Source organism: Salmonella sp. SJTUF15591 (assembly GCF_043356435.1).
GTDB lineage: Bacteria > Pseudomonadota > Gammaproteobacteria > Enterobacterales > Enterobacteriaceae > Salmonella > Salmonella enterica.
Map to the genome: position 1 here is coordinate 2,133 of NZ_JBEUJO010000002.1, position 461,373 is coordinate 463,505.

The following is a 461,373-nucleotide window of genomic DNA, read 5'->3' on the forward strand; positions in this document are numbered from 1 at the left end:
GACGTTAAGAATCCGTATCTTCGAGTGCCCACACAGATTGTCTGATAAATTGTTAAAGAGCAGTACAACGCGGCTTTCGCTCACCGTTGCGAGGTGGCGTATATTACGCTTTCCTCTTTTTGAGTCAAGCCTTTATTTTCGCTTTCCTCACAGACTTCTTAACGAAGCCTTTCTAACCCGGCGGCCTGTATGCCGTTGTTCCGTGTCAGTGGTGGCGCATTATAGGGAGTTATTAGAGCCTGACAAGACCTAAATGCAAAAAAAAGCTCAACCGTTCACTTTTCAAACAACATTTAAACTAAAAGCCTATTTTCGCCTGGTTTTTAAACAAAAACGAGCCCGTCAGGGCCCGTTTTATTCAAATTTGTGACTTACTGCACTGCCACAATACGATCATCATTGGCTTCAAGGCGAATCACTTTGCCAGGAACCAGTTCACCAGACAGGATTTGCTGCGCCAGTGGGTTTTCGATCTGCTGTTGAATAGCACGTTTTAACGGACGCGCCCCGTAGACCGGATCGTAACCGTTGGCGCTCAACAGTTTCAGCGCCTCGTCGGAGATATGGATTTCATAACCACGTTCTTCCAGACGTTTGTACAGACGCTGCAGCTGGATCTGAGCAATAGAAGCGATGTGTTGCTCACCTAACGGATGGAATACCACAACTTCATCAATACGGTTGATAAATTCCGGACGGAAGTTTTGGCTAACCACACCCAGCACCATCTCTTTCATTCGACCGTAATCCAGTTCGCCAAAGCGCTCCTGAATGAGATCGGAACCGAGGTTAGAAGTCATAATGACCACCGTATTACGGAAGTCGACCGTTCTCCCCTGCCCGTCAGTCAGCCGACCGTCGTCCAGCACCTGCAACAGAATGTTGAATACATCCGGATGCGCTTTTTCTACTTCATCCAACAAGATGACGGAATAAGGACGACGGCGTACCGCTTCCGTCAAATAACCGCCTTCTTCATAGCCGACATATCCCGGAGGCGCCCCGACCAAACGAGACACGGAGTGTTTCTCCATAAACTCAGACATGTCGATACGCACCATCGCGTCGTCGCTGTCGAACATAAAGTTAGCCAGCGCTTTACACAGTTCGGTTTTACCGACCCCCGTCGGCCCAAGGAACAGGAAGGAACCAATCGGACGGTTCGGATCGGACAGCCCCGCGCGGCTACGACGTATGGCGTTCGATACTGCTTCAACGGCTTCATTCTGCCCGATCACACGGCTGTGTAACTCTTGTTCCATACGCAACAGTTTTTCACGTTCGCCTTCCAGCATTCTGGCAACCGGAATACCGGTCCAGCGCGCCAGCACTTCGGCAATTTCCGCATCCGTTACTTTGTTACGTAACAGACGCATGGTTTTACCTTCCGACTGGGTCGCGGCTTCCAACTGTTTTTCCAGCTCCGGAATTTTGCCGTACTGCAGTTCAGACATTCGCGCCAGGTCGCCAACGCGACGCGCCTGCTCGATGGCGATCTTCGCCTGCTCCAGCTCCGCTTTAATAGTTTGCGTACCAGAGAGCGACGCTTTTTCCGCTTTCCACTCTTCTTCTAACTCAGAGTACTGACGCTCTTTATCGTCCAGTTCTTCATTCAGCATATCGAGACGTTTTTTACTCGCCTCGTCAGACTCTTTCATCAACGCCTGCTGTTCCAGTTTGAGCTGAATAATGCGGCGGTCGAGCCTGTCCAGCTCCTCCGGCTTAGAGTCAATCTGCATACGAATGCTGGATGCCGCTTCATCGATGAGGTCGATAGCTTTATCCGGCAACTGACGGTCGGCGATATAGCGGTGAGATAATGTTGCCGCCGCCACAATCGCCGGGTCAGTGATCTGCACATGGTGGTGCAGCTCGTAACGTTCTTTCAGGCCACGCAGAATAGCAATGGTGTCTTCCACTGAAGGTTCTGCGACAAACACTTTTTGAAAACGACGTTCCAGCGCCGCGTCTTTTTCAATGTACTGACGGTATTCATCCAGCGTGGTGGCGCCCACACAGTGCAGTTCACCACGCGCCAGCGCCGGTTTCAGCATATTCCCGGCGTCCATTGCGCCATCAGCCTTACCTGCGCCAACCATCGTGTGCAGCTCATCGATAAACAGGATGACGTTGCCTTCCTGTTTCGCCAGATCGTTCAGCACGCCTTTCAGACGCTCTTCAAATTCGCCGCGATATTTCGCCCCGGCCACCAGCGCGCCCATATCCAGCGCCAGTACGCGGCGACCTTTTAAGCCTTCAGGGACTTCACCGTTAATAATGCGCTGCGCCAGCCCTTCAACAATTGCCGTTTTACCGACCCCTGGCTCACCGATTAACACCGGGTTGTTTTTAGTACGACGTTGCAGTACCTGAATGGTACGGCGAATTTCTTCATCACGACCAATTACCGGGTCAAGCTTGCCTTGTTCAGCCCGCTCGGTCAGATCGACGGTATATTTTTTCAAGGCCTGACGTTGGTCTTCAGCCCCTTGATCGTTCACGCTTTCACCTCCGCGCATCTGTTCAATTGCCTGAGTGATATTGGCCGTGGTCGCACCGGCTGATTTCAGCAGATCGGTTAACGTGCCGCGAGACTCAAGCGCCGCCAGAACAAACAGCTCTGACGAAATAAAATTGTCCCCCCGTTTTTGCGCCAGCTTGTCGCAAAGGTTCAGTACGCGTACCAGTTCCGAAGAAGGCTGTACGTCGCCGCCGGTGCCTTCCACCTGCGGTAAACGGCTCAGCGCCTGATCGATAGCGGTGCGCAACTGGCCAGCATTAATGCCGGCGGAGGTTAATAAAGGACGTATCGATCCCCCTTCCTGGTTCAGCAAGGCGCTCATTAAATGAAGAGGTTCGATGAATTGGTTGTCGTGCCCCAGCGCGAGCGACTGGGCATCGGCAAGAGCAAGCTGGAATTTGTTAGTAAGACGATCCAGACGCATAACTCCTCCCATAACAGGTCAAAATTGCTACTGGAGATTAAATGAGGTCATCCCTCAATTATTCAAGGTGAATGACCTGAATTATGTGAAAAGAAAGTTACCCGTACCGGATCGTCTTGATTCTTTAGGTTATATCAGCCAAATAAAACTTGCCATACGACCTGTCGTCTTGTCGCGACGATAAGAGAAGAAAGTCTCACTTTCGCTAAAGGTGCAGCGATCCCCGCCATAGACATGTTCAACGCCGGTATTCGCCAGACGTTGGCGTGCAAGCTGATAAATATCCGCCAGAAATTTTTCCCCGTGCGGCAAAAATGCGCTATCGGCTTGCGCATCTTTTGCTAAAAATGCGTCACGCACTTCCGGCCCCACTTCAAACGCGGTCGGGCCGATCGCCGGACCTAACCAGGCGATGATATTTTCTGGTTTGTCAGCAAAGCAGGTGACAGTTTCCTCCAGTACGCCTTCACATAATCCGCGCCAGCCCGCATGAGCCGCCGCCACTTCTGTTCCCTCACGGTTACAGAATAGCACAGGCAGGCAGTCTGCCGTCATTACCGCGCAGACGGTTCCTGGCGTATTGCTGTAAGACGCATCCGCACGTTTGGAGGCATAAGGTTCTCCGGTAAGCCTCAACACATTTTTACCGTGAACCTGTTCAAGCCAGACAGGTTTCGAAGGCAGATTGCCCGCCGCAAACAGACGCTTGCGGTTCTCTTCAACATGCTCCGGGTTATCGCCGCAATGCGCGCCCAGATTCAGCGAATCGTAAGGCGATAAACTCACCCCGCCAATACGGGTAGAACTACAGGCTGCGACGCCTTTCGGCAGCGGCCACTGCGGGACAATCAGTGCATTCATAACCAGTCCACATCATCTTTATGGTCTTCGAAATCGGCGCGCATCGCATCGATAAGGTCCACCATATCCTGTGGAATCGGCGCGTGCCACTCCATTTCGATACCCGATACAGGATGGTAGAGACGCAGCATCGTTGCATGAAGCGCCTGGCGGTCAAACTTACGCAACGTGGAAATAAACTCTTCCGATGCGCCTTTCGGTGGACGTGGACGACCACCGTAGACCTGATCGCCCACTAACGGGTGCGTAATATGCGCCATATGCACGCGGATCTGGTGCGTACGCCCGGTCTCCAGACGCAACCTAAGACGCGTGTGCACACGGAAATGTTCCATAATGCGGTAGTGGGTCACCGCCGGTTTGCCCATGGGATGCACCGACATATGGGTACGTTTGGTCGGGTGACGACTGATGGGTTCATTCACCGTTCCTCCCGCCGTCATATGTCCGATCGCGACCGCTTCATATTCGCGGGTGATCTCGCGCAGCTGCAAAGACTCCACCAGGCGCGTTTGCGCCGGAACGGTTTTGGCCACCACCATCAGCCCCGTCGTGTCCTTATCCAGACGATGCACAATGCCCGCGCGCGGGACATCCGCAATCGGCGGATAATAATGTAGCAACGCGTTCAGTACCGTACCGTCCGGGTTACCCGCGCCAGGATGTACCACCAGATCGCGTGGTTTGTTGATAACCAGAATATCGTCATCTTCATAAACAATATCTAACGGGATATCCTGCGCTTCAAAACGAATCTCTTCGTCGATCTCCGCATCAATAGCCACCCGCTCGCCGCCTAACACTTTTTCTTTTGGCTTATCGCAAAGTTGACCATTGACCAACACGCGCTGATTCAAAATCCATTCTTTTATACGCGAACGTGAATAATCCGGGAACATTTCGGCCAAAGCCTGATCTAAGCGTTGACCGAGTTGGTTTTCGGAGACCGTTGCGGTGAGTTGTACTCGTTGTGCCATATACAGCTTCTTCGTTTAACGTTGGGTTTTACGGCTTTGCCGTTTAATATAGTGTGCTATTGTAGCTGGTCTTAACCGGGAGCAGGAACAGAGAATCTCCCGTAAAACATTTTGAGGAAAGTCAAAACGTCATGACGCGCATGAAATATCTGGTGGCAGCAGCCACGTTGAGCCTGTTTCTGGCGGGTTGCTCGGGTTCAAAGGAAGAGGTGCCCGATAATCCGCCGAATGAAATCTACGCGACTGCTCAGCAAAAGCTGCAGGACGGTAACTGGAAACAGGCAATAACGCAATTGGAAGCGTTAGATAATCGTTATCCATTCGGACCGTATTCTCAGCAGGTGCAGTTGGATCTTATCTACGCCTATTACAAAAACGCCGATTTGCCGCTAGCGCAGGCCGCCATCGATCGTTTTATGCGTCTTAATCCAACGCACCCTAATATTGACTATGTCATGTACATGCGCGGCCTGACGAACATGGCGCTGGATGATAGCGCGCTGCAAGGTTTCTTTGGCGTCGATCGCAGCGATCGCGATCCGCAACATGCGCGGGCGGCGTTCAATGACTTTTCGAAACTGGTACGCAGCTATCCTAATAGCCAGTACACCACCGATGCCACTAAGCGTCTGGTATTCCTGAAAGACCGTCTGGCGAAATATGAATATTCCGTCGCAGAGTACTATACCGCGCGCGGCGCATGGGTTGCGGTCGTAAACCGGGTAGAAGGTATGCTACGCAATTATCCTGATACGCAGGCCACGCGCGATGCGTTGCCGCTGATGGAAAACGCCTATCGTCAGATGCAGCTGAATGCGCAGGCTGACAAAGTCGCGAAAATTATTGCCGCTAACAGCAAAAACACCTGAAGCAATACCAACAAGCAAAACGGCAGCCTTCCGGCTGCCGTTTTTTTATTCGATATCTGATGCAACAGAAATGATTTCACTGCAACGCATCCAGTCAAATATGGCCTGCTTTCAGCCATTCCTCAAGTAAAAGATCACTTCTTCCTGCGATGCCTCACAAAAAGTTCGCCTTGACAAAAAGTGACAAAATAATGTGATTTACATCACACATTTTGACATTAAGAACGGTATGCTGGAATCACCAAGACGGGAAAGACAAGAGGTAAAATTTATGACAATGAACATTACCAGTAAACAAATGGAAATTACTCCGGCAATCCGCCAACATGTCGCAGACCGTCTCGCCAAACTGGAAAAATGGCAAACTCACCTGATTAATCCTCATATCATTCTGTCTAAAGAGCCACAGGGCTTTATTGCTGACGCCACCATTAATACACCGAACGGACATCTGGTCGCCAGCGCAAAACACGAAGATATGTACACCGCTATTAATGAATTGATCAACAAGCTGGAACGGCAGCTCAATAAAGTGCAGCACAAAGGCGAAGCCCGTCGTGCCACCGCATCGGTGAAAGATGCCAGCTTCGTCGAAGCAGAAGAAGAGTAGTCCCTTACATTGAGTGTATCGCCAACGCGCCTTCGGGCGCGTTTTTTGTTGACAGGATTAAAACAGTACGGGTACTGTACTTACGTACACAAAGGAAACAGTTATGAAGCTCACCCGGTTTTTCTTCGCATTCTTTTTTATCTTCCCCTGACCGGGAGGCGTTTCGTCATGTGATAAAGAATGCGAAGACGAACAAGAAGGCCTCCCCCACCGGGAGGCCTTTTTTATTGATAACAAAAAAGGCAACACTATGACATCGGAAAACCCATTACTGGCGCTGCGAGATAAAATCAGCGCTTTAGACGAAGAGTTACTGGCCTTACTGGCAAAACGACGCGCGCTGGCGATTGAAGTGGGACAAGCAAAACTACTGTCGCATCGTCCGGTTCGGGATATCGATCGTGAACGCGCGCTGCTGGACAGGCTCATCCATCTCGGTAAAGCCCACCATCTCGACGCACACTACATTACCCGTCTGTTCCAGCTTATCATTGAAGACTCCGTGCTTACTCAGCAGGCGCTGTTGCAACAACATCTGAATAATACTCACCCTCATTCGGCACGTATTGCGTTTCTTGGGCCGAAAGGCTCCTATTCTCATCTCGCGGCGCGCCAGTATGCTGCACGCCATTTTGAGCAATTTATTGAGAGCGGCTGCGCAAAATTCGCCGATATTTTTCATCAGGTCGAAACCGGCCAGGCCGATTACGCCGTGGTTCCGATAGAGAACACCAGCTCCGGCGCTATCAACGATGTGTACGACTTATTGCAACACACCAGTCTGTCAATTGTCGGTGAGATGACCGTCACTATCGATCACTGCGTACTGGTTTCCGGCGCTACGGATCTGAATACCATCGAAACGGTGTACAGCCATCCGCAGCCGTTCCAGCAGTGCAGTAAGTTTTTGAGCCGCTATCCGCACTGGAAAATCGACTATACCGAGAGTACGTCGGCAGCGATGGAAAAAGTCGCGCAGGCGAACTCTCCGCGCGTCGCGGCGCTCGGCAGCGAGGCAGGCGGCATGTTGCACGGTTTACAGGTGCTGGAACGCATCGCCGCAAACCAGACGCAGAATATCACCCGCTTTCTGGTACTGGCGCGCAAAGCCATTAATGTTTCCGATCAGGTTCCGGCAAAAACCACTCTGTTAATCGCCACCGGGCAACAGGCTGGCGCGCTGGTCGAAGCGCTGCTGGTGCTGCGTAACCACAATCTCATCATGACGAAACTGGAGTCGCGCCCCATTCACGGCAATCCGTGGGAAGAGATGTTTTATCTCGATATTCAGGCGAACCTGGAGTCGCAGGTAATGCAAAGCGCGCTAAAAGAGCTGGGCGAGATCACGCGCTCAATGAAAGTGCTTGGCTGCTATCCCAGCGAAAACGTCGTGCCGGTAGAACCTGCCTGACGTTCAATAAAACGGCATTTCTTCATCCCTGCGACGGCTACCTGCAGGGTGAAGATGGCGCCGGAGAGCGGATAATCCGCCACTTCCTGAGCAGACATATTTTCTCTGGTAGTTGTAATAAACAGCGTTTTCATATCTGCGCCGCCAAAGCAAACCATCGTCGGACAACGTACCGGCAACCGGTACTCTTCCAGCTGCTCTCCTTGCGGTGAGAAACGCGCCACGCGCCAGCCGTCAAACATCGCGCTCCAGTAGCACCCTTCACTATCCATCGCCGCGCCGTCGGGAAGTCCTTCTCCTTCGCCAAAATGGCGAAAAAGTTCACGCTTGCCCGGTTCGCCATGCTTATCAAGTAACGTGCGGTATATCACGCCATTCGGCGTATCGGAGGTATACATCCACTGGTTATCCGGGCTGAACGCCAGGCCGTTGTGTCCCTGGATATCGCACTGGATCACTTTTGCCGTCAGGTCATGATCGATCCGCATCAGCAACGCGCCATTATAGTCACCTGGCGCCCAGAACGTTCCGGCATAAAAACGTCCATCGCCATCAGTGCCGCCATCGTTGAAACGCGCCAGTTTCGTATTAGAGGGATTGTCGCAAATCTTACGCTGCAATAATCCATTTTTATCGGCCAGCCAGATAGCATGACGCATGGCCACAATAAATCCGCCCTGCTCACGCAAGGCAAAACAGCCCACCTCTTCCGGAAACGCCAGCACGCTATGCGTCCCGCTCGCCGGATGGTAACGATGGATCTCCTGTTCCAGGATATCGGTCCAATACAGCGCGCTTTCATCCTCGCTCCATGTGGGGCATTCTGGTAGATGTCCGACATAATCAAATAAAACGTGCGGCGTAGTCATAACGGTTCCTTAAACGAAAAAAGCCAGCAAAGCTGGCTTTTAGTATAGATGTCATCATTATGGTCGGCTGTCATTCGCCTGACGCAATAACACACGGCTTTCATTCTGGAAGCGTCTGGCATAATCGCCAAACCAGTGTTCAACTTTGCGAAAACTGTCGATAAAAGCCTGCTTATCACCCTGTTCCAGTAACCCGATCGCATCGCCAAAACGTTTATAGTAACGCTTGATAAGCGCCAGATTGCGCTCCGACGACATAATAATGTCCGCATACAGCTGCGGGTCCTGGGCGAACAGACGCCCGACCATCGCCAGCTCCAGTCGATAAATCGGCGATGATAGCGCCAGAAGCTGCTCAAGCTGGACGTTCTCTTCCGCCAGATGCAGCCCATAAGCGAAGGTAGCAAAGTGGCGCAGCGCCTGGATAAAAGCCATGTTCTGATCGTGCTCGACAGCGCTAATTCGATGCAACCGCGCGCCCCACACCTGGATTTGCTCAAGGAACCACTGATACGCTTCCGGTTGACGCCCGTCACACCAGACCACCACCTGCTTCGCCAGGCTCCCGCTGTCCGGACCAAACATCGGATGCAAGCCCAACACGGGGCCATCATGGGCCGCCAACATTGCCTGCAACGGACCGCTTTTTACCGATGCCAGATCGACCAGAATACAGTCGGACGGCAGGGGCGGCAGTTGCGCTATCACCTGTTCAGTAACATGAATCGGCACGCTGACGATCACCATTCCGGCATCGGCGACAATGTCCCTGGCGCGCGGCCAGTCCTGCTGTTCCAGAATACGGACCTGATAGCCCGACAGCGTGAGCATTTTTTCAAACAGACGCCCCATCTGTCCGCCGCCGCCCACAATGACGACCGGACGCAGAGAAGGACAAAGCGTTTTGAACCCCTTATCATTTTCGCTGGAGTAAGATTCACGCATTACCCGGCGCAGGACATCTTCAATGAGATCGGGCGGGACACCGATCGCTTCTGCTTCCGCCCGTCGTGAAGCCAGCATAGAGGCCTCACGCTCCGGCACGTAAATAGGCAGGCCAAAACGGCTTTTCACCTCGCCGACTTTGGCAACCAGTTCCAGGCGCTTAGCCAGTAAATTCAACAACGCTTTATCGACATCATCTATTTGATCGCGTAACGCGGTCAATTCAGCAACCATAACAACCTCTTATGCGACACGCACCGCCAGCTGGCCGCTCAAATCTTTATGAATTTCACGTAACAGGGCATCGGTCATCTCCCAGCTAATACAAGCATCGGTGACGGAAACGCCATACTTCATTTCGCTGCGCGGCTGTTCGGAAGACTGATTACCCTCATGAATATTACTTTCAATCATTAAGCCAATGATTGAACGATTGCCATCTTTAATCTGCGCAACCACAGATTCGGCAACGGCTGGCTGGCGGCGATAATCTTTATTGGAGTTACCATGACTGCAATCTACCATCAGCGAAGGACGTAGTCCCGCCTGTTCCATCTCTTTTTCACACTGAGCGACATCTGCCGGGCTATAGTTTGGCGCTTTGCCGCCACGCAGAATCACATGGCCATGCGGATTTCCCTGGGTTTGCAATAACGCAACCTGACCGGCCTGGTTAATGCCAACAAAACGATGAGGTTGCGCAGCGGCGCGCATGGCGTTAATCGCTGTCGCCAGGCTGCCATCCGTGCCGTTTTTAAAGCCGACCGGCATAGAAAGACCAGACGCCATTTCGCGGTGGGTTTGCGATTCGGTTGTGCGCGCGCCTATCGCCGACCAGCTAAACAGATCGCCCAGGTATTGCGGGCTGTTCGGATCCAACGCTTCGGTCGCCAATGGCAACCCCATATTCACCAGTTCCACCAGTAGCTGACGCGCTATTTTCAACCCGGCTTCCACATCAAATGAGCCATCCATGTGAGGATCGTTAATCAGCCCTTTCCAGCCGACGGTAGTCCGCGGCTTTTCAAAATAGACGCGCATTACCAGATAGAGGCTATCGCTGACCTCTGCGGCAAGGGCTTTAAATCGACGGGCATATTCCAGAGCGGTTTCAGGATCGTGAATAGAACAAGGACCGCATACCACCAACAGACGCGGATCGCGCCCGGCAATAATGTCAGAAATGATTCCCCGGGACTGCGCTATCTGCGCTTCCTGCGCCAGGCTCAACGGAAAGGCCGCTTTAAGCTGCTCCGGCGTCATTAATACCTGTTCATCGGTGATACGTACGTTATTCAGCGCGTCTTTTTGCATGATGGCGATCCTGTCTTTTCTTGTTTGCGATAGTTGATCCTCCACGAGGATGTTTAAACCATACCACAAAAAGTAAAGATTTCAATCCATATTACGTAAAATAAACTTTACACAATGCGCAATAGTCGATTAAACCCCTCCATTTCGTATCAAAAACTTTACACAACAAGTGAATTATTTTATTCCCAGCCTCAGAAAAGCGGTAAAATGAGCGATGCTCGCTATTTTTTGATTATTTTTTCTCCGCACACATATTTTTACTTTCTGATACAGGGTGATTAATACCATTATCACAAGAATTTAATATCATGGATGCCACTTAAATTATTCATATTATCAATAAGACATAATGACGATATGGCAAAATAATGTTATTTTGCTACAAACAATCACGGATGTATTTTAATGCTTTACGACTGAAGATGGTGGGGACTTGTTAATGCGTTTTTCTCACCGATTTATCCTTCTGTTATCGCTATTATTAGCAAGCTTGCCTCTGTATGCTCAACGCGTCACGGAAGAAGAGAAATCCGTACGCGCCATCGTCTCCGGTATTGTCAGTTATACACACTGGCCGGCGTTATCCGGGCCACCAAGGCTATGCATATTTTCATCTGCGCGTTTTGTCAGGGTACTTAGCGAAGAGGCTGACTGGGCTTTCCCTTATCAACCGCTTGTCATCCGTACCACACAAGAAGCCCTGAGCGCCCGCTGTGATGGTTTTTACTTTGGCAATGAATCGCCAGCTTATCAGGTGGAGTTAACGCGTCATTATCCAGTTAATGCCTTGTTATTAATTGCCGAGCAAAATACCGAATGTATTATTGGCAGCGCATTTTGTCTGATCATTAACAATGATGAAGTCAAATTTTCCGTCAACCTGGACTCCCTCTCGCATAGCGGCGTGAGAGTAAATCCAGAAGTATTAATGCTTGCACGGAATCAAAAGCATGAATAAGGAATTTTCTCTGTCCAGGCCAACATTTAAACGCACACTACGGCGGATTAGTATAATCAGCGTGCTGCTTACGATGACATTGATCTGGCTATTAATTTGCGTTGCGTCTGTCCTTACGCTCAAACAGTATGCGCAAAAAAATCTCGATTTGACCGCCGCCACAATGGCCCATAGCCTTGAAGCGGCACTGGTATTTTCCGATAACGCGGCCGCAGCGGAAACGCTCGCCACACTGGGACGCCAGGGACAATTTTCAGCGGCGGAGGTCCGCGATAAAAATGGCCGTACTATCGCCTCATGGCGCTATGATGCGCGAGCCGCAGACGATAAGCTCATCGGCTTAATTAGCCACTGGCTTTTTCCATTGCCGGTATCACAACCCGTCTGGCACAACGGCAGGGCCATCGGCGAAGTACGGCTTGTCGCCCGCGACAGCCTTATTGGTCATTTTATCTGGCTATCGCTGGCAGTGCTGACAGGATGTATTCTGCTGGCATCCGGCATTGCCCTGCTGCTCACGCGTTATTTACACAATGGCGTTGTGGATGCGCTGCAAAATATTACTGAAGTTGTACACGACGTTCGCACTAACCGAAATTTTTCACGCCGGGTACCTGATGAGCGTATTGCGGAATTTCACCTGTTTGCGCAAGATTTCAATAGCCTTCTGGATGAGATGGAAGAATGGCAGCTACGGCTTCAGGCTAAAAATGCCCAGTTACTGCGTACCGCGCTGCACGATCCGCTGACGGGGCTTGCCAATCGCGCGGCATTTCGCAGCTGTATTAACGCGCTGATGAAGGACAATTCCGCTCGTAGCAGTTCGGCATTGTTATTTCTGGATGGCGATAACTTTAAATATATTAATGATACCTGGGGACATGCGGTAGGCGACCGCGTACTTATAGAGGTTGCCAAAAGATTAGCGGAATTCGGTGGTAGCCGTTATCAGACTTACCGACTCGGCGGCGATGAATTTGCGATGGTGCTTTACGATGTACATTCGGAATATGAAGTACAACGTATTTGCGCAGCGCTATCCCAGGCGTTTAATCGACCTTTTGAACTGCATAACGGCCAGCGGATAACGATGACCCTGAGTATTGGCTTTGCGCTGACATGGGAACATGCCACTGCCGAAAAACTACAAGAACTGGCCGATCGAAATATGTATCAGGCTAAACACCGGCGTGCGGAACGCTCGCTAAACTAAGGAACGGGCCTGGCCGTTTCTGACTCAGCGTTGAGACCACAGACCCAACCTAATCATGCAACCGTCTATGGCGTGGAGCAAACCCATAAAAAAGGGGCCAGCGTAATGCCAGCCCCTTCTTTTCTACAAGCTTTCGGATGTTGCGAAAGCGCGTTCTTAGTTAAGACGCTCTTTGATACGAGCCGCTTTACCAGTACGCTCACGCAGGTAGTACAGTTTAGCTTTACGAACAGCACCACGACGTTTAACAGCAATGCTGTCAACTACCGGAGAGTGAGTCTGGAAGACACGCTCAACGCCTTCGCCGTTGGAAATTTTACGAACAGTGAATGCAGAGTGCAGACCGCGGTTACGAATAGCGATAACCACGCCCTCGAATGCCTGCAGACGTTTCTTGGTACCTTCAACAACCCATACTTTCACTTCCACGGTATCGCCCGGACGGAAGGAAGGTACGTTCTGCTTCATCTGCTCTTGTTCAAGTTGCTTAATAATGTTGCTCATAATTTAATCTCTTATCCTGGGTAAACTGATATTCGGGGGCCTATGCCATCCCATCATGTTTATGCTGCTGTTGTGCGTGTTCTGTTTTGAACTCCGCCAGCAACCTTGCTTGCTCTTCAGTCAGAGCCAGGTTTTCCAGAAGTTCAGGTCTTCTAAGCCAGGTTCGGCCCAGCGACTGTTTCAAACGCCAGCGACGTATCTCAGCATGGTTTCCCGACAGCAATACTGGCGGTACTTCCATCCCCTCTAACACTTCAGGGCGCGTATAGTGCGGACAATCCAGCAACCCATCAGCAAACGAATCTTCGATTGCTGATGCCTCATGCCCCAGAACCCCCGGTATAAACCGGGCGACGGAGTCAATCAGCGTCATTGCCGGTAGTTCGCCACCGCTGAGAACGTAATCGCCAATTGACCATTCTTCGTCAATTTCGGTCTGAATTACGCGCTCATCTACGCCTTCGTAGCGACCACACACCAGAACAAGTTTCTGATTCGTGGCCAGCTCGCTAACGCCCGCTTGATCAAGCTTGCGTCCCTGAGGCGACAGATAAATCACTTTAGCGCCTTCACCTGCCGCGGCTTTTGCTGCGTGAATGGCGTCCCGCAAGGGTTGCACCATCATTAACATCCCCGGTCCGCCGCCGTAAGGACGATCGTCCACGGTACGGTGCCGGTCATGCGTGAAGTCGCGAGGACTCCAGCTTTGGATGTTCAGCAGGCCTTTTTTTACTGCCCGGCCAGTTACCCCGTAATCGGTAATTGCGCGGAACATTTCAGGAAACAGGCTAACTATGCCAATAAACACAAGCCAATCCCCATAACGCCATTTATTACCGTTTATCCGGTGGTTTAAAAACCAGGATCCCAGTCTACTTCGATAGTACGAGTAGCGAGATCGACTTTCTTGATAACCTGCCCATCGAGGAACGGTACTAGTCGTTCCTTGATACCAAATGCATCTTTCAGGTTCGCCTTAATGACGAGAACGTCATTCGACCCGGTTTCCATCATGTCGATAACTTTACCGAGATCGTAGCCTTCAGCGGTGACTACCTGGCAACCCATCAGGTCTTTCCAGTAGTAGTCTCCCTCCTCAAGCGCAGGAAGTTGCGAGGAATCCACGACAATTTCGCAATTCGTCAGAAGATTCGCGGCATCTCGATCGTCAACGCCTTTCAGCTTGATGATCAGATCCTGATTGTGGTGCTTCCAGCTTTCCAGCTGTACCTGCTGCCACTGACCCGCCTTCTGGATAAACCAGGGCTGATAGTCAAAAATGCTTTCGGCGTCTTCAGTGGAGGAAAACACTCTGAGCCAACCACGGATACCGTATGAAGAACCCATTTTCCCCAGTACAACCGGTTCAGCGGGTACTTGTGCGGCGAGTTGCTTGCTCATCATGACCACCGTGACAGATTAAGCTGCTTTTTTTACTTCTTTGATCAGCGCCGCAACGCGATCGGAAATGGTTGCGCCCTGGCCAACCCAGTGAGCGATGCGATCCAGATCCAGGCGGGTGCCTTCTTCTTTTTCGCTAGCGATTGGGTTGAAGAAACCAACGCGCTCAATGAAGCGACCGTTGCGTGCATTACGGCTGTCGGTGACAACAACCTGGTAGAACGGACGCTTTTTAGCGCCGTGACGAGCTAAACGAATAGTTACCATAACATCCTCTTGTGTGAATAAAACAACCGGGCCCCATCGAGGAACGGAGCCCGGCGTCATATTAAAAGCCCGAAAATTTTACTGATTTCTGGGAGAATTGCAATCAACAGTTAATAACTCTGCTGTAGAAGGCCGTCGGCGGCGCAGCGAGTTCGGTACCGGCGTGCGCGCAGCCACCGCAGCGTACACGCAGTACGTGAGGATGGCGAGCACACCCCGGTGCCGAAATAGCAAGTGAGCCAGGCCGGGAAATTAGCGACCCGGGAAGCCTGGCGGCATCATCCCCTTCATACTCCGCATCATCTTCGCCATCCCGCCCTTCTTCATTTTCTTCATCATGCGCTGCATGTCGTCGAACTGTTTCAGAAGGCGGTTAACGTCCTGCACCTGCATCCCACAGCCCTGCGCGATACGACGCTTGCGGGAACCTTTGATGATTTCCGGCTTCGCGCGTTCTTTCAGCGTCATCGAATTGATGATCGCTTCCATACGCACCAGCACCTTGTCATCCATCTGCGATTTAACGTTGTCCGGAATCTGCCCCATGCCCGGTAATTTGCCCATCAGACTGGCCATACCGCCCATGTTTTTCATCTGTTTGAGCTGTTCCAGGAAGTCGTTCAGGTCGAAACCGTCGCCTTTCTTCAGTTTGGTCGCCAGCTTCTCAGCCTGTGCGCGGTCAACTTTGCTTTCGATATCTTCGATAAGAGACAGTACGTCGCCCATGCCGAGAATACGCGAGGCGATACGATCCGGGTGGAACGGCTCCAGCGCGTCGGTTTTCTCGCCGACACCGAGGAATTTAATCGGCTTACCGGTGATATGACGAATAGAGAGCGCCGCACCGCCACGAGCATCACCATCAACTTTGGTCAGCACCACGCCGGTTAACGGCAGCGCTTCGTTAAAGGCTTTTGCGGTATTCGCCGCATCCTGACCGGTCATCGCATCGACGACAAACAGCGTTTCTACTGGCTTGATAGAAGCGTGGACCTGTTTGATTTCGTCCATCATCGCTTCGTCAACGTGCAGACGACCGGCGGTATCCACCAGCAGCACGTCGTAGAATTTGAGCTTCGCTTCTTTCAGCGCGGCGTTGACGATATCAACCGGTTTCTGCCCGACATCAGACGGGAAGAAATCCACGCCAACCTGCTCAGCCAGCGTTTCGAGCTGTTTGATCGCCGCCGGGCGATAGACGTCGGCAGAGACGACCAGCACTTTCTTCTTGTGCTTCTCGCGCAAGAATTTACCCAACTTACCGACGCTGGTGGTTTTACCCGCCCCCTGCAGACCCGCCATCAATACTACGGCTGGCGGTTGCGCAGCCAGATTCAGGGTCTGGTTTTCTTCGCCCATTGCCGCAACCAGTTCGCTACGGACAATCTTGACGAACTCCTGCCCTGGGGTCAGGCTCTTGTTAACTTCATGACCAACCGCTTTCTCTTTTACGCGATTGATGAACTCACGCACTACCGGCAGCGCAACGTCAGCCTCCAGCAGCGCCATGCGCACTTCGCGCAGCGTCTCTTTAACGTTGTCTTCAGTAAGGCGCCCACGGCCACTGATATTGCGCAGCGTGCGCGACAAACGATCGGTTAAATTATCAAACATTGTCTCTCGCCTGGGGTGGAAACGGTTGGTCGCCGCAGCGACACAGTTACAGAATTTCGCCACAGTATACCATGAAGCCGTCTTTGTTGTTATGCAACGGTTGGAGCTGCGGTCACGTAACGCTATACTGCTTCTCTTTCTCACTGGTCAACTGTCGACACAACTATGCCCGTTTTTGCTTTACTTGCCCTTGTCGCCTACTCCTTCAGCCTCGCGCTGATCGTTCCCGGACTGTTGCAAAAAAACAGCGGCTGGCGGCGTATGGCTATTCTTTCTGCGGTCATCGCGCTGGTGTGCCATGCTGTCGCGCTGGAATCGCGTATTCTGCCCGGCGGCGACAGTGGACAAAACCTGAGCCTGCTGAATGTCGGTTCGCTGGTCAGCCTGATGATCTGCACGGTAATGACCATTGTCGCGTCGCGTAATCGCGGTTGGTTACTTCTGCCCATTGTCTATGCTTTTGCGCTGATTAACCTGGCCTTCGCCACATTCATGCCTAATGAATATATTACGCATCTGGAAGCGACCCCAGGCATGATGGTGCACATCGGTCTGTCGCTTTTCTCTTACGCGACGCTGATAATCGCCGCGCTGTATGCGCTACAGCTGGCGTGGATCGACTATCAGTTGAAGAACAAAAAGCTGGCGTTTAGTAATGAAATGCCGCCATTGATGAGCATTGAGCGCAAAATGTTTCATATCACGCAGATTGGCGTCGTACTGCTGACCCTTACTCTGTGTACCGGCCTGTTTTACATGCATAACCTGTTCAGTACTGAAAATATTGATAAAGCCGTGCTCTCTATCGTGGCATGGTTTGTCTATATCGTTCTGCTGTGGGGGCATTACCATGAAGGCTGGCGGGGTCGGCGGGTCGTGTGGTTTAACGTCGCAGGCGCGGGTATTCTGACGCTGGCCTATTTTGGTAGCCGCATATTACAGCAATTTGTAAGCTAAGCTTTTAAAGGAGTTTCCCCTGGAACACATCTCCACCACCACGCTGATTATCATATTAATCATCATGGTGGTCATCTCGGCCTATTTTTCCGGTTCCGAAACTGGAATGATGACGCTAAACCGTTACCGTTTACGCCATATGGCGAAGCAAGGTAATCGCTCGGCAAAACGGGTAGAAAAATTATTGCGTAAACCCGATCGACTGATAAGCCTGGTGCTGATCGGCAATAACCTGGTCAACATTCTTGCCTCGGCGCTCGGCACGATTGTGGGTATGCGGCTTTACGGCGACGCCGGCGTGGCTATCGCCACCGGGGTACTGACGTTTGTCGTGTTAGTTTTTGCTGAAGTCCTGCCCAAAACTATCGCCGCGCTCTATCCGGAAAAAGTGGCCTATCCCAGCAGCTTCCTGCTGGCGCCGTTACAGATACTGATGATGCCGCTGGTGTGGTTACTTAACACCATCACCCGCCTGCTGATGCGTCTGATGGGAATTAAAACGGACATCGTGGTCAGCGGGTCGTTAAGCAAAGAGGAATTACGCACTATCGTGCATGAATCCCGTTCGCAAATCTCTCGCCGCAATCAGGATATGCTGCTGTCGGTTCTCGACCTGGAAAAGGTCAGCGTGGATGACATCATGGTGCCGCGTAATGAAATTATCGGGATCGATATCAATGACGACTGGAAGTCTATCGAGCGGCAGCTCACCCACTCGCCGCACGGACGCATTGTGCTCTATCGCGATTCGCTGGATGACGCCATCAGTATGCTGCGCGTGCGTGAAGCCTGGCGGTTAATGGCCGAGAAAAAAGAGTTCACCAAAGAGATGATGCTGCGCGCCGCCGATGAAATCTATTACGTCCCGGAAGGTACGCCGCTCAGTACGCAACTGATTAAATTTCAGCGCAATAAAAAGAAAGTCGGACTGGTCGTCAACGAATATGGCGATATCCAGGGGCTGGTCACCGTTGAAGATATTCTCGAAGAGATCGTCGGCGACTTCACCACATCGATGTCGCCGACACTGGCGGAAGAGGTCACGCCGCAAAACGACGGTTCGGTCATTATTGACGGTACCGCCAACGTCCGGGAAATCAATAAAGCACTTAACTGGCACCTGCCGGAAGACGACGCGCGCACCGTCAATGGGGTGATTGGGTGATTCTGGAGGCGCTGGAGGAAATTCCGGTTGCTGGCACGCGCGTGCGCATTGAGCAGTACGATATCGATATTCTCGATGTACAGGAAAATATGATTAAGCAGGTAAAGGTTGTACCGGTAAAACCGCTGCGCGAGAGTGTGGCGGAGTAACACAATGGCGAACTCCGGTTCGCCTTTTTTATCGCCGTCTTTTAAGATTCCATCAATTTCTGCCATTTACTTAACAATGCAATAATGTCTTTTCAGGCATTCAGAAAGGATATTGATGTTATGTCAGAAGATTATGTAATTGAATGGGATAAGAATTTTGCAGACGACCTCAACGTCGTCGCCAGCGTTTTTTTATCGCACAACCCAACCTTATGGCCCACTATTTTCTCTCAACTTTCGACGCAACCTGAAATCTTTGAAGACGAAGATGAAGACGAATATGGGTTGCAGGACGTCCTGGATTGTAGCGGTGGCGATCTCGGAAATAACGAGCTGGCACAGGCATTTTTACAAGTTCTACGCGGCGAAGGATTTATTCACCTCGTTGACTGGAAAGGTGAAGATGAAGAAGGCGAACTGGCTAATTTTGCCGCAGATCGCTTTTATGAACTCACAAAAAACCTGACGGATTCTGAGGAATTAAGAAATCTTCTTGTCGAAATAACCCAAGAGGATGAAATCTCCGATGTCTGTGAAGCCGGGGACCGTTACCTTGACGAGATCTTTGAACGCATCCAGACCGAACTCAATAAGAGGGACTTCCAGATTTTTGATCTGAATGAAGGATCTGACACCTATAATGTGGTCGTTCTGCCAATGAGCGAATATAAAAAAATAGAGGATTTCAACACGCCGTGGCTGGAAGTGCAGGATTTTTTAAGCTAAAAAAATGGCCGACTTTACATCGGCCTTCAGACTTTTACTTCGCCTTCGCTACAGTCACCATCGCCGCGCGAATGGTACGACCGTTCCTGGCGGAAGAGGTCACGCCGCAAAACGACGGTTCGGTCATTATTGACGGTACCGCCAACGTCCGGGAAATCAATAAAGCACTTAACTGGCACCTGCCGGAAGACGACGCGCGCACCGTCAATGGGGTGATTGGGTGATTCTGGAGGCGCTGGAGGAAATTCCGGTTGCTGGCACGCGCGTGCGCATTGAGCAGTACGATATCGATATTCTCGATGTACAGGAAAATATGATTAAGCAGGTAAAGGTTGTACCGGTAAAACCGCTGCGCGAGAGTATTCTTGAATACCCCTCCTCCTTTCTTAAAACGGCAGCCAATGGTTTGCCGTTTTCCTTATTAATTAAGATTTTATTCATTCATCTCCTCTCCAGCATAGTGACACAATAAAAACTTATTAATGGAAAGGAAAACCATACTATGTACAATGATTACGTTATTGAATGGGATCTGGCGTTTGCTGAATATTTAAAAAAGCTGGCCAGCATTTTCTTAAAGGAAACGCCAGATTTATGGCCCAATATCGTCTCCCGCCTCGCCAGCGATCCTGCCAGTTTTGAAGACGACGAGGACGATGACTACGGGATGGTGGAGGTGCTTGATTGCAGCGGCGGTGATTTAGACAATCGTGCGTTGTTACAGGCATTCATGCAGGTTCTACGTGCTGAAGGCGTTATTGAAGAAATCGATTACAAGGGTGAGGGTGAAGAAGGTCTGCTCGCCACTTTTGCGGCCAATCGTTATTATAACCTGACAAAAGATTTTGCCAGTACAGATGAACTAAAAACGCGACTACTGGCACTCACCAGATATGATGAAATAGGCAAAGTCTGCAAAAAAGGCGACCGTTACGTCGATGAGATATTTGAGCGCATTCAAAGCCAGCTCAACGAACGTGGCTTTCAGATAGCCAGTCTCAATGAAAGCACTGATGCCTATAATATATTTGTTTTACCTATGGATGAGTACGAACAAATAGCTGACTTCGACACTCCATGGCTCGAAGTACAAGATTTTTTAAGCTAAAAAAATGGCCGACTTTACATCGGCCATCAGATTTTTACTTCGCCTTCGCTACAGTCACCATCGCCGCGCGAATGGTACGACCGTTCAGCGTATAGCCTTTCTGCATAATACCTAGCACATTGCCTGCCGGAACCTCTTCCGACTCCACCATCGCAATCGCCTGATGCACGTTCGGGTCCAGCGGCACGTTGGTCTCAGCAATCACTTCCACGCCGAACTTACGCACCACATCCAGCATAGACTTCAGCGTCAGCTCAATCCCTTCGACCATTGCCGCCATATCCGGATTGGCTTTGTCTGCAACTTCCAGCGCGCGATCCAGGCTATCGATTACCGGCAGCAATTCGTTGACGAACTTCTCGAGAGCGAATTTATGCGCTTTTTCGATATCCTGTTCAGTACGACGGCGCAGGTTTTCCATTTCCGCTTTGATACGCAACACGGTGTCGCGTTCGCGAGTCTGGGCTTCTGCAAGCTGAACTTCCAGATTCGCAATTTTTTCATCGCGCGGATCCACCTGCTCAGCAGAATCGTTTGGTTCAACTGCCTCAACCTCTTCGTGCTGATCCATGATAATTTCTTCCGGGGCTTGCCCCTCAGGCGTTTTCTGTTCTTTACTACTCATGAATTTCTCCGCGTTTTTTTTCGCATTCATCTCGCTAACTTCGCTTATTATGGGGATCAGATTCAGGGTTTCAAGGGAAGTACTCACATTGTCATCAATCTTCGCTACAAGGACCTCAGAAAAATGAATAATCATTTCAAGTGTATCGGCATTGTGGGGCATCCGCGTCATCCCACCGCACTCACGACACATGAAATGCTCTACCGTTGGCTATGCGATCAGGGTTATGAGGTCATTGTGGAGCAACAAATCGCCCACGAATTACAGCTAAAAAATGTGCCAACCGGCACGTTGGCGGAAATTGGTCAACAGGCGGATCTGGCGGTAGTCGTGGGCGGCGACGGCAATATGCTTGGCGCAGCGCGTACGCTGGCGCGTTATGACATCAATGTGATTGGCATTAACCGCGGTAATCTTGGCTTCCTGACCGATCTCGATCCGGACAACGCCCTGCAACAATTATCTGATGTGCTGGAAGGTCGCTATATCTCCGAAAAACGTTTTCTGCTGGAAGCGCAGGTCTGCCAACAGGACCGCCAGAAGCGTATCAGCACAGCCATTAATGAAGTGGTGCTGCATCCGGGAAAAGTGGCGCATATGATCGAATTCGAGGTTTATATTGATGAAACCTTCGCTTTTTCACAGCGGTCTGATGGTCTGATCATTTCTACGCCGACAGGCTCCACCGCCTATTCGCTCTCCGCAGGCGGCCCTATTCTGACCCCTTCACTGGATGCAATCACCCTGGTGCCGATGTTCCCGCATACCTTGTCGGCGCGCCCGTTAGTCATTAACAGCAGTAGCACGATTCGTCTGCGTTTTTCGCATCGCCGTAGCGATCTGGAAATTAGCTGCGACAGCCAGATAGCGCTGCCTATTCAGGAAGGAGAAGATGTGCTGATTCGCCGCTGCGATTACCATCTCAACCTCATACATCCCAAAGACTATAGCTATTTCAATACATTAAGCACAAAACTCGGTTGGTCAAAAAAATTATTCTAATTTTACGTTAGCCTCTTTACTGTATAAAAAACCAGTTTATACTGTATTTAATTACAGTCATGGTTTTTCATACAGGAAAACAGCTATGTTGGCGCAACTGACCATCAGCAATTTTGCTATCGTTCGTGAGCTTGAGATCGATTTTCAGAGCGGAATGACCGTCATTACTGGTGAAACCGGCGCGGGTAAATCTATTGCGATTGATGCCCTGGGTCTGTGTCTGGGCGGTCGCGCTGAGGCCGATATGGTCCGTACCGGAGCGACCCGCGCCGATTTGTGTGCCCGCTTTGCGCTGAAAGACACGCCTGCGGCATTGCGCTGGCTGGAAGAAAACCAGCTTGAAGAAGGTCGCGAATGCTTACTTCGCCGCGTTATCAGCAGCGATGGCCGCTCACGGGGCTTTATTAACGGCACCGCTGTGCCCCTGTCTCAATTGCGCGAGCTCGGTCAGTTGCTGATTCAAATTCACGGTCAACATGCGCACCAGCAGCTTACCAAACCCGAACAGCAAAAATCGCTGCTGGATAGCTATGCCAACGAAGCCGCTTTAGCGCAGCAGATGGCTGCTCGCTACCAATTATGGCATCAAAGCTGCCGCGATCTCGCCCATCACCAGCAACAAAGCCAGGAACGCGCCGCGCGCGCGGAACTGCTGCAATATCAGTTAAAAGAGTTGAACGACTTTAATCCGCAGGCCGGCGAATTCGAGCAAATTGACGAAGAGTACAAACGGCTGGCCAACAGCGGGCAGTTGCTTACGACCAGCCAGAACGCTCTGGCGCTACTCGCGGACGGCGAAGACGTTAACCTGCAAAGCCAGTTATATAGCGCAAAACAACTGGTTAGCGAGCTGGTGGGTATGGACAGCAAGCTTTCCGGCATCCTGGATATGCTGGAAGAAGCCACTATCCAACTCACCGAAGCCAGCGATGAATTACGGCACTATTGCGAGCGTCTGGATTTAGACCCCAATCGCCTGTTTGAGCTTGAACAGCGCATCGCTAAACAAATTTCGCTGGCGCGAAAACATCACGTCAGCCCGGAAGCGCTGCCGCAGCTTTATCAGTCACTGCTCGAAGAACAGCAGCAGCTCGACGATCAGGCCGATTCGCTGGAAACGCTAACGCTGGCGGTTAATAAGCATCACCAACAAGCGCTGGAAACGGCGCAAGCGCTACATCAACAGCGTCAGTTTTACGCCCAGGAGCTGGGGCAGTTGATCACTGAAAGTATGCATTTACTTTCGATGCCGCACGGTCTGTTTACTATCGACGTGAAATTTGATGAGCATCATCTGAGCAACGACGGCGCCGATCGCGTGGAGTTTAAAGTGACGACAAACCCAGGTCAGCCGCTGCAGCCTATCGCTAAAGTCGCGTCTGGCGGTGAACTGTCGCGCATTGCGCTGGCTATTCAGGTGATTACCGCGCGCAAAATGGAAACGCCGGCGCTAATTTTTGACGAGGTCGATGTTGGCATCAGCGGCCCAACCGCCGCCGTGGTCGGTAAACTCCTGCGTCAGCTTGGCGAATCCACTCAGGTGATGTGCGTCACTCACCTGCCACAGGTAGCCGGGTGCGGTCACCAGCACTTCTTTGTCAGTAAAGAAACAGACGGGGCAATGACCGAAACCCATATGCAACCTTTGGATAAACGTGCGCGTTTACAGGAACTGGCCCGCCTGTTGGGAGGAAGTGAAGTTACGCGTAATACGCTGGCAAACGCAAAAGAACTGCTGGCGGCGTAAACTTTTTTATCTCCCGAAGGTCTGAGTTCACAACAAAAACGCCGTAAGACCCGACAGCAAAAGGTTTTAAAGTGATGAAAGGTCTATTATCATCGGCATATTAATATGAGCCACGTACTGCTCAGGCCCGAAAAGGAACCCAATCACTATGCGCTGTAAAACGCTGACTGCTGCCGCAGCAGTACTCCTGATGTTGACCGCAGGCTGTTCCACTCTGGAGCGAGTGGTTTACCGACCTGACATCAATCAGGGGAACTATCTTACACCTACGGATGTCGCCAAAGTGCGTGTTGGTATGACGCAACAACAGGTTGCGTATGCTTTAGGCACGCCGATGATGACCGATCCTTTTGGTACGAACACCTGGTTTTATGTCTTCCGCCAGCAGCCAGGACATGAGAACGTGACGCAGCAGACTCTGACGCTCACCTTTAACAGCAGCGGCGTGTTAACCAATATTGATAACAAACCGGCGTTGACGAAGTAATTTTGTGATACCGCCTGATGAGGTTACGTTCATCAGGCCTGCAAACCTCTCCCCCGCCATTTGGTACGAATTTGCCTGATGGCGCTACGTTTATCTGGCTTACAGGCACACCTGTGCTTCAGGTGTGGTACGGCTTCCACACCGTTATCCGGCAAAAGAGGCTAATTATCTGCCAGCCGATTTTTCGGCGCGCTGGCGGCGTAATGCTTTTGGATCGGCGATTAAGGGACGGTAAATTTCAACCCGATCGCCATCCTGCACCGTATCGGTGAGTTTTACCGGACGACTATAGATACCCACTTTATTTTTCGCCAGATCGATATCCGTGCGCAATTCCAGCAAGCCGGAAGCGCGAATCGCCTCTTCGACCGTCGCGCCCTCCTCCAGCGTTACGCGCTGCAAATACTGCTTTTCCGGCAGCGCATAAGCCACTTCAACCACAAGTTTATCCGGCACGGTAAACCTCTTTGGCGCGAACCGTAAACGCCTGCACCATGTTGGACGCTAACTCTTTGAATATACGACCAAACGCCAGCTCAATGAGTTTATTGGTAAACTCAAAATCAAGCTGAAACTCAATGCGGCACGCCTCGGGGCTGAGCGGGGTAAATTTCCAGCCGCCGATCAGCTTTTTAAAGGGGCCATCCACCAAATGCATCAGAATGCTCTGGTTACGCGTTAGCTGATTACGCGTCGTAAACGTCTTGCTGATACCCGCCTTCGACACGTCAACAGCCGCCGTCATCTGTGCTGGCGATGACTCCAGGACACGACTGCCAACACACCCAGGCAAAAACTGGGGATACGATTGCACGTCATTCACTAACTGATACATCTGTTCCGCACTGTAGGGAACTAAAGCAGTCCGACTAATCTGAGGCATAGCAATTCCCATCAACATAAATCGTGTAAATAATACCACTTATCAGCGAGTAAAAAAAATGCTGTCCCCAACCGTCATGCCTTAATTGTGCGTGCATAGCCCAACTCATGCTAAGATAGATTTTTGCACCTCATCAGGACGTAATGGGGTGTTTTCGATATCAGATTACCTATGAATTCACGACACTTATGACGAAGAAAAAAGCACATAAACCGGGCTCAGCCACCATCGCGCTGAATAAGCGCGCCCGGCACGAATACTTTATCGAAGAAGAGTTCGAGGCTGGTCTCGCCCTGCAAGGCTGGGAAGTAAAATCTCTGCGCGCAGGAAAAGCCAATATCGGCGACAGTTACGTTATCCTCAAAGATGGCGAGGCCTGGCTGTTTGGCGCAAACTTTACGCCGATGGCGGTCGCCTCGACACATGTTGTATGCGACCCAACCCGAACCCGCAAACTGTTGTTAAATCAGCGTGAGCTTGATTCGCTGTATGGCCGTATTAATCGTGAAGGTTATACTGTCGTCGCGCTTTCTCTGTACTGGAAAAATGCCTGGTGCAAAGTGAAGATCGGCGTGGCGAAAGGTAAAAAACAACATGATAAACGTTCCGATCTTAAAGAACGTGAGTGGCAACTGGATAAAGCACGCATTATGAAAAATGCAGGCCGATAATAGACATTTTTTGTGACCAGCTTCTCAGTATGAAGCTGGTCAATATTCATATTTCATTCATGCCTTGAAAATATATTCTCTGTGTCTGACGCTTATCAATAGCAATAAATACCACAACAAGAATATATTCTTCGTTTAAAAAATTTTTATAGCCTAATAACACAATACTTCAAATGATTTTTATAAAATTTAATATTGCTGAATACCTTCACAAAAGGTATTGTTTTTATGTTAAAAAAGAAAAAGAAGAAGAAATTAAAATTCATTATAAAACATAAAGATAAATAAAAAATCATCATGCATTGTTAGCCTACCCCACCTCTCCTTAACACAAACTCCGTTATATTTCAGACGCACTAACACCTTTATCAATAGATCTTAATTTGCAGAAAGATTTTTTTCTGACTATATCATCTAATACGAAAGCACTAGTCAGGCACAAAAAATAAAGGGTTATTCGGCGAGAAAACCAGACCTTCACCTACGCTCATAAAAAAGAATATGGCTACGGAAATTCATCTCTCATGATGAACGGGAAGGCTCGTCTACGCATTTTTCCCTGAACGTCGTGCCCGTTAATTAATACACAGAGCAAATCCATCAGGAGCTAATTTATGCGTCTACTCGCCGTGGTTTCGAAATTGACTGGCGTCTCCACCACTGTGGAATCCTCAGCGGTCACTCTTAACGCCCCGTCAATTGTTAAATTATCAGTGGCCCGGGAGGAAATTAGTCAACTTACGCGCATTAATCAGGATCTGGTGGTGACGCTCCATTCCGGCGAAACGATCACGATTAAAAACTTTTACGTTACCAACGATCTGGGCGCAAGCCAGCTGGTACTGGCGGAAAACGATGGCACGTTATGGTGGGTAGAAAATCCGCAAGCCGGGCTACATTTTGAACAAATCGCTGATATTAATGAGCTGCTGGTCACTTCTGGCGCTTCCCATGAAGCAGGCGGCGCCGTTTGGCCGTGGGTACTGGCTGGTGCGGTGGCGGCTGGCGGCATTGCCGCTATCGCGTCTTCCGGCGGCGGCGATTCCCACCATCATTCGGATGGCGATAATCCGCCCCCCGATAACACCAATCCTGACGGTAATCCCCCTGATAACAGCAATCCCGGCGGCAGTAACCCTAACGGCAATACTCCAGGTAGCAGTAATCCTGTAGATACCCCCCCACCTCTCGCTCCCGGCAACTTGTTGATTTCAGCGGACGGAAAAACGGTGAGCGGCGAGGCCGAAGCGGGCAGTACCATTACCATCAAAGATCCTTCAGGTAACGTCGTTGGCGAAGGCAAAGCGGATAGCGACGGTAAATTTAGTATTGATTTGACAGCGCCACAGCTTAGCGGCGAACAACTTACCGTGACCGCGACTGACGATGCCGGCAATACCGGCCCATCCGCAACCATTGATGCGCCCAACATTCCTCTCCCCGATACACCAGCTATCACCGCCGCTATCGATGATGCCGCTCCCCTCACCGGCACGCTGAGCAATAATCAGTTTACGAACGACAATACCCCCACGCTGGAGGGAACCGGCAGCGCAGGCACAGTCATCCATATTTACGCCAATGGTCAGGAAATAGGCTCCACAACGGTTGATAGCAGCGGAAGCTGGCGTTTTGCCATTACCAGCGCGCTAGCGGATGGGGAAAATCATTTCACCGCCATTGCGACTAACGTTAAAGGCGAAAGTAGCGAATCAGCCCGCTTTACGCTGACTATTGACACACTCATCCCCGATGCCCCACGTGTTGAACTGATTGCCGATAACACCGGTTTGCTCACCGGGCCGCTACAGAATAATGACCGAACTGACGAGGCAAAACCGCTCTTTTCCGGGCAGGGAGAGGCAGGCAATACCATCACGATTAAAGAGGGTTCAACCGTTATCGGCAGCGCTACCGTAGACGAAAATGGACGCTGGACCTTTACGCCGACTACGCCGTTAAGCGATGGCGAACATACCTTTACCGTCGAACAAAGCGACAAAGCCGGAAACGCGAGCCGCGTGACGACAACGCCTACTATCATTGTGGACACCACGCCACCGGACGCCGCTACCATTGATAATGTTGCGAAAGACGGCACAACCGTTAGCGGCACCGCTGAAGCTGGCAGTACCGTGTCGATCTATGACCCGGCGGGAAATTACCTGGGCTCCACGATTACCGGAGAAAATAACCACTTCAGCATCACGCTGAATCCGGCTCAGACCCACGGCGAGCGTCTGGAAGCGCGTATTCAGGACGCCGTCGGTAACATCGGCCCTGCCACGGAGTTTACCGCTTCTGACTCACAGTATCCTGCCCAGCCGACTATCCTTACCGTGACGGATGACGCTGGCGCCGTTACCGGGCTGCTGAAAAATGGCGATGCCACAGATGATAACCGCCCAACCCTCAGCGGTACTGCTGAACCAGGCAGTACGATATCGATTAACGATAATGGCTTTCCTGTACCGACCTTTCCGCCCATTGTCGCTGACGCTGACGGCAAATGGAGCTTTACCCCCTCGCTGGCACTTGCCGATGGCGACCATGTCTTTACCGCTACCGCGACCAACGATCGCGGCACCAGCGGGCAGTCCGTCTCCTTTACCATTGATATCGACACGCAGCCGCCGGTGCTGGAAGGCCTGGCGGTTAGCGACGTCGGCGACAGACTTACCGGCACTACGGAAGCTGGCAGTACTGTGGTTATCAAAGACAGCCAGGGAAATACGCTCGGTAGTGGAACAGCAGGCGACGACGGTACCTTCTCAATAGGTATTAGCCCGGCGAAAATTAACGGCGAAACATTAAGCATTAGCGTTACCGATAAAGCCGCGAATAGCGGTCCGGTAGAAACGCTGAACGCGCCGGATAAAACTGCGCCTGCGGCACCGGACGGTCTTACCGTGGCGACCGACGGTCTGTCCGTAAGCGGTCAGGCGGAAGCCGGGGCAACGGTCACTATCCGCGACAGTAGCAACACCGTACTTGGCAGCGCCGTCGCTAACGGCAACGGACAATTTATCGTTCCGCTGAATACGGCGCAGACTAACGGCCAGGCGCTTATCGCTACCGCCACCGATGTCGCGAAAAACGAAAGCGCCGCCGCGACGGTTATCGCGCCGGACAGTACCGCGCCGGAAATGCCGAAAAACGTGGTAATTAGTGAGGATGGCGCCAGTATCAGCGGCACCGCCGAACCGGGTAGCGCCATCACGATCGCCACGCCGGACGGCACGCCGCTTGGCAGCGGCAAAGCAGATGGCGAAGGTCATTTTACCCTTCCCCTCGTCCCCGCACAGACCAACGGCGAACAGGTTACCGTCACCGCCACCGACAGCGCCAACAACGTCAGCCCGCCAACTACAGCGCAAGCGCCCGATATCACCGCCCCGGATAAGCCCATTATCACTCAGGTGCTGGACGATGTTGAAAGCTTCACCGGGCCGCTGGTTAACGGACAAACCACCAATGACAACCGCCCCACCCTTAGCGGTACGACGGAGGCTGGCGCGCGTGTCGAAATTTTTGATAACGGCGTTTCGCTGGGACTCGCCACGCTACAGCCCAACGGCGGCTGGACGTTTACGCCGTCGCAAAATTTAGGTGAAGGCGCGCATCGACTGACCGTAATCGCAACCGACGCTAAAGGCAATGCCAGTCCGGCCGCGTCATTCGACCTGGTGGTCGATACGCAATCGCCGCAGCAACCGGTAATCACCTTCATTACAGATGATGCGCCGGGTATTCTCGGTAGCGTCGCGCATCTGGGGCTCACTAACGACAGCACGCCAACGATTAATGGTACAGGTGAACCGGGTTCCACAGTACACCTGTATCAGAATGGCGCCCGGATAGCAGATATTATCGTCGGTAATTCCGGCGTCTGGAGCTACGCCTACACCACGGCCTCGCCACTGGCGGACGACACCTACACCTTTACCGTGACGGCCAGCGACAGTAACGGCAACACCACGCCTTTTTCGACCGATTTTACGATTACCATTGATACCCAGGCCCCTGCCGCTCCCGGCGTTATCGGCGTAGCTGACGGCGACGGAAATACGATTGATACCAATCAGATTACCCAGGAATCCCAGCCCCGGTTGAGCGGTAGCGGCACCGCAGGCGACACAATCATCCTTTACGATAATGGCAATGCCATAGGTCAGGCGCTGGTCGGCACGGACGGGCGCTGGCAGTTTACGCCGCCTGCCGCGCTGGGCGACGGCGACCACCTTCTGACCGCTCGCGCCAACGATCCGGCGGGGAACGAAAGTCCCGAATCCATCAGCTTTACCCTACGCATCGATACCCAGGCACCGGATGCGCCGCAGATCGTGTCAGCCGCCATCACCGGCGGAGAAGGCGAGGTGCTACTGGCAAACGGCAGTATTACCAATCAGCGTATGCCGACCCTCAGCGGCACCGGCGAACCCGGCGCCATCATCACCCTGTACAATAACGGCGTAGAACTGGCTACCGTCCAGGTCAATCCACAGGGTAGCTGGACCTATCCGCTAACCCGTAATCTGAGCGAAGGGTTAAACATCCTGACGGCCACCGCCACGGATGCCGCAGGCAATAGTAGCCCCACCTCCGGCGTTTTCTCCGTTACCCTTGATACCCAGCCTCCAGCGCAGCCTGACGCGCCGCTGATCAGCGATAACGTCGCGCCGGTTATCGGCAACATCGGCAATAATGGCGCAACGAACGATACCACGCCGACCTTCAGCGGCACGGGAGAGATCGGCAGCACGATAATTCTCTACAATAATGGCAGTGAAATTGGTCGCACAACGGTAGGCGATAACGGTAGCTGGAACTTTACGCCTGCGGCACTGACGCCAGAAACCTATACCATTACCGTCACGGAAACCGATATAGCGGGCAACATCAGTCCACCTTCCGCCTCAGTCACTTTTACGCTAGACACCACTGCGCCCGCCAATCCGGTTATCACTTTTGCCGAAGATAACGTCGGCGAAGTCCAGGATACTATTGTCAGCGGCGCAACCACTGACGACAATACGCCGGTCATTCACGGCACTGGCGACATCGGCAGCATTATTACGCTCTATAACGGCAGCAGCGTTTTAGGCGTAGTCACCGTCGATGAGACCGGCACCTGGACGCTAGCGGTGACCAGCGCGTTGCCGGATGGCGTCTACACCCTGACCGCCATTGCCGCCGATGCCGCCGGAAACAGCAGCGGCGTATCGAACAGCTTTACCTTCACCGTCGATACCGTTCCGTTGCAACCGCCCGTCGTCAATGAGATCCTTGACGATGTTGCGCCAGTGACCGGGCCATTAACCGATGGCGCCTTTACTAACGATCGGACGCTGACTATCAACGGCAGCGGCGAAAACGGCAGCACCGTCACGATTTACGACAATGGCGTGGCAATCGGGACGGCGCTCGTCACCGACGGGACCTGGACATTCAATACGCCCGAATTGTCAGAAGCCAGCCATGCGCTAACCTTCAGCGCGACTGACGACGCTGGAAATACCACGGCGCAAACCCAACCGATCACCATTACCGTGGATATCACCGCCCCGCCCGCGCCAACGATCCAGACGGTGGACGACGATGGCACGCGCGTCGCCGGACTTGCCGACCCTTACGCTACCGTTGAAATTCATCATGCCGATGGCACCCTGGTCGGCAGCGCTGTCGCTAATGGCACCGGTGAATTCGTCGTTACGCTCAGTCCGGCGCAAACCGATGGCGGTACGCTGACGGCAATTGCTATCGATCGCGCGGGGAATAACGGCCCGGCTACGAATTTTCCCGCTTCCGACAGCGGTCTGCCCGCCGTCCCGGCCATCACGGCGATTGAAGATGATGTCGGGAGAGTACAGGGGAATATTGCGGCGGGCGGCGCCACGGACGACACCACGCCGACACTGCGCGGCACCACGGATATCGGCTCTACCGTTGAAGTTTTCATTGATGGCGATTCGGCAGGCTTTGCCACCGTTGACGCCAGCGGGAACTGGATCTTTGAGATCGCGACGCCATTAAGCGAAAGCACACATTACTTCACCGTCCAGGCAACCAATGCGAATGGCCCGGGCGGCCTGTCCGCACCGGTCGGGATCACTGTCGATCTTAGCGCGCCGGCGCAACCGGTTATTACCAGCGCAACGGATGATGTCCCCGGCATGACCGGTACGCTGGATAACGGCGCGCTCACCAATGATTCACGCCCGACGCTCAACGGAACGGGAGAAGCAGGCGCCACCATCCGCATTCTGGATAACGGCGTAGAAATCGGTTCCGCCACGGTAGATCAAAGCGGCAACTGGCGCTTCACCCCGAACGCGCCGCTGGAGAGCATCGCACACATCTTTACCGCCGTGGCGACCGATCCCGCCGGCAATAGCGGCCAGCCTTCGGACGGCTTTACGCTGAACATTGACGCGCAGGCGCCAGATGTGCCGGTTATCACGTCCGTGATTGACGATAACAATCAACCGACCGTTCCGGTGTTACCGGGGCAATCCACCGACGATCGGCAGCCAATACTGAACGGAACTGGCGAACCTGGCGCGACAATCACCATTTTTGATAACGGTACGCCGCTTGGCACGGCTCAGGTAGGCGAAAACGGTAGCTGGACCTTCCCGGTGCCCCGCAATTTGTCAGAGGGAAGCCATAATCTGACGGTTAGCGCTACCGATCCGGCGGGCAATACCAGCGCGGTCTCCGCGCCGTGGACGATCGTGGTCGATATTACGCCTCCGGCGATCCCGGTTCTCACCTCCGTTGTGGATGACCAGCCCGGTATTACCGGCAACCTGGTTAGCGGGCAGCTAACGAACGATGCGACGCCCACCCTGAACGGGCGCGGAGAGGCAGGCGCGACGATTAATGTCTATCTTGACGGTAATCCCGCGTCCATCGGTACCACGACGGTGAATAGCGACGGCACGTGGAGTTTCACGCCGCAGACGCCGCTTGCAAACGGTAGCCACACGTTCACCCTTAGCGCCACCGATCCGGCGGGTAATAGCAGCGCGGTGTCCAGCGGATTTGTGCTGACGATTGACGCCACACCGCCCGCCGCGCCGGTTATCGCCAGCGTGGCAGACAATACGGCGCCGGTGACGGGCATCGTCCCCAACGGCGGCTCGACGAACGAAACCCGACCAACACTTTCGGGTACCGGTGAGGCGGGTGCAACTATCTCGATTTATAATGGCAGCGCGCTGGTCGGCACGGCGCAAGTTCAGGCCAACGGTAGCTGGAGCTTTACACCGTCTACCTCGCTGGGCGCGGGCGTCTGGAACCTGACGGCGACAGCAACCGATGCGGCAGGCAATACCAGCGCCGCGTCCGAAATACGCTCGTTTACTATTGATACCACGGCTCCCGCCGCGCCTGTTATTGATACGGTCTACGACGGTACGGGCCCCATTACCGGCAATCTGAGTTCAGGGCAGATCACAGACGAGGCGCGCCCTGTCATTAGCGGCACCCGTGAAGCCAACACAGCTATTCGTCTCTACGATAACGGCACGCTGCTGGCTGAAATTCCCGCCGACAATAGCAGTAGCTGGCGCTACACGCCCGATGCCTCTCTGGCGACGGGCAACCATGTAATTACCGTCATTGCCGTTGATGCCGCAGGCAACGCCAGTCCCGTTTCAGACAGCGTTAATTTCGTCGTCGATACCACGCCGCCGCTGACGCCGGTAATCACATCAGTCAGTGACGATCAGGCGCCAGGCCTCGGCACGATCGCGAACGGCCAAAATACCAACGATCCTACGCCAACCTTCAGCGGCACCGCAGAAGCCGGCGCCACGATTACGCTCTATGAAAATGGTACGGTCATTGGCACGACAACGGCTCAACCTGACGGCGCGTGGAGCGTCGCCACCTCAACGCTGGCAAGCGGAACGCACGTCATCACCGCCGTGGCCACCGATGCCGCAGGAAACAGCAGCCCGAACAGTACGGCTTTCACCCTGACGGTCGATACCACCGCGCCGCAAACGCCAATCCTGACGTCCGTGGTGGATGACGTCGCGGGCGGGGTCACAGGAAATCTCGCTAATGGTCAGATAACCAATGATAACCGCCCCACGCTGAACGGCACTGCCGAAGCGGGCAGCGTGATCAGTATCTATGATGGCGACACTCTGCTTGGCGTCACCTCTGCTAACGCGAGCGGCGCGTGGAGCTTCACGCCGACGACAGGGTTAAACGACGGCACGCGCACATTAACAGTGACCGCCACCGACCCGGCAGGCAACGTTAGCCCGGCCACCAGCGGTTTTACTATCGTGGTCGATACCCTTGCGCCAACGGTTCCACTTATAACCAGCATCGTTGATGATGTCCCGAACAGTACCGGCGCCATTGGCAATGGACAATCGACCAACGACACACAGCCGACGCTCAACGGTACCGCGGAAGCCAACAGCGCGGTAAGCATCTTCGATAATGGCGCGCTGGTTGCGACCGTGAACGCCAATGCCAGCGGCAACTGGAGCTGGACGCCAACCGCCGCGCTCGGCCAGGGAAGTCACGCCTATAGCGTTAGCGCCGCCGATGCGGCTGGCAACGTTAGCGCCGCTTCGCCATCGATAACGATTATCGTGGATACCATTGCGCCCGGCGCGCCCGGCAACCTGGTCATCAATGCTACCGGTAATCGCGTGACGGGCACCGCGGAAGCAGGCAGTACAGTGACGATTACCTCTGAGACTGGTGTGGTACTGGGAACCGCCACCGCCGACGGTACAGGCAGCTTCACCGCCACACTCACGCCCGCGCAGACCAATGGTCAGCCGCTACTGGCATTTGCCCAGGATAAAGCAGGCAACACAGGCATTGCCGCCGGATTTACCGCGCCCGATACGCGTGTGCCGGAAGCACCGATCATCACCAACGTAGTGGATGATGTGGGTATTTATACCGGCGCTATCGCCAACGGTCAGGTCACTAATGACGCACAACCCACATTGAATGGTACCGCTCAGGCGGGCGCCACGGTGAGCATTTATAACAACGGGGCGCTGCTCGGCACCACCACGGCGAACGCCAACGGGAACTGGAGCTTTACCCCGACAGGCAATTTGACCGAAGGCAGCCACGCCTTCACCGCCACCGCGACTAACGCCAACGGTACAGGCAGCGTCTCCACCGCCGCGACGGTGATTGTCGATACGCTGGCGCCCGGTACGCCGTCAGGTACGCTCAGCGCCGATGGCGGTTCACTTTCCGGACAGGCAGAGGCAAACAGCACCGTAACCGTCACGCTGGCGGGCGGCGTGACGCTCACCACCACCGCTGACAGCAACGGCGCATGGTCTCTCACCTTGCCGACAAAACAAATTGAAGGTCAGCTCATTAACGTGACGGCCACTGACGCTGCGGGTAATGCCTCCGGCGCGTTAGGCATTACCGCGCCGGTTCTGCCGCTAGCGGCAAGGGATAACATCACCAGTCTTGATCTGACTTCGACCGCCGTCACCAGCACGCAAAACTATTCGGATTACGGCCTGCTGCTGGTTGGCGCGCTTGGCAATGTCGCCTCGGTTTTGGGTAACGATACCGCTCAGGTTGAGTTCACCATTGCTGAAGGTGGTACGGGCGACGTCACCATCGATGCCGCCGCAACGGGAATCGTGCTTTCGCTGCTCAGTACTCAGGAGATTGTGGTACAGCGCTACGACACCAGCCTCGGCGCCTGGACGACGATCGTCAACACCGCCGTTGGCGACTTCGCGAATTTGCTTACCCTGACCGGGAGCGGCGTTACCCTGAACCTGAGCGGCCTGGGCGAAGGCCAGTACCGGGTACTCACTTATAACACCAGTCTGCTCGCCACCGGGTCATATACCAGCCTGGATGTCGATGTACACCAGACCAGCGCAGGTATTATTAGCGGGCCAACCATCAGTACCGGCAACGTCATGGCTGATGATACCGCGCCGACGGGCACCACGGTCACCGCCATCACCAACGCCAACGGCGTCAGTACGCCGGTCGGCGCGGGCGGCGTGGATATCCAGGGACAATACGGCACGCTGCACATTAATCAGGATGGCAGTTACACCTACACGCTGACTAAGCCCACGGCAGGATACGGACATAAAGAGAGCTTCACCTACACCATTACCCAGAATGGCGTCGGTAGCAGCGCCGCGCAACTGGTTATCAATCTGGGTCCCGCGCCGGTACCGGGCAGCGTGATAGCGACAGACAATAACGCCTCGCTGGTCTTTGATACTCACGTTAGCTACGTCAACAACGGTCCCTCGACACAAAGCGGCGTCACGGTATTAAGCGTCGGACTTGGTAATGTACTGAACGCGAATCTGCTTGATGATATGACTAATCCGATCATCTTTAACGTTGAAGAAGGCGCTACGCGAACCATGACGTTACAGGGAACCGTCGGCGGCGTCTCACTGGTTTCCACGTTCGATCTGTACGTTTATCGCTTCAACGATGCCATTCAGCAATATGAGCAGTTCCGGGTGCAAAAGGGCTGGATTAACACCCTGCTGTTAGCCGGACAGTCTCAGCCGCTGACCCTGACGTTGCCTGGCGGCGAATACCTGTTCGTGCTGAATACCGCCAGCGGCATTAGCGTCCTCACTGGCTATACGCTGGCGATTTCCCAGGACCACACCTATGCCGTTGACAGTATCACCGCCAACACCACCGGCAACGTACTGACCAATGATGTCGCCCCTACGGACGCCCTCCTCACTGAAGTAAACGGCGTGGCGATTGCGACGACCGGCACGACGGAGGTAAACGGGCTGTATGGTTCGCTCATCATTGACGCAAGAGGCAACTATACCTACACGCTGAAGAACGGCGTCGGCGCCGACAGCATTAAAACGCCGGACAGCTTTATCTATACGGTCAAAGCGCCAAACGGCGATACCGATACGGCCTCGCTCAATATCACGCCAACCGCCAGGGCGCTGGATGCGATTAATGATGTCAGCGATACCCTTAGCGTCGCCACGCTTCAGGATACCGCTGCCTGGCTGGACTCCAGCGTCGGCAGCGCCAGTTGGGGGCTACTCGGCAAATCGGGCAGCGGGAGCGGCACCTTTGACGTTGCAACGGGCACCGTACTTAAAGGCGCGTCACTGGTTTTTGATGTCTCCACGCTCATTACGCTGGGCAATCTGAATATTAGCTGGGCCATTCAGGAGAACGGGACCGTCATACGCAACGGAACCGTTCCGGTGGCGAATATCACGCTGGGCAGCGCGACGGTGACCGTTAACCTGAGCGGCCTGGAGCTGGATGCCGGAACGTACACGCTTAACTTTACCGGCACCAATACCCTGGCCGGGGCGGCGACGATCACGCCACGCGTCATCGGCACCACTGTCGATCTGGATAATTTTGAAACGTCCGGAACGCATACCGTTCTCGGCAATATTTTTGATGGCAGCGATGCGGCGGGGGCGATGGATCAGCTTAATACGGTGAATACCCGCCTGAGCATTAGCGGGTATAACGGCAGCGCCGCCACGCTGGACGCCGCGGCGAATACCACCAGCGCCACGATTCAGGGACATTACGGCACATTGCAAATTAACCTTGATGGCGCCTACACCTACACCCTGAATAATGGCGTCGCGATGTCGTCCATCACCAGTAAAGAGGTCTTTACCTATCAACTGGATGACAAGATGGGTCATACGGATAGCGCCACATTGACCATTGATATGGCGCCGCAAATCGTCAGTACCAACCAAAACGATGTTCTCATCGGCTCCGCCTATGGCGATACGCTGATTTACCACCTGTTAAACGGCGCGGACGCGACCGGCGGCAACGGCGCCGATCGCTGGCAAAACTTCTCCACCGCGCAGGGCGACAAGATCGATATCCACGAACTGCTGACCGGCTGGGATCACCAGGCGGCGACGCTGGGTAACTTTGTGCAGGTTCATACCAGCGGTGCCAATACGGTGATATCCGTCGATCGCGACGGCGCCGGTAGCGCGTTTAAATCCACTGACCTTGTCACGCTGGAGAATGTGCAGCTCACGTTAAATGATCTGTTGCAGAACAACCACCTGATAACCGGCGGTTGATAAAAAAGCCCCGAACGCCACGACGTTCGGGGCAACAAGCGGTGATATTTAAAAGGGATAAACTATGGGAAGAGTCGCGCCTGTCGCCATCGTACTGGCATTTGCTTTGTTTCATCACCAGCCCCGGGGCGCAGAAGCGCTGCCAATTATCACATCCGAAGGATTAGCAACGGACCAGATGCTTCCTTCGCTGGATGGCTCCGCCGCTGAGTTGCCGCTCAGCGCCGCCGCGCCGGGCAACCTGACGCTCAATGACGCGGTCAATCGCGCCGTTAACTGGCATCCTTCTATTCGCGAAGCCATCGGCAAACTGCTCGCACAGAATGAACAAATAGAGGTCGCCAAATCGAAATATTATCCGCAAGTCAGCGCTGGCGTGAACAATGGGTACAGCAATACCTACACCGATCACGGGTATAGCCCCTCGCTAGTGCTGTCGGTATCGCAAATGCTTTATGACTTCGGCAAAGTGGCAAGCCAGGTTCGCGCCGAAACCGCAGGCGCAGCGCAGCAACAGGCCAATGTGTTGCTCAGTATTGATACCGTCGCGCACGAAACCGCCAACGCCATTGTACAAACGCAGAGCTGGCAGCAAATGGTAGAAGCGGCGGAAGAACAGCTCGTCGCGCTGGACAGCATCGGTAAACTTATCCGGCAGCGCAGCGATGAAGGCGCTACGTCGCTCTCTGACGTGGTGCAAACCGAAGCCAGAATCGAATCCGCCCGCTCGCAACTGGCGCAGTATCAGGCCAATCTCGATAGTGCGAAAGCCTCACTGATGAGCTGGCTGGGCTGGAATTCGCTTAACGGCATCAATAATGACTTCCCGGCGAAACTCGCTCGCAGCTGTGAGACGGCGACTCCCGACGATCGACTGGTGCCCGCGGTACTGGCCGCCTGGGCGCAGGCCAACGTTGCGCGGGCGAATCTGGACTATGCCAGCGCGCAAATGACGCCGACGATTTCGCTCGAACCTTCTGTACAACATTATCTTAATGATAAATATCCCAGTCATGAAGTGCTGGATAAAACCCAGTATTCCACCTGGGTGAAAGTTGAGATGCCGCTTTACCAGGGCGGAGGGCTGACTGCCCGACGCAACGCCGCCAGCCATGCGGTAGACGCGGCTCAGTCGACCATTCAACGCACCCGGCTTGATGTCCGCCAGAAACTGATGGAGGCGCGCAGCCAGGCAATGAGTCTTGCCAGCGCGTTACAAATCCTTCGTCGGCAACAACAGCTTAGCGAACGTACGCGCGAACTGTATCAGCAGCAATACCTTGACCTCGGTTCCCGACCGCTGCTCGACGTACTTAATGCGGAGCAGGAAGTTTACCAGGCGCGTTTTGCCGAACTGCAAACGGAAAGCCAGTTGCATCAGTTGCAACTGAACTGTCTGTATAACACCGGCGCGCTTCGTCAGGCGTTCGCGTTAAATCATCGCAGCATTCAATCCGTGGAGATCCAGCCATGACCCGCGCCGCCCCCGATGTAGAAAAGGTACTCAGTGAGCGCGCGCTAAGCCAATGGGCGCAGGCCATCAGCCATGTCGCCGGTCATTATCGCGTTGCCTGTTCTCCCGGTTCAATTCAGGCCAACGCCCCGTGGTTTAGGGGTAAAAGCAGAACGACCGCCTTAACGCAGCTCGCGCGGCAGGCGGGTTTATCCTTTCATGCGCCGGACATAGACAAAACGGCATTTAGTCAGTGGCGATTGCCGTTGGTTGTCGAGCTCCGGGACGGGCAGTTATTGGTCATCGAACATGTTAATGGCGAAGATGCGGTAGACGTTTTTGTGATTGAAGAAGAGGGTCAGCGTAACCGCCTGACGCTCAGCGAGTTATTGCCGGAGATCCTCTATGTTGCCGCGCTACGCCCGCTATCGGCGCTCAAGGATAGCCGCGTCGACCGCTATATCTCCCGCTTTAAACCTGACTGGATGCGCGAGCTGGTTCTGCAGGATATTCGCCCTTATTTACCGGTAATGGTCGCCGCCTTTCTGATTAACGTGCTGTCGCTGGCCGGGATTGTGTTCTCTATGCAGGTTTACGATCGGGTGATCCCCGCTCAGTCATATCCTACCCTGTACGTTCTCTCCTTCGGCGTGCTGGTAGCGGTGCTGTTCGGTTTTCTGCTGCGTGAAGCGCGTACGCACATTATGGACGTGCTCGGTAAACGCGCCGATATGCGCATTTCCGATCGGGTATTCGGTCATGCGTTAAGGCTGCGCAACAGCGCTATCCCCCGTTCCACCGGCAGTTTTATCTCGCAGTTACGCGAACTGGAGCAGATCCGCGAGATGATTACCTCTTCAACGCTGGCGACCATTGTCGATCTGCCTTTCTTTTTCCTGTTTATGATAGTCCTGGCGATTATTGCCCCACCGCTGGCATGGATAGCGCCCGTGGCGGCTCTGCTGATGATCCTGCCGGGCGTCGCACTGCAAAAAAAACTGGCTGTCCTCGCCAACCAGGCCGCCCACGAAGCGACGCTACGCAATGCAGTCTTGGTCGAAAGCGTTCAGGGGCTGGAAGATATTAAACTGATGCAGGCGGAGAACCGCTTTCTTCAGCAGTGGAATAGCTATATCCGTATTACCGGCGAGTCGGGTCTACGCACCCGCAAACTCACGCAAGGGCTTATCAGTTGGGGGATGTCAGTACAAAGTCTGGTGTATGCCGCAGTGATTATGTTCGGCGCGCCGATGGTTATTGAAGGCAGTATGACTACCGGCGCCGTGGTCGCCGCGTCGATGCTCGGCTCGCGGATGATCGCGCCAATGGCTAACCTGTGCGGCGTGCTGGCGCGCTGGCAGCAGGTGAAAGCGGCGAAGATGGGTCTCGACAACATTATGCAACTGCCCACCGAGACACAGCATGACGATAGCCTGATACACCGCGACATCCTCCACGGGCATTACCTCTTTGAAAACGCTCAGTTTCGTTACCATAACGACGATCAACGCATACCGCTGCGCCTCGTGCGTCTGGAGATCATGCCAGGCGAGCGGATTGCGATACTGGGGCGTAACGGTGCGGGTAAATCCACACTTTTACAGGCGATGGCGGGCGGCCTGGAGATGATTCAGGGAGATGCCCGGCTTGATAATCTCAGCTTGTCGCACATCGATATGGCGGATTTACGCCGCAACATCGGCTTTCTTAGCCAGAATGCGCGGCTTTTCTTCGGTACCCTACGAGAGAACCTGACGCTCGGCGCGCCGCACGCCAACGATGAACAGATTTTTGACGCGCTCGAAGTCAGCGGCGGCGCCGTCTTCGTCAGGCGGCTGGCAAAAGGGTTGGATCATCCCATTATGGAGGGTGGTAACGGCCTGTCCGGCGGGCAGCGTCAGTCCCTGTTGCTGGCGAGAATGCTGCTGCGCTCCCCCAATATTGTGCTACTTGACGAACCCAGCGCCTCGCTGGACGAGCATACGGAACGAGAGTTTATTCAGCGGTTACATCAGTGGCTTGGCAATCGTACCCTGGTCGTCGCGACGCACCGGGTACCAATACTGGAGCTGGTTGAGCGTGTCATTGTCCTGAAAGAAGGACAACTGGTGATGGATGCGCCAAAAGCGCAGGCGCTTAACGCGGATCGGATGCAAAGTCACCGTCGGGAGTGGAAAAATGAAAACCAATCAGCATGATGCCGCGATGGACGATTTCGATATTCAGCGTGAACGGGCGTTCTCCGGCGCGGGTCGTATTGTTCTGATCTGCTCACTGTTATTTCTCATTCTCGGCATCTGGGCGTGGTTTGGCCGGCTGGATGAGGTTTCCACCGGCAACGGGAAAGTGATCCCCAGTTCACGCGAACAGGTTCTGCAGTCGCTGGATGGCGGCATTCTGGCGCAGTTGACGGTGCGGGAAGGCGACAGAGTTCAGGCTAACCAGATTGTCGCCCGGCTTGATCCGACGCGTCTGGCGTCCAATGTGGGTGAAAGTGCGGCAAAATATCGCGCTTCACTCGCCTCCAGCGCACGGTTAACTGCGGAAGTCAGCGACTTACCTCTCGCCTTCCCCGCTGAGCTGAACGGCTGGCCGGATCTGATTGCCGCAGAGACGCGTCTCTATAAAAGCCGCCGCGCGCAGCTGGCCGATACCGAAGCCGAGCTACGGGATGCGCTGGCGTCGGTTAATAAAGAGCTGACCATTACCCAGCGGCTGGAGAAAAGCGGCGCGGCCAGTCATGTTGAAGTGCTACGCCTGCAACGACAAAAAAGCGATTTAGGCTTAAAAATTACCGATCTGCGCTCACAATATTATGTGCAGGCACGCGAAGCGTTATCGAAAGCGAACGCTGAGGTCGATATGCTCTCCGCCATTTTAAAAGGACGCGAGGATTCCGTCACCCGCCTCACCGTGCGTTCGCCGGTACGCGGCATTGTTAAAAATATCCAGGTCACGACGATTGGCGGCGTGATCCCGCCTAACGGCGAGATGATGGAGATAGTGCCGGTAGACGATCGTCTGCTGATTGAAACCCGCCTTTCGCCGCGTGATATCGCCTTTATTCATCCCGGCCAACGCGCATTGGTTAAAATTACTGCTTACGATTACGCCATTTACGGCGGGCTTGACGGCGTGGTGGAGACCATTTCACCGGATACCATTCAGGATAAAGTGAAACCGGAAATTTTCTACTATCGCGTGTTTATCCGCACCCACCAGGACTATCTACAAAATAAATCAGGACGCCGTTTTTCGATTGTTCCAGGCATGATCGCCACGGTGGATATCAAAACCGGTGAAAAAACCATTGTCGACTATTTAATCAAACCGTTTAATCGCGCGAAAGAAGCGCTGCGCGAGCGGTAAATCGTTGAAGATAAGAAGATACGGGGGCTGGTCACGCATGTCACAAGTCTGTTATACTTACCTTACACATTGGGGCTGATTCTGGATTCGACGGGATTTGCGAAACCCAAGGTGCATGCCGAGGGGCGGTTGGCCTCGTAAAAAGCCGCAAAAAAATAGTCGCAAACGACGAAAACTACGCTTTAGCAGCTTAATAACCTGCTTAGAGCCCTCTCTCCCTAGCCTCCGCTCTTAGGACGGGGATCAAGAGAGGTCAAACCCAAAAGAGATCGCGTGGATGCCCTGCCTGGGGTTGAAGCGTTAAAACTAATCAGGCTAGTCTGGTAGTGGCGTGTCCGTCCGCAGGTGCCAGGCGAATGTAAAGACTGACTAAGCATGTAGTACCGAGGATGTAGGAATTTCGGACGCGGGTTCAACTCCCGCCAGCTCCACCAAATGATGATCCGGATACGTCCGGTGAAGTACAGAAAGCCCGCACGGCACAAGCCCTGCGGGCTTTTTTGTGTCTGTCGTTGTCCGAGGGCATCCGGCTAAATCCGATGATTATTGGTATACGTTTAGGTATACGATAGGATGTATACCTAAACGCGTATACCAATTCATGAAGGAGCGGCCACAGTGGCACGGACAACGCGCTCCCTGACCAACACCGAAGTTCTGCGCGCTAAAGCGTTAGAGAAGGATCTAACGCTGCATGATGGCGATGGCCTTTTCCTGATAGTGAAAACCAGCGGGAAAAAGCTCTGGCGCTTCCGTTATCAACGTCCGGCGACAAAACAGCGGACAATGATGGGGCTAGGTGCTTTCCCCGCCCTTTCGCTTGCTGATGCTCGCGGACTAAGAGCGGATTACCTTGCCTTATTAGCCAACGGAATCGACCCGCAAATTCAAGCTGAAATTGCAGAGGAACAGCAGCAAATCGCACTGGACAGTATTTTTTCAACCGTCGCCGCTAACTGGTTCCAGCTTAAAAGCAAAAGCGTTACCCCTGATTACGCGAAAGACATTTGGCGTTCACTAGAAAAAGATGTATTCCCTGCCATCGGTGAGATCCCAGTTCAGCAAATCAAAGCCCGAATGCTTGTTGAAGCCCTAGAGCCTATCAAAGCACGTGGGGCGCTAGAGACGGTACGTCGTCTGGTGCAGCGTATTAATGAGATAATGATTTACGCCGTAAACACAGGTCTGATTGATGCCAATCCAGCATCAGGTATTGGGATGGCCTTTGAGAAACCTAAAAAGCAAAACATGCCGACGTTGCGACCAGAAGAATTGCCTAAGCTGATGCGTTCGCTAGTCATGTCAAATCTATTTGTTCCGACTCGCTGTCTCATTGAATGGCAGCTCCTGACCCTTGTGCGCCCTTCTGAGTCCTCCTGCGCTCGGTGGTCAGAGATCGATCTCGATGCCAAGCTCTGGACAATTCCAGCCGAACGGATGAAGGCTAAACGAGAGCACATCGTACCTTTGTCTCCTCAAGCATTAGAAATTTTAGAAGTGATGAAGCCAATCAGTGCCCATCGAGAACATGTTTTTCCTAGCAGAAATGACCCTAAGCTGCCAATGAATAGCCAAACAGCTAATGCCGCACTCAAACGCATTGGTTATGGTGGGAAACTGGTTGCTCATGGATTACGATCTATAGCAAGTACATCTCTCAATGGGGCGGGTTTTAATTCAGACGCAATTGAGGCGGCACTTGCTCACAGCGATAAAAATGAAGTTCGTAGAGCATACAATCGTTCAACTTATCTCGAACAACGTATAGACTTGATGAATTGGTGGGGTAAATTTGCGCACAATCGCCTCCACCTCATGCAAGTGATTTAAAATATTTCACAGCAAAGGAGTCTTAAATGCCAAATAACTACTACCAGTATATTGAAGACGTTAGTGATGATATAAAAACATGCCTTGAAGGGATGGGATGCCAACCCATACTTTTCGTTGGTTCAGGGTTAACCAAGAGATATCTTTCTGGTCCAAATTGGGAAGAACTTCTCCAGCAACTTGCAGATGAATGCCCTAATATTGATAAAAGATTCGCTTATTATAAACAGAGATATCCTGAACTAATTGATATTGGAAGTGTATTTTCTGATTCTTATAATGAGTGGGCATGGGGAGAGGGGGAAAAGAATTTTCCAGCCGAGTTATTTGAAGCGGGGAATGAACCAAGTATTTATTTTAAATATAAGATATCGAGTGTTTTCAATTCATTGCTCCAAGAAAAGGAAATTGTAAACAATAACGAGATCGATCTTTTAAGAAAGATCCACCCTCATTCAATCATAACAACAAACTATGACAAACTGCTCGAGTCGATTTATCCTGAATTCACCCCTATTATAGGTCAAAAAATCCTATATGCTAATCATGGTAGCATTGGTGAGATACTAAAAATACACGGCTGCTGCTCCAATCCTAAAAGCATAATAATAAATCGTGATGACTACGATGATTTCATAAAGAAAAAGAAATATTTAAGCGCAAAACTTCTTACATTCTTTGCTGAGCACCCTCTTCTATTTATAGGTTACAGCGCAGAAGATTCGAACATAAAGAACATACTATCTGATATTGATGAACTACTTTCAGAAAATGGAGACGTCATTCCAAATATATACATTTTAGAATGGACAGACAAACAAAATGAAAATGAATACCCACGCCGTGAACGGCTAATTCAAGTATCTGCAAATAAAAGCATTAGAATAAAAAGCATAGTAGCAAATGATTTCTCTTGGGTATTTTCGGCGTTTGGCGCGAATAGAGCACTTGATAACATAAACCCTAAATTATTACGGGCACTTTTAGCTCGCACTTACGACCTCGTCAGAACTGATATACCGCGCAATCCTGTTCAGGTTGATTATCGAGTTTTATCAAGCATTAGCGAATCTGAAGGTGAACTAGCTAAATTATATGGCATAGCCACATCGTCAGATGGTATGGCATTTAATGCCAGTTATCCTTTCACTCTAACCACGCTAGGGCAGTCGCTTGGCTTCAAAGGTTGGCATGATGCTAACAAGCTATTAGAAATAGTAAAAAACATTACTGGCGTCGACATTAAGACATTCGATAACAAATACCACTATGCAATAATGAACGGTGATGAGATACAATCTCATAGATATTCTAACTATCTTCGTGAACTCCTTGAGAAAGTTCGAAATGGAGAGGAGTTTGATTTAGGGGTAAAGGCTCCGTAATCATTTCTATCCTTGTCACTCTTTATAGCCGCTTAAATAGCGGCTTTTTTTTACGATAAGTTCGATTTTTCTTGCCCTTTAGTTTGTTGTTTAGTATCTATTCATTCTCTAGTTGCTCGGGGTTTTTATTATTTAAATAGCGAATAAAATCCTCGTCAAAAGAATTAATTATACGCATCGATTCATAACCTATCTTGCCATTTTCCGGGATACGATAATCATACTTAAATGGTTTAACCCTTCCATTTTTGGAAATTAGGTTGATAGAAACATACTTACCATCAATGTTAACCATAAAAGTGTGACCATTAAATTTCTTGTCGCTATTTATATGATTTTCTACCGATGCTTTGATATGTTCAGGGCCCGTTATTAATAACCGAGAATTTCCTTGTACACTGGAGTTCTTATCAAAAAATGGTTCATAGTTATAGCTTTGTTCATCATCGGGTGTGATTTTCTCCTCTCTATTAACTCTCGTTGATACTTGCTTCTCAGACATATTTGTAGAATCTACATCTTGATTGTCATTGATTTTTTTAATTATATTACGCAATGATAAGTTTTCTTCACGAAGTTTTTCTATCTCTTGTTCAAATTCAATACTCATTTTGACAGCGTCAGAACGAATCTTTCTTGCCTCATCGCGAGTCAAAGGGGTTTCATCATCTATTTTTTGTTGTATTTCTTTAAGCTCCACCTGCCTTTTCCGGAAAAATGCGTATGCAAATTTCGCAGGGTATGGATAAATGAAGATAAAGAATAAAGTCGTAACAAAAGGGAGTAATAGTCCGTATATAAGATGGGAGTAATCACCTGAATATATAGAACCGTCTATAAACTTGAATTTATCTTCTATCTTCATATCAGAGAACAGAGTAAATATAAACTTATAGTTCCATATTACCCATGACAGCAAAAAACATCCCAGTAGCGGACTGGTTAACCTATCGTACAGTTGTGCCTTTACCGTTTTTATTAAATCTTCAAACATATTAATCACCCAATAAAAGATGAGGTTCTAAATGTAAAATATAATAATCTTGATGCTTCAAAAAAATCAATCAGTTACATTATCTAAGCTAGTCTGATTTTGCTTCCAAAAAAATCATTTGTGAGCAGTCTCACTATGAATTGGGAAAAGTGACGAGCCTAAGCAGATTAGCCATAAATCTTAACCAGTTATCTCACCACAGCGCGCAATGCTCTCCCCGCCACGCCTGCCCGCTTAAGGGACCGCTTTTAATGCAGGTGCAAAGGTGGCCTCAGGCCGCACCGCGACTGGCGCTGGCAGTGAGTACAGAGGCGGGAAAACGTATGCAAAGCCATGCACCCTTTGGATGCATGGCTTAATTCGGGAAAAATGACGGGATTTACGGGGATTTTTTGACAGGCTACTGCGCGGCCAGTCCGGCGCGTCGACGGGTGTAAATCATGTTCTGTGCAGGGGTGAATTTTTCACGATTATCATCCTGCGAAGGCGCGTCAGGCCTGTATCCGATGGCCGTTAAAATGTCGTTATCCTGTGCAGAATGATTAATTTCATTTCCTGCGGCCAGCCAGACGGAAAGAGCTTCTCTCAGGTAAGAGACTGAACGGTCAATCGCGCGATTTTTTATCATCGCGGGCTGGTTTTTAATCCCCATCAGCTCCGGTGCCAGTGCGGCGGTCAGCTCTGCGCCGTTCTGCTGCATAAAATCATGCAGCCGGTTACGGATGCTGATGCGCTGCACTTCCTCATGCGAGAAGATGTAGCGACCGGCGGCCTGATTCACCTCCCATTTTTTTACGTCAATCAGGTCACGCAGCGACTGTAATCTGCGGGAGCCTGATGCGTTGTCATCCGGCAATAATTCCTGATATTCCTGCATTGCGGCGGCCAGTTCGGTTTTACGGTTCAGCCACGCGGTTTTGTTCGTCTGACAGGCTTCATAGGTCTGCTGTAAGGTCAGGGTGGTCACGGATTGTCTCTCCTGATTAATGGCGGAACGGCGAGCTGTAGCAGCCTTTTACCCGACGGGGTGCCACGGGGGCTGTCGGCACCGGCGCGGGTTTCTCATTGACGACCGGCGAACGTATTGTAAGTATCACTTCAAAGATGGACTCATGCGTTTTGAATGTCGCCGAGCAGGGCACATTCTGGCACTGCAGGTAACTCTCTTTGACGCTGTCAGACATATAGCGGCTGGTACGAACGTGGGCCGCCGTGCGGCAGAATGGGCAGCTCTTTCTTGAGGTGACCGGGCCGGGCGGGAGCGAAAAAAGTATTCTGGCCGAAATTGCGACCATGCTTGCCGGGGAAGATAATGCCGCATCGGCCCCCATCGAAACGCTGGAATCACCGCGCGAACGCGCCGCGCTGATTGGCTTCTCGCTGATTCGTCTGCCTGAGCAGGAAAAGTGGAGCGGTGACGGGGCAGGACTCAAGGCCATCACCGGCGGTGATGCTGTATCGGTCGACCCGAAATACAAGGATGCGTACTCCACCCATATTCCGGCGGTGATTCTGGCCGTGAACAATAACCCGATGCGCTTTTCCGACCGCAGCGGCGGTGTTTCCCGTCGCCGGGTGATCCTGCATTTCCCGGAACAGATTGCCCCGAAGGAACGCGACCCGCAGCTCAAGAACAAAATCGCCCGCGAGCTGGCCGTGATTGTGCGCCAGCTAATGCAGAAGTTCAGCGACCCGATGACCGCCCCCCCCTGCTCCAGTCACAGCAGAACTCCGACGAGGCGCTCAGCATCAAGCGCGACGCCGACCAGGCATTTGATTTTTGTGGCTATCTGGAGGCACTGCCGGAGCCTGACGGTATGTATATTGGCAATGCCAACATCATTCCGCGTCAGCCGCGTCTGTATTTGTATCATGCCTATCTGGCGTATATGGAAGCCCACGGCTACAGGAATACCCTGAGCCTGACTATGTTCGGTAAGGGGTTGCCAGCCATGCTGAAAGAATACGGGCTGAATTACGCCAGGCGGTGAACAAAACAGGGGATGCAGACGAATCTTGCGCTCAGGGAGGAAAGTAACGACGACTGGCTGCCCCGGTGCGACGAAACCGCCGCAACATAACCTACCCGGACCGGCATCAGCCGGTCTTTTTTTATCTGAAATCCCGGAAGGTGAACAGTAAAGCGTTCACTGCTCACGGACCGTTAACCATATATCAGATTGAAATTAAAGATAAATAATGGCGTGTGAACAGTTTTCCGTAAAAAAAGTTTTTTCATTACCTGGCCTCGATTTCATCACAGAACCAATGCCTAAACATACCCCCTGCAGTCTACCAATCGCGATCTATTGAATCAATTTCACTCGGAGAAAACTGTGTTTTCTACTATCGATTTCCAATTCTTCAGTTGTGAAATTGCCTCGCTCAAACTTTGAGTCTCATGGGCCGGTTCGGCATAAGAAAGACTTAAAATTGTCGTAAGACACATAGTGGAAACTGGTACACCATCATCAGACGGGTTTCTGATACTATTTAAATATTGAAAAACGGCCGTTGATATAGCTTCGCTATAGTTTTCTTTAAGTATTTTAAGCAGTGGGCGAATCACGTCAAGAACAGCTTGTCCATATTCTAAAGCCTGCTCCTCACTCGGAATCATTCCTTTATGAATGACCCCATTACGAAATTTTATTTTATTATTATTGAGCAAAGTGGGTTTACAATCTAATTTCAATAGATGTAGGAATATGAATGCACCTAGTTGTCTTTCTGATTGATTTGAAACTTCTTTCCATGCTTCAACTACTTTCGATTCACTGATACCTTTCGAAATGCATACTACTTTTATGAAGAACTCATAGAATCTTTCCAATGAAGAAGTAAATGATGAAACTGCCTCTCGATAGTAACCATCGATGATTGCATATGCGCCAATATCGAAAAGAATTTCGAATTTTTGTTGTTGTAAAAACGTGATAGAGGAATGCCCTTTGAGGCACGTCATTTCATATCTGCCATCCTCCCTGAATCCAACTGATGACAAGTTCGTAATCATAGGGAGAGTGCTTTCACTAGCACCAATCATCTGATTTGTAATGAATTCTTTCAAACACACTGGACATGAGGATTGTAGTTTCATGCCTAACTCACTGTAAGTAGTGGAAATTACTGGTATACATCCATTTTGGGTAAAAGACAATTCTTCCTGCGAGAATGCAAAAGTGAACAGTAAAGTGTTCACTGCTCACGGACTGTTCATCATGTATCAAATTGAAATTAAAGAGAAATAATGGCGAGTGACCAGTGTGAACAGTTTTCCGTAAAAAAGTTTTTTCTTATGTGATCTATTCAAAAACAATTTCGCTTAACCACAGAAAACATTGCAACAAATCGCCATTGGTATACGCTTAGGTATACAAATGAAAGCTGAATTGGCAAATCAACAATAAAAAAATTAGGTTGAAAATAGTATTCAGATTCCGCCAGCACTTGACGTTCAATGAAGTTCACTAAGCCCGCACAGCACAAGCTCTGCGGGCTTTTTTACATCTATTGCCGCCTGGTGAGGATTGCTGAGAGCCTCACGGGCATTGACGTCAAATGACGCAATGGGTGACAGGGCAAAACGCCAAAAGTCTCACCAATAACTCCCGAAAGAATTGGAATACGAGAGTCAAAGAAAATAGAACACTCACTGAGAGTCCTGCCTGGCTGGGGCAAAGCTCGCAGTCAGACTGTCGAGCATAAAGATAAGCAGTTGCCCGTGAGACACCAGGATGTTGGGCTACGGTATCCATAGATTTGCAAAAAATCAGCAGACCTTCTTTGCGAAGCTTTAATGATCAATTCTTTTCTGTCAGCTGCTTTAAGCGTCCTGGCCGTAGTGGCACGAGCAGCGGCGAAACTATCTATGCGCTGTCGAATGGTCTCTGTTCCTCCAGGAGCAATATTTTCTCACGCAATTTTTTATTACCGTAGGCGTTATTCAGCGTAGTCCGAAGACGTGATCCTGCTCACCCAGTCAAACATAACTTGCATATGATTGCCATTGGATGTCCTCACACCAACCTGACACGCATTTACACCTGTCGTTTTGCCAGTCAAAACCTGTCCATACTTCATATAGATTTTGATACCGACTCCCTGTTTATAGCACTTATTGCAAATCGAAAAATAATCTCTTCTTGATGGAGTATATTGCTGAAGATTAAATTCGTCAGCCGGCACCAGTGAAAGATTAAAAGCGTCATTACCTGATAATTCTTCAAGAATTGCCAGAGACTCTAATTTAACTTCAATGCGCTTATTTCCTTTAGGTTTATCCGAAGCCAGAATCAAATTTTCCCTCGGATTAAACTTCGCAATGTAGCCTATGATTATCCGGGCATTATTACTCACCAATCGAACATGGATATCATTAAAACGTAGAAATTGAACTCGACGAGCAAGCATAGAATAATCCCGCGGCCATATTTCAGCCTCTCGCCCATAGGAAATATCATTTACAGCTATACATTCCATAAAGATATATTCATCTATGCTGAATGAAAAAGCCCCGGATTCACGGGGCTGAATAAAGCGAAATAAATTAACGTAACAGAGACAGCACGTTCTGCGGGACCTGGTTAGCCTGCGCCAGAACGGAGGTACCGGCCTGCTGCAGAATCTGCGCGCGAGACATGTTGGAAACTTCGGTCGCATAGTCGGAATCTTCGATACGGCTACGGGCAGAAGACAGGTTATTTACGGTATTGCCCAGGTTGGTGATAGCGGAGTTGAAACGGTTTTGAACCGCACCCAGGTCAGAACGCAGCGCATCCACCTGCGCCAGCGCGGCATCAATTTTCTGCAGCGGGTTTTCGGTGGTTTTAGCGGCTGCTTCAGCCAGCTCTGGTTGTGCTTTGAAATCATGACCAGCGGCTTTGCTGGCATTGTAGGTTTTACCGTCGATAGTAACAACTTCGGTTTTACCGTCTGCGCCACCCAGTTGGTTCAGTGCAGTTTTAGTGTTGCCGCCTTTATCGGTATATTCAGTGGTGTTAATGCTGAACGATCCATCTTTATTTTTTGTTGCAGCATAAATATTAGCCCCAACTTTAACACCGAAACCGCCATCAATAGTCTTACCGTTTTTATCCGTATAAGACATCGTAACTAATTGACCTTTTGCAGCATCAGCAGCACTAATACCACTGTCGGTCAACTGATCTTTAACTGCTGTACTGAGAGCTACAGGTTTTGGCTGCGTTTCGGTTACTGCCGTCGCCGTGGCTGGCATGCCTCCTGCCACTTTCGTGGTTGCCGGCATTGTAACAGTGCCATCATCTGCAACACTAACTTCATAAACACCATTTTTAGTAGCGTCGCCAGCGGTTAAACCTTCTACTTCAATAAAATATTTATTATCAGTTGCATCGAAGAAGACTTTACCATCCTTAATTGCAGCAGTACCGTTTGTTGCACCACCAACACCCGCTTTAAGAGCTGTATCATTAAGACCAGCAGTATTGAGTGTTGCCCCACCGCCGCTTTTAACTGCTTCGCTCTTCACATCATATTTTTTCTGCACATTCAGCGTATCCAGACCCAGGGTCTGAGAGTTGATCTGCTTCAGATCGATATCGATAGTTTCACCGTCGTTGGCACCAACCTGGATGGTCAGGGTGTTGTCCTGCGCCAGGACTTTCACGCCGTTGAACTGAGTCTGGCCGGATACACGGTCGATTTCGTTCAGGCGCTGGGTGATTTCAGCCTGGATGGAGTCGAGGTCAGACTGGGAGTTGGTGCTGTTAGCAGACTGAACCGCCAGTTCACGCACACGCTGCAGGTTGTTGTTGATTTCGTTCAGCGCGCCTTCAGTGGTCTGCGCAATGGAGATACCGTCGTTAGCGTTACGGGAAGCCTGAGTCAGACCTTTGATGTTCGCGGTAAAACGGTTAGCAATCGCCTGACCTGCCGCATCGTCTTTCGCGCTGTTGATACGCAGACCAGAAGACAGACGCTCGATAGCGGTGCCCAGTGCGGACTGGGATTTGTTCAGGTTATTCTGGGTCAGCAGCGACAGACTGTTAGTGTTGATTACTTGTGCCATAAAATTTTCCTTTTGGAAGGTTTTTGATAAAGCAATCCTCCATGAGAAAAGCGACTAAAATTCTTCCTTATCTGATGTAAAGGAGAAAATCATGGCTACTATTGGGTATATTCGGGTGTCAACAATTGACCAAAATATCGATTTACAGCGTAATGCGCTTACTAGTGCAAATTGTGACCGCATTTTTGAAGACCGTATCAGTGGCAAGATTGCAAACCGCCCCGGCCTGAAACGAGCGTTAAAGTATGTAAATAAAGGCGATACTCTTGTCGTCTGGAAATTAGACAGACTGGGCCGCAGCGTGAAAAACCTGGTGGCGTTAATATCAGAATTACATGAACGTGGAGCTCACTTCCATTCTTTAACCGATAGTATTGATACCAGTAGCGCGATGGGGCGATTCTTTTTTCATGTAATGTCAGCACTGGCCGAGATGGAGCGAGAATTAATTGTCGAGCGAACCCTTGCCGGACTGGCTGCCGCCAGAGCGCAAGGACGACTGGGAGGGCGCCCTCGGGCGATCAATAGACATGAACAGGAACAGATTAGCCGGCTATTAGAGAAAGGCCATCCTCGGCAGCAACTAGCTATTATTTTTGGTATTGGCGTATCTACCTTATACAGATATTTTCCGGCAAGCCGCATAAAAAAACGAATGAATTAAAATAAAAATTACAACAGGATGGATATAACATTTTTGTAATACAGGTGTATGGCATAAATAAACCGGAAGGGTATACGAAAAAGACAGCATCTAATTAAAAAGAGAAAAAATTCAACGCATTAACTTATATAGTGTAGCGCGCTCACGATAAGGCCTATGTTACATCCAGCTATAGACGACATCGCTCAAAACACTACCAGACACAGTATTCACCTGGAAAGGCTTTTTAATCAAAATGTTAGATGTAAGCAATTACGGACAGAAAAAATAGTAAAGTTTATGCCTCAAGTGTCGATAACCTGGATGACACAGGTAAGCCTGGCATAACATTGGTTATCAAAAACCTTGGTTTTCAAGAACCAATAAATCGTGTGGCTGATGCGCTATAAAAATCGCAGAGCGGTGACGATATTCCGCATAAGGAGCTGTTCGTTCGCAACATTCGAACGGTGACGTTAAAGCCGGTTTCATTGGTTAATGAAGACGAAGGGGACAAAATTACTACAGAGTTGATACCACAGAGATAGTCCAGGCTCGCAGGTGATACGGGATTTAACGCCGGAAAGTCCACACAGAACACGATCTGCCGCCGGACACCATTAAATTGCCCCGCCACGCGTTATCAATACTACTACCTACGCTTCCCGTTACCTTGTTGTCGGTACGTTTACCTCATTGTCTGAAAGGTTATTTACGAAGTTATCATTAATAATCCACGGGCGTCTGGTATGCGAATCCAGTTCCCCAATCCTGGCACTTTGCCTGTGCGACCATACGCGCGTAAATAAGCCTGAAACCAAACTTCACCGCTTAACGCTCTCCTCTTTCCCGATTTTTACGCAAAAAATCATCACATGAACAAGTGTCGTATTTGTTATTGCATTTTACAAATGATATTGGTAATTATTATCATTCTCATTAACAACTTGTTCGATTTATGACGTGGAGAGAGAGGATTTCTCATGCGTATTCTGTTTGTCGGTCCACCACTGTATGGACTGCTATACCCTGTGCTGTCCCTGGCGCAAGCGTTTCGTGTTAATGGCCATGAAGTGCTGATTGCAAGCGGTGGAAAATTTGCACAGAAAGCAGCCGAAGCTGGGTTGGTGGTATTTGACGCTGCGCCTGGTTTCGATTCGGAAGCGGGTTATCGCCGTCAGGAGGCATTACGAAAAGAAAATAACATTGGAACAAAAATGGGGAACTTCTCATTCTTCAGCGAAGAGATGACTGACCCGCTGGTCGCGTTCGCCGGGCAGTGGCGGCCAGATCTCATCGTCTACCCTCCCCTTGGGGTCGTTGGACCACTGATTGCCGCTAAGTATGACATTCCGGTAGTGATGCAAACCGTCGGCTTCGGTCATACGCCCTGGCACATCAAAGGCGTGACGAAATCGCTTTCTAACGCCTACCGCCGCCATGGGGTCAGCGCGCCACCAAGAGATCTGGCGTGGATAGACGTCACACCGCCCAGCATGAGCATTCTGCAAAATGACGGAGAGCCGGTTATCTCCATGCAATACGTCCCGTATAACGGCGGCGCCGTCTGGGAAGAATGGTGGGAACGTACACCTGATCGCAAGCGTCTTCTGGTCAGCCTCGGCACCGTCAAACCGATGGTGGATGGCCTGGATCTGATTTCCTGGGTAATGGATTCTGCCGGCGAAGTAGATGCCGAAATCATCCTGCATCTTCCGGCAAACGCCCGCTCGGATTTACGTTCACTGCCGCCGAATGTCCGTCTGGTCGACTGGCTTCCGATGGGCGTTTTCCTTAACGGCGCCGACGGTTTTATCCACCATGGCGGCGCAGGCAACACCCTGACGGCGCTGCATGCCGGCATTCCGCAGATAGTCTTTGGCCAGGGTGCCGACAGACCCGTCAATGCCCGCGCCGTGGTCGAGCGCGGATGCGGCATTATTCCCGGTAAAAGCGGACTTACGAGCAGCATGATCAATACCTTCCTCGATAATCACGCGCTTCGCGAGGCGTCGCAGGAGGTCGCGGCGGAAATGGCGGCCCAGCCTTGCCCGACCGAGGTGGCAAAAAAACTGATCGCCATGCTGCAACACGGCTAACCGCGGCAGCGCAATGACAATATGGCGGCTGAACCCAGCGTGTGTCGCCATATCTCATCTTTCACCGATAAGGAGGCTTAATGCCCGCGACTCATTCCCCCATGCCCGCTCGTGCCTGGATAGTTCGCCTTGCCCGCGTGTGTTGGGAACGTAAAACACTGAGCATCATTGTCATCGTAGCATCAGTATCGACCATTTTACTGGCTGCGCTGACGCCGCTAATAACGCGTCAGGCCGTCAATGACGCGATAGCAGGCGATACGACCCGCCTACCGTTACTTGCCTGCGGCCTGATATTAATTGCCCTTTTTGATTTTATCGGGAATTACGTGCGCCGCGGCTATGCCGGGGAACTCTCGCTGTGGGTTCAGCATACGTTACGTAACCGTGCGTTCGATAGTATTCAAAAACTGGACGGCGCAGGCCAGGACGCCTTGCGTACCGGGCAGGTCATTTCGCGTACCAACAGCGATCTTCAACAGGTACACACCTTGCTACAGATGTGTCCGGTGCCGCTGGCGGTGCTCACTTACTATGTGGCCGGTATCGCGGTAATGCTATGGATGTCGCCATCCATGACGCTTATCGTGATTTGCGTACTGGTCGCCCTTGCCATTACCGCCCTGCGCGCCCGTCGCCGTGTTTTCGCGCAAACGGGGCTTGCCTCAGACCGGCTGGCGCACATGACGGAGCATATGCGCGAAGTATTGGAACAGATCTCAGTGGTGAAGTCCTGCGTGGCGGAGTTGCGCGAAACGCGTTGGCTCGATGGTCAGTCGCGGCAGATGGTGCGGGTACGCATCGGCGCCGCTATCTCGCAGGCGATGCCGGGCGCAACCATGCTGGCGCTACCGGTGATAGGGCAAATCGTCCTGCTGTGCTATGGCGGCTGGTCGGTAATGAACGGGCGCATCGATCTGGGAACCTTCGTTGCGTTCGCGAGTTTTCTCGCTATGCTGACCGGCCCTACCCGCGTACTGGCATCGTTTTTGGTTATCGCACAGCGCACACAGGCGTCGGTAGAGCGCGTCTTCGCGCTTATCGACACGCGTTCTCGCATGGAAGACGGTACTGAGTCGGTTGAGGGCCAGATTATCGGGCTGGACGTGGAGAAGATGAGTTTCCACTACGACAACGGTAACCGTATCCTCAATGAGATCTCGTTTTCCATTCACACCGGTGAAACCGTGGCAGTGGTTGGCGCATCCGGCTCCGGAAAATCAACATTGCTGATGTTGCTGGCGCGCTTTTACGATCCCACCTCCGGCGGGGTGTGGCTCAACACCACTGCGGGTCAACAGAATATTCGCGACCTGAAACTGACGGCGCTTCGTCGTCGCGTTGGCGTAGTGTTTGAAGACGCGTTTCTGTTTGCCGGTACGGTGGCGGAAAACATCGCCTATGGGCACCCGCAAGCGACTCAGGACGACATTCGACGCGCCGCCGATGCCGCAGGCGCCAGCGGGTTCATCAATGCGCTACCGCAGGGGTTCAACACCCGACTGGCCGAACGCGGAAGCAACCTCTCCGGCGGCCAACGCCAGCGTATTGCGCTAGCCCGGGCACTGATTACCGCGCCGGAACTGCTGATTCTCGATGACACCACCTCGGCGGTCGATGCCGGTACTGAAGCGGAAATTAACACGGCTCTTGGTCGTTATGCCGATAATGAGCATATGCTGCTGGTGATTGCACGCCGCCGTTCAACACTACAGTTAGCCGATCGGATCGTCGTGCTGGATAAAGGCCGCGTCGTGGATATCGGTACCCAGGCGGAGCTGGATGCAAGGTGTCCGACGTTTCGCTCGCTGATGAGCGGCGAGGGTGATTTTCTCGCCCTCGCCCCGGCGGAACAACGTGCGCTATGGCCAACAACGCAGGCGGTAAAATCCGACGACGCGCATGAGCGCCAGACACCCGCCGGAAAAGGTTTTGTCGACCGGATGACGCGCGTTCCGGAACGCGCCGTACAGATGGCGCTGGCAGGCCACGGGCGTCAAGTCTCATCGCTGCTGACGCCAGTAGCCTGGATGTTCGTCATCGCCGCCCTGCTTATCGCGCTTGATTCCGCCGCAGGCGTTGGCGTGCTGGTGCTTTTGCAGCGCGGTATTGACTCAGGCGTTGCCGTAGGGGATATGTCGACTATTGGCATATGCGCCCTGCTCGCGCTGTGTCTGGTAGCGATCGGTTGGTGCTGCTATGCGCTGCAAACGATCTTCGCCGCCCGCGCGGCAGAGTCGGTACAGCATACGGTACGCTTACGCAGCTTCAGCCACCTGCTACGCCTGAGTCTTCCCTGGCACGAGAAGCACATCGACTCGCGTCTTACTCGCATGACTGTCGACGTTGATTCACTCGCCCGATTTCTGCAAAACGGTCTTGCCAGCGCGGCCACCAGCATCGTGACGATGGTCGCTATCGCCGCGGCAATGTTCTGGCTTGACCCCATTCTTGCGTTAACGGCATTAAGCGCCGTACCTGTAGTGATACTGGCGACGTGGATTTACCGCCGTTTGAGCTCGCCTGCCTACGCCCAGGCACGGCTGGAAATTGGTAAGGTGAACAGTACGCTTCAGGAAAAGGTCTCCGGTATGCGGGTAGTGCAGTCACACGGTCAACAGAAGCAGGAAGCCGCCAGGCTACGGGCGTTATCAGACAACTTCCGCGCCACCCGCGTGCGGGCGCAAAAATACCTTGCTGTCTATTTTCCGTTCCTGACCTTCTGCACCGAGGCCGCCTATGCCGCCGTGCTTTTAATCGGGGCGACCCGGGTCGCCGGAGGCGAAATGACGCCCGGGATACTGGCGGCGTTCTTCCTGCTACTGGGACAATTTTATGGCCCGGTACAGCAGTTGTCAGGCATTGTTGATTCCTGGCAGCAGGCAACCGCCAGCGGCAAACATATCAATGCGCTATTGGCGACTGAGGAAACGGAGAATATTGAACCGTCCTCCATAACGCCTGGCACTGGCGGCGCGCTACGTCTGGAGGCATTGACATTCCGCTATCCCGAAAAAACGCAACCTGTGCTTGATAATCTCTCGCTCACCATTCCGCCAGGAACGGTAGTCGCGGTGGTCGGACGTAGCGGCGCCGGCAAATCGACGCTGATCAAGCTGCTGGCCGGGCTCTACTCTCCCGGCAGCGGGCAAATCCGTGTCGGTGAGCGCCTAATTGATGCCGCGTCGCTTAGTGATTATCGTCGCCAGACGGGGCTGGTCACTCAGGATGTCGCATTATTTAGCGGCGATATTGCCGAAAATATCCGCTATTCGCGGCCAGACAGCAGCGACACGGAGGTGGAGATCGCGGCGCGACAGGCGGGACTCTTTGAAACTGTGCAACATCTGCCGCTGGGGTTTCGTACTCCGGTCAATAACGGCGGCACGGATCTGTCCGCGGGCCAGCGTCAGTTGATTGCCCTCGCCCGCGCCCAACTGGCACAGGCGCACATTCTGCTGCTCGACGAGGCAACAGCGCGTATCGACCGCAGCGCCGAGGAGCGCTTAATAACCTCGCTTACCGGAGTGACGCATACCGAGAAACGCATCGCGCTTATCGTCGCGCACCGGCTGACCACCGCTCGCCGCTGCGATGTGATTGTCGTAATCGATAAAGGATGTATCGCTGAATATGGCAGCCATGAGCAGTTGATAGCGGCTCATGGCCTGTATGCTCGTCTGTGGCGGGACAGCATCGGCCAGACACGCGATACGCAAGGAGAGGTCATAGGATAGTTTTTATCGCCACGATTTACGCAAAAGAAAGCCCGCAAGCGGCTGTTCCTTTAACAGCCGCTTTAGCTATTGATACTGACCGAAATATAAATGAGATGGAATACAAAGAATGAGACTGAGCCCGCCTGTCGCTCCTGTCGCTATACAGACCGCTACGCGCCTTCGCCGCCAACTCGCCGCCGGAAGCCAGGTTGACGCTTCTCACTTCTGGCGAGAAGCAAACTCGCTCGCGCTGCCTCTGGTGACAGCCATTAACGGCGCAGACGATGAACGGGAAGTCACCTTCCTGTGGCGTGCCGCCTCTCCTCTGCGGGGGGTTTATGTTCGCCTGAACCGTGTCACCGATAAAGATAACGTGGCGAAAGGTATGATGACGCAACTGCCCACAACGGATATCTGGCATCTGACGCTTCGCTTACCAGCGTCCTACTGCGGTTCCTATACGATGGTCGAAATACCACCGGAAACCCCGGACGAGACGGTGTTGCAGCTTGGAAGCCGTTTCGCCTCCCTTGTCGGGAAGGCGGACCCGCTGAACAGCACGCCGGGAATAAATGTTCGGGGCAATGCGCAGGAATCCGTTCTGGCGCTGGATCACGCCCCGGCACAGGAGGAGTGGTCAGGCTGTCGCGCTTACGCCGGGCAGCTTTTCACCTCAGAGCATCGGCTCGCCGGACAACGTCGCCGTGTGCGGCTGTATCTTCCTGACGTTCCTGTCGTACAACCGCTGGGCTTGCTGGTACTCACGGATGGCGAGATCTGGTTCGACCATCTTGGGGTAAGCGCCGCCATTGACGCCGCCATCCGCAGCGGACGTATCGCGCCGGTGGCCGTACTCGGCATTGATAACATCAACGCGGGTGAACGCGTCGCAATCCTCGGCGGTCGCCGCGAGCTGGTGCTCGACATTGCCGAACGCCTGCTGCCAACCCTTCGCGCCAACTACCCGGAACGGCGGTGGGCGGACCGTACACAAACGGTGCTGGCAGGGCAAAGCCTCGGCGGCGTGACCGCGCTGATGGCGGCCCGCCACGCGCCAGAGAGCTTCGGCCTGGTGCTGAGCCACTCCCCCTCAATGTGGTGGACGCCGGACAACCGCAACCGCCCGAACCATTTCAGCGCAGAAGAGCGCTCATGGGTCAGCGAACATGTGTTATCCGCGCCCTCGCCAGCCGTACGTACGCATCTGTGCGTGGGATCGTTAGAAGGTTCGACGGTCCCGCAGGTCAAACAGTTGCATGAAAAATTGCGCGCCGCCGGCGTCGAAAGCCATTGCAGCGTGTACACCGGCGGTCACGATTATGCCTGGTGGCGCGGCGCGCTGATTGACGGATTACGTCTACTGCCCCGATAAAACTTCACCTGCCAAAAAGGAATCACATCCGATGTATGGTCGCCAGTACCACAACAAGTGCTATCGCATGGCGCTATTTTTAGTGAGTTTTTGTTTTAGCGCGCTGAGTTATGCGCAGCCGGATATGCAGCCATTAGGGCCGAATATTGCTGATAAAGGTTCGGGATATTACCATTTTAGGGTCAATGACTTTCAATCTGCCGATGGCGCAAGACATTACCGGGTATGGACCGCTATTCCCAATAAAGCCGCCCCGCCGTCGGGTTATCCTGTTTTATATATGCTGGACGGCAACGCAGTGATGGACAGGCTGCCGGAGGCGCTGCTCAAACAACTGGCAGACCACTCGCCGCCGGTGATTGTGGCGATTGGCTATCAGACTAACCTGCCGTTTGATCTTAACGGCAGAGCTTATGACTATACGCCGGCGCCGGGAATCAAGCGCGATGGCAGTGAAAATAACCCGCGTTTTCATCGTAAAACCGGCGGCGGGCCAGCGTTCCGCCAGCTACTGGAGAGACATATCGCGCCGCAGGTGGAACAAGGAATAACCATCAACCCCGAACGGCGCGGGGTATGGGGACATTCTTATGGCGGCCTGTTCGTTTTGGACTCCTGGCTATCGTCATCCTTCTTTCATATCTATTACAGCGCCAGCCCGTCACTCAGCAGGGATAACTTTGCCCTGTTGAATCGCCTTACGGCAGTGAAGCCGTCGCCGTTCTGCCATAAAAAACTCATTATAATGGAAGGTTCTGCGTCGAATGGGGATAGCAGGCAACGCCAGATGGCCGAGCTCCTGCAAAAAGTTCAGGAGACCGTGAGAACGCTTGAGAACAACGGCGTTAACGCGGCCCTGCAGCATTACCCGGGCCTGGGCCACGGGCCCATGTTTAACGCCTCTTTTCGCAGTGCATTGCTGGATATCAGTCGCGAACCGGCAAGCCAAAAACCACGCTGTCATTAACCCGTCGCCAGAATATGCCCGCCAGCGACGGGCATAATCCATCAAAACGAGGCCGTCACACCGGCATAATAAGCCCGACCCGGTTCGTTATAGGTATTTGCCCCTTCGGCGGAGCGATAGATCTGTTTATCGAAGATATTGCTGATACCGACATTAAGACGCAGGTTCTTGTTGATATCGTAGTTAACGTTGGCACCAACCAGTGAGTAAGCCCCCAGCGCTTTCCCGGACAATCCTTTGGTCTCTTCACTACGCGACTCCGCATGTGTTCGCGGTTTTTGCTTGCCGTATAACGTCCAGTTGACGTTAGCGGAGAGCGCGCTGGTGATAGTCCAGTCGAGGAAGGTATTCACCGTATATTTCGGGATTATCGATAAGGGATTGCCGGTATCTTTTTGCTCAGAAGCAATCATATAAGTCGCATTGGTATTCCAGTTCAGACGGTCCGGCATCAGCGGAACAGCCATGCTGGCTTCAATACCTTCAATCAGCGCCTTACCGCCGTTCTGCCACTGCAATACATAAGCGCCAGATGCGCTTCTGCCAATAATCTTATCACCTGCGACAATCTTATTCTGATAATCGTTACGGAAATACGTGACGCTTGCGTGGTAATCGTCTACGGTAAATTCCAGCCCAATCTCTTTATTGATGCTAATTTCAGGATCGAGGTTCTTATTACCGACCAGGTAACAGCCGCCCGACGTAATATCTTTTGGACAACCGTTGCCTTTCGAATAGAGTAAATACCCCTCACTGGTTTGATACAAGTTCGGTGCCTTAAAGGCCCGGGCAATACCGGCTTTCACCTTGACGTATTCACCTAACTCCTGGGAAAGGTTAAGACTGGGACTAAAATTACTCCCGGATTCACTCAAATAGTCAAAACGCAGACCCGGAATAATATTGGTACCGGCCATGGGTTCGATATTATCTTCAACGTACAGCGCACTGATTTCCGATTTATTTTTGCTGCTACGGTTAGCCGCCGAACCGGGAATCCCGGCGATATTGCTATCCTTAACCGTCAGACTGGTAGAGGAAGGATCGTTCAGCTCATCGCGGTTCCACTCCGCGCCGACGGTGAGCGTTTGCTCAAATAGCCATATCACCGGGACATTCACCTCGCCGCTGGTGCGATACGAGGTCAGGCGGTTAGTGGTGAACGTCTGGTCGTTGGTAATACGCCCCTCGCCGCCGCCGGAGAGCCCCTCATTCATGCGGGTGTTATCGGTTTTTTCATAGTAGAACCCCAGGCGGCTTTGCCCCCAGTCCCAGATGCCGTTATGAGTTAGACCGTAATTCTGCCGGTACAGGCGATTGGTCTCCCGCCCGGACTGCGCGAGACTTTTGGTAACCGCGTTTGAAGTACTGTTTTGCGTATCGCCGGCATAGATATTCCCCTGCCGACTGTATCCCGCTTCAAAATCAAGGATTTGCTGCGGGGTCATTTTCCATGAGAAGACGCTATTAATATCTTTATTGGTGACCCCCTCCCGTCCGGCGGCATTCTTGGTCCCGGCGGAGGAGTTAATATCCCAGCTGTCGGCATCGGTTCTGTTGAGATTACCGTACAGGCGCATCGTCAACGTATCTCCAGCCAACGGGCCGCTAAGGCTAAAGTTACCCCGCCGGGTGTCACCTTCTTTGCTGCTTTCCGGCTGGTTGGTATAAAGCGACAGCGAGCCATGCCAGTCGTTAGTGGGGCGTTTGGTGATGATGTTCACCACCCCGCCTGCGGCACCGGAGCCATAGCGCGCGGCGGCGGGCCCACGGATCACTTCAATACGTTCTACCATCTCCGGCGGTACCCAGTTTGTATCGCCACGGGTGTCGCGTTCTCCGCGCCAGCTATAGCGAACCGAATTTCGCGACGTCACCGGCACGCCGTCAATCAGCACTAAGGTATTTTCCGGCCCCATACCACGAATATCAATTTGTCGGTTATTTCCGCGCGTCCCCGAGGCGCTATTGCCGGTAAGATTAACCCCAGGCATCTTACGAATAATATCGGCAAGATCGTTAACGGGAGGATTCTTTTGAATATCGTCACGAGTAATAATCGAAACGCCCGGCTGTTGCTTTAATACTTGCTCGGCGGTGGATTCAACCACCATCGTTTCGCCGTTGTCGTCAGTAGATTCTGCTGCTGATAATGGACTATTAATCCCTGTAGAAACCACGGTTATTAACCAGATGTACTTCTTAACTCTCATACCCATTCCCTAAATAATGTCTAAAGTAGCGCTGTTGCCCTCAAGCTCACATCCTTGCCAGGTTACGGCTATATAGTAATTATTATCATATGCCAATGATAATAATTATCATTCAATTAAAAGAAAGGCAATCTTTCGACCGCAAAAATCTGGTAATAAGAAAACAGAAACGGGATTTTGCAATATGACTCTCTGTCCGGGCTCCACTTTGCCAGTAAATCCGGGAAGGGGGCAGAATGCGCCTACTGAACGAAGGTTTTACAAAACAGGAATAGAGGAAATTAATTATTTTTCAAAGCATTAATGATAATAAACAACCAGATCAGATGGTATAGCGCGGTTCAGGGTTCACCGCCGCTTCCCTGCCGACGGCGAACCGTTCTTACAGTTTGCCAGCGACTTTCCGTCTGGGTAATGGTGGGATCGGATACGATTGTAGTCATTCGATATATGACAATGAAAGTGATGTTGGCTCCAAAATACAAAGCGCCTGGTAATAATTATCAGGCGCTTTGCAGACAGAAAACCGTCAGACATCGGTTTCTCGTTCTCCAGGATCTACTGGAAAATATGGCAACCCACAGTTAGTGGATTTTACTGTCGGGTCTTGCCAGGGATGTTGTGTTACCCCCAGGTCTTTTAAAAGACCTCGTAAGAGCACTAACTCGCTGGGTGTCATTTTTTGCTTTGGTTCACCCGCTTTAGGTGGACGAATATCCTCCTGACTAGTACATGTAACACAATAACCTTTTAACTCTATCCACTTAGGCTTAGGGGGGGCCTTAGGATCGGGAGGCGTCGGGCTGGCAACGCACGAACAGGCACTTATACATCCAGGCATAACGTTTTCCTTTTCAAACAATTCGCTTTAGTTGGAAGTTCTACTTGAGAAAATAGAAATGGTTGTTCAGATATTTTTACCGTCGCATACTCCTGTAATAATAAAAGATACTGTAAATAATTAACTCTCAGCTACTATTCAGTAGCAGATAGTTATTCTTACATTGCTTTTATTTCAGATTTACGTCAAAAAGGCTAAATATTTTCACTATAAAATTCGTTAAAGAGTGTTTGTGTACTTGTAGACATTCTGGCGTCTTCGGTACGCAAATCGGTTAGTGTACAATCTTTAAAACAGGTATTATTTAAATTAGCCTCAGCCAAATCAGCCCTGTCCAGGTTCGTAGAAATGAAACTCGCCTTTTGCAGGTTTGCCCGGGTTAAGATAGCGCCTTCCATATCAGCAGCCATTATAGTAGCACCCTGTAATGTCGCACCGCTCATATCAGCACGTATAAGGGTTGCGCCTGAAATATTAGCGTGATCCATATTTGCACCGGAGCAAAGACATTCTACCATGCTACAGCCTAACAGACTTGTGTATTGTAAATTGGCGCCAGTAAGATTAGCGCGATCGAGGGTAGCGCCACACATAATACTATGTTCCAGACAGGCGTTCATTAAATTACTGTCGCCTAATGATGCTCCCGATAGATTTGCCCCCTTAAAATTTGCACCGTCACAATCCGCCATAAACAGTACTGCCCCATCTAAATCTGCGCCGCTTAAGTCTGCGCCACATAAATTTTCTGCCGTCAGATTTGCTCCGGTAAGGACAGCGCCTTTAAGATTCATGCCTCCCTGGGCAGTTAACATTACAGAATCCTGAGGGAGAGAAAATTCGTATCTGAATAGTAAAACTCGACATATTTTTTCAAAAGAGGCAAACGGGATTTCTCTTGTCTCAGAATTGTCGCCTTTACTGACCCGTACAATAACTTGTTCAGCTTCGTTATTCTCACCAGGAAGATTAAATTCGACACGATACCCATCCATATCCTCCAGTATGATGTTTTCTGGCAACGGAGCACCTCTGTCAGGCATTGAACTTTTCAATGTATCAGCCATAGTGTCTATCAATTCCTGATATTGTGCTTCATTTTTCCGACGTACCCCACCACAGGTAAAAAAGTTGATGATATATTCCAGAATAGTTTTGGGAGAGGTAGCTTGCCGCATAGCAGCATAAGTCCCCGCGCCAAAAGCAGATGTAGCCATACCGGCCAGACTACCAAGTGAACGCTGCATATATTTTCTCCCAGAGAGAGCAACACAGTACATGATAAAATTTATCATATAGATTTGCATTTAGAGATAAGGTGAATACCCCCTTTGTGTCTGGTTACATAATAACGTATCACGACGCTTTGCTGTCTGGCTTACACAATACCAGCTAAATAAATATATTGGCTTATACTCGTCATACTTCAAGTTGCATGTGCTGCGGCTGCGTTCCCTCCCCCCAGTCACTTACTTTAGTAAGCTCCTGGGGATTCGCTCGCTTGTCGCCTTCCTGCAACTCGAATTATTTAGAGTATAAACATTATTTAAAATAATAAACACGGCATTCGTTTTAATACTACGTTCAGGACTCATCCCACTCATTAGCAGAAAACCTATTAAAAAGCGTGTTCAGGCGTTTTATTGCTGCCATTGATAAACTGTTTAACAACGTCGTCTGTACAGGCCTTCTTCGTTGCCTTTACGTTTAACTCAATCAGGCTACCGTCTCGGTTATAAGTCTATCGAGTAGTAGGGACGTAGTATGACGATGCAGCAAAGTGATATGGAAAGATATAATCCATTATTAATGTTAAAAGAAGTCATGGCGCAGACGCCTTATCGCCATAAACGCTGGGGAGAGCGTAAGTTTCGCTATAAATTTGTATTACGTTGCCTTATTAACCCTGTAACGACAATTAAATACTTCAATGAATTATGCCATCTGTCTCAGCCCAGAACGCTGATCATTCATCGTCCACTGTTGCCGGCAAAAATCCAGCGGCCCTATTTGTATACCGGGCTTAGCATACGTTGCCGGGCAAAAGCTATTCTGGAACACTACCAGTTCGTTCAGTCCTTTCCGGAAAATAAAATTAAAAAGATCCTCCTGTCCGAGGAACAAATATTGCTCGCTCACCTGGAAGGAAAAAACGGCGCTCTGGTGGATATCTACTGCGGTCCCTGTGGCTATGACAGGGAAGGTGAACTGACATTAACGCTGTGCTTCAATGATACGCCGTTGGCACGTTTATCATTTTCCTTTATCCGCCATGAAGGGAAGCAAATAGCGCTGGTTGCCGGGTTACAAGGGCCCAGTAAACATGTCGGCCCACAAGTCATACGTAACGCCACCAAAGATTGTTACGGTCTCTTTCCTAAACGGATGCTGTATGAAGCATTTGCGACATTGATGCTGGCCTGTAATGTCGACGAGATTTATGCGGTAAGTGAAAACAACCATGTTTATCGTCAACTCAGGTACTTATTCCAGAAGAAAAAAACTTTTGTGGCCAGCTATAGTGAATTCTGGGAGTCGCTAAACGGCGTTAAGAAAGGTGCCTTATATCATCTGCCATCACAGGTGATGCGTAAAGCGCCTGAAAGTATCCCCAGCAAAAAACGCGCAGAGTATCGGAAGCGCTATCATATTCTGGATACAATAATACAAGAGGTTAACAGCCTCTCCCGGTAGAACTATTTCATACGCGGATGCGCAGATCCTGCTACCGTTCAGCGGATCTCTTTGAAATCTGTATCGCTACTGGATGGTTAAATACAGAATGGCTTGCGAGTGAAAAGCGCGGCATTAAACCGTCGCTTTCACTCATGCTATGATCAACATCTTAATCTTATTCCCTTCACCATAACGTCATCGATTAGCATGTTAACCATTAAATACAAGCTAAACATTTGTCACATTTTTATTTGGTTGAGCAAAAAAATAATACAAAATAGAATTTTCAGTAAGCTAAGTCAGGAGTTTTGGTGAAAATACAAGAAGTTAAGCGTATATTAACCCGCTGGCAGCCGTCTTCCTTTGCCCTATACCGGGAGGTGTTTACGCAATACGGCGGTAGTATCAATATGCACCCAGATATTGTGGATTATTTTATGAAGCGCCATAACTGGCATTTTAAATTCTTCCACTATAAAGAAGATGATAAGATTAAAGGCGCCTACTTTATCTGTAATGATCAGAATATTGGCATCCTGACGCGCAGAACCTTCCCGCTATCGTCAGATGAGATACTTATTCCGATGGCACCAGATTTACGCTGCTTCTTACCCGATCGTACTAACCGGCTTTCAGCGTTGCATCAGCCACAAATACGCAATGCCATATGGAAACTCACCAGAAAGAAACAAAATTGTCTGGTCAAAGAAACGTTCTCTTCTAAGTTTGAAAAAAGACGCCGTAATGAATATCAGCAATTTCTTAAAAAAGGCGGTAGTGTAAAAAGCGTTGCTGATTGTTCTTCTGATGAACTGACTCATATTTTTATCGAGTTATTTCAGTCTCGTTTCGGCAATACGTTATCTTGCTATCCCGCTGATAACCTTGCCACCTTTTTTAGTCAACTGCATCACCTTCTGTTTGGGCATATTCTTTATATTGAAGGGATACCCTGTGCATTTGATATCGTATTGAAATCTGAAAGCCAGATGAACGTCTACTTTGACGTATCTAATGGTGCAATTAAAAATGAGTTCAGGCCACTCAGTCCCGGCAGCATACTAATGTGGCTAAATATTAACCGTGCCAGACATTACTGCCAGGAAAGACAAAAAAAATTACTTTTTTCCATCGGCATACTAAGGCCTGAATGGGAATATAAGCGCATGTGGTCGACCCCCTATTTTACCGGAAAATCGATTTGCTAAAAAGAAAGCCTGGACGTAAATATGTTTTTTACGTCCAGATTTTTCATAAGTCCTGATGAACTGATAAAAAACGAAAGTTTAATCATAATTTAAAAAATAAGTTAACCACCATATAATCATAATGACAATTACTCGAAATTCACTTACACTATACTCGGTTTTATGGAATTGATTAACACGGTATGTTACAGATAACGTGCTAAAAAGCGTGCAGCGGTTATACATTTTCATATGTGTGTGTCATTAACCTGGCGTCAAGAACAGATGATGATGACAACTACCCTTTTATCTCTTCTGGCCTGGTATACCGTCAGTAGATTAAAGGTGTAGCCTTACTTTATGGCATTACAAAAATGTAGGTGAGGTCTATGCTCAATGTATACGTTATTTGTAACAACGCTCTTGTGCATAAACAATACGTTATTGCCAACAGCACTGAACGGGTACAGTGGTTCTTGCTGACAACAGGCTTAAAGATCGCCTTAACACGGGATACCTGATAACTGGATTATATTATGACACATGCAGACTGGCTGATTCTTGGGTATACAACTGTTATTATTATTTTTGGTATTGTATGTTATATCGGATTGCTTAAATTGATAACGAAAGGCAAGCATGAAAAATAACGCACTTACCGGGAAGAATATACTCTCAGGAGATAAAATGCTTCGGCAATGATATGACACCACTGCCGAAATGCTATTTTTACAGAAATCAATCAGGTATTGAGGGTGATTTTATCATAGCCGCGCCAGCGATAATTCAACAACGAGAGCAGCCAGAATAGCACAAAAGCGCCCACTACCCAGAAGCCCACATTCCCCATATGATCGTTAAGCGTGCTGACGGTCTGCCAAAATGTTCCGCTTAACTGTAACGCATCATCAATCAACCCCAGCGCCTCAAGCCCGCCAATCGCCAGCGCGACAATGACGGATGCGGCGGTAATGGTCATATTATAATAAAGCTTACGTAATGGATGCGAGAAAGCCCAACCGTAAGCGCCGACCATGACAAAGTTATCCAGGGAATCCACCAGCGCCATCCCGGCGGTAAACAGCACAGGAAAAATCATCATCGACCAGAGAGATAGCCCCTGGTTAGCTGCTGAAGCGGAAATGCCCAGCAACCCAACCTCGGTTGCGGTATCAAATCCCAGACCAAACAGAAAACCGACAAAATACATATGCCAACTGGAAGTGACTAAACGAAACGTACGCTGAAATATACGCGTCATCAGCCCGCCAGGTATCGCCTCGTCATGCGCCCTCACTGACTCGCCGCGGGTAACCGAGCGAAATTGCCGCCAGACGTTGAACAAAATAAACAGATTAAGCAGGGCCATCGCCAGCAGAAAAAAAGCGGAAACAGCCGTACCGATCAACGAACCATATTGATGCAAAACATCAATACGATCGCGAAATGCCATCGACGTCACAACAATCGCCAGACATGCCAGAACGACAATGGTCGAATGACCCAATGAAAAAAACGCCCCCACGCCTAAAGGCGTTTTACCCTGCTGCATCAGTTTACGGGTGACGGTATCGATGGCTGCAATATGATCGGCATCAACCGCATGACGCAGCCCAAAGCTATACGCCAGTATGGCTGCGCTTAGCATGACGGCATGGTGATGAAAAACACAGAACGCCCAAATCCAGGCCAGGATGTTAACCCCGACAAGAAAGACGGTTAATGCTATTCCCCGTCGTTTAGTATGATTATTCATGCCCCTGCACCCACTATATTTTTAATTAACGCTACGGTTTGTAGGGGGAATGTATGATCATTTGATTAAAACGTCACACCTCAAGATGCGACTTTTTGTAAACGTGCTTTACCGCTGACACATTTGTGCGCATTACTGCGGAACAAGGCTTAAAAAGCGTATCCGAACGTATAACCCTCCCAACGCTTCACTACGGGAAAAATGGGGATGAGTACGGTGCAGGCGTGCGATATCATTGACCAAAGCCAGACCAATACCCGCCCCGGCCACATTTCCTACGTTATCGAGCCGGTGGAACGGCTGTAGCGCCAGATGGATGTGTTCATCATCAATGCCGGGGCCGCTATCTTCGACAACCAGCGTCACGGCATCGCCATCCCGTTCAAGCCGCGCGGTGACGATGCCTTGCTCAGGCGTGTATTTCAGCGCATTATCCAGCAAGTTTCCGCACAGCTCGCTAAGCAGTACCTCATCCCCCTCGATCCACATCGCTTCCTGTTCGCCTTCGTAGCCCAGGTCGATATGTTTACTCCGTGCCTGCGCCAGGCGGGTAAAACAGCCGCTCTGTACGATATCGTACAGATTCACCGGGGAAAAACGCCGCTCGCCCTGCTCTTTATGCTTTACCGCAGAAAGTTGCAACAATCTTTCCGTGAGCTGAATGGTGCTATCCAGCGTTACGCTCATCGCCTGCAGACTTTCGTACCAGTGATGAGGGTGCTGGCTGGCTAACGCCACCGCCGCCTGCGTTTTTAACACCGCCAGCGGCGTTTTTAACTGGTGAGAAGCATCGGCGCTAAAGCGTTCCTGCCGGGAAAGGATGCCGCGGAGCCTGTCAATGTAGCGATTAAACGCCACGATTAACAAGCGTGTTTCCGACCACGGCAGCAGTTCCGGCAGCGGCGTTAACAGACCCGGTTCGCGGCGTACCATTAATGATGAAAGTTGACGCATAGGGCGCAGGATCCGGCGTAATAACCAGCCAACCAGCACCAGGGTCAGCAACACCAGCAGCCCCTGTGAGATCCAGGAAGAGAACAGCAGTTGGCCCGCCAGATAACGACGGGACTGCAGCGTCTCTGCGACATAAATCTCCGCCATGCCGATAATGCCGCCTTCGTTGATCGGCTGTAGCAAACGCGCCACGCGGATCGCCTCGCCGCGATACTCGGTATGATAGAACCACGCCAGCGCCGGATAAAGCCGGGTACGAGGCGTAGCAGGCGGCATGGCGGGCAGATCGTCATAACCGGAAATGACCTTTCCGGAAGGGTCGACGACTTTGTAATAGAGTCGATCATTCATATTAAGCTCGAAGCTATCCAGCACCACCCAGGGCACGTTAACTTCCAGATGGTTATTGCGCACCACCAGCCGTTCCGATACCGTTCGCGCCGAGGAGAGCAACGTACGGTCATAAGCCTGAGTGGCGGCCTGTAGCGCATTGATATAACTGTTAAACGCCGACAGCCCCCATAGCAGAATCAGCGGCAACCCCAGGAACAGTAAGAGTTGCAGGTACAACGATTGCGGCTTAACCCACTTCATCGCCGCGCTCCAGCACATAACCCAGGCCGCGCAGCGTCGTAATTCGTACATCGCTTCCCTGGAGTTTTTTACGCAGTCGATGAATATAAAGTTCGATGCTTTCAGGGCTTACCTCATCGTTCAGGCTGAACACCTGTTCAAAAAGCTGCTGACGCGAAACTGGTCGCGTTCGTCGGTACATCAATACGGTTAAGAGCGCCTGCTCACGCGGCGTCAGCGCTAACGGCTGCCCCTGTAACAGAAAATACCCTTCATCATGAAAGATCAATTCCCCCAGTTGCTGAACTTCATGAACCTGCCCAGCACTGCGTCGCAGCAAGGCCCGTAAACGGGCATCCAGCTCTTCCAGTTCAAAGGGTTTCGGCAGATAGTCATCCGCGCCGACGTTGAGACCTTTTACGCGATCCGCCACCGCGCTTCGCGCCGTGAGCAGCAAAACGGGCAAGGTCTGACCGCGTTTACGCAGCCGTTGCACCACCTCCAGTCCATCCATTCCCGGCATATTGATATCCAGCACCGCCAGCGCGTACATTTCACTGTGCAGAAGATGGTCAGCCGCCAGGCCGTCAAATACGCAGTCCACGGCAAAGCCGTTTTGCACCAGCGCTTTTTCCAGCCAGTGAGCCAGCTCACGGTTATCTTCCGCCAATAAGAGACGCATATCACATCCTGTAAAGTTTCTGCCGCATTGAAAGGGAATTGAAAGGTTATTGTTTTAACAATCACGCAACCGAACTGCTACATGTCGGCTCACATAATCACAAAAATCTTCTTCCGAACCTGAAAAATCCGGACGTCCGGCGTGAGGATAAAAAATGAAAAAACAATTACTTCGTACCCTTACTGCAAGCATTTTATTAATGAGTACCTCTGTTCTGGCGCAGGAGGCGCCGTCGCGAACGGAATGTATCGCGCCAGCCAAACCTGGCGGCGGTTTCGACCTCACCTGTAAGCTGATTCAGGTGAGTTTGCTGGAGACTGGCGCTATCGAGAAACCCATGCGGGTAACGTATATGCCCGGCGGCGTCGGCGCTGTGGCCTATAACGCGATAGTCGCCCAACGCCCTGGCGAACCCGGGACTGTGGTCGCCTTTTCCGGCGGTTCGCTGCTCAACCTGTCGCAGGGGAAATTTGGTCGCTACGGCGTGGATGATGTGCGCTGGCTGGCAAGCGTGGGCACTGATTACGGCATGATCGCCGTGCGTGCGGATTCCCCGTGGAAGACGCTGAAAGATCTGATGACGGCGATGGAAAAAGATCCCAACAGCGTGGTCATTGGCGCTGGCGCCTCTATTGGCAGCCAGGACTGGATGAAGTCGGCGTTGCTGGCGCAAAAGGCGAACGTCGACCCGCACAAGATGCGCTACGTTGCCTTTGAGGGCGGCGGCGAGCCGGTGACGGCATTAATGGGCAACCATGTTCAGGTTGTCTCCGGCGATCTCAGTGAAATGGTGCCTTATCTGGGCGGCGACAAAATCCGCGTGCTTGCCGTCTTTTCAGAAAATCGTCTGCCGGGCCAGCTTGCCAATATCCCTACCGCTAAAGAACAGGGCTACGACCTGGTGTGGCCGATTATTCGCGGCTTCTACGTCGGGCCCAAAGTCAGCGATGCCGATTACCAGTGGTGGGTGGATACCTTCAAGAAGCTCCAGCAAACCGACGAGTTTAAAAAGCAGCGCGATCTGCGCGGCCTGTTTGAGTTCGACATGACCGGCCAGCAGCTCGATGACTACGTGAAAAAACAGGTTACTGATTACCGTGAACAGGCGAAAGCCTTCGGACTCGCGAAATAATCGCGGAGGCAATGATGAGCGATCGTATCTTTGCGGGTATCTGGCTGTTGCTCTGTATCGCCGGGCTATTCATCGCCTGGCAGATCCAAAGCGAATACAGCTATGAACCCGTCGGCCCCCGCCCTTTTCCGCTGGGGATTATCGGCCTGATGGCGCTCTGCGCGCTGGCGCTGTTATTGCGCCATCCCGACACGGTGAGCTGGCCGCGCCGTCATGTTCTGCAAAAGCTAATTACCATGATCATCATCCTGCTGATGTATGCCTGGGGATTCGAATGGCTGGGTTTTCCCATCGCCACCGCGCTTCTCACCATGGTTATCGGGATGCTGTTCGGCGCCACGATTCCGGCGGCGGGTATCTCCGGCGCGGTATTAGGTATTCTGCTGTGGTATGCCTTTGACCGGCTGCTTGATGTCACCTTACCTCTCGGCGCCTGGCTGAGTTAACGGAGCAACGATGGATACCTGGATATATCTTTCTCAGGGTTTTGCGGTGGCGATGACGCCGGAAAACCTGGTTATCGCGTTGATTGGCTGCTTCGTGGGCACGATCGTCGGTCTGCTGCCGGGTCTGGGACCGATCAACGGCGTGGCAATCTTACTGCCGCTGGCCTTTGCGTTGCATCTGCCTGCGGAGTCGGCGCTAATTCTGCTGGCGACGGTGTACATTGGCTGTGAGTATGGCGGCAGGATCTCCTCCATATTGCTCAACGTCCCCGGCGATGCGGCGGCGATCATGACGGCGCTGGACGGTTACCCGATGGCACAGCAAGGGAAAGGCGGCGTAGCGCTGTCGATTTCCGCAGTCAGCTCATTTTTCGGTTCATTAATCGCTATCGGCGGCATCATTCTGTTCGCCCCTTTACTGGCGCAATGGTCGCTGGCCTTCGGTCCGGCGGAATATTTCGCCTTAATGGTTTTTGCCATCGCCTGTCTTGGCAGCATGATGGCGCAAAACCCGCTTAAATCATTTCTGGCAGCGCTGATCGGTCTTGGCCTTGCGACCGTCGGCGTGGACGCCAACACCGGGGTTTATCGCTTTACCTTTGACAGCGTTCATCTTTCCGACGGCGTACAGTTTATCGTCGTGGTGATCGGCCTGTTCTCGGTATCAGAAATACTTTTAATGCTGGAACATACCAGCAGCGGGCAAACAATGGTCCGCAAAACGGGTCGAATGTTGTTCAACCTGAAAGAAGGCGCGCAGTGTATCGGCACCACCCTGCGTTCTTCGGTAATCGGCTTTTTTGTCGGCGTATTGCCCGGCGCCGGGGCGACCATCGCCAGCGCCATTACCTATATGACCGAGAAAAAACTCAGCGGCAACAGCGATAGCTTCGGCAAAGGGGATATTCGCGGCGTCGCGGCGCCGGAGGCGGCAAACAACGCCTCTGCCTGCGGCTCCTTCATCCCGATGCTGACGCTGGGCGTTCCCGGTTCCGGCACTACGGCAGTGATGATGGGGGCGCTGACGCTGTACAACATCACGCCAGGCCCGGCGATGTTCACCGAACAGCCGGATATCGTCTGGGGACTCATCGCTGCGCTGCTGATTGCGAACGTGATGCTGCTGATCATGAATATCCCGTTGATCGGTCTGTTCACCCGTATGCTCACCATTCCGCTGTGGTTCCTGGTACCCGCCATCGCTGCCGTATCGGCGGTAGGGGTATATGCGGTACACAGCACCACCTTCGATCTGGTGCTGATGGTCGCACTCGGCGTGTTAGGGTACATTTTACGTAAAATGCACTTCCCCATGTCGCCGCTGATCCTGGGATTCGTACTGGGGGAAATGCTGGAACAGAACCTGCGTCGCGCACTCTCCATCAGTAACGGCAATATGGCGATTTTGTGGCAAAGCGGCGTTGCCAAAGCCCTGCTGATCATGGCGATCATGGTCATTGTCGTACCGCCAGTGTTACGTCTGATCCGTAAACACAGCCGTAAACCGCAGGTTGACGCCGGTTAATTGACTGCTGAAATACGTTGTACTTGTCCGGCCTACGCGCTCATGTGCCAGGCCGGGCAACCCCGCCAGCATCACTCTTTCCATAACTCGCTCATTTTACACCCCTTCTTGCCGTTGTCAGGTTCGTGGCGCCGTTAACCTCACCTTTCGCGTTGTTAAATATTTGTTGTTTTTGATCACAATAATTAAACAAAAGCGGTTATTTCATACGCGTTCCTGGAAAATGTCGATATTTTTAATTTATGGCTACGAAATGAGCATCGCCATGTCTCCCTGACCATCTACCGAGAGGAATGATTCTGATGAATGCACTGACTGCCGTAAAAGCGAACACAGATGATTTAGCCCAACGCCATACTGGTTTCATCCTTGCCCCTTCGGCGCAGTCGCCGCGCCTGCTGGCGTTAACGTTTACGGCGGATACCACAAGACAATTTCTCCATCAGGTTGCGCAGTGGCCGGTGCAGGCGCTGGAATACAAATCTTTCTTACGTTTTAAAATCGGCAAGATCCTCGACGATCTGTGCGGCAATCAGCTACAACCGCTGTTGATCAAAACGCTCCTCAACCGTGCACAAGGAGCGCTATTGATCAGCGCCGAAGGGATCGATGATGTCGCACAGGCAGAAGAGATGGTCAAACTGGCGACGGCAGTGGCGCATCTTATTGGTCGCTCCAACTACGATGCGATGAGCGGCCAGTATTACGCGCGTTTCGTGGTCAAAAACGTCGACAACTCCGACAGTTATCTGCGCCAGCCCCACCGCGTAATGGAACTGCACAATGACGGCACCTATGTTGAGGAGGTGACCGACTACGTACTGATGATGAAAATCGACGAACAAAATATGGAAGGCGGTAACTCGCTGCTGCTGCACCTTGATGACTGGGAACATCTGGAGTCGTTTTTTACCCATCCGCTGGCGCGTCGCGTCATGCGTTGGGCGGCGCCGCCAAGCAAGAATGTTAGCCATGACGTCTGGCACCCGGTGTTTGATGTCGATCAACAAGGCCGCCCGGTCATGCGTTATATCGACCAGTTCGTCCAGCCAAAAGACTTTGAAGAAGGCGTCTGGCTCAGCGAGCTTTCAGACGCGCTGGAAACCAGTCAAAACATCCTCTCCGTACCGGTACCGGTCGGCAAATTCCTGCTGATTAACAATCTGTTCTGGCTACATGGACGCGATCGTTTTACGCCGCATCCTGACTTGCGTCGCGAGCTGATGCGCCAGCGCGGTTACTTCGCCTACGCCGCCAGCCATTATCAAACTCACCAATAAGCGCCACGGCGAAGGAATTACGCGGATGTATGATTTTGTGATTATCGGCGGCGGCATTATCGGCATGTCGACCGCCATGCAACTTATTGATCTCTACCCGGATGCGCGCATCGCATTGCTGGAAAAAGAGTCCGCGCCAGCCTGCCATCAGACCGGGCATAACAGCGGCGTGATCCATGCCGGGGTGTACTACACGCCCGGCAGCCTCAAAGCGCGGTTTTGTCTGGCAGGCAATCAGGCGACCAAAACCTTTTGCGATCAAAACAACATCCGCTACGACACCTGCGGCAAAATGTTGGTCGCCACCTCGGAGCTGGAAATGGCGCGGATGCGCGCGCTATGGGAGCGGACGGCGGCCAACGGCTTAGAGCGCGAGTGGTTAAGCGCGGCGGAGCTGCGTGAACGCGAACCCAATATCGTTGGCCTGGGCGGGATTTTTGTCCCTTCCAGCGGGATTGTCAGCTATCGCGATGTCGCGACGGCCATGGCGAACCGCTTTCAGGCCAAAGGCGGCGAGATCATCTACCATGCCGAGGTCAGCGCGCTAACAGAACATGCCGCTGGCGTTGTCATTCGCACCTCGCAAGGTCGGGAAATCGAAACCGCTACGCTTATCGGCTGTGCAGGGCTGATGGCGGATCGGCTGGTCAAAATGCTGGGCGTGGAGCCCGGTTTTATTATCTGCCCTTTCCGCGGCGAGTACTTTCGTCTGGCCCCGCGACACAACCGGATCGTTAACCATTTGATCTACCCGATCCCCGATCCGGCAATGCCGTTCCTCGGCGTCCATCTTACCCGCATGATCGACGGCAGTGTCACGGTCGGGCCGAATGCGGTGCTGGCGCTTAAACGCGAAGGCTACCGTAAGCGCGACGTTTCCTTCACCGACACCCTGGAGATTTTCCGCTCCGCCGGCATTCGCCGCGTACTGCAAAACCATCTGCTTTCCGGGCTGGGCGAGATGAAAAACTCGCTGTGCAAAAGCGGCTATTTGCGGCGAGTACAAAAGTATTGCCCCAGCCTGACCGTCAACGATCTCCAGCCCTGGCCGGCAGGCGTGCGGGCGCAGGCGGTTTCACCGGACGGCAAACTGATTGATGATTTTCTGTTTGTCACGACGCCGCGTTCCATTCACACCTGTAACGCCCCCTCCCCGGCGGCGACATCAGCGATACCTATCGGCGCGCATATCGTCAGCAAAGTTCAGGCGCTACGCGAAAGCCAGAGCAACCCCGGACGTACGCTGCGTGCGGCACGCAGCGTGGACGCACTACACGCCGCATTTACCCGTTAACCCTTCAGACAGGAAGCAATTATGCAACTTAACGACTCTACCCTGTTCCGCCAGCAGGCCTTTATCGATGGCGACTGGCGCGACGCGCGCGGCGGCGATGTCATCCCCGTGAGCAACCCCGCCAACGGGAAACCGCTTGGCAATGTGCCCAAAATGGGGGCGGAAGAGACGCGCGACGCCATCAACGCCGCCAATCGCGCCCTGCCCGCCTGGCGCTCGCTCACCGCCAAAGAGCGAGCCAATATCCTGCGTCGCTGGTTCAATCTGATGATGGAACATCAGGACGATTTGGCGCGTCTGATGACACTGGAACAGGGTAAACCGCTGGCGGAAGCGAAAGGCGAAATTAGCTACGCCGCCTCGTTTATTGAATGGTTCGCCGAAGAGGGGAAGCGTATCTATGGAGACACGATTCCAGGTCATCAGGCCGATAAACGGCTGCTGGTGATTAAACAGCCCATCGGCGTCACCGCCGCGATTACCCCGTGGAACTTTCCCTCGGCAATGATCACCCGTAAAGCCGGCCCCGCGCTGGCCGCAGGCTGCACGATGGTACTCAAACCCGCCAGCCAGACGCCGTTTTCCGCGCTGGCGCTGGCGGAACTGGCCCAGCGCGCCGGAATTCCCGCAGGCGTATTTAACGTCGTTACCGGTTCGGCTGGCGATATCGGCGGCGAGCTGACCAGCAACCCGCTGGTACGCAAACTGTCGTTTACCGGCTCGACGGAGATTGGCCGCCAGCTAATGGAACAATGCGCCAAAGACATTAAAAAAGTATCGCTGGAGTTGGGCGGCAATGCGCCGTTTATCGTCTTTGACGATGCCGATCTGGATAAAGCCGTCGAAGGCGCGCTGGCTTCGAAGTTTCGCAACGCCGGGCAGACCTGTGTCTGCGCCAATAGATTGTATGTTCAGGACGGCGTTTACGATCGTTTTGCGGAAAAACTCAACCAGGCGGTAAATAAGCTCGCGGTCGGCGACGGCCTGCAAGCCGACGTTGCTATCGGGCCGCTGATTGATGAAAAAGCCGTGGCGAAAGTCCAGGAGCATATCGCCGATGCGCTGGAAAAAGGCGCCCGCGTCATTACGGGCGGTGAAGCGCACAAATTGGGCGGCAACTTCTTTCAACCGACCATTCTGGCGGATGTTCCTGATAACGCGAAAGTCGCCAAAGAAGAGACATTCGGGCCGCTCGCGCCTCTGTTCCGCTTCAGCGACGAGGCGGATGTCATCAGGCAGGCTAACGATACCGAGTTCGGCCTGGCAGCCTATTTTTATGCACGCGATTTAAGCCGCGTTTTCCGCGTCGGCGAAGCGCTGGAATACGGCATCGTCGGTATTAATACCGGCATTATCTCCAACGAAGTCGCGCCTTTCGGCGGTATTAAGGCCTCCGGATTAGGCCGTGAAGGTTCCAAATACGGCATCGAAGATTATTTAGAAATCAAATATATGTGCATCGGCCTTTAACAGGAGAGTCGCTAATGAATACCAATAACGCTTTAATGCAGCGCCGTCATAACGCCGTTCCTCTCGGCGTGGGCCAGATTCACCCGATTTTCGCCGAGCGGGCGGAAAATTGTCGGGTCTGGGATGTCGAAGGCCGTGAGTATCTCGATTTCGCGGGCGGCATTGCCGTCCTGAACACTGGTCATTTACATCCGGGCATTGTTTCAGCGGTCGAAGCGCAGTTGAAGAAATTGTCGCATACCTGTTTTCAGGTACTGGCCTATGAACCGTACCTGGCGTTGTGCGAACGCATGAACCAGAAGGTACCAGGCGATTTCGCCAAAAAAACGTTGCTGGTCACGACCGGTTCAGAAGCGGTTGAAAACGCCGTGAAAATCGCCCGCGCGGCGACAAAACGCAGCGGCGCTATCGCGTTTAGCGGCGCTTACCACGGTCGTACCCACTACACGCTCTCTCTGACCGGGAAAGTACACCCATACTCTGCTGGTATGGGATTGATGCCAGGCCATGTCTACCGCGCGCTTTATCCTTGCCCGCTACACAACATCAGCGACGACGACGCGATCGCCAGCATTGAACGCATCTTTAAAAATGATGCCGCGCCGGAAGATATCGCCGCCATTATTATTGAGCCGGTACAGGGCGAAGGCGGATTTTACGCCGCCTCTCCCGCGTTTATGCAGCGACTGCGCGCGCTATGCGACCAACACGGCATTATGTTGATTGCCGACGAAGTGCAAAGCGGCGCGGGCCGGACCGGTACACTGTTCGCCATGGAACAGATGGGCGTTGCGGCAGATATTACCACGTTTGCGAAATCGATCGCCGGCGGCTTTCCGCTGGCAGGCGTTACCGGCCGGGCAGACGTGATGGACGCTATCGCGCCGGGCGGTCTGGGCGGCACCTATGCCGGAAACCCGATTGCCTGCGCCGCCGCGCTGGCGGTACTGGACATTTTCGAGCAGGAAAATCTACTGCAAAAGGCAAATACGCTTGGCAAAACGCTGCGCGATGGCCTGATGGAGATAGCGGAAACGCACCGTGAGATTGGCGACGTGCGCGGACTGGGCGCCATGATCGCCATTGAGTTGTTCGAAAATGGCGACCCCGGCAAACCGAACGCGGCTCTGACCGCCGACATTGTGGCCCGCGCCCGCGAGAAAGGGTTAATTCTGCTCTCCTGCGGTCCTTACTACAACATCTTGCGCATCCTCGTTCCACTCACTATTGAGGCCTCGCAGATTCGGCAAGGCCTGGAGATTATCGCCCAGTGCTTTGATGAGGCGAAACAAGCGTAATGTCCAATAAGCAGCGTCGGGTGGCGACGTAACTGTCTTATCCGGCCTACAAAAACCGTTTCGATTGTAGGCCGAATAAGCCAGGCGCCATCCGGTAAACGAGCGCAATAACAATAAAGAGGTTTTAGGATGGGGCAATTGTCAGAATCACATGCATTAGGGGGCGGGCTGAAATCACGCCACGTCACCATGTTATCGATCGCCGGCGTCATCGGCGCCAGCCTGTTTGTCGGCTCCAGCGTGGCGATTGCGGAGGCCGGCCCTGCGGTACTGCTGGCCTATCTGTTCGCAGGACTTTTAGTCGTCATGATTATGCGAATGCTGGCTGAAATGGCCGTCGCCACGCCGGATACCGGTTCTTTTTCCACCTATGCGGATAAAGCGATCGGCCCCTGGGCCGGGTATACCATCGGCTGGTTATACTGGTGGTTTTGGGTGCTGGTTATTCCGCTGGAGGCCAATATTGCCGCCATTATTCTGAATTCATGGATACCGGGTATTCCGGTGTGGCTATTTTCATTAGTGATTACGCTTGCCTTAACCGGAAGCAATTTATTGAGCGTCAAAAATTACGGCGAATTCGAATTCTGGCTGGCGCTATGTAAAGTAATTGCCATTCTGGCGTTTATCGCGCTGGGCGCGGCGGCGATTAGCGGTTTTTATCCGTATGCTGAGGTAAGCGGTATCTCCCGGCTCTGGGATCACGGCGGTTTTATGCCTAACGGCTTCGGAGCGGTGTTAAGCGCCATGTTGATCACCATGTTCTCTTTTATGGGCGCGGAAATCGTCACTATTGCTGCCGCGGAATCCGATACGCCGGATAAACATATCGTACGCGCCACCAATTCTGTTATCTGGCGAATTTCCATCTTTTACCTGTGTTCCATTTTCGTGGTGGTGGCGCTGATCCCGTGGAATATGCCGGGTCTGAAAAGCGTAGGTTCGTACCGCTCGGTACTGGAGCTGCTTCATATTCCGCACGCAAAATTCATTATGGACTGCGTGATTTTGTTGTCGGTGACCAGTTGTCTGAACTCCGCATTATATACCGCCTCCCGGATGCTCTATTCCCTTAGCCGCCGCGGCGATGCGCCTGCGATAATGGGAAAAACTAACCGTAGCAAAACGCCCTGGGTGGCGGTTCTCCTCTCTACCGGCGCGGCGTTTTTAACCGTTATCGTCAATTATTACGCCCCGGCAAAAGTGTTTAAATTTCTTATCGACAGTTCTGGCGCCATCGCGCTGCTGGTCTATCTGGTGATTGCGATTTCGCAATTGCGGATGCGTAAAATTCTGCTGGCGCAGGGCGGAGAAATTAAGCTGAAAATGTGGCTTTATCCGTGGCTCACCTGGCTGGTTATCGGCTTTATCTGCTTTGTCCTGGTGGTGATGCTATTTCGACCGGCACAGCAACTGGAAGTCATTTCAACGGGGCTGTTAGGGCTGGGCATAATAGGTACTGTCCCCATTATGTCTCGCTGGAAAAAACTGATAAGGTGGCAAAAAGCCCCCCTGCAAAACCTACGTTAGTTATTCCCGGCGTCAGCCGGGAAGCTTCTCAGGAGTAAAAGATGACCGCCCTTTCCCAACCGACGGCCATAGATGGCTATCGCTGGCTTAAAAATGACATTATTCGCGGCACTTATCAGCCGGATGAGAAACTGCGGATGAGTTTATTAACCGCCCGCTATGCGCTTGGCGTAGGGCCGCTGCGTGAGGCGCTGTCGCAACTGGTGGCGGAACGGCTGGTCACCGTGGTGAATCAAAAAGGCTATCGCGTGGCATCCATGTCAGAGGCGGAACTCCTCGATATTTTTGACGCGCGCGCCAATATGGAAGCGATGCTGGTACGCCTGGCGATTGAACGCGGCGATGATGCGTGGGAGGCGGAGATCCTGGCGCGAGCGCATATGCTCAGTAAACTGGAAGCCAGCGATGCCAGTGAACATATGCTCGATGAATGGGATCAGCGCCACCAGGCGTTCCATTCCGCCATTGTCGCCGGGTGCGGCTCCCACTATCTGCTACAGATGCGCGAACGCTTATTTGACCTGGCGGCCCGCTACCGCTTTATTTGGTTACGTGAAACCGTTCTGTCCGTCGAGATGCTGGAAGATAAACATATCCAGCATCACACGCTAACCGAAGCGATACTGGCGCGCGAGGCGGCACGCGCCAGCGAATTAATGCGTCAGCATTTGCTGACGCCGATTCCCATTATTCGCCAGGCGATGGCAGGAAAAATGTAGCCTGGCGCGACCTGATAGCCATTATTCTTCAGGAATACGCAACACTTGTCCCGGATATATTTTTTCCGGGCTTTTCAGCATCGGTTTATTTGCCTCGAAGATTTTATTATACAGATTGGCGTTACCATACACTTGCTTTGAAATAGCGCTCAGGGTGTCGCCTGATTTTACGGTATAAAACTGACTTTCAGCCGCCGGCGTCGTGGTTTTAACCTGATCGTCAACGCTGCTAATCCCGGCGATATTCCCCACGGCAACCAGAATTTTTTCTTTTGCCTCCTGACTCAGCCCATCACCCGTCACTGTCGCTTTTCCATCAGCAATTTGCACATTCACTTTGTCAGCGTCGGGTATTCCCGTTTTATTTAAATGTTCCTGGACTTTTTTCGCCTGATCGTCCTTATCATGATTAGCGGTTACCGCGTCCCAGAGTTTTTCACCTGCATCTTTTACAAAATTGAAAAGTCCCATATTCACCTCGCTTGTCAAAAATACACACAAAGAAAAGTGTAGCAGAGGGAATGAGGTTATCCTGATAAGCGGCGCTTATGCGCCGCCGGTGGCCGGTAATTAATGACGCATCTGAACCCAAAATGCGTGGATAAGCCCCGGAATATATCCGAGTAATGTCAGCAGGATATTAAGGATAAATGCCCAACCGAACCCTTTTCCTAAAAGTACGCCGAGCGGAGGCAAAATAATCGTAAATACAATTCTCCAGAAACCCATATACACTCCATACAAGCAAAATTAGTCATTGTTTAAAAAGAGATTTTATCTCTAAGCATAGTCAGTTTACCTGAGCCTGCCAGTCGCGCGCCGCGCTTTTACCCTCCTTTACGCTTTTTACGCTGGCATCAGGTTGACGTTTATTTTAGAATTAACTAAATTTAGAAAATGCTTAAATAACTATGACAGAGCTTGAACAACTTCAGGCCAGCGCAGAACAGGCGGCGGCCCTGCTCAAAGCGATGAGCCACCCAAAAAGATTACTGATTTTATGTATGCTTTGCGGTTCGCCAAAAACCAGCGCAGGCGAACTGGCGCGCATTACCGGGCTAAGCCCCTCCGCGACGTCGCAGCATCTGGCGCGGATGCGGGAAGAAGGGCTGATTGATAGTCAACGCAATGCCCAGCGCATTCACTATTTCATTAAAAATGAGGCGGTTAATACGATTATCGCCACGTTAAAGAATCTCTATTGTCCATAAGGAGGCACGATGTCCATTGGGATAGTTTCCCCCCGTGAGGCGCAAGCGCTGATAGCGCAAGGCGCGAAACTGATTGATGTGCGCGACGCCGACGAATATCTGCGCGAGCATATTCCACATGCGCAACTGGCGCCGCTTTCCCGGCTTGAACAGGGCGATTTGCCCGCCAACCTGCGAGCGGAACAGATTATTTTTCACTGTCAGTCAGGTAAACGAACCAGCAGCAATGCAGCAAAACTACAGGCCATTGCCGCCCCAGCTCAGGTCAGTCTACTGGAAGGCGGTATCGACGGATGGAAAGCGGCAGGATTGCCCGTCACAGAAGACAAATCGCAACCGTTGCCGCTGATGCGTCAGGTGCAAATCGCCGCCGGCGGGTTGACGTTGCTTGGGGTGATTCTGGGCTATACGGTCCACGGCGGCTTTTTCCTCATTAGCGGTTTTGTCGGGGCCGGGTTAATGCTGGCAGGCATGACCGGCTTCTGCGGAATGGCGCGACTACTGGAAAAAATGCCCTGGAATACCCGTACTCATTAAGCGGTACCTTCACCGCGCGTCGGTAGGTGTGTAGTAGACTGAAGGCGGGTTTATACCATTGTTCAACAGGAGAGCGTGATGTTCACACCAGGCGATATCGTACAGCCCCGAATGGGTGGGCCGAAACTGAAAGTGATTGAAGTCAACGAGGATCATATTGTCGCGGTACAGGTCGGTAATGAGCAGGGCGAAAAATTGATCCTCAAAGCGGCAGATGTCACCCCCTATTGCGAAGAGGGCGATTTTGGCGTGTGCTGATTTATCAGAATGAGCATGGCGCAACGTTCCCTGAGTCCCGGTTAATAGAGACAGGAAACGAAGCGCCATCTGTTAAAGGTTATCCGTGATTAGATTAAGAAATCATCCAGAGATTTCCCCGCCGCCAGCGCCTGGGCAATCGGTTTAGGCGTACGACCTTGTCCGGTCCAGGTTTTTTCTTCGCCATTGAAATCAGTAAAACGATATTTTGCCGGACGCGGCTGGCGCTTTTTAGCAGAACGCGGCATTGCTGAATCCATGGCAAATAACTCTTCCGGGTTAATACCGTCTGCTTTCATCAGCTCCAGAAAGGCATTAATTTTCTCCTGCTTCTCGGCAAGCTGGCGTTGCTGCAATTCTTCTTCTTCGCGTCTTTCTTTAGTGACAACCCTGAATTTTTCGAGCATTTCTTCAAGAACGTCAATGGAGAATTCGCGAGCCATAGCGCGCAGCGTGCGGATATTATTTAAGTTCTGTAACATCAAATTCATATCAATAAAAACCTTTTAACGCAGAAAACAAAAACTATTACAGGCGGTATTGTATGCGATTATTGATTATATTTCCAGATCCTAAAGTTCATACAGATATACTCAGTATAACTCGATTAATTATATTAATCTGTTAACCAGAAGGTTATATTCATTACCCCCTGTGTGTTTCAGGTTATTCTGCCTACGGTATATCTGTAGGTTTCCCGTTCGGCTGTTTATACCCTTCATTCTTCAAGTTGCTTATGTGTTGGCTACGGATTACCCGGCTCATCCATGGGCCTCGCCCTGACGGGTCGTCGCACGCGACGTTCAAATCTGCTCCCGGCAGATTTGTCGCTCCCCACAGTCACATCGTTATCTATACTCCTGGGGACTCACTCCCTTGCCGCCTTTAAGCAACTCGAAATCCATAGCGTATATAGCGTATTGCGTATCTCAGTAACCACGGTGACCCTCACGGTGGCTGACCTTATACAGAAGTGAATATTTCAGCACAATAATAGATTAACAATTCAAAAATCATCATCAGAGCTTTATGCTAAAAATCAGCCTGCAATAGCTATAATTATGCTGAGAAAAGTAGAGCGCGTGCCGTTAGCCGAGAATACATCGCATCTGACAACATTTGGAATGTGGCTGAAAATCGCCAGAAAAACAATGCATTATAATGCATTGATTTAAAAGTAATTAATAACTAACAACAACGAAAATCTCGCCGCGAGCAAAAAACACACAACCACAGAGTATTTTATCGACAAAAAGTCTATAAATAAAAATATTGCACTAGTTGATAGTTATTATATAGGGATATACTCTATGCAAAGACAAAAGTGCTTTATGATTTCACTACCAACCATCACCTCATTCTGATTGATACGCTACAAGGAGCATTAACATGTTCTCTCCACAGTCACGCTTGCGTCATGCCGTAGCAGACACGTTTGCGATGGTTGTTTACTGTTCTGTTGTGAACATGTTGATCGAGATATTCCTCTCCGGAATGAGCTTTGAGCAGTCGCTTTCTTCCAGGCTGGTGGCGATACCTGTCAACATTTTGATTGCATGGCCATACGGCGTTTACCGCGATCTGATTATGCGCGTCGCGCGTAAGGCAAGCCCGGCGGGATGGGCCAAAAACCTGGCGGATGTATTGGCTTATGTCACCTTTCAGTCACCCGTTTATATTATCATCTTGCTGACCGTCGGCGCCGGCTGGCATCAGATAGTGGCCGCCGTGAGTTCAAACATTGTTGTTTCAATGTTAATGGGCGCGGTTTATGGCTATTTTCTGGATTATTGTCGTCGCCTGTTTAAAGTGAGCAGCTATCATCAGGCTAAGGCGTAAGTTAACGTCGCGACTGGCATTGCCAGTCGCGCTTTTAGTCGGTTTTTTCGTCGCCAAAAAGCCCATTCAGATAACGTTCTAACGCTATTCGGGAGCTAAAACCATGGGGAATACCGTAATGTTCGTGGGTCTCGCCGCCTAAATAGAGCGGAAAATTTTGGTAGTGATCGCAGGTTTTAATATCCGAAGCCGGGTCAGCCAGTGATGAGCTACGGTCTTTTAATCTGGGGTGAATGATCAGCGCGGTACGCCCCATACGCGCCTCGCGGTTAACATAAACATAATTCTCGCCGCGTCGATAACCATACGTCTTATTCGTCACCACATCGACGGTAAACCCTGCCTTTTCCAGTACCCGCGCCACCTCGTCAGGTCGTAAATACATATTTTATCCTCATTCTCTTTTACTGCGGGCTTACCTTACCCGATAGCGCGTTATCAACGCTTTCAGAAAAGTCCAGAAACGCATGATATCGCCGTAACAAGCCTCAGCAGGTAAAAATATGAACTACACTGAAAGCTACATCGAAATCAATGGAGGATCATATGCTTAACAAACCGAACCGAAACGACGTCGATGATGGTGTTCAGGATATTCAGAATGATGTCAATCGATTAGCCGACAGTCTGGAAGATGTCCTTAAATCCTGGGGAAGCGATGCGAAAGACGAAGCCGAGGCTGCGCGACGTAAAGCACAGGCGTTGCTGAAAGAGACCCGGGCGCGGATGCATGGACGTACTCGCGTAAAACAAGCCGCCTGTGATGCGATGGGGTGCGCGGATACGTTTGTGCGTGAAAAACCCTGGTGTAGCGTAGGAACCGCCGCAGCGGTAGGAATTTTTATCGGGGCGCTGCTTAGCCTGCGTCGCTAACGACGTGCGCAGCCAGATGGCGACATACTTTATTGGGCCTGCATCATTGCCGCAGGCCCAGGTCGCGCCATTCGGCGAAACGGTTACTGTATCGCCTGTCGAAGCTGCCATGCGACCTGTTTCGCCATGCCAGCGGAAGTAATATTGGTAAACGACAGTAAAATGCCCCCCTTTCCTGACGAAACCACTCGCCAACGGCTTAGCGCCTGTACCGCCAGTCCGGCCTGATTCGCTTTTGCTACCTGCGCTTTATCATCGTCTTCAACCTCAATAACCAATTGAATACCGCCTTTCTGTAATGTCACGACAAATCCCTGTTCTGCCAGCGCCTCTTCAATCCATAACCGTCGCTGAGCATAATGTTGACGCATCTTTTTCAGATGCCGCCAGAAATGGCCATCACGGATAAAATCAGCCAGCGTGTGCTGCCATAACAACGGTACGCTACAGGGCATCAGCGACGCCTGCTGGCGGAAATGCTCAATCTGCTTTATCGGCACCACCAGCCAGGCGGTTCGTAATGCCGGAAAGAGCGACTTACTGAACGTTCCGGCGTAAATCACTCGCTGCGGGGCATCCAGACTCTTGAGCGGCGGAAGCGGTTTACCGTGATAACGAAATTCGCTGTCGTAGTCATCTTCAATAATCCAGGCCTGCACATTCGCCGCCCATGCCAGAAGTTGCCGTCGGCGAGTTAACGACAGCGCCACCCCCAACGGACTTTGGTGGGCGGGCGTCACCAATGCAAAGCGTCCCTGCGGGCAATCCCGCATCCCCGCCGCGACATTCAGCCCATCGGCATCGACCGGAATCGGCGCCAGCGTAATCCCCTCCTGCGTTATCACCGGGCGAATTAACGGAAAGCCGGGATCTTCCACCCACATGCTGTCTCCCGGCACAGACAATGTACGCAGGATTAGCCGCATAGAATCCGCATATCCGGAGGTAATAAATACCTGTTCCGGCAGACATTCAATGCTACGCGAAACCCGCAGGTAATCGACTATCGCCTGGCGCAAAATCGCCTCGCCGCAGACGTCGCCTAATGCCAGATCGAAGCGCGTCTGCGTGCGCAACCGACGTCCCATCACTCGCGCCCACTTCTCGCGTGGAAAGAGATCCAGCGCCGGTAACCCCATCTGAAAGGGTTTCGGTTCCGGACTTTCTCCGGCAAAAACAGCGGGTATCGGCGGCGCCGTCTCAAACCGTAGAGCGTTGCTCACAAACGTGCCTGCCTGGCCACGTCGCTCCAGCCAGCCCTGCGCCACCAGCTCGCCATAGGCATTTTCCACCGTGGCGCGAGAAACGCCCAGTTCCTGCGCCCACGTTCGGCTGGAAGGCAAACGCGTTCCTGGCGCGAGTTCTCCTTGCTCAATGGCCGTTTTTAACTGACGAGCGATGTGTTGATAGCGCGGCATATGGTCTGCTTTTTCTGTAAAAATATGGCTCTCTTTTACAGACCATTATAGTGCTACAGTGCTCGTCATCAACACGAGGAGAAACATGATGACGACGTTACGCCAACCCTATTATGAACTGAGCCCGGAGGTTTATAGCGCTCTGGTGCAGGCGAAAAACGCGCTGGAAAAGAGCACGCTTGACCCCACGCTGATGGAGCTGATTTACCTGCGTGTTTCGCAAATAAATGGCTGTGCATTTTGCCTGGAGATGCACAGCAAAGCGCTGCGTAAGGCTGGCGTGAATCAAGCTAAATTAGATGCGCTGGCAGGATGGCGGGTAAGTCACCATTTCAGCGAGCAAGAGTGCGCGGCGTTAGCCTAGGCGGAATCGGTGACGCATATTGCTGAAACCCACGCCGAAGATAATGTTTACCTGCCGCTGCTCGATCATTTCAGCGCGCGTGAAATCAGCGATCTGACCTTCGCTATTGGTTTAATGAACTGCTTTAACCGTCTGGCGATCGGTATGCGAATGTGACGCATTGTTGCCGGATGGCGCTGATGTCAGCCAACTCTGTTATGCGTGAACCTGCAGGCCGGATCGGGCGTTCACGCCGCCATCCGGCAAAAATTAGCCATGCCGCCCCTACCCCGCTGCGTTCATCAGCGACGTTAAAATCAATCGAAAATTCCCATATCTTGTATGGTTGAATATTAATTCAACTACATCTAGTATTTCCTGTATCAACACACGACAATCCGACGCGTTTCATCGCGCCGTTTTCTCATTTTAAATGGAAATACGAATCATGAGCATTACTATTTACACTCGCAATAACTGTGTTCAGTGCCACGCCACAAAGCGGGCGATGGAAAGCCGTGGATTTGAATTTGAGATGGTGAACGTCGATCTGGTGCCGGATGCAGCGGATACGCTCCGGGCGCAAGGATTTCGTCAATTACCGGTGGTGATGGCGGGCGATTTGAGCTGGTCTGGCTTCCGCCCGGACATGATTAACCGTCTGCACCCGACACCCCACGCGGCAAACGCATGAGCGCGCTCGTCTACTTCTCCAGCAGCTCTGAAAATACGCACCGTTTTATGCAGCGTCTGGGGCTGCCTGCCACGCGTATTCCGCTCAATGAACGGGAGCGAATTCAGGTAGACGAACCGTACATTCTGGTTGTGCCGTCATACGGCGGCGGCGGGATGGCCGGTGCGGTGCCGCGACAGGTGATCCGCTTTTTAAATGATGAACACAACCGGGCGCGCATTCGCGGCGTTATCGCCTCCGGTAATCGCAATTTCGGCGATGCCTGGGGATGCGCTGGCGATGTGATAGCACAAAAATGCGGCGTTCCCTGGCTGTACCGCTTTGAGCTCATGGGCACACAACGCGACATCGATAACGTCCGAAAAGGAGTAAATGAATTTTGGCAACAACTATCCCGGAGCGCGTAATGCAGGAAACCATGGATTACCACGCCCTGAACGCGATGCTGAATCTTTATGATAAAGCAGGCCATATTCAGTTCGACAAGGACCAGCAGGCGATCGACGCCTTCTTTGCCGCCCACGTCCGCCCGCATTCCGTGACGTTTGCCAGCCAGCATGAACGTCTGGAGACGCTGGTTCGGGAAGGGTATTACGATGACGCTGTCCTCGCGCGTTACGACCGCGCCTTCGTCCTCCGCCTGTTCGAGCACGCCCACGCCAGCGGCTTTCGCTTCCAGACGTTTCTTGGCGCCTGGAAGTTCTATACCAGTTACACGCTGAAAACCTTCGACGGCAAACGTTATCTGGAACACTTTGAAGATCGGGTGACAATGGTGGCGTTGACGCTGGCGCAGGGTGACGAAACGCTGGCCACCCAACTGACCGATGAAATGCTTTCTGGTCGCTTTCAGCCCGCTACCCCGACTTTTTTAAATTGCGGTAAACAGCAGCGTGGGGAACTGGTCTCCTGCTTCCTGCTCCGTATCGAAGACAATATGGAGTCGATCGGGCGAGCGGTGAATTCGGCGCTGCAACTCTCCAAACGCGGCGGCGGCGTCGCGTTTTTACTCTCCAATCTGCGCGAGGCGGGCGCGCCGATCAAACGCATTGAGAATCAGTCTTCCGGCGTGATCCCGGTGATGAAAATGCTGGAAGACGCGTTTTCGTATGCCAACCAGCTTGGCGCGCGCCAGGGGGCCGGCGCGGCTTATCTCCATGCGCACCACCCGGATATTCTGCGTTTTCTGGATACCAAACGGGAAAATGCCGACGAAAAAATCCGGATCAAAACGCTCTCTCTCGGCGTGGTGATCCCGGATATTACCTTCCGGCTGGCGAAAGAAAACGCGCAAATGGCGCTCTTTTCGCCCTATGACGTACAACGACGCTACGGCAAACCGTTTGGCGATATCGCCATTAGCGAACGGTACGATGAATTAATTGCCGATCCACACGTGCGTAAAACCTATATTAACGCCCGTGACTTTTTTCAAACACTGGCGGAGATTCAGTTCGAATCCGGGTATCCCTACATCATGTTTGAAGATACGGTAAACCGCGCGAATCCCATTGCTGGGCGCATTAATATGAGTAATCTGTGCTCGGAAATTTTACAGGTCAATAGCGCTTCCCGTTACGACGATAACCTTGACTATACCCACATCGGGCATGACATCTCCTGCAATCTCGGCTCGCTGAATATCGCTCACGTCATGGATTCACCGGACATTGGCCGTACCGTAGAAACCGCTATTCGCGGCCTGACGGCGGTGTCGGACATGAGCCATATACGCAGCGTACCCTCAATATCCGCCGGTAATGCCGCCTCTCATGCCATTGGTTTGGGCCAGATGAATCTGCATGGCTATCTGGCGAGAGAAGGCATTGCCTACGGTTCGCCGGAGGCGTTGGATTTCACCAATTTCTATTTTTACACCATTACCTGGCATGCCGTGCATACTTCAATGCGGCTGGCCCGCGAACGCGGCAAAACCTTCGCCGGATTTGCGCAGTCGCGTTATGCCAGCGGCGACTATTTTACGCAGTATTTACAGGACGACTGGCAACCGAAAACGGCGAAAGTCAGGGCGCTATTTGCCCGCAGCGGCATTACGCTGCCCACACGAGAAATGTGGCTAAAGCTGCGCGACGATGTGATGCGCTATGGCATCTATAACCAAAATTTGCAGGCGGTGCCGCCGACCGGTTCGATTTCTTACATTAATCATGCGACCTCCAGCATTCATCCGATTGTAGCCAAAATTGAGATTCGCAAAGAGGGCAAAACCGGGCGTGTGTATTACCCCGCGCCGTTTATGACCAATGAAAATCTGGACATGTATCAGGATGCTTACGATATCGGTCCGGAAAAAATTATTGATACCTATGCCGAGGCCACGCGCCACGTCGATCAAGGACTGTCGCTCACCCTGTTTTTCCCCGATACCGCCACGACCCGCGATATCAACAAGGCGCAGATCTATGCCTGGCGAAAAGGTATTAAGTCACTGTATTACATCCGGCTTCGCCAGTTGGCGCTGGAAGGTACTGAAATTGAAGGCTGCGTATCCTGCGCGCTATAAGGAAAGCCATATGAAATTATCTCGTATTAGCGCCATCAACTGGAACAAGATCCAGGACGACAAAGATCTGGAGGTGTGGAACCGGCTGACCAGTAACTTCTGGCTGCCGGAAAAAGTGCCGTTATCGAATGATATTCCGGCCTGGCAGACGCTGAGCGCCGCCGAACAGCAGCTCACCATTCGCGTGTTTACGGGACTTACGCTGCTCGACACTATCCAGAACATCGCAGGCGCGCCGTCGTTAATGGCAGATGCCATCACGCCGCATGAAGAGGCCGTGCTGTCGAACATCAGCTTTATGGAAGCGGTACACGCCCGCTCTTACAGTTCTATTTTTTCCACGCTGTGCCAGACGAAAGAGGTTGATGCCGCCTACGCCTGGAGCGAAGAAAACCCGCCGCTTCAGCGTAAGGCGCAGATTATTTTGGCTCATTACGTCAGCGATGAACCGCTAAAGAAAAAGATTGCCAGCGTCTTTTTAGAGTCTTTTCTGTTCTATTCCGGCTTCTGGCTGCCGATGTATTTCTCCAGCCGCGGTAAGCTCACGAACACTGCCGACCTGATTCGTTTAATCATTCGCGATGAAGCGGTTCACGGTTATTATATTGGCTATAAATATCAGATAGCGCTACAAAAACTATCGGCAATCGAGCGTGAAGAGTTAAAGCTTTTCGCGCTCGATTTGTTGATGGAACTGTACGACAACGAAATCTGCTACACAGAAGCGTTATATGCGGAAACCGGCTGGGTTAACGACGTCAAAGCCTTCTTGTGCTACAACGCCAATAAAGCCTTAATGAACCTGGGTTATGAGGCGTTATTTCCGCCGGAGATGGCAGACGTGAATCCCGCAATCCTTGCTGCGCTCTCGCCGAATGCCGACGAAAATCATGATTTCTTTTCCGGATCAGGTTCATCTTATGTGATGGGGAAAACAGTCGAAACCGAAGACGAAGACTGGAATTTTTAACCTTGCGGGCATGGGAAATAACGTTACATTTTCCATGCCTTTATTTCAAGCAATACCGGGTTAAATCGCGCAAATATTACAACATGTCCTACACTCAATACGAGTGACATTATTCACCTGGATTCCTCCAATTCAGGTGGATTTTTGCTGGTTGTCTCAAAAAATATCTCTCCCTCCCCATTCGCGTTCAGCCCTTATATCATGGGAAACCACAGCCGATAGCACCTCGCAATATTCATGCCAGAAGCAAATTCAGGGTTGTCTCAGATTCTGAGTATGTTAGGGTAGAAAAAGGTAACTATTTCTATCAGGTAACATATCGACATAAGTAAATAACAGGAATCATTCTATTGCATGGCAATTAAATTAGAAGTGAAGAATCTGTATAAAATATTTGGAGAGCATCCGCAGCGTGCCTTCAAATATATTGAAAAGGGACTATCGAAAGAGCAAATACTGGAAAAAACGGGGCTATCGCTTGGCGTTAAAGACGCCAGTCTGGCCATTGAAGAAGGCGAGATATTTGTCATCATGGGATTATCCGGCTCGGGTAAATCCACAATGGTACGCCTTCTCAATCGCCTGATTGAACCCACCCGCGGACAGGTACTGATTGACGGCGTTGATATTGCCAAAATATCAGACGCTGAGCTTCGCGAGGTGCGCAGGAAAAAGATTGCGATGGTCTTCCAGTCATTTGCGCTCATGCCGCATATGACCGTGCTGGATAATACGGCATTCGGTATGGAATTAGCGGGCATCGCGGCGCAAGAGCGTCGCGAAAAAGCGCTGGACGCCTTGCGTCAGGTGGGGCTTGAGAATTACGCTCACGCCTATCCGGATGAACTTTCCGGTGGGATGCGTCAGCGTGTTGGGCTTGCCCGCGCGCTGGCAATCAACCCTGATATCTTATTAATGGATGAAGCGTTTTCCGCCCTCGATCCATTAATTCGTACCGAGATGCAGGATGAACTGGTGAAATTACAGGCGAAACATCAGCGCACCATTGTCTTTATTTCCCACGATCTTGATGAGGCTATGCGTATTGGCGACAGGATTGCCATTATGCAAAATGGCGAGGTTGTACAGGTTGGTACGCCGGATGAGATCCTGAATAATCCGGCAAATGATTATGTCCGCACGTTCTTCCGTGGCGTGGATATTAGTCAGGTCTTTAGCGCCAAAGATATTGCCCGTCGCAGTCCGGTCGGATTAATTCGTAAAACGCCAGGTTTTGGTCCCCGTTCGGCACTGAAATTATTACAGGACGAAGACCGTGAATATGGTTACGTCATTGAGCGTGGCAATAAATTCGTGGGCGTCGTGTCCATCGACTCATTAAAAGCGGCATTAAGCCAGGCGCAAGGGATTGAAGCGGCGCTTATCGACGACCCTTTAGTCGTTGATGCGCAAACCCCACTCAGCGAGTTGCTCTCTCACGTCGGCCAGGCGCCCTGCGCGGTGCCGGTTGTCGATGAAGAACACCAGTATGTTGGCATTATTTCAAAACGTATGTTGCTACAGGCTTTAGATCGCGAGGGGGGTAACAATGGCTGATCAAACGAATCCGTGGGATACCGCACAGGTGGCCGATACGACGACGCAAACGGCTGATGCCTGGGGAACACCGGCAGGCGTAGCCACGGACGGCGGCAGTACCGACTGGTTGAACAGCGCGCCCGCGCCAGCCCCTGAACACTTTTCTCTTCTGGACCCGTTCCATAAGACGCTGATCCCGCTGGATAGCTGGGTCACAGAGGGAATCGACTGGGTCGTCACCCATTTCCGTCCCCTTTTTCAGGGGATTCGTGTGCCGGTGGATTACATCCTTAACGGCTTTCAGCAACTGCTGCTGGGCATGCCCGCCCCTGTGGCGATTATTCTCTTTGCGCTGATTGCCTGGCAGGTTTCCGGCGTGGGCATGGGGATCGCAACGCTGATATCGCTGATCGCCATCGGCGCGATCGGCGCCTGGTCGCAGGCGATGATTACCCTGGCGCTGGTATTGACCGCCCTGTTGTTCTGCGTCGTGATCGGATTACCGATGGGAATCTGGCTGGCGCGCAGCCCGCGCGCGGCCAAAATAGTTCGTCCGCTGCTGGATGCGATGCAGACCACGCCCGCGTTTGTCTATCTGGTGCCGATTGTCATGTTATTCGGCATCGGTAACGTGCCGGGCGTGGTGGTGACGATTATTTTTGCTCTACCGCCGATTGTACGCCTGACGATCCTGGGCATTAACCAGGTGCCTGCCGACTTAATTGAAGCGTCGCGCTCGTTCGGCGCCAGCCCGCGCCAAATGTTGTTCAAAGTGCAGCTACCGCTGGCGATGCCCACCATTATGGCAGGCGTTAATCAGACGCTGATGCTGGCTCTCTCGATGGTCGTCATCGCCTCGATGATTGCGGTCGGCGGACTTGGCCAGATGGTACTACGCGGCATTGGTCGTCTTGATATGGGGCTGGCAACCGTCGGCGGCGTCGGCATTGTGATTCTCGCCATCATTCTGGACCGTCTGACGCAGGCCGTCGGGCGCGACTCGCGTAGCCGCGGTAACCGTCGCTGGTATACCACCGGTCCTGTTGGGCTAATCACCCGCCCTTTCGTTAAGTAACTCTCCTGACGCCCGGTGACATTGCGCTTACCGGGCTTACAACTCCCTACCATAATTAAAGGAACAACGATGCGACATACTGTGATATTTGCCTCAGCGTTTGCCACCCTTGTCACCGCCAGCGCTTTCGCTGCCGACCTGCCTGGCAAAGGCATTACCGTCCAACCAATCCAAAGCACGATTTCTGAAGAGTCCTTCCAGACGTTACTGGTCAGCCGGGCGCTGGAAAAGTTGGGTTATACCGTAAATAAGCCGAGTGAAGTCGATTACAACGTAGGCTACACCTCTATCGCCTCTGGCGATGCGACGTTTACCGCCGTGAACTGGCAGCCGCTGCATGATGATATGTATGCCGCAGCAGGCGGAGACAACAAGTTTTATCGCGAGGGCGTCTTTGTTTCCGGCGCTGCGCAGGGCTATCTGATCGATAAAAAAACCGCCGAGCAGTACAACATCACCAATATCGCTCAGCTAAAAGATCCGAAAATCGCCAAAATCTTCGATACCAATGGCGACGGAAAAGCGGACATGATGGGCTGCTCGCCGGGCTGGGGCTGCGAAGCCGTGATCAATCACCAGAATAAAGCGTTTGATCTGCAAAAAACCGTTGAGGTCAGCCACGGTAACTATGCGGCGATGATGGCTGATACCATTACCCGTTTTAAAGAAGGCAAGCCGGTGCTGTATTACACCTGGACCCCGTACTGGGTGAGCGACGTAATGAAGCCGGGTAAAGATGTCGTCTGGCTACAGGTGCCGTTCTCCTCTCTGCCGGGCGAACAGAAAAATATTGATACTAAACTGCCGAACGGCGCGAACTATGGGTTCCCGGTTAATACCATGCATATTGTCGCCAATAAGGCATGGGCGGAGAAAAACCCGGCGGCGGCGAAACTGTTCGCCATCATGAAGCTGCCGCTGGCGGATATCAACGCGCAGAACGCCATGATGCATGCCGGTAAATCGTCTGAAGCCGATGTTCAGGGCCACGTGGACGGCTGGATCAACGCCCACCAGCAGCAGTTTGACGGCTGGGTGAAAGAAGCGCTGGCCGCGCAGAAATAAGATCGTTTTTTATGCCGGATAAGGCGCAGTTCATGCGCCGCTATCCGGCCAACGCAATCTCTCCTCAAAGCGCACGATTCATCACGTCACCGTTCCCCTTTATTCATCAACATCCGCTATGATTGTTTTCCCAGGAAATAATTATCTGAATCACGATTACCATAATGACGAAACCCACTCATGAGCTTAGCCCGGCGCTGATCGTTTTAATGTCTGTGGCCACGGGGCTGGCGGTCGCCAGCAACTACTACGCCCAGCCGCTGCTTGATACCATCGCACATCACTTTTCGCTTTCCGCCAGCTCCGCAGGGTTTATCGTTACCGCCGCGCAGTTGGGCTATGCCGCTGGCCTGTTGTTTCTGGTGCCGCTCGGCGACATGTTTGAACGCCGAACGCTGATTGTCTCCATGACGTTGCTGGCGGCTGGCGGAATGCTGATCACCGCCAGCAGTCAGTCGCTTAGCATGATGATACTCGGAACGGCCTTAACCGGACTGTTCTCCGTGGTGGCGCAGATTCTGGTTCCGCTGGCCGCCACGCTTGCGACGCCCGCCACCCGCGGTAAAGTGGTCGGCACCATTATGAGCGGCCTGTTGCTGGGGATCCTGCTGGCGCGAACGGTCGCCGGACTGCTGGCAAACCTCGGCGGTTGGCGCACCGTATTTTGGGTAGCGTCGGCGCTGATGGCGCTGATGGCCGTCGCGTTATGGCGCGGACTGCCAAAGCTCAAATCCGACACCCATCTTAACTACCCGCAACTGTTGGGTTCTGTATTCAGCCTGTTTATTCACGATAAGCTGCTGCGTACCCGCGCGCTGCTGGGCTGTCTGACCTTTGCTAATTTCAGCATCCTCTGGACATCAATGGCCTTTTTGCTCGCCGCGCCGCCGTTTAGCTATTCCGAGGGGATGATTGGCCTGTTTGGCCTGGCGGGGGCCGCCGGCGCTTTAGGCGCGCGTCCGGCGGGCGGATTTGCCGATAAAGGTAAATCTCACCTCACCACCACGTTCGGCTTACTGCTGCTGTTACTCTCCTGGCTGGCGATCTGGCTTGGGCACACCTCGGTACTGGCGCTGATTATTGGCATTCTGGTACTGGACCTCACCGTTCAGGGGGTACATATCACCAATCAGACGGTCATCTATCGTTTGCATCCGGATGCGCGTAACCGGCTCACCGCCGGCTATATGACCAGCTACTTTATCGGTGGCGCCGCAGGGTCGCTGATTTCCGCCTCCGCCTGGCAACATGCCGGCTGGGCCGGCGTTTGTCTGGCGGGTGTCACGGTAGCCTTACTTAATTTACTGGTCTGGTGGCGAGGTTTTCACCGACAGGAAGCCGTAAATTAAGCGGATAGTGAGCGTTTACCTTTGTTTAAGCTCCTTAGGGTGTTAAGGAGCTCCCCAGTCTGTTAAGGTTATGCTATTCATTTATCATGGTTATTTTTATACCGGTGAAGAATAATATAATTCTATGGAAAGCCCTGCATCCCCATCTGCTCCCAGGCCAATAGCGCCCGTTCAAGGATTCGAAGGTCGTTCACCGATAGCTATCCGTGATATTCCGGTGGCTTTTGCATCGGGTTGTAAGGCCGTTTACCCGGCTTTCGCCCCTCCCGCTTATCGTTCTCTCCTGATTTTTTCATGCAGGCACTCACGCTTTTCTCGTCATTCCTGGATTTGCCGCAGGCGGCGCTTTACCGGGCCCAATGTTCCCGCTGGCGTCTCAGTCTGCGTATCATTGGTTGCTTTATAGCCTGAAAGAATGATTTTGTATTAATAATACATTTACTTTATTTGTCACTGTCGTTACTATATCGGCTGAAATTAATGAGGTCATGCCCAAATGGATAGTTCGTTTACGCCCATTGAACAAATGCTAAAATTTCGCGCCAGCCGTCACGAAGACTTTCCTTATCAGGAAATTCTTTTGACTCGTCTTTGTATGCACATGCAAGGCAAGCTCCTGGAAAACCGCAATAAGATGCTGAAGGCTCAAGGGATTAACGAGACGTTGTTTATGGCGTTGATTACGCTGGAGTCTCAGGAAAACCACAGTATTCAGCCGTCTGAATTAAGCTGCGCGCTGGGTTCATCTCGCACCAATGCGACACGCATTGCAGATGAGCTGGAAAAACGCGGCTGGATTGAGCGTCGTGAGAGCGATAACGACCGCCGTTGCCTGCATCTGCAATTAACGGAGAAAGGCCAGGCATTTTTGCAAGAAGTGCTTCCACCTCAGCATCATTGTCTGCATCAACTCTGGTCATCACTTAGCACTGCCGAAAAAGATCAACTTGAGCACATCACTCGTAAACTCCTGACGCGTCTTGATCAAATGGAGCAGGAAGGCACTGTTCTTGAGGCGCTGCGCTAAAGCGCCGACCCGCTCAAAAATCCAGATTAATAACAGGAAAGCGGACAGGCCGGCACGCGTTACTGCTGGCCTTTCTGACAACAGGTCGGCTCAGCCGATGTGAATAATAAGATCGTGGAGAACAACATGAGCGCAAATGCGGAGATCCAAACCCCGCAGCAACCGGCTAAGAAGAAAGGCAAACGCAAAACAGCGCTGCTACTTCTTACCTTGCTCTTTGTTATTATTGCCGTGGCATATGGAATTTATTGGTTTTTAGTATTGCGTCATATTGAAGAGACAGATGATGCTTACGTGGCAGGGAACCAGGTTCAAATCATGGCGCAGGTGTCAGGCAGCGTGACGAAAGTCTGGGCTGATAACACCGACTTTGTAAAAGAGGGCGATGTTCTGGTCACGCTCGATCAGACTGACGCCAAACAAGCGTTTGAAAAAGCCAAAACGGCGCTGGCCTCCAGTGTGCGCCAGACGCACCAGTTGATGATTAACAGCAAGCAGTTGCAGGCGAATATCGACGTGCAAAAAACCGCCCTGGCGCAAGCGCAAAGCGACCTTAACCGTCGTGTGCCGCTGGGTAATGCCAATCTTATTGGCCGTGAAGAGCTGCAACACGCCCGCGATGCCGTCGCCAGCGCGCAGGCACAGCTGGATGTCGCCATTCAACAGTACAATGCCAACCAGGCAATGATACTCAACAGTAAACTGGAAGATCAGCCCGCGGTTCAACAAGCGGCGACCGAAGTGCGTAACGCCTGGCTGGCGCTGGAGCGTACTCGCATCGTCAGCCCAATGACTGGTTATGTCTCCCGCCGTGCCGTCCAGCCTGGCGCGCAAATCAGCCCCACCACGCCGCTGATGGCCGTGGTGCCTGCAACCGATCTGTGGGTGGACGCTAACTTTAAAGAAACCCAATTAGCGAATATGCGCATTGGGCAGCCAGTGACGGTGATTACTGATATTTATGGCGACGACGTAAAATACACCGGTAAAGTCGTCGGTCTGGATATGGGAACAGGCAGCGCCTTCTCCCTGCTGCCCGCGCAAAATGCGACGGGTAACTGGATTAAAGTGGTTCAACGTCTGCCGGTACGCGTCGAACTGGACGCCCGCCAGTTAGAACAACATCCGCTGCGTATTGGTTTATCGACGCTGGTCACCGTGGATACCGCGAATCGCGACGGTCAGGTACTGGCCAGCCAGGTACGAACGACGCCGGTTGCCGAAAGTAACGCACGCGAAATTAATCTCGCGCCGGTCAATAAACTGATCGACGACATCGTACAGGCTAACGCGGGTTAATCCTGAGGTGCGTGTGATGCAACAGCAAAAACCGCTGGAGGGCGCGCAGCTCGTCATCATGACGATCGCGCTGTCGCTGGCGACATTCATGCAGGTGCTGGACTCCACCATTGCCAACGTGGCGATTCCGACCATCGCCGGGAACCTGGGTTCTTCCCTAAGCCAGGGGACATGGGTTATCACCTCTTTCGGGGTGGCGAACGCTATCTCGATTCCCTTAACCGGCTGGCTGGCGAAACGTTTTGGCGAAGTCAAACTGTTCATGTGGTCGACGGTCGCCTTTGCCGCGGCCTCCTGGGCCTGTGGCGTATCCAGCAGCCTGAATATGCTGATCTTCTTCCGCGTGGTGCAGGGCGTGGTCGCCGGGCCGCTGATTCCGCTCTCGCAAAGCCTGTTGTTGAATAACTATCCGCCTGCAAAGCGCTCCATTGCGCTGGCGCTCTGGTCAATGACCGTCATTGTCGCGCCGATTTGCGGCCCGATTCTGGGGGGCTATATCAGTGATAATTACCACTGGGGATGGATTTTCTTCATCAACGTGCCGATTGGCATCGCCGTCGTCCTGATGACGTTACACACGCTGCGCGGACGTGAAACGCATACCGAACGGCGACGTATTGACGCCGTCGGGCTGGCGTTACTGGTGATTGGCATCGGCAGCCTGCAAATTATGCTCGATCGCGGTAAAGAGCTGGACTGGTTCTCCTCACAGGAAATTATCATCCTGACCGTGGTCGCCGTCATCGCCATCAGTTTCCTGATCGTCTGGGAACTGACCGACGATCACCCTATCGTCGATCTTTCTCTTTTTAAATCGCGTAACTTCACTATTGGCTGCTTGTGCATCAGCCTTGCCTATATGCTCTATTTCGGCGCCATTGTTCTACTGCCGCAGCTTTTGCAAGAGGTGTACGGCTATACCGCAACGTGGGCAGGTCTGGCGTCGGCGCCAGTCGGCATTATTCCGGTAATTTTATCGCCGATTATCGGACGCTTCGCGCATAAACTGGATATGCGCAGGCTGGTCACATTCAGCTTCATTATGTACGCCGTCTGTTTTTACTGGCGCGCCTGGACGTTCGAACCGGGTATGGATTTCGGCGCTTCCGCATGGCCGCAGTTTATTCAGGGATTTGCCGTCGCCTGTTTCTTTATGCCGCTGACCACCATTACGCTCTCCGGGTTACCGCCAGAACGGCTGGCAGCGGCATCAAGCCTGTCGAACTTCACGCGAACGCTGGCGGGCTCCATTGGCACCTCGATTACCACCACTATGTGGACCGATCGTGAGTCGCTACACCATGCTCAGCTCACGGAGTCGGTTACGGCGTATAATCCAAACGCTCAGGCTATGTACGATAAACTGGAAGGCTTAGGGATGACGCACCAACAGGCGTCAGGCTGGATAGCCCAGCAAATCACGAATCAGGGGCTGATTATTTCCGCCAACGAAATCTTCTGGATGTCGGCGGGGATCTTCCTGGTGCTGCTCGGCCTGGTGTGGTTCGCCAAACCGCCCTTCGGTGCGGGCGGCGGCGGTGGCGGCGCGCACTAACTATCTGATAAAAGGGATCTACGGATCCCTTTTTTAGTAGACCAACAATCAGAAGAAATATTTGAATCTCAGACGCCCGCCGTAACGCGCATCTTCACTGTTATCGCCATTATTCGGATTGGCCTCTACCCATGAAGCATAGGCGCCGAGGTAGATGTTAAAGTTTTTCATATCCATCACGTTGGGGAATAAATATGAGGCATGAATAGTGTGAATGTCATAATTGCCGGGATCGGTGATCCAGCAATCGTCCTCACAAACGGCATCGATATTGGTAGCATTAAAGGCTTCGATTTTGTTATGCGCATAGATATAACCCAGTTCAAATCGATGCCACAACGCATTCACCCCAGCAGTAAAATCTGTCTCATCGGTCGCATCCATATAGGCGGTATTCAGGTTAATCACTGCGCCATCTTCCGGGTCAGTTTTTTGACCATTCCAGGTCATGGTAAAACCATAGCCCGTACGATCTGACTGATCGATCCACTTCCCATTCTCATAATAGCCATAGGCGTTGTTAACGACGTTACTTTCCATCGCTATCGCCGTTGAAAAACGCCCGTTTTGCCAGGCGATAACCGGACGGACGTAAGCCACGTTTTTATCGTTGCTTAAATCCATTCCGTGGTACTGCTTCTCGGTATATAACGTACTGCCATTTTCCAGCAATGTGTTAACTTCGAAATACCAGTTGTCGATGGTTTTACTCAGCAGGAAGTTACCCCCGCTGTCGCTACGTCCCCGTCCTTCTTTCATCATATAGATATAGCCGTAACCGTCACTGTAAAGATCGTTCGCTGTATTCCCCGAATATTCAATAAACGTATCCTGATTCAGCGGGAACATATCGTAGGCTTCAAAACGACCAACCTTAATTTTCCAGTCATTCTCACGACCAAAGAAGAAAACGGCATCATCAAGGTTCATTTTTCCGGTCAGGTCCGCCAGAGGCTGTACAGAGAATCCGGCAAAATTACCGTTGTCCAGCCGCTGGTAGCCATCAAAGCCCAACAACAGGCGTCCGTTAATATCCCAGCGTTCATTGGTTCCTGATGCCCAATCTTTATTCGCTGACGTTCTCATCGAGGTCAGGCTACCGGAACGGCTTGCCGCATCCATATTAAATTCGACATCGCCATAGAACTTAATATCGCTGAATCCGGATAAGGTCAGCTTCGGCGGCGTTTTACCTGCTGCAATGGGCTCGGCGGACTGGACATTCACCGTCGGCGTAGCGGCGACCTGCTGCTGTTTCAGCGAGCGAATTTGCGCCTCGGCATCGGATGCCCGTTTTTCAGCATTAACAACACGTTGCTCCAGTTCAGCCAGACGCTGCTCAATAGTGATATTATTCGCTGCCCAAAGGTTATGAGAAAAGCAAGCACCGATCATCAGCGCCAAATATTTAGCCTTCATTTTTTATCCCTTAAGTTTGATGTATACCAGATAAGATTTGCTAAAAACCCCATCGACCGGCTATTAGTAGAGTCTTGTTATTACCTGGATATCTGGCGCATTCCATTATGTTTTTCTATTAATTATTTATGATTTTTAGTTTATGTGATCAATACACTCTGGCATCGTGAGTTATCCGCCTTTTCTGTTTGCCAGATCACATTTTATTATTTAACAGGCCAGGCATTACTTAATTTAAAATGTATTCTCGCCGCAAATATAATAAACGCAAATTATATTAAGCAATAAAAAACCCCGGCCATAAACCGGGGTTAATTTAAATACTGGAAACGCTTACCAATAAGACTAAATATGCAGTTCCTGCAGTTTTTCTTTCGGCAGCGCCAGCTCTTTATTGCTGTTCACGCGCACATCACGCTCCAGAATATGACGGGCAATGTCCTGCGCTTCACTGAGCGAGTGCATCTGATACGTACCGCACTGGTAAACGTTCAGCTCCGGGATCTGGTTTTGATCCTGCACTTTCAGCACATCCGCCATCGCCGCTTTCCACGCGTCGGCAACACGCTGCTCGTCCGGCGTGCCAATCAGGCTCATGTAGAAACCGGTACGGCAGCCCATCGGCGAGATATCGATAATCTCAACGCCGTTACCGTTGAGGTGGTCGCGCATAAAGCCAGCAAACAGATGCTCAAGCGTATGAATCCCTTTTTCCGGCATCACTTCTTTGTTCGGAATGCAAAAACGCAGATCAAACACGGTGATTGCGTCGCCATGCGGGGTGTTCATCGTTTTTGCAACCCGGACCGCCGGCGCTTGCATCCGGGTATGATCGACTGCGAAGCTATCTAATAATGGCATTTAGTCACCTCCGATAATTTTTTAAAAATAAACTGAACTCTTTGTTCCGGGGCGAGTCTGAGTATATGAAAGACGCGCATTTGTTATCATCATCCCTGTTTTCAGCGATGAAATTTTGGCCACTCAGTGAGTGGCCTTTTTCTTTTGGGTCAGGCGTGTTTCGCAAGCCACGCGGCAAACGGCTCGGTATCCGCCGCCTCAATCTCCTGCTGACGACGTACTGAAGCGTCACGTTCAGCAATAAACTCTTCTTCCTGTAAAATCTCCAGCGGCTCTTCGCGTAACAGATTACGGTAAGCCTCACCGAACGCTTTCCCGGTGCCGCCAATGCCTTCATCAATCATAGACCGTAGGATCCGGGCGGAGAATGTCAGTTCAGGATTATCAAAGCAGGCGACCAACTCGTCACACACCTTTTGATACTCCTCTCCCCCGTGGATACTGTCCAGCGTTTGCGCCACGCGTTTCAGATCGCGGAAAAGATCTTTCCCTACTTTGGGCAGCGGGAACTGCGCAGTTTCACAGCCAATGCCTAACGTCAGGCCCGGCTTACGCCCTTCCAGAATAACGCGATTCCAGTTAGTACGCGTACATAACAGCTCATCGCTACTCATTTCCGGCGCATCGGCCAATACGCACCAGACCATAAACAGATCGAGGAAGCGCACCTGTTGCTCGTCTACGCCGATCGGTGAGAACGGATTAATATCGAGAGAACGAACTTCAATATACTCAATACCACCACGCAGAAGCGCGTCAGAAGGCGATTCGCCGCTGCGCGTCACGCGCTTGGGACGAATGGGCGCGTACAGCTCATTTTCAATTTGCAGAACGTTGCTGTTAATCTGTAGCCGCTTACCGTCTTTTTCCACACCAATCCGCGCGTACTCCTCGGAAGGGGTTTTAATCGCGCGCTTCAGACCTGCAACGTATTCATGTAGATCGTTAAACGTAATTCCGAGATTGCTTTGCGACTTATTGGTATAGCCCAAATCACTCAAACGCAGCGACGTCGCATACGGCAGGTAGTACATGCCGCAGTCCGTTTTTTCAAACGGTAATGTGGTTGGCTTTCCTTGCAGGAAAGAGGAGCAAATGGCCGGAGACGCGCCAAACAGATAGGGGATGACCCAGCCAAAACGGTAATAGTTACGAATCAGACGAAAATAGCCGGCAGAAATTTTTTCTTTTGCCGCTTCGCCTTCCGTAACGCCGCATTTCGCCTGCCAGAACGCCATCGGTAATGAAAAATTGTAATGTACGCCGGAGATGGTTTGCATCAAAGCGCCATAACGATTTTTCAGCCCTTCGCGATAGAGCGTCTTAAAGCGCCCGGTATTGGATGTGCCGTACTGCGCCAGCTCTATGTCCTGCCCTTCCGCAATATAGCAGGGCATACTTAATGGCCACATCCGCTCATCGCCCAGTTTCCTGGCCGTATACCGATGGAGATCGCGCATAAAAGTGAGCATATGCTGGATATCGCCATCGACTGGCGTAATAAACTCCAGTAGGGCTTCCGCAAAATCCGTGGTAATCCATTTATGGGTCAGCGCTGAACCTAACGCTTCAGGATGACCTGTTGTCGCCAGCGTGCCATCAGCATTGACACGCAGCGTTTCGCGCTCTAACCCGCGCTGTATCCCCTTTAACGCCTGAGGATGTTTTTCCAGCCAGGCCAGAGCCTGTGATACGTCCGGGATCAAATTGACCTCCCGCCTGTCCAAATCGTTTTAATAAGCATAACTGTAATGGCGGCCATACATGCCAAACCTACAATTATTACCACCACATCATGCCCTGAACCGTCGCCGCTGCGAGCGCAACATAGCGCAGCGCCTTACCAAGACACAAAAAAAAGATCGTCCGCCCCCACGGGATGCGCATCCATCCCGCTAACAGGCACAACAAATCACCGATGACCGGCATCCAGCTTAATAATAGTGTGGCTGCGCCATAACGCTTTAGCCAGCCAGTCGCTTTTTCCTGCCAGCGCGACGTTTTGCGCAGCGGAAAGAAACGCCCAAGAATAACGTTAGTTACCCCTCCAAGGCTATTACCCATTGTTGCTGTGAAGACTAAGACCCAGGGATGACTGACGCCGGAGACCAGCATAGCAACCAAAACCACCTCAGAATTACCGGGTAACAGCGTCGCGCTGAGAAAACTACTGGCAAACAGAGACAGGAGCGACAGTCCGTCACTCACAATAGTCGGACATCCACGGCATCCATTCCCGCCGCCCGCGCCGCCTGTAAACCAAAATCGGCATCTTCAAATACCACGCACTGCGTCGGCATGACGCCCATCCGCTGGGCGCACAATAGGAAGGTGTCAGGCGCGGGTTTGTGATGCTGTACGTGATCTGCCGCCACAACCGCATCAAAATAACGACGCAGCCCCAGATGCGCTAACAAGGCTTCCGCGATAGCACTTTCGCTACCGGTACCGACCGACATGGGACGCCGCCCATGCCACGCTTTAACCACCTCAACCAGCGGCAGCGGTTCTACGCAGTCCAGCAGGATGCTTTTTACCGCGTCGGTTTTCTCACGCGCCAGTGACAGGGGATCAAGATCGGCATGGTTAAGCTCAATGATTGACTGGGCGATAAGCCAGGTTGGCGAACCGTTAAGCGCGACCATTGCCTGTTCATCAAAACGAAGACCATAGCGCCCCAAAACCTCACGCCACGCTTTGCGATGCGTGGGTTCGGTATCCAGGAGAGTACCGTCCATATCAAAAATCAAACCAGCATAACGTGCGTACATCGTGTTCTCGCAAACCGAATAACCAGACAGTACTTTATCGCAATTGGTTGATTTTGTCGCTAATAGAGATGAAGAGGTGTGTTCAGGATAAGGGGAAAAGCGATTGCGGGGCAGTGACGTATCCGGGAGGATTATTCGCCTTATGGGCCGTTGCTGACGCAACGTTATCCTTCCTGGTGCCAGCGGTGATTATAGCTATCTTATCTGCATCTTTATCGCTGAAAGTACGGAGAATATGGTGCATCCGGGAGGATTACTCGCCTTACGGCTCGCCCTTCGGGCCGTTGCTGACGCAACGTTATCCTTCCTGGTGCCAGCGGTGATTACCGCTATCTTATCTGCATCTTCATCGCTGAAAGTACGGAGAATATGGTGCATCCGGGAGGATTCGAACCTCCGACCGCTCGGTTCGTAGCCGAGTACTCTATCCAGCTGAGCTACGGATGCATTGGAAATGATGTTTACTACAAGATTTGATGTCGCATTTACTGCCACACTAAATAAGATGGTGCATCCGGGAGGATTACTCGCCCTTCGGGCCGTTGCTGACGCAACGTTATCCTTCCTGGTGCCAGCGGTGATTACCGCTATCTTATCCGTATCTTCATCACTGAAAGTACGGAGAATATGGTGCATCCGGGAGGATTCGAACCTCCGACCGCTCGGTTCGTAGCCGAGTACTCTATCCAGCTGAGCTACGGATGCATCGGAAAACTTGCTTTACTGCCGATATTGATACCGCGGTGAAAGCCGTATCAAGTAAGAGATGGTGCATCCGGGAGGATTCGAACCTCCGACCGCTCGGTTCGTAGCCGAGTACTCTATCCAGCTGAGCTACGGATGCATCGGGAAACTTACTTTACTGCAGATTTTGATACCGCGGTGAAAGCCGTATCAGGTAAGAGATGGTGCATCCGGGAGGATTCGAACCTCCGACCGCTCGGTTCGTAGCCGAGTACTCTATCCAGCTGAGCTACGGATGCAAATGGCGGTGAGGCGGGGATTCGAACCCCGGATGCAGCTTTTGACCGCATACTCCCTTAGCAGGGGAGCGCCTTCAGCCTCTCGGCCACCTCACCACACGCCTCTTACGAGTGCTTCGAAGAACTTGTTCTGCTCATCGTCGCTGCGTGGCGCACATATTACTTTCTGGGACTTATAAGTCAAACAATTTTTCCAGAGCTTTTATCGTTTGCACACTTCACGCTCAATTAGTCTGTAAAAAAGCCAAAAAGAGTGTTTTATCAACAGATAATTTGATGACACGCTGGCCGCCAAAAGCGCACCATATCAACAGTGAGGTTGAAAAAAGTCATGAAGGGACAACGAGGGCGAGCGAGAAGAGAGGCTGCGTCTCACCCGAAAAGTGAGACGCGAAAACCTTAGTAACTGGACTGCTGGGATTTTTCAGCCTGGATACGCTGGTAGATCTCTTCACGATGGACAGAAACTTCTTTCGGGGCGTTCACGCCAATACGCACCTGGTTGCCCTTCACCCCTAAAACTGTCACGGTGACCTCATCGCCAATCATGAGGGTCTCACCAACTCGACGAGTCAGAATCAGCATTCTTTGCTCCTTGAAAGATTAAAAGAGTCGGGTCTCTCTGTATCCCGGCATTATCCATCATATAACGCCAAAAAGTAAGCGATGACAAACACCTTAGGTGTAAGCAGTCATGGCATTACATTCTGTTAAACCTAAGTTTAGCCGATATACAAAACTTCAACCTGACTTTATCGTTGTCGATAGCGTTGACGTAAACGCCGCAGCACGAGCTGCGGCGCCAACGAACGCTTATAATTATTGCAATTTTGCGCTGACCCAGCCTTGTACACTGGCTAACGCTGCAGGCAGAGCTGCCGCATCCGTACCACCGGCTTGCGCCATGTCCGGACGACCGCCACCCTTACCGCCCACCTGCTGAGCGACCATACCAATCAATTCCCCTGCTTTAACCCGGTCGGTCACATCCTTCGACACGCCCGCAATCAGAGAAACCTTACCTTCAACAACCGTTGCCAGTACGATAACGGTAGACCCCAGTTGATTTTTCAGATCATCAACCATGGTTCGCAGCATTTTCGGCTCAATACCAGCAAGCTCGCTAACCAGGAGCTTCACGCCGTTGAGATCGACCGCTTTACTGGAAAGATTTGCACTCTCCTGCGCTGCGGCCTGGTCCTTCAACTGCTGCAACTCTTTTTCGAGTTGACGCGTACGTTCCAGTACGGCACGCACTTTGTCGCCCAGATTCTGGCTGTCGCCCTTCAGCAGATGCGCAATATCGTTTAAGCGATCGCTTTGCGCATGAACGGTGGCCATAGCGCCTTCACCGGTTACCGCCTCAATACGACGAATGCCCGCTGCAGTGCCGGACTCAGAGATAATACGGAATAGACCGATATCACCGGTACGACTGGCGTGAGTACCGCCGCACAGTTCGGTAGAGAAATCGCCCATGCTCAGAACGCGTACACGTTCGTCGTATTTCTCGCCAAACAGCGCCATAGCCCCTTTCGCCTTCGCCGCGTCGAGATCCATGATGTTCGTTTCAATCGGCAGGTTGCGGCGAATTTGCGCATTCACCAAATCTTCAACCTGACGAATCTCCGACGGCTTCATCGCTTCATTGTGCGAGAAGTCGAAGCGCAGCACTTTATCGCTAACCAGCGAACCTTTCTGCGCAACGTGTGTCCCAAGCACCTGGCGCAACGCCGCGTGCATCAGGTGCGTGGCGGAGTGGTTCAGACGGATACGTGCGCGGCGCGCTTCATCTACGTCAGCCTGTACCGCATCGCCCACTTTCAGAGCGCCCGCAGACAATTTGCCGAGGTGACCAATCGCCTGACCATATTTTTGCGTGTCGTCCACAGCGAAAGTAAATCCAGCGCCTTTCAGCTCGCCTTTATCGCCAACCTGACCGCCTGATTCCGCATAGAATGGGGTCTGATCCAGCACGACAACCGCTTCCTGTCCCGCGTTAATCGCTTCAACCGCTTTACCATCGACAAACAGCGCAGTCACTTTGCCGTTAAGTTCCAGATGGTCATAACCTTTAAATTCAGAAGCGCTATCAACGCGGATCATCGCGTTGTAGTCCGCGCCAAAACCGCTAGCTTCGCGCGCGCGACGGCGTTGCTCTTCCATGGCGGCTTCAAAACCGGCTTCGTCGACTTTGATATTGCGCTCACGGCAGACGTCCGCCGTTAGATCGACCGGGAAACCATAAGTATCATACAGACGGAAAGCGGTTTCGCCGTCCAGGGTATCACCCTGCAATTTCGCCAGTTCTTCATCCAGCAGCGCCAGACCGCGCTCCAGCGTACGGGCGAACTGCTCTTCTTCCGTTTTCAGAACCTGCTCGACCTGCGCCTGCTGACGTTTCAACTCTTCGCCTGCGGAGCCCATTACCTCAATCAGCGGCCCAACCAGCTTGTAGAAGAAGGTCTCTTTCGCGCCCAGCATGTTGCCGTGACGAACCGCGCGACGAATAATGCGACGCAGCACATAGCCACGGTTTTCATTCGACGGCAGCACGCCATCGGCAACCAGGAATGCGCAGGAACGGATGTGGTCGGCGATAACACGCAGCGATTTATTACCCAGATCGGTGGCGCCGGTGACTTTCGCTACCGCTTCAATCAACGTGCGGAACAGGTCGATGTCATAGTTAGAGTTAACGTGTTGCAGTACCGCGGCAATACGCTCCAGCCCCATACCGGTATCTACAGACGGTTTCGGCAATGGTTCCATCGTCCCGTCAGCCTGACGGTTGAACTGCATAAAGACGATGTTCCAGATCTCAATGTAGCGATCGCCATCTTCTTCCGGGCTTCCCGGAGGGCCGCCCCAGATGTGGTCGCCATGATCGTAGAAGATTTCGGTGCACGGACCGCAGGGACCGGTGTCGCCCATCTGCCAGAAGTTATCCGATGCGTATGGCGCACCTTTATTGTCGCCGATACGGATAATACGCTCGCGCGGGATGCCGACTTCTTTTTCCCAGATCTCATAGGCTTCGTCGTCGGTTTCATAGACGGTGACCCATAAACGCTCTTTTGGCAGAGCAAACCAGTTTTCACCGGTCAGTAATTCCCATGCGAACTGAATGGCGTCGTGTTTGAAGTAATCGCCGAAGCTGAAGTTGCCCAGCATTTCGAAGAAAGTATGGTGACGTGCAGTGTATCCGACGTTTTCCAGATCGTTGTGTTTACCCCCCGCGCGTACGCAACGCTGGGAAGTGGTCGCACGGGAATAATTACGTTTATCGAGCCCAAGGAAAACATCCTTGAACTGGTTCATCCCGGCATTGGTAAACAACAGAGTGGGGTCATTGTTAGGCACCAGGGAACTGCTGGCAACTACCTGATGCCCTTTACTATGGAAAAAGTCGAGAAACGCCTGACGGATCTCAGCGGTGCTCTTGCTCATAATTATCCTGAAATCAAGCTACACTTCATCCTTCAGGCCGCCTCTGCGTTGGCTGCGAGTTTCCCGGTCACGCGTTCCCGAGGCTCACTTGCCGCTTTGATGCGGCTTGAATGATTTTGTGTATTTAAGGAATATTCGTCGCAGACGCTGTTCGCCGTTAAGCAACCCGCGTCCAGACGGAAAAAGTGGGAATAAGATAAGTTTTCTTTACCGGGAAGTAAAATCCCGTATGCGCTCAATCTGCAAAATTTCGCCATATTTGCTGGATATCGTCCATCAGATACCCGCGATAGAGCAAAAAGCGCTGTACCTTAACCTTTTCTGAAAAGTTTGAAGGGAGCGGCTCGCCATATTTGCGAACGGCCTGTTCACGTGCCATTTCACTCCAGTCAATTTCACATTCTCGCATCGCTTTTTCAGTCGATTCACGGGAAATGCCTTTCTGATTCAACTCCTGGCGAATACGCGCCGGGCCATAGCCTTTGCGGCTACGACTGGCGATAAAGCGCATCACGAAGCGCTCGTCATCAAGATAGTGATGTTCGTGGCACCAGGCGATCACGCGTTCATAATCGTCTGCCGTCGCATCAATCTCTTCCGGCCCATTTTTGCCCATCACCGGCGCGGAGAGTTTACGCCGTAATTCCTGCTCGCTGTGATCGCGGACAGCAAGAATACGTACCGCACGATCAAGGAGACGAGCATAAGCGGGACGGCGCGATGTGGGTTCACTCATAAAAAACCTTAACAGGGAGAAATGCCAAAAGGGCCGCATAAATGCAGCCCTTGATGGTAATTTAACGTTTTGCTGAATGGCGGCTTCGTTTTGTCCGACCCACCATCACCTGATGATTAAAAATCTTCGTTGGTTTCTGCAACGCCTTCGCTATCGTCAACGGCGAAATCGGGCGTGGCATTCTGATTACTCAACAGTAATTCACGAACCCTTTTCTCGATCTCTTTCGCTGTCGCCGGGTTCTCTTTCAGCCAGGTAGTCGCGTTCGCTTTGCCCTGGCCAATCTTCTCGCCGTTGTAGCTGTACCATGCGCCCGCTTTCTCGATCAGCTTCTCTTTCACGCCCAGGTCAACCAGTTCGCCATAGAAGTTGATGCCTTCGCCGTAGAGGATCTGGAACTCGGCCTGCTTAAACGGCGCGGCGATTTTGTTTTTCACCACTTTCACACGCGTTTCGCTACCCACGACATTATCGCCCTCTTTCACCGCGCCAATACGACGGATATCAAGACGAACGGAGGCATAGAATTTCAGCGCGTTACCGCCGGTGGTGGTTTCCGGGTTACCGAACATCACGCCAATCTTCATACGGATCTGGTTGATGAAAATCAACAGCGTGTTGGACTGTTTCAGGTTCCCCGCCAGCTTACGCATCGCCTGGCTCATCATACGCGCCGCGAGGCCCATGTGAGAGTCGCCGATTTCGCCTTCGATTTCCGCTTTCGGCGTTAGCGCCGCTACGGAGTCGACCACAATGACGTCCACCGCGCCTGAACGCGCCAGCGCGTCACAGATTTCCAGCGCCTGCTCGCCGGTATCCGGCTGAGAGCAGAGCAGGTTATCGATATCGACGCCCAGCTTGCGTGCGTAAACAGGGTCAAGCGCGTGTTCCGCATCGATAAACGCACAGGTTTTACCTTCACGCTGCGCAGCGGCAATCACCTGCAGCGTCAGGGTCGTTTTACCGGAAGATTCCGGCCCGTAAATTTCGACGATACGCCCCATCGGCAGACCGCCCGCACCGAGTGCGATATCCAGTGAAAGCGAACCGGTGGAGATAGTTTCCACATCCATAGAACGGTCTTCACCCAGACGCATGATGGAGCCTTTACCAAATTGCTTTTCAATTTGGCCCAGTGCTGCCGCCAACGCTTTCTGTTTGTTTTCGTCGATAGCCATTATTACTCCTGTCATGCAACTTGGTATTGAACCGGATAGTGAATTCGTACTGTTGAAGCAATTATACTGTATGCTCATACAGTATCAAGTGTTTTGTAGAAATTGTTGCCACAGGGTTTGTAGCGCGTACGTCGTCGCCTGTCGACGCACCGATTCGCGGTCGCCGCTGAAGCATTCCCGACGCGTAATCCCTTCTCCACTGACGCTGGCGAAAGCAAACCACACCGTACCAACAGGCTTTTCTTCACTGCCGCCATCCGGCCCGGCAATCCCGCTAATAGCGACAGCAAAATCGGCGCGAGCGGCCTTCAGCGCCCCGATCGCCATTTCGACCACTACGGGTTCGCTGACCGCGCCATGCTGCGCCAGAGTCTCTTCACGCACGCCAATCATCTGCGCTTTGGCTTCATTACTATAGGTGACAAAGCCGCGTTCAAACCAGGCGGAGCTTCCGGCGATGTCGGTAATGGCTTTCGCCAGCCAGCCGCCGGTACAGGACTCTGCTGTAGTTACGGTCGCCCCGCGCGCTTTTAACGCCAGCCCGACCTGCTCGCTAAGCCGCATCAGTTCACTGTCAGTCATCATGACCTCTGTCAGTTAGAAATCCTGCCGCACAAGATAGCACTTTCTCACCAGAGATGGGGACGAGCAGTCGATTTTACGAGTCGGATTCCGAAAAAATGCCAGCAGGTTATTTATGCAGAATGAAATGAGGTAGCACATGACTAAATAGCAGTACCATGTCGCTAAATTTACACGCACGGAGAGAAAGCAAGGATGTCACTCAAAAAAACGGAAAGCACACAGCAAACACTAAAACAAACCACCCAACTACGGCTGTGGGCCACAATTGGCGGCGTCTGTTCACTTGTCATGGGAGTACTGAATATATTGTCGTCAGGCTATTTTGAACCGTATGATGGCGGTCAAATTATCTTAGGCCTGGGATGTCTGGGATATAGTCTGGCACTATCAAAGAAGATATCCCACTTGCAGGCAGAGAATCAGCCCAAAAAGCCATAATAATAGCGGAGGGGGTGCTCCCCTCCCTAAGCGTAAATTAGCGCACCCGCGCCAGCGCTACCGCCTGGCCCAGTTGCCAAACCGCCATCGCATAATGCGTGCTGTGGTTATATCGGGTAATGGTGTAGAAGTTCGGCAGGCCGTACCAGTACTGGTAGCCCGTACCGATATCCAGACGCAGCAGGCTGGCTTCCTGATGATTGCCCAACGATTGCTGCGGCGTTAAGCCTGCGGCGGCAAGCTGAGAGAGGCTGTATTTTGTTTTGAAACCATTCGCCAGTCCCGGCGCCTGACCATTCGCCGGCACCGCAACCGTATCGCCTTTCACCCAACCATGCGCCTTGAAGTAGTTCGCCACACTGCCGATGGCATCTACCGGATCCCACAAGTTAATGTGCCCATCGCCATTGAAATCGACCGCATATTCTTTATAGGAAGATGGCATAAACTGGCCGTAGCCCATCGCGCCCGCAAAGGAACCTTTCAGATTGAGCGGATCGTCTTGCTCATCGCGCGCCATGAGCAGGAAGGTTTCCAGCTCGCCGGAGAAATATTCCGCCCGGCGCGGATAGTTAAATGACAGCGTCGCCAGCGCGTCCAGAATCCGTGTTTTCCCCATGATACGTCCCCAGCGGGTTTCCACGCCGATGATGCCCACGATGATCTCCGGCGGTACGCCGTATACCTGCCAGGCGCGGTTCAGCGCGTCTTCATACTGATTCCAGAACGCGACGCCGTTTTGCACGTTATCCGGCGTAATAAATTGTTTGCGGTAGCGCAACCAGGCGCCATTTGGTCCGGCGGGCGGCTGAGTGGTCGGCGCTTGTCTGTCCATCAGACGCAGGACGTAATCCAGTCTTTTAGACTGCGAGAGGATCTCCTGCAGTTGCTGACGGTCGAAACCGTGTTTACTGACCATTTTATCAATGAACTGCTGCGCATTAGGGTTGTTGGCGAAGTCGCCGCCCATTTGCATGACGTTATGCTGCGGCTCAAGCAGGAAGCCGCCGGAAGACGTGCCCGTCGTCGCTTGAGTCTCGGAAGATTTTGGCGTGCTGCTACAGGCAGCAAGCAATACGCAAAGTGGAAGTAACGCTACATAACGACGCTTGAACATGAGACATCCATTAAACAAATTCAGCCAGGGAGAAGTATGGTAAAGCATCCCCCGCCGCACAAGGAAGCGGCACAAGAGAATAAATCACCTTTCTCCTCTTTTCAGTTTGTATCCGCTCCCCCACTCCCGCAATCTTTCAACTTAAAATATTTTTCTTTTATTTTGCGATCACAATAACACTTTTGAATCTTTCAACATGATTACAATGAACAGGAAATTAGCAAGAAAACTAAAAACCCTACAGGAGAGAACAATGATCGAAACCATTACACATGGTGCGGAGTGGTTCATCGGGTTATTCCAGAAAGGCGGAGAGGTGTTTACCGGTATGGTGACAGGTATTCTTCCGCTACTGATAAGCCTGCTGGTTATCATGAATGCGCTCATCAATTTTATCGGCCAGCAGCGTATTGAGCGTTTTGCCCAACGTTGTTCCGGAAATCCGCTATCTCGTTACCTGCTTTTACCGTGTATCGGGACATTTGTTTTTTGTAATCCGATGACCCTGAGCCTGGGACGCTTTATGCCGGAGAAGTACAAGCCGAGCTATTACGCGGCGGCCTCCTATAGCTGTCACTCCATGAACGGTCTGTTTCCGCATATCAATCCCGGCGAACTGTTTGTTTATCTGGGTATCGCCAGCGGACTCACCACGTTAGGGCTTCCTCTCGGCCCGCTCGCGGTGAGCTATCTGCTGGTAGGTCTGGTGACGAACTTCTTCCGCGGTTGGGTCACCGATCTCACCACCGCTATTTTTGAGAAAAAAATGGGGATTCAACTTGAGCAGAAAGTTCATCTGACAGGAGCGGTATCATGACACGGGTTCGTATTGAGAAAGGCGCCGGCGGCTGGGGCGGCCCGCTTGAACTGGACGTTACGCCAGGCAAAAAGATCGTCTATATCACAGCCGGTACGCGCCCGGCGATCGTCGACAAACTGGCGCAACTAACAGGCTGGCAAGCGGTGGACGGCTTTAAAGAAGGCGAACCGCCGGAAGCGGAGATCGGCGCGGCCATTATCGACTGCGGCGGTACGCTGCGCTGCGGTATCTATCCGAAACGCCGGATTCCAACCATTAATATTCACTCGACGGGTAAGTCCGGCCCACTGGCGCAGTATATTGTTGAGGATATTTATGTCTCCGGCGTAAAAGAAGAAAACATTACTCTTGTCGGCGAAACGCCTGCCAGTCCCCAGCCTGCCAAAACGACATTAGGACGTGACTACGACACCAGCAAAAAAATCACCGAGCAGAGCGACGGGCTGCTGGCAAAAGTCGGTATGGGAATGGGCTCCGCCGTGGCGGTACTGTTCCAGTCCGGTCGCGACACCATTGATACGGTCCTGAAAACAATCCTGCCGTTTATGGCGTTCGTTTCGGCGCTGATCGGCATCATTATGGCCTCAGGTCTTGGCGACTGGATCGCCCACGGCCTGGCGCCATTAGCCAGCCATCCACTGGGGCTGGTGACGCTGGCATTGATCTGCTCGTTCCCGCTGCTGTCGCCCTTTCTCGGCCCTGGCGCGGTTATCGCTCAGGTCATTGGCGTCCTGATCGGCGTTCAGATAGGCCTGGGCAATATCCCCCCGCATCTGGCGCTTCCCGCCCTGTTCGCGATTAACGCGCAGGCGGCCTGCGACTTTATCCCGGTCGGCCTGTCACTGGCGGAAGCGAAACAAGACACCGTTCGCGTCGGCGTACCTTCCGTGCTGGTCGGACGCTTCCTGACTGGCGCGCCCACGGTACTTATCGCCTGGTTTGTTTCCGGCTTTATCTATCAATAAGAGGTTCAGACATGAGCGTGATTTATCAAACCACCATCACCCGTATCGGCCAGAGCGCGATGGAGGCGCTCGGCGAACAGATGCTGATTACGTTTCGGGAAGGCGCGCCGGCGGATATCGAAGAATTTTGCTTCATCCATTGTCATGGCGAACTGACCGGCGCGCTGCAGCCTGGCGCGCGGTGTGAATTGGGCCAACATTGCTATCCGGTCACGGCGGTCGGCAGCGTAGCCGAGCAAAACCTGCGTGAACTGGGGCATATCACTTTGCGCTTCGATGGTCTGCGCGAAGCAGAATTTCCCGGCACCGTACACGTTGCGGGGCCTGTACCGGACGATATCGCGCCGGGCTGTATTTTGACGTTTGTCGCTTAAGGAGAAAAAACATGAATCAAGTTGCCGTTGTCATTGGCGGAGGCCAGACCCTGGGGGCATTCCTTTGCCGTGGGCTTGCAGAAGAAGGATACCGCGTGGCGGTCGTTGATATTCAAAGCGATAAAGCCGCGAATGTCGCCCAGGAAATTAACGCCGATTTTGGCGAAGGTATGGCGTACGGTTTTGGCGCCGACGCTACCAGCGAGCAGAGCGTGCTGGCGCTGTCCCGCGGCGTAGACGAGATTTTCGGGCGCGTCGATCTGCTGGTTTACAGCGCGGGTATCGCCAAAGCGGCGTTTATCAGCGATTTCCAGTTGGGCGATTTTGACCGCTCGCTACAGGTGAATCTGGTGGGCTATTTCCTCTGCGCCCGTGAGTTTTCCCGCCTGATGATCCGCGACGGCATTCAGGGGCGCATTATTCAGATTAACTCTAAATCCGGCAAAGTGGGCAGTAAACACAACTCCGGCTACAGCGCGGCGAAATTCGGCGGCGTGGGGTTAACCCAGTCTCTGGCGCTGGATCTGGCGGAATACGGCATTACCGTACACTCGTTGATGCTCGGCAACCTGTTGAAATCGCCAATGTTCCAGTCACTGCTGCCGCAATACGCCACTAAACTGGGCATTAAGCCCGACGAGGTGGAACAGTATTACATTGATAAAGTACCGCTCAAACGCGGGTGTGATTATCAGGATGTGCTGAACATGCTGCTATTTTATGCCAGCCCGAAAGCGTCTTATTGCACCGGGCAGTCGATCAACGTAACCGGCGGTCAAGTGATGTTCTGACCGTGAATTGCCGGATGGCGCCGTAGGCCGGATAAGACGGTTACGCCGCCATCAGGCAAACCAACAGGAGCACATTATGGTTTCCACTCTGATTACCGTCGCCGTTATCGCCTGGTGTGCGCAGCTGGCGCTGGGCGGTTGGCAGATTTCCCGCTTTAATCGGGCTTTCGATAAACTTAGCCAACAGGGGCGGGTCGGCGTCGGGCGCTCCGGCGGGCGTTTTAAGCCCCGGGTGGTGGTTGCCGTGGCGCTGGACGAACAGCAGCGGGTGACGGACACTTTATTGATGAAAGGCCTTACGGTATTCGCCAGACCGGTTAAAATTGCCGCAATGCAAGGAAAACATTTGCATGAATTACAGCCTGATGTGATCTTTCCCCATGATTCGCTCGCGCAGAATGCACTATCATTGGCGCTTAAACTGAAACATGGGTAATTTCGTTGTGAATGCGTATAGCTTGCGAAATTATCATTTTGCAACCAATACCCTAAATAATTCGAGTTGCAGGAAGGCGGCGACGCAGTGAATCCCAGGAGCGTACATCAGTACGTGACCGGGGTAAGCGAGGAAAGCCAACGCACATGCAGCGTGAAGTATGACGGGTAAATACATAAGTCAGGGTAATCACGCCTATGAAACCTCGTCAGCGTCAGGCCGCGATTCTGGAGCACCTGCAAAAACAGGGAAAATGCTCGGTTGAAGAACTGGCCCAGTACTTTGACACGACAGGCACCACTATCCGTAAAGATCTGGTCATTCTGGAAAATGCCGGAACCGTCATCCGCACCTATGGCGGCGTGGTGTTGAATAAAGAAGAGTCCGATCCGCCTATTGATCACAAAACGCTTATCAACACCCACAAAAAAGCGCTGATAGCCGCAGCCGCTGTGAAATATATCCATGATGGCGATTCCATTATTCTGGACGCCGGAAGTACCGTGTTACAGATGGTGCCGTTGCTTTCGCGTTTTAGCAACATCACGGTGATGACCAACAGCCTCCATATTGTTAACGCGCTATCGGAACTGGACAACGAACAAACTATCCTGATGCCCGGCGGCACCTTCCGTAAAAAATCGGCGTCGTTTCACGGTCAACTGGCGGAAAACGCCTTTGAGCAATTCAGCTTTGATAAACTTTTCATGGGAACTGACGGTATTGACCTGAATGTCGGTGTGACCACGTTCAATGAGGTTTACACCGTCAGTAACGCAATGTGCAATGCAGCACGCGAGGTGATTCTGATGGCGGACTCCTCAAAATTTGGTCGTAAAAGCCCCAATGTGGTGTGCAGTCTGGAAACCGTCGACAAACTGATCACGGACGCGGGGATCGATCCGGCATTTCGTCAGGCGCTGGAAGCAAAAGGGATTGAAGTAATCATAACCGGAGAAAGCAATGAGTGATGCACTACTAAACGCGGGCCGTCAGACTTTAATGCTGGAGCTACAGGAAGCCAGCCGTCTGCCGGAGCGTCTGGGCGATGATTTTGTCCGCGCCGCCAATATCATTATTCACTGTGAAGGCAAAGTGATCGTTTCCGGTATTGGTAAATCAGGTCATATTGGTAAAAAAATCGCCGCGACGCTTGCCAGTACCGGTACTCCCGCTTTTTTTGTTCATCCGGCGGAAGCACTGCATGGCGATCTGGGGATGATTGAAAGCCGCGATGTGATGTTATTTATCTCCTATTCCGGCGGCGCAAAAGAACTCGACCTCATCATCCCGCGTCTGGAAGATAAATCCGTCGCGCTGCTGGCGATGACCGGTAAACCTCACTCTCCGCTGGGGCGAGCGGCAAAAGCCGTTCTGGATATTTCCGTCGAGCGTGAAGCCTGTCCGATGCATCTGGCGCCGACATCCAGTACCGTCAATACGCTGATGATGGGCGATGCGCTGGCGATGGCGGTCATGCAGGCGCGCGGTTTTAACGAAGAAGATTTCGCCCGTTCGCATCCGGCTGGCGCACTGGGCGCGCGTTTGCTCAATAATGTGCATCACCTGATGCGCCAGGGCGATGCAATACCGCAGGTGATGCTCGCCACCAGCGTGATGGATGCCATGCTGGAACTTAGCCGTACCGGGCTGGGGCTGGTGGCGGTTTGCGATGAGCAACATGTTGTGAAAGGCGTCTTTACCGACGGCGACCTGCGCCGCTGGCTGGTGGGCGGCGGCGCGCTCACCACGCCGGTAAGCGAAGCCATGACGCCCAACGGTATTACGCTCCAGGCGCAAAGCCGCGCCATTGACGCCAAAGAGCTCCTGATGAAGCGCAAAATTACCGCCGCGCCAGTGGTCGATGAAAACGGCAAACTCACCGGCGCCATTAACCTACAGGATTTCTACCAGGCGGGGATTATCTAATCCTTCAGTCCCAGACGCTTCGCCAGCCGGTGCAGGTTGGCGACGTCGGTTTCCAGCGCCCGCGCGCTGGCCGCCCAGTTATGATTATTTTGCGCCAGCGCCTGGCGAATCATCTCTCGCTGGAAGTTCTCCGTCGATTCGCGCAAATTGCGGCAAGTCGGCAGCGCCAGAAAGCTTTCCGCAGGCGGCGCGGGTAAAACATCCTCTGACAAGGCAAAATGCTGCGCCTCCAGTATCACCTCATCCCCTGCCCGGGTCGCTCTCGCCAGTACAACCGCACGGTGAATGGCATGTTCCAGCTCCCGGACGTTGCCCGGCCAGCCATAGCTGAGCAAATGGCGGCGCGCGCCGGGACTCAGCACCACGCGGGACAGCCCCAGCCGCAGCCGGCACTGCTCGCAAAAATAGCCCGCCAGCAGCACCACATCATCGCCGCGCTCGCGCAGCGGCGGCACAAAGAGCGGGAAAACGCTCAGGCGATGGAACAGATCGGCGCGAAAACGCCCCGCCAGCACCTCTTCACGCAGGTCACGGTTGGTCGCCGCCAACACCCGCACATCCACGCGCAGGCTACGATCGTCGCCGACGCGCTGAATATCGCCATACTGCAACACGCGAAGTAGCTTGGCCTGTAGCGCCAGCGACAGTTCGCCAATCTCATCCAGAAACAGCGTACCGTTGTCGGCCATTTCAAACTTACCGCTACGATTACTGATAGCCCCGGTAAAAGCCCCTTTTACATGACCAAACAACTCGCTCTCCGCCACGCTTTCCGGCAGCGCGGCGCAGTTGAGATAGACCAGCGGATTGACCGCTCTGGGGGAGCCCTGGTGAATAGCTTTCGCCACCAGCTCTTTACCGGTCCCCGTTTCACCGCCGATCAGCACGTTAAGATCGGAGCCCGCCACAATCTCGATCTCTTTTTTCAACTGCGTCATCGCCGGCGACAGGCCGATCATGTGCGGCTCTTTTATCGGTTCGAACACGCCTGACGACCCCGGCAGCATGTTCTGGCTTTCCAGTTGTTCAATTAACAGCGCATTACTCAATGCCCCGGCGGCCAGCGCGGCGACAAGCCGTAGCTCTTCATCGCTAAATACCTCGAACTGCTCCGGCGTCATAGCATCAAGGGTCAGCGCACCGATGAGGTTCTGTCCGGCAAACAGCGGCAGACCAACACAGGCGTGGACTTTCAGGCTTTCCTGTCCGGGAATTAACCCGTCATACGGATCGGGTAAATCGCTATCAGCCGGAAAACGCACCACGTCCCCCGCGCGGGCGATGGCTTCCAGGCGCGGATGCCCTTCCAGGGTAAAACGTCTGCCGAGAACGTCCTGCGCCAGGCCATCAATCGCCAGTGGAATAAATTGTCGTGATTCATAGCGCAGCAGCGCCGAGGCGTCGCACGCCAGCACCTGACGCAGCGTAGTAATCAGCCGCTGAAAACGATCCTGATGCCCAATGCCGCGTTGTAACTCAATGGCGATGCCCGCCAATACCTCCACGGAAAAACTCATGGTTACCTCATTGTCATTTTGACAACCTATAGTGTCATATTGACAGCATCATTTATAGTCTTTTTGACTATATCAAAAATGCAAATCATCATAAATATATATAAATCAATAATATAAAAAGTTGGCACACTACCTGCAATAAGCAAAACAACTTTTTGTAAACGTTGAATGAATTGAGGTGGTTATGTCTATTCTGGTTAAAAATAATATTCATTGGGTTGGCCAACGCGACTGGGAAGTACGTGATTTTCACGGCACTGAATACAAAACGCTGCGTGGCAGCAGCTATAACAGCTATCTCATTCGTGAAGAAAAGAATGTGCTGATCGATACCGTCGATCATAAGTTTAGCCGTGAGTTTGTGCAAAACCTGCGCAGTGAAATCGACCTCGCGGATATCGACTACATCATCATTAACCATGCCGAAGAAGACCATGCAGGCGCGCTGACCGAACTGATGGCGCAGATCCCGGACACGCCTATCTACTGTACCGCCAACGCCATTGACTCTATCAACGGCCATCACCATCACCCGGAATGGAATTTTAAGGTGGTGAAAACCGGCGATACGCTGGATATCGGCAACGGCAAGCAGTTGATCTTCGTGGAAACGCCGATGCTGCACTGGCCGGACAGCATGATGACCTATATGACCGGCGACGCGGTGTTATTCAGCAACGACGCCTTTGGTCAGCACTATTGCGACGAGCGCCTGTTCAATGATGAAGTGGACCAAACCGAACTGTTTGAACAATGCCAGCGCTACTACGCCAATATCCTGACGCCGTTCAGCCGTCTGGTAACGCCAAAAATTACCGAAATCCTCGGCTTCAACCTGCCGGTGGATATGATTGCCACCTCACACGGCGTGGTATGGCGCGACAACCCAACGCAAATCGTGGAACTGTATCTGAAATGGGCGGCAGATTATCAGGAAGATCGTATCACTATTTTCTACGATACCATGTCGAACAATACTCGCATGATGGCGGATGCCATCGCGCAGGGTATCAATGAAGTGGACCCGAACGTGGCGGTCAAAATCTTTAACGTCGCCCGCAGCGATAAAAATGAAATATTGACCAACGTCTTCCGTTCGAAAGGCGTTCTGGTCGGCACTTCTACCATGAACAACGTGATGATGCCGAAAATCGCTGGTCTGGTGGAAGAGATGACCGGCCTGCGCTTTCGCAACAAACGCGCCAGCGCCTTCGGTTCTCATGGCTGGAGCGGCGGCGCGGTGGATCGACTGTCCACGCGCTTACAGGATGCCGGTTTTGAAATGTCCCTGAGTCTGAAAGCGAAATGGCGTCCGGATCTGGATGCGCTGGAGTTGTGCCGTCAGCACGGTCGCGACATCGCGCGTCAGTGGGCGCTTGCTCCGCTGCCGGAAACCACACAGAAAACCGCGCCAGTCGAAGAAACCACAACCTGCGCCGCCGCAGACCTCGGCCCTAAAATGCAATGCAGCGTATGCCAGTGGATTTACGACCCTGCGCAGGGCGAGCCGTTGCAGGATGTCGCGCCGGGTACGCCGTGGAGCGACGTGCCGGATAACTTCCTGTGCCCGGAATGTTCATTAGGTAAAGACGTGTTCGACGTACTGGCGACGGAGGCAAAATGAGTCGGGGGATCATCATTATTGGGTCGGGCTTCGCCGCCCGCCAGCTCGTCAAAAATATCCGTAAACAAGATGCGCATGTGCCGTTAACTCTGATTGCGGCGGACAGCATGGATGAGTACAACAAGCCCGATCTCAGCCACGTTATCAGCCAGTCGCAGCGCGCCGATGATCTCACCCGCCAGTTAGCGGGGGAATTTGCTGAACAGTTTAATCTGCGACTGTTCCCGCATACCAGGGTTGCTGACATTGATGCCGATGCCCATGTGGTGAAAAGTCAGGATAAGCAGTGGCAGTACGACAAGCTGGTACTGGCGACCGGGGCGACAGCCTTTGTGCCGCCGATTGCAGGACGTGAGTTAATGCTTACTTTGAATAGCCAGCAGGAGTACCGAGCCTGTGAGACACAACTGCGCGACGCGCAGCGAGTGCTGATTGTCGGCGGCGGTCTCATTGGCAGTGAATTAGCAATGGATTTCTGCCGCGCCGGGAAAACGGTAACGCTGATGGATAACGCCGCCAGCCTTCTCGCCTCACTGATGCCACCGGAAGTGAGCAGTCGCTTACAGCATCACCTGACCGATATGGGGGTGCATCTGCTGCTGAAATCGCAGTTGCAAAAACTGGAGAAAACCGAAGCCGGTATCCGCGCTACGCTGGTAAGCCAGCATAGTATTGAGGTCGATGCGGTGATTGCCGCCAGCGGCTTACGCCCGGAAACCGCTCTGGCGCGCCGCGCCGGGGTAGTCGTCAACCGCGGCGTCTGCGTGGATAGCTATCTACAGACCAGTCACCCGGATATTTATGCGATCGGCGATTGCGCGGAAATCAATGGTCAGGTGCTGCCCTTCCTGCAACCGATCCAGTTAAGCGCGATGTACCTGGCGAAAAATCTGCTCGGCGGCAACGCGCCGCTGAAGCTACCGGCGATGCTGGTCAAAGTCAAAACGCCGGAACTGCCGCTGCATCTGGCGGGAGAAACTCAGCGCCGCGATTTAAGCTGGCAGATTACCGCAGAATCTGACGGTATGATTGCCAAAGGCATGAGTGGAGAAGGCCAGCTACGCGCCTTTGTGGTGAGTGAAGACCGCATGAAAGAGGCCTTTGCACTGCTGAAAACGTTGTCCGTATAAGCCTGTGATGCCGGATGGCGCCGCTTCGCGTCTTATCCGGCCTACGAGTGAGCATCTGTTTACAGGCCGAATAAGGCGCAGCCGCCATCCGGTGCCCTACACTTCCCTTAATGCTCGCGCTGCGGCAATCACGCCCTGTCCAAACGACAGCCCGCCGTCGCCCGCCGGTAACCGCTGCGGAAATAACAATTTAAAATCAGAAAGATAAAAGGCAAGACGCGCGCGCAGTAAGCGGTTGTGTATCACCCCGCCGCTGAAGACCAGAGTGGTTATCCCCCGCGCCGTAGCCTGCTGGCGCATTAGCGTGGCAAACCCGCACGCCAGCGCATCATGAAAAGCCCAGGCGCGTTGCGCGGGCGTGGCCTGCCAGTTCAACCATTGCCGCCAGAAAACAGCGACGTCCAGTTGAGCGCCGTTAAGCGGCATCGTTACCGGATGCTCAACGTTAGCGCATTGAGAGGCCAGCGCCTCCAGCGCGCAGGCGGCCTCGCCCTCATAGCTAAGCGATGCTGGCGCGCAGCAAAGCGCGGCGGCCACCGCGTCAAACAACCGCCCGCAGGAAGAGGCCAACGGGGCATTGACGCCGCGCTCAATGGCGCGCGCCAGGACACTCCAGTTTTGCTGTTGCAGCCCCGCTGTCTCCGGGTAATCCTGCCAGTCCGGCACAAAGCGCAGGCACTGCGCCAACAGATTACGCCACGGCTGTTTGGCAGCCAGATCGCCTCCCGGCAGCGCCACGGCGGGTAAACCGCCTAAATGTTCGCACTCGCGATAATTGACCCGCAAACATTCTCCGCCCCATAGCGCGCCATTCTCACCCATGCCGATACCGTCTACCGTCAGGGCAATCACCTCTCCGCCGTCCAGCGGCCAACCATGCTCGGCCAGGCAAGCCGCCGCATGGGCATGATGGTGTAACACCGTCTCTGTCGGCAGACGCATCTCACTGGCCCACTGACTGGAAACATAGCCCGGATGCGCATCACAGACGATACGCTCTGGCGTAAAATCGTAGATTGACTGGATCAGACGCAATGCCTCGCGCCACTGCGCCTGGATACCGTCATCGCTGAGATCGCCCAAATGTTGGCTGACAACCGCCTGTTCGCCGCGTACCAGACAGAACGTGTTTTTCAGATCCGCGCCCAGACAAAGTATCGGCGGCACATCGCGAAATCCGGGCGGCAACGCAATCGCGTCCGGCACGTATCCCCGCGAACGACGCAGCATTTCGCCGCTGTCGCGCACGACAGAGTCGTCCATGCGCTGTACAATGTCGCGATTGTGCAACAGAAAACCATCGGCAATATCGTGTAAATCGTCCAGCGCCTGTTCGTTGGTGATGGCGGGCGGTTTGCCGCTCAGGTTGCCGGATGTCATCACCAGCGGGTAATTGAGCGCCTGCAACAAGAGATGTTGCAATGGATTGGCTGGCAGCATCACGCCCACTTCCGTAAGTCCTGGCGCGATGCCCTCACTCAGCGAAGGTACATACTGCTTATCCACCAGTACAATCGGGGCCGCTGGCGTGGTCAGCAGCGAACGCGCCGCGCTCGGCAGCGTTTGCGCCGTGGGCAACATCACCGCCAATGGTTTCGCCGGGCGATGTTTACGCGCCCGCAGCATCGCCACTGCGTTATCGTTGCGCGCGTCGCAGGCCAGATGAAAACCACCCAGCCCTTTAACGGCAATAATGCCTCCGGCGTTCAGTTGGGCGACCGCCGCCTGCAAAGCCGCCTCTTTTTCCGCTCGTTCATGTTGGCTCCGCCACTCAAGATGCGGCCCGCATGACGGACAGGCAACGGGCTGGGCATGAAAACGGCGATCGTACGGATCGCGGTATTCGCTGTCGCATTCCGGACACAAGGGAAACGCCGCCATCACCGTAAATGGCCGGTCATAGGGCATAGCGCGAATAATGGTGAAGCGTGGTCCGCAGTGGGTGCAATTGATGAAAGGATAACGGTAGCGCCGCTCGCCTGGGGTATTCATCTCGGCAAGACATGCCGGGCAGGTCGCCGCATCCGGCACGATTTGCGTGTTCATCGAACCGCCTGCGCTCTGACGAATGGTGAAATCCGTCGGTGCGCGCTCCCATACCAACGACGCGTGTTCAACGCTGTCAATGCGCGCCAGCGGCGGGCAATCCTGATAGAGCGCGGCAATAAATTGCGACGGATCTTCCAGCAGCCGAACGACGACGCCGTCGCCGTCATTACACACGTCGCCGTGTAATCGCAACTGCTGCGCCAGCTGCCAGACAAAAGGACGAAAACCGACGCCCTGTACTTTGCCCCGAATGCGTAGCTGTACGCCGGAAGGTGTGTCTATCGCCATCTTATTTTCCCGCCATCATCGACCCCGGATGCCTGATGGCGCGACGCTTATCAGGCCTACAACCGCACGGACCGTAGACCGGATAAGGCATTGATGCCGCCATCCGGCAATGCTTTGTGGCGTATTCTACGCGCAATCGCAGAAATCAGAAAAGCAGCGATGCCGTTGAATCCAGCGCCGCACGACGGCGTTTTTCCGCGCTCAGCTGTTCGAGCTTATTGCGGTCCACGCAGATGAGGGCGTGCGTTGGGCAAGCGGCCATACAGGCCGGACCGGCTTCACGGTGGTGACACAGATCGCACTTGTTGGCTTCGGCTTTTTCGGCACGCACGTTCAGCCCCGCGCCGCTATTGCGAACCACCGGACGTACCACCACTTCCATGGCGCCGTAAGGACATGCCACTACGCAAGTTTTACAGCCAATGCAGCGTTCCTGCATCACATGAACAAAACCTTTGTCACGGCTGATGGCGCCATTCGGGCAAACGTTGGCGCACGGCGCGTCTTCACACTGGCGACACAGCGTTGCCGTGGAAACATTCACGCCTTTGATGACATGGATACGAGGTAAAAAGGTTTCAGGGGTCAGCGATGCGCAATCCTGATTTTCCTGATGGGATACGACGCAAGCCACTTCACAGGTACGGCAACCAATGCACTTACTCGCGTCTGCAATGATGAAACGGTTCATCAAATTCTCCAGCAATAACAGATGATGTGCCGATATATACACGAATCGTGCCAATTTTTATTTCATTGTTATTTAAGAATATTATTTCTATTTTCGTGAGCATTTACGTGTCATCGTCACAAGTGTCGATGACACGTAATGTCGCCAGTGGTGGTCAAAATTTGCAGTGATAGCCAGCCAACGCTGCACCGCAACTGGCATCAATCCTGATTAACGCCTGGCAATACGTTACCGCGTATTAAACAGCGCTGCGTAAGGGAAAGATCGTCCGTTTGCGGATTCCTTCCGGCAATAGGTTTGATAATTAATTTACGGCCAGGATAGTGATTAAAACGGGTCAGCGCCGGATAACTCAACCGGCCAAACCAGCCGTGTACGCGCTGCCAGCGGGCGTCCTTCACCTGATATAAATTGGTTATCCAGTAGCCTGAGTCAAACTGCATATCCAACAGTTGCGTGCGCCCATTGCCCTGTAAATCAAGCAAATCATCGACGCCAGTATCGCTGGCGGTATAAAACCCCCACGGTTCAAAGACGCAGGGGCGGCCATTCTTGAGAAAGGTGAAAATGATGTATTGCGCGCTCGGCGCCAGGCCCAACCCAGGATTGCCCAACCAGATAACCAGATCCTGAATGCCGTTACGATCGAGGTCAGCGCGATAAAATTGCGCATTACCCGCCAAATTAATCAGCATTCCCACCGGGACAACCCACGAATTACCGGCTCTGTCTTTTCCGCTAATCCGCCATTCGTTATCTTTTTTCGGCTCCGGCAGTAGCGTCACGCCACTGACTCCGACCTGGCGAAAATGCCAGGTCTGGTCGGGCGATACAGAATAAGGCAGGGTCAACAGCGGCTTCAGCGCACGCTTTTGCGCATATTCACCGTCGCTCATCGGCAGGTAACCGACAAAACCGGTGGCCAGTGCGCGCGCGGCGATGCAGAAAAATAGCAGTCCGCTCCATACGATAATCTTCACGTCCTTCTTACCGCCTTTGCCGTGTAACACAAATTCTCCCTAAATATGTGCGCATTTTACGCCTCCGGCGCTTCCAGCGCGGCAAATCCGCCGTTTCCCTGCCAGCCTTCCAGGCGCTGATAGACGATGTTTACCGCGTCCTTAATCGGTTGAGTCATCGGATAATAAAACCCGACGATATCCGGCTGAATACCAACAAAAATCACCTCGCCGACATCCTCTTTCAGCTGATCGACCAAGTAGTTGAGCGGCATATTGTGGGTGGTCATCATAAACATTTCGGCGATATCATCCGGATCGATAATGCGGATCTCGCCCGGATTAAGCCCCATGTCGGTGGCGTCGACAATCAACAGACGCTGCGGGCGCAGTTCGCGAATCGCCACAATGTCGTTTTCCGGCGCGCTGCCGCCATCAATCACCACCCAATTACCCTTCGGCTGCGCCGCGCACATTTCCGCCAGTAACGGGCCTGCGCCGTCGTCGCCCATCATGCTGTTGCCGACACAGAGTAAAACGTCAGTCACGAAGCCTCCTCACCATCAGGTAGATGGCGCTTTCCTGATGAATGTCATGCAGCATACTGAGCATCAGTTTGCTCCATTCTTGCTGCTGCGGGGTCTGCGCGGCGCGCGCCTCATCAAACGCGCGCGCCAGCATTTGCACATGGTTGAAATCGATGACGATCTCGCCATACTTCGGCACGCCTTCCATTTTACGCCGGGCATCGCTACCGGCTTCCAGGGTGGCGATCCACGCCAGATACTCATCCCATGGGCAGGTGAGCGCGGCCTCCAGACAATCGATAACCCCCAGGTGGTGACCAATCGCCAGGCTGTAATAGACAACCTGCTGCGCCTCGGCAGGCGTCGCATCGTTCTCATCAATAAACTTACGGCTCAGTTGACTGAACACCACCTGTTCGCTCATCGGATACGCGCCTCTTCAACAACATGATTGAGATGGGTGACAATTTCGGTTAAACGCGGATCGTTTTCCGCTTCCAGCCAACGCGCCACTTGCTGCTCGCCCTGCCCCAACTGTGTCAGGTAATCATCGGCGATCTGACGACCATAGCGATAACCCGCCAGCCGGCGCGCCGCGCGATCCACCTTCACGCGCAGCGGCTGCACCATATCCGGATGCAGGATCTCTGCGGGCTGATCGTCCAGCTCACCCGGCGCGCGGGCGTGGATTTTCTGCTCCAGCAGGCCAAGCGCCATCGCAAAGCCATACAGCGTGGCGGCAGGCGTTGGCGGGCAGCCTGGAATATACACATCCACCGGGACGATTTTGTCGGTACCGCCCCACACGCAGTACAGATCGTGGAAAATACCGCCGCTGTTGCCGCAGGCGCCGTAAGAGATACAGATTTTTGGGTCCGGCGCCGACTGCCAGGCGCGCAGTGCCGGAGAGCGCATGGCGCGGGTCACCGCGCCGGTAAACAGCAGAATATCGGCATGACGCGGCGACGGTACCACTTTGATGCCGAAACGCTCGGCATCAAACAGCGGCGACAGCGTCGCAAAGATTTCGATTTCACAGCCGTTACAGCCGCCGCAGTCCACGCGGTAAACGTATGCCGAACGCTTAATATTTTTCAGTAGAGACGCCTTCATGCTGGCGATGGATTCATCCACCGTCATCGGTACCGGAATGCCGTTGGCGTCACGCGGGCCTAATAAATTGCTCATTAGCTGACCTCTTTCATATGGCGAGTCAGTTCAATACGGTCGGACGGCACCAGGCATTTCTGACGCTTACAGTCCGGGCAGGTCTCAAAGCTTTCGCGGTGGTTTTCCGCGCGGCTGTCGCCGTTGTGCGCAAGCAGCGCAATGGCGTAGTCGATCTCTTTCTGTACGGCGAAAGGACGATTACACACGCGGCAGTTGCACAGCGCAAAGCGGGACTGTTGCAGGAAGTCTTCTTTCTTCCACACTGCCAGTTCGTACTCTTGCGACAGTTTGATCGCCGCCGTCGGGCAAACTTCTTCGCAGCGACCGCAGAAGATGCAGCGGCCAAGATTGAACTGCCACGCCAGCTCATTGGTCGCAAGTAAGGTTTCCACCGTCAGCGCGTTCGACGGGCAGGCATTAACGCAGGCGGCGCAGCCGATGCACTGCTGCGGATTATGTTCCGGCTTGCCGCGGAAGTTTTTATCAACCGCAATCGGCTCCAGCGGATAAGACGAGGTCGCCGTGCCGGTTTTGATAACTTTTTTGATAAAGGTAAACATGGCGATTCCTTATTTCAGCGGCGAGTTTTTACGCTCAATGCTGTAGCGCTCAAGTTCTTTGTACGGCACGACTTTGCTCTTCTTCTTACGCACATCGACCACGGTCATCCGGTCGGTACAGGAGTAGCACGGGTCGAGGCTGCCGATAATCAGCGGCGCGTCGGAGACGGTGTTGCCGCGCAGCATATAGCGCAGCGTCGGCCAGTTGGCGTAGGTCGCCGCACGACAGCGCCAGCGGTAAAGCTTTTGGTTGTCGCCGGTCATGCTCCAGTGGATATCATCGCCACGCGGCGCTTCGGCAAAGCCGAGCGCAAAACGGTGCGGAATATAGGTAAAGCCTTCCACCATCAGCGGGCCGCCCGGCAGATTATCCAGACCGAAATCGATCATATTCAGCGAGGTGTAAACTTCGTTGATACGGACTTTCAGACGAGAAATCACATCGCAGCCCTGCTCGCTGTGCACTTCCATCGGCAGCAGGCCATAGCCCACAAACGGGTGGTCGGCTCGGGTGTCGCGGGCGTGACCGCTGGCGCGCACCATCGGGCCGACATTACTGAAGTCGCGGGCAATTTCCGGGTCCAGACGGCCGATACCCACGGTACGCTGTTCCATATTCGGCGTGCTCAGCAGCATGTCCGCCAGCTCCTGCACGTCACGACGCATCTGCTGCGCCAGTTGACGGGTCTGGATCATGTCCTCTTTGAGCAGATCGCGGCGAATCCCGCCGATCAGGTTCAGACCGTAAGTTTTGCGCGCCCCGGTAAGGATCTCCGCCATCTTCATGGAGGTTTCACGCACGCGGAAGAACTGCATAAAGCCGGAGTCAAAGCCGGTAAAGTGGCAGGCGAGGCCTAGGTTCAGCAGGTGCGAGTGCAGGCGTTCCACTTCCAGCAGAATGGCGCGGATCATCTGCGCACGCTCCGGCACCTGAATGCCCATCGCGTTTTCCACGGAAGTGGTGTAGGCAGTGCTGTGCGCGAAACCGCAGATACCACACACGCGATCCGACAGGAAGGTGACTTCGTTATAACCCATGCGGGTTTCCGCCAGTTTTTCCATACCACGGTGGACGTAGAACAGGCGGTAGTCGGCGTCGATAATGTTTTCGCCATCGACGAACAGACGGAAGTGTCCCGGCTCATCGGAAGTAACATGCAGCGGGCCAATCGGCACCACGTTATTTTTCTTGTCACCCAGCTCGTTAATGAACTCGTAGGTTTCCGCATCGGTGGTCGGCGCCGGGCGCTGACGATAATCCATACTGTCTTTACGCAGCGGATAGAGTTCATCCGGCCAGTCGTCTGGCAGCACCAGACGGCGTTCATCCGGCAAACCGACCGGGATTAAACCGTACATGTCGCGTACTTCGCGCTCACCCCACACGGCAGCCGGCACGCGCGGCGTAACGGATGGGAATTCCAGCTTATGGGCATCCACTTCAACGCGGACGGTAATCCAGCACTTCGTGCCCTGCTCCATCGACAGCACGTAATAAACGGCATAGTGGCCGCACAACTGGCGTTCGTCATTACCGAACAGCACCGACAGCCACCCACCCTGCTGGTAGTAAAGAAACTCCACCACTTCCGGCAGATAGTTCACTTTTACCGTAATAGTCAGCTGATCTTTGGTCTGCCAGGCTTCGTCCAGCACGACGCCCGGAAACGCCTGGTGCAGCGCCGCAAGGTATTGTTGACCTAATTTTTCTTCAGACATGCTCAAACTCTCTTAAATCACGCCGCCAGCAAGGAGACGAAGGCTAAAAACGCAAACCCAAAACCGGCCCAGGTCACGCGTGAAGTGGCGCAAAAACGCAGTCGCGCCATGCTGTTTTCAAACAGGGCGATCACCAGTACGCCGACAATCAGCTTGACGACGGCAATCACCAGCGCCAGCAACAGTCCGCCTGCGCTGAAGGTTTCCATCTGTCCCCACGGCAGAAACACGCCGACGAACATTTGCAGCACCACCAGTTGCTTAAGGCTGATGCCCCATTTCAGCACCGCAAAGCCGCTACCGCTGTATTCGGTCAACGGCCCTTCCTGCAACTCCTGCTCCGCTTCCGCCAGGTCGAACGGCAGCTTGCCCATTTCGATAAAGGTGGCGAAGGCGCAGGCGCACAGCGCCAGAATCAGCGGAATACTGCGCGCGACAGGCCAGTGATAAATGGTATCGGCGATATTGCTGATATGAGTTGAACCCGCCACCTGCGCGGCGACCCACAGACCCAGCAGCAGAATCGGCTCCACCAGCACGCCGAGCATCGCTTCACGGCTGGCGCCGATCGCGGTGAACGGACTGCCGGTATCCAGGCCTGCAATAGAGAAGAAGAAGCGCGCAATCGCGAACAGGTAAATCAGAGTGATTAAATCACCCAGTTGCGGCAACGGAGATCCAACGGTGACAACCGGCAGCGCGGTGGCGATAGTCAGCATCACGCCGACCATCACAAACGGCGTCAGGCGAAAAACCCAGCCGGAATCAGCGGGCGCAATACTCTGACGACCGAGCAGTTTGATAATGTCGCGGTACTCCTGCAACACGCCCGGCCCTCGGCGATTGTGTAGACGGGCGCGCGCCACGCGAGTAATACCGGACAGCAATGGCGCAACGGCAAATAGCACCAGCGCCTGAATTAACGGATAAAACACACTCATTTTCAGGCTCCTCGTGAAACCACAATCACCACCAGCACCGCCAGCTCAATCAGCGCCAGACGACGGAACAGCCCCGCGGCCGCCGCGTTCTGCCAGCCCGGAATCAACGATACCGGGTTGAGCCACTTACGCAGTTTGAGTACCGGGGCAAAGGCCTCTTTCACCGGCATGGCGAAACCGTGCGCGGTAATCACCATCGACTGCTCATGGTCGTAGCCGCACACCCAGGCCGCGCCGCGAGAACGCGACGGCAGACGGTTGCCTTTGAACATCGCCATAATGATGAACGGCAGTAGCGGACAGGCGACCAACAGCAGCGTGATCATCGGCTGCGATACGGTGGTGTGCGCGGTTTCCAGCGGCAACGGTACCGCAGTGGAAATCATCGGCAGCAGCCACGGCGCGGCAACCCCGCCCAGTACGCAGCAAATCGCCAATGCCACCACGCTGACGCCCATCAGGATCGGCGCGCAGCTGGCATTTTCAGCTTCCTTCGTGCGCGGCGCGCCAAGGAACGTCACGCCGTAAACTTTCGCCATACACATCACCGCCAGCGCGCCGGTAATCGCCAGGCCAACCGCCAGCAGCGGTCCTAACAGACGACCAACAAACGCACCGCTGTTGCCCAGTTTGAAGAAGGACTGGTAAATCACCCACTCGCCGGCAAAGCCGTTCAGCGGCGGCAGCGCCGCCATCGCCATCAGACCGACCAGCATGGCGATAGAAATAACCGGCATCCGTTTACCAATACCGCCCAGTTTTTCGATATCGCGATGACCGGTACGGAACCAGATGCTGCCCGCGCCCAGAAACAGCACGCTTTTGAACAGGCTATGGTTCAGCAGGTGATAGAGCCCGCCGGTCAGACCCAGCGCGATCAGTACCGGCTGATTGAGAGCAATCCCGGTAACGCCTGCGCCCAGACCGAGCAAAATGATGCCGATATTTTCCAGCGTGTGATAGGCCAGCAGACGCTGGATGTTATGCTCCATCAGCGCGTACAGACCACCGACAAAGGCGGTGATCATCCCAAACACCAACAGCGCCACGCCCCACCACAGCGGCGCATTGCCGCCAAGCAGAGATAGCGTGAGAATGCCCAGCAGCCCGATTTTCATCACCACGGTCGAGAACAGCGCGGCGGCGGGAGCGCTGGCGTTGGCGTGCGCCTGCGGCACCCAACCGTGTAGCGGGATAATCCCGGCCAGCAGACCAAAACCGATAACGCCGAGCAGCCAGATATCGGAGCCCAGCGGCAGTTGCTGAGCACGTTGATCCAGCAGCCCCAGATCCAGCGTGCCGTAGCGCTGCCACACCAACCAGCAGGCGATTGCCAGCAGCAGCGTACCGAGACGGCCCAGCGCAAACCACAGTTTGCCCTCTTTGCTACCGCCGGTGAGGAACACGGCGCAGAGCGCCATGATTTCAGCCATCACCACCATCGTCCCCAGATTACTGGCGACCACGGCGCAGACGGCTGCCGCCATCAGCAGGTTGATCAACAGTCCGTTGGCTTTTACCTGTGGATGGCGATGCCAGTCGATATTGAACAGGCTGACGAACAGACCGCACAGCCCCAGCGTAATCAGCCAGATAGCATTCAGCGGCGTAATTTGCAGCATGTGACCGGTAAACGGCATCACGCCGCTCACCGTAACGGCGCTGGTCAGCGCGGTGACCCCCGCGCCAGCCGTACACAGGCTGCCGACCGCGCCGCCGATACCGGCAATCCAGCCGCTCAGCGCTTTATGAAACGAAAACAGAAACGCCAGAACGGCGGCGGCGGCAAACCACGCGACGCCGCTAGTAATCAGTGAAAGTGAACTCATTATGCATCCCCACTCTGAGCCTGCTGAAACAAGGTGAGATCGCCAAAATCGGTATTAAACGTCAGCTCACGTTTACGTTTGCTGGCGCGGGCGATATCCGTGTTCTCCACCAGGTGTAGCGCTTTAGTCGGGCACATCCGCACACAGGCCGGGCCTTGCTCGTCAAAGCTGCACAGGTCACATTTCACCGCGATAGCGCGTACGCCCGGCACCCAGTCGAGCAACGTACTGACGCGCGCAGGCGCTGGCGGCGCGGGCGGCGCTTTCGGCGTATTGGCGTTCGCCGGAATATGCAGCGGACGGCTGCCGGAAAACTCAATAGCGCCAAACGGACAGGCAATACCGCACAGTTTGCAGCTCACGCACAGGCTTTCATTAAGCTGGACAGCGCCGTCAACGCGATTAATCGCGTTAACCGGGCATACCGTGGCGCATGGCGCATCTTCACAGTGGTGACAAAGCTGCGGCGCAGATTCTTTTTCATTCAGCATCACTTTCAGGCGCGGCATTGACTGCAGGCCATGCTGGCGATGCGTCTCTGAACAGGCGGCCTCACAGGTGTGGCAGCCGATACAGAGAGTGGAGTCAGCAATTACAAAACGATTCACCAGGCATTCCTCAGGTGATTGTCATTTTTGACGAAAACATGCCGTTGAAATGTCATTTTCGACACTTATCGACACGCCCATCCCCAAAACATTCATGACATGGCGCAACGCCACATCGCGAATCAAAGCGGGCAACACCTCAGGCTTATACCGCCGGGCTGTTTCCCTTTACCAATTGACGCAAATTAACCGGCGAGTTGGTTTCTACAGCGGTATAGAGGCTGTCGTAAACGCTGGCGATTTTTTCCAGATAGTGCTCCAGCACCTGCTCGCGATCGCGGTTGTTAACCCGTTCGTCAACCTTGCCGTCGATATCGAGCTGCGCCTGTGCAATCAATTGTTTATCTTCGCCATCTTTGGTTTCAACGTAGTACTCAATGGTGTGGCTGTTAAAACCATCCGCCAACGCGACGTAAATACGAAAGTGCTCAAACAGGACAAAGCAAAGATCCCTTTCCGGCGCGCAGCTCATTGCGTGATGCAGGCGCGCTTTCGAGAGGGTGATCCCCTGAACCAGCGAGTTGCAGTAAATATGCCACTGGTCCTGTAGGCGACGATGCCGTTGCGCGATGTAATCGGCCTTTTCGCTTATTTCCCAAATAGTCATGTCAGGTTACCCGTTTAACAGAGATGCCTGCGTTAAGCATTTTCCATGCCAATTTTTAACTTATTGTTTTTAATGGAAGACGAGCACAGTTACAGCCGTTTCGACGCGGTGACGACATGTCATTTCGTCATCGTCGACATTAACCTGCCAGGGGATACAAATATTGGCATAAATATTGCTTTACAGGGGCAACCACTACGGGAGGCGATATGCACGAAATCACCCTCTGCCAACGGGCACTGGAATTGATTGAACAACAGGCTTCAGCATACGGTGCAAAACGTGTGACAGCCGTCTGGATCAAAATTGGCGCATTTTCTTGCGTGGAAACCAGCGCTCTTTCCTTTTGTTTTGATCTGGTATGCCGCGGCACGATAGCAGAAGGTTGTAAACTGCACCTCGAAGAACAGGAAGCCGAATGCTGGTGTGAGCATTGTCAACAATATGTCACGTTGTTAACCCACCGTGTACGTCGTTGTCCGCAATGTCATAGCGATACGCTGCGAATTGTGGCCGATGACGGCTTACAAATTCGGCGCATAGAGATTGATGAAACTGAAGATTAATGCCGGATAGACGCTCGCGTCGCCATCCGGCAGAAAGCCTGTAACAAGAAAAAGATCAGGAGTAAGCGATGTGTACGACTTGCGGTTGCGCTGAAGGCAACCTTTATATAGAAGGCGATGAACATAATCCGCACTCAGCGTTTCGTAGCGCGCCCTTTGCCCCAGCGGCTCGCCCGGCGCTGAATATTACCGGCATTAAAACGCCTGACTTTGCCCCAAGTCAGACCGCAGAAGGCGATCTGCATTACGGCCACGGCGAAGCCGGAACCCACGCGCCTGGTATGAGTCAGCGGCGGATGCTGGAGGTTGAAATCGACGTGCTGGACAAAAATAATCGTCTGGCTGAGCGCAACCGCGCCCGTTTCGCCGCCCGCCAGCAACTGGTGCTCAACCTGGTGTCCAGCCCCGGGTCCGGTAAAACCACCCTGCTAACCGAAACGCTGATGAAATTGAAAGACCGTGTACCGTGCGCGGTGATTGAAGGCGACCAGCAGACAGTGAACGACGCCGCCCGCATCCGTGCTACCGGCACGCCCGCCATTCAGGTCAACACCGGTAAAGGCTGCCATCTTGACGCGCAAATGATCGCCGACGCCGCGCCGCGCCTGCCGCTGGATGACCGCGGTATTCTGTTTATCGAAAACGTCGGTAATCTTGTCTGCCCGGCCAGCTTCGATCTGGGCGAAAAGCATAAAGTCGCAGTGCTTTCCGTGACCGAAGGTGAAGATAAGCCGCTGAAGTATCCCCATATGTTTGCCGCTGCGTCGCTCATGCTGCTCAATAAAGTCGATCTGCTGCCCTACCTCAATTTTGACGTTGAGAAGTGCATCGCCAGCGCGCGTGAAGTGAACCCGGAGATTGAAATTATCCTGATTTCCGCCACCAGCGGCGAAGGCATGGATCAGTGGCTGGCCTGGCTGGAGGCGCAGCGATGTGCATAGGCGTGCCGGGTCAAATCCGCGCCATTGACGGCAATCAGGCAAAAGTTGACGTCTGCGGCATTCAGCGCGACGTCGATCTCACATTAGTCGGCAGTTGTGATGAAAACGGTCAGCCGCGTCTGGGTCAGTGGGTGCTGGTTCATGTCGGATTCGCCATGAGCGTCATTAACGAAGCGGAAGCGCGCGACACGCTCGACGCGCTACAAAATATGTTTGATGTTGAGCCGGACGTCGGCGCACTGCTGTATGGTGAGGAGAGATAATGCGTTTTGTTGACGAGTACCGTGCGCCGGAACAGGTGATGCAGCTCATTGAACACCTGCGTGAACGCGCCGCCCTTCTTCCTTACACTGCCGAACGTCCGTTGCGCATTATGGAAGTCTGCGGGGGTCATACCCACGCAATTTTTAAATTTGGTCTCGATCAGTTACTGCCCGAAAACGTGGAGTTTATTCACGGCCCCGGTTGTCCGGTCTGCGTGCTGCCAATGGGACGCATCGACAGTTGCGTGGAAATCGCCAGCCATCCGGAGGTGATTTTCTGCACCTTTGGCGATGCCATGCGCGTGCCGGGGAAACAGGGTTCTCTGTTGCAGGCTAAAGCGCGCGGCGCGGATGTGCGTATTGTTTACTCTCCGATGGACGCGCTGAAGCTGGCGCAGGATAACCCGACCCGCAAAGTGGTATTTTTCGGGCTGGGCTTTGAAACCACCATGCCGACCACCGCCATCACGCTACAGCAGGCAAAACAGCGTGACGTGCGAAACTTCTACTTTTTCTGCCAGCACATTACGCTGATCCCGACGCTGCGTAGCCTACTGGAGCAGCCGGACAACGGCATTGACGCCTTTCTTGCGCCAGGCCACGTCAGCATGGTCATCGGCACCGAGGCGTACCAGTTTATCGCCGCCGATTTTAATCGCCCGCTGGTGGTGGCTGGATTCGAACCGCTTGATCTACTGCAAGGCGTGGTCATGCTGGTTGAGCAGAAAATAGCGGCCCTAAGCCAGGTTGAAAACCAATACCGTCGCGTGGTGCCGGATGCCGGAAACATGCTGGCGCAGCAGGCCATCGCCGATGTGTTCTGCGTTAATGGCGATAGCGAGTGGCGCGGTCTGGGCGTGATTGAATCCTCCGGCGTCCACCTGACGCCAGAGTATCAGCGCTTTGACGCCGAAGCGCATTTCCGCCCAGCGCCGCAACAGGTCTATGACGATCCGCGCGCCCGCTGCGGCGAAGTGCTGACCGGCAGATGCAAGCCGCATCAGTGCCCGCTATTTGGTAAAACATGTAATCCAGAGACCGCGTTTGGCGCGCTGATGGTCTCTTCCGAAGGCGCATGCGCCGCCTGGTATCAGTATCGTCAGCAGGAGTGTGAAGTTTGAACAATATACAACTCGCCCACGGCAGCGGCGGCCAGGCTATGCAACAGTTGATTAATAGCCTGTTTATGGAGGCCTTTGCCAACCCGTGGCTGGCGGAACAAGAAGATCAGGCGCGTCTGGAGCTGGCGCAACTGACGGCGGAGGGCGACCGTCTGGCGTTTTCTACCGATAGCTATGTGATCGATCCGCTCTTTTTCCCCGGCGGCAATATCGGCAAACTGGCGATTTGCGGTACGGCGAACGACGTAGCGGTGAGCGGCGCGATCCCCCGCTATCTCTCCTGCGGCTTTATCCTTGAAGAAGGGCTGCCGATGGAGACGTTAAAAAGCGTGGTCAATAGCATGGCGGCGACCGCGCGGGAAGCGGGTATCGCCATTGTAACCGGCGACACCAAAGTTGTGCAGCGCGGCGCGGCGGATAAATTGTTTATCAACACTGCCGGCATGGGGGCGATTCCCGCCGATATTCACTGGGGCGCGCAAACGCTGAGCGTTGGCGATGTGCTGTTAGTCAGCGGTACGCTTGGCGATCACGGCGCCACTATCCTCAACCTGCGTGAGCAACTGGGACTGGATGGCGAGCTGGCGAGCGACTGCGCAGTATTAACGCCGCTAATTCAGACGCTGCGTCATATTGACGGAGTTAAGGCATTGCGTGACGCCACGCGCGGCGGCGTGAATGCGGTCGCCCATGAGTTTGCGGCGTCCTGCGGTTACGGTATTGAATTGTCCGAATCCGCACTGCCGCTCAAACCTGCCGTGCGCGGCGTCTGCGAGCTGTTGGGGCTGGATGCCCTGAACTTTGCCAACGAAGGAAAACTGGTGATTGCCGTTGAACGGCAGGCCGCAGATCGGGCGTTGGCGGCATTACGCGCGCATCCGCTGGGACGTGATGCGGCGCTGATTGGCGAAGTCGTGGAACGCAAAGGCGTTCGCTTAGCCGGACTCTATGGCGTGAAGCGAACCCTTGATTTGCCACACGCCGAACCATTACCTCGTATATGCTAGCAGCCTGTTGGCAGCATACTGTAGGCCGGATAAGACGCATTTGCGTCGACATCCGGCATTAACGCTGCATTAACGCCTGATGGCGCTTTGCTTATCAGGCCTACGGAGTGTGTGACCAGCGAGTTTGCGGTCAGCCATCCGGCAATAACTTACGACTTATACCTATAATTCATTTACCGTTTTCGCACCGTTTTGCGGTATTTTCCTGGAAAAGCAACATGTCGTATACACCCATGAGCGATCTTGGACAGCAAGGCTTGTTCGATATCACTCGTACCTTATTGCAGCAGCCCGATTTGGCGTCGCTCAGTGAAGCGCTTTCGCAACTGGTAAAGCGTTCAGCGCTCGCCGACAGCGCCGGCATTGTGCTATGGCAGGCGCAGTCGCAACGCGCACAATATTATGCGACGCGAGAAAATGGCCGTCCTGTTGAATATGAAGATGAAACCGTACTGGCGCACGGCCCGGTACGTCGCATCCTTTCTCGCCCCGATGCATTGCACTGTAATTTCCATGAGTTTATCGAAACCTGGCCGCAGCTTGCCGCGAGCGGCCTCTACCCTGAATTTGGTCATTACTGTCTGCTTCCTTTAGCCGCGGAGGGCCGTATTTTCGGCGGCTGCGAATTCATCCGTCAGGAAGATCGTCCCTGGAGTGAAAAGGAATATGACCGTCTGCATACGTTTACCCAAATTGTCGGCGTGGTCGCCGAGCAAATTCAAAACCGGGTAAACAATAATGTCGATTATGATCTGTTGTGCCGCGAACGCGATAACTTCCGTATTCTGGTTGCAATCACCAACGCCGTCCTGTCGCGTCTGGATATTGATGAGCTGGTAAGCGAAGTCGCAAAAGAGATCCACCACTATTTCAATATCGACGCGATCAGCATCGTGTTGCGCAGCCATCGCAAAAATAAGCTGAATATCTACTCCACCCACTACCTTGATGAGCATCATCCGGCGCACGAACAGAGCGAAGTCGACGAAGCCGGCACGCTCACGGAGCGCGTCTTTAAAAGTAAAGAGATGCTGCTTATCAACCTCAACGAACGCGATCCGCTTGCTCCCTACGAACGCATGCTGTTCGATACCTGGGGCAATCAGATCCAGACGCTTTGCCTGCTGCCGTTGATGTCCGGCAAGACGATGCTTGGCGTGCTCAAACTGGCGCAGTGCGAAGAAAAAGTGTTTACCACCGCCAACCTCAAGCTGCTGCGTCAGATTGCCGAACGGGTAGCCATTGCCGTGGATAATGCGCTGGCCTATCAGGAAATCCACCGACTGAAGGAACGCCTGGTCGACGAAAACCTGGCGCTCACGGAGCAGCTTAATAACGTCGACAGCGAGTTTGGCGAGATCATCGGGCGCAGCGAAGCGATGTACAACGTGCTAAAGCAGGTTGAGATGGTGGCGCAGAGCGACAGTACCGTACTGATTCTGGGCGAAACGGGAACCGGTAAAGAGTTGATTGCCCGCGCCATTCACAACCTGAGCGGACGTAGCGGGCGCAGGATGGTAAAAATGAACTGCGCCGCGATGCCGGCGGGGCTGCTGGAAAGCGATTTGTTTGGTCATGAGCGCGGCGCGTTTACCGGCGCCAGCGCGCAGCGGATTGGCCGTTTCGAGCTGGCGGATAAAAGCTCGCTGTTTCTGGATGAAGTGGGCGACATGCCGCTGGAGCTACAGCCTAAGCTGCTGCGCGTCCTTCAGGAGCAAGAGTTTGAACGTCTCGGCAGCAATAAACTGATCCAGACCGACGTGCGGCTGATCGCCGCGACTAACCGCGATCTGAAAAAAATGGTCGCCGATCGCGAATTCCGTAACGATCTCTACTATCGGCTGAATGTTTTTCCGATCCAGCTTCCTCCGTTGCGCGAACGTCCGGAAGATATTCCACTACTGGTCAAAGCGTTCACTTTCAAAATCGCCCGCCGAATGGGGCGTAATATCGACAGCATTCCCGCCGAAACGCTGCGCACGCTCAGCAGCATGGAATGGCCGGGGAACGTTCGCGAGCTGGAGAATGTCGTCGAGCGCGCCGTGCTGCTGACGCGCGGCAATGTGCTACAACTGTCGCTGCCGGATATTACCGCCGTAACGCCCGATACCTCGCCTGTTGCGACTGAAAGCGCCAAAGAAGGCGAAGATGAATATCAGCTTATTATACGCGTGCTGAAAGAGACCAATGGCGTAGTGGCTGGACCAAAAGGCGCGGCGCAGCGTCTGGGGCTTAAACGAACCACCCTGCTATCGCGTATGAAGCGATTGGGTATTGATAAAGACGCGTTAGCGTAACGGGTTGCCGGATCTGATCCGGCCAGGAGATGATGCGCGCCGTAGGCCTGGCGCTTCCCCTTCACTTCTTGCGCTGATATTTTTCCGGCAATTCCGGAACGGGGCGCTTATCGTCGATAAGGTGCCGCACGGTCAGGACAGGGTGTCGCCAAAGCATTCGCGGACCTGCCCAACGCATAATCTGCTTCATCTCCTCGCGTTTAGCCGGCTGATAGCAGTGCACCGGGCACTGCTTACAGGCGGGTTTTTCCTCGCCAAATACGCATTTATCAAGACGTTTTTGCGCGTAGGCGAATAGCGCCTCGTAATGCCCCTGCACCGCTGACGCCTGTGGGCACTGGCTTTCATACAGCGCGATCATTTTTTTGATCGTCAGTTTTTCACGAGCGATACGTTTACCAGGCATCGTGCTCTCTCCGAACATTAAGGTGTATTTATTTTACACCTTATCCCTCTTTAGCACTATCACTGCATATCGTCGCCATTTCGCAAATAAGAATTATTTTCATTTATTCATGCCTTGTGCTATATAACATAGCAAAGGCTATATTCGATGATTAATTAACCACATTGTTGCGAGGGATACTATGACGAATCTACATCGTCTGAAAACACTCCTGATTGCCGGTATTGTCGCGATACTCGCGCTATCGCCAGCCTATGCAAAAGAGAAATTTAAAGTCATCACCACGTTTACCGTTATTGCCGACATGGCGAAAAACGTGGCGGGCGACGCAGCGGAAGTCAGCTCAATTACCAAGCCCGGCGCTGAAATCCATGAGTATCAGCCAACGCCCGGCGATATTAAACGAGCGCAGGGGGCGCAGCTTATCCTCGCGAATGGTCTGAACCTGGAGCGATGGTTCGCCCGCTTTTATCAGCACCTTTCCGGCGTACCGGAAGTCATCGTCTCCACCGGTGTCAAACCGATGGGCATTACCGAAGGCCCGTATAACGGTAAACCGAACCCGCACGCCTGGATGTCGGCAGAAAACGCGCTGATTTATGTCGATAACATTCGCGACGCCCTGGTGAAGTACGATCCGGATAATGCGCAGATCTATAAGCAAAACGCCGAACGCTATAAAGCGAAAATTCGCCAGATGGCCGATCCGTTGCGTGCCGAACTGGAAAAAATTCCCGCCGATCAGCGCTGGCTGGTCACCAGTGAAGGCGCGTTCTCTTACCTGGCGCGCGATAATGACATGAAAGAGCTGTATCTCTGGCCAATTAACGCCGATCAACAGGGGACGCCAAAACAGGTGCGTAAAGTGATTGATACCATTAAAAAGCACCATATTCCCGCCATCTTTAGCGAGAGTACGGTTTCCGATAAACCGGCCCGTCAGGTCGCGCGTGAATCCGGCGCGCATTATGGCGGCGTGCTGTATGTCGATTCTCTGAGCGCCGCTGACGGCCCTGTGCCAACCTATCTGGATCTGCTGCGCGTCACGACCGAAACCATCGTCAACGGCATTAACGACGGACTGAGGAGTCAACAATGAGTCAATCTGCGATTACCGTTGATCAAGTCACGGTGACGTATCGCAACGGTCATACCGCCCTACGGGACGCCACTTTTCAGGTGCCAGGCGGTTCAATCGCCGCGCTGGTAGGCGTAAATGGCTCCGGTAAGTCTACGTTATTTAAAGCGTTAATGGGCTTTGTGCATCTTGCGCAGGGCGATATCACTATCCTGCAACAGTCAGTCAACAAGGCGCTGAAAAAAAACCTCATTGCTTATGTTCCGCAATCAGAAGAAGTGGACTGGTCATTTCCGGTGCTGGTAGAAGATGTGGTGATGATGGGACGCTACGGCCATATGGGCTGGCTACGCCGTCCCACTGCGCATGATCACGCCTGTGTTGACGCCGCGCTGGCGCGGGTGGATATGCTGGAATATCGTCACAGGCAGATTGGCGAGCTGTCCGGCGGGCAGAAAAAACGTGTGTTTCTTGCCAGGGCCATCGCTCAGGATGGACAGGTAATCCTGCTGGATGAACCTTTTACCGGCGTGGATGTAAAAACCGAAGCGCGAATCATCGATCTACTGCGGGAACTGCGCGATGAAGGCCGCACGATGCTGGTCTCAACGCATAATCTCGGCTCCGTCACCGAGTTTTGCGACTATACGGTAATGATTAAAGGAACCGTACTGGCCAGCGGCCCTACCGAAACCACGTTTACCGCCGCGAATCTGGAACAGGCGTTTAGCGGCGTTCTACGTCATATCGCGCTAAGCGGAGGCGAAGAGCACATCATCACCGATGACGAGCGCCCCTTTATTTCCCGGCGCGTGGCCAGCGGAGGAAAATCGTCATGAACTGGCTTGTTGAGCCGTTTGGCTACCAGTATATGCTCAACGCGATGTGGGTCTCCGCGATGGTGGGCGGTCTGTGCGCGTTTCTCTCCTGCTATTTGATGCTCAAAGGCTGGTCGCTCATTGGCGATGCGCTATCTCACTCTATTGTGCCTGGCGTCGCTGGCGCCTGGATGTTAGGGCTGCCCTTCTCGCTCGGCGCGTTTCTTTCCGGCGGACTGGCGGCAGGCAGTATGCTCTTTCTTAACCAACGCTCACGCCTGAAAGAAGACGCGATTATCGGGCTTATCTTCTCCTCTTTTTTTGGCGTCGGCCTTTTTATGGTGTCGCTCAATCCGATGTCGGTGAATATCCAGACGATTATTCTCGGCAACGTGCTGGCGATCGCGCCAGCGGATATTGCGCAACTGGCGATTATCGGCGCAGTCTCGCTGACGATTCTGCTGTTAAAGTGGAAAGATCTGATGGTCGTCTTTTTCGATGAGACCCATGCGCGTTCTATCGGGCTTAATCCGGGTCGACTAAAGCTGTTGTTTTTCACTCTATTGTCCGTCTCCACCGTGGCGGCCCTGCAAACCGTTGGGGCGTTCCTGGTGATCTGTCTCGTCGTCACGCCGGGCGCGACGGCCTGGTTACTCACCGACCGTTTTCCACGTCTGCTCATGATTGCCGTCGTGATTGGTAGCCTGACCAGTTTTCTGGGCGCATGGCTTAGCTACTGGCTGGATGGCGCCACTGGCGGAATTATTGTCGTCATGCAAACCTTACTGTTCATCACAGCCTTTATTTTCGCCCCGAAACACGGTCTGTTAGCCAACCGTCGACGCGCCCGCCTGCAGAAGGAGCCGACATGTTCTTAACAACGTTACTGGAACCCTTTCAGTTTGATTTTATGGTGAACGCCCTTATGGTTTCGGTCATTGTGGCGATTCCCTGCGCCTTACTGTCCGTGTTTTTAGTGTTAAAAGGCTGGGCGTTAATGGGCGACGCAATGAGTCATGCGGTATTCCCCGGGGTCGTGCTGGCATATATTGTGGGGATCCCCCTGGCAATTGGCGCTTTCATTGCCGGATTATTTTGCGCTATCGCGACCGGCTATCTGGACGATAACAGCCGCATCAAACGTGATACGGTGATGGGCATCGTCTTTTCCGGGATGTTTGGCGCAGGTCTGGTGCTCTATGTTTCTATTCAATCGGAAGTGCATCTGGATCACATCCTGTTTGGGGATATGCTGGGCGTATCGCTGGGGGATATCGTACAAACGTCGGTTATTGCACTGGGTATTGCGTTAATCATAGGGCTGAAATGGAAAGATCTCCTGCTACACGCTTTTGACCCGCACCAGGCGAAAGCCAGCGGGCTGAATACCACGCTACTGCATTATGGCCTGCTATGTATGATTGCGCTGACTATCGTCGCCACGCTGAAATCGGTGGGCATTATTCTGTCAATCTCACTACTTATCGCCCCCGGCGCAATTGCCATTTTGCTGACGCGACGCTTTGCGCGCGCGCTGGGATTAGCGGTGAGTCTGTCAGTTATTACCGCTTTTGCGGGCGTCTATCTGTCTTTTTATCTTGATAGCGCGCCAGCGCCGACCATCGTGGTATTATTTGCCATCGTGTTTATTGCGGCATTTATTTACGCAACATGGCGCGACAGGCGTAATGAAATCGTACCAGAGGCGCAAGGTTAACACTTTTTTGCCTGCTATTCAGGAAACATACGGTCATAATATAGAGTAGTCTTATGGCGCTGGAAGGATTTCCTCTGGCAGGCAACCTTATAATTTCATTACGGTTTAAGTAAAGACTTATATTCAGCTATCCTTTTTTTATGAGCGGATATAGAGAGTTTTTTATCGTTTAGCATAACGGCATTGTTATCGAATCGCTCATAAAGCGTTTCATTCTTTTTGTTTACTATACTGCTTCCCGCCGCCGGATTGGCCTGCACATATTCATTTAATCGTTGTACGCCTTGAGTATGTTTGTAAAAACTCACCGGCAGATAACGGTCTGCTTTATCAGACGGGAGAAAAGGTTCCTCACCACACAGACGTTCACAAATATTATCTTCATGAATTTTTACTAAGTTCATAAATTCAAGATGAAGTTTTTTGGCAAGCGCCAGGCTAAAAATACCGCATTCAGAAGAGCTTCGTTGAATGTCCAGCTCGACCATAGCAAAATAACAATCAGGCAGTTGTTCACGTTCAAGAGCTGCTTTGGTCCTCAACGCCAGTAAAGCAGGTCCAAAAGCGCTACACGCTGCTGGTTCGAACAAAATCACCGATGTCTTTCCGTCCATAACTCTAAAATCGACGACTGAAATATGGATACCTGAACTTCCCATATTTACGAGAAATCGGGCAGATTCAACGCCTTCCATTCTGGTCTCCTTTATAGAGGAAACAAGCTCATGGACTGACATAACAAATTTAAGATTTAACTCTGGATACTTCTTATTGGCCTGTGCAACAAGAAAAGGCATCATTTCGAGATCGGTTTCCTCGTAACTGATATGAATCCAGCTGCCATCTATAATTTCACTTTCCAGACGCTCAACAATACAGGTCAATGCTTCGGTGTTTAGCTCCCCGCTGACGTCAGGCTGAGGCGATAAACTCGCCCCCATATTACGAGTCGTAGGACTTAGCATACTTTTCCCTCCACATGATAGCTCCTGCACCGAAAATATCATCTTTAACTTTTCAGATTCAATATATTGCCTGCAAAAATATGCCTCAATGATTGAGCCAGGCTACCAACCACCTCCGGATGATTATATATAAGAATTACTACTCAAAAAATCTTTTTTATAATAAAAGCTCAACACATGGTCATAAATGATAAAAAATAGTTTAATTCATTCCTACTGCAATCGGTAAGGCGCAATTATCGTCAGGTACACCAGGGTTATGTGCAAAAGCAGTGCGCTGTAAATGCGCGTCTAGTTTCAGTCCCCGGAACAGCGATAGCGGTGAAGAGTCCATCCCCAAACGATACATAACCTTCTTACGATAAATACTAACGGTTTTTGTTCCCAGACCAAATTTTTTCGCCAGTTCAATTGCCGGATGTCCGGAGGATAATAATATCAGCAGCGCATATTTCGCCTGAGTGACGCCGGGAGGTAGATTCCACCAGGCGTATTGATTGATATTAAACAATACCTCTTCCGGCGTCTCGCCGGCATTAAAAGCATACGTAGCAGCCACGGTTTTCTTTTGTGGCCTGTGGCAGAAACGCAGCCAGGCTTCCGGAAGACGTAGCTTCTCTCGATCCGAGCGGATAGCGCAGGATAGTTCGTCTTTTAAAACATAATCCATAACGCCAAAATATTGCAGCACACAGCGATCGATATAATACAAGCGATCTGCCACTACCAAAACTTTACGGTTCTGCAACCGCGTCTGCAACGCATGAAAAAGATAAACATGCTCATGCGGGTTCAAAGCTAAAATCAGCCCGGCGTCCGGCATATCGGATAGAGAATGCAAAAGTGCAGTTAATGAGTTACACGTTTTAACGCACTTTTCCGGATATTTTTGCTTAAAAATAGACTGAAGGGCATAACAATTAGTCCAGTTAATACCATATATAATTACATTTCTCATTTATTTATCCTTTTTTGAAAACTGACCACAGCTTCGGTAATGATTTTTCTTCCTGGGCGACTACTGCGCAAGTAGATAACGCCTTCTTACTACAAAGGTAATAAGACCAGATACGTTATTACATGCGCAATGTCGTTACCGAAATGAATTCCTTTTACAAATCTGATAATGATTAAATTTGCTGTTTTACTTTACTGTAATCTCTTAGAGTACAACCATTGCCCGACGCCTGGTGGCCATGTATGTCTGACAATGAACGCTTTCGATTCCCTTTCATTAACTATATATCACTGGTGTAGCGATACTGAAATATACACTACGATTAAAAAAATATTTGGTATCTGTAACGCAAACAGATAGTAACGTTTAAAATAATTTCACAAATCAATGGTTCATTGTACGCATAAAGCTAAGCGGTGTAATCTTAAAATGCCGTTTAAAAATAGCGATAAAATAAGAAGGCGTATCATAGCCACACATCGTCGCGACTTGTGAAATATTTCCAGCCCCCATACGTAATAATTTTATAGCCTGATTCATACGAGCATCCAGGTATATTTTGCTAAAACTCACCTCTTCAGCGGCCAGTTTTCGCTTCAGACTTGATACGCTCATAAACAGCTTTCCTGCCACCTCAGCCTGTGACCATTTGCGGGTGAGATCGCTGATAATAATGTTATAAACTTTCTCTTTTGTCGTAATTTTTATTGCTCGCTCAAGGAAGTCAAACCCACCGGGCTTACGTACAAATGCCGATATAAGATACATCAATGAGAAATATGAATAATCATGATCATCAATACTAACGTTACTACAAACCCGTGGACATGCCACACCATGCAAAATAGAGTCAAAAGTATCACTCATCCCTGGCAACAAGTCCGCATGAAAAAAATACTTTGGTTTCGTTTTTAATGATAGCTCTCGATCATTATAGTTTCTTGTACTGTAAAAAACTTTGTAGAATTTTTGCATTAAGTCATAGGAAACTTCCAGTGAAGAAAAATCAATATGCCCTTCTATTTCGCTCATACTAAGCGTGATTGTTTGATCTTTTTCCAATAAAAATAAACACGGCGCAGATTGTTCGATGAACTCCCCAAATTCGTTTTCAATTCGCAAACTGCCTTTATTAAGTTTAAATAATAAGCAGTTTGCGACATAATAGTCTCTTACGTCAGCTAATCCATTTATTAATGGAAATTTGTTCGGCTGTTGAAGGTGATTATTGCTAATGGCCTCAACTGATTTATTCATTGAAGGCAATACCATATTTTATCCTGTGTGCTATAAGGAACTCAAAATCGTTATATTCTTATAAACAAATAATTAAAACTCACAGAGATGATTTAAATCCGATTTTTTTATTATTATAGCCAATAATTACATTCCAACGCGCGTTCATTTCGTCACAAAAAGATACTCTTACAAACTTTATGCACAATTTTGTAATGGAAGCTTACAATATTAATATAATCATTTCAGAATACAACGCCTGGTAGATACCTTAATAATCCATATACATCAATAAGATAGATACACTGGCATGGTGCATTTTCTGCATTATTTGCTAATATATACACCATACCTTATCACAAATCGCCAGCAATGGGGGGGGTTCACCAGTCAATTGTCTCTTTGTTTTCCCCGCCCGATAAAATAATCTCCTGCATCCAGGAGGTCATTTGTGACTGCGCATTCATTGTACCAACTAATACCCCGTTTAAAGCCTCATATAAATGAGTGCCCGGTTCAACTTTTGCTAACATGTTTTGTAGCATAGCCGTTTGCTGCTCAAAAGAAACAAAAGCCGAATCACCACTTTTCGGATCTTTGAAGGCATTCATCTCTTGATAAATGCTATCTTTAAGCGTTTCAGAAGAGGCTGACTCAGGAAGCGCTAAAAGTCGTTGGTAGAATGCATCATAAAGATCAACGTCGCCGCCATTGCTTAAAGGCGCGCTATCCACATTATTCAGCATAGCGGCCCTGGCACTCAACGAAACCACACCCGTCGCTTCAGTATCCGCTGTCGGGACCAAATAAGAAGTCGGAATCGTACCCGGTATCACCTTATAACCTCCATTTTACAATGCTTGCGTTTTTGTCTTCCATTCATCAATAAGTGCGTTAATAGCGTTATCAGAAATCGTCCGGCAGTCTTGTGGAAGTTCATCAAGATGATGCTTAATGACGCCTACTGCCGTTTCAACAAATTGTTCAGGTGAAAATTCTGCGATCTGATCGCCGCAACTCATGATAAAGCGCTGTTCCTGATGATATTTAAGATTAAAAGTGCCTGGCCAGTTCTCCATAAGCAACACCATCAGTTTTTGGTGATCTTTTTTCGCGTTAACTGGTAGTGTTAAAAAAAGTTGCCCCTCAGGCTTATCGAAATCCCTTAGCCACTCATCCAGGACGGTTAAAAGCGTTTCGGGATGGTCGACCGCAGCTGAAAATAACTCGCGGGCATAAATCTGTATTTTTTCCATCCACTTCCAGGCCATTGTCTGATTATCAGTAAGATAAGCGGCGACCTGCTGTAACGCGTCTATCATTCCCTGCTCGTAACCTTCCTGATAGGCGTACATCCGCAAGGTCTTTGCCTCTTCTTCCGCCTCTCGCAAAATACGCTTAGCCCGTTGATGCGCCTGCTGTTCTAATCTTTCAATAGAGAAATAACGTTCCAGCGTTTTACGCTTTATCAGTATCCCCTCAACAGGCGAAAGCGGGGACGGAATTGGGATATTTTTGAGCATATTGTAAGGCCAGTAGCAAAATTGACATTTCTACAGCATCCTGCTTCGATGCCTCCTCAATAAATGGAGGAAAAAGCAAAGGAAAACGCTGTGCTAAAGATTCAGGTAAAAATTCATTCAGGGCATTTAACTGTGCATACCCGACGCTAAGTAAAAACCGGTGATTCGGCGCCTTATTGCAGACAGATAAACTTGTTCCCTGATGCATTGCCAAAAATGCTTGCGCCCAATCCGGCAGGCCAAGCAAGGCTCCCTGCCTTGCCAGATCGGCTCTCAGTTTATGGCAACCGAGTAAATACGCTACTTGCGGCAGTCGGCGCCACTGACGCAGCCACAGCTGCGTCAGTGAGTTTTGAATACACTCCTTTTCTCCGTTCTTAAGCCGCCATGCCGCCAGTATTAACTCATTTGCCGCCGCCCTGGCGGCGGGTCTGACAATCATTTCCGGTGCTATCTGCAACCGCTGAGGATGGATATACGATAACGGATCAAAAATGATTCTTTGCCAGATAATGGGTAATGGCTGCCTATTCATTTGACGATTTCGCCTTATCATCAGCCGTTATGCCTTTCTTATTGCGGGCATAATGGTTTTTGTAATACCAGACGCCAAAGCCTGCTGACATCACGGATAACAAAATAATCAACACAATCCAACTGGTTGCAAAAGAATTACGTTTTACTGGTGTGCCGGGAGCCTGTAATTGGGCATCAGAACGTTCTGACAACACAACAGAAATGTTGTCATAATCCACATCGGCAAAACTATTCTTTAAGAAACGCTTGATATCGCTGATCTGATGCGCAAGCGGCGAACCTCGTTCATATACGGCTAATGCCGACAGATGAACAGGTTTTGGCGGACGGCCATTTTCACCAGCATCAATATCATAACTAATATGGACCCTGGCGGAGAGCACGCCCTCCATCGTCTGTAATGACTGTTCCAGTCGCTGTTCAATAGCCGAATATAACCTGGCCTTTTCAGCTCGCGGAGAAGATACCAGCGAATCCGCCGGGAACATCTGCGCTATTTCCACCCGTGGCCGGGGAGGAAGCTGATAAGTTTTAATCCAGTACACCGCAGCGGTAAAATCAGGCTCAGCAACGGTAATGCTATAGCCCAATTTTCCGCTATCAATTTTATTCGCCTCTATATTGTGCATTTGCAGAACGGCAATGACCTCATTAGCCTGTTCCTGGTCCAGTCCTTTTAAAAGATCCTTATCCTTACAGCCGGCAAGGGTCATTACCAGCAGAAAGGTATATAGATATCGACGAATCATGAGCGTAATAGCGTTTCAACAGCCCCGACTCCTTTACGAGTAAGGGTACTTACCATAGAAACATACAGGTTATAATCTGAAATCATCTCTTGCGAAATAGCCAGCTCTTTAGGATCCGTCACCAGATTAGGGTCCTCAATCCTGTTGGTAATCGTCTGTTTATCCACAGCCGTGGCAATCGCCGAACCAGAAAAAGCCTGGAGTAGCCGGTCATCCAGCGAGACAATGTCCGTTTCCATAGACCTGATATTGACCGCCTGCCCTATAACGGCATTCTCAGGGACAATAGTTGCAATCGACATAATCCACCTTATAACTGATTAACGGAAGTTCTGAATAATGGCAGCATCAATATCCTTAAAGACTTTTACCGTGTTCGATTGCGCGTTACGGTACAAGTTATATTCCGAGAGCTTACTCTGATACGCCGCCAGTAGCGCCGGATCGGAGGGTTTTGCAGCTAATTTATCCAGCGCATCTGTTACCTGCGTTTGTAGATCCTGAACGCCCGTATCAAATTTTGCTGAGACGTCATCCAGATAGCCTGACCAAGGTGTTGCCATAATGACTTCCTTATTTGCGTTAAATTAAAGTGGGCTTGGGAAATACCAATGGCCTGGGCTCATTTTGATATAACCTTCCGCCCCGTACTGAAATGAGCGCCCCTTGAGCCAGTCATCTTTTAATTCGATCGCAAACTGCACATAGCGTCCTCCCCATGTGCGGTAATAGCTATCGACAAATTGACGGGCTCTGAGTATTTCTACATCATCGAGCGCCCCCTGAATAACAAACGTTACGCCCCCCTTATGATTCCTGCGGGAATAAGGTAACGCCTGCTGTTTTAGCCCCGCTTCCGCCTGGCCTGCGGCGGTAACATCGTCCATCAACGTGATGTTAACCGAATCCGCGTAAGGCATTAGCGCTCTCAGCTTTTGACTTAACACCTCGAGCTCTTTCTTGCTCATCGTGTTTCGCTGGCGGCTTAGCCAGAAAACGGGTTTACGCGGCTCATCGAAATGAAGCCGATAATAAGCCAGCTGAGGATAATAGGTATCCAGCCAGGTAGAGATACGCTTATTTTCTTCGTTTTCGTTAATCACTCGCGCATTTTTATCATAATCGCCCCTCGCTAAAACCTGACGAGCCCACAGCGTATCTCTTTCATTTTGCGCAGCGACATAGAGCATTTTGTCCCGTCCTGGCAACACCTGAAAGCGCTCCTTCTCCTGCCCCAATAACGAATCGAGCTCTGCGGCCTGCCGCTGCGGCGAGTTAAGTATCCATAACGTCCCCACCGTCCCAATTCCCAATATAAAAAACCCGGCCAGTGCGGCTACAATTCCGTTTTTAAAACGCGGCTCGTTCTTTTTTGCAGACGTTTCTAACTTCTCAGGCTGCTCGGGCACCCACGGCTCGCTTTCCGGGCGAATCAGGATAAGCAATTCACCGACCTGTATTGGCGTATTTAATTGCACCGAACGAGATTCAGAATTTCCTTCTTTCAGCTCATGGAGTATAATTTCGGTCGCATCCGTATCCACCTGGATTTCAAAATTTACTCCGCCATGGTCCAGCGGGATAAAAAAGCTATCGGCAGGTATATCAGGGAGTTGGCCTGAAGCAGTGAGCGCATCACTCTGACCTACCACAAAGAGTGTTCGGCCTGTCAGCAATGGAAACTCACAGCCGTTCAGTGAGCTGTTAAGTAATCGAACTATGTATGGCCCAGGGCTTGTTATCGTCTTCTCTTTTGATGTTTCCATATATACTGTTAGCGATGTCTGTCGTTCTCGATAGCAGCAGATTACCGCACAGGACACAGGGATTCCTGATGAAAATAGAATGAAAAGTGAGAAATAAAATCAATTTATTCTGTATAATGCGTCTCAACACATATTAAAAGAACCATCATCCCCATTGGGGCTTAAACTACTGTAGATAAATTACCCAAATTTGGGTTCTTTTGGTGTAACAATCAGACCATTGCCAACACACGCTAATAAAGAGCATTTACAACTCAGATTTTTTCAGTAGGATACCAGTAAGGAACATTAAAATAACATCAACAAAGGGATAATATGGAAAATGTAACCTTTGTAAGTAATAGTCATCAGCGTCCTGCCGCAGATAACTTACAGAAATTAAAATCACTTTTGACAAATACCCGGCAGCAAATTAAAAGTCAGACTCAGCAGGTTACCATCAAAAATCTTTATGTAAGCAGTTTCACTTTAGTTTGCTTTCGGAGCGGTAAACTGACGATTAGCAATAATCACGATACGATTTACTGTGACGAACCTGGGATGTTGGTGCTCAAAAAAGAGCAGGTAGTTAACGTGACGCTTGAAGAGGTCAATGACCACATGGATTTCGATATACTCGAGATACCGACGCAACGACTTGGCGCTCTCTATGCACTTATCCCAAACGAGCAGCAAACCAAAATGGCGGTACCCACAGAGAAAGCGCAGAAAATCTTCTATACGCCTGACTTTCCTGCCAGAAGAGAGGTATTTGAACATCTGAAAACGGCGTTCTCCTGTACGAAGGATACAAGCAAAGGTTGCAGTAACTGTAACAACAAGAGTTGTATTGAAAATGAAGAGTTAATTCCTTATTTTCTGCTGTTCCTGCTTACTGCTTTTCTCCGACTCCCGGAGAGTTGTGAGATCATCCTTAGCTCGGCTCAGATAACGTTAAAGGAGCGCGTTTACAACATTATATCTTCGTCACCCAGTAGACAGTGGAAGCTTACGGATGTTGCCGATCATATATTTATGAGTACGTCAACGCTCAAACGGAAACTTGCAGAAGAAGGTACCAGCTTTAGCGACATCTACTTATCGGCAAGAATGAATCAGGCAGCAAAACTTTTACGCATAGGCAACCATAATGTTAATGCTGTAGCATTAAAATGTGGTTATGACAGCACGTCCTACTTCATTCAATGTTTCAAAAAATATTTTAAAACTACGCCATCGACATTCATAAAAATGGCGAACCATTAACATTTTTTGTATCTGTCACTCAAGTAAAGATTTTTATTAAAATTGTAATAATTTAAAATTCAGACTGCGCATTAACACGCTATATCAGGATGGGAGGCTATTTAATATCATTGTTCTGTCCGGAAGACAGCTTATACTGATATCTCTGGTAATTTAAAGTAAGGCTGATTATATAACACGATTTTTGTGAACTTGTCATCGCTATGATGACTGGTAAACCGATATTGCCTTATTCACAGCGTAAGAATTCGTCCAGATGACACTATCTCCTTCCGGCTTTAACCCTGTGGATTAAGGCCGGCATTTCATTCATATTTATACATCATCCGTTCCCTCTGAGAACTATTTGCCTGAACGGTCTACACCGAAACAGTCACACTTGTTAGCTTCTGCCTGGCATACCTCTTCTCTTCCTCCTGATATCGATATAATGCCAGGGGGCCAGCCTGAGGATGATACTGCTCATAAACCCCCTGCCTTTTTGACGCGATAGCTGAAGGGAGTAAAGAAAAGACGATATCATTATTTTGCAAAAAAATATAAAAATAAGCGCACCATTAAAAACAGTTTTTCATTTATATTTTGGAACCTAAGACAAATTACACTCTTAAACTTTCAACGAATGGTCATTTAGTGGAAATCTTCGAGAAAAATGGTTCTGATGGTGTAATTATCAGACCATTAACCATGAAGATATAATAAGCAGCATTTACACCCCCAAAAAATGCAGTAAGATAGCTACAAAACTAATCTCTATTGCAATGAGGCCAAGTTAAATATGTAAATATTTAGATGCCCGGCGCTGACTCTCTGCTCCAGGATATACGACAGCGTCCATTCAATAATCACGGTTAGTTATAACAATATTATTACCAACATGTCAGTTATTTAAAGCACAGGCATAAGCTAAATAATCAAATGTTAAAAACATATAAACCCGAGCCCGTACAATATGACATTAAGCTCATAATAAAAGCTCAACCTGACCGTTAGTACTAACAGCAGAATTACTGAAACAGTAGATTCTATCCTAACGACTTGTATTAGTTATTATAACTTTTCACCCTGTAAGAGAATACACTATTATCATGCCACATTTTAATCCTGTTCCTGTATCGAATAAAAAATTCGTCTTTGATGATTTCATACTCAACATGGACGGCTCCCTGCTACGCTCAGAAAAGAAAGTCAATATTCCGCCAAAAGAATATGCCGTTCTGGTCATCCTGCTCGAAGCCGCCGGCGAGATTGTCAGTAAAAACACCTTACTGGACCAGGTATGGGGCGACGCGGAAGTTAACGAAGAATCTCTTACCCGCTGTATTTATGCCTTACGACGTATTCTGTCGGAAGATAAAGAGCATCGTTACATTGAAACACTGTACGGACAGGGCTATCGGTTTAATCGTCCGGTCGTAGTGGTGTCTCCGCCAGCGCCGCAACCTACAACTCATACATTGGCGATACTTCCTTTTCAGATGCAGGATCAGGTTCAATCCGAGAGTCTGCATTACTCTATCGTGAAGGGATTATCGCAGTATGCGCCCTTTGGCCTGAGCGTGCTGCCGGTGACCATTACGAAGAACTGCCGCAGTGTTAAGGATATACTTGAGCTCATGGATCAATTACGCCCCGATTATTATATCTCCGGGCAGATGATACCCGATGGCAATGATAATATTGTACAGATCGAGATAGTTCGGGTTAAAGGTTATCACCTGCTGCACCAGGAAAGCATTAAGTTGATAGAACACCAACCCGCTTCTCTCTTGCAAAACAAAATTGCGAATCTTTTGCTCAGATGTATTCCCGGGCTTCGCTGGGACACAAAGCAGATTAGCGAGCTAAATTCGATTGACAGCACTATGGTTTACTTACGCGGTAAGCATGAGTTAAATCAATACACCCCCTATAGCTTACAGCAAGCGCTTAAATTGCTGACTCAATGCGTCAACATGTCGCCAAACAGCATTGCGCCTTACTGTGCGCTGGCTGAATGCTACCTCAGCATGGCGCAAATGGGGATTTTTGATAAACAAAATGCCATGATCAAAGCTAAAGAACATGCGATTAAGGCGACAGAGCTGGACCACAATAATCCACAAGCTTTAGGATTACTGGGGCTAATTAATACGATTCATTCAGAATACATCGTCGGGAGTTTGCTATTCAAACAAGCTAACTTACTTTCGCCCATCTCTGCAGATATTAAATATTATTATGGCTGGAATCTTTTCATGGCTGGTCAGTTGGAGGAGGCCTTACAAACGATTAACGAGTGTTTAAAATTGGATCCAACGCGCGCAGCCGCAGGGATCACTAAGCTGTGGATTACCTATTATCATACCGGTATTGATGATGCTATACGTTTAGGCGATGAATTACGCTCACAACACCTGCAGGATAATCCAATATTATTAAGTATGCAGGTTATGTTTCTTTCGCTTAAAGGTAAACATGAACTGGCACGAAAATTAACTAAAGAAATATCCACGCAGGAAATAACAGGACTTATTGCTGTTAATCTTCTTTATGCTGAATACTGTCAGAATAGCGAGCGTGCCTTACCAACGATAAGAGAGTTTCTGGAAAGCGAACAGCGTATTGATAATAATCCGGGATTATTACCGTTAGTGCTGGTTGCCCACGGCGAAGCTATTGCCGAGAAAATGTGGAATAAATTTAAAAACGAAGACAATATTTGGTTCAAAAGATGGAAACAGGATCCCCGCTTGATTAAATTACGGTAAAATCTGAGAGAGGAGATATGCATTATTTTTTTATCATCGTAATCTGGTTGCTTAGCATAAATACAGCATGGGCTGATTGCTGGCTTCAGGCTGAAAAAATGTTCAATATTGAATCCGAACTACTTTACGCTATCGCCCAGCAGGAATCGGCGATGAAACCTGGCGCCATTGGTCATAACCGAGATGGTTCAACCGATCTTGGCCTGATGCAAATTAACAGCTTCCATATGAAAAGGCTGAAAAAAATGGGGATTAGTGAAAAACAGTTGTTACAGGATCCCTGCATTTCTGTCATTGTGGGCGCATCCATTTTATCAGATATGATGAAAATCTACGGTTATAGCTGGGAGGCCGTTGGCGCTTATAATGCCGGGACGTCACCGAAACGATCGGATATAAGGAAACGTTATGCTAAAAAAATTTGGGAGAATTACAGAAAATTAAAAGGGATGTCAGCAGAAGAGAAAAACAAAAGACTTTCTATCGCGGTAAACAAATAATGAGACAGGAATAGCTTACTTTCAGATAGTTCTAAAAGTAAGCTATTTTTTTATCAGCTTGCCGTCGTCATAAGCAACTGGGCTTGCATTGCTTTTAGTTGTACAAACTGTGAGGCGTCTTCCAGCATTCTATTGTTCCGTGAATCCCGGAAATCTGCACGTACCTGCTCCAGATTACTATGAGGATTATCCTTAAGTACAAGAGCCGCCGCCATCGTTCCGGTTCTCCCCACTCCGCCCAGACAATGAATCATCGGTAAATGCTTATCTGATGAACTACGCCCCGGCGCGCCATTTTGGTTACTATTTTTCACAATATCCGCCAGGTATTCTAACTGATTAGTAGACGGTAACGGCTGGTGATCTGGCCAATTTTTGACATGTAATACCGGGATTGTATACTGCTTTTCTCCGCAGGACAGTTGCATATTGTATTGGTCTACCGCACCTCCCTGACTGGCTGAGCTCACTTTTTGGCTGTTGGTATGCACCTCGCCAAAGGTGTAGCTCCCTCTGAAATAGGGTGGTAATTGTTTTGCCTGCATCTGATCTTCCGACGTTAACACCACCAGGCACGAACATTCTTTTTCAAGAAGCATTTTCATATGCGCTTCCAGCGCATCCGGCGTATTTTTTGGGTACGAACCGGCTAATGCCACAGGCTTACCGTCAAAAGTTAACGTATTCACTGGCACAGGCATTCCATCGCTCAGTTTCACCTGGGTTTGCTGATTAATTGGAATGCTGCTGACCGCAAACCGTGCCAGGCCCAGTGTCGGTCCGCTCATCGTCTGTGGCATTGGCGCGCCGGCTTTTATTTTCTCAAGTTCAGCTGTAACGTTTTTCAGTTCTTTAGCAATAACGTGAATTTTTTTTACAGCCTGGGTTAATTCATGGGTAGAGGCTTTATCAATCCACCTCTCAACCACTCCCCCACAGGTTCCCCATTGTGAGAACCTGTCTGCTCCTATCTGAATATTTGTTAACGTTGTAACATAATCATTAAGTTGTTTAGCCTCTGGAATTTTATTTAAATTCTGTAAATTCGTCATTAATGAACGCAGCGGGCCGTTACCTGAAGCCATCTCCTGGAAGTTTTCTCGCAGGCTATTTCCATCCATTTGTTCCAGTTGCGGTAATGTTCTTTTAAGTCCCTTTAGCGCGATATCGAGTAAAGGTTGCTTACTTTCTGCTCCAACATCGTTATTTTTTTCTGCCACTTTTGTATCGCCGCCTTTTATGACTAAAGCGGCATTCCTGACACCAACATTATCCTTGCTATTAATAAGGTTTGTAAACCCTTCGTCAGCAGCTTTTACACACTCCGTGATCTGCACTGCTAAACGTTGGGTAAGGGGTTTGTTCATATTTATACGGGACATTAACAGTGCGTCATTAACCGCTGTTTCCCCATATTTTTCCGTTAGTGCATGGAGAAATGTCTGTAAAATCTTTTGGTCCTGTACTCTGATATTTTCCGTATGTTTTTGCACCACTTCAGTGTTTTTAAATAACGGAATTTTTCCAAGCCAGGTTAATACTTTTGACGAAAATTTTTCAGGCGCAACATATGCCTTATCAGTATTTTCCTTAGCAATATAAAGTCGGGCATCATTCGACACACCAACTTTTGAAAACGAAGACAACGTTAAATTATTCAATTTTCTCTCCTCATACTTTAGCATATTCCTGCAGTATGTTTTTGAGCGCTTCCTGCTGATTCACAAATGACTCAAGCTGCGATATAATATGGTAAGTATTTGTCAGATCGGTAATTGCATGTATAAACAACAACGTCTCTGCAGCATCAATATACGCTAACGTACCTTCATTATTCGCAGCCAGTTCACCATTAATCACCATAATCTGCCGCCAGATAGAATCGCCACAAACAGGCGATAACGGTATAATCATACCGTTCAATAACCAGATATCATCTTTAGCTTCAATAGACGTAAAAATATCGCTATCGAGTAGTAATAAGCACTGATTGTTGTCGTCAAAAGTGAGCGGTAAACCCAATTTCTCACCAATATTAGCGATAATATCCTGGTGTGCTTGCAATTTACTTTCCTCTTGAATTATATCTTTTATAAGATTGCTTCTTCAAATTTAATCTGGTTACATGATGTTTTGATGCATTTTCGCGCCCATCGCCGGGCGCAATATTTCTCTCCTTTAATCCAGTAGAATAGCCATTCACTACGCATCGGAACACATATCAGCAGCTCCTTCGGATCATTTTCAACATGACGTAACTTGCCTTTAATAACAAAACGCGAACTGTCAGCAATATCATCATATATTGCAGCCATACCTGAACCGGGTACTACATGTGTGATGATTTTCATAACAATTAATCTTGTTCAATTGTTGTCGAGCGAGAGAAAAATACTACACCCTGGACTCAAGACTTTTTTTAACAACACGACATATATCCGCAAAGGTCGTCATATCAGGAAGATCGTTTTCATTACAACTAATGTCAAACTCCTCACTAAGACCAAATACAATATCAATTAAATCCAATGAGTCAGCGTAAAGATCCTCAACCAGATGGGTCTGACCATTGATACTATCAACATCAACGGCAATACAGGAGGTGATCACTTTTTTGACTCTTGCTTCAATATCCATATTCATCGCATCTTTCCCGGTTAATTAACGCTGCATGTGCAAGCCATCAACGGTAGTAATAACCCGATCCACGCCAGGTTTATTCAGGTATGACTCGTAAGCCGGGCCAGCTCGCCAGCTGCCGTCTCCGATAAGGCCGTCCAGCACATTACTTAACACATAGTCAGTTTCCCCTTTTAGCCTGGTCAGCCCCGCCTCTCTGGCAAACTGCTGTGCAATCTCAGCCAGTTTTTCTTTTTGTGGATGATGAGTAATGACCTCTTTAAGCGTCTCCATTTTCGCTTTCAATTCTGGGTGCTTGTCAATATCGCTACATTGCGCTTTCAACGCTGCACTCTTTATCGTGTCATTGGGTAATATTTCCGCACGCAAGCCGTCAAACGCTCTGCGTACAGGAAACGGTGTAGAGGCATCCGGCTCCAGGGCTTTACGTATCACCCCCAAAAACGTCTCACGGGCGTCGAAATGCATTGAATGCATATTCGTAACGCTCGGTACTGTTGAGAGGAAACTATTTTGCTTAAACTTCAAACCAGAAAATGGGCCAGTCTTATCTGTCTGGCTATTATCATTATCGGTCGTACCGGCTTTATTACCTGTAATTACCGTCGAGTCTGATTGTAAGGTATCGATTTTAACATTCTCGACGCCAGCCAGTTGACTGGCAAGCGGCTTCACATTCACAATCTCTGCCGTCTGGCTTTGCTGTTTATTATCATCAACGCCGTGCACCGTGGCCTGTACAGGCTTGCCGATAATGTTCTTGCTGGTTACGCCATCAACTTCATCAAAAGAGGGTGTTTCACCCGTAGTGCCCTTTTCTGACGTGACCACCTTTCCATCTTTACTTTCGGATGAAGAATTGGTCACAGCCTCTGCCGTCGCATGAGCCGTGACGTCAATTTTACCCGCGATGCCATGGTCAATTGCCCCTGTGCTGGCGCTGTGTGCCGTCTCCGTTTGATGCGTAGTCGAATCCACACGCGAATGACTATGACTTACGTTACTGCTGTTAGTCGAATGGTGTGACTCGCCATGGCGTTGGCTGTTATCAATAAATGTTCGGCTATTATCAATCGTCTTCCGGCTATTATCATGGTTGCTATTATCGATATGGCGCTGGCTATTATCGACATGGCTTCGGCTATTGTTAATATGCTTACTGTTATCCACGCTATGGCTACTGCTATCAATATTAATATTGATATTAATACCCGTAGGTTCTGCTTTTTTCCCACCATCAGGTACTGGTCCAGCCGCAGGTTCCGGAATTTTAGGGTCAGGCAGTTTATCTGCAGGAATTTGTGCAAAAACATTACGTAGCAGCAGGGGTATCAACGTTTGCGTTTCAAGGTGCCGGGCTTCCCGTCCTACGCTGGTACCCTGCTCTTGCGTTAATTTTTGGTGGCACATATCAAGCGCCTCAACCGCCTTCGCCGCCGCTTTGTCAACAAGCTGCGTAAGACTGCTGCGGGTTAACGGATCCAACGTACAGCCAAAGTTATGTTCAATGCAGCTGGCAATATAGGGCATCACCTCCTGCATAACAAGATTCGTCGATAATTTACTTAATTCACCGCCAGTGTTATTTTTGATGATATCTAACAGCTGCTTTTCCAGGTTTTCCAGCTTCGCTTCCGCTTTCTTTGTTTCTGGCAGCCATGGCCCAAAAGCTGACTTTTCTTTCAGGCCATCTTTTATGATTTGCGCGGTATACTCTGCCCCCACCTTCATCAGTAGCGTCTTCGCCGCAGGAGAATCACTGGTGGCGTTGAGCGCTGAACGAAAGAGCCCGGCAAACTCCATTATCGCTTTCTTACCGGCGACATTATTTGAATTGGTAAAAACTTCTTTTAACGCCTCAGCGTCTTTCCCGCATTTAAACAACGCATCCAGACTCGCCTGTTTGATCAGCGCGGGAAAATCTTCCAGTTGCGGGCCTCTAATTTCCCCTGACAGCGTCGTTGTGGCACTTTCTCTGACTGCGGAAAGATTCGCCGCAAGATTCGTGGCCTGCGTTTTGATCTCGGCCTGCATACCTGGCATTATGACGGGGGGCTGAGTCCTTACACTTGTAACCATTATTAATATCCTCTTCTGTTATCCTTGCAGGAAGCTTTTGGCGGTTTCCAGGCTGCTACTTATCGTACTGCTCAGCACTTTTACCAGGTTGTCGTATAATGAATTGGCATTGCTATATTTTTGCGTCAGCGTCTGTAATGTGGTTTTCAGATTTTCTTCCTGCGCTTTAAAACCCGACTGCCAGGCTTGATATTTGGCGTTATCCATTTCGAGTTTTGAATCTTTTCCCGGCGCGCCTAAACCATCAATATCCTGAACCATTTTTTGTAATGGCGTCAGATCAACGGTGACGACATAACCGGAGCCATAAGATTTCAGGCAGCTATTCGGTAAATTCAATTCACTGAGCCACTGTCTCGCTTCCGCTTCAGTGGCTACTTTAACGCCGCTGCCTGACTGCGCTGGAAATAAAACGGTATTACTGTTTATTTGATTATATTTACTGACTAAACTGTTTAAATCATTTTTGAGTGAGGTAACATCTAGCTTAACGGTATTACCGTCCTTACCTGGTAATAACCAGCCTCCCATTTTGGAAAGAATATCACTGAAGGCCTGATAAAAATCGGTATAGACTGCGACAACGTTTTCATAAACGCCCAGATAGCTGTCACCTATCGCCGATATATTTTGGGAAACCATATCCCAAATCTCAGCATCAGAAATGGTTGTTCTCGGCTGCGCCATAGGCGAAGCGCTAAATAAGGCCGACGTCGGCGCAGAAAACGCGCTCCGCAGGTTCTCATTTTGTTCTGCGGATAATGACACGCCAGACTTCGCCAGCGCATTCAGGCTGCTGGTCAACTGCTGGCGCGCCAGCGTGCGCTCGTCATTATTCTCTTCAGAGATCGGTGGCGTTGACTGCAGCGTCTGCTGTGCCTGCTGGATTTTAGTAGCCGCCTGCGATAATGAAATGATATCTGTACCGCGATGTTCTGTGGTAGACGGTACCACGGCAGTCTCGACGTGCTCGCTCGCCGAGGGCGTCTGCGGCCGTTCGGCAACGATCCCCGGATGAGGAGAAGCGGAATAATTTTGAATATTAAGCATAATATCCCCAGTTCGCCATCAGGAGCGCGATTAAATCACACCCATGATGGCGTATAGATGACCTTTCAAATTAAGCGCGAATATTGCCTGCGATAGCAGCAAGTGCGGATGCTTTCGACTGGTTAATGCTCTCCATTGTTTTCAGCATTTCCTGAATCAGGCTGGTCGATTTACGTGAACTTTCACGGGCTTCGTCCGATGCGGTGCTGGCAACACGGTTATTCACCTGGCTAATTTGCTGCTCGGAACGTTCCTGAGTAGCGGCGTACTGCCCGGACGCCCCTGCAATACCACCGACCGTGACCGAGTTCTTCATAATCAGATCGCCCGTCATCTGCATCTTGCGCGCATCAATTCGGGTCATATCCATGGTATTCTGCTCAAGACGAATATCGGATTCGACAGACTCAAGACGTTTCGACAGAATAGCCTGATGTTCAGGGGAGATTTGTTTATTACTGTCTTTAATACCCAGACTTTCCGTGGCGCTGGTTCCGGCATTAGATTTAAGCGTCGCATCATTAAGATTTTTCGTCGCATCGGTACCGGTTTTCTTCATATTTAACGATTTCAGAGAATCGACGCCTTCAGCACCGAGTTTGACGCTATTCTGCCCGTTCAGCACGTTTTTAATACTGTGGCTTTCAGTGGTCAGTTTATCGATCTTCGCGGCATTATGTTTAAGCGCGCCTCTTTCATTCTGCAGCCCCTTATATTCCAGTTTGGCGCCCACGCCAGTGATCCCCAACTGAAGCGCGCTCTGGGAAATACTACCGGACAACGCATTCATCCCTTCGCGCATCATGGAGCTTGCCGTCGTTTTAGCTGCATCAAAACTGACTAATGACAACTTACCAGACAGTTTGCTATCAGCCTGGTTCAACGTCAGCATTAACGTATTCGCGGCAGCCAACAGCGCAACGGCACTGGAAGACATTCCGCTAATATCAAAAAACTTTCCGACTTCTGCCTGCTGCTCGCGTAACTGGGTTTGCACAACCTCATTCGCTTTAGTCGTGACATTATTTGCCAGGGCATTCAAATCCTGATTCATGTCGGTATTTTGAATACTGGCTTTTAAAAAGGACGTGATCGTTCCGGGGGTTTGCGTTAATACCCCTGGCGCAGGCGCGCTCAGTGTAGGACTCAACCCCAGGTCACTGACTTTACTGCTGCTAATACCAATACTATTCAGAATATCTTTAGCGCTAACGGATTGCGAAGCTGTCTGTGAACTATTCTCAACAGAATGATTATTTAAATAAGCGGCGGAATTTACTCCCACATTACTAATTAACATATTTTTCTCCCTTTATTTTGGCAGTTTTTATGCGCGACTCTGGCGCAGAATAAAACGCGAAGCATCCGCATTTTGCTGTACCGCAGAAGACATGGCTTTTTGCAGTTCCGCCGTTACCTTCTGGTTTTCACCAAATATTTCTACGGATTGTTTAAGCCACTGCTGAATCTGATCCATGGCAAAACGGGCGAGCATAAAATCAGCAAGCGCCTCGCTGGCATTTTTAATAAATACCCCCTCGGCAACCCCACCGGCTGACTGGGCTGCGGTATTCGTGACTTCCATGCCCAACGCCACTTTATTTAGGGTATTACCTACCAGCTCTTTACTTAAGGCATTCGTTTGCAGGCCCATCTTGCTACCCACATTACCCAGGCCGCTAGTAATACGTTGCATCCCCTGGGTAAAGAGTTTGCTGCCGTTTTGTGCCAACTGTTTCAGCACGTTAGGCACCAACTTCTTAATCGTTTCGCCCATCATTTTGCTCAGCGCGTTACCCAGTTTCGCCGCCGCGCCTTTCCCGACAACTGCGACCACCACAATGACCGCCACCATCGCAATAGCGGCAACAATCGCACCAACAATGCTGCCGGCCATCTCTGCCGTTTTCTTATCGACGCCTAATCCTTCCAGCGCTTTGGTAATCGCCTTGCCAATCAGCTCCATTAACGGCTTCAGCACATGCTCCATAATCGGGTTTAGCGCCTGCTGAATAAACGACACCCCCGTCGCCGCCTTCACAATTTCATCGGCAACCATTACCGCAAGTCCCACCGCAGCCAGCGCCAGACTCGCCCCACCGGTAAAAACAGCGGCCACAACGCTGACAATGGTTAGCAGCGCGCCGAGGACTTTCCCGATACATCCCATAATGCGGTTCGTTTCCTCGGCTTTGCGCGTCTCTTCCTGAAATTCAGCCGATTTCTTTTCCATCTCCGCCTGACGCCCTTCCTGCAAGGCGTTGAAAAGCGCAAGATCGTTTTGCAGGCTTTCTTCCGTATTTTTGCCCACAATCTCAATAAACATGGCCATGAGCATAGTGAGGCGGGCGACATTTGACAGATTATCCTGCTCACCCTGGGAAACCTGATTCTGAGAGGCGGCATTAGCCGTTCCCTGGAATTTAGTCAGAATGTTATCCGCTTTCTCGGCTTTCGCTTTGGCGTCTGTGCCTGCTTTAACCGCCGCATCCGTGGCCTTATCTAATGCCTCTTTCGCCTCTGTCGCTTCTTTTCCTGCCTGTTCTACCGCGGCTTCAGCTTGTGCATAGCCGGGGTCAGCCGGGTCCAGCGATTGCAATTTATTTTGCGCCTGCGTCAGTTTTTTGGCCGCAGCGTCATAAACACTCTTGGCGGTATCCGTCTTTTTGATACTGGCTTCATAGAGATCCGTCGCCTCCTGAGCCTCTCCCAGAGCCGTCTGGAATTCTTTCGATACCTGAATCCCCATCTCTTTTTGTGACTCAATCATCGCCTGCCATACCGCCAGACGAGACTCCAGTTGAGACAGCGAAACATCACCCAGTAGGGTCATTAACTTGCCAAGCAGTAACGTCAATTGCCCTTCGCTGGAGAGTTTTTCCCGGGCGGCGTCCGTAGGCGGCTTCAGACCCACCGTATTAATAGCGCTCTCGCCGGACTTTGTTCCGGCTTTAAGGTCGCCCGCTTTCGTTGCCACCACATCTTTAAAAGCTTTATCCGCCGCTTTTAAAAAGTCCGTGTTCTTACGAACGCCTTCAAAAGCCGCCTCAGCGAGGCGCGGATTTTGGGTATATCCGCTACGGCTAATGCTACTTGCGTCATTTACCATAATTATTCCTTTTCTTGTTCACTGTGCTGCTCTGTCTCCGCCGTTTTTAGCGCCTCCAGATAGACCAACGCTTTTGCCCGCAGAGACTCATCTTCAGTACGTTCATTGACAAGTTCAAAACACTGTCTGGCTTTTGCCGCCTTACGCATTAATAATTGACACTGCCCGGTAAAAAAAACGGGGCGATAATCATTTTTAAGTAACGTAAACGCTACTGCATAAAGGTCACATGCTTTCTGAAATTGTTTTTTCAGTTGGCATACCGCCGCCAGTCCCATGGTGTAATCGGGATTGTAAAAATCATAAATGCATAAGAAACGAAAGAATGTCTCAGCTTCATCCAGTCGTCCCTGGTTATAAAACTCATAAGCATGAGCATATAAACCGTCCATCATATCTTGAGGGATCCCATGAACGTCTTTTAGCGTGGCGCCTTCACTAACGGCATCCCAAATCATTTCCGCAACACGTTCTTCGCTGACATTATTTTGATAATCCATTACTTACTCCTGTTATCTGTCACCGACTTTGTAGAACTTAACGACTGCGTTTATCTGATGCAGTTATTAAACCCCGACGGTGGTTAGTGAACATTCAAAAAACGCCCAATGAATACATCGCTACTGCTTTACGCGGCTCAATGCCGTACCTCGTTTTCTTGTGGCTGAATAACGTCTTTGCCCGCGTTTTCTACCTCTTCCAGCCAAACCAGAAGACGTAAAACTTCATCAATTTCTTCCAGACTCACCAGATCATAACGGCGATGGGTTTTGAAAAGACTGCGCGCCAGTTTGATATCGACGATCACAGGTACGCCAACCTTCTCCGCATAGGCGCGGACGGCCAGTGCGCGCTGATTCGTTTCATACACCGAGATCATCGGAATCGGCATCAGTTCGGGTTTAAAATAAATCCCGATCGTAATATGCGTGGGGTTGGCAACAATCAGGCGTGAGTTTTCAATATCAGATTTCACCTGTTCAGACAGAATTTCCATATGAACTTCACGTCTTTTAGATTTAACCTCTGGGTTCCCTTCCTGCTCCTTCATTTCACGCTTCACTTCTTCCTTATCCATTTTCATATCTTTCATGGTCAGGAAATATTCCGCAATAGCATCCAATAATAAGACAATCAATGCGCAAGCAAGGCAAGTTAATACCAATGCGAGGAGAAGTTCACGCCAAATGACGGCAATACCTACAATATTGCCATTTAGCTGAGAAAAGATTTCAACCTTATATTTCTTCCAGCAAATGATGGCGGCCACCACAAAGGATGAGAGATACAGTAGGGTTTTGACCGTATCTTTAACCGTGCGCATACTAAAAAGTTTTTTTGCCCCTTCTACCGGGTTTAACGCCGATAAATTAGGCTTTAATGCTTCTGTCGCCAGCACAAAACCGGCCTGTAATAACGCCGGTAATGCGGAACACACTAAGCAGAGCAGCATAAATGGAATCAGATATTTTAACCCTATCCCAAAAACGGCCAAACTGTAGTCAGCCATGCTCTGATCAAAATTATCCGCAATAATGATCTTAATTATCCCCATAAACTCATTAAATGAGCCATACGACACCAGATAGGCAATTCCTCCCAGCGTCAGGCAGGCGATAATGAGATCTTTACTTTTAAATGACTGGCCTTTTTTAGCGGAGTCTTCCAGCCGTTTTTTAGTCGGTTTTTCTGTTTTATTCGAGGACATGCGTCGCCCCTCGCTCGTAAAACCAACTGCTTAATCCTGTGGCCTGGAAAGAGAGTCGCAGTACATTGTCCGGTAGTACCGGAGAGAAATAAAGCAGCATAATTAAAACGGCAATACCGCTTTTTACCGTCAGTGAAATCGCAAAAGCGTTCATTTGCGGAGCAAAGCGCGACAATAAACCCAGGAATACTTCTGACAGCAACAGCACTAATACCACCGGACTGGCCAGAACCAAGGCGTTTTGAGCCACCTGATTAATAAACGTTAATAGCGGCGGTAATGAAGGCGTGCACTCGTTCATCGGATCGCATAGCTGATAGCTTTTATTTAACACGTCAACCATCGTGACCAGACCGCCGTTTTGTAAATAAACGACAGCGGCAAACATATTCAGGAAATTAGCCATTTCCGAGGTATCAATACCGTTTGCCGGATCGATACTGCTACTTAGCGTTGCCCCTCGCTGGTTATCGATAATACAACCCAGCGCATGCATAACCCAAAAAGGCCATGACAGCAGACAGCCCAGCATGACGCCTACCGCCGCTTCTTGCAGAACTAACGGGATCATCGCCACCGATAAAAACGGCGGCGCCTCGTTCAATGCATGCGGCCATACTCCCAATGCCACCAGGATGATAATGGCGTTTCTCGGCGCGCCGCTTAATACCCCGCTATTCAAAAACGGCAGGAAGAAAAAAATCGGCGCCACGCGAGCAAACCCTAGCGCCGCAGACGCAACCAGGTGATGAATTTCAAAGTACAACGCGTAAAACATTTTTTACCCCTTAGCCAACGCCAGGAATATCACCTGACGCCCGTAAGAGAGTAAAACTTCGCCATACCAGCCAGACAGTAAAAACAAGCACAAACACACGCCAAGTAATTTAATGCCAAAAGGCAGCGTCTGTTCCTGTAATTGCGTTACCGTCTGGAATAACCCTACCAGGAGGCCGATAATCGTTGCGACAATCGTCGGCCACCCTGACAGGATCAAAACAAGATAGAGCGCCTTATTACCTGCAAACACTAAATCATCCATTTAACTATCCCGTCTCGTAATGATGTCATGTTGCAATGTCCATATACTGTAATATCAATCCCTTAGACAGTAAGGTCCAGCCATCAAGCGCGACAAAAAGCACCAGCTTAATAGGTGTAGATATCGTCACCGGACTCATCATCATCATCCCCAGCGCCAGTAGCACGCTGGATACCACCAGGTCGACGACGACAAAAGGTAAATAAAGATAAAAACCAATTTTAAACGCGCTTTTTATTTCGCTCAGCGCATAAGCAGGTAACAACGCAAATATTGAAGGTTTTTCAATTTCATCTTTGTCACGCTTTACCGTCTCGGTCTCTTCTCCATACTGACGCTTCAGTTGCGCGTTTTCAAAAAACTGAACTAACTCGCGATCTGAATATTTGATCAGATAATCGCGATAACCATCCAGACCTTCATCAACGTGTTTACTTAATGACGAAATATCATTAAAGGTGACATCTTCGTCCTCAAAATAGACGTAGGCATCATGCATTATGGGCCACATAACAAACATAGAAAGCAGCAATGCGACGCCGTTAAGCGTCATATTTGAAGGTATCTGCTGCAATCCCAGGGCGTTACGCACCATGACAAATACAATAGAAAATTTAACGAAACAGGTTCCTGACGCAATAATAAATGGCAACAGGGTGGAAAATGCCAGTAAGGCAATTAATGAGATATCATTCCCCATTACCAGACTCGCTCAGCCATTCATGGATCTCAACGCCTAAGGTGTCATTCATCTGTACCAGTTCGCCATTACCCAGCAAAACACCATTCGCCATAATTTCAACGTTAAGTTCAGCATTGGTCGGCAGTGATAATAGCTGTTGCTGCCCCATGGCTTCGAGTTCGGCGAGGGTAACGTTCTTACGATACAAAACAAATTCCAGTTTGACGGGCAATTGGTTCAAGCCTGGCAGAGTTTCTGCAGTTTCAGTTGTATTATTTTCTTCTTCGATATGTTGAATATCTAACGTTTCCACAATAATTCCCCCTTCAACACGGTTGAAATGACCTAACTTTTTCGCGTAGCAATAAACTTCCGCACGGGAAGTACGAATCAGGAGTACATCTCCGATCCCGATTCGGCCCAGCAACGAACGCTGCGTATCACTGCTACCGATTACAAAGCGCAACGGCCAACGCAGCATTTTCGGCCTGCCGCCCCCGACTGCAGGCAGTTCAGGAAGATGCTCAAACCACAGGCCGCCCCGATCGCTCATAATGTGCAACAATTTCCCTTCCGGCAGCGCGCTTCCCGGCACGGGGTTCTCTACGCATAAACGCCGACAGGACAAATGCGGCACGGGCAACTCAAACGGTCGCTCTGTTGCAGCAAGCCAGGGAACGACCAGATGCTCAGCGCCAGCAGAAACCGCCGCCCCCGCCAGAGCGGGAGAGACATGCTCAAGCCAGTCCCCAGGTTTAATCCACGCCGACCACCGTTTTTCTGCATCGCTCAACCGAACCCACATTCCCTGTCGCGTCGGATATTCCAGCGTAGCTTCCTGGCCATGGCGCTGGCATTCTGTCGCGGTTTGCGCCAATAGCCATTCGCGACGATCAATCTGTCTCACACGCAATGACATCAGGCGTCATCCTCCTCGCCAGATTGCTGTCTGTGCTGTTGCTGCTGCGGATTTTGTTGATCGTCTCGCGTCAGGTGCCAGCGCTGGGGATTACCGTTTTGCCATTGATCATGCAAACGATGTTCAACCTGCGTATTTGACGGTATTAACGAAAACTCCCCTGCTTGCCGCGCCTGAATATTGACGGAATAGTCATTTCCCCAGCGCTGAAAACGGTAAGTCAGCGAGCTATCCTCTCCTTTCACGCCATCGGCAGTGGGAAAAATAGTCATCATCGGCTTTGATTGCGCCGCTAAAGGCATTTTTTCATCGCCGCCGGTTAATTGGCTAAGATCGGCGATAGTGGTTGGTTGCAGCGGAAGCTGAGAAATATCTTTAACCTTTTTATGATCTTTATCGTCAGGCTTACCGGTATTGGCTGCGGCCATTCGGGCAGGTGCGACATCCCGCGCCAGCGGCGCGCCCTCTTTACGAACGCCTTCGCCCGCGATGGCTTTATTATCCCCAGGCAATGCCTTGATATTATCGTCAGAGATTCCCGTGGCGTTATCGGTTACTTCACTAACGGATTCCACAGCTTTTAAATCAGCAGATAATTTTTTACCGCTTACGCTTTCTAACGGCCTATTTTTAGGCGATAGCAACGCTGCGGATTTATCTACTTTGGCCTCCGCAGAAATCAAACCGACAGATTTTTCAGCAGTGACTTTCAACAGTTTTTCAGCAATCCTGAGTTCGCCTTTTCCGTTATGATGCAGACCAGAAACGTTGCCATTGTGATGTTCTGATTTCGCTGGCGCGCCATGTCGCCATGCCGCCAGTAATACCGGTAAAGCCGTTTCTTTATGCATTACGAAAGCATCGCCATAGTCGCGATCTTTTTTATCACCGGAATATTCTGTCTTATGTTTTTCCACCGCTTTTTTTAATGCTTCTGATAAACCGCCAACCTCATCCTGCTGCGGCAGTAAAATGTTCCCGGATGAACTGACAGCTGACACATCGCCCATTAAATTATCTCCTCTGACTCGGCCTCTTCCTGCTGTATCTCTCGCTGGATATAGTGTCTTTTCTGACGGATTATCCAGCGTTGATAGTTCCCTTCTTTGCGCAACCAATATTTACTTTTTTTCTGAAACTCTTCCCTTTTCTTTTCCAGCTCGCTCCGTTTTTCCTGAATTTGTATAATCTGGAGTTCTAAATCTTTTATCTGCCGGCGAACAATAGACTGCTTACGTAATAACGTATAAATTTCCTCACGACTGAGCTGTCTGTTTTCTGCACGCAGCGTATCTAATAACAATTTCAGACCCGCTATTTGTTCAAGGATCGCCTCCTCCTCGGCCTGCAGCCCGCGGTCCTCATCCTGATAGCGAAGTAATATCGACTCACACTGTGAATGAAATACCGTACAGCGCCGCTGCAATACTTTAATTCTGGTCAGCGAATGCATTCATACCGCTCAACGTGTCATCAAAGGATGAATATTGCGCTACCGGCTGGCATAACCACGCTTTCAGGCTATCCCGCATCTGCATCGCCCGATCGTTATCGATATTTTCGCCAGGACGATATTCTCCCAAATCAATGAAAAGCTGGAGCTCTTCCAGACGCGTCATTAATTTACGCACGGCAGATGCCTGTTCAGCATGTGTCGGCGTCGTGACTTGTCCAAAAACGCGGCTTACACTTTTCAGTACATCGATTGCCGGGTAATGTCCCTGCCCGGCCAGCTTTCTGCTCAGATACAGGTGACCGTCAAGGATAGAGCGAATTTCATCCGCCATCGGGTCCGCCTCTTCCTCGCTTTCCAGCAGTACCGTATAAAAGGCAGTAATGCTTCCCTCGCTGGTCGCCCCGGGGCGTTCCAGCAAGCGGGGCAAATTATCGAATACGGAGGCGGGATAACCTCGACGGGCCGGACGCTCTCCCGACGCCAGTGCCACGTCTCGCAAAGCACGCGCATAACGGGTCATGGAATCGATAAAAAGCACGACCCGTTTTCCCTGGTCGCGAAAATATTCCGCTACGGTTGTCGCCAGTTGCGCCGCATTGCAGCGATCGACCGAGGGGAAATCGGAAGTGGCAAAAACCAGCACGCATTTTTCTTTCTTATGCGAAGCGCGCAACATATCCACGAATTCAGTGACCTCACGGCCTCGTTCACCGATAAGACCAATAACAAAGACATCCGCCTCCGTTTGCTCGATCAGCATATGCATCAGCATGGTCTTACCGCATCCTGCGGAGGCAAAAATGCCCATTCGCTGGCCTACGCCACAGGTCAATAACCCGTCAATCGCGCGCACACCGGTAATCAGCGGTTCACGGACGCCAACGCGCGAAGCGTAAGAAGGCGGTGCGACATCAATAACGCGTTCTTCGCTAATCGGCGCCACTTCAGGGGTAAAACGCTCAACGATTTTCCCTGTCGGATCCAACACCGCGCCTAATACTGAGTATCCCACCCACGCCGATAACGCACGTCCAGTGGGATAAAGCACGACATCGCGGCTCAGCCCCTGGGCATTGCCGATAAGGCTCAGCACGGTGCGTTCCCGCTGTAAGCCAACCACCTGCGCACGTGCAACAACCTGTTTTTGGTGCCAGCCACGGCGTATTTCACACAGTTCGCCAATGGCCACATCGCGCAATTCCGCCTCAATAATTGGGCCGGTTATTTTTTGTGGGTAGGCCAGATATTGCAGTAAACGAGGTGTTTTCATCTCATTAGCGACCGACTAAAAACTTCCAGATAGTTGTAAAACCCATTCAAGGCAGTAGAGAACTTTTCACCGTCAGATAAAAAATCCGGATGCACTAAGGCTTTAAGCGTTAGTTCCCCATTCTGTTCCCCCAGTAGTAATTGCCCGCCGCGGGCAAAATGGCATCCTTCCATTATGGTCATTAAGATTTCATAAGCCCGCTGTTGTAATACCACCATGCTGTCAGCACCCAATTGCGCCCAGATCCATACATCATCGTCCTTGACGCTGATACAGATACTTGGCAATGCAAATAAATCCAGAACAATTGTTGAATGGCTATCTATTCCTCCGATGAGTGAAGGATCGCAACCACTTACTTCCAGTGCGGAACGAACTAATTCAGCGATATCCAAATGTTGCATAGATCTTTTCCTTAATTAAGCCCTTATATTGTTTTTATAACATTCACTGACTTGCTATCTGCTATCTCACCGAAAGATAAAACCTCCAGATCCGGAAAACGACCTTCAATCATTTTCTTAATAAATCGACGGACATCGACAGACGTAAGGAGGACAAGATCTTTATGTGCAATCAATAAATCATCCAACTTAAGTGTAATGAGATCCATCAAATTAGCGGAGGCTTCCGGATCAAGGCTGAGGAAGGTACTGCCAGAGGTCTGACGGATCCCTTTGCGAATAACATCCTCAACTTCAGCAGATACCATTACTGCTCGTAATTCGCCGCCATTGGCGAATTTATGACAAATATAACGCGCCATTGCTCCACGAATATGCTCCACAAGGTTAATGACATCTTTTTCTCTTGGCGCCCACAATGCGAGCGCTTCCATAATTAATTTCATATTACGCACGGAAACACGTTCGCTTAACAAACGCTGCAAAACTTCAGATATACGTTGTACCGTGGCATGTCTGAGCACTTCTTTAAGTAAATCAGGAAATTTCGCTTCCAGTTGGTCCAGCATATGTTTTGTTTCCTGAATACCGAAATATTCATTGACGTTGCGTGCCAGCGTCACCGCCAGACAGTGGTAAAGCTCATCAAGCGCGTTCCGCAACACATAGCCAAGCTCCCGGAGTTTCTCCCCCTCTTCATGCGTTACCCAGAAATACTGACTGCTACCTTGCTGATGGATTGTTGGATTAATACCAAAGGACACGACTTCATCGGAATAATTTACCACTCGCATCAAATCAAAATAGACCGTAAATTGTTCAACACGGATCTCATTAATCAACAATACGATGCTGTTATCGTCCAGGCCCTCGCCATCGCGTAACAATACTTCCGGCAGGCGCACGCCATAATCAATAAAGAACTGACTACGTAGACGCTCCGCAAGTTGAGCTTTTTCCAGATCTTCACGCCGGCTCTTCGGCACAAGTAATATCAACGGTACGGTCTCTGTAGAGACTTTATCGAGATCGCCAATCAGTCCCAACGACGACCCTTCTTTTTCCTCAATACTGAGCGGCTGCTCGCCTTTACTGGTTTTAGGTTTGGCGGCGCTACGTTTTGCTTCACGGAATTTAAAATAGAAGAGTACGCTTAAAACCACCGATAAAATAACAAATACCGGCAGCGGGAATCCCGGCAGAGTTCCCATTGAAATGGTCAAAATAGCCGTAACAACCAATACAAATGGGTTGTTCAACAGCTGCGTCATGATATTCCGCCCCATATTATCGCTATCGCCATTTACGCGAGTCACGATAAAACCGGCACTAATCGCAATCAACAATGCGGGGATCTGGGCGACAAGACCATCACCAATGGTCAGCATGGTATAAGTAGACAGAGCGGAGGACAAATCCATACCATGGCGGGTCATCCCCACCGAAATACCGCCAATAAAGTTCACAAAGATAATAATGATGCCGGCAATAGCGTCACCTTTGATAAACTTCATCGCACCGTCAAAGGAACCGTAAAGCTGGCTTTCCCTTTCCAGTACGCTTCGCCGTTCGCGCGCGGCATCCGCATCAATAATACCGGCCTTCAAATCGGCATCAATACTCATCTGTTTACCGGGCATACCATCCAGAGAAAATCGGGCCGCGACTTCCGCGACGCGTTCTGAACCTTTGGTAATAACGATAAACTGGACCACGGTGACAATAGAGAAGACAACAAAACCCACCGCCAGGCTATCGCCAATAACGAATTGCCCGAACGTGGCGATAATTTCACCGGCATCGGCTTCAATCAAGATAAGACGGCTGGTACTGATCGATAATGCCAGACGAAAGAGCGTGGTAATTAACAGTACCGCAGGAAACGTTGAAAAACTGAGGATTCTGTCAATGTAGAACGACCCCATAAACACCAATATCGCCAGTACGATATTCAGTGCGATCAGGAAATCAACCAGATAGGTAGGTAATGGAATGACGAACATAGAAATGATCATCACCATTAGTACCAGAATCAGTAATTCAGGTCGTAAACGAGCACTGTTAAGTAGAGAAAGCAGCACTATAGGTATCCTGTTAATATTAAATTAAGACAGCTTTTCAATAGTACGACGCTGTTCTGCCATTTCATGCTTGTAGGCAATATCGGTCATACTACGTAACGCCATTAACAATTCTTCCTGCCAATATTCTTCATAAAAGAGTGAAGAGGGTATGGCTTTACATACTTGATAAAATATCTGCAAAAAGGATGCATGTTCTTTATGACTAAGCAATAACGCATTCAAACCTATAATATCGGCTAACAGCGAATCCACTTCATGTGGCTGTTGCAATAGCGAAAGCATCAGTAGTAGCCACGACGACTCCTCCGCATTAAACGCTTTGGTAAACGAATACGACAACAATGTACTCACAAACAGTAGGTCAGCGGAGCGCAACATTTTGAGTTGCGTCAGGCGTCGTAAAAGCTGGCCAAACTCCAGACGCGAACAGCTGGCGTCATTCGCGTCAATATCGGTTAATAGCGAACCCTCGATAAAATCCAGTACCACCAGTCGACGTTGATAGCCATAACTGGCTATCCAGTCAGAGTAAATCTCCACTTCATGTGATTCACTCTGGATAAATTGCCGATAGCTGGCGCGCAATAAGCCTGGTTTTAACGATAATGTTTTCCCAAAAAGCCGGGCCTTCAACGCACAATTAATCCCTGCCTTGAGGGTCTTCGGATCGGTTTGCTCTTCAACGTGCTTAAGTAACGACTCCAGCTTTTTCCGCACGATCTCTTCCAGGTCTTTACGACGAAGCAATTCGCGTAACACAAGGACTAAATCACTGGGGTCAGGAAATAAGCTACGCGCCTGACGTAAAAAATCTTCTAACGCGCCGCCATGTACGCTAATTAGCTTTAATATTTGCTTCGCCTTCGGTAAAGCCTCATCCTCCAGCACGCGTTCAAAACTGTTAGATAAATTACTGGATTTTTTTTCATAATCGCGACGGTTACGAAATTGCGCCAGCGCCGCTGACATTTCGTCCGTCGACTGGACAAATTTTTGTACTTCCGCTCCTGGAGACGAATCCTCTGCGGCCTGTTGTATTTCCGCCTGTTGCGCATCAGTATGCTGGGTTGCATCCTGATGAGATGTCTGCCGGGACAATATTCTGGAAAATGAAATACCGGAGGTTGAGCCAGGAATCATTTAATTGCCTCCTGACCTCTATCCAGATAAACACGAACCCATTTCTGTAACTTATCGTCCCCACTCCAGGCACCGCTTTGCTTCAGAATATTGTTTACCGATTCGCTGGCATCCGGCGTTAACGGGTCGACAATTTCTTTTGGTTCAATCATGAATACACGAACAACATTACTTTTATTCTTACTGGAATAACGGAACAGGCTACCAATAAGCGGTAATTTGCCTAAAAACGGAATACTTTGGACAGTATCGGTATTTGCATCCCGTGTATAACCACCGACCAGCAAACTTTTTCCGTGCGGAACTCTCGCAATAGTGCTAATTAACGTTCGCCCGACTTCGGGTAACGCATCTACGGAGGTGGTAGTATCGGATTGCGGCGTCTTATCGTTGCCATCTTCAATGTCCAGCGACATTTCTATCTGACCATCTGCGGAAAAACGGGGCAGCACTCGGATCATTGTTCCGTATGTTACATGCTCAAGCGCCACATTACGTTCCCCAATCAGCTTGGTGTAAAACGTTCTGTTGTTATCAAAAATAGCGGGAACATTTTCCTGAGTCAGTAATACCGGGCGTGAAACCACCGTCGCCTGTTTCTTCTCTTCTAACGCATTGACCGCGGCGATGAATCGACTGCCATCGAGGGTACTTATTGAAGACTGGTTTAATGACACGCCAAGTTTGTCCCCAATAGTAATGCTGCCGCTCCATGAAGTGCCCAAACGCTCCAGATCGCTTTTATTAAGATCGACAATCCACAGGGATAATTCTACGTGACGTTTGGCGACATCCAGCGCTTTAACCAGCATTTCGATAAAATGCACCTGCTCAGCCGTTCCCTTTACTAACAAACTGTTGGTATCCGGATAGGCCACGATTTTAATATTGCCCGCCGCGGCATTTTGCTTTAAAGCTTCCTGCAGACTCATGCCACCGGCATAATTTGCTGCTTTACCTTTTTCTCCATTCGCTGAAAACGCTGGCATCGCCGGGGGTTCGCTACTGACAATATTACCTAAAGGTTGCTCTTCTCCCTGCAACAACCTTTCAATGGCCGTGGCAATACCGGGGATAACCATTTTCTGATCGCGCAGATTGTAGGTACGATCGCCCACGAAGGTATTGTTCAGACGCATCACCCCTATTTTCTGGCGTCCCAGCTCAATACCATCGTTTTGCTTGTCCATCATGGTGGCGGCGTTGACCACCATATCAACATAGACGGGTGGCCCTGAAACATAGAATGTTCCTTTACGGTTATCGCCACGTAGCGGGTAATTTTTGTTATATAAACCTGAGCGTTTTAGAAAATTGTTGAACTCATTGAGTGAGACGTTGCGTAAAGAAACCACGGCATTGCGCATTTCACTGGCGTCATAAATATAGATAGCCTGCCCATCGAAATACCAAATCAGCCCCAGTTGTAGGGAAAGCTTCTCCAGTAATGCGTTAGGATCGTGAAACTCAAAGTTGCCCGTAATTTTTTTTCGTGCCGCCATTTTGCTAACAATGACAGGCTCCTTTAGCTGTAGCGCCATGGCATCGAAAAATGTCCGCAGGCTATCGTCTTTCGCAACAAACCCACTTCCCGTTACAGGTATTTTTTCACTAGAATAACCAGGTGCAACCAGAACAAGCGCGGCACATGCCAGCACTCTGGCCAAAAGAATATGTGTCTTCATTTGTCTGCCAATTGAATAATATTTGATAATTTCCGCGGCGAAACGCCGATCAGCTCTTTGATCTCACTAGAAAAATGTGAAGGCGATGAGTAACCATGATTAACGGCTAATTGGGTGATGTTCTCGTGGCCTTCTACACTATTCAGCAGCGATTGCGCCATACGCCAGTTTCGTAATTCACTCTTCGCTTTTCCGCCCAACGCTCTGCTGCACAAACGACGAAAATGGGTATAAGAAACGCCATAGTCTTCTCCCAGCATTCTCATCGTGTTGCCGCTGGTTGACTGAGCGAGTAAATAGCCAACCAACCAGTAACTCTCGCTTTTTCGTAACAGCGCCAGTACCTTATTGAAGGCCGGAGAAGGCGTAATAATTTGCTGCAAAAACCAGTACTCGCAGCGTTTACGATCTTGCCAAATAGCGCGAAACTCAGGGCTCAGCAAAACCCATTTATCGGATTCAGCATATGTCGTGTCCACTAATCCTGCACCATCGATAAATGCCAGTAATTTGCTGAGTACTTCAATTTTTAACGGTCGAAAAACCAGGTCTCCTGATACTGGTGCGACAACGGCCTGCTCGCAAAAAAGCAGCGCGCCTTCCTGAATCAGGCAATTTTCATTGTGTCGGCCTTCAGAAAATGACATATGCAGCTTTTGCGCGGAACACGTCTGTATAAACCATGCTTCCGGGCTGCGGATTTTCCGCTTCTCTCCTTCTTTAAGTACTTCCTGCGTATTTAGCATAGTTGTCAGCACCAGTTAAAAATCATTTTAATATGTAAACAATACCGGGAGCGGGTGGCAAAATCCTGATGCAATCATTATGAAACTGATGCCACCCGCCAATTAAATTGGCCCACTTGCACAGCGCTTGATAATTTAAAATAGAAAATCAGCTCATAGTGTATAAATTCTGGATTATTATTCTACAGCAGCAAAAATTCAGATATTGTCATCGGGATGGATGAATTAATTATTTATATCAGGAGTTTTTTTTGCTAGCATTCCTGAAACGCATCCGCCCCCTTATAACTATTGTCAGATAACGTTCTGACGGTTGTGTAAAAACATTGCGCCTCATTCTTCTGTAGTTGGAGTTAATATGAAAAAATTTTATAGCTGTCTTCCTGTCTTTTTACTGATCGGCTGTGCTCAGGTGCCCCTCCCTTCCTCCGTGAGCAAACCGGTACAGCAACCTGGCGCTCAGAAAGAGCAACTGGCCAACGCAAATAATATTGATGAGTGTCAGTCTCTTCCGTATGTGCCGTCAGACCTTGCGAAGAATAAATCATTATCAAACCAGAACGCTGATAATTCCGCATCAAAAAATAGCGCAATCAGCTCAAGCATTTTTTGCGAAAAATATAAACAAACCAAAGAGCAGGCGCTCACCTTCTTCCAGGAACATCCACAATACATGCGTTCGAAAGAAGATGAAGAGCAACTCATGACCGAATTTAAAAAAGTTTTGCTTGAACCCGGAAGTAAGAATTTAAGCATATATCAGACGTTACTTGCTGCCCATGAAAGACTGCAAGCCTTATAAGGCCATATCACCGCTGGCTGAACTCATCATGATATAATTAAGACCATATTTTGCATTGCCACTTAATATCAATATAATTATTATAGCTATGGTCACTTTTACGGTTGGCCATTTGTCTCTTACGTTGCATTTATCAATCTGCTTTTTGATACAGCAGCACCTCGCTGCTGCTTTTTTTATTGGCGATAAAGAACGGCCTCCCAGACTCGGGAAAATAGCCGAAACTTATACTGACAAACTATCGTCTCGTATATCGCGATAAACTGACATCCCCCTCTTGCCCCACATGTTGGCATTCTTACGATACCCCATCCACTTTTCGCGAATAACGTTCTTTTTACCTGTGACAGCGTATTGACGACCAGGCTAGTATAGCGGCAGAAACGTCCCGATGTCTGGAATGAATGGCAAACAGTCTATAAGGTGATTGAATGGATACGACAGAAGAACTAAACGGAACCTACTTCTACCACGGACAATCGAACCTGCCAGCAGGTGAACTATTTGATGTAATTTTCCTTGAGCAATTTTGTGATGAACCAGGGATTGGCATTGAGTCAGGTGCTGCTATCCTCGCCGGGCAACCGTGGTTAAAAACCAGAACGAAACCGGGAGAGGCAATCAAAGGGACAAGTGTTATCTCCAGGTATGGGAGAATGCTTTTACGAAATGCACGAACTCCTTTTGGTATTAGAGTTCCTACACCCGTTGCTATAAGAATGCGAAAAACAAATAATCTTGCCGCAGTCATAGCACGATATGTTCCATGGTTAGGTTGGGTTGGTCTTGTGAATTCAATTTACCAGGTATCAAGGAGAACTCAGGCAAAATACAACCTAATAGCACGCCCTAAAGATCGTATACAATGGACATCCTTTTGATGGACACAATTCAGCAAGAGGTGTTAGCACTCTTCCGTGAAGAGATTCCCGGATATTTAGACAGCAATTGGAAAGAAATCCCTTTAGAACTTGATTCTGATTTATTTGAAGCTCCAGGCGATGACCTGCATGAAGCTTTGGATAAATTTGAAAAAAAATTTAATGTAGATTTATCACAAGTTAAATGGTCGTGTTATTTTCCCTGGGAGAATACTCCACTGCTTACACGATGGTTTAAATTAAAACGGGAAGATGTAGAACGAACTCGTACACCTTTAACAATCAGAATGTTTTCTGAGTCAGCGAAAGCTGGGAAATGGCTTTATGATTAGTGAAAAATATGTCGAATTAATCAGGAGTTAATTACTATGAATTTTGTTAATCGGTTAAAATTAAAAGTAGTAAATTTCATATGCTTTTCAAATTAAAATAGTTTGTTGTATCTACCTTTCGACCACCAGTAACTTTGACGCCATCCGTTTCAAATTGACCATTTTGTTCTGGCGTATATCGCGAGTAGACATTTCTGAGTGTGTTTGACTATCCACTCTTTTTTAGCCTGCGTGTATGGCGGCGACAATGCTGTTACATAGGTACCGGTATATTACCAAATTGATTCTGCCAGATATCCCGCCTCACGTAGAGCATTCATAATTTTATTCGCTAATTCATACTGATATTCATACGAGGTATTCTCCATGGAAAATACCGTTAATTCATATTTATAATACAGCCACCCATCATTCACATTTATCAACTTAGGATTCCAGTCATAATTTCTTTCTATTGTAATCATTGTGTTTTCGTATCTTAAATATAATAAATTCACTTTTATTATGTCTGGAATCCCTTGGGATAAAAAATCAATTAACTCATATTTATCCAGATCAGACTCAACAACGATTGTGAATTCAGAGTTAACTTCTTCCATTATGGAACCTCAATATATGGGCCTCTATTAAACGGTGATGATTCTTTCATTACCGATACCTGTATTTTTGTTACATCATCCGGATGAAAATGTAGGATATACATCCTCCCGTATGCCACCTTCATCACCAGGGCCTAATGCACGCCGTTGAGCCTTTGTTGATTTTTAACCATCTGATCTTACCCAGCAATAGTGGACACGCAACTAAGTGAGTAAACGCTCAAGCAAGAGGTGACTCACATAACAAAACCAGCATCAACCACCAAAAAGCTACGCAAGTAGCACACGCCTGAATTTCGTCAGGAAGCCCTGAAACTGGCGGAACGCATTGGGGTGCCCGCTGCCGCCCGTGAGCTTAACCTGTATAAATCACAGCTCTACAGCTGGCGAAGCAAACAGCAAACTCAGCTCTCTTCTTCTGAACGTGAGCAGGAGATGTCCGCCGCTTAGGGTTGTGTCCATACTACGCGGGTAGGATCAATCAACCAGTTACGGTAAAAAAGAGAATCATGAATATATTTAGCAAACTCCCTGATGATACGTAATCAGTGAGATTAAAATAATGCAATCGCGATAAACCGAAGTTAATCCCCTGTTTAAAGACAGTGAACGACCTTCTTGCCATGTCTGGATTATACCAACCTCATCTGTACGCCTTGAAAGCGTACAGATATGTATTATAATTGTACATATTGTTCATAAACAGGAGGATGAAAACCATGCCTCAGATAGCTATAGAATCTAACGAAAGGCTGTCGTTACGTGTATCGACGGATGCCAAAAAGTTGATAGTCCGCGCTGCGGCAATCCAGCAAACCAACCTGACGGATTTTGTGGTCAGTAACGTACTACCTGTCGCACAGAAGATTGTTGATGCCGCCGAACGGGTATATCTGACGGAGCGTGATACTCAAATGATCATGGAAATTTTAGATAACCCGCCAGCGCCGAATGAAAAGCTTCTTGCTGCTGCTTTCGCCCTGCCGGACATGAAGAAATGATGTTTACAGACTGGCATGAGGCCGCGATAGGGAAAATCCACAATCGAATGAATTTTGATTGTGGGGATGCCGATCTGAACCAATTCCTGCAACGCCATGCACGACAAAATCATGAGAAAGGGACAACGAAAACCTATGTTGCGCTTGATAATTCGGATGTTACACGTATCCACGGCTTTTACTCAGTCAGTCCTGCATCACTGATATATGCACAGGTTCCCGGCGCAATCAGCAAAGGATTAGGGAGATACGATGTGCCAGTGTTTCGTCTGGGTCGTTTAGCCGTAGACAAATCTATGCAGGGGCAAGGGCTGGGAGCACAACTTTTGTTATCTGCCGGAAAGCGTTGCATACAGGCGGCTTTGCAGGTCGGTGGCGTAGCCCTGCTTATTGATGCCAAAAATAAACAGGTTTGCGACTGGTACAAAGGATTTGGCGCAGTACCATTAAACGATCAACCCCTTTCCTTATTGCTGTCGTTTAAAACGCTTTATGCTGCTTTATCTGCATCTGGTAGGTTATGACAACATGAGGCTTTGTTGAATAATTCAGAATCGGCCAACGATAAGGATACAGGACTCCCACCGGAGCACTCGTTATACGAGCCTGACGCTGGTCGACATTGCCAACAACGTCATCCGGTTCAGCGCTTTGACCATCGCCATCGCTTCACCCACCTGCGCGTCATAGTTCCGCAGGCTCAGATGGCCGCCCAGCAAGGTTTTGATACGGAACATGACCGTTTCCGCTACTGAACGACGGTGATAGCCCACTTTCTTTTCCAGACCTCATTGCTGCCGCTCCGATGTTGATTTTAAACTTTTGCTTTGCCATGGGAACCCGATGCTGAAACGACAGTAACGATCAGATCCGCCAATCTCTTTATTCAACAAAGCCCTTCGGGATAGAGCTTCCGCTGAGCGGGAAAGTATGCCTTTGCAATTAATCAGGAAAGTGTTGCGCGAGAAATAGTGCATCTTTCAAGCACATCGTCTACTTTAATTAACCGATTCATAAAATATATATTATCTGTTGATTTCTAGCTTGTAGGTTATTTTAATAACTGTGTATTTTAAAGAATAAAAATTAATATCACCCTACTTCTTTGTTATAATACCAGCCTCCAAAATTGTGCTATAGGAACATCATGGAATTAATTCGTTATGCTGACATCAACAGCGATCTCTATCGCCACATTTGGGTCGTTGGTGATATTCATGGATGTTACTCCTTATTGTTAACCAGACTGGCTCAATTACATTTCTCTCCTGATACCGATCTCTTGATCTCCACTGGAGATAACATTGATCGAGGAAAAGAAAACCTTGAAACACTGAGACTGTTAAATACCTCATGGTTTATTTCTGTAGTGGGTAATCATGAAGCTATGGCGCTTGACGCTTTTGAAACACAGGATGGCAATTTCTGGTATGTAAACGGTGGTTACTGGTACGACTCGGTCACCGAAAAAGACAGGCAAGAAGCCACTGAGCTATTACTAACTTTTAAGCAGCGTCCTCACATCATAGAGGTTGAAACGTCCTCAAAGAGGTACGTGATTGCCCATGCCGATTATCCAGATGACAGCTACGATTATGGGAAGCAAGTTGATATTGATAGCGTTCTATGGTCACGCGATCGTCTGCTTGGTTCGTTACAGGGGAATATCCATCCAATACGCGGTGCGGATACTTTCATCTTCGGCCATATGATTGTTGACTACACAACAACATTCGCCAATCAAATCTACATTGACACCGGTTCTTTCTGTTCAGGCAATCTGTCTTTTTTTAAAATAAAGTAATCTGGAATAGAATTATATAATATCAACCCTCCCTGCATTATGGGCAATGATATAGCCTTCAATAAGTACCATTGCCCATTCGTAATAGCGTCTAAATTTCGCGTTTTTCTGCCCATTTCAGCATTAAGATCGCAGGCCAAAAAAACGAAGCCGTAATCCGACGCAGGTAGTTACTCGAGCGCCTGAGACGAGTAAAGATCGCACATCTCAAGATACCTATCGGAAGAAAGCGCAATAACCGTGGTGGCGAAATGGATCGGCTTGCCTTCATGCAACACAATCTTAATACCGGCGGCGGCCGGGATGAAGTTAATGCTCTGTGAATGCCAGGTGTTTTCGGCGATATTTGTCCAGGCCGCGAATTTGCCATTACAGAAGCGAATACCTTCACGACTGATGGTGACTGCCGGCTTTGCCGCGCTTAAAAATGTGCGAGCCAGGCGCACAATAAATAACAGACTGCCGCAACAAATAAGTCCCATAAAGACGGCACCGCCAGTTTTGGGCTCCTCGGGATCGGTGGCCATATTCACCGCCAGTGCAATAAAAACTCCCATCATACAAATCCAGAACACAATACCAACCAACGTTTTAGATCTGGAATAATAGATATTGAACTCCACAGGCATGTTTTGCTGGCTGGTTTTTGATACGTACAGTTCCATTGATTCATCCTTGTATAAAAATGTCGTCAGGCGGGTAAACGCTGGGAAAGAAAGTTGAGCAGCAGCGGCTCATTGACGATAGTGGAGCGGTCGATTTTGCAGATCCGGCCCGTAGCGGTGCTAATCATCAGATAGCTCATTGAACTGCCAGCACCCTCCTCGCGCTGGGTGCGAATACTGGCGATCAGCGCATACGGCACCGCCCGGTTTTTGTGTTCAAGCCGATCCGCCAGCGCGGTCACTTTGCCGAATTTAAGACGTCCATCGGCGGCGAGGCGCGCCCCCAGCGCAGAACCGTGTCGCCGGACAAGTTCAGCAGCCAGTCGGTCGTAAATTCCGTTGCCATCGTTCCAGAAATCAAGGTAGATGACGTACTTCTTGCCGCCACTGTGGCGCAAGATGAGTTTGTCGGATTGGTGGAGCAGACGCATTGATTCAAGCGCATCGTAATGGATAACACGATGCCCGGCCTGCAACGCGGTTTCGGTTAACGTCATCCTGCGTGGCGTAAACAGAAACAGAACTGTGACGCTGAATTTCCAGATGATAAACAACAGGCCCACCAGTAGCGATATACCGGAAAGCCGATAATTCACGGTGGCTGTTGCTATGCTGAGAATAAAAAAACCGATCCCGATAGCAAACCATTTCAGCTCCGAAAGCGAAAGATGCCGGGTGTATTGACGACTTTCCATGATGGTATGGTATCCCTGATTTTACTGTCGGCGTATTACGTCAGGTTGAGTAAGGAAGCTATATCCGTTATGTTTTAGGTTATATACACTTCATCCTTCAGGCTGCCGGAGCAACTATTGTACGCTCCCGGAGATTAATGAGAGACATCCTGCCTCTCACCGAAGACCAACCACGAGCCTATACACCATTCGGTGTAAATGCCTTTCTCGGAAGTGAACGTCCAGGCGGCTACCGAACCCGAGCGTGATAATAAAGCGACTCGTTGTCATGAGCCAGTCCCTTAGCGACATTGTCCATTTTCGGATGTCGGCCTGAATTGCCAGTCACACGACCTTTTTCACTGACTCGTCCGTCGGAAACACCGTACGCTTTTGATAGCATGTTGGTTATCTATACCGGAAATGCGGGTCTGGTTTTTCTTCAGCAGACGATCGAACGGGCTGAGATCTTCAGGTATTTTGAGATTTTGGCCACTTCATTAGCCAGAGCCTGCAACTGTTTTTCGTCCATAAAGCAACCAGCTTTTGATGTTGAATCGAACATATCAAAATCAGGCAATTACACAATTTTAATTACAGTCTCATTTTGAGTTTGGAAGCATCCGCTCCCCTCTTAATTTTGTTGGGATTTCTCTTTGTTGCGAGCATGGTCTGAACTAATTGCCTGGCAGCTTGCCTTGTTTCGTCAATATTTGGAAAATCGAACACATTTCCAACTTTTACTTTCAAGACAGAACTTGGCTTCCTACCCTCACTGACATTACGATCTGACGAGGCTACTCTTCGCTGGATTACGTAGGTTTTTTTCGTCAAACTGGCTTTTACCCCGAAACCAGCAGGAGCTTGTCTGTGGTCATCGAAAACAATGTAGAGTTTTTGAGCTGGGTTAGCTTCGAAAACGATTTTTCCAGAGCGACTGAGTGCAGGCTTAACATTGATACTTAACTTGTTGATAATGAAAGGCTGGCTGAGAGTTGTTTTCAAAGCATCACCCCTGTTGTAGTCCAGGAATGATGAGAATGTAACCTGTCACATTTTAGGCTACAGGTGAGCTACAAATTTATGGGTTTATGTGAGTTTATAAGGGTTTTACCCGGGGCCACATGAGCACTTGAAAGAATAAAAAAACGAGTAAAATCAATATGAATGAGTCATTTGATAAGGACTTCTCCAACCACACACCCATGATGCAGCAGTATCTCAAGCTGAAAGCCCAGCATCCGGAGATCCTGCTCTTTTATCGTATGGGAGACTTTTACGAGCTGTTTTATGACGACGCAAAGCGTGCGTCGCAGTTGCTCGATATTTCGCTGACCAAACGCGGCGCATCGGCTGGCGAACCTATCCCTATGGCGGGTATCCCGCACCACGCCGTAGAAAACTACCTCGCGAAACTGGTCAATCAGGGCGAATCCGTCGCTATTTGCGAACAGATTGGCGATCCGGCCACCAGCAAAGGTCCCGTTGAACGTAAGGTCGTGCGTATCGTTACGCCTGGCACCATCAGCGATGAAGCCCTGTTACAGGAGCGTCAGGATAACCTGCTGGCGGCTATCTGGCAGGATGGTAAAGGCTACGGTTACGCCACGCTGGATATCAGCTCCGGGCGCTTTCGTCTGAGCGAACCCGCCGACCGTGAAACGATGGCCGCAGAGCTGCAGCGCACCAATCCCGCCGAACTGTTGTATGCCGAAGATTTTGCTGAAATGGCGTTAATAGAGGGACGCCGGGGTCTGCGCCGTCGCCCGTTGTGGGAGTTTGAGATTGATACCGCCCGCCAGCAGTTAAATCTGCAATTCGGTACGCGGGATCTGGTCGGTTTCGGCGTCGAAAATGCCTCGCGTGGATTATGTGCGGCAGGCTGCCTGTTACAGTACGTAAAAGATACCCAGCGCACCTCCCTGCCGCATATTCGTTCCATTACGATGGAACGCCAGCAGGACAGCATCATTATGGATGCCGCGACCCGCCGCAATCTGGAAATTACCCAGAACCTGGCCGGCGGTGTCGAAAATACCCTCGCCGCGGTGCTTGACTGTACCGTGACGCCAATGGGTAGCCGAATGCTTAAACGCTGGCTGCATATGCCGGTACGAAATACCGACATATTACGTGAACGCCAGCAGACCATCGGCGCCTTGCAGGACACCGTCAGCGAACTGCAACCGGTGCTGCGTCAGGTCGGCGATTTGGAGCGTATCCTTGCGCGTCTGGCGCTGCGCACCGCGCGTCCGCGCGATCTCGCCCGAATGCGTCACGCCTTCCAGCAACTGCCGGAATTGCACGCTCAGCTTGAAACCGTTGACAGCGCGCCGGTACAGGCGTTGCGTAAAAAAATGGGCGATTTCGCCGAGCTGCGCGACCTCCTGGAACGCGCCATTATTGACGCGCCGCCGGTACTGGTCCGCGACGGCGGCGTTATTGCGCCCGGCTACCATGAAGAGCTGGACGAATGGCGCGCGCTGGCGGATGGCGCCACCGATTATCTCGATCGTCTGGAAATTCGCGAACGTGAGCGTACCGGGCTGGATACGCTGAAAGTCGGCTATAACGCGGTACATGGTTATTACATTCAGATTAGCCGTGGTCAAAGCCATCTGGCGCCCATCAATTATGTGCGTCGCCAGACGCTGAAAAATGCCGAACGCTACATTATTCCTGAGCTAAAAGAGTACGAAGATAAAGTTCTGACCTCGAAAGGCAAAGCGCTGGCGCTGGAAAAACAGCTATATGACGAATTGTTTGATCTGCTGTTGCCGCATCTGGCCGATTTACAGCAGAGCGCCAACGCGCTGGCGGAGCTGGATGTGCTGATTAACCTGGCCGAACGCGCCTGGACGCTGAATTACACCTGCCCGACATTTACCGATAAACCCGGTATCCGTATTACCGAAGGTCGCCACCCGGTGGTTGAACAGGTACTGAATGAGCCGTTTATCGCTAACCCGCTCAATCTGTCGCCGCAGCGCCGGATGTTGATCATTACCGGCCCCAATATGGGCGGTAAAAGTACCTATATGCGACAAACGGCATTGATCGCCCTGCTGGCCTATATCGGCAGTTACGTTCCGGCGCAAAACGTGGAAATCGGCCCCATCGACCGTATTTTTACCCGCGTCGGCGCAGCGGACGACCTGGCTTCCGGGCGTTCGACCTTTATGGTGGAGATGACCGAAACCGCGAACATTCTGCATAATGCCACGGAAAACAGTCTGGTATTGATGGATGAAATCGGGCGCGGTACCTCCACGTATGACGGGCTGTCATTGGCCTGGGCCTGCGCGGAGAATCTCGCGAATAAGATTAAAGCGTTAACGCTGTTCGCTACCCACTACTTCGAGCTGACCCAATTACCGGAGAAAATGGAAGGCGTGGCAAACGTCCACCTGGATGCGCTGGAACACGGCGATACTATCGCGTTTATGCACAGCGTGCAGGACGGCGCGGCAAGTAAGAGCTATGGCCTGGCGGTCGCGGCGCTTGCGGGCGTCCCTAAAGAAGTCATCAAACGCGCGCGCCAGAAACTCCGCGAGCTGGAAAGCATCTCGCCCAATGCGGCGGCAACGCAGGTGGACGGCACACAAATGTCGTTGCTTGCGGCCCCGGAAGAGACATCGCCTGCCGTTGAAGCGCTGGAGAATCTCGATCCGGACTCCCTGACGCCACGCCAGGCGCTGGAGTGGATCTATCGGCTGAAAAGTCTGGTGTAAACGTGTCAGACCCGATAGCACCACGCTATCGGGTCCACGTCCCGGAACAGGCTTTTCAGGCTGTGACTGTCGTTTCATGTAAATGACGCCAGACTATCCGTCCTCTTTCCCTTTTTAAAATGACCGTCGACCAGCGTACCGTCTCAGCCTGACCCGGCAGTTGCTGACGCTCACGATAACGCAGCGCGGCGCCTTCCGGCCACTCCGCCATAAGGTCAATATGCTCAACCACGATAACCAGCCCCGGGCGACACCCGCGCTGCGCCTGGAAAAAAGCGCCGAGCGCCGGATAATCCAGACAAACACCGCCTGGCGTTATCATCGTAAGATCAGCAGCGAAACGCGCTATCAACGCCTCCAGGCTCCCCATCCCCTTGCTAAGCCAGTTCTCAATCGCCGCATGGGCGTGAATAATTTCATCTTTATATGGATTCATGGTCTTTCCTTTTTCAGGCACAGAAGCGCCTGTCTATTGTTTAGACAGACAGCGTAAATAAGGGGCAGCAGGGTGATACCGGCGGCGGCAATAAAGGTCCAGCGATAAGCAACCTCAAGCGACATAACGCGCTGGAGCGCGTTTAACAGCAGCGTCAACAGCGCCGCGCCAAGGAAAAAACTGAGCTGACGATTAAGATTCCATAGCGCGCTGGCGTCAGGCATGTCCCGGCGAGCAATAGTCAGGAAAGCGCCACTCTGCGCGGTACTGCTGCACAAACTGCCGCCAGCGCCCATTAAGGCGAATATCATCATCAGTACACGGTGCGATGTCGCAGGCGTAACGTTAGTTAAAAGCAGTATCCCTGCGGCCTGAAGAAGACAGCCGACGATAATCAGCGGACGCGGCCCAAGCCGATTGAAGTAACGTGCGGTAAGCATAATGGCGACAAATGAAGCGATCGACCAGGGGAGCATCAGCGACCCCGCCGCCGCAGGCGATAGCTGCGCGACGTTCTGTAGATAAAACATCCCGACCACGCTGATACCAATGAACATACCCGGCACACACAGATAGACGATCATGGCAAAACGCAGCAGCTTGTCCGTCAACAACGGCAGATGGAGCAATCTTGCTGACGCCATTGTCGTCGACGCGGCGTTCAGCCAACGATAAGCGAGCAATAAAGTGAGAACGGCCACCGGCAGCGTGGCAAAGAATATCCAGCGCCAGCCGCACGTTTCCACCAGCAGCCCGCCAATCGCAGGCGAACATGCCGGCGCCAGTAGCGCCACCATCATGACAACCGATGACACGCCAGCGCGTTCATGCGGTTTAAACTGTTGCCATGTTAACGCCTGACCAACCGGGATCAATAAGCCACCGCCCGCCCCCTGCACAATACGCCAGAAAACAAGGCTGTGTAATGAATCGGCAAAACCTGCGGCAGCGGCGGCAACGCTAAACAGAATGAGCGAAAATATGATCAGCCGTCGTGCGCCGAGATAACGTGAAAGAAACGCGCTAAACGGAACGATCAGCGTTAATCCTGCGATATAACCATTACTCACCCATGCCAGCGCCGATATGGACGTATGCAGATCCACGGACATCGCAGGAAAAGCCACGCTGGCAATAAACAGATTAATCAGATCAAGAAAGAAGCCGAGCAGGTAAACCACTGCCACTTTACTGCGATACGTCATTATGCATCCTCCGTCAGAGGCGCTAATGTAGCCGTCCGGAGAAAGCCAGATAAGTCCGCGCTTCAACGATATACTGTCAAAATAATTTTGACAGTAAAGGAGCTCGCCATGCTCAATTTGCAGCGTATGTCGCTGTTTATCGCCGTGGTAGATAGCGGCAGCTTCACGGCGGCGGCGGCCGCATTGGGCCAAACAAAAGCGGTAGTGAGTTTTAATATTCGGCAGCTTGAAAAAGAGCTTGGCGTAACGTTACTGCTACGTTCCACCCGACGATTGACGCTCACAGACGCCGGCGTCCTCTTTTACCAAAAAGGCGTGAATTTACTCAACGCCGCGAAAAATTTGCAGGATGAAGTGCGTGCCAGCCATAGTGGGCTGGGCGGCGAGTTACGTATTACCACTACGCCCGAGTTTGGCGAACAGGTGGTCATTCCGGTACTGGCGCAGTTTAGTCAGCGCCATCCCGATCTCCGTATTCGGCATATGTCCTCATCACATCATGCCGATTTAATTGCCGAGCGCTTTGATGTGGCGATTCGGCTTGGCTCGCTGGCGGACTCCCGCTATCGCGCCGCGCTGATATCCCGCTTTACCATTCTGCCGGTCGCCGCGCCGCAGTGGCTCGCCCGCCACCCCGTGTCGTCGCTGGAGTCGTTGGCCCAGGCGGAATGGATTATTCATGAGCGATTACCTACGCCGCTACGGTGGACAGTAACGAATAATCATGGCCAACACTCACGCCTGGAGATAAGCAAAGCCGGCAAAATTTCTGTCGACAGCGCGCGCTCGCTGATGGCCTTCGCTCTCGCGGGAAGCGGCGTCGCATTACTGCCGCAATGGTTAGTCAACACCGCACTGGAGGATGGAACGTTAATACACGTGTTACCCGACTATCATTTTCCCCGTCAGGGCATTTATGCCGTTTATCCGGACGCCCGTCATGTATCGACAAAAGTACGCGCATTTATTGATTTTTTACGTTCGCAATGGGATTGCGGGGAGCACGCCCCATCATTGTAGCCAGTCCGGGAGCATTGCGCTCCCGGACGGATAATACCGTCTTAATCCTTAACTACCAGCTTGTCTTTGATCCCCTGCGCCTGCCAACGCACCCACAGCATAATTGCCGCCAGAACGACAATCGGCAGTAACGGATCGAGCCAACTGCCGCCGGAACCGAACAGCAGGTTAATCAGCGCCACGCCGGTGCCACCAATCGCCCAGGCAATGGTCGTCGGTACAGACCAAACCACCATCTGCTGTTTGACATCAGAGACGCCCATCATGCGGTTAACCACCCAGAACAGGCTATCGTTGAAGTAGCCGAAAAACAGCGACCCCATCGTTGCGGCCTGAGCGGCAAGCAACATATTGATGCCGGGGATCTGCGCCAGGATCGGCGCGGAAATCGAGGCGGCAGTGATCATCGCCACCGTCCCCGATCCCTGAATCAGACGTACCAGCGTCGCCACGATAAACGGGATCAGGATCGGCGAGATCGGCAGGTTGGCAACCTGCTCCGCCAGCTGTTGCCCCGCGCCGCTGTCGCGCAGGATTGCGCCCAACGCGCCGCCAGCGCCCGTGACCAGTAAGATAATCCCGGCGCTTTGCAAGCCCTCTTCCAGACGCTCTGCGGTGGTATGTTTATCCATGCGCGGCACCAGCGTATACACCGCCAGCAGAACGCTGATGGCCAACGCGATCACTGGGCTTCCCACAAAGTTGATTGCCTGTACCACCGGATGCGTCGCCAGGCCGGACCATCCTTCTACAGTGGCGAGGGTGGAACAGATAGCCTTCAGGAAGATCAGCACGATCGGCACCACAATAGGCAGCAGAGAGAGCGTCAGGCTCGGCAGATCCTTTTGCTCTTTCTCTTTATTGTACTGCTCCAGCACGGCATTGACTTCATCGGCGTTCAGCGTGCGCGGCACGAAATCAGGGTAGCGTTTATCCAGCCACTGCGCATAGAACACAATGCCGATCACACAGGGCACCGCCAGCGCCATCCCGGTCAATAACATTGCGCCGATGTCGACGTTAAAAATCCCGGCTACCCCCAGCGGGCCTGGCGTGGGAGGTACCGTATGGTGAGTGACCACCAGCCCGCCCGCCAGCGCGACGCCCAGCGTCAGTAGCGAACGTTTACCGCTTTTCGCCAGCGCTTTCGCCACCGGATAAAGAATGACAAAAGCGGAATCGACGAAAATGGGGATGCTGACAATATAACCCGTGATCGCCAGCGCCCACTCTTCACGGCGTTTCCCCAGCCATTTGATAAAGCTCCAGGCGATACGCTCCGCCGCGCCGGAAACCTCCAGCAAGCGCCCCATCATTACGCCGAGACCAATCACCAGGCCAATGCTGCCCAGCGTCGTACCGAATCCGCTGGTGATGACAGAGAGCGTTTTATCAATGCCCATTCCCCCCAACAGACCGGCAATACAGGCCGCCGCCAGCATCGCGATCAGCGCATGAACACGGGTGCGTAACACCAGCCATACCAGCACGAAAACGGCAACGATCAGGCCGATAATTGGGGTCGGTAAACTTGTCATGACCGCCCCTCCATATCATCTTGTCGAAAGCGTTCAATAATGTCATCGAAGCGTTTATCGGCGACAAAACCTAACGCCAGCGCACGCTGGTTATCGATACGTCCCGGCCAGGAGGCGACAATTTTCTCGACGCCTTCGTCGCGCTGATGCGTAACCCGATCGCGCGCCGCCTGACCGCCCGCCTGACGCAACGTTTCCAGCATCTCGCCCACGGTTACGCTGATCCCCGGTAAGTTGATGCTGCTCGCCTCGCCAGGCGCGGGTAACGTTGCGGCCAGCGACAGGTTATGGATCACCGTCGCCGGGCTGGAAATCCACAGCCGCAAACTTTCCGACACCGGGCAGACGGTCGTCTCGCCCTGCAACGGTTCACGAATAATCGCGCTGACAAAAGAAGAGGCGGCGCGGTTTGGCCTACCCGGGCGAACACAGATCGTCGGCAAACGCAGCGCCAGCCCATCCACATAGCCTTTGCGGGTATAGTCGTTGACCAACAGTTCACAGGCGGCCTTCTGCGCGCCATAAGACGAGTGCGGCGTGAGCGCGGTGGTATCGGTGACGCATTCCGGCAGCGTACCGCCATAAACGGCAAGCGAGCTGGAGAAGACAAAACGAATTTTCTGCGATTGTCGACGACACGCCTCAAGTAACTGGCGGGTAAGATCCAGGTTAACTTTCCATCCCAGATCGAAATCGTCTTCCGCATGACTGCTGACAATCGCAGCGAGATGATAAACAACAGAGGTATTAGCGGTAATCACACTCTCCAGCACGCCCGGCTGGGTTAAGTCAGCTTCCAGGCAGCGTAAACGAGGGGAATCTGATAACCGTGCAGGCATTTTTAAATCAACAAGAAGCAGTTCGTTAAACGCCAGCGATGAGTTTAATAAGGCGCTTGCGAGTTTCTGGCCTAAAAAGCCGCCCCCGCCGGTAATGATAATCTGCATCCGGATGTCCTCTTTATTGTTGTGTAGGGTAGTTCAGGGTTAGCGCCAGGCGTTAAACCAGCCAAGCCCGTCCTGAGTGGTATTCCGTGGTTGGTATTCGCAGCCTATCCAGCCGCGATAACCTACGTCATCGAACAGCCGGAACAGCCACGGGTAGTTGATCTCGCCATCATCCGGTTCATGTCTGTCCGGTAGCGAGGCGATTTGTACATGGGCATAGCGGCCCGCGCACTCGCGAATCAGGTGACTCAAATTGCCATCCACTTTTTGCGCATGGAAAGTGTCGAGCTGGATGAACACATTCGGGCGGTCAACCTCTTCTGCGATGCCCAGCGCCTGATATTGGCTGGAAAAGAGGTAGCCGGGTTTAACGCCAGGACTCAGCGCTTCGATCAAAATACGTTTATCGTGGGCGGCAAACCGGTCGGCGGCATAACGCAAATTATCGATAAACGTGGCGCGATAACGTGCGCCATCAGCGCCATCCGGCACTACGCCCGCCATGATGTGAACCTGCTCACATTCCAGCGCCATAGCGTATTCCAGAGCCAGATCAATATCGGCGCGCGCGTCGTGTTCGCGCCCCGGTAGCGCGGCACGTCCCCACTCGCCCGCCGCGGTATCGCCCGCCGAAGTATTAAACAGCGCCAGCGTCAGATCATGACGCGATAGCTGGGCTTTAATCTCGCTCGCGGCAAAGCCGTAGGGGAACAGAAACTCAACGGCCTGAAAACCGGCTTCGGCAGCGGCGGCAAAACGCTCGATAAACGGCACTTCGGTAAACATCATCGACAAATTGGCGGCAAAACGCGGCATCGGGTTATCTCCTTAACTGCGCAATTTCTTCGGTGGTTAAATAACGAATCGGGCGTTCGCCAAGGATAAAAATCAGCTTTGCCGTCTCTTCCAGCTCCTCGGTATTATTAGCGGCTTCCTGCAAATTCTCCCCGCACACGACCGGCCCATGATTAGCCAGTAAAAAGGCCTGATGCCGGGCCGCCAGCGCTGCCAAATCGCGGGCAATTCGGTCATCCCCCGGGCGATAGTAGGGAACCAGCGGAATGTCCCCCATCCGCATCACCACATAGGGGGTAAACGGGCGAATCACATTTTGCGGGTCCAGTCCTTCGAGACAGGAAAGCGCCGTTGACCAGGTGCTGTGCAGATGTACCACGGCCTTGCAGCAAGGGTTATTGCGATACAACGCCAGATGAAAACGCACCTCTTTAGACGGTTTATCGCCGCTGAGCCATTCGCCTTGCGGGTCCACTTTGGATAGCCGCTGCGGGTCGAGATTACCCAGACACGAACCGGTGGGCGTCGCCAGAATATTGCCGTCCGGCAGTAACAGCGAGAGGTTGCCTGCCGAGCCGGTGGCATAGCCGCGCTGGAAAAACGAGGCGGCTATCCTGACCATCTCTTCTCGCAAAGCGTGCTCTTCTTTTGCCAGTATCGTCATACCTGAAACTCCCTTTGAGCGCGGATGAAAAAGGATTCATCGCCAAAATTACCTGACTTTAGCGCCAGCGAGACTGGCGCATGGAGCGCGTTGACCCACGGCACGCCGGGTGAAATGCACGGTCCGATGTGAAAACCGGTAATACCGAGGCTTTGCGTCACCACGCCCGAGGTTTCGCCGCCCGCCACAATAAACCGGGTGATACCGCCTTCCGCTAAGCGAGCAGCCAGCAGGGAAAAGAGTGCCTCTACCGCATGGCTGGCTTCGGTAGCGCCATATTGCTGCTGGATGGCGGCCAGCGCCTGCGTGGAGGCGGTGGCGCTAATCATTGGCGCCAGTTCGCTGTCCTGACTGAGCACCCACTGCGCCAGCGCTTCAGCGTAGGCCTCGCGCGTCTCGGATGACAGGCAGCGCGCCACGTCAACGTCGCGTGTGGGAGCATGTTGTCGATAGAAGGCCACCTGCTGATTCGTCATTTGCGAACAGGAACCGGAAAGCACCACCGCGCGACCGCTCAGCGGATAGCCTGCGGAACGGGCCTGAGAAACGCCGTGCTTCGCCCACTGACGCGCCAGCCCCATTGCCAGCCCGGAACCGCCGGTCACCAGCGGGGCATCACGCAAAACCTCGCCCTGGATTTCCAGGTGTCGCTCATTGAGCGCGTCAAGTACCGCGTAGCGATATCCTTCCTGCTGTAAACGCGACAGCGCCGCACGGGTCGCGGCAACGCCTTCATCAAGCGTCTGAGCCGGAATAACGCCGCAGCGCCCTTGCGCCTGCGCTTCCATCAGACGCGGCAGGTAGCTGTCGGTCATCGGATTGATAGGGTGGTGGCGCATACCGGACTCCGCCAGCAAGTGGTTCATGACAAACAGATAGCCCTGATAAACCGTGCGTCCGTTAACCGGCAGCGCGGGAGAAATCACGGTAAATGAGGTATCCAGCGCCACCATCAGCGCGTCGGTGACCGGGCCGATATTGCCTTCGGCGGTACTATCGAAAGTCGAGCAATATTTGAAATAGACTTGCTGGCAGCCCTGTTTTTTTAGCCATACCAGCGCCGCCAGCGATTGTTTTATCGCCTCTTGCGCCGGGCATGAGCGGGTTTTCAGGCTGATAACCACCGCGTCGCACCCTTCCGGTTGCGTCCCGGTTGGGACATCATTGATCTGCACTGTCGGCATCCCGTTTTCGACCAGAAAACTGGCGATGTCGGTCGCGCCGGTAAAATCGTCGGCAATGACGCCAATTTTTAACATGACGGCTCCTCAGGCGTGACGCCAGGCAGAGTAATCCCTGAGAAAATTTTGATCACAGCGCTGTCATCCTCTTTGCCATAACCGGCGTTACTGGCGCTGATGAACATATTTAACGCCGTAGAGGCCAGCGGTAAGGGGAAGCGCAGCGCTTTCGCCGTGTCGGCAACCAGCCCCAAATCTTTGACAAAAATGTCGACGGCCGAACGCGGGGTATAGTCGCCGTCAACGACATGCTGCATACGGTTTTCGAACATCCAGGAGTTGCCGGCGGCATGGGTCACGACGTCATACATCACGTCCAGAGGAATACCGGCCCGCGCGGCCAGCGCCATCGCTTCGGCCGCCGCCGCAATATGCACGCCAGCCAGCAGCTGATGAATGATTTTGACGGTTGAGCCTGCGCCCGGCGTATCGCTGATGCGATAAACGTTGCTGGCAACGGCGTCCAGCACAGGCTTCAGGCGGGTAAACGCCGCCTCGCTCCCGGAGGCCATCACCGTCATTTCGCCCTGCGCCGCTTTTACCGCGCCGCCGGAAACCGGCGCATCCAGCATGTTAAGATTCAATGCCGTCAACGCCGCGGCGATCTCTTGCGCGTCGGCGCTTGAGATCGTGGACGAAACCATCACCGCGCCTCCGGGTTTCATCAGATGGGCGACGCCATCCTCACCGAATAACACCTGTCTGACCTGGGCGGCATTGACGACCAGAATGACTAACGCATCCACGACGCCGGCGAACTCCCTGGCGCTGGCGGCAGCCCCACAAGCCCCTTCAGCAAGAAGATTCGCGCACGCTTGCGGGTTAAGATCGGCCCCCCATGTGGAAAGCCCGGCGCGCAGGCATGAACGCGCAGCGCCCATTCCCATTGAGCCAAGCCCCACAATGCCGACATGAAAATCAGTTCCTGTTGTCATTATCACTCCATGTTAATTTACGTGATATTATGTTTTGTTATGTGAATATAGGCGTTTTTGTAAACAATTGCGGTGAGTTGTTTCACAAAAAATAACAAAATATGTTATTTTTTGTGAAGGCAATCCTCATAGAACTTCACACGCTGTGACGAGAAATCGCGTAAAATCGCGACAGGACTAAAGAAAGGAGCAGACGTTGATACCTACTGAGCGTCGACAAATCATTCTTGATATGGTGGCGGAGAAAGGCATCGTCAGTATCGCTGAACTGACCGAGCGCATGCATGTATCCCACATGACTATCCGCCGTGATTTACAAAAACTGGAGCAGCAAGGCGCGGTAATCCAGGTCTCTGGCGGCGTGCAATCATCGACTCGCGTGGCGCACGAACCCTCGCATCAGATCAAAACCGAACTGGCGACGCCGCAGAAAGCGGCGATTGGCAAACTGGCCGCCAGCCTGGTACAGCCAGAAAGCTGTATCTACCTTGATGCAGGTACGACCACGCTGGCGATCGCCAGGCAGCTGGTTACGATGAATAAACTTACGGTGGTGACGAATGATTTCGTTATCGCCGATTACCTGATGGACAATAGCGATTGCACAATTATTCACACTGGCGGGGCGGTATGCCGGGAAAACCGGTCGTGCGTCGGTGAAGCCGCGGCGACGCTTTTGCGCGGGTTGATGATTGACCAGGCCTTTATTTCCGCCTCTTCCTGGAGCGTGCGCGGTATTTCAACGCCGGCAGAAGATAAAGTCACGGTGAAACGGGCCGTCGCCAGCGCCAGCCGCCAAAAAATTCTGGTGTGCGACGCGACCAAATACGGCCAGGTCGCTACATGGCTGGCGTTACCGCTGGCGGAATTCAACCAAATCGTCACCGATGACGGCCTGCCGGAAAGCGCAATTCGGGCGCTGGCCAAAGTGGATATCTCACTGCTGATGGCCAAACAATAGCGAGGCGGCGCAAGCCGCTTACGTCATCATCTTGCGTACCAGTTGCGTAAACTGTTCGCGTTCTTCAGCGCTCAGTCGCCCCAAAAACTCATCGTCAACGCGATCCCCCAGTGGTATCGCGGCGGCGAGCAACGTTTGGCCCTGAACGGTGAGATAGACAAAACGCCGACGTTTATCCAGCGGATCGTTTTCTCGCTTTACCAGCCCACGATTTTCCATCCGGCTTAACATCTCCGCCAGCGTCGCTTTAGTGCTGACCGCCGCTTCGGTCAGATCGACCTGTTCAATACCCGGATGTTCAGCAATAACGCGCATCACCGCATATTGAGGTTTGGTGAGTTCCGGTAGTTCATGCTGCCAGCGTGCGGTATGTTGCTGAAAAAGTTGGCGTAACAGATGAAACGCGGTGTTTCGTAACTCCATGAGCGCTCCGGATAAATTAACTTTTTCTATCATAACGACTTATGCACGGTTTTTTAATGACGAATGCTTTAGCTAAACGTGCGCAGGCGTCGGGAGCGATCTTGTCGCAAAGGCCGTGTGGGCGTATTTTGATCAAAATGTTCGTATACGAACGATATTTGAGGTAAGAAATGAGATTGATTGTGGGGATGACCGGTGCGACCGGCGCGCCGCTTTGCGTCGAGCTACTCCAGGCATTGCGGGCGATACCTGATGTTGAAACGCATCTGGTAATGTCAAAGTGGGCCAAAACCACTATTGAACTGGAGACGCCCTACACGCCCGCTGAGGTAGCCGCCCTGGCAGATTATTGTCATAGCCCGGCCGATCAGGCGGCGACCATTTCCTCCGGCTCATTTCGTACCGACGGCATGATTATTATCCCCTGCAGTATGAAAACACTGGCGGGGGTTCGCGCCGGCTATGCCGAGGGGCTGGTGGGACGCGCTGCCGATGTCGTGTTGAAAGAGGGTCGCAAGCTGGTGCTTGTGCCGCGGGAAATGCCGCTCAGCACGATTCATCTGGAAAACATGCTTGCGCTTTCTCGTATGGGGGTGGCGATAGTGCCGCCCATGCCCGCGTTCTACAACCTGCCGCAAACCGTTGACGATATTATCCAGCACATCGTAGCGCGCGTTCTCGACCAGTTTGGTCTGGAGCATACGCGCGCGCGTCGCTGGCAAGGACTGCGACAGGCAGCAAATTTTTCACAGGAGAATGGATAATGGCATTTGATGATTTGCGCAGTTTTTTACATGCGCTGGATCAGCAGGGACAACTGCTGAAAATCAGCGAGGAAGTGAATGCGGAGCCGGATCTCGCCGCCGCTGCCAACGCAACGGGACGCATCGGCGATGGCGCGCCCGCGCTGTGGTTTGACAATATTCGTGGTTTTACCGACGCCCGCGTGGCGATGAATACCATCGGTTCCTGGCAGAACCATGCCATCTCACTGGATTTGCCGCCTAACACGCCGGTTAAAAAACAGATCGATGAATTTATTCGCCGCTGGGACAATTTTCCGGTAGCGCCGGAACGACGGGCGAATCCGGGCTGGGCGGAAAATACCGTCGACGGCGACGCAATCAACCTGTTTGATATCCTGCCGCTGTTTCGTCTGAACGACGGCGACGGCGGATTCTATCTGGATAAAGCCTGTGTGGTATCACGCGATCCGCTCGATCCCGATAACTTCGGCAAACAGAATGTCGGCATCTACCGCATGGAAGTTAAAGGCAAGCGTAAGCTGGGTCTGCAACCAGTGCCGATGCATGATATCGCATTGCACCTGCACAAAGCCGAAGAGCGCGGAGAAGATCTGCCGATTGCGATCACGCTGGGTAACGATCCGATCATTACCCTGATGGGCGCAACGCCGCTGAAATACGATCAGTCAGAGTATGAAATGGCAGGCGCGCTGCGTGAAAGTCCCTATCCTATCGCCACCGCGCCGTTGACCGGTTTTGATGTGCCGTGGGGATCTGAAGTCATTCTTGAAGGGGTCATCGAAAGCCGTAAACGTGAAATTGAAGGACCGTTCGGCGAATTTACCGGCCACTATTCCGGCGGTCGCAACATGACCGTGGTGCGTATCGATAAGGTCTCTTACCGCAGCAAACCCATTTTTGAATCGCTCTATTTAGGTATGCCGTGGACAGAAATCGACTACCTGATGGGGCCGGCGACCTGCGTGCCACTGTATCAACAGCTGAAAGCCGAATTTCCGGAAGTGCAGGCGGTAAACGCCATGTACACCCACGGCCTGCTGGCCATCATCTCGACCAAAAAACGCTACGGCGGCTTTGCCCGCGCGGTGGGCCTGCGAGCGATGACGACGCCGCACGGTCTGGGATATGTGAAGATGGTGATCATGGTCGATGAAGATGTCGATCCATTCAATCTGCCACAGGTGATGTGGGCGTTGTCGTCGAAAGTGAATCCGGCAGGCGATCTGGTACAGCTACCGAATATGTCCGTCCTGGAACTGGATCCGGGCTCAAGCCCGGCGGGGATTACCGACAAGCTGATCATTGACGCCACCACGCCGGTTGCGCCAGATAACCGTGGTCACTATAGCCAGCCGGTTGTTGATTTACCGGAAACTAAAGCCTGGGCTGAAAAGCTGACCGCCATGCTGGCCAACCGTAAATAAGGAGTAACCGATGATTTGTCCACGCTGTGCCGATGCACATATTGAACTCATGGCGACTTCGCCGGTAAAAGGAGTCTGGACGGTATATCAGTGTCAGCATTGTCTGTATACCTGGCGCGATACCGAACCGTTACGCCGTACCAGCCGCGAACACTATCCACAAGCGTTTCGCATGACGCAAAAAGATATTGATGACGCGCCAATGGTGCCGAGTATCCCGCCGCTGCTGGCAGAAGACAAACGGTAAAAAAAAGGCCAGTCTGTCGACTGGCCTTTTTTTGACAAGGGTACTTACTCGCGGAACAGCGCTTCGATATTCAGCCCCTGCGTCTGCAGAATTTCGCGCAGACGGCGCAGGCCTTCAACCTGAATCTGACGAACACGTTCACGCGTAAGACCGATTTCACGGCCTACATCTTCCAGTGTCGCAGCTTCATATCCCAGCAGACCGAAACGGCGCGCCAGCACTTCACGCTGTTTGGCGTTCAGTTCGAACAACCATTTGACGATGCTCTGTTTCATATCGTCATCTTGCGTGGTGTCTTCCGGACCGTTCTCTTTTTCATCGGCCAGGATGTCCAGCAACGCTTTTTCGGAATCACCGCCCAGCGGGGTGTCTACCGAGGTAATGCGCTCGTTGAGACGAAGCATACGGCTGACGTCATCAACCGGTTTATCCAGTTGCTCTGCAATTTCTTCCGCACTCGGTTCGTGGTCCAGTTTATGCGACAACTCACGTGCGGTGCGCAGGTATACGTTCAGCTCTTTAACAATGTGAATCGGCAAGCGAATCGTACGGGTTTGGTTCATAATCGCCCGTTCGATTGTCTGGCGAATCCACCAGGTTGCGTATGTTGAGAAGCGGAACCCGCGTTCCGGGTCAAACTTCTCGACTGCACGGATAAGCCCCAGGTTGCCCTCTTCAATCAGGTCCAGCAACGCCAGTCCACGATTGCCATAACGGCGGGCAATTTTTACCACCAGACGCAGGTTACTCTCAATCATGCGACGGCGAGAAGCGACATCTCCACGCAGTGCGCGACGCGCAAAATAGACTTCTTCTTCGGCTGTTAACAGTGGTGAATACCCAATCTCACCAAGGTAAAGCTGAGTCGCGTCCAACACACGCTGTGTGGCCCCTTGCGATAACAGCTCTTCTTCAGCCAGGTCGTTATCACTGGGTTCCTCTTCACTCAAGGCTTTTTCGTCAAAAGCCTCTACTCCGTTCTCATCAAATTCCGCGTCTTCATTTAAATCATGAACTTTCAGCGTATTCTGACTCATAAGGTGGCTCCTACCCGTGATCCCTTGACGGAACTAGCAAGTCAAAGCCTGGTTCCGCCGCTTTATCGCTGCGGTAAATAACGCAGCGGGTTTACGGATTTCCCCTTGTAACGAATTTCAAAATGCAAGCGTGTAGAGCTGGTGCCGGTGCTACCCATAGTAGCGATTTTTTGCCCCGCCTTAACTTCCTGTTGTTCCCGGACCAGCATCGTATCATTATGGGCGTAGGCACTCAGGTAATCATCGTTATGTTTGATGATAATAAGATTACCGTAACCACGCAGTGCGTTACCGGCATATACGACGCGCCCATCAGCGGTTGCGACGATAGCCTGTCCCTTACTGCCTGCAATGTCGATCCCTTTATTGCCCCCTTCGGAAGCGCCAAAGTTTTCGATCACTTTGCCATCCGTCGGCCAGCGCCATGCGGAAATCGGCGCGCTGGTTGACGTACTGCTTGCATTTGGTTCGGTCGTGCTTACCGTTGGTGCCGTTACAGGCGCTGTGACAACCGTCCCAGCAGGCTTGTTGTTTGGCAACATTTTGTTAGCACTTTGTTCACCTGAGCCCTCAGAATACGTAATTGTTGGTTGAGACGCAACTGCAACGGTGGAATTTTGTGCAGACCTAGTCACAACTCCTTGCTGTGCTGCATCCGCCTGGGTGATCGCATTTCCGCCAGTAATTGGCGTACCGGATGCGTTACCAACTTGCAAAGTTTGCCCTACATTCAGGCTATACGGGGCAGAAATACTGTTTCTCTGGGCCAGATCGCGGAAATCGTTCCCGGTAATCCAGGCGATGTAAAAAAGCGTATCACCCTTTTTCACGGTGTAAGTACTGCCACCCGTATAGCTACCTTTCGGAATATTCCCATACTGGCGATTGTATACGATTCGCCCATTTTCCATCTGCACGGGTTGTTCCGTGACCGGTTGAGTTTGCATGGGCTGCGTTACAGGACGCTGAACGGGTTGAATTTGCGGCGCTTGTTGCGGCGTTTGTTGCGTCGTCGCGCCCATTTTTGGCGGCGGTGTGATCAACATCCCGGAATTGGTATTTGATGACGACCCACTGTCCACAGACGTGACCGGCGCCGGAGGGTTTGACGAACTGGTACAACCTGCCAGCCATAGTGAAACCAGTGATAGTGCCGCAATGCGACTAACGGTGAATTTTGGGCTTCCCGCGCTCATTTATCCCCCAGGAAAAATTTGGTTAACAACCAGTGACGTAAGAACCGTGCAACGCATTAAGTGAACACGGGAAAATGTGTTCACGATACGCTTAACCCACCGGGAATAACCAGGAAAACTCCAGGTATTCGTTTCGGCTTCATCAGGCGTAAGAGTGGGTGTTTGCAGGGCAAACTAGGCCAGCTCTCCCTTGACTAACGGGACGAAGCGAACGGCCTCCACGGTATCGATAATAAATTCGCCGCCCCGGCGACGCACGCGTTTCAAAAACTGCTGCTCATCGCCCACGGGCAGAACAAGAATGCCGCCTTCATCCAACTGTGCCATGAGCGCGGTAGGAATTTCCGGCGGCGCAGCCGTCACAATGATAGCGTCAAACGGCGCACGCGCCTGCCAGCCTTGCCAGCCATCGCCATGACGGGTAGAAACATTATGTAAATCGAGCTGCTTCAGGCGGCGGCGCGCCTGCCATTGCAGCCCCTTAATCCGCTCAACGGAGCAAACGTGATGCACCAGATGCGCCAGAATCGCCGTCTGATAGCCGGAACCGGTGCCAATTTCCAGCACCCTGGATTGCGGCGTCAGTTCGAGCAGTTCCGTCATTCGCGCCACCATATAGGGCTGCGAAATCGTCTGACCCTGGCCTATCGGCAAAGCGATATTTTCCCAGGCCTTATGTTCAAACGCTTCATCAATAAATTTCTCGCGCGGCACTGCAGCAAGCGCATTAAGCACCTGCTCATCTCTGATGCCCTGCGCGCGCAATTGTTCAAGAAGAGCCTGTACACGTCCACTTACCATTGCGTGCCAACTCCCACGCTGTCTAACCAGTCTGAAACCACATCATGCGCGCTGTGCGCGGTTAAATCCACATGCAACGGCGTGACGGAGACGTAGCCTTCATCCACCGCCGCGAAATCGGTATCCGGCCCGGCATCGTATTTATCGCCTGGCGGGCCAATCCAGTACAATGTATTACCACGCGGATCTTCCTGCGGGATTACTTTATCCGCTGGATGGCGGCTACCACAGCGAGTCACGCGGATGCCTTTAACCTGCGCTAACGGTAGATCCGGGACATTCACGTTGAGAATACGCCCGGTACGCAACGGCTCCCGGCTTAACCCTCGCAAAAGCGCGCAAGTCACGGCCGCAGCCGTATCATAATGCTGATAGCCGTTAAGGGAGACCGCTAATGCCGGAAAGCCGAGATGACGACCTTCCATCGCCGCGGCGACAGTACCGGAATAGATCACATCATCGCCCAGATTCGGACCCGCGTTAATACCGGAAACGACAATATCCGGACGCGGACGCATTAAGGCATTAACGCCCAGATAGACGCAATCGGTCGGCGTCCCCATCTGTACAGCGATATCGCCATTATCAAAGGTAAAAGTACGAAGCGAAGATTCCAGCGTGAGGGAATTAGACGCGCCGCTGCGGTTACGATCCGGGGCTACGACCTGTACATCAGCAAACTCACGCAGCGCTTTCGCCAGCGTTTGTATACCGGGCGCGTGAACCCCGTCATCGTTACTCAGCAATATGCGCATAATCACCCATTGTGTTGATCAGTTCCCTTACTACGCTGGTGGCAAAACTGCCTGCGGGCAGCCAGAAACGTAACTCGACGGTAACGTCATCCCACCAGTTCCAGCTTAATTGTTGCGGATAAAGCAGCATCGCTCTGCGCGACGCTTCTACTTTTTCGCGCAGCAACAGCGATTGCAACACCGTTTCCTGGGCAATGGCATCTTGCTCAAACGCCAGCGCCGCACGCTGTGTTCCCCACTCTCCGCTGCCCGGCAACGATGCTGTAATCATCAGCTCTTTTTCGTCTACCCGGCGCTGCAATTCAGGCAGTTCTTCAGATGTCGCGACGAACCAGCTTCCACGCCCCGCTAATTGTAGCGCATCGCCGTCAACAACTTGATTAAAGTCTGGTTTCTTCAGCCGCTGGTGAACAATTTGATTAAACAACGCGCTACGTGCCGCCGACAACCAAAAACTGCGTTTATTGCGATCGCGCACCGGCGCGTTACTTTGCGCCCAGCGCAGCGCGCCCTGCAAGTTGCTGCCGCCAATGCCGAATCGCTGTGCGCCGAAATAGTTCGGCACGCCGCCATCGCGAATCGCCTGCAATCGTGTTTCGACATCGCGGCGATCGCTTATTTCACGCAACACCAGAGTAAAGGCATTGCCTTTCAGCGCGCCTAAACGCAGCTTACGCTTGTGACGCGCGTATTCCAGCACTTTACAACCTTCCAGCTGAAAGGCGCTGAAATCGGGCATCTCTTTCCCCGGCACGCGCGCGCACAGCCACTGCTCGGTAACGGCGTGTTTATCTTTTTGCCCGGCAAAGCTCACTTCGCGAGCGTGAATTTTCAGGAATTTCGCCAGCGCGTCAGCGACAAAACGGGTATTGCAACCGTTTTTCAAAATACGCAGCAGAATGTGCTCGCCTTCACCATCCGGCGTAAAGCCTAAATCTTCAACCACTACAAAATCTTCCGGATTCGCTTTCAGCAATCCGCTACCTTGTGGTTTTCCGTGCAGCCAGGTGAGATTGTCAAACTCTGTCATTTCGCCGCCTTCATCAGCAGCGCGACCGCTTCGCAGGCAATGCCTTCTCCGCGTCCGGTAAATCCGAGCTTTTCCGTCGTCGTCGCCTTCACGTTAACCTCATCCATATGGCAGCCGAGATCTTCGGCGATAAAGACGCGCATTTGCGGAATATGCGGCAACATTTTCGGCGCCTGCGCAATAATGGTGACATCCACGTTGCCGAGGGTGTACCCCTTCGCCTGAATACGACGCCAGGCTTCACGCAGTAGTTCGCGGCTATCCGCTCCCTTAAATGCCGGATCGGTATCCGGGAAGAGCTTGCCGATATCGCCAAGCGCCGCCGCGCCCAGCAGCGCATCGGTCAGCGCATGTAACGCCACATCGCCATCGGAATGCGCCAATAGCCCTTTTTCATAAGGGATACGCACGCCGCCAATAATAATCGGCCCTTCTCCGCCAAACGCGTGTACGTCAAAACCGTGTCCAATTCGCATTATGCTTTCTCCTGGTGGATGGTTCGGGTCAGATAAAATTCCGCCAGCGCCAGATCTTCCGGACGGGTGACCTTGATGTTATCCGCGCGACCTTCTACCAGCGCCGGATGAAAACCACAATATTCCAGCGCTGACGCTTCGTCGGTGATGGTCGCGCCTTCATTCAGCGCACGCGTCAGACAATCGTGCAAGAGTTCGCGGGGGAAAAACTGCGGGGTGAGCGCGTGCCATAAATCGGCGCGCTCTACGGTATGGGCAATAGCGTTTTTCCCCGGTTCGCCGCGTTTCATGGTGTCGCGCACCGGACTGGCGAGGATACCGCCGACCCGGCTGTTTTCGCTGATAGCCAGCAACCGCGCAAGGTCATCCTGATGCAAACAGGGTCTTGCCGCGTCGTGCACCAGCACCCACTGCGCCTTTGCAACGGCCTGCAACCCGGCCAAAACGGAATCAGCGCGTTCGTTGCCGCCATCCACAACGGTGATTTGCGGATGATTCGCCAGCGGAAGTTGGGCAAAGCGATGATCGCCAGGGCTGATAGCAATAACAACGCGTGTCACCCGAGGATGCGCCAGCAGCGCATGAACTGAGTGCTCCAGAATGGTTTTATTACCGATTGAGAGATACTGCTTAGGACATTCTGTTTGCATTCGGCGGCCAAATCCGGCCGCCGGCACCACGGCGCAAACGTCCAATAAAGTGGCTGCCATGTTAAATCCCTGGATGGTTTATCGATGAGTTTGCCCCGCCGTTGCCGCGCGTTTTGAGGCGTCAGGCACCAGACGATAGAAGGTTTCGCCCGGTTTGGTCATGCTAAGTTCGTTGCGCGCGCGCTCCTCAATCGCTTCCTGGCCGCCATTGAGATCGTCAATTTCGGCAAAAAGCTGATCGTTACGCGCTTTAAGTTTGGCGTTTGTCGCCTGCTGCGCGACCACATCATCGTTGACGCGGCTATAGTCATGTATGCCGTTCTTACCGAACCACAGCGAGTACTGTAGCCAGACCAGTAAAGCCAGCAACAGCAGCGTTAGTTTACCCATCCTGCCCCCTGAAAAACGGCATCATCATCCCATAACGTCCTCTGTGACTCCACATTCAGGACGGGATTGCCGCGACAACGCCGGCAAATGTACCACATTTGCCGGATGTTACGTATACCCGAGTAAGGAGAACATAATCTCATTGTTGGTTACGGTTTGAATTATGACCGGAGGCGCACTGATAACCCGTCTACCCTAATAGCCATATAAATAACGCGCCGAACAGCGCGCCTACGGCCAGTAGAGTAAACATGATGCTAAAAAGTATTTTGCCCTTTACCAGCAGATGCAACGCAATGCCGATAATCACCGATACCGGCATTAACGCGAGGAAAAAGGGCCAGGTATAGAGGAAAAAAAACAGCGTGTTAGGGCCATAAAGCAGAAAAGGGATCCCCAACGCCAGCAGCCATGACACAAAGCCGACCACCGCCCCCGGAAATGCACTGGTGGCGTCATCGTCGACCATGAAGGCGTCTGACCTTGTGAAAGTAATGTTATGGCTATTACGCATATTAAATCCTGTAACCTTGACCATACCGGGCATACAAGCCCGGTGGTGTCTCAGGATCTGATAATATCGCGCCGTCTCAGCAGGTCTAATAATTGGGAAACCAAATTTGTTACTAATTGTTCACCATTAAGATGAACCTGGGGCGAGTCAGGCGCTTCGTAAATGGCGTCGATACCGGTAAAGTTACGCAACTCGCCCGCGCGCGCTTTTTTATACAACCCCTTAGGATCGCGCTGTTCACAGATAGCCAGCGGCGTATTGACATAAATCTCGATAAAACGATCGTGGCCGACGCGCTCTTTTACCAGTTGCCGCTCGGCGCGGTGCGGAGAAATAAATGCCGTCAAAACAATCAGGCCGGCGTCCGCCATCAGACTGGCCACTTCGCCTACCCGCCGAATATTTTCCTGGCGATCGGCATCGCTAAAGCCTAAATCACGGCACAAACCGTGGCGCACATTATCGCCATCCAACAGGTAGGTACTGACGCCACGCTGATGTAACGCCTCTTCCAGCGCGCCGGCCACCGTTGATTTTCCCGAACCGGAGAGTCCGGTAAACCACAGCACCACGCCACGGTGGCCGTGGAGCTGTTCACGAGCGGCGACAGTAACGGGATGAGAGTGCCAGACCACGTTCTCATCATGCAGCGCCATGTTTATCTCCCAGCAAATCGCGGGCGTCCCAGTGCGGAAAATGACGGCGTACCAGCGCATTCAGCTCCAGCTCAAACGCACTGTATTCCACGGGCGGCGTCGCTCCGCGTTCGTCCAGTTCCCGCACCATGCCAGCGCCCACGGTAACGTTAGAAAGTCGGTCGATAAAAATCAGCCCGCCCGTCACCGGATTTTGCTGATAAATATCCAGCGCGAGCGGCTCATCGAATGTCATCTCCACCAGACCAATACCGTTTAACGGCAGGCTCTCGACGTCTCGTTGGGTCAGATTGTTGATATCAATCTGATAGCGAATAGCCTCGATACGCGCGCGGGTTTTCTTACCCGCAAGTTTAACGTCGTAGCTTTGGCCCGGCGCCAGCGGCTGTTCCGCCATCCATACCACGTCGATCGCGGCGTGCCGCGCAGGTGCCAGCGTCTCGTTTGCCGCCAGCAGCAGATCGCCGCGGCTAATATCAATGTCGTCGTTGAGTACCAGGGTAATGGCTTCGCCCGCACAGGCTTCTTCTTTATCGCCATCAAAAGTGACGATACGCGCCACGCTGGATTCCACGCCAGACGGCAGCACTTTAATGCGCTCTCCGACTTTGACGCTACCAGACGCCAGAGTGCCGGCATACCCCCGAAAATCAAGGTTCGGGCGATTGACGTATTGTACCGGAAAGCGCATCGGCTGACGGTCTACCGCACGCTGTATGTCTACCGTTTCCAGGACTTCCAGCAGCGTCGGACCGCTGTACCAGCGCATATTCGCGCTCTGCGCGGCGACATTATCCCCTTCCAGCGCCGAAAGCGGGACAAAGCGAATATCCAGATCGCCCGGCAACTGTTCAGCAAAGGTCAGGTAATCTTCACGAATACGGGCGAAGGTCTCTTCGCGGTAGTCAACGAGATCCATTTTGTTGATTGCCACCACCAGGTGTTTGATCCCCAACAGAGTGGAGATAAAGCTATGGCGACGCGTCTGATCCAGCACGCCTTTACGCGCGTCGATCAGTAGGATCGCCAGATCGCAGGTGGACGCCCCGGTCGCCATATTACGGGTATATTGTTCATGGCCCGGCGTGTCGGCGATAATAAATTTTCGTTTTTCCGTGGAGAAATAGCGGTACGCGACGTCAATAGTAATGCCCTGCTCACGCTCGGCCTGTAGCCCATCCACCAGCAGCGCCAGATCGAGTTTTTCTCCCTGCGTGCCATGACGTTTACTGTCATTATGCAGAGAAGAGAGCTGATCTTCGTAAATTTGCAGGGTATCGTGCAGCAAACGACCTATCAGCGTACTTTTACCGTCATCAACGCTGCCACAGGTTAAAAAACGCAGCAGGCTTTTGTGTTGTTGGGCAATCATCCAGGCTTCGACGCCGCCTTCATTGGCGATTTGTTGTGCAAGTATGGTGTTCATGGCGACTCCTTAGAAATACCCCTGACGTTTTTTAAGCTCCATCGACCCCGCCTGATCGCGGTCAATCACCCTCCCCTGGCGCTCGCTGGTGGTAGAAACCAGCATCTCTTCGATAATTTCCGGCAGCGTTTGCGCGTGGGATTCCACCGCCCCGGTGAGCGGCCAACAGCCAAGTGTACGGAAGCGCACCATCCTTTTTTTGATGACTTCGCCAGGCTGGAGATCGATACGATCGTCATCCACCATCATCAACATGCCGTCACGTTCCAGAACCGGGCGTTCAGCAGCCAAATACAGCGGCACGATGTCGATGTTTTCCAGCCAGATGTATTGCCAGATATCCTGCTCTGTCCAGTTGGAGAGCGGGAAGACGCGTATGCTTTCGCCTTTATTAATCTGACCGTTATAGTTACGCCACAACTCTGGCCGCTGATTTTTCGGGTCCCAGCGATGGAAACGGTCACGAAAGGAGTAAATACGTTCTTTCGCGCGGGATTTTTCCTCATCGCGCCGTGCGCCGCCGAACGCGGCATCAAAACCGTACTTATTCAGCGCCTGCTTTAACCCTTCGGTTTTCATAATGTCGGTGTGTTTAGCGCTACCGTGAACGAACGGATTGATGCCCATCGCCACGCCTTCCGGATTTTTATGTACCAGCAATTCGCAGCCATATGCGTTGGCGGTACGATCGCGAAAGGCGTACATCTCACGGAATTTCCAACCGGTATCAACGTGCAATAGCGGGAACGGTAACGTACCCGGATAAAACGCCTTACGCGCCAGATGCAGCATGACGCTGGAATCTTTACCAATGGAGTACAGCATGACCGGATTAGCGAATTCCGCTGCCACTTCACGGATAATGTGGATACTTTCCGCCTCCAGTTGCCGCAGGTGGGTGAGTCGTTTTTGATCCATAACCGTTCCTTTGCAATACCGTTTTTTGCTAAACATTTCGATTACACGACTATAGGGAGCGCAGGAGAGTGAATGAAATGACGAATTGGAATGAGTAGTTCCTCAAAGGAATAACGCGGCCCAAAAACCAATATCAAAAAATGCTTAACGTACCGGATTGCCAGCATTTAGGAGCAAATGAAATTGTATTAACACGATCGCGGTTTCATACTAGCCACGTAAAATTTTGTTCTGTATTTAAGGACTCATTATGTTTTCCGCAACGCGCCGCTTTGCCGTCATTCTGGCGCTCGGCGTAGGCTTTATCCTTCCTGCACAAGCAGCATCACCAGGGCCTGGTGAAATAGCGAATACTCAGGCACGACATATCGCCACCTTTTTTCCCGGGAGAATGACGGGCTCCCCCGCCGAGATGTTGTCTGCCGATTATTTACGCCAACAATTTACCCAGATGGGATACCAAAGCGATATTAGAACGTTTAATAGCCGATTTATTTATACCACGAAGGATAATCGCAAAAACTGGCATAACGTGACGGGCAGTACGGTCATCGCCGCCCATGAAGGGCGCGTGCCGCAACAGATCATCATTATGGCGCATCTGGATACGTACGCTCCGCAGAGCGACGCTGATGTCGATGCCAATCTGGGCGGTTTAACGTTACAGGGAATGGATGATAATGCCGCGGGATTAGGCGTTATGCTGGAACTGGCGGCGCGTCTGAAAGATATACCGACCCATTACGGGATTCGTTTTATCGCCACCAGCGGGGAAGAAGAGGGAAAGCTAGGCGCGGAAAATTTACTCAAACGAATGAGTGACGCTGAGAAGAAAAATACGCTGCTGGTGATTAATCTCGATAACCTGATTGTTGGCGACAAGCTCTATTTTAATAGCGGGAAAAATACGCCTGAAGCGGTGCGTACACTGACCCGCGATCGGGCATTAGCGATTGCGCGCCGTTATGGTATCGCCGCCAACACCAATCCGGGACGCAATCCATCCTACCCCAAAGGAACGGGTTGCTGTAATGATGCGGAGGTTTTCGATAAAGCGGGAATATCGGTGCTTTCTGTTGAGGCGACGAACTGGAATCTGGGTAAAAAAGACGGATACCAGCAACGCGTGAAAAATGCCTCCTTCCCGAACGGCAATAGCTGGCACGACGTACGGCTTGATAATCAACAGCATATTGACAAGGCGCTGCCAGGGCGGATTGAGCGCCGTAGCCGCGATGTAGTGCGGATAATGCTGCCGTTGGTAAAAGAGCTGGCGAAGGCGGAAAAAACGTCCTGATATGCTGGTGAAACGTGTTTATCCCCGCTGGCGCGGGGAACATTTTTCAGCCCTTGTCGACTGCGGAACGCCCCTCGGTTTATCCCCGCTGGCGCGGGGAACACGTCTGGGGACATTCACCTGCATGACCTTGAGGCCGGTTTATCCCCGCTGGCGCGGGGAACACTCGACTAACGTCAGCAATCCTGCCCATGTCGGCGGTTTATCCCCGCTGGCGCGGGGAACACGCTTTCCGTTTTTATCCGGGAATATCGTTTTACGGTTTATCCCCGCTGGCGCGGGGAACACTTGCGCGCCCTCATATGCCATTTTCCCTATTGCGGTTTATCCCCGCTGGCGCGGGGAACACTAGATTTTGATTTTGAACGTATACGGGTCATCCGGTTTATCCCCGCTGGCGCGGGGAACACCTCATATTGAATTTTTGAACCTTGGGGGAACACGGTTTATCCCCGCTGGCGCGGGGAACACGTTGAGACTTTCACGTTTCCGTTGGCGTCAGGCGGTTTATCCCCGCTGGCGCGGGGAACACGTTATCGTGCGGATATGATCCTGAATATGGAACGGTTTATCCCCGCTGGCGCGGGGAACACTCGGTTGTTTTCAGGTCTGAGCGTGATAAAAACGGTTTATCCCCGCTGGCGCGGGGAACACTAAACAGCGCTGCAGCGGCGTTTAACTCTGTGCGGTTTATCCCCGCTGGCGCGGGGAACACCAAAAACATACTTGGCGACAAGCGTTTTTTCCCGGTTTATCCCCGCTGGCGCGGGGAACACACTTCATTACACGCAGGAAACCCCGCAGACTGCGGTTTATCCCCGCTGGCGCGGGGAACACTTTTACAGGATGATGTGCGGGGATTATTCAACCGGTTTATCCCCGCTGGCGCGGGGAACACGCTAATACGAATCCAGCACATATCCCGCCCGATCGGTTTATCCCCGCTGGCGCGGGGAACACAAAACAACTGGCAAATATGAAGCCCTATATTCCGGTTTATCCCCGCTGGCGCGGGGAACACGCGTCAATACGCACATTCACGTTTACCGTAGCCGGTTTATCCCCGCTGGCGCGGGGAACACGCAATTGGGCGGAAGCGGTTTTTACTTTTGCTGCGGTTTATCCCCGCTGGCGCGGGGAACACTCTCACTGCTCAATCTGGGGTTTGACTACTGGCGGTTTATCCCCGCTGGCGCGGGGAACACCCCCCTGCTCCGGTGTCAATATCACCTGCGGTCGGTTTATCCCCGCTGGCGCGGGGAACACTCCGGCAGTTTTAGCCGCCCATTACTCCACGCCGGTTTATCCCCGCTGGCGCGGGGAACACGGTTTACTGACTACATCTACAGCGTTGAGTGTCGGTTTATCCCCGCTGGCGCGGGGAACACGCCAGTTCGCCTTTGTTGCATTGCACACAAGGCGGTTTATCCCCGCTGGCGCGGGGAACACGGTCTTTAACTCAGGCAGGTTGATATCCAGTACGGTTTATCCCCGCTGGCGCGGGGAACACCCAAAAATGAGGACAGCAAAATGACCTGTAAACGGTTTATCCCCGCTGGCGCGGGGAACACTTGTCCATGCTATCGGCAATTTTCATCAGGCCCGGTTTATCCCCGCTGGCGCGGGGAACACAATACGGACACAACTGTTGATCTAACGTGTGACGGTTTATCCCCGCTGGCGCGGGGAACACCCAGTAACTAACGCCAGATCGAGGGCGAGGGGCGGTTTATCCCCGCTGGCGCGGGGAACACGTTCGCCATACGTTCAAACATCGCGTTGGCTGTCGCCATTGTCGGCAGTCCAAAATAGAGTCCCTGCGCTTTACCTGCCGCCATCAGTCGATGAGCTAATATGAGCGCCGCCTTTGTTTTTCCGGCTCCAGTGACATCTTCAAGAATAAAGAGTTGGGCGCCATCCACGTTGATATCCAGCTCAAGCGCCTTTTGTTGTAACGGTGTGGGATGCTGAATAAAAGGGAAAAGCGTTTCTATGCCCGTAAAGGCAGACACATTCGCCGCTGAGGGAAATAGCGTAATGGCAGTTTGTGCTTTAGCGAGAGCTTGCTGCCAGTAGATATCAACAGGCATTTTTTCCGCAGTACGCGGAAAATAACGGCTGGCAGAACCAGTCCAGTCAGCCAGTACAACCGCAGCGGAAATAAACCAGGAAAGTTGCTGAAATTGGTCGATACCCTCATCTTCATCCCAGGCTTCAGGCAAAGTAATTAAAGGAAAGAGCGCTTTTATTCTCAGAAGAAAATCTCTTGCCGCATCTTTATCCTGCTGGCGAAAATGGTCCAGCTCCTGGATTGCCTCTGGAGGGCGTCCATGATGACCTGTAGTGACTGGCATCCAAAGCGCCATAACGCGCTTACTTTTACGAACTGAAAGCGAAGAAGGAGGAAACAATTCAGGGCATTCACTTAGCCAGGAGTTCCACAACACGTATCCCAGCGTGGTATGCGCGATTTTTTCATAATGCCGTGTAGGCTCATTAAAGATATTTAAAGCCTCATGACGGTATAGTTGCTGGAAGGAATGTGCAAATTTTCCAATATCATGCCAACATAAAATCCAGGCAAAAAATTGCGCCGCTTGCTCCTTATCCTGGATGCCTAATTTTTTTAGATAGTGGTCAATAAAATAAATATTATTTATCACCATCCAGTAACCCACAGCCGCAACATCTAAAGAATGCCAGCAAAGCAAATGGTAATCATCACCGCCGTCAGTTTCTCCTCGTCGAGACTTTCCCCAATAGTGATATATCGACACGTAAACTCCAGCATGTGGATAATAAAAGCACTCTACGCCTTTTTAATGGTCTTTTTTGTTGATATATCTCACAAAAATTGCACTTCCTGAGATTATATTTAAATATGCTCACTCAACTTTATATATTCTTCAGAAATATTTACCCCATGAATAATTATTATAAATTTTTCCGCTCTTTTCTTTTGGAAGAAGCGATCAAAGAGGCTTCTTCCAATGCCCCCCTGCATAAACCAAAATTTAAAAAAACGACCATTTGCGGCGAATCATCTACCTTTTGTCTGAATTATCGTCACCACAAAGGATTACCAACCATAAATGTGCTGTATTAATAATGTCGTTCAAATTCTCTCCTGGAGTAAACTTTATCTGTTTAATAAAAAAGAGAGAATTGAAAGATATATTTTACTCCGAATATTGAATAATATAAATTTGAAGGAAAATATTATGCCAGTCACTTTAAGCTTCGGTAATCATCAAAATTATACGCTTAATGAAAGTCGGCTTGCTCATCTGTTAAGCGCAGATAAAGAAAAAGCAATCCATATGGGGGGCTGGGATAAAGTCCAGGATCATTTTAGAGCGGAAAAAAAGGACCATGCGCTGGAAGTGTTACACTCCATCATTCACGGACAGGGCCGTGGTGAACCTGGAGAGATGGAAGTTAACGTAGAGGATATAAATAAAATTTACGCCTTCAAACGGCTACAACATCTGGCCTGCCCGGCTCATCAGGATCTGTTTACTATCAAGATGGACGCCTCTCAGACACAATTTTTACTTATGGTCGGCGACACGGTGATCAGCCAAAGCAATATTAAGGACATCCTTAATATATCAGATGATACAGTGATAGAATCTATGAGTAGAGAGGAGAGACAATTATTTTTACAAATATGCGAGGTGATTGGTTCGAAGATGACCTGGCACCCGGAATTACTTCAGGAGTCGATTTCAACTCTACGAAAAGAAGTGACGGGCAATGCACAAATCAAAACGGCGGTTTATGAGATGATGCGTCCCGCAGAGGCTCCAGACCACCCGCTTGTCGAATGGCAGGACTTACTTACTGCAGATGAAAAATCGATGCTGGCCTGTATTAATGCCGGTAACTTTGAGCCTACAACTCAGTTTTGCAAAATAGGTTATCAGGAGGTACAAGGTGAAGTCGCTTTTAGTATGATGCATCCGTGCATCTCCTATTTACTACATAGCTATTCACCGTTTGCAGAGTTTAAACCAACAAATTCCGGTTTTTTAAAAAAACTTAATCAGGATTATAACGACTATCATGCAAAAAAAATGTTTATTGATGTAATTCTTGAAAAAATATATCTAACCCATGAACGTTCTTTGCACATTGGTAAAGATGGGTGCAGTCGTAATATATTACTGGTATAAAGATAGTCAGTAATATACCCTTCATACTTCAAGTTGCTTATGTGTTGGCTACGCTCGTTCACCCCAGTCACATAGTTATCTATGCTCCTGGGGACTCACTCCCTTGCCGCCTTTAAGCAACTCGAATTATTTTGGGTATATAACCAATTTAAAATCCGGCTGCCTGCCGGATTTTTCATAGCAGCAAGTATAATCATACCGCGTAAGGACAATTACCCTTCATGCAGCCCGCACTCACGTTTCAGTCCGAAGAAGCGTGTCTCTTCTTCCGCCATACCCGGCTCCCATTTGCGGGTGGTGTGCGTATCGCCCACCGACAGATAGCCCTGATCCCACAGCGGATGGTATTTCAGGCCGTGCTTTTGCAGGTACTGGTAAACGGTACGGTTATCCCAGTCGATAATCGGTAGCACTTTAAACACGCCGCGCTGGATAGCGAGAACGGGTAAATGCGCGCGGCTGCCGGACTGCTCGCGACGCAGACCCGCAAACCACGTCTGCGCTTTCAGCTCTTTTAGCGCCCGGTTCATCGGCTCGACTTTGTTGATGTCATTGTATTTCTCAATGCCCTCAACGCCCTGCTCCCACAGTTTGCCGTAGCGCGCTTCCTGCCAGGCCGGACTTTCGCCCGCGCGGTAAACTTTCAGGTTGAGTTTGAGTTTGTCCGTTAGCTCATCAATAAACTGGTAGGTTTCCGGGAACAAATAGCCGGTATCGGTGAGGATCACCGGGATATCCGGGCGAATCTGGTTCACCAGGTGCAGGCTCACCGCCGCCTGGATGCCAAAGCTTGAGGAGAGCACGTATTCGCCGGGCAGATTTTCCAGCGCCCAGGCCACGCGTTCTTCGGCGCTCAGTTTTTCCAGTTGGGCGTTGGTTTCCGCCAGAGCCATTACGCGATCGACTTTTGGCAGTTCATTCAATGCGTTGAGATCGAGTTGGGACATGAGTTCCTCACTGTTTGCCTTGCCTGATGGCGCTGTGCTTATCAGGCCTACACAGACGCCATCCGGCAATTCAGGTTATTCCCAGAAATCACGCGCGGGATCGAGCACCGGGCGAATGATGCCCGCACGCACCGTAAAGTCGCCGAAGCCTTCACCCGCTTCACGCTCTTTCGCCCAGCGCCCAATCAGTTCATCCAGCGAGGCCAGAATATCCGGCTCGGCGATATTTTCTTTATACATCCGTGGGATACGACTCCCGATGCGGTTGCCGCCAAGATGCAGGTTATAACGACCAGGCGCTTTCCCTACTAAGCCAATTTCCGCCAGCATCGCGCGGCCACAGCCGTTCGGGCAGCCGGTCACGCGCATCACGATATGCTCATCAGGAATGCCGTGTTTTTCCAGAATCGCTTCCACTTTGTCCGTGAACGACGGCAGGAAACGCTCGGCTTCCGCCATTGCCAGCGGGCAGGTCGGGAACGACACGCAGGCCATTGAGTTTTCACGCTGCGCGCTCACCGCATTCATCAGCCCATGATCGCGCGCCAGCGTCTCGATTTTCACTTTCTGGCTTTCCGGCACGCTGGCAATAATCAGGTTCTGGTTAGCGGTAATACGGAACTCGCCCTGATGAATCTTCGCGATCTCCAGCAGGCCGGTTTTCAGCGGGCGCCCCGGATAATCCAGGATACGACCGTTTTCGATAAACAGCGTCAGGTGCCAGTTGTTGTCGATCCCTTTCACCCAACCGATACGATCGCCGCGACCGGTAAACTCATACGGGCGGATCGGCTCAAATTTGATCCCCGCGCGACGCTCGACTTCCGCTTTAAACGTCTCCAGTCCCACGCGCTCAAGGGTGTATTTGGTTTTGGCATTTTTCCTGTCGGTACGGTTACCCCAGTCGCGCTGCGTCGTCACTACCGCTTCGGCCACCGCCAGGGTGTGCTCCAGCGGCAGGAAGCCAAACTCGCTGGCCGTACGAGCGTAGGTTTTCTTATTACCATGCTCAATAGACAGACCGCCGCCCACCAGCAGGTTAAAGCCGACCAGCTTGCCGTTCTCGGCAATCGCCACAAAGTTCATGTCGTTGGCGTGCAGATCGATATCGTTTTGCGGCGGGATCACCACCGTGGTTTTAAATTTACGCGGCAGATAGGTCTGACCGAGGATCGGCTCTTCATCGGTGGTCGCCACCTTCTCCTGATCGAGCCAGATCTCCGCATAGGCACGGGTGCGCGGCAGCAGATGTTCGGAGATCTTCTTCGCCCACTCGTAGGCTTCCGCGTGCAACTGCGATTCGTACGGGTTGGAGGTGCACAGCACGTTACGGTTCATGTCGTTAGCGGTTGCCAGCGCATCCAGCCCCACCGAGTGCAGCATCTGGTGCACCGGCTTGACGTTCTTCTTCAGAATGCCGTGGAACTGGAAGGTCTGACGGTTGGTCAGACGGATACTGCCATAAATCGTGTTATCCGCCGCGAATTTATCGATCGCCTGCCATTGCGTCGTAGTAATCACCCCGCCCGGCAGGCGGCAGCGCAGCAGCATCGCATGACGCGGCTCCAGCTTCTGCTCGGCGCGCTCGGCGCGAATATCGCGGTCATCCTGCTGATACATGCCGTGAAAGCGTATTAGCAGGAAGTTGTCGCCTTTAAAACCGCCGGTGAGACCGTCGTTCAGATCTTCCGCAATGGTACCGCGCAGGTAGTTGCTTTCCAGCTTCATGCGCTCGGCATCGGACAGTTTACCTTCGACCACCAGTGGGCCTGGATGTTTTTCGCTCATTAGTAGACATCTCGCTGATAACGGCGCTCGACGCGCAGCTCACTTAAAAATTCATCCGCCGCTTCGATGTCCATTGCACCGAATTCAGCAATCACTTCCAGCAATGCTTTTTCGACATCTGCGGCCATACGCCTGGCGTCGCCACAGACATAAATGTGGGCACCGTCATTGATCCAGCGCCACAGTTCGGCGCCCTGTTCACGCAGCTTGTCTTGTACGTAAATTTTTTCTTTTTGATCGCGGGACCAGGCGAGATCGATACGGCTTAACAACCCCTCTTTCACGTAGCGCTGCCACTCCACCTGATAGAGGAAATCTTCGGTAAAGTGCGGGTTGCCGAAGAACAGCCAGTTCTTGCCTTCCGCACCGTCGGCGGCGCGTTGCTGCATAAAGGCGCGGAACGGCGCGATACCCGTACCTGGGCCAATCATAATCACCGGAGTCTGCGGATTCGCTGGCAGGCGGAAATTATCGTTGTGTTCAATAAACACGCGAACTTCGCCCTCTTCTTCCACGCGGTCGGCAAGGAAGCTGGAGGCGCCACCGGCTCGGGCGCGGCCTTCAATGTCATAACGAACCACGCCAACGGTGACGTGGACTTCGTTTTCAGTTTCCGCCTGCGAAGAGGCGATAGAGTAGAGGCGCGGCGTCAGCGGGCGCAGCAGGTCGATTAGCGCCTGAGCATCCAGTTGCGCCGGAGAGAAACGCACCATATCAACAATGGGCGTGGTCGCGGCGTAGTGCTGGAGCTGCGCTTTATCACCCACTAATGGCAACAGCGACTCACTGCGCGTCAGGGTCGCGTAGTTCTCAACAATGTTGGCGGTATTCACCGTCAGCTCGAAGTGCCACTCCAGCGCTTCGGCGAGCGGCAGGGTTTTACCGTCAACCGTCACCGGCTCATCGCCTTTCAGCCACAGCAACTCAACCAGCTCCTTCACCAGAGCCGGATCGTTCTGATACCAGACGCCCAGCGCATCGCCCGGCTGATAGCGCAGGCCGGAGTCGCCTAAATCAATCTCAATATGACGCACATCTTTTTCCGAGTTGCGACCGGTGATTTTCTGATTCACGGAGAGGGTCGCGATCAGCGGCGCGTCTTTAGTATAGGGGCTGGTGTGGATGTCGTTTACCGCGCCAGTAGCGACGGATTGCGAAGGTGCCGCGACAGGTGCGCGAGACTTCAGAACATCAACCACGCGGGCGCGCCATTCGCTGGCAGCTGCCTGATATTCAACGTCAGCATCGACACGGTCGAGCAGACGTTCACCGCCCAGTTCCGCCAGTTTGCTGTCGAAATCTTTTCCGGACTGGCAGAAAAATTCATAAGAGGTGTCGCCGAGGCTAAACACGGCAAAAGCGGTGTTTTCCAGTTTCGGCGCTTTTTTCGAGAACAGGAATTTATGCAGCGCGACGGCCTCTTCCGGCGGCTCGCCTTCTCCCTGGGTGGACGTCACTATCACCAGTAGTTTTTCACTGGCAATCTGTTTGAATTTGTAGTCGCCGGCGTTCACCAGTGTCACATTAAGGTTGGCCGCCAGCAGATCATCACGCAGCGCTTCCGCCACACGACGCGCATTGCCGGTTTGCGAAGCGGAGATAAGCGTAACCCCCGGCATCTTCCCCTCAGGAGCAGGCGTGACGGCAACAGCACCTGAGCGCGGGTTCAGTACGCCCCAAAAATAGCCGGAGACCCAGGCAAGCTGTTCGGGAGTAAGGTCGGTTGTCGCGGCCTGAAGGCGCGCCAGTTGCTCCGGATTAAGCGGAAGCAACCCAGTCAGTGGAGCCGGTGTCGTCATGCGTCGTTATGTTCCAGTAAGCAAAGCGGATCTATACACAAAATCATTCAAGTTCGCTGTAGCCCAGACTGTAAGCTGATCGCGTCCCAGGAGCGTAATAAATACGTGACTGAGGCGAGTAAACGCAGTCAACACAGATGCGGCTTGAAGGATGAAGTGTATAAGCGATAAATCCCAAACTAAGGATAAGGGTAACGGTGAGAGGAATAACAATTAAAGAAGGGTTGGAAATAACAAATAACCAAATGAACTAACCTGTTTTAGTTATCGTGATTAACGCCAAAATCGATTTTATAATTGATTGATAATTATTAAATTTTCTGGAAATTCTTAAATTAATTGCCCGTCACAAGGCGGAGAATGGTTTTAGTTAATGATAAAAAATGCGCTTTCCGGTACCCTACGGCGGTTTTTTATTGCCTGAGAGTTCATCATGTCCACCACGTTGTATAAAGATTTCACCTTTGAAGCCGCTCACCGCCTGCCACACGTGCCTGAAGGGCATAAGTGCGGCCGCCTGCACGGACACTCGTTTATGGTGCGTCTCGAAATTACCGGTGAAGTCGATCCGCATACCGGTTGGATTATGGATTTCGCGGATCTCAAAGCGGCGTTTAAACCTACTTACGATCGTCTTGATCACTACTATCTGAATGATATTCCAGGACTGTCCAATCCCACCAGCGAAGTGCTGGCAAAATGGATTTGGGATCAGGTTAAGCCCGTCGTGCCGCTACTGAGCGCCGTGATGGTGAAAGAAACCTGTACAGCCGGCTGCGTCTATCGCGGCGAATAAGGTTTATTAACGCGTGGGCTGGATGGCAGATTGATTCCAGCCTATCCACACGACGTTTTATCAGTGAAAACATTGTCCAGCGCGGTGTTAAAAGCGCAGCACATCACCGGTTGCAGGTGCGGTTATTTCCGGTAGCCACAACCGCCCCCAGGCCCCTGTACAGTGACAACCGCATAGTTTTTCAGGTTTGTGTTCTTGCAGAAAGCGCCTGACTCGCCACAGCGTGAACGGTGATGCGCAGCGGAGATGAAATCCGCCGACAAGCGCGTAAATCTGCTTTATACCGGTAATGTTCTGACAGTGCCGGACAATATTTGCGATTCCCCGATGCCCGCATCCCGTAATGATGACTAATCCTTTTGTCGATTGGTAAATCAGTACGCCCTCATCCAAAATAGAGTCCGGCTCCGCATCGTGGCCGCCAAAAATACCGTAGGCTTCAGGCGCGACCACCGGTATTTCCCCTGACCAGATAAAGTTTTCGCCAATCGGCAGGGGGTCACGCGTGTACATCATTCGGTAGCGTGAATAGTCCACCTCACACGACAATTTTTTTATTTTTCGGGTAATACCGAGAAAAGTCATTGCCGCATAACGTTCGCGCGCAATATCGGGATGGCAGATGATTCGACTGTTATCAGGAAGCCACGGCACGCCGCCGCAATGATCGTAATGACCATGCGAAAGCACCACAGCAGACACATCGGACAGGTCGATCCCCATCGCCAACGCGTTTTGCATAAAACTGCCATCAGGGCCGGTATCGAACAAGATAGACGTAGACTCATCCTCGACCAACAGGCTTAACCCTGGCCGGGCCTTCAACGATTTATCCGCTCCAGCTCCCTTATGATTTTCGAGCAATACCCTGATCCTTAACGCCATGGCCTTCTCCTGTATAAAAGCCTCCCCGGGAAAACGCGGCCTTTTTACTTTACAGGTTTGTAGCAGCCATTACTGGTACACAGATTATGATTATGCAACGGCTATCCTTGTTGGCGCGGGGAACACCTGCTCAGCGATAACCGGCAGGTTTAGCCGCTCGGTTTATCCCCGCTGACGCGGGGAACACTTGCCGACCAGATCAATGACAACGCTAACCTTCGGTTTATCCCCGCTGGCGCGGGGAACACGCATTTAAGGTTTCTGATGGCTCGCAAAACGTCGGTTTATCCCCGCTGACGGGGGGAACACAGCATCGATCCCTTCATAGTGCCCCCAAACTCCGGTTTATCCCCGCTGGCGCGGGGAACACGCCAATACTCCCCAGTAAACCGCCAGCACCAGACGGTTTATCCCCGCTGGCTCGGGGAACACGAGCGCTGTTGAGTTAATCCACGCTGACGCGCCGGTTTATCCCCGCTGGCGCGGGGAACACTTAGTTTGTTACTGTTCATTTAATCAATCTCTCGGTTTATCCCCGCTGGCGCGGGGAACACGCAATATCGTCGGCGGTAAGAGTTCGATATCCCGGTTTATCCCCGCTGGCGCGGGGAACACCGCAGTAGCCCAAGTCATGCGCGAATCATCCGCGGTTTATCCCCGCTGGCGCGGGGAACACTGCGAGGTGGCTACGCACATATGCCAGACGACCGGTTTATCCCCGCTGGCGCGGGGAACACTATTCCCGCGCATCATTCAAGTGACTGAACTCCGGTTTATCCCCGCTGGCGCGGGGAACACGCGTGCCCCCGGGCAGCAGAATATCGGTCCCGTCGGTTTATCCCCGCTGGCGCGGGGAACACGTTGCTCATTGGGCTGACTCCTCGCATTTGTGACGGTTTATCCCCGCTGGCGCGGGGAACACTCATACTGAACCTCGACCTGATTGTCCAAATACGGTTTATCCCCGCTGGCGCGGGGAACACCCCTTCTGCCCCGGTAGTGAGCAAGCTGCTCTCGGTTTATCCCCGCTGGCGCGGGGAACACGCGGCATTTGAACGAAATGGAAGTGGCGGCATTGGTTTATCCCCGCTGGCGCGGGGAACACACTAAACGTATGTCATTGTTTATAAACTACTTTTTATCAGCACCACATTCTACCAACATAATCGCAACAATTTAAATTATTAAAGAACAGCTAATTTGCTGATTTTGATGCAAAAAAGTTCATAGAATGATTTTTTCTTTAAATTTACCAAAATAGCGTGATCCGTGCATCGCTATGGAAAAATTTATCAGCGCTTTTATACACTCATCGAAATTCACATAGAGAAAATAAACAATGCAAGGTAATGGATGAGTCACAGACGGCATCGGCAGGCCGTCTGTAAGATTAGTAATGCATCAGGCGATATTTAAATATTTATGCGTTTGCATAGACAGCCGCCAGTTACGTGCAATACACGTTTCAATACACAGACGCGTCGCGTCTTCTTTCTGGCTAATGGGCTGCAAAGCAATCACGCGCGGTTTATCATCGCTCAACGTGGCTAACAGTTCATCCAGCGCCTCAATATCACGAACTCGCCCAACGGGATGCTTGATTTCATTGGCGCGCTCCAGCGCCTGGGAAAGCACGTCATATCCTCCGCGCATATTCACTTTTGGTGAAACCGTGACCCAGGTGTTAGGCGTACAGCGCACTTCGTGCGTCCCGCTGGTTTCAATCTGACAACTAAAACCACTCTTTTCAAGCAGATCGGTGAGCGGCATGAGGTCGTGAATACAGGGTTCGCCACCGGTGATGACAACGTGACGCGCGGTATAGCCCTGACGATTAATCACCGCCAGCAAGTCTTCACTGCTCGCAGCACCCCATTTGTCGCTCTCTTTGGTTTTTGCCAGAATGCTGAACAGAGACACTTCCCGATCGCTCAGTTTATCCCAGGTATGCTTAGTATCACACCAGGCACAGCCGACCGGACATCCCTGTAAACGAATAAAAATAGCGGGGACGCCGGTAAAATAACCCTCGCCTTGTAGGGTCTGGAACATCTCGTTAATCGGGTACTGCATAGCGTTCTCTGTTAAGGGGATAATCGTTAATTATTGCAGATTTCGTCTGCCCGGTCATGCACAGCGGCTGCGCTATTGAACCGATACAAAAAAACCCGCCGAAGCGGGTTTATACGTTAAGAGGTAAAAGCAGGATTACGCCTGGCCTTTGATCTCTTTACGACCGTTGTACGGTGCTTTTTCGCCCAGAGCTTCTTCGATACGAATCAGCTGGTTGTATTTAGCAACACGGTCAGAACGGCTCATAGAACCGGTTTTGATCTGGCCTGCAGCGGTACCAACAGCCAGGTCAGCGATGGTAGCGTCTTCAGTTTCGCCAGAACGGTGAGAGATGACAGCAGTGTAGCCAGCGTCTTTCGCCATCTTGATTGCAGCCAGAGTTTCGGTCAGAGAACCGATCTGGTTGAATTTGATCAGGATGGAGTTAGCGATGCCTTTCTCGATGCCTTCTTTCAGGATTTTGGTGTTGGTTACGAACAGGTCGTCACCAACCAGCTGGATTTTGTCGCCCAGTACTTTGGTCTGGTATGCAAAACCGTCCCAGTCAGACTCGTCCAGACCATCTTCGATGGAAACGATCGGGTACTGTTTGGTCAGTTCTTCCAGGAAGTGGGTGAATTCTTCGGAGGTGAACGCTTTGTTGCCTTCGCCAGCCAGAACGTATTTACCATCTTTGTAGAATTCAGATGCTGCGCAGTCCATCGCCAGGGTGATGTCTTTACCCAGCTCGTAACCAGCCGCTTTAACCGCTTCAGCGATAACAGCCAGTGCTTCCGCGTTGGAGCCCAGGTTCGGCGCATAGCCGCCTTCGTCACCCACAGCGGTGTTCATGCCTTTGCCTTTCAGCACTTTTGCCAGGTGATGGAAAACTTCAGAACCCATACGGATGGCTTCTTTAACCGTTTTCGCGCCAACCGGCTGGATCATGAATTCCTGGATGTCGACGTTGTTGTCAGCGTGCTCGCCACCGTTGATGATGTTCATCATCGGAACCGGCATGGAGTATTTGCCCGGAGTGCCGTTCAGTTCAGCAATGTGCTCGTACAGCGGCATACCTTTAGCGGCAGCAGCAGCTTTGGCGTTAGCCAGAGAGACAGCCAGAATGGCGTTTGCACCGAAGTTAGATTTGTTTTCAGTACCGTCCAGGTCGATCATGATTTTGTCGATACCAGCCTGGTCTTTAGCGTCTTTGCCAAGAATAGCCTGAGCGATCGGGCCGTTAACCGCGCCAACAGCTTTGGTTACGCCTTTACCCAGGAAACGGGATTTGTCGCCATCGCGCAGTTCCAGCGCTTCGCGGGAACCAGTAGAAGCACCTGACGGAGCCGCCGCCATACCTACGAAACCACCTTCCAGGTGTACTTCAGCTTCAACAGTCGGGTTACCACGGGAGTCGATGATTTCACGACCGATGACTTTAACGATTTTGGACATTAGGTTTTCCTCAAGTCACTAGTTAAACTAAAACTTCAGACAAACGGTGCACCGCTGAGGGTGCACCGCCGTTCTAACTTTTTTACTTCGCCTGACGTTTCTGATGCTCGTTGGCGGCTTTAACAAAGCCGGCGAACAACGGATGTCCATCACGCGGCGTGGAAGTAAATTCCGGATGGAACTGACAGGCCACGAACCACGGATGATTCGGTACCTCAATGATCTCGACTAACTGATCATCACCGGAACGGCCTGCGACACGCAGACCCGCTGCTTCAATTTGTTTCAACAACATATTGTTGACTTCGTAACGATGGCGATGACGTTCAACAATCGTCGGCGCGCCGTACAACTGACGTACCAGACTGTCATCGCTAAGCTGGCACTGTTGCGCGCCCAGGCGCATGGTGCCGCCCAGATCGCTTTTCTCGCTACGGACCTCAACGTTACCGTCTTCATCGCGCCACTCGGTAATTAACGCCACAACCGGGTACTTACAGTCTGGCACAAATTCCGTTGAGTTGGCGTTGTCCATGCCGGCCACGTTACGAGCGAACTCAATCAACGCAACCTGCATCCCCAGGCAAATGCCCAGATAAGGAATATTGTTTTCACGCGCATAACGCGCAGTGGCGATTTTACCTTCAACGCCACGATAGCCGAAGCCGCCGGGGATCAGGATAGCGTCCAAATCTTTCAGAATTTCGACGCCGCGCGTTTCAACATCTTGCGAATCGATCAATTTGATGTTGACGGTAACGCGGTTTTTCAGACCACCGTGTTTCAGCGCTTCGATCACCGACTTATAGGCATCCGGCAGTTCAATATATTTGCCGACCATGCCGATAGTCACTTCGCCTGCCGGGTTCGCTTCTTCGTAAATGACCTGTTCCCATTCAGACAGGTTAGCTTCCGGACAGTTCAAGCTGAATCGTTTACAAATATAATCATCAAGCCCCTGAGATTTCAACAGGCCCGGAATTTTATAAATGGAATCGACATCTTTCATTGAAATAACGGCTTTTTCCGGCACATTACAGAACAATGCAATTTTTGCACGCTCGTTGGCAGGAACCGCGCGATCGGAACGACAAATCAGAATATCGGGCTGAATACCGATAGACAGCAGCTCTTTCACGGAGTGCTGAGTCGGTTTAGTTTTCACTTCGCCCGCAGCCGCCAGGTAAGGTACCAGCGTCAGGTGCATAAACAGCGCGTGTTCACGACCGATATCTACCGCCAATTGACGAATCGCCTCAAGAAACGGCAGCGATTCGATATCACCGACGGTACCGCCGATTTCCACCAGTACCACATCGTGGCCTTCGCCACCTTCCAGCACGCGCTCTTTAATCGCGTTAGTGATGTGAGGGATTACCTGTACGGTTGCGCCCAGATAGTCGCCACGGCGTTCTTTACGCAGAACGTCGGAGTAGATACGGCCAGTCGTGAAGTTGTTGCGGCGAGACATCTTGGTGCGGATGAAACGCTCGTAGTGCCCCAGGTCCAGGTCGGTTTCAGCGCCGTCTTCAGTAACGAACACTTCCCCGTGTTGGATTGGGCTCATAGTACCCGGATCGACGTTGATGTACGGATCCAGTTTCATGATGGTCACGTTGAGACCACGGGCTTCCAGAATGGCTGCGAGGGAGGCTGCGGCAATGCCTTTACCCAGAGAGGATACGACCCCGCCGGTCACAAAAATATAGTTCGTTGTCATGCGGAACCTGAGAAGTTAGGTTTAAAAGACGATGGAATAACCAGGACGGGAAAGCAGTATACCCGAACATGACCTACGCCACAAACTTTCATTATTCCTCCTCTTCGTCAGGCTGACATTCACACAGGGAGGGAGAAAATAGCCCCTTTGAGGTAAATGTTTTTGACGTAAATCAAGCGCTTGTTATTTAAAAAATCACACAAATCGCTCTTGACCGCCTAAAACCTTTAGAGATCAATTTCCTGGCGTTTTACTTCCTGCCAAACTTCTTCCATTGTTTCCAGGTCCACCCCGGTCATTTCCAGGCCTCTGGCTGCGACAATACGTTCAACTTCGCGAAAACGACGTTCAAATTTATCGTTCGCTTTTTGCAAAGCGAGCTCCGCTTTCGTACCTAAATGACGCGCCATGTTGACCGTGGCAAAGAGCAAATCGCCCATTTCCTCTTCCAGTTTAGCCTGATCAACAACCGCCTGCCGCGCCTCGAACATCACCTCATCGATCTCTTCATAGACCTTATCGACGACCGGTCCCAGCGTCGTCCAGTCAAAGCCCACGTTTGAACACCGTTTCTGGATTTTTTGCGCGCGCATTAAGGCCGGTAAACTGCGCGGAATATCGTCCAGCGCGGAATGCTGCGCTTTTTGCGCGCGCTCTTCCGTTTTGATTTGCTCCCAGCGAGCTAAGACTTCTTCGCTATTATCAGCGGAAAGCTCGCCAAAAACATGCGGATGGCGGCGCTCCAGCTTGTCGCTGATGGCAGCGCAGATATCATTAAAATCGAAGCGGCCTTCTTCCTGCGCCATCTGCGCGTAAAACACCACCTGGAACAACAGGTCGCCCAGTTCGCCGCGCAAATCGTCAAAATCCTCACGCGCAATCGCATCCAGTACTTCATAGGTTTCTTCCAGCGTATAAGGCGCGATGCTGGCGAAGGTCTGCTCTTTATCCCACGGGCAGCCGTTTTCCGGGTCACGCAGGCGCTGCATGAGGGTGAGAAGACGGTCAATTTGATGGTTAGTTGTCATGGTTTTTAATCGGTTGTAAATACCAGCGACAATTGTAACGTATTATTCTTAACCATTCACGCACAGAGACACTACGGTAACGCCTATATAATAAAATATATTGTTAACAGGTGTTGAATGCCACCTTCCCCGTATAACTTTAAAATTATTAATCGATACACAACAATATAATAATCATATAACTAATTTATTAAAAAAACAGATATTTGCACCAGGCATTATAAATAACATCAATTAAGTAAAAAAAATTATGCAAACACTATAAGCACCCCACCCAAAGAGCCTTCCCTTTCAAAAAAATAAATTATTTCACTTTTACGGAAAAACGAGTAGCATGCACGCCAGTTTAATATTCAAAAAAGACCGCTTTTTTTGTTTTTTTCTGGAACATACATGAAATAAATATATTGAAAGTATTACATATAATATTCTATGAGCAGGTGCGATCATTCAGCTCATAAGAATATACTCATAAAAATGTAGAAATATAATATTTTTATTATGACCTATTTTTTACCCAAAGCCCGCAGCATGGCTCTATGCCGCATATCCCTTGGTATACGCGTACAAAATGTTGCCATAAAACACGTTAATTAAGGATAACACGATGAAGTCATCTCATTTTTGTAAACTGGCAGTAACTGCATCTTTAGTTATGGGAATTGTCTCCGGCGCTCAAGCCGCGGGTAGCAACACAGCGAAGGTCACTTTCCTTGGTAATATTGTTGATTCCCCCTGCTCTGTCACATTGGATACGGAAGATCAAACAGTCAATATGGGTTCAAGTATCGGTAATGGCACGCTGAGTAATGGTAAAACGACCATCAACAATGCCCGTACCTTTCATATCGATCTTGAGGGTTGTACCTGGGCTACCGAGAAAAATATGAATGTAGTATTCACTACAGGTAGTGGAACCACAGCGGCTACAGGCGCCACGGATAATCTCGCGCTGATGAAGACTGACGGCACTGGCGCTATTAGCAACGTAAGCCTGGCAATCGGCGATGCTGGCAAAAACAATATCAAACTGGGCGATACCTATACACAGGCCATTGCGGACCTGGACGGAGACAGCATCCTTGATGAGAAGCAAAGCCTGAATTTCACCGCCTGGCTGGTTGGCGCAGCAACCGGCACCGTAGGCACAGGTGAATTCAGCAGCGCCGCCAACGTCACTATCTCTTACCTGTAATTCAGTTAACAGAGTCACGACGATAATACCCTGCCGCTTTAGGTAGGGTATTCCTGTTGAGTTTTATTGCGGAATATATTTGATGAATAACACATGGAAAAGTGTTCTTTGCCCAATAGCGTGCGGAGTGGGAATGCTTCTAAGCGTCTCCCCTTATAGCGCGTCAGGCAAAGACATCGAATTTAATACCGATTTCCTCGATGTAAAAAATCGCGATAACGTTAACATTGCACAGTTTTCTCGTAAGGGTTTTATTCTGCCAGGCGTCTACCTCCTACAAATTAAAATTAACGGACAGACTCTGCCGCAGGAATTTCCTGTTAACTGGATTATTCCAGAACATGATCCACAAGGAAGTGAGGTTTGCGCAGAACCAGAATTAGTTACGCAATTGGGTATAAAGCCGGAACTCGCGGAAAAACTCGTCTGGATAACGCACGGTGAACGACAATGTCTGGCACCAGATTCACTGAAAGGCATGGATTTTCAGGCTGACCTGGGACACTCCACGCTGCTGGTGAATTTACCCCAGGCGTATATGGAATACAGCGATGTCGACTGGGACCCGCCCGCCCGCTGGGATAATGGTATTCCCGGCATCATTCTGGATTACAACATTAATAATCAGCTCCGCCACGATCAAGAAAGCGGCAGCGAAGAGCAAAGCATCAGCGGCAACGGGACATTAGGCGCGAACCTGGGTGCATGGCGACTACGGGCCGACTGGCAGGCCAGCTACGACCATCGTGACGATGACGAGAACACTTCCACCCTCCACGATCAGAGCTGGAGCCGCTACTACGCCTATCGCGCACTACCGACGCTCGGGGCCAAACTTACGCTGGGCGAAAGCTATCTCCAGTCCGATGTTTTCGACAGCTTTAACTATATCGGTGCCAGCGTCATTTCTGACGATCAGATGCTGCCGCCGAAACTGCGCGGCTATGCGCCGGAGATCGTGGGCATTGCGCGCTCTAATGCAAAAGTCAAAGTCTCCTGGCAGGGGCGCGTACTGTATGAAACGCAGGTGCCCGCAGGACCGTTCCGTATTCAGGATCTCAACCAGTCCGTTTCCGGTACGTTGCACGTCACCGTGGAAGAGCAGAACGGTCAGACCCAGGAGTTTGACGTTAACACCGCATCGGTTCCCTTCCTGACGCGCCCCGGCATGGTGCGCTACAAGATGGCGCTGGGCCGCCCGCAGGACTGGGATCATCACCCCATTACCGGCACATTCGCCTCGGCGGAAGCTTCGTGGGGGGTCACCAACGGCTGGTCGCTATATGGCGGCGCAATTGGAGAAAGCAACTATCAGGCCGTGGCGCTGGGAAGCGGTAAGGATCTTGGCGTGGTGGGCGCGGTGGCGGTGGACATTACGCACTCCATCGCCCACATGCCGCAAGACGACGGGTTTGACGGCGAAACGCTGCAGGGTAACTCATATCGCATCAGCTACTCCCGTGACTTTGATGAAATCGACAGCCGACTAACCTTTGCCGGATACCGCTTCTCAGAAAAGAACTTCATGAGCATGAGCGACTACCTGGATGCGAAAACCTATCATCATCTCAATGCTGGTCACGAAAAAGAACGCTATACGGTCACCTATAACCAGAACTTCCGTGAACAGGGCATGAGCGCCTATTTCAGCTACTCACGCAGTACCTTCTGGGACAGCCCGGATCAGAGTAACTATAACCTGTCTCTTTCCTGGTACTTCGACTTAGGGTCGATAAAAAATCTCAGTGCGTCGCTGAACGGCTATCGCAGCGAATATAACGGTGATAAAGATGATGGCGTCTATATCTCGCTGTCTGTTCCCTGGGGCAATGATTCCATCAGCTACAACGGTACGTTTAACGGTAGTCAACACCGTAATCAGCTCGGCTATTCCGGCCACAGCCAGAACGGCGATAACTGGCAGCTTCACGTCGGGCAGGATGAACAAGGCGCGCAGGCAGACGGTTATTACAGCCATCAGGGCGCGCTGACGGACATCGATCTGAGCGCGGATTATGAAGAAGGATCGTACCGTTCACTGGGCATGTCGCTGCGCGGCGGCATGACGCTAACCCCCCAGGGCGGCGCGCTACACCGGGGAAGTTTAGCGGGCAGCACACGTTTGCTGGTTGATACCGACGGCATTGCGGACGTCCCCGTTAGCGGTAACGGCTCGCCAACCTCAACCAACATTTTCGGCAAGGCCGTGATTGCGGATGTCGGAAGCTATTCGCGCAGCCTGGCGCGTATCGATCTGAACAAATTGCCGGAGAAGGCGGAAGCTACTAAGTCGGTTGTGCAGATCACGCTCACCGAAGGCGCCATCGGCTACCGTCACTTTGACGTGGTCAGCGGCGAGAAAATGATGGCGGTTTTCCGGCTGGCAGACGGCGACTTCCCACCTTTCGGCGCCGAAGTGAAAAACGAGCGCCAGCAGCAGTTGGGCCTGGTGGCCGATGACGGCAACGCCTGGCTGGCGGGCGTAAAAGCCGGGGAAACATTGAAAGTCTTCTGGGATGGCGCGGCGCAGTGTGAAGCATCACTCCCGCCCACGTTTACACCAGAGCTATTGGCCAACGCGCTATTGCTGCCGTGCAAAATGCTGGAAGGTCAGCCCACCACCGCACCGCAGAAAAGTTCTCCGCTGCCTGCGCAACCGCTAATCCAGGAACATACGCAAACCGATGGCCAACCAGCCGCGCCGGTGGCGACAACAACTCAAACCCCGCCCATACCGCTGGCTGACAACCATGCGGTGAATCGCAAGGATATGGAATAAAGGGAACCCGTAATGAACAAGACCAACCATTTTAAGCGCCAGGCGCTTATCGCTTCGGTATTACTGGCTGCGCCGCTGGTATCGCACAGCGCGATTGTGCCGGATCGTACCCGCGTTATTTTTAACGGCAATGAAAATTCAATCACCGTCACGCTGAAAAACGGCAACGCCACTCTGCCCTATCTCGCACAGGCGTGGCTGGAAGACGATAAGTTCGCCAAAGATACCCGCTATTTTACCGCCCTGCCGCCGCTGCAGCGTATTGAGCCAAAATCCGACGGGCAGGTTAAAGTCCAGCCGTTACCGGCCGCGGCTAGCCTACCGCAGGACCGGGAAAGTCTGTTTTATTTCAACGTGCGGGAAATTCCGCCGAAAAGCGATAAGCCTAATACGCTCCAGCTGGCGCTGCAAACGCGTATTAAGTTTTTCTACCGCCCGGTAGCCGTAGCCCGGCAGGTGGATAAGACGCACCCGTGGCAAACGAAGCTCACGCTGACCTACCAGGGCGATGGTGTGATCTTCGACAACCCCACACCGTTTTACCTCGTCATCAGCAATGCCGGTAGCAAAGAGAACGAGACCGCCTCCGGCTTTAAAAACCTGCTGATTGCCCCGCGTGAAAAAGTGACCTCTCCCATCAAAGGTGCCTCGCTCGGCAGCTCACCGGTGGTGGGCTACGTCGATGATTACGGCGGCCATCGCCTGCTGGTTTTTACCTGCTCAGGGAATACCTGCAAGGTCAATGAGGAAAAAACCCGTGACGCTGAGAAGAAAGCGAATAAGTAATCCTGTGCGAAAGAGATCCATGACGATGTTGACTCGCTGGAAAATGCTGGTGCTGCTGTGCGGTGGATTCGTTGCCGGCACCGAGGCTGCCGGCACAAAAACCGTGCAACTGGAGCTGCATCTGGTCGTCACTCAACCACCGCCCTGTACGGTAGGCGGCGCTTCCGTAGAGTTTGGCGATGTCCTGACCACCAAAGTTGGCGATGCTTCTCAAACGAAACCTGTGGGCTACAGCCTGAACTGCGATGGCAGAGCGAGCGACTATCTGAAGCTACAAATTCAGGGGACCACTACCACCATCAGCGGGGAGCAGGTTCTGCAAACTTCGGTGCAGGGGTTAGGCATCCGTATTCAGCAGGCGGGCAATAAGCAACTGGTTCCGGTTGGCATAACGGATTGGCTGAACTTCACCCTGAGCGGCAGCAATGGGCCAGAGCTGGAAGCCGTACCGGTTAAAGAGCCCACCACGCAGTTAGCGGGTGGCGATTTTAACGCCAGTGCGACGTTAGTCGTGGATTACCAGTGATGGAGAGATTCATAGTGAAAAGGGTGCTTATCCTGACGCTTTTAATCACCCAGTTTGCCTGCGCCGACAATTTGACCTTTCACGGCAAACTGATAAACCCGCCCGCCTGTACTATCAATAATGGTGAAACGCTGGAGGTCAGTTTTGGTAGCGTGATTATTGATAATATTGACGGCGTCAATTACCTGACCGAGATCCCGTGGACCCTTACCTGCGACAGCAGCTTTCGCGATGACGCATTAACTTTTACGTTGAGCTATCTGGGCACGGCGACGCCTTACTCCGCAAATGCCTTAACCACCAATGTCCCTGAGCTGGGCATTGAACTTCAGCAGAACGGCACGGTGTTTCCTCCCGGCACGTCGCTAACCATCGATGAGTCTTCGCTTCCCACACTAAAAGCCGTGCCGGTAAAACAGCCAGGTAAAGAGCCTGCCGAAGGCGATTTTGAGGCTTTTGCCACGTTACAGGTGGATTACCAATGAACCGTATTTTTCAAACTGCCGGGCATTTGATCGGAGGCGTAATGTTATGGGCGGTTTTCAATACGCTACCTGCCGCCACGCCTAATGTGCACTACAGCGGTAAGCTGGTTGCCGGCGCCTGTAACCTGGTAGTGGATAATGACACGATGGCAACGGTGGATTTTCATACTATTGGCAGTGACAATTTCGACGCCAGCGGGCAAACGACTCCTGTTCCATTCACACTTAGCCTCCAGGATTGCAAAACAGCGCTAGCCAACGGCGTGCTGGTGACCTTTCAGGGCGTTGAAGACAGTACCCTGCCCGGACTGCTGGCGCTGGAGCCCTCGTCGGAAGCCAGTGGTTTTGCGATTGGCGTGGAAACGGCTGCACAGCAACCAGTGAGTATCAATGCAACAGTGGGTGCAGCTTTTGTGCTGAAAGAAGGGATTACCACCATCAACTTGCAGGCCAGGCTGCAAAAATACGCTGGTGAAGATGTTATGCCGGGGGAATTTAAGGGTAGCGCAACAGTGAGTTTTGAATATCAGTAAGCTATAGGTAAAATTATAAGGATATGAAATGCAGCGAATTTTATTACAGCTAATACTGGTAATAATATCTGGTTTTTGGTGTATTGCGCTACAATGCGCTGAAGTAAGAACGGATATAGAATATAATTCTCAAATTATTTCACAGTTTGATAGCCTTGGTGCACTGACTGGCGATCCTACACTCGATACCATCCATACCCCATTACCAACAAACATTCATATCCTTTCATCGTGCACTAAGTCAGGTGGAGGCGATGGGGGTGGTTGTATTCCTCAAGGTACAATTCCCTATGGACTTGAATCCACCCTTGAGTTTGATCCATCAACTTCTTTCATCAATACAACCGCTGTCGATAACGGTATCACTTATAGTTTTACTGGTGAAGCGGTAAAAGCGACGGCACATGCCGACTGTACGGGTAATCAGGCAACTAACAGCGCAATTTGTGTATGGGATAAATCATTTTCACTTCCCCTCACCTTACTTACCAAACAGAATGGAATAACAATTAACCAGCAAAATCTTACAGTTTCGGTAATACCCGGAGGAGGAAATAATGACACTAATCAATATTCATCCCTTTCCGGCCATATTATTATTGATGAATCGGTAAGCAGTTACGCTAGTTATGAACCGGAAACATCGGGCATTGAGAATCTGAAATTCAAATGGACTGTAACAGTGACAGAAGATACCGAGGGTGATTTCGGTATATGGAACGGTTCACTTGTACTTAATGGCTCTCCAGCGTCCACCCTACATCGTTATTTTCCTCCAGAAATAGTAGATGCTTCATTTTCTGAAAATACGATAGTGCACAGTACAGAAGTCGCCATGACTGGCGCAAAAAATAATGTCGAGCTAGCCTCTGTATATCTCTACCATGGCAATACGCCATGCGACGATACATCCTTGTGTAACTACAGTCTTAATAAGACGTCAGTTGCTCTTGTATGTCACGATCTGAATGCGCAGCTTGCCTTTTAATGCTTCAGACACAACACATTGCCTGAACGGCAAAGTAGGTACGATAAATGGTACCTGGGGGAAAGTCAGCATTGATACAACTTGTGCAATTACCGTTTTGATACCCTACGAATAAACACAGGAAAAATGATGACCATAAGCAAAAAAATCATAATTTCATTCATTCTATTTATGTTCTTCGCCAACAATACATTTGGATCTGGATACGTTAAGATCAAGGCCGAATTGAATGATATGACAGGCACTGGGGCAGGTACAACTAATTTAAATAGTGACCTACGGGTTAGAACATCATTATTACCAGAGAATATTGAGATGTTATGTACCGGTGGAAAGCTACGTGGAAGTCAGGTAACGTGCGGTCCTGGACTATGGGTCGATATTGAATCAACGATAACAATGGATTCCAGTATAAGAATGATCATTGGCAGCACTTTTTTCACACTTCCCAATATGACTGAAACCCGCCGGGCCCGCTGTACATCACATGATAACTCCACACTTGATTGTGTCTGGACCAGCAATATCGATGCACAATTAAATATATCACCACTATACGATGCACAAATAATCAAACAAGATTTAAAATTACATATCGAACCATCTTCATATGATTACGCACAATCGCAATATATTGATGGGGAAATAACTTACAACACCAAAAAACATCAAGTATCCTATGACGCTTATAGTATAACTACTTACGGCTTTACAGACCATAATATAAAAACGGAAATTTCGATTATTGACGCCAATTTTGGGACCAGCATTACCACCATTAATGATAAAATGTCATTTGATAGTGACAGCGTACAAATTATCGCGTCAATCGATCCTGAAAATTTAGCTGCTTCTTTTGATAAATACTCAGAAGTAACCTCAATAAATAAAGAATTTAGTGGACCAAAAACCAATGAGCTCATTGCAAATATTTTTTTAAGACATGGAAATATGCCCTGTGATGTCTATGAATCAGATTCAATTTGTGCACAAATAATAGATAATGCAACAGTATCAATAGCATGTGATGATAAAAACATGCAGATTGAGGCTATTCCCTGTGATCAAAACAATACTGAATGTGCCCGTTCACAGATGGTAGAACTTCGTGGTACCTGGGGACGAGTCAACATTGACACCGATTGTGCGGTAACCGTATTACTGCCATACGAATAGAAATTTGAACAAAACCGATTTTCATGGAACCATACCAGATATCTGGTAAGCAGATAGCTACCAGATATCTTTATAAAACATCAAGCCGTAGCCCTCGAGTATCTCCCTACATCCCGAATAATATCTGATAGATGATTAATATATCGATCGGCCTGTATTTCGCCAAAATGCTGCCAGCAGTAATGCCAGATATTTTCCAGATCTTCACTGGCCTTTAGCGTTAATTTTACCGTTCTCATCGGGTTTGATCATCCCTGTTTTGACCTTCCGTAAAAAGGCATCCTTTTCCCAGGCCTGCGGCTCTCCGCTGTTCAGACCTTCAGCCAGAAGTTCACGTAACGCCTGAAGTAGTGACTCGGCCTGTTTTTCCCTCAGCAGACGAAGAGACTCTCTGATCACTTCACTTTGTGTTCTGTAATCACCTGATTCTATGAGCGATTCAATAAACTCGCGCAGTTCATCGCCAGGATCAACGGTCATTGTTCTGACCATAACAGCCTCCACTGTAAGTATAAATCTTACATAAGAGTACACCGGAAATGAAATGTACGTCGAAAACATACCCCATATCTCATGCTTATGGGGTTGGCTAATGCGGCTTTGCTGAACGAGTAGCAAAGCCGCTACATTATTACTGTCTGGGGTTTACCCCCCGTGCAGTCGCCGTGCATCAATCACATCCGGCACCTGGTTCAGCTTACCGAGCACGCGGCCCAGCACCTGCAGGTTGTAGATCTCGATGGTCATATCAATGGTGGCGATCTGCTGTTTAATGTCGCTGCGGCTGGCGACGCCCAGCACGTTGACTTTTTCGTTAGCCAGAATGGTGGTGATATCGCGCAGCAAGCCGCTGCGATCGTTGGCCTGGACGCGCACCACCAGCGAATATCCCGCCGAGTAGCTTTCGCCCCATACCGCCTCTACGATCCGCTCCGGCGCATGTGAGCGCAGCTCCGCCAGCTGTTCGCAGTCGGCCCGGTGCACGGAAATCCCCCGCCCCTGAGTAATGAAGCCGACAATTTCATCCCCCGGAATCGGCTGGCAGCAGCGGGCAATGTGGTGCATCAAATTACCCACGCCTTCTACCACCACGCGCCCGTCGTCTTTACGACGATTTTGCGGCGCGTATGTTTTTTGCTGAAGCTGTTTCAGCGCCGCTGCATCCTGCTCCTCTGCACTCGGCTTATTGAACTGCGATTGCAGGAAATTCACCATCTGATTAAGACGGATATCACCGCCGCCTATCGCCGCCAGCAACTCTTCCAGCTCATTAAAGTTGTAGCGCGGCAGCAGATGTTTCTCGGCCTCTTTCAGGCTAATCCCCAAATGCGCCAGCTCATCGTCAAGGATCTGCCGTCCAGCCAGGATATTTTTGTCACGGTCCTGTTTACGGAACCAGGCGTGAATTTTCGAGCGTCCGCGGCTGGTCGTCACATAGCCCAGGTTTGGATTCAGCCAGTCACGGCTGGGATTCGGCTGCTTCTGAGTGATAATTTCAACCTGATCGCCCATCTGCAACTGATAGGTGAATGGCACAATACGCCCGCCGATTTTCGCGCCAATGCAGCGATGCCCGACATCGCTGTGGATGTGGTAAGCAAAATCGAGCGGCGTAGATCCGGCAGGCAAGTCAACCACGTCGCCTTTTGGCGTAAAAACGTAGACCCGATCGTCAAACACCTGACTGCGCACTTCATCCAGCATTTCGCCGGAATCGGCCATCTCTTCCTGCCAGGCGATCAGCTTACGCAGCCACGCAATTCTGTCTTCATGGCCGGAACGCACGCCGCCGGACGCGGCGCCTTCTTTATACTTCCAGTGCGCCGCCACGCCCAGTTCGGCGTCTTCATGCATCTGTTTGGTACGAATCTGGATCTCAACGGTTTTACCGCCCGGCCCCAGGACCACGGTGTGGATAGACTGGTAACCGTTCGGTTTCGGGTTAGCGACATAATCATCAAATTCATCCGGCAGGTGGCGATAGTGCGTATGCACTATCCCCAACGCGGCGTAGCAGTCCTGCAGACGTTCAGCGACAATACGCACGGCGCGCACGTCAAAGAGTTCATCAAACGCCAGATGCTTTTTCTGCATTTTGCGCCAGATGCTATAAATATGTTTTGGTCGTCCGTAGACTTCCGCCTGCACGCCTTCGTTTTTCATTTCGGCGCGCAGATGTCCAACAAACTCTTCGATGTAATGTTCGCGATCGAGACGGCGCTCATGCAGCAGTTTGGCGATGCGTTTGTATTCCGCCGGATGCAGGTAGCGGAAACAGTAGTCTTCCAGTTCCCACTTCAGTTGCCCGATGCCCAGACGATTAGCGAGCGGCGCATAGATGTTGGTACATTCTTTCGCCGCCAGCACGCGCTCATCTTCCGGTGCCTCTTTCACTTCGCGCAAATGAGCGATTCGCTCGGCCAGTTTGATCACCACGCAGCGGAAATCATCCACCATCGCCAATAACATTCGACGGACGTTATCAACCTGCTCCGAAGAAACAGAGTCGTTATGAGTGGCGTTTAGCTGACGGATCGCCGCCATATCGCGCACGCCATGAATCAGGGTAACGATAGATTTGCCAACGCTTTCGCGCAGTACATCTTCGCTGACTACGTTGGCGTCGGCCAGAGGGAACAGTAGCGCCGCCCGCAGCGTGTCGATATCCATACTCAGCGTGGAAAGAATTTCTACCATCTCCACGCCACGCCACAGCAACAGATCCGCATCCGGATGTCCTTGTGTCTGTTGCAGGCAATACGCCCAGGTTTCGGCTAAGCGCTCACACGACTGCTGGCTGGAAATTCCCAGGCTTGCGATCCACTTCTTCGGATCAAATTCACCAGCTTTATTAATATGTGCACTTCTTACCGCGACCATCGTCCTCTCCTTAAGGGACCAGGCCTACCGAAGTCGGTAAGCCGGTAATCATTACATGCGCTCGAACAGAACCATTGATTCCAGATGTCCTGTGTGCGGGAACATGTCGAGCATCGCTAAACGCGTAACCTCATATCCCGCATTGACCAGCGCTTCACTATCGCGCGCCAGCGTCGCCGGGTTACAGGATACATAAACAATGCGAATAGGTTTTAATTTTATAATATGTCGCATCACTCCTGTAGCCCCCGCACGCGCAGGATCGAGTAAGACTTTGTCAAAGCCGTTTTTCGCCCACGGCTGCTTCGTGACATCTTCCTCCAGGTTCTCATGGAAGAATGTCACATTATGTAAACCATTGCGGATGGCGTTTTCACGGCCTTTTTCTACCAGCGCCGGAACGCCCTCAACCCCAATCACGCTTGCCGCGCGCGTTGCCAGCGGCAGCGTAAAATTCCCCATTCCGCAGAACAGATCCAGGACACGATCCTCGGCGCGCACATCAAGCCACTCCAGCGCGCGGGCGACCATTTGCTGGTTTACCGCCTCATTAACCTGAATAAAGTCTCGCGGACTGAAGGCTAAACGTAAGCCGTGCGAATCATACCAGGGCGCTTCGCCAGATACCGTTTCCAGTATCTCGCTAAACGGCGCCAGAAACAGAGACAATCCCTCAGAATGCGAAAAGCGTTCCAGTTTTTCTTTATCCGCCGCACTTAATGGCGCGGTATGGCGCAGAATCATCAGCGTACCGCTTCCCGCCTGTACCAGCTCAACATGCCCAAGATGTCGGGTGCCGTGTAAACTCGCCAGACACGCCCTGATTCGGGGCAGCAATGCTGCAAGCTGGGGCACCAAAACAGGGCACTGTTCGACATTGACGATATCGCTGGAACCCGCTTTGCGAAATCCCATTTGCAGCGGTTTATCCGGCAGGCAATTCAGACTTAACCGCGCACGACGCCGATAACCCCAGGGCTCGCCGGCGATGATGTCATTCACCTCGTGTTTCATCAAACGCGCCAGCGCCGCGCTTTTGCTGCGTTGTTGCAGGGTGATGCTGACATGCTGTTGCTGACAACCGCCGCAGACGCCAAAATGCGGGCAGCGCGGCGTTTCTCGTTCCGGGCTATCATTCAAACGGCGCGAAACGCGTGCGCGGGCAAATTGCTTTTTATCTTCTGTAAGAATGACTTCTGCGCTTTCCTCAGGCAATAAACCGGGGATAAACAGCGCCTTTCCGTTATGACGGGCTACGCCCTGACCAAATGAATCGAGGTCATTGACTTTAACGGTTATGATCTGACGCGTCGTCACGCGCCGTTTTGCAGAGTAGAATTGCGCCATCGACCAGGTTTTTCTCAATTTAACAGTGTGACCCTAATTGTCCCATAACGGAACTCCATGACCAACTACAGCCTGCGCGCACGCATGATGATTCTGATCCTGGCCCCGACCGTCCTGATAGGTTTGCTGCTCAGTATCTTTTTTGTAGTGCACCGCTATAACGACCTGCAGCGTCAACTGGAAGATGCCGGCGCCAGTATTATTGAACCGCTCGCCGTCTCCAGCGAATATGGTATGAACTTACAAAACCGGGAGTCTATCGGCCAACTTATCAGCGTCCTGCACCGCAGACACTCTGATATTGTGCGGGCGATTTCCGTTTATGACGATCATAACCGCCTGTTTGTAACGTCTAATTTCCATCTGGACCCCTCACAGATGCAGCTTCCCGCCGGAGCGCCGTTTCCACGTCGTCTGAGCGTCGATCGCCACGGCGATATTATGATTCTGCGCACCCCGATTATCTCGGAGAGCTATTCGCCGGACGAGTCAGCGATTGCCGACGCAAAAAATACCAAAAATATGCTGGGGTATGTGGCGCTTGAACTGGATCTCAAGTCGGTCAGGCTACAGCAATACAAAGAGATTTTTATCTCCAGCGTAATGATGCTTTTTTGTATTGGCATTGCGCTGATCTTTGGCTGGCGGCTTATGCGCGATGTCACCGGGCCTATCCGTAATATGGTGAATACCGTTGACCGCATTCGCCGCGGACAACTGGATAGCCGTGTGGAAGGATTTATGCTGGGCGAACTGGATATGCTGAAAAACGGCATTAATTCTATGGCGATGTCGCTTGCCGCCTATCACGAAGAGATGCAGCATAATATCGATCAGGCCACCTCGGACCTGCGTGAAACCCTTGAGCAGATGGAAATCCAAAACGTTGAGCTGGATCTGGCGAAAAAGCGTGCCCAGGAAGCGGCGCGTATTAAGTCGGAGTTCCTGGCGAACATGTCTCACGAACTGCGAACGCCGCTGAACGGCGTCATTGGCTTTACCCGCCTGACATTAAAAACGGAGCTGAATCCCACCCAGCGCGACCATCTGAACACCATTGAGCGTTCTGCGAATAATCTGCTGGCGATCATTAATGACGTGCTCGACTTCTCCAAGCTGGAAGCCGGTAAGCTCATTCTGGAAAGTATCCCTTTTCCACTGCGTAATACGCTGGATGAAGTGGTTACGCTGCTGGCCCACTCGTCGCATGATAAAGGGCTGGAGTTGACGTTAAATATTAAAAACGACGTCCCGGATAATGTGATTGGCGACCCGCTGCGCCTGCAACAGGTCATTACTAATCTGGTGGGTAATGCCATTAAGTTCACCGAGAGTGGCAATATCGATATTCTGGTAGAAAAGCGGGCGCTCAGTAACACCAAAGTACAGATTGAAGTGCAGATCCGCGATACGGGGATCGGCATTCCGGAACGCGACCAGTCGCGACTGTTTCAGGCGTTTCGCCAGGCCGATGCCAGTATTTCTCGCCGTCACGGCGGCACCGGCCTTGGGCTGGTGATTACGCAAAAGCTGGTCAACGAAATGGGCGGGGATATCTCTTTCCACAGCCAGCCTAATCGCGGCTCGACCTTCTGGTTTCATATTAATCTTGATCTTAACCCAAATGTTATTATTGACGGGCCGTCGACCGCATGTCTGGCCGGAAAACGGCTGGCTTATGTCGAACCGAATGCTACTGCCGCGCAATGTACCCTGGATCTACTGAGCGACACGCCGGTGGAAGTGGTTTACAGCCCGACCTTCTCCGCGCTGCCGTTAGCGCACTACGATATTATGATTTTGAGCGTTCCGGTGACCTTCCGCGAGCCGCTCACCATGCAGCATGAACGTCTGGCGAAAGCGGCGTCAATGACGGACTTTCTACTGCTGGCGCTACCTTGCCATGCGCAAATTAACGCCGAAAAGCTGAAACAAGGAGGCGCGGCGGCCTGTCTGTTAAAACCATTGACGTCAACGCGCCTGTTGCCAGCGCTGACGGAATATTGCCAGTTGAATCACCATCCTGAACCGCTGCTAATGGATACCAGTAAAATCACCATGACGGTTATGGCGGTTGATGATAATCCCGCTAATCTGAAGCTTATCGGCGCGTTACTGGAAGATAAAGTCCAGCACGTAGAACTTTGTGATAGCGGACATCAGGCGGTGGATCGGGCGAAACAAATGCAGTTTGATCTGATTTTGATGGATATTCAGATGCCGGATATGGACGGCATACGCGCCTGCGAATTGATTCACCAGCTTCCTCATCAGCAGCAAACACCGGTTATTGCCGTTACGGCACATGCGATGGCCGGGCAAAAAGAGAAGTTGCTCAGCGCGGGCATGAACGACTATCTGGCTAAACCGATAGAAGAAGAGAAGTTGCATAATCTGTTGCTGCGCTATAAACCTGGCGCCAACGTAGCAGCGCGCCTGATGGCGCCGGAACCGGCTGAGTTTATCTTCAATCCGAATGCGACGCTCGACTGGCAGCTTGCGCTCCGCCAGGCTGCCGGTAAGCCCGATCTGGCGCGGGATATGCTGCAAATGCTGATTGATTTTCTGCCGGAAGTGCGCAACAAAATTGAAGAACAACTGGTGGGAGAAAATCCCAACGGTCTGGTCGATCTGGTCCATAAGCTACACGGGAGCTGCGGCTATAGCGGCGTACCGCGGATGAAGAACCTTTGCCAGCTTATTGAGCAACAGCTTCGCAGCGGCGTCCACGAAGAGGAGCTGGAGCCTGAGTTTCTGGAGCTGCTGGATGAGATGGATAATGTCGCGCGTGAAGCGAAGAAGATATTAGGCTGATATTCGCCGGATGGCGGCGTGACCGCCTTATCCGGCCTACAACTCAGCGTAACTGTTGCCCCGCTTTCAGCGTTGCAGCCACGTTGCGCGCGGTCATTCGTACGTTTTCACTCGCATTCTTCAGCGCGTCCTCCAACGTGCAGATGGTATAAATCACGCTGAAAACGGCATCAAGCCCATGTTCATGAACCACGCCAACGTCCGCCGTCAGGCTACCCGCAATACCAATTACCGGCTTGTTATACCGTTTGGCGATGTTTGCCACGCCAATAGGGACTTTACCGTGAATGGTCTGGCTGTCGATGCGTCCCTCGCCGGTGATGACTAAATCAGCATCCGCAAGACACGCTTCCAGATGAAGCGCATCGGTGACAATCTCAATACCACGCCGTAGCTGCGCGCCGCAAAACGCGTATAACGCCGCCCCCATGCCGCCTGCCGCACCGCCGCCTGCCAGATCCAACACATCAACATGCAGATCGCGGGCAATCAAATGCGCATAGCGAGTCAATGCCGTATCCAGGCGTTCAATCATTTCCGGCGTCGCCCCTTTTTGCGGACCAAAAACCGCAGACGCGCCCTCTTTGCCGGTAAGGGGATTCGTGACATCGCAGGCGACCTCTATATGGCACGCCGACAAACGCTTATCCAGGCCGCTGATATCAATGCTGGCGAGTGTTTCCAGCCCAATGCCGCCTTGCGCAATATCATTGCCCTGCGCATCCCGTAGCCTGGCCCCCAGCGCCTGCACCATCCCCGCGCCGCCATCGTTGGTGGCGCTACCGCCGATACCAATAATGATATGCTCAACGCCCGCATCCAGCGCATGACGGATCAGCTCGCCGGTTCCCCATGACGTGGTCTTCAGCGGATCGCGTTGCGCGGGCGGCACCTGCTCCAGCCCGCTGGCGGCCGCCATTTCAATGAACGCGGAACGCGCATCGCCGGAAAGCCCATAAAACGCATTGACGCGATGCCCCAACGGCCCGGTGACCTCAACATGCACGATTCGACCCGCCGTCGCTTCAACCATCGCTTCGACAGTACCTTCTCCGCCATCAGCCAGCGGCAATTTCAGGTAATCGGCGTCAGGCCAGATCTCGCGAAATCCTTGTTCAATGGCGGTCGCTACCTCAAGAGCACTCAAACTTTCCTTATACGAGTCTGGTGCGATCACTATTTTCATAAGTCGTCCTTACGCATGTTGATCCTGTTAAGCATACACCCAGAGAAGAACCGGTTCCTTACGGAACCGGCTCTGACTTAACGCACCATGCAAGGACGCTTATTATCAAACGTCCAGCCAGGAATTAAGTACTGCATTCCCATCGCGTCGTCACGCGCGCCTAAGCCATGTTTTTGATAGAGCTCATGCGCTTTCATCACCTGATCCATATCGAGCTCAACGCCCAGACCCGGTTTGGTCGGTACTTGCACCATGCCGCCTTTAATTTCAAACGGTTCTTTAGTCAGACGTTGGTTGCCTTCCTGCCAGATCCAGTGGGTGTCGATCGCGGTGATCTTGCCCGGCGCCGCCGCGGCAACATGGGTAAACATCGCCAACGAAATATCAAAGTGGTTGTTAGAGTGCGATCCCCAGGTCAGACCGAACTCATGACACATTTGCGCCACGCGTACAGAGCCTTGCATAGTCCAGAAGTGCGGGTCCGCCAGTGGGATATCTACAGATTGCAGCGACAGCGTATGCCCCATTTGACGCCAGTCGGTCGCTATCATATTGGTGGCCGTCGGTAATCCGGTCGCGCGACGGAATTCCGCCATCACTTCACGACCAGAAAAACCCTGCTCCGCGCCGCACGGATCTTCTGCATAGGCCAGAGAACCTTTCAGGTATTTACCAATGCTGATCGCTTCGTTCAGCGACCAGGCACCGTTTGGATCGAGCGTGACGCGCGCTTGTGGGAAACGTTTCGCCAGCGCCACGATTGACTCGGCCTCTTCTTCGCCCGCCAGCACGCCGCCTTTCAGTTTGAAGTCGTTGAAGCCGTATTTTTCATAGGCGGCTTCCGCCAGACGCACTACCGTTTCCGGCGTCATCGCCTCTTCATGGCGCAAACGATACCAGTCGCATTGCTCATCCGGCTGGCTCTGATACGGCAGCGGCGTAGCCTTGCGATTGCCGACAAAGAACAGATAACCCAGCATTTCGACTTCGCTGCGCTGCTGACCGTCGCCTAACAGCGAAGCGACGTTGACGCCCAGGTGTTGGCCCAAAAGGTCAAGCATTGCCGCTTCAATGCCAGTCACCACATGGATAGTGGTACGGAGATCGAACGTTTGTAAACCGCGTCCGCCCGCATCGCGATCGGCAAACTGGTTGCGAACGGCGGTCAGGACATTTTTATATTCACCCAGCGTTTTTCCCACCACCAGTGGGATCGCATCTTCCAGCGTTTTGCGAATTTTTTCGCCGCCCGGAATCTCGCCGACCCCGGTATGGCCGGAGTTATCTTTAATAATGACGATGTTGCGCGTGAAGAACGGGGCGTGCGCGCCGCTCAGGTTCATCAGCATACTGTCATGACCCGCAACCGGGATAACCTGCATTTCAGTGACTACAGGCGTCGTAAATTGAGTACTCATAACTGTGTCCTTATTCAGAATTAGTGACGACCAAAAACAGGGCGTTTGCGGTCAAAAGTCCAGCCGGGGAGCAGGTATTGCATCGGGCCTGCATCATTACGCGCGCCGCCTGGCAGTGTTTTATACGCGTCATGCGCTTTTCGCACCTGTTCCCAGTCAAGCTCCACGCCCAGTCCTGGCGCATCCGGAACGGCAATTTTGCCGTTTTTAATTTCCAGCGGATTTTTAGTCAGGCGGCAATCGCCCTCCTGCCAGATCCAGTGCGTATCAATAGCGGTGGGTTTGCCTGGCGCCGCCGCGCCGACATGGGTAAACATCGCCAGTGAAATATCAAAATGGTTATTCGAATGGCAGCCCCAGGTTAGCCCCCAGTCATCGCACAGTTGCGCCACGCGAACGGCGCCGGTGAGAGTCCAGAAATGCGGGTCGGCAAGAGGAATGTCTACCGCATTGAGCATCGCCGCGTGTCCCATTTCACGCCAGTTGGTGGCAATCATATTGGTCGCTACCGGCAGTCCTGTAGCACGGCGGAACTCCGCCATGACTTCACGACCAGAGAATCCTTGCTCCGCGCCGCACGGATCTTCCGCGTAGGTCAGTACATCATTCAGCCCTTTGCACAACGCAATGGCTTCATCCAGTAGCCAGGCGCCGTTCGGATCCACGGTAATACGCGCGTCCGGGAAGCGTTTTTTTAGCGCGCGAACGGTATCAATCTCTTGTTCGCCCGGCAGCACGCCGCCCTTGAGTTTAAAATCTTTAAAACCGTAGCGATCCTGAGACGCTTCCGCCAGCCGCACGACCGCGTCGCTGTTCAGCGCTTCCTGATGGCGCAGACGGTACCATTCATGACTGCCCGGCGTGCTTTCCAGATACGGCAGATCGGTTTTAGTACGATCGCCAATATAGAAGAGATAGCCTAACACGGTGACGGCATCGCGCTGTTTACCGGGTCCTAACAGTTCACAGACCGGCACATTAAGCGCCTGTCCCAGTAGATCAAGCAGCGCCGCTTCCAAAGCCGCCACCGCGTTAACCCGCAGTTCAAACGTCCATGCGCCTTTACCAAAGGTGTCAAAATCAGCGGCCTGGTTGCCTTTATGCACCTGCTGCACCACTTTGTTCAGGCGGGCGACTTCCTGGCCTAATACCATCGGAATAGCATCGACCAGCGTCTGATAAATCACTTCTCCGCCCGGCGCCTCACCGACGCCAGTATGCCCGGCGTTATCGGTGAGGACGACGATGTTACGGGTGAAGTACGCGTTATGCGCGCCGCCGATGTTGAGTAGCATACTGTCATGTCCGGCAACCGGAATGACCTTCATGTCCGTAATAACGGGACTGGATTGCGTTGTCATGATAATTGTCCTGCGACAGGTTTCAGTTCAATACGCTTAATATCGCCTACCAGCACCAGATAGCTGATGATGGCCACCAGGGCATGTACGCCGACATAGATCAACGCGCCGTTGAAGGAACCGGTGGTGCCAACGATGTAACCAATCGCGATTGGCGTCACAATACCGGAGATATTGCCGAACATATTAAACAAGCCGCCGGAAAGACCGCTGATCTCTTTCGGCGCGGTATCCGCCATTACTGCCCAGCCCAACGCGCCGATACCTTTACCGAAGAAAGCCAACGCCATAAAGCCGATGATCATCCATTCCACGTTCACATAGTTACAGAACACCATAACCATTGACAGCAACATCCCCAGCACAATCGGCGTCTTGCGCGCGATATTCAGGGAGCCAGTACGACGCATCAGCCAGTCGGAAATGATGCCGCCCAACACGCCGCCGATAAAGCCGCAGACCGCAGGAACCGAGGCGACAAAGCCCGCTTTGAGAATCGACATGCCGCGCGCCTGGACCAAATAGACCGGGAACCAGGTAATAAAGAAATAGGTCAATGCGTTAATACAGTACTGACCGATGTAAACGCCAATCATCATACGAGAGCCCAGCAGCTGTTTGATCTGGCCCCATTTGACGCTAAACGGTACTTTCGCTTTGGTGTCTTTCTGATCCATATTGATCAGCGCGCCGCCTTCTGCGATGTACTCCAACTCTTTCTTATTTACGCCCGGATGGTTATTTGGTTCATGGATAACTTTTAACCAGATAAAGCTGATGATGATCCCTAACCCGCCCATAAAGAAGAAGACATGCGACCAGCCCACTTCGTGCGTCAGCCAGCCCATAATTGGCGCGAAAATAACCGTGGCAAAGTATTGCGCGGAGTTAAAGATGGCCACCGCCGTTCCCCTCTCCTGCGCCGGGAACCAGGCTGCAACAATGCGACTGTTGCCCGGGAAAGAAGGCGATTCCGCCAGACCAACCAGGAAACGAAGCGTAAAGAGGGCGACAATAATGCCGAAACCACTAAAGATATCGACAAAACCCTGCAACAGGGTGAAGACTGACCAAATGAAAATAGACCAGAAATAGACGCGTTTGGAACCAAAGCGGTCCAGCAGCCAGCCGCCCGGGATCTGCCCGATAACATAGGCCCATGAAAAAGCAGAAAAAACATAGCCCATACCTACCGGATCAAGGCCGATATCTTTGGCCATTTCTGAGCCGGCAATGGACAATGTGGCGCGGTCGCCGTAGTTGAAGGATGTGACGATAAACAGCATCACCACTATCCAGTAGCGGGCGTTCGTGCGTTTCTCCGCACTGCTCGCCGCGTGACTTAATGAACTCATTGTTGCACTCCTGAAATTTCGCGTTAGCTACGCTCACTCTGAACTGCACAACCGGTAGGGAATCAGAGATAACGTTTCCTTGTTGCAGCTTTTATTAGGTCGTTTGCTTTGCACGCTGCATGCTTTTATTCACTGGCAGGAGAAGTATAAAAAGCGCGCCACACACACTCACCGTGCAACAACACAGTATTTTGGCGATGAATTACGCCTGTTTATGGCAAAAGCCCAGGACAGTGGAAGCCACTTCACGGAAATGAAATCAGAAGGCGCCAGGCGTCGACGCAGGAGGAATAAAAAGAGAAGAATGTGAAACAGGTCGCTTGATTACATGAAAACGCCCGTAAAAAACTGCCGCTTTTGCGGGCATATGCCCAAAGCTAACACGATTCAGTTACTTTACACTGTATACAGGTCGTGATTTTGCTTACTGGCAACGCAAGCAAACGAAAAGGTACCCTCCCGTAGGGGGGAGGGATTTACCTCAGGAAAGTAAAGTTCCCCAGTTTTCAACCCAGGGATTGGACTGGCTCTCCGGCTCCGGATGTTCGCTGGCGTCAATGAATAATATCTCCCCCACCCGCTGCGCGCTTTGCTCTTGCAACAGGGCATCAAACTGTTTGCCGCCATTACAGAAATTGGGGTAGCTGCTATCACCTAGCGCAATCACCCCGTAACGCAGGTTTGGTTGAAAACCGACTGTATCTTTAATGCCGTGAAAGAGCGGCGCAATGCTATCCGGTAGATCGCCCTGCCCGGTCGTCGAGGTAACGACCAGCGCAACCTTATCCTGATATTGCTGCCAGTCGGACAGTTCAGGATCTTCAAACACGGTCGCGCTGTGGCCCTGTCTGGCGAGGATCGCTTCCGCTTCTTCCGCCACCAGCAGTGAGTTGCCATACATGGTCCCGACAAAAATACCAATTTCTGCCATTATGCGTATCTCCCTGAATTATGCCTGATGAGTCTCATCCTGCCGGGACGCCGCCGTAAACTCAACCCTTTCATTGTCAGGGAGAAGTCCCCGCCAGCCAAACTGTGTCAGCGCCTGCATCCAGGTTTCATCCAACCCGGCCTGAATTATCAACGGCTGTCCGGTGAAGGGGTGCGTCAGCTCAAGCCGACTGGCATGAAGCATCAAGCGACGACAGGCAAAATGCTCTGCGGCGCTGCGGTTTTGTCGCAAATCGCCATGCTTGCTGTCGCCGATGATAGGATGACGCAGATGCGCCAGATGACGACGAAGCTGGTGCTTGCGTCCCGTTTTTGGTTCCAGCTCAACCAGACCATAACGCGTGGTGGGATAACGCCCGGTCGGCACCGCCATTTCGACCGTCGCCAGCCCGCGATACTGCGTTACAGCCGGCTGGGGCGCTTTATCTTCGCGGGCGAATTTATCGGCAATTTTATCGCGCTCTTCCACCAGCGGATAATCCAGTACCGCGTCATCCATCAGCCAGCCGCGCACAATGGCATGGTAGCGTTTACGGATGTGGTGCTGCTCGAACTGCTGCGCCAGACGGCGTCCCGCTTCGCTGGACAGCCCCATTAACAGTACGCCCGACGTGGGTCTGTCGAGACGGTGGGCGGTAAAAACATACTGGCCGATTTGGTCGCGCACCGTTTGCATGACCACGACTTTTTCGTCGCGATCCAGCCAGCTCCGGTGAACAAGCCAGCCTGCGGGTTTATTCACGGCAACCAGCCACGGATCTTGATAGAGGATCTCCAGCATCAGGATTTATCGCGGACGAATAGCGCATCCAGATCCTGCAAAACCGCCAGGATCGCCTCCCGCTGCGGATGATCCGCCGCCAGCGCCATTTCATAATAAGGGGCGACGGCAAACGCCTCGGGCAGCGGCTGCGCATTATCAAGTAGGGTATGCATACGTGGGATCAGTACCCATTGCAGCCATTCCAGCGGTTCCATGGTATCCATATAAAATGGTTGAGTGCTGGTAAACAGGTGCGCCTGCGGCGCATCCAGCCGCCAGTGGCGATGCTCGCGCAGCAGCGTTTCAAGCGCATGTAACTGCTGACGCACACGGTCATGAGTCGTCATATTAAAAACCTCAATGATGAAAATCTGGCGCGAAGAATAACAAAAAAAAGGGAGCACTGTATAAACAGTGCTCCCGGTTCGTTTCGCAGCATTCCAGCTACTTTTCGTGCTCCCTGCTCATCCGTGACAACTTTTCCTGTGACCTTACGGCCTGTTCATCCTGAACGTTTGCATCCTGCGCACATCGCCCGATGTGATAACTTCTTCCTGAAGCGTCCCTGGTCATCCAGACCCGCCGAACATCCTGATCGGCTCTCGTTCTCCGTCCTGGAGGTGTCCTTTAACGCATCCTGCGCTTTCCACTTTGCTTCATCCTGAAGCCTTTCCTTGTAACACCATCCTGGCGTGTCCTGCTGAAGCGTCATCATCCTGACGTTCGCTTCGTTGTACGACTCCCTGTCGACGAAGATAGAATCGCCTGTTTCACCTTGTCTTACAAGACGCTTACAGACAATACCTTAAGTAAATTTTCATATGAAAGTGCGCAAAAACATTTTAATTAGTTGTTTTATATAGACTTACATAAGAAAACGGGGCTCAGTATCCGCTGATATCCTGGCGATCTCCTACAGACTTTGTAAGAGATCTCTCACACCCGTTAGGGCAAACGATTACAGAAGAGGATTAAGTTGCGTAAGGAATTCCGCAAGCGTTGCGGCAAGAACGGTACGATTGCGGGTGCCCAGCGTTTCTTTAATCACCTCGCCGGACAGATTACAGACCGAAATGACCTCAAGCTCATTTTCCTGCGTCGCAATAAAAAGCGTGGGAGGAAGCTTGAGCCGCTTTTGCGTGACCAGGTGGCCTATCAGATTTTCCTGCACGCGCCGAAAGTCATCCTGACTCCAGGTTTGCAGTAGCGTAAGCTTTTCATCCGCAAACTGCGCGGGCATGTCGCCAGCAAACTGCGTGGTGTAAAACGCGTGGAGCGCAGGTTGTACCATAATATCAAAGGCGCGTTCAACCGCGTTTACATTTTCTTCGCCTTCAAAAGGTTGCGGCTGCCAGTAAACGGCATCGCGGGTTGAAGAAATAATGCACGGAGAAGGTACGCCATACAGTTCTTCGCTCAACGGCCAGCTACCGTGTTTTTCTTGCCACGCGTCGCAGTAACGCGTCGTAAAGGCTTTCAATGCCTGCGCTGTCAGTTCGTCCACCAGTTTCTCTCTTCATAAAAGCCAGGATACACTTGGCGCATAGTGTATCTGGTTTATGACGGTGAAACATGTCTTCTTATGAAAACCATCAGGCTCTTGATGGCCTGACTCTCGGAAAATCAACGGATTACCGGGACAATTATGACGCCAGCCTGCTGCAGGGCGTACCGCGCAGTTTGAATCGCGACCCGCTCGGATTAACAGCCGATAATTTGCCGTTCCACGGCGCGGATATCTGGACGTTGTATGAACTTTCCTGGCTTAACAGCCAGGGTCTTCCGCAGGTCGCCGTCGGGCATGTCGAACTGGATTACACCAGCGTTAATTTAATCGAATCCAAAAGCTTTAAACTGTATCTGAACAGCTTTAACCAGACGCGCTTTGACACCTGGGAGACGGTGCGCCAGACGCTGGAGCGCGATCTGCGCGCCTGCGCGCAGGGCAACGTTAGCGTGAAGCTTCATCGTCTTGATGAGCTGGAAGGACAGCCTGTCGCCCATTTCCACGGCGCCTGTATTGACGATCAGGATATCAGTATCGACAACTACCAGTTTACTACCGACTATCTGCAACATGCGGTCAGCGGCGAGAAGCAAGTAGAAGAGACGCTGGTCAGTCATCTGTTGAAATCCAACTGCCTGATCACCCACCAACCGGACTGGGGCTCGATACAAATTCAGTATCGCGGGCGCAAAATCGACAGGGAAAAACTGCTGCGTTATCTGGTCTCCTTCCGTCACCATAATGAATTTCACGAGCAGTGCGTAGAGCGTATTTTTAATGACATTCTGCGCTTCTGCCAGCCGGAAACGTTAAGCGTTTATGCGCGCTATACTCGCCGCGGCGGGCTGGACATTAATCCCTGGCGCAGCAATACCGATTTCGTGCCCGCCACGGGCAGGCTGGCGCGACAGTAATTTTTTTGTCAATTTTGCGTGCCGGATTGCGCATGTAAGGTTGTGAAAGGTCATCAGCCAAGGCTATTGTAATCAACAGGGAATGGCGTGTTGCGTCCCATAAGGAGTTTACTTGATTACACATATTAGCCCGCTTGGCTCAATGGATATGTTGTCGCAACTGGAAGTGGACATGCTGAAACGCACGGCCAGTAGCGACCTGTATCAACTGTTTCGTAACTGTTCACTTGCCGTTCTTAACTCCGGCAGCCTGACCGACAACAGCAAAGAGCTGCTGTCCCGCTTTGAAAATTTCGATATTAACGTACTGCGCCGCGAGCGCGGCGTGAAGCTGGAATTGATTAATCCGCCTGAAGACGCCTTTGTTGACGGGCGGATTATTCGTGCGCTACAGGCTAACCTGTTCGCGGTGCTGCGCGACATTCTCTTTGTGAATGGGCAGATCCATAATGCCGGTCGTTTCCAGCATCTGGATCTTGAAAGCTCAACACATATCACCAATCTGGTGTTCTCCATTTTGCGCAACGCCCGGGCGCTGCACGTCGGCGAAGCGCCAAACATGGTGGTATGCTGGGGCGGCCACTCAATTAACGAAAACGAGTACCTGTATGCCCGTCGCGTCGGCACGCAGTTGGGATTACGCGAGCTGAACATCTGCACCGGCTGCGGCCCTGGGGCGATGGAAGCTCCCATGAAGGGCGCGGCGGTCGGTCACGCGCAGCAGCGCTATAAAGACAGCCGCTTTATCGGCATGACTGAACCTTCCATTATTGCGGCTGAACCGCCTAATCCGCTGGTGAACGAACTGATCATCATGCCGGATATTGAAAAACGCCTGGAAGCGTTCGTCCGTATCGCACACGGTATCATCATCTTCCCGGGCGGCGTGGGTACGGCGGAAGAGCTGCTTTATTTGCTGGGGATTCTGATGAATCCAGCCAATAAAAATCAGGTGCTGCCGCTGATCCTGACCGGACCCAAAGAAAGCGCCGATTACTTCCGCGTGCTGGATGAGTTTATTACCCATACGCTGGGCGAAGCGGCCCGCCGTCATTACCGCATCATCATTGACGATGCGGCGGAGGTAGCGCGGCTGATGAAGAAAGCGATGCCGCAAGTGAAAGAGAATCGCCGCGATACCGGCGACGCCTATAGTTTTAACTGGTCGATGCGTATTGCACCGGATCTGCAGGTACCGTTTGAGCCGTCGCATGAGAATATGGCCAACCTGAAACTGTACCCGGATCAGCCGGTTGAGATTCTGGCGGCAGATCTGCGACGCGCCTTCTCCGGTATTGTCGCGGGGAACGTGAAGGAGGTCGGGATACGCGCCATTGAAGCTAATGGTCCGTATAAAATCCACGGCGATCGAGAGATGATGCGTCGCATGGACGATCTGCTGCAGGGATTCGTCGCGCAGCATCGTATGAAATTGCCAGGTTCCGCCTACATCCCCTGTTACGAGATCTGCGCTTAGCGCTTATGCCCGGTTGCCGCCAGCAGCCGGGCGCTTCTCCCATTCCTTTCATTGCGGTATGGCGATTAACGTATGCCTTCATTTTTTATGATAATCATCAGAGGCATAGCCCGCATTGTTTTATAAACACCATTTATAATTCATCATAAATAGATTGCCAGGCAAACGTTTACCTGACTCCTCTTACCGTGATTTATCGGTTCAAACTCTCATTCTTCGCCAGAATCCACTAAAAACCTTGATTTTTATAGTCAAACCTCCGTATCTTGCGCCCCAATCTTTCCGGCCTTATATCGTTAATGGTAGCCTTCGCGCCCGGAAATTCGTTATGACGTTTTTTTAATAGATTAATGGTCCAAATTTATCCATGTAAGAAGCGGATTATTGCATTTGAGATCGGGATCACTGATAGATTCATCACTTAAATGTATCTTTCCGCCCGAAAATTATTACGGCGAAAAATTATATAAAAAGCGTCCCTAAGCAGATTTCATTTTACGATCAGGTCTTTTTTCATTGGATTAGACCAGCAACCTGATTTTTAGCATCCTCCAGGAGAAATAGATGGAAACCACTCAGACCAGCACTATTGCTTCGATTGACTCTCGAAGCGCATGGCGCAAAACGGATACCATGTGGATGCTGGGCCTTTACGGCACGGCTATCGGCGCGGGCGTTCTGTTCCTGCCGATCAACGCAGGCGTCGGCGGCATGATTCCGCTCATCATCATGGCGATTCTCGCTTTCCCGATGACCTTTTTCGCACACCGTGGTTTAACCCGCTTCGTGCTGTCCGGTAAAAACCCGGGTGAAGACATCACTGAAGTCGTTGAGGAACACTTCGGTATCGGCGCAGGTAAACTGATTACCCTGCTCTACTTCTTCGCGATTTACCCCATCCTGCTGGTTTACAGCGTGGCGATTACTAATACCGTGGAAAGCTTCCTGACCCACCAGTTAGCGATTAATCCGCCGCCGCGGGCGATTCTTTCCCTGATCCTGATTGTTGGCATGATGACCATCGTGCGCTTCGGCGAGCAAATGATCGTTAAGGCGATGAGTATCCTGGTATTCCCGTTCGTCGCTGCGCTGATGCTGCTGGCCTTGTACCTGATCCCGCAGTGGAACGGCGCGGCGCTGGAAACGCTGTCCTTTGATTCCGCCGCGTCTACCGGTAACGGTCTGTGGATGACGCTGTGGCTGGCGATTCCGGTGATGGTTTTCTCTTTCAACCACTCCCCGATCATCTCCTCCTTCGCGGTTGCGAAGCGTGAAGAGTACGGTGAAGGCGCTGAGAAGAAATGTTCTAAAATTCTGGCCTTCGCCCACATCATGATGGTGCTGACCGTAATGTTCTTCGTCTTCAGCTGCGTGCTGAGCCTGACGCCGGCAGATCTGGCAGCGGCAAAAGAGCAGAACATCTCTATCCTGTCTTACCTGGCGAACCACTTTAACGCGCCGATCATCGCCTGGATGGCGCCGATCATTGCGATGATTGCTATCACCAAATCCTTCCTCGGCCACTACCTGGGCGCGCGTGAAGGCTTTAACGGGATGGTGATTAAATCGCTGCGTGGTAAAGGTAAATCCATCGAAATCAACAAACTGAATAAAATTACCGCGCTGTTCATGCTGGTCACCACCTGGATTGTGGCGACGCTGAACCCCAGCATCCTGGGCATGATTGAAACCCTGGGCGGCCCGATCATCGCGATGATTCTGTTCCTGATGCCGATGTATGCCATCCAGAAAGTACCGGCAATGCGTAAGTACAGCGGTCATATCAGCAACGTATTCGTTGTGATTATGGGCCTGATTGCCATCTCCGCTATTTTCTACTCACTGTTCAGCTAAGTCCTTTAGCGCCGCTTACCGCGGCGCTTCTCTATGATACAACCGCAATGGATGCCCTATGATTAGCGTATTCGATATTTTTAAAATCGGCATTGGCCCTTCCAGTTCTCACACCGTCGGACCAATGAAAGCAGGCAAGCAGTTCACGGACGATCTGATTGCCCGCCATATCCTTACAGATGTCACCCGCGTCGTGGTGGATGTCTACGGCTCTCTGTCATTGACGGGCAAAGGCCACCACACTGATATCGCCATTATTATGGGCCTGGCGGGGAATCTGCCGGACACCGTCGATATCGACGCCATTCCGTCCTTTATCCAGGATGTGAACACCCATGGGCGTTTACTACTGGCCAATGGGCAGCATGAAGTCGAATTTCCGGTCGATAAGTGCATGAATTTCCACGCCGACAACCTGTCTCTGCATGAAAACGGGATGCGTATTACCGCGCTGGCGGGCGATAAGGTGCTCTACAGCCAAACCTACTACTCCATTGGCGGCGGCTTTATCGTCGATGAAGAGCACTTTGGTTTGACGAATAGCGAACCCGTTAACGTACCGTACCCTTACAAAACCGCCGCGGATTTACAGCGCCACTGCCAGGAGACGGGTCTGTCGCTCTCCGGTCTGATGATGCAAAACGAACTGGCTCTGCACAGTAAAGAAGCGCTGGAGCAGCACTTCGCCAGGGTCTGGGAGGTGATGCGCAGCGGTATTGAGCGCGGTATCACCACCGAGGGCGTATTGCCGGGCAAACTGCGCGTTCCGCGTCGCGCGGCGGCGCTGCGTCGGGTGCTGGTCAGTCAGGATAAGACCACCACCGATCCGATGGCGGTCGTCGACTGGATCAATATGTTCGCGCTGGCGGTGAACGAAGAGAATGCCGCAGGCGGACGAGTAGTCACTGCGCCGACTAACGGCGCATGTGGTATTGTTCCGGCGGTGCTGGCGTACTATGACAAGTTTATCCGCGAAGTAAATGCTAACTCACTTGCTCGCTATATGCTGGTCGCCAGCGCGATTGGCTCGCTGTATAAGATGAACGCCTCTATTTCCGGCGCCGAAGTGGGTTGTCAGGGAGAGGTCGGCGTGGCCTGTTCCATGGCGGCAGCGGGTCTGGCCGAGCTGCTGGGCGGTAGTCCGGCGCAGGTGTGTATCGCCGCAGAAATCGCCATGGAGCATAATCTGGGGTTAACTTGCGATCCGGTTGCCGGTCAGGTACAGGTTCCCTGCATTGAGCGTAACGCGATTGCTTCAGTCAAAGCAGTCAACGCCGCGCGTATGGCGCTGCGCCGTACCAGCGAACCGCGTGTATGCCTCGATAAAGTGATTGAGACCATGTACGAAACCGGTAAAGACATGAACGCTAAGTACCGCGAAACTTCGCGCGGCGGCCTGGCGATGAAGATCGTTACCTGCGATTAATTCTCAGCACATTTTAGGATCTGTAGGCCGGATAAGGCGCTCGCCGCCATCCGGCTTTTGTTGCCTGATGGCGCCTCGCTTATCAGGCCTACGGATAGCGCTATTTCGCAATGCTCGCCTCCCCCCGCCGTGAATGTTACCCTACGCGCAGGTTTGTAAGGGAGAACACCGTGGCTGCTCATCTGCTTATCGTCGACGCGCTCAATTTGATTCGCCGTATTCACGCCGTTCAGGGATCGCCCTGTGTGGAAACCTGCCAACACGCGCTCGATCAATTGATTATCCACAGCCAGCCAACCCATGCCGTAGCGGTATTTGATGACGACGCGCGCAGCAGCGGCTGGCGTCACCAGCGTTTGCCGGACTACAAAGCAGGACGTCCGCCGATGCCTGACGATTTACATAATGAAATGCCCGCCCTACGCGCCGCGTTTGAACAGCGCGGCGTACGCTGTTGGGCATCAGACGGTAACGAAGCGGACGATCTGGCGGCGACGCTGGCGCTAAAAGTTACCGAAGCCGGACACCAGGCAACCATTGTGTCAACCGATAAAGGCTATTGCCAGTTGCTCTCTCCGGGATTGCGCATTCGCGACTACTTCCAGAAACGCTGGCTGGACGCGCCGTTTATTGAAAAAGAGTTTGGCGTACTCCCCCGGCAGTTGCCGGATTACTGGGGTCTGGCAGGAATCAGTAGTTCGAAAGTCCCCGGCGTTGCCGGTATCGGCCCTAAAAGCGCGACCCAGCTGTTGGTTCAGTTTCAAAATCTGGAGGGAATTTACGCCCATCTGGACGAGGTGCCGGAAAAGTGGCGCAAAAAGCTTGAGACGCATAGAGAAATGGCATTTCTCTGCCGCGATATTGCACGTCTGCAAACCGATTTACATATCGACGGAAACTTACAGCAGCTACGGCTGGCGCGGTAGTTTTGTTGCCGGATGGCGGCGTGAACGCCTTATCCGGCCTACAGAACTGCACGAAATGTAGAGCGGATAAGCGCAGCGCCATCCGGCAAAATTACCAGGCGGTATGATACAGTTCGACAATGTCCGCCAGACTCGCTTCACGCGGATTGCCGCCCGTACAGACATCATCGAACGCCGCCTGCGCCAGCGCCGGGATATCCTCTTTTCGAACGCCGACATCACGCAAATGCAGCGGAATTCCCACATCGCGATTTAGCGTAAATACGGCTTCCACTGCGGCATTACGCGCCTCTTCAAGACTCAATCCTTCTACCTTCACCCCCATCGCCCGGGCGATATCACGGAATTTCTCGTTGGTAGACCCGGCATTGAAACGCATCACATGCGGAAGCAAAATAGCATTCGCGACGCCGTGTGGCGTGTTGTAAAACGCGCCCAACGGATGCGCCATCCCATGCACCAGCCCCAGCCCCACATTGGAAAACCCCATCCCGGCAACGTATTGCCCCAGCGCCATCGCCTCACCGGCCTCTTTTTCTCCGGCTACGGCGCCGCGCAGCGCGCCAGCAATAATCTCAATGGCTTTGATATGTAATGCATCCGTCAGCGCCCATGCGGCCCGGGTAATATAGCCTTCAATAGCATGGGTTAGCGCATCCACGCCCGTTGCCGCTTTCAGCGCGGGCGGCATACCGTCCATCATATCGGCATCGATAAATGCCGCCTGCGGAATATCATGCGGATCGACACAAACGAATTTGCGCCGTTTCTCTTCATCGGTAATCACATAATTGATAGTGACTTCCGCCGCGGTTCCCGCCGTTGTCGGGATCGCCATAATCGGCACGCTGGGTTTACGGGTCGGCGATAGCCCTTCCAGACTGCGCACATCGGCAAATTCCGGATTGTTACTGATAATACCGATCGCTTTGCAGGTATCCTGCGGAGAACCGCCGCCAATGGCGATGAGATAGTCCGCGCCACTTTGGGTAAAGACCTTAAGCCCTTCCTGGACAACGGAAATCGTAGGATTAGGGATCACGCCCGCATAGATCTCCCACGCCAGCCCTGCGGCATCCATTCTGCTTGTCACTTTATCGACCACACCGCATTGCACCAGCGTTTTATCGGTAACAATCAGCGCTTTATGATAACCGCGGCGCGTCACCTCATCGGTTAATGCGTCCACCGCTCCCCGGCCAAACCATGCCGTTTCATTCAGAATCATTCTGTTCGCCATCGCCTGTCTCCTGACATCACTCTTCAATACGTAACCCGTAAGTTTTAAATTTCTCCAGTACGATAGCGATCGCCTCGTCATCCAGTACCGGTACCGGATCGACAATGGCCAGCGTACTTAAATAGAGCTGCGCCAGCACTTCCACTTCATGCGCCAGCCACAACGCTTTGTCTAAATTTTCTTCACAAGCGATAAGCCCGTGATGCTGTAACAGCGTCGCTTTACGATTTTTAAGCGCCACGGCAACATGGCCAGAAAGTTCGCGGGTGCCAAAAGTGGCGTAGGGCGCGCAGGGAATAGAGTTTCCTCCTGCGGCGGCAATCATGTAGTGAATCGCCGGAATCGGGCGATTCAGGATCGAGACTGCCGTACAATGGACAGCGTGGTTATGTACCACGGCATTGGCGTCAGGGCGCGTCTGGTATGCCGCCATATGAAAACGCCACTCGCTGGAAGGCAGCTTGCCCTGCTCATGCTGACCGTCTGCATCAATAAAGACAATGTGCGACTCTGTCAGCTTCTCGTAGGGGATCCCCGTCGGCGTAATCAGCAATCCGCCCTGATAACGTACGCTCACGTTACCTGCCGTCCCCTGATTTAACCCTAACCGCGTCATTTCCAGACAGGTATCAATAATCTGACGCGCCAGTCTATTTCGTTCCATTATTTACCTCTCTCTGTGATTCAAAATGAGACAACAAAACCGCCTTTCGCATCGCGCTGCTGTCCTGTTGAAATAATCAAATAGTTAGCAACTATCATCATACTGAATAAAGAGAAGGGAATTTAAATAACGATATTTTGTGATTCACATCAATTAATTCGCCACGATAAACCAGACGACTACCGTTTCTCTCGCCGATAAATGCCCGCTCTTAATAATATTTTTTAAAACGGGCAAAAATGAAGAATAAGTTACTACTGCCCGTTTTCGTGGCAATAATTTAATTCGGGCATTCAGTCTGTGGTTTTTTAAATTAAACATCTCAAACGGTCATTTTTTTATGGAAATTAAAGTGATGATAATCACAGAACGCTCTGCTCTCAGGTATAAATGTGACCGCCATCATATTAAAAGGCCTTTTTTATTTGAAAATGAATCCATGAGTTCATTCCGGACGCCAATTTATTACCGGAAAGAAAAGCGAACTCACCTAATTTTACGGTCTGGTGACCAGAACCGACCGCACGCAAAAGCTTCTGAACCGATGAGGATGCTATGGGAAACACAACAATACAAACGCAGAGTTTTCGTGCTGTGGATGCAGAGCAAAGCAAGAGCAAGCGCTACATTATTCCATTCGCCTTACTTTGCTCGCTATTTTTTCTGTGGGCCGTCGCCAATAATCTGAATGACATTTTATTACCGCAGTTTCAACAAGCTTTTACGCTAACTAACTTTCAGGCTGGGCTTATTCAGTCAGCCTTTTATTTCGGTTATTTCGTCATTCCAATCCCCGCTGGGATTTTGATGAAAAAACTCAGTTATAAAGCAGGGATTATCACCGGGCTTTTTTTGTATGCTGTTGGCGCCGCATTATTCTGGCCTGCCGCCGAGATAATGAATTACACATTATTTTTAATTGGCCTGTTTATCATCGCCGCCGGTTTAGGCTGCCTTGAAACTGCAGCCAACCCTTTTGTTACGGTATTAGGTCCAGAAAGCGGCGGACATTTCCGGCTTAATCTGGCGCAAACTTTTAACTCCTTTGGCGCTATTATCGCCGTTGTGTTTGGGCAAAGCCTTATTTTGTCTAACGTGCCGCATCAATCGCAAGAAGCGCTTGATAAAATGACGCCGGATCAGCTTAGCGCCTATAAACACAGCCTGGTGTTATCGGTACAAACGCCATACATGATTATCGTCGCCATCGTATTAGTAGTTGCGCTGCTGATTATGCTGACCAAATTTCCGGCCCTGCAAAGTGACGATCATAGCGATGCTAAACAAAGCTCTTTCTTATCTTCTCTCTCCCGACTCATCCGTATTCGCCACTGGCGCTGGGCGGTGCTGGCGCAGTTCTGCTACGTGGGGGCGCAAACCGCCTGCTGGAGCTATCTGATCCGCTACGCCATTGAGGAGATCCCTGGAATGACGCCCGGTTTCGCCGCCAATTACCTGACCGGCACGATGGTGTGCTTCTTTATCGGCCGTTTCACCGGGACCTGGCTTATCAGCCGCTTCGCGCCGCATAAAGTGCTGGCCGCCTACGCCCTGTTTGCCATGCTCCTGTGTCTGATTTCCGCCTTTAGCGGCGGACATATCGGCCTGCTGGCGCTGACGTTGTGTAGCGCATTTATGTCAATCCAGTACCCAACCATCTTCTCGCTGGGTATCAAAAATCTGGGACAGGACACTAAGTACGGCTCGTCTTTTATCGTCATGACCATTATTGGCGGCGGTATTGTCACGCCAGTAATGGGCTTCGTTAGCGACGCCGCAGGCAAAATCCCGACCGCCGAACTGGTTCCGGCATTGTGCTTTGCCGTCATCTTCATTTTTGCCCGTTTCCGTTCACAAGCGGCGACAAACTGAACATTTATCCGAATAACGTGAGGAATCTGTCATGAAAAAAATCAGCTTACCGAAAATCGGTATCCGCCCGGTGATTGATGGACGTCGTATGGGCGTACGCGAGTCGCTCGAAGAGCAAACCATGAACATGGCGAAAGCGACGGCGGCGCTCATCACCGAGAAAATCCGCCACGCCTGTGGGACACAGGTGGAGTGCGTCATTGCGGATACCTGTATTGCCGGAATGGCGGAATCCGCCGCCTGTGAAGAAAAATTCAGTAGCCAGAACGTGGGCGTGACCATTACCGTTACGCCGTGCTGGTGCTATGGCAGCGAAACCATTGATATGGACCCGATGCGTCCGAAAGCCATCTGGGGCTTTAACGGCACAGAGCGTCCCGGGGCGGTTTACCTTGCCGCAGCGCTGGCGGCGCACAGCCAGAAAGGCATTCCGGCGTTCTCCATTTATGGCCATGATGTGCAGGATGCCGACGATACCTCCATTCCCGCCGACGTCGAAGAAAAACTGCTGCGTTTTGCGCGGGCAGGGTTAGCGGTAGCCAGCATGAAAGGCAAAAGCTACCTCTCCGTCGGCAGCGTGTCGATGGGGATCGCGGGTTCCATTGTCGATCATAACTTCTTTGAATCCTGGCTGGGCATGAAGGTGCAAGCGGTAGATATGACCGAACTGCGCCGCCGTATCGATCAAAAAATTTATGATGAGGCCGAACTGGAGATGGCGCTGGCGTGGGCGGATAAAAACTTCCGCTACGGCGAAGATCAAAACGCCTCGCAGTATAAGCGCAATGAAGCCCAGAACCGCGCGGTGCTAAAAGAGAGCCTGCTGATGGCGATGTGTATTCGCGACATGATGCAGGGCAACAAGACGCTGGCAGACAAAGGGTTAGTTGAAGAATCGCTGGGCTACAACGCCATTGCCGCCGGCTTCCAGGGCCAGCGCCACTGGACCGATCAATACCCGAACGGCGATACCGCCGAAGCGCTGCTCAATAGCTCTTTTGACTGGAACGGCGTACGCGAACCTTTTGTCGTCGCCACCGAAAATGACAGTCTGAACGGCGTAGCGATGCTGTTCGGCCATCAACTCACCGGTACCGCGCAGATATTCGCCGACGTACGAACCTACTGGTCGCCGGAAGCCGTAGAACGCGTCACCGGCCAGGCGCTCAGCGGCCTGGCGGAACACGGCATTATTCACCTGATTAATTCCGGTTCTGCCGCTCTGGACGGTGCCTGTAAACAGCGCGACAGCGAAGGCAAGCCGACTATGAAACCGCACTGGGAAATCAGCCAACAAGAGGCGGATGCGTGTCTGGCGGCCACCGAATGGTGCCCGGCGATTCACGAATACTTCCGCGGCGGCGGCTACTCATCCCGTTTCCTGACCGAAGGCGGCGTGCCATTCACCATGACCCGCGTGAATATCATCAAAGGCCTGGGACCAGTGCTGCAAATCGCCGAGGGCTGGAGCGTCGAACTGCCGAAAGCGATGCACGATCAGCTTGATGCCCGCACCAACTCTACCTGGCCTACCACCTGGTTTGCGCCGCGTCTTACCGGCAAAGGTCCGTTTACCGATGTCTATTCGGTGATGGCGAACTGGGGCGCTAACCACGGCGTACTCACCATCGGCCATGTAGGGGCGGACTTTATTACTCTCGCCGCGATGCTGCGTATCCCGGTATGTATGCACAACGTGGAGGAGGCGAAGATCTACCGTCCTTCCGCCTGGGCGGCTCACGGTATGGATATCGAAGGCCAGGATTATCGCGCCTGCCAGAATTATGGCCCGCTGTATAAACGTTAATGCGGCTTAGCCCGGTGGCGCAGGCTTACCGGGCCTACGGGCGCGTGAACCGTAGGCCGGATAAGCGTAGCGCCATCGGGCGGCGTTTATGGAGTTATCTATGAAACAAGACGTTATCCTGGTTCTCGACTGCGGTGCGACAAACGTTCGGGCGATCGCCGTTGATCGCCAGGGGAAAATTGTCGCCCGCGCCTCAACCGCTAACGCCAGCGACATTGCCGCAGAAAATAGCGCCTGGCATCAGTGGTCGCTGGACGCCATCCTGCAACGTTTCGCCGACTGCTGCAGGTCACTCTCCAGCGCCCTGTCGGAGTGTGTTGTTCGCGGTATTACGGTGACTACGTTCGGCGTCGATGGCGCGCTGGTCGATGCGCAGGGCAAGCTGCTCTACCCGGTCATCAGTTGGAAATGCCCGCGAACCGCTGCCGTGATGGAAACGATTGAGCGCTTTATCTCGCCCCGGCAATTGCAGACGCTCTCCGGCGTCGGCGCGTTCAGCTTTAACACGCTGTATAAACTGGTCTGGCTTAAAGAGAATCATCCGCGCCTGCTGGAACAAGCTCACTGCTGGCTGTTTATCTCGTCGCTGATTAACCACCGTCTGACCGGCGAGTTTACGACCGATATCACTATGGCAGGCACCAGCCAGCTACTGGATATCCATCAGCGCGACTTTAGTCCGGAAATCCTGCAGGCGACGGGCCTGGCGCGCCGCCTGTTCCCGCGTATCGTGGAAGCGGGCGCCCCGATAGGCACGCTACAGACAGACGCGGCCAGGCTACTCGGACTCCCGGCGGGTGTGCCGGTGATCTCTGCCGGACATGATACTCAGTTCGCGTTATTCGGCGCTGGCGCGCAGCAAGGTGAACCGGTGCTCTCCTCCGGAACCTGGGAGATTCTGATGGTGCGCAGCGGTCAGGTGGATACCTCGCTGCTCAGTCAGTATCCGGGCTCGACCTGTGAACTGGACAGTCAGTCGGGGCTTTATAACCCCGGAATGCAGTGGCTGGCCTCCGGCGTACTCGAATGGGTACGAAAACTGCTGTGGACGCCGGAAACGCCATGGCAAACGCTGATCGACGAAGCGCGCGCTATTCCCGCCGGCGCGGAAGGCGTGCGGATGCAGTGCGATCTGCTCGCCTGCCAAAATGCAGGCTGGCAGGGCGTGACGCTCAATACCACCCGCGGCCATTTCTATCGCGCCGCGCTGGAAGGCCTGACGGCGCAACTTCAGCGTAATCTGCGCACGCTGGAGAAAATCGGCCATTTTAACGCCACAGAACTGTTACTGGTTGGCGGCGGCAGTCGCAACGCTTTGTGGAATCAAATTAAAGCGAATCAGCTTGATATCCCTATCAAAGTGCTGGACGACGCGGAAACCACCGTGGCCGGCGCTGCCATGTTTGGCTGGTACGGCGTAGGCGAATTTAGTAGCCCGGAACAGGCGCGCGCGCAGGTCAATTATCAGTATCGCTATTTCTGGCCGCAAACCGAACCTGAAATTATTGAGGGAGTATGAAATGCTAAAAACCATTTCACCGTTAATTTCCCCGACACTGCTCAAAGTGCTGGCCGAGATGGGCCACGGGGACGAAATCATTTTTTCTGACGCTCACTTTCCCGCGCATAGCCTGGGCCCGCAGGTGATTCGCGCCGATGGTCTTAGCGTCAGCGATCTACTGCGGGCAATCATTCCGCTCTTTGAGCTGGATAGCTACGCCCCGCCGCTGGTGATGATGGCCGCCGTGGAAGGCGACACGCTCGATCCCAGCGTTGAAGCGCGCTATCGCGATGCCTTGTCATTAGAAGCGCCGTGCCCGGATATCGTTCGTATCGACCGCTATGCGTTTTATGAGCGGGCGCAAAAAGCGTTTGCGATCGTTATCACAGGTGAGTGCGCGAAGTACGGAAATATTCTTTTAAAAAAAGGGGTAACGCCGTAATCTCTTGCCGGTGCGCCCGCATGACGCGGGCGTTCATCGAATGATGGGGTGAGAAAAATGAAAGCGGCACGCCAACAAGCGATAGTCGATCTGCTGATCAATCATAAAAGTCTGACCACCGAAGCGCTGGCCACCCGGCTTAACGTCAGTAAAGAGACCATCCGCCGCGATCTCAGTGAACTACAGACGCAGGGAAAAGTGCTGCGTAATCACGGACGAGCTAAATATATTCATCGTGAAAATCAGGACAGCGGCGATCCATTCCATATCCGCCTGAAAAGCCATTATGCGCACAAAGCCGATATTGCCCGTGAAGCGTTAGCGTGGATAGAAGAAGGAATGACGATTGCGCTGGATGCCAGTTCAACCTGCTGGTATCTGGCCCGCCAGTTGCCGGATATTCCCATTCAGGTTTTTACCAATAGCCATCCTATCTGTCAGGAGCTGGGAAAACGCGAACGCATTGCGCTGATAAGTTCCGGCGGCCAGCTTGAACGTAAATATGGCTGTTACGTTAACCCGTCGCTTATCTCACAGCTAAAATCGCTTGATATCGATCTGTTCATCTTTTCCTGCGAGGGAATCGACGGCGGCGGCGATCTGTGGGACTCCAATGCGATCAACGCCGATTTTAAATCTATCCTGCTCAGGCGCGCCTCGCAGTCTTTATTATTGATTGATAAAAGTAAATTTAATCGTTCAGGAGAGGCGCGCATCGGCCATCTGGATGATGTGACGCATATTGTTTCAGATGCGCCGCAGTCATAGGCCAGATAAGCGTGCGTCATCCGGCGCTGATGACGCGCCGGATGACGGCAGCGCGTTTTTATCGCTCGTCGCGACGTCCGCCAACAGCCGCCCACAACCGACGCACGTGTACCGTCACTTCTTCGCGATCGTGATAAAGCTGACGCGCCTGGATCTGCGCATTAACGCCATGCTCATCCAACTGCGCCTGAAGATACGCCAGGTTATGCGACACCTCTTCATAGCGTTTTTTCATCGGCAGTTTAAGGTTAAAAATCGTCTCCCGGCACCAGCCGTTCACCAGCCACTGCGCCATTAATGCGGTGACTTTGGCCGGCTTCTCCACCATATCGCAGACCATCCATGAAATATTATTCCGGTTCGGACGGTACCTGAAGCCATCCTCACGCAACCAGGTCACCTGTCCGGTGTCCATCAGGCTTTGCGCCATCGGGCCGTTATCTACGGAGTAGACCCACATATTGCGCTTCACTAACTGGTACGTCCATCCGCCGGGACAGGCGCCCAAATCCACCGCATACATGCCGTTCGCCAGACGTTCATCCCACTCATCTTCCGGGATGAAAACGTGGAGCGCCTCTTCCAGTTTCAGCGTTGAGCGGCTCGGCGCATCAGACGGAAACTTCAAACGCGGGATGCCCATATAAAACGGTGAATTGTTATGCGCGAACGAATAACCGGTATAGCAACATCCTGGCGCGATAAAAAAGACATGAACGACCGGACGCTTCGGCGTTTCATAATTCGCCAATACGCCCGCATCACGCAAAGCCGCGCGCAGCGGCACCGTAAATTTGCGGCAGAACTTCATCAGTTCTTTACTTTCATTGGTGTCGGCGACTTCAACCCGCAGCTCGCCGCCCTTTTCCACTACGCCCTGCAACATGCCGACAATCGGCGTAATTCTGTCTTCCGGCGGTAAATGTTGCAGCAGTTCACCCACCACAAACCACTGGCGGGCGAAAATCAGCGAACTGAACGGCAGTTCTGAAATCAGCTTTTCGCCATCTTCTGGCTGGTAGCATTCATAAATGACATAGCCTGCGTTCTCTTTTACGCGTGCAAAACCAAATAGTTCCCGTTTTCCCGCTTTATCGGTAATTTCTGCAGCGCACTCTTTTTCAAACCCCGGACGGCAGAGCAATACAACTTTATTCATGGCTCGCGCCCTTACGTTTCATACGAATGGCGCCAATCAGCAATAGCGCCCAGCCCACCAGGAAACTGACGCCGCCGACAGGCGTGATATACGCCCACAGGCGCAGATGCGAAAGCGCAAGGCAGTACAGACTGCCGCTAAACAGCACCGTGCCCAGCGCCAGAAAAACGCTGCTCCAGTAAAACCAGATGCTGATACGGCGCTGCATCGCCACCGCCAGGCCAAAGATCGCCAGCGTATGGAACGCCTGATATTGCAGGCCGGTCTGAATCCAGCCCATTTCAACCACGCCCAGGGTTTTACTCAAAACATGCGCCCCGAACGCGCCCAGAGCAACGTAAATAAAACCGCTGATAGCGGCGACAATCAGCATAAAACGGCTGGTCATGGTCATACCCTAAGTTAATTATTGTTCGTAACGAAAACGGAATTTTTCTTGCTCCGTCGCCGCCTTCGCCAAAATCCACTGACGGAAGGCGGCTATTTTACCCAGTTCTGCCTGGCTGTCATGACAAACCAGATAAAAAGCATTCTTACTCACCAGAACATCGTTAAATGGACACACCAGTCGCCCGGCTTCAATTTCCGACTGCGCCATAACATTATTCGCCAGCGCGATCCCCTGTCCGTGAATAGCGGCCTGTAGCACCATCGCGCTGTGGCTAAATATCGGCCCTTGCTGAACGTTAATATGGTTGAGCCCTAACTGACGAGTATAGGCCTGCCAGTCACGCCGGGAGGCGTCGTGCAATAGCGTGTGTTTCGCCAGATCTTCCGGCGTTTTTAACGGTTTTTCGCCTGTGAGCAATAAAGGAGAACAGACGGGCAGTAAATATTCTGCGTATAATTTTTCGACGCGCAAGCCCGGCCAGTTTCCCCGGCCATAAAAAATCGCGACATCGACATCGTCTGCCAGTTTATCTTCCTGACGGTCAACGGCTTGTATCCGAACGTCAATTCCCGGATAAGCTGAGTTAAAGCTGGAGAGTCTGGGCACCAGCCACTGGATGGCAAAACTGGGCGGTAAACTCACCGTCAGCGCCCCTTTGGCACTGCGTGCCTGGAGCTTACGCGTTGCTTCCGTGAGCTGGGAAAATATCTCTTTAATGTCGAGAAAATAGCTTTGGCCTTCTTCCGTCAGCAACAGCGAACGATTGCGGCGGCGGAACAGTTTTAGCCCCAAAAAATCCTCAAGTGACTTAATTTGGTGGCTTACTGCGGCCTGCGTCACAAAAAGTTCTTCCGCTGCTCGCGTAAAGCTCAAATGGCGCGCGGCAGCATCAAAAACGCGTAACGCATTTAAAGGAGGTAATCGTTTTGACATGGCCTCTGGACTTAATGTCGAATGAATTTAACAAATAGGTAACAATATGTAACCTATTAGTTTTTTTAATCTGAGACATTATAAATTGTCCGTTGAGGTTCTACCAGCAAATACCTATAGTGGCGGCACTTCCTGAGCCGGAACGAAAAGTTTTATCGGAATGCGTGTTCTGATGGGCTTTTGGCTTACGGTTGTGATGTTGTGTTGTTGTGTTTGCAATTGGTCTGCGATTCAGACCACGGTAGCGAGACTACCCTTTTTCACTTCCTGTACATTTACCCTGTCTGTCCATAGTGATTAATGTAGCACCGCCATATTGCGGTGCTTTTTTTTGTATAACAAACGGTTAGTTTTCCAGAGCCACCATCTCTTTCACGTCAGTACGATTGATCTGCTGTTTGTTGCCATTAGCGTCTTTATACGAAATCATACCGGTATCGTTATCGGTCTGGGGTTTACCGTCGGTCACAATGCTGCGTCCATCATTGGTGTGCATAACGTAATTAGGACCGGAACAGGCGCTCAGGGCAAAAGTCAGCATACATGCAGAGATAATTGCGGCAGTCTTTTTCATCTTCTTCTCCTTAAAGCTGTTTGTGCTATTTAAAGCGGACTCCGTAACAGGCTTAAACATTCGCCTAACATTATTCAGCATAACCTCCTTTACATAATTCGCCAGGATATACAGACGATTCCGATGGTTAGGACAAACCTTGTATCAGCCGCGCTTTTACGCCACGATCGGTAAACTGAACCGAGGAATATCATGAACGCTTTTAATCCCACGCAGTTTCGCGCGCAGTTTCCCGCGCTAGCCGATGCGGGTGTTTATCTCGATAGCGCCGCCACGGCATTAAAGCCACAGGCAGTCATTGACGCCACGCACCAGTTTTATTGTTTGAGCGCCGGTAACGTTCATCGTAGCCAGTTTGCGCAGGCGCAGCGCCTGACGGCGCAATATGAAGCGGCCAGAGCAAAAGCAGCGCGGCTGTTAAACGCGCCCGATGAAAAAAGTATCGTCTGGACACGCGGCACCACCGAAGCGATCAACATGGTGGCGCAGTGTTACGCCCGTCCTCGTCTGCGCCCCGGCGATGAAATTATCGTTAGCGTCGCCGAGCATCACGCCAACCTTGTGCCCTGGCTGATGGTGGCGCAACAAACCGGCGCGCAGGTCATAAAACTGCCGCTTAATGACCGGCGTCTTCCTGATGTTGAGCGTCTGCCGGAACTGATCACGTCGCGCAGCCGAATTCTGGCGCTGGGGCAAATGTCGAACGTAACGGGCGGCTGTCCGGATCTCGCAAGCGCTATCAGCGCCGCTCACGCGGCGGGAATGGTAGTGATGGTGGATGGCGCGCAAGGCGCGGTACACTTCCCGGCGGATCTCCAGCAACTTGATATCGATTTTTATGCTTTTTCCGCTCACAAACTGTATGGCCCGACCGGTATCGGCGTGCTGTACGGTAAGCCGGAGCTTCTTGAGGCGATGTCGCCCTGGCTCGGCGGCGGCAAGATGATCCGTGACGTTAGCTTTGAAGGCTTCACCACTCAAAGCGCTCCCTGGAAGCTGGAAGCGGGGACGCCGAACGTCGCCGGGGTCATCGGCCTGAGCGCTGCGCTGGAATGGCTGTCCGATATCGATATTGAACAGGCCGAAAACTGGAGCCGGGGGCTGGCGACGCTGGCGGAAGACGCACTGGCGAAACGTCCGGGCTTTCGTTCGTTCCGCTGCCAGGACTCCAGCCTGCTGGCCTTTGATTTTGTCGGCGTGCACCACGGCGATATGGTGACGCTGCTGGCGGAATACGGTATTGCGCTCCGGGCCGGGCAACATTGCGCCCAGCCATTGCTGGCGGAACTTGGCGTCACAGGGACTCTGCGCGCCTCTTTTGCGCCGTATAATACCCAACATGATGTGGATGCGTTGGTTAACGCCGTTGACCGCGCGCTGGAACTGCTGGTGGATTAATGACAAACCCTCTTTATACCGGACACCCGTTCGGCACAACGGTAACGGAAGAGACGTTACGCGCTATCTTTCTCCCGCTGACCCAGTGGGAGGATAAATATCGTCAGTTGATTCTGTTAGGAAAACAGCTCCCCGCGCTGCCGGATGAATGCAAAGCGCAGGCGAAGGAGATAGCCGGCTGCGAGAACCGCGTCTGGCTGGGCTTTACCCGATCAGATAACGGAACGATGCACTTTTTCGGCGACAGTGAGGGGCGGATTGTCCGCGGCCTGCTGGCGGTATTGCTCACCGCGGTGGAAGGAAAAAACGCCGCCGAGTTGCAGGCTCGTTCACCGCTGGCGCTATTTGATGAGCTGGGTTTACGCGCCCAGCTTAGCGCCTCACGCAGTCAGGGGCTGAACGCGCTGAGCGAAGCGATTGTTGCCGCAACGCATAAGGGTTGAAATAGCGTAAATATTCTGTCGCCTGACAGCGCCGCCCGCAGCGGTCAGGCGATGCAGATAAAATAATCCAGTCACTTTATTAGTTTCGGCGTCAGATTTCCCTGATAAACATTCTTTTGATTTTTATCAGCTATCACAATGAAATTACAATGTTAGAATCCATGTTAAAACGGCGTGAAGATTTTAGAGTAAATAAAGCCACTCGATGTAGCGTAGCAGGAGAACTGGAAAATTCATACGTATCGGGTGAAGTTATAACAGGATATGGATAAGTGGAAAAATATCTGCGTAGCGGTACCATGTTTGTGGTACTGGCATTTATATTATGGGGGTTAACACCTTTATATTATCAATATTTATCAGGGGGGAACCTCGCACAAATATTGATATACCGGGTGTTCTGGTCAATTCCATTATTACTGGCAGTAAGATTGTTATTTCGGCAGCGAACGCGATTTCATGATGCCTGGAAAGATAAAAAATCTTTTTTCTTCTGCATGATTGCCGGACTTTTGATGATTGTCTCATGGTCATCTTTTATTTATGCGCTAACCCATCATCTGGTGCTTGATGCCAGCCTCGGCTATTTTATCAACCCGCTATTTGTTATTGCGCTGGGATGCATTTTTCTTAAAGAAAAACTGTCGTTGTTTCAGGCCATCGCCGTTTTTTCTGGTGTCTGTGGCCTGACTTTTCAAATTATCATGTTACGGCATTTCCCGGCGCTGGCGCTAACCATGGGATTATCATTTGCGCTATATGGCCTGGCGCGAAAGTTTATACATTATGATGTGATGACATCGATAACGATTGAAACATTATGGGCATTGCCTGTCTCACTATTAATTTTTCTCTTTAGCGATAGCGGACCAATTATATCCGCTAATACTCCTTTCTTTTTGTATGTCATGACGGCGCCAGTGACGATCATTCCACTGGTATTATTTGCCATCGCGTTAAATCACACCTCGTTGATTGTCACCGGACTGGCGCAATATATAGAGCCGTCGTTACAGTTCTTACTTGCCATTATGATATTTGGCGAGCACATTAATTACGCGGAACTGCTCTGCTTTTGTGCAGTATGGTTCGGGTTGTTTCTATGCATATCTGAAAATTTATATTCCCATTATCTCCGCGCCCGTCTGAAACCGGTGTTCGGCAGGGTACAGCGCTTCTTTCGCTAACAAAGGGCGCAGGGCCGGATACGCGTCTGCGTGACACTCCGCCCCGTCCTTTTATTCTTGTCGCGCCGCTTTAGCCATGATCTTCTTCAGCGCATGGGAAACGGCGACAAAACCGAACGTTGCCGTCACCATCGTCGCCGCGCCGAAGCCAGAGGCGCAATCCATCCGTTTTGGCCCTTCTGCGGTAGCTTTCATCGCGCATACGGAACCGTCCGCCTGTGGGTAAACCAGCGCTTCAGTGGAAAAAACACAGTCCACGCCCAGCTTACCTTTACTGTTCTTCACTACGCCAAAATTATGTTTCAATCTCTCGCGCAGTTTTGCCGCCAGCGGATCCTGTATGGTTTTCGCCAAATCAGCGACCTGGATTTGCGTCGGATCGATCTGCCCGCCCGCGCCGCCAGTGGTCACTAAAGGAACCTTATATCGGCGACAGTACGCAATCAGAGCGGCTTTTGGACGAACGCTGTCAATGGCGTCAATGACATAGGTAAAACCCGCGTCCATATAACCCGCCACATTATCCGGCGTGATGAAATCATCGATAACCGTTACCCGGCACTCCGGGTTAATTTGCCGAATCCGTTCGGCCATCACTTCCGCTTTCGCCAACCCGACGTTATCACGCAACGCATGGATCTGACGGTTCGTATTGGTCACGCAGACATCGTCCATATCAATCAGCGTAATCGCACCGATGCCCGTACGCGCCAGCGCCTCTGCCGCCCATGATCCCACCCCGCCGATTCCCACGACGCAGATATGCGCCTCAGCAAACCGCTGCAGCGCTTTTTCACCGTACAGACGCGCGGTGCCGCCAAAGCGTTGGCGCCAGGCATCACTTATCACCACTGACATATGACCTCAGAATAAAAAAAGGCGAGGTTATTCCTCACCCCTGCTCACTATTTTCAGGCCCGATAGCGATCGCGTTATCGGGCAATCCGGTTGTCGCAGAATACCACAATCAGCCGCTAAACACGTTACCGGCGCCCGGCGCGCTTTTTAACACCCAGACGCGACCATAGTGATTATACCATCCGGCACGATGCCCGGCATCCGGGCCGATCCCCTGGTAAATATCAAAGTGCTGGCCTTTAATCGCTCCGCCGACATCCAGCGCGACCATCAAACGTAGCTCATACTGACCGCTAAATTTACCGTTGTTATCCAGCAACGGTACTTCCGCCAACAAGGTCGTGCCAGGCGGAATGATGCTGCGGTCGGAGGCGACGGATGCTCGCCCAATCAGCGGTACAGCGCTGGCGCCTTTGACCGGCGCAAAAGATTGCGGCTTAAAGAAGACGAACGACGGGTTCTGCTCCAGTAATTCACGCACTTCCGCTTCGCTGTGCTTCTCTCCCCATTCGCGTATAGCCTGCATCGACATATCTTCTTTTTTCACTTCACCGCGATCGATAAGCACTTTACCAATACTGCGATAAGGCCAGCCGTTTTTACCGGCATAACTAAAGAAGTTCAGCGGACTACCATCACCGAAATCAATATAACCGCTGCCCTGGACATCCATAATAAAGTTATCCATCAGCGAATTACTCCAGGCCAGGATGTACTTATCGCTCAGCGCGCCTGCGTAGATCTGAGCGCGGGACGGTAAGCGTCCGCGTTTTGGCGGCATACTATAGATAGGATACTGGAACGCGCCCTGGCGCGTATGGCGAGCCTGAACGACGGGCGTATAGTAGCCCGTGAACTGGACGTTACCGTAGTTGTCGGTGCCTTCCATCTGCCAGGCATCAATACCAAACTGGCGCATAGTGCGCGTATCGCCTCCGGAACGTAACCAGTTCTGGACAGCGTTATAGACGTTGCTTTGATTGGTGTATAAACGCGGCGACGCGGAACGGATCTGGTTGACCTGCTCGGCAAAGTCACCAGCATTAATCGGCGCGCCCACCGCGTCCGGCTGGTTTACCAGGGAGAAGGGCTGGGTAAATTTCCCGTCCTTATATTGCTGACCGCGATCGGTCGGTTTTGATGAACAGGCAGCCAGCATTGCCAGCATTACGCCTGTCGCCACATATTTTGCCCAACGTCCTTTCATGGTGTCTCGTCTTCTGCGTAATCGAAAGTGCCCGGTGAAGATAACAAACCGTCCGAAGTAATGAAATGCGATCGCGATCTCATTATGTAAATTCGTTTAAAAATCGCGCTATCTGCGGTGTATTTGCGCAATTCATGAGAAATTAGCGATTTATATGAAAAAAGGGTTGCAACAAAAGCTCAGCGGAGTATAGTGCGCATCCACGGACGCGGGGTGGAGCAGCCTGGTAGCTCGTCGGGCTCATAACCCGAAGGTCGTCGGTTCAAATCCGGCCCCCGCAACCAATTACAATGAGAATGCAAGTTTAGACGGACGCGGGGTGGAGCAGCCTGGTAGCTCGTCGGGCTCATAACCCGAAGGTCGTCGGTTCAAATCCGGCCCCCGCAACCAACTTAATGAACACCCTTACGGGTGTTTTTTTGTATCTGTCGTCTGGTCCGCAACGACAGTGCGGGCAGCATCCTACTTACCCGCGCAATAAACTCGCCGTCATCTCAGGTTAACTTCTTCTCGCCAGCGTCGCCCCATCGGCAAAATACGCTTTAATGCCCGCCAGAATCGACTCTGCGACCTGTTGCTGGAACGTCGCGGTCTTGAGCTTGCGTTCTTCTTCAATGTTACTGATAAACGCCGTCTCGACCAGAATAGACGGAATATCGGGCGCCTTTAACACCGCAAACCCCGCCTGCTCGACCTTGTTTTTATGCAGGTCATTAATTTTACCAAGCTGCTTCAACACCGCTTTACCGAATTTCAAACTATCGGCAATGGTCAGCGATTGCACCATATCGAACATCGTATGGTCGACATAACGGTCACCGCTTTTGCTCACGCCGCCAATTAAGTCCGAGGCGTTCTGCGTTTGCGCCAGATATTTCGCCGCGGTACTGGTGGCGCCTTTGGTCGATAGCGCGAATACGGATGAACCGCTAGGCTGCCGGCTGGTGAAGGCATCCGCATGAATAGAGACAAACAGGTCGGCGCGCTGTTTCTGCGCTTTCGCCACCCGGACTTTTAACGGAATGAAGATGTCTTCATTGCGCGTCATATAGACCTTCATGTTGCCTTCTTTTTCGATCAACGCGCGCAGGCGGCGGGCTATCTGGAGCACCACGTCTTTTTCACGCGTTTTGTATTTGCCTATCGCGCCGGGGTCTTCGCCGCCGTGTCCCGGATCAAGCATAATGACAATGGGACGGTCGCGCCCCGCTTTACCGGGCTGCGGCCCGCTTTGCGAAGGCGGCACCTGTTTATCCAGATCGCCTTTATTGTAGTCTTCCAGCAGCGCCAGCAGCGGATCCTGCATATCCTGCGCATTGGCAGGATAAAGATCCATCACCAGACGTTCTTTAAAGCCTGCCACAGGCGCCAGCGCAAATAGCTGCGGCTTCACGTTTTGTTTTAGCTCAAAGACCATACGCACAGTCTTAGGATCAAACTGCCCTACCCTTGCGGATTTGATATACGGATCGTCGCTGCGAATCTGCGCGCCAATGCCTTTAAGCACCGAGTTCAGATTCACATCCTCAATATCTACCACCACGCGGTCCGGGTTACTTAAGGCAAATTGTTTATATTTCAGCAGACGATTCGACTCTACCGTGACGCGGGTATAGCTGGACGCAGGCCAGATACGCACCGCAACGACCTGGCTTACGGCAGCCAGCCCGACCTGGCTCACGCTTAATAGCCACATGGCGCCCGCGCCTTGTAGTAAACGGCGACGGCTGATTGCTGAATTGGCTCCCGACATGCTTCTCCCGAGCAAAAACTAAATAGAGATCATACAAAGTTCATCCAAATTGACCGGAAACTTTAGCGAATGACGCATAATCTGTCATCTATAAAAGGGTAAACATTCTTTTTATATTCACGGCATTACTAAGAAAAACGATCGGACCGCATAAAATTTACGCTTGCACAGAGGGCAAAAACAGAATAAAAATACACTAATTTCGAATAATAATTCACTAGTGGGGCGCGCAATGATAAAGGAACGTAAAACCGAACTGGTAGAAGGGTTTCGCCATTCAGTTCCCTATATCAACACCCATCGCGGAAAAACCTTTGTCATTATGCTCGGCGGCGAAGCCATTGAGCATGACAATTTTTCCAGCATCGTTAGCGATATCGGGCTACTGCATAGCCTCGGTATTCGCCTTGTCGTGGTGTATGGCGCGCGACCGCAAATCGACGCCAATCTGGCCGCGCATCATCATGAACCGATTTACCACAAAAACACGCGGGTGACGGACGCCAAAGCACTGGAGCTGGTGAAACAGGCCGCCGGTTTACTCCAGCTTGATATTACCGCCCGTCTGTCGATGAGTCTGAACAATACGCCGTTGCAGGGCGCGCACATTAATGTCGTCAGCGGCAATTTCACCATTGCGCAGCCGCTGGGCGTTGATGATGGCGTGGATTACTGTCATAGCGGCCGTATCCGGCGCATTGATGAAGATGCGATCAACCGCCAGTTGGATAACGGCGCGATCGTTCTGATGGGGCCGGTCGCCGTCTCAGTGACCGGCGAAAGTTTTAATCTGACCTCAGAAGAGATTGCCACTCAACTCGCCGTTAAACTGAAAGCGGAAAAAATGATCGGTTTCTGTTCTTCTCAGGGCGTTACCAATAGCGAGGGCGGCATCATTTCTGAACTCTTCCCGAATGAAGCGCAGGCACGGGTGGAAGAGTTGGAAGCGCAGGGCGATTACAACTCCGGAACCGTACGTTTTTTGCGCGGCGCGGTAAAAGCCTGTCGTAGCGGCGTTCGTCGTTGCCATCTGATCAGCTATCAGGAAGATGGCTCGCTATTACAGGAACTGTTCTCGCGTGATGGTATCGGTACGCAGATCGTCATGGAGAGCGCCGAGCAGATCCGCCGCGCCACTATCAACGATATTGGCGGTATTCTGGAGCTTATCCGCCCACTGGAACAGCAGGGCATTCTGGTACGCCGTTCCCGTGAACAACTGGAGATGGAGATCGATAAATTTACCATTATTCAGCGCGATAATATGACTATCGCCTGCGCGGCGCTGTATCCTTTTGTGGAAGAGAAAATAGGCGAAATGGCCTGCGTAGCGGTACATCCGGATTACCGCAGCTCATCGCGTGGAGAAGTGCTTCTGGAGCGGGTTGCCGCCCAGGCGCGGCAAATGGGGCTGCGTAAATTGTTTGTGCTGACGACGCGCAGTATTCACTGGTTCCAGGAGCGCGGTTTTACGCCTGTCGATATTGAGTTACTGCCTGAGAGCAAGAAAAAAATGTATAACTATCAGCGACGTTCAAAGGTGCTGATGGCGGATTTAGGATAACAAGGTGGGCCTGATGGCGCTGCGCTTATCAGGCCTACGCTCGAAAGCATCATTTGGAGGCCGGATAAGACGCTACGCGTCGCCATCCGGCGAGAACTCGTCTTATCCGGTACGACTGACTTCATCAAATAAGGTGGCTAACCCGCTGCGCCGTTCCGTACGCGTCACAATCGCGCCTGCCAGGATCCGTTCATCGGCATACAGCGATAACCGCCGCCGCGCCCGCGTAACCGCGGTATACACCAGCTCCCGCGTCACGACCGGCGAACGTTGGCTGGGTAAAATCAGCGCGGCGTGATCAAATTCAGACCCCTGTGATTTATGTACCGTCATCGCCCAGGTTGTATCATGTTCCGGCAGACGGCTGGGCTGAACGGACTTGATCGTGCCGTCCGGCATCACAAACCAGACGCGTAACCCCTGCCCGCGATCGAGCGCAATACCAATATCGCCGTTAAATAGCCCCAACGCGCTATCGTTGCGCGCAATCATTACCGGACGCCCTTCATACCAGCGAGAATGCGGGTGCCGCTGAATTTTTCGTTGCTGCACCATCGCCTGCTCAATGCGGTCATTCAATCCCCTCACGCCAAATGGGCCTTCGCGCAGCGCGCAAAGCAGTTGATACTCATTGAAAGCCTGAAGGATTGCCTCCGGCGTCGCTTTCTCATGCAGCAACCGCAGGTAGCGACCATAGCCCGCCAGCGCTTCATCCAGCATCCCGGCATAATCGTCGCTGCTTTGCAATGTACGCTTCTCTATATCGCTAAACCCCTGCTGAAAAACAGCCTGGATTGCCGACCTGTCGCCGCAGTTAATCGCCGCCGCCAGCTTGCCGATGCCAGAATCGCTGCCGAAACGGTAGCTCTTTTGCAACAAACAGAGGCTATCGCGTAAAGACGCGGCTTGCGTTCCGGCCCCCGCCGGAATGGCGCTCCCTGTTAGTCGACTTAGCTGTCGGGCGCGTTCCGCCGTAAACCCTGCGTTGACATAGGCGCAAATATCGCCCAACACAGCGCCCGCCTCCACGGATGCCAACTGATCGCGATCGCCAAGAAAAATGACCCGCCCGTGCGGCGGCAGAGCGTCAATCAAACGTGACATCATCGGCAAATCAATCATTGATGCCTCATCGACCACCAGCACGTCCAGATGTAGCGGGTTGCCCGCATGATGGCGTAATCGCTGGCTGCCGGGCTGTGCGCCCAGCAGTCGGTGCAGCGTACTGGCGTCCTCCGGTATACGCTTTTTCTGCGCATCGGTAAGAGGAAGCTGACGCAACGCCGCGCCAAGCGACTCCGTCAGGCGTGCGGCCGCTTTCCCGGTCGGCGCCGCCAGCCGGATACGGCAACGTTCGCCATCCGCCATTTGAATTAATGCCGCCAGCAGCTTCGCGACGGTGGTGGTTTTACCGGTGCCGGGACCGCCTGAAATCACGGAGATACGGCGAGTTAGCGCTACGGCGGCGGCCACCTTTTGCCAGTTCACCTCGTCTGTCGGAGGGAATAGCGCGTCCAGAATACGGGATAACTGATCTTCATCTACGGCGATGGCCTGGTTAACCTCGTTAAAAAAGCGCGCAACCGTACGCTCGTTGCACCACATGCGATTCAGGTAGAGGCGATCGCCGCACAGAATTAACGGCGCGGGGCTATCGCCGCAGCTAACCGCCGCAGACGCCAGTAACCGCTTTTTCCAGTCGATTGGCGTAGCCGTTTCGCTTATCCAGGCGACCAGTAAGGGATGCGCCTCCTCCGTTAACGTTAAACGCGACAACGGCAGACACACGTGACCTTCACCTGCGTCATGACTAAGCAGCGCTGCCGCCAGCGTCACGGCGGGATCGTCGTTACCGGCGACGGTTAAAGCAAACTGGGCATCAATGGGCCGTAATAGTTTTTGTTCAACAGCCTCCAGCAACCGCTCCTGGATTGTCATTGCGCCTCCTCACTCATTTCACCTGCAAACATATCATCCAGTTGGTTAATTAACGCCGCCGCAGGCCGAGTGGTAAAAATACCCTGCTGCGGACGTTCGCTATCCACCCCGCGTAAAAAGAGATAGATGACGCCGCCGAAATGGCGTTCATAGTCGTAATTCGCCATTCGATGACGAAGGTAACGGTGCAATGCCAGCGTATAAAGCTGGTACTGCAAATCATAGCGATGCGCCTGCATCGCCGCAGCCATCGCCGTCTGGGTATAAGCGGCGCTATCCTCGCCCAGCCAGTTAGATTTATAGTCGAGCAGGTAATAGCGCCCCTCATAACGGAACACCAGGTCGATAAAGCCCTTTAACATGCCGCGAACCTGCATGAAATCCAGCGCAGGGCAACCTGCTGAAAGCGGGTCGTATCGACGAATCAACGCATCCAGCTCTCCGGCGGTAAGCGGCTGGGCAATCGGCAGATAAAACTCCATTTCGACCTGTTTTTCACGCTCGGTCAGCACGCTCAGACTAACGCCCGTCTCGTTAAGGGGAACGTGCAACACGGTGTCCAGCCAGCGGGTAAGTACGGGCTCCCATCGCGTTTCAAAACCACTCAGCTCCAGTTTTTCCTGTACCCATTGGGGGTTTATCGGTTGAGTAAAATCAAGCTCTTCAAACAGGCTGTGCAAAAATGTTCCCGGCGATGCCCCGCGAGGAAAGTGATGCGGCGTCATTGCCGGCGCTTCCGCCGCTTCGCCAACGCCTGCGGCGTCAATGTCGAGACGAGGAATAAGATCTTGCGCCACGCTATGTCCCCGCTGCTGCAAACCGGAATAACTGGTGACGCGCCAGCTATCATAAAGCAGGCGTTGCAGCGTTCTGGCGCTGAGTTCCGCGTGCGATGCAGCGGCAATTTGCCAGCGGTCGTTATCCGTATTGCCTGGCGTTCGACACACGATATCCTCGTCGCATAGCGCCTCAATACAGGCGCGAAGGCCTGCGGCATCCATCGGTTCGCCTTTTTGCAGGAGTCGCCCAAGCGCGCTTTGGTGCACATCCGTCTCGCCTTTCTTATCGCTACGACGCCGCACCAGCGGCGCGACGCCGAGGCTGCAATGCCACACTGCACGGGTCAGCGCGACATAAAGTAGGCGCAGGTCTTCCGCCAGGCGTTCGGCTTCCGCCAGTGCTATGCTCTCTTCGGCGTGACTAAGGTCCAGCACCGCCTCGTAGGAGTGCCTGTCGTGATAAAAAGCCTGGTCCTGCACGCGGAAATGGGTGATAAAAGGTAACCAGACCAGCGGGTATTCCAGACCTTTCGATTTATGAATGGTGACGATTTGCACCAGATGCTTATCGCTTTCCAGACGTAGTTGCTGGCTGGAAGCATTGCTATCGGGTTCAAGGATATGTTGCGCCAGCCAACGCACCAGCGCATGTTCGCTTTCCAGCTGCGAACCGGCTTCCTGTAACAGTTCGCTAATATGCAGAATATCCGTCAGCCGACGTTCGCCTCCCGCCGTCGCCAGCAGGTTTTCAGCAATATTGCGCGCCGACATTAGCGCGCGCAGCATAGGCATCACGCTGCGTTTATGCCAAATCTGTCGGTAGCCATCAAACTCTTCAACAACCGCATCCCACGCATTTTCATCATTGTTAAGCGTTTCGATATCCAGCGCGGTAAGGCCCATCATTGATGTCGCCAGAGCGCTACGCAGCGTATTCTCACGTTCGGGCGCCATCACCGCCTGCAACACCCACAGCATTTCCTGCGCTTCGAGCGTTTCGAATACGCTGTCGCGGTTAGAAAGATAGACGGAGGGGATCGCCAGTAAGGTCAGCGCATCCCGTATCAGCGCGGCTTCCCGCCTGCTGCGCACCAGCACGCTGATATCCGAGGCGCGAACGGGCCGCGACGAATCGCCGTTCGTCAGAAGCGCGTCACCCGTTTGCCCGGCGCGCAGCCAGTCGCGAATTTGCGTGGCGCACACCTGCGCCATATAACTTTGATAATCGCCCGAACCGCAGCTTTCTCCCTCCATTAGCCACAGGGTCATCGCCGGTTGAGGCGCGTCATTCACTTTAAATTGCAGCGACTGGTTTCTGGGCGCAAACTTTACCGGACTGAAGGGAATATCGCGGAACATAAAGGTGTCATTCATCTGACTGAACAGCTTGTTAACGCTATTCACCATCCCCGGCGCGGAGCGCCAGTTAGTGTCAAGGGTATAGTGCGCGCTCACTTCGCTGCGAGCCTTCATGTAGGTAAAGATATCCGCGCCACGAAACGCATAAATCGCCTGTTTAGGATCGCCAATCAGCAATAGCGCCGTATCGGGTTGATGTCGCCAGATACGGCGAAAAATACGGTACTGTTGTGGGTCGGTATCCTGAAATTCATCGATCATCGCCACCGGAAAACGGGTACGAATCGCCGCAGCCAGCGCCTCGCCGCTTTCACTACGCAGCGCGGTATCTAAACGGCTGAGCATATCGTCAAACCCCAGCTCGCCGCGCCGGCGTTTTTCCTGAGCCACCGTTTCACGGATCTCTGATAGCGCTCGGGTAAGAACCAGATCTTTAATCGATAGCGGTTCGCCTAACAGGTTATCAATGGCGACAAACAATGGGTGCTGGGGCGTCACGCCGCCAGCTTTGGTGCGCTCAGCTAAAAAACGCTGTGAAAATTTTCCCAACGCCTCGGGTAATTGATAGTTTTTCGTCTCTTCTTGCGCCCACGCGGTGATCTTTTCGATCCATTTCGCCTGATTGCCGCGGTTGAACTTTCTGCGATCGATGCCGGATGATTCGATCAGCGCGTCCAGCTCGCTAACCGCCTCACACCACTGCTGCTTCACCTGGTTGATACGCGCCAGGATCTGTTCATGACGCGATGCCAGCGTCTCCTCCTGCGATGGCGGCGCTTTAATGACCGGCGCTTCGCCCTGCAGATAACGATCGATATCCTTTAAGAGCGCCTTCGGTCCCTTCCACACGTCAAACACCACCTGCGCGATGTCGCGCGGCAGCGGATAGCAATGACGCCGCCAGAAATCGGCGCAGGCCTGATAACGCAACAAAGATTCGTCTTCAATAAGCTGTTGCTCAAACAACATACCGGATTCGAAAGCGTTCAGGCTGAGCATACGCTGGCAAAAACCGTGGATGGTAAAGACCGCGGCCTCGTCCATTTGTCGTTCCGCCAGTAATAACCACTGCGCGGCCTGCTTTTTGTCGCTAATTTCTTCCAGCAAGCGGGCATACAGCGGATTATCCGTGCTTTCCCGCAGACAGGCGATGCGCAACTCATGGATATTACTGCGGATTCGCCCACGCAGCTCTTCAGTGGCGGCCTCCGTAAAGGTTACCACCAGCAGTTCTTCAACGGTCAACGGACGGGGAAATGCGGCACTGCCGCCTAAACCGAGCAATAACCGCAGATACAGCGCCGCGATAGTAAACGTTTTGCCTGTGCCCGCTGATGCTTCAATCAGACGCTCGCCTGTCAGGGGCAAGCGCAGAGGATCAAGAGTCTCGGCGACATCATTCATTCTTTTCGCTCATTAGAGGTAACGTTTGCTGCAATGCGCTGACGTTATCCCACACTTTCCAGCCTGTCGGATGCACGTATTCTGCTTTTCCATTCTGGCTACCAGCAATCTGTGACAATATTGCCATACCTTGTGGTTCCACCACCGCCTGGTGGAAGAAGTCGGCAAGCTTTTGTGGCGTCAGCAATTTTATCTGAGCGATGATTTTATCACGCGAGTCAAAGCGCATATTACCCCGATCGAAATCCTTGCTTAAGCGGGATGCTTCTTCGCCCAACGTTTGCGGCGCCTGGCGCATTTGCGTAATGATCGCCTGCTGAATTTGGGCGAACTCTTCCGGCTTCATCGCCCTCAGCTTTGCCTCGGCGTCAGGGAAAAATGCCTGATAGCGTTGCCACAGGTAAGAGGGCTGTTTATCGTTGCTCTGTAGCAGGAATCCCATTCCCCACTGACGGCCAACGCTCATCGGAAAGGCGAAAACGGCGTATCCCAGTTGCTCTTCGGTTCGTAGCTGATTGTAAAACCACGGTTGAACAATCTGACCTAACATCGCGCTGTAGGCAGCGCTGACGTACTCGTCGTAGCCGACCGGGACAAAGACCGCTGCTAACGCGGAGTCGGTGCTACTGCCCGCTTTTTCAAATATTACGGACTGCTTTTTCTCAACCACCACGTCTTTGTTACGACACCACGCCGATCCGTTCGCCACTAGCTGTTTTTGGACATCTTGCGCCAGAGAGGTCGCCTGGGCTTCGCTCATATTCCCTATAACCAGAAATTCCGGACGAGCGCCCGTTTTTAACGCATTACGATAGGCCATCACCTCTTTTAACGTAATGGACGGCAGCAAAGCGCGACGTTCATCACGGGAAAAATAAGGCACCTGCGAAATCATCTGCACCGGCATAATCGCCTGTTCGTAGGCTTTTCCCTTCTCCGCAGAATCCATCATCTGCGTATACCAGGATTTCGCCTGCGCCAGCTGTTCCTCCGTGGCGTCGTAGCTAAAATATCCTTCCAGCAACGCCAGGAAAAGCTGCGGCAAACGCTGGGTATAACCGTTCGCAGTGACCATCAGACCATTGTTGGCGTTAGTAGAAAAGCTAATGCCGCCCACTGCCGCCTGGTTGCTGAGCTGATCGAGCGCCATTCCCGCCAGATAATCATTAAGGGCGAACAGTACCTGATTGCGGGCGCTGTCCATCGCCTGCGGGTTACGCAATACCACGCTCACGTCAGCTTTTGGCTCGCTGGCGAAATAACGACTCGGCGCATAAACCACGCGCAAATCCGCTTTATCGACAATCAGTTCTGGCCGCACGTAGTTTTTGTCATTCTTAACAAGCGTGAAATCATCAGGAATATAGGGGTTTAACTCCGGCAGCGACAACGCAATGCCCTGTGCTTTTTGCTGCCAGTTTTTAAACGTCTGTTCGCTAATCTTATCGACCTGATAAGGCGCATCCACAAAATACGCAATCTTATTATGGGGTTCCTGGGGACTGATGTACCAGATGCGCGCATTCTGCGGCGTCATCATCGCCAGGCGATTTTTGATAGCGGCAGGATCGTAACGATCGGCGATATTCGCCGCATCCAGCGTATGCGCTACCGGGACGCGGATCATAGTGTCCGCCAGCCATTCGACATAGTCCATATCGCGGGTAATCGACGGATAGCGGAAGTCGAGATCCAGCACATGCGCCAGCTCGTCAAAGTAACGTTTGTCTATCCCTTTTTCACGTAACGTATTGAGATAGCTGAAGATAGCTGCGACAACTTCATCACGATTGGCCAAACCTTTATCAGTCAGCGTTGCCGAAATGGCAAATACGCCGCTGTTACCATTAACAATCGGATCGGAATCCGCGCTAATACCTTCGACCAGTCCTTGTTTTTGCAGCCAGTCAGAGAGCGTCCCCGGGCTACGATTGCCAATCAGATAAGAGACCAGTTCATCGGTCTTGCTGCGGAACTGCGCGCTATTGTTATCAATACGAAACTCCACGCGCAGCACTTTACGCGGTAGCGCCGGCACGTAATGAATAATGATGCCCTTCTGCGCCTCGGTGATGACAGGTACGTTAATTTCCGGTTTTTTAATCTCTTTATTCGGCACGCGACCATAGGTTGCGGCGGCAATACGCGCCAGTTCCGGCAAGGGTTTATTACTGTAAATCACCGCCTTCATCAGATTAGATGAATAGTATTTTTCATGAAAAGCGATCAACGCCTGTTGCACCGGATTTCCCGGCTTATCGCTTAGCGTTTCCAGATTGCCGCCAGAAAAGTGCGAGCCTGGATGCGCCGGGTTAATGGTTTCGGCGCTTACCTGCGCCATACGCATACCGTCGCGGGTGCGCGCCATCGTCAGCTCGGCATTCACCGCGTTTCGTTCGCGTTCGGCGTATTTTTTATCGAGCAATGGCGCGGCAATGGCGTCGGCCAGGCGATCTACGGCGCCTGGAAGCGCGTCGTTTTCAACCTCCAGGTAGAAGGCTGTTCGATAAGGCGCGGTGCTGGCGTTGTGGCTACCGCCATGTCTTTTAAGGTATTCGGCAAGGCTATCCGCTTGAGGATATTTTTTTGACCCCATCAGGCACATATGCTCAAGATAATGAGCAAGCCCCTGATGAGCCTCAGGATCTTCAAGCGATCCAACGGGCACCACTAACGCAGAAAGTGACTTTACAGCCTGCGGATCGGATACCAGCAACACCACCATGTCATTATCAAGACGTATCGCCTGATACTGCCGGGTATCTTTATTGCTTTTACGGATAGTTTCTTGCAGCGGTTGCCAACCGATATCCGCCTGAACTGCAGGCCCCCAGAGGGCGACCAATAACAATAACGCTTTGAACCAGGTGCTGCGGGGCATTCACGGACCTCATCATTAACTTTCATTCCCACTCACCTCGATGGTCACGTAAACCATCGACCTGAGCGGAACGGGATATTATTGTGCTGAACCAGGCAGCATCTTTTTATCAGTAATCAGTCCGTGACGAAGAGCGCATCATAGTCGAAGCCTTTTAATTGCGCGATTTTCATACAATCAACGAGACTGATTAAAACGAAACAGCGGTAACAGGTAATGCCGGGACTGCGCAATGATAGCCTGCAACGTTTCAGATTCCAGCTGACGCCAAAGACGTTGATACCAGATATCTTCGCCTTCGCCGCTCACCATCATGTTGCCTTCATAAGCCTGTAAAAACTTTGTTCTGGCCTTCTGTAAGGTGTCATCGTCGTCTAACATGACATCATTTTCAGCGTCATAACAGGCTTTTATCCATGCGCCGCCGCTTTCCGGCAGTACCAATAGCGGAGAAGACATGCCTTCCCGGTAGCCTTCAATCAGTTGCGCCAGGTAAGCCATTGCCTGCGTTTTATCAAGAGGCGGAAATCGCCATTCTCCCTCTTTGCGCAAAAACAGGCGACTTTCGCCACTCCCGCCGCTGGCACAATAGACAAGGTGTTCCAGCCAAAGTTGCACACCTTGCGCCACGCTGATTAAAGCGGGACGCCAGCGCAATAATCCATCCTCCTGTACCTGCGGTAGCCAGCCGGTTAGCTGAACGCCATTGCAAAGCAGATCCACTTCCAGGCTTTGGCTCGGCTTACGGCAGGCGATGACCCGGCTTGCCAGTTGCTGCATCTCCTGACATTGCGCATCCCAGAATATTTCGCCAAACGCGCCATAAGGCAACTCTCCCGCAGCCCGGAAACGGCGGAACAAGCGTTCGGCATCGTCCTCTTCAACCAGCGTATTGAGCAACTGTTGGTTAAGTTGATATCGCGTCAATCCCTCTAATTCAAACGGTTCCGCATCAGGAATCTCACTCTCTTCCGAGCGGAAATTAACCTGAAGCCGCATCTGAAAAAATGCGCGTACCGGATGGGCCCAAAAACGCTGCAGACTTTCCAGAGTCAATGTTTCCGGCATCGTAAAAGGAAGCGGCTGCACAAAGTCAGAATGCGCTTTCCCCGACTGACTCGCCGCAGGCAACCACTCTCTGGCATAACTTTGCTGTTCGCCGGGTTGGTAATTTTGCGCATCAAAAGGCATACGGGTATGCAGACGCGTAATATGCGCTTTGACTCGTGCTTCGCTCTCATCACAGGTCAGCGTTTCGTCGCCCGGCAAATAGTGGCTTTGCCCGATGTAATCCACCAATTCTTGCACCAGTACAGAGGGAAAGCGTTCGCTATTATCCTGGATGGAGCGACCGATGTAGCTGATATACAGCGTCTGCTGCGCCGAGATTAACGCTTCCAGAAACAGGTAGCGGTCATCGTCGCGACGGCTACGATCCCCGCGCATGGGTTTTTGGCTCATCAGGTCAAAGCCCAACGGCGCAAGCTGGCGCGGGTATACGCCGTCGTTCATTCCCAGCAGGCAAACGACTCTGAACGGAATGGAACGCATCGGCATCAGCGTACAAATATTGATGGGGCCCGCCAGGAAGCGCTGGCTAATACGTTCCTGATCCAGACGCTGCGCCAGTTCATCCCGCAGTAGCGAAATCGGTACCGCATCGCCATATTCCGCCGCGACACCTTCGGCGATAATGGCCTGCCACTGCTGTTCAATCAATGTCATTGCCGCTTCCGTGTCCGCATCGGGCAGGAAGAAATCATTGAGCATGTCGCGACAAACGGGCAACCACTCTTCCAGCGGTCGCTCCTGCGCCAGACCGCGCCGCCAGATATTAAGCTGCATCAGCAGCGAAGCCAGATGCCCGACCAGCTCAGCAATCAGACCGCTGGATTCGTCATAAGGCAGAACCGACTGCCACTCGCCCTGGGCGCTTTCCATCGCATACCCCAGCAGCATACGCGTCAGGCCAAATTGCCATGTATGCTGCCCCGTGGCAGGAAGTTCCAGCTCTCGTACGTTGTCATCGTCAATTCCCCAACGAATGCCTGACTCATTGACCCACAAGCGCAAATAACGCAACCCTTCTTCGTTGATCGTAAAGCGGGCAGCCAATACCGGTACGTCTAACAACGCCAGAACATCCTCGGAGACAAAGCGGCTGTCCGGTAACGAAAGTAGGCTGATAAATGCCTGTAACACCGGATGTGACTGACGCGCCCGCCGATCGGAAATGGCATAAGGCAGATAGCGCTCCGTTGGCGCGCTACCAAATACCGCCTGGATAAACGGGCTATAGCTGTCAATATCAGCCACCATAACGATAATGTCGCGCGGCGTTAGCGTCGGATCGGCTTCCAGCATCGCCAGCAGGCGATCGTGCAGTATCTCCACCTCGCGCTGCGGGCTGTGACAAACGTGAAAAGAGAGACTGTTATCCTCAGGATCGAGCAGACGCTTATTGTCGCTGCGTGAATACTCCTCAAGATTTACGCCCGCCACCGCATGGCTTTCCAGTTCAAGAATATCCGCCTGAATCCGATGCAAAAGATTATCTGGCGTAATATCAGCAAACGCATCCAGCTCCTGGCTATTTTCCAGTTCAGATAGCAGGTAGATATAATCCCGTCCCAGTTTTCCCCATGAGGCCAGTAGCGGATTACCGATATCCTGTTCACCGTCGCTGTTAAATAAGGCTTCCGGATTCTGGTTTTCACGGAACAACGGTAAATGACGGTCTTCAAAACTGTGACGACGCTGGCGAGCCATAAGTTTTGCCAGCCAGGCAGGGTCTTTAATGTCCCCCCAGTAATACCGACACGGATTAGTAAAAAGGAGATGGATTTCAATATGTTTACCCAGCGCCTGCAATGCTCTGAGATACACTGGCGGTAACGCGGAAATGCCGCAAATAAAAACGCGGGACGGCAACCCTGGCGGGCAGGCGGTCGCGCTCTCCAGCGTTTGAATAAAGCGTTGGTAGAGATTGGCGCGATGCCAGCGCGGCTGCCCCAGCGCGGCGGTATATTCCACCAATGCTTTCCACAGCGGCGCCTGCCAGTTTTGCGCCTCCCCCAGACCTTCCACGGTTTTTCCCGCTTCCCACTGCGTAAGCCAGTCAGGCCGATAAACCAGATACTGATCGAACAGGTCGGCGGCGCGCGCGGAAAGCTGAAAGAGTTTGCGTTTATCGGTGTCGTCGGTCAGATAATGGCGCAGCAGTACAAACTCATCCTTATCCAGCAACTGCGGCAGCAAGGTCATCAGTTTCCAGCTCATGCTTTGTTTGCTGAAAGCGCTTTCTTTGGGGATATCCGGCAACACGCGAACAAACATCTCCCAGATAAAACTCGCCGGTAACGGAAAAGCGATATTCGCCGCAATACCAAACTTTTGTGAAAGGGTCATCTGCAGCCACTGCGCCATACCCGTGCTTTGTACCAGAATCATTTCTGGTTCAAAGGGATCATCCAGCCGCTCGCGTTCGACGATGAATTCCATCAACGCTTCCAGCACATCCAGACGATTGGAGTGGTAGACCCTTAACATAATTACTCCTGACGATTAACGATTTGGACAATGCAAGCGCGTCATCTGCCCCTGCCTGCCAGAGGGTGAAACCATCGTGACGCTGATGCTGACACATCCCGATTGCGTTGTCTGCATCCGGTTGGCCTTCCAGCCTTCAGCAGGCGAAAATGGATACAGCGCCGTTTGCTGCCACGCCTGCCGCCAGATCTGAAGATACTGGTGTCGTAATGCAAAACTGTGCATTAATACCCGCTGATAGCCTGACAGCGCGGTGACGATCATTACCATTAGAACCATCGCCACTAAAACTTCCGGGAGGCTAAACCCGCGTTGTAAATTCAGGGGATGCGACATAACGCCACCTCTTTTAACGGACAAAAATCGCTCCAGCCGTGGGGAGAAAAGACAATGCTTCCCTGAATGACGTTGCCCAAACGCCATAACGTCATGCCATCATCTTGCGCCACCATCACCACCTCATCCCCCGATAATCTCCGCAAACAGACCCTCGCTCCTGAAGGGGAATAGCGCCGACATTCCATTTCGGTTACGCCTGACCATAGCTGCCCCCGCCCCCATTCCAGCGCCGACTGTACGAGCGCCTGGCGTTGTATCGCCATGCTCTGCGTCGTCACGCGGGCGGCATAGCTGGCCTGCTGCTGATTTACGCCTTGCAGTAGCAGACTACCCAGAATCAGTATTAAAAGCGCCAGTATTAGCGAAGAAGCGCCACGTTCCCGATTCACAGATTAAATCCCGTTACGCTGTATTGCGCGTCAATAACCGTCTGAGGCTCGGCTTTGCTGGCACCGCGCAGATGCAGCATGAGCACTGGCGAGAATCCCGTTATATCCCGGCGCTCAACGGTAAACGCCGTGATGAGTACCGTATTGGGATCGGTCATTTTTTCCCATCCCTTACCCTGGCAAGATGTTGCTCCGCGTAATGTCTCCAGAACGTTATCCTTCATACGGAACCCGGTCTGGTCGGCCTCTTTCGCCGGTATGGTATCCCAGACACCGTTATTATTCCCGTCCCACTGAACGATGACGCATTGCCCCTGTTCGGCAAGATGTAACCCTTCGCCAATACAGTGGCCATGGCAGTAACCCGCACGTTGAAGATGCTTCGCTACGGTATAGGTTCGCTGCCAGATTTCATCTTCCAGCGATAACTGTCGCGTGTTGTGCCAGATCTCACGCTGTAGCGCCGGTAAAAATCGTGCGGACCCAAGCAGTAAAATGGAACCTATCGCCATCGCCAGCACAACCTCCAGTAGCGAGAACCCCCGCGTGGTTATTGACACGTGGCGGCCTCGTTACGCTCACATAGCCTGATTCGCCCCCAGGAAGAGACGACCAGACGCCACTCTCCGGCAGCGTTTTTCAGTACGATGTGCCCTGCCCATGCCGTATTGCGCAGGCCAAAGAAGGCTAACGACGGCGTGATATCGGCAAGGACGACATCATGCCAGTCGGGCGTAAACACAAAGGGGGAAGATGGCGTACACGATGTTTGCGTAGCAACAGAGCTGACAAAGCACCATGAACCGCCTTCGCTAACCACGCGAAGAATGTGATCGCGGTTATGCCAGTGAGCGTCCTCACGAAGTTGCAGCAGGTAATCCCGCACCTGACATGCGGTTTGCCACAGGCGCTGTTGCTGCTGCCAGCGTTGCCAGCCATAAAGTCCTGTGGCGCTGAGAATGATAATGAGCGACATCGCGACCACCGTTTCAATGAGCGTATAGCCCTGTTGTTTTTTCATGTCGGCAGTATGGCGGGCGGAAGAAAAATAACGAGCGCCAAATACAGATTGTTCGGCGCGTTACGGAAAAAAGTTCATGTTTTGCAGCGTGTTGCAAAATTTCAGGAATCCGCGCCGAAGATTGAGACAAAGGGTAAAAAAAACCGACGCGCGATGACGTCGGTTATGGCAGGATCGTCAGCGCTTAGATAGCGACCGGCGCTTTAATACCGGGGTGCGGATCATAGCCTTCAATTTCGAAATCATCGAACCGGTAGTCAAAAAGCGAATCAGGTTTACGCTTAATGACCAACTTCGGCAGCGCGCGCGGTTCACGGCTTAATTGCAGGTGCGTCTGCTCCATATGGTTGCTGTACAGGTGCGTGTCGCCGCCGGTCCAGACAAAATCGCCGACGTCCAGGTCGCACTGTTGCGCCATCATATGCACCAGTAACGCGTAGCTGGCAATGTTGAACGGCAGACCGAGGAACACATCGCAGGAGCGCTGATAAAGCTGACAGGAGAGTTTTCCATCTGCGACATAAAACTGGAAAAAGGCGTGACACGGCGCCAGCGCCATCTTATCCAGCTCGCCGACGTTCCACGCAGAAACGATAATACGACGAGAGTCCGGATCGTTTTTAAGCTGGCTTAAGACCGTGGCGATCTGATCGATATGGCGGCCATCCGGTGTTGGCCATGCACGCCACTGCTTACCATAAACCGGGCCTAAATCGCCGTTCTCATCGGCCCATTCGTCCCAGATGGTGACATTATTTTCGTGCAGGTAAGCGATGTTGGTATCGCCCTGCAAAAACCATAGCAGTTCGTGAATAATTGAACGTAAATGGCAGCGTTTTGTCGTCACCAGCGGAAAGCCTTCCTGCAGGTTAAAACGCATCTGATGGCCAAAAATGGAAAGCGTGCCGGTGCCGGTACGGTCGTTTTTCTGTGTGCCTTCATCCAGCACTTTTTGCATCAGTTCTAAATACTGTTTCATGGTTCCTCAGGAAACGTGTTGCTGCGGGCGGCGGCGATATGCCCAAACCATCATGATCGCGCCAGCGATAATCATCGGGATAGAGAGAATCTGCCCCATGCTGATGTACTGTACCCACGCGCCGGTAAATTGCGCGTCCGGCTGGCGGAAGAATTCAACAATGATACGAAACGCGCCATAGCCAATCAGGAATAATCCGGAGACTGCGCCCATCGGACGCGGTTTGCGAATAAAGAGATTAAGGATGATAAACAGCACCACGCCTTCTAATGCCAGCTCATACAACTGGGAAGGGTGGCGCGGCAATACGCCGTAGGTATCAAAAATAGGCTGCCATTGCGGATGTGACGGCAGCAGCGCAATATCTTCCGCGCGTGAGCCAGGAAAGAGCATGGCAAACCGGAAGTCAGGATCGACGCGCCCCCACAATTCACCGTTGATAAAGTTGCCCAGACGCCCGGCGCCCAGGCCGAACGGAATTAACGGCGCAATAAAATCAGACACCTGAAAGAACGAGCGCTTCGTGCGCCTGGCGAAGATAATCATCACCAGTATCACGCCGATAAGCCCGCCGTGGAAGGACATGCCGCCGTCCCAGACGCGGAATAAATAGAGCGGGTTATCCAGAAACAGAGGGAAGTTATAAAACAGGACATAGCCAATACGTCCCCCCAGGAAGACCCCCAGGAAACCTGCATAGAGTAAATTTTCAACTTCGTTTTTGGTCCAACCGCTTCCCGGACGGTTAGCGCGACGCACCGCCAACCACATCGCGAAAACGAACCCCACCAGATACATCAAGCCATACCAGTGAAGCGCGACGGGCCCAATTGAGAAAATGACCGGATCAAAGTCCGGAAAATGCAGATAGCTACTGGTCATCTGTCACCACAATTTCTTGTTATTTCGCTGAAGAGATAGCGATTGATAAGCGCGCCTGCGCGTTGCAGACGCTCCAAAGGTGCGAATAATAGCACAAGGGTTAAAAGCGAGATGCCGATTACCGTTAAAAGATATGTATACGCATTGTCTTTCATCTTGCAGGCGTGTTGTCTGCGCCGTGAATCCACAGTCACTCTCTTTTCCCGCTCCGGTCGTTACAACCCTCCTCGAATCAATCCCCCCATCCCGCGGCGCTCCATAAACGCCGCCACCTGATGACGCACTTCGGTCGCCATCTGCGCCTCAAGGCTGCGTCTGGCAAGGGTTTGCGCGTCTTCAAAATCGATATGCCGCAGCAGATATTTCACACGCGCTACCGAACGGCCATTCATCGAAAGATGGCGATATCCCAGACCGATAAGAATCGCCACACACATCGGATCGCCCGCCATCTCGCCGCACAAGCGAAGATCGAGACCATGTTTTTCGGCTTCCTGCGCAATCATGGACAGTGCGCGCAGCATAGCCGGATGCAAACTGTCATAAATACTGGCCACGCGGGTATTGTTGCGATCTACCGCCAGGATATATTGCGTTAAATCGTTGGTGCCGACCGAGATAAAGTCGATCCGGTTAGCCAGATGCGGCAGCATAAATACCATTGATGGTACTTCCAGCATAATGCCGATACGCGGTTTCGGGATCGCATAGCCGATCATCTCCTCGACCTCGCGCCCGGCGCGTTCGATCAGACGTCGCGCTTCATCGACTTCATCAATACTGGTGACCATCGGCAACAAAATGCTGAGGTTGCCAGTCGCCGCATTGGCGCGCAGCATCGCGCGGACCTGGATCAAAAAGATCTCCGGCTGATCCAGCGTAATGCGGATCCCGCGCCAGCCCAGACACGGGTTCTCCTCGCTGATCGGCATATAGGGCAGTTGCTTATCCGCTCCCACATCCAGGGTCCGCAGCGTCACCGGTTTATCGTTAAACATTTGCAGCATCCCTTGATACTGCGCCACCTGCTCTTCTTCCGAGGGAAACCCGCTTTGCAGCATAAAGGGAATTTCAGTACGGTACAGGCCGATACCGTCGATCCGACTGCCTAACTTTTCCTCATGCTCGGGACTGAGCCCGGCATTCAGCATCACTTTGACTCGCTCGCCGCTTTTCAGTTGGGCGGGAAGATTGACGTCGTCCTCCGCCAGACGACTGAGTTCTATCTCTTCACTAATGAGCCGCTGATATTCCTGAATAAGCACGGGTTCAGGATCGACCAGTAATTCACCGCGATAGCCATCCACCACCAACGTACGGCGATGTAGCACCGAAGGCTGGATATCCGCTCCCATGACGGTCGGGATACCGAGCGCGCGCACCATAATCGCCGCATGCGAGTTTGCCGCGCCGTCGCGCACTACAACGCCCGCCAGCCTGTCCTGCGGCAGCTCCGCCAGGGTGGTCGCCGACAGCTCATCCGCGACCAGAATAAAACGTTCCGGCCAGGCGTTTGGCCCCTGAACTGAATCATCAAGGTGGAATAACAGCCGCTGACCCAGCGTGCGTAAGTCTCCCGCACGTTCTTTGAGATAGTTATCGGTTAGCGCCGCAAATTGCTCGGCAAATTTTTCGATGATTTTTTTAACGGCCCACTCCGCAACAGCGCCTTTGTCGACCTCGGCGAAGAGTTCGCGACGCAGTCTGGCGTCTGAAAGCAGGTGTGAGTACAGATCGAAAATGGCTGCCGTCTCTTTTTGCGCGCCAGCGGCAAAGCGTTTGCTGTATCGTCGGAATTCGTTCGCCGCCTCTTCCAGCGCGCCGGTCAGTCGTTCGCGTTCAAGAGAGGTATCCAGCGTAGACGCTTCGTAAACCTGTTCCATCAGCGGCATGGTCGCGTCTTGCCAGCCCGTTGCGATAGCCACGCCCGGCGCCGCAGGAAGCGCGCGGATTCGCGTCTGCCGATATTGCCCGAACAGCGCTGTGACCTGCGACTGCGACAGGATAGCCGCCATCTGCGTAGCGAGCGTGACGAGGAAAGACTCTTCGCTTTCATCGTACTGGCGCAATTCGCGCTGCTGTACGACCAGCACGCCGAGAAGTTGGCGACGCTGAATGATCGGCACGCCGAGAAACGCGCGAAAACGCTCCTCTTTTACCGAAGGAATGTATTTAAAGCTGGGATGTTTTTGCGCATCGGCAAGGTTAATGGGTTCCGCCAGCCTGCCCACCAGACCTACGATCCCCTCATCAAACGCAAGCGCAACGGTTCGGCCACGCGGTTTTTTCAACCCCCGCGTCGCCATCAGGTAATAACAGCGTCGGTCATGATCGGCCAGGTAAACCGAGCAAACCTCTGTATCCATCGCAAGACAGATATCCGTGACCAGAATATTCAGCGCCTCGTTCAGACGCGGCGCACTGGCCACTTTTTCGACTATTTCGCGCAGGCGAGTGAGCATAATTTGCGTGGCTTAACCTCTTTTACGTCGATAAGCAGGCGCGCTTTGTAGCTTAGGGGGATTATCCTGAAGCGCCATGACAACACTTGCAAACTCTTTCATTACCCTGCGGTAGACATCGCGTTTAAATGACACCACTTGTCGAACCGGATACCAGTAACTTACCCAGCGCCAGCCGTCAAACTCCGGCGTACTGCTGGTTTGCATATTGATTTCGGCGTCGGCGCTCATTAACTGCAAAAGAAACCACTTTTGTTTCTGGCCGATACATACCGGCTTTGTGTCCCAACGCACCAAACGTTTTGGTAACTTGTAACGCAACCAGTTGCGAGTAGAAGCAAGGATCCGCACATCTTTACGGCTTAACCCAACTTCTTCAAACAGTTCCCGGTACATCGCCTGTTCTGCCGACTCCCCTGGATTTATCCCGCCCTGCGGGAACTGCCAGGAGTGCTGACCAAATCGCCGGGCCCACATCACCTGCCCCTGACGATTACAAATTACGATACCTACATTTGGGCGGTAGCCATCGTCATCAATCACCGGACTACCTCAACATAAACCTTATATATGAACGATTGTTTCATACTCCAGTGAGGCGGTAAACCACTCTGTAATAGTGACACAGCCTAATAACAATTGAATAACTCACAGTAAATAGCCGAGTTATAAACAGATGATGACGCCCTTGCGCCATTTTATTCACCTTTTCTGTGGATATAGTTGTGAAGAAGTATGGAATTACCACGGGAAAACCCAGAACAGTCTGAATTCCTCATGCTGAAAACAGTAAAAATAGTGCCTTATATTCATTGTGTTATAGACAAATCTTACATGCCACCTTCATAAAGCGTGACCAGCATCACATCTAAGATCCTTATGCTGATGAAAGATCAACCAGCGTCGGTTTTATCCACAGATTGTGCCAATAACTTACGCACTATTTGTCTGAATTTTCGATTTTCGTCGCACGTCAAGGCTGTAAATGGAAACAGTAGTGGCGGTTTTACACAGTTATCCCAACTTTCTGTGGATAACATAGTGTAAGATCCTGTTTATTGTCAGTGACCAGAATTGGAAAACCCGCTTCAGCGTTGCGCAACACGAAGAAACAACACAAAAAAGGCAATAAAAATCAGTCTATTGAATATAAGACACAGAAAAAGATAAACTCTGCCCATACGGTATAAAATCACTGCTCATTTTTTGACCTAAGGTAATTGTCATGTCCGCTCTTTGTCCGCTACTGACTCCGCCTGCTTCGGAAGCATTGCTGTTAGCCCAGGCGCGGCAGCTTTCCGGCTATACGTTAGGCGAGCTGGCGGCGATGGCCAGCATTACCACGCCTAAAGATTTGAAGCGAGACAAAGGCTGGATCGGCGTCTTGCTGGAGATCTGGCTCGGCGCCAGCGCCGGGAGCAAGCCGGAGCAGGATTTCGCCGCATTAGGCGTAGAACTGAAAACCATCCCGGTGGATAGTCTGGGTCGTCCTCTGGAAACAACCTTTGTTTGCGTGGCGCCGTTAACCGGTAACAGCGGCGTGACCTGGGAGACAAGTCACGTACGACATAAATTGAAGCGCGTGCTATGGGTGCCGGTCGAAGGCGATCGCAGCATACCGTTAGCCGAACGCCGCGTAGGTTCGCCGCTACTCTGGAGTCCGAGTGAAGAAGAGGACAGGCAGCTACGCCTCGACTGGGAAGAGCTGATGGACATGATAGTGCTGGGCCAGGTGGAACGCATTACCGCCCGCCATGGCGAAGTCTTGCAACTACGACCCAAAGCCGCCAATGCCAGGGCGCTCACCGAGGCTATCGGCGCGCGCGGGGAACCTATTTTGACGCTACCGCGTGGATTTTATCTGAAAAAAAATTTTACGCAGGCGCTGCTGGCTCGCCATTTTTTATTGCAGAATCCGTAACGTCCATTACACGCAAATGCGCCTCAGCTATGGCTACGCATCGGGCCGACGCCGGATAAACGTAAGCGTATTGTCGCCGCTATTTTACACCGTTCCTGGTTGCGCAAATTCAGCCTGGGCTTTCGCCCGTCACTCGACGGGCCTATAATTACCGCTTCTTTTTTTGGCAGGACTTTGTTCGATGTTATTTGCATGGATAACCGATCCTAATGCCTGGCTGGCGCTCGGTACGCTGACGCTGCTGGAGATTGTACTTGGGATCGACAACATTATTTTTCTTTCTCTGGTGGTAGCAAAACTTCCTACGGCGCAACGAAACCACGCACGGCGGCTTGGGTTGGCGGCGGCGATGGTTATGCGCCTGGCGCTGCTGGCGTCAATCGCCTGGGTCACTCGGCTGACTAATCCGCTGTTTGAGCTTTTCGGCGAAGCGATTTCCGCCCGCGATCTCATTCTGTTACTGGGCGGGTTATTTTTAATCTGGAAAGCCAGCAAGGAGATCCATGAGTCCATCGAAGGCGAAGAAGAAGGGTTAAAAACCCGGGTTTCTTCTTTCCTGGGCGCAATAGTGCAGATTATGCTGCTGGATATTATTTTCAGCCTTGATTCAGTTATCACAGCGGTTGGCCTCTCCGATCATCTGTTTATTATGATGGCGGCAGTCGTTATTGCCGTGGGTGTCATGATGTTTGCGGCACGGCCCATCGGCGAGTTTGTCGATCGCCATCCGTCGGTAAAAATGCTGGCGCTCTCCTTTCTGATCCTGGTTGGCTTTACCCTGATTCTGGAAAGTTTCGACGTTCACGTTCCGAAAGGGTATATCTATTTCGCCATGTTCTTCTCTATCGCAGTAGAGAGCCTGAACCTGTTGCGTAATAAAAAGAATCCGCTGTAATCCTGTCTCGCTCCCCCGCCGGGGAGCGAATACTCACTTTATTTCCTTTCTTCTCACAGATTAAGATTTTGCTGCTTCCGACATGCAGAGCTGCGCGTTATTACTAGACTATTATCAGACATATGATTAACAGACTATTATCAGATGCAGGCTATGTGAGGACAAACGGATGAAAAAGTGGGCAGTTGTAATTTCCGCAGTAGGGTTGGCTTTTGCGGTATCCGGATGCAGCAGCGATTATGTAATGGCGACGAAAGATGGTCGTATGATCCTGACCGATGGAAAACCACAAGTTGACGATGATACCGGTCTGGTCAGCTATACCGATGCACAGGGAAACGAGATGCAAATCAACCGTGACGAAGTGTCTCAAATCATCGAACGTTAAGCGGTGGCCTGTGATCGAGGTCAGCGTTCTGCAAGCCTTCAGGCTGCGTCCCGTAACGGTGCGTGGCGACCACGCCCGGTAACAATTACGCCGCGCAGCCTGCAATTTTACTTTCCCTTTTGCCTTCCCTCTGCCATTTTTATTGTCCTTTGTCGGGAATTTCTGACTTCATAATAAAAAGGAAACGGCTATGCACTATCACCGTATACCCCACAGCTCGCTCGAAGTAAGTACGCTAGGGCTGGGCACAATGACATTTGGTGAACAAAACAGCGAAGCCGACGCTCACGCACAGCTCGACTATGCCATCGCAAATGGCATTAACCTTATCGACGCCGCCGAGATGTATCCGGTACCGCCGCGCCCGGAAACACAAGGGCTGACGGAATCCTATATCGGTAACTGGCTCGCCAAACGCGGCAACCGTGAAAAACTGATCATCGCCAGCAAAGTTAGCGGACCGGCACGTAATAATGATCAAGGCATCCGGCCTCATCAGGCGCTGGATCGTAAAAATATTCGCGAAGCGCTACACGACAGTTTGACCCGGTTGCAAACCGACTATCTGGATTTGTATCAGGTGCACTGGCCGCAGCGCCCCACTAACTGCTTCGGTAAACTCGGCTATAACTGGACGGACTCCACGCCAGTAGTAAGTCTGCTGGAGACGTTAGACGCGCTAAGTGAGTTTCAGCGAGCGGGTAAGATTCGTTATATTGGCGTTTCAAATGAGACAGCGTTTGGCGTTATGCGCTATCTGCATCTGGCGGAAAAACATGACCTGCCGCGTATTGTCACTATCCAGAACCCCTATAGCCTGTTAAACCGCAGCTACGAGGTCGGACTGGCGGAAGTCAGCCAGTATGAAGGTGTTGAATTGCTCGCCTATTCCTGTCTGGCGTTTGGCACATTAACCGGTAAATACCTGAACGGGGCCAAACCCGCAGGCGCGCGGAATACCTTGTTCAGCCGCTTCACACGTTACAGCGGCGAACAGGCGCAAAAAGCCGTTGCCGCCTACGTCGATATCGCGAAGCGTCACAATCTTGATCCGGCGCAGATGGCGCTGGCCTTTGTTCGCCGCCAGCCGTTTGTCGCCAGTACGTTACTGGGCGCAACCACGATGGCGCAGCTCAAGACGAATGTGGAAAGTCTGCATCTGACGTTAAGCGAAGAGGTCCTGGCGGAGATTGAGGCGGCGCATCAGGTTTATACCTACCCGGCGCCGTGATAGTCAGTGCCCGGTGGCGCTACGCTTCCGGGCTTACAGAGACAATGTAAGCCGGATAACGCGCGCTCGCCGCCCGGCATATTCACTCAGTATGATGCCTGCCGGCGCTGCCAGATCCACAGCGCCGCGATCGCCAGCGCGAACAGCACGCCAAAGCCGATACCTATCGCCACTGCCGGAACGCCAACCAGCACCGCCAGCGAGTACAGTCCCAGCATTAATAGCATGGCGCTATTCTCGCCCAGATTTTGTACGGCAATGGCATTCCCGGCGCCAACGCTCTTCTTACCGCGCTCCTGGAGCAAAGCGTTGAGCGGCACCACAAAAAAGCCGCCCAGCATACCTATCAACAGCAACAAGGCATAAGCAGGCAGCAATGCGTGCTGTAATGAGAAGATCGCAACCACAACGCCAATCAAAATCCCGGCGGGCATACAGCGCGATACGGTCTCCAGCGTCACCAGTTTTGCCGCCGCGCCCGCGCCGACCACAATGCCTACCGCCACCATGGCGTTCAGGTAAGTCGGCGTGGCGTTATCCGTAATCCCCAGCGCCACCGGCACCCACAGCACCAGCAGAAAACGCAGCGTCACGCCTGCGCCCCAGAATAGCCCGGTCCCCACCAGCGAAAAACGCGTTTCACCGTTACGCCAAAGGACAACGCAAGCGCTGAAGAAGCTACGCGTCATCGCCGACAACCGCCAGGATTGTCCTGGACGCGCCGCCACAAGCTTCGGGATAAACAGGTTCGCCGCCACTGCGCCAGCGTAGGCCAACGCGCAGGCAACCAGCGCAGCGATGACATGCCAGTCGGCCAATACGCCGCCCGCGACGGAACCGAGCAAAATCGCCGCAATCGTAGAGGCTTCCATCAGGCCATTGGCTTTCACCAGCTTATCGCCCGTCGTCAGTTCGCCCAGAATACCGTATTTCGCCGGAGAATAAGCCGCCGCGCCAATCCCGACCAACGTATAACCGACAAAAGGATTTACGCCGAGGCAGATACCTGCCGCTCCCGCCAGTTTAAGACCATTGGCGACCATCATCACCCGGCCTTTGGCAAAGCTGTCCGCTATCTGGCCGACAAACGGCGCAAAAAGAATGTAAGCGCCCACAAACACCATTTGCAAAACAGGCTGGCTCCAGTCCGGGTAAAACTGAGCTTTCAGCAGTGCCAGCGTCGCAAACAGCAACGCATTATCGCCAAAAGCCGAGAGAAACTGCGCGACAATCACCGACAGCATCCCTTTCGACCAGATGGAGGTGTTAGTACGTACTGACTCACTCATGATGTTGTTCCGGCGCATCCACCCAACTTTTCAGCGTCACAAAATCGGGTTTCCCGCTGCCAAGCAAGGGAAGCTGCTTCAGATAACGGATATCACGCGGGACGGCAAGTTCCGGAATACCGTGTTCACGGGCATAGTGCTGTAACTTTTCTCGGGTGAGTTCGCTGTCAGTCGTAAACAGTACCAGCGCTTCACCTTTGCTGGCATCGCTTTTAATGGCGGTAGCGTGCATTTTGTCCGCCGAAACGCCAAGCGCCAGTTGCTCGACCATCTCCAGCGAGACCATTTCGCCAGCAATTTTCGCAAAGCGTTTCGCGCGCCCCTGAATCTGCACAAAACCATTTTCATCGAAGCGTACAATATCGCCCGTGTCGTACCACCCGCGCTCGGTTTCGCCGCTGGCGTTTTCCGCCGACGGCACCTCCAGCACGCCCGGTTTTTCCACGCGCAGATAGCCATTCATGATATTCGGCCCTTTCAGCTGTAGCCGACCGCCGTTTTCAATACCGGGCACCGCCAGCAGACGCGCGTCCATGCCAGGCAGAATGCGGCCAACAGTGCCAGGCTTAGCCGCCATCGGCACGTTAATCGAGACTACTGGCGCGCATTCCGTTACCCCGTAGCCCTCAAGAATGCGCAGACCGAATTTATCCTGCCACAGTTGTTTGGTGCTCTCCTGAAGTTTTTCCGCACCGGCCACCACATAGCGCAGGCGATAAAAATCATACGGATTGGCAAAGCGCGCATAGTTGCCGAGGAAGGTTGACGTACCAAACAGCACGGTACAGTTACGGTCATAGACCAGTTCCGGCACAATGCGATAGTGCAGCGGACTTGGATAAAGAAATACTTCCGCGCCGGTCAACAACGGCGTAAACAGGCCCACCGTCAAACCGAACGAGTGAAAGAGCGGCAGCGCCGACATAAAACGGTCATTGGCGGTGAAATCCGCAATCGTTTTTATCTGCTCGACGTTCGCCAGAATGCTTTTATGGCTGTGCACCACCCCTTTCGGGTGCCCTTCCGAGCCGGAGGTAAAAAGAATGATCGCCGCGTCTTCCGGCTGCTGTTTTACCTGCGCCAGTCGCGGCGCCAGGAGGTGGGCAAAAATCCATAGCTTGTCGGCGGGCGTGACGTCCGCTTTTAAATCTTCCAGGTAAACCCAGCGAACCTGCGTTAGCTGTTCCGGCAGGTGCCACAATTTACCTTTATCGAGGAACTGGCGGGAGGTAAAAATCGTTTTAATTTCCGCCGCGGTAATCGCGCTGGTCAGCCCTTTTACCCCCGCCGTGTAGTTCATCATGGCCGGAATGCGGCGACGAGAAACCGCGCCGAAAATCACCGCCGCGCTGATGGCGGCATTCGGCAGCATTAAACCGATTTTCTCGCCCTCAACGCTGTACTTTTCCAGAATCCGGCCAACAAAAAGCGTCTTGGTCAGTAACTTACGATACGTATCCGGCGTAAAGTTAATGTCCTCAATACAGTTTTTACCTGCGCCGTAACGATATTGCGCCGCCAGCAACGATTCGTATAACGTCTCGCGCGGGCGCACCGCCATACGCGCTTCCATCATGATCTGGTGCAGCATCTCACCCGCTATCTTACGTCTGTCGCGCGCGCGCGGCGCTTCCGGCATCGGTATTTGCGTCGGCGGTAAAATATGAAGCTGAATGCGGGGGAATAAGCGCCGTTTAACCAGACCTTTAAGGCGACTGAAAGGCGTAAGCTCCGCGCCGTCAATACGGAGCGGAATGACGGTTGCGCCCGATTTTGCCGCCACAAAGCCTGCGCCGTCATAAATTTTCATCAGCGAGCCGGTCACGGAAATCCGCCCTTCCGGGAAAATCACCACTGGACGCCCCTGCTCCACCAGGCGCACCAGGTGTTTAATGGACATGGGTTTAGTGGGATCGAGCGGCACAAAATCGATCAGCGGCGTTAACCAGCGCATATACCATTGCTGGCTGATGGAGGTATATACCGCAAAGACAGGCCGTACCGGCAAAAACAGCGCCAGTAGCATACCATCGATAAATGAAACGTGATTGGGGGTAATTAAGACCCGGTTCCCCTGTAGCGCCCGGACATCGCCAGTGACGCGCACACGATAAAGCACGCGAAACAGGTTACGGAAAAATCCAAACAGCATTTCAACTCCCTTTGGCCGACAATTCGCTAAAACATGAATTGTGGCAGATTACACGAGTTGCGTAACAGGAGCGATAGCAAAATAGGTTCGAAAAAAAACCTGCGCATCCGCGCAGGTTGGTGCAAGAGACAGGTACGAAGAGCGTACCGAATAATCTCACCAATCAATACCTCTGGGATCTTGATTGTGGGCTTCGCGCGTCTGCATCGCCAGTCCGAAAACGCAAAGGAATAAACGGAAATGCAACGAGTTGTGTAAATTATCCGTTACTGTTACAGGTTCAGGCGAAACAAAAAAAAACCTGCGCATCTCTACGCAGGTTGGTGTAATTCGTGTGATCAACAATGACGTTGATTCCACCTATCAATACCTCTGGGATCACCACTCTATCAACCTGACTCGCTGGCCTGCCAGCAGACAATCGCAACAGCGCTTCGCAAACTGTAACGAAAGATTTGTATTGTCACTTTACAGACGCATTTCTCCCGTGCAGGTCACATTTGCCCGACACGGCGGGGCAAGAGGCTTGAACAGAAGTTCATTTTCCGTAAAACTGGCGTAATGTAAGCGTTTACCCACTATAGGTATTATCATGGCGACCATAAAAGATGTAGCCCGACTGGCCGGTGTTTCAGTCGCCACCGTTTCTCGCGTTATTAACGATTCGCCAAAAGCCAGCGAAGCGTCCCGGCTGGCGGTGACCAGCGCAATGGAGTCCCTGAGCTATCACCCTAACGCCAACGCGCGCGCGCTGGCACAGCAGGCAACGGAAACCCTCGGTCTGGTGGTCGGCGACGTTTCCGATCCTTTTTTCGGCGCGATGGTAAAAGCCGTTGAACAGGTGGCGTATCACACCGGCAATTTTTTACTGATTGGCAACGGGTATCATAACGAACAAAAAGAGCGTCAGGCTATTGAACAGTTGATTCGTCATCGTTGCGCAGCGTTAGTGGTACACGCCAAAATGATTCCGGATGCGGACCTGGCCTCATTAATGAAGCAAATCCCCGGCATGGTGCTGATTAACCGCATTTTACCGGGGTTAGAACACCGCTGTGTCGCGCTGGATGACCGTTACGGGGCATGGCTGGCGACCCGACATCTGATCCAGCAAGGTCATACGCGTATTGGGTATATCTGTTCCAACCACACCATCTCTGATGCCGAAGATCGCCTGAGGGGCTATTACGATGCGCTGGCGGAAAGCCATATTCCGGCTAACGATCGGCTGGTGACGTTCGGCGAACCGGATGAAAGCGGCGGCGAGCAGGCGATGACTGAGTTATTAGGTCGCGGCAGAAATTTTACCGCAGTGGCCTGCTATAACGACTCGATGGCGGCTGGCGCGATGGGAGTATTAAATGATAATGGCGTGGGGGTGCCGGGCGAAGTATCGCTCATCGGTTTTGATGATGTACTGGTCTCACGCTATGTGCGTCCCCGACTGACCACCATTCGGTATCCGATCGTCACCATGGCGACACAGGCGGCGGAACTGGCGTTAGCGCTGGCAGGGAAATGCCCTACGCCGGAAGTAACTCATGTATTTAGTCCGACACTGGTACGCCGACATTCGGTATCCACGCCGACGGATACCGGACACCTGTCGACAACCGATTAATCAGGGTAGCATGATGGCGACAATGCTGGATGTTTCCCGCCATGCGGGCGTATCAAAGGCCACCGTCTCACGAGTGCTGAATGGGACGGGGCAGGTAAAAGAAAGCACGCGCCAGAAAGTGTTTACGGCGATGCAGGCTCTGGACTATCGCCCCAACCTGCTGGCACGCTCGCTGGCGAATCGCACCAGCAACAGCATCGGTCTGGTCGTCTCTACGTTTGACGGCTTCTATTTCGGCAGTTTGTTGCGCCGGGCGTCGCGCCAGGCGGAGTTGCATAACAAGCAGTTGATCGTCACCGATGGTCACGATACGCCGGAACGAGAGCAGAAAGCCGTACAAATGCTGGCCGACAGACAGTGCGACGCTATTATTCTTTACACTCGCTATATGGATGAGCCGGCGATTTTGTCGTTGATTGACGCCACGGAAATGCCGCTGGTGATTATTAATCGCAACGTCACTCAGGCCCGCGATCGCGCTATTTTCTTCGAGCAGGAGACGGCGGCATTCCAGGCGGTGGAATACCTGATTACGCAGGGCCATCGCGATATCGCCTGTATTACGCTGCCTGTTCATACTCCCACCGGCACATCACGCGTAGCGGGTTATCGCAAGGCGCTGGAAAAGTATGGTATTCCCTGGCAACCGGCAAAAGTGAAATACGGCGATTACACGCTGACGCGCGGCTATGACGCCTGCCGGGAATTGCTGGAAGAAGGCGTCACGTTTAGCGCGCTATTCGCCTGTAATGATGACACGGCGCTGGGCGCAGCAAAAGCGCTGCGCCAGGCCGGATTACGCATCCCGCAGGATGTGTCGCTGTTTGGTTTTGACGATGCGCCGGGCGCAACCTGGCTTGAACCGGGGCTTTCAACAGTCTATTTACCCATCGAGGATATGATAGCCACCGCGATCGATCAGGCCGTTCGTCTGGCGAACAGCGAGCCGGTCGCCCCGATCCCACCCTTTACCGGCACGCTGATTCTGCGTGAGTCTGTCTCCGCGGGCCCGTTTTTTCAACGTCCGGCCTAATGATGCGCTTCAGAACATCTCCAGCGCTAACAGCTCCTCAATGGTCTGACGACGGCGGATCAGCCGCGCCTGTCCATTGTCAAACAGTACTTCCGGCAGGAGCGGGCGGCTGTTGTAATTCGATGACATAGACGCGCCGTACGCGCCGGTATCGTGCAATACGAGGTAATCGCCGGGGATGACCGCAGGTAAGGCGCGTGTTTCAACCATTCCCCCTTCCTGCTGCGTAAAAACATCGCCTGATTCGCATAGCGGCCCGGCGACCACCGTCTCGACCCACGGGCCATTTTCAAGCGCGCGACCATCCGCCGCCAGCGCCGAAATACGGTGATAGCTACCGTACATCGCCGGGCGCATCAGATCGTTAAAACCCGCATCTACCAGCACGAAATGGCGGCTTCCCATCTGTTTTACGCTACGCACCTGCGTTACCAGCACACCCGATTGCGCCACCAGAAAACGTCCGGGTTCGATCTCAAGTTTGACCGCATGTCCCAGATGGCGGGCGATTTGCTCGCGCGCCGCGTTCCACAGGCCATAGTAATGGCGCGTATCAACGGGCTCTTCTCCCTCACGATAAGGTATCGAGAGTCCGCCGCCTGCCGAAATCGCGTCCAAATCCTGACCACATTCCAGCACCTGGCGTACCATCGCGCCGCAAACCTGCTCCAGATGGCCATAATCGACGCCGGATCCAATGTGCATATGGATACCGACAAGTTTCAGTCGGTATTTCTGCATTACCGCCAGCGCCGCCGGAAGATCGCTATGCCAGATGCCGTGTTTGCTGTTTTCGCCCCCGGTGTTGGTTTTCTGGCTGTGGCCGTGACCAAAGCCAGGATTCACGCGCAACCAGACGCGATGCCCAGGCGAAACCTGACCAAGCTGCGTCAGCATATCTACCGAGCCGGCATTGACCGGAATATGCAGTTCACTGACGCGCGCCAGCGTGGCGGCGTCAATCACATCGGCGGTAAAAACGATATCATCAGGGCACGTTTGCGGATCGTAGCCCGCCGCCAGCGCACGTTCGATCTCCCCCAATGAAACAGAATCCACCTTGACGCCCTGCGCGCGCATTAAGCGCAGGATATGAATGTTCGAACAGGCTTTTTGCGCAAAACGCACGACGTCAAACTGCTGCAGGGCGGCTATCTGACGGCGAATAATGTGCGCGTCATAGACCCAGACCGGACAGCCGAATTCAGCAGGCAATCTGAGCAAATTTTCAGCGTTAAGGTCAGTTTCAGCGTAATAATGCGGCAATGACATAACAAACTCCGGAACAGGCTTTTTAACGATTACGCCATACCTTAGAAAGAATAAAAAATATCGTTTTATCGTCAGTCTATGCAAAAATGATATGGGATAAATGATTCAGGGAAACGTATGGCTGCCGTTAATTTACGTCACATTGAAATTTTTCATGCCGTAATGACCGCCGGAAATCTCACCGAAGCGGCGCGGCTGCTGCATACCTCGCAGCCTACCGTCAGTCGCGAGCTGGCGCGTTTTGAGAAAGTGCTGGGATTAACGCTGTTTGAGCGCACACGCGGGCGCTTACATCCGACGGTGCAAGGGCTACGCCTGTTCGAAGAGGTACAACGCTCCTGGTATGGGTTGGATCGTATCGTCAGCGCGGCGGAAAGTCTGCGCGAGTTCCGTCAGGGCGAACTCTCTATCGCCTGCCTGCCGGTCTTTTCACAATCCTTTTTGCCGCCGCTACTACCGCCTTTTCTGGCGCGTTATCCGGATGTCAGCCTGAATATTGTGCCGCAGGAGTCGCCGTTGCTGGAAGAGTGGCTCTCCGCCCAGCGCCACGACTTAGGGCTGACGGAGACGCTTCATGCCCCGGCAGGAACAACCCGTACCGAGTTACTAACGCTAAATGAAGTGTGCGTACTGCCCTGCGACCATCCGCTTGCCGCCAAAACGGTACTGACGCCAGACGATTTTCAGGGGGAAAACTTTATCAGCCTCTCCCGCCTGGACAGCTATCGACAGTTATTGGATACGTTATTTGCCGAACATCAGGTGAAGCGCAGAATGGTGGTGGAAACGCATAGCGCGGCCTCCGTCTGCGCGATGGTGCGCGCCGGGGCGGGCGTTTCGATCGTTAACCCGCTGACTGCGCTTGACTATGCCGCCAGCGGCGTCACCGTTCGCCGCTTCAGCATTGACGTGCCCTTTACCGTCAGCCTGATTCGCCCGCTACACCGCCCCGCCTCCGCGCTGGTTGACGCCTTCAGTAAGCATTTACAAACGCATCTTTCGCGCCTGGTCGAACCGCTGGAGGTTATTCTGGGGCCGATGACGAAAGCATAAAGCTCACGGCATCTGCGGCATGAATTGCCGTGGTATCGAAAACCGGTAGCGCGCTTTGCGTCTGGGGAACAAGCAAACCTATTTCAGTGCAGCCAAAAATAACGCCCTGCGCGCCTTGCGCAGCCAGTTGTTCGATAACCTGTAAATAATAGTGGCGCGACGCGTCAGTGAATGTCCCCTGACAGAGCTCGTCAAAAATGACCTGATTGATACGCGCCCGATCGTCCGCCTCCGGCACGATGGTCTCAATCGCAAATTGCTGTTCCAGCCGCCCGCGATAAAAATCCTGCTCCATCGTATAGCGGGTCCCTAATAGCGCCACGCGATGCAACCCCTGACGGGCGATGGCTCGCCCGGTAGCATCCGCGATGTGTAGGAAAGGCAGAGAACAACGAGATTCAATAACGTGCGCGATTTTATGCATGGTGTTGGTACACAACACAATGCCTTCTGCGCCCGCCTGCTGTAACCCCTGCGCGGCCTGCGCCAGGATATCGCCCGCTTTATCCCACTCGCCGCGGCGTTGACATACTTCAATATCGTGGAAATCTACGCTATGCAGCAGTAAGCTCGCCGAGTGCAGGCCTCCCAGCTGCTGTTTAATGCCTTCATTGATTAAACGGTAATAAGGGATAGTCGATTCCCAGCTCATACCACCCAACAGTCCGATCGTTTTCACTGCGCTCTCCTTTTTGTAAAGCATTATGGCAGTGAAGCAAACTTACACATCCGTTTCCAGTCTATTTTTCATCATGCCGGATAACAGGCGTTATCCGGCATGGGAGGGGGGATTACACGCCAATATTTCTTAGCTTCTCGCCCGCCATTAGCTTGCGTTCGATATGCTCCAGGGTGACATTTTTGGTTTCCGGAATCAGCCAGAAAGTGATGCCGATAAAAGCGATATTCAGCGCGGTGTAAAGCCAGAATGTACCTGCCGCGCCAATGCTGTCCAACAGTGTCAGGAATGTCGCGCCGATGATCATGTTCGATACCCAGTTTGTCGTGGTTGAACAGGTAATGCCAAAATCACGGCATTTCAGCGGCTGGATTTCCGAACACAGTATCCACACCACCGGAGCGGCGCTCATCGCGTAACCGGCGATACACATCATCGTCATCCCAACGGAAAGCCAGGAGAGACCGCTTGATGCCGTACCGTTATCAAACTGCATCAGGCAGTAGCCCAACACCAATGTCCCTAACGCCATTACGCTGAAACCGATTTTTAACGCCGGTTTACGCCCGGCCTTATCGACCGTAAAGACGGCGATAAACGTCGCGAACATAAAGGTCAGTCCGACCACCAGCGTAGCGATCATTTGCTGTTCCGTGGTGGTAAAGCCGGCCATCTTAAAAATGCGCGGCGCATAGTACATAATGATGTTCATGCCGGTGAACTGCTGCATTGCCTGTAGCAGCATACCGAGGAACACGGCGCGGCGAACATTGCGGTTAGCTTTAAATAATGCCCACCCTCCCTGCTTGAGTTTGAGGCTTTCCCGAATTTCATTCAGTTCATCACGGGCTTTTTCCGAGGTATCGCGCAGCATACGCAGCACCTCTTCCGCTTCAATATGGCGACCTTTTTGCGCCAGCCAACGCGGACTATTCGGCAGGAATACCACGAGAATAATGAGCAACACCGCAGGCAGCGCCAGCACGCCCAACATCGCGCGCCAGTTGCCGCTGTAGCTGAATGCCGTATCGGATAAAAAAGCCAGCACAATGCCTAACGTCACCATCAGTTGATACATACTGATCATTTTGCCGCGAACATTTTCACTTGCCATTTCAGAGAGATAAAGCGGCGCGGTATAGGACGCAATCCCTACTGCTACGCCCAGTATCACGCGGGCGCCAATCAATACTTCCACGCTGGAAGCAAACGCCGACCCCAGCGAGCCGAGCACGAACAAAATCGCGCCAGCCATCAGGCTATACTTACGCCCCAGCCGGAATGAAAGCCAGCCGTTAAATAATGCGCCAATTGCCGCGCCAAGCATCATGCTGCTGACGACCCATTCCTGCAGCCGGCTGGTCAGTACGAAATGGTCGGTAATAAAAGGCAGCGCCCCGGCGATAACGCCGATATCCAGACCAAATAACAGTCCCGCTACCGCTGCAGAAACCGAAACAAACATATTCATACGTCGTGTGTCGCGAAGCGAACGCGGCGTTAAAGCAGAGTCATGATTAATAGAGACCATATTTTCCTGCCACAACAGAGTAAGACATAGCCTGAAAGTACGGGATACTCTTCCTCAAGTGTCAGGCTGGAAACGGCATAAATATGGATTAAATGGCTACGCTATAGCGATATGTGATGGATATTACACTTTTTAAATTTAACGCCGTTGCCGGGTATTTTTTCAAACCACCAATATTTCAATAAGTTAAAGCATTGATCATAGCTATTATTTAACAATATATGGATTAAGTTAAACCCACAATATGGACTATGCTAATGAGATCATAAAAAAACCCTGTACGAGGACAGGGCTTTATCAGTTTTTTCGGCCAAAGAGTCGACTTTCCCAGAAACGCATTTGTCAGTAGCGGATTAACGCGCCAGCCAACCGCCATCTACCGCTATGGTATAGCCGTTAACATAATCAGCGGCGCTGGATGCCAGGAAGACTACCGGGCCCATTAAATCGCCCGGTAGCCCCCAACGTCCAGCCGGAATACGGTCGAGAATTTCGGCGCTACGTTGTGCATCAGCGCGCAATTGCTGGGTATTATTCGTGGACATATAGCCCGGCGCGATGGCGTTCACATTGATATTGTGTTTCGCCCACTCGTTCGCCATCAGACGCGTTATTCCCATTACGCCGCTTTTCGACGCGGTATAAGACGGAACGCGAATGCCGCCCTGGAAGGAGAGCATAGACGCGATATTAATAATTTTGCCGCCGTTGCCCTGGGCAATAAAATGTTTTGCCGCCGCCTGAGACATAAAGAACACGCTCTTGATGTTCAGGTTCATGACGTCATCCCAGTCTTTTTCCGTGAAATCAATCGCATCTTCACGACGGATTAAACCCGCGTTATTCACCAGAATATCAATATGACCGTATTCCGTCACCGCCCGTTCCAGTAGCGCCGGAATGCCATCGATTTGACGCAGATCGGCTGTCAGGCTTAAAAAACGACGTCCCAGAGCGGTGACGCGCGCAATAGTTTCCGTCGGTTCAACAATGTTAATACCGACAATGTCACAGCCCGCTTCCGCCAGCCCTAACGCCATCCCCTGCCCCAATCCGGTATCGCACCCCGTCACAACCGCGACTTTACCTTCAAGAGAAAATGCATTCAAAATCATTGTTAATCCTTATTTTTGTCATGCCTGTCACGCACAGGCGTTATCACCGGTCGCGACTAGCGCAGATCTTGTACCGCAACGTGATCCATGTCATCGAAGACCTGATTTTCTCCCACCATGCCCCAAATAAACGTATAGGCTTTGGTGCCAACGCCGGAATGTATTGACCAGCTTGGGGAAATAACCGCCTGTTCATTACGCATCACAATATGACGGGTTTCCTGAGGCTGCCCCATCATATGGAAAACGCAACTGTCTTCTTCCATATTGAAATAGAGGTAAACTTCCATACGGCGCTCATGGGTATGGCATGGCATGGTGTTCCATAGATTGCCGGGCGCCAGTTCGGTGAGTCCCATACTGAGCTGACAGGTTTCCAGTACATCCGGTACGAAGTATTTATTGATGGTGCGACGGTTACTGGTGAGGTTATCGCCTAAGGTGACGGGCGCAACGTCGGCAGGCGACACTTTTTTCGTCGGATAAGCGGTATGCGCTGGCGCGCAGTTGTAATAAAACTTCGCCGGTCTGCTCGCCTCATTGCTGACGAAGACCAACTCTTTCGCCCCTTTACCAATATACAGAGCATCACGATGACCAATGTCATGGCGCTGCCCGTCAACGATAATGGCGCCCGCGCCGCCAATATTAATGACGCCCAGCTCGCGGCGGTCCAGTAACCGGGAAACGCCAAGCTGTTTACCCACCTCTCCGCCGATTTCAACAGAATGGCTGACGGGCATAATGCCGCCGACAATAATACGGTCGATATGGCTGTAGACCATCGTATATTCATCAGCGACAAAAATATTTTCTATTAAAAACTCGCGTCGCAGCGCCTGGGTGTCCAGCGTTTTAGCGTGCTCGCTATGGATGCTTTGCCTTACGTCCACTTTTCCCTCCAATGATAAATCGATCGCAATGGCATAAAATCAAAACACTGTTTTGATTTATTTAACGGCATCATAGTCGCCTGGATGAAGGTTTTCAATAATAAATAAAACAACGTTTCATTTATATGGTTGGTTATTTTTAAAACTGCTGTAGCGATCACGATCGGCGCTAAAACTTATACACTTGTATGATTTTCAGACATGTGCGCCAGGTGCTGTATGCGGTTACTCAGATAAAAATTGAAGCTTGTTTTAGAACGAGGTCTGATGTGCGAATTGAATTAAAAGCGGTATGCGTCTGCAATGCCCGACGCGGCAAGACGTTCCGCGCTATAACGAAAAAGGGGGTTCTGTTACTGGCTTTGCCCTCGTGATAGAGGGCTTTTTATGACGGAATAATGAAGCAGAAAAAGGATGGCTGGCGCAGGATCAATCGCGTTCAATGGTTAAAGCAACGCCCTGGCCGCCACCGATACACAGCGTCGCCAGGCCTTTTCGCGCGTCGCGTTTAACCATTTCGTGCACCAGTGAAACCAGAATTCGACAGCCGGAAGCGCCAATAGGATGCCCCAGCGCAATCGCGCCGCCATTAACGTTTACCCGTCGCTCATCCCATTCCAGCATTTTTCCTACCGACAACGCCTGGGCGGCAAACGCTTCGTTGGCTTCGATAAGGTCGACCTCCGCCAGTTGCCAACCGGCACGCTCCAGACAGCGCCGGGTAGCATATACCGGCGCAATCCCCATTAGCGCAGGATCGACGCCGACGCTGGCAAACGCGCGGATGCGCGCCAGCACCGGCAGCCCCAGCGCCTGGGCTTTCGCCTCGCTCATCATCATCACCGCGGCGGCGCCATCGTTGATTGAGGAGGCATTACCCGCCGTCACCGAACCTAAACTATCAAACGCCGGATGCAGCAGGGCTAACCCCTCCGCACTGGCGTCGGCCCGCGGTTGTTCATCCGTATCGACAATTGCGGTCTGCCCATTACGTTGCGTGACGATGGGGACAATCTCATCTTTAAAACGTCCGGTATCAATCGCGGCCCTGGCTTTTTGCTGCGAACTGAGCGCATAAGCATCCTGTAACTCGCGGCTGATGCCATATTCCCGCGCCAGGTTTTCTGCCGTCACGCCAATGTGATAATCGTTGAAGGCATCCCATAAGCCATCATGTACCAGACTATCCACCAGATTGTCGGCATCAGGCAACGCGCCGGTACGGCTGTCATTGAGGACATGCGGCGCACGGCTCATATTCTCCTGCCCGCCCGCAATAACAATGTCCGCTTCGCCGCACTGAATAGCCTGCGTCGCCAGGTGCAACGCTTTTAAACCGGAACCACAAACGTCATTAATGGTAATAGCGGAAACGGTAGTCGGCAGCCCTCCTTTGATGGCTGACTGGCGCGCCGGATTCTGCCCGGCGCCAGCCGTCAGCACCTGACCGAGGATGACCTCATCGATAGCGTTAGCGTCCACGCCGGTGCGCTCAATTAACGCTTTTACGACCATGCTCCCCAGCTCGACGGCGGAATGACGGGCCAGCGTTCCCTGAAAACAGCCGATGGGTGTCCGTAAAGCCCCCACTATCACAACCTCTTTCATTACCACCTCAGCGCAAAATGACACCGCCATAGTAGAGCATTGTTAAAATTAGTTATCTTGATTGTTTAAAAAAAGTGAGTTTTATCACAAAGGAAATGACGCTGATTTGACGGTGACGCAGCTTATTTCTGCTGCAAATGGTAGCGAAGCCAGTTCCCCGCCGTTCCGGGCGGCGTTTTCTTGTTCCACAGCAAATCAATAGCAATCGCCCTCGGCCAGCCAGGAACATCCAGCTGCGCCAGCGGTTTTTCCGCCGCAAACTCTTCCACCAGCGCGCAGGGCAATACGCACCAGCCAAATCCCTGAACCGCCATGCTCAACAGTAATAAATAGTTTGGCGCTGACCAGGCCGGGCCGCGCGTAATGTTGGCGTTAGAGTCAAGGTAGGTATTCAGACGCAGCTCGCGCCAGGTATGCAGTTGCTCCCATTGCAGGTTCGTCTGTGACGCCAACGGATGCGTGGTCGCCACATAAACCCCCATCCAGCTTTGAACAGGCAGACGCGCCGCGCCAATGTCTGTGGGATAGTCATCACGCGCTTCAATCAGGCCTATCTGGGCACGCCCTTTTTGCAGCAGGTCGATGACATCATCATTTTCTCCGATCAAGCATTCAAACTCGGTATGCGGAAATTGACGATCAAACTGCGCCATTAACTCTTCCAGACTGTCAGGGTGCAGGGTATCAGAGAGGACGAACGTGAGCCTTGCCTCCGTCTCGCCGGATAACGTCAGCGCCACCTCATCCAGGCGGTCGCTCGCCGATAAAATAGCCTGAACATAGCTAAGCACCCGTTTTCCTTCTTCGGTCAGAACGGGCTGGCGCGATGATCGATCAAATAATGAAAATCCCAGATCCGCCTCCAGATGCGCAATGGCGGTACTAATGGTGGACTGGCTTTTACGCAGGCGGCGCGCCGCCGCAGAAAACGAACCGCAAGAGACGGTCTCAACAAATGCCATTAACGCTTCAGGTGAGTAACGCATAACCTATCTACTTTATCGATGGATGTTATCTTTTAGGTATCACATTAAACGATAAAATACCGGAAATTTCTTTAGCTTGATTAAGAGTAAGGTTTTTTCGTTTATGCAACATGACGCCATACAACGTCGCTCGCTGCCGGAGCGTATTTTCCATGCTGTCTGTTTTGAAGGTATTGCGACTGCGATACTGGCGCCAACGACCGCCTGGCTAATGCAGCGCTCGGTGCTGGAGATGGGCGGCCTGACGATATTGCTGGCAACGACGGCCATGATCTGGAATATCATTTATAACGCTCTGTTTGATCGACTGTGGCCCGCGCATCAGGTGAGACGAACCGCCAAAGTGCGCGCACTCCATGCGTTAGGATTTGAAAGTGGGTTTATTGTCATTGGTGTGAGTATTGTCGCCTGGGTACTGAATGTCAGCCTGCTACAAGCATTCACCCTGGAAATTGGTTTCTTCCTGTTCTTTTTGCCGTACACGATGCTGTACAACTGGGCATACGATGTTTTACGCCAGCGAATAGTGACCCGCCGCCAACAGCGCGTTAGTGCATGATATTGCTCTTTTTTGCCGGGATCGCAACGCTCCCGGCCCTCCGCCTCCACGACATCCATCTGCTTAAAACGCCCCCAACTGACGCTATTTATGGTAAATTGCGCTTCTTTTTGTGTGTTTTATAGTTGATAAATTCAAATAATGTCTAAAATTTGGTCAAAAGATGAGACTCTCTGGAGTTTTGCATTATACGGAACGGCTGTAGGCGCAGGCACTCTTTTCCTTCCCATCCAGTTGGGATCGGCAGGCGCAATCGTGCTATTTATTACCGCGCTGGTCGCCTGGCCTCTGACATACTGGCCGCATAAGGCGCTGTGTCAGTTTATTCTTTCCTCAAAGACTTCTGCCGGTGAGGGAATTACTGGCGCCGTTACTCATTATTACGGCAAGAAAATCGGCAGTATTATTACCACGCTTTATTTCATTGCGTTTTTTGTCGTGGTATTAATTTATGCTGTGGCGATTACCAATTCCCTGACAGAGCAATTAGCGAAGCATATTCAGATAGATATTCGCATCCGGATGGCAGTTAGCTTCGGCGTAGTACTTATCCTGAATATGATTTTCTTAATGGGAAGACATGCCACTCTTCGCGTAATGGGCTTTTTAGTCTTTCCACTTATCGCTTACTTCTTGTTCCTTTCGCTCTACTTAACCGGAAGCTGGCAACCCTCGTTACTGACCGGGCAGATGTCTTTGGATAGTCACACGTTGCACCAGGTATGGATTTCTATTCCGGTGATGGTTTTTGCTTTTAGCCATACGCCCATTATTTCGACGTTTGCCATCGACAGACGGGAAAATTTTGGTGAGCAGGCCATGGATAAATGCAGAAAGATCATGAAGGTCGCCTACCTGATTATCTGCCTGAGCGTGCTATTCTTTGTCTTTAGCTGCCTGCTCTCCATTCCGCCGTCATACATTGAAGACGCGCGCAACGAAGGCGTTACCATCCTTTCCGCGCTCTCGATGATGCCCAATGCGCCGGCCTGGCTCTCTATTTCCGGTATTATCGTTGCCGTCGTGGCCATGTCGAAATCTTTCCTCGGCACCTATTTCGGCGTCATCGAGGGCGCAACCGAAATGGTAAGAACCACCCTACAGCAGGTTGGCGTGAAAAAAAGCCGGGCGTTCAATCGCGCGCTGTCTATCATGCTGGTCTCCGGGATTACGTTTATTATTTGCTGTATTAACCCGAATGCCATCTCTATGATTTATGCTATTAGCGGCCCGCTCATTGCGATGATTCTGTTTATTATGCCCACGTTGTCAACGTACCTGATACCGGCATTGAAACCCTACCGTTCAGTAGGCAATTTCATTACGTTGGTCGTCGGTTTACTTTGCGTATCGGTGATGTTTTTCGGCTAAAGTAAAAGATAGCCGGGATATAACTCCCGGCTATTTTATATAAGAATCCAGCACCTTTAATATTACGTCCAGATCTTCTTCACGTCTGGCTTCATCACTCTGATGAACGATATGCTCGGTCAGATGCCCTTTAATCACCTCACGCATTAAGCCATTTACCGCGCCGCGAATCGCCGCGATCTGTTGTAACACGGCCGCGCATTCATGCGGTTCATCCAGCATTTTTTTTAGCGCTATCACCTGTCCCTGAATCTTGCTGGTTCTGGCTTTAAGCTTTTGTTTGTCCCGGATGGTATGTGACATTGCAACACCTCACTAACATTAACGAATACAAATTATAGCATTACGATGCTACTGGGGGGTAGTATTCCATACTGGGGGGGAGTAGAATGGCGCCCACATAAAACAACTAAGAATCATTCTCATGGGTGAATTTTCGACACTTCTTCAGCAAGGAAACGGCTGGTTCTTCATTCCCAGCGCCATTTTATTAGGTATTTTGCACGGGCTTGAACCAGGGCACTCCAAAACTATGATGGCGGCTTTTATCATTGCCATTAAAGGTACGGTTAAACAGGCCGTCATGCTCGGTCTGGCAGCAACGCTTTCTCATACCGCGATCGTCTGGTTAATCGCGCTGGGTGGGATGTATCTTAGCCGGGCATTCACCGCACAATCAGTGGAACCATGGCTGCAGTTAATTTCTGCGATCATTATTCTGAGCACCGCGTGCTGGATGTTCTGGCGGACATGGCGAGGCGAGCAGCAGTGGCTAGCGGGAAACCATCATCACGACCACGACCACGACCACGACCACGACCATCATGGTCACATACATCCGGAAGGCGCAACGTCAAAAGCGTATCAGGATGCCCATGAACGCGCCCATGCTGCCGATATTCAACGCCGTTTTGATGGTCAAACAGTGACTAATGGACAGATCCTACTGTTCGGCCTGACCGGAGGGCTTATCCCCTGTCCGGCTGCGATCACCGTTTTACTGATTTGTATCCAGCTTAAAGCGTTTACGCTGGGCACCACGATGGTACTGAGCTTTAGTCTTGGCCTGGCATTAACGCTGGTGACGGTAGGCGTTGGCGCGGCGATAAGCGTTCAACAGGCAGCAAAGCGCTGGAGTGGTTTTTCGACGCTTGCCCGGCGGGCGCCCTATTTTTCGAGCATTCTGATTGGTCTGGTCGGCGTGTATATGGGAATTCATGGCTATACCGGGATCATGCAGTAAATATGTAACGCTTCTGCTCAGGCCGTATCATTCACGTCGGGTTTCATTCCAGAAGCGTTTTTACTTATCAAACGGTATGAAAGGCCATACATTCAGCGTCCCGCCTGAATTCTGTATTTTACTCCACTACACCACAGGCAAAACATACCCCATCGCCACCGGGTTTAGCCGGAGTGTCAGTGTTTCTGGATAGGGTTGCCGGAGGCGGGTTATTGCGGAGCGATAAACGGAGTTCGCTGCAATGATTTACAAAACCGGGTACCAAACAGCAGTTCCCGTAATCGGTTCCGCATTCCCAGCTTCACCAGTAACCGGTATTTGTCCTGCCAGATTTGCTTCTCCTGCGTATTAAGCCTTCCACACAACGCTGACAACCTTCCCCGTCCACGGTAAACTTCCTGAAGCAAGCGTAACTGGGCAAGGCTCACTCCACATGCCAGTATCTCCCGGTGCATCAACTGGTCCATATAGTTCATCAACCGCTTCGGATTGTTAAATATCGGTGGCACTTCCAGAAAGCCCGTCACTGGCTCCGGAGATAACAAAAAGGCGTCCAGCGCTCCTGTCCTGCGCAAGCGTGCGCCCCCGGCCCACTGTTCATCCCGCCGCCACCGAATAAGTATCTCCGCCAGTTCCTGCTCCAGCAGCGCCGGGATGCCGCCGTATACCTTCAGTACCACCCGGTCGCTGAAAAACAGCTCATCGCTGATAATCATAACCGGGTAGTCCGGCAGTATCTGCCTCAGGGAATAGAACAAAAAGAGATGTTCACGGGGACGCAGACACAGTATCAGTATGGCCTCCGGTTTCCGACGTAATTGCTGCAACAGAACAGGCTGCCTGTATGCGGTTTCACAGTTGCAGCCCGGCAGAAATCTTCGGACCAGGTGTGCCACGGCGATCTTCACCGGCCAGCAGTCACCGTAAACGATAATCTGCCGGGCCGGCATCCGGTTATGTTCCGTCATCCTCATCCTCCTTCTTTTTCAGGATCTTCCCCGCATTTCTGTTACTGCACAGCCGGTTCCACAGTTCATTTGCCATCGACCTGTCACCATTACCGACCCGGCGTTTTGATACCGGCGGCGGTCCGGCTTTTTCACGACGCGTGGACGGGGTGGGACTGTCAAGAACCCGGATAACATAAATCTCATAGCGTCGTGCTTTATTGGGCAGGGTCTGGTGACGGCAGATGCTGACCACCCGTGATGTTTTGCTTCGCAGATAGGCAATCAGGTAGCTGGCCCGTCTGGCCGTGATGTGAAACGCCTCTGCTATCTGGTTACGCTGAACCCAGTTCTGCTGCAACAGGCACCAGTGTGCCACGATGATATACAGGGGCTCGCCGGCATACTGGCGGACACTTACCGGAATAAAACAGGCATCATGGTTGGTCTGTCCGGGATAATGAATATCGTTACCTGAAAAAACTATCTTCCCTTTTGATTTATCAGAAGACATGCAGACTCTCCGTTTTTTTAGTGAAAAAGACCGAGAAGAAAAAAATAATCATAAAGATAAATTTATATCTATTTTTAATTAACTATCAGGAAATGGTATTTAATCCTGCTAATTGTAAGTAACAATCACTGTCATTGCGGCTGAAAAAGCACCTGTTTTAATTACCTCACCGGGTATAGCTTCGACCTTTGCTTTATACTGTTTTATAATTCTGCCACCGGCACCGTTATCAAGATGGATAGATCCCATATCTGTTTTCACATTAAATTTAACTGGTGTGTTATTATCCACATCCATTACCGACAGTCTGAAACCATTGTTTTCTTGTTTATTATTCTTAAGAATCACGGTGCTGTCAGCATCTGCCAGTGTCAGACCGTTGGTCCTGAACTCTATAGCCAGTGGGGCGACGAACGGGATCTGCGTTCCGACATTCTGTTGTGCTGTAACGGTGAAAGGTACTTCCCTGGGCACCAGGGTTTCCTTATATTCCGTATAAAAACGCCCCATATTGATAGTATTAGAAGGAGAGATAATAACCTTGCCTGAGTTGTCAGGAATAAACCTGAGATTAAAGGCAGAAACAGGCAAAGCTCTGAATGGAACAGTCGGTGGTTCAACAGACAGTCCGGGTTGTGACGGGCTATAGGGATATATATTAATTTTACTTCCCGGAATGTTTATGTCCAAAAAATTATTATTGAAAACCTGTTCGACAAAAATATGTACTGTAATCGTTCCGCTCCGGTTATATGTTTTTTGCGCTTCCATACGTTGCCCGAATGCTTTTGAACTGGACCAGCCTGAAAACCCTGCCTGTATATCCCTCCACGTAAATGTCACGGGAGTCAAGCTCCCTTCCTGAACAACGATATCCATTCCAAGACCGCGATCTTTTAGCGCAGTGGCTACCTGTCTCATATCGGAAAGCGAAACTGCTGTAGAGTAAACAAGTGAATTAAAACTGCTCCATGTTGTAGTACAGGTATAACTTATGGGAACAGTAATCTTCTGCAGTTCCTGCCCTTGTAAATATTGTCCTCCCTTCAGACTGATATTCTGAATATTTACATTTCCATTGGCATCACATTTTGACCAGTCATAGTTTGCCCTCGCAGAATCACAGACAGCAAAGAAAAGAAACACACCTGACAGTATCAGTGATTTCATATTGAATAATCGTCCTGTCATGATGTCGCCCCTGCGTCCTTAAACGCGCAGTTCAGGGCATCGCAGGTGTAGCGATTCATCTGCAGTCCCCCGTAATCATCAATATACCCCACCCACAGCGTCCGGGTTTCTGCCGGCAGAACAGCCTTTAAAGGCAGGTTCCCCAGGGGCGGCACCATCACGCCCTCGCGGAAACCGCTGAGCCTGTGGCTACGGTCTGCTCCCAGCCACGCCACAGTGATGTAGTACGGCGTCGGGTTTCTGAGGGTCAGATGTCCCGCATTCCGCTCAGCGGTCAGCTTTCTTTCCGGCTGGTCATTGCTGCTTCTGATAATGGCTTTCGGACGGTAAAACAGTTTCAGCTGACTCTGCATGGCCAGCTGCAGGACGTTGTCGTCCTCCGGCTTCGGGGGAACGCCCCGCACGTTAAACCAGAACAGTGTTTCCCTGTCCTGAGGGAGCTTATCTGTCAGCCCGCGAACCTGGGTGATGCGGACCTGGGATTTCTGTCCGGCATCAATACGCTGCAGCGGCGGCAGCGCCATCAGCGCATCCGTTCTCACCCCGTCAGCGTCCGTCACCCAGGACTGCGCCAGGAACGGCGTGGTTTTGTCATCGTTATTCAGCGTGATGGCCACCGTTTTCTGCGGCGCATCCATGATAATACGGGTCCGGTCGACGTTGACGGCCGCCGGGCTGCACTGGCTCCATGCTGCCGCCAGCGCGAGTAAAATCACACGGCTTCTTCTGCTGTTTTTCACCTGTTTTCTCCGTTAGTCCTGCTCTGTGACAGGGATATTTTTATCTGCAGGGCAGTAACAGCGGCCCCCGACTGAGTGTCACCGTTTCCGGCAGGGTGAGTTTGCACTGCACCCGGCCATCCCAGGACACATTCAGGGTCCGGCGGTCTTCCCCGCTGAGGCCTGTCAGGTAGACCAAACCGTCATCTCCGACCATCCCCGCGGTTCTGCCGCTTTTCCCGGACACTACCAGAGCGCCAAACGGTGGACTGGCGCCATCAGCCAGTCGGATATGACCGAGCACCTGCTCCCCCTGGCTGGCGTCAATTTTCCGGTAGCCCACCGCGCCCTCCGTCAGCACCTGGCTGACGACGGAGCTGCTGACGTCCACGTCCTCCGGCAGGGCGGCCACATCAACCGAAATATCGCTGCGCCGATAGCTGCTGCCGGCGCTCACCACGCCCACCCCGAAGCGGTTGGTCACCCCGCTGTTGCCGTTCACCGGCACACCAGCCACGTCTCCGGTATCTATCATCATGCGGGGCTCATTCCCGGCCATCGACTGGCTGAAAGCGGCGCCGTGGGCGGTGGCAGTCACCGAGCCGTACCAGCTCAGGCCCAGGCTGCGGTACTGTCCGGGCTGCAGGGTGGCGTCCGCTGCCGCCTGGCCCCACGGCAGACGGCTCTGCACGCTGCCGCTGAAGCTGCTGTTACTGCCGGTGTCATAGCGGTTATGACCGGCGCTGATGTTCCATGTGGTATCCGGGTTATGGAAATCGCTGTAATTCACGGTCTGCTGCAGGCCGCCCCGGTTATCCTTCTGCACGCTGTAGCTCACCTGGCGGCTGTCGCCCCACGGGATACTGATGGTGGCGTAGACCTGGTTCTGGCTCCCCCCGCCGGTGTACTGGTTACGGGCAAACGACACCGAGGCCGAGAGCCCCTGAAGGTCGCCGAGACTGAACACTTTGTTGAAGCTGAGCATGTAGTTATTGTTGGACTGCGCATTCCAGTAATTGAGCCGGCTTACCGAGAGGGCCGCGCTCATGTTGAGTACCGGAACGGACTGGCTGTAAGTCACGGTATAGCTCTGTTTTTCATGCCATGCATCGCCGCCGTCGGTGGCCCGACGCTGCAGGTACTCCGGCATGGACAGAAAATGGCGGTCCGAGAAGCGGTATCCGACGAACGCCAGGGTACTGCCGGTTTTATCAAACGTTTTGGCATAGTTGATACGGTAGCTGTAACCGGACTGCTTCTGCCCATGCGGCAACCGCGCATCTGAGCGGGTGACGTCCGCAGACAGAGCGCCCAGCAGCCCCATATTCTGGCCGATCCCGAGCGCCGCGGACTGGTAGTCGCCGGTGGAGGCAATGAGGCCGCCATACAGCGACGTGTTGTTAAATGCTCCCCAGGTGGCCTCCCCGAGCAGAAAGTCAGGGCTGACCGTGCTGTTGTTATGCGTCCCGCCGTACAGCGGACGTCCGGCGGCCACCTTATAGCGAACCTGTCCCTGGCGTGCCATAAAGGGGACGCTGGCCGTGTTGACCTGCCAGGTCCGGACGCTACCGTCGCTTTCCCGGACGCTGACATCCAGGTTGCCGCTGATATTCTGGCTCAGGTCGGGAAGCTCAAAAGGCCCCGGCGACACCCGGGTCTGGTACAGAATGCGGCCATTCTGGCTGACGGTAACCTGTGCATTACTGTTCGCAATGCCGCTGATTTTCGGGGCATACCCCTGAAGAGAGGGCGGTAGCATGCGCTCATCGCTGGCCAAAGTGAGCCCGGCAAAGCGGAAGGAGTCAAAAATAGCGGAGCTGAGGTACGTCTGTCCGAGCGTCAGTTTTGAGCGCAGTGCTGGCAGGGCACGGAACAGATACGTCTGCGGCAGATAAAAATCGGACTGTGATGCGCCCCGCCCACTGTCAAAACGGCTGTACTGATAATCGCTCCGCAGCCGCCAGGCGCCGAGATTAAACCCGGCGGTGCCGTAGAGGCTGTAGCTGGTAGAGGTCTCCCCCTGCTGCGGCATATAGCGGTTGGCCATCAGGCTGTAATCGAGCAGGCCGGCGGTGACGCCGTCGCTCCAGCGTGAAGGAGGCACCCAGTCCGGGTCCTGATAACGCATCCAGGCTTGGGGGATAATGAAGGTCAGACGCTGATTTTCAGCGCTGTACCGTACCTGACTGTCAGCGGAGCGCAGCTCAAGGCATTGCCCGTCCGGGATACCGGTAACGGGTTTCAGGCCATGAATAATCTTATCCTTAAGACCCAGCATGGCCACCATGTCTGTTGTCACACAGATGACGGCCGCGTCGCGTCCGGCAACCGGTACAACTCTGACCGGATACTGTTCCCGTACCGGCTGGTCATTGAGCCAGATATCGAGAATATAGTTACCGGGCGCCACATACCCCTCGCGGCTGAAGGCCGTGAGGTCCACGTTGGACAGGTTCCCGCTGTCCAGCAGGCTGGCATTGAACTCCGTGGCCTGCGACTTCAGGACGGAAAATGTCAGGGTAATCAGAATGGCAAGCCGGGTAATTTTCATGGCATGGCGCTTTCGTGTTGTCGTCCGTGTAACAGACAGCCCGCAGGCACAGTCAGATATAAAAGCCGTCCGATCCCCTCCGTGGACGGCTTCTCCCTGTCGTTATTTACCGCGTAAAATCACAAGTATTTCAGGGTGTAGGTGACGGAGGCGTTAACATCGCCAGGAGTTGCGGCATCTGTCAGGGCTATCAGGCGGGCAAAGAAGTTGAGTTCGTTATTCCCGGCCTGCAGTTGCTGGGCGTCGCCATCCGGCATCGGGGTATTGGGTGTAATCAGTGAGGTGTTGTCACTTTTCAGAAGCTGCACACCAACATGCTGGGCACTGCCGGTGCTGACGTAAGCTTTACCTGAGGTATCAGCTGTGCCACTGAAAGAGACGGTTACTTTAGACATTTTCCCTGCGGAGCCGGCTATTGTAGTTTCATTCGGATCGAAGGCGCAGTTCTGCAGATGAATGGTGAACGGTTTTGAGTCCGTGGTTGCATTGGCGGTATTCAGTTTACGGTAAGAAATCTGTCCAAACGGAACGGTGATTGCATCGTCGCCCGGTGCGATATCACAGGGTGAGTTGGTGATGGTACCAGTGAAGGCAATTTTACCTGAGCCGAACGGGCCTGCTGTGGGTGTAGTATCGGCGGCAAATACAGAAGCGCCATACATCATACCGGCAGCCGCCATGGCAAGTATTATTTTATTACGCATAGATAATATGTCCTTTGGGTGAATGAGAATTATTTTGCAAAGGCTGAAAACAAATCTGAGGGTATTAATGAAAGCGTTCAGAAAAGATTCGTATGAATAATAAACGCCGGGTGTTAAACGAAGCACCTGAACTTTCCATCGAAAAATATTGATTTCAGCTAATGCCTAATCAGTTGTAAGAAAATTCTTATTCAAATTAAAACAATAAAAATAGATCGATACGATCGATGATTATGATCGTAATTTAAGAATAATCATCAAAGAAATACTTTTTAATGTAATTATAAGCAGATGAATACCTAACAGACAGATATTCGCAGTGGACATGAAATATTTTGTAATATATTATCAGGAATGTATGTTTTGCTTTTCCATCACACTGGATATTTACAAAACATAATACTAATCATATATAACAATGAAATTGCTGGCAGCATAAAAAACCAGACATGACGCAAGTGAAAGGCATTTAATTTCAAAACATTAACTTAATAAATGATTATGAACCATCATAAGTGGAAGGAATAAAAAATAATAAATGAAATGATATTCTTCTGTATTTGTGATGAGCATCACAATAGATATAAATGCAGGTACCCTGACATTCCTGAACTTCGCGGATGAAATTTAAAAACAATGCCGACAGCAAAGAATAAACTGGTAATAGCTGTCAGACATAATGCTGCCTGCTGTAATGTATACAGCAGGCTGGGGGATATTAATGCGCGGCGTCGTGCTGCACGGGGGGCGTGGGTGATTCCTGAACTGACTGAGAGTCTACAACTATGCCATCCTGAGCTGATTTCAGTATCAGACCTGCCTGATAGTATTTTCCTTCGTTCATCAAGGAAAGCGCTGTGGTCACATCCTTACGGGTTTGCTGAAGAGGAATGAGTTCCTGATTTTCAATAACACTGACGCCTGCTAGTTTCAGGGCCTCTATAGTCCCTTTTTTATCTCCTTCTTTCATTTTCTGGTTTGCTTTATTAATAGCATCATTTTTCTGGCCCGCAGGGAGATAATCTTCTGCTACCGTAATCGATGAATTTATCCGAATATAGTGGTCTCCTTCAACTGGGGCTTTTTTATCTGATTTGACATACAGCTTCCAGTCAGTGCTGTCATCGTTCAGGAGTTTTTCTGCTTGCGCAGCCAGTTGTTCCGCCTTTTGGGTCCGACCATTAAACAACTCGAATCGCGACATTCCGATATCACGCATGGCCTGCCAGGCCTGTCCGGATATCTTGTCATTATTCAGAGTAACGTTATCAGTCATGTTTGTTGCGGCCATAATATTTCCTGAAAACAGGATAACCATCAGCGCAACGCCTGGCATAATATGGCTTTTCATAATCCATCATCTCCACAAAGTAACATTTTTTATCGTATTATCCTATTCAGAACCGGTAACCCACGCCAAGATTAAAGCCGTTGCTATTAAGGCTTCCGCTGTTATGGGTAGCATCAAAATCCGCACCCTCATAACCCAGAGTTATAGCGACATTACTGACCGGGGTATAAGCCACGCCAGCAGAATAACCATATCCGACCTTACTGTCAGACTCATTTATCCCGTGATCACGCTGATGCAATAATACGGGGCCCACTTGACTATACAGACTTAACTGATTATTTATTTTCCATGAGGGGCCTGCAAGCAGGGAGTAATAACGGGTTGTTACACGACCATTACTGCTTTCATCGGAATAGCGCTGGCTTCCATTTAGCCAGGCAAATGAGGTTGTCAGCCCCCAGTCCGGTGACATTTCATAGTTGTTTGCCAGCCGAACCCCACGCAACGTCCCGGCGTGATTAGTATGGGACTGGGCGTATCCAAGTGAAAATGTACTGGCATTATCGTCTGCCCATACCGGACTGGCTGCAGCAGACAGCAGAACAATACCGGCACTTCCGGCTAATAGCATTTTGTTCATCTTCTTCTCTCCGGTTATTTTTACCTGATGCCTTACTGGCATGTATTAAGTTAAAATCTTTCCGTGATAACAAACTATAAATAAATCTTTTAAATTATGAGCGCTGTTACGCCAGCAAATACCTTTATCTCCGGCTGTCGGGAGGCTATTCACGAAAATATATCCAGGCCAGAAACAGTATTTAATAATAAATAAACTGAAAAATAAAAACTGACAAAAATAGAAGTTCACTGATATATACCCAAAATAATTCGAGTTGCTTAAAGGTGGCAAGGGAGTGAGTCCCCGGGAGCATAGATAACTCAGTGACTGGGGTGAGCGACAATTCTGCCGGGAGCAGATTTGAACGTCGCGTGCGACGGCCCGTCAGGGCGAGGCCCATGGATGGACCGAGTAATCCGTAGCCAACACATAAGCCACTTGAAGTATGAAGGGTATATAACGGGAAAGAAGGCATATCGGCCTGGTAAATCAACGTCTGTGACTTAGTTGTAGGAAACGGCTATGGTGAGGGGGGGGGCGGCAGTTATCGGGCAGTAACGGCATTGTTCAGTGAGTATCCAGGAAAAAAAGAAGGGAGCGGTACTCCCTTCGTAAACATGTCAGAATACGACATTTTGGTACTCTTTTATTTATTATCTGGCCGTAAAAGTTATGCTGTTGGCAGATATCTCCAGTCAACATAAAAAAATACCACCAGCTAAAAATGTGATGCAAACCACCATTAAGCAGGTAACCAAATTGACTGTGCCACTAAATCCGGAAAAGAGTTTGAATCCGGGGATAACATCTGATGCAGAAATTAGCACCAGTCTTCTATTCGGATACCCGGAATGCGTTCAAATTCGCGGAGATTGTTTGTGACGACGACCAGTCCGCGGCTACGGGCATGGCCAGCAATCATCTGGTCATAAGACCCGACAGGTGTTCCCTTGCGGGCCAGTTCGGCACGGATTTGACCGGTATGTATCGCCAGCCTGAAGGGGCATGTTGGCTTTGACGATCAGGCAAAAAACAACGGCGAATAAAGTCGTATGATGATCTTCACATTTATCATCATCAGCGTTCATATTACTCAACCTGTAATCAACCTCTGGCGTTTTTCTGTATCCATCACAACCATTTCCGGTAAAGGTAAAAAAGGGATTTGAACCTTTCCGGAGATGATAATGAAGGTAAATGCATGGATAATTTTGCTTATGTCGGCGCATCTGACGGCCTGTGCCGTCCCTGGCACAGAAAAATATCAGACCAGCATGGACAGCGTTACGGCAGAAAAAATAAGCCGGATTATCCAGTCGGATGTCATTCCTTATAAAGGCGAAAACCATGGAGAAGTTATCAGCCGCGTATCGTCTGCTTTTCTCGGAACACCTTATCAGGCGGATACGCTCATCGGTGGGCCCGGCATCCCCGAAGTCCTTGTAGCGAATTTCAACGGCGTGGACTGCTTTACCCTGGCTGATTACGTTGAAGCCCTGGCCCGCAGCGATAATCAGAAATCGTTTCTGCATAATCTTGCCAGGACTCGCTACGCCGCGGGCAAAGTTGCTTATCTCAGCCGCCGGCACTTCTTCTCTGACTGGTTCGCCGCAGCACCGCGTAATGCACGGGATGTAACGCCGGATATCAGCCCTGATTATGTCGTTGTTGACAAGCAGCTTAACCATAAACCTGATGGCGGCGAGTACATTCCTGGTCTGGGCATCCATCCTCGTAAAATAAATTACATTCCCGGAAGAGCCATCAACCAGCAGGTCATGAACCACCTAAAAAACGGGGATTATATCGGTGTCTACTCCCCGCTTGACGGGCTGGACGTTTCACATGTGGGTATCGTAGTTCGCCATGATGAACAGGTGTGGTTCAGGAACGCCTCCTCATTGGCCGCAAACAGAAAAGTGGTGGACACACCGTTTATGGAATACATGCATTCCAGACCGGGCATCGTTGTGCTGCGGGCTGAATGATAAAGTCACTACCGGAGTCGCCAGCTGATAATAGCCGTCCGACATAGGTATTGAAACCCTGTGTACTGTGGGGCCGACACGGAAAATTGCTGTAAATTCGTGGATTTATTAAATACTAGAAGATATTTGTCTGGAGCGGGCGAAGGGAATCGAACCCTCGTATAGAGCTTGGGAAGCTCTCGTTCTACCATTGAACTACGCCCGCTTTGAGATGCGTAAGGCATTATAAACCTTACGCTCTGGTTGGCAAGAGACTTACTGGCTGACTGGCGATTAATTCACCGTCAGCACTTCGGTTTACTCCCCTGCGGCGGCAGATAACGCAGCGGATCGATGGCCGTCGCCCGGTAGCGAATCTGGAAGTGTAGTCTTACGGATGCGGCATCCGTGCTGCCCATCGTAGCGATTTTTTGCCCCGCTTTAACGCTTTGTCCATTATTAACCAGCATGGTGTCATTATGAGCGTAAGCCGTAATGTAATCTTCATTGTGCTTAATCATGATGAGATTGCCGTAACCGCGCAGCTGGTTCCCGACATAGACAACTTTACCCGCTCCCGCCGCATAAACAGGCGTTCCGCGCGCGCCCGCAATATCGATTCCCTTATTTCCGCCCTCCGCGGTGGAATAAGGTAAAATCACTTTACCGTTAGCAGGCCATACCCAACAACGCTGCCCCACCGGCGGCCAGGAGGATTTTGGCACTGAAGATGACGGTCTGACCGCGGCAGTTTTTGTTGCTGTTTTATTGCTGGTTTTGCGTGTTGAACTACTACTCTTTGCGCTGCCGCGCACTTTAATTCGCTGCCCCACCTCAATAGTATAAGGCGGAGAAATGCCATTCAGTCGGGCCAGTTCTTTCACGCTGGTTCCCGTGGCGCGCGATATACGATACAACGTATCGCCGCGCTTAACGGTATAGACGGAGCCGGAATACGTTCCTGAGCCGGAATTACTGGAACACCCCGCCAGCAGCAGCCCTGTGCATAACAGCACCGCAATACCCAGGCTATTTTTGTTCAGGCGTCCTGCGCTCAAAACCATTCCTCACTCTATTGACAGACGCCTTATGATAGCAGCCAAATGCCGTATGCCCAATCCATTGACGCCGGAAAGGGGCCGCGTGGATGATGATGCCGCGAATATCCGATATGCCAGCATAATATCGACTCACGGCACAATGGCGCTCGTCTGCGTTCTGTCAGGGCCTGTTTTGGTAATGCCTTTCTTTCTGTTATGCGCTACGCTGATCGTCTGAGTATATGGCCTGGCCATGCTGCCGGGTCATTTTAATTTTCAGGAGCTTTCATGACTGAGGAACATGTCGTTTTATTGGATGAGCAGGATAAGCCTTCCGGCACACTGGAAAAGTTTGCGGCTCATACGCTTAATACGCCTTTGCATCTGGCTTTCTCCTGCTGGCTATTTAACGAAGATGGTCAGTTGCTGGTAACACGACGGTCGCTGAGCAAGAAAGCCTGGCCAGGCGTGTGGACGAATTCGGTTTGCGGTCATCCGCAACAAGGCGAAACCACCGAAGAGGCGATCATCCGCCGTTGTCGGTTCGAACTCGGCGTGGAAATTACCGATCTCACCCCCGTCTATCCGCACTTCAGCTATCGGGCGACAGATCCAAACGGTATTGTGGAAAATGAAGTCTGTCCGGTATTTGCCGCGCGGGCAACCAGTGTGTTACAGGTTAACAGCGAAGAGGTGATGGACTATCAGTGGAGCGAATTTAAAAGCGTATGGAAAAGCCTTCTCGCTACGCCGTGGGCATTTAGCCCGTGGATGGTCATGCAAGCGTCAGACGAACAAGCGCGTGAACGACTCCTCAATTACTGCCAGCGTTAAAGATTGCCTGATGGCGCTACGCCTGAACAAAGAGATGCCGGATGGCGGCTAATGCCCCATCCGGCAATTTACATCTTATTTCACCGGACGCATCGCCGGGAACAGAATAACGTCGCGAATCGTGTGGCTGTTAGTAAACAGCATCACCATACGGTCGATACCAATTCCCAGACCCGCTGTCGGCGGTAAACCGTGTTCCAGCGCCGTCACGTAGTCTTCGTCGTAGAACATGGCTTCGTCGTCGCCCGCCGCTTTTGCATTAACCTGATCCAGGAAACGCTGCGCCTGGTCTTCCGCATCGTTCAACTCGCTAAAGCCATTGCCGATTTCACGACCGCCGATAAAGAACTCGAAGCGGTCAGTGATTTCCGGGTTCACATCATTACGACGCGCCAGCGGAGACACTTCAGCCGGATATTCGGTGATGAAGGTCGGCTGAATCAGATGCGCTTCAGCGACTTCGTCAAAGATCTCGGTGACGATACGGCCCAGACCCCAGCTCTTCTCGACGTGAATGCCGATGCTTTCAGCAATCGCCTTCGCGGAATCGAAGTTGTCCAGATCAGCCATATCTGTTTCCGGACGATATTTCTTGATCGCTTCACGCATGGTCAGTTTTTCGAACGGCTTACCGAAGTCAAACACTTCATCACCGTACGGAACCTGGGTGGTGCCCAGAACATCCTGCGCCAGCGTACGGAACAGAGACTCCGTCAGCTCGATCAGGTCTTTGTAGTCCGCATACGCCATATAGAGTTCCATCATGGTGAACTCAGGATTATGGCGCACGGAGATGCCTTCGTTACGGAAGTTACGGTTAATTTCGAATACGCGTTCGAAGCCGCCAACCACCAGACGCTTGAGGTACAGTTCCGGCGCGATACGCAGGTACATGTCCAGATCCAGCGCGTTGTGATGGGTGATAAACGGACGGGCAGACGCGCCGCCTGGGATCACCTGCATCATCGGGGTTTCGACTTCCATAAAGCCGCGAGCAACCATAAACTGGCGAATACCGGCCAGGATCTTCGAACGGGTTTTGAAGGTGTTACGGGATTCATCGTTAGAGATGAGATCCAGATAACGCTGGCGATAGCGCGCTTCCTGGTCCTGCAGGCCGTGGAATTTATCCGGCAACGGACGCAGCGCTTTCGTCAGCAGGCGCAGTTCGGTGCAGTGGATAGACAGCTCGCCGGTTTTGGTTTTGAACAGCTTACCTTTTGCGCCGAGGATATCGCCAAGATCCCACTTCTTGAACTGCTCGTTGTAAACGCCTTCCGGCAGATCATCGCGCGCCACATACAGCTGAATGCGGCCGCCTACGTCTTGCAGGGTAACAAAAGAGGCTTTACCCATAATACGGCGAGTCATCATACGGCCCGCGACGGACACTTCAATATTCAGCGCTTCCAGTTCTTCAGCTTCTTTCGCGTCAAACTCTGCGTGCAGTTGGTCTGAGGTACGGTCACGACGGAAATCGTTCGGGAACGGGATACCCTGCTCACGCAGTGCAGCCAGCTTCTCGCGACGTGCCTTCATTTCATTGTTAAGATCGACTACCTCGTCAGCGCCCTGTGCGTTTTGTTCAGACATGTTGATTCCTCATAGCCCTGCTTTCAAACTTGCTTCGATAAATTGATCCAGACTACCGTCCAGTACCGCCTGTGTATTGCGGGTTTCCACCCCAGTACGCAGGTCTTTAATGCGGGAATCGTCCAGGACATAGGAACGAATCTGGCTTCCCCAGCCGATATCGGACTTAGTGTCTTCCATCGCCTGTTTTTCAGCGTTCTTTTTCTGCATCTCCAGTTCATAAAGCTTCGCTTTCATCTGCTTCATGGCCTGGTCTTTGTTTTTGTGCTGCGAACGGTCGTTCTGGCACTGCGTCACAATCCCGGTGGGAATATGAGTGATACGCACGGCGGATTCCGTACGGTTAACGTGCTGACCGCCTGCGCCAGACGCGCGATAGACATCGATACGCAGATCCGCCGGGTTAATGTCGATATCGATATCGTCGTCCACTTCCGGGTACACAAACGCGGAGCTAAACGAGGTATGACGGCGACCGCCGGAGTCAAACGGACTTTTACGCACCAGACGATGTACGCCGGTTTCAGTGCGCAGCCAACCATAGGCATATTCGCCGGAGATTTTGATAGTCGCGGACTTAATGCCGGCGACTTCCCCTTCCGACTCTTCAATGACTTCCGTCTTGAAGCCGCGCGCTTCCGCCCAACGCAGATACATACGCAGCAACATGCTGGCCCAGTCCTGCGCTTCAGTACCACCAGAACCGGCCTGAATATCGAGATAGCAATCGGCGCTATCGTACTCGCCGGAGAACATCCGGCGGAATTCCAACTGCGCCAGTTTCTCTTCCAGCGTATTCAGTTCCGCGACGGCTTCGTTAAACGTCTCTTCGTCGTCAGCTTCTACCGCCAGTTCCAGTAGCCCGGAAACGTCGTCCAGCCCCTGAGTCATTTGATCAAGCGTATCGACGATCGCTTCGAGCGATGAACGCTCTTTTCCCAGCGCCTGCGCGCGCTCAGGTTCGTTCCAGACATCCGGCTGTTCCAGCTCGGCGTTTACTTCTTCCAGACGCTCTTTCTTAGCATCGTAGTCAAAGATACCCCCTAAGAACGTTGGTGCGTTCCGTGAGGTCCTGAATGCGGTTATTCACCGGGTTAATTTCAAACATGGTCTGATTTCTTTTATTTGACTTGTCAAAATGCGGTTATAAGGGCGAAATATTAGCGGATTTCGCCCCTTAATTACAGCGAAAGTGTTGTTAAATCGCCCCGATCATAGCGGCCAAATATCATCGATAATAATCTGTAAACTACGGTTGCCGCGAAACTCGTTAATGTCCAGTTTATAAGCCAGTTCTACCTCCCGCACGCCGTTATCCGGCCAACAGGTCGTATCAATATTAAATGCGATGCCATCCAACAGCGGGCCGCCGCCGACAGGCTCCACCATCACCTTGAGGTGACGCTCGCCCACCAGACGCTGTTGTAGCAGACGGAAACGACCATCGAATAACGGTTCCGGGAACATTTGCCCCCACGGTCCGGCATCCCGCAACAGTTGCGCCACTTCCATAGACATCTCCGCCGCGCTTAATGGACCATCGGAGATCACCTCGCCTTGCAGCAGGGCAGGATCGAGCCATTCCGTCACCAGCTCGCCAAAACGTTGCTGAAACTGCTCGAATTTATGCTCTTCCAGCGACAATCCCGCCGCCATCGCATGACCGCCGAACTTGATCATCAGATCAGGGTAAAGGGTATCCAGCCTTTCCAGCGCATCGCGCATATGCAACCCCTGAATCGAACGGCCTGAGCCTTTTAGCGTGCCATCGCCCGCAGGCGCAAAGGCGATCACCGGGCGGTGAAAACGCTCTTTAATGCGCGACGCCAGAATTCCGACCACGCCCTGGTGCCATTCAGGATGATACATCGCCAGACCGCCCGGAAGCGTTTCACTACTGCGCTCAAGCTTTTCGCACAGGATAAGCGCTTCCGCCTGCATCCCCTGCTCTATTTCTTTGCGCGTCTGGTTAAGCGCATCCAGCTCGCTAGCCAGAACACGCGCTTCGCCGAGGTTATCGCACAACAGTAACGCCACGCCAACGGACATATCATCCAGCCTGCCGGCGGCATTCAGGCGAGGCCCCAACGCGAAGCCTAAATCACTGGCGGCAAGCTGCTGCGGATCGCGATTCGATATCTCCAGCAACGCTTTAATTCCCGGACGGCATTTCCCGGCACGAATACGACTTAGCCCTTGCCAGGTCAGAATACGGTTGTTAGCGTCCAGCGGCACAACGTCTGCTACCGTACCCAACGCCACTAAATCCAGCAGCTCCGCCAGATTCGGCGGCGCGATGTTGCGCTCGTCGAACCATCCTTTGTCGCGCAAAAATGTTCGCAACGCCAGCATCAGGTAAAACGCCACGCCGACGCCCGCCAGCGACTTAGACGGGAATTCGCAGTCGCGCAGATTGGGATTAATAATCGCTTCGGCATCCGGCAACGTGTCGCCTGGCAGGTGGTGATCGGTCACGATCACCGGAATCCCCAACGTCTTTGCATGCGCTACGCCGGCGTGGGATGAAATGCCGTTGTCTACGGTGACGATAAGCTGCGCGCCGCGCGCCTTCGCCTGATCGACCACTTCCGGACTTAAACCGTAGCCGTCCTCAAAGCGATTAGGCACCAGATAACTGATGTTGTCACATCCCAACGCACGCATTCCCAATACGCTTAGCGCAGTACTGGTCGCGCCGTCGGCGTCAAAATCGCCAACAACAATAATGCGGGTACCTTCGCGAAAGGCGTTGTAGAGGATCTCCACCGCGTTATCTATGCCGCTAAGCTGTTGCCAGGGCAGCATTCCTTTCACGCTGCGCTCCAGTTCGCGGGCGCTACGAACGCCCCGGCTGGCATATAAACGTCGTAGTAATGGAGGAAGATCGGCGGGGAGTTCCGCCGTCTCATCAGCCTCGCGCCGACGAAGTTGTCTCTGTTGTTTCACGCGTATTATTTACCACTGGTCTGTTTTTGATGCTCATCAAGAAACGCTTTCATCTCTTTCGGTCCCTGATAGCCAGGCACCACATAGCCGTTACTCAATACAATGGCTGGCGTACCGCTAACGCCCAACTGCACGCCCAACGCATAATGATCAGCAATGTTCACGTCACAGCTTGCCGGTTTCACACCCTTACCTGCCATGGCGTCATCAAACGCTTTGTTTTTGTCTTTGGCGCACCAGATAGATTTCATATCCTGCTCCGCCTGGCTTTCCAGCCCCTGGCGCGGGAAGGCCAGATAACGTACCGTGATCCCCAGCGCGTTATAATCTTTCATCTCTTCATGTAGCTTATGACAATAGCCGCAGGTGATATCGGTAAAAACAGTAATGACATGTTTCTCATCCGGCGCTTTATAGACGATCATCTCTTTTTCCAGCGCATTTAGCTGGCTCATCAGCAGTTTGTTCGTCACGTTTACCGGATGCGCGCCGCTCACGTCATACATCGGCCCTTGAATAATATGTTTGCCGTCATCAGTGACGTACAGTACGCCGCTGTGAGTGAGGACGGTTTTCATCCCTGCCACTGGCGAGGCCTGAATTTCCGTACTCTGAACGCCCAGCTTAGCCAGCGACTGACGGATAGCCGCATCATCCGCATGGGCCACGCCTGAAAACGCCGCCGCCAGTAAAGTGAACATCATAAAACGCTTTTTCATAAACTATCCTTTCCTGTCAGCACTCATGCCCGCGGATGGTGCTGTTGATGAAGTTGACGCAAACGCTCCGTTGCGACATGCGTATAAATTTGTGTCGTCGAAAGATCGCTATGCCCAAGTAGCATTTGTACAACGCGCAAGTCGGCGCCGTGATTCAGCAAATGCGTGGCGAAAGCGTGACGTAAAACATGCGGCGATAGTTTTTCGCTATCGATTCCAGCCAGTACCGCATAATGTTTAATACGGTGCCAGAAGGTCTGCCGCGTCATCTGCTGCGCACGCTGACTGGGGAATAATACGTCAATCGATACGCCATTGAGTAACCAGGGACGCCCATGCTCCAGATACGTTTCCAGCCAATATACCGCCTCTTCGCCTAACGGCACCAACCGCTCTTTATTGCCTTTACCGATAACCCGCACCACGCCCTGCCGCAGACTGATATCGCTCATTGTCAGCCCCACCAGTTCCGACACGCGCAAACCGGTGGCATACAGCACTTCCAACATAGCTTTATCGCGCAACTCCAAAGGTTGATCAATAAGCGGCGCCTGCAAGAGCCGTTCAACCTGCGCCTCGCTAAGGTCTTTCGGTAAACGCTGCGGAAGCTTAGGCGAGGCCAACTGCGCGCTCGGATCATCCTCACGATACTTTTCACGGTACAGATGCTGGAAAAAGCGCCGCATAGCGCTTAACAGGCGTGCGGAACTGGTCGCTTTGTATCCGCCCTCCACCCGTTCAGCCAGCAGCGTTTGTAAATCATCAGCCTGCGCCGTCGCAAGCGTTTTTCCGCGACGATGCAACCACGCAACGACCATCGATAAATCGCGACGATACGCGCTTAATGTATTTTCCGCCAGATTTCGTTCCAGCCACAGGGCATCCAGAAACTGCTCAATACGCGCTAAATCCTGTTCCATTCGCGCTCCCCACTTCACGCTGACTTTGGGTGCATTATGCCTCATTGTGCCGTGAATGCAGCGATTCTGTTACACTACCCGCAACGCTATAGCAGAATCGAGATGTAACGTAATGAACATGGGTCTTTTTTACGGTTCCAGCACGTGCTACACCGAGATGGCCGCAGAGAAAATTCGCGATATCCTCGGCCCGGAGCTGGTGACATTACATAACCTCAAGGATGACGCCCCCGCCTTAATGGAGCAGTACGACGTGCTCATTTTAGGCATCCCCACCTGGGATTTTGGTGAAATTCAGGAGGACTGGGAAGCCGTCTGGGAGCAACTGGACGATCTCAATCTGGAAGGCAAAATCGTTGCGCTTTACGGTATGGGCGACCAGCTCGGCTACGGCGAGTGGTTCCTGGATGCGCTGGGTATGTTGCATGACAAACTTGCCCTCAAAGGCGTTAAATTTGTCGGCTACTGGCCCACAGAAGGCTACGAATTTACCAGCAATAAACCGGTCATTGCGGATGGGCAACTGTTTGTCGGCCTGGCGCTGGATGAAACGAACCAGTACGATCTCAGCGATGAGCGTATACAGACCTGGTGTGAACAAATTCTCGGCGAAATGGCCGAACACTACGCCTGAAGCCTTACTCGCTGTATTTCCCTCTCGACGGAACCGCGTTTACGCCGTTCCGTCAGTGTTGGCCTGATATCGGCTGCTGTAACAGTATCCGACGCAACTCACGCCATTCCGCTTCTTCCATGCTATCCGCCGCCAGCCATAAATGTTGATGACGTCCAGACTCTGCGCGTAAACGCAACACCATCCCGCTCTTCAGTAACCAGGGCGGACGCAAGAGCGTCCAGTCCTGCCCCTGCCAGCGTAAGCGCCCGTCCATGAGTAGCTTGATCTCTCCCTGGCAGGTATTAATCCTGCGCTGGCTACGTACACAGTCAAACACGACCAGCGACAGTAGTATCATCCATAACGGGGTATAACTCAGCGGCCAGGGCATCAATAAAATCACCGCGGCAACCAGCCCATGAATGAGCAATGAGATCCACTGAGCGCGCCATGAGACGCGTAAATCAGATTGCCACAGGACCACGTTCCCGATTCCGTGTCTGAATGAGTCGGACCATCTGTTCCAGTTCAGCGTCAGCCGGTTTACCGTGATTCATTAACCAGTTAAATAAATCCGGGTCATCACTCTGCAACAAACGGACAAAAATACGCTTTTCTTCATCACTTAAACTATCGTACTCATGTTCAAAAAACGGCATGATGGAAATATCAAGTTCGCGCATACCGCGACGACATGCCCAGTGAATACGTGCTTTATTGTGAATATCCATGTTCTTCCTGCCTCGCGAAAATGAAGTACCGGGCTATTGTAACGTGTTTTTGGCGTTGTTTTACGGGAATCTCAGTAATCTGGAACGCGATCGCGAAATAAAAGGCTGGGAATCAATATGTTCATCCATTTTGGATACCGCCTCGCAAAACGATCAATCCGCTCTCAATGGGCTATTTAAAGCACTTGCAATGACCGATGGCTCTTTTACCATTAACCATTATTGTTGCAGCTAACCAGGACATTATTTATGGCTTTTATCTCCTTTCCACCGCGTCATCCTTCATCGTCAGCCCGCCTGCCGCTGACGCTGATCGCGCTTGACGACTGGGCGCTGTCGACCATTACCGGCGTAGACAGTGAAAAGTATATTCAGGGCCAGGTCACCGCTGACGTAAGCCAGGTGACTGAACAGCAACACCTTCTCGCCGCCCACTGCGATGCTAAAGGTAAGATGTGGAGCACTCTGCGCCTGTTCCGTGAGCGCGACGGTTTCGCCTGGATTGAACGCCGTAGCGTGCGTGAAGCGCAATTAACGGAGCTGAAAAAGTACGCCGTATTTTCCAAAGTGGTCATCGCGCCGGATGACGAACGCGTATTGCTTGGCGTGGCAGGTTTTCAGGCCCGCGCGGCGCTGGCTAATGTCTTTAGCGAACTGCCCAATAGCGAAAATCAGGTGGTCAGAGACGGCGCCTCCACGCTGCTATGGTTTGAACATCCTGCGGAACGATTCCTGCTTGTCACCGATGTCGCGACGGCCAACATGTTAACGGAGAAGTTACATGGCGAAGCCGAACTGAATAACAGCCAACAGTGGCTGGCATTGGATATTGAAGCAGGCATTCCGGTGATTGACGCGGCGAACAGCGGTCAGTTTATCCCCCAGGCGACTAACCTACAGGCGCTGGGCGGCATCAGCTTCAAGAAAGGCTGCTACACCGGACAGGAGATGGTCGCACGGGCAAAATTCCGCGGTGCCAATAAACGCGCGCTTTGGTTGCTGGCGGGCAAAGCCAGCCGGGTACCGGAAGCAGGAGAAGATCTGGAGCTACAGATGGGCGAGAACTGGCGTCGTACCGGCGCTATTCTGGCGGCGACGCAGTTGGACGATGGTCAGTTACTGGTTCAGGCCGTCATGAATAACGATTTAGAAGCCGAAAGCGTCTTCCGTGTTCGCGACGATGCCAACACCCTGCATATCGTCCCGCTGCCTTACTCGCTGGAAGAGTGATATCACGTTAAAAGCCGGATAGCCTGATAGCGCAACGCCATCAGGCTCGCACGTGCTGCTCTCGTAGGCCGGATAAGGTACGACAGCGCCGCCATCCGGCACGGGCATCCGGGAATTACGCCTGTCCCACATACAAATAGATAGCCAGGAAGTGGCACACGCTGCCGCCCAGCACAAAGCCATGCCAGATGGCGTGGTTATAAGGTATGCGTTTGCAAACATAGAAAATTACGCCCAGCGAGTAAACGACGCCACCTACCGCTAGCAGCGTCACGCCGCCTATCGCCAGCTTAATCGCCAACTGATAAACCACTATCAGCGACAGCCAGCCCATTGCCAGATACGTAACCAGTGAAAGCACTTTAAATCGGTGCGCAATCGTCAACTTGAAGAGGATACCGAATAGCGCCAGGCTCCAGATCACAATCATTAGTCCGCGCGCCAGCGGCGAATCCAGACCTACCAGCAGAAATGGCGTATAGGTTCCGGCAATGAGCAGATAGATAGCGCAGTGATCAAATTTCTTTAACCAGATTTTTGCCCGCTGATGAGGAATGGCATGATAAAGCGTTGAAGCAAGAAAAAGCAGGATCATGCTCCCGCCATATAAACTGTAGCTGGCGATAGCCGTCATACCCGCATTCGCCTCTACCGCCTGAACCAACAACAGCACCAGGCCGACAATACCAAATACCAATCCAATGCCATGGCTAATACTGTTGGCGATTTCCTCAGCCAGCGAATATCCCTGCGTCATTAATGGTTTTTGCACCATAACTTACTCCGGAGAAACGTTCATAACGATGAACTGCGCCTCTAGCGTAACTGAGAATGGTTCCAGTGAACACATGTTAGCTAAAATAAATTCGCAAAATTAAATTTTGTTTATTATTCAATAAGTTAATTACAAAAAATCAACTAACACGCGTTCATATTTATCAAAGGCATTTAAAATCAATCACATAAAATTGCGTCTGGTTGGGATAGATTTCAGCAATGACCCGTTTCAGCTCATCAAGCGACATATTTTCCTGTTGCGCATGTTTTTCGTTCAGCGTATCCAGCGTCACAGTTGACGTTCCTGTCACTTCGATTGTGCAAAAATAGCCATCATCTTCGAACCGCCCCACGCGTAGCACATCGCCTGCTTTAAAGTGGGACTCGGAGGCATCACGAATAGTGATGGTTTTACGCCCTGCCAGAATGTCATTCTGGAAACGTTGAAAGAAAGTAATGTCGTTTGGCTGCATGTGGTTATCCCCCTGAATATGGCCCCTTGAAGTGGATGTTACGATCTGAATATGTTCTTGTCCCGACACGCGAGCACCCTGGAATTTTGCGTACGCTTTACATGTCATTTGGTGCAGAATGAATGATAACAGACTAAATAAATTGAGATTATGCAACAATGAGAAAACTCACCTTGCCAAAAGATTTTTTATGGGGCGGCGCGGTTGCTGCACACCAGGTTGAAGGCGGCTGGAATAAAGACGGTAAAGGCCCCAGCATCTGCGACGTGCTAACCGGCGGCGCACACGGCGTGCCACGCGAAATCACCCAGAATGTCGTTGCTGGCAAATACTATCCGAACCACGAGGCGGTGGATTTTTACGGACATTACAAAGAAGACATCCGTCTTTTCGCCGAAATGGGGTTCAAATGCTTCCGTACCTCTATTGCCTGGACGCGTATCTTCCCGAATGGCGACGAATCCCAGCCAAACGAGGCCGGTCTGAAATTCTACGACGACATGTTTGATGAGTTACTCAAATACAACATCGAACCGGTCATTACCCTTTCTCACTTTGAAATGCCATTACATCTGGTACAGCACTACGGCGGCTGGACCAATCGTAAGGTCGTTGATTTCTTTGTCCGCTTTGCTGAAGTCGTGTTTGAACGCTACAAACATAAGGTCAAATACTGGATGACCTTCAACGAAATTAACAACCAGCGAAACTGGCGCGCGCCGCTGTTTGGCTACTGCTGTTCCGGCGTGGTGTATACCGAGCATGAGAATCCAGAAGAAACCATGTATCAGGTCTTACATCATCAGTTTGTCGCCAGCGCGCTGGCGGTAAAAGCGGCACGTCGCATTAACCCGCAGATGAAAGTGGGCTGTATGCTGGCGATGGTCGCGCTGTATCCTTTCTCCTGTAAACCAGAAGATGTGATGTTTGCTCAGGAGTCGATGCGTGAACGCTATGTCTTTACTGATGTGCAGTTGCGCGGCTACTACCCGTCCTATGTGTTGAACGAGTGGGAGCGCCGCGGATTTAACATCAAAATGGACGATGGCGATCTTGAAGTGCTGCGCGAAGGCACCTGCGATTATCTTGGTTTCAGTTATTACATGACCAACGCGGTCAAAGCCGAAGGCGGTAGCGGCGATGCGATTTCCGGTTTTGAAGGCAGCGTACCGAACCCCTATGTTAAAGCATCTGACTGGGGCTGGCAGATTGACCCGGTGGGCCTGCGTTATTCATTGTGTGAACTGTACGAACGCTATCAAAAGCCGCTGTTTATTGTCGAAAACGGTTTTGGTGCTTACGACAAAGTAGAAGAAGATGGCAGCATCAACGACGACTATCGCATTGACTACCTGCGCGCCCATATTGAAGAGATGAAAAAAGCGGTGACTTACGATGGTGTCGACCTGATGGGCTACACGCCGTGGGGCTGCATCGACTGCGTGTCGTTCACCACCGGTCAGTACAGCAAGCGCTACGGCTTCATCTACGTGAACAAGCACGATGACGGTACGGGCGATATGTCGCGTTCGCGTAAGAAAAGCTTCAACTGGTACAAAGAGGTGATTGCCAGCAACGGCGAGAAGCTTTAACTCCTGCACGTTACCCGCCAGTCGGCGGGTAACACTTTGAACGAGTCTTACCAGGTCTTACCTATTTTAAATTCCCAGCGTACATCTTCCATTTTGGTTGGCGACTTCGCTTCCTGCATTACCGGGAAGAAGGCTCCGGCACCAAACCATAATTTCAGTGAATCGACGGCAATATTAAATGACGGACCAACAACCCATTCGGTAGTTCCAGAATGGTTATTAATTACGCTGCCATTAGACAGTTTTTTCGTTCCAGAGGCATTATTGCTGTAGGCACTTTCCAGACCAAGATCCAGCGGTAAATCGCTAAACATATACCGCACCTGGGTATTCCACTGGAATTCGTTACCTCGTTTCACGTCCTGGTTACCGCGCTCAAATGGTCCCTGATATACAAAACCCATATCCCCTTTAATGTTAGGAGTAAATAATTTTGTTAAAGTGAGTGTTACTCTTCCTCCCCAGGCGCTATTCCCAGGCAAATGATTATCTCCATCTTGCCCGGTGGGTAGTAATACTGCCCCACCTACCGTAACCCAAAACGGATCACCTCTTCGCTGGCTCATTAAAGCATAATTGACCCCCACCGATTGGTCGCCCATTCCCTCTATGTGCTCAGGAGACAGATTGTCTCGTTTGTTATTGATATAGGAACCCACAGTTGATAATTCCAGTCTGTCGGTCAAACCGTAACGAATCTTCAATAACCATATCTGGGAGTAAACATCCGGACTTCCGTGCCCCTCGATTTGATGATCTTTATCGCGAAATGAGCTATTCACGGCGGTTAATAACTTTCCTTCCGGCAATACTGAACCACCAGAAATAGCGGTATTAACTGGTGCACCTAATAGATTACTGGGATTATTTTCTCCGTTAGCTGCCATTGCATTCATTAATAGAAAATATGTCATTAATGGCAGAAATATAAATCGTTTCATTATTCCCTCCAGGTATAAAAAACAAAGCGCTAAGTTAAATAAATATTTACGTTATTTATGCTTATTTTTAATTTATAATTTAAATTAATAACTTGATGAATTTAATATACGGAAATTTTTGTAACCATATTGAGAGGTAAATAACGATTCCGAAGAGAAACCATTTGTAACTATATGTAAATATACTGTGTTGTTTTGATTAAATAACAGCAAGGTAAAAATGATGCACAATGAATCATTAGGCTCTAAAAAACCGGTAATTTAATTCTGGCTAATACACTGATACAAACGCCAGGTTGCCTGACAGGAGCCAACGATTTACTGTAATATATTGAATTAGTAACACTTTGTAGCCTGAATAAGGCACTCACACTGCATCCGACATAAACAAAACGCACTTTATTAACAAGCTGAAAAGGCGCCGAAGCGCCTTTAGAAAACAGTCGAATCAGTAAATTACTGGTAGTCGCTAATCGGTACGCAGGAGCAGAACAGGTTACGGTCGCCATAAACATCATCCAGACGTTTCACCGTCGGCCAGTATTTGTCTGCCACGCCTGCCGGGAATACGGCAACTTCACGGCTGTACGGATGCGCCCACTCGGCGACCAGTTCGCTCTGAATGTGCGGCGCGTTCACCAGCGGGTTATCTTCCAGCGGCCAGACACCGGCTTTCACCTGGTCAATCTCTGCGCGGATAGCCAGCATCGCATCGATAAAGCGATCCAGCTCAGCCTTACCTTCAGATTCCGTCGGCTCTACCATCAGCGTGCCCGCCACCGGGAACGACATGGTTGGCGCATGGAAACCATAGTCGATCAGACGCTTGGCAATATCCAGCTCGCTGATGCCGGTTTCTTCTTTCAATGGGCGAATATCAAGAATACATTCGTGCGCCACTCGGCCATCGCGACCGGTATACAGTACCGGGTACGCGTCTTTCAGACGGCTGGCAATGTAGTTAGCGTTAAGAATCGCGACCTGACTTGCCTGCTTCAGGCCTTCTGCGCCCATCATGCGGATGTACATCCAACTAATCGGCAAAATGGAGGCGCTGCCGAACGGCGCCGCAGACACCGCGCCCTGACGGGTGAGCATCCCTTCAATTTGCACCACGCTATGACCCGGTACGAATGGTGCCAGATGCGCTTTCACGCCGATCGGTCCCATGCCTGGGCCACCGCCGCCGTGCGGAATGCAGAAAGTTTTATGCAGGTTAAGATGCGAAACGTCCGCGCCAATAAAGCCCGGTGAGGTAATGCCGACCTGAGCGTTCATGTTCGCGCCGTCAAGGTAAACCTGACCGCCGAACTGGTGCACAACTTCACACACTTCACGGATCGTTTCTTCATAGACGCCGTGGGTGGAAGGATAAGTCACCATGATGCAAGAAAGGTTCGCAGCATGTTGTTCTGCTTTGGCCCGCAGATCGTCCAGGTCGATGTTGCCGTTCTTATCACACGCCACAACCACCACCTGCATTCCTGCCATATGTGCAGAAGCAGGGTTAGTGCCGTGAGCAGAGGCCGGGATCAGGCAGATATCGCGATGCCCTTCGTTGCGGCTTTCGTGATAGTGACGAATCGCCAGCAGCCCCGCGTATTCCCCCTGTGCGCCGGAGTTCGGCTGCATACAGACGGCGTCGTACCCGGTGAGTTTCACCAGCCAGTCAGAAAGCTGGCTAATCATCTGATGATATCCTTCGGCCTGTTCCGGCGGGCAGAACGGGTGCAGTTCAGCGAATTCCGGCCAGGTGATAGGGATCATCTCGGCGGCGGCGTTCAGCTTCATGGTACAGGAACCCAGCGGGATCATCGCCTGGTTCAGCGCCAGATCTTTACGCTCCAGCGAGTGCATATAGCGCATCATCTCGGTTTCGCTGTGGTAACGGTTAAATACCGGATGCGTCAGAATCGCATCGTCACGCAGCATACTTTGCTGAATGGAACGGCTATCAAGCGCCACGTCTTTATCCAGTGTTTCAATGTTCAGACCGTGGCTGTCGCCCAGCAAAACATTGAACAACTGCGCCACATCCTCACGGGTGGTGGTTTCATCGAGGGTAATACCAACCGCGTTATGAATATCGCTGCGCAGGTTGATCTCTGCCGCTTCCGCACGCGCCAGTACCGCAGCTTTATCAGCTACTTCCACACACAGCGTGTCAAAGTAATGCGCATGACGCAGCTTTAAGCATTTCTGTTGCAGACCTGCCGCCAGAATATCCGTCAGGCGGTGGATACGATTCGCAATGCGTTTCAGTCCAACCGGTCCATGATAAACGGCATACAGACTAGCGATGTTAGCCAGCAGTACCTGCGAGGTACAAATGTTGGAGTTCGCTTTCTCACGGCGGATATGCTGCTCGCGAGTCTGCATCGCCATGCGCAGTGCGGTATTGCCCGCCGCATCTTTTGAGACGCCGATAATACGGCCTGGCATGGAGCGTTTAAATTCGTCTTTGGCGGCAAAGAACGCCGCATGCGGGCCACCGTACCCCATCGGTACGCCGAAGCGTTGCGCAGAGCCGAAAACAATGTCCGCGCCCTGTTTGCCCGGAGCCGTCAGCAGCACCAGCGCCATAAAATCGGCGGCGACGCTGACAATCACTTTACGGGCTTTGAGTTCGCTAATCAGCGCGCTGTAATCGTGAATTTCGCCCGTGGAGCCAACCTGCTGCAACAGCACGCCAAACACATCCTGGTGATCCAGTGCTTTCGCCGCGTCATCCACAATGACGTCAAAGCCAAAGGTTTCGGCGCGAGTACGCACGACGTCCAGAGTTTGCGGATGGACATCAGAGGCGACAAAGAACCGGTTGGCATTTTTCAGTTTGCTGACGCGCTTTGCCATCGCCATCGCTTCAGCGGCGGCGGTCGCTTCATCCAGCAGCGAGGCGGAAGCCATGTCCAGCCCCGTCAGGTCCAGCGTCACCTGCTGGAAGTTGAGCAGCGCTTCCAGACGCCCCTGAGAGACTTCCGGCTGATAAGGAGTGTAGGCGGTGTACCAGCCTGGATTTTCCAGCATGTTGCGCAGGATAACCGGCGGTAGCTGCACGGCGGTGTAGCCCATGCCAATGTACGACGTGAAGCGCTTGTTACGCCCGGCGATGGCTTTTAATTCCGCCAGTGCGGCATATTCGGTTGCCGCCTCGCCAACCTGCGGCGGAGTCGCGAGCTGAATGTCTTTCGGCACAATCTGACCTGTCAGCGCGTTTAACGACTCGGCGCCAACCGCATTCAGCATCTCTTGCTGCTGCGCGGCGTCCGGTCCGATGTGGCGCTCAATGAAAGCGCCGCGGTTTTCAAGCTGGCTTAACGTCTGTGTCATGGGCGATGGTTCCTGAAACGTGCAGTGAATTGTGATTGTCTCTAACTCAATTGCCCGGTGGCGCTGACGCTTACCGGGCCTACGCGTGCGAAAACGAATACGCAAAATCATTCGCGTTGCAGTGAGTAGGCCGGATAAGCATTAGCGCCATCCGGCACAACATTATTCGTCTTCTAACAATGCCTCGTACGCGGTGGCATCCAGCAGCGATTCAAGTTCGCTTTCATCGCTGGCTTTGATTTTAAAGATCCAGCCACCGGCATACGGTTCGCTGTTCACCAGCTCCGGGGAGTCGCTCAGCGCATCGTTTACCGCCACGATCTCGCCGCTTACCGGCGCATAAATGTCGGACGCCGCTTTTACGGACTCCGCCACGGCGCAGTCGTCGCCCGCGCTTACGGTCGCGCCGACTTCCGGCAGATCAACAAAAACCATATCGCCCAACAGCTCCTGAGCGTGTTCAGTAATGCCAACGGTGTAAGTGCCATCCGCTTCTTTACGCAGCCATTCGTGTTCTTTGCTGTATTTCAGTTCTGCGGGTACGTTGCTCATCAATTAATCTCCAAAAAAGGATGAATCACGCGACGGCTTTGCCGTTACGCACAAAAACAGGTTTAGTCACTTTTACCGGCATTTCACGGTTACGAATTTGTACAATCGCCGTCTCGCCGATGCCCGCCGGAACACGCGCCAGCGCAATGCTGTAGCCCAACGTTGGGGAAAACGTCCCGCTGGTGATAATGCCTTCTTGCTGATTGCCCTGCGCATCGGTAAAACGCACCGGCAGTTCATTACGCAATACGCCTTTCTCGGTCATCACCAGACCGACAAGCTGCTCATGGCCTTTTTCACGCTGCATCTCCAGCGCCTCACGGCCAATAAAGTCGCGGTCAGCAGGTTCCCAGGCGATAGTCCATCCCATATTAGCCGCCAGCGGAGAGATACCTTCATCCATCTCCTGACCGTACAGGTTCATGCCAGCTTCCAGACGCAGCGTGTCGCGCGCGCCAAGACCGCACGGCTTCACGCCCGCCTCCACCAGCGCACGCCAGAAATCCGCCGCTTTTTCATTCGGCATGGCGATTTCATAGCCCGCTTCGCCGGTATAACCGGTGGTGGCGATAAACAGATCGCCCGCCTGAACGCCGAAGAACGGCTTCATACCTTCTACTGCATGGCGCTGTTGGTCAGTAAACAGAGTCGCCGCTTTTTCCTGCGCATTCGGCCCCTGTACCGCAATCAGCGACAGGTCGTCACGAACGGTAATGTCGATGGCATAAGGTTCAGCGTGTTGGGTAATCCAGGAGAGGTCTTTTTCGCGGGTGGCGGAGTTAACAACGAGACGGAAGAAATCTTCAGTGAAGTAGTAGACGATAAGGTCATCAATCACGCCACCCGATGCGTTAAGCATACCGGAGTAGAGGGCTTTACCCGTCTTCGTTAGCTTCGCGACGTCGTTTGCCAGCAGATAACGCAAGAACTCCCGGGTGCGGCTGCCATGAAGATCGACAATGGTCATATGCGATACATCAAACATCCCGGCATCGGTGCGCACAGCGTGGTGTTCATCAAGCTGAGAGCCGTAATGCAGGGGCATCATCCAGCCATGAAAATCGACCATGCGGGCGCCGCATAGCGTGTGTTGTTCGTACAAAGGCGTCTGTTGGGCCATCTTTTCCTCGTTGAATTAGCGGGGGCTAACAACCATTTTCATGGGAAATCTTCGCCACGAAACCTGGCATCGACGCCCTTTTTCCTGCGCCGACGCAAACGTTCTCTTGCTCCTGAACTTACCACCGAACCAGGCGCTAAACCATAAGGCTGAATTTACCATCACATTAGCTTATGACTAAAAAACGCTAAAATCCCATCAGCACAAAAAACCACTATTACGCTAAATAACCGTCATAAAAAGGAAGCTGATACGATTTACCACAACATAAATTAATATTAAATGTGGAAAAAATGTCGAAAATCTCGTTCGCAAAAAATAGTGGCATTAGAAAATATAATGCGAAATAAGCGGTGAAATTAGATTATTTCAAACGAGGAAAGCCCCCCGGCGCGATAGCCGGGAAAGCAAAGTGTGACGGGTTTCAAACTCTTGCTGGCGTGCAGTCAGACACTTAACGAAGCCATTGCGGAAGGTCGTTTAGCCCCATTGCCTGGCGAAGCAGTTGGGGTTTGACGCCGGGGAGCGTATCCGCCAGTTTCAGCCCGATGTCGCGCAGCAATTTTTTTGCCGGGTTTTCGCCGGCAAACAGGTCACGAAAACCTTGCATCCCGGCAAGCATCATCGCCGCGCTATGTTTACGGCTACGCTCATAACGACGAAGATAAAGATGTTGACCAATGTCTTTGCCCTGGCGCTGAAGCCGGCGCAGATCGTCCACCAGTTCGGCCGCGTCCATAAAGCCGAGGTTGACGCCTTGCCCTGCCAGCGGGTGGATGGTGTGCGCGGCATCGCCGACCAACGCCAGACGATGCGCGGCAAACTGGCGAGCATAGCGGCCCGTCAGCGGAAAAACCTGCCGTTCGCTTTCCAGGCGGCATAAGCCCAGCCGATTATCGAAGGCGATAGTCAACGCCTGGTTAAACGCCTCGTCGCCGCTCTGTTGCATACGCTCCGCATCCTGCGGAGAAAGCGACCAGACAATGGAACACAGATGCGGATCGCTTAACGGCAAAAACGCCAGAATACCTTCACCATGAAACACCTGGCGAGCAACCGCGCCGTGCGGCTCTTCGGTGCGGATAGTCGCTACCAGCGCATGGTGACGGTAGTCCCAGAAAGTTAAGGGAATATCCGCTTTGTTACGCAGCCAGGAGTTGGCGCCATCCGCGGCAATCACCAGACGCGCGGTTAACATCGCGCCGTCTTTTAAAGTCAGGAAGGCGTCGTTCTCTCCCCAGGCGACCTGCTGTAACTCCGCTGGCGCCATTAAGGTGATATCCGCCGCTTGCTGCGCTTTTTGCCACAGTGCGTAGTGAATGACGCTGTTTTCAACAATATGCCCCAGATGGCTATATCCCATGCTTGCGTCATCAAACGTAATACGGCCAAAGCTGTCTTTATCCCAGACTTCCATACCGTGGTAACAACTTGCCCGTCGCGCCACAATGTTTGACCATACGCCAAGACGGGTAAGCAGTTTTTCGCTGGCGGCATTAATCGCCGACACCCGAAGCTGAGGCGGCGCATCGTTCGCCAACGGCTGGGGGACAACGTGATCCAGTACCGCAACGCGCAAACCGCTCCCCTGCAAGCCGCAGGCGACAGCCAGTCCCACCATGCCTCCGCCAACTATTGCTACATCAACACTTTGCACTATTTACTCCTGGAAACCGGAACAATCAAAACCGTAGGCCGGATAAGGCGAAGCTGCCATCCGGCATTTTTACGAACACGATGCCGGATGGCGGCATAAATGCCTTATCCGGCCTACAGATCTGCTTAACGCGCAACCCAACCTAAGGTCCGCTGTGCCAGCGCATCGCGCGCAGGCGGTAATAACTCCATCGCCATTAAACCGATATTGCGCCCAATAACCAGCGGCGCCCAACGATTTGCAAACAGATGGACCAGACCGTTTGTTACGCCAATCGTCGTATCCCGGTCAACCTGACGACGCTGCTGATAGCGCAATAACACGTGCCAGGCGCCAATATCCTCGCCCGCGTCCTGTGCCGCGACCAGCGTTTCCGCCAGGCTCATGACATCGCGCAGACCGAGATTAAACCCTTGTCCGGCGATAGGATGCAACGTCTGCGCCGCATTGCCGACCACGACAGTCCGGTGAGTAAACACTTTCGCCGCCGTAGTCAGGGCAAGCGGATACGCGCTGCGCTTCCCCGCCTGAGTAATTCGCCCCAGCCGCCAGCCGAACGCGGCCTGCAACGCATGACAGAACTGCGCGTCGGACCAGCTCAGCACCTCATCGCGCTGGTCGAGCGGGTGACACCAAACCAGCGAACATCGGCCATGCGACATCGGCAACATCGCCAGCGGGCCATTGGGGGTAAAACGTTCAAAGGCGCGTCCCTGGTGCGGGATAGCGGTCGCGACATTCGCTATCACCGCTAACTGTTCGTAAGGCTCCTGACGCCAGTCAACGCCGCAGGCTGACGCCAGCGCGGAGTGGGTACCGTTAGCCGCCACCAGCACGCTGCCAGCTATCACATTGCCATTTTCCAGTGTGACGTTAACCTGCTGTTGGGTACGCGACACGCTGGCTACGCGCTCCGGGCAGTGCAGCGTAACGCCCGGCGCTTTACGCAAGAGCGCAAACAGACGCAGCCCGATATCATGCAGCTCCGCAACGTGACCCAACGCTGCCAGGCTGTAATCCTGCGCGTCGAGAGTCACAAATCCGGCATGGCCGCGATCGCTGACGTGTACGGTGTTGATTGCCGTTGCGCAATCGGAAATCGCCTGCCAGACGCCAATTCGCGCCAGTTGCTGGCAAGTGCCCGCCGCCAGCGCAATCGCTCTGGCGTCAAAGCCGGGATGACCGTCGGCTTCAGGCGCTTTCGCTTCAATCAGGTGTACCGGCAACGTCCCATGACTGAACTGAGAGATGGCCAGCGCCAGCGTTGCGCCTGCCATGCCGCCGCCAACGATAATGACGCTCATTGCTGCCGCGCCGCCGCCATTAATGCCTCAATGTCATCCGCCTTCTTCACAACGCCAGCGGTCAGGTTTTCATTACCGGTTTCGGTAATGACAATGTCATCTTCAATTCGAACGCCAATGCCGCGATACGCTTCCGGCACGTCGGCATCCGGCGCGATATAGAGGCCTGGCTCTACGGTCAGCACCATGCCCGGCTCCAGGATGCGGGAGCGATCCGGCCCATAAACGCCGACATCATGAACATCCAGCCCCAGCCAGTGGCTCAAGCCATGCATAAAGAAAGGACGATGCGCATTTTCGGCAATCAGTTGATCAACCTCTCCTTGCAAAATCCCCAGCTTCACCAGCCCGGTTATCATGATGCGCACGACTTCGCCGGTCACCTCCTGAATAGAGGTGCCAGGACGGAACAGTCGCAGGCTGGTCTCCAGCGATTCCAGAACGATGTCATAAATTTCACGCTGAGCTGGCGTAAATTTCCCGTTCACCGGGAAAGTACGCGTGATGTCGCCCGCGTAACCTTTATATTCACAGCCCGCGTCGATAAGCACTAAATCGCCGTCGCGCATTTCACTTTCGTTTTCAGTGTAATGCAGGATACAGCCATTTTCGCCGCTGCCGACAATGGTGTTATAGGAGGGATAGCGCGCGCCGTGGCGATTAAATTCGTGGTGAATTTCACCCTCCAGCTGATACTCAAACATCCCCGGACGGCATTTTTCCATCGCGCGGATATGCGCCAGCGCGCTAATTTCCCCGGCACGGCGCAGGACAGCAATCTCTTCCGGCGATTTGAACAGGCGCATCTCATGGACGATCGGTCGCCAGTCAGTCATGGTGGCCGGCGCGGTCAGATTCTGGCGGGAGCCTTTACGCAGCTTCTCCAGCGCAGCCAGAACAATTTCGTCGGCATACGCATATTCGCCCTGCGCGTGGTACACCACATCCAGACCATTAAGCAACTGAAAGAGTTGCTGGTTGATTTCGCTAAACGCCAGCGCCCGGTCAACGCCCAGTTTTTCCGGCGCGGCATCCTGTCCTAAACGGCGACCAAACCAGATTTCCGCCGTCAGGTCGCGAACGCGGTTGAACAAAACGCTGTGGTTGTGGGTGTCATCACTCTTAATCAGTACCAGCACGGCTTCCGGTTCGTTAAAACCGGTGAAATACCAGAAGTCGCTACTCTGGCGATACGGATATTCACTGTCTGCGCTGCGCGTCGCCTCCGGCGCGGCAAAGATCAGCGCGGCGCTGCCGGGCTGCATTTGCGCCAGTAATGCCTGGCGACGGCGTTGGTATTCCTGCTGAGTCATGACATGGCCTCCATTTCGTTTTTTCTTAGTGTAGCGTCGGTTTACGCACTTCCGGCGCGGTCGGCTGTTGGCGCGTGAAAGTGTCATGACATAACAGCGCCGCAACACGGACATATTCGATGATCTCTTCGAGCGACATCTCCAGCTCTTCCTGATCTTCGCTCTCATCATAACCAAGCTGCGCAATATTACGCAGGTCGTCAATCGCTTCACCCGTTTCGCCGGTGACTTTATCAAGTTTAGGCTGCGTTACGCCGAGGCCAAGCAAAAAGTGGTTAACCCACCCGGCTAAGGCATCTGCGCGATCGAATACGCTGACATCGTCGCCTTCAGGCAGATAAAGCTGAAAAAGAAAGCCGTCGTCTTCCAGCGCGTCGCTGGTCGCCGCGTGCATTTTGCGCAGCGCCTGAGCAAGCTCATGCCCGAAGGCCAGACCTTCGTTCGTCAGGTCGTGCAACAGCGGCTGCCATGAGCTGTCGTTGTTGCCGCCGCAAATCATCCCGCTGATTAAACCATGCATTTCAGCCGGGGTCAGACCGGCCCCTTGTTGATTCAAAAACCGGTTCATTTCGTTGTAACCAGGCATTTCGTTCTGTATAGACATAAGCATTCGTCATCAAAGGGAGGATATTCATGATATGCTACCACTTTGGACCCTGGTGAACCAGAAAAGGGCTTGTATCTTCACACCAGGGTAGCTATAGTGTCGCCCCTTCGCGGACCCTGGGTCTGGAGACGAAGGCAGCGCAGTCAATCAGCAGGAAGGTGGCATGTCTGCACAACCCGTCGATATCCAAATATTTGGCCGTTCACTGCGAGTGAATTGCCCGCCTGACCAAAGGGATGCGTTGAATCAGGCTGCGGACGATCTGAATCAGCGGTTGCAAGATCTGAAAGTTCGCACTAGAGTCACAAATACTGAGCAGTTGGTTTTCATTGCCGCATTGAATATCAGCTATGAGTTAACTCAGGAAAAAGCGAAGACCCGCGATTACGCGGCGAGCATGGAACAACGTATTCGGATGCTACAACAGACCATCGAACAGGCGTTGCTTGATCAAGGTCGCATAACCGAAAAAACGGGCCAAAACTTTGAATAACACTTTTCGCTTTACTATGGTAAAGTGATTGTGAAAACAGAATTTCTCTGAGATGTTTGCAAGCGGGCCAGTCCCCTGAGCCGATATTTCATACCACAAGAATGTGGCGCTCCGCGGTTGGTGAGCATGCTCGGTTCGTCCGAGAAGCCTTAAAACTGTGACGACACATTCACCTTGAACCAAGGGTTCAAGGGTTACAGCCTGCGGCGGCATCTCGGAGATTCCCCTTCTGACTGGCGACAGCCATGACGCAACTTCCCGAACTCTCTTTATCACGACAAGAAATCCGCCGAATGATTCGGCAACGTCGCCGTGCGCTGACGCCAGAGCAGCAACGCCGCTTTGGTCAACAGGCCGCCGCCCGAATGCTCAGCTTTCCTCCCGTCGTGATGGCGCACACTGTCGCCGTGTTTCTCTCCTTTGATGGCGAACTCGACACCCAGCCGCTGATAGAACAGCTATGGCAAGCGGGCAAGCGCGTCTACCTTCCGGTTCTTCATCCCTTTAGCCCTGGCAACCTTCTGTTCCTGCACTATCATCCGCAGAGTGCGCTGGTGACCAACCGCTTAAAGATCCAGGAGCCACGGCTTGATGTCCGCGACGTATTACCGCTGGCAAAGCTGGATGTGCTGGTAACGCCGTTAGTCGCGTTTGACGAAGACGGGCAGCGCCTGGGGATGGGCGGCGGATTTTATGACCGCACGCTACAAAACTGGCAGCAGCATAAGATCCAGCCCGTGGGCTACGCGCATGATTGCCAGTTAGTAGAAAAGCTGCCGGTTGAAGAGTGGGATATCCCGCTGCCTGCGGTGGTGACGCCATCCAAAATTTGGGAGTGGTAGCCGTGTTTTGCCGATTGACAGCGTCGCTTTTTTGACCTAAATTTCTCGGTGAAGGGTGAGGGAGGCGAACCTCCCTCCTGCGTACTCTCTGTTAATATGCTGGGCAAGCGATGATTAACAGGATCAGCAGCATGATGACGTATCTCATCATCGTCCCTTTCCTTTTTAGAGCCCCTGCTTCGCCAAGGGCTTTCCCGTTTCAGCGCTATGCTGAGCCCTTATCGTAAATTCCTTTTATTGCTGTACAACACGCAACGCTGCCTTTAATTACCAATTGCGGCAAGGCTCGAAAACAGAATGTATGCGTTACACGAAGAGATGTTGAGGCAGGGAAACCAGAGAAAGGATGGGCAGGTCATCTCCTGCCCATTTAGAGGAAATTAGTACAGCAGACGGGCGCGAATGGTGCCCGGAATCGCCTTCATCGCCAGCAGCGCTTTCTCCGCCACATCGCCATCGGCTTCTATATCAATCACCACATACCCCATTCGGGCGGAGGTTTGCAGATACTGCGCGGCAATGTTAACGCCCTGCTCGGCAAAGATCTGGTTAAGCGCGGTCAATACGCCCGGGCGGTTTTCGTGGATGTGCATCAGGCGACGACCGCCGTGCAGCGGCAGCGACACTTCCGGGAAGTTCACGGCGGACAGCGTCGAGCCGTTATCCGAGTACTTAATCAGTTTTCCTGCGACTTCCAGACCGATGTTTTCTTGCGCCTCCTGCGTCGAGCCGCCGATATGCGGCGTCAGGATCACGTTATCGAATTCGCACAGCGGAGAGGTAAACGGATCGCTATTAGTGGCCGGTTCCGTCGGGAAGACGTCGATAGCCGCCCCCGCCAGATGTTTCGTCGCCAGCGCGTCGCACAAAGCCGGGATATCCACCACCGTACCGCGCGCGGCGTTAATCAGCAGCGAACCCGGCTTCATCAGGGCTATCTCTTTTGCGCCCATCATGTTTTTGGTGGAGGCGTTTTCAGGTACGTGCAGACTGACCACATCGCTCATATTCAGCAATTCAGACAGGTGCTGCACCTGAGTTGCGTTACCAAGCGGCAGTTTATTTTCAATATCATAGAAATAGACATGCATCCCCAGCGATTCCGCCAGAATGCCCAACTGCGTTCCGATATGGCCGTAACCGATAATGCCAAGCTTTTTACCGCGCGCTTCGAACGATCCCGCCGCCAGTTTATTCCATACGCCGCGGTGCGCTTTGGCGTTCGCTTCCGGCACGCCGCGCAGCAGCAGCAATAGCTCGCCAATCACCAGCTCCGCCACGGAACGGGTATTCGAGAATGGCGCGTTAAAGACCGGAATACCGCGTTTTGCCGCCGCATTTAAATCCACCTGGTTGGTGCCGATGCAAAAACAGCCAATCGCCACCAGCTTCTCTGCGGCGTTAATCACTTCTTCTGTCAGATGAGTACGGGATCGCAGACCGATGAAGTGGACATCGCGGATGGACGCTTTCAACTGTTCAGCATCCAGCGCGCCCTTGTGATATTCAATGTTGGTGTAACCTGCCGCACGAAGGCTTTCCAGCGCCTTTTGATGCACCCCTTCAACCAGCAGAAATTTAATTTTATCTTTCTCCAGCGATACCTTTGCCATTTCCCCGATCCTGTCTTTTTTTGCCATCTGATGTTGTGTGTGGATTTGCATCCGTCCTTCAACATATCAAAAAAAATTATCACGGCAATATGAACGTTTGCGCCAGCGTCGTGAAGGAATCGCATACAGCGGGAAATAGCAGATGAAAATACCGGGAATAACTTTTTCTTTGGAGGGATCGGCAGGGCAAACGATTAAACGTGATACATGTCACCAAATTTGCCCTGACCGAATTTTTTACGCGGCAGGAAATACGCCTGGCGGGATCATTTTACGATGGTTTTCACCCCGTCCGGCGTGCCGATCAGTGCGACATCGGCGCCACGGTTGGCGAACAACCCTACGGTCACGACGCCCGGAATCGCGTTAATGGCGTTTTCCAGCGCGATGGGATCAAGGATTTCCATCCCATAAACATCCAGAATCACGTTGCCGTTATCCGTGACCACGTTCTGACGGTACTCCGGACGCCCGCCCAGCTTCACCAGTTGACGAGCGACCGCGCTGCGCGCCATCGGAATCACTTCAACTGGCAACGGGAATTTGCCAAGAATATCCACCTGTTTAGAGGCATCCGCAATACAGATAAATTTCTCCGCCACGGAAGCAATAATTTTCTCACGGGTTAATGCCGCGCCGCCGCCTTTGATCATCTGCATATGACCGTTGATTTCGTCCGCGCCATCGACATAGATACCCAGGCTATCCACTTCGTTGAGATCAAACACATGAATACCGAGGCCTTTGAGTTTTTCAGTCGAGGCGTCCGAGCTGGAGACCGCGCCTTCAATCTGGCCTTTCATTGTGCCCAGCGCATCAATAAAGTGTGCGGCCGTTGAGCCTGTACCAACGCCCACAATGGTGCCGGGCTGTACATACTGAAGTGCCGCCCATCCTACCGCTTTTTTCAGTTCATCCTGCGTCATAGATCGTTTCGCCTGTGGTGTGAAAATACAGCCGCATTATAGAACATTGTCGGGAAAAATCTCCGTGTCCGTACACAGGCTACGGATTTCATCTGTACCGACGGCAAATTTATGTCATAGTGCGAAAAAAAATAACAGGAGCATGACACAACAATGAAACGTCCGGACTACAGAACACTACAGGCGCTGGATGCCGTTATACGTGAACGAGGATTCGAGCGCGCCGCCCAGAAGCTGTGCATCACGCAATCCGCCGTCTCACAGCGCATAAAACAGCTTGAGAATATGTTCGGACAACCTTTGTTGGTGCGTACCGTTCCTCCTCGCCCTACGGAGCAAGGGCAAAAATTACTGGCTCTGCTGCGTCAGGTTGAACTGCTGGAAGAAGAGTGGCTGGGCGATGAACAAACCGGCTCTACGCCGCTGCTGCTGTCGCTGGCGGTTAACGCCGACAGTCTGGCGACCTGGCTGCTTCCGGCGCTGGCGCCGGTACTGGCGGACTCCCCTATCCGTCTCAATTTACAGGTGGAAGATGAAACGCGCACGCAAGAACGTCTGCGGCGCGGCGAGGTGGTGGGCGCGGTGAGTATTCAGCATCAGGCGCTACCCAGTTGCCTGGTGGACAAACTGGGCGCACTCGACTATCTGTTTGTCGCGTCAAAGCCGTTTGCCGAGCGCTATTTCCCCAATGGCGTTACCCGGTCGTCGCTGCTAAAAGCGCCCGCCGTCGCGTTCGACCATCTGGATGATATGCATCAGGCCTTTTTGCAACAGAATTTCGATCTACCGCCCGGCAGCGTGCCGTGCCATATCGTTAATTCATCCGAAGCATTTGTACAGCTTGCGCGTCAGGGCACGACCTGCTGCATGATCCCTCACCTGCAGATTGAGAAAGAGCTGGAAAGCGGCGAGTTGATCAACTTAACGCCTGGTTTGCTGCAGCGCCGGATGCTTTACTGGCACCGCTTTGCCCCGGAAAGCCGGATGATGCGCAAAGTGACCGACGCGCTGCTGGAGTACGGGCACAAGGTGCTGCGTCAGGATTAACCTCTCTATGAATGCCGGATGGCGGCGTGAACGTCTTATCCGGCCTGCATGACCCATTATTCCCTCGTCACTTCTTTGAAGTTCATCACAAAATCATTGCGTTCAGGCGGCAAAAAACGACGCGCCATTGGCTATTTTTTGCTGGCGACAAGGCGATTCAAAACGCTCACCGTATTAGCAAATCTTCATTTCAATGCGTAATACGGAGCAAAAAACGCGAACATCGGGAGAAAACGCGGCCTGGAAAGCCCAGGCCGGGCGAGATTACTGCGTGCTGGCGGCCGTGGTCGACGTCTGCCCGGTTCCAGGTTCAAGCTGGAATACCACATCGACCTGATCGTCGAACTGAATGGTCGGCTGCTCGTAAGTTTCCTGCGCGGATACTGGCGCAGCATCTGCGGCTTTCATCATTCGCACCACCGGACTCGGCTGATAATTAGAGACATGGTAACGAACGCTGTAAACCGGCCCCAATTTGCTGTTAAAACCGGCTGCCAGCGCTTGCGCCTGATGAATCGCGTCATCAATGGCGGCTTTGCGGGCCTTGTCTTTATAGGCGTCCGGTTGCGCCACGCCCAGCGATACCGAACGAATCTCGTTCAGACCCGCCTTCAGCGCGCCGTCCAGCAGCGAATTAAGTTTATCTAACTGACGCAGCGTCACCTCAACGGTTCGCACCGCGCGATACCCTTTCAGAATGCTTTTACCGTTTTGGTAATCATAATCCGGCTGCGTGCGCAGATTCGCCGCGCTAATGTCTTTTTTCGCAATCTGATTTTGCTCAAGGAAGGAAAGATATTGCGCCACGCGCTCATCGGCCTGCTTTTTCGCCGTCGCCGCATCCTTCGCCGCGACGTTCACTTCAATCGCTAAGGTGGCGATATCAGGCACAGCATCGACGCTTGCCGTACCGGAAGTCACGATGTGCGGGCCTTCCGGCAATTCGCTTGCCTGCGCCGACATTGCACTTAAACCCACTAATGCCGCCAGGGCCATCACTTTGAACTTCACAGTCTCTCCTCCATATTGCAGTCATTGCCCTGATATACAGGGCGCATGCAGGCAAGCTTAGCGGATATCGGCCTGTTGTCCATCAGACAACGCTTAGTTGAAAAGCGCGTGCATATGCGCGACGCCTTCCCGCGCCAGTTGGAAGGCGATAAGCCACATCACCACCCCAACCAGAATGTTGATAATGCGTTGAGCTTTCGCCGTACGCAGTCGAGGCGCAAGCCAGGCCGCCAGTAGCGCTAACCCAAAAAACCATAAGAACGACGCGCTAATCGTGCCGAGGGCGAACCAGCGCTTTGGCTCCATAGCCAGTTGTCCGCCGAGACTGCCCAACACGACAAACGTATCCAGATAAACGTGCGGATTCAGCCACGTTACCGCCAGCATCGTAGCAATAATTTTCCAGCGCCCCTGCTTCATAACCTCGGCGCTGGCCAGCTCCAGATTACTGCTCATTGCCGTTTTCAGCGCGCCAAAACCGTACCATAACAAGAACGCGACCCCGCCCCATGTGACCAGCGCCAGCAGCCACGGCGACTGCATCAGCAACGCGCTGCCGCCAAAAATACCGGCGCTAATCAGGACTAAATCACTTAACGCGCAAAGCAGCGCTATCATGAGGTGGTACTGGCGACGAATTCCCTGATTCATCACAAACGCATTTTGCGGGCCAAGCGGAAGGATCATGGCGGCGCCAAGGGCAAGCCCTTGAAAATAATAAGATATCACGTTAACTACCCTGAGCTGTTTTTCTTAAAGGCAGACTATAGCGCGGGAATATTATTAGCGGAAATTGATAATTTTAATCACTAATAAGAAAAGCTAATGAAGAGACTGAATAACGGATGGCGGCTACGCTTATCCGCTCAATAACCAGAGAATACTGGAGGCGGATAAGCGCAGCGCGGGAGGAAAATTACTCCGCGGCGTTATCTTTCACGCGTTTAAAATTGACGTCCATCTGCGGGTACGGGAAGCTAATACCAGCGGCGTCGAATTCACGTTTAATACGTTCCAGCACGTCCCAGTAGACATTTTGCAGGTCGCTGCTTTTACTCCAGACACGCACCACAAAATTAATTGATGAGGCGCCCAGCTCATTCAAACGCACCGTCATTTCGCGATCTTTTAAAATACGATCGTCGGACTCGATAATCGTCGTTAGCAGCTGTTTCACCTGATCGATATCCGAATCGTAGGCCACCCCAATAATGAATTCGTTACGGCGAACCGGCTCACGAGAATAGTTGATGATATTTCCCGCGATAATTTTGCCATTCGGAATCACAATAATTTTGCCGTCTACCGCGCGCATTGTCGTGGAAAAGATTTGCACGTTCAGTACCGTACCGGCAACGCCGCCCAAATCGACATACTCACCGGCGCGGAACGGACGGAACATAACCAGCAATACCCCAGCCGCAAGGTTAGAAAGCGATCCCTGTAATGCCAGGCCAACGGCTAAACCGGCGGCGCCCAGTACTGCGATCACCGACGCCGTTTGTACCCCCACGCGACCCAGAGCCGCAATCAGCGTAAAAGCGATAACCCCATAGCGCACCAGCGCAGAAAGAAAGTCGGCCACTGTCGCATCAATATGACGCGCACGCATCAGACGATTTACCGTATTGGAAATCACACGCGCTACAATCAAGCCGATGATGATAATAGCGATAGCCGCAACAATATTCACAGCATAGCTGAGCAATAACGCCTGGTTGCGTACCAGCCAGGTGCCCGCACCATTTATGCTGTCGACAACATTCAAATCTTCCATTCAATATTCCTTGGTCATAGCAAAACAAGCAAATGAGATCATTCTCACGAAAAGAACTTTTTAAAGGTAAACAAAAACAGAGGAATATGCCATTTTTCGGCATCATCCCGAAACCAAAAAAGGCAGGTACACTGTGAGTTGGCCGGATGAAAGCGCTAACTAACGCCGCTCTCCGGAAATAACGATAAAAAAATGGCTTCCCGAGGGAAGCCATTTCAATCAGCAGACTATATTACAGAACGTCAATCGCGTTCAGTTCTTTAAATGCTTTTTCCAGACGAGCGATCATCGAAGTCTGGCCAGCACGCAGCCATACGCGCGGGTCATAGTATTTCTTGTTCGGCTGATCTTCGCCTTTCGGGTTGCCCAGCTGACCTTGCAGATACGCTTCGTTTTCTTTGTAGTAGTTCAGAACACCTTCCCAGGTTGCCCATTGGGTATCGGTATCGATGTTCATTTTCACTACGCCGTAGCTTACGGAGTCTTTGATTTCCTGAGCAGTAGAACCGGAACCGCCGTGGAAAACGAAGTTCAGGCTGTTGTGCGGCAGGTTGTGTTTCTTAGAAACATAGTCCTGAGAATCACGCAGAATGGTCGGGGTCAGAACCACGTTACCCGGCTTGTAAACGCCGTGTACGTTACCGAAGGAAGCGGCAATGGTGAAACGCGGGCTGATTTTGCTCAGCTCAGTGTACGCGTAATCAACGTCTTCCGGCTGGGTGTACAGGGCAGAAGCGTCCATGTGGCTGTTGTCCACGCCGTCTTCTTCGCCACCGGTGCAACCCAGTTCGATTTCCAGAGTCATGCCAATTTTGGACATGCGCGCCAGGTATTTGGAGCAGATTTCGATGTTTTCGTGCAGAGACTCTTCAGACAGGTCAATCATGTGAGAAGAGAACAGCGGTTTACCGGTAGCCGCAAAGTGTTTTTCACCCGCGTCCAGCAGACCGTCGATCCACGGCAGCAGTTTCTTCGCGCAGTGGTCAGTGTGCAGGATAACCGGAACGCCATAATGTTCAGCCATCTGATGAACGTGATGCGCGCCAGAGATAGCGCCCAGGATTGCCGCACCCTGAGGTACGTCAGTTTTCACGCCTTTACCCGCGATGAAGGACGCGCCGCCGTTGGAGAACTGAACGATGACCGGTGCTTTAACTTTTGCAGCGGTTTCCAGAACAGCGTTGATGGAATCAGTGCCCACGCAGTTAACTGCCGGCAGAGCAAAATTGTTTTCTTTTGCTACCTGGAACACTTTCTGTACGTCATCACCAGTGATCACGCCTGGTTTTACGAAATCAAAAATTTTAGACATGTTTCGTTGTCCTGTATCGTCGGGCTTTGGGAAAAAACACGGGCCGCCCTGAATGTCAGATCGGCGATAAATCAACGGGCAGGAATCCCTGCCCGTAACGATTACTTCTTAGCGCGCTCTTCGAGCATCGCTACGGCTGGCAGAACTTTACCTTCCACGAATTCGAGGAATGCGCCGCCGCCAGTAGAAATGTAGGAAATTTTGTCAGCAATGCCGAACAGGTCGATTGCAGCCAGGGTGTCGCCGCCGCCAGCGATGGAAAACGCTTCGCTATCAGCGATGGCATTCGCCACGATTTCAGTCCCTTTACGGAAGTTCGGGAACTCAAACACGCCAACCGGGCCGTTCCACAGAATGGTTTTGGCATTCTTGAGGATTTCAGCCAGCTGCTGAGCGGAAGCATCGCCGATATCCAGGATCTGCTCGTCTTCTTTCACGTCGTTAACGGATTTCAGAGTCGCCGGTGCGGTTTCGGAGAACTCGGTGGCAACGCGAACATCGGTCGGAACCGGGATATCGCAAGTGGTCAGCAGACGTTTTGCTTCGTCAACCAGGTCAGCTTCGTACAGGGATTTACCGACACTGTGGCCCTGAGCGGCAACGAAGGTGTTGGCAATACCGCCGCCGACAATCAGCTGGTCAGCGATTTTAGACAGGGAATCCAGAACGGTCAGTTTGGTAGATACTTTAGAACCACCAACGATAGCCACCATCGGACGAGCCGGTTCTTTCAGCGCTTTACCCAGCGCATCCAGTTCAGCGGCCAGCAGCGGGCCTGCGCACGCGACGTCAGCAAATTTGCCGATACCGTGGGTAGAAGCCTGCGCGCGGTGCGCAGTACCAAAGGCGTCCATCACGAATACGTCACACAGGGCGGCGTATTTTTTAGACAGCGCTTCGTCGTCTTTCTTTTCGCCTTTGTTAAAGCGAACGTTTTCCAGAACCACCAGCTCACCTTCGGCCACGTCAACGCCGTCCAGGTAATCTTTGACCAGGCGAACCGGGTTAGACAGTTTGTCTTTCAGGTAGTTAACAACCGGCAGCAGAGAGAATTCTTCGTTGTACTCGCCTTCGGTAGGACGACCCAGGTGGGAAGTTACCATCACTTTCGCGCCCTGTTTCAGAGCCAGTTCGATGGTCGGCAGAGAGGCGCGGATACGCGCGTCGCTGGTCACTTTCCCTTCTTTAACAGGTACGTTCAGATCCGCACGGATAAAAACGCGTTTCCCGGCCAGATCCAGATCGGTCATCTTAATTACAGACATGGTGAATCCTCTCAATGATGCTTAAAGTTTTGTCGACGCTGACGCGTCGAGCCTGAAACCAACTGCGGCCATCGCTAACGTGGTGTCGAGCATCCGGTTAGCAAAGCCCCATTCATTATCGCACCAGACCAGCGTCTTGATCAGGTGGGCGCCACTAACCCGGGTTTGCGTGCCATCAACAATGGCGCTGTGCGGGTCGTGGTTAAAATCTATCGAGACCAACGGTGATTCCGTATAGTCAACTATACCATGAAATGCACCTTGTGCTGCTTTTTGCAGCAACTGGTTGACTTCACTGGCTTTTACTGGTTTTTTCACCGTCACGCTTAAATCGATCGCCGTCACATTAATGGTTGGAACGCGCACCGCAATCGCCTCAAAACGATCGTTAAACTGCGGGAATATACGCGTAATGCCTGCCGCCAGTTTTGTATCTACCGGGATAATCGACTGGCTGGCCGCGCGCGTGCGCCGTAGATCGGAGTGATACGCGTCGATCACCTGCTGATCGTTCATCGCGGAGTGGATCGTCGTGACGGTACCAGACTCGATGCCGTAAGCATCATCCAACAATTTAATGACGGGAATTATGCAATTCGTGGTACAGGACGCGTTTGAGACAATACGATGTTCCGCACGCAGTTGGTTCTGGTTCACGCCAAAAACGACGGTGGCGTCAAGATCGTTGCTGCCCGGATGAGAAAAGAGCACTTTCTTCGCGCCAGCGGCAATATGCGCCTCGCCATGCTCCCGGTTGCCATATACGCCCGTACAATCCAACACGACATCCACGCCCAGTTCGCGCCACGGCAGATCCGCCAGCGTTCGTTCATGCAGAATACGAATGACATCGTCGCCGACAAAAAGCTGCTCGCGCTCGTGGCGAACCTCCCATGCAAAACGCCCGTGGCTGGTATCGTATTTTAACAAATGCGCCATGCCTGCGGCATCCGCCAGCTCGTTGATGGCCACCACGGTAATTTCCGCCCGACGTCCGGATTCATACAAAGCACGAACCACGTTACGTCCGATGCGACCAAAGCCATTAATCGCTATGCGTACGGTCATAGGTCTCCTGCAAGGCTATCCCGATTCAGATGAGGCTGACAGAGTAATGCAGCTCATCGTCGAGTAAAACCTCACCTGTCGCAAACTGCGACTGATTGGTTAATTGTCGAACATTTAATTAACTGAAACGCTTCAGCTAGAATAAGCGAAACGGGGAATAAAAGGAATGTTTGTCCAGTCGAAGAAGACAGTTATCTGACCTGCATCACATTTCATGGCCGCTTACGCTGCAATTTATTCCATATTTAAGAATCACCAGTACATCCGTCAGATCTTTTCATCGTCGCGTCACAAATACTGATTTATATCAGAAAGCGCTGTCGCCAGCGTCTATATTATCAGCGCCACGTCCGAGTCTCGGAGTCCTGTAACGATGACTGTATCTCACCACAATGCCTCTACAGCGCGCTTTTACGCGCTTCGTCTGCTTCCCGGCCAGGAAGTGTTTTCCCAATTACACGCCTTTGTGCAACAGAACCAATTACATGCCGCCTGGATTGCAGGGTGTACCGGCAGTCTGACCGACGTTGCGCTGCGTTATGCCGGGCAAGAGGCGACCACATCGCTCACCGGCACGTTTGAAGTTATCTCGCTAAACGGCACGCTTGAATTGACTGGCGAGCATCTGCATCTCGCGGTATCGGATCCCTACGGGGCCATGCTCGGCGGCCATATGATGCCAGGGTGTACCGTGCGTACCACACTGGAACTGGTTATCGGCGAGCTGCCAGCGCTGACGTTCAGCCGTCAACCGTGCGCCATTTCCGGTTATGACGAACTGCATATTTCTTCCCGTTAATTGACGACTCTTTAAGAGGTACTTTATGGCGCGTCGCCCGTTTTCCAGCCAGTCTCTGGTGCTGATTGTCATCGCTATTGCCATCAATATGATTGGCGGACAGCTTATTAGCATGTTGAAGCTGCCTATTTTTCTCGACTCGATCGGCACCTTAATTAGCGCGGTACTGTTAGGGCCGTTCATCGGCATGTTGACTGGGCTTCTGACCAACTTGCTGTGGGGGCTGCTTACCGATCCTATCGCTGCCGCGTTTGCCCCGGTAGCGATGGTTATCGGTCTGGTCGCCGGGTGGCTGGCGCGCGCAGGCTGGTTTCGTACCCTGCCCAAAGTGATCGTCAGCGGGGTCGTCATTACGTTAGCGGTGACGCTGGTCGCCGTACCGCTTCGTACCGCGCTTTTTGGCGGCGTTACCGGCAGCGGCGCTGATTTGTTCGTCGCCTGGATGCATTCAATGGGCCAAAACCTGGTGGAGTCAGTCGCGATTACCGTCATAGGCGCTAATCTGGTCGATAAAATTCTGACGGCGATCATCGTTTGGGTGCTGCTGCGTCAGCTACCGTTACGTACGACACGGCATTTTCCTGCGATGTCAGCCGTACGCTAAATGCATCCGTTTACCTCGTTAACCTTATGGGCGCTGGCGGCCTGCACCACGCTGCTGCTCCCTGCGCAGACCGTGCTCCCGATTTATAGCGCGGCGGCCTTCCTCTGTCTGCTGGCGCTGAAATCAACGCGGCGGCGGGCGAAGTATGTCGCCTGGCTGATGCTGTCTTTAGGGTTTGGGCTATGGCTGGTACATGGCGGTTGGCTAACGGAATGGATAAGCGGGCAGCCTCGCGATCCGCAGCGCTGGATATATGCCGTTACGCTATGGCTACGCCTGCTGGCGATCGTGTCGACGTCGCAGCTATGGATGCAGTATGTGCCGGTTCAGCGATTTATTCGCGCCCTGTTCGCTTCACGTTTGCCGCCCGGCATCGCTTACCTGTTCGCTGGCCCGCTGCTGGTCGTCGAACAGCTCAAACGACAACTGACGATCGTTCATGAAGCCCAGCGCGCGCGCGGCGTACCGCTGGATGAAGGCTGGTATCAGCGGCTACGGGCAATGCCTGCGCTGATCGTGCCGCTTACGCAAAATGCGCTTAACGATCTGACAATACGCGGCGCGGCGTTGGATATGCGGGGGTTTCGGCTGCATCGAGCCCGAACCACGCTGTGGGCGCCGAAAGATAGCGTGTTACAACGGGTTGCGCGGTATGGCATGGTACTGCTAATAGTGGCGGAAGCGGGAGTATGGATATGGTTACGTTAGAGCAGTTTCGTTATCTTCCGTCCGATGCGACACGCCCGCCGGCATGTTTTGATTTCCACTATTCAACACCCGGAATAGTGGCGATAGTCGGCGATAACGGCAGCGGAAAAAGTACGCTGGCGCAACTGATGGCTGGCTGGTATCCGGATTATCTTCCCGGTGATATTGACGGCACAGGCTTACTGCTTGGCGTCCCTATCGGACGGCTCCCGCTGGTAGAACAGTCGCCCACCATCCAGCTGGTGCAGCAATCGCCTTATTTACAGCTTTCCGGCTGTACCTTTAGCGTAGAGGAAGAGGTGGCGTTTGGCCCGGAGAATCTCGGCCTCCATGAAGCGGAAATTCTACGGCGCATTGACGAGGCGCTGACCCTGACAAACTGCCAGTCGTTACGCCATCGCCATCCCGGCACGCTCTCCGGCGGCGAAACGCAGCGGGTAGTGATTGCCAGCGCGCTTGCCATGCAGCCCAGGCTATTAGTTCTTGATGAAGCCTTCAGTCGGCTGACGTCAGCGGCCACCGGGACGCTGCTGGAACGGTTACAACAGTGGGCGCTGGAACGACATTCTCTCATTGTGCTTTTTGAGCGTAATCATTTTCCTTTTCTGACGCGATGCCAGCGGGTATGGCAATTGCGCGACGGAGCGCTAACCCCATTATGTTGACGTTAAATCAGGTCGCTTATCGCTGGCCAGATGCCGCAGCCGACTGTCTGCACGCCATCTCGCTTGAACTTCGTGACGGCGAATGGCTGGCGTTGACCGGCGATAACGGCGCGGGAAAATCAACGCTGTTACGGATTATGGCCGGCCTGCTTTCCCCCACTTCCGGCTCGGTAACGCTTAATGGAGAGCCGATTGCGCAGCTTAAAAATCGTCAACGCGCCGCCGCTATCGGCGTACTCTTTCAGGAAGCGGAAAACCAGATTTTCCACAGCAATGTCGCACAAGAGGTCGCTTTTGGGCTGAAACTACAGCGCTTATCGGCGGAGGATATTTCACGGCGCACGCAGGCCGCGCTGCGGTTATGCCAGCTAACGGACGTCGCCGAGGCGCACCCGCTTGATCTGCACGCCGCGCAGCGCCGGATGGTGGCGGTCGCCAGTCTGGAGGCGATGGCGCCGCCTGTGTTATTGCTGGATGAACCCAGCCGGGATTTTGACGCCCACTGGCTAACCGTATTTGAACACTGGCTGGCGACATGCCGGGCACGGGGAACCAGCGTCGTCGCGATTAGCCATGACGCTGCGTTTACCCGGCGTCATTTTTCACGGGTGGTACGGCTGGAAAACGGCAGGTTGTCAAAGGGGGAATAAAAAACGGGTCGCCGAAGCGACCCGTTTTATGCCGTATTAAGGATTACAGCAGCGCTTTCGCTTTGGCGATCACGTTGTCCACCGTGAAGCCAAACTCTTCAAACAGCAGCTCTGCCGGGGCGGACTCACCGAAGGTGGTCATCCCGACAATAGCGCCGTTCAGGCCGACGTATTTGAACCAGTAGTCAGCGATACCCGCTTCAATCGCCACACGCGCAGAGACCGCTTTCGGCAGGACAGCTTCACGGTAGGCCGCATCCTGCTTGTCGAATGCGTCGGTGGACGGCATGGAAACCACGCGCGCCTTCACGCCTTCGGCAGTCAGTTTTTCGTAAGCGGCAACCGCCAGCTCAACCTCAGAACCGGTCGCAATGAAGATAATCTGCGGCTGGCCCGCACAATCTTTCAGTACGTAACCACCGCGGGCGATATTCGCCAGTTGCTCTTCAGTACGTTCCTGCTGCGCCAGGTTCTGACGGGAGAGGATCAGCGCGGTTGGGCCATCCTGACGCTCTACGCCATATTTCCACGCCACCGCGGATTCCACCTGGTCGCACGGACGCCATGTGGACATGTTCGGCGTTACGCGCAGGCTTGCCACCTGCTCGACCGGCTGGTGCGTCGGGCCATCTTCGCCCAGACCGATGGAGTCGTGGGTATAGACCATCACCTGACGCTGTTTCATCAACGCTGCCATACGCACTGCGTTACGGGCATATTCGACGAACATCAGGAAGGTGGAGGTGTACGGCAGGAAACCGCCGTGCAGGGCGATACCGTTGGCGATAGCGGTCATACCGAATTCGCGCACACCGTAATGAATGTAGTTACCTGCGGCATCTTCGTTAATCGCTTTCGAACCGGACCACAGGGTCAGGTTCGATGGTGCCAGGTCAGCGGAGCCGCCGAGGAATTCCGGCAACAGCGGACCGAAGGCTTCGATGGCATTCTGGGACGCTTTGCGGCTGGCGATTTTCGCCGGGTTAGCCTGCAGTTTAGCGATGAATTCATTCGCTTTCGCATCGAAGTCAGCCGGCATGTCGCCTTTCATACGACGAGTGAATTCAGCAGCTTCCTGCGGGAAGGCTTTCTCATAAGCCGCGAATTTCTCATTCCATGCAGACTCTTTCGCCTGGCCAGCTTCTTTCGCATCCCACTGGGCGTAGATTTCAGACGGGATTTCGAACGGCGCGTATTTCCAGCCCAACTGTTCGCGGGTCAGCGCGATTTCCGCGTCGCCCAGCGGCGCGCCGTGGGAATCGTGGGTACCCTGTTTGTTCGGCGAACCGAAACCGATGATGGTTTTGCACATCAGCAGGGACGGTTTGTCAGTCACGGCGCGAGCTTCTTCCGTGGCGCGTTTAATAGCGTCGGCATCGTGACCGTCAATGCCACGGATAACGTGCCAGCCGTAGGCTTCAAAACGTTTCGCGGTATCATCGGTGAACCAGCCTTCAACGTGACCATCGATAGAGATACCGTTGTCATCATAGAACGCGATCAGTTTGCCCAGTTTCAGAGTACCAGCCAGAGAGCACACTTCGTGAGAAATGCCTTCCATCATGCAGCCGTCGCCCATAAAGACGTAAGTGAAGTGGTCAACGATATCGTGGCCAGGACGGTTAAACTGCGCCGCCAGAGTTTTCTCGGCAATCGCCATCCCGACGGCGTTGGCAATACCCTGACCCAGCGGGCCAGTAGTGGTTTCAACGCCAGCGGTGTAGCCCACTTCCGGGTGACCAGGGGTTTTTGAATGTAGCTGACGGAAATTCTGCAGTTCGGACATCGGCAGGTCATAGCCGGTGAGGTGCAGCAGGCTGTAAATCAGCATTGAGCCGTGGCCATTGGACAGCACGAAGCGGTCGCGGTCGGCCCAGGACGGGTTGGTCGGGTTGTGGTTCAGGAAATCACGCCACAGGACTTCGGCAATGTCAGCCATACCCATCGGGGCACCCGGGTGACCGGATTTGGCTTTCTGTACTGCGTCCATGCTCAGCGCACGAATAGCATTGGCAAGCTCTTTACGTGAGGACATTTTGACTCCAGATCGGATGTTGAAAGGCCATGCCCGTAACGACTTGACGACAGCGCGTTTTGGGCTACGCCGGAAAATTTGCCAACAATTTACCCCAAGCCGCGCGTCATGTACATGGAACATCCTTTTACCGCTTCAGAAATCTCCGGATCGTGCTCGCATGTTGCGCAATTAGCTAACTTGCCTGCCACGCTTTTCTTTATACTTAACCCAGGCGCTAATTCATCTGCAACGGGCGCATTTCAAAATAATATTAATTCGTATGGAAGAGAAAAATGAAAATTCGCGCTTTACTGCTTGCTTTGGGCATGGCGACGGTGCTGACCGGCTGCCAGAATATGGACTCTAATGGACTGCTTTCTTCGGGCGCTGAAGCTTTTCAGGCCTATACGTTAAGCGATGCGCAGGTAAAAGCGTTGAGCGATCAATCCTGTCAAGAGCTCGACAGCAAAGCGAAAATCGCGCCGGCGAGCAGCGAATACGCTAAACGACTGACAAAAATTGCCGCCGCACTGGGGGATAACATTAACGGCCAGCCGGTGAACTATAAGGTTTACGAGACGAAAGACGTCAACGCGTTTGCCATGGCGAACGGTTGTATTCGCGTCTACAGCGGACTGATGGATATGATGACCGACAACGAAGTTGAAGCCGTGATCGGCCATGAAATGGGCCATGTCGCGCTGGGTCATGTAAAGAAAGGGATGCAGGTCGCGCTGGGCACTAACGCCGTGCGCGTTGCGGCGGCATCGGCAGGAGGCGTTGTCGGCAGCCTGTCGCAATCGCAGCTTGGCGATCTTGGCGAAAAACTGGTGAACTCGCAGTTCTCTCAGCGTCAGGAGTCCGAAGCGGATGATTATTCTTACGATCTGTTGCGCAAACGCGGTATCAGTCCGGCAGGACTCGCCACCAGCTTTGAGAAACTGGCAAAACTGGAAGCGGGTCGTCAAAGCTCGATGTTCGACGATCACCCGGCGTCCGCCGCACGCGCACAGCATGTGCGCGATCGTATGAGCGCAGACGGGATCAAATAATCCCCGAACAGTGCCGGATGGCGGCGTGAACGCCTTATCCGGCCTACAAGCATCAATCAGCTGTAGGCCGGATAAGCGCAGCGCCATCCGGCAAAACAATTTACTCGCCCTTCTTCGCCGCCTGGATATAGAGCATTTCTAATGCCAGCGTCGCGGCCGCCAGAGCGGTGATCTCCGACTGATCGTAAGCCGGCGCGACTTCCACTACATCCATACCGACAATGTTCAGATCTTTCAGACCGCGTACCAGTTTAATGGCGCGATCGGAGGTCAAACCGCCGATCACCGGCGTACCGGTGCCAGGCGCAAACGCCGGGTCCAGACAGTCGATATCAAAGGTCAGATAGACCGGCATATCGCCGACGATCTGTTTCACCTGAGCGAGAATATCATCCACGCCGCGATCGTTGACCTGGCAGGCATCCAGCACGGTAAAGCCATTGTCTTTGTCAAACTCAGTACGAATACCGATCTGTACCGAATGATGCGGATCGATCAGGCCTTCTTTCGGCGCGGTGTAGAACATCGTGCCGTGATCGAATTCGCAGCCGTTAGCGTAGGTATCGGTATGCGCATCAAAATGTACCAGCGCCATTTTGCCAAAATGTTTCGCGTGGGCGCGCAGCAGCGGCAGCGTGACGAAGTGGTCGCCGCCGAAAGAGAGCATACGCTTGCCTGCAGACAGCAGTTTTTCAGCGTGCGCCTGTAATTTTTCACTCATTTCACGGGCATCGCCAAACGCATACACCAAATCGCCGCAGTCCACGACGTTCAGGCGCTCGCGCATGTCAAAATTCCACGGGAAACGGTGATGTTCCCAGGCGAGGTTGGTCGACACCTGACGGATCGCCGCCGGGCCATGACGACCGCCAGCGCGACCGGACGTTGCCATATCAAACGGTACGCCAGTGATCACCCAGTCGGCATCGCTGTCATACGGCTGGAAGTTCATTGGCAGACGTAAAAAACCAAACGCATTAGAAACCAGTGAGTTATCGTACTGATGACCTAAGGTGCTCATGGCAAAAACCTCTTCTTAGTCAATATAAAAAAACCCTCCCGCGTCGTTAGGCCCGACGAGGAAGGGTTTGAATTTGTTTACGGCTCAAAGTTTACTCTGACAGACCGCATTATTGAAGTCAGTTTAGCCAGGTACAGTAGACAACGCCCGAAAAAAATATATATCCAGCGCAAATCAGTAGGCTCATACGTCCATCGCGGTCAGTTAAGAGGCCTTAGGGAGTTGCCGCTGTAAAAACTCAAGCACTAATGCGTAAAACAGCGGTGTTTTTCCTGGCGTCAGGAAAATGGCGTGACCGCTACCGGGAATGAGGGTCATCTCCGCCTGAGGCAGCAGCCGGTACAGCTCGGTAACTCCTTCAACGGTGAAAAATTCATCCCGGTCGCCGTCCAGTAATAGCACAGGAATGTGGATTTTTTTCACCTCTTCTTCCGCCAGCGATGTGGGCGTTGTCCACATTGGCCAGACACCTTTGAGGAACGTGCGCCAGTAGTCTTTTTGCTCTGGATGATGCATGTTCTGATAAAATTTAACCATCCCGGGCGCATCCGAAGCCATTTTATCCAGATCGCGATCCGTCAATTGCCCCTGAGGCATTCCTTTACCATAAAAAATCTCCATCCCCTGCATGTAATGGGTCGTAGCAAAGCGATGCGTTGCGCCGCCGACGATAGCAGCGCGCGCTAGATCCGGGTATCGGCTGGTTAACTTCAGAACGACCATGCCGCCATCGCTGTAACCCATCACCAGCGGTTTTTCCAGCTTCAGCGCTTTAACAAAAGCCGCCATATCTTCCGCCATCAGATCATAGCTAAACGTTCCTTGCGGGTTATTCGTCAATCCATGTCCACGACTGTCCGGCATGATGACGCGAAAATATCGAGATGCCTCTTTCGCTAACCCCTGCCAGCTTTTCGCCGTCAGACCCCCACCGTGAATCAACAGCAGCGGAGGCCCCTCGCCCTCTTCAACGTAATGAATTTTGATACCATTCGCTTCCACAAATTTATCTTTGTCCATCGTTGTTGCTGAAGCATTTATTAAAAATATAATATTGATAATAAAAATAAATGCGAATTTAAAAATATGATTCATAACACCTCGCCAATCACTTTCCGTGTAAAAGACCATATTATTCAGATTGAACAAAAATAACATCAAAATCGATTTGTATCATTTTCACTTATTTACCGGGGAGACCCCGCATCCTCTTTTTACAGAACGTAAAAAGCCTTTCCGCGATTAGCCCCAACGCGAAAAGGCTCTGAAGTCAGAAAAGTGCCACCTTATTCATTCTGGCTGCAATTCAGGATGACTTGAAGGTCTCTTCCTGAATTGCATTTGGCGCTTTCTTTATTCCTTCGTCTGACAGGGCAAGCTTGACTCGCTAAATGCCGTGGCCGGAATTTTCACAATCGCTTTTTTAACCGGCGCAGGTTTACCACGCGTACAAAGCGGACGGTGGATCTGGTTGGGATAAAAAAGTGCGAAATCGCCAGGATTTAATGTAACGAACTGCTCATTAGCGACACATTCAGGAAAGATGATGTCATCAGGAAGATGCTCAAGCTCCTTTATCCTGGTATCAATTTTGTTGGAATAGCCAATCTCCTCATAACCGCTTAGTAAAATCTGAACATCGATATATTTTTTATGAAGTTCAGCTTTGCGGTTTAACGAAGAGTGTGTTTCCCCTTCGCTTATCATAAGAAATGATTCCGGGAAAGAAAGTTCATATCTACCAGCAGGCTGATCTTCAGCTATCTTCACCGCTTCGATGATAAGTTTTTTAATAATGTGGTTAACGTAAGGTAATAAAGTAAGCTGCTCTATATTTCCATATAGCATACTATAGTTATCCTAAATAATGGTCGTGATTATAATTATCAGCCAATCAGGTACTGGTAAATACCTTCAGCCACAGGAATACCTTCTTTTAAACATTTTTCTTTATAGGCGATTTGCGGATCGTTTGGCGCCAGCACTTTATCAACACCGGGCATCGGTTTTACAGCCCTTAGCTCATTGACCATTGTGCTCATTATTGAGGAAAACAGCGGATTGCCCAACATCTGCGGATCAATAACGATAACCAGACTCGCTAACTTGCGCATCTTGTCATAGTCGCCATACATCCGAACAATATGGTTGCTAAAGTTTGCCCCCATCAGGACGCCCGTGAGCGCATCAATCGCCAGGGCAATACCAGAACCTTTGTGTCCGCCAAAGGGCAGCAGATTTTCAATTTTATGCGGATCGGTAGTGATATGTCCCTCTTTATCCAGCGCCAGACCATGACCTATTGGTTTCCCGGTTTCTTTGGCGTGCAGAATTTTACCAAACGCAATGGCGCTGGTCGCCATATCGACGATCATCGGATGGCTGTCTTTAACGGGGAAGCCGAAGGCGATTGGGTTAGTCCCCAGAAAGCGCTCCGCGCCGCCATACGGCGCAACGCAGGTATCCGTTTGCGTCATGGCGATAGCCACCATTCCCTGGCTTGTCGCCTGCTCAATGAACCACGAGAGCGCGCCGCAGTGGGACGTATTTTTGACGCTGACGAAGCCCAACCCCGTCTCTCTCGCCAGACTAATAGCGTGATCTGTCGCCTTTATCAGCGCGCAGTGTCCCATTCCATCATCAGAGTCCAGAATAGCGACAGAAGGCGAAATCTGTTCAATGCTGAATGTTGCTTTTGGATTGAGCCCGCCTGCGTTCAGGCGGGTACAATAGTGCTCTACGCGAATAACGCCGTGGGAGTGAACGCCGGTAATATCGGCATGAACCAAAACGTCGGCTACCTGCTGCGCCGTTTGCGCGTCAAGGCCCGCCTGGGTGAGCTTATTAAACGCCAGCGCTTTCAATTCATTTTCTTTGACTAATATTGTTGACATAACTATCCCGCTATTAAAATTTGATAACGCCTTTAACCAATTTTTTGTTTTCTACCACGTTCTTCTGGTACTGGTTGCCGAACGTATAGAAATCGAATTCCTGGTTTTTCATCATTGTTTCGCTAATAGCGCCCTGAGCCATGAGCTCAATGACACATTCGAAGTCTTCCCGCGTCGCGTTACGGCTGCTCAATAGCGTGGTCTCTTTTTTATGGAAGGTCGGATCGTCAATGACGAGCTCGCCGATATACAGCCCGATGAAGACGATTTTTCCACCGTGACGAATCAGATCGACAGAGCGGCTCATGGAGGATTTATTGCCGGTGGCATCAAGCACAGTGCCGGCTAATTCACCGGAGAAACAGGCTTTCAGCGCATCAATATAGTCGTCTGACGACGGATCGAGCGTTGCAACGCCTACCTTTTCGGCTACCAGACGACGGCGTTCGGCGTCAATATCAGCTACCGCGACGCGAGCGCCTTTGGCTTTTGCTATCGCGGCGGCGGCCAGCCCAATCGGCCCGGCACCGACCACCACAATGTTTTGCTGCGGCTTCACGTCAGCGCGGCGTACTGCGTGGGCGCTGATGGCGAAACACTCAACCAGCGCGCCCGCGCTGTCGGTGAGGTTATCCGACAGTTCAACCAGATTTTGTTCACGAACGGCCAGATATTCGCTAAAGCCGCCGTCCTGGTGAACGCCATACAGCGAGACGTTCTCACAGCAGTTGGTTTTTCCTTCCCGGCAGGCTGCGCAAGCGCCGCAAGGAATACAGGGAATAACGCTATAGCGTTGGCCGACCTTCGCCGTGCTGCACGATTTACCCAACATTTCTGCCACGCCGCAAATTTCATGACCCAGCACGCGCGGATAGGCAAAAAAGGGCTGGCGGCCGGCAAACGCATGGATATCGGTGCCGCAAATACCAACCGCTTTAATTTTTAACAGTACTTCATCGTCTTTTAAATGAGGAATATCCCTTTCAATGTATTCGATATTTCCCGGATTATTACAGATAAGCGTTTTCATACTTAACCCTTTGAAGATAAACGGTGAATGGTGGCCGTGACGCCATGTAATTCAATATGGTTAAAGGCCTGCTGAATGTCGTTTAAAAAGTCTGCGTTGTCGCCGGCCAGCGTTCCAAAGATGCTATTTATCTGCAGCAAAGACAGCGCTTGTTCCCATCGCGTGTTTTTATTTTTAATAGCCGCATTGAAGGTATCATTGAGCGGGTCGGCCACGCTCTGCCCCTGAGAGAGTGTATTAATGACGTAATGGAGCCAGCCCGCAATCAGCGTCGCCAACGCCCTGCCCTTAACGCCGCGCGCCTGGAGCGTCAGATAAGGATCGACGGCCCGCTGAGGCAGCTTCTGAGAACCGTCCATCGCAATCTGTCCGGTCTTATGTTTAATATTCGGGTTGCTGAATCGATCAATGAGCAACTGCGCATATTGATGTACATCTACCGCCAAATTCGGGCGCAGCGATTTTGCCTGCTCTTCCGTCATTAAATGATGTACGGCGGTTTTAAAAGCGTCGTCTTCCATGCACTGATAGATAAACTCATATCCAGCCAGGCTGCCGTTATAGGCGAGAAACGAATGGCTGCCATTCAGCATACGAAGTTTCATTTCTTCATAGGGAAGCACGTCCGAGACGAACATCGCCCCTGCTTTATCCCAGTCAGGACGACCGGCAACGAAATTATCTTCGATAACCCACTGACGGAAATCCTCGCATACGATGCCGCAGGGATCGGCAAAACCGATCTGGTCTTTAATCATGTCAAATTGCTCTGGCGTCATTGCCGGCACGATGCGATCGACCATGGTGCCAGGAAAGGTGACATGCTTCGCTATCCAGGCCGCCAGTTGCGGATCAAGATTATCGGCAAACGTAACGATCGCCGTTTTGGTCAAATGACCGTTTTCCGGAATGTTATCGCACGACAGTACACTAAACGGGGGAAGCCCTTGCTGGCGGCGTATCCGTAGCGCTTCGACGATCAGTCCGAGTGCTGACCGGGGATGTTCAGGATCGGCAAGATCGTGTTTGATGAGCGGATGGCTGAGATCGAGCGTTCTGGACCGTGGATCGGTGCAGTAACCTTTTTCCGTTATCGTCAACGAAACAATTTTTACCTGCGGCTCAGTCAGCTTCTCGATCGCCGCCTGAATACCTGACTTCGGCGTATGCAACGCGCCGGTGATGGTACGAACCAGGCGACTATTGATGGCGCTGGCTGACGTTTCCACCACTGAAAACAGCCCCTGTTGCGCATTTAGCGCATCCACCAGCTCCGCATCGCCGAACAGATTCAGTTCAAAAATCCCCCAGCGGTTGCCGGTTATCTCATTCGTGAGATCGTTATAAACAGCCTGATGACCACGGTGAAAGGCGCCAAATCCAATATGTACGATGTTGGCTTCCATTCCCTGACGTGAATAAGTCGTTTTGAATTGGTGCCTTGCGGCGTCTAACTGGCGAGCTATGGTGTCCATGAATTTTTCCAACTCCTGTTTTGTTTACCAATTCTGCTTAAACACCATACCAAAATCCATGAATATGATCACACTCATGGCACCACATTCTTTACCCTGGTATGATGAATAATAGCCAATGAATAAAAATAATTTGTTTATCAATTACTTACAAAAAACACTTCTCAGGATAAATTTTACGATTCACAAAAGCGTGATTTTGATTAGAAAAATCGGCCACGAATTGGCATACCTCCCATACAACCCGCAATCACTAAACCCCATGAAAAACAATACATTATTGAATAACACCCCGCTGCAAGCGTATATGTCACGCATGATTGGTTCAATAACCACCCGAAATACAGCAAACCAAACCTGATAATTTGTCTAGTGAATTAATGAACTCAATTTATTATCAGCATCAACGTTAACCTAAGAACATCAGTTACGGTTTTGATCATCCGGGTCGCTGCTAAAGCGATGAGGAGTAAGCCGCCTTTAGACGTAATTGGCAAATTAATCCATTGATTGAACACAGGAAAAAATTGATGAAGACGCAGATTAGGTACGTTGAAACAAAGCTTTCAAAGCCCCTCTGGCCGAGGTCTTAGTTGACGCGAAACATGGCATAATAGCCATTTCGAACTGGTAACCACGACGATTACGCTGGAAGACGGTTCAACTGGCACCGGATATTCCTATACCGGCGGAAAGGGAGGGTATGCAATTAAAGCGATGATCGACCACGATCTTGCCCCGGTACTGTCAGGGATAGATGGCGCTGCGATTGACGATATCTATGACTTTATGGAATAGCATATTCACTATGTGGGTTGCGGAGGCATCGCGTCGTTTGCGATGTCTGCGATGTCTGCGGTGGATATCGCCCTTTGGGATTTGAAAGGCAAACGTGAAAAACTGCCGCTGTGGAAAATGGCTGGTTGAAGGCGGCGCGTCTGTCGACGAATGGCGGTCGTTTGGTATGCTCGCTCGGTATGCAGGAATTACACGTCAGACTGGTTTCCGCATTCGAGACTGGCTGACTGGAGGTTCACAGTTTCTCGATCGATCAATATACCAAACATCCGCTGGTGGTCGACAATTATCGCGCCGTGGCACCGGACACCTACGGCATTGGCGTAGAGTTTGACTGGGATAAGCTGAGAGTTTACGAAGCCTGATTCCCTCTCTCCGGGCTTGTTTTTGGCGGCAGGCCCGGTTAATCGCTGACAAAAATGTCATCCGCCTGAAAATAGCCGTCAGGTGGCGAAGAAAAAATCATCAAAATCTTCCAGTGAATCATCCTGTTGGAAGATTTTTACCAGCTCATTTTTACTGTTTTCAAGATGGGTCCACGAGGCCTGTCTGGCCTGCTCAGCATCGCGTTTTTGCAATGCAAGGAAGATACTACGGTGATCTTCCACCCATTTCATTCTTAACTCTTTCTTATGTAAATACTTATAGTTTAACTGCTTCCAGCGCGGATTTTCGGTCCTGACAGCCCGCCACAGCTCGGCAGATTGTTTCATTAATACACGATTTTGCGTGGATTCCGCGATGATATTGTGGAACTGGCGATCCAGTTCTTCAAATTTGTCGCTGTCGCCACCAATCTGCTTTTCCTGCTGCTCAATAATACGTTTAAGCTGCTTAAGTTCATTAAATCTTATTTGCGTAGCGGCAAAACCGGTGATGTTGCTTTCGATGACCTGCCGGGCCTGTAGCAATTCAAAGGGGCCAATGTCTGAGTAAGGCAAGAGCGCTTTTTGATTGATTTTCTCCAGACTATCAATAAAGTAAGTGCCTGCGCCTTGCTTAACCTCTACCACTCCCTTCAGCTCAAGCATAATAATCGCCTCACGAATCGTCGTGCGGCTGGTTTGAAAACGCTCGCTGAGTTCTCTCTCCGCCGGAAGTCGCTCGCCAGCTTTAAATACCCCTGAATAGAGTAGTTCTTCTATTTGCAGCCCTATATCAAAATAGCGCCGCTTGGTTAAAATTTGTTCCATGCACATACCTATGTAGACAGCAATTGCTCCACTTGAGGGTAGTGTAAACAAATCCTAATGTTTATGGTAAACAATTTCCCTGCCAGAGAGTGGTCGTTTCTTTCCCGCAACCTACGGCTATGCGCGTCACACAGTCCTTCCCCACCAGACTCGGCAGGAAAGGCGCTGATTCCCATAACGCATATTTGACGTTTGATGCCGGGTTTATTTGCGGCAGGGCGGCGGCGCATACCCGTTGTTGTCCGCCGGGAAAGCCTGCGAGGAACAAGGCGGTAGCGTATTTGTTGCTTTACCCTGCAATGCAAAAGCGGCAAAGCCAATGACGCCGATGTTGCGTACGTCGCCCTGCGCGGAGTGGGCCGCATAAGCGTCAGCTACGTCGGCGAACTGGAATGCCGCCTCAGTGTGTTTATCTTTGCGAAACCCTTTAATCGCCAGTGAATCGCCGGCGTTAACAATATAGCCATGATGATTCAGCGAGCCAGCTTTTCCGTTCAACACGTCCAGGCCATCAACCGTTGCGACGATTTCGTAATTGGTATCATGACTGTAATTACGAATATATAACTGATAGTTCATCCCTGATCTTGCAGGAATACTATATTGCCATTGTCCCATTGATGCGTTGTAGCGACGAGTAATTGGAATCGAATTAAAATTAGCGTCGCGCACAGCATATTCAAGATCGCTGATACGTATACTATAAACTTTATCGTAACCTGACGGATATTGAGTGGAGTAATTTATTATCACCATTTCGGCAGGTTCTCGATCGGCACGTTCTACCGAAACGCTTTGTACCGATGAATGCACGTCGCCGCCCCAGGCAGTGCCGACGTCGGATGAAGAGACATTATTAGATTGCATTCCGCTGGAACAGCCGCCTAACAGCAAAAACAAGCCAACAATGACGGCATTAAATTTAAATTTGCTCATACTCACACCCCTTTTTAATTATTAGGGTGATTGTAGGCCCATAAAATCACATAGAGAAGCGGCACCGCTGATAATTAAGAATTTATAAAATATAAAAGGGTCGACTTAAATAATTAAATCGACCCACAAGCGGAATACTCTTAATTACTCATCTTCAAGATAAGTATAACCGTACAGTCCCGCTTCAAATTCCTCAAGGAACTGCTGCTGCAACGCATCGTCCAGATCCGTCTGTTTTACCTGGTCGCGGAAATGCGTTAACAGCGTTTTTGGATCCAGTTGCACATATTGCAGCATATCCGCAACGGTATCGCCTTCGTCCGACAGCTCAACCTCGACGCTACCATCCGGGAAGACAAACACGTCAACCGCTTCAGTATCGCCAAACAGGTTGTGCATGTTACCGAGGATCTCCTGATAGGCGCCGACCATAAAGAAGCCGAGCATCGGCGGATTCTCTGGATCGTATTCCGGCATCGGCATCGTCGTGGCGATACCGTCGCCATCGATATAGTGGTCGATAGCGCCATCGGAATCACAGGTTATATCCAGCAGCACGGCACGACGTTCCGGTACCTGATCTAACCCTTCCAGCGGCAGTACCGGGAAGAGCTGATCGATTCCCCACGCGTCCGGCATTGACTGGAACAGCGAGAAGTTGACGTACATTTTGTCAGCCATCCGCTCTTGCAGTTCGTCGATAATCGGACGATGCGCACGGTTTTGCGGGTCCAGTTGCTTCTGCACTTCATGGCACATGCTGAGATAAAGTTGCTCCGCCCAGGCGCGCTCCTGCAAACTAAACGCGCCGGAAGAGTAGCCGATATGAATATCGTGCAGATCCATTTGGCTATCATGCAGCCATTCACGCAGCGAGCGGCGGGTGCCAGGCTTATGCATCTCCTGCCAGGTTTCCCACAGATTTTGCAGCGCGCGCGGCGCATCTTCAGCAGGGGCTGTCGGATCCGTGTATTCGTTACGCTCCACGCCGATAATGTTAGAGACCAGTACCGTATGGTGCGCAGTGACGGCGCGGCCAGACTCGGTAATCACCGTCGGATGCGGTAAACCATGCTCTTCGCAGGCATCGCCAATCGCCCAGATGATGTTATTGGCATATTCGTTCAGGCCATAGTTCACCGAACAGTCGGACTGCGAACGGGTACCTTCATAATCCACGCCCAGACCGCCGCCCACGTCGAAGCACTGGATATTAACGCCCAGCTTATGCAGCTCAACATAGAAACGCGCGGACTCGCGCACGCCGGTCGCGATATCGCGAATGTTCGCCATCTGCGATCCCAGGTGGAAGTGCAACAGTTGCAGACTGTCCAGACGCCCGGCGTCACGCAGGGTCTCCACCAGTTGCAGCACCTGCGTCGCCGCCAGGCCGAATTTTGATTTTTCGCCGCCGGAGGATTGCCACTTACCGGACCCCTGAGAGGCCAGACGCGCACGCACGCCCAGACGAGGAACCACGTTCAGGCGCTCAGCTTCTTCCAGCACAATCGCGATTTCAGACATCTTTTCGATGACCAGATAAACCTTATGGCCCATCTTCTCGCCAATCAACGCCAGCCGAATGTATTCACGGTCTTTATAACCATTACAGACGATCACGCTACGGGTCATGCCGGCATGCGCCAGCACCGCCATCAATTCCGCTTTTGACCCCGCTTCCAGCCCCAACGGTTCACCGGAATGGATAAGGGACTCGATCACGCGGCGATGCTGATTGACCTTAATCGGATAAACGAGGAAGTAGTCGCCGTTATAACCGTAAGATTCACGCGCACGCTTAAACGCCGCGTTAATTGAACGCAAACGGTGTTGCAGGATCTGCGGGAAGCAGAACAGCGCCGGCAGACGCTGACCTTGCGCTTCGCGCGCTTTCACCAGTTTGGCAAGATCGACACGCGCTTCCGGTACGTCGGGATCGGGGCATACGCTAATATGGCCCAGCTCGTTGACGTCGTAGTAGTTATTGCCCCACCAGGCAATATTGTAAGTGCGCAGCATCTTGCTGGCTTCCTGGGAGCTCATTGCAACCTCCTGCATGGAGCGTAGTACACCCTGTTCGCCTGCTGACGAAGGCGAACCCATAGACATGTCGTCAGACATAGCGAACCTCAATTTTTATTAGCAAGTGTAAAACAGTTGACTACTATCGCAATCCGAAGACGCGATAACAACCCATAGACAAGCGGATTTTCCAGCAGATAGCGCTGATGCTCCGCCTGCGCGACCGGTTTCTTTTTCATATCATTGTAAACACGTAACCGAACTCACAGATAACGGTTCGGCGAAACCACGAGAAAACTCTTGCGTTAACAAGAGCGCCCTTGTTCAGTCTTCAGCGCCATTGCCGGCTCTGGAATCCTGAGAAGCGCCGAGATGGGTATAACATCGGCAGGTATGCAAAGCAGAGATGCAGATTGCGGGGGACATGCGCGCACCAGAACGATGCGACAGATTCAGCAGAATACAACGGTTCATTATCTCGTATCACCTCCACGGCCGCCTCGTAAGACGAACCCACAAGCCAAAGCAACGTTTTAACCCGGCTGGAAGTGGCGACACGAAGAAAACGTCGTGTGCTTTTGTATGAGCCGCGCGTCGCGTTTTATACCCAGAACGCAGAAAAAAAGCAAAGCATAAATGCGCATAATGTCAGCATTATCAGAAACGTTTATCGCCTGATTTTGACCGACATTGCGACGGCCTTCAAAAAAAGCTGGAAATTGGGCGAAGAAGTGACCTAAAATAGCCGTCCAGATGTTAATCCATCCATACTGATTAACACTCAGACTGCCAGTGTCAGTAACCTTCAGACTCATGGTAGAATCTTCTGTCATGACTATTCCGCACAACAGTTTGAGCTAACTAAATTCTCCTTAGGTGAAATTAAATATGGCAAAACACCTTTTTACGTCTGAGTCCGTATCAGAAGGGCATCCTGACAAAATCGCAGACCAAATCTCTGATGCCGTGTTGGACGCTATCCTGCAACAGGATCCGAAAGCACGCGTCGCCTGTGAAACCTACGTTAAAACCGGCATGGTTTTAGTTGGCGGTGAGATCACCACCAGCGCCTGGGTCGATATCGAAGAGATTACCCGTAATACGGTGCGCGAAATTGGCTATGTGCATTCCGACATGGGCTTTGACGCCAACTCTTGCGCGGTACTGAGCGCAATTGGCAAACAGTCTCCGGATATCAACCAGGGCGTTGACCGCGCAGACCCGCTGGAACAAGGCGCGGGCGACCAGGGCCTGATGTTTGGCTACGCGACAAATGAAACCGACGTACTGATGCCTGCGCCAATCACCTACGCGCACCGTCTGGTACAGCGTCAGGCTGAAGTGCGTAAAAATGGCACCCTGCCATGGTTGCGTCCGGATGCAAAAAGCCAGGTCACTTTCCAGTATGACGACGGCAAAATCGTCGGTATCGACGCCGTGGTTCTCTCTACGCAGCACGCAGAAGATATCGACCAAAAATCGCTGCAAGAAGCGGTGATGGAAGAGATCATCAAACCCATTCTGCCGTCTGAATGGTTAAATACGTCCACTAAGTTTTTTATCAACCCAACCGGGCGTTTTGTTATCGGCGGCCCGATGGGCGATTGTGGTCTGACCGGTCGTAAGATCATCGTTGATACCTACGGCGGTATGGCGCGTCACGGCGGCGGCGCCTTCTCCGGTAAAGATCCGTCTAAAGTTGACCGTTCTGCAGCTTACGCTGCGCGTTATGTCGCGAAAAACATCGTGGCGGCAGGTCTGGCGGATCGCTGTGAAATCCAGGTCTCCTACGCTATCGGCGTAGCGGAGCCGACGTCCATCATGGTGGAAACGTTCGGTACTGAAAAAGTGTCTGCTGAACAGTTGATTCTGCTGGTGCGCGAATTCTTCGACCTGCGCCCGTACGGCTTGATTCAGATGCTGGATCTGCTGCACCCGATCTACAAAGAAACTGCGGCTTACGGCCACTTCGGTCGCGAAAACTTCCCATGGGAAAAAACCGACAAAGCGCAACTGCTGCGCGATGCTGCCGGTCTGAAATAATCGCCCGCGCCTGACGCTGTTTTTCAGTCAGGTAAACCATACCGTACTTATCAAGGCCAGCGCCCTGCTGGCCTTTATCATTGCTGATACACGCAACGTTATCAGATATTCCAGCGTGAATTTATACTGACCTTTTTGTGATGCGCAGCACAATCCACTCTCCCCTTTCGTTTCTTCGACTACACTTTTTATCATTCAGTTGCAGTCATCATGAAAGCGGTTACATTCATTTTCATTAAGAACTGACCGCATCACTATCGGTATGCTAATTCTGCGATGAAAATATTACATAATTTTTCAACTTTGTCTGAATACCAGGCGATTGATATGGTTATAAGATTATTAAAACTATTATTTTTCAGATAATTAAATAATCACCGAGATAAATAGTAGTGTAAACGATTACACCATTGTGATTAGCCTCACATCTTTTTACGGCGTACTCACCTACTCTTAACATCGATAAAATTGCTAACCCAACCGGAGGGCATAATGCCTGACAATAAAAAACAAGGGCGTTCCAACAAGGCCATGACATTTTTTGTCTGCTTTCTTGCAGCCCTGGCAGGATTACTTTTTGGCCTGGATATCGGCGTTATCGCCGGTGCTTTACCCTTCATTACCGACGAGTTTCAGATTACCGCACACACTCAGGAATGGGTGGTCAGCTCCATGATGTTTGGCGCGGCCGTCGGCGCTGTCGGCAGCGGCTGGCTCTCCTTTAAGCTGGGTCGTAAAAAAAGCCTGATGATCGGCGCTATCCTGTTCGTCGCCGGTTCGCTGTTCTCCGCTGCGGCGCCTAACGTTGAAGTCCTGATTATTTCTCGCGTGCTGCTGGGTCTGGCCGTCGGCGTCGCTTCCTACACTGCACCGTTGTACCTGTCCGAGATCGCGCCGGAAAAAATTCGCGGCAGTATGATCTCAATGTACCAGCTCATGATCACCATCGGGATTCTGGGCGCTTATCTGTCCGACACCGCGTTCAGCTACAGCGGCGCATGGCGCTGGATGCTCGGCGTGATCATCATCCCGGCCATTCTGCTGCTGATAGGCGTCTTCTTCCTGCCGGACAGCCCGCGCTGGTTTGCGGCAAAACGCCGTTTCCATGATGCTGAACGCGTCCTGTTGCGCCTGCGTGACACCAGTGCGGAAGCAAAACGTGAGCTCGATGAAATTCGCGAAAGTTTGCAGGTTAAACAGAGCGGTTGGGCGCTGTTCAAAGAGAACAGCAACTTCCGCCGCGCCGTGTTTCTTGGCATTTTGTTGCAGGTCATGCAGCAATTTACCGGGATGAACGTCATCATGTATTACGCGCCGAAAATCTTCGAACTGGCGGGGTACACGAATACCACGGAGCAGATGTGGGGCACCGTTATTGTTGGTCTGACTAACGTGCTGGCAACCTTCATCGCTATCGGCCTGGTTGACCGCTGGGGCCGCAAGCCGACCCTGACGCTGGGCTTCCTGGTCATGGCGATTGGTATGGGGATTCTGGGTACGATGATGCACATCGGCATCCATTCGCCGTCTGCGCAATACTTCGCTATCGCTATGCTGCTGATGTTCATCATTGGATTTGCGATGAGCGCTGGTCCGCTGATTTGGGTACTGTGCTCCGAAATCCAACCGCTGAAAGGCCGCGATTTCGGCATCACCTGCTCCACCGCGACCAACTGGATCGCCAATATGATCGTCGGCGCAACGTTCCTGACCATGCTGAACAATCTGGGTAACGCCAACACCTTCTGGGTCTACGCTGGCCTGAACGTGCTGTTTATCCTGCTGACCCTGTGGCTGGTGCCGGAAACCAAACACGTTTCGCTGGAACACATTGAACGTAACCTGATGAAAGGTCGTAAACTGCGCGAAATCGGCGCCCACGACTAATCCCTCCACGCTTCCTCCTGCCACAGGAGGAAGCGTTTTTCTTGCAGTCCCTCTTCCGTCGCACTATTCTCTGCCGCTATGAAAACCCCTCGTCTCCCTATCGCTATCCAGCAGGCCGTGATGCGCCGTCTGCGGGAAAATCTCGCCCAGGCGAACCTCAAGCTCGATAGACATTATCCGGAGCCGAAACTGGTGTATACGCAACGCGGCACCTCGGCGGGCACCGCCTGGCTGGAGAGCTACGAAATCCGCCTCAACCCGGTGTTACTGCTGGAAAACATCGACACCTTTATAGCAGAGGTCGTGCCGCATGAACTGGCGCATCTGTTGGTGTGGAAGCACTTCGGACGCAAGGCTCCGCATGGCAAGGAGTGGAAGTGGATGATGGAAAGCGTGCTGGGCGTTCCGGCCAGACGTACTCATCAATTTGCGCTGCAATCCGTACGGCGCAATACCTTTCCCTACCATTGCCAATGCCAGCAACATCAACTCACCGTCCGCCGTCATAATCGGGTAGTACGCGGCGAAGCGGTTTATCGTTGCGTTCACTGCGGCGAACCACTGGTCGCCGGGTAGTTCCCGAAACGTCCGGGAACTTTCCTGAGCGGACTGATTGCATACAGACACAACTTTCGTTACGTTGCGGGCTCGTTTTGCTATGGAGTGTGCAATGTACCGTAATTTTTCTTTTGCCGCTGCGTTGCTGGCCGCAGCGTTTTCAGGCCAGGCCCTGGCCGATGGCATTAACAATTTTTCTCAGGCCAAAGCGGCGAGCGTCAAAGTCAATGCTGACGCGCCCGGCAGCTTTTACTGCGGGTGCCAAATCCGCTGGCAGGGTAAAAAAGGCGTCGTAGACCTGGAGTCCTGCGGCTATAAGGTGCGTAAAAACGAGAATCGCGCCAGACGCATTGAGTGGGAGCACGTTGTCCCCGCCTGGCAATTCGGTCATCAGCGCCAGTGCTGGCAGGACGGCGGGCGAAAAAACTGCGCTAAAGATCCGGTCTACCGCAAAATGGAAAGCGATATGCATAACCTGCAGCCCGCCATTGGCGAAGTGAATGGCGATCGCGGCAACTTTATGTATAGCCAGTGGAACGGCGGCGAAGGCCAGTACGGGCAGTGCGCCATGAAAGTGGATTTCAAAGCGAAGCTCGCCGAGCCGCCCGCCCGCGCCCGTGGCGCAATCGCCCGCACTTATTTTTATATGCGCGACCAATACCAACTGAAACTTTCCCGCCAACAAACGCAGCTTTTTAACGTCTGGGATAAGCAGTACCCCGTTACCGCCTGGGAGTGCGAGCGCGATGCGCGTATCGCGAAGGTCCAGGGTAATCATAATCCCTATGTGCAACGCGCTTGCCAGGCGCGAAAGAGCTAACCTACACTAGCGGGATTCTTGTTAACCCATGCCCTGGATAGCCAAACGCCGGGGCCATGACGCGGATTTTTTTATTATGCGTATTCCCCGCATTTATCACCCTGAATTGTTGACGTCCGGTACGCAGATTTCGTTATGCGAAGATGCGGCCAACCATATTGGTCGTGTACTGCGCATGGGACCGGGACAAGCGTTACAGCTGTTTGACGGCAGTAATCAGGTATTCGATGCTGAAATCATTAGCGCCAGTAAGAAAAGCGTTGAAGTGCAAGTGATGAAAGGCGAAATCGACGATCGTGAATCGCCGCTGCATATCCATCTGGGCCAGGTGATGTCGCGCGGTGAAAAAATGGAATTTACTATCCAGAAATCGATCGAACTGGGTGTAAGCCTCATTACGCCACTGTTCTCTGAGCGCTGCGGCGTTAAACTGGATAATGAACGTCTGAACAAAAAGCGCCAGCAGTGGCAAAAGATCGCCATCGCCGCCTGCGAACAATGCGGGCGTAACCGGGTGCCGGAAATTCGCCCGCCGATGGCGCTGGAAGCCTGGTGCGCCGAGCAAGATTCCGGGCTGAAGCTCAATCTTCATCCGCGCGCCCATGCCAGCATCAACACTCTGCCGCTGCCGGTTGAACGCGTCCGACTGCTGATCGGCCCGGAAGGCGGGCTGTCGGCGGACGAAATCGCGATGACCGCGCGCTATCAGTTTACTGATATTCTGTTAGGACCTCGCGTTCTGCGTACTGAGACAACCGCGCTCACCGCCATTACCGCGCTACAGGTGCGTTTTGGCGACTTAGGATGAAGCGTTAACGGAGAAAATAATGATCAAGCTCGGCATCGTGATGGACCCCATCGCACACATCAACATCAAGAAAGACACCAGTTTCGCTATGCTGCTGGAAGCCCAACGTCGTGGTTATGAACTTCATTATATGGAGATGGCCGACCTTTATCTGATTAACGGCGAAGCCCGCGCCCGCACGCGAACGTTGAGTGTGGAGCAAAATTACGATAAATGGTACGAGTTCGGCAGCGAGCAGGAGATTAAACTCGCCGATCTGGACGTCATTTTGATGCGTAAAGATCCGCCGTTTGATACCGAGTTTATTTATGCGACCTATATTCTGGAACGCGCTGAAGAAGAAGGGACGCTGATCGTCAACAAACCGCAAAGCCTGCGTGACTGTAATGAAAAACTGTATACTGCCTGGTTTGCCGACCTGACGCCGGAAACGCTGGTAACGCGCAATAAAGCGCAGCTCAAAGCGTTTTGGGAAAAGCACGGCGATATCATTATGAAACCGCTGGACGGTATGGGCGGCGCGTCCATTTTCCGCGTTAAGGAAGGCGATCCTAACATAGGCGTTATTGCCGAAACGCTGACCGAGCTGGGCAACCGCTACTGCATGGCGCAGAACTATTTGCCCGCTATCAAAGATGGCGATAAGCGCGTCCTGGTCGTCGACGGCGAGCCGGTGCCTTACTGCCTGGCGCGTATTCCGCAGGGCGGCGAAACCCGCGGCAACCTGGCGGCAGGTGGTCGCGGCGAACCCCGTCCGTTGAGCGAAAGCGACTGGGAAATCGCCCGCCGCGTTGGGCCGACGCTTAAAGCCAAAGGGCTTATTTTCGTCGGTCTGGATATTATCGGCGACCGCTTAACGGAAATTAACGTGACCAGCCCAACCTGCGTGCGTGAAATTGAAGCGGAATACCCGATCTCTATCACCGGGATGTTGATGGACGCCATCGAAGCGCGTCTGGCGAAGTAAACGTTTATAGCCCGGTGGCGTGCGCTTACCGGGCCTGAGCAATCACGCCGCCCCGGTCGGATAAGGCGGCGCATCAGCATCGCCATCCGGCAATCTATTGCCCGATAAGGCAGCCGTCCTTTGGCAAAAGACGGCTTATATGAGTGACAACCGTCCGCTTTCCCCACATACTGAACGCTGTCGTTTTTTTGAACCAGGAAACAGAACCTCTGACAATGAATTTACAGCATCACTTTCTTATTGCCATGCCTGCGCTCCAGGACCCGATTTTCCGCCGTTCCGTGGTGTATATTTGCGAGCACAACCAGGACGGCGCTATGGGGATTATTGTTAATAAGCCTTTGGAAAATCTGCAAATTGAAGGGATTCTGGAAAAACTAAAAATTACGCCGGAACCGCGCGATTCGTCAATTCGTCTTGATAAAGCCGTGATGCTCGGCGGCCCGCTGGCGGAAGATCGCGGATTTATTCTCCATACTCCGCCGTCACGTTTCGCCTCCAGCATTCGTATCTCAGACAATACCGTGATTACCACCTCCCGCGATGTGCTGGAAACGTTAGGTACCCAACAACAGCCTTCCGATGTACTGGTCGCGCTGGGCTACGCCTCCTGGGATAAAGGCCAGCTTGAACAAGAGTTACTTGATAACGCCTGGCTTACCGCGCCCGCCGATCTCAATATTTTGTTCAAAACGCCCATTGCCGAGCGCTGGCGCGAAGCGGCAAAACTTATTGGCATTGATATTCTGACCATGCCTGGCGTTGCGGGGCACGCCTGATGAGCGGCACCCTACTGGCCTTTGACTTCGGCACAAAAAGCATCGGCGTTGCAATAGGACAACGCATTACCGGCACCGCCCGTCCGCTTCCGGCAATCAAAGCACAGGACGGCACGCCCGACTGGACGCTCATTGAACGTTTGCTGAAAGAGTGGCAGCCGGACGAAATTATTGTCGGGCTACCGCTCAATATGGATGGCACTGAACAACCGCTGACGGCGCGCGCCCGTAAATTCGCCAACCGTATTCATGGGCGTTTCGGGGTAACTGTCACGCTGCACGATGAACGACTCAGCACCGTTGAAGCACGCTCCGGTCTGTTTGAACGAGGTGGGTATCGCGCGCTGAACAAAGGCAAAGTGGACTCGGCCTCCGCCGTGATTATCCTCGAAAGCTATTTTGAACAGGGGTATTAAAGCCGTTTTTGTCAGCAGGCGGATAACGCGGTCACGGTTGCCAGGCTTACTGGGCAATAAGCTGGTTTAATGCCTTCAACGCCTGTAAACGCGCAGCCGCCTCCGCCTCATCAATCCGCCACATTCCCGCAAAGGCCAGCGCTGCGGCGTGCTTGTCTAGCGGTTGCGCCATAGAAACTTCACCATCAGCGTGATGCCACAGCACGTATCCCCGCTGGCGCTGCTGCGCCACATGCGGCGCCAGATTACGCCACTGCTCCGGAGTAAAACGCTGCATTAGCGCCTCATCGCTTTCTGCCGCCAGTAACGCCACTCCTGTTACCGACTGCCAGGCCGGGCACATGCGAAACCCCGCCAGCGCCTGACTTCCCTGCGAACCCGGCGTAGAGTGATAAATATAGATAATCTGGTCTTCCCATAGCACGCCTAATGCCACCACGATGTCTTTGGGCGCATGGCGTTCAAGGATAGGCAACGCATGGGAGAACAGCGCTGAACCACGAATCGCCTGCGCTGCCAAAGCATGAATGCCTGGCCCGGGTAAATAGCGTCGGTGCTCATCCTGCATCGTGAGTCCAATAGAGGCCATCGTCATTAACAGGCGATTAACGCGCGTGGTATTAATATCCATCAGCCGGGCAAGCTCGCGACATCCGATAGCACGGTCGCTGGAAACCAGATATTGCAGACAGCGAATGCCATCTATCAGGCTTTGATTCGGTTGTGATGACATCGTTAAATGGCTTCGCTGTGGTTTTAACAAAGCTGCGATTTTAACGCCGGTTCGCCAGGATACAAGCCTGTATACCGTTCAATCCACCGCGCCAGTCAACACTTTCCTCCCCCCCTACGCCGCCATCTTCGCTACAGCCGTCCCTGCGCCTGACGCCATTGCGCGCTCTGGGCGAATGTCATCATCCCCTGCTGCTGCCCGGTTTGTATCACGTGGGCCAACTGATGGAGTTTGCCTTCACGGATCAAATTCCCTGTGGCTGGCGTATTAATCAGTAATTCAAACAACGCCACGCGCCCATCCTGTCTGTCGACCTCCAGTTTTTGTGATAGTACGGCGCGCAGACTACCCGCCAGTTGACTGCGTATCGGTTCTTTTTCCTGCGCCGGAAAACTATCCACTAATCTTTCCACCGCCTGCGCCGCACCGCGAGTATGCAGGGTTGCCAGTACCAGATGCCCCGTTTCCGCCGCCGTCAGCGCCAGGCGAATGGTCTCGCTGTCACGCAGCTCTCCCAGTAAAATGACATCGGGATCTTCACGTAACGCCGCGCGCAGCCCGGCGGCAAAAGTGGCGCAATGCTGGCCGATTTCCCGCTGCTGTATCAGGCAACGCTTGCTGGTGTAACGGTATTCAATAGGATCTTCCAGCGTCAGGATATGTTTATCGGCATGTTGATTAAGATATCCCACCATCGCCGCCAGCGTGGTGGACTTCCCGCAGCCAGTAGCGCCAGTGACCAGAATCAGTCCGTTCTCGCTGGCAAGCAGTGCGGGTACTATCGGCGGCGTCTGGATTTCCGCCAGATCAGGACAACGCTCGGGCAATAGCCGTAGCGCCAGCGACGTTCCCTGTTGATGTGTGAACGCACTGGCGCGCAGGCGCCGCGTGCCAGACAGCGAGACGGCGAAATCAAGCTGGCCGTGCGTTCGCCACTGATATTGTTGCGCATCATTAAGCCAATCAAGCAGAAGCCTGTCGACATCAGGCGCGGTAAAAGGCGCGTTCTCCATGCGTCCTTGTTTGCGCCATCGCGCAGGCCAGGCGTTACACAGGTGTAGATCCGAGACGTTATGCTTTACACTAAGCGTCACAATTTCTTCCATATTCATATAAACATCCTCGGAAAATGAACGATATCGCGCATAACCTGGCATACATCCGGGACAAAATCTCCGCCGCGGCGACGCGTTGCGGCCGCTCTTCAGAAGAAGTTACGTTGCTTGCAGTGAGTAAAACCAAACCTGCGAGCGACATCGCAGAAGCCATTGCCGCCGGACAACGGGCATTTGGTGAAAATTATGTACAAGAGGGGGTGGAAAAAATCCGCCACTTTCAGGAAGCGAAAGTGGAAGGCCTGCACTGGCACTTTATTGGCCCTTTACAGTCCAACAAAAGTCGGCTGGTGGCCGAGCATTTTGACTGGTGTCATACCATCGATCGCCTGCGTATCGCCTCGCGTCTGAGCGAACAGCGCCCGGATAATCTGCCGGCGCTAAATGTTCTGATCCAAATTAATATCAGCGATGAAAACAGCAAATCAGGCATTCCGCTGGCGGAACTGGATGAGCTGGCCGCTGCGGTGGCTACACTGCCGCGTCTGCGACTTCGCGGACTGATGGCGATCCCGGCGCCAGAGTCAGATTATGTAAGGCAGTTTGAAGTCGCACGTCAAATGGCTGTAGCATTTGCCGGGCTGAAAGCGCGCTACCCTGACGTTGATACCCTATCTCTGGGTATGAGCGACGATATGGAAGCCGCGATTGCGGCAGGTAGCACAATGGTGCGCATCGGCACCGCTATCTTTGGTGCTCGTGATTACACAAAAAATTAAGGAAAACTGAGGAACGCCATGAATACGTTGACCTTCCTGCTCTCAACGGTAATTGAGCTGTATACCATGGTGCTATTATTGCGCGTGTGGATGCAGTGGGCCCGCTGTGACTTTTACAACCCTTTCTCCCAGTTCGTGGTGAAAATTACGCAGCCCATCATCGGACCGCTGCGTCGTATTATCCCGCCAATGGGGCCGATCGACAGCGCTTCCCTGCTGGTGGCGTTTATTCTTAGCGTTATTAAGGCGATAGTGCTGTTTAAGGTCATTACGTTTCAGGCGATTATCTGGATTGCCGCGGTGCTTATCTTGCTTAAAACAATCGGCCTGCTGATCTTCTGGGTGCTGCTGGTCATGGCTATCATGAGCTGGGTGAGCCAGGGTCGTAGCCCGATTGAATATGTATTGATTCAGCTTGCCGAGCCGCTGCTCAGCCCGATTCGCCGTATACTGCCTGCGATGGGCGGCATCGACTTCTCGCCGATGGTTCTGGTGCTGCTGCTGTATGTCGTTAATATGGGGATCGCTGAAGTCTTACAAGCGACAGGCAACATGTTGCTGCCGGGGCTGTGGATGGCGCTATGAGTGCTGTGACTCGCTGCGAAGACGGTCTGGTGTTACGGCTTTATATTCAGCCGAAAGCCAGCCGCGACAGTATTGTGGGCTTACATGGCGACGAGGTGAAAGTCGCCATTACTGCCCCGCCGGTTGACGGTCAGGCAAACAGCCATCTGATCAAGTTTCTCGGTAAACAGTTTCGCGTGGCGAAAAGTCAGATCGTCATCGAAAAAGGCGAGCTGGGCCGTCACAAACAGGTAAAAATTATTCACCCGCAACAGATCCCGCCGGAAATTGCGGCGTTAACTGAGTAGGTATTCCATGCAAAAAGTTGTTCTCGCAACCGGCAACGCCGGTAAAGTGCGCGAGCTCGCGTCGCTGTTAAGCGATTTTGGGCTTGATGTGGTAGCACAAACGGAACTGGGCGTTGACTCCGCGGAAGAAACCGGCCTGACGTTTATTGAAAACGCGATTCTCAAAGCGCGCCATGCCGCTAAAATGACCGGTCTGCCCGCCATTGCCGATGACTCCGGTCTGGCCGTTGACGTTTTAGGCGGCGCGCCGGGTATCTATTCCGCGCGCTATTCTGGCGAAAACGCGACAGATCAGCAAAATCTGGAAAAACTGCTGCATACTCTACGGGATGTTCCGGACGACAAACGTCAGGCGCGATTCCATTGTGTACTGGTTTATTTGCGTCATGCCGAAGATCCCACACCGATAGTCTGTCACGGTAGCTGGCCTGGCGTCATTACTCGCCAGGCGGTCGGAAATGGCGGATTTGGCTATGATCCCATTTTCTTCGTACCGTCTGAAGGCAAAACCGCCGCAGAACTGACCCGTGAAGAAAAAAGCGCGATTTCCCACCGTGGACAAGCGCTCAAGCTGCTGCTGGATGCGTTACGCAATGGCTAAACTACCGCCGCTCAGTCTTTATATTCATATTCCCTGGTGTGTACAAAAATGTCCATATTGCGACTTCAATTCCCATGCGTTGAAGGGCGAGGTGCCGCATGACGACTACGTCCAGCATCTGTTAAGCGATCTGGATGCCGACGTCGCCTGGGCGCAAGGGCGTGAAGTAAAGACCATTTTTATTGGCGGCGGTACGCCAAGCCTGCTTTCCGGGCCGGCGATGCAAACGCTGCTGGACGGCGTGCGTGCGCGCCTGAATCTGGCGGCGGATGCGGAAATTACCATGGAAGCGAACCCCGGCACGGTCGAAGCCGACCGCTTCATCGACTATCAGCGCGCCGGCGTAAACCGGATCTCCATTGGCGTGCAGAGCTTTAGTGAGCCTAAGCTGAAACGTCTTGGCCGTATTCACGGTCCACAAGAGGCGATGCGGGCAGCAAGACTGGCAAATGGGCTTGGGCTACGCAGCTTTAACCTCGACTTGATGCATGGATTGCCGGACCAAACGCTGGAAGAGGCGCTGAATGATTTGCGACAGGCGATTGCGCTTAATCCGCCGCATCTCTCATGGTATCAATTGACGATTGAACCCAACACTCTGTTCGGTTCGCGTCCGCCGGTTTTACCGGACGATGACGCTCTGTGGGATATCTTTGAGCAGGGCCACCAGTTATTAACCGCCGCGGGCTATCAGCAATACGAAACGTCGGCCTATGCCAAACCCGGTTATCAGTGCCAGCATAATCTGAACTACTGGCGCTTTGGCGACTATCTGGGTATTGGCTGCGGCGCCCACGGTAAAGTCACCTTCCCGGGCGGCAGGATCCTGCGCACCACCAAAACCCGTCACCCACGCGGTTATATGCAGGGACGTTACCTGGAAAGCCAGCGTGACGTGAGTGATGACGATAAACCCTTTGAGTTCTTTATGAACCGTTTTCGGTTGCTGGAGCGCGCGCCTCGCGCCGAATTTATCGACTATACCGGGCTTACGGAAGCGGTTATTCGTCAGCCAATCGACGAGGCTATTGCCCAGGGCTATCTGACCGAATGCGAGCAATACTGGCAGATTACCCGGCACGGTAAACTGTTTTTAAACTCTCTTCTTGAGTTGTTTCTCGCGGAATAACAAGGATAAGCCTGTCGCGCCAGCGGGTAAAATACCTGATGGCGCGACGCTTACCGACCTGTGGCGGTTAATGCGCCGCCGGCAAGCGCATTATTTAATAACCCCTTTACGACGTAAATCGTCCGTATCTTTTTTCCAGCGCTCGTAACCGTCATTAATATCCATGATTTTCATGCGGATATCACTCTGTTGCATCTGAAGTTTCTGTACCGCTATATTCAGCGGATATTGTCCTTTCTCTAACGTTATCCAGTCATTCTGCGCTTTTCGACGCAGTTCTTCTGATTTCAAAAATACCTGCCGCCGCTGCTCGTGTATGTCTAAATCTCTTTTCTGCTGAATAGCCGCTTCATTGCACGGCTCACTCTGCTTACGGCACGCGTCTAATGCCGGTTGATAGACCTCTTTTTCGTATTTCTCGGCATATACGCTGCTATCGTTGGCTTTTACATAATCATCGCGCTCTTTTAACGTCTTTTTAAACGCCTCGGCGCGGGTCAACGGTTTCCCATCAGCGCCTTTTCCCCAATATGCGTCCGCTTCTTTTTTAGCTACCGCTATTTTCTTATCCAGGGCAGAGAGTTGTTCTTCAAGACCGGGGATCGACGCTTTCTGCGCACGCCAGGAAGCTTCAATGTTGCCAAACCGATAGTTAAAGTCATCGCTGTTGACGATCAGGTATTTATCATTCGTTTTAATGTCGTCAATAGCCCGGCCCTGATCGCTGGCTGCCATTTGTAATGAGTAATAGCTCACCGTCCAGCCAGAGGCTGGCGTCCCTTTACTGGTCAACATGGCAGAAAATTTAACGGGACGATCTTTGGTCCAGGTTTTTTCAACAAAATAATAATCCGCCGCCATACCAACGCCGGTATACATATCTTCACGGGAAGAAATATCCCCTTCGGCAGACCAGGTGGCCTGATTGCCCCTCGAATCAAGATTTTTTAAGGTAATGGAATCCAGTTTAAGTATGCCGTGGTACTGCTTACTAAACTGTTCTTTTAAGATGTTATCGGAGGGTTGAGCAACCTCTGCCCAACTATAGCCTGAAATCAGGGCAAACAGCGCTGCGCCAGCAATCCATTGTCGAACCACTTGTGGACCTCCCGTCCAGAGACATGACGCCCACGATTATCATAACCATGATGATAATTAGCAAGATAATAGTGTTGATTGTGCGAGAGGTCTTCCAAAGATAGCCCCGGCCTTCCGACCGGGGCATTATCTTTAATACTGATTGAACATCGTCTGGATCTGTTTTGGATCTTTAGTCTGGGTTAACGCCAGTTGCAGTAAGACACGCGCTTTTTGCGGGTTCAGCGTGCCAGAGGCGACAAAGCCGTATTTTGCATCGTCAACTTCCGCATCCTGCGTGGTTGCGCCAGTCGGCACACGTGAAGAACGCACCACTACCGTACCGTTGTGCGCGGCGGTCGCCAGGGTATCAAAGACCGTTTTATACAGGTTGCCGTTACCCACGCCTGCGCTCACGATCCCGTCATAACCCGCGTCTACCAGCGCTTTTGCCGGCAGATCGGACGCATTCGCATAGTTATAAACGATACCGACTTTCGGCAACGCGGTCAGCTTCGACACGTCGAACGGGGTGGAGGTGGTATGTTTACGCTCTGGCGTACGCTGGTAGTCAATTTTACCGTTGTGGATATAACCCAGCGGGCCATAGTTAACCGCTTTAAACGTCGCCACGTCAGTCGTATTGGTCTTAGTGACGTCGCGTCCGTCCATGACGGTATCATTCATTACCACCAGCACGCCGCGGTTGGCAGACTGTTTATCAGCCGCTGTTACTACCGCATTATAGAGGTTGAACGGGCCATCTGCGCTCATTGACGTGGAAGGACGCATCGCGCCGACCAGTACCACCGGTTTATTGCATTTCACGGTCAGATCGAGGAAATAAGCGGTCTCTTCCATCGTATCAGTACCGTGGGTGATCACGAAACCGTCGGTGCTGTCGCACTCGGTATTGATTTTTTTCGCCAGCGTGAGCCAGACTTCATCGTTCATATCCTGCGAGCCAATGTTAACGACCTGCTCGCCTTTCACTACCGCAATGTCCTTCAATTGAGGAACGGCATCCACCAGATTTTCGACGCCGACTTTACCTGCCGTATAATTTGATTTTGTTGCTGAATCACCACCGCCAGCGATCGTTCCGCCGGTCGCTAAGATGGTGATATTCGGTAAAGCGAACGCTGCGCCGCTGAAACCCATTACCAGAGCAGCTAATGCCGTTTTCCTGAAAAACTCCATGTTATATCTCCAGTTATGTCAACTGGTCGCATTATCTCTATATTGCAGACGAATAATGTGACGCCATACGATTAACCAGCGATATATATCCGACAGAGAGTATTTTTTAGAGATGGATAACAAAATGCAGGAAAAAACAGAATAAAAAGGCGCAGATACGATCTGCGCCATTGTTTAAAAAGGAAAGATTACTTCAGGCTGCCAACCAGCGCTTTGCGGCTATCTTCTAAGGTCACTACGCGGCTACAGACATCTTTGCCAAACTGCTGGAAATCTTTCTCCTGGTTTTTCCATTCGTTCTGGATAGCGGTTTGCAAACCACCGAGGCTGCCCATCACACCCTGTAAAGGATTGCCGCCGCCTTTAAGCACCGCTTTGGCGCCCATTTCGTTAATGCTGTCCTGCAAAATACCGCCCATCGCCTGATTCACCAACTGCTGACCGTCGGCACGCACCTGGTCGATAGCCTTATAGTGGAACGTCAGGCCATCCGTACGATGTTCGATAATACGGTTCATTTGCGCTTTTAATTGCGCATCAAGCTTCGTCAGACGGCTACGCATGTTGCTGCTTTCGCCCACCTCTTTAGCGATGATTTTATCCAGCGCCACGCGGCCTTTTTCGACGCGCGATCGGGCGCCCTCATCAATCCACGGCAGCGCGCTTCGCAGTTCCGCCTGGTAATCTTTCGCCTGCTCGCGCTGCGCGGCGCTAAGGGTGTACTGCTTACCGTTGTACATCACATTGCCGTCCGGCGTGATCACCAGGTTGCCGTTTTCACCTTTCACCTGCACCGTTTGTGGACTCAGGATCACATCGTCACGCGGCGTGACGCTGCATTTGTAATCTGCATGAGCGGCCATCGCCGTAAACGTTAGCACTGTCGCCAGCAGCGTTTTGCGCATCATAACTTTCCCTCAAGACAAAGCGGGCCGGCATTTGCCGACCCTGTACTTATTAGTCCCACCAAACGTCGAAAAGTTCGCTGGTTCGGACTTCTTCAAGGTTGCGCGCTTCCAGCCATTTACGCACAATCGCCTGATGTTCTTCGGTACATTTACCGATTTCCTGCATACAAATCAGCCCTTCCCAGGCCAGGTAGCCGCTGCCGTCAAACGCCAGTTTATTAGGCTCAATAACGTCATTAATAAAGTCATCGACAGTCTTATCGACCTGCTCTTCAGATGTACCTTCCGGAAAACGCCATGCCACCGAAAATCCTAATTCCTGGAATTCGTCAATGTGCATTTTTTTACGCAGACGACGACTACGGTTCTTTGCCATTATTTCACCCTCTCGAACATTAAGTCCCATACGCCATGACCAAGACGATGGCCACGTTGTTCAAATTTCGTTACCGGGCGCGATTCCGGGCGCGGTACATAATCATTGCTCTCTGACAGATTTTTGTACCCGTCGATAGAAGACATGACTTCAAGCATGTGTTCCGCATACGCTTCCCAGTCGGTCGCCATATGGAAAACGCCGCCCAATTTCAGCTTGCTCAATACCAGTTCAGCAAACGGCACCTGAACGATACGGCGTTTATTATGACGCGCTTTATGCCACGGGTCAGGGAAAAAGAGCTGAACCATCGATAAAGAATTGTCAGGAATCATTGTATGCAACACTTCTACCGCGTCGTGGCACATGACGCGCAGGTTTTCAACGCCCTCTTCATGAGCGGACGCCAGACACGCGCCGACACCGGGTGAATGCACTTCAATGCCGAGGAAATTCTGCTCCGGGCGCGCTTTCGCCATCGCCACGAGAGACGCCCCCATGCCAAAACCAATCTCCAGCGTCACCGGTGCTTCGCGACCAAACAACGTGGCGAAATCTACCGGCGCTTCGCTGAACTCGACGCCCATCACCGGCCAGTAGTTTTCCAGCGCGTGTTCTTGCCCCTTTGTCAGTCGCCCCTGGCGACGAACAAAACTACGAATACGGCGCAGCGGGCGACCGTTTTCATCAAATTCCGGTGAAATGACGTCGTTTTTCATAAAAGTGTAGTCTGCTGTGTTTGAGTTCTGAAAACGGGCATTATCCAAAGTTAGTTGCCGGATGCAAGCATGAAGCGCACTGCGGAAAGTTCCGGTTTACACCCTGCGGCCTCTGTGCTGCAATCTTGCCCCCGGCAATAATGAATGAGTTTCCATGCAAGCGTCTCAATTTTCAGCCCAGGTTCTGGACTGGTACGACAAATACGGGCGGAAAACGCTGCCCTGGCAAATTAACAAGACGCCTTACAAAGTATGGCTCTCGGAAGTCATGTTGCAACAAACGCAGGTGACGACGGTGATTCCTTACTTTGAGCGATTTATGGCGCGCTTTCCCACGGTGACGGATTTAGCGAATGCGCCGCTGGATGAAGTGCTCCATTTATGGACCGGGCTCGGCTATTACGCCCGCGCGCGTAATTTGCATAAAGCGGCGCAACAGGTGGCGACGCTTCACGGTGGAGAATTCCCGCAAACTTTTGCCGAAATCGCCGCGCTACCCGGCGTCGGGCGTTCAACCGCCGGCGCGATTCTCTCCCTCGCGTTAGGTAAACATTATCCGATTCTTGATGGAAACGTTAAACGTGTGCTGGCTCGCTGTTATGCTGTTAGCGGCTGGCCTGGAAAAAAAGAGGTGGAGAATACGCTGTGGACGTTGAGCGAGCAAGTGACGCCCGCACGCGGCGTGGAGCGTTTTAATCAGGCGATGATGGATCTGGGCGCGATGGTTTGTACGCGTTCAAAGCCAAAGTGCACCCTGTGTCCGCTGCAAAACGGTTGTATCGCCGCTGCGCATGAAAGCTGGTCACGCTATCCGGGCAAGAAACCGAAACAGACGTTGCCGGAGCGGACGGGTTACTTTTTATTGTTACAGCATAATCAGGAGATTTTCCTGGCGCAGCGCCCTCCCAGCGGTTTATGGGGCGGACTCTACTGCTTCCCGCAGTTCGCCAGCGAAGATGAATTACGTGAATGGCTGGCGCAACGGCATGTTAACGCTGATAATTTGACCCAGCTTAACGCGTTTCGCCACACATTTAGCCATTTCCACCTGGATATTGTGCCTATGTGGCTTCCCGTGTCGTCACTGGACGCCTGCATGGATGAAGGCAGCGCGCTCTGGTATAACTTAGCGCAACCGCCGTCAGTCGGACTGGCGGCCCCCGTGGAGCGCTTGTTACAGCAGTTACGTACCGGAGCGCCAGTTTAACGCCCCGGTCGATGAAGAGGATGACTTATGAGCAGAACGATTTTTTGTACTTACCTGCAACGCGACGCTGAAGGGCAAGATTTTCAGCTCTACCCTGGCGAACTGGGAAAACGTATCTATAACGAGATCTCTAAGGACGCGTGGGCGCAGTGGCAGCATAAGCAGACCATGTTGATTAACGAGAAAAAGCTCAACATGATGAACGCCGAGCACCGTAAACTGCTGGAACAGGAGATGGTGAGCTTCCTGTTCGAAGGCAAAGACGTTCATATCGAAGGTTATACGCCGGAAGATAAAAAATAGGCCCGTTGCTGAATGAGGCTGCGCTTATTCGGCCTGTGAGTTATGCCGGATAAGCCCTTAGCGCCGCTGCCCGGCAACATGGCATAACGACAACACAACATGCACTCCCGGAATGATGAAAAAATTACTCGCGCTTGCTGTTATTGCGCCGTTGCTCATCTCCTGCTCCAGTTCGACCAAAAAAGGCGAGACGTATAATGAAGCCTGGGTCAAGGATACCAACGGCTTTGATATTTTGATGGGGCAATTTGCCAACAATATTGAAAATCTGTGGGGATATAAGGAAGTCCTGATCGCCGGGCCGAAAGACTACGTCAAATATACCGATCAGTTCCAGACCCGTAGCCACATCAATTTTGATGATGGGACCATTACCGTTGAAACCATCGCCGGGACGGAACCTACCGCACATCTGCGCCGGGCCATTATTAAAACGTTGCTCATGGGTGACGACCCAACCTCCGTCGATCTTTACTCCGATGTCGATGACATAAAAATTTCTAAAGAACCCTTCCTGTATGGTCAGGTCCTCGACAATACCGGCCAGCCTATTCGCTGGGAAGGCCGCGCCACGACATTCGCGGATTACTTGCTGAAAACGCGGCTCAAAAGCCGCAGTAACGGCCTGCGTATTATTTACAGCGTCACCATTAATCTGGTGCCGAACCACCTTGATAAACGCGCGCATAAATACATTGGCATGGTACGCCAGGCCTCCCGTAAATACGGCGTTGACGAGTCGCTGATTCTGGCGATTATGCAAACGGAGTCCTCGTTTAACCCGTATGCGGTCAGCCACGCGGATGCGCTGGGCCTGATGCAGGTGGTGCAACACAGCGCCGGGAAAGATGTTTTCCGTTCTCAGGGTAAGTCCGGCACGCCAAGTCGCAGCTTCCTGTTTGATCCCGCCAGCAATATCGATACCGGCACAGCGTATCTGGCAATGTTGAATAATGTCTATCTGAGCGGTATTGAGAATCCGACGTCGCGGCGCTATGCGGTCATTACTGCCTATAATGGCGGCGCAGGCAGCGTATTACGCGTATTCTCGAACGATAAGATTCAGGCCGCGAATATGATTAACCGCATGTCGCCGGGGGATGTGTACCAGATATTAACCACCCGACATCCATCTGCGGAGTCGCGCCGCTATCTGTATAAGGTGAATTCCGCCCAGCGATCGTATCGCCGCCGATAAACCATCGCATCCCGCCTCTGGCTGGCAAATGACAGAGGCGGGAAAGGCAAAAGTGTTAACTCCGTCACCCTTTTGCTTTGCAATCAGAAATTGTTTGCAAATATTTGTCACAGGTAACAAAAAAAGCCCGCCTCTCATTGATAGAATCACACCAAATCACAACGGCAAATGTGCCTTTTAAAACATTCATCCGCTCTCAGGTGTGAGGAAATTAACATGAATCTTAAGCTGCAGCTTAAAATACTCTCTTTTCTGCAGTTCTGTCTGTGGGGAAGCTGGCTCACTACCCTGGGCTCGTATATGTTCGTCACCTTAAAATTTGACGGCGCATCTATTGGCGCAGTTTATAGTTCACTGGGGATTGCCGCCGTCTTTATGCCGACCTTGTTAGGCATTGTGGCTGACAAATGGCTGAGCGCGAAATGGGTCTATGCCCTGTGTCATGTCGTCGGCGCCATCACGCTATTCATGGCCGCGGAAGTCACTACGCCTGGGGCGATGTTCTTTGTGATCCTGCTTAACTCGTTGGCCTATATGCCGACGTTGGGCTTGATCAATACCATATCGTATTACCGCCTGCAGTCTGCCGGCATGGATATTGTGACTGACTTCCCGCCTATCCGTATCTGGGGCACCATTGGCTTTATTCTGGCGATGTGGGGCGTGAGTTTCTCCGGTTTCGAGCTGAGCCATATGCAGCTTTATATCGGCGCGACGCTTTCCGTTCTGCTGGTACTGTTTACCTTTACCCTGCCGCACATTCCGGTGGCGAACCAACAGAAAAACCAGAGCTGGACATCAATGCTGGGCCTTGACGCTTTTGCGCTGTTTAAAAATAAGCGGATGGCGATTTTCTTCATCTTCTCCATGATGCTGGGCGCGGAACTGCAGATCACTAACATGTTTGGCAACACCTTCCTGCATAGCTTTGATAAAGATCCGCTATTCGCCAGTAGCTTTATCGTGCAGCACGCCTCGGTGATGATGTCGATTTCGCAGATTTCTGAAACGTTATTCATCCTGACCATTCCGTTCTTCCTGAGCCGTTATGGTATTAAGAACGTTATGCTTATCAGTATTGTGGCGTGGATGCTGCGTTTCGGCCTGTTCGCTTATGGCGACCCGACGCCGTTCGGTACCGTTCTGCTGGTATTGTCGATGATTGTGTACGGCTGCGCCTTCGACTTCTTCAACATTTCTGGCTCGGTGTTTGTCGAAAAAGAAGTACGCCCGGAAATCCGCGCCAGCGCGCAGGGGATGTTCCTGATGATGACCAACGGCTTCGGCTGTATCCTGGGCGGCATTGTGAGCGGTAAAGTGGTGGAGTATTACACTCAAAACGGCATTACCGACTGGCAGACCGTGTGGCTCATCTTCGCAGGCTACTCGCTGGTGCTGGCCTTCGCGTTCGTAGCCTTGTTCAAATACAAACACGTTCGCGTTCCGGCAAGTTCGCAACCCGTTGCACATTAATCCTTGCCCTGTTTCGCAGGCCGGATAAGGCGTAAATGCCTTATCCGGCCTGCAGGCAACGTTACTTTAAAACATATCCGTACAAGCGTTGAATTCCATCGGCATCGGTCTCGCTATACACTCCCTGCAATTCCGGCGAAAAACCGGGCAACAGATTGATGCCCTCTTCCAGCGCCAAAAAATAACGCTGCGCCGCGCCGCCCCAAATCTCCCCCGGCACCACGCACAGTACACCCGGCGGGTATGGCAATGCCCCCTCGGCAGCAATACGCCCGCCCGCCTCGCTGATACGCACCAGCTCTACATCGCCGCGAATAAAGGCGCTGTTGGCGTCCTGTGGGTTCATCGCCACATGCGGCAGGCTTTCTTTGCGGAACATCGCTTTTTGCAGATCCTTAACGTCAAAGCTAACGTACAGGTTGTGCATCTCCTGACATAGCTCACGCAGGGTGTAATCGCGGTAGCGCACCGGGTATTTCTGAAAAACCGTCGGCAATACATCCGCAAGCGGCGTATCGTCTTCAATGTGCCGTTCAAATTGCGCCAGCATCGCGACCAGCCGCGCCAGTTTCTCTTCGCTCTCGGCGGGTGTCAGCAAGAACAGAATCGAGTTGAGATCGCACTTCTCAGGCACAATACCGTTCTCACGCAGATAGTGGGCGAGAATGGTCGCCGGGATGCCGAATTCGGTGTACTGCCCGCTATCGGCATCAATACCTGGCGTGGTCAGTAACAGTTTACAGGGGTCGACAAAATACTGGTCATCCGCATAACCCTCAAAGCCATGCCATTTCGCCCCAGGTTCAAAACTGAAGAAACGACGATTGCTGGCAATGGTCTCCGTCGGATATGCCTGCCACGGCTTGCCGTCAACCACCAGTGGGATAAAGGGCTGAAGCAGTTTGCAGCGGGCGAGAATGGCTTTACGCGCGTCAATGCCCAGCGCAACGCACTCCGCCCACAGGCGGCGACCGCTCTCCCCTTCGTGGATTTTGGCATTGATATCCAGCGCCGCAAACAGCGGGTAGAACGGACTGGTCGAGGCGTGCAACATGAAGGCGTTGTTCAGGCGTTTGTGCGGGCAAAAACGCGCCTGGCCGCGAATATGGTTATCTTTTTTGTGGATCTGCGAGGTTTGTGAGAACCCCGCCTGTTGCTTATGTACCGATTGGGTCACAAAGATCCCTGGGTCGTTTTCATTAAGCTCCAGCCGCAACGGCGAGGTATCCGCCATCATATTGATAAACTGCTCATAGCCTACCCACGCGGAGTCAAACAGAATGTAATCGCAGAGATGCCCGATTTTATCCACCACCTGACGGGCGTTGTAAATAGTGCCGTCATAGGTACCCAGCTGAATGATCGCCAGGCGGAACGGACGCGACGCATCGGCGCTTTCCGGCATCACGTCACGAATCTGGTCGCGCAGGTACGTTTCATCAAAACAGTGCGCATCAATACCACCGATAAAACCAAACGGGTTACGCGCCGCTTCAAGATAGACCGGCGTCGCCCCGGCCTGAATCAGGGCACCGTGGTGGTTGGATTTGTGATTATTACGATCAAACAGCACCAGATCGCCGCGCGTCAGCAGGGCGTTGGTGACCACTTTATTCGCCGCCGAAGTTCCATTCAGCACAAAGTAGGTTTTATCCGCATTAAACACTTTTGCCGCAAATTTCTGCGCGTGTTTGGCAGAACCTTCATGTATGAGCAGATCGCCAAGTTTCACATCGGCGTTACACATATCCGCACGAAACAGGTTTTCACCAAAAAAGTCATAAAAATGACGGCCTGCGGGATGTTTTCTAAAAAACTCGCCATGCTGGTGCCCCGGGCAAGCAAAGGTACTATTCCCCATGTCGACATACTGGGTCAGGGTGCCATAAAAGGGCGGCAGAAGTTCCGCTTCGTAGCGACAGGCAGCGTTTTCCAGCTCCAGCCATTCCTGCGCGTTCCCGCCGATTACCGCCGTAACGCCGACAGGCGCGCTGACGGGTTCATCCGCAAGCATAAATACCGGCAGGTGAAAACCGGTGCGTTTAAGCAACGCCAGAATACCGCTACGGCTGTCGGCAGTGGTAATGACGACTGCGGCCACATCGGTAAAGTCGGTACTGTCCAGCGCCACTACGTTTCGGTGGGTGGAGAGACGGGGAATGAGTTCACCGCTGGCGGCAATATTCATTGATTTCATAAGCGCAAATACCCGTTTCGGGAGTAGAGTAACCCCGGACAAGGCCGATGCCTTGCCCAACGAGATGCCGGGTCAAACTGGATACCAGCTCCGACCGCCAGACATCAGTAAAAACAGACTGTTTCTGATTTTACTGTTGTCCTGCAGTGAGCGTGCGCTGCCCTCACCGCATAGCGGGGATGACAAAAAAAAGGAAAGAAAGGGGCAAACCTCGCGCAGTCAGGCGACAGTGAAGACAATATAAAGGCGCTATGTTCATCCCGGCGAGCCCCATGCTGGCAGGAGAAATTTCGCGCAATCATGGCACCTTTCACCAGACGGCGCAAGGTAAAATCAGCGCTCTATACGTCACAGATAATCAAGCTATTAACAGCTTAATCGCGTGATAATAAGGCAATTTGAAAGACAAATAACAGGAGTCATTGTGGTAATTGGACCTTTTATTAACGCTGGCGCAATTTTATTCGGCGGCGTTATTGGCGCGCTGTTAAGTCAGCGTCTGCCAGAACGGATTCGCGTCTCAATGACGTCTATTTTTGGTCTGTGCTCTCTGGGAATTGGCATTCTGCTGGTGATGAAGTGCGCTAATCTTCCGGTGATGGTGCTGGCGACGCTGGTCGGCGCGCTTATCGGCGAGTTTTGTTTGCTGGAAAAAGGCATTAATGGCGCAGTCGCGAAAATCCAACAATTATTTATGGCATCGGGTAAGAAGCCAACACACGACTCATTTATTCAAAGTTACGTCGCTATCATTGTACTTTTTTGCGCCAGCGGCACCGGTATTTTCGGCGCGATGCATGAAGGGATGACCGGCGATCCAAACATTTTGATCGCTAAATCTTTTCTGGATTTTTTCACTGCCATTATTTTCGCCTGTTCGCTTGGCATCGCCGTTTCGGCGATTTGCGCGCCGATGTTGATTATCCAGTTAACGCTTGCCGCCTGCGCCACCCTCATTCTTCCGCTGACCACGCCGGCAATGATGGGCGACTTTAGCGCTGTGGGCGGACTGCTGCTGGTGGCAACCGGCTTGCGTGTATGTGGAATCAAAATGTTTCCGGTAGTGAATATGCTCCCGGCGCTGTTGCTGGCGATGCCGATCTCCGCCGCATGGGCGATGTTTTTTGCCTGACTCTGCGTGCAATAACAACAAAGTGGTGATAGATTGTGCAGTCTACGTTGATTTGAAGAAATTTCGTTGACGAAGCGAGGCGATTACGGTTTAATGCGCCTCGTTGCCCGGATAGCTCAGTCGGTAGAGCAGGGGATTGAAAATCCCCGTGTCCTTGGTTCGATTCCGAGTCCGGGCACCACCTTCCCTTTTTATACTTCCTTAAAAATCCCCATGTGTTTTTAATTCAATGATTTAGTGGAAAAACTCTTCCCAGCGAATTTCTATTTATCCGCCCAAATCAGGGGCTTTTGGTGGTCAACTCGGTGCTCAGTCCGGTTAGATAAAGGAGTGCCCTCAAATGGCATTAACCGACAAACAAGCACGTAGTGCAAAGCCTTCTGATAAACCCTATAAACTCGTTGATACACTCGGCCTGTATCTTCTGGTAAAACCCAACGGTTTTCGTATCTGGTATTTCAAATATCGTTTTGAGGGAAAAGAGTCCGGGGTATCATTCGGTCCTTATCCCGAAACCTCATTCGCCCTTGTCCGCGAAAAACGCGATGCCACCCGGCGCGTACTAAAATCCGGCTTTACCCCTTCTCAGCAGCGCCGGGACGCAAAAAGGTTGTCAATGAATTAGAACGTTCCAGTACATCGCCAGATTGTGGCATACCGGCTGCCTGAAACTCTGGTCAGAAGTCACGCCAATAAAATTCCTGTCCGCCTCCAACACTACGTTTTCCCTGATATCGGCGCAATGGATATTTCGGCGACTTAAATCCTACATCTCACGCGACTGGTCAGAGACATTGATGATAAAGGTGTGCATGATGTTGCCGGACGTATACGCCAGCATCTGACCAAAATTATGCGCCACGCCGTACAACAGGGAACGATTAAATATAATCCGGCATTCGATCTCGATGGCGTTGTAACTCCTGTTGTAACCCAGCATCACCCCGCCCTTCCCCTGAAACGCCTGCCTGAATTGCTGGGCTATATCGACACCTACAACAAGGCCGGATACCGGCTATCGACACTTTCCGCTGTGCCGCACTGCCAGGACGACACCAAACGTGAGTTCACACATCTGATTAAAGTTTCTCTGGCTTACCGCAAAATTGAATGGAAACACGTTTCAGCAGGCACTTCAGGTACTGATGACTGGCGTGCGCCGCTGGAAGCATAAGAGTAAATCCACAGCATTCCGCCTTAATGGTGGGATGCTGTTTTTGTCCGGGAACGGAGACAAAAAGCCCGTGCCAGCAATGAGTTACGTCTGTTACGTTTCATATATGGGAGATGGTGGATGCCGGAAACTTTGGCGGTAGCGTGCCTGAAGCGGCTGTCCTCCCCATTGCCACTGCCACGAGCGGACCGTGGTTCCTTTTTCGTCAATAAATCCAGAACAAGGTTATGTCACAAAATGGCCTGCGTTTTACGCTGGATGTGGACGGATTAACGCCGACGGCAACCACTGTCGTCAGCTTCACCCTCCAGAGGTATCAACAGTTCAACAGGTGCAAGCTGGAATAAGAATGAAAGACTAAAAACACCAGATGATGCATCCAATGATAGCATTAAATCAGGCCATGGTTCACAGGAGGAAATATTACCATCTTACCTTTACTTAATAAGATCATTTTTAATGAAAATAGGTTTATCAATAAAACAAAAAATATTCTTGACAGTGAAATTACATCTTTTCTTGCATCTTCAAGTCAGGAAGGATTTGATTTAGTGGATGATAACAATAATTATCTTTTTGATCGCACAGTTAAAAAATTAGGCGCATTAGCTGATAATGAAATGTTTGGTTTGGAACCTGCATACATTTTGGGCGGGGAAATAAAAAAGTTTTCTTTATTCAAAAAATTGAATTTTCTGATGGGAAGATTATCATTGATAATGAATCCGTGTCATGGTCACTAAAAAAATTTAGTACACAAACAGAATACTCATGCTATATCCAAATTCATAAAAAAAGAAAGAAAAGCTTTATCTAATAACAAATTTTAAAAAAATCAGCAGTGCGTTGAGAAAACTAATACATACATTCCCAGATGGAATTACGCCATCAAATCGAAGAGAAAATAAATTAATTAATATCCTGGATTTGCATAAAAAAGATTCAGAGTTTAGATTTTTATCAAAAGAATTAATTATTTCTATTGGAGTTGCAGTAAGTACAATAATCCTATCACTTATTAACTTCTAATAAATAATTATTCTTATTTTCCAGGATAATCTCACAACTTATTATTTAGTAATGAAGCTATGGAGAAAAATGCCCACAACCGCCCGACTCAACGATAAAGGCACCCAGTACGACGATTATTACGAGACCGTGAGTATAGCGAGTTCCCCCACGGTATTTATTGACGGCCTGCCCGTTGCCAGAATGGGTGATGCGGTGGACTGTGGCGGGGTTGTTAATATGACTCGAATGAAATCAAGTAAGGCATCAAAGGTTAGAAAAGTTGACAGAGTCGGAAAACAGGGGTTCGAGTTTCATCATATAGATGAAGTTGCAAATAGAGGCGATGTTTACAATGTAGACAATCTCCGTGTGAACACCATATTGACATACACAGGCGATTTATGAAATTAAAAGAAAATATTAGTGATTATACGGAAAGTGAGTTCATTGATTTCTTGAGAGTGATATTTTCTGAAAACGAGTCGGATACAGATGAAACATTAGATCCATTGCTTGAGTATTTTGAGAAGATCACTGAATACCCAGATGGAACAGATCTTATCTATTATCCTGAAACGGAAAGTGATGGAACACCCGAGGGTATTCTGAACATAATTAAAGAATGGAGAGAATCTCAAGGATTGCCTTGTTTTAAGAAAAGTAAATGAAAATCAGGTGTAGGGGAATGCCCAGAGTTACTGGCGTAGTTTAGTAAATCGAATCAAACTTTGATAAAAAGAGGTCGAGCGCCGTACACCTTGATAAGGCAACAAGTCGGAGGTAGGTGGGCTTATGAAATTTATCACGTTGGAAAGATCCAGTATGGAGGAATGGTGTTTGATGTTGATAACCTTAGGATAAACACTCCTAAAAATCATATACGATTGCATAAGTAAGGTTTGAGGTGAAAATGGAACTAAAAAATAACCTTGAAGATTATACAGAAGATGAGTTTATCGAGTTTTTAAATAATTTTTTTGAGCCTCCTGAAGAGTTGACTTGAGATGAATTATCGAAGTTTATTGATAATCTTCTACGCCATTTTAATAAAATTACTCAACACCCTGATGGCGGGGATTTGATATTTTATCCATCAGAGGAACGAGAAGATAGTCCTGAAGGAGTTATTGAAGAGCTAAAACGCTGGCGGAAGTCTCAGAGACTCCCCTGTTTTAAGGAAAATAAGTAGCGATCAGTGGTGAGGAGTTTGTCAACCGGAACCGGGATGATAATGCAGTGACCGTTAAAAGGCAAAAATATGTCAGTTAAGGGAGCAACTATCAAAGGCATAATTCTGAGTATTTTTACACTGAACCGTAGTGCCAGAGGATATATTTATCTGACGCGAATCGTATGAAGTGAGAGCTTTACGTACGGTTTGTGAGAGGCTGTAAGGAAAGATCCTACGGCCTACTCACTAAGAGTCTATTTTTGTACTAAATAATTCACATTTTTTTGCACGATAATCAAGATTGTCTTTTAGGTAATATATATGGAGGAATGGTATTTCCAAAAATACCATGAATATTTATGAAATTATGTTTTTTAACTCTGATTTGCATTGTGTTTCCCATGATTGTCTCATGTTCCGGAAACACGATAAAGTATCAACCTGACGAACTCTCTCCCGCTAAATTTGGCACAATTTACAGCAAACAAGTTGAGCTAACGGGTGGACTTGTCAGTAGATTGTATTATATTATTCATCCAAGTTATGCTGGGGTATTTAGGACAGAAGAATTTTCACCTGCGTTGGAGAACCCTCGAGATATAAAAGAAAATTGGGATGGTATTTATATAAAATGTATTGGATGCGACGAGCATAGATGTAATACTATCGAAATTAAAGGTAATATTAATGTTGAGGAAGATATCGTTATCGAGCTTAATGGTTACACGATGGGATCGGGATGGTCTTCTGGAAAAGAAAGCCACAAGACATTCACAATACATGTTGAAAAATAATCGGTTACGGGAGATTTTTTATTAATTCTTCCTTGGGGAAATACTTCCAGGCCACGCAAAGTCTTGGTTTCGAGAGAGAATAGCGGTTATGCCTCCAAAGGAAAGATATCGATGAGATATTAACATGGGATTATTTATTTAACAAAGCCTAAGGATACCTCGTATAACCGATTTATGGAAAGGTAAGACAGAATATTAGCGAATAACCATAATGAAGCGAATGTAATTATCATTGATGACAATAAGGATCTAAAATATACCCACAGCAGCCCGACTCAACGATAAAGGCACCCAGCACGACAGTTATTACGAAACCGTGATTATTACGAGCTCCCTCATGATATTTATCGACAGATTACCCGTCGCCCGGATGGGCGACCCGCTGACGCCACACTCCAAACCGGAGCATCCGCCCCATCCGCGTAAAATTGCGGGTGGCTCCTCCACGGCATTTATCGACGACCTTCCCGCTGCCAGAACGGGTGATGGGATGGACTGTGACGGGGTGGTTATCGGCGGCGGCACGGTAAATACAGGCTGAACATTCAGGGAGGGCAGACATGTCCCGGGAAGGTCTTCGTTCCACGCTGGAGGCTGACGGCCAGGAGTCGGACACCTTTGCGGTGGCGAATTTACATCCGTTCAAAAAAATCTAATGTAAGAGATAGATGATATGGCTAAATATATATTCCTCTTTATCTGGATTGTGACATTTTCTGTCAGCGCTGGTGAGCGAGGATATTATTTATTCGTATGGGGTAACCCTGAAGGGAAGGAATATTTTAAAGAATATAGAGCTGATGAAAGGATATATGCGGTCAATAAATCCTGTTGGAATGAAAGAGCGGGGAACTCTATACGAATAGTATATGTTGATACTTATCCTCATGGAATAACCGATTCTTTAATTAATTCCTTTTTGGCTGGGAATAATAAATCCATAATAAATATTAGAGTATCATTGAGTAATTTTAGTGACGATCAAATACTTCATGGTTTTGATGGCATGTTAATAATAAATAAAAAAAATGAAGAGATCGAGATTTTTACTATTCCAGTAGTTGGTGCTAATTACTCATATAAAGATAAATTTTTAGTAAACGTCCATGATTTTGAATTATTTGATGGAAAGATCTGTAACGCTTTGATGCCTATAGATAGTTATTTTTCACCATAATAAGGGTTGTTGAATAAATCAAATTACCCTGTACCGTCAAATGTACCTACAGTCGACACGGGTAACGGTTCTACATCTTCTGGGAAGCAAAAGGCAACAACAAAAGATACGGAACAATTGCCGACAGTGGGAAATAAAATCGTGGAGGGCCTATAGCTACGGACTGAGATTATCTGTTCATGATATGTATGCCACACACGTTACCATAACATCATTGAATGTATCAAAAATGCCTATGCAGCAAACGGGCATTACAGGATGCAGGATCATTTTAGTCTTGACAGTAATGATATAACACATTGGCTTTATAGCCATTGGGATGTCTTTAAAATTTGGTTTGTACTTCAACATTATGAGAAAGAGGGGTATGAGTTTAAGCCATTTATACACAAAATCATTCAAGATGCATCGCGGCGGCAAGGGAAGAAATCCCCGGGAGCATAGATAACGATGTGACCGGGGTTTCTGAGCGCAGCCAACAAAGAGGCAGCTTAAAGGATGAAGTGTATATTACAGAAATAAATACCACCGTAAAAATCTCAGGTGTCAGAGGATATTATTCCTGATTTGGTATGTATTGTCGGCAAGGTATTTGTTTGTATTGTTAACATAGCATAGTCCGATATTTTGCATAAGGAATGTGATTGTGTCATGGGTAATAACGAAAAAATTCATTTATATTGTGACAATCGCCATATTATTTTGTTCTGTTGTTATATACTTATGGTCAGGCAGACCAGTAGAAATCGTGGATGTCCATTATTATTCAGGTAAAGACATTAACATTCTTGCCAGGCATTTCCCCATTACGGACAGGGGAAAGCTGAATTGGTGGAGAGAAAATGAAAGAAAAATTCTGGAAAAATATAATCTCCCTGAAAATGATTTTTCGGTATATATATGGGATTTTGGTAACGGTTATCAAAAATTATCGCCCTATGATGCCGAGGATGAATTTTATTGTTTTCCTGATATAAAATCAGAATCAAAATGTATCAAAAAAGATATATATATGTCTGCTGAATCTGGTGGTAATTATTATCGGATGTTTTTATTTTCTGGTTCTGGTTATTTTTATCAACCGAAAAAAGATGATGATAAGCTTATCGAATCAAATAACTCCACCAGGCTCAACCAGGATAAAAGCCATGAAAAAAATCACTATCATTAGTTTGTTTCTTATCTTACCTTTGAAAGCAAATATTATTCCATCTATATCATTACCAGACAAATTAAGTGAGTCGAAATATTCTGTAAGAATGCTTCGCATTGATGCAAGGATTGACTATCGCGTGGAAACCCCTGAGTGTAAGAACGTAAAATTTAATGATTACTTTTTCTTAAATGAAAATATTAAAGAACTCAATGATAAAAACCATGTTTATGATCCTGAGTTTTATCCAATTACATTATGGAGTTGTTCATATAGCAGAGAGGTGTATGATGTTGGTGAGTATGGCTCACATATACAGCACATCGTTTTTGATAAAAATATATGGGTGATAGATGATGATGCAACAAAAACAAATAATAAATTTAAACCATCAGTTTTATATAATATAAGTTCAGTGAATGCACAGGGTTTCTTAATCATTGATGAGAATATTTCGGAGATGGATAAAACAATATACGAAGATGATAACATAAAAAAGAAATTTTATTTTTGTATGATTGATGGCTCACATGCTTTATGCGGCGCAGGCAGTTTAATCAGAAAAATAGATAATCAGTTGATTGATTTTACGCCATACATATTAAAGTCACTGGAAAGTATGGAGATTGGCGTTAATTAAAAAAGAATATCCGATATTAATATACTCTAAATAATTTGAGTTACAGGAATGCAGTAAATTTCCAGGAGTCTGGATGTTGGATACTGAGATGAGCGTATCATTAATGACGAGGTTACTCTGCGTTATTTAAGTGGTTCATGCCGCTTTAGTTCTGTCTTTGACACAGACGAGTAGCTTGAAATTCCAGGTGAGAGCAATTATCATTTTTCTGTTCCACTTGATAATATGTATCATTTTTATCAGGTCAGCATCGTTATAGTATACGTACAGTGGATTATTTAATCGTTGATAGAAACTGGCCTTCAAAACAAGAAAATTACTATCATGCGCTACGCCTGTTGACGTTTACGCCTAATAAGATATGCCAGAAAACAGATAATGGCAGGGTTATTCTTCAGCATAAAATTAACTGTCATAATAATGGTAATGGCGACACAAAAAGAAAAACCATGAAATATAATGAAGGTACTTTTAAATATATGCTCAAAAAAATCATTAGCGCTCTCGCGTCAATTATTGGTGGGCTACTTGTTTTTTTATGTGTCTATTGGTTATTTCGTCTGGATACCTGGACAGAACGAGGGATTTATATAGGCGCCTCTATATTTTTGTCTCTTATTCTCATAAAAATACTATCATTCTTCAATGACGAATAGACGGCAGGAAAAAACCGTGAGTGTCTCACACCGATTCTTACTGGATGTCAAATTTCGAAAGCCTGCCCTGCTGATACCCTATACAGAAGAACTGGTTCAACAATTATCAGACAGTGGCAGGAATCAAACCCACACCGGGAAAATCATGTAGATAATTCTGTAAGGGTTAGTTTTGTGGTGGTCTTGATAAACGGTCAAAAATAGCTTTAACAGTCCATTAGCCCAAAGGACTTCTCCGAGTCCGGGCACCAACCATTCAGATGCGGACGCCCTATGGCGTCCGTTTTTATTTATAAAATCAACAGGTTACTCCGCTCTCCATGTTCACTACTGTTCATTAAAATATACTGGCAGCCACCGCTTTTTGTGGGTAAAAACGCCGGTTTTCTGCATAGCGCATGACGCTATTGAAACGTTATTTAGCAAATCCTGTCTGAACCAGAAATTAAGTCTCTGTTAACCTGCACTATTACAGAAAATCATAGAACAGTCATCTCAAAAGAATATCGTCCTGAAGGACGAGAACCCAAGGCATTTTCAGGAGATGAGTCAACCGCGACAGAAAAAAATTATATTAATAATTTTTAATTATTTTTTAGAAAACCAGACAGGATTTAAATTAAAACTGTTTTATTTCAAATGGTTATAAAAAATACCGCAACACGCGTCACATTATTAACATGTGAATGATTGTGTTAACCGAATGTAAATTGTATGTTTCAACATACCACTATTTTACTGCGTCCCGGCGCGCTCATCCGGATGGAAGGAGATAACATGTCAGCCTTATCAACTACTGGCCATAATGACGGGATCACTCTCCATTGCTTACAGAGCATTGCGCAACTCATTCCTCTGTCGTCGGCGGTTTTTTATCGTGTTAATGCTTATTTAAAGCCGGAAGCCTATGTTTTACATAATATTTCTAATAGCACACACCAACAATATCTGGAGCATTTTCAACCATTAGACCCGCTATCGCCTTCCCGGTTCGGCCAACAGGTTGTTACCGTAGCGACGATGACGCCCGGTATCTGTGCCCGTCATCGCCATTATTATCATGAATTTATGCTACCTAATCATGTGTGCGACATGATTGAGATCTTTATTCGTCGGGGCCATCGTATTATCGCGGGCATTTCATTAATGCGCGATATACCTTTTTCCAGCGAAGAGCGTTTGCGAGCCCAGGCAGTACAACCATTACTGGGACTGGCAATTCATGATTCTCTTCAGGAAGACAACAATCTGACGTCAATATTGACCGCCAAAGAGCGTGAAATTGTGGGAATGGTCTGCGAAGGGGCCAGCAACAAATTGATTGCCCGTCAGTTGAATATTTCTCTCTCAACAGTGAAAACGCATTTACGTAATATTTTTGCTAAAACAGAAGTGATAAATCGCACGGAACTGGTTTCCCGAACCAGAATGTCCTCGGTACAACATTCACAGCATATGTGAAAGCGTGCTTTTTAACCCGCGTCAATTGCGGGTCTTTTCCCCCTGTGTCATATATGCCTGAATTAATACCACTCTCTGATCTGATGCCTCAATAAAATGTCATATTATCTGGCGTCGGTATCCTGTTGCAGCCATTGATTCATGGCCTGATTGATCATATTTATCACACTAAGCAGAAGAACACGCTGGTGTCGCTCAAGCCGCAGATAACGGCGCAGCGGCGGCATTTTACAAACCACTTCGCTAGCAGCCCATAGCTCAATGCTGCAATACCATTCCTTATGATGTAAAACCAGCGTAAACCGACGATAATCCAGTTCACTCAGTGCCTGTTGTAAATTGGGGAAACAATTAAGATAGTTAATCAGCCCGGCGGTACTTTTACTGCCAGTAAAAATGACGGGATAACGTTTCAGCCATCCGGGCTGATGAGCGCGAATTTTGCCCTGCAAAGGATAATTGATTGTGCCTTTCACCCTGAATTCACAACTGTGAATACTGGCCATGAATAACCGTTTTTGCTGAACATGGCAGATAACCTGGGTAAATGCATTCAGATGCAGCACGGCGCTATGTTCGGTCAATTTTTCACAACGCCAGCCGCTCAAATCACGTAACACCATATTCATTAATGCGTTCTTAAACCAGGGGACGGAGGACATCTGGCGTCATCTCTTCATTGTTTCGCTTTTCATAATTGCCCATCGCCCGTTCCACGACCTCTTCTACCGGAAGCGGGAGGAAAGGATTAACCCGTTGCACACATAATGTCCAGAATAAGGCATAGGCGGCAGTCAATCCAAGCATAATACCGAATGGTATAAGTACATCCCGACTGTTCATTCCAGGAGGCGCGATATTAATAATGGCGATAATAATACCCACGCTCGAAATAATCTGAGGTAAGGGAAACCAGGGGGCCCGGTAAGCGCGTGGCAAATCGGGGCGCCGAATACGTAAGATAACGACCGATAACGTTACCAGCAGATAAGCTACTCCCCAGGCGCAGACCGCAGCGAGGATCAGCGGAACAATGTGGTCGATATCACCGTTCAGATACCAGGCATGTAAACAGGGAATCGCAACACCAAATGCGATGGCGATGACCGGTGTTTTAAAGCGGGGGTGCAACCAGGTCAGAAACCGCGGCAAAGCGCCGTCCAGCGCCATGCCGTATATAATACGCGGTACTGCCGCCATCAGCGTATTAATCGTCGCACATCCCGCTAACAACAACCCCACGCCCAGCCAGTATTGCCCGACATGTCCCATGACACGATTGGCAAAGGCGGGAATAGCCATCGGCGTATCCAGTAAAAAGATATGGTTTGCCGCATCGACAACCACATTATTTACCTGCCGGTTAATCGCAGCGCCATAGAGGAACATACAACCTGCCACCGCTAAAAGGCCAAGCGCCATCGCTCTGGGAATCGTACGATGCGCTTTTTTAATTTCCGGCGCCATTGGCGTTACCAGTTCACAACCGACGAACATAAACATCGCCATGCCAATATAACCAAACAGACCAGAAAGATTACTGACATCAAGCGGTGCGCCAAACCACCCGGAATGATGAGTGACCGGGGATAACAGGATCCCGCATAAACCGAAGATGGTCAGGGTAGTCCACATACCGAATGTAAGAAACACTTCCACCTTGCCAAATACTTCAACACCAATGGCATTCAGTAACCCGAAAACCACTACCATGCCGACGCCAACCATCCAGGTATTGTGCTGCATGGCCACGTGTTCGCTAACAGACTCAAAGTTCACCAGCGCCATGACGCCAGCGAGAATCGTTTCTGCCGTGCCGGCAAAAATGTGTACGATCAGGTAAGCGCAAAGCGCACCGGTGATAGCGAAAAAACGCCCCATCCCGCAGGAAATATAGTCGTAGACGGAGCCAGTCGTGGGAATGAGCGTTGCCGCTTCGGCAAAGGTGGTAATCTGCGCTTGCATCATAATAAATGCCAGTAATACCGCAAGGGCAAAGGTATCTCCCCCTGAGCCAAAACCACTGGTCACGGTCAGGATCACCGGGCTTGCCATAATCAGCCCGACGGAGCTGGCAAGCGTCGTGGGGAAACCAATAACGCCACGTTCAAGATGGCTGGCAAGTCTGTTTTTAAACATGGTCAACCTCTTCACTATTATTACAACAATAAATTACCGCTCCGGAATAACGCTTATTTATGGCAGGCACCGCATCTAACAGGTATCGTCCTGAAGAGGGATAACGGTAAATAACGTTGTGACGCCGTCCCCGCATGCGCTAATAGCAAGTGGGGAGCGCGTTATTCTCCCCAGTGATACCAACGCTACTGACGAACAATTAAAGGATTCAACCCTGTTTGTGGCTTTCAACGTTTGCCAGATAATGTTTTACAAAACGGGGCGTTAAAACTTTCCATGCCACTTCGGTTCCCTGTTCAACAAACCAACTATCGCCTGGTGAAAAACGTATCGGTTCCTGACCCGCAACAGTGAGTTCCACTTCCCCTTCCAGCACGGTTGCGTGCTCGGTAAAGGGATAAATCATCGTGAAACCGCCGCGGGTCGATGAAAACAGTCCACAGGTAAATACATCCTCAGGTTTACCGTAAATCATCGCAACGGCGACCTGGGGATCGCCTTCTGTTGGCAACGCCCCTAACAGGCTGACACTCCCGACTGGCTGTAATTCAGGAACAGGTTGATTGAGTTTAAAAGCGTGCATTAATGTTCTCCTGGTTAATTCCGGCCTTTCCAGAAACCGGCTGTTTGATGTATCAGTTTTCCCGCACTGACCAGCAATAGACGTAGACTGTCGCGACCATAAATTGTCGCGTGGGGAATGCTACTCATCAGACGATACCGCTCGGAACCGCCATTTATTCCTTCGGCCAGGATTTTGCATACAATATGGGAAGGCGTGACGCCAAATCCGGAATAACCCTGAACATAAAAAACATTATTGTGTTCACGAAGCGTGCCAATCTGCGGAAACAGATTCGCGCTACAGGCCATCGGTCCGCCCCAGGCAAAATCGATTTTAACGTCTTTCAAATAAGGGAAGACCTCCGTCAACAGAGTGCGGTTCCAGGCAGCAAAATCGTGCGGGGTATATTCAAGAAACCTTGTGGCGCTGCCAAACAGCAGACGGTTTTCTTTTGTGAGACGGTAGTAATTTATAACCGGGCGGATATCGCTAAAAGCCCCGCGCAAGGGACTGATCCGCTCAACAAGCTCGCTGGAGAGAGGTTCTGTAGAGACCTGATAAGAATAAGTAACCAGCGTTTTCTTATAAATTTCTGGTTCCAGATTATTGAGAAAACTATCACAGGCCCACAGCAATTTGGCTGCTTTTACGCTGCCCATCGCAGTACGTACCCGCACAGTTTTACCGTAACTGACCTCAACCACAGGTGAATATTCGAATATCTTCACCCCCAGCGAATTCGCAGCCTGAGCGGAGCCCAGCAATAAATTCAGCGAGTGGACATGCCCTCCCCCCATATGCTTGAGAACACCGCAGTAGACGTCGGAACCGATAACCTGCTGCACGTCTTTACCGGTATAGAGTTCAATATCGTCTTCCGGCGTAGCGGCTTTGAATTCTTTTTCCCATTGTTGCAGCGTTTTTAACTGCCGCTGGTTGTAGGCCAGATAACCATATCCGGGGACAAAATCAGCATCAATATGGTATTTACGAATTCGCTCCCGAATAATACCTGCGCCGAGGTTCGAGATTTTAAACAGCGTCTCCATTCCCGCTGCGCCTACATATTTTTTAACGGCTTCGATGTCGTGACCTATACCGGCCATTACCTGACCGCCGTTTCGTCCGGTGCCGCCATACCCAAGATGACGGGCTTCCAGAACGACAACATTAGTGATCCCCTGCTCCGCCAGTTCTAGCGCGGTATTGATGCCTGAAAAGCCACCGCCAATGATCACCACATCGGCATCAATATCCTCTTGCAGAGCAGGAAAATGCAACGGGTATTTTTTCGTCGCGCCGTAGTAATTCAACGCATCGATTTTTGTATTCATCGCGTTACCTTGTCATCACGCTTGACTAAGACCGCTATCACAGCACGGTAACGTTTTACAAAATATCGTCCGGAAGAATGACGTTCTTTGGAACGATATTCAGCCCCGAAAAAGTATGTTGGGATGGAAAAACGTACATTCCTGACCTACAGGCACTTCTGATGAGCGATGTGACATTACTTGCCGAAGTAACGACTTTTTTACGCCAACGACACGGACAATTTATTGCAGGTGAACGTCAGGCCGGAAACGGCACGAACTTTTCGGTCACTAACCCAGCCACCGGCAAAATCATCGCCGACGTTGTGTCGGCAACCCCTGCGCAGGCAGAAGAGGCCATGCAGAGCGCCAGACGGGCGTTTGATGTCTGGCGTAAAATGCCAACGTTACAACGCGGCGCATTACTGCTGAAACTGGCTGATACTCTTGCCGCTCATCGTGAAGAGTTGGCTCAACTGGAAAGCGTCTGTTCAGGTAAAACGATTATGCTGTCGCGCAGTCTTGAACTCGATCAGTCAGTGGCCTTCCTGCGTTACTTTGCCGGTTGGGCAGGAAAAATAACCGGTGAAACGCTGAATGTCTCCCTGCCATCAATGGGAGAAGAGAGATACACAGCGTTTACCCAACGCCAACCCATTGGCGTGGTCGTCGGTATTGTGCCGTGGAATTTCTCAATTATGATTGCTATCTGGAAGTTGGCCGCAGCGCTGGTATGTGGCTGCACCATCGTCATTAAACCAAGTGAATATACCCCGCTGACACTACTGCGAGTCGCAGAACTGGCTAAAGAGGTAGGTTTCCCTGATGGCGTGATTAACGTGGTAAACGGTGCTGGCGGTGAGATAGCGCAACAGCTGATCGCGCATCCAGATTGCGCCAAAGTGAGTTTCACCGGGTCAGTTGCGACAGGTGAGAAAGTCCGGCGTTCGGCAACATCGTCAGGAAAACGCGTTACCCTCGAACTGGGAGGGAAAAATGCGGCGCTGTTTCTCAATGATCTCTCGGCACAAGCCATGGTCAACGGTATTCTTGAAGCCGGTTATCTGAATCAAGGACAGATTTGTGCTGCCGCAGAGCGTTTTTATCTGCCCCAGGAAAAACTGGATACGGTCATGACGCTCCTCAGGCAACGGTTATCGGAGATCGTGCCCGGCTCGCCTTTAGATGAAAAAACGGTGATGGGCCCGCTGGCGAATCAGGTTCAGCTTGAAAAAGTGCTGCATCTGATTCAACGCGCACGGGAAGAAGGGGATACTATTGTTTACGGCGGTGAAACTTTACCCGGCGAAGGGTACTTTTTACAGCCGACGGCGGTAAAAGTGCGTAGTAAAAACAGTACGCTGATGCACGAGGAGACCTTTGGCCCTGTCTGTAGCTTTATCGGTTATCAGAATGAAAAAGAGGCGCTTTCACATATCAACGCTTCGCCATTCGGCCTTGCTGCAAGTGTGTGGTCGGAAAATATGTCTAAGGCATTACGCTACGCTGAAGATATTGATGCTGGCATGGTGTGGGTCAATATGCATACCTTCCTCGATCCCGCGGTACCCTTTGGAGGGATGAAAGGATCGGGCATTGGTCGTGAATTTGGCAGCGCGTTTATTGATGACTATACCGAACTTAAATCGGTCATGGTCCGTTATTAACCATCCTGAAAATGATGCAGGCAGATCAACCATACCGAAAGGAGGACTGTCTGCCTGATTATCAGGTTCGCTCGCTGCGTTTTTTTGCTTTTGGGATAATGTTAAACGCCCGGCCCGGCGTTCCTTCCTGCATTACTAGCGCCATCTACCGTTAGAGTAGGCTATCTCCAGTCTTAACGGTTCAGACTCATCCTGTAACATCGCTTCCAAAGACAACGCCAGCGTCTGATGATGGGCATCTTTTACACTGACTTTCAGCATGTTGATGCTCGGTTCATAACGTAAAATAGCAGCGCGAAGCTCACGGCAAAACCAGTTGAGAACCCGTTTGTCACCCACATTCACCTCGTGCCATTCCGGCATACCCCGAGTGAGCAGCGGCGGTAATGTCTCGCCACCTGCCACAGCGCAAGAGTTGAATAAACACATTAACTTGCGGCGTACCAATTCATGTGGGCTTATCCCCTCAACCAAGAGCCTGTCGAATAGCGCGACCGGAATGGTTGGCGTCATCATCATTTCCCTATCTGGTCCATCGCCAGATCCCATACTGACGTTCTGGACTCCTGTTGAGCGCCGTCTGATTTCTCGGCAGTGATTTGCCATTCGATTTTCGTGAAGTTCAGCGACATCGTTTCCACCGGCTTACCGCCGGCGCCGCCGCTAACACTGAGTTGTGATATCAGCACGTTTGTCAGGGTATAAACGATAAGCGACCGCATTTTGCCGTCGTCATTGCGGCACAACGTCAGCACCGCGGTTCTAATTAGCCTCCCGCTACAGCAGTACTCATTGAGCACAGGCGTGGCGAGGTCGACAAATTTGGTGAGCGACATTTCACCAACATGCGCACGCCCGGAAGTCCGCTCAGTGAGGCTAACATCGTTATTTACCTGCATTGCCACATTGTGGCTATAAGACATGATCTCTATCTGATCTTCAAAGCCTTCAACCTGGCTTTCGCCTTTGATATTGTCGAGCTTTAAAAAAATCGCATCCATGATTTATCTCCTTGTTGATCAGGTGGCAGTTCAGTAGCCAGACGAATACCCGCGGCCAACGCTTGTGACTCTTATTAAAAGCGCAACGACCAAAAAACACAGCGTGAAAAGCGCCAGGTTTGCAGGGATTTTGCCAACGTTTACCCACGTCTGATAAACGTTATTCCGCTGGTTGCAATGCAATAGAGGGTTTTGGCCCGCTGTGGCCAAATACAATTGAGGTTATACTGAACGCTCTCTGCCATATTCAATCCCTTTTATCGCAAAGTATCCCTAGTGCCGGTATCACAGCATCATTATTCAAAAATTGACATTTCAGAATAATAATCAGCTATATATAAAAAACACATCAAAAAGCAAATATCAACTTAATTTTTACTTATTTAATAAAAAACCCCAAATTGATTTACATCAATTAACACATACAAAAACACTAAAAATCAAAGCGTTAAATAAAAATTAATCACTATGGAAATTTTATTTTTCTTAATACTCACATTATAAATGTTATTTGCTTATTTTCCTGTGAACACTAAAAAATGATTTAAATCAAAAAACAAACTATTCTCGTTGATTAACGTTTTGACCGAAATAAAAAAGATTTTATACGTCCCGGGATAGTCTCCCTTTCTGATGGACAATATACATTACCGAGCGGGCAAACAGGTAACTTCTGCCCGGGTAATCCGTTACCCGACTGATATTAACATTGTCATGAGGTGATATCATTTGCCCGGCCAGCCATAATCATCCGGAACCGGCGCTACGCCACGAACATCAGGACGGAGCATTTTTTGTCGATCCTCTTCGTCATCCACCCAGACACTGGCTATCTCTTCACAGGTTGCAAACCATACGCCATCATGCCCTTTAATATGTTCAATCAAGCGTGACAACATCATCATATGATGCCCATGACCGATTATCTGCGGATGAAGGGCCATCGCATATAAACCGTTTTCCTGATGGTGATAAGCATAGGTAAAAATATCCTTCCAGCGTCGCAGAACACCGTCAGTATCGCTCATCCCCTCCTGGTTGCCGGTATACGCCAGTGCGGGAAAATCATCCAGATACCAGCTAACAGGAATTTCCAGAATTGCGCTGGCCGGGCCTGCGATATTTCCCGTTTCCCAATTCACCTGCCAACGTTGAGGATGGTAAGGCACAAGATCTCTCGCCATCAGGCTACTGTCATAGAGAAAACCGGCTTCCTCCAGAAGATCCAGCGTATTCTCGCTATAATCCCAATAGGGAGAACGGTATCCCACAGGGCGTATGCCAAAATGTCTTTTATAACAGGCGAACGCCAGATCCATAAGTCGGCGTTCTGTATCACGATTCACCAGAGTCGGATTTTCATGATAGTAGCCATGGTGAGCGATTTCATGCCCGGCATCAAAAATCGCTTTACTGATTTCCGGGAAGGTGTCTACAGTGTGTCCGGGAATAAAAAAGGTGGTTTTGATATTATTTTCTTTAAACAATTTCAGAAGCCTTGGTACGCCAACTTGTGCACCAAACTCTCCTCGTGACATAAAGGATGGCGACGGTCGATTAAATCCGCCCAGCCATAAAGACTGAGCATCTACATCGACACCAAGATTGACCGCAATCCTTTTACCCTCAGGTAATTTTAAATATCCCATAACGACCTCCAGCTAATACATAGAAGGGACACATTCTGTTATTTAATGTGTGATGGCCAGATATTATATATGCCTGCTTTTCTGCGTCTGTCCTTGAACGTTGTTGCTGCCCCCCCAAGTCTATTTTCATATAGAACATCGAGGTTAATTTCTCCTGAAATGACATCCTCTTGATTGACGTGCGCCTCTGCGATAATACCTTGTGGATTTTTCCACACGACATCACAGGGGCTTAAAATTGAACTTCGGGCCCAGCAGCCTGGCAGTGGCCCGCCCGGGTTTCCGCCCAGGCAACAGTGAACAAGATAAATTTGATTTTCAATACAACGTGCGTGGCAACAATGCCTGACTCGCCAAAATCCCTGTTCAGTAAACGTAGCGGAAGGCGTTAAAATTAACTCCGCACCCTGTTCCGCCAGCGTCGCGGCACACTCCGGTATTTCTGCTTCATAACAAATATTAAAACCCACCTTTGCAAATGGCAGTTGAAAAACAGCCATTTTATCGCCTTCCTGAGTATACCAACCCCGTTCAGCCGGGAAGATATGCGTCTTACTGTGAGCATAATGTTCGCCATCGGGTCCCCATATATGCGCAACATTCTCATAGTGATCTGCTCCAGTCTGCTCCAGATGAGAGCCAGCAATAATGAACTGTCCTCTTTCTTTCGCTTCCTGTTGAAAAAGCTGCTTATAGGCATCCGTGAATTGATCAATTAAAGTAAGGTGTGAAATGGGTCTTTCTTGCCATTTTTTCAATAGTGTAAATAGCTCAATGGTAAATAGCTCCGGGAAGATAACGACATCAGCCCCCTGGCTTTTATTAAGAAGTATCCTTACCTTTGTTATGAAATCTTCAAAAGTGTTTATTTCAGTAACAATATACTGACAGGCTGAAACAGTAAAATTACGTGACATCGTGATATCCCCGGCATGAAATTTAAACTTAAATTAACGTATAGCGCATGGAGAATATTAGGGAGCGGACATTACGACATCAGGTTATTTTTTGTGAAGCTGCGCAAAATATATGGAGAAAAGAGTAGAAGCATTGAACCTTTATTTACATAAAGGGGACTTTATCGATGATCGCAGCGAGACAGAGAGTCGATAAAAATCCAGGCGAAAAACAATAACCCTTACCACAATATTATTTTCAGCATCTGAAAATAATCAGGCAAACTAAATGATAACGCGCTGGTATAAAACCAACGCGTATTTTTACCGATAAGGGTAATGAAGACGGCCACCCGAAGGTGGCCGTTAGAACCCGGTAGCGCTTCGCTTATCAGGCCAGTGAAACCGAGACAGCTTTAGCGGTGAGACGCCAGCGGCTGTTCCGTCATTGGTGGGTGGTGCTTTTCCGGATCTTTAATTAGTACCCACAGGATGATGGCGCCGATAATATCGAACAGACTGAGTGCAATGAAGAACGGGCCATAACCGATAATAGCGACCAATGCCCCCATAAACAGGTTGAAGCTTAACTGTCCCATCCACGCCGCAGATCCTGCCAGACCGGCAACCGTCGCGACCTCATTTTTCTTGAACAGGTCAGCGCTCATGGTAATCACAACGGTAGACAGCGTCTGGTGCGCAAAACCGCCAATACTCATCAATGCAATGGCGACATACGGGTTAGTCGTAATGCTGACAAAACCGATCGAAATCATCAAAACAGCGCCGATGGTAAAGCTACAACGACGCGCATTGATCGTGGTCATGTGCATCTTTTCCATGAAGAACTTCGCCAGGAAACCGCCTGCAACGCAGCCAAAGTCCGCCGCCAGGAACGGCAGCCAGGCAAACATGGCGATCTCTTTTAACGGCAGATGCATCACGTTAATCAGATACAGCGGCATCCAGAAACTCAGCGTTCCCCATGCCGGGTCAGCCAGAAAACGGGTAATCGCCAACGCCCAGAAGTTACGCTTTTTAACGATCTCTTTAACGGCCGGTTTTTTATTATCGTCCTGGAGATAGCTTTCCTGGCCGTCTTCGATATAACGCAGCTCTTTGTGGGTGATCCACGGGTGTTTATTTGGCGAGTTATAAATCAGGAACCAGGTGATGGCGAACAGCACGCCGATCCCACCGGTAATCACAAACGCCATTTCAGTACCGATGCCGCTATCAGCAAAGGTCAGCATCGCCCAGACCACCAGCGGCGGCGCCAGCATCGCGCCAATCGAAGTACCGATATTAAACAGGCCCCCCGCAATACCGCGTTCTTTCGTCGGGAACCATTCGGCGCTGGCTTTAATCCCGGCCGGAATCGCTGACGCTTCGGTTAGCCCCATCAGACCACGCAGAAATGCCAGGCTTATCCAGCCGCCGGCCAGCGCGTGCGCCATGTTAATCAGCGACCATAACAAGGCAAAGATAAAGAAGCCGATTTTCAGTCCGATGACATCCATCAAATAGCCGGTGATCGGCTGCGCAATGGTGTAACAAAGCTGGAAGGCGCTCACCACCCAGGAATATTGTTGCTCATCAAAATGGAGTTCTTTCATCATCGCTGGCGCCGCAACGCTAAGCGAGCTACGGGACAGGTAGTTTACGATGGTCCCTACGCAGACCAGGCCGATAATCCACCATCTTAATTTTGTCATCTTCATGATAAAGCCTCGTTAAAAAACATTAGCTCCGCGCCGTCTGACCTGTAGCGGGAAAACTGAAATCACAAAAATTGGTTGACCAATCAATATTTTCTCATCCGGACCGGTCAAAATCTGGCGGCAACTCCCGCACTTAGTATTCTTGAAATAAATACATCAACTCATTTCAAGTTGAATGGTGAATGCTTTTCACCCAGTAAAAATTGACACAGATCAAATAAATAAAATTGGCAGACCGTGAATGATGATATTTGTGATTTGGTTAGCCAATTTAGACAATAAGGTTGACATGAGAAAAATTTTGGTTGAATTTAGGGGGCAGAACGGGTTTACAAAGCACGTTTCGATGTTGGCTGGCAATGGGTCAACCACGAAGACGTTATCGCAAGAAGAGGAAACGAGATATGAAACAAACCTGGCGCTGGTACGGACCTAACGACCCGGTAACGCTGTCAGATGTACGCCAGGCTGGCGCAACCGGCGTGGTAACGGCGTTACACCATATCCCGAATGGAGAAATTTGGTCGGTAGACGAGATCCAGAAACGTAAAGCTATCGTTGAAGAGGCGGGTCTGGAGTGGTCTGTGGTAGAGAGCGTACCTATCCATGAAGACATCAAAACCCATACCGGTCAGTACGATTTATGGATCAAAAACTACCAGCAAACGCTGCGTAACCTGGCGCAATGCGGTATCTATACGGTTTGCTATAACTTTATGCCGGTGCTGGACTGGACACGTACGGATCTGGAATACGTATTACCGGATGGTTCAAAAGCGTTGCGTTTTGACCAGATTGAATTCGCCGCGTTCGAACTGCACATCCTGAAGCGTCCGGGAGCAGAAGCCGACTATACGGCAGAAGAGATTGCTCAGGCAGAGCGGCGTTTCGCCACCATGAGCGAGGAAGACAAAGCACGTCTGACCCGCAACATTATTGCCGGTTTACCTGGCGCGGAAGAAGGCTATACGCTGGATCAGTTCCGTCAACACCTGGCGACGTATAAAGATATCGATAAAGCAAAACTGCGTGAACATTTTGCCTATTTCCTGAAAGCCATTATTCCGGTTGCCGACGAGGTTGGCGTGCGTATGGCCGTTCACCCTGACGATCCGCCGCGCCCTATTCTCGGCCTGCCGCGCATTGTCTCTACCATTGAAGACATGCAATGGATGGTGGAAACCGTTAATAGCATGGCGAACGGCTTCACCATGTGTACCGGATCTTACGGCGTGCGCGCCGACAACGATCTGGTTGATATGATCAAGCAATTTGGTCCGCGCATCTACTTTACGCATCTGCGTTCTACGCTGCGCGAAGAGAATCCGAAGACCTTCCACGAGGCCGCCCATTTGCACGGCGATGTGGATATGTATGAAGTCGTTAAAGCGATTGTGGAAGAAGAGCACCGTCGTAAAGCCGAAGGTAGCGACGATCTGATCCCAATGCGCCCGGACCACGGTCATCAGATGCTGGACGATCTGAAGAAGAAAACGAATCCGGGTTATTCCGCCATTGGCCGTCTGAAAGGGCTTGCGGAAGTCCGCGGCGTCGAACTGGCTATCCAGCGCGCTTTCTTTAGCAAATAACCTTCTTTCGCATGGCGCGACGCGTCATGCGATTTCCCCTACTCAATGCAATAGCAACATGCCTCGCCCCGGAGATCGCGGGCGAAGACGTCGAATGACAGGAGTTTGCAATGGAACAGAATATCGCCACCGCCCAGGTTTCCGTCGCCCGCCCAAACTGGGACAAATCACGTCTGGTATCCCGTATTGTGCATCTGGGCTGCGGGGCGTTTCACCGCGCGCACCAGGCGCTCTTTACCCATCATTTACTGGAAAAGAGCGACAGCGACTGGGGCATTTGTGAAGTGAACCTGATGCCGGGTAACGACGCGCGGCTGATCGCGAACCTGAAAGCGCAAAATCTGCTGTACACCGTTGCAGAACGCGGCGCAGAAAGCACCGAACTGAAAATTATCGGTTCAATGAAAGAAGCGCTGCACCCTGAATTCGACGGCCATGCAGGGATTCTGGCGGCAATGGCGCGCCCGGAAACCGCCATCGTCTCCTTAACCGTGACCGAAAAAGGCTACTGCACCGACCCCGCCAGCGGCGAGCTTGATGTCAATAACCCGCTGATCCAAAACGATCTTGCCCATCCACAGCAGCCTAAATCCGCCATTGGCTATATTGTCGAAGCGCTAAACATGCGCCGGGAGCAAGGACTGAAAGCTTTTACCGTGCTGTCGTGTGATAACGTGCGCGAGAATGGTCACGTCGCGAAGGCTGCCGTCCTCGGCCTGGCAAAAGCTCGCGATGCCGCCCTCGCCGCATGGATTGCCGACAATGTGACCTTCCCCTGCACCATGGTTGACCGCATTGTTCCGGCGGCGACCGAAGAGACGCTACAGCTGGTTGCCGACCAGTTAGGGGTTTATGATCCTTGCGCTATCGCCTGCGAACCCTTCCGCCAGTGGGTCATCGAAGATAACTTTGTGAATGGTCGCCCGGACTGGGACACCGTCGGCGCGCAATTCGTTGCAGACGTCGTACCGTTTGAGATGATGAAGCTGCGTATGCTTAACGGCAGTCACTCTTTCCTCGCCTATCTGGGTTATCTCGGCGGGTATGACACTATCGCCGATACCATGACCAACCCGGCTTACCGTTGCGCGGCGCTGGCGCTGATGCTTGATGAACAAGCGCCGACGTTGTCAATGCCGGAAGGCACCGATCTGGAAGGGTATGCGAATTTGTTGATCGCGCGTTTCACTAACCCCTCGTTGAAACACCGCACCTGGCAGATCGCGATGGATGGCAGTCAGAAACTGCCGCAGCGTTTGTTGGACCCGGTGCGCCTGCACTTGCAACAGGGCGATGACTATCGCCGCCTGACGCTGGGCGTCGCCGGATGGATGCGTTACGTCGGCGGTGTCGATGAGCAAGGTAAAACCATTGATGTCGTCGATCCGCTGCTCGCGCAGTATCAGGCGATTCATCAGCAATATCAGACGCCGGAAGAACGCGTTCGCGGGCTACTGGCCATCGAGTCTATCTTTGGCAACGACCTGCCGAAGAACCACGAATTTGTGCAAGCCGTTACCGACGCTTACCAACAGCTATTGCAGAATGGCGCGAAAGCCACGGTAGAAGCGCTGGCTAAGTAAGGAGATAAATCATGGCTACGTTTATGACTGAAGATTTTCTACTGAAAAACGACATTGCCCGCACGCTGTACCATAAATACGCCGCGCCCATGCCGATTTATGACTTCCACTGCCATTTAAGTCCGCAGGAAATCGCCGACGATCGCCGTTTCGATAACCTCGGTCAGATCTGGCTGGAAGGCGACCACTATAAATGGCGAGCGCTACGAAGCGCAGGCGTGGATGAGTCGCTGATCACCGGCAAAGAGACCAGCGATTATGAAAAATATATGGCCTGGGCCAATACCGTACCAAAAACGCTGGGCAATCCGCTGTATCACTGGACGCACCTTGAACTACGCCGTCCATTTGGTATTACAGGTACGCTGTTCGGACCGGATACCGCGGAAAGTATCTGGACGCAGTGTAATGAGAAACTGGCGACGCCGGCCTTTTCCGCGCGCGGTATTATGCAGCAGATGAATGTGCGGATGGTCGGAACCACCGACGACCCGATAGATTCTCTGGAATATCACCGCCAGATAGCCGCCGACGACAGCATTGATATTGAAGTCGCGCCAAGCTGGCGCCCCGACAAAGTTTTCAAAATCGAACTGGACGGCTTTGTCGATTACCTGGGGAAACTGGAAGCGGCGGCAGATGTCAGCATTACCCGTTTCGACGATTTACGTCAGGCGCTCACTCGCCGTCTCGACCATTTCGCCGCCTGCGGCTGTCGCGCGTCCGATCATGGCATTGAAACGCTGCGATTTGCGCCGGTGCCCGACGACGCGCAGCTTGACGCCATTCTGGGCAAACGTCTGGCTGGCGAAACGCTGAGCGAACTTGAGATCGCCCAGTTTACCACGGCGGTGCTGGTCTGGCTGGGCCGTCAGTACGCCGCGCGCGGCTGGGTGATGCAGCTACATATTGGCGCGATCCGTAACAATAATACCCGGATGTTCCGCCTGCTGGGGCCGGATACCGGCTTTGACTCCATTGGTGATAATAACATTAGCTGGGCGCTCTCCCGTTTGCTCGACAGTATGGATGTGACCAATGAACTGCCCAAGACTATCCTCTATTGCCTGAACCCACGTGATAACGAAGTCCTGGCGACCATGATCGGTAACTTCCAGGGGCCGGGAATTGCCGGAAAAGTGCAGTTTGGTTCCGGCTGGTGGTTTAACGATCAGAAAGACGGGATGCTGCGCCAACTGGAGCAACTGTCGCAAATGGGACTGTTAAGTCAGTTTGTCGGGATGCTGACCGACTCCCGCAGTTTCCTTTCTTATACGCGACATGAATATTTCCGTCGTATTCTCTGTAACCTGCTGGGACAGTGGGCGCAGGACGGAGAGATTCCTGATGATGAAGCGATGCTAAGCCGTATGGTTCAGGATATCTGCTTCAATAATGCCCAGCGTTATTTCACGATTAAATAATCGCTATTAATCTGTGAGCACAGGTCTCAGGTATTTCGAGGGGCAGGAAGGCGGTAAGAGAGTGAGAAATTTAGCAGTAACGCACTTTTCCAGCCAAAGACTGGCCACCGATAAAAAGCAAAGAGGTTGCTGATTAATCCCGAATCACTTACTAAGGTAAGTGATTCGGGTAAACAAACACAGCTATCTTCTGCGTCATGCTTTTTTTCTCTGTCCGGAATAACTCCAGTGCAGAAAGTGTGATACATCAGTCCTGTTGATAATGGCTCCTGTTGGTTATACGGTAATAACTCATGACTTCACAGTGTGGTTTCTTTTAATAAATCGACAGCCAGCATTTCCAGCTGATTAACCACCTCATTACTGGAGCGCTCCATTCTGTCGAGTTCTTGCGACATCGCATTCATATCGCCTGCGGCAAAATAGTTCAGCGCAGAGTGACCAGCGCTATGCACCTCTTTATGCGGCGCTTCCAGACTACGGAAACTGTAGTAATTGCTAAACTGCTGCCCTTCAAAACCGTAGTACCATTTCCCCAGCCGACACTGATCGTGCATCGTTATTTTACTGTTTATGTCTTTATTTAAGAGTAATTTGTAGACTTCCATTTTCCAGATAACATGGTCAACTTTGACAATATTCAAAAACTGCACCGTAGAGATGTACTGCATGACCGATTTCATGCTCAGCGATTTATCGATGACGATGCCAATAGACTCCACAATTTGATTTATGTTAGTCGTAATATTATCAATAACCGGCTGTTGGTTATCCAGCACCTCACTCACTCTGGCCGTATTATCTTTGATTACAGAGGTTAACGTACTGACGCTTTTCGAACTGTGTTTAACATCTTCGGACAGGTTTTTCACCTCTTTCGAAATAACGCTAAAACCACGCCCGGCATCCCCTACGCGCGCGGCCTCGATCGCGGAGTTAATCGCTATCAAATTGGTCTGGTTAGCGATCTTCTGTATCTCTTTAATACACGCATTAATTTGCGTTAAGGAGGTATTTAAGTCGCCCATACGACAGCCAATATCCGACGAAGTCGTGCCAATTTCGGTGATAAATTCCACGAGCGATTTTAATGAACTTCTGGCTTTATCATTCTGTTCGTTAAGTTCATTAATACGTTCTTTTTCAATGTTGAGCTGCTCACAGGACTTAATGATGGCATTACGAATGATATCGATCGTCGAGATCCCCATCAGAATTTTTTGACACAGTATCCGCTCATAAGGCTCAGGAGTATCCACCACCACGTCAGACGCATTAGCGCCAGATTCTGCTGCTGGCGGCGGTATTTTTACAACATTATTATTCCAGTGGCGCAAGCCTAATACTTTTTTAAACATATACCATTCTCCTTATTATATGTGGACATCCTGATCTATGCCTGGATAAAGTATTATCAACGCATGCTAACATAATGAAAAATCGGCTGTCATCTGCCATAACCATACGCTTACCAGAATAAGACAAAACGTCCACCAAACTTAAATAATTACAAGGTAAACTATTCAACAATACCATTAATAGTCATAATGGAAGTCGCTTCGCTTTATACTGAAATATTATTTACAAGGCTGACAACAATAGCTGAATAATAATTAACTGCATTTACTTAGGTGTAGCTATATCTCGCCACGAAGATTGCAGACAGGGTTTAAACGCAAACTTTTGCAATAGAAAAATAACCTAACGTAAACTTTTTATATGACTAACAATATCATTTAAACTCGTCAATATATTATGCTGTCCGTTTACCAGCCAAACAGGCATGACCTAAATCCAAAGGGATAGGGGCGGCGTAACCAGCCGCAAAAAGTATCGATTAATCGAAAATCAGGAAACGGATGCGCCAACGCGGCGAGCGTCACCGCCTGCGTCAGAAAAGTTAAGAATAATTTGTGATATTATTTCTCATATGTTACCAGTAAATGGCAGGCTGACAGCCGTTCGCTGGTAAACACAACAGGCAGGATATCGGCACCCACGCCGATACCCCGACGAGAATGCCCCCGTTACGCTTTGATGACGATTAACGGTTCAATATCGCTCTCTTTTTTAATGACTAATGAATCATCGCCGCGCAGGCACGTACCGCCGTAGTTACCGCCCACGGTAAACGTACAGACCTGAATATACTTCCCGGCGACCTTCGGCAGGCACCACAACTGCTGATAGATATTTTTCTGCGTGGCGAACTTGCCGCTGGTTTTATCCAGGAGCTCTTCCTGATGGCTCACCAAATCAATATTACTACCGCAACGTCCGGCAATCGGTTTTACCGCATAGCCGGTCTGCACCAGCTCATCGTTAACGGTAAAATCCGTGTCGAGCAAATAGCGATGATGCGGGAAGAGCGACCACAGGATGGGCAGGATCGCTTTGTTACCCGGGATCACCGTCCACAGCGGTTCAAACACCAACACTTCCGGGCGCAGTAATACATCAATCAGCCGGACTTCATTTTCCGGGTGCCCGGTACGAATAGGCACTGCGGCATACTCCGTCTCGCTGACTTCGCGTATCTGCTCCATCGCCGTTTCCCACGCCCAGGTTTTCCAGACACAATTCACCAGCCGTCCGTCGCCATCGATCAACTGCCCGGCGTCATCCCAGCGCAACTCGCCCAGCCCGCGGAGAATTTTGCTCGCGAAACCAGCCTGATGCAGCGCCTGCTGCATAAACTGCGCGTGATAGTCCTCCTCGATATCATCATCCTGCATGATATGGACGAAAGGACGCGCTTTACTGTGTTTCCAGGCGCCTGCCAGCTCGTTAATTAAGCCCTCCGCCGGGTTATGCCCTTTACCGGTATAGCCCTGCTCAGCCCATTTTTCGAGAATTAATCCCGCTTCGGTATGGCATGATGCGGAATCGGCATTGTATTCATAGACTTTCAGCCCGCGTTCATCCATGCAGAAATCCATACGACCGGTGATCATATGGTGACGACGGCGCTGCCAGGAGAGGCGCAGACGCGGCCAAAGAATTTTGGGGATATCGAATAGCGCCAGCAGATTATCGTCTTTTAAAACTTTGTCCGTGGCGTGCAGGTACATCAAATGCAACTCATTGGTCGCTTTGATAAGCTCCTGTTCAGCGCTCTCGGTGATGGTAAAATACTGGTACGGGTCCTGATTGATAACGTGCCCGTTCGCCTGTACATAGGCTTTTTGTAACGGATCGCGCTCATCCAGCCACGGACCGTCAAACTGACCTTTCTCTGGCAGTCTTGCGCTGCGAATCGCCAGCGACTGATTCGCGATGTCAGGCTGTGACAAACTGTATTGCGTGTCGTCGGTCTGGATCATCCAGCCTAAAATCGTCGTGTCATCAAAGGTGTCGCGCAGGGTGTAACACCCGTTTTCTACAACCATTTCCAGTTCGCGAGTCCACTGCTGCCCTGGCGGCAATGGCGTGTGGATAACGTTTTGCTCAGCAATACGAATTTTGTTATCCAGGAGCTGGGTGATAATCGCAACGTGCCCGGTTTCGTTAAACTCGCCGCCCTTTTGCCAGATGAGCAGCGCCCCGGCCTCCGGCGCGCGCGGCGAACCGTTCGGGAAGGCCTGCAAAGGCAAAATATTGTCATTCACGACCTCGCGCAGAAAACGCAGCGAGAAGATTTCCCAGGCCATGCCGACGTCAGTAAAAACAACGCCATAATTCAGAAAGAGAAAACGGCGGGCAAATTCCACGCACTGCCATTTATGCCCCATGTATTCATCGTCGATGTAGCTACGAAAAGCTGCGTCGTCGTCGTCCCACGGATCGAGGGAATTGTAATCTGAAGAGTAGATCGCTACGCCGCCGGGGGCGTAACCCAATAATGTCCCGAAGGGGGCATCCTGACTGGTGGTTCCTTTGCTCATGCACTTACCTCAAAACAAGACCGCCTGAGCAGCCTGGCGTGATTTCGCTCTGATTGTCTGCTCTGTGACACTAACCGGACAGAGGTCGACATAATCATACACCTCAATAAGGCACACTGAGGCCAGAAGGTTAAAATTTCACTCGCCGGAATGTCCCAATCGGTTAAATGTCCGGTTAGCAAGCTGCTACACTGCTTCAACACCACCACTGTGAAGGCAGGTCAATATGGCAGATAATACTTATCAACCCGCAAAAGTCTGGACGTGGGATAAATCCGGCGGCGGCGCATTCGCTAACATTAATCGCCCGGTTTCCGGCCCGACGCACGACAAAACGCTGCCCGTCGGCAAACATCCGTTACAGCTCTATTCGCTGGGGACGCCTAACGGCCAGAAAGTGACCATTATGCTGGAAGAACTCCTGGCGCTGGGCGTGACCGGCGCCGAATATGACGCCTGGTTGATTCGCATCGGCGAGGGCGATCAGTTCTCCAGCGGCTTTGTTGACATCAATCCGAACTCAAAAATCCCGGCGCTGCGCGATAATTCACACAACCCGCCGATTCGGGTTTTTGAGTCGGGCGCAATTCTTGTTTATCTGGCGGATAAGTTTGGCCATTTCCTGCCGCAGGATCTGGCTAAGCGCACAGAAACCCTTAACTGGTTGTTCTGGCTACAGGGCGCGGCGCCGTTCCTCGGCGGCGGTTTCGGTCATTTCTATCATTATGCGCCGGTAAAAATTGAGTACGCCATTAATCGCTTCACCATGGAAGCCAAGCGTCTGTTGGACGTGCTGGATAAGCAGTTAGCTCACCACCCGTATGTCGCGGGAGAAGAGTACACTATTGCCGATATGGCCATCTGGCCGTGGTTCGGCAACGTGGTGCTGGGGAATGTCTATGATGCAGCGGAGTTTCTGGATGCCGGAAGTTATCAAAACGTACAACGCTGGGCGAAACAGGTAGCCGAACGTCCGGCGGTAAAGCGGGGGCGCATTGTCAACCGGACCAACGGCCCATTGAACGAACAGCTTCACGAACGCCATGACGCCAGCGACTTCGAAAACCATACCGAAGATAAACGTCAAAGTTAAACCATGAGGCCGGATGAGGTAGTAATGTCGTCATCCGGCATGGTATTCCCTGCTGACGCTTCGCTTATCAGTTCTGCGAGCGTGTCATATGCGGCGCTTCACTAAACCCATGTTGCATGAGAATCGACCTCGCCCGTGCTGATAGTAAAAAGTCGGCAAGCGTTTTTCCCTGCTCGCTCAGGCAGGCAAAGCCATATTCAGCCACGGGATTATAAGGTTCCGGGATATCAACCACTCGCAGCGAATTAACCTGCCGTAGCCTGGGAGCATAGCTGGCATAGCCGATAAAGATATCGGTGTAATCATGATTGATGAGCCATTCCGCCGCCAACCGGCCCGCCGGTAACGACAAAGTCTGCCTGCCGCCAACCAGCGCTACCGCGCGTTTTCGGACCGCTTCGCCCTCCTTGCCCATCCGCGAAAAAAGCTGCTGCGTATAATCGCCGGAAGGATCGCAACCTGCTGTTGAGGTGCCGATCCGCAGATCCCGCCGGGTTAATAGCGACAGCCAGTCCTCGCCTTCACGCATCGCCTGTGCCCGCACGCTCAGACACAAACGGTTCGTCGTAAAAGGCGCGACCCGCAGCGCCCGCCCGCTTTCCAGCAGCGCCTGCGGATGCGCCAGGTTCGCCGAAGCAAAAAAGTCGCACGCTTCGCCCGCTTCGATGCGTTCACGTAACAACCCCGCCGGACCGAAATCACATACCGCATCCGCCTGAAACGCCGCCATTAGCTGCGGCCAGACGACACGCAAGCTCCCCGCAGCCAGTATTCGCATCACTGTACGCCCTGATAGTCAGTACGGTAAAAACGTTGATACCAGTCGTTAGCGGCCTTTTGCATGTCAATATCGTGGAATTTTTCCGGATAGAGTTTTTTCGCCATCCACAGTTCGCCGATTCCCACCGCCTCCGGCATCGGATATCCCCAGGCTTTGGCATAATCCGGCATCAGGTAAACCCGATGATGCTTCACCGCGTCAATGACCTGCCACTGGGGATTGTGCAGGATCTCATTGACGACCTTCGGATAGCGATTCTGGACAAAGATCACCTGTGGATCCCAGGCGATCACCTGCTCCATTGTCACCTGCTTAAAGCCTTTCACCGAGGATGCCGCTACATTCAGCGCCCCCGCATGGGCCATCATCAGACCGGTATATTTACCGGAACCGTAGGTGGTCAACTCCGGATTCGCCATATAGGCGCGAACCCGCTCATTTTCAGGAACCGACTGCAAACGGTCGCTGACCATCTTGCGACCTTTATCCATCGCCTCAATCAGCGCTTTCGCCTCCTGCGGTTTATTGACGATATCGCCAATCAGCGTTATTCCTTCACGCAGCCCGCGATTATAAGCCTGCTCTTCATCGGCCAGGGTCGGGTTCATTTTAGCCTGCTCGCCAGCAACATCATGGCGCAGCGAAATCGCCACCACCGGAATGCCAAGACGGCTGATCTTGTCGATCATCTCCTGCGGAGCGTAATTCGTGACAAACACCACCTGCGGGCGCAGCGCCACCAGTTTTTCAGGATCAACGTGCGTTAGATCGCCCAGCGAGGCTTTTTGCGCCAGTTCCGGCGCCAGACGCGCATAGCCGTCGCCTAATTGCTGTTTCCAGTTCGCCATGACCCCAACGATTTTGTCAGTGGCATTCATCTGTACAAGGAGATTGAGCGTTTGATGCTGGAGCACCACCACTCTGTCGACGGTATCGGGAACCGTGACCTGGCGGCCAAGTTGATCGGTAAAAGTACGCGCCGCCTGTGACATTAACGGCCAGCAAAAAAGCAACGCCAGCAGAGAGAGCTGGCGCAAAAATTTATTCATAGGTTTCGCCCCATAATCGATATATAAATAATTATACAACGATTATAGAGCGATATAATAGAGGTGATTAAGGGATCACGCGCTGGTGATGTCGTACTCCATGCGGCGCAGCGCATCTAACGTGGCTTTCGCTTCGTCTTCGTCAATGATGCTCATCGCAAAACCAACGTGTACCAATACCCATTGCCCTATCAGATCGGCTGGCTTACCTTCACAAATCAGAGCAATATTGACATCACGTTTGATGCCACACACTTCCACCTGCGCAAGCTGGTGAATATCATCTCCGACGGCCAGCACCTGACCGGGGACGCCAATACACATAATTAACCACCTGAAATAAAATGCGGGTTATTCGACCTCAATACTTTTTACTTTCAACGAATCGCCGGTATCCACCCGCAGGCGATCGCCATGACAATGCGGACATTGCGCGTCATGCCTGAGAATTTCCACCACCTGACTGCAATCCCAGCACCAGGCCTGGGCCGGTCTGTAGTCGATGTGCAATTCGCACCCTTGCGCTAAAGTCCCCTGGCAGGCGATATCAAAGCTGAAACGAACCGCGCGCTCTTCAACGCACGAAAGCGCGCCTATCTCCAGCCATACGCCGGTGACGCGCGCCACGCCGTGCTGTTCTGCCTGCTGCTGAATAATTTCAACGGCGCTTTGGCAAAGAGACAGCTCATGCATTCTCACAGTTCCGACGGCCAAACAGCAACGCACGCCGGCTTGTCTGCGGCGCATCAGGATTGCTTACCGGCAGGGATAACAGCATCCGCGCGCAGTCATCCGCCAGCCGGACGCCCTCTTCCGGCGACAGGCTACGGGAAAGCGGCGACATCAACGAGCAGGCAAGATATTGCGAAACGCCTTCCAGTTCGCCAACGGTAAAGGTCATCGTGCCATAAGGCAGTTGCAGACCGAGTTTTTCACCGACGGTACGCCCGGGCCAGATCTGGTCCGGGCCAGGGAAGATTAATGCGCTTAACATCCACGGCGTAATTACCGTGCCCGTCCATTGTCCTTCAAACAACGTAAAATCAGAGACATGCACAGGCATAGTCGGATGCAGAAACGAAAGATCGTGCATCGAACGATGGGCTATCTCTTCAAACGCCGCCTGAACCCGGGCGACGGGCGCCGTGTCGAATCCGGAAAACGTTTCAGACATGCGCCGTCTCCTTAGGAATTGCTTCGACGCCGGACTCACGCAGCGCAGCAAGAACCTGCTCAAGCGCAGGCTCAATCATCGCCTCGACGGTTGGCGTTAAGCCGATGTGCGGTTCCAGCGACTGTGGAATAACGCCAACCAGGGTCAGTTTCTTCGGAAACTCGCCGGTAAAGCGGAGGGCCGACAATACGTCGGCCAGTCCAAGCTGATGGGGGGAGATTTTGTTGGTGAACAGCGCCGGAACTTCATCGTCGCGCAGTACCATAATGGTTCCCGGCGCGTTCTTTTTCGACACGATGGCGTCGGCAATGATCAAATGATCACGATTCGCCATATCGCCAAGAAGTTCCATTCCCGCCGTACCGCCATCCAGAATCTCAACGAAATCCGGCAGGGTGTATCGTTGCTCTAACGCTTCAACAATACGCACCCCGATGGCTTCATCGGTCAGCAAAATATTGCCGACCCCTAAGACTAATATCCGCATTACAAAACCTTCACCGAGACCACTTCATTGCCATCGGCGTCCACCACGTGTACCGCGCACGCCATGCAAGGGTCGAAGGAGTGGATGGTACGTACCACTTCCAGCGGCTTCTCCGGATCGGCGATCGGCGTACCGACCAGCGACTGTTCGTACGGCCCCACGTCATCGTTGAAGTTACGCGGACCTGAGTTCCAGGTCGATGGCACCACCGCCTGATAGTTACTGATAATGCCGTCTTTAATCACCATCCAGTGAGACAGCATACCGCGCGGCGCCTCCAGGAAGCCCACGCCTTTGAACTCGCCCGTCGCCGGAATGTTCGGCTTCACAAACGTGGTGTAATCGCCTTTGCCGATATTTACAATCAGCGCGTTGTATTGATCCTGCAATATGTTTTGCAGTTCACAACAGTGAACGGTACGCCCGATGATACGACCCAGCGTAGAGTGAAGTTGCGCCATTTCCAGCGTTTTGCCGGTCAGCTTCTGATAAAGCGCAATGATTTCATTGAGCTTGGTCTGCGTGGATTCACGACCTGCAGCCAGTTTACACAGCATGTTCGCCAGCGGCCCGACTTCGACGGTTTTGCCGTAGAATGTCGGCGACTTGACCCATGAGTATTTACCGTCATCCGACCAACCGTCGTAAGCCGGGATCGTGGTGCCTTCCCACGGCGCCTGCGGCGCTTCATCTTTATACCAGGCGTGCTTCGCGCTCTCCTGAATACCTTTAATCAGGAATTCGTCGGAGTGAGAGGTGATCGGACGGTATGTCGACAGATCGGCATTGGTAATGTAACCGCCCGGGAACAGGAAACTGCCGTTTTTACCGTCGGTCGGGAATTCCGGCGCGCTCAGGTAGTTCACCGCGCCTTTGCCGCGCTCCAGCCATTCCGGATAGTAGGCCGCGATGACTGCGGTATCCACTTTATACACCTGCTCGACAAAATCGCTCAGCTTATCGATAAACGATTTGATGTACATCAGGCGTTCGAGGTTCAACGTACCGATGCTGTCGAGATTGATCGGGTTCGCCACCCCACCGACCGCCAGGTTCTGGATATGCGGCGATTTACCGCCCAGCAACGCCACCACGCGGTTAGCGTCACGCTGACATTCCAGCGCCTGCAGATAGTGGGCGACCGCAATCAGGTTGACCTCCGGCGGTAACTGCATTGCCGGGTGCCCCCAGTAGCCATTGGCGAAAATACCTAACTGACCGCTGGCGACAAGATCCTTGATCTTGTTCTGAACTTTCGTGAACTCTTGCGCGCTGTTCAGGTGCCAGCTCGACACGCCATCCAGCATCGCAGAAGCTTTTTCCGGATCGGCTTTCAGCGCAGAGGTAATGTCCACCCAGTCCAGAGCAGAGAGCTGGTAGAAATGGACAATGTGGTCATGGGTGGTATGCGCCGCCAGAATAATATTACGGATATACTGCGCGTTGACGGGAACATCAATATTCAGCGCGCTTTCCGCCGCACGAACGGAGGAGATCGCGTGAGTTGTCGTACAAACGCCGCAAATACGCTGCACAATCATCCACGCATCGCGCGGATCGCGGTTCTTCACGATCTCTTCCATACCGCGCCACATGGTGCCGGACGCCCATGCTTTGGATACGACGCCGTTCTCAATTTCGCAGTCAATGCGTAAATGACCCTCAATACGGGTTACCGGATCAATAGTAATTCTCTGGCTCATGCTTTGCTCGCCTCATGACGATTATGATCGTTTTGTTTTAAAGGAGGAAGTATCGGCAGTAGACGAATGAGTACGATGTATGCACAAATCTCAATAGCCACAAAACCAATAGAAATCAACAATTCTTCCCAGGTTGGGAAGTAGTGGTAGCCGCCACCCGGGTTGAATGCCACCAGCGAATAGGTCAGACGCCACGTCGCGCAGCCCAACAGCGCGCTCAGCGCCGACAGGTACAGCATACGAGAGTCATTACGCAGTTTCGCCACACGCAGCACCACTAACGGGAAGACCATCAGGACGACTTCAATCCAGAACATAGCGGAGTAAAAATCGCCGGCAAACGCATAGGACAGCTTGTCGCGATAAATCAGTTCGCCAAAGCGCAGGACGACGAAAATCGCCAGCAGCACGCTGATGGTATTCGTCAGCTTAACAAACAAATTTTTCTCATCCGGACCGTTTCCTTTCAGGCCTGCCTGAACCAGCGACCCCTCAAATATGACAATGGAGAAGCCCATGATAAACGCGGTCAGAACCGAGAACAGCGGCAGCATTTCATAGCTTTGCCATAGCGGATGCACTTTATAGCCCGCCGAGATCATCAATGACCCCATTGAGGACTGGTGCATCGTCGGCAGCAGCGCGCCCAGCGCGATAATAAAGAACATCACCTTATTCAGACGCTTGAGCGACACTTTCCAGCCCAGACGTTCAAACAGGGCAGGCGCAAACTCCAGCGCCATCACGCCGATGTAGATGGTCATACAGACCGCCGTCTCAAACAGTACCGAGTTCACGTTGAAGTGACCTGGAATGTAGAAGTACGGCAGGTTCCAGTAACGACCGACGTCGATAGTGATCGACAGGCCGCCCAGCGAGTAACCAAACAAGCTTGCCAGCAACGCCGGGCGCACCAACGGATGGTATTGCCCACGGTTAAAGACATACACCGCCCATGCCAACGCCCAACCGCCGCAGGCAAAGCCGGTGCCGATCAACAGGTCAAAGGCAATCCAGACGCCCCACGGGAAACCGCCGTTCAGGTCGGAAACGGAGCCCAACCCGAAGACCAGACGCTTCACGATAAGGAGCATACACAGGACGATTAACGGTCCAAAAATAATGACCGGTTTACTGATGATTTTTCCGCCCAGCGGTTTTGGATCATGACTCATGATCGTCTCCTCCATCGTGATGGTCGTTTTTGCTATTACGACGAACCAGCACGGTTAAGCCCGCCAGCGCAGCCAGGGGTAGTATCATGCCTTTATAAAGCGTGTGTTGAACATGCTCGGAGCGCGCTCCGGTTGAAAGGTCATCCAGCTTCGGCAGATCCAAATCTTCATAAGGAACGCCTGTCAGCACCAGCACCTGAGTACCACCGCCCTCTTTTTCACCGTAGAGGTGTGGGTAGTATTTAGGCACCGTATGCAGATAGGTGTCGTCCGTTTTCAACGTCTGGCGCGGATAGTGATATTCACTGCCTGGTTTGAGGGCCAGACGTTTTTTCGCTTCCGCCATCAGCTCTTCACGAGTACCGAAAATGACGGCCCCTGCCGGACAAACTTCCACACACCCAGGCAAACCGCCTTTATCCAGACGCTCAACGCCTTTCTGGTTACACAACTCACACTTGTGAAGCGCGCCAAACGGGTTGTTGTAGTCGTACTTAGGTACGTTGTACGGGCAGGCAACCATACAGTAACGGCAGCCGGTGCAGACATCTTTGTCATAGTGGACGATGCCGGTTTTCGGATCTTTTTTCAGCGCCGACACCGGGCAAACGGAAACGCAGTTAGGATCGACGCAGTGCATACACTGTTTCTTGATGTAGGCATAGCCGTTCTCTTCCTGATCTTTGTTCACGCCCGTACCGCTACGCCATACCTGAATAATGTTATTGGTATACGGCGACAGCTTGTCGTTGTTCGACCAGGTCTGCTCCCCTTCCGGGTTACGCGCCGGGAAGTTGATATCCTGACACTTTGTGACGCAGGCCTGACAGCCCACGCACAGAGTGGAGTCATACAGCATACCCAGCGAACCTGGAATCGGCGGACGGTTTTCTGCAGCCGCATGGCTGACAGACGGCGCGGCGCCCAACAGCAATGCTCCACCGGAGGCTGCTTTAATAAAGTCACGTCTGTTCACGGTTATTCTCCCCGTGAGTCAGCGTTATCTTTCTTTTGCTGACGCCCCAGTTCACGTACCGCCATCACGCTGACGCCGGCAACCAGACCGACTACGCCGCCAAGCAGACCGACAGCGCCCGCAGAGATATTGCCACCTTCTTTCATATTGACGTCAGGTTTCTCTGAACGCGGAGTTTGGTTTTCGACATGAGCAAGCTGGTGAATGCCCTTATGGAAGCCGATACCTTCTTCGTTACAGCCATAGCAAGGATGACCGATCGCCACTGGCCAGACGCCGCCAACGTCACAGAACTGTAACGTAGAACAGTTGCCCCAGGTTTCCGGCCCTTTACAGCCAAGATGGTAGAGACACCAGCCCTGACGGTGGCCTTCGTCGCCAAATTCTTTGGCAAAACGGCCTGCGTCGAAGTGTGGACGACGTTCGCAATGCTCATGAATCAGACGGCCATAGGCAAAGGTTGGACGATTTTTCGCATCTAGCTTCGGCGGCGTGCCGTAAGTGATGATATGCGCGACGGTCGCCAGGAAGTTATGCGGGTTTGGCGGACAACCTGGAATATTGATAACCGTTTTGCCCGGTAAGACTTCCTGCAGACTGACAGCGCCGGTTGGGTTTACGCCAGCCGCAGCAACGCCGCCCCATGCCGAGCAGGAACCGATAGCGATAATCGCGGCTGCGCCATCAGCGGCTTTGCGGATGTGATCCACGATCGGCTCGCCGGCAACCATGCAGTAGATACCGTTATCTTTTAGTGGGATAGAACCATCCACCACCAGAACATATTGCCCTTTATACTTCTCCAGAGCGTTATGTTTGTTTTCTTCGACCTGGTGACCGAATGCGGCGGAAAGTACCTCGTGGTATTCCAGAGAGATAGTCTCCAGAACGAGGTTTTCAACGGTTGGGTGTGTAGCACGAAGCAGTGATTCGGTACAACCGGTACACTCCTGAGCGCCAATCCAGATAACGGGCGGACGCTGTGGATTGGATACCGATTCTGCCATTTCTGCGGCGGCTTTGCTACTGAGCCCCATAGTAGCGGCCAGTGCTGCACAAAGCTTCATGAAATCACGACGGTTAATGCCGTGAGAAGTGATGAGAGTATTATCTCCAGTCATTTTATAGTTATTCCGTTACGAAGACCTGGCTTTTATTTTGCACTGTTCGCGAAGAAGTTATTGCGATCGGTACGCCATTTACCACACTTTTTTTATGGTTATGTGCGCCATAATACTTCGACGGAACAGTAAAACGAAGGGAAGAGGCGATAGTGTAATTAATTAAAGCAAGATAATACCCCTGTTGGATCAACCTTCGAGTCGATAACCGGCCATAAAGAAGCGAACCGCCATCCCGGAATGATTCTCTTTAAAGAAATCCATCACCATTTCTTTATCCAGACCATAGCGACGCGTCAGAATTCCAGCCTCCCACGCGCTAAGTTGACGATCGCCGGTCTTTTCGAACATACGGTGTGTAAAACCCAATACAAAGCCACGTTTATACTCAGAACAGAAATTCACCGCATGATGCGCGCTATATGCATATGGCGCGTGCAACCCGGCCATTAACCCTTTCCCAAAATGATTATTCATCTGACCTCCTTAGTCGCTATATAATAAATTATATAGCGACTAATTAAATGAAGGCCAGCGCATTACGCGCTTTTTTGCTTCACATCAGAAGGCAACCCATTCATCAGTAGACTGTGCGGGAGTCGACGCCATTCTCTGAACGCCAGGCGCCGCTTTCGCCGTTACGCGTTGTTGCGGCTCACTAGCGGAAAGCCGGAACTGCTGTACGGAGCGTTGCAAATCCTCCGTCTGCCGTTCCAGCGCCGCCGCCGCCGCGGAAACCTGCTCAACCAGCGCGGCGTTTTGTTGCGTAACGCTATCCATTTGCGTGATCGCCACGCCAACCTGAGAGATACCTTTACTCTGCTCTTCGGAGGCGGACGCGATCTGTTTCATAATCGTCGTCACTTCCGTGACGCCGCGCAGGATGGCGTCCATCGTCGCGCCGGTCTCCTGGACCAACTGCGCGCCTTGCGCTACGCGACGTACCGATTCGCCAATTAAGGCTTCAATTTCTTTCGCCGCCCCCGCGCTGCGGCTGGCCAGGTTACGTACCTCACCGGCGACCACCGCGAAGCCGCGTCCCTGCTCGCCCGCTCTGGCCGCTTCTACCGCTGCGTTCAAGGCCAGAATATTGGTCTGGAAAGCAATACTATTAATCACGGTAGTAATTTCGGCGATCTGCTGCGAACTGGCGGAAATACCGTTCATTGTTTCTACCACATCGGAAACCAGTTCACCGCCTTTTCCTGCCGTTAGCGAGGCGGCATCCGCAAGCTGACTCGCCTGGCGGGCGTGTTCGGCGTTCATTTTCACCGTTGCGGTAAGCTGTTCCATGCTGGCGGCCGTCTCTTCCAGCGCAGCGGCCTGTTCTTCCGTTCGGGAAGAGAGATCGTTATTACCGGTAGAAATTTCCGTCGCGCCGCGCCAGATATTGTCGCTTCCGGCGCGGATCGTACTCACGGCTTCGCGTAAACTGTCCTGCATCGCGCGTAGTAGCGGCACCAACCGGCCTACGCAGTTACGCCCCAACGCTTCAATCGGCTGGCTAAGATCGCCTTGCGCGATGCGCTGAAACTGCTGACGGATGCGCTCCAGCGGTTTCACCATCATTGCAACCAGATAGCGATCGGTAAAAATCAGGATAGCAATGCCCAGAATCACCGCCGTGATAAGCAGGATGCGGATGGTATAGGTTTTACCATCGACCATCACACGTGTGTTATCCAGCATGGCGCCAGCTTCATGACTAAACCGTTCCGCGCTGGCGCCGAACGCGCGACTGAGTGCGGGCGTGACCGTACTGGCATGTTCGCTCCAGGCGGTCAGCGATCCTTGCTGCGCCAGTTGCATTTGAGGAACGACGCCTTTCTCCAGCAAGGCCTGCCAGTTGGACAACACCTCCCTTGAGATATCAGGGTTCATCGGCCCTGGCGATAGCGCTTTCATCTCCTCCAGCTTCTGACGCATATTCTCGAGCGACTGCCGGGCGGGCGCAAAATCGGGCGTGCCGCCGCCGATTTTTACATCCATCGCGCGGCTAAGGCGGGTAACAAAGCGGAAATATTGATCGTTACCCTGGCTTAGCACCGTCATTTGCCGCACAAGATGCCGGTCAATATCATTTCCTTCCGAAACTTCGGATAAAGCATGGACGCTGTATAACCCCACCCCCGACCAGAGTAGACAAAAAAGTCCCAGTATCGTCAGCATGACCATACGAATAGTAAAGTTTTGCAGCAAACGCATATGAATTTCCTTGCTGAATATAAGAGATTAGTCATCAGACGATGACGCACTCTCGTTATCGGCAAGGCGCGGAGAATATATAATGCATTCTCCATTTTTTTACAGTTATCGCCGTTTACGTACCCGCAGATGTTATATATCTGTGAACGCAGAGAAAATCTTTCAGTGTTATTACTGAGTAAATGAATAGATGTAGTAAAAATATTGCGTAAGGCTGCAGGGAGACGGTTATCCACCGTTAAAGAAGCGCTGTTTTACAGCCGGGCTCAGCATCCTTTGCCCGACTGCCCCGCCGTGGACGGCGGCTCAATGGTTATGCCGCGTCAATCTGTCCAGATAGCCCATCACAAACGCCGACAGGACAAAGGTCAGATGGATGATGACATACCACATTAATTTGTTATCCGGGACGTTTTTCGCGTCCATAAACACGCGTAACAGGTGAATGGAAGAGATAGCGACTATTGATGCCGCCACCTTATTTTTTAGCGACGTCGCATCCATTTTCCCCAGCCAGTTCAGCTTCTCCTTGCCCGCAGAGATATCCAGCTGAGAGACAAAATTCTCATACCCGGAGAACATGACCATTACCAGCAATCCGCCAACCAGCGTCATATCAACCAGCGATAACAGCACCAGGATCAGATCGGCCTCCGCCAGGGCAAAAACGTTCGGCAGAACGTGTAGAATTTCCTGGAAAAATTTTAGCGCTAAAGCGATCAGCGCCAAAGAGAGGCCAAAATACACCGGCGCGAGCAGCCAGCGAGACGCATACATTACATTTTCAAGAAAGCGTTCCATAGGGACCTGTCAGGTAACTAAAACCAGCAACAGTATATCTCAACCATGCAACATCAGATCAACATGCCAGTTAAGAGCCTATCCCACCAGGCGTTATTGGCGCAGCCAGTTTGGACACGGACAGCGCGCAAAAACCGGAGCGTACACGTAGTACGTGAGGTTTGACTCGCTACGCTCGCCCTTCGGGCCGCCGCTAGCGGCGTTCAAAACGCTAACGCGTTTTGGCGAGCACTGCCCAGGTCCAAAATGGCAAGTAAAATAGCCCTAATGGGATAGGCTCTAAATCTCATCCGGGTTAACCTGCGGGCGCTGATATTCCGGCCATACCAGCGCGACCAATGCCGGGTAGGCTTCAAGACTGAACTCGCGAAAACACTGGCGTAAATTAAGGACGTCCAAATCCGAATACGGCACCTTTTCTCCGTTCAGACAACGCTTCTTAATATTGTCGTAATACTTATAAACGGCAGAGTTAAGGTCGCTGCAACGACGCTGTGCGTCAAATAATCCAGGCGTTTCATTCAACTCAGTCATTGTCATTCGTTTTATCGTTGCATGAAGGAAATCGATATATTCATGGTTAACGCGCCAGTACCATACCGGCGTTATCGAATTCATTAATACTGAGAAATGATCTTCGCCCTCTTCCTTTGTCATGGGTTCAGTTTGATTTAAATTTACGATTTTTCCACCAGGACGTTTTTTATTAACCTCCCACATCAGGAAGAGTATCGCGCCGGTCAGTAATAGCAATATAATAACAGAATAAAAAATACTGTTCATAGCAGGCTCCATTTTTTTTGATTTTAAAATTACGCCATGTTATTGTCAACGAAACCTACACTATTAAAAATAGTATACCACTGATCGTAAAGGATATTTAGTCATGCTTCCTGAGCATCTGGTTTCCTCTCATTTTCGCCTGTCATCGCCGCCCCCTGAAGCCACAGAAAACAGTAAAAATTTGCCTCAGGGAAAGACAAAACTCAGCGATTACGAGCCCGATATTTTAATTTGCGCTAACGCAACCGGGCAACACAGAAACGTATTATTTGAAGAACGCGACCGTCATATTAAAGAACGTCTGTATTGTGTGGCTAAAATTGAAACGTTTGCCCGCCTGATAAACGCACTACAGGCAGAAGGCGATATTGATGCCCAAACGCTAAGTAAAATACTGGCGGATAAAACCGCAATGATAAATGAAAAAGGTAATGCCATTTGGCTTAATTTAATCACTCGCGAAACCAATATGCCGCTATTTTATTCACTGGAAGATAAAGATGAAAGAAGTTGAAGACAATAACGTTTATTTGGCTTTAGACAACCATAAAAGTGATGAATTTATCTTAAAGCAAAATCTTGCAGCGCTAATCGCCAGTAAAAATGCCACCCTGGAAAAGGTAACTCAGGAGGTGGTATCCATACCGGCGGCGTTAGTACGCCTGAAGTGGCAAAACCGACGGGAGATGTATGCGTTACAGGTCAAAGAGGAGATTTATGGCGCGACCATCAATGCCATTATCGAGCAGCATCCTGAATTACGAGACAAAATTATGTCTCGTCTTGAAAGTGACTGGCAGCATCTGCTGGCTCGCGAGACGGCAACCTTACGTCTGATGCGTAAGCTTTCCGATGGCGACTACCGGACGCGCAACGTCACCACCGTCGCACGGCAAGAAAAATAACCTTCATGGCTAGTTAACTCTGTTGTGAATACGGGCGAAGCATAAGGATCGTTCTGATTCTCCCTCTTACGGTAGTAAAAGTGTCTACGCTTAAAGGGTGTTCAACCTGAAGGGAGAAGCTCAATGTCTCATCTATACGACCCTACCACGCAGTATTACACCGGCGAGTATCCTAAGCAAAAACAGCCGGCGCCCGGCGTCCAGGCGAAAATGACGCCTGTTCCTGACTGTGGTGAAAAAAGTTATGTCGGCAGTGGTCGCCTTAAAGATCGTAAGGCGCTGGTGACAGGGGGCGACTCCGGGATTGGGCGCGCTGCCGCTATCGCTTACGCGCGTGAAGGCGCAGATGTCGCGATCAACTATCTGCCAGCGGAAGAAGAGGACGCCCAGCAGGTTAAAGCGCTGATTGAGGAGTGCGGCCGTAAAGCGGTGTTATTGCCAGGCGATCTTAGCGACGAATCTTTCGCCCGTTCGCTGGTCCATAAGGCGCGTGAAGCGCTGGGCGGGCTGGACATTCTGGCGCTGGTAGCCGGTAAACAAACGGCAATCCCGGAGATAAAAGATCTGACCAGCGAGCAATTTCAGCAAACCTTCGCCGTTAACGTTTTTGCCCTGTTCTGGATAACCCAGGAAGTGATTCCGCTGCTGCCAAAAGGCGCCAGTATTATCACGACGTCGTCTATCCAGGCGTATCAGCCCAGTCCGCACCTGCTGGATTATGCGGCAACCAAGGCGGCAATCCTCAATTACAGCCGTGGCCTGGCGAAACAGGTGGCGGAAAAAGGAATTCGTGTGAATATTGTCGCGCCTGGCCCTATCTGGACAGCGCTGCAAATTTCCGGCGGCCAAACCCAGGATAAAATTCCGCAGTTTGGTCAGCAGACGCCAATGAAGCGGGCCGGCCAACCGGCAGAGCTGGCGCCGGTGTATGTCTATCTGGCAAGCCAGGAATCCAGTTACGTTACCGCAGAAGTGCACGGCGTGTGCGGCGGGGAGCATTTAGGCTAACGCATGAAGTCGATTAAGGTGGCGCAATTCTGTTAAGCAAGGCGCCACTTTAGGCAATAAAAAAGCCGGGTGGCGACTTCGCCTTACCCGGCCTACAGCGTCAGCAGAATACTTATTTCGCTTTCGCGGTCTCTTCGCCGACCAGACCAATTTTGAGATAGCCCGCCTGATGCAGCATATCCATCACTTTCATCAGGGTTTCATACTCTACGGTTTTATCCGCGCGGAAGAAAATCGTAGTATCCTTTTTCCCTTCCGTCAGGGCCGTTAGCTCGGCAATCATCGTATCATCCGTCACCGGATCGTTACCGATAAACATGGTGTTATCCGCTTTCACCGACAGATAAACCGGTTTTTCCGGACGCGGCTGTGGCGTACTGGTAGAAGCGGGCAGATTCACCTTGACGTCTACCGTCGCCAGCGGCGCAGCCACCATAAAGATAATCAGCAGAACCAACATGACATCGATAAACGGCGTCACGTTGATTTCATGCATTTCGCCGTTGTCATCCAGGTTCTCGTTAAGACGCATTGCCATGACGCATTACCCTACCCGTAATTTCTGCGCGGCGCGTACCGGCTGCGCACTGGCGCTCGCATTCAGATCGAGATCGCGGCTTTGCAGCAGCAATACCTGCGCCGCCACGTCGCCCAGAGTCGCTTTGTAACTGCCTATCTGACGTGCGAAGATGTTGTAAATGACGACCGCCGGGATCGCGGCTACCAGCCCAATCGCCGTCGCCAGCAGCGCTTCCGCAATACCAGGAGCAACCACCGCCAGGTTGGTGGTCTGCGTTTGCGCAATACCGATGAAGCTATTCATAATGCCCCATACGGTGCCAAACAACCCGACGAAGGGGGAAATGGCACCGATCGTCGCCAGATAACCGTTGCCTCGTCCCATGTAGCGGCCCACCGCTGCGACGCGACGTTCCAGACGGAAGCCGGTACGTTCTTTAATCCCTTCGTTATCTTCGCTGCCCTGAGAGAGTTCCAGTTCATTCTGCGCTTCATTGATGAGCTGTGCGCTGAGGCTTTTTGTGCTGAAACCTGCCGCAATGTCGGAAGCCTGATCTAAAGAGCGCGCATCGGCTAATTGCAGTTGTTCGCGCTTTAAGCGGCGCTTTTGCGTGAAAAATTCAACGCTTTTACTGAAGAAGATAGCCCAGGTGACGACTGACGCCAGAATCAAACCAATCATCACGCACTTCACGACAATATCGGCGTGCTGATACATGCCCCAGACGGAAAGATCCGTCTGCATCAAATTATTACCCACTCTGTATCTCCAGGACGCAAATCACAAAATCTGAGCATAATAATATCAAAACAACGTCGAATTGATAGTCGTTCTCATTACTATTTACATACTGCCGCACCTTTACTGCTTTTTCTTTGCGCTTACGCATTAAAAAAGCCACCTGTTTTTATTTTGGCAAAATTTTCATCTGTATCACACGTCGCCAGGGTGCAGATGGTTATATTCATGCTAGTTTAGACATCCAGACGGTTAAAATCAGGAAACGCAACATGACGGATAAACAGTTGGATACCAAACTGGTAAACGCAGGACGCAGCAAAAAATACACGCTTGGCTCAGTGAATAGTGTGATTCAACGCGCTTCTTCACTGGTGTTTGACACCGTCGAGGCCAAAAAACACGCTACCCGCAATCGCGCCAACGGCGAATTATTTTACGGACGCCGGGGAACGCTGACCCACTTTTCACTCCAGGAAGCCATGTGTGAACTGGAAGGCGGCGCCGGATGCGCGCTCTTCCCGTGCGGCGCGGCGGCGGTCGCCAACACCATTCTGGCATTCGTTGAGCAGGGCGACCACATCCTGATGACCAACACAGCCTATGAACCCAGCCAGGATTTCTGCAGCAAAATTCTCGGCAAACTGGGCGTGACGACAAGCTGGTTCGACCCGCTCATCGGCGCTGATATCACGCAACATATTCAGCCGAACACGAAAGTCGTTTTTCTGGAATCCCCCGGTTCTATTACCATGGAAGTACATGATATTCCGACCATTGTCAGTGCGGTCAGACGCGTCGCGCCAGAAGCCGTCATCATGATTGATAATACCTGGGCGGCTGGCGTTCTGTTCAAAGCGCTGGAGTTCGATATTGATATCTCTATCCAGGCGGGCACTAAGTATCTGATTGGTCATTCTGATGCGATGGTCGGGACTGCCGTTGCAAATGCGCGCTGCTGGGAACAATTGCGGGAAAACGCCTATCTGATGGGGCAAATGCTCGACGCCGACACGGCTTATATGACCAGCCGCGGGCTGCGCACGCTCGGCGTCCGACTGCGCCAGCATCAAGAAAGCAGCCTCAAAATCGCCGCATGGCTGGCGAACCATCCTCAGGTCACGCGCGTTAATCATCCGGCCCTGCCGGGTAGCAAAGGTCATGCGTTCTGGAAACGAGACTTTACAGGCAGCAGCGGTCTGTTCTCCTTTGTGCTCAATAAAAAGCTGACCGAGGCAGAATTATCAGCCTATCTGGATAACTTTTCGCTGTTCAGTATGGCCTACTCCTGGGGAGGCTACGAATCGCTGATTATTGCTAATCAGCCGGAACAGATCGCCGCGATTCGTCCCGCAGGCGGCGTAGATTTTACCGGTACGCTGGTTCGGGTGCATATTGGTTTAGAGAGTGTTGATGATTTGATCGCTGATTTAGCCGCCGGCTTCGCCAGAATTGTGTAAAGTTGCCGGGGATGGACATATATGCAGACAATTTCCGTGGAAAAGTCTGCGTTTGTTGCGTCCGGGATCAAGGCATCCCGGACGATTCAGGAGTACAATAGGCGAATAAAAGCATAAATGCTGTTCCACAGGAAAGTTCATGGCTGTCATTCAAGATATTATCGCTGCGCTCTGGCAACATGATTTTGCCGCGCTGGCGAATCCACATGTTGTTAGCGTCGTCTACTTTGTCATGTTCGCCACGCTATTTTTAGAAAACGGTCTGCTGCCAGCGTCATTCTTACCTGGCGATAGTCTGCTGCTACTGGCAGGCGCGTTGATCGCCCAGGATGTGATGCATTTTTTGCCGACGATTGGCATTCTCACCACCGCGGCCAGTCTCGGCTGCTGGCTAAGTTATATCCAGGGACGCTGGCTCGG

At 51.7% G+C, this 461,373-nt stretch carries 419 protein-coding genes, 9 tRNA genes, 2 other RNA genes, 18 pseudogenes, 2 CRISPR repeat arrays and 1 other annotated feature (1 of these 451 cut by a window edge); of the genes and pseudogenes, 190 read left to right on the forward strand and 258 right to left on the reverse strand.

Annotated elements, in window-relative coordinates; all coding sequences use genetic code 11:
* Window positions 1–371: 371 nt before the first annotated feature.
* The 3 genes from clpB to rluD form a co-directional block, all read right to left on the reverse strand.
* Complete coding sequence (clpB, locus tag ABVM99_RS04220; protein WP_001235092.1) at window positions 372–2,945, reverse strand: ATP-dependent chaperone ClpB; 2,574 nt, start codon at window positions 2,943–2,945, stop codon at window positions 372–374.
* 129 nt (window positions 2,946–3,074) lie between these two features.
* A complete protein-coding gene (gene yfiH / locus ABVM99_RS04225) occupies window positions 3,075–3,806 on the reverse strand; it encodes a purine nucleoside phosphorylase YfiH (protein ID WP_000992643.1) in 732 nt (243 codons plus the stop codon).
* A complete protein-coding gene (rluD, locus tag ABVM99_RS04230; protein WP_000079130.1) occupies window positions 3,803–4,783 on the reverse strand; it encodes a 23S rRNA pseudouridine(1911/1915/1917) synthase RluD in 981 nt (326 codons plus the stop codon). The genes yfiH and rluD overlap by 4 nt, the downstream gene beginning before the upstream one ends.
* 131 nt (window positions 4,784–4,914) lie before the next feature.
* On the opposite strand from rluD, the gene bamD reads away from it, so the two are divergent.
* The 4 genes from bamD to pheA all read left to right on the forward strand — a co-directional run bounded on the left by bamD (window position 4,915) and on the right by pheA (window position 7,673).
* Entirely contained in the window at window positions 4,915–5,652 is a 738-nt protein-coding gene (gene bamD / locus ABVM99_RS04235) for an outer membrane protein assembly factor BamD (RefSeq protein ID WP_000197660.1), read from the forward strand.
* Between the two features lie 271 nt (window positions 5,653–5,923).
* On the forward strand, window positions 5,924–6,262 hold the full coding sequence (raiA, locus tag ABVM99_RS04240; protein ID WP_000178449.1) for a ribosome-associated translation inhibitor RaiA: 339 nt from the start codon (window positions 5,924–5,926) through the stop codon (window positions 6,260–6,262).
* Window positions 6,263–6,364: 102 nt separating this feature from the next.
* Window positions 6,365–6,490: a sequence feature (Phe leader region), on the forward strand.
* Complete coding sequence (gene pheL / locus ABVM99_RS04245) at window positions 6,366–6,413, forward strand: pheA operon leader peptide PheL (RefSeq protein WP_010989056.1); 48 nt, start codon at window positions 6,366–6,368, stop codon at window positions 6,411–6,413. It overlaps the preceding feature by 48 nt.
* 22 nt (window positions 6,491–6,512) lie before the next feature.
* The gene (gene pheA / locus ABVM99_RS04250) at window positions 6,513–7,673 is read left to right on the forward strand and encodes a bifunctional chorismate mutase/prephenate dehydratase (RefSeq protein ID WP_000200077.1); all 1,161 of its coding nucleotides are present in this window, start codon (window positions 6,513–6,515) and stop codon (window positions 7,671–7,673) included.
* On the opposite strand, the gene ABVM99_RS04255 is transcribed toward pheA, so the two are convergent.
* From ABVM99_RS04255 to aroF, 3 genes are read right to left on the reverse strand one after another with little or no spacing between them, the layout of a single operon-like run.
* On the reverse strand, window positions 7,634–8,542 hold the full coding sequence (locus tag ABVM99_RS04255) for an SMP-30/gluconolactonase/LRE family protein (protein WP_023194793.1): 909 nt from the start codon (window positions 8,540–8,542) through the stop codon (window positions 7,634–7,636). The genes pheA and ABVM99_RS04255 overlap by 40 nt on opposite strands.
* A 57-nt stretch (window positions 8,543–8,599) precedes the next feature.
* Window positions 8,600–9,721: a bifunctional chorismate mutase/prephenate dehydrogenase gene (gene tyrA, locus ABVM99_RS04260; RefSeq protein ID WP_000225191.1), complete on the reverse strand. Its 1,122-nt coding sequence runs from the start codon at window positions 9,719–9,721 to the stop codon at window positions 8,600–8,602.
* A gap of 9 nt (window positions 9,722–9,730) precedes the next feature.
* Window positions 9,731–10,801, reverse strand: a complete 1,071-nt coding sequence (gene aroF / locus ABVM99_RS04265; protein ID WP_001168062.1) for a 3-deoxy-7-phosphoheptulonate synthase AroF — start codon at window positions 10,799–10,801, stop codon at window positions 9,731–9,733.
* 439 nt (window positions 10,802–11,240) lie between these two features.
* Here aroF and ABVM99_RS04270 point away from each other — a divergent pair, with 439 nt between their 5' ends.
* A complete protein-coding gene (locus ABVM99_RS04270) occupies window positions 11,241–11,759 on the forward strand; it encodes a YfiR family protein (protein ID WP_001212379.1) in 519 nt (172 codons plus the stop codon).
* Window positions 11,752–12,972 (forward strand): diguanylate cyclase DgcN, encoded by a 1,221-nt coding sequence (gene dgcN, locus ABVM99_RS04275; protein ID WP_023194792.1) that lies wholly within the window; start codon window positions 11,752–11,754, stop codon window positions 12,970–12,972. Before ABVM99_RS04270 ends, dgcN begins: the two co-directional genes overlap by 8 nt.
* Window positions 12,973–13,128: 156 nt before the next feature.
* Here dgcN and rplS read toward each other — a convergent pair whose 3' ends face one another.
* From rplS to ffh, 5 genes are all read right to left on the reverse strand, one after another.
* Window positions 13,129–13,476, reverse strand: a complete 348-nt coding sequence (rplS, locus tag ABVM99_RS04280; RefSeq protein ID WP_000065257.1) for a 50S ribosomal protein L19 — start codon at window positions 13,474–13,476, stop codon at window positions 13,129–13,131.
* A 40-nt stretch (window positions 13,477–13,516) separates the two neighbouring features.
* Window positions 13,517–14,284 carry a tRNA (guanosine(37)-N1)-methyltransferase TrmD gene (gene trmD, locus ABVM99_RS04285; protein ID WP_023194791.1) on the reverse strand — a complete coding sequence of 256 codons (768 nt, stop codon included), beginning with the start codon at window positions 14,282–14,284 and terminating at the stop codon, window positions 13,517–13,519.
* Between the two features lie 44 nt (window positions 14,285–14,328).
* Window positions 14,329–14,877, reverse strand: coding sequence for a ribosome maturation factor RimM (gene rimM / locus ABVM99_RS04290; RefSeq protein ID WP_000043266.1), 549 nt, complete (start codon window positions 14,875–14,877; stop codon window positions 14,329–14,331).
* Between the two features lie 18 nt (window positions 14,878–14,895).
* Window positions 14,896–15,144 carry a 30S ribosomal protein S16 gene (gene rpsP, locus ABVM99_RS04295; RefSeq protein ID WP_000256453.1) on the reverse strand — a complete coding sequence of 83 codons (249 nt, stop codon included), beginning with the start codon at window positions 15,142–15,144 and terminating at the stop codon, window positions 14,896–14,898.
* Between the two features lie 252 nt (window positions 15,145–15,396).
* On the reverse strand, window positions 15,397–16,758 hold the full coding sequence (gene ffh, locus ABVM99_RS04300) for a signal recognition particle protein (protein WP_000460052.1): 1,362 nt from the start codon (window positions 16,756–16,758) through the stop codon (window positions 15,397–15,399).
* Between the two features lie 165 nt (window positions 16,759–16,923).
* On the opposite strand from ffh, the gene ABVM99_RS04305 reads away from it, so the two are divergent.
* The 5 genes and pseudogenes from ABVM99_RS04305 to ABVM99_RS04325 all read left to right on the forward strand — a co-directional run bounded on the left by ABVM99_RS04305 (window position 16,924) and on the right by ABVM99_RS04325 (window position 20,863).
* Window positions 16,924–17,715 carry an inner membrane protein YpjD gene (locus tag ABVM99_RS04305; protein WP_001537507.1) on the forward strand — a complete coding sequence of 264 codons (792 nt, stop codon included), beginning with the start codon at window positions 16,924–16,926 and terminating at the stop codon, window positions 17,713–17,715.
* Between the two features lie 19 nt (window positions 17,716–17,734).
* Window positions 17,735–19,029 (forward strand): annotated as a pseudogene (locus tag ABVM99_RS04310) (HlyC/CorC family transporter).
* A gap of 120 nt (window positions 19,030–19,149) precedes the next feature.
* The gene (locus ABVM99_RS04315; protein WP_023194790.1) at window positions 19,150–19,755 is read left to right on the forward strand and encodes a hypothetical protein; all 606 of its coding nucleotides are present in this window, start codon (window positions 19,150–19,152) and stop codon (window positions 19,753–19,755) included.
* 80 nt (window positions 19,756–19,835) lie between these two features.
* A pseudogene (locus ABVM99_RS04320) lies at window positions 19,836–20,125 on the forward strand (transporter associated domain-containing protein); the annotation flags it as partial.
* 132 nt (window positions 20,126–20,257) lie between these two features.
* Window positions 20,258–20,863, forward strand: a complete 606-nt coding sequence (locus ABVM99_RS04325) for a hypothetical protein (RefSeq protein ID WP_023194789.1) — start codon at window positions 20,258–20,260, stop codon at window positions 20,861–20,863.
* Window positions 20,864–20,897: 34 nt separating this feature from the next.
* On the opposite strand, the gene grpE is transcribed toward ABVM99_RS04325, so the two are convergent.
* A complete protein-coding gene (grpE, locus tag ABVM99_RS04330) occupies window positions 20,898–21,488 on the reverse strand; it encodes a nucleotide exchange factor GrpE (RefSeq protein ID WP_001518875.1) in 591 nt (196 codons plus the stop codon).
* Window positions 21,489–21,611: 123 nt separating this feature from the next.
* On the opposite strand from grpE, the gene nadK reads away from it, so the two are divergent.
* From nadK to bamE, 3 genes are all read left to right on the forward strand, one after another.
* Window positions 21,612–22,490, forward strand: coding sequence for an NAD(+) kinase (nadK, locus tag ABVM99_RS04335; RefSeq protein WP_001059155.1), 879 nt, complete (start codon window positions 21,612–21,614; stop codon window positions 22,488–22,490).
* Window positions 22,491–22,575: 85 nt separating this feature from the next.
* Window positions 22,576–24,237 (forward strand): DNA repair protein RecN, encoded by a 1,662-nt coding sequence (gene recN, locus ABVM99_RS04340; protein ID WP_000880965.1) that lies wholly within the window; start codon window positions 22,576–22,578, stop codon window positions 24,235–24,237.
* A gap of 148 nt (window positions 24,238–24,385) precedes the next feature.
* The gene (gene bamE / locus ABVM99_RS04345; protein WP_001203445.1) at window positions 24,386–24,724 is read left to right on the forward strand and encodes an outer membrane protein assembly factor BamE; all 339 of its coding nucleotides are present in this window, start codon (window positions 24,386–24,388) and stop codon (window positions 24,722–24,724) included.
* 165 nt (window positions 24,725–24,889) lie between these two features.
* Here the strand turns inward: bamE and ABVM99_RS04350 are convergent, their stop codons facing one another.
* The gene (locus ABVM99_RS04350) at window positions 24,890–25,180 is read right to left on the reverse strand and encodes an RnfH family protein (protein WP_001112990.1); all 291 of its coding nucleotides are present in this window, start codon (window positions 25,178–25,180) and stop codon (window positions 24,890–24,892) included.
* Window positions 25,170–25,607 (reverse strand): type II toxin-antitoxin system RatA family toxin, encoded by a 438-nt coding sequence (locus ABVM99_RS04355; protein ID WP_001537508.1) that lies wholly within the window; start codon window positions 25,605–25,607, stop codon window positions 25,170–25,172. The genes ABVM99_RS04350 and ABVM99_RS04355 overlap by 11 nt, the downstream gene beginning before the upstream one ends.
* A 188-nt stretch (window positions 25,608–25,795) precedes the next feature.
* On the opposite strand from ABVM99_RS04355, the gene smpB reads away from it, so the two are divergent.
* The 8 genes from smpB to ABVM99_RS04395 all read left to right on the forward strand — a co-directional run bounded on the left by smpB (window position 25,796) and on the right by ABVM99_RS04395 (window position 46,404).
* Window positions 25,796–26,278, forward strand: coding sequence for an SsrA-binding protein SmpB (gene smpB / locus ABVM99_RS04360; protein WP_001518569.1), 483 nt, complete (start codon window positions 25,796–25,798; stop codon window positions 26,276–26,278).
* 614 nt (window positions 26,279–26,892) lie between these two features.
* Window positions 26,893–38,367, forward strand: coding sequence for a biofilm-associated protein BapA (bapA, locus tag ABVM99_RS04365; protein ID WP_023194788.1), 11,475 nt, complete (start codon window positions 26,893–26,895; stop codon window positions 38,365–38,367).
* Window positions 38,368–38,431: 64 nt separating this feature from the next.
* Window positions 38,432–39,841 (forward strand): TolC family outer membrane protein, encoded by a 1,410-nt coding sequence (locus ABVM99_RS04370; RefSeq protein ID WP_000533846.1) that lies wholly within the window; start codon window positions 38,432–38,434, stop codon window positions 39,839–39,841.
* Window positions 39,838–42,018, forward strand: coding sequence for a type I secretion system permease/ATPase (locus ABVM99_RS04375; protein ID WP_023194787.1), 2,181 nt, complete (start codon window positions 39,838–39,840; stop codon window positions 42,016–42,018). Before ABVM99_RS04370 ends, ABVM99_RS04375 begins: the two co-directional genes overlap by 4 nt.
* A gap of 7 nt (window positions 42,019–42,025) precedes the next feature.
* Window positions 42,026–43,189, forward strand: coding sequence for an HlyD family type I secretion periplasmic adaptor subunit (locus ABVM99_RS04380; RefSeq protein ID WP_072101449.1), 1,164 nt, complete (start codon window positions 42,026–42,028; stop codon window positions 43,187–43,189).
* Between the two features lie 71 nt (window positions 43,190–43,260).
* Window positions 43,261–43,623: a transfer-messenger RNA gene (gene ssrA / locus ABVM99_RS04385) on the forward strand.
* 184 nt (window positions 43,624–43,807) lie between these two features.
* On the forward strand, window positions 43,808–45,019 hold the full coding sequence (locus tag ABVM99_RS04390) for an integrase domain-containing protein (RefSeq protein WP_023194786.1): 1,212 nt from the start codon (window positions 43,808–43,810) through the stop codon (window positions 45,017–45,019).
* Between the two features lie 26 nt (window positions 45,020–45,045).
* Window positions 45,046–46,404 carry an SIR2 family protein gene (locus ABVM99_RS04395; RefSeq protein WP_023194785.1) on the forward strand — a complete coding sequence of 453 codons (1,359 nt, stop codon included), beginning with the start codon at window positions 45,046–45,048 and terminating at the stop codon, window positions 46,402–46,404.
* A 97-nt stretch (window positions 46,405–46,501) separates the two neighbouring features.
* Here ABVM99_RS04395 and ABVM99_RS04400 read toward each other — a convergent pair whose 3' ends face one another.
* The 3 genes from ABVM99_RS04400 to ABVM99_RS04410 all read right to left on the reverse strand — a co-directional run bounded on the left by ABVM99_RS04400 (window position 46,502) and on the right by ABVM99_RS04410 (window position 48,693).
* The gene (locus ABVM99_RS04400) at window positions 46,502–47,398 is read right to left on the reverse strand and encodes a hypothetical protein (RefSeq protein ID WP_023194784.1); all 897 of its coding nucleotides are present in this window, start codon (window positions 47,396–47,398) and stop codon (window positions 46,502–46,504) included.
* Between the two features lie 400 nt (window positions 47,399–47,798).
* Complete coding sequence (locus ABVM99_RS04405; RefSeq protein ID WP_023194783.1) at window positions 47,799–48,365, reverse strand: phage polarity suppression protein; 567 nt, start codon at window positions 48,363–48,365, stop codon at window positions 47,799–47,801.
* A 16-nt stretch (window positions 48,366–48,381) separates the two neighbouring features.
* A complete protein-coding gene (locus ABVM99_RS04410) occupies window positions 48,382–48,693 on the reverse strand; it encodes an ogr/Delta-like zinc finger family protein (RefSeq protein WP_023194782.1) in 312 nt (103 codons plus the stop codon).
* Between ABVM99_RS04410 and ABVM99_RS04415 the strand changes: the two are divergent.
* A pseudogene (locus ABVM99_RS04415) lies at window positions 48,608–49,479 on the forward strand (primase-like DNA-binding domain-containing protein); the annotation flags it as partial. The gene ABVM99_RS04410 and the pseudogene ABVM99_RS04415 sit on opposite strands and share 86 nt — an antisense overlap.
* Before the next feature lie 239 nt (window positions 49,480–49,718).
* On the opposite strand, the gene ABVM99_RS04420 reads toward ABVM99_RS04415, so the two are convergent.
* The 4 genes and pseudogenes from ABVM99_RS04420 to ABVM99_RS04435 all read right to left on the reverse strand — a co-directional run bounded on the left by ABVM99_RS04420 (window position 49,719) and on the right by ABVM99_RS04435 (window position 53,450).
* On the reverse strand, window positions 49,719–50,498 hold the full coding sequence (locus ABVM99_RS04420; protein ID WP_052938340.1) for a hypothetical protein: 780 nt from the start codon (window positions 50,496–50,498) through the stop codon (window positions 49,719–49,721).
* Window positions 50,499–51,090: 592 nt separating this feature from the next.
* Window positions 51,091–51,313 (reverse strand): annotated as a pseudogene (locus ABVM99_RS04425) (helix-turn-helix domain-containing protein); the annotation flags it as partial.
* Between the two features lie 27 nt (window positions 51,314–51,340).
* Window positions 51,341–51,880: a phase 1 flagellin gene repressor FljA gene (gene fljA / locus ABVM99_RS04430; protein WP_023194780.1), complete on the reverse strand. Its 540-nt coding sequence runs from the start codon at window positions 51,878–51,880 to the stop codon at window positions 51,341–51,343.
* 67 nt (window positions 51,881–51,947) lie between these two features.
* Window positions 51,948–53,450, reverse strand: coding sequence for a FliC/FljB family flagellin (locus tag ABVM99_RS04435; protein ID WP_023194779.1), 1,503 nt, complete (start codon window positions 53,448–53,450; stop codon window positions 51,948–51,950).
* 91 nt (window positions 53,451–53,541) lie between these two features.
* On the opposite strand from ABVM99_RS04435, the gene hin reads away from it, so the two are divergent.
* The 5 genes from hin to ABVM99_RS04460 all read left to right on the forward strand — a co-directional run bounded on the left by hin (window position 53,542) and on the right by ABVM99_RS04460 (window position 62,250).
* Window positions 53,542–54,114: a flagellar phase variation DNA invertase Hin gene (gene hin / locus ABVM99_RS04440; protein ID WP_000190920.1), complete on the forward strand. Its 573-nt coding sequence runs from the start codon at window positions 53,542–53,544 to the stop codon at window positions 54,112–54,114.
* 962 nt (window positions 54,115–55,076) lie between these two features.
* Window positions 55,077–56,192, forward strand: a complete 1,116-nt coding sequence (gene iroB / locus ABVM99_RS04445; RefSeq protein WP_023194778.1) for a salmochelin biosynthesis C-glycosyltransferase IroB — start codon at window positions 55,077–55,079, stop codon at window positions 56,190–56,192.
* An 80-nt stretch (window positions 56,193–56,272) separates the two neighbouring features.
* Complete coding sequence (gene iroC / locus ABVM99_RS04450; protein ID WP_023194777.1) at window positions 56,273–59,929, forward strand: salmochelin/enterobactin export ABC transporter IroC; 3,657 nt, start codon at window positions 56,273–56,275, stop codon at window positions 59,927–59,929.
* A gap of 109 nt (window positions 59,930–60,038) precedes the next feature.
* Window positions 60,039–61,283, forward strand: a complete 1,245-nt coding sequence (locus tag ABVM99_RS04455) for an esterase family protein (RefSeq protein WP_023194776.1) — start codon at window positions 60,039–60,041, stop codon at window positions 61,281–61,283.
* Between the two features lie 31 nt (window positions 61,284–61,314).
* On the forward strand, window positions 61,315–62,250 hold the full coding sequence (locus tag ABVM99_RS04460) for an alpha/beta hydrolase (protein ID WP_023194775.1): 936 nt from the start codon (window positions 61,315–61,317) through the stop codon (window positions 62,248–62,250).
* Window positions 62,251–62,291: 41 nt separating this feature from the next.
* Here the strand turns inward: ABVM99_RS04460 and ABVM99_RS04465 are convergent, their stop codons facing one another.
* From ABVM99_RS04465 to pipB2, 3 genes are all read right to left on the reverse strand, one after another.
* Complete coding sequence (locus ABVM99_RS04465) at window positions 62,292–64,466, reverse strand: TonB-dependent siderophore receptor (RefSeq protein ID WP_023194774.1); 2,175 nt, start codon at window positions 64,464–64,466, stop codon at window positions 62,292–62,294.
* A 529-nt stretch (window positions 64,467–64,995) separates the two neighbouring features.
* Window positions 64,996–65,328, reverse strand: a complete 333-nt coding sequence (locus ABVM99_RS04470) for a hypothetical protein (RefSeq protein ID WP_077684053.1) — start codon at window positions 65,326–65,328, stop codon at window positions 64,996–64,998.
* A gap of 173 nt (window positions 65,329–65,501) precedes the next feature.
* Window positions 65,502–66,554, reverse strand: a complete 1,053-nt coding sequence (gene pipB2 / locus ABVM99_RS04475) for a type III secretion system effector PipB2 (protein WP_023194773.1) — start codon at window positions 66,552–66,554, stop codon at window positions 65,502–65,504.
* A 517-nt stretch (window positions 66,555–67,071) separates the two neighbouring features.
* Here pipB2 and ABVM99_RS04480 point away from each other — a divergent pair.
* Both ABVM99_RS04480 and ABVM99_RS04485 read left to right on the forward strand, forming a co-directional pair.
* A complete protein-coding gene (locus ABVM99_RS04480; protein WP_000178739.1) occupies window positions 67,072–68,001 on the forward strand; it encodes a VirK family antimicrobial peptide resistance protein in 930 nt (309 codons plus the stop codon).
* A gap of 293 nt (window positions 68,002–68,294) precedes the next feature.
* Window positions 68,295–69,191 carry an antimicrobial resistance protein Mig-14 gene (locus ABVM99_RS04485; protein ID WP_000701504.1) on the forward strand — a complete coding sequence of 299 codons (897 nt, stop codon included), beginning with the start codon at window positions 68,295–68,297 and terminating at the stop codon, window positions 69,189–69,191.
* Window positions 69,192–69,912: 721 nt separating this feature from the next.
* Here the strand turns inward: ABVM99_RS04485 and ABVM99_RS04490 are convergent.
* From ABVM99_RS04490 to tctD, 3 genes are all read right to left on the reverse strand, one after another.
* Window positions 69,913–70,926 carry a HoxN/HupN/NixA family nickel/cobalt transporter gene (locus ABVM99_RS04490; RefSeq protein ID WP_001059351.1) on the reverse strand — a complete coding sequence of 338 codons (1,014 nt, stop codon included), beginning with the start codon at window positions 70,924–70,926 and terminating at the stop codon, window positions 69,913–69,915.
* Window positions 70,927–71,058: 132 nt separating this feature from the next.
* Window positions 71,059–72,474 (reverse strand): sensor histidine kinase, encoded by a 1,416-nt coding sequence (locus ABVM99_RS04495; protein WP_023194772.1) that lies wholly within the window; start codon window positions 72,472–72,474, stop codon window positions 71,059–71,061.
* On the reverse strand, window positions 72,461–73,135 hold the full coding sequence (gene tctD, locus ABVM99_RS04500; RefSeq protein WP_001237934.1) for a transcriptional regulator TctD: 675 nt from the start codon (window positions 73,133–73,135) through the stop codon (window positions 72,461–72,463). The genes ABVM99_RS04495 and tctD overlap by 14 nt, the downstream gene beginning before the upstream one ends.
* Before the next feature lie 154 nt (window positions 73,136–73,289).
* On the opposite strand from tctD, the gene ABVM99_RS04505 reads away from it, so the two are divergent.
* The 9 genes from ABVM99_RS04505 to csiR all read left to right on the forward strand — a co-directional run bounded on the left by ABVM99_RS04505 (window position 73,290) and on the right by csiR (window position 83,829).
* On the forward strand, window positions 73,290–74,267 hold the full coding sequence (locus ABVM99_RS04505; RefSeq protein ID WP_000744413.1) for a tripartite tricarboxylate transporter substrate binding protein: 978 nt from the start codon (window positions 73,290–73,292) through the stop codon (window positions 74,265–74,267).
* An 11-nt stretch (window positions 74,268–74,278) separates the two neighbouring features.
* Window positions 74,279–74,713, forward strand: a complete 435-nt coding sequence (locus ABVM99_RS04510) for a tripartite tricarboxylate transporter TctB family protein (protein WP_001574835.1) — start codon at window positions 74,279–74,281, stop codon at window positions 74,711–74,713.
* Between the two features lie 10 nt (window positions 74,714–74,723).
* Window positions 74,724–76,238 (forward strand): tripartite tricarboxylate transporter permease, encoded by a 1,515-nt coding sequence (locus tag ABVM99_RS04515; protein WP_000382034.1) that lies wholly within the window; start codon window positions 74,724–74,726, stop codon window positions 76,236–76,238.
* Between the two features lie 302 nt (window positions 76,239–76,540).
* A complete protein-coding gene (glaH, locus tag ABVM99_RS04520) occupies window positions 76,541–77,518 on the forward strand; it encodes a glutarate dioxygenase GlaH (protein ID WP_000993092.1) in 978 nt (325 codons plus the stop codon).
* Between the two features lie 25 nt (window positions 77,519–77,543).
* The gene (gene lhgO / locus ABVM99_RS04525; RefSeq protein ID WP_023194771.1) at window positions 77,544–78,812 is read left to right on the forward strand and encodes an L-2-hydroxyglutarate oxidase; all 1,269 of its coding nucleotides are present in this window, start codon (window positions 77,544–77,546) and stop codon (window positions 78,810–78,812) included.
* Window positions 78,813–78,833: 21 nt separating this feature from the next.
* Window positions 78,834–80,282 carry an NADP-dependent succinate-semialdehyde dehydrogenase gene (gene gabD, locus ABVM99_RS04530; protein WP_023194770.1) on the forward strand — a complete coding sequence of 483 codons (1,449 nt, stop codon included), beginning with the start codon at window positions 78,834–78,836 and terminating at the stop codon, window positions 80,280–80,282.
* Between the two features lie 14 nt (window positions 80,283–80,296).
* Complete coding sequence (gene gabT, locus ABVM99_RS04535; protein ID WP_023194769.1) at window positions 80,297–81,580, forward strand: 4-aminobutyrate--2-oxoglutarate transaminase; 1,284 nt, start codon at window positions 80,297–80,299, stop codon at window positions 81,578–81,580.
* Between the two features lie 129 nt (window positions 81,581–81,709).
* A complete protein-coding gene (gene gabP, locus ABVM99_RS04540) occupies window positions 81,710–83,110 on the forward strand; it encodes a GABA permease (protein ID WP_020899122.1) in 1,401 nt (466 codons plus the stop codon).
* A 41-nt stretch (window positions 83,111–83,151) separates the two neighbouring features.
* Window positions 83,152–83,829 carry a DNA-binding transcriptional regulator CsiR gene (gene csiR / locus ABVM99_RS04545; RefSeq protein WP_000126152.1) on the forward strand — a complete coding sequence of 226 codons (678 nt, stop codon included), beginning with the start codon at window positions 83,152–83,154 and terminating at the stop codon, window positions 83,827–83,829.
* A 21-nt stretch (window positions 83,830–83,850) separates the two neighbouring features.
* On the opposite strand, the gene lysM is transcribed toward csiR, so the two are convergent.
* Together lysM and ABVM99_RS04555 are read right to left on the reverse strand one after the other, a co-directional pair.
* The gene (gene lysM, locus ABVM99_RS04550) at window positions 83,851–84,300 is read right to left on the reverse strand and encodes a peptidoglycan-binding protein LysM (protein WP_000522406.1); all 450 of its coding nucleotides are present in this window, start codon (window positions 84,298–84,300) and stop codon (window positions 83,851–83,853) included.
* Between the two features lie 99 nt (window positions 84,301–84,399).
* Window positions 84,400–84,558 (reverse strand): YqaE/Pmp3 family membrane protein, encoded by a 159-nt coding sequence (locus tag ABVM99_RS04555; RefSeq protein WP_000508175.1) that lies wholly within the window; start codon window positions 84,556–84,558, stop codon window positions 84,400–84,402.
* Between the two features lie 182 nt (window positions 84,559–84,740).
* Here ABVM99_RS04555 and ABVM99_RS04560 point away from each other — a divergent pair, with 182 nt between their 5' ends.
* The 3 genes from ABVM99_RS04560 to ABVM99_RS04570 all read left to right on the forward strand — a co-directional run bounded on the left by ABVM99_RS04560 (window position 84,741) and on the right by ABVM99_RS04570 (window position 85,835).
* Window positions 84,741–85,040 (forward strand): helix-turn-helix transcriptional regulator, encoded by a 300-nt coding sequence (locus ABVM99_RS04560; protein ID WP_023194768.1) that lies wholly within the window; start codon window positions 84,741–84,743, stop codon window positions 85,038–85,040.
* 9 nt (window positions 85,041–85,049) lie between these two features.
* On the forward strand, window positions 85,050–85,577 hold the full coding sequence (locus tag ABVM99_RS04565) for a rhodanese family protein (RefSeq protein WP_000022011.1): 528 nt from the start codon (window positions 85,050–85,052) through the stop codon (window positions 85,575–85,577).
* Between the two features lie 78 nt (window positions 85,578–85,655).
* Window positions 85,656–85,835, forward strand: coding sequence for a hypothetical protein (locus ABVM99_RS04570; RefSeq protein WP_000494943.1), 180 nt, complete (start codon window positions 85,656–85,658; stop codon window positions 85,833–85,835).
* 89 nt (window positions 85,836–85,924) lie between these two features.
* Here ABVM99_RS04570 and stpA read toward each other — a convergent pair whose 3' ends face one another.
* Window positions 85,925–86,326, reverse strand: a complete 402-nt coding sequence (stpA, locus tag ABVM99_RS04575) for a DNA-binding protein StpA (protein WP_001051100.1) — start codon at window positions 86,324–86,326, stop codon at window positions 85,925–85,927.
* 898 nt (window positions 86,327–87,224) lie between these two features.
* Between stpA and alaE the strand changes: the two genes are divergently transcribed.
* Window positions 87,225–87,674, forward strand: a complete 450-nt coding sequence (gene alaE / locus ABVM99_RS04580) for an L-alanine exporter AlaE (RefSeq protein WP_000492669.1) — start codon at window positions 87,225–87,227, stop codon at window positions 87,672–87,674.
* A 34-nt stretch (window positions 87,675–87,708) separates the two neighbouring features.
* On the opposite strand, the gene ABVM99_RS04585 is transcribed toward alaE, so the two are convergent.
* The gene (locus ABVM99_RS04585) at window positions 87,709–88,059 is read right to left on the reverse strand and encodes a DUF2002 family protein (protein WP_000281305.1); all 351 of its coding nucleotides are present in this window, start codon (window positions 88,057–88,059) and stop codon (window positions 87,709–87,711) included.
* Window positions 88,060–88,220: 161 nt separating this feature from the next.
* Between ABVM99_RS04585 and ABVM99_RS04590 the strand changes: the two genes are divergently transcribed.
* The gene (locus ABVM99_RS04590; RefSeq protein ID WP_001650455.1) at window positions 88,221–88,547 is read left to right on the forward strand and encodes a DUF883 domain-containing protein; all 327 of its coding nucleotides are present in this window, start codon (window positions 88,221–88,223) and stop codon (window positions 88,545–88,547) included.
* 83 nt (window positions 88,548–88,630) lie between these two features.
* Here the strand turns inward: ABVM99_RS04590 and ABVM99_RS04595 are convergent, their stop codons facing one another.
* On the reverse strand, window positions 88,631–89,965 hold the full coding sequence (locus ABVM99_RS04595; protein WP_001582071.1) for a PLP-dependent aminotransferase family protein: 1,335 nt from the start codon (window positions 89,963–89,965) through the stop codon (window positions 88,631–88,633).
* Between the two features lie 88 nt (window positions 89,966–90,053).
* Between ABVM99_RS04595 and ABVM99_RS04600 the strand changes: the two are divergent.
* The 12 genes and pseudogenes from ABVM99_RS04600 (at window position 90,054) to emrB (ending at window position 103,405) form a co-directional block, all read left to right on the forward strand.
* Window positions 90,054–90,485, forward strand: a pseudogene (locus tag ABVM99_RS04600) (carboxymuconolactone decarboxylase family protein).
* Between the two features lie 271 nt (window positions 90,486–90,756).
* On the forward strand, window positions 90,757–91,002 hold the full coding sequence (gene nrdH / locus ABVM99_RS04605; RefSeq protein WP_000028870.1) for a glutaredoxin-like protein NrdH: 246 nt from the start codon (window positions 90,757–90,759) through the stop codon (window positions 91,000–91,002).
* Window positions 90,999–91,409, forward strand: a complete 411-nt coding sequence (gene nrdI, locus ABVM99_RS04610) for a class Ib ribonucleoside-diphosphate reductase assembly flavoprotein NrdI (protein WP_001275402.1) — start codon at window positions 90,999–91,001, stop codon at window positions 91,407–91,409. The genes nrdH and nrdI overlap by 4 nt, the downstream gene beginning before the upstream one ends.
* Window positions 91,409–93,526 carry a class 1b ribonucleoside-diphosphate reductase subunit alpha gene (nrdE, locus tag ABVM99_RS04615; protein WP_371064683.1) on the forward strand — a complete coding sequence of 706 codons (2,118 nt, stop codon included), beginning with the start codon at window positions 91,409–91,411 and terminating at the stop codon, window positions 93,524–93,526. The genes nrdI and nrdE overlap by 1 nt, the downstream gene beginning before the upstream one ends.
* A gap of 10 nt (window positions 93,527–93,536) precedes the next feature.
* Complete coding sequence (gene nrdF, locus ABVM99_RS04620; protein WP_000777901.1) at window positions 93,537–94,496, forward strand: class 1b ribonucleoside-diphosphate reductase subunit beta; 960 nt, start codon at window positions 93,537–93,539, stop codon at window positions 94,494–94,496.
* Between the two features lie 354 nt (window positions 94,497–94,850).
* Window positions 94,851–96,053, forward strand: coding sequence for a glycine betaine/L-proline ABC transporter ATP-binding protein ProV (gene proV / locus ABVM99_RS04625; protein WP_000985529.1), 1,203 nt, complete (start codon window positions 94,851–94,853; stop codon window positions 96,051–96,053).
* On the forward strand, window positions 96,046–97,110 hold the full coding sequence (gene proW, locus ABVM99_RS04630; RefSeq protein WP_000775022.1) for a glycine betaine/L-proline ABC transporter permease ProW: 1,065 nt from the start codon (window positions 96,046–96,048) through the stop codon (window positions 97,108–97,110). Before proV ends, proW begins: the two co-directional genes overlap by 8 nt.
* Before the next feature lie 69 nt (window positions 97,111–97,179).
* Window positions 97,180–98,175, forward strand: coding sequence for a glycine betaine/L-proline ABC transporter substrate-binding protein ProX (gene proX / locus ABVM99_RS04635; RefSeq protein ID WP_001216618.1), 996 nt, complete (start codon window positions 97,180–97,182; stop codon window positions 98,173–98,175).
* A gap of 164 nt (window positions 98,176–98,339) precedes the next feature.
* Complete coding sequence (locus ABVM99_RS04640; RefSeq protein WP_000165758.1) at window positions 98,340–99,524, forward strand: MFS transporter; 1,185 nt, start codon at window positions 98,340–98,342, stop codon at window positions 99,522–99,524.
* A 496-nt stretch (window positions 99,525–100,020) separates the two neighbouring features.
* The gene (mprA, locus tag ABVM99_RS04645; RefSeq protein ID WP_000378431.1) at window positions 100,021–100,551 is read left to right on the forward strand and encodes a transcriptional repressor MprA; all 531 of its coding nucleotides are present in this window, start codon (window positions 100,021–100,023) and stop codon (window positions 100,549–100,551) included.
* A gap of 126 nt (window positions 100,552–100,677) precedes the next feature.
* Window positions 100,678–101,850 carry a multidrug efflux MFS transporter periplasmic adaptor subunit EmrA gene (gene emrA / locus ABVM99_RS04650; RefSeq protein WP_001275600.1) on the forward strand — a complete coding sequence of 391 codons (1,173 nt, stop codon included), beginning with the start codon at window positions 100,678–100,680 and terminating at the stop codon, window positions 101,848–101,850.
* Window positions 101,851–101,866: 16 nt separating this feature from the next.
* Window positions 101,867–103,405 (forward strand): multidrug efflux MFS transporter permease subunit EmrB, encoded by a 1,539-nt coding sequence (gene emrB, locus ABVM99_RS04655; protein WP_001187298.1) that lies wholly within the window; start codon window positions 101,867–101,869, stop codon window positions 103,403–103,405.
* A 48-nt stretch (window positions 103,406–103,453) separates the two neighbouring features.
* On the opposite strand, the gene ABVM99_RS04660 is transcribed toward emrB, so the two are convergent.
* From ABVM99_RS04660 to pncC, 15 genes are all read right to left on the reverse strand, one after another.
* A complete protein-coding gene (locus ABVM99_RS04660; protein WP_000645140.1) occupies window positions 103,454–104,824 on the reverse strand; it encodes a carbohydrate porin in 1,371 nt (456 codons plus the stop codon).
* A 345-nt stretch (window positions 104,825–105,169) separates the two neighbouring features.
* Complete coding sequence (luxS, locus tag ABVM99_RS04665; protein WP_001130194.1) at window positions 105,170–105,685, reverse strand: S-ribosylhomocysteine lyase; 516 nt, start codon at window positions 105,683–105,685, stop codon at window positions 105,170–105,172.
* 149 nt (window positions 105,686–105,834) lie between these two features.
* A complete protein-coding gene (gshA, locus tag ABVM99_RS04670; RefSeq protein WP_000611821.1) occupies window positions 105,835–107,391 on the reverse strand; it encodes a glutamate--cysteine ligase in 1,557 nt (518 codons plus the stop codon).
* Between the two features lie 76 nt (window positions 107,392–107,467).
* Window positions 107,468–107,893 carry a YqaA family protein gene (locus ABVM99_RS04675; protein ID WP_023194876.1) on the reverse strand — a complete coding sequence of 142 codons (426 nt, stop codon included), beginning with the start codon at window positions 107,891–107,893 and terminating at the stop codon, window positions 107,468–107,470.
* The gene (gene yqaB, locus ABVM99_RS04680; protein WP_000271296.1) at window positions 107,890–108,456 is read right to left on the reverse strand and encodes a fructose-1-phosphate/6-phosphogluconate phosphatase; all 567 of its coding nucleotides are present in this window, start codon (window positions 108,454–108,456) and stop codon (window positions 107,890–107,892) included. Before yqaB ends, ABVM99_RS04675 begins: the two co-directional genes overlap by 4 nt.
* A gap of 370 nt (window positions 108,457–108,826) precedes the next feature.
* Window positions 108,827–108,903 (reverse strand) — tRNA-Arg (locus ABVM99_RS04685).
* Between the two features lie 181 nt (window positions 108,904–109,084).
* Window positions 109,085–109,161 (reverse strand) — tRNA-Arg (locus ABVM99_RS04690).
* Between the two features lie 62 nt (window positions 109,162–109,223).
* Window positions 109,224–109,300: transfer RNA gene (locus ABVM99_RS04695), tRNA-Arg, on the reverse strand.
* 62 nt (window positions 109,301–109,362) lie between these two features.
* Window positions 109,363–109,439 (reverse strand) — tRNA-Arg (locus tag ABVM99_RS04700).
* Between the two features lie 3 nt (window positions 109,440–109,442).
* A tRNA-Ser gene (locus tag ABVM99_RS04705) sits at window positions 109,443–109,535 on the reverse strand.
* 303 nt (window positions 109,536–109,838) lie between these two features.
* Window positions 109,839–110,024: a carbon storage regulator CsrA gene (gene csrA, locus ABVM99_RS04710; RefSeq protein WP_000906486.1), complete on the reverse strand. Its 186-nt coding sequence runs from the start codon at window positions 110,022–110,024 to the stop codon at window positions 109,839–109,841.
* A gap of 234 nt (window positions 110,025–110,258) precedes the next feature.
* Entirely contained in the window at window positions 110,259–112,889 is a 2,631-nt protein-coding gene (gene alaS, locus ABVM99_RS04715; RefSeq protein ID WP_000047228.1) for an alanine--tRNA ligase, read from the reverse strand.
* 235 nt (window positions 112,890–113,124) lie between these two features.
* Complete coding sequence (gene recX / locus ABVM99_RS04720; RefSeq protein ID WP_001294863.1) at window positions 113,125–113,625, reverse strand: recombination regulator RecX; 501 nt, start codon at window positions 113,623–113,625, stop codon at window positions 113,125–113,127.
* A gap of 116 nt (window positions 113,626–113,741) precedes the next feature.
* Entirely contained in the window at window positions 113,742–114,803 is a 1,062-nt protein-coding gene (gene recA, locus ABVM99_RS04725) for a recombinase RecA (protein ID WP_000963150.1), read from the reverse strand.
* Window positions 114,804–114,887: 84 nt separating this feature from the next.
* A complete protein-coding gene (pncC, locus tag ABVM99_RS04730; protein WP_000132239.1) occupies window positions 114,888–115,385 on the reverse strand; it encodes a nicotinamide-nucleotide amidase in 498 nt (165 codons plus the stop codon).
* 195 nt (window positions 115,386–115,580) lie between these two features.
* On the opposite strand from pncC, the gene ABVM99_RS04735 reads away from it, so the two are divergent.
* Entirely contained in the window at window positions 115,581–115,826 is a 246-nt protein-coding gene (locus tag ABVM99_RS04735) for a hypothetical protein (protein WP_000053777.1), read from the forward strand.
* A 37-nt stretch (window positions 115,827–115,863) separates the two neighbouring features.
* Here the strand turns inward: ABVM99_RS04735 and mltB are convergent, their stop codons facing one another.
* The gene (mltB, locus tag ABVM99_RS04740; protein ID WP_000476826.1) at window positions 115,864–116,943 is read right to left on the reverse strand and encodes a lytic murein transglycosylase B; all 1,080 of its coding nucleotides are present in this window, start codon (window positions 116,941–116,943) and stop codon (window positions 115,864–115,866) included.
* Window positions 116,944–117,196: 253 nt separating this feature from the next.
* On the opposite strand from mltB, the gene srlA reads away from it, so the two are divergent.
* The 7 genes from srlA to gutQ all read left to right on the forward strand — a co-directional run bounded on the left by srlA (window position 117,197) and on the right by gutQ (window position 122,258).
* Window positions 117,197–117,760 (forward strand): PTS glucitol/sorbitol transporter subunit IIC, encoded by a 564-nt coding sequence (srlA, locus tag ABVM99_RS04745; protein WP_023195233.1) that lies wholly within the window; start codon window positions 117,197–117,199, stop codon window positions 117,758–117,760.
* A complete protein-coding gene (locus tag ABVM99_RS04750; RefSeq protein WP_000199039.1) occupies window positions 117,757–118,728 on the forward strand; it encodes a PTS glucitol/sorbitol transporter subunit IIB in 972 nt (323 codons plus the stop codon). The genes srlA and ABVM99_RS04750 overlap by 4 nt, the downstream gene beginning before the upstream one ends.
* An 11-nt stretch (window positions 118,729–118,739) precedes the next feature.
* Entirely contained in the window at window positions 118,740–119,102 is a 363-nt protein-coding gene (gene srlB, locus ABVM99_RS04755) for a PTS glucitol/sorbitol transporter subunit IIA (RefSeq protein WP_000111555.1), read from the forward strand.
* Window positions 119,103–119,113: 11 nt separating this feature from the next.
* On the forward strand, window positions 119,114–119,893 hold the full coding sequence (gene srlD / locus ABVM99_RS04760; protein WP_001077372.1) for a sorbitol-6-phosphate dehydrogenase: 780 nt from the start codon (window positions 119,114–119,116) through the stop codon (window positions 119,891–119,893).
* Between the two features lie 76 nt (window positions 119,894–119,969).
* On the forward strand, window positions 119,970–120,329 hold the full coding sequence (gene gutM, locus ABVM99_RS04765) for a transcriptional regulator GutM (RefSeq protein WP_000255198.1): 360 nt from the start codon (window positions 119,970–119,972) through the stop codon (window positions 120,327–120,329).
* A gap of 197 nt (window positions 120,330–120,526) precedes the next feature.
* The gene (gene srlR / locus ABVM99_RS04770; RefSeq protein WP_000804536.1) at window positions 120,527–121,300 is read left to right on the forward strand and encodes a glucitol operon DNA-binding transcriptional repressor SrlR; all 774 of its coding nucleotides are present in this window, start codon (window positions 120,527–120,529) and stop codon (window positions 121,298–121,300) included.
* On the forward strand, window positions 121,293–122,258 hold the full coding sequence (gene gutQ, locus ABVM99_RS04775; protein WP_001278206.1) for an arabinose-5-phosphate isomerase GutQ: 966 nt from the start codon (window positions 121,293–121,295) through the stop codon (window positions 122,256–122,258). Before srlR ends, gutQ begins: the two co-directional genes overlap by 8 nt.
* Here gutQ and norR read toward each other — a convergent pair.
* Window positions 122,255–123,775 carry a nitric oxide reductase transcriptional regulator NorR gene (norR, locus tag ABVM99_RS04780; protein WP_023195232.1) on the reverse strand — a complete coding sequence of 507 codons (1,521 nt, stop codon included), beginning with the start codon at window positions 123,773–123,775 and terminating at the stop codon, window positions 122,255–122,257. The genes gutQ and norR overlap by 4 nt on opposite strands.
* A 184-nt stretch (window positions 123,776–123,959) precedes the next feature.
* Between norR and norV the strand changes: the two genes are divergently transcribed.
* Together norV and norW are read left to right on the forward strand one after the other, a co-directional pair.
* Complete coding sequence (gene norV, locus ABVM99_RS04785) at window positions 123,960–125,399, forward strand: anaerobic nitric oxide reductase flavorubredoxin (protein ID WP_017441154.1); 1,440 nt, start codon at window positions 123,960–123,962, stop codon at window positions 125,397–125,399.
* Window positions 125,396–126,529: an NADH:flavorubredoxin reductase NorW gene (norW, locus tag ABVM99_RS04790; RefSeq protein ID WP_023195231.1), complete on the forward strand. Its 1,134-nt coding sequence runs from the start codon at window positions 125,396–125,398 to the stop codon at window positions 126,527–126,529. The genes norV and norW overlap by 4 nt, the downstream gene beginning before the upstream one ends.
* A 96-nt stretch (window positions 126,530–126,625) precedes the next feature.
* On the opposite strand, the gene hypF is transcribed toward norW, so the two are convergent.
* The 12 genes from hypF to hycA all read right to left on the reverse strand — a co-directional run bounded on the left by hypF (window position 126,626) and on the right by hycA (window position 138,477).
* Window positions 126,626–128,866, reverse strand: a complete 2,241-nt coding sequence (hypF, locus tag ABVM99_RS04795) for a carbamoyltransferase HypF (protein WP_052938319.1) — start codon at window positions 128,864–128,866, stop codon at window positions 126,626–126,628.
* A gap of 145 nt (window positions 128,867–129,011) precedes the next feature.
* Window positions 129,012–129,557 carry an electron transport protein HydN gene (gene hydN / locus ABVM99_RS04800; protein ID WP_001078791.1) on the reverse strand — a complete coding sequence of 182 codons (546 nt, stop codon included), beginning with the start codon at window positions 129,555–129,557 and terminating at the stop codon, window positions 129,012–129,014.
* A gap of 200 nt (window positions 129,558–129,757) precedes the next feature.
* Window positions 129,758–130,567: a hypothetical protein gene (locus ABVM99_RS04805; RefSeq protein WP_023195229.1), complete on the reverse strand. Its 810-nt coding sequence runs from the start codon at window positions 130,565–130,567 to the stop codon at window positions 129,758–129,760.
* 26 nt (window positions 130,568–130,593) lie between these two features.
* Window positions 130,594–131,064, reverse strand: a complete 471-nt coding sequence (hycI, locus tag ABVM99_RS04810; protein ID WP_023181870.1) for a hydrogenase maturation peptidase HycI — start codon at window positions 131,062–131,064, stop codon at window positions 130,594–130,596.
* Entirely contained in the window at window positions 131,057–131,467 is a 411-nt protein-coding gene (locus tag ABVM99_RS04815; protein ID WP_000003725.1) for a formate hydrogenlyase maturation HycH family protein, read from the reverse strand. Before ABVM99_RS04815 ends, hycI begins: the two co-directional genes overlap by 8 nt.
* Window positions 131,464–132,231, reverse strand: a complete 768-nt coding sequence (hycG, locus tag ABVM99_RS04820) for a formate hydrogenlyase subunit HycG (RefSeq protein WP_000067419.1) — start codon at window positions 132,229–132,231, stop codon at window positions 131,464–131,466. The genes ABVM99_RS04815 and hycG overlap by 4 nt, the downstream gene beginning before the upstream one ends.
* Window positions 132,231–132,773: a formate hydrogenlyase subunit HycF gene (gene hycF / locus ABVM99_RS04825; protein ID WP_000493773.1), complete on the reverse strand. Its 543-nt coding sequence runs from the start codon at window positions 132,771–132,773 to the stop codon at window positions 132,231–132,233. The genes hycG and hycF overlap by 1 nt, the downstream gene beginning before the upstream one ends.
* 9 nt (window positions 132,774–132,782) lie before the next feature.
* Window positions 132,783–134,492 carry a formate hydrogenlyase subunit HycE gene (gene hycE / locus ABVM99_RS04830; RefSeq protein ID WP_058800545.1) on the reverse strand — a complete coding sequence of 570 codons (1,710 nt, stop codon included), beginning with the start codon at window positions 134,490–134,492 and terminating at the stop codon, window positions 132,783–132,785.
* Between the two features lie 17 nt (window positions 134,493–134,509).
* A complete protein-coding gene (locus tag ABVM99_RS04835) occupies window positions 134,510–135,433 on the reverse strand; it encodes a respiratory chain complex I subunit 1 family protein (RefSeq protein ID WP_000110563.1) in 924 nt (307 codons plus the stop codon).
* Window positions 135,434–135,435: 2 nt separating this feature from the next.
* Window positions 135,436–137,262, reverse strand: a complete 1,827-nt coding sequence (hycC, locus tag ABVM99_RS04840; RefSeq protein ID WP_023195228.1) for a formate hydrogenlyase subunit 3 — start codon at window positions 137,260–137,262, stop codon at window positions 135,436–135,438.
* Window positions 137,262–137,870 (reverse strand): formate hydrogenlyase subunit HycB, encoded by a 609-nt coding sequence (hycB, locus tag ABVM99_RS04845; protein WP_001079164.1) that lies wholly within the window; start codon window positions 137,868–137,870, stop codon window positions 137,262–137,264. The genes hycC and hycB overlap by 1 nt, the downstream gene beginning before the upstream one ends.
* A 145-nt stretch (window positions 137,871–138,015) precedes the next feature.
* Window positions 138,016–138,477, reverse strand: a complete 462-nt coding sequence (gene hycA, locus ABVM99_RS04850) for a formate hydrogenlyase regulator HycA (RefSeq protein WP_000158075.1) — start codon at window positions 138,475–138,477, stop codon at window positions 138,016–138,018.
* Window positions 138,478–138,686: 209 nt separating this feature from the next.
* On the opposite strand from hycA, the gene hypA (ABVM99_RS04855) reads away from it, so the two are divergent.
* The 6 genes from hypA (ABVM99_RS04855) to flhA all read left to right on the forward strand — a co-directional run bounded on the left by hypA (ABVM99_RS04855) (window position 138,687) and on the right by flhA (window position 144,672).
* Entirely contained in the window at window positions 138,687–139,043 is a 357-nt protein-coding gene (gene hypA / locus ABVM99_RS04855) for a hydrogenase maturation nickel metallochaperone HypA (protein WP_000544461.1), read from the forward strand.
* A 68-nt stretch (window positions 139,044–139,111) separates the two neighbouring features.
* On the forward strand, window positions 139,112–139,984 hold the full coding sequence (gene hypB / locus ABVM99_RS04860) for a hydrogenase nickel incorporation protein HypB (RefSeq protein ID WP_000337640.1): 873 nt from the start codon (window positions 139,112–139,114) through the stop codon (window positions 139,982–139,984).
* Window positions 139,975–140,247, forward strand: coding sequence for a hydrogenase 3 maturation protein HypC (hypC, locus tag ABVM99_RS04865; protein ID WP_000334871.1), 273 nt, complete (start codon window positions 139,975–139,977; stop codon window positions 140,245–140,247). The genes hypB and hypC overlap by 10 nt, the downstream gene beginning before the upstream one ends.
* Window positions 140,247–141,368, forward strand: a complete 1,122-nt coding sequence (gene hypD, locus ABVM99_RS04870; RefSeq protein WP_001212962.1) for a hydrogenase formation protein HypD — start codon at window positions 140,247–140,249, stop codon at window positions 141,366–141,368. Before hypC ends, hypD begins: the two co-directional genes overlap by 1 nt.
* Window positions 141,365–142,375 carry a hydrogenase expression/formation protein HypE gene (gene hypE / locus ABVM99_RS04875; protein ID WP_001059959.1) on the forward strand — a complete coding sequence of 337 codons (1,011 nt, stop codon included), beginning with the start codon at window positions 141,365–141,367 and terminating at the stop codon, window positions 142,373–142,375. The genes hypD and hypE overlap by 4 nt, the downstream gene beginning before the upstream one ends.
* Before the next feature lie 218 nt (window positions 142,376–142,593).
* Window positions 142,594–144,672, forward strand: coding sequence for a formate hydrogenlyase transcriptional activator FlhA (flhA, locus tag ABVM99_RS04880; RefSeq protein WP_023195227.1), 2,079 nt, complete (start codon window positions 142,594–142,596; stop codon window positions 144,670–144,672).
* A 61-nt stretch (window positions 144,673–144,733) separates the two neighbouring features.
* Here the strand turns inward: flhA and ABVM99_RS04885 are convergent, their stop codons facing one another.
* Window positions 144,734–145,078: a nitrous oxide-stimulated promoter family protein gene (locus ABVM99_RS04885; RefSeq protein ID WP_001117944.1), complete on the reverse strand. Its 345-nt coding sequence runs from the start codon at window positions 145,076–145,078 to the stop codon at window positions 144,734–144,736.
* Between the two features lie 181 nt (window positions 145,079–145,259).
* Between ABVM99_RS04885 and sitA the strand changes: the two genes are divergently transcribed.
* From sitA to sitD, 4 genes are read left to right on the forward strand one after another with little or no spacing between them, the layout of a single operon-like run.
* Window positions 145,260–146,177, forward strand: coding sequence for an iron/manganese ABC transporter substrate-binding protein SitA (sitA, locus tag ABVM99_RS04890; RefSeq protein ID WP_000182929.1), 918 nt, complete (start codon window positions 145,260–145,262; stop codon window positions 146,175–146,177).
* Complete coding sequence (gene sitB / locus ABVM99_RS04895) at window positions 146,174–146,995, forward strand: iron/manganese ABC transporter ATP-binding protein SitB (protein ID WP_023195226.1); 822 nt, start codon at window positions 146,174–146,176, stop codon at window positions 146,993–146,995. Before sitA ends, sitB begins: the two co-directional genes overlap by 4 nt.
* Window positions 146,992–147,852 (forward strand): iron/manganese ABC transporter permease subunit SitC, encoded by an 861-nt coding sequence (sitC, locus tag ABVM99_RS04900; RefSeq protein WP_001104336.1) that lies wholly within the window; start codon window positions 146,992–146,994, stop codon window positions 147,850–147,852. The genes sitB and sitC overlap by 4 nt, the downstream gene beginning before the upstream one ends.
* Window positions 147,843–148,691 carry an iron/manganese ABC transporter permease subunit SitD gene (gene sitD, locus ABVM99_RS04905; protein ID WP_000480208.1) on the forward strand — a complete coding sequence of 283 codons (849 nt, stop codon included), beginning with the start codon at window positions 147,843–147,845 and terminating at the stop codon, window positions 148,689–148,691. Before sitC ends, sitD begins: the two co-directional genes overlap by 10 nt.
* A gap of 98 nt (window positions 148,692–148,789) precedes the next feature.
* On the opposite strand, the gene avrA is transcribed toward sitD, so the two are convergent.
* From avrA to prgH, 10 genes are all read right to left on the reverse strand, one after another.
* Entirely contained in the window at window positions 148,790–149,698 is a 909-nt protein-coding gene (avrA, locus tag ABVM99_RS04910; RefSeq protein ID WP_077684052.1) for a type III secretion system YopJ family effector AvrA, read from the reverse strand.
* Between the two features lie 160 nt (window positions 149,699–149,858).
* A complete protein-coding gene (gene sprB / locus ABVM99_RS04915) occupies window positions 149,859–150,614 on the reverse strand; it encodes a transcriptional regulator SprB (RefSeq protein WP_017441148.1) in 756 nt (251 codons plus the stop codon).
* Window positions 150,615–150,998: 384 nt separating this feature from the next.
* Entirely contained in the window at window positions 150,999–151,886 is an 888-nt protein-coding gene (hilC, locus tag ABVM99_RS04920; protein ID WP_000243998.1) for an invasion transcriptional regulator HilC, read from the reverse strand.
* 347 nt (window positions 151,887–152,233) lie between these two features.
* Window positions 152,234–152,686: a type III secretion system effector protein OrgC gene (locus tag ABVM99_RS04925; protein WP_023195225.1), complete on the reverse strand. Its 453-nt coding sequence runs from the start codon at window positions 152,684–152,686 to the stop codon at window positions 152,234–152,236.
* A gap of 15 nt (window positions 152,687–152,701) precedes the next feature.
* On the reverse strand, window positions 152,702–153,373 hold the full coding sequence (gene orgB / locus ABVM99_RS04930) for a type III secretion system linker protein OrgB (protein WP_000916655.1): 672 nt from the start codon (window positions 153,371–153,373) through the stop codon (window positions 152,702–152,704).
* On the reverse strand, window positions 153,330–153,929 hold the full coding sequence (gene orgA / locus ABVM99_RS04935; RefSeq protein ID WP_001591231.1) for an oxygen-regulated invasion protein OrgA: 600 nt from the start codon (window positions 153,927–153,929) through the stop codon (window positions 153,330–153,332). Before orgA ends, orgB begins: the two co-directional genes overlap by 44 nt.
* Window positions 153,901–154,659, reverse strand: coding sequence for a type III secretion system inner membrane ring lipoprotein PrgK (prgK, locus tag ABVM99_RS04940; RefSeq protein WP_000621238.1), 759 nt, complete (start codon window positions 154,657–154,659; stop codon window positions 153,901–153,903). Before prgK ends, orgA begins: the two co-directional genes overlap by 29 nt.
* Window positions 154,656–154,961, reverse strand: a complete 306-nt coding sequence (gene prgJ, locus ABVM99_RS04945) for a type III secretion system inner rod protein PrgJ (RefSeq protein ID WP_000020431.1) — start codon at window positions 154,959–154,961, stop codon at window positions 154,656–154,658. The genes prgK and prgJ overlap by 4 nt, the downstream gene beginning before the upstream one ends.
* An 18-nt stretch (window positions 154,962–154,979) precedes the next feature.
* On the reverse strand, window positions 154,980–155,222 hold the full coding sequence (gene prgI / locus ABVM99_RS04950; RefSeq protein ID WP_000235229.1) for a type III secretion system needle filament protein PrgI: 243 nt from the start codon (window positions 155,220–155,222) through the stop codon (window positions 154,980–154,982).
* Window positions 155,223–155,246: 24 nt separating this feature from the next.
* Window positions 155,247–156,425, reverse strand: a complete 1,179-nt coding sequence (prgH, locus tag ABVM99_RS04955; protein WP_000450196.1) for a type III secretion system inner membrane ring protein PrgH — start codon at window positions 156,423–156,425, stop codon at window positions 155,247–155,249.
* A 315-nt stretch (window positions 156,426–156,740) separates the two neighbouring features.
* Between prgH and hilD the strand changes: the two genes are divergently transcribed.
* From hilD to iagB, 3 genes are all read left to right on the forward strand, one after another.
* A complete protein-coding gene (hilD, locus tag ABVM99_RS04960; RefSeq protein WP_052938320.1) occupies window positions 156,741–157,670 on the forward strand; it encodes a transcriptional regulator HilD in 930 nt (309 codons plus the stop codon).
* Between the two features lie 1,088 nt (window positions 157,671–158,758).
* The gene (gene hilA / locus ABVM99_RS04965; protein WP_001120085.1) at window positions 158,759–160,420 is read left to right on the forward strand and encodes a transcriptional regulator HilA; all 1,662 of its coding nucleotides are present in this window, start codon (window positions 158,759–158,761) and stop codon (window positions 160,418–160,420) included.
* A gap of 17 nt (window positions 160,421–160,437) precedes the next feature.
* The gene (gene iagB, locus ABVM99_RS04970; protein WP_000558930.1) at window positions 160,438–160,920 is read left to right on the forward strand and encodes an SPI-1 type III secretion system invasion protein IagB; all 483 of its coding nucleotides are present in this window, start codon (window positions 160,438–160,440) and stop codon (window positions 160,918–160,920) included.
* Between the two features lie 53 nt (window positions 160,921–160,973).
* On the opposite strand, the gene sptP is transcribed toward iagB, so the two are convergent.
* The 22 genes from sptP to invF all read right to left on the reverse strand — a co-directional run bounded on the left by sptP (window position 160,974) and on the right by invF (window position 182,835).
* On the reverse strand, window positions 160,974–162,605 hold the full coding sequence (sptP, locus tag ABVM99_RS04975; protein WP_023195222.1) for an SPI-1 type III secretion system effector GTPase-activating protein SptP: 1,632 nt from the start codon (window positions 162,603–162,605) through the stop codon (window positions 160,974–160,976).
* Window positions 162,592–162,984, reverse strand: a complete 393-nt coding sequence (sicP, locus tag ABVM99_RS04980; RefSeq protein WP_001147851.1) for a chaperone SicP — start codon at window positions 162,982–162,984, stop codon at window positions 162,592–162,594. The genes sptP and sicP overlap by 14 nt, the downstream gene beginning before the upstream one ends.
* 26 nt (window positions 162,985–163,010) lie before the next feature.
* Window positions 163,011–163,271 (reverse strand): hypothetical protein, encoded by a 261-nt coding sequence (locus ABVM99_RS04985; RefSeq protein ID WP_000692252.1) that lies wholly within the window; start codon window positions 163,269–163,271, stop codon window positions 163,011–163,013.
* A gap of 43 nt (window positions 163,272–163,314) precedes the next feature.
* Window positions 163,315–163,563, reverse strand: a complete 249-nt coding sequence (locus ABVM99_RS04990; protein ID WP_001055579.1) for an acyl carrier protein — start codon at window positions 163,561–163,563, stop codon at window positions 163,315–163,317.
* Between the two features lie 18 nt (window positions 163,564–163,581).
* Window positions 163,582–165,639 (reverse strand): SPI-1 type III secretion system effector SipA, encoded by a 2,058-nt coding sequence (gene sipA / locus ABVM99_RS04995; RefSeq protein WP_023195221.1) that lies wholly within the window; start codon window positions 165,637–165,639, stop codon window positions 163,582–163,584.
* An 18-nt stretch (window positions 165,640–165,657) separates the two neighbouring features.
* A complete protein-coding gene (gene sipD, locus ABVM99_RS05000) occupies window positions 165,658–166,689 on the reverse strand; it encodes an SPI-1 type III secretion system needle tip complex protein SipD (protein ID WP_023195220.1) in 1,032 nt (343 codons plus the stop codon).
* 70 nt (window positions 166,690–166,759) lie between these two features.
* Window positions 166,760–167,989 carry an SPI-1 type III secretion system needle tip complex protein SipC gene (gene sipC, locus ABVM99_RS05005; RefSeq protein ID WP_001650492.1) on the reverse strand — a complete coding sequence of 410 codons (1,230 nt, stop codon included), beginning with the start codon at window positions 167,987–167,989 and terminating at the stop codon, window positions 166,760–166,762.
* A 27-nt stretch (window positions 167,990–168,016) separates the two neighbouring features.
* On the reverse strand, window positions 168,017–169,798 hold the full coding sequence (gene sipB, locus ABVM99_RS05010) for an SPI-1 type III secretion system needle tip complex protein SipB (protein WP_000245779.1): 1,782 nt from the start codon (window positions 169,796–169,798) through the stop codon (window positions 168,017–168,019).
* Window positions 169,799–169,800: 2 nt separating this feature from the next.
* On the reverse strand, window positions 169,801–170,298 hold the full coding sequence (gene sicA / locus ABVM99_RS05015) for a SycD/LcrH family type III secretion system chaperone SicA (RefSeq protein ID WP_000386309.1): 498 nt from the start codon (window positions 170,296–170,298) through the stop codon (window positions 169,801–169,803).
* Between the two features lie 137 nt (window positions 170,299–170,435).
* The gene (gene spaS / locus ABVM99_RS05020; RefSeq protein WP_000097719.1) at window positions 170,436–171,506 is read right to left on the reverse strand and encodes an SPI-1 type III secretion system export apparatus protein SpaS; all 1,071 of its coding nucleotides are present in this window, start codon (window positions 171,504–171,506) and stop codon (window positions 170,436–170,438) included.
* Window positions 171,493–172,284, reverse strand: a complete 792-nt coding sequence (gene spaR / locus ABVM99_RS05025) for an SPI-1 type III secretion system export apparatus protein SpaR (protein WP_000498965.1) — start codon at window positions 172,282–172,284, stop codon at window positions 171,493–171,495. The genes spaS and spaR overlap by 14 nt, the downstream gene beginning before the upstream one ends.
* Before the next feature lie 3 nt (window positions 172,285–172,287).
* Window positions 172,288–172,548, reverse strand: coding sequence for an SPI-1 type III secretion system export apparatus protein SpaQ (spaQ, locus tag ABVM99_RS05030; protein ID WP_000342503.1), 261 nt, complete (start codon window positions 172,546–172,548; stop codon window positions 172,288–172,290).
* A gap of 25 nt (window positions 172,549–172,573) precedes the next feature.
* The gene (gene spaP, locus ABVM99_RS05035; protein WP_000526016.1) at window positions 172,574–173,248 is read right to left on the reverse strand and encodes an SPI-1 type III secretion system export apparatus protein SpaP; all 675 of its coding nucleotides are present in this window, start codon (window positions 173,246–173,248) and stop codon (window positions 172,574–172,576) included.
* Complete coding sequence (spaO, locus tag ABVM99_RS05040) at window positions 173,238–174,149, reverse strand: SPI-1 type III secretion system protein SpaO (protein WP_000058726.1); 912 nt, start codon at window positions 174,147–174,149, stop codon at window positions 173,238–173,240. The genes spaP and spaO overlap by 11 nt, the downstream gene beginning before the upstream one ends.
* Window positions 174,149–175,159: an SPI-1 type III secretion system protein SpaN gene (spaN, locus tag ABVM99_RS05045; RefSeq protein ID WP_023195219.1), complete on the reverse strand. Its 1,011-nt coding sequence runs from the start codon at window positions 175,157–175,159 to the stop codon at window positions 174,149–174,151. Before spaN ends, spaO begins: the two co-directional genes overlap by 1 nt.
* On the reverse strand, window positions 175,159–175,602 hold the full coding sequence (gene spaM / locus ABVM99_RS05050; RefSeq protein ID WP_000555884.1) for an SPI-1 type III secretion system protein SpaM: 444 nt from the start codon (window positions 175,600–175,602) through the stop codon (window positions 175,159–175,161). The genes spaN and spaM overlap by 1 nt, the downstream gene beginning before the upstream one ends.
* Window positions 175,580–176,875 (reverse strand): SctN family type III secretion system ATPase InvC, encoded by a 1,296-nt coding sequence (invC, locus tag ABVM99_RS05055; RefSeq protein ID WP_000856766.1) that lies wholly within the window; start codon window positions 176,873–176,875, stop codon window positions 175,580–175,582. The genes spaM and invC overlap by 23 nt, the downstream gene beginning before the upstream one ends.
* Window positions 176,872–177,279, reverse strand: coding sequence for an SPI-1 type III secretion system chaperone SpaK (gene spaK, locus ABVM99_RS05060; protein WP_001164066.1), 408 nt, complete (start codon window positions 177,277–177,279; stop codon window positions 176,872–176,874). The genes invC and spaK overlap by 4 nt, the downstream gene beginning before the upstream one ends.
* A gap of 23 nt (window positions 177,280–177,302) precedes the next feature.
* Window positions 177,303–179,360, reverse strand: a complete 2,058-nt coding sequence (gene invA, locus ABVM99_RS05065) for a type III secretion system export apparatus protein InvA (protein WP_000927219.1) — start codon at window positions 179,358–179,360, stop codon at window positions 177,303–177,305.
* Between the two features lie 24 nt (window positions 179,361–179,384).
* Window positions 179,385–180,503 carry a type III secretion system gatekeeper InvE gene (invE, locus tag ABVM99_RS05070; RefSeq protein WP_000612171.1) on the reverse strand — a complete coding sequence of 373 codons (1,119 nt, stop codon included), beginning with the start codon at window positions 180,501–180,503 and terminating at the stop codon, window positions 179,385–179,387.
* A complete protein-coding gene (gene invG, locus ABVM99_RS05075) occupies window positions 180,500–182,188 on the reverse strand; it encodes a type III secretion system outer membrane ring protein InvG (RefSeq protein WP_000848101.1) in 1,689 nt (562 codons plus the stop codon). The genes invE and invG overlap by 4 nt, the downstream gene beginning before the upstream one ends.
* Window positions 182,185–182,835, reverse strand: coding sequence for a type III secretion system transcriptional activator InvF (gene invF, locus ABVM99_RS05080; RefSeq protein ID WP_001728903.1), 651 nt, complete (start codon window positions 182,833–182,835; stop codon window positions 182,185–182,187). Before invF ends, invG begins: the two co-directional genes overlap by 4 nt.
* A 457-nt stretch (window positions 182,836–183,292) precedes the next feature.
* Between invF and invH the strand changes: the two genes are divergently transcribed.
* The 3 genes from invH (at window position 183,293) to ABVM99_RS05095 (ending at window position 184,949) form a co-directional block, all read left to right on the forward strand.
* Window positions 183,293–183,736, forward strand: coding sequence for an SPI-1 type III secretion system invasion lipoprotein InvH (gene invH, locus ABVM99_RS05085; protein WP_023195218.1), 444 nt, complete (start codon window positions 183,293–183,295; stop codon window positions 183,734–183,736).
* Window positions 183,737–184,167: 431 nt separating this feature from the next.
* Window positions 184,168–184,617, forward strand: coding sequence for an STM2901 family protein (locus tag ABVM99_RS05090; RefSeq protein WP_023195217.1), 450 nt, complete (start codon window positions 184,168–184,170; stop codon window positions 184,615–184,617).
* Window positions 184,602–184,949 carry a DUF1493 family protein gene (locus ABVM99_RS05095; RefSeq protein ID WP_001555786.1) on the forward strand — a complete coding sequence of 116 codons (348 nt, stop codon included), beginning with the start codon at window positions 184,602–184,604 and terminating at the stop codon, window positions 184,947–184,949. The genes ABVM99_RS05090 and ABVM99_RS05095 overlap by 16 nt, the downstream gene beginning before the upstream one ends.
* A 272-nt stretch (window positions 184,950–185,221) precedes the next feature.
* Here ABVM99_RS05095 and ABVM99_RS05100 read toward each other — a convergent pair whose 3' ends face one another.
* Window positions 185,222–185,548, reverse strand: a complete 327-nt coding sequence (locus tag ABVM99_RS05100; RefSeq protein ID WP_023195216.1) for a hypothetical protein — start codon at window positions 185,546–185,548, stop codon at window positions 185,222–185,224.
* 240 nt (window positions 185,549–185,788) lie between these two features.
* On the opposite strand from ABVM99_RS05100, the pseudogene ABVM99_RS05105 reads away from it, so the two are divergent.
* From ABVM99_RS05105 to ABVM99_RS05115, 3 genes and pseudogenes are all read left to right on the forward strand, one after another.
* Window positions 185,789–185,989 (forward strand): annotated as a pseudogene (locus ABVM99_RS05105) (transposase); the annotation flags it as partial.
* A 269-nt stretch (window positions 185,990–186,258) separates the two neighbouring features.
* The gene (locus ABVM99_RS05110; protein ID WP_000855694.1) at window positions 186,259–186,549 is read left to right on the forward strand and encodes a DUF1778 domain-containing protein; all 291 of its coding nucleotides are present in this window, start codon (window positions 186,259–186,261) and stop codon (window positions 186,547–186,549) included.
* The gene (locus tag ABVM99_RS05115; RefSeq protein WP_023195215.1) at window positions 186,546–187,073 is read left to right on the forward strand and encodes a GNAT family N-acetyltransferase; all 528 of its coding nucleotides are present in this window, start codon (window positions 186,546–186,548) and stop codon (window positions 187,071–187,073) included. Before ABVM99_RS05110 ends, ABVM99_RS05115 begins: the two co-directional genes overlap by 4 nt.
* A gap of 72 nt (window positions 187,074–187,145) precedes the next feature.
* On the opposite strand, the pseudogene ABVM99_RS05120 reads toward ABVM99_RS05115, so the two are convergent.
* Window positions 187,146–187,363, reverse strand: a pseudogene (locus ABVM99_RS05120) (IS5/IS1182 family transposase); the annotation flags it as partial.
* A gap of 333 nt (window positions 187,364–187,696) precedes the next feature.
* On the opposite strand from ABVM99_RS05120, the gene pphB reads away from it, so the two are divergent.
* On the forward strand, window positions 187,697–188,353 hold the full coding sequence (pphB, locus tag ABVM99_RS05125; protein WP_023195213.1) for a protein-serine/threonine phosphatase: 657 nt from the start codon (window positions 187,697–187,699) through the stop codon (window positions 188,351–188,353).
* A 170-nt stretch (window positions 188,354–188,523) separates the two neighbouring features.
* On the opposite strand, the gene ABVM99_RS05130 is transcribed toward pphB, so the two are convergent.
* From ABVM99_RS05130 to ABVM99_RS05145, 4 genes and pseudogenes are all read right to left on the reverse strand, one after another.
* On the reverse strand, window positions 188,524–189,018 hold the full coding sequence (locus ABVM99_RS05130) for a hypothetical protein (protein WP_000424943.1): 495 nt from the start codon (window positions 189,016–189,018) through the stop codon (window positions 188,524–188,526).
* A gap of 26 nt (window positions 189,019–189,044) precedes the next feature.
* Entirely contained in the window at window positions 189,045–189,713 is a 669-nt protein-coding gene (locus ABVM99_RS05135; RefSeq protein ID WP_023195212.1) for a hypothetical protein, read from the reverse strand.
* A 156-nt stretch (window positions 189,714–189,869) separates the two neighbouring features.
* A pseudogene (locus tag ABVM99_RS05140) lies at window positions 189,870–190,088 on the reverse strand (hypothetical protein); the annotation flags it as partial.
* A 210-nt stretch (window positions 190,089–190,298) separates the two neighbouring features.
* Window positions 190,299–190,697 (reverse strand): annotated as a pseudogene (locus ABVM99_RS05145) (cytoplasmic protein); the annotation flags it as partial.
* Window positions 190,698–190,855: 158 nt separating this feature from the next.
* Between ABVM99_RS05145 and mutS the strand changes: the two are divergent.
* Entirely contained in the window at window positions 190,856–193,423 is a 2,568-nt protein-coding gene (gene mutS, locus ABVM99_RS05150) for a DNA mismatch repair protein MutS (protein WP_023195210.1), read from the forward strand.
* 55 nt (window positions 193,424–193,478) lie between these two features.
* Here the strand turns inward: mutS and ABVM99_RS05155 are convergent, their stop codons facing one another.
* Both ABVM99_RS05155 and ABVM99_RS05160 read right to left on the reverse strand, forming a co-directional pair.
* Window positions 193,479–193,859 carry a DUF4440 domain-containing protein gene (locus ABVM99_RS05155; RefSeq protein WP_023195209.1) on the reverse strand — a complete coding sequence of 127 codons (381 nt, stop codon included), beginning with the start codon at window positions 193,857–193,859 and terminating at the stop codon, window positions 193,479–193,481.
* Entirely contained in the window at window positions 193,856–195,064 is a 1,209-nt protein-coding gene (locus ABVM99_RS05160; protein WP_023195208.1) for an MFS transporter, read from the reverse strand. The genes ABVM99_RS05155 and ABVM99_RS05160 overlap by 4 nt, the downstream gene beginning before the upstream one ends.
* Before the next feature lie 87 nt (window positions 195,065–195,151).
* Between ABVM99_RS05160 and ABVM99_RS05165 the strand changes: the two genes are divergently transcribed.
* Complete coding sequence (locus tag ABVM99_RS05165; RefSeq protein ID WP_072101821.1) at window positions 195,152–196,084, forward strand: LysR family transcriptional regulator; 933 nt, start codon at window positions 195,152–195,154, stop codon at window positions 196,082–196,084.
* Window positions 196,085–196,125: 41 nt separating this feature from the next.
* On the opposite strand, the gene ABVM99_RS05170 is transcribed toward ABVM99_RS05165, so the two are convergent.
* Genes ABVM99_RS05170 through ltnD form a run of 6 tightly spaced genes read right to left on the reverse strand, consistent with a single transcriptional unit; the run spans window position 196,126 to window position 202,204 of the window.
* The gene (locus ABVM99_RS05170) at window positions 196,126–197,622 is read right to left on the reverse strand and encodes a GntP family permease (protein ID WP_023195206.1); all 1,497 of its coding nucleotides are present in this window, start codon (window positions 197,620–197,622) and stop codon (window positions 196,126–196,128) included.
* Window positions 197,619–198,569 (reverse strand): D-erythronate dehydrogenase, encoded by a 951-nt coding sequence (denD, locus tag ABVM99_RS05175; protein ID WP_023195205.1) that lies wholly within the window; start codon window positions 198,567–198,569, stop codon window positions 197,619–197,621. The genes ABVM99_RS05170 and denD overlap by 4 nt, the downstream gene beginning before the upstream one ends.
* 39 nt (window positions 198,570–198,608) lie before the next feature.
* Window positions 198,609–199,385, reverse strand: a complete 777-nt coding sequence (locus ABVM99_RS05180; RefSeq protein ID WP_023195204.1) for an HPr family phosphocarrier protein — start codon at window positions 199,383–199,385, stop codon at window positions 198,609–198,611.
* Window positions 199,386–199,389: 4 nt separating this feature from the next.
* Window positions 199,390–200,028, reverse strand: coding sequence for an aldolase (locus ABVM99_RS05185; RefSeq protein WP_000153636.1), 639 nt, complete (start codon window positions 200,026–200,028; stop codon window positions 199,390–199,392).
* A complete protein-coding gene (gene otnK, locus ABVM99_RS05190; protein ID WP_000912488.1) occupies window positions 200,025–201,287 on the reverse strand; it encodes a 3-oxo-tetronate kinase in 1,263 nt (420 codons plus the stop codon). The genes ABVM99_RS05185 and otnK overlap by 4 nt, the downstream gene beginning before the upstream one ends.
* Entirely contained in the window at window positions 201,281–202,204 is a 924-nt protein-coding gene (gene ltnD / locus ABVM99_RS05195) for an L-threonate dehydrogenase (RefSeq protein ID WP_023195203.1), read from the reverse strand. The genes otnK and ltnD overlap by 7 nt, the downstream gene beginning before the upstream one ends.
* A gap of 196 nt (window positions 202,205–202,400) precedes the next feature.
* On the opposite strand from ltnD, the gene ygbI reads away from it, so the two are divergent.
* A complete protein-coding gene (gene ygbI, locus ABVM99_RS05200) occupies window positions 202,401–203,165 on the forward strand; it encodes a DNA-binding transcriptional repressor YgbI (RefSeq protein ID WP_000613179.1) in 765 nt (254 codons plus the stop codon).
* Window positions 203,166–203,183: 18 nt separating this feature from the next.
* Here ygbI and ABVM99_RS05205 read toward each other — a convergent pair whose 3' ends face one another.
* Window positions 203,184–203,588, reverse strand: coding sequence for a MarR family winged helix-turn-helix transcriptional regulator (locus ABVM99_RS05205; protein ID WP_000423338.1), 405 nt, complete (start codon window positions 203,586–203,588; stop codon window positions 203,184–203,186).
* Window positions 203,589–203,758: 170 nt separating this feature from the next.
* Between ABVM99_RS05205 and ABVM99_RS05210 the strand changes: the two genes are divergently transcribed.
* The 3 genes from ABVM99_RS05210 to ABVM99_RS05220 are packed head-to-tail and all read left to right on the forward strand — an operon-like array spanning window position 203,759 to window position 206,026.
* The gene (locus ABVM99_RS05210; RefSeq protein ID WP_023195202.1) at window positions 203,759–204,352 is read left to right on the forward strand and encodes a non-oxidative hydroxyarylic acid decarboxylases subunit B; all 594 of its coding nucleotides are present in this window, start codon (window positions 203,759–203,761) and stop codon (window positions 204,350–204,352) included.
* Entirely contained in the window at window positions 204,352–205,779 is a 1,428-nt protein-coding gene (locus ABVM99_RS05215) for a non-oxidative hydroxyarylic acid decarboxylases subunit C (protein ID WP_023195201.1), read from the forward strand. The genes ABVM99_RS05210 and ABVM99_RS05215 overlap by 1 nt, the downstream gene beginning before the upstream one ends.
* Window positions 205,780–205,789: 10 nt before the next feature.
* Complete coding sequence (locus ABVM99_RS05220; RefSeq protein WP_000562964.1) at window positions 205,790–206,026, forward strand: non-oxidative hydroxyarylic acid decarboxylases subunit D; 237 nt, start codon at window positions 205,790–205,792, stop codon at window positions 206,024–206,026.
* Between the two features lie 44 nt (window positions 206,027–206,070).
* On the opposite strand, the gene rpoS is transcribed toward ABVM99_RS05220, so the two are convergent.
* Together rpoS and nlpD are read right to left on the reverse strand one after the other, a co-directional pair.
* Window positions 206,071–207,063, reverse strand: coding sequence for an RNA polymerase sigma factor RpoS (rpoS, locus tag ABVM99_RS05225; RefSeq protein WP_000081498.1), 993 nt, complete (start codon window positions 207,061–207,063; stop codon window positions 206,071–206,073).
* Window positions 207,064–207,125: 62 nt separating this feature from the next.
* Window positions 207,126–208,208 carry a murein hydrolase activator NlpD gene (gene nlpD, locus ABVM99_RS05230; protein ID WP_223149274.1) on the reverse strand — a complete coding sequence of 361 codons (1,083 nt, stop codon included), beginning with the start codon at window positions 208,206–208,208 and terminating at the stop codon, window positions 207,126–207,128.
* On the opposite strand from nlpD, the gene ABVM99_RS05235 reads away from it, so the two are divergent.
* Window positions 208,108–208,323 (forward strand): peptidase, encoded by a 216-nt coding sequence (locus tag ABVM99_RS05235; protein WP_371061741.1) that lies wholly within the window; start codon window positions 208,108–208,110, stop codon window positions 208,321–208,323. The genes nlpD and ABVM99_RS05235 overlap by 101 nt on opposite strands.
* Before the next feature lie 110 nt (window positions 208,324–208,433).
* On the opposite strand, the gene ABVM99_RS05240 is transcribed toward ABVM99_RS05235, so the two are convergent.
* From ABVM99_RS05240 to cysD, 10 genes are all read right to left on the reverse strand, one after another.
* Window positions 208,434–209,060, reverse strand: a complete 627-nt coding sequence (locus tag ABVM99_RS05240) for a protein-L-isoaspartate(D-aspartate) O-methyltransferase (protein WP_000253545.1) — start codon at window positions 209,058–209,060, stop codon at window positions 208,434–208,436.
* Window positions 209,054–209,815 (reverse strand): 5'/3'-nucleotidase SurE, encoded by a 762-nt coding sequence (surE, locus tag ABVM99_RS05245; protein ID WP_001221538.1) that lies wholly within the window; start codon window positions 209,813–209,815, stop codon window positions 209,054–209,056. Before surE ends, ABVM99_RS05240 begins: the two co-directional genes overlap by 7 nt.
* Window positions 209,796–210,845 (reverse strand): tRNA pseudouridine(13) synthase TruD, encoded by a 1,050-nt coding sequence (truD, locus tag ABVM99_RS05250; protein ID WP_000134246.1) that lies wholly within the window; start codon window positions 210,843–210,845, stop codon window positions 209,796–209,798. Before truD ends, surE begins: the two co-directional genes overlap by 20 nt.
* Window positions 210,842–211,321: a 2-C-methyl-D-erythritol 2,4-cyclodiphosphate synthase gene (gene ispF / locus ABVM99_RS05255; protein ID WP_001219245.1), complete on the reverse strand. Its 480-nt coding sequence runs from the start codon at window positions 211,319–211,321 to the stop codon at window positions 210,842–210,844. Before ispF ends, truD begins: the two co-directional genes overlap by 4 nt.
* Entirely contained in the window at window positions 211,321–212,031 is a 711-nt protein-coding gene (ispD, locus tag ABVM99_RS05260; RefSeq protein ID WP_000741649.1) for a 2-C-methyl-D-erythritol 4-phosphate cytidylyltransferase, read from the reverse strand. The genes ispF and ispD overlap by 1 nt, the downstream gene beginning before the upstream one ends.
* Window positions 212,032–212,049: 18 nt before the next feature.
* Complete coding sequence (gene ftsB, locus ABVM99_RS05265) at window positions 212,050–212,361, reverse strand: cell division protein FtsB (protein ID WP_000517480.1); 312 nt, start codon at window positions 212,359–212,361, stop codon at window positions 212,050–212,052.
* Between the two features lie 190 nt (window positions 212,362–212,551).
* Window positions 212,552–212,875 carry a DUF3561 family protein gene (locus ABVM99_RS05270; RefSeq protein ID WP_001537530.1) on the reverse strand — a complete coding sequence of 108 codons (324 nt, stop codon included), beginning with the start codon at window positions 212,873–212,875 and terminating at the stop codon, window positions 212,552–212,554.
* A gap of 50 nt (window positions 212,876–212,925) precedes the next feature.
* The gene (cysC, locus tag ABVM99_RS05275; RefSeq protein WP_001173663.1) at window positions 212,926–213,531 is read right to left on the reverse strand and encodes an adenylyl-sulfate kinase; all 606 of its coding nucleotides are present in this window, start codon (window positions 213,529–213,531) and stop codon (window positions 212,926–212,928) included.
* Entirely contained in the window at window positions 213,518–214,957 is a 1,440-nt protein-coding gene (gene cysN / locus ABVM99_RS05280; protein ID WP_001092256.1) for a sulfate adenylyltransferase subunit CysN, read from the reverse strand. Before cysN ends, cysC begins: the two co-directional genes overlap by 14 nt.
* Window positions 214,958–214,966: 9 nt before the next feature.
* Window positions 214,967–215,875 (reverse strand): sulfate adenylyltransferase subunit CysD, encoded by a 909-nt coding sequence (gene cysD, locus ABVM99_RS05285; protein ID WP_023195199.1) that lies wholly within the window; start codon window positions 215,873–215,875, stop codon window positions 214,967–214,969.
* A 250-nt stretch (window positions 215,876–216,125) separates the two neighbouring features.
* Between cysD and ABVM99_RS05290 the strand changes: the two genes are divergently transcribed.
* Window positions 216,126–217,172, forward strand: a complete 1,047-nt coding sequence (locus ABVM99_RS05290) for an aminopeptidase (RefSeq protein WP_000490481.1) — start codon at window positions 216,126–216,128, stop codon at window positions 217,170–217,172.
* A gap of 14 nt (window positions 217,173–217,186) precedes the next feature.
* Window positions 217,187–218,926: a CRISPR direct-repeat array (repeat unit 29 nt; unit sequence CGGTTTATCCCCGCTGGCGCGGGGAACAC).
* Window positions 218,927–219,292: 366 nt separating this feature from the next.
* Here ABVM99_RS05290 and ABVM99_RS05295 read toward each other — a convergent pair.
* Window positions 219,293–219,949: pseudogene (locus ABVM99_RS05295) on the reverse strand (CRISPR-associated endonuclease Cas3''); the annotation flags it as partial.
* A gap of 444 nt (window positions 219,950–220,393) precedes the next feature.
* Here ABVM99_RS05295 and sopD point away from each other — a divergent pair.
* The gene (sopD, locus tag ABVM99_RS05300; RefSeq protein ID WP_023195545.1) at window positions 220,394–221,347 is read left to right on the forward strand and encodes an SPI-1 type III secretion system effector SopD; all 954 of its coding nucleotides are present in this window, start codon (window positions 220,394–220,396) and stop codon (window positions 221,345–221,347) included.
* 212 nt (window positions 221,348–221,559) lie between these two features.
* Here sopD and cysH read toward each other — a convergent pair whose 3' ends face one another.
* From cysH to cysJ, 3 genes are all read right to left on the reverse strand, one after another.
* The gene (gene cysH, locus ABVM99_RS05305; RefSeq protein WP_001650537.1) at window positions 221,560–222,294 is read right to left on the reverse strand and encodes a phosphoadenosine phosphosulfate reductase; all 735 of its coding nucleotides are present in this window, start codon (window positions 222,292–222,294) and stop codon (window positions 221,560–221,562) included.
* Window positions 222,295–222,369: 75 nt separating this feature from the next.
* On the reverse strand, window positions 222,370–224,082 hold the full coding sequence (gene cysI, locus ABVM99_RS05310; protein WP_023195546.1) for an assimilatory sulfite reductase (NADPH) hemoprotein subunit: 1,713 nt from the start codon (window positions 224,080–224,082) through the stop codon (window positions 222,370–222,372).
* Complete coding sequence (gene cysJ / locus ABVM99_RS05315) at window positions 224,082–225,881, reverse strand: NADPH-dependent assimilatory sulfite reductase flavoprotein subunit (RefSeq protein ID WP_023195547.1); 1,800 nt, start codon at window positions 225,879–225,881, stop codon at window positions 224,082–224,084. Before cysJ ends, cysI begins: the two co-directional genes overlap by 1 nt.
* Before the next feature lie 433 nt (window positions 225,882–226,314).
* On the opposite strand from cysJ, the gene queD reads away from it, so the two are divergent.
* The gene (queD, locus tag ABVM99_RS05320; RefSeq protein ID WP_000108313.1) at window positions 226,315–226,677 is read left to right on the forward strand and encodes a 6-carboxytetrahydropterin synthase QueD; all 363 of its coding nucleotides are present in this window, start codon (window positions 226,315–226,317) and stop codon (window positions 226,675–226,677) included.
* A gap of 87 nt (window positions 226,678–226,764) precedes the next feature.
* Here queD and ABVM99_RS05325 read toward each other — a convergent pair whose 3' ends face one another.
* The 5 genes from ABVM99_RS05325 to mazG form a co-directional block, all read right to left on the reverse strand.
* Window positions 226,765–227,562 (reverse strand): MBL fold metallo-hydrolase, encoded by a 798-nt coding sequence (locus ABVM99_RS05325; protein ID WP_023195548.1) that lies wholly within the window; start codon window positions 227,560–227,562, stop codon window positions 226,765–226,767.
* A 97-nt stretch (window positions 227,563–227,659) separates the two neighbouring features.
* Window positions 227,660–228,667: a CRISPR direct-repeat array (repeat unit 29 nt; unit sequence CGGTTTATCCCCGCTGGCGCGGGGAACAC).
* 296 nt (window positions 228,668–228,963) lie between these two features.
* Window positions 228,964–229,635 (reverse strand): 7-carboxy-7-deazaguanine synthase QueE, encoded by a 672-nt coding sequence (gene queE / locus ABVM99_RS05330; RefSeq protein WP_001199961.1) that lies wholly within the window; start codon window positions 229,633–229,635, stop codon window positions 228,964–228,966.
* A gap of 135 nt (window positions 229,636–229,770) precedes the next feature.
* The gene (eno, locus tag ABVM99_RS05335; protein ID WP_000036734.1) at window positions 229,771–231,069 is read right to left on the reverse strand and encodes a phosphopyruvate hydratase; all 1,299 of its coding nucleotides are present in this window, start codon (window positions 231,067–231,069) and stop codon (window positions 229,771–229,773) included.
* Between the two features lie 82 nt (window positions 231,070–231,151).
* Window positions 231,152–232,789, reverse strand: coding sequence for a glutamine hydrolyzing CTP synthase (gene pyrG / locus ABVM99_RS05340; RefSeq protein WP_000210861.1), 1,638 nt, complete (start codon window positions 232,787–232,789; stop codon window positions 231,152–231,154).
* Window positions 232,790–233,016: 227 nt separating this feature from the next.
* Window positions 233,017–233,817, reverse strand: coding sequence for a nucleoside triphosphate pyrophosphohydrolase (mazG, locus tag ABVM99_RS05345; RefSeq protein ID WP_000210454.1), 801 nt, complete (start codon window positions 233,815–233,817; stop codon window positions 233,017–233,019).
* Between the two features lie 607 nt (window positions 233,818–234,424).
* On the opposite strand from mazG, the gene ABVM99_RS05350 reads away from it, so the two are divergent.
* The 8 genes from ABVM99_RS05350 (at window position 234,425) to ABVM99_RS05385 (ending at window position 242,285) form a co-directional block, all read left to right on the forward strand.
* Window positions 234,425–235,012, forward strand: a complete 588-nt coding sequence (locus ABVM99_RS05350) for a fimbrial protein (protein WP_000842511.1) — start codon at window positions 234,425–234,427, stop codon at window positions 235,010–235,012.
* A gap of 82 nt (window positions 235,013–235,094) precedes the next feature.
* On the forward strand, window positions 235,095–237,791 hold the full coding sequence (locus ABVM99_RS05355; RefSeq protein ID WP_071786585.1) for a fimbrial biogenesis outer membrane usher protein: 2,697 nt from the start codon (window positions 235,095–235,097) through the stop codon (window positions 237,789–237,791).
* Window positions 237,792–237,803: 12 nt separating this feature from the next.
* On the forward strand, window positions 237,804–238,577 hold the full coding sequence (locus ABVM99_RS05360; protein WP_001044459.1) for a fimbria/pilus periplasmic chaperone: 774 nt from the start codon (window positions 237,804–237,806) through the stop codon (window positions 238,575–238,577).
* A gap of 19 nt (window positions 238,578–238,596) precedes the next feature.
* Window positions 238,597–239,103 carry a fimbrial protein gene (locus ABVM99_RS05365; RefSeq protein WP_000178267.1) on the forward strand — a complete coding sequence of 169 codons (507 nt, stop codon included), beginning with the start codon at window positions 238,597–238,599 and terminating at the stop codon, window positions 239,101–239,103.
* Between the two features lie 14 nt (window positions 239,104–239,117).
* Window positions 239,118–239,588: a fimbrial protein gene (locus tag ABVM99_RS05370; RefSeq protein WP_000832396.1), complete on the forward strand. Its 471-nt coding sequence runs from the start codon at window positions 239,118–239,120 to the stop codon at window positions 239,586–239,588.
* Window positions 239,585–240,121, forward strand: a complete 537-nt coding sequence (locus ABVM99_RS05375; RefSeq protein WP_023194884.1) for a fimbrial protein — start codon at window positions 239,585–239,587, stop codon at window positions 240,119–240,121. Before ABVM99_RS05370 ends, ABVM99_RS05375 begins: the two co-directional genes overlap by 4 nt.
* A 28-nt stretch (window positions 240,122–240,149) precedes the next feature.
* A complete protein-coding gene (locus tag ABVM99_RS05380) occupies window positions 240,150–241,109 on the forward strand; it encodes a hypothetical protein (protein ID WP_023194885.1) in 960 nt (319 codons plus the stop codon).
* Between the two features lie 126 nt (window positions 241,110–241,235).
* Window positions 241,236–242,285 (forward strand): hypothetical protein, encoded by a 1,050-nt coding sequence (locus ABVM99_RS05385; RefSeq protein ID WP_001804980.1) that lies wholly within the window; start codon window positions 241,236–241,238, stop codon window positions 242,283–242,285.
* Between the two features lie 119 nt (window positions 242,286–242,404).
* Here ABVM99_RS05385 and ABVM99_RS05390 read toward each other — a convergent pair.
* The 4 genes and pseudogenes from ABVM99_RS05390 to rlmD form a co-directional block, all read right to left on the reverse strand.
* Window positions 242,405–242,524 (reverse strand): annotated as a pseudogene (locus ABVM99_RS05390) (type II toxin-antitoxin system RelE/ParE family toxin); the annotation flags it as partial.
* Window positions 242,490–242,846, reverse strand: coding sequence for a type II toxin-antitoxin system ParD family antitoxin (locus ABVM99_RS05395; RefSeq protein ID WP_023888681.1), 357 nt, complete (start codon window positions 242,844–242,846; stop codon window positions 242,490–242,492). The gene ABVM99_RS05395 and the pseudogene ABVM99_RS05390, both read right to left, overlap by 35 nt.
* A gap of 84 nt (window positions 242,847–242,930) precedes the next feature.
* On the reverse strand, window positions 242,931–245,165 hold the full coding sequence (gene relA, locus ABVM99_RS05400; RefSeq protein ID WP_000226841.1) for a GTP diphosphokinase: 2,235 nt from the start codon (window positions 245,163–245,165) through the stop codon (window positions 242,931–242,933).
* A gap of 51 nt (window positions 245,166–245,216) precedes the next feature.
* Window positions 245,217–246,512 carry a 23S rRNA (uracil(1939)-C(5))-methyltransferase RlmD gene (gene rlmD, locus ABVM99_RS05405; protein WP_023194886.1) on the reverse strand — a complete coding sequence of 432 codons (1,296 nt, stop codon included), beginning with the start codon at window positions 246,510–246,512 and terminating at the stop codon, window positions 245,217–245,219.
* A 57-nt stretch (window positions 246,513–246,569) separates the two neighbouring features.
* On the opposite strand from rlmD, the gene barA reads away from it, so the two are divergent.
* Window positions 246,570–249,326, forward strand: a complete 2,757-nt coding sequence (barA, locus tag ABVM99_RS05410; protein WP_000186400.1) for a two-component sensor histidine kinase BarA — start codon at window positions 246,570–246,572, stop codon at window positions 249,324–249,326.
* 43 nt (window positions 249,327–249,369) lie between these two features.
* On the opposite strand, the gene ABVM99_RS05415 is transcribed toward barA, so the two are convergent.
* From ABVM99_RS05415 to syd, 8 genes are all read right to left on the reverse strand, one after another.
* Entirely contained in the window at window positions 249,370–250,512 is a 1,143-nt protein-coding gene (locus ABVM99_RS05415) for a glycerate kinase (protein ID WP_000706477.1), read from the reverse strand.
* Between the two features lie 77 nt (window positions 250,513–250,589).
* A complete protein-coding gene (gene gudD, locus ABVM99_RS05420; protein ID WP_000107113.1) occupies window positions 250,590–251,930 on the reverse strand; it encodes a glucarate dehydratase in 1,341 nt (446 codons plus the stop codon).
* A gap of 20 nt (window positions 251,931–251,950) precedes the next feature.
* On the reverse strand, window positions 251,951–253,291 hold the full coding sequence (locus tag ABVM99_RS05425; RefSeq protein WP_023194887.1) for an enolase C-terminal domain-like protein: 1,341 nt from the start codon (window positions 253,289–253,291) through the stop codon (window positions 251,951–251,953).
* Window positions 253,288–254,646, reverse strand: coding sequence for a galactarate/glucarate/glycerate transporter GudP (gene gudP, locus ABVM99_RS05430; RefSeq protein ID WP_000097015.1), 1,359 nt, complete (start codon window positions 254,644–254,646; stop codon window positions 253,288–253,290). The genes ABVM99_RS05425 and gudP overlap by 4 nt, the downstream gene beginning before the upstream one ends.
* 481 nt (window positions 254,647–255,127) lie before the next feature.
* Complete coding sequence (locus tag ABVM99_RS05435) at window positions 255,128–255,577, reverse strand: flavodoxin (protein WP_000807738.1); 450 nt, start codon at window positions 255,575–255,577, stop codon at window positions 255,128–255,130.
* Between the two features lie 18 nt (window positions 255,578–255,595).
* Window positions 255,596–256,378 carry a tRNA pseudouridine(65) synthase TruC gene (gene truC, locus ABVM99_RS05440; RefSeq protein ID WP_023194888.1) on the reverse strand — a complete coding sequence of 261 codons (783 nt, stop codon included), beginning with the start codon at window positions 256,376–256,378 and terminating at the stop codon, window positions 255,596–255,598.
* Window positions 256,378–256,707 carry a YqcC family protein gene (locus tag ABVM99_RS05445; RefSeq protein ID WP_000207012.1) on the reverse strand — a complete coding sequence of 110 codons (330 nt, stop codon included), beginning with the start codon at window positions 256,705–256,707 and terminating at the stop codon, window positions 256,378–256,380. Before ABVM99_RS05445 ends, truC begins: the two co-directional genes overlap by 1 nt.
* Before the next feature lie 611 nt (window positions 256,708–257,318).
* Entirely contained in the window at window positions 257,319–257,864 is a 546-nt protein-coding gene (gene syd, locus ABVM99_RS05450) for a SecY-interacting protein (protein ID WP_000343990.1), read from the reverse strand.
* Between the two features lie 68 nt (window positions 257,865–257,932).
* Here syd and queF point away from each other — a divergent pair, with 68 nt between their 5' ends.
* The 5 genes from queF to xni all read left to right on the forward strand — a co-directional run bounded on the left by queF (window position 257,933) and on the right by xni (window position 264,464).
* Window positions 257,933–258,781 carry an NADPH-dependent 7-cyano-7-deazaguanine reductase QueF gene (gene queF / locus ABVM99_RS05455; protein WP_000100456.1) on the forward strand — a complete coding sequence of 283 codons (849 nt, stop codon included), beginning with the start codon at window positions 257,933–257,935 and terminating at the stop codon, window positions 258,779–258,781.
* Between the two features lie 112 nt (window positions 258,782–258,893).
* The gene (gene ppnN / locus ABVM99_RS05460; RefSeq protein WP_000627973.1) at window positions 258,894–260,258 is read left to right on the forward strand and encodes a nucleotide 5'-monophosphate nucleosidase PpnN; all 1,365 of its coding nucleotides are present in this window, start codon (window positions 258,894–258,896) and stop codon (window positions 260,256–260,258) included.
* Between the two features lie 564 nt (window positions 260,259–260,822).
* Window positions 260,823–262,112 carry an HAAAP family serine/threonine permease SdaC gene (gene sdaC / locus ABVM99_RS05465; protein WP_000450462.1) on the forward strand — a complete coding sequence of 430 codons (1,290 nt, stop codon included), beginning with the start codon at window positions 260,823–260,825 and terminating at the stop codon, window positions 262,110–262,112.
* 58 nt (window positions 262,113–262,170) lie between these two features.
* The gene (gene sdaB / locus ABVM99_RS05470; RefSeq protein WP_000626384.1) at window positions 262,171–263,538 is read left to right on the forward strand and encodes an L-serine ammonia-lyase II; all 1,368 of its coding nucleotides are present in this window, start codon (window positions 262,171–262,173) and stop codon (window positions 263,536–263,538) included.
* A 170-nt stretch (window positions 263,539–263,708) separates the two neighbouring features.
* On the forward strand, window positions 263,709–264,464 hold the full coding sequence (xni, locus tag ABVM99_RS05475; protein ID WP_023194889.1) for a flap endonuclease Xni: 756 nt from the start codon (window positions 263,709–263,711) through the stop codon (window positions 264,462–264,464).
* 91 nt (window positions 264,465–264,555) lie between these two features.
* On the opposite strand, the gene fucO is transcribed toward xni, so the two are convergent.
* Window positions 264,556–265,704, reverse strand: a complete 1,149-nt coding sequence (gene fucO / locus ABVM99_RS05480; protein WP_000013565.1) for a lactaldehyde reductase — start codon at window positions 265,702–265,704, stop codon at window positions 264,556–264,558.
* A gap of 16 nt (window positions 265,705–265,720) precedes the next feature.
* Complete coding sequence (gene fucA / locus ABVM99_RS05485) at window positions 265,721–266,368, reverse strand: L-fuculose-phosphate aldolase (RefSeq protein ID WP_052938167.1); 648 nt, start codon at window positions 266,366–266,368, stop codon at window positions 265,721–265,723.
* A gap of 555 nt (window positions 266,369–266,923) precedes the next feature.
* On the opposite strand from fucA, the gene fucP reads away from it, so the two are divergent.
* The 5 genes from fucP (at window position 266,924) to fucR (ending at window position 272,758) form a co-directional block, all read left to right on the forward strand.
* Window positions 266,924–268,240, forward strand: a complete 1,317-nt coding sequence (fucP, locus tag ABVM99_RS05490; protein ID WP_000528622.1) for an L-fucose:H+ symporter permease — start codon at window positions 266,924–266,926, stop codon at window positions 268,238–268,240.
* 31 nt (window positions 268,241–268,271) lie between these two features.
* A complete protein-coding gene (fucI, locus tag ABVM99_RS05495; RefSeq protein ID WP_023194891.1) occupies window positions 268,272–270,047 on the forward strand; it encodes an L-fucose isomerase in 1,776 nt (591 codons plus the stop codon).
* A 100-nt stretch (window positions 270,048–270,147) separates the two neighbouring features.
* Window positions 270,148–271,566, forward strand: a complete 1,419-nt coding sequence (gene fucK / locus ABVM99_RS05500) for an L-fuculokinase (RefSeq protein WP_000806780.1) — start codon at window positions 270,148–270,150, stop codon at window positions 271,564–271,566.
* A 1-nt stretch (window position 271,567) separates the two neighbouring features.
* On the forward strand, window positions 271,568–271,990 hold the full coding sequence (gene fucU / locus ABVM99_RS05505; protein WP_000920848.1) for an L-fucose mutarotase: 423 nt from the start codon (window positions 271,568–271,570) through the stop codon (window positions 271,988–271,990).
* A gap of 57 nt (window positions 271,991–272,047) precedes the next feature.
* Window positions 272,048–272,758: an L-fucose operon activator gene (fucR, locus tag ABVM99_RS05510; protein ID WP_000642330.1), complete on the forward strand. Its 711-nt coding sequence runs from the start codon at window positions 272,048–272,050 to the stop codon at window positions 272,756–272,758.
* Window positions 272,759–272,816: 58 nt separating this feature from the next.
* Here the strand turns inward: fucR and rlmM are convergent, their stop codons facing one another.
* The 4 genes from rlmM to ABVM99_RS05530 form a co-directional block, all read right to left on the reverse strand.
* The gene (gene rlmM, locus ABVM99_RS05515; RefSeq protein WP_023194892.1) at window positions 272,817–273,917 is read right to left on the reverse strand and encodes a 23S rRNA (cytidine(2498)-2'-O)-methyltransferase RlmM; all 1,101 of its coding nucleotides are present in this window, start codon (window positions 273,915–273,917) and stop codon (window positions 272,817–272,819) included.
* The gene (locus ABVM99_RS05520) at window positions 273,910–274,305 is read right to left on the reverse strand and encodes a DUF423 domain-containing protein (protein ID WP_000203913.1); all 396 of its coding nucleotides are present in this window, start codon (window positions 274,303–274,305) and stop codon (window positions 273,910–273,912) included. Before ABVM99_RS05520 ends, rlmM begins: the two co-directional genes overlap by 8 nt.
* Before the next feature lie 18 nt (window positions 274,306–274,323).
* Entirely contained in the window at window positions 274,324–275,241 is a 918-nt protein-coding gene (gene gcvA / locus ABVM99_RS05525; protein WP_000044409.1) for a glycine cleavage system transcriptional regulator GcvA, read from the reverse strand.
* Between the two features lie 346 nt (window positions 275,242–275,587).
* On the reverse strand, window positions 275,588–275,815 hold the full coding sequence (locus tag ABVM99_RS05530; RefSeq protein WP_000750393.1) for a YgdI/YgdR family lipoprotein: 228 nt from the start codon (window positions 275,813–275,815) through the stop codon (window positions 275,588–275,590).
* Between the two features lie 192 nt (window positions 275,816–276,007).
* On the opposite strand from ABVM99_RS05530, the gene csdA reads away from it, so the two are divergent.
* From csdA to rarD, 3 genes are all read left to right on the forward strand, one after another.
* Window positions 276,008–277,213: a cysteine desulfurase CsdA gene (gene csdA, locus ABVM99_RS05535; protein WP_000991052.1), complete on the forward strand. Its 1,206-nt coding sequence runs from the start codon at window positions 276,008–276,010 to the stop codon at window positions 277,211–277,213.
* Window positions 277,213–277,656, forward strand: a complete 444-nt coding sequence (gene csdE, locus ABVM99_RS05540) for a cysteine desulfurase sulfur acceptor subunit CsdE (RefSeq protein ID WP_000184198.1) — start codon at window positions 277,213–277,215, stop codon at window positions 277,654–277,656. Before csdA ends, csdE begins: the two co-directional genes overlap by 1 nt.
* A 299-nt stretch (window positions 277,657–277,955) precedes the next feature.
* Entirely contained in the window at window positions 277,956–278,843 is an 888-nt protein-coding gene (rarD, locus tag ABVM99_RS05545) for an EamA family transporter RarD (protein ID WP_077248417.1), read from the forward strand.
* Window positions 278,844–278,894: 51 nt separating this feature from the next.
* Here rarD and tcdA read toward each other — a convergent pair whose 3' ends face one another.
* Both tcdA and mltA read right to left on the reverse strand, forming a co-directional pair.
* Window positions 278,895–279,701: a tRNA cyclic N6-threonylcarbamoyladenosine(37) synthase TcdA gene (tcdA, locus tag ABVM99_RS05550; RefSeq protein WP_000117742.1), complete on the reverse strand. Its 807-nt coding sequence runs from the start codon at window positions 279,699–279,701 to the stop codon at window positions 278,895–278,897.
* Between the two features lie 109 nt (window positions 279,702–279,810).
* Window positions 279,811–280,908, reverse strand: a complete 1,098-nt coding sequence (gene mltA / locus ABVM99_RS05555) for a murein transglycosylase A (protein WP_000678626.1) — start codon at window positions 280,906–280,908, stop codon at window positions 279,811–279,813.
* 207 nt (window positions 280,909–281,115) lie between these two features.
* Between mltA and ABVM99_RS05560 the strand changes: the two genes are divergently transcribed.
* Window positions 281,116–281,192, forward strand: a tRNA-Met gene (locus tag ABVM99_RS05560).
* A 29-nt stretch (window positions 281,193–281,221) separates the two neighbouring features.
* Window positions 281,222–281,298, forward strand: a tRNA-Met gene (locus tag ABVM99_RS05565).
* Window positions 281,299–281,407: 109 nt separating this feature from the next.
* On the opposite strand, the gene amiC is transcribed toward ABVM99_RS05565, so the two are convergent.
* Window positions 281,408–282,661, reverse strand: a complete 1,254-nt coding sequence (gene amiC / locus ABVM99_RS05570) for an N-acetylmuramoyl-L-alanine amidase AmiC (RefSeq protein ID WP_000011919.1) — start codon at window positions 282,659–282,661, stop codon at window positions 281,408–281,410.
* Between the two features lie 232 nt (window positions 282,662–282,893).
* Here amiC and argA point away from each other — a divergent pair, with 232 nt between their 5' ends.
* Window positions 282,894–284,225: an amino-acid N-acetyltransferase gene (gene argA, locus ABVM99_RS05575; RefSeq protein ID WP_000588964.1), complete on the forward strand. Its 1,332-nt coding sequence runs from the start codon at window positions 282,894–282,896 to the stop codon at window positions 284,223–284,225.
* 102 nt (window positions 284,226–284,327) lie between these two features.
* On the opposite strand, the gene recD is transcribed toward argA, so the two are convergent.
* From recD to rppH, 12 genes are all read right to left on the reverse strand, one after another.
* The gene (recD, locus tag ABVM99_RS05580; RefSeq protein ID WP_000155137.1) at window positions 284,328–286,163 is read right to left on the reverse strand and encodes an exodeoxyribonuclease V subunit alpha; all 1,836 of its coding nucleotides are present in this window, start codon (window positions 286,161–286,163) and stop codon (window positions 284,328–284,330) included.
* Window positions 286,160–289,705 carry an exodeoxyribonuclease V subunit beta gene (gene recB, locus ABVM99_RS05585; protein ID WP_023194893.1) on the reverse strand — a complete coding sequence of 1,182 codons (3,546 nt, stop codon included), beginning with the start codon at window positions 289,703–289,705 and terminating at the stop codon, window positions 286,160–286,162. The genes recD and recB overlap by 4 nt, the downstream gene beginning before the upstream one ends.
* Window positions 289,698–292,586, reverse strand: coding sequence for a pitrilysin (gene ptrA / locus ABVM99_RS05590; protein ID WP_023194894.1), 2,889 nt, complete (start codon window positions 292,584–292,586; stop codon window positions 289,698–289,700). The genes recB and ptrA overlap by 8 nt, the downstream gene beginning before the upstream one ends.
* 177 nt (window positions 292,587–292,763) lie before the next feature.
* A complete protein-coding gene (recC, locus tag ABVM99_RS05595; RefSeq protein ID WP_023194895.1) occupies window positions 292,764–296,135 on the reverse strand; it encodes an exodeoxyribonuclease V subunit gamma in 3,372 nt (1,123 codons plus the stop codon).
* Window positions 296,136–296,150: 15 nt separating this feature from the next.
* The gene (locus tag ABVM99_RS05600) at window positions 296,151–296,471 is read right to left on the reverse strand and encodes a prepilin-type N-terminal cleavage/methylation domain-containing protein (protein WP_000019294.1); all 321 of its coding nucleotides are present in this window, start codon (window positions 296,469–296,471) and stop codon (window positions 296,151–296,153) included.
* Complete coding sequence (locus tag ABVM99_RS05605) at window positions 296,456–296,863, reverse strand: DUF2509 family protein (protein WP_023194896.1); 408 nt, start codon at window positions 296,861–296,863, stop codon at window positions 296,456–296,458. The genes ABVM99_RS05600 and ABVM99_RS05605 overlap by 16 nt, the downstream gene beginning before the upstream one ends.
* Entirely contained in the window at window positions 296,860–297,423 is a 564-nt protein-coding gene (locus ABVM99_RS05610; RefSeq protein ID WP_000029150.1) for a prepilin peptidase-dependent protein, read from the reverse strand. The genes ABVM99_RS05605 and ABVM99_RS05610 overlap by 4 nt, the downstream gene beginning before the upstream one ends.
* Window positions 297,414–297,884: a prepilin peptidase-dependent protein gene (locus ABVM99_RS05615; protein ID WP_000744665.1), complete on the reverse strand. Its 471-nt coding sequence runs from the start codon at window positions 297,882–297,884 to the stop codon at window positions 297,414–297,416. The genes ABVM99_RS05610 and ABVM99_RS05615 overlap by 10 nt, the downstream gene beginning before the upstream one ends.
* 184 nt (window positions 297,885–298,068) lie before the next feature.
* Complete coding sequence (thyA, locus tag ABVM99_RS05620; protein WP_000816247.1) at window positions 298,069–298,863, reverse strand: thymidylate synthase; 795 nt, start codon at window positions 298,861–298,863, stop codon at window positions 298,069–298,071.
* Between the two features lie 6 nt (window positions 298,864–298,869).
* Window positions 298,870–299,745 carry a prolipoprotein diacylglyceryl transferase gene (gene lgt / locus ABVM99_RS05625; protein WP_000204645.1) on the reverse strand — a complete coding sequence of 292 codons (876 nt, stop codon included), beginning with the start codon at window positions 299,743–299,745 and terminating at the stop codon, window positions 298,870–298,872.
* A 215-nt stretch (window positions 299,746–299,960) separates the two neighbouring features.
* Window positions 299,961–302,207, reverse strand: a complete 2,247-nt coding sequence (gene ptsP / locus ABVM99_RS05630) for a phosphoenolpyruvate--protein phosphotransferase (RefSeq protein WP_000957887.1) — start codon at window positions 302,205–302,207, stop codon at window positions 299,961–299,963.
* Between the two features lie 12 nt (window positions 302,208–302,219).
* Entirely contained in the window at window positions 302,220–302,750 is a 531-nt protein-coding gene (rppH, locus tag ABVM99_RS05635; protein WP_000564481.1) for an RNA pyrophosphohydrolase, read from the reverse strand.
* Between the two features lie 682 nt (window positions 302,751–303,432).
* On the opposite strand from rppH, the gene mutH reads away from it, so the two are divergent.
* The 4 genes from mutH (at window position 303,433) to ABVM99_RS05655 (ending at window position 306,642) form a co-directional block, all read left to right on the forward strand.
* On the forward strand, window positions 303,433–304,128 hold the full coding sequence (gene mutH / locus ABVM99_RS05640) for a DNA mismatch repair endonuclease MutH (RefSeq protein WP_023194897.1): 696 nt from the start codon (window positions 303,433–303,435) through the stop codon (window positions 304,126–304,128).
* A gap of 181 nt (window positions 304,129–304,309) precedes the next feature.
* Complete coding sequence (locus ABVM99_RS05645) at window positions 304,310–305,023, forward strand: TerC family protein (RefSeq protein WP_000895635.1); 714 nt, start codon at window positions 304,310–304,312, stop codon at window positions 305,021–305,023.
* Window positions 305,024–305,192: 169 nt separating this feature from the next.
* Complete coding sequence (locus tag ABVM99_RS05650; RefSeq protein WP_000758662.1) at window positions 305,193–305,411, forward strand: YgdI/YgdR family lipoprotein; 219 nt, start codon at window positions 305,193–305,195, stop codon at window positions 305,409–305,411.
* 190 nt (window positions 305,412–305,601) lie between these two features.
* Entirely contained in the window at window positions 305,602–306,642 is a 1,041-nt protein-coding gene (locus ABVM99_RS05655; protein WP_000558960.1) for an NADP(H)-dependent aldo-keto reductase, read from the forward strand.
* An 86-nt stretch (window positions 306,643–306,728) separates the two neighbouring features.
* Here the strand turns inward: ABVM99_RS05655 and lplT are convergent, their stop codons facing one another.
* Both lplT and aas read right to left on the reverse strand, forming a co-directional pair.
* Window positions 306,729–307,931: a lysophospholipid transporter LplT gene (lplT, locus tag ABVM99_RS05660; protein ID WP_000004686.1), complete on the reverse strand. Its 1,203-nt coding sequence runs from the start codon at window positions 307,929–307,931 to the stop codon at window positions 306,729–306,731.
* Window positions 307,924–310,083, reverse strand: a complete 2,160-nt coding sequence (gene aas / locus ABVM99_RS05665; RefSeq protein WP_023194898.1) for a bifunctional acyl-ACP--phospholipid O-acyltransferase/long-chain-fatty-acid--ACP ligase — start codon at window positions 310,081–310,083, stop codon at window positions 307,924–307,926. The genes lplT and aas overlap by 8 nt, the downstream gene beginning before the upstream one ends.
* Before the next feature lie 592 nt (window positions 310,084–310,675).
* Here aas and galR point away from each other — a divergent pair.
* Window positions 310,676–311,704: an HTH-type transcriptional regulator GalR gene (gene galR, locus ABVM99_RS05670; RefSeq protein ID WP_000201030.1), complete on the forward strand. Its 1,029-nt coding sequence runs from the start codon at window positions 310,676–310,678 to the stop codon at window positions 311,702–311,704.
* A 10-nt stretch (window positions 311,705–311,714) separates the two neighbouring features.
* Window positions 311,715–312,737: a LacI family DNA-binding transcriptional regulator gene (locus ABVM99_RS05675; RefSeq protein ID WP_072101824.1), complete on the forward strand. Its 1,023-nt coding sequence runs from the start codon at window positions 311,715–311,717 to the stop codon at window positions 312,735–312,737.
* Window positions 312,738–312,746: 9 nt separating this feature from the next.
* Here the strand turns inward: ABVM99_RS05675 and lysA are convergent, their stop codons facing one another.
* On the reverse strand, window positions 312,747–314,009 hold the full coding sequence (gene lysA / locus ABVM99_RS05680; protein ID WP_023194900.1) for a diaminopimelate decarboxylase: 1,263 nt from the start codon (window positions 314,007–314,009) through the stop codon (window positions 312,747–312,749).
* A 117-nt stretch (window positions 314,010–314,126) separates the two neighbouring features.
* Here lysA and ABVM99_RS05685 point away from each other — a divergent pair, with 117 nt between their 5' ends.
* Window positions 314,127–315,062 carry a LysR family transcriptional regulator gene (locus ABVM99_RS05685; RefSeq protein ID WP_000741798.1) on the forward strand — a complete coding sequence of 312 codons (936 nt, stop codon included), beginning with the start codon at window positions 314,127–314,129 and terminating at the stop codon, window positions 315,060–315,062.
* On the opposite strand, the gene ABVM99_RS05690 is transcribed toward ABVM99_RS05685, so the two are convergent.
* The 6 genes from ABVM99_RS05690 to ABVM99_RS05715 form a co-directional block, all read right to left on the reverse strand.
* Complete coding sequence (locus tag ABVM99_RS05690; protein ID WP_000848633.1) at window positions 315,034–315,741, reverse strand: aspartate/glutamate racemase; 708 nt, start codon at window positions 315,739–315,741, stop codon at window positions 315,034–315,036. The two genes, ABVM99_RS05685 and ABVM99_RS05690, sit on opposite strands and share 29 nt — an antisense overlap.
* 112 nt (window positions 315,742–315,853) lie before the next feature.
* Window positions 315,854–317,272: an arabinose-proton symporter AraE gene (araE, locus tag ABVM99_RS05695; RefSeq protein WP_000253650.1), complete on the reverse strand. Its 1,419-nt coding sequence runs from the start codon at window positions 317,270–317,272 to the stop codon at window positions 315,854–315,856.
* A 353-nt stretch (window positions 317,273–317,625) separates the two neighbouring features.
* Entirely contained in the window at window positions 317,626–318,387 is a 762-nt protein-coding gene (kduD, locus tag ABVM99_RS05700) for a 2-dehydro-3-deoxy-D-gluconate 5-dehydrogenase KduD (protein WP_000602497.1), read from the reverse strand.
* Between the two features lie 56 nt (window positions 318,388–318,443).
* Window positions 318,444–319,280 (reverse strand): 5-dehydro-4-deoxy-D-glucuronate isomerase, encoded by an 837-nt coding sequence (gene kduI / locus ABVM99_RS05705; protein WP_000383274.1) that lies wholly within the window; start codon window positions 319,278–319,280, stop codon window positions 318,444–318,446.
* Between the two features lie 429 nt (window positions 319,281–319,709).
* The gene (locus ABVM99_RS05710; RefSeq protein WP_000665979.1) at window positions 319,710–320,888 is read right to left on the reverse strand and encodes an acetyl-CoA C-acetyltransferase; all 1,179 of its coding nucleotides are present in this window, start codon (window positions 320,886–320,888) and stop codon (window positions 319,710–319,712) included.
* Window positions 320,889–321,010: 122 nt separating this feature from the next.
* Window positions 321,011–321,874 (reverse strand): LysR family transcriptional regulator, encoded by an 864-nt coding sequence (locus ABVM99_RS05715; RefSeq protein ID WP_020839089.1) that lies wholly within the window; start codon window positions 321,872–321,874, stop codon window positions 321,011–321,013.
* A 103-nt stretch (window positions 321,875–321,977) separates the two neighbouring features.
* On the opposite strand from ABVM99_RS05715, the gene ABVM99_RS05720 reads away from it, so the two are divergent.
* Together ABVM99_RS05720 and ABVM99_RS05725 are read left to right on the forward strand one after the other, a co-directional pair.
* Window positions 321,978–322,433 (forward strand): multidrug/biocide efflux PACE transporter, encoded by a 456-nt coding sequence (locus tag ABVM99_RS05720; RefSeq protein ID WP_001519547.1) that lies wholly within the window; start codon window positions 321,978–321,980, stop codon window positions 322,431–322,433.
* A 141-nt stretch (window positions 322,434–322,574) separates the two neighbouring features.
* A complete protein-coding gene (locus ABVM99_RS05725) occupies window positions 322,575–323,804 on the forward strand; it encodes an amino acid permease (RefSeq protein WP_017441098.1) in 1,230 nt (409 codons plus the stop codon).
* 30 nt (window positions 323,805–323,834) lie between these two features.
* Here ABVM99_RS05725 and rcnR read toward each other — a convergent pair whose 3' ends face one another.
* Window positions 323,835–324,107 carry a Ni(II)/Co(II)-binding transcriptional repressor RcnR gene (gene rcnR, locus ABVM99_RS05730; RefSeq protein WP_000019953.1) on the reverse strand — a complete coding sequence of 91 codons (273 nt, stop codon included), beginning with the start codon at window positions 324,105–324,107 and terminating at the stop codon, window positions 323,835–323,837.
* 121 nt (window positions 324,108–324,228) lie between these two features.
* On the opposite strand from rcnR, the gene ABVM99_RS05735 reads away from it, so the two are divergent.
* Entirely contained in the window at window positions 324,229–325,047 is an 819-nt protein-coding gene (locus tag ABVM99_RS05735) for a nickel/cobalt efflux protein RcnA (protein ID WP_079917404.1), read from the forward strand.
* A 209-nt stretch (window positions 325,048–325,256) separates the two neighbouring features.
* Here the strand turns inward: ABVM99_RS05735 and ABVM99_RS05740 are convergent, their stop codons facing one another.
* The 9 genes and pseudogenes from ABVM99_RS05740 to vapC form a co-directional block, all read right to left on the reverse strand.
* Window positions 325,257–326,015 carry a hypothetical protein gene (locus ABVM99_RS05740; RefSeq protein ID WP_023194902.1) on the reverse strand — a complete coding sequence of 253 codons (759 nt, stop codon included), beginning with the start codon at window positions 326,013–326,015 and terminating at the stop codon, window positions 325,257–325,259.
* Window positions 326,002–326,508: a CaiF/GrlA family transcriptional regulator gene (locus ABVM99_RS05745; RefSeq protein ID WP_000093333.1), complete on the reverse strand. Its 507-nt coding sequence runs from the start codon at window positions 326,506–326,508 to the stop codon at window positions 326,002–326,004. The genes ABVM99_RS05740 and ABVM99_RS05745 overlap by 14 nt, the downstream gene beginning before the upstream one ends.
* 108 nt (window positions 326,509–326,616) lie before the next feature.
* The gene (locus ABVM99_RS05750; RefSeq protein ID WP_023194903.1) at window positions 326,617–327,699 is read right to left on the reverse strand and encodes a fimbrial protein; all 1,083 of its coding nucleotides are present in this window, start codon (window positions 327,697–327,699) and stop codon (window positions 326,617–326,619) included.
* Window positions 327,696–328,439, reverse strand: a complete 744-nt coding sequence (gene stdC, locus ABVM99_RS05755; protein WP_020899186.1) for a fimbrial biogenesis chaperone StdC — start codon at window positions 328,437–328,439, stop codon at window positions 327,696–327,698. The genes ABVM99_RS05750 and stdC overlap by 4 nt, the downstream gene beginning before the upstream one ends.
* 40 nt (window positions 328,440–328,479) lie before the next feature.
* Window positions 328,480–330,969 (reverse strand): fimbrial outer membrane usher protein StdB, encoded by a 2,490-nt coding sequence (gene stdB / locus ABVM99_RS05760; RefSeq protein ID WP_023194904.1) that lies wholly within the window; start codon window positions 330,967–330,969, stop codon window positions 328,480–328,482.
* Window positions 330,970–331,088: 119 nt separating this feature from the next.
* On the reverse strand, window positions 331,089–331,673 hold the full coding sequence (locus ABVM99_RS05765; RefSeq protein ID WP_393926665.1) for a fimbrial protein: 585 nt from the start codon (window positions 331,671–331,673) through the stop codon (window positions 331,089–331,091).
* A 718-nt stretch (window positions 331,674–332,391) separates the two neighbouring features.
* Complete coding sequence (locus ABVM99_RS05770; RefSeq protein ID WP_023194905.1) at window positions 332,392–333,024, reverse strand: YfdX family protein; 633 nt, start codon at window positions 333,022–333,024, stop codon at window positions 332,392–332,394.
* A gap of 46 nt (window positions 333,025–333,070) precedes the next feature.
* On the reverse strand, window positions 333,071–333,607 hold the full coding sequence (locus ABVM99_RS05775; RefSeq protein ID WP_001038500.1) for an STM3031 family outer membrane protein: 537 nt from the start codon (window positions 333,605–333,607) through the stop codon (window positions 333,071–333,073).
* Between the two features lie 802 nt (window positions 333,608–334,409).
* Window positions 334,410–334,580, reverse strand: a pseudogene (vapC, locus tag ABVM99_RS05780) (tRNA(fMet)-specific endonuclease VapC); the annotation flags it as partial.
* Window positions 334,581–334,770: 190 nt separating this feature from the next.
* Between vapC and ABVM99_RS05785 the strand changes: the two are divergent.
* Entirely contained in the window at window positions 334,771–335,577 is an 807-nt protein-coding gene (locus ABVM99_RS05785; protein ID WP_077684026.1) for a DUF1460 domain-containing protein, read from the forward strand.
* 131 nt (window positions 335,578–335,708) lie between these two features.
* Here the strand turns inward: ABVM99_RS05785 and ABVM99_RS05790 are convergent.
* Together ABVM99_RS05790 and actS are read right to left on the reverse strand one after the other, a co-directional pair.
* A tRNA-Gly gene (locus tag ABVM99_RS05790) sits at window positions 335,709–335,782 on the reverse strand.
* A gap of 79 nt (window positions 335,783–335,861) precedes the next feature.
* On the reverse strand, window positions 335,862–336,620 hold the full coding sequence (gene actS / locus ABVM99_RS05795; RefSeq protein WP_000244328.1) for an amidase activator ActS: 759 nt from the start codon (window positions 336,618–336,620) through the stop codon (window positions 335,862–335,864).
* Between the two features lie 264 nt (window positions 336,621–336,884).
* On the opposite strand from actS, the gene idi reads away from it, so the two are divergent.
* Complete coding sequence (idi, locus tag ABVM99_RS05800; protein WP_000133983.1) at window positions 336,885–337,430, forward strand: isopentenyl-diphosphate Delta-isomerase; 546 nt, start codon at window positions 336,885–336,887, stop codon at window positions 337,428–337,430.
* Between the two features lie 75 nt (window positions 337,431–337,505).
* On the opposite strand, the gene lysS is transcribed toward idi, so the two are convergent.
* The 5 genes from lysS to xerD form a co-directional block, all read right to left on the reverse strand.
* A complete protein-coding gene (lysS, locus tag ABVM99_RS05805; protein WP_000003339.1) occupies window positions 337,506–339,023 on the reverse strand; it encodes a lysine--tRNA ligase in 1,518 nt (505 codons plus the stop codon).
* Between the two features lie 9 nt (window positions 339,024–339,032).
* A protein-coding gene (gene prfB / locus ABVM99_RS05810; protein WP_010989230.1) for a peptide chain release factor 2 occupies window positions 339,033–340,131 on the reverse strand; the annotation gives its coding sequence in 2 pieces (ribosomal slippage) (window positions 339,033–340,055 and window positions 340,057–340,131; 1,098 coding nt in all).
* A gap of 104 nt (window positions 340,132–340,235) precedes the next feature.
* Window positions 340,236–341,969 carry a single-stranded-DNA-specific exonuclease RecJ gene (recJ, locus tag ABVM99_RS05815; RefSeq protein WP_000813394.1) on the reverse strand — a complete coding sequence of 578 codons (1,734 nt, stop codon included), beginning with the start codon at window positions 341,967–341,969 and terminating at the stop codon, window positions 340,236–340,238.
* A 5-nt stretch (window positions 341,970–341,974) separates the two neighbouring features.
* A complete protein-coding gene (dsbC, locus tag ABVM99_RS05820) occupies window positions 341,975–342,688 on the reverse strand; it encodes a bifunctional protein-disulfide isomerase/oxidoreductase DsbC (protein WP_000745614.1) in 714 nt (237 codons plus the stop codon).
* 23 nt (window positions 342,689–342,711) lie between these two features.
* A complete protein-coding gene (gene xerD / locus ABVM99_RS05825; protein WP_000434303.1) occupies window positions 342,712–343,608 on the reverse strand; it encodes a site-specific tyrosine recombinase XerD in 897 nt (298 codons plus the stop codon).
* Window positions 343,609–343,720: 112 nt separating this feature from the next.
* Between xerD and fldB the strand changes: the two genes are divergently transcribed.
* Window positions 343,721–344,242, forward strand: a complete 522-nt coding sequence (gene fldB, locus ABVM99_RS05830) for a flavodoxin FldB (RefSeq protein ID WP_001055885.1) — start codon at window positions 343,721–343,723, stop codon at window positions 344,240–344,242.
* A 52-nt stretch (window positions 344,243–344,294) separates the two neighbouring features.
* On the opposite strand, the gene ABVM99_RS05835 is transcribed toward fldB, so the two are convergent.
* The gene (locus tag ABVM99_RS05835) at window positions 344,295–344,708 is read right to left on the reverse strand and encodes a protein YgfX (RefSeq protein WP_000244756.1); all 414 of its coding nucleotides are present in this window, start codon (window positions 344,706–344,708) and stop codon (window positions 344,295–344,297) included.
* Entirely contained in the window at window positions 344,689–344,955 is a 267-nt protein-coding gene (gene sdhE, locus ABVM99_RS05840; protein WP_000351186.1) for an FAD assembly factor SdhE, read from the reverse strand. Before sdhE ends, ABVM99_RS05835 begins: the two co-directional genes overlap by 20 nt.
* A 249-nt stretch (window positions 344,956–345,204) precedes the next feature.
* On the opposite strand from sdhE, the gene ygfZ reads away from it, so the two are divergent.
* Entirely contained in the window at window positions 345,205–346,185 is a 981-nt protein-coding gene (gene ygfZ, locus ABVM99_RS05845) for a tRNA-modifying protein YgfZ (RefSeq protein ID WP_023202672.1), read from the forward strand.
* Between the two features lie 115 nt (window positions 346,186–346,300).
* Here ygfZ and ABVM99_RS05850 read toward each other — a convergent pair whose 3' ends face one another.
* Both ABVM99_RS05850 and yqfB read right to left on the reverse strand, forming a co-directional pair.
* On the reverse strand, window positions 346,301–346,960 hold the full coding sequence (locus ABVM99_RS05850) for a hemolysin III family protein (protein ID WP_000250289.1): 660 nt from the start codon (window positions 346,958–346,960) through the stop codon (window positions 346,301–346,303).
* 163 nt (window positions 346,961–347,123) lie between these two features.
* Window positions 347,124–347,435, reverse strand: a complete 312-nt coding sequence (gene yqfB, locus ABVM99_RS05855) for a N(4)-acetylcytidine aminohydrolase (RefSeq protein ID WP_001182976.1) — start codon at window positions 347,433–347,435, stop codon at window positions 347,124–347,126.
* A 158-nt stretch (window positions 347,436–347,593) separates the two neighbouring features.
* Between yqfB and bglA the strand changes: the two genes are divergently transcribed.
* Window positions 347,594–349,027 carry a 6-phospho-beta-glucosidase BglA gene (gene bglA / locus ABVM99_RS05860; RefSeq protein ID WP_001230140.1) on the forward strand — a complete coding sequence of 478 codons (1,434 nt, stop codon included), beginning with the start codon at window positions 347,594–347,596 and terminating at the stop codon, window positions 349,025–349,027.
* A 47-nt stretch (window positions 349,028–349,074) separates the two neighbouring features.
* Here bglA and ABVM99_RS05865 read toward each other — a convergent pair whose 3' ends face one another.
* The 8 genes from ABVM99_RS05865 to ABVM99_RS05900 form a co-directional block, all read right to left on the reverse strand.
* Window positions 349,075–349,968, reverse strand: coding sequence for a transporter (locus tag ABVM99_RS05865; RefSeq protein ID WP_000819375.1), 894 nt, complete (start codon window positions 349,966–349,968; stop codon window positions 349,075–349,077).
* A gap of 456 nt (window positions 349,969–350,424) precedes the next feature.
* Entirely contained in the window at window positions 350,425–353,298 is a 2,874-nt protein-coding gene (gcvP, locus tag ABVM99_RS05870; RefSeq protein ID WP_023194389.1) for an aminomethyl-transferring glycine dehydrogenase, read from the reverse strand.
* 162 nt (window positions 353,299–353,460) lie between these two features.
* Window positions 353,461–353,850 carry a glycine cleavage system protein GcvH gene (gcvH, locus tag ABVM99_RS05875; protein ID WP_001295377.1) on the reverse strand — a complete coding sequence of 130 codons (390 nt, stop codon included), beginning with the start codon at window positions 353,848–353,850 and terminating at the stop codon, window positions 353,461–353,463.
* A 25-nt stretch (window positions 353,851–353,875) separates the two neighbouring features.
* On the reverse strand, window positions 353,876–354,970 hold the full coding sequence (gene gcvT / locus ABVM99_RS05880; RefSeq protein ID WP_000068738.1) for a glycine cleavage system aminomethyltransferase GcvT: 1,095 nt from the start codon (window positions 354,968–354,970) through the stop codon (window positions 353,876–353,878).
* Window positions 354,971–355,424: 454 nt separating this feature from the next.
* Entirely contained in the window at window positions 355,425–356,627 is a 1,203-nt protein-coding gene (gene ubiI, locus ABVM99_RS05885; RefSeq protein ID WP_001192144.1) for an FAD-dependent 2-octaprenylphenol hydroxylase, read from the reverse strand.
* A 125-nt stretch (window positions 356,628–356,752) separates the two neighbouring features.
* Window positions 356,753–357,931 (reverse strand): 2-octaprenyl-6-methoxyphenyl hydroxylase, encoded by a 1,179-nt coding sequence (gene ubiH, locus ABVM99_RS05890; protein WP_023195156.1) that lies wholly within the window; start codon window positions 357,929–357,931, stop codon window positions 356,753–356,755.
* Window positions 357,928–359,244 (reverse strand): Xaa-Pro aminopeptidase, encoded by a 1,317-nt coding sequence (pepP, locus tag ABVM99_RS05895; RefSeq protein WP_000193681.1) that lies wholly within the window; start codon window positions 359,242–359,244, stop codon window positions 357,928–357,930. Before pepP ends, ubiH begins: the two co-directional genes overlap by 4 nt.
* Window positions 359,245–359,269: 25 nt before the next feature.
* The gene (locus tag ABVM99_RS05900; RefSeq protein ID WP_000027236.1) at window positions 359,270–359,848 is read right to left on the reverse strand and encodes a YecA family protein; all 579 of its coding nucleotides are present in this window, start codon (window positions 359,846–359,848) and stop codon (window positions 359,270–359,272) included.
* A 166-nt stretch (window positions 359,849–360,014) separates the two neighbouring features.
* On the opposite strand from ABVM99_RS05900, the gene zapA reads away from it, so the two are divergent.
* The 3 genes from zapA to ABVM99_RS05915 all read left to right on the forward strand — a co-directional run bounded on the left by zapA (window position 360,015) and on the right by ABVM99_RS05915 (window position 361,186).
* A complete protein-coding gene (gene zapA / locus ABVM99_RS05905; protein ID WP_001276011.1) occupies window positions 360,015–360,344 on the forward strand; it encodes a cell division protein ZapA in 330 nt (109 codons plus the stop codon).
* 41 nt (window positions 360,345–360,385) lie between these two features.
* A non-coding RNA gene (gene ssrS, locus ABVM99_RS05910) (6S RNA) lies at window positions 360,386–360,569 on the forward strand.
* A gap of 20 nt (window positions 360,570–360,589) precedes the next feature.
* On the forward strand, window positions 360,590–361,186 hold the full coding sequence (locus ABVM99_RS05915; protein WP_001519554.1) for a 5-formyltetrahydrofolate cyclo-ligase: 597 nt from the start codon (window positions 360,590–360,592) through the stop codon (window positions 361,184–361,186).
* 380 nt (window positions 361,187–361,566) lie between these two features.
* Here the strand turns inward: ABVM99_RS05915 and serA are convergent, their stop codons facing one another.
* The gene (gene serA / locus ABVM99_RS05920; protein ID WP_023195155.1) at window positions 361,567–362,799 is read right to left on the reverse strand and encodes a phosphoglycerate dehydrogenase; all 1,233 of its coding nucleotides are present in this window, start codon (window positions 362,797–362,799) and stop codon (window positions 361,567–361,569) included.
* A 266-nt stretch (window positions 362,800–363,065) separates the two neighbouring features.
* Window positions 363,066–363,725, reverse strand: a complete 660-nt coding sequence (gene rpiA, locus ABVM99_RS05925; RefSeq protein ID WP_000189741.1) for a ribose-5-phosphate isomerase RpiA — start codon at window positions 363,723–363,725, stop codon at window positions 363,066–363,068.
* 153 nt (window positions 363,726–363,878) lie between these two features.
* On the opposite strand from rpiA, the gene argP reads away from it, so the two are divergent.
* Window positions 363,879–364,772, forward strand: coding sequence for a DNA-binding transcriptional regulator ArgP (argP, locus tag ABVM99_RS05930; RefSeq protein WP_000828345.1), 894 nt, complete (start codon window positions 363,879–363,881; stop codon window positions 364,770–364,772).
* 264 nt (window positions 364,773–365,036) lie between these two features.
* Here the strand turns inward: argP and ABVM99_RS05935 are convergent, their stop codons facing one another.
* From ABVM99_RS05935 to epd, 6 genes are all read right to left on the reverse strand, one after another.
* Window positions 365,037–365,783 (reverse strand): oxidative stress defense protein, encoded by a 747-nt coding sequence (locus ABVM99_RS05935; protein ID WP_000669854.1) that lies wholly within the window; start codon window positions 365,781–365,783, stop codon window positions 365,037–365,039.
* Window positions 365,784–365,876: 93 nt separating this feature from the next.
* Window positions 365,877–366,512, reverse strand: coding sequence for an arginine exporter ArgO (argO, locus tag ABVM99_RS05940; RefSeq protein ID WP_000626876.1), 636 nt, complete (start codon window positions 366,510–366,512; stop codon window positions 365,877–365,879).
* A 187-nt stretch (window positions 366,513–366,699) separates the two neighbouring features.
* Entirely contained in the window at window positions 366,700–367,560 is an 861-nt protein-coding gene (locus ABVM99_RS05945) for a small-conductance mechanosensitive channel MscS (RefSeq protein WP_000389833.1), read from the reverse strand.
* A 232-nt stretch (window positions 367,561–367,792) separates the two neighbouring features.
* Window positions 367,793–368,872: a class II fructose-bisphosphate aldolase gene (gene fbaA, locus ABVM99_RS05950; RefSeq protein WP_000034386.1), complete on the reverse strand. Its 1,080-nt coding sequence runs from the start codon at window positions 368,870–368,872 to the stop codon at window positions 367,793–367,795.
* Between the two features lie 101 nt (window positions 368,873–368,973).
* Window positions 368,974–370,137: a phosphoglycerate kinase gene (pgk, locus tag ABVM99_RS05955; protein WP_000111274.1), complete on the reverse strand. Its 1,164-nt coding sequence runs from the start codon at window positions 370,135–370,137 to the stop codon at window positions 368,974–368,976.
* Window positions 370,138–370,158: 21 nt separating this feature from the next.
* A complete protein-coding gene (gene epd / locus ABVM99_RS05960; protein ID WP_000218338.1) occupies window positions 370,159–371,205 on the reverse strand; it encodes an erythrose-4-phosphate dehydrogenase in 1,047 nt (348 codons plus the stop codon).
* 373 nt (window positions 371,206–371,578) lie between these two features.
* Here epd and ABVM99_RS05965 point away from each other — a divergent pair, with 373 nt between their 5' ends.
* From ABVM99_RS05965 to ABVM99_RS05985, 5 genes are read left to right on the forward strand one after another with little or no spacing between them, the layout of a single operon-like run.
* The gene (locus tag ABVM99_RS05965) at window positions 371,579–372,004 is read left to right on the forward strand and encodes a PPC domain-containing DNA-binding protein (RefSeq protein ID WP_000218564.1); all 426 of its coding nucleotides are present in this window, start codon (window positions 371,579–371,581) and stop codon (window positions 372,002–372,004) included.
* A gap of 25 nt (window positions 372,005–372,029) precedes the next feature.
* Window positions 372,030–372,608 (forward strand): ECF transporter S component, encoded by a 579-nt coding sequence (locus tag ABVM99_RS05970; protein ID WP_000124001.1) that lies wholly within the window; start codon window positions 372,030–372,032, stop codon window positions 372,606–372,608.
* Window positions 372,609–373,316: an energy-coupling factor transporter transmembrane component T gene (locus ABVM99_RS05975; protein ID WP_023195154.1), complete on the forward strand. Its 708-nt coding sequence runs from the start codon at window positions 372,609–372,611 to the stop codon at window positions 373,314–373,316.
* The gene (locus ABVM99_RS05980; RefSeq protein WP_001517914.1) at window positions 373,304–373,981 is read left to right on the forward strand and encodes an ABC transporter ATP-binding protein; all 678 of its coding nucleotides are present in this window, start codon (window positions 373,304–373,306) and stop codon (window positions 373,979–373,981) included. Before ABVM99_RS05975 ends, ABVM99_RS05980 begins: the two co-directional genes overlap by 13 nt.
* A complete protein-coding gene (locus ABVM99_RS05985; RefSeq protein WP_017441084.1) occupies window positions 373,975–374,631 on the forward strand; it encodes an ABC transporter ATP-binding protein in 657 nt (218 codons plus the stop codon). Before ABVM99_RS05980 ends, ABVM99_RS05985 begins: the two co-directional genes overlap by 7 nt.
* 43 nt (window positions 374,632–374,674) lie before the next feature.
* Here ABVM99_RS05985 and tkt read toward each other — a convergent pair whose 3' ends face one another.
* The gene (tkt, locus tag ABVM99_RS05990; protein WP_000098647.1) at window positions 374,675–376,666 is read right to left on the reverse strand and encodes a transketolase; all 1,992 of its coding nucleotides are present in this window, start codon (window positions 376,664–376,666) and stop codon (window positions 374,675–374,677) included.
* 275 nt (window positions 376,667–376,941) lie between these two features.
* Here tkt and ABVM99_RS05995 point away from each other — a divergent pair, with 275 nt between their 5' ends.
* Window positions 376,942–377,700 (forward strand): M48 family metallopeptidase, encoded by a 759-nt coding sequence (locus ABVM99_RS05995; RefSeq protein ID WP_000701825.1) that lies wholly within the window; start codon window positions 376,942–376,944, stop codon window positions 377,698–377,700.
* A gap of 12 nt (window positions 377,701–377,712) precedes the next feature.
* Here the strand turns inward: ABVM99_RS05995 and ABVM99_RS06000 are convergent.
* The 7 genes and pseudogenes from ABVM99_RS06000 to ABVM99_RS06030 all read right to left on the reverse strand — a co-directional run.
* A pseudogene (locus tag ABVM99_RS06000) lies at window positions 377,713–377,797 on the reverse strand (hypothetical protein); the annotation flags it as partial.
* Between the two features lie 3 nt (window positions 377,798–377,800).
* Window positions 377,801–378,721 carry an agmatinase gene (gene speB, locus ABVM99_RS06005; protein ID WP_000105550.1) on the reverse strand — a complete coding sequence of 307 codons (921 nt, stop codon included), beginning with the start codon at window positions 378,719–378,721 and terminating at the stop codon, window positions 377,801–377,803.
* Window positions 378,722–378,925: 204 nt separating this feature from the next.
* Window positions 378,926–379,882, reverse strand: coding sequence for an alpha/beta fold hydrolase (locus tag ABVM99_RS06010; protein WP_077684027.1), 957 nt, complete (start codon window positions 379,880–379,882; stop codon window positions 378,926–378,928).
* A 192-nt stretch (window positions 379,883–380,074) separates the two neighbouring features.
* A complete protein-coding gene (locus ABVM99_RS06015; protein WP_000965537.1) occupies window positions 380,075–380,569 on the reverse strand; it encodes a YhcH/YjgK/YiaL family protein in 495 nt (164 codons plus the stop codon).
* Window positions 380,570–380,607: 38 nt separating this feature from the next.
* The gene (locus ABVM99_RS06020) at window positions 380,608–381,615 is read right to left on the reverse strand and encodes an Ldh family oxidoreductase (RefSeq protein WP_000104231.1); all 1,008 of its coding nucleotides are present in this window, start codon (window positions 381,613–381,615) and stop codon (window positions 380,608–380,610) included.
* 13 nt (window positions 381,616–381,628) lie between these two features.
* On the reverse strand, window positions 381,629–382,645 hold the full coding sequence (locus tag ABVM99_RS06025; protein WP_023195152.1) for a zinc-binding alcohol dehydrogenase family protein: 1,017 nt from the start codon (window positions 382,643–382,645) through the stop codon (window positions 381,629–381,631).
* Window positions 382,646–382,647: 2 nt separating this feature from the next.
* Window positions 382,648–384,120 carry a mannitol dehydrogenase family protein gene (locus ABVM99_RS06030; RefSeq protein WP_000379523.1) on the reverse strand — a complete coding sequence of 491 codons (1,473 nt, stop codon included), beginning with the start codon at window positions 384,118–384,120 and terminating at the stop codon, window positions 382,648–382,650.
* Between the two features lie 648 nt (window positions 384,121–384,768).
* On the opposite strand from ABVM99_RS06030, the pseudogene ABVM99_RS06035 reads away from it, so the two are divergent.
* Window positions 384,769–385,047 (forward strand): annotated as a pseudogene (locus ABVM99_RS06035) (hypothetical protein).
* Window positions 385,048–385,361: 314 nt separating this feature from the next.
* Here the strand turns inward: ABVM99_RS06035 and ABVM99_RS06040 are convergent.
* From ABVM99_RS06040 to ABVM99_RS06065, 6 genes are all read right to left on the reverse strand, one after another.
* A complete protein-coding gene (locus ABVM99_RS06040; protein WP_001576357.1) occupies window positions 385,362–386,162 on the reverse strand; it encodes a FadR/GntR family transcriptional regulator in 801 nt (266 codons plus the stop codon).
* A 153-nt stretch (window positions 386,163–386,315) separates the two neighbouring features.
* Window positions 386,316–387,047 (reverse strand): hypothetical protein, encoded by a 732-nt coding sequence (locus tag ABVM99_RS06045; protein WP_023195151.1) that lies wholly within the window; start codon window positions 387,045–387,047, stop codon window positions 386,316–386,318.
* A 144-nt stretch (window positions 387,048–387,191) separates the two neighbouring features.
* Window positions 387,192–389,168: a biosynthetic arginine decarboxylase gene (speA, locus tag ABVM99_RS06050; protein WP_001278580.1), complete on the reverse strand. Its 1,977-nt coding sequence runs from the start codon at window positions 389,166–389,168 to the stop codon at window positions 387,192–387,194.
* A gap of 8 nt (window positions 389,169–389,176) precedes the next feature.
* Window positions 389,177–389,308, reverse strand: a complete 132-nt coding sequence (yqgB, locus tag ABVM99_RS06055; protein WP_000729109.1) for an acid stress response protein YqgB — start codon at window positions 389,306–389,308, stop codon at window positions 389,177–389,179.
* 85 nt (window positions 389,309–389,393) lie between these two features.
* A complete protein-coding gene (locus ABVM99_RS06060) occupies window positions 389,394–389,543 on the reverse strand; it encodes a hypothetical protein (RefSeq protein WP_001751809.1) in 150 nt (49 codons plus the stop codon).
* A gap of 59 nt (window positions 389,544–389,602) precedes the next feature.
* Entirely contained in the window at window positions 389,603–389,902 is a 300-nt protein-coding gene (locus ABVM99_RS06065) for a hypothetical protein (RefSeq protein ID WP_023196414.1), read from the reverse strand.
* Between the two features lie 55 nt (window positions 389,903–389,957).
* Between ABVM99_RS06065 and metK the strand changes: the two genes are divergently transcribed.
* From metK to ruvX, 8 genes are all read left to right on the forward strand, one after another.
* A complete protein-coding gene (gene metK / locus ABVM99_RS06070; protein WP_023195149.1) occupies window positions 389,958–391,112 on the forward strand; it encodes a methionine adenosyltransferase in 1,155 nt (384 codons plus the stop codon).
* Window positions 391,113–391,604: 492 nt separating this feature from the next.
* Window positions 391,605–392,999, forward strand: coding sequence for a galactose/proton symporter (galP, locus tag ABVM99_RS06075; protein WP_001113171.1), 1,395 nt, complete (start codon window positions 391,605–391,607; stop codon window positions 392,997–392,999).
* A 78-nt stretch (window positions 393,000–393,077) separates the two neighbouring features.
* Entirely contained in the window at window positions 393,078–393,575 is a 498-nt protein-coding gene (locus ABVM99_RS06080; protein ID WP_000856775.1) for a SprT family zinc-dependent metalloprotease, read from the forward strand.
* Window positions 393,576–393,669: 94 nt separating this feature from the next.
* Window positions 393,670–394,377, forward strand: a complete 708-nt coding sequence (gene endA / locus ABVM99_RS06085; protein ID WP_000286124.1) for a deoxyribonuclease I — start codon at window positions 393,670–393,672, stop codon at window positions 394,375–394,377.
* A 76-nt stretch (window positions 394,378–394,453) separates the two neighbouring features.
* Complete coding sequence (rsmE, locus tag ABVM99_RS06090) at window positions 394,454–395,185, forward strand: 16S rRNA (uracil(1498)-N(3))-methyltransferase (RefSeq protein WP_001222488.1); 732 nt, start codon at window positions 394,454–394,456, stop codon at window positions 395,183–395,185.
* Between the two features lie 19 nt (window positions 395,186–395,204).
* Window positions 395,205–396,152: a glutathione synthase gene (gshB, locus tag ABVM99_RS06095; RefSeq protein ID WP_000593248.1), complete on the forward strand. Its 948-nt coding sequence runs from the start codon at window positions 395,205–395,207 to the stop codon at window positions 396,150–396,152.
* Between the two features lie 215 nt (window positions 396,153–396,367).
* Window positions 396,368–396,931 (forward strand): YqgE/AlgH family protein, encoded by a 564-nt coding sequence (locus tag ABVM99_RS06100; RefSeq protein ID WP_001053173.1) that lies wholly within the window; start codon window positions 396,368–396,370, stop codon window positions 396,929–396,931.
* Window positions 396,931–397,347 carry a Holliday junction resolvase RuvX gene (gene ruvX / locus ABVM99_RS06105; RefSeq protein WP_000017096.1) on the forward strand — a complete coding sequence of 139 codons (417 nt, stop codon included), beginning with the start codon at window positions 396,931–396,933 and terminating at the stop codon, window positions 397,345–397,347. Before ABVM99_RS06100 ends, ruvX begins: the two co-directional genes overlap by 1 nt.
* A gap of 46 nt (window positions 397,348–397,393) precedes the next feature.
* On the opposite strand, the gene ABVM99_RS06110 is transcribed toward ruvX, so the two are convergent.
* Entirely contained in the window at window positions 397,394–398,080 is a 687-nt protein-coding gene (locus tag ABVM99_RS06110) for an IclR family transcriptional regulator (RefSeq protein ID WP_000098324.1), read from the reverse strand.
* Window positions 398,081–398,211: 131 nt separating this feature from the next.
* Window positions 398,212–399,192 carry a type IV pilus twitching motility protein PilT gene (locus ABVM99_RS06115; RefSeq protein WP_001055645.1) on the reverse strand — a complete coding sequence of 327 codons (981 nt, stop codon included), beginning with the start codon at window positions 399,190–399,192 and terminating at the stop codon, window positions 398,212–398,214.
* A gap of 17 nt (window positions 399,193–399,209) precedes the next feature.
* Here ABVM99_RS06115 and ABVM99_RS06120 point away from each other — a divergent pair, with 17 nt between their 5' ends.
* From ABVM99_RS06120 to hemW, 5 genes are read left to right on the forward strand one after another with little or no spacing between them, the layout of a single operon-like run.
* Window positions 399,210–399,914 (forward strand): YggS family pyridoxal phosphate-dependent enzyme, encoded by a 705-nt coding sequence (locus tag ABVM99_RS06120; protein ID WP_000997812.1) that lies wholly within the window; start codon window positions 399,210–399,212, stop codon window positions 399,912–399,914.
* An 18-nt stretch (window positions 399,915–399,932) separates the two neighbouring features.
* Complete coding sequence (locus tag ABVM99_RS06125; RefSeq protein ID WP_001094848.1) at window positions 399,933–400,499, forward strand: YggT family protein; 567 nt, start codon at window positions 399,933–399,935, stop codon at window positions 400,497–400,499.
* Complete coding sequence (yggU, locus tag ABVM99_RS06130; RefSeq protein ID WP_001277203.1) at window positions 400,496–400,786, forward strand: DUF167 family protein YggU; 291 nt, start codon at window positions 400,496–400,498, stop codon at window positions 400,784–400,786. The genes ABVM99_RS06125 and yggU overlap by 4 nt, the downstream gene beginning before the upstream one ends.
* A gap of 7 nt (window positions 400,787–400,793) precedes the next feature.
* The gene (locus tag ABVM99_RS06135; protein WP_023195148.1) at window positions 400,794–401,387 is read left to right on the forward strand and encodes an XTP/dITP diphosphatase; all 594 of its coding nucleotides are present in this window, start codon (window positions 400,794–400,796) and stop codon (window positions 401,385–401,387) included.
* Window positions 401,380–402,516, forward strand: a complete 1,137-nt coding sequence (gene hemW / locus ABVM99_RS06140) for a radical SAM family heme chaperone HemW (RefSeq protein ID WP_023195147.1) — start codon at window positions 401,380–401,382, stop codon at window positions 402,514–402,516. The genes ABVM99_RS06135 and hemW overlap by 8 nt, the downstream gene beginning before the upstream one ends.
* Window positions 402,517–402,606: 90 nt before the next feature.
* On the opposite strand, the gene ABVM99_RS06145 is transcribed toward hemW, so the two are convergent.
* From ABVM99_RS06145 to trmB, 5 genes are all read right to left on the reverse strand, one after another.
* A complete protein-coding gene (locus tag ABVM99_RS06145) occupies window positions 402,607–403,614 on the reverse strand; it encodes a DUF1202 domain-containing protein (protein WP_023195146.1) in 1,008 nt (335 codons plus the stop codon).
* 132 nt (window positions 403,615–403,746) lie between these two features.
* Window positions 403,747–404,793: an L-asparaginase 2 gene (ansB, locus tag ABVM99_RS06150; RefSeq protein WP_000394189.1), complete on the reverse strand. Its 1,047-nt coding sequence runs from the start codon at window positions 404,791–404,793 to the stop codon at window positions 403,747–403,749.
* A 188-nt stretch (window positions 404,794–404,981) separates the two neighbouring features.
* The gene (locus ABVM99_RS06155; protein WP_000984838.1) at window positions 404,982–405,701 is read right to left on the reverse strand and encodes a DUF2884 domain-containing protein; all 720 of its coding nucleotides are present in this window, start codon (window positions 405,699–405,701) and stop codon (window positions 404,982–404,984) included.
* A 49-nt stretch (window positions 405,702–405,750) separates the two neighbouring features.
* A complete protein-coding gene (locus tag ABVM99_RS06160; protein WP_001107574.1) occupies window positions 405,751–406,077 on the reverse strand; it encodes a YggL family protein in 327 nt (108 codons plus the stop codon).
* Entirely contained in the window at window positions 406,077–406,796 is a 720-nt protein-coding gene (gene trmB, locus ABVM99_RS06165; protein ID WP_000786893.1) for a tRNA (guanosine(46)-N7)-methyltransferase TrmB, read from the reverse strand. The genes ABVM99_RS06160 and trmB overlap by 1 nt, the downstream gene beginning before the upstream one ends.
* Before the next feature lie 154 nt (window positions 406,797–406,950).
* Between trmB and mutY the strand changes: the two genes are divergently transcribed.
* The 4 genes from mutY (at window position 406,951) to ABVM99_RS06185 (ending at window position 410,977) form a co-directional block, all read left to right on the forward strand.
* Window positions 406,951–408,003: an A/G-specific adenine glycosylase gene (gene mutY / locus ABVM99_RS06170; protein WP_001148959.1), complete on the forward strand. Its 1,053-nt coding sequence runs from the start codon at window positions 406,951–406,953 to the stop codon at window positions 408,001–408,003.
* Between the two features lie 27 nt (window positions 408,004–408,030).
* Entirely contained in the window at window positions 408,031–408,306 is a 276-nt protein-coding gene (locus tag ABVM99_RS06175) for an oxidative damage protection protein (protein ID WP_000091706.1), read from the forward strand.
* A 112-nt stretch (window positions 408,307–408,418) separates the two neighbouring features.
* Complete coding sequence (gene mltC / locus ABVM99_RS06180) at window positions 408,419–409,504, forward strand: membrane-bound lytic murein transglycosylase MltC (protein WP_001650652.1); 1,086 nt, start codon at window positions 408,419–408,421, stop codon at window positions 409,502–409,504.
* Window positions 409,505–409,720: 216 nt separating this feature from the next.
* Window positions 409,721–410,977 carry a nucleoside permease gene (locus tag ABVM99_RS06185; RefSeq protein ID WP_001049804.1) on the forward strand — a complete coding sequence of 419 codons (1,257 nt, stop codon included), beginning with the start codon at window positions 409,721–409,723 and terminating at the stop codon, window positions 410,975–410,977.
* Window positions 410,978–411,038: 61 nt separating this feature from the next.
* Here ABVM99_RS06185 and ABVM99_RS06190 read toward each other — a convergent pair whose 3' ends face one another.
* Window positions 411,039–413,174 (reverse strand): ornithine decarboxylase, encoded by a 2,136-nt coding sequence (locus tag ABVM99_RS06190; RefSeq protein ID WP_017441075.1) that lies wholly within the window; start codon window positions 413,172–413,174, stop codon window positions 411,039–411,041.
* A gap of 424 nt (window positions 413,175–413,598) precedes the next feature.
* Between ABVM99_RS06190 and ABVM99_RS06195 the strand changes: the two genes are divergently transcribed.
* The 16 genes and pseudogenes from ABVM99_RS06195 (at window position 413,599) to ABVM99_RS06270 (ending at window position 423,543) form a co-directional block, all read left to right on the forward strand.
* Window positions 413,599–414,306, forward strand: a complete 708-nt coding sequence (locus ABVM99_RS06195; RefSeq protein WP_000234466.1) for a DUF554 domain-containing protein — start codon at window positions 413,599–413,601, stop codon at window positions 414,304–414,306.
* A gap of 105 nt (window positions 414,307–414,411) precedes the next feature.
* A tRNA-Phe gene (locus ABVM99_RS06200) sits at window positions 414,412–414,487 on the forward strand.
* 159 nt (window positions 414,488–414,646) lie between these two features.
* Window positions 414,647–415,303, forward strand: a pseudogene (locus ABVM99_RS06205) (tyrosine-type recombinase/integrase); the annotation flags it as partial.
* Window positions 415,304–415,339: 36 nt separating this feature from the next.
* Window positions 415,340–415,480, forward strand: a pseudogene (locus ABVM99_RS06210) (type VI secretion system tube protein Hcp); the annotation flags it as partial.
* A gap of 551 nt (window positions 415,481–416,031) precedes the next feature.
* Window positions 416,032–416,223, forward strand: a complete 192-nt coding sequence (locus tag ABVM99_RS06215; RefSeq protein ID WP_000342571.1) for a T6SS immunity protein Tdi1 domain-containing protein — start codon at window positions 416,032–416,034, stop codon at window positions 416,221–416,223.
* A gap of 355 nt (window positions 416,224–416,578) precedes the next feature.
* The gene (locus ABVM99_RS06220; RefSeq protein ID WP_023194577.1) at window positions 416,579–416,896 is read left to right on the forward strand and encodes a PAAR domain-containing protein; all 318 of its coding nucleotides are present in this window, start codon (window positions 416,579–416,581) and stop codon (window positions 416,894–416,896) included.
* Window positions 416,893–417,159 (forward strand): bacteriocin immunity protein, encoded by a 267-nt coding sequence (locus tag ABVM99_RS06225; protein WP_000768133.1) that lies wholly within the window; start codon window positions 416,893–416,895, stop codon window positions 417,157–417,159. Before ABVM99_RS06220 ends, ABVM99_RS06225 begins: the two co-directional genes overlap by 4 nt.
* A gap of 51 nt (window positions 417,160–417,210) precedes the next feature.
* Window positions 417,211–417,387: pseudogene (locus ABVM99_RS06230) on the forward strand (type VI secretion system tube protein Hcp); the annotation flags it as partial.
* A 14-nt stretch (window positions 417,388–417,401) separates the two neighbouring features.
* Window positions 417,402–417,680: pseudogene (locus tag ABVM99_RS06235) on the forward strand (bacteriocin immunity protein).
* 341 nt (window positions 417,681–418,021) lie between these two features.
* Window positions 418,022–418,456: a hypothetical protein gene (locus ABVM99_RS06240; protein WP_023194579.1), complete on the forward strand. Its 435-nt coding sequence runs from the start codon at window positions 418,022–418,024 to the stop codon at window positions 418,454–418,456.
* A 256-nt stretch (window positions 418,457–418,712) separates the two neighbouring features.
* Complete coding sequence (locus ABVM99_RS06245; RefSeq protein ID WP_024134298.1) at window positions 418,713–418,997, forward strand: type VI secretion system PAAR protein; 285 nt, start codon at window positions 418,713–418,715, stop codon at window positions 418,995–418,997.
* A gap of 132 nt (window positions 418,998–419,129) precedes the next feature.
* A complete protein-coding gene (locus tag ABVM99_RS06250; RefSeq protein WP_001151810.1) occupies window positions 419,130–419,633 on the forward strand; it encodes a hypothetical protein in 504 nt (167 codons plus the stop codon).
* A gap of 222 nt (window positions 419,634–419,855) precedes the next feature.
* Entirely contained in the window at window positions 419,856–420,077 is a 222-nt protein-coding gene (locus tag ABVM99_RS06255) for a DUF3289 family protein (RefSeq protein WP_223175022.1), read from the forward strand.
* Between the two features lie 202 nt (window positions 420,078–420,279).
* Complete coding sequence (locus tag ABVM99_RS06260) at window positions 420,280–420,804, forward strand: DUF943 family protein (protein ID WP_052938328.1); 525 nt, start codon at window positions 420,280–420,282, stop codon at window positions 420,802–420,804.
* On the forward strand, window positions 420,782–421,426 hold the full coding sequence (locus ABVM99_RS06265; RefSeq protein WP_023194456.1) for a hypothetical protein: 645 nt from the start codon (window positions 420,782–420,784) through the stop codon (window positions 421,424–421,426). The genes ABVM99_RS06260 and ABVM99_RS06265 overlap by 23 nt, the downstream gene beginning before the upstream one ends.
* Window positions 421,427–422,859: 1,433 nt before the next feature.
* Window positions 422,860–423,543: a LuxR family transcriptional regulator gene (locus tag ABVM99_RS06270; protein WP_023138738.1), complete on the forward strand. Its 684-nt coding sequence runs from the start codon at window positions 422,860–422,862 to the stop codon at window positions 423,541–423,543.
* Window positions 423,544–423,647: 104 nt separating this feature from the next.
* Here the strand turns inward: ABVM99_RS06270 and ABVM99_RS06275 are convergent, their stop codons facing one another.
* The 4 genes from ABVM99_RS06275 to ABVM99_RS06290 form a co-directional block, all read right to left on the reverse strand.
* The gene (locus ABVM99_RS06275; RefSeq protein WP_023194454.1) at window positions 423,648–424,205 is read right to left on the reverse strand and encodes a DUF3156 family protein; all 558 of its coding nucleotides are present in this window, start codon (window positions 424,203–424,205) and stop codon (window positions 423,648–423,650) included.
* Window positions 424,183–425,682, reverse strand: coding sequence for an APC family permease (locus ABVM99_RS06280; protein WP_000475960.1), 1,500 nt, complete (start codon window positions 425,680–425,682; stop codon window positions 424,183–424,185). The genes ABVM99_RS06275 and ABVM99_RS06280 overlap by 23 nt, the downstream gene beginning before the upstream one ends.
* 208 nt (window positions 425,683–425,890) lie before the next feature.
* Window positions 425,891–426,265, reverse strand: coding sequence for a cupin domain-containing protein (locus ABVM99_RS06285; protein ID WP_000542984.1), 375 nt, complete (start codon window positions 426,263–426,265; stop codon window positions 425,891–425,893).
* A 14-nt stretch (window positions 426,266–426,279) separates the two neighbouring features.
* On the reverse strand, window positions 426,280–427,581 hold the full coding sequence (locus ABVM99_RS06290) for an FAD-binding oxidoreductase (protein ID WP_001092825.1): 1,302 nt from the start codon (window positions 427,579–427,581) through the stop codon (window positions 426,280–426,282).
* Between the two features lie 161 nt (window positions 427,582–427,742).
* Here ABVM99_RS06290 and ABVM99_RS06295 point away from each other — a divergent pair, with 161 nt between their 5' ends.
* Window positions 427,743–429,227: an NAD-dependent phenylacetaldehyde dehydrogenase gene (locus ABVM99_RS06295; RefSeq protein WP_023194453.1), complete on the forward strand. Its 1,485-nt coding sequence runs from the start codon at window positions 427,743–427,745 to the stop codon at window positions 429,225–429,227.
* A 135-nt stretch (window positions 429,228–429,362) separates the two neighbouring features.
* Here ABVM99_RS06295 and iraD read toward each other — a convergent pair whose 3' ends face one another.
* From iraD to ABVM99_RS06320, 5 genes are all read right to left on the reverse strand, one after another.
* Window positions 429,363–429,743, reverse strand: coding sequence for an anti-adapter protein IraD (iraD, locus tag ABVM99_RS06300; RefSeq protein WP_001543513.1), 381 nt, complete (start codon window positions 429,741–429,743; stop codon window positions 429,363–429,365).
* Window positions 429,743–430,228, reverse strand: a complete 486-nt coding sequence (locus ABVM99_RS06305) for an Hcp family type VI secretion system effector (protein WP_000338753.1) — start codon at window positions 430,226–430,228, stop codon at window positions 429,743–429,745. Before ABVM99_RS06305 ends, iraD begins: the two co-directional genes overlap by 1 nt.
* A gap of 725 nt (window positions 430,229–430,953) precedes the next feature.
* A complete protein-coding gene (locus ABVM99_RS06310) occupies window positions 430,954–431,877 on the reverse strand; it encodes a polysaccharide deacetylase (protein WP_000540891.1) in 924 nt (307 codons plus the stop codon).
* 38 nt (window positions 431,878–431,915) lie between these two features.
* Window positions 431,916–432,794 (reverse strand): carbon-nitrogen hydrolase family protein, encoded by an 879-nt coding sequence (locus tag ABVM99_RS06315; protein WP_001650692.1) that lies wholly within the window; start codon window positions 432,792–432,794, stop codon window positions 431,916–431,918.
* A 395-nt stretch (window positions 432,795–433,189) separates the two neighbouring features.
* Window positions 433,190–434,494, reverse strand: a complete 1,305-nt coding sequence (locus tag ABVM99_RS06320; RefSeq protein ID WP_000784371.1) for an MFS transporter — start codon at window positions 434,492–434,494, stop codon at window positions 433,190–433,192.
* Between the two features lie 404 nt (window positions 434,495–434,898).
* Between ABVM99_RS06320 and uxuA the strand changes: the two genes are divergently transcribed.
* The 3 genes from uxuA to uxaC all read left to right on the forward strand — a co-directional run bounded on the left by uxuA (window position 434,899) and on the right by uxaC (window position 439,090).
* On the forward strand, window positions 434,899–436,083 hold the full coding sequence (gene uxuA / locus ABVM99_RS06325; RefSeq protein WP_000815487.1) for a mannonate dehydratase: 1,185 nt from the start codon (window positions 434,899–434,901) through the stop codon (window positions 436,081–436,083).
* 110 nt (window positions 436,084–436,193) lie between these two features.
* Window positions 436,194–437,666 carry a fructuronate reductase gene (locus ABVM99_RS06330; protein ID WP_023194452.1) on the forward strand — a complete coding sequence of 491 codons (1,473 nt, stop codon included), beginning with the start codon at window positions 436,194–436,196 and terminating at the stop codon, window positions 437,664–437,666.
* Window positions 437,667–437,677: 11 nt separating this feature from the next.
* Entirely contained in the window at window positions 437,678–439,090 is a 1,413-nt protein-coding gene (gene uxaC, locus ABVM99_RS06335; protein WP_000190180.1) for a glucuronate isomerase, read from the forward strand.
* Window positions 439,091–439,389: 299 nt separating this feature from the next.
* On the opposite strand, the gene ABVM99_RS06340 is transcribed toward uxaC, so the two are convergent.
* The gene (locus ABVM99_RS06340) at window positions 439,390–440,448 is read right to left on the reverse strand and encodes a methyl-accepting chemotaxis protein (protein WP_000475245.1); all 1,059 of its coding nucleotides are present in this window, start codon (window positions 440,446–440,448) and stop codon (window positions 439,390–439,392) included.
* Window positions 440,449–441,117: 669 nt separating this feature from the next.
* Window positions 441,118–442,974 carry a bifunctional glutathionylspermidine amidase/synthase gene (gene gss / locus ABVM99_RS06345; RefSeq protein ID WP_017466052.1) on the reverse strand — a complete coding sequence of 619 codons (1,857 nt, stop codon included), beginning with the start codon at window positions 442,972–442,974 and terminating at the stop codon, window positions 441,118–441,120.
* 226 nt (window positions 442,975–443,200) lie between these two features.
* Between gss and yghU the strand changes: the two genes are divergently transcribed.
* The gene (yghU, locus tag ABVM99_RS06350; RefSeq protein ID WP_000774852.1) at window positions 443,201–444,067 is read left to right on the forward strand and encodes a glutathione-dependent disulfide-bond oxidoreductase; all 867 of its coding nucleotides are present in this window, start codon (window positions 443,201–443,203) and stop codon (window positions 444,065–444,067) included.
* A gap of 67 nt (window positions 444,068–444,134) precedes the next feature.
* Here yghU and ABVM99_RS06355 read toward each other — a convergent pair whose 3' ends face one another.
* The 14 genes from ABVM99_RS06355 to ABVM99_RS06420 all read right to left on the reverse strand — a co-directional run bounded on the left by ABVM99_RS06355 (window position 444,135) and on the right by ABVM99_RS06420 (window position 456,322).
* Window positions 444,135–444,845 (reverse strand): molybdate ABC transporter substrate-binding protein, encoded by a 711-nt coding sequence (locus ABVM99_RS06355; RefSeq protein ID WP_001613763.1) that lies wholly within the window; start codon window positions 444,843–444,845, stop codon window positions 444,135–444,137.
* A complete protein-coding gene (locus tag ABVM99_RS06360) occupies window positions 444,845–445,897 on the reverse strand; it encodes an ABC transporter substrate-binding protein (RefSeq protein ID WP_001032017.1) in 1,053 nt (350 codons plus the stop codon). The genes ABVM99_RS06355 and ABVM99_RS06360 overlap by 1 nt, the downstream gene beginning before the upstream one ends.
* Before the next feature lie 75 nt (window positions 445,898–445,972).
* Window positions 445,973–446,221, reverse strand: coding sequence for a hydrogenase maturation factor HybG (hybG, locus tag ABVM99_RS06365; protein ID WP_000334887.1), 249 nt, complete (start codon window positions 446,219–446,221; stop codon window positions 445,973–445,975).
* Window positions 446,222–446,248: 27 nt separating this feature from the next.
* Window positions 446,249–446,590 (reverse strand): hydrogenase maturation nickel metallochaperone HypA, encoded by a 342-nt coding sequence (hypA, locus tag ABVM99_RS06370; RefSeq protein WP_000544945.1) that lies wholly within the window; start codon window positions 446,588–446,590, stop codon window positions 446,249–446,251.
* Entirely contained in the window at window positions 446,583–447,071 is a 489-nt protein-coding gene (gene hybE, locus ABVM99_RS06375; protein WP_023194451.1) for a hydrogenase-2 assembly chaperone, read from the reverse strand. The genes hypA (ABVM99_RS06370) and hybE overlap by 8 nt, the downstream gene beginning before the upstream one ends.
* Window positions 447,064–447,558: a HyaD/HybD family hydrogenase maturation endopeptidase gene (locus tag ABVM99_RS06380; protein WP_001221960.1), complete on the reverse strand. Its 495-nt coding sequence runs from the start codon at window positions 447,556–447,558 to the stop codon at window positions 447,064–447,066. Before ABVM99_RS06380 ends, hybE begins: the two co-directional genes overlap by 8 nt.
* Window positions 447,558–449,261 carry a hydrogenase 2 large subunit gene (gene hybC / locus ABVM99_RS06385; RefSeq protein WP_023194450.1) on the reverse strand — a complete coding sequence of 568 codons (1,704 nt, stop codon included), beginning with the start codon at window positions 449,259–449,261 and terminating at the stop codon, window positions 447,558–447,560. The genes ABVM99_RS06380 and hybC overlap by 1 nt, the downstream gene beginning before the upstream one ends.
* Window positions 449,258–450,436, reverse strand: coding sequence for a Ni/Fe-hydrogenase cytochrome b subunit (hybB, locus tag ABVM99_RS06390; RefSeq protein ID WP_000017678.1), 1,179 nt, complete (start codon window positions 450,434–450,436; stop codon window positions 449,258–449,260). Before hybB ends, hybC begins: the two co-directional genes overlap by 4 nt.
* Complete coding sequence (gene hybA / locus ABVM99_RS06395; RefSeq protein WP_001081721.1) at window positions 450,426–451,412, reverse strand: hydrogenase 2 operon protein HybA; 987 nt, start codon at window positions 451,410–451,412, stop codon at window positions 450,426–450,428. The genes hybB and hybA overlap by 11 nt, the downstream gene beginning before the upstream one ends.
* A 2-nt stretch (window positions 451,413–451,414) precedes the next feature.
* Window positions 451,415–452,533, reverse strand: coding sequence for a hydrogenase 2 small subunit (gene hybO, locus ABVM99_RS06400; RefSeq protein ID WP_000145429.1), 1,119 nt, complete (start codon window positions 452,531–452,533; stop codon window positions 451,415–451,417).
* 189 nt (window positions 452,534–452,722) lie between these two features.
* Window positions 452,723–453,010, reverse strand: coding sequence for a DUF2623 family protein (locus ABVM99_RS06405; RefSeq protein ID WP_001059119.1), 288 nt, complete (start codon window positions 453,008–453,010; stop codon window positions 452,723–452,725).
* A gap of 84 nt (window positions 453,011–453,094) precedes the next feature.
* Complete coding sequence (locus ABVM99_RS06410) at window positions 453,095–454,738, reverse strand: methyl-accepting chemotaxis protein (RefSeq protein ID WP_021000782.1); 1,644 nt, start codon at window positions 454,736–454,738, stop codon at window positions 453,095–453,097.
* A 306-nt stretch (window positions 454,739–455,044) separates the two neighbouring features.
* Window positions 455,045–455,539 carry a TIGR00645 family protein gene (locus tag ABVM99_RS06415; protein WP_000439335.1) on the reverse strand — a complete coding sequence of 165 codons (495 nt, stop codon included), beginning with the start codon at window positions 455,537–455,539 and terminating at the stop codon, window positions 455,045–455,047.
* Window positions 455,540–455,818: 279 nt separating this feature from the next.
* Entirely contained in the window at window positions 455,819–456,322 is a 504-nt protein-coding gene (locus tag ABVM99_RS06420) for an ESA_00282 family adhesion-associated protein (RefSeq protein WP_001519110.1), read from the reverse strand.
* Window positions 456,323–456,425: 103 nt separating this feature from the next.
* Here ABVM99_RS06420 and ABVM99_RS06425 point away from each other — a divergent pair, with 103 nt between their 5' ends.
* From ABVM99_RS06425 to ABVM99_RS06435, 3 genes are all read left to right on the forward strand, one after another.
* Window positions 456,426–456,836: a hypothetical protein gene (locus ABVM99_RS06425; protein ID WP_000936449.1), complete on the forward strand. Its 411-nt coding sequence runs from the start codon at window positions 456,426–456,428 to the stop codon at window positions 456,834–456,836.
* Window positions 456,823–457,227, forward strand: coding sequence for a hypothetical protein (locus ABVM99_RS06430; protein ID WP_000665656.1), 405 nt, complete (start codon window positions 456,823–456,825; stop codon window positions 457,225–457,227). Before ABVM99_RS06425 ends, ABVM99_RS06430 begins: the two co-directional genes overlap by 14 nt.
* Window positions 457,228–457,350: 123 nt before the next feature.
* A complete protein-coding gene (locus ABVM99_RS06435; protein WP_023194505.1) occupies window positions 457,351–458,235 on the forward strand; it encodes an SDR family oxidoreductase in 885 nt (294 codons plus the stop codon).
* A 112-nt stretch (window positions 458,236–458,347) separates the two neighbouring features.
* On the opposite strand, the gene exbD is transcribed toward ABVM99_RS06435, so the two are convergent.
* Both exbD and exbB read right to left on the reverse strand, forming a co-directional pair.
* Entirely contained in the window at window positions 458,348–458,773 is a 426-nt protein-coding gene (gene exbD / locus ABVM99_RS06440) for a TonB system transport protein ExbD (protein WP_001251476.1), read from the reverse strand.
* Between the two features lie 6 nt (window positions 458,774–458,779).
* Entirely contained in the window at window positions 458,780–459,514 is a 735-nt protein-coding gene (exbB, locus tag ABVM99_RS06445; RefSeq protein ID WP_052938329.1) for a tol-pal system-associated acyl-CoA thioesterase, read from the reverse strand.
* 251 nt (window positions 459,515–459,765) lie between these two features.
* Here exbB and metC point away from each other — a divergent pair, with 251 nt between their 5' ends.
* On the forward strand, window positions 459,766–460,953 hold the full coding sequence (metC, locus tag ABVM99_RS06450; protein WP_023194507.1) for a cystathionine beta-lyase: 1,188 nt from the start codon (window positions 459,766–459,768) through the stop codon (window positions 460,951–460,953).
* Window positions 460,954–461,092: 139 nt separating this feature from the next.
* Window positions 461,093–461,373, forward strand: the 5' end (the start) of a protein-coding gene (gene yghB / locus ABVM99_RS06455; RefSeq protein ID WP_000268444.1) for a DedA family general envelope maintenance protein YghB. The gene runs 379 nt beyond the window's last position; only the first 281 of its 660 coding nucleotides appear in the window; it begins with the start codon at window positions 461,093–461,095; the stop codon falls past the right edge of the window.

Bases quoted from the DNA above. Each gene is read 5' to 3' on its own strand.
- pipB2 (WP_023194773.1), bottom strand. From the start codon at position 66,554: ATGCAGCGTTCACTTGGTAGTCTGGCCGGTATGGCTACATCTGCTTTT.
- prgI (WP_000235229.1), bottom strand. From the start codon at position 155,222: ATGGCAACACCTTGGTCAGGCTATCTGGATGACGTCTCAGCAAAATTT.
- nrdI (WP_001275402.1), top strand. From the start codon at position 90,999: ATGAGCGCGCTCGTCTACTTCTCCAGCAGCTCTGAAAATACGCACCGT.
- mltC (WP_001650652.1), top strand. From the start codon at position 408,419: ATGATGAAAAAATTACTCGCGCTTGCTGTTATTGCGCCGTTGCTCATC.
- zapA (WP_001276011.1), top strand. From the start codon at position 360,015: ATGTCTGCACAACCCGTCGATATCCAAATATTTGGCCGTTCACTGCGA.
- hydN (WP_001078791.1), bottom strand. From the start codon at position 129,557: ATGAACCGTTTCATCATTGCAGACGCGAGTAAGTGCATTGGTTGCCGT.
- fucO (WP_000013565.1), bottom strand. From the start codon at position 265,704: ATGGCGAACAGAATGATTCTGAATGAAACGGCATGGTTTGGCCGGGGA.
- ABVM99_RS05220 (WP_000562964.1), top strand. From the start codon at position 205,790: ATGATTTGTCCACGCTGTGCCGATGCACATATTGAACTCATGGCGACT.
- sptP (WP_023195222.1), bottom strand. From the start codon at position 162,605: ATGCTAAAGTATGAGGAGAGAAAATTGAATAATTTAACGTTGTCTTCG.
- queE (WP_001199961.1), bottom strand. From the start codon at position 229,635: ATGCAGTACCCGATTAACGAGATGTTCCAGACCCTACAAGGCGAGGGT.
- sipD (WP_023195220.1), bottom strand. From the start codon at position 166,689: ATGCTTAATATTCAAAATTATTCCGCTTCTCCTCATCCGGGGATCGTT.
- prgK (WP_000621238.1), bottom strand. From the start codon at position 154,659: ATGATTCGTCGATATCTATATACCTTTCTGCTGGTAATGACCCTTGCC.
- ABVM99_RS06115 (WP_001055645.1), bottom strand. From the start codon at position 399,192: ATGAATATGGAAGAAATTGTGACGCTTAGTGTAAAGCATAACGTCTCG.
- ABVM99_RS06320 (WP_000784371.1), bottom strand. From the start codon at position 434,494: ATGAAGATGACAAAATTAAGATGGTGGATTATCGGCCTGGTCTGCGTA.
- ABVM99_RS06415 (WP_000439335.1), bottom strand. From the start codon at position 455,539: ATGGAACGCTTTCTTGAAAATGTAATGTATGCGTCTCGCTGGCTGCTC.
- ABVM99_RS06420 (WP_001519110.1), bottom strand. From the start codon at position 456,322: ATGAACAGTATTTTTTATTCTGTTATTATATTGCTATTACTGACCGGC.
- srlA (WP_023195233.1), top strand. From the start codon at position 117,197: ATGATCGAAACCATTACACATGGTGCGGAGTGGTTCATCGGGTTATTC.
- ABVM99_RS06430 (WP_000665656.1), top strand. From the start codon at position 456,823: ATGAAAGAAGTTGAAGACAATAACGTTTATTTGGCTTTAGACAACCAT.
- fbaA (WP_000034386.1), bottom strand. From the start codon at position 368,872: ATGTCTAAAATTTTTGATTTCGTAAAACCAGGCGTGATCACTGGTGAT.
- invH (WP_023195218.1), top strand. From the start codon at position 183,293: ATGAAAAAATTTTATAGCTGTCTTCCTGTCTTTTTACTGATCGGCTGT.
- orgB (WP_000916655.1), bottom strand. From the start codon at position 153,373: ATGCTCAAAAATATCCCAATTCCGTCCCCGCTTTCGCCTGTTGAGGGG.
- ABVM99_RS06125 (WP_001094848.1), top strand. From the start codon at position 399,933: ATGAATACGTTGACCTTCCTGCTCTCAACGGTAATTGAGCTGTATACC.
- recN (WP_000880965.1), top strand. From the start codon at position 22,576: ATGTTGGCGCAACTGACCATCAGCAATTTTGCTATCGTTCGTGAGCTT.
- ABVM99_RS05735 (WP_079917404.1), top strand. From the start codon at position 324,229: ATGGGTGAATTTTCGACACTTCTTCAGCAAGGAAACGGCTGGTTCTTC.
- srlD (WP_001077372.1), top strand. From the start codon at position 119,114: ATGAATCAAGTTGCCGTTGTCATTGGCGGAGGCCAGACCCTGGGGGCA.
- hypF (WP_052938319.1), bottom strand. From the start codon at position 128,866: ATGGCGATAGACACACCTTCCGGCGTACAGCTACGCATTCGGGGCAAA.
- sdhE (WP_000351186.1), bottom strand. From the start codon at position 344,955: ATGGATATTCACAATAAAGCACGTATTCACTGGGCATGTCGTCGCGGT.
- csdA (WP_000991052.1), top strand. From the start codon at position 276,008: ATGAACGCTTTTAATCCCACGCAGTTTCGCGCGCAGTTTCCCGCGCTA.
- lysS (WP_000003339.1), bottom strand. From the start codon at position 339,023: ATGTCTGAACAAAACGCACAGGGCGCTGACGAGGTAGTCGATCTTAAC.
- galP (WP_001113171.1), top strand. From the start codon at position 391,605: ATGCCTGACAATAAAAAACAAGGGCGTTCCAACAAGGCCATGACATTT.
- hybE (WP_023194451.1), bottom strand. From the start codon at position 447,071: ATGTCTGAAACGTTTTCCGGATTCGACACGGCGCCCGTCGCCCGGGTT.
- rpiA (WP_000189741.1), bottom strand. From the start codon at position 363,725: ATGACGCAGGATGAACTGAAAAAAGCGGTAGGATGGGCGGCACTTCAG.
- pgk (WP_000111274.1), bottom strand. From the start codon at position 370,137: ATGTCTGTAATTAAGATGACCGATCTGGATCTGGCCGGGAAACGCGTT.
- nrdF (WP_000777901.1), top strand. From the start codon at position 93,537: ATGAAATTATCTCGTATTAGCGCCATCAACTGGAACAAGATCCAGGAC.
- ispD (WP_000741649.1), bottom strand. From the start codon at position 212,031: ATGGCAGCCACTTTATTGGACGTTTGCGCCGTGGTGCCGGCGGCCGGA.
- sipB (WP_000245779.1), bottom strand. From the start codon at position 169,798: ATGGTAAATGACGCAAGTAGCATTAGCCGTAGCGGATATACCCAAAAT.
- ABVM99_RS04435 (WP_023194779.1), bottom strand. From the start codon at position 53,450: ATGGCACAAGTAATCAACACTAACAGTCTGTCGCTGCTGACCCAGAAT.
- srlR (WP_000804536.1), top strand. From the start codon at position 120,527: ATGAAACCTCGTCAGCGTCAGGCCGCGATTCTGGAGCACCTGCAAAAA.
- ABVM99_RS06250 (WP_001151810.1), top strand. From the start codon at position 419,130: ATGGCTAAATATATATTCCTCTTTATCTGGATTGTGACATTTTCTGTC.
- gudP (WP_000097015.1), bottom strand. From the start codon at position 254,646: ATGAGTTCATTAAGTCACGCGGCGAGCAGTGCGGAGAAACGCACGAAC.
- bamD (WP_000197660.1), top strand. From the start codon at position 4,915: ATGACGCGCATGAAATATCTGGTGGCAGCAGCCACGTTGAGCCTGTTT.
- fucU (WP_000920848.1), top strand. From the start codon at position 271,568: ATGCTAAAAACCATTTCACCGTTAATTTCCCCGACACTGCTCAAAGTG.
- tyrA (WP_000225191.1), bottom strand. From the start codon at position 9,721: ATGGTTGCTGAATTGACCGCGTTACGCGATCAAATAGATGATGTCGAT.
- mprA (WP_000378431.1), top strand. From the start codon at position 100,021: ATGGATAGTTCGTTTACGCCCATTGAACAAATGCTAAAATTTCGCGCC.
- hilA (WP_001120085.1), top strand. From the start codon at position 158,759: ATGCCACATTTTAATCCTGTTCCTGTATCGAATAAAAAATTCGTCTTT.
- ABVM99_RS04355 (WP_001537508.1), bottom strand. From the start codon at position 25,607: ATGCCTCAGATTAGTCGGACTGCTTTAGTTCCCTACAGTGCGGAACAG.
- ffh (WP_000460052.1), bottom strand. From the start codon at position 16,758: ATGTTTGATAATTTAACCGATCGTTTGTCGCGCACGCTGCGCAATATC.
- ABVM99_RS04460 (WP_023194775.1), top strand. From the start codon at position 61,315: ATGTATGGTCGCCAGTACCACAACAAGTGCTATCGCATGGCGCTATTT.
- ABVM99_RS05365 (WP_000178267.1), top strand. From the start codon at position 238,597: ATGACGATGTTGACTCGCTGGAAAATGCTGGTGCTGCTGTGCGGTGGA.
- pepP (WP_000193681.1), bottom strand. From the start codon at position 359,244: ATGACTCAGCAGGAATACCAACGCCGTCGCCAGGCATTACTGGCGCAA.
- gutM (WP_000255198.1), top strand. From the start codon at position 119,970: ATGGTTTCCACTCTGATTACCGTCGCCGTTATCGCCTGGTGTGCGCAG.
- rarD (WP_077248417.1), top strand. From the start codon at position 277,956: ATGTTTGTGGTACTGGCATTTATATTATGGGGGTTAACACCTTTATAT.
- stpA (WP_001051100.1), bottom strand. From the start codon at position 86,326: ATGAATTTGATGTTACAGAACTTAAATAATATCCGCACGCTGCGCGCT.
- denD (WP_023195205.1), bottom strand. From the start codon at position 198,569: ATGCAGATTATCATTACCGGCGGGGGCGGCTTTTTAGGCCAGAAACTC.
- ABVM99_RS05995 (WP_000701825.1), top strand. From the start codon at position 376,942: ATGAAAATTCGCGCTTTACTGCTTGCTTTGGGCATGGCGACGGTGCTG.
- ABVM99_RS05530 (WP_000750393.1), bottom strand. From the start codon at position 275,815: ATGAAAAAGACTGCCGCAATTATCTCTGCATGTATGCTGACTTTTGCC.
- hilC (WP_000243998.1), bottom strand. From the start codon at position 151,886: ATGGTATTGCCTTCAATGAATAAATCAGTTGAGGCCATTAGCAATAAT.
- ABVM99_RS05520 (WP_000203913.1), bottom strand. From the start codon at position 274,305: ATGACCAGCCGTTTTATGCTGATTGTCGCCGCTATCAGCGGTTTTATT.
- ABVM99_RS05715 (WP_020839089.1), bottom strand. From the start codon at position 321,874: ATGCGTTACTCACCTGAAGCGTTAATGGCATTTGTTGAGACCGTCTCT.
- orgA (WP_001591231.1), bottom strand. From the start codon at position 153,929: ATGATAAGGCGAAATCGTCAAATGAATAGGCAGCCATTACCCATTATC.
- yqgB (WP_000729109.1), bottom strand. From the start codon at position 389,308: ATGAAAAAGAAACCGGTCGCGCAGGCGGAGCATCAGCGCTATCTGCTG.
- ABVM99_RS05415 (WP_000706477.1), bottom strand. From the start codon at position 250,512: ATGAAAATAGTGATCGCACCAGACTCGTATAAGGAAAGTTTGAGTGCT.
- ABVM99_RS05155 (WP_023195209.1), bottom strand. From the start codon at position 193,859: ATGAATCCATATAAAGATGAAATTATTCACGCCCATGCGGCGATTGAG.
- ABVM99_RS05965 (WP_000218564.1), top strand. From the start codon at position 371,579: ATGACTGTATCTCACCACAATGCCTCTACAGCGCGCTTTTACGCGCTT.
- ABVM99_RS06240 (WP_023194579.1), top strand. From the start codon at position 418,022: ATGAAATTATGTTTTTTAACTCTGATTTGCATTGTGTTTCCCATGATT.
- speB (WP_000105550.1), bottom strand. From the start codon at position 378,721: ATGAGCACCTTAGGTCATCAGTACGATAACTCACTGGTTTCTAATGCG.
- ABVM99_RS04325 (WP_023194789.1), top strand. From the start codon at position 20,258: ATGTACAATGATTACGTTATTGAATGGGATCTGGCGTTTGCTGAATAT.
- spaR (WP_000498965.1), bottom strand. From the start codon at position 172,284: ATGTTTTACGCGTTGTACTTTGAAATTCATCACCTGGTTGCGTCTGCG.
- prgJ (WP_000020431.1), bottom strand. From the start codon at position 154,961: ATGTCGATTGCAACTATTGTCCCTGAGAATGCCGTTATAGGGCAGGCG.
- ABVM99_RS05350 (WP_000842511.1), top strand. From the start codon at position 234,425: ATGAAGTCATCTCATTTTTGTAAACTGGCAGTAACTGCATCTTTAGTT.
- rluD (WP_000079130.1), bottom strand. From the start codon at position 4,783: ATGGCACAACGAGTACAACTCACCGCAACGGTCTCCGAAAACCAACTC.
- ABVM99_RS05385 (WP_001804980.1), top strand. From the start codon at position 241,236: ATGATGACCATAAGCAAAAAAATCATAATTTCATTCATTCTATTTATG.
- ABVM99_RS05645 (WP_000895635.1), top strand. From the start codon at position 304,310: ATGTTATTTGCATGGATAACCGATCCTAATGCCTGGCTGGCGCTCGGT.
- metC (WP_023194507.1), top strand. From the start codon at position 459,766: ATGACGGATAAACAGTTGGATACCAAACTGGTAAACGCAGGACGCAGC.
- metK (WP_023195149.1), top strand. From the start codon at position 389,958: ATGGCAAAACACCTTTTTACGTCTGAGTCCGTATCAGAAGGGCATCCT.
- norW (WP_023195231.1), top strand. From the start codon at position 125,396: ATGAGTCGGGGGATCATCATTATTGGGTCGGGCTTCGCCGCCCGCCAG.
- clpB (WP_001235092.1), bottom strand. From the start codon at position 2,945: ATGCGTCTGGATCGTCTTACTAACAAATTCCAGCTTGCTCTTGCCGAT.
- ABVM99_RS04510 (WP_001574835.1), top strand. From the start codon at position 74,279: ATGATGAGCGATCGTATCTTTGCGGGTATCTGGCTGTTGCTCTGTATC.
- emrA (WP_001275600.1), top strand. From the start codon at position 100,678: ATGAGCGCAAATGCGGAGATCCAAACCCCGCAGCAACCGGCTAAGAAG.
- nadK (WP_001059155.1), top strand. From the start codon at position 21,612: ATGAATAATCATTTCAAGTGTATCGGCATTGTGGGGCATCCGCGTCAT.
- hycE (WP_058800545.1), bottom strand. From the start codon at position 134,492: ATGTCTGAAGAAAAATTAGGTCAACAATACCTTGCGGCGCTGCACCAG.
- exbD (WP_001251476.1), bottom strand. From the start codon at position 458,773: ATGGCAATGCGTCTTAACGAGAACCTGGATGACAACGGCGAAATGCAT.
- yqfB (WP_001182976.1), bottom strand. From the start codon at position 347,435: ATGCAGCCAAACGACATTACTTTCTTTCAACGTTTCCAGAATGACATT.
- gutQ (WP_001278206.1), top strand. From the start codon at position 121,293: ATGAGTGATGCACTACTAAACGCGGGCCGTCAGACTTTAATGCTGGAG.
- gcvT (WP_000068738.1), bottom strand. From the start codon at position 354,970: ATGGCCCAACAGACGCCTTTGTACGAACAACACACGCTATGCGGCGCC.
- srlB (WP_000111555.1), top strand. From the start codon at position 118,740: ATGAGCGTGATTTATCAAACCACCATCACCCGTATCGGCCAGAGCGCG.
- pyrG (WP_000210861.1), bottom strand. From the start codon at position 232,789: ATGACAACGAACTATATTTTTGTGACCGGCGGGGTCGTATCCTCTCTG.
- mltB (WP_000476826.1), bottom strand. From the start codon at position 116,943: ATGTTCAAGCGTCGTTATGTAGCGTTACTTCCACTTTGCGTATTGCTT.
- trmB (WP_000786893.1), bottom strand. From the start codon at position 406,796: ATGAAAAACGACGTCATTTCACCGGAATTTGATGAAAACGGTCGCCCG.
- ptrA (WP_023194894.1), bottom strand. From the start codon at position 292,586: ATGCCCCGCAGCACCTGGTTCAAAGCGTTATTGTTATTGGTCGCCCTC.
- ABVM99_RS05425 (WP_023194887.1), bottom strand. From the start codon at position 253,291: ATGACAACGCAATCCAGTCCCGTTATTACGGACATGAAGGTCATTCCG.
- ABVM99_RS05850 (WP_000250289.1), bottom strand. From the start codon at position 346,960: ATGGTGCAAAAACCATTAATGACGCAGGGATATTCGCTGGCTGAGGAA.
- mutS (WP_023195210.1), top strand. From the start codon at position 190,856: ATGAATGAGTCATTTGATAAGGACTTCTCCAACCACACACCCATGATG.
- cysJ (WP_023195547.1), bottom strand. From the start codon at position 225,881: ATGACGACACCGGCTCCACTGACTGGGTTGCTTCCGCTTAATCCGGAG.
- ABVM99_RS06190 (WP_017441075.1), bottom strand. From the start codon at position 413,174: ATGAAATCAATGAATATTGCCGCCAGCGGTGAACTCATTCCCCGTCTC.
- rplS (WP_000065257.1), bottom strand. From the start codon at position 13,476: ATGAGCAACATTATTAAGCAACTTGAACAAGAGCAGATGAAGCAGAAC.
- ABVM99_RS06360 (WP_001032017.1), bottom strand. From the start codon at position 445,897: ATGAATAAATTTTTGCGCCAGCTCTCTCTGCTGGCGTTGCTTTTTTGC.
- spaN (WP_023195219.1), bottom strand. From the start codon at position 175,159: ATGGGCGATGTGTCAGCTGTCAGTTCATCCGGGAACATTTTACTGCCG.
- ABVM99_RS05740 (WP_023194902.1), bottom strand. From the start codon at position 326,015: ATGACGGAACATAACCGGATGCCGGCCCGGCAGATTATCGTTTACGGT.
- ABVM99_RS04395 (WP_023194785.1), top strand. From the start codon at position 45,046: ATGCCAAATAACTACTACCAGTATATTGAAGACGTTAGTGATGATATA.
- ABVM99_RS05090 (WP_023195217.1), top strand. From the start codon at position 184,168: ATGGATACGACAGAAGAACTAAACGGAACCTACTTCTACCACGGACAA.
- thyA (WP_000816247.1), bottom strand. From the start codon at position 298,863: ATGAAACAGTATTTAGAACTGATGCAAAAAGTGCTGGATGAAGGCACA.
- ABVM99_RS05775 (WP_001038500.1), bottom strand. From the start codon at position 333,607: ATGAACAAAATGCTATTAGCCGGAAGTGCCGGTATTGTTCTGCTGTCT.
- ABVM99_RS06380 (WP_001221960.1), bottom strand. From the start codon at position 447,558: ATGCGGATATTAGTCTTAGGGGTCGGCAATATTTTGCTGACCGATGAA.
- gabP (WP_020899122.1), top strand. From the start codon at position 81,710: ATGGGGCAATTGTCAGAATCACATGCATTAGGGGGCGGGCTGAAATCA.
- ABVM99_RS05100 (WP_023195216.1), bottom strand. From the start codon at position 185,548: ATGGAAGAAGTTAACTCTGAATTCACAATCGTTGTTGAGTCTGATCTG.
- sitA (WP_000182929.1), top strand. From the start codon at position 145,260: ATGACGAATCTACATCGTCTGAAAACACTCCTGATTGCCGGTATTGTC.
- epd (WP_000218338.1), bottom strand. From the start codon at position 371,205: ATGACCGTACGCATAGCGATTAATGGCTTTGGTCGCATCGGACGTAAC.
- gcvH (WP_001295377.1), bottom strand. From the start codon at position 353,850: ATGAGCAACGTACCCGCAGAACTGAAATACAGCAAAGAACACGAATGG.
- ABVM99_RS05710 (WP_000665979.1), bottom strand. From the start codon at position 320,888: ATGAAAGAGGTTGTGATAGTGGGGGCTTTACGGACACCCATCGGCTGT.
- ABVM99_RS05945 (WP_000389833.1), bottom strand. From the start codon at position 367,560: ATGGAAGATTTGAATGTTGTCGACAGCATAAATGGTGCGGGCACCTGG.
- ABVM99_RS06330 (WP_023194452.1), top strand. From the start codon at position 436,194: ATGGAACAGAATATCGCCACCGCCCAGGTTTCCGTCGCCCGCCCAAAC.
- ABVM99_RS06305 (WP_000338753.1), bottom strand. From the start codon at position 430,228: ATGGATGCGATTTTTTTAAAGCTCGACAATATCAAAGGCGAAAGCCAG.
- lysM (WP_000522406.1), bottom strand. From the start codon at position 84,300: ATGGGACTTTTCAATTTTGTAAAAGATGCAGGTGAAAAACTCTGGGAC.
- amiC (WP_000011919.1), bottom strand. From the start codon at position 282,661: ATGTCGGGAGCCAATTCAGCAATCAGCCGTCGCCGTTTACTACAAGGC.
- xerD (WP_000434303.1), bottom strand. From the start codon at position 343,608: ATGGAACAGGATTTAGCGCGTATTGAGCAGTTTCTGGATGCCCTGTGG.
- rsmE (WP_001222488.1), top strand. From the start codon at position 394,454: ATGCGTATTCCCCGCATTTATCACCCTGAATTGTTGACGTCCGGTACG.
- sitD (WP_000480208.1), top strand. From the start codon at position 147,843: ATGTTCTTAACAACGTTACTGGAACCCTTTCAGTTTGATTTTATGGTG.
- ABVM99_RS04660 (WP_000645140.1), bottom strand. From the start codon at position 104,824: ATGAAGGCTAAATATTTGGCGCTGATGATCGGTGCTTGCTTTTCTCAT.
- sitC (WP_001104336.1), top strand. From the start codon at position 146,992: ATGAACTGGCTTGTTGAGCCGTTTGGCTACCAGTATATGCTCAACGCG.
- smpB (WP_001518569.1), top strand. From the start codon at position 25,796: ATGACGAAGAAAAAAGCACATAAACCGGGCTCAGCCACCATCGCGCTG.
- ABVM99_RS05240 (WP_000253545.1), bottom strand. From the start codon at position 209,060: ATGGTAAGTGGACGTGTACAGGCTCTTCTTGAACAATTGCGCGCGCAG.
- barA (WP_000186400.1), top strand. From the start codon at position 246,570: ATGACCAACTACAGCCTGCGCGCACGCATGATGATTCTGATCCTGGCC.
- gshB (WP_000593248.1), top strand. From the start codon at position 395,205: ATGATCAAGCTCGGCATCGTGATGGACCCCATCGCACACATCAACATC.
- mutH (WP_023194897.1), top strand. From the start codon at position 303,433: ATGTCCGCTCTTTGTCCGCTACTGACTCCGCCTGCTTCGGAAGCATTG.
- ABVM99_RS04305 (WP_001537507.1), top strand. From the start codon at position 16,924: ATGCCCGTTTTTGCTTTACTTGCCCTTGTCGCCTACTCCTTCAGCCTC.
- ABVM99_RS04455 (WP_023194776.1), top strand. From the start codon at position 60,039: ATGAGACTGAGCCCGCCTGTCGCTCCTGTCGCTATACAGACCGCTACG.
- ABVM99_RS06025 (WP_023195152.1), bottom strand. From the start codon at position 382,645: ATGAAAACGCTTATCTGTAATAATCCGGGAAATATCGAATACATTGAA.
- ftsB (WP_000517480.1), bottom strand. From the start codon at position 212,361: ATGGGTAAACTAACGCTGCTGTTGCTGGCTTTACTGGTCTGGCTACAG.
- pheA (WP_000200077.1), top strand. From the start codon at position 6,513: ATGACATCGGAAAACCCATTACTGGCGCTGCGAGATAAAATCAGCGCT.
- ABVM99_RS04375 (WP_023194787.1), top strand. From the start codon at position 39,838: ATGACCCGCGCCGCCCCCGATGTAGAAAAGGTACTCAGTGAGCGCGCG.
- invG (WP_000848101.1), bottom strand. From the start codon at position 182,188: ATGAAGACACATATTCTTTTGGCCAGAGTGCTGGCATGTGCCGCGCTT.
- ABVM99_RS04595 (WP_001582071.1), bottom strand. From the start codon at position 89,965: ATGCCGCGCTATCAACACATCGCTCGTCAGTTAAAAACGGCCATTGAG.
- hypB (WP_000337640.1), top strand. From the start codon at position 139,112: ATGTGTACGACTTGCGGTTGCGCTGAAGGCAACCTTTATATAGAAGGC.
- ABVM99_RS05355 (WP_071786585.1), top strand. From the start codon at position 235,095: ATGAATAACACATGGAAAAGTGTTCTTTGCCCAATAGCGTGCGGAGTG.
- ABVM99_RS05750 (WP_023194903.1), bottom strand. From the start codon at position 327,699: ATGACAGGACGATTATTCAATATGAAATCACTGATACTGTCAGGTGTG.
- ABVM99_RS04315 (WP_023194790.1), top strand. From the start codon at position 19,150: ATGTCAGAAGATTATGTAATTGAATGGGATAAGAATTTTGCAGACGAC.
- ABVM99_RS04400 (WP_023194784.1), bottom strand. From the start codon at position 47,398: ATGTTTGAAGATTTAATAAAAACGGTAAAGGCACAACTGTACGATAGG.
- ABVM99_RS05900 (WP_000027236.1), bottom strand. From the start codon at position 359,848: ATGTCTATACAGAACGAAATGCCTGGTTACAACGAAATGAACCGGTTT.
- ABVM99_RS06060 (WP_001751809.1), bottom strand. From the start codon at position 389,543: ATGAACCGTTGTATTCTGCTGAATCTGTCGCATCGTTCTGGTGCGCGC.
- sdaC (WP_000450462.1), top strand. From the start codon at position 260,823: ATGGAAACCACTCAGACCAGCACTATTGCTTCGATTGACTCTCGAAGC.
- hypD (WP_001212962.1), top strand. From the start codon at position 140,247: ATGCGTTTTGTTGACGAGTACCGTGCGCCGGAACAGGTGATGCAGCTC.
- ABVM99_RS04480 (WP_000178739.1), top strand. From the start codon at position 67,072: ATGACGATGCAGCAAAGTGATATGGAAAGATATAATCCATTATTAATG.
- ABVM99_RS05745 (WP_000093333.1), bottom strand. From the start codon at position 326,508: ATGTCTTCTGATAAATCAAAAGGGAAGATAGTTTTTTCAGGTAACGAT.
- ABVM99_RS06020 (WP_000104231.1), bottom strand. From the start codon at position 381,615: ATGTCAACAATATTAGTCAAAGAAAATGAATTGAAAGCGCTGGCGTTT.
- grpE (WP_001518875.1), bottom strand. From the start codon at position 21,488: ATGAGTAGTAAAGAACAGAAAACGCCTGAGGGGCAAGCCCCGGAAGAA.
- ABVM99_RS04505 (WP_000744413.1), top strand. From the start codon at position 73,290: ATGAAAAAACAATTACTTCGTACCCTTACTGCAAGCATTTTATTAATG.
- ABVM99_RS05985 (WP_017441084.1), top strand. From the start codon at position 373,975: ATGTTGACGTTAAATCAGGTCGCTTATCGCTGGCCAGATGCCGCAGCC.
- ABVM99_RS06160 (WP_001107574.1), bottom strand. From the start codon at position 406,077: ATGGCAAAGAACCGTAGTCGTCGTCTGCGTAAAAAAATGCACATTGAC.
- ABVM99_RS06340 (WP_000475245.1), bottom strand. From the start codon at position 440,448: ATGTTTAAAAAAGTATTAGGCTTGCGCCACTGGAATAATAATGTTGTA.
- gabT (WP_023194769.1), top strand. From the start codon at position 80,297: ATGAATACCAATAACGCTTTAATGCAGCGCCGTCATAACGCCGTTCCT.
- ABVM99_RS06045 (WP_023195151.1), bottom strand. From the start codon at position 387,047: ATGAGCAAATTTAAATTTAATGCCGTCATTGTTGGCTTGTTTTTGCTG.
- rpsP (WP_000256453.1), bottom strand. From the start codon at position 15,144: ATGGTAACTATTCGTTTAGCTCGTCACGGCGCTAAAAAGCGTCCGTTC.
- sprB (WP_017441148.1), bottom strand. From the start codon at position 150,614: ATGAGAAATGTAATTATATATGGTATTAACTGGACTAATTGTTATGCC.
- argP (WP_000828345.1), top strand. From the start codon at position 363,879: ATGAAACGTCCGGACTACAGAACACTACAGGCGCTGGATGCCGTTATA.
- glaH (WP_000993092.1), top strand. From the start codon at position 76,541: ATGAATGCACTGACTGCCGTAAAAGCGAACACAGATGATTTAGCCCAA.
- serA (WP_023195155.1), bottom strand. From the start codon at position 362,799: ATGGCAAAGGTATCGCTGGAGAAAGATAAAATTAAATTTCTGCTGGTT.
- spaK (WP_001164066.1), bottom strand. From the start codon at position 177,279: ATGCAACATTTGGATATCGCTGAATTAGTTCGTTCCGCACTGGAAGTA.
- gss (WP_017466052.1), bottom strand. From the start codon at position 442,974: ATGAGCAAAGGAACCACCAGTCAGGATGCCCCCTTCGGGACATTATTG.
- fucP (WP_000528622.1), top strand. From the start codon at position 266,924: ATGGGAAACACAACAATACAAACGCAGAGTTTTCGTGCTGTGGATGCA.
- ABVM99_RS06295 (WP_023194453.1), top strand. From the start codon at position 427,743: ATGAGCGATGTGACATTACTTGCCGAAGTAACGACTTTTTTACGCCAA.
- ABVM99_RS04515 (WP_000382034.1), top strand. From the start codon at position 74,724: ATGGATACCTGGATATATCTTTCTCAGGGTTTTGCGGTGGCGATGACG.
- ABVM99_RS04555 (WP_000508175.1), bottom strand. From the start codon at position 84,558: ATGGGTTTCTGGAGAATTGTATTTACGATTATTTTGCCTCCGCTCGGC.
- ABVM99_RS06225 (WP_000768133.1), top strand. From the start codon at position 416,893: ATGAAATTAAAAGAAAATATTAGTGATTATACGGAAAGTGAGTTCATT.
- ABVM99_RS06355 (WP_001613763.1), bottom strand. From the start codon at position 444,845: ATGCGAATACTGGCTGCGGGGAGCTTGCGTGTCGTCTGGCCGCAGCTA.
- hycC (WP_023195228.1), bottom strand. From the start codon at position 137,262: ATGAGTTCACTTTCACTGATTACTAGCGGCGTCGCGTGGTTTGCCGCC.
- ptsP (WP_000957887.1), bottom strand. From the start codon at position 302,207: ATGCTCACTCGCCTGCGCGAAATAGTCGAAAAAGTGGCCAGTGCGCCG.
- mutY (WP_001148959.1), top strand. From the start codon at position 406,951: ATGCAAGCGTCTCAATTTTCAGCCCAGGTTCTGGACTGGTACGACAAA.
- recA (WP_000963150.1), bottom strand. From the start codon at position 114,803: ATGGCTATCGACGAAAACAAACAGAAAGCGTTGGCGGCAGCACTGGGC.
- ABVM99_RS05615 (WP_000744665.1), bottom strand. From the start codon at position 297,884: ATGAAAAAACAACAGGGCTATACGCTCATTGAAACGGTGGTCGCGATG.
- ABVM99_RS06135 (WP_023195148.1), top strand. From the start codon at position 400,794: ATGCAAAAAGTTGTTCTCGCAACCGGCAACGCCGGTAAAGTGCGCGAG.
- lysA (WP_023194900.1), bottom strand. From the start codon at position 314,009: ATGTCATTGCCGCATTATTACGCTGAAACTGACCTTAACGCTGAAAAT.
- norR (WP_023195232.1), bottom strand. From the start codon at position 123,775: ATGAGTTTTTCCGTGGAGGTATTGGCGGGCATCGCCATTGAGTTACAA.
- hycF (WP_000493773.1), bottom strand. From the start codon at position 132,773: ATGTTTACCTTTATCAAAAAAGTTATCAAAACCGGCACGGCGACCTCG.
- ABVM99_RS04990 (WP_001055579.1), bottom strand. From the start codon at position 163,563: ATGAATATGGATATTGAAGCAAGAGTCAAAAAAGTGATCACCTCCTGT.
- tctD (WP_001237934.1), bottom strand. From the start codon at position 73,135: ATGCGTCTCTTATTGGCGGAAGATAACCGTGAGCTGGCTCACTGGCTG.
- recC (WP_023194895.1), bottom strand. From the start codon at position 296,135: ATGTTAAGGGTCTACCACTCCAATCGTCTGGATGTGCTGGAAGCGTTG.
- ABVM99_RS06265 (WP_023194456.1), top strand. From the start codon at position 420,782: ATGAAAAAAATCACTATCATTAGTTTGTTTCTTATCTTACCTTTGAAA.
- invE (WP_000612171.1), bottom strand. From the start codon at position 180,503: ATGATTCCTGGCTCAACCTCCGGTATTTCATTTTCCAGAATATTGTCC.
- rlmM (WP_023194892.1), bottom strand. From the start codon at position 273,917: ATGAATAAAGTTGTATTGCTCTGCCGTCCGGGGTTTGAAAAAGAGTGC.
- ABVM99_RS06270 (WP_023138738.1), top strand. From the start codon at position 422,860: ATGTCAGCCTTATCAACTACTGGCCATAATGACGGGATCACTCTCCAT.
- rcnR (WP_000019953.1), bottom strand. From the start codon at position 324,107: ATGTCACATACCATCCGGGACAAACAAAAGCTTAAAGCCAGAACCAGC.
- tkt (WP_000098647.1), bottom strand. From the start codon at position 376,666: ATGTCCTCACGTAAAGAGCTTGCCAATGCTATTCGTGCGCTGAGCATG.
- flhA (WP_023195227.1), top strand. From the start codon at position 142,594: ATGTCGTATACACCCATGAGCGATCTTGGACAGCAAGGCTTGTTCGAT.
- gudD (WP_000107113.1), bottom strand. From the start codon at position 251,930: ATGAGTACTCAATTTACGACGCCTGTAGTCACTGAAATGCAGGTTATC.
- ABVM99_RS06410 (WP_021000782.1), bottom strand. From the start codon at position 454,738: ATGCGTTTGCTGCAAAACTTTACTATTCGTATGGTCATGCTGACGATA.
- araE (WP_000253650.1), bottom strand. From the start codon at position 317,272: ATGGTCTCTATTAATCATGACTCTGCTTTAACGCCGCGTTCGCTTCGC.
- hybC (WP_023194450.1), bottom strand. From the start codon at position 449,261: ATGAGCCAGAGAATTACTATTGATCCGGTAACCCGTATTGAGGGTCAT.
- pncC (WP_000132239.1), bottom strand. From the start codon at position 115,385: ATGACTGACAGTGAACTGATGCGGCTTAGCGAGCAGGTCGGGCTGGCG.
- tcdA (WP_000117742.1), bottom strand. From the start codon at position 279,701: ATGTCAGTGGTGATAAGTGATGCCTGGCGCCAACGCTTTGGCGGCACC.
- hypC (WP_000334871.1), top strand. From the start codon at position 139,975: ATGTGCATAGGCGTGCCGGGTCAAATCCGCGCCATTGACGGCAATCAG.
- hypA (WP_000544461.1), top strand. From the start codon at position 138,687: ATGCACGAAATCACCCTCTGCCAACGGGCACTGGAATTGATTGAACAA.
- ABVM99_RS05600 (WP_000019294.1), bottom strand. From the start codon at position 296,471: ATGTCGCATCCCCTGAATTTACAACGCGGGTTTAGCCTCCCGGAAGTT.
- proW (WP_000775022.1), top strand. From the start codon at position 96,046: ATGGCTGATCAAACGAATCCGTGGGATACCGCACAGGTGGCCGATACG.
- queD (WP_000108313.1), top strand. From the start codon at position 226,315: ATGTCCACCACGTTGTATAAAGATTTCACCTTTGAAGCCGCTCACCGC.
- lplT (WP_000004686.1), bottom strand. From the start codon at position 307,931: ATGAGTGAGTCAGTACGTACTAACACCTCCATCTGGTCGAAAGGGATG.
- ABVM99_RS05765 (WP_393926665.1), bottom strand. From the start codon at position 331,673: ATGCGTAATAAAATAATACTTGCCATGGCGGCTGCCGGTATGATGTAT.
- ABVM99_RS06290 (WP_001092825.1), bottom strand. From the start codon at position 427,581: ATGAATACAAAAATCGATGCGTTGAATTACTACGGCGCGACGAAAAAA.
- raiA (WP_000178449.1), top strand. From the start codon at position 5,924: ATGACAATGAACATTACCAGTAAACAAATGGAAATTACTCCGGCAATC.
- ABVM99_RS06175 (WP_000091706.1), top strand. From the start codon at position 408,031: ATGAGCAGAACGATTTTTTGTACTTACCTGCAACGCGACGCTGAAGGG.
- idi (WP_000133983.1), top strand. From the start codon at position 336,885: ATGACTGAGGAACATGTCGTTTTATTGGATGAGCAGGATAAGCCTTCC.
- fucK (WP_000806780.1), top strand. From the start codon at position 270,148: ATGAAACAAGACGTTATCCTGGTTCTCGACTGCGGTGCGACAAACGTT.
- ABVM99_RS06185 (WP_001049804.1), top strand. From the start codon at position 409,721: ATGAATCTTAAGCTGCAGCTTAAAATACTCTCTTTTCTGCAGTTCTGT.
- ABVM99_RS06030 (WP_000379523.1), bottom strand. From the start codon at position 384,120: ATGGACACCATAGCTCGCCAGTTAGACGCCGCAAGGCACCAATTCAAA.
- ABVM99_RS04985 (WP_000692252.1), bottom strand. From the start codon at position 163,271: ATGAAAATCATCACACATGTAGTACCCGGTTCAGGTATGGCTGCAATA.
- iroB (WP_023194778.1), top strand. From the start codon at position 55,077: ATGCGTATTCTGTTTGTCGGTCCACCACTGTATGGACTGCTATACCCT.
- ABVM99_RS04750 (WP_000199039.1), top strand. From the start codon at position 117,757: ATGACACGGGTTCGTATTGAGAAAGGCGCCGGCGGCTGGGGCGGCCCG.
- gabD (WP_023194770.1), top strand. From the start codon at position 78,834: ATGCAACTTAACGACTCTACCCTGTTCCGCCAGCAGGCCTTTATCGAT.
- proX (WP_001216618.1), top strand. From the start codon at position 97,180: ATGCGACATACTGTGATATTTGCCTCAGCGTTTGCCACCCTTGTCACC.
- ABVM99_RS04815 (WP_000003725.1), bottom strand. From the start codon at position 131,467: ATGAGCGAACAGGTGGTGTTCAGTCAACTGAGCCGTAAGTTTATTGAT.
- ABVM99_RS05770 (WP_023194905.1), bottom strand. From the start codon at position 333,024: ATGAAAAGCCATATTATGCCAGGCGTTGCGCTGATGGTTATCCTGTTT.
- emrB (WP_001187298.1), top strand. From the start codon at position 101,867: ATGCAACAGCAAAAACCGCTGGAGGGCGCGCAGCTCGTCATCATGACG.
- ABVM99_RS05325 (WP_023195548.1), bottom strand. From the start codon at position 227,562: ATGGCGTTAAGGATCAGGGTATTGCTCGAAAATCATAAGGGAGCTGGA.
- ygfZ (WP_023202672.1), top strand. From the start codon at position 345,205: ATGGCTTTTATCTCCTTTCCACCGCGTCATCCTTCATCGTCAGCCCGC.
- ABVM99_RS06120 (WP_000997812.1), top strand. From the start codon at position 399,210: ATGAACGATATCGCGCATAACCTGGCATACATCCGGGACAAAATCTCC.
- ABVM99_RS04270 (WP_001212379.1), top strand. From the start codon at position 11,241: ATGCGTTTTTCTCACCGATTTATCCTTCTGTTATCGCTATTATTAGCA.
- queF (WP_000100456.1), top strand. From the start codon at position 257,933: ATGTCTTCTTATGAAAACCATCAGGCTCTTGATGGCCTGACTCTCGGA.
- ABVM99_RS05675 (WP_072101824.1), top strand. From the start codon at position 311,715: ATGATGGCGACAATGCTGGATGTTTCCCGCCATGCGGGCGTATCAAAG.
- recB (WP_023194893.1), bottom strand. From the start codon at position 289,705: ATGAATGATGTCGCCGAGACTCTTGATCCTCTGCGCTTGCCCCTGACA.
- ABVM99_RS05375 (WP_023194884.1), top strand. From the start codon at position 239,585: ATGAACCGTATTTTTCAAACTGCCGGGCATTTGATCGGAGGCGTAATG.
- ABVM99_RS04585 (WP_000281305.1), bottom strand. From the start codon at position 88,059: ATGTATTTACGACCTGACGAGGTGGCGCGGGTACTGGAAAAGGCAGGG.
- ABVM99_RS04465 (WP_023194774.1), bottom strand. From the start codon at position 64,466: ATGAGAGTTAAGAAGTACATCTGGTTAATAACCGTGGTTTCTACAGGG.
- ABVM99_RS05725 (WP_017441098.1), top strand. From the start codon at position 322,575: ATGTCTAAAATTTGGTCAAAAGATGAGACTCTCTGGAGTTTTGCATTA.
- ABVM99_RS06425 (WP_000936449.1), top strand. From the start codon at position 456,426: ATGCTTCCTGAGCATCTGGTTTCCTCTCATTTTCGCCTGTCATCGCCG.
- stdB (WP_023194904.1), bottom strand. From the start codon at position 330,969: ATGAAAATTACCCGGCTTGCCATTCTGATTACCCTGACATTTTCCGTC.
- hycA (WP_000158075.1), bottom strand. From the start codon at position 138,477: ATGACTATTTGGGAAATAAGCGAAAAGGCCGATTACATCGCGCAACGG.
- fucA (WP_052938167.1), bottom strand. From the start codon at position 266,368: ATGGAACGAAATAGACTGGCGCGTCAGATTATTGATACCTGTCTGGAA.
- ispF (WP_001219245.1), bottom strand. From the start codon at position 211,321: ATGCGAATTGGACACGGTTTTGACGTACACGCGTTTGGCGGAGAAGGG.
- ABVM99_RS06280 (WP_000475960.1), bottom strand. From the start codon at position 425,682: ATGTTTAAAAACAGACTTGCCAGCCATCTTGAACGTGGCGTTATTGGT.
- ABVM99_RS05915 (WP_001519554.1), top strand. From the start codon at position 360,590: ATGACGCAACTTCCCGAACTCTCTTTATCACGACAAGAAATCCGCCGA.
- mazG (WP_000210454.1), bottom strand. From the start codon at position 233,817: ATGACAACTAACCATCAAATTGACCGTCTTCTCACCCTCATGCAGCGC.
- ABVM99_RS05110 (WP_000855694.1), top strand. From the start codon at position 186,259: ATGAAAACCATGCCTCAGATAGCTATAGAATCTAACGAAAGGCTGTCG.
- rpoS (WP_000081498.1), bottom strand. From the start codon at position 207,063: ATGAGTCAGAATACGCTGAAAGTTCATGATTTAAATGAAGACGCGGAA.
- ABVM99_RS04735 (WP_000053777.1), top strand. From the start codon at position 115,581: ATGTCACTCAAAAAAACGGAAAGCACACAGCAAACACTAAAACAAACC.
- hilD (WP_052938320.1), top strand. From the start codon at position 156,741: ATGGAAAATGTAACCTTTGTAAGTAATAGTCATCAGCGTCCTGCCGCA.
- surE (WP_001221538.1), bottom strand. From the start codon at position 209,815: ATGCGCATATTGCTGAGTAACGATGACGGGGTTCACGCGCCCGGTATA.
- sdaB (WP_000626384.1), top strand. From the start codon at position 262,171: ATGATTAGCGTATTCGATATTTTTAAAATCGGCATTGGCCCTTCCAGT.
- ruvX (WP_000017096.1), top strand. From the start codon at position 396,931: ATGAGCGGCACCCTACTGGCCTTTGACTTCGGCACAAAAAGCATCGGC.
- galR (WP_000201030.1), top strand. From the start codon at position 310,676: ATGGCGACCATAAAAGATGTAGCCCGACTGGCCGGTGTTTCAGTCGCC.
- speA (WP_001278580.1), bottom strand. From the start codon at position 389,168: ATGTCTGACGACATGTCTATGGGTTCGCCTTCGTCAGCAGGCGAACAG.
- ABVM99_RS05435 (WP_000807738.1), bottom strand. From the start codon at position 255,577: ATGGCAGAAATTGGTATTTTTGTCGGGACCATGTATGGCAACTCACTG.
- recD (WP_000155137.1), bottom strand. From the start codon at position 286,163: ATGACAATCCAGGAGCGGTTGCTGGAGGCTGTTGAACAAAAACTATTA.
- ABVM99_RS05130 (WP_000424943.1), bottom strand. From the start codon at position 189,018: ATGGAACTGTACGTATCAAAAACCAGCCAGCAAAACATGCCTGTGGAG.
- invC (WP_000856766.1), bottom strand. From the start codon at position 176,875: ATGAAAACACCTCGTTTACTGCAATATCTGGCCTACCCACAAAAAATA.
- nrdH (WP_000028870.1), top strand. From the start codon at position 90,757: ATGAGCATTACTATTTACACTCGCAATAACTGTGTTCAGTGCCACGCC.
- hybO (WP_000145429.1), bottom strand. From the start codon at position 452,533: ATGACTGGAGATAATACTCTCATCACTTCTCACGGCATTAACCGTCGT.
- ABVM99_RS06315 (WP_001650692.1), bottom strand. From the start codon at position 432,794: ATGTCACGTAATTTTACTGTTTCAGCCTGTCAGTATATTGTTACTGAA.
- ABVM99_RS06405 (WP_001059119.1), bottom strand. From the start codon at position 453,010: ATGAATAATCATTTTGGGAAAGGGTTAATGGCCGGGTTGCACGCGCCA.
- ABVM99_RS06435 (WP_023194505.1), top strand. From the start codon at position 457,351: ATGTCTCATCTATACGACCCTACCACGCAGTATTACACCGGCGAGTAT.
- ABVM99_RS05980 (WP_001517914.1), top strand. From the start codon at position 373,304: ATGGTTACGTTAGAGCAGTTTCGTTATCTTCCGTCCGATGCGACACGC.
- aroF (WP_001168062.1), bottom strand. From the start codon at position 10,801: ATGCAAAAAGACGCGCTGAATAACGTACGTATCACCGATGAACAGGTA.
- spaQ (WP_000342503.1), bottom strand. From the start codon at position 172,548: ATGGATGATTTAGTGTTTGCAGGTAATAAGGCGCTCTATCTTGTTTTG.
- ABVM99_RS04835 (WP_000110563.1), bottom strand. From the start codon at position 135,433: ATGAGTGTGTTTTATCCGTTAATTCAGGCGCTGGTGCTATTTGCCGTT.
- sipC (WP_001650492.1), bottom strand. From the start codon at position 167,989: ATGTTAATTAGTAATGTGGGAGTAAATTCCGCCGCTTATTTAAATAAT.
- relA (WP_000226841.1), bottom strand. From the start codon at position 245,165: ATGGTCGCGGTAAGAAGTGCACATATTAATAAAGCTGGTGAATTTGAT.
- prgH (WP_000450196.1), bottom strand. From the start codon at position 156,425: ATGGAAACATCAAAAGAGAAGACGATAACAAGCCCTGGGCCATACATA.
- hybG (WP_000334887.1), bottom strand. From the start codon at position 446,221: ATGTGTATTGGCGTCCCCGGTCAGGTGCTGGCCGTCGGAGATGATATT.
- csiR (WP_000126152.1), top strand. From the start codon at position 83,152: ATGACCGCCCTTTCCCAACCGACGGCCATAGATGGCTATCGCTGGCTT.
- pphB (WP_023195213.1), top strand. From the start codon at position 187,697: ATGGAATTAATTCGTTATGCTGACATCAACAGCGATCTCTATCGCCAC.
- ABVM99_RS05290 (WP_000490481.1), top strand. From the start codon at position 216,126: ATGTTTTCCGCAACGCGCCGCTTTGCCGTCATTCTGGCGCTCGGCGTA.
- ABVM99_RS06065 (WP_023196414.1), bottom strand. From the start codon at position 389,902: ATGACAGAAGATTCTACCATGAGTCTGAAGGTTACTGACACTGGCAGT.
- ABVM99_RS05095 (WP_001555786.1), top strand. From the start codon at position 184,602: ATGGACATCCTTTTGATGGACACAATTCAGCAAGAGGTGTTAGCACTC.
- hybB (WP_000017678.1), bottom strand. From the start codon at position 450,436: ATGAGTCATGATCCAAAACCGCTGGGCGGAAAAATCATCAGTAAACCG.
- otnK (WP_000912488.1), bottom strand. From the start codon at position 201,287: ATGTTAAAAATTGGCGTCATTGCCGACGATTTTACCGGCGCGACCGAC.
- ABVM99_RS05185 (WP_000153636.1), bottom strand. From the start codon at position 200,028: ATGACGATACTGGCAAAAGAAGAGCACGCTTTGCGAGAAGAGATGGTC.
- yghU (WP_000774852.1), top strand. From the start codon at position 443,201: ATGGCAGATAATACTTATCAACCCGCAAAAGTCTGGACGTGGGATAAA.
- gcvA (WP_000044409.1), bottom strand. From the start codon at position 275,241: ATGTCAAAACGATTACCTCCTTTAAATGCGTTACGCGTTTTTGATGCT.
- ABVM99_RS04885 (WP_001117944.1), bottom strand. From the start codon at position 145,078: ATGCCTGGTAAACGTATCGCTCGTGAAAAACTGACGATCAAAAAAATG.
- eno (WP_000036734.1), bottom strand. From the start codon at position 231,069: ATGTCCAAAATCGTTAAAGTCATCGGTCGTGAAATCATCGACTCCCGT.
- ABVM99_RS06100 (WP_001053173.1), top strand. From the start codon at position 396,368: ATGAATTTACAGCATCACTTTCTTATTGCCATGCCTGCGCTCCAGGAC.
- ABVM99_RS05720 (WP_001519547.1), top strand. From the start codon at position 321,978: ATGCAACATGACGCCATACAACGTCGCTCGCTGCCGGAGCGTATTTTC.
- rlmD (WP_023194886.1), bottom strand. From the start codon at position 246,512: ATGGCGCAATTCTACTCTGCAAAACGGCGCGTGACGACGCGTCAGATC.
- ABVM99_RS05865 (WP_000819375.1), bottom strand. From the start codon at position 349,968: ATGAAACGATTTATATTTCTGCCATTAATGACATATTTTCTATTAATG.
- ABVM99_RS04490 (WP_001059351.1), bottom strand. From the start codon at position 70,926: ATGAATAATCATACTAAACGACGGGGAATAGCATTAACCGTCTTTCTT.
- bglA (WP_001230140.1), top strand. From the start codon at position 347,594: ATGAGAAAACTCACCTTGCCAAAAGATTTTTTATGGGGCGGCGCGGTT.
- ansB (WP_000394189.1), bottom strand. From the start codon at position 404,793: ATGGAGTTTTTCAGGAAAACGGCATTAGCTGCTCTGGTAATGGGTTTC.
- iroC (WP_023194777.1), top strand. From the start codon at position 56,273: ATGCCCGCGACTCATTCCCCCATGCCCGCTCGTGCCTGGATAGTTCGC.
- hemW (WP_023195147.1), top strand. From the start codon at position 401,380: ATGGCTAAACTACCGCCGCTCAGTCTTTATATTCATATTCCCTGGTGT.
- cysH (WP_001650537.1), bottom strand. From the start codon at position 222,294: ATGTCCCAACTCGATCTCAACGCATTGAATGAACTGCCAAAAGTCGAT.
- ABVM99_RS05360 (WP_001044459.1), top strand. From the start codon at position 237,804: ATGAACAAGACCAACCATTTTAAGCGCCAGGCGCTTATCGCTTCGGTA.
- invF (WP_001728903.1), bottom strand. From the start codon at position 182,835: ATGTCATTTTCTGAAGGCCGACACAATGAAAATTGCCTGATTCAGGAA.
- spaS (WP_000097719.1), bottom strand. From the start codon at position 171,506: ATGTCCTCGAATAAAACAGAAAAACCGACTAAAAAACGGCTGGAAGAC.
- ABVM99_RS06285 (WP_000542984.1), bottom strand. From the start codon at position 426,265: ATGCACGCTTTTAAACTCAATCAACCTGTTCCTGAATTACAGCCAGTC.
- ubiH (WP_023195156.1), bottom strand. From the start codon at position 357,931: ATGAGCGTCATTATCGTTGGCGGCGGCATGGCAGGCGCAACGCTGGCG.
- ABVM99_RS06015 (WP_000965537.1), bottom strand. From the start codon at position 380,569: ATGCTATATGGAAATATAGAGCAGCTTACTTTATTACCTTACGTTAAC.
- endA (WP_000286124.1), top strand. From the start codon at position 393,670: ATGTACCGTAATTTTTCTTTTGCCGCTGCGTTGCTGGCCGCAGCGTTT.
- spaO (WP_000058726.1), bottom strand. From the start codon at position 174,149: ATGTCATTGCGTGTGAGACAGATTGATCGTCGCGAATGGCTATTGGCG.
- proV (WP_000985529.1), top strand. From the start codon at position 94,851: ATGGCAATTAAATTAGAAGTGAAGAATCTGTATAAAATATTTGGAGAG.
- ABVM99_RS05270 (WP_001537530.1), bottom strand. From the start codon at position 212,875: ATGCGTAATAGCCATAACATTACTTTCACAAGGTCAGACGCCTTCATG.
- iagB (WP_000558930.1), top strand. From the start codon at position 160,438: ATGCATTATTTTTTTATCATCGTAATCTGGTTGCTTAGCATAAATACA.
- ABVM99_RS05115 (WP_023195215.1), top strand. From the start codon at position 186,546: ATGATGTTTACAGACTGGCATGAGGCCGCGATAGGGAAAATCCACAAT.
- iraD (WP_001543513.1), bottom strand. From the start codon at position 429,743: ATGATGACGCCAACCATTCCGGTCGCGCTATTCGACAGGCTCTTGGTT.
- ABVM99_RS06220 (WP_023194577.1), top strand. From the start codon at position 416,579: ATGCCCACAACCGCCCGACTCAACGATAAAGGCACCCAGTACGACGAT.
- ABVM99_RS04255 (WP_023194793.1), bottom strand. From the start codon at position 8,542: ATGACTACGCCGCACGTTTTATTTGATTATGTCGGACATCTACCAGAA.
- sicA (WP_000386309.1), bottom strand. From the start codon at position 170,298: ATGGATTATCAAAATAATGTCAGCGAAGAACGTGTTGCGGAAATGATT.
- ABVM99_RS05205 (WP_000423338.1), bottom strand. From the start codon at position 203,588: ATGGAGTTACGAAACACCGCGTTTCATCTGTTACGCCAACTTTTTCAG.
- ABVM99_RS06310 (WP_000540891.1), bottom strand. From the start codon at position 431,877: ATGGGATATTTAAAATTACCTGAGGGTAAAAGGATTGCGGTCAATCTT.
- ABVM99_RS06110 (WP_000098324.1), bottom strand. From the start codon at position 398,080: ATGTCATCACAACCGAATCAAAGCCTGATAGATGGCATTCGCTGTCTG.
- ABVM99_RS05445 (WP_000207012.1), bottom strand. From the start codon at position 256,707: ATGACGACTCATGACCGTGTGCGTCAGCAGTTACATGCGCTTGAAACG.
- ABVM99_RS05970 (WP_000124001.1), top strand. From the start codon at position 372,030: ATGGCGCGTCGCCCGTTTTCCAGCCAGTCTCTGGTGCTGATTGTCATC.
- ABVM99_RS06275 (WP_023194454.1), bottom strand. From the start codon at position 424,205: ATGTCCTCCGTCCCCTGGTTTAAGAACGCATTAATGAATATGGTGTTA.
- ABVM99_RS05655 (WP_000558960.1), top strand. From the start codon at position 305,602: ATGCACTATCACCGTATACCCCACAGCTCGCTCGAAGTAAGTACGCTA.
- truC (WP_023194888.1), bottom strand. From the start codon at position 256,378: ATGCTGGAGATCCTCTATCAAGATCCGTGGCTGGTTGCCGTGAATAAA.
- dsbC (WP_000745614.1), bottom strand. From the start codon at position 342,688: ATGAAAAAGCGTTTTATGATGTTCACTTTACTGGCGGCGGCGTTTTCA.
- spaM (WP_000555884.1), bottom strand. From the start codon at position 175,602: ATGCATTCGCTGACCAGAATTAAAGTATTGCAGCGGCGCTGTACGGTA.
- yqaB (WP_000271296.1), bottom strand. From the start codon at position 108,456: ATGTACGCACGTTATGCTGGTTTGATTTTTGATATGGACGGTACTCTC.
- ABVM99_RS04565 (WP_000022011.1), top strand. From the start codon at position 85,050: ATGTCCATTGGGATAGTTTCCCCCCGTGAGGCGCAAGCGCTGATAGCG.
- alaS (WP_000047228.1), bottom strand. From the start codon at position 112,889: ATGAGCAAGAGCACCGCTGAGATCCGTCAGGCGTTTCTCGACTTTTTC.
- hin (WP_000190920.1), top strand. From the start codon at position 53,542: ATGGCTACTATTGGGTATATTCGGGTGTCAACAATTGACCAAAATATC.
- recX (WP_001294863.1), bottom strand. From the start codon at position 113,625: ATGAGTGAACCCACATCGCGCCGTCCCGCTTATGCTCGTCTCCTTGAT.
- csrA (WP_000906486.1), bottom strand. From the start codon at position 110,024: ATGCTGATTCTGACTCGTCGAGTTGGTGAGACCCTCATGATTGGCGAT.
- ABVM99_RS05975 (WP_023195154.1), top strand. From the start codon at position 372,609: ATGCATCCGTTTACCTCGTTAACCTTATGGGCGCTGGCGGCCTGCACC.
- ABVM99_RS04590 (WP_001650455.1), top strand. From the start codon at position 88,221: ATGCTTAACAAACCGAACCGAAACGACGTCGATGATGGTGTTCAGGAT.
- sitB (WP_023195226.1), top strand. From the start codon at position 146,174: ATGAGTCAATCTGCGATTACCGTTGATCAAGTCACGGTGACGTATCGC.
- ABVM99_RS04420 (WP_052938340.1), bottom strand. From the start codon at position 50,498: ATGAAACTACAATCCTCATGTCCAGTGTGTTTGAAAGAATTCATTACA.
- fucI (WP_023194891.1), top strand. From the start codon at position 268,272: ATGAAAAAAATCAGCTTACCGAAAATCGGTATCCGCCCGGTGATTGAT.
- ABVM99_RS05160 (WP_023195208.1), bottom strand. From the start codon at position 195,064: ATGACGTATCGCAGTAAAGTGGCAGTGGTTTACCTGCTCGGCTTCTTT.
- ABVM99_RS05170 (WP_023195206.1), bottom strand. From the start codon at position 197,622: ATGACAAGTTTACCGACCCCAATTATCGGCCTGATCGTTGCCGTTTTC.
- fucR (WP_000642330.1), top strand. From the start codon at position 272,048: ATGAAAGCGGCACGCCAACAAGCGATAGTCGATCTGCTGATCAATCAT.
- cysC (WP_001173663.1), bottom strand. From the start codon at position 213,531: ATGGCGCTGCATGATGAGAACGTGGTCTGGCACTCTCATCCCGTTACT.
- avrA (WP_077684052.1), bottom strand. From the start codon at position 149,698: ATGATATTTTCGGTGCAGGAGCTATCATGTGGAGGGAAAAGTATGCTA.
- aas (WP_023194898.1), bottom strand. From the start codon at position 310,083: ATGCTGTTTGGATTTTTCCGTAACCTGTTTCGCGTGCTTTATCGTGTG.
- ABVM99_RS05135 (WP_023195212.1), bottom strand. From the start codon at position 189,713: ATGGAAAGTCGTCAATACACCCGGCATCTTTCGCTTTCGGAGCTGAAA.
- gcvP (WP_023194389.1), bottom strand. From the start codon at position 353,298: ATGACACAGACGTTAAGCCAGCTTGAAAACCGCGGCGCTTTCATTGAG.
- ABVM99_RS05180 (WP_023195204.1), bottom strand. From the start codon at position 199,385: ATGCCGCGTTTTGCCGCCAATTTGTCGATGATGTTTACCGAAGTGCCG.
- nrdE (WP_371064683.1), top strand. From the start codon at position 91,409: ATGCAGGAAACCATGGATTACCACGCCCTGAACGCGATGCTGAATCTT.
- yggU (WP_001277203.1), top strand. From the start codon at position 400,496: ATGAGTGCTGTGACTCGCTGCGAAGACGGTCTGGTGTTACGGCTTTAT.
- uxuA (WP_000815487.1), top strand. From the start codon at position 434,899: ATGAAACAAACCTGGCGCTGGTACGGACCTAACGACCCGGTAACGCTG.
- fljA (WP_023194780.1), bottom strand. From the start codon at position 51,880: ATGGAATGTATAGCTGTAAATGATATTTCCTATGGGCGAGAGGCTGAA.
- hypA (WP_000544945.1), bottom strand. From the start codon at position 446,590: ATGCATGAGCTGTCTCTTTGCCAAAGCGCCGTTGAAATTATTCAGCAG.
- sipA (WP_023195221.1), bottom strand. From the start codon at position 165,639: ATGGTTACAAGTGTAAGGACTCAGCCCCCCGTCATAATGCCAGGTATG.
- ABVM99_RS05650 (WP_000758662.1), top strand. From the start codon at position 305,193: ATGAAAAAGTGGGCAGTTGTAATTTCCGCAGTAGGGTTGGCTTTTGCG.
- ABVM99_RS05215 (WP_023195201.1), top strand. From the start codon at position 204,352: ATGGCATTTGATGATTTGCGCAGTTTTTTACATGCGCTGGATCAGCAG.
- csdE (WP_000184198.1), top strand. From the start codon at position 277,213: ATGACAAACCCTCTTTATACCGGACACCCGTTCGGCACAACGGTAACG.
- fldB (WP_001055885.1), top strand. From the start codon at position 343,721: ATGAACATGGGTCTTTTTTACGGTTCCAGCACGTGCTACACCGAGATG.
- ABVM99_RS04570 (WP_000494943.1), top strand. From the start codon at position 85,656: ATGTTCACACCAGGCGATATCGTACAGCCCCGAATGGGTGGGCCGAAA.
- ABVM99_RS05785 (WP_077684026.1), top strand. From the start codon at position 334,771: ATGATAATGAAGGTAAATGCATGGATAATTTTGCTTATGTCGGCGCAT.
- spaP (WP_000526016.1), bottom strand. From the start codon at position 173,248: ATGGGGAATGATATCTCATTAATTGCCTTACTGGCATTTTCCACCCTG.
- ABVM99_RS05210 (WP_023195202.1), top strand. From the start codon at position 203,759: ATGAGATTGATTGTGGGGATGACCGGTGCGACCGGCGCGCCGCTTTGC.
- ABVM99_RS05685 (WP_000741798.1), top strand. From the start codon at position 314,127: ATGGCTGCCGTTAATTTACGTCACATTGAAATTTTTCATGCCGTAATG.
- ABVM99_RS04380 (WP_072101449.1), top strand. From the start codon at position 42,026: ATGGACGATTTCGATATTCAGCGTGAACGGGCGTTCTCCGGCGCGGGT.
- ltnD (WP_023195203.1), bottom strand. From the start codon at position 202,204: ATGACAACAGGAACTGATTTTCATGTCGGCATTGTGGGGCTTGGCTCA.
- kduD (WP_000602497.1), bottom strand. From the start codon at position 318,387: ATGATTTTGAATGCATTTTCTCTTGAAGGTAAAGTCGCGGTTGTGACG.
- ABVM99_RS04640 (WP_000165758.1), top strand. From the start codon at position 98,340: ATGACGAAACCCACTCATGAGCTTAGCCCGGCGCTGATCGTTTTAATG.
- alaE (WP_000492669.1), top strand. From the start codon at position 87,225: ATGTTCTCTCCACAGTCACGCTTGCGTCATGCCGTAGCAGACACGTTT.
- rimM (WP_000043266.1), bottom strand. From the start codon at position 14,877: ATGAGCAAGCAACTCGCCGCACAAGTACCCGCTGAACCGGTTGTACTG.
- cysI (WP_023195546.1), bottom strand. From the start codon at position 224,082: ATGAGCGAAAAACATCCAGGCCCACTGGTGGTCGAAGGTAAACTGTCC.
- dgcN (WP_023194792.1), top strand. From the start codon at position 11,752: ATGAATAAGGAATTTTCTCTGTCCAGGCCAACATTTAAACGCACACTA.
- ABVM99_RS05395 (WP_023888681.1), bottom strand. From the start codon at position 242,846: ATGTTTTCGACGTACATTTCATTTCCGGTGTACTCTTATGTAAGATTT.
- truD (WP_000134246.1), bottom strand. From the start codon at position 210,845: ATGACAGAGTTTGACAATCTCACCTGGCTGCACGGAAAACCACAAGGT.
- actS (WP_000244328.1), bottom strand. From the start codon at position 336,620: ATGGTTTTGAGCGCAGGACGCCTGAACAAAAATAGCCTGGGTATTGCG.
- ABVM99_RS04495 (WP_023194772.1), bottom strand. From the start codon at position 72,474: ATGAAGTGGGTTAAGCCGCAATCGTTGTACCTGCAACTCTTACTGTTC.
- norV (WP_017441154.1), top strand. From the start codon at position 123,960: ATGTCTATTCTGGTTAAAAATAATATTCATTGGGTTGGCCAACGCGAC.
- ABVM99_RS06080 (WP_000856775.1), top strand. From the start codon at position 393,078: ATGAAAACCCCTCGTCTCCCTATCGCTATCCAGCAGGCCGTGATGCGC.
- ABVM99_RS05380 (WP_023194885.1), top strand. From the start codon at position 240,150: ATGCAGCGAATTTTATTACAGCTAATACTGGTAATAATATCTGGTTTT.
- yfiH (WP_000992643.1), bottom strand. From the start codon at position 3,806: ATGAATGCACTGATTGTCCCGCAGTGGCCGCTGCCGAAAGGCGTCGCA.
- ABVM99_RS04560 (WP_023194768.1), top strand. From the start codon at position 84,741: ATGACAGAGCTTGAACAACTTCAGGCCAGCGCAGAACAGGCGGCGGCC.
- ABVM99_RS04410 (WP_023194782.1), bottom strand. From the start codon at position 48,693: ATGGTCGCAATTTCGGCCAGAATACTTTTTTCGCTCCCGCCCGGCCCG.
- uxaC (WP_000190180.1), top strand. From the start codon at position 437,678: ATGGCTACGTTTATGACTGAAGATTTTCTACTGAAAAACGACATTGCC.
- argA (WP_000588964.1), top strand. From the start codon at position 282,894: ATGATAAAGGAACGTAAAACCGAACTGGTAGAAGGGTTTCGCCATTCA.
- mltA (WP_000678626.1), bottom strand. From the start codon at position 280,908: ATGAAAGGACGTTGGGCAAAATATGTGGCGACAGGCGTAATGCTGGCA.
- hycG (WP_000067419.1), bottom strand. From the start codon at position 132,231: ATGAGCAATTTATTAGGCCCGCGTGACGCCAACGGCATTCCGGTACCG.
- lhgO (WP_023194771.1), top strand. From the start codon at position 77,544: ATGTATGATTTTGTGATTATCGGCGGCGGCATTATCGGCATGTCGACC.
- ABVM99_RS06155 (WP_000984838.1), bottom strand. From the start codon at position 405,701: ATGATGCGCAAAACGCTGCTGGCGACAGTGCTAACGTTTACGGCGATG.
- luxS (WP_001130194.1), bottom strand. From the start codon at position 105,685: ATGCCATTATTAGATAGCTTCGCAGTCGATCATACCCGGATGCAAGCG.
- lgt (WP_000204645.1), bottom strand. From the start codon at position 299,745: ATGACCAGTAGCTATCTGCATTTTCCGGACTTTGATCCGGTCATTTTC.
- bapA (WP_023194788.1), top strand. From the start codon at position 26,893: ATGCGTCTACTCGCCGTGGTTTCGAAATTGACTGGCGTCTCCACCACT.
- sopD (WP_023195545.1), top strand. From the start codon at position 220,394: ATGCCAGTCACTTTAAGCTTCGGTAATCATCAAAATTATACGCTTAAT.
- cysD (WP_023195199.1), bottom strand. From the start codon at position 215,875: ATGGATCAAAAACGACTCACCCACCTGCGGCAACTGGAGGCGGAAAGT.
- ABVM99_RS04370 (WP_000533846.1), top strand. From the start codon at position 38,432: ATGGGAAGAGTCGCGCCTGTCGCCATCGTACTGGCATTTGCTTTGTTT.
- bamE (WP_001203445.1), top strand. From the start codon at position 24,386: ATGCGCTGTAAAACGCTGACTGCTGCCGCAGCAGTACTCCTGATGTTG.
- cysN (WP_001092256.1), bottom strand. From the start codon at position 214,957: ATGAACACCATACTTGCACAACAAATCGCCAATGAAGGCGGCGTCGAA.